Annotated in this window: 431 protein-coding genes, 17 tRNA genes, 3 rRNA genes and 6 pseudogenes (1 of these 457 only partly in view); 211 read left to right on the top strand and 246 right to left on the bottom strand. The window is 38.5% G+C overall.

The window, feature by feature from the left end; translation table 11 throughout:
* Positions 1-235 precede the first annotated feature (235 nt).
* Positions 236-1,294, bottom strand: a complete 1,059-nt coding sequence (locus AS4_RS03350) for a phage portal protein (RefSeq protein WP_096733120.1) — start codon at positions 1,292-1,294, stop codon at positions 236-238.
* Entirely contained in the window at positions 1,291-3,072 is a 1,782-nt protein-coding gene (locus AS4_RS03345) for a terminase large subunit domain-containing protein (RefSeq protein WP_096733118.1), read from the bottom strand. Before AS4_RS03345 ends, AS4_RS03350 begins: the two co-directional genes overlap by 4 nt.
* Positions 3,073-3,213: 141 nt before the next feature.
* Here AS4_RS03345 and AS4_RS03340 point away from each other — a divergent pair, with 141 nt between their 5' ends.
* From AS4_RS03340 to AS4_RS03225, 24 genes are all read left to right on the top strand, one after another.
* Positions 3,214-4,098: a GPO family capsid scaffolding protein gene (locus tag AS4_RS03340; protein ID WP_096733116.1), complete on the top strand. Its 885-nt coding sequence runs from the start codon at positions 3,214-3,216 to the stop codon at positions 4,096-4,098.
* 18 nt (positions 4,099-4,116) lie between these two features.
* Positions 4,117-5,145 carry a phage major capsid protein, P2 family gene (locus AS4_RS03335; protein WP_096733114.1) on the top strand — a complete coding sequence of 343 codons (1,029 nt, stop codon included), beginning with the start codon at positions 4,117-4,119 and terminating at the stop codon, positions 5,143-5,145.
* Entirely contained in the window at positions 5,145-5,975 is an 831-nt protein-coding gene (gene gpM / locus AS4_RS03330) for a phage terminase small subunit (RefSeq protein WP_096733112.1), read from the top strand. Before AS4_RS03335 ends, gpM begins: the two co-directional genes overlap by 1 nt.
* A 5-nt stretch (positions 5,976-5,980) precedes the next feature.
* Positions 5,981-6,388 carry a head completion/stabilization protein gene (locus AS4_RS03325; protein WP_096733109.1) on the top strand — a complete coding sequence of 136 codons (408 nt, stop codon included), beginning with the start codon at positions 5,981-5,983 and terminating at the stop codon, positions 6,386-6,388.
* Entirely contained in the window at positions 6,385-6,588 is a 204-nt protein-coding gene (locus AS4_RS03320) for a tail protein X (RefSeq protein WP_096733107.1), read from the top strand. The genes AS4_RS03325 and AS4_RS03320 overlap by 4 nt, the downstream gene beginning before the upstream one ends.
* 38 nt (positions 6,589-6,626) lie before the next feature.
* A complete protein-coding gene (locus AS4_RS03315; RefSeq protein WP_096733105.1) occupies positions 6,627-7,001 on the top strand; it encodes a hypothetical protein in 375 nt (124 codons plus the stop codon).
* A 10-nt stretch (positions 7,002-7,011) separates the two neighbouring features.
* Positions 7,012-7,533, top strand: a complete 522-nt coding sequence (locus tag AS4_RS03310) for a glycoside hydrolase family 108 protein (RefSeq protein ID WP_096733103.1) — start codon at positions 7,012-7,014, stop codon at positions 7,531-7,533.
* Between the two features lie 3 nt (positions 7,534-7,536).
* The gene (locus AS4_RS03305; protein ID WP_096733101.1) at positions 7,537-7,932 is read left to right on the top strand and encodes a phage tail protein; all 396 of its coding nucleotides are present in this window, start codon (positions 7,537-7,539) and stop codon (positions 7,930-7,932) included.
* Complete coding sequence (locus AS4_RS03300) at positions 7,932-8,372, top strand: phage virion morphogenesis protein (RefSeq protein WP_096733099.1); 441 nt, start codon at positions 7,932-7,934, stop codon at positions 8,370-8,372. Before AS4_RS03305 ends, AS4_RS03300 begins: the two co-directional genes overlap by 1 nt.
* A gap of 37 nt (positions 8,373-8,409) precedes the next feature.
* Positions 8,410-9,375: a hypothetical protein gene (locus AS4_RS03295; RefSeq protein WP_096733097.1), complete on the top strand. Its 966-nt coding sequence runs from the start codon at positions 8,410-8,412 to the stop codon at positions 9,373-9,375.
* 127 nt (positions 9,376-9,502) lie between these two features.
* Positions 9,503-10,057, top strand: coding sequence for a phage baseplate assembly protein V (locus AS4_RS03290; RefSeq protein ID WP_227548119.1), 555 nt, complete (start codon positions 9,503-9,505; stop codon positions 10,055-10,057).
* Complete coding sequence (locus tag AS4_RS03285) at positions 10,054-10,422, top strand: GPW/gp25 family protein (protein WP_096733093.1); 369 nt, start codon at positions 10,054-10,056, stop codon at positions 10,420-10,422. The genes AS4_RS03290 and AS4_RS03285 overlap by 4 nt, the downstream gene beginning before the upstream one ends.
* The gene (locus AS4_RS03280) at positions 10,419-11,315 is read left to right on the top strand and encodes a baseplate assembly protein (protein WP_096733091.1); all 897 of its coding nucleotides are present in this window, start codon (positions 10,419-10,421) and stop codon (positions 11,313-11,315) included. Before AS4_RS03285 ends, AS4_RS03280 begins: the two co-directional genes overlap by 4 nt.
* Entirely contained in the window at positions 11,308-11,832 is a 525-nt protein-coding gene (locus AS4_RS03275) for a phage tail protein I (RefSeq protein ID WP_096733089.1), read from the top strand. The genes AS4_RS03280 and AS4_RS03275 overlap by 8 nt, the downstream gene beginning before the upstream one ends.
* Positions 11,833-11,845: 13 nt before the next feature.
* Positions 11,846-12,736 carry a phage tail protein gene (locus tag AS4_RS03270; protein ID WP_096733087.1) on the top strand — a complete coding sequence of 297 codons (891 nt, stop codon included), beginning with the start codon at positions 11,846-11,848 and terminating at the stop codon, positions 12,734-12,736.
* A gap of 107 nt (positions 12,737-12,843) precedes the next feature.
* On the top strand, positions 12,844-13,917 hold the full coding sequence (locus AS4_RS03265; RefSeq protein ID WP_096733085.1) for a leucine-rich repeat protein: 1,074 nt from the start codon (positions 12,844-12,846) through the stop codon (positions 13,915-13,917).
* A gap of 112 nt (positions 13,918-14,029) precedes the next feature.
* A complete protein-coding gene (locus AS4_RS03260) occupies positions 14,030-15,079 on the top strand; it encodes a phage tail sheath protein (RefSeq protein WP_096733083.1) in 1,050 nt (349 codons plus the stop codon).
* Between the two features lies 1 nt (position 15,080).
* A complete protein-coding gene (locus AS4_RS03255; protein WP_096733081.1) occupies positions 15,081-15,704 on the top strand; it encodes a phage tail sheath subtilisin-like domain-containing protein in 624 nt (207 codons plus the stop codon).
* Between the two features lie 2 nt (positions 15,705-15,706).
* On the top strand, positions 15,707-16,213 hold the full coding sequence (locus AS4_RS03250; protein ID WP_096733079.1) for a phage major tail tube protein: 507 nt from the start codon (positions 15,707-15,709) through the stop codon (positions 16,211-16,213).
* A gap of 47 nt (positions 16,214-16,260) precedes the next feature.
* A complete protein-coding gene (locus AS4_RS03245) occupies positions 16,261-16,614 on the top strand; it encodes a phage tail assembly protein (protein ID WP_096733077.1) in 354 nt (117 codons plus the stop codon).
* Positions 16,615-16,625: 11 nt separating this feature from the next.
* A complete protein-coding gene (locus AS4_RS03240) occupies positions 16,626-16,727 on the top strand; it encodes a GpE family phage tail protein (RefSeq protein ID WP_227548118.1) in 102 nt (33 codons plus the stop codon).
* A 12-nt stretch (positions 16,728-16,739) separates the two neighbouring features.
* Positions 16,740-19,256: a phage tail tape measure protein gene (locus tag AS4_RS03235; protein ID WP_096733074.1), complete on the top strand. Its 2,517-nt coding sequence runs from the start codon at positions 16,740-16,742 to the stop codon at positions 19,254-19,256.
* Positions 19,257-19,265: 9 nt separating this feature from the next.
* A complete protein-coding gene (locus AS4_RS03230; RefSeq protein WP_096733072.1) occupies positions 19,266-19,697 on the top strand; it encodes a phage tail protein in 432 nt (143 codons plus the stop codon).
* Positions 19,694-20,710, top strand: coding sequence for a contractile injection system protein, VgrG/Pvc8 family (locus tag AS4_RS03225; protein WP_096733070.1), 1,017 nt, complete (start codon positions 19,694-19,696; stop codon positions 20,708-20,710). The genes AS4_RS03230 and AS4_RS03225 overlap by 4 nt, the downstream gene beginning before the upstream one ends.
* Positions 20,711-20,717: 7 nt before the next feature.
* Here AS4_RS03225 and AS4_RS03220 read toward each other — a convergent pair whose 3' ends face one another.
* From AS4_RS03220 to AS4_RS03210, 3 genes are read right to left on the bottom strand one after another with little or no spacing between them, the layout of a single operon-like run.
* On the bottom strand, positions 20,718-21,719 hold the full coding sequence (locus AS4_RS03220; RefSeq protein ID WP_096733068.1) for a hypothetical protein: 1,002 nt from the start codon (positions 21,717-21,719) through the stop codon (positions 20,718-20,720).
* On the bottom strand, positions 21,719-23,305 hold the full coding sequence (locus AS4_RS03215) for an AAA family ATPase (RefSeq protein ID WP_096733066.1): 1,587 nt from the start codon (positions 23,303-23,305) through the stop codon (positions 21,719-21,721). The genes AS4_RS03220 and AS4_RS03215 overlap by 1 nt, the downstream gene beginning before the upstream one ends.
* A complete protein-coding gene (locus AS4_RS03210; protein WP_096733064.1) occupies positions 23,302-23,922 on the bottom strand; it encodes a hypothetical protein in 621 nt (206 codons plus the stop codon). Before AS4_RS03210 ends, AS4_RS03215 begins: the two co-directional genes overlap by 4 nt.
* Positions 23,923-24,475: 553 nt before the next feature.
* On the opposite strand from AS4_RS03210, the gene AS4_RS21700 reads away from it, so the two are divergent.
* From AS4_RS21700 to AS4_RS21695, 5 genes are read left to right on the top strand one after another with little or no spacing between them, the layout of a single operon-like run.
* Positions 24,476-24,628, top strand: coding sequence for a hypothetical protein (locus AS4_RS21700; RefSeq protein WP_167468926.1), 153 nt, complete (start codon positions 24,476-24,478; stop codon positions 24,626-24,628).
* A 3-nt stretch (positions 24,629-24,631) separates the two neighbouring features.
* Positions 24,632-24,814 (top strand): hypothetical protein, encoded by a 183-nt coding sequence (locus tag AS4_RS03205; RefSeq protein ID WP_096733062.1) that lies wholly within the window; start codon positions 24,632-24,634, stop codon positions 24,812-24,814.
* A complete protein-coding gene (locus AS4_RS03200) occupies positions 24,811-25,485 on the top strand; it encodes a hypothetical protein (protein WP_096733060.1) in 675 nt (224 codons plus the stop codon). The genes AS4_RS03205 and AS4_RS03200 overlap by 4 nt, the downstream gene beginning before the upstream one ends.
* Before the next feature lie 2 nt (positions 25,486-25,487).
* Positions 25,488-25,808, top strand: coding sequence for a hypothetical protein (locus AS4_RS03195; RefSeq protein WP_096733058.1), 321 nt, complete (start codon positions 25,488-25,490; stop codon positions 25,806-25,808).
* A 5-nt stretch (positions 25,809-25,813) separates the two neighbouring features.
* The gene (locus tag AS4_RS21695; RefSeq protein WP_167468925.1) at positions 25,814-25,978 is read left to right on the top strand and encodes a hypothetical protein; all 165 of its coding nucleotides are present in this window, start codon (positions 25,814-25,816) and stop codon (positions 25,976-25,978) included.
* Positions 25,979-25,989: 11 nt separating this feature from the next.
* Here AS4_RS21695 and AS4_RS03190 read toward each other — a convergent pair whose 3' ends face one another.
* From AS4_RS03190 to AS4_RS03180, 3 genes are all read right to left on the bottom strand, one after another.
* A complete protein-coding gene (locus AS4_RS03190; protein ID WP_096733056.1) occupies positions 25,990-26,682 on the bottom strand; it encodes a hypothetical protein in 693 nt (230 codons plus the stop codon).
* Between the two features lies 1 nt (position 26,683).
* Positions 26,684-28,093: a hypothetical protein gene (locus tag AS4_RS03185; RefSeq protein WP_096733054.1), complete on the bottom strand. Its 1,410-nt coding sequence runs from the start codon at positions 28,091-28,093 to the stop codon at positions 26,684-26,686.
* A 107-nt stretch (positions 28,094-28,200) separates the two neighbouring features.
* Complete coding sequence (locus AS4_RS03180; protein ID WP_096733052.1) at positions 28,201-28,557, bottom strand: helix-turn-helix domain-containing protein; 357 nt, start codon at positions 28,555-28,557, stop codon at positions 28,201-28,203.
* A gap of 106 nt (positions 28,558-28,663) precedes the next feature.
* Here AS4_RS03180 and AS4_RS03175 point away from each other — a divergent pair, with 106 nt between their 5' ends.
* The 5 genes from AS4_RS03175 to AS4_RS03155 all read left to right on the top strand — a co-directional run bounded on the left by AS4_RS03175 (position 28,664) and on the right by AS4_RS03155 (position 32,635).
* Positions 28,664-28,837, top strand: a complete 174-nt coding sequence (locus AS4_RS03175) for a toxin-antitoxin system HicB family antitoxin (protein WP_126606904.1) — start codon at positions 28,664-28,666, stop codon at positions 28,835-28,837.
* A gap of 131 nt (positions 28,838-28,968) precedes the next feature.
* A complete protein-coding gene (locus AS4_RS03170; RefSeq protein WP_096733050.1) occupies positions 28,969-29,364 on the top strand; it encodes an ogr/Delta-like zinc finger family protein in 396 nt (131 codons plus the stop codon).
* 6 nt (positions 29,365-29,370) lie between these two features.
* Complete coding sequence (locus tag AS4_RS03165; protein WP_096733048.1) at positions 29,371-32,097, top strand: toprim domain-containing protein; 2,727 nt, start codon at positions 29,371-29,373, stop codon at positions 32,095-32,097.
* Positions 32,098-32,150: 53 nt separating this feature from the next.
* Complete coding sequence (locus AS4_RS03160; protein WP_096733046.1) at positions 32,151-32,345, top strand: hypothetical protein; 195 nt, start codon at positions 32,151-32,153, stop codon at positions 32,343-32,345.
* The gene (locus tag AS4_RS03155) at positions 32,342-32,635 is read left to right on the top strand and encodes a hypothetical protein (protein ID WP_096733044.1); all 294 of its coding nucleotides are present in this window, start codon (positions 32,342-32,344) and stop codon (positions 32,633-32,635) included. Before AS4_RS03160 ends, AS4_RS03155 begins: the two co-directional genes overlap by 4 nt.
* Before the next feature lie 54 nt (positions 32,636-32,689).
* Here AS4_RS03155 and AS4_RS03150 read toward each other — a convergent pair whose 3' ends face one another.
* Entirely contained in the window at positions 32,690-33,757 is a 1,068-nt protein-coding gene (locus AS4_RS03150; RefSeq protein WP_096733042.1) for a tyrosine-type recombinase/integrase, read from the bottom strand.
* A gap of 187 nt (positions 33,758-33,944) precedes the next feature.
* Positions 33,945-34,031 (bottom strand) — tRNA-Leu (locus AS4_RS03145).
* Between the two features lie 184 nt (positions 34,032-34,215).
* Here AS4_RS03145 and queA point away from each other — a divergent pair.
* The 11 genes from queA to secF all read left to right on the top strand — a co-directional run bounded on the left by queA (position 34,216) and on the right by secF (position 45,583).
* The gene (queA, locus tag AS4_RS03140; protein WP_096735471.1) at positions 34,216-35,253 is read left to right on the top strand and encodes a tRNA preQ1(34) S-adenosylmethionine ribosyltransferase-isomerase QueA; all 1,038 of its coding nucleotides are present in this window, start codon (positions 34,216-34,218) and stop codon (positions 35,251-35,253) included.
* A 146-nt stretch (positions 35,254-35,399) separates the two neighbouring features.
* Complete coding sequence (locus AS4_RS03135; RefSeq protein ID WP_096733040.1) at positions 35,400-36,422, top strand: hypothetical protein; 1,023 nt, start codon at positions 35,400-35,402, stop codon at positions 36,420-36,422.
* 88 nt (positions 36,423-36,510) lie between these two features.
* Complete coding sequence (locus tag AS4_RS03130; RefSeq protein ID WP_096733038.1) at positions 36,511-37,536, top strand: hypothetical protein; 1,026 nt, start codon at positions 36,511-36,513, stop codon at positions 37,534-37,536.
* Between the two features lie 19 nt (positions 37,537-37,555).
* Positions 37,556-38,125 carry a LemA family protein gene (locus AS4_RS03125; protein ID WP_004723147.1) on the top strand — a complete coding sequence of 190 codons (570 nt, stop codon included), beginning with the start codon at positions 37,556-37,558 and terminating at the stop codon, positions 38,123-38,125.
* Between the two features lie 257 nt (positions 38,126-38,382).
* Complete coding sequence (gene pnuC / locus AS4_RS03120; protein ID WP_096733036.1) at positions 38,383-39,099, top strand: nicotinamide riboside transporter PnuC; 717 nt, start codon at positions 38,383-38,385, stop codon at positions 39,097-39,099.
* 11 nt (positions 39,100-39,110) lie between these two features.
* Positions 39,111-40,124: an AAA family ATPase gene (locus tag AS4_RS03115; protein WP_096733034.1), complete on the top strand. Its 1,014-nt coding sequence runs from the start codon at positions 39,111-39,113 to the stop codon at positions 40,122-40,124.
* A 238-nt stretch (positions 40,125-40,362) separates the two neighbouring features.
* Positions 40,363-40,779, top strand: a complete 417-nt coding sequence (locus AS4_RS03110; protein ID WP_056514982.1) for a hypothetical protein — start codon at positions 40,363-40,365, stop codon at positions 40,777-40,779.
* A 275-nt stretch (positions 40,780-41,054) separates the two neighbouring features.
* Positions 41,055-42,185, top strand: coding sequence for a tRNA guanosine(34) transglycosylase Tgt (gene tgt, locus AS4_RS03105; RefSeq protein WP_096733032.1), 1,131 nt, complete (start codon positions 41,055-41,057; stop codon positions 42,183-42,185).
* A 134-nt stretch (positions 42,186-42,319) separates the two neighbouring features.
* The gene (gene yajC / locus AS4_RS03100) at positions 42,320-42,649 is read left to right on the top strand and encodes a preprotein translocase subunit YajC (protein ID WP_004723156.1); all 330 of its coding nucleotides are present in this window, start codon (positions 42,320-42,322) and stop codon (positions 42,647-42,649) included.
* 53 nt (positions 42,650-42,702) lie between these two features.
* A complete protein-coding gene (secD, locus tag AS4_RS03095; RefSeq protein ID WP_004723158.1) occupies positions 42,703-44,604 on the top strand; it encodes a protein translocase subunit SecD in 1,902 nt (633 codons plus the stop codon).
* Positions 44,605-44,614: 10 nt separating this feature from the next.
* The gene (secF, locus tag AS4_RS03090; RefSeq protein WP_004723159.1) at positions 44,615-45,583 is read left to right on the top strand and encodes a protein translocase subunit SecF; all 969 of its coding nucleotides are present in this window, start codon (positions 44,615-44,617) and stop codon (positions 45,581-45,583) included.
* 181 nt (positions 45,584-45,764) lie between these two features.
* On the opposite strand, the gene AS4_RS03085 is transcribed toward secF, so the two are convergent.
* The 4 genes from AS4_RS03085 to AS4_RS03070 form a co-directional block, all read right to left on the bottom strand.
* Positions 45,765-46,472 carry an XAC2610-related protein gene (locus AS4_RS03085; RefSeq protein ID WP_096733030.1) on the bottom strand — a complete coding sequence of 236 codons (708 nt, stop codon included), beginning with the start codon at positions 46,470-46,472 and terminating at the stop codon, positions 45,765-45,767.
* Between the two features lie 125 nt (positions 46,473-46,597).
* A complete protein-coding gene (locus AS4_RS03080) occupies positions 46,598-48,052 on the bottom strand; it encodes an NAD(P)(+) transhydrogenase (Re/Si-specific) subunit beta (protein WP_096733028.1) in 1,455 nt (484 codons plus the stop codon).
* A gap of 3 nt (positions 48,053-48,055) precedes the next feature.
* A complete protein-coding gene (locus AS4_RS03075; protein WP_004723166.1) occupies positions 48,056-48,376 on the bottom strand; it encodes a proton-translocating transhydrogenase family protein in 321 nt (106 codons plus the stop codon).
* Positions 48,377-48,387: 11 nt separating this feature from the next.
* Positions 48,388-49,515 carry a Re/Si-specific NAD(P)(+) transhydrogenase subunit alpha gene (locus AS4_RS03070; RefSeq protein WP_004723168.1) on the bottom strand — a complete coding sequence of 376 codons (1,128 nt, stop codon included), beginning with the start codon at positions 49,513-49,515 and terminating at the stop codon, positions 48,388-48,390.
* Positions 49,516-50,445: 930 nt separating this feature from the next.
* On the opposite strand from AS4_RS03070, the gene AS4_RS03060 reads away from it, so the two are divergent.
* Positions 50,446-51,372, top strand: a complete 927-nt coding sequence (locus AS4_RS03060; protein ID WP_171478416.1) for a DMT family transporter — start codon at positions 50,446-50,448, stop codon at positions 51,370-51,372.
* A gap of 24 nt (positions 51,373-51,396) precedes the next feature.
* A complete protein-coding gene (locus AS4_RS03055) occupies positions 51,397-52,269 on the top strand; it encodes a S66 peptidase family protein (RefSeq protein WP_096733024.1) in 873 nt (290 codons plus the stop codon).
* A 233-nt stretch (positions 52,270-52,502) separates the two neighbouring features.
* Here the strand turns inward: AS4_RS03055 and AS4_RS22105 are convergent, their stop codons facing one another.
* Positions 52,503-52,637, bottom strand: a complete 135-nt coding sequence (locus AS4_RS22105) for a hypothetical protein (RefSeq protein ID WP_264757326.1) — start codon at positions 52,635-52,637, stop codon at positions 52,503-52,505.
* Between AS4_RS22105 and AS4_RS03050 the strand changes: the two genes are divergently transcribed.
* The 6 genes from AS4_RS03050 (at position 52,636) to AS4_RS03020 (ending at position 58,565) form a co-directional block, all read left to right on the top strand.
* Positions 52,636-53,067: a RidA family protein gene (locus AS4_RS03050; RefSeq protein WP_004723174.1), complete on the top strand. Its 432-nt coding sequence runs from the start codon at positions 52,636-52,638 to the stop codon at positions 53,065-53,067. The two genes, AS4_RS22105 and AS4_RS03050, sit on opposite strands and share 2 nt — an antisense overlap.
* A 22-nt stretch (positions 53,068-53,089) precedes the next feature.
* Positions 53,090-54,280 (top strand): MFS transporter, encoded by a 1,191-nt coding sequence (locus AS4_RS03045; RefSeq protein WP_096733022.1) that lies wholly within the window; start codon positions 53,090-53,092, stop codon positions 54,278-54,280.
* Positions 54,281-54,780: 500 nt separating this feature from the next.
* Entirely contained in the window at positions 54,781-55,197 is a 417-nt protein-coding gene (locus AS4_RS03035) for a lysozyme inhibitor LprI family protein (RefSeq protein WP_096733018.1), read from the top strand.
* 140 nt (positions 55,198-55,337) lie between these two features.
* A complete protein-coding gene (locus tag AS4_RS03030) occupies positions 55,338-55,685 on the top strand; it encodes a lysozyme inhibitor LprI family protein (protein WP_227548117.1) in 348 nt (115 codons plus the stop codon).
* 255 nt (positions 55,686-55,940) lie between these two features.
* The gene (locus tag AS4_RS03025; RefSeq protein WP_004819007.1) at positions 55,941-57,203 is read left to right on the top strand and encodes a mechanosensitive ion channel family protein; all 1,263 of its coding nucleotides are present in this window, start codon (positions 55,941-55,943) and stop codon (positions 57,201-57,203) included.
* Between the two features lie 348 nt (positions 57,204-57,551).
* The gene (locus AS4_RS03020; protein WP_096733015.1) at positions 57,552-58,565 is read left to right on the top strand and encodes a hypothetical protein; all 1,014 of its coding nucleotides are present in this window, start codon (positions 57,552-57,554) and stop codon (positions 58,563-58,565) included.
* A 27-nt stretch (positions 58,566-58,592) separates the two neighbouring features.
* Here AS4_RS03020 and AS4_RS21930 read toward each other — a convergent pair.
* From AS4_RS21930 to AS4_RS02995, 6 genes and pseudogenes are all read right to left on the bottom strand, one after another.
* A pseudogene (locus tag AS4_RS21930) lies at positions 58,593-58,894 on the bottom strand (integrase core domain-containing protein); the annotation flags it as partial.
* A 3-nt stretch (positions 58,895-58,897) separates the two neighbouring features.
* A pseudogene (locus tag AS4_RS22185) lies at positions 58,898-59,010 on the bottom strand (hydrolase or metal-binding protein); the annotation flags it as partial.
* Between the two features lie 161 nt (positions 59,011-59,171).
* Positions 59,172-60,341, bottom strand: a complete 1,170-nt coding sequence (locus AS4_RS03010) for a hypothetical protein (RefSeq protein ID WP_096733013.1) — start codon at positions 60,339-60,341, stop codon at positions 59,172-59,174.
* 67 nt (positions 60,342-60,408) lie between these two features.
* Positions 60,409-61,773, bottom strand: a complete 1,365-nt coding sequence (locus tag AS4_RS03005) for an amidase (protein WP_096733011.1) — start codon at positions 61,771-61,773, stop codon at positions 60,409-60,411.
* 29 nt (positions 61,774-61,802) lie between these two features.
* Entirely contained in the window at positions 61,803-62,984 is a 1,182-nt protein-coding gene (locus tag AS4_RS03000; RefSeq protein ID WP_096733009.1) for a hypothetical protein, read from the bottom strand.
* A 17-nt stretch (positions 62,985-63,001) separates the two neighbouring features.
* Entirely contained in the window at positions 63,002-63,892 is an 891-nt protein-coding gene (locus AS4_RS02995; protein WP_056513738.1) for a nitrilase family protein, read from the bottom strand.
* A 164-nt stretch (positions 63,893-64,056) separates the two neighbouring features.
* Between AS4_RS02995 and AS4_RS02990 the strand changes: the two genes are divergently transcribed.
* Complete coding sequence (locus AS4_RS02990) at positions 64,057-65,097, top strand: LacI family DNA-binding transcriptional regulator (protein WP_167468924.1); 1,041 nt, start codon at positions 64,057-64,059, stop codon at positions 65,095-65,097.
* Between the two features lie 591 nt (positions 65,098-65,688).
* Here AS4_RS02990 and AS4_RS02985 read toward each other — a convergent pair.
* The 3 genes from AS4_RS02985 to AS4_RS02975 all read right to left on the bottom strand — a co-directional run bounded on the left by AS4_RS02985 (position 65,689) and on the right by AS4_RS02975 (position 70,668).
* A complete protein-coding gene (locus AS4_RS02985) occupies positions 65,689-67,629 on the bottom strand; it encodes a flavin monoamine oxidase family protein (RefSeq protein WP_096733005.1) in 1,941 nt (646 codons plus the stop codon).
* A 116-nt stretch (positions 67,630-67,745) separates the two neighbouring features.
* Complete coding sequence (locus AS4_RS02980) at positions 67,746-68,669, bottom strand: hypothetical protein (RefSeq protein WP_096733003.1); 924 nt, start codon at positions 68,667-68,669, stop codon at positions 67,746-67,748.
* Positions 68,670-69,798: 1,129 nt separating this feature from the next.
* Complete coding sequence (locus tag AS4_RS02975; RefSeq protein WP_004818983.1) at positions 69,799-70,668, bottom strand: LysR family transcriptional regulator; 870 nt, start codon at positions 70,666-70,668, stop codon at positions 69,799-69,801.
* A 174-nt stretch (positions 70,669-70,842) separates the two neighbouring features.
* On the opposite strand from AS4_RS02975, the gene AS4_RS02970 reads away from it, so the two are divergent.
* From AS4_RS02970 to dusA, 3 genes are all read left to right on the top strand, one after another.
* Entirely contained in the window at positions 70,843-71,553 is a 711-nt protein-coding gene (locus tag AS4_RS02970; protein ID WP_096733001.1) for an AzlC family ABC transporter permease, read from the top strand.
* On the top strand, positions 71,550-71,864 hold the full coding sequence (locus AS4_RS02965) for an AzlD family protein (RefSeq protein ID WP_004723188.1): 315 nt from the start codon (positions 71,550-71,552) through the stop codon (positions 71,862-71,864). The genes AS4_RS02970 and AS4_RS02965 overlap by 4 nt, the downstream gene beginning before the upstream one ends.
* A 332-nt stretch (positions 71,865-72,196) precedes the next feature.
* The gene (dusA, locus tag AS4_RS02960) at positions 72,197-73,201 is read left to right on the top strand and encodes a tRNA dihydrouridine(20/20a) synthase DusA (RefSeq protein ID WP_096732997.1); all 1,005 of its coding nucleotides are present in this window, start codon (positions 72,197-72,199) and stop codon (positions 73,199-73,201) included.
* A 78-nt stretch (positions 73,202-73,279) separates the two neighbouring features.
* Here dusA and AS4_RS02955 read toward each other — a convergent pair whose 3' ends face one another.
* On the bottom strand, positions 73,280-74,170 hold the full coding sequence (locus tag AS4_RS02955) for a LysR family transcriptional regulator (protein WP_096732995.1): 891 nt from the start codon (positions 74,168-74,170) through the stop codon (positions 73,280-73,282).
* 103 nt (positions 74,171-74,273) lie between these two features.
* Between AS4_RS02955 and AS4_RS21690 the strand changes: the two genes are divergently transcribed.
* On the top strand, positions 74,274-74,411 hold the full coding sequence (locus AS4_RS21690) for a hypothetical protein (protein WP_167468923.1): 138 nt from the start codon (positions 74,274-74,276) through the stop codon (positions 74,409-74,411).
* Between the two features lie 27 nt (positions 74,412-74,438).
* On the opposite strand, the gene AS4_RS02950 is transcribed toward AS4_RS21690, so the two are convergent.
* From AS4_RS02950 to AS4_RS02905, 10 genes are all read right to left on the bottom strand, one after another.
* Entirely contained in the window at positions 74,439-74,948 is a 510-nt protein-coding gene (locus AS4_RS02950) for a hypothetical protein (protein WP_096732993.1), read from the bottom strand.
* 65 nt (positions 74,949-75,013) lie between these two features.
* Complete coding sequence (locus AS4_RS02945) at positions 75,014-76,123, bottom strand: DUF695 domain-containing protein (RefSeq protein ID WP_096732991.1); 1,110 nt, start codon at positions 76,121-76,123, stop codon at positions 75,014-75,016.
* 99 nt (positions 76,124-76,222) lie between these two features.
* Positions 76,223-76,984, bottom strand: coding sequence for a tRNA threonylcarbamoyladenosine dehydratase (locus tag AS4_RS02940; RefSeq protein WP_096732989.1), 762 nt, complete (start codon positions 76,982-76,984; stop codon positions 76,223-76,225).
* A gap of 136 nt (positions 76,985-77,120) precedes the next feature.
* Positions 77,121-79,880: an aconitate hydratase AcnA gene (acnA, locus tag AS4_RS02935; RefSeq protein ID WP_096732987.1), complete on the bottom strand. Its 2,760-nt coding sequence runs from the start codon at positions 79,878-79,880 to the stop codon at positions 77,121-77,123.
* Positions 79,881-80,313: 433 nt separating this feature from the next.
* A complete protein-coding gene (locus tag AS4_RS02930; RefSeq protein ID WP_096732985.1) occupies positions 80,314-81,141 on the bottom strand; it encodes a TatD family hydrolase in 828 nt (275 codons plus the stop codon).
* Complete coding sequence (locus AS4_RS02925; protein WP_034609772.1) at positions 81,141-82,115, bottom strand: RsiV family protein; 975 nt, start codon at positions 82,113-82,115, stop codon at positions 81,141-81,143. Before AS4_RS02925 ends, AS4_RS02930 begins: the two co-directional genes overlap by 1 nt.
* 227 nt (positions 82,116-82,342) lie before the next feature.
* Positions 82,343-83,110 (bottom strand): hypothetical protein, encoded by a 768-nt coding sequence (locus AS4_RS02920; protein WP_096732983.1) that lies wholly within the window; start codon positions 83,108-83,110, stop codon positions 82,343-82,345.
* A gap of 140 nt (positions 83,111-83,250) precedes the next feature.
* A complete protein-coding gene (locus AS4_RS02915; RefSeq protein WP_004723253.1) occupies positions 83,251-84,840 on the bottom strand; it encodes a peptide chain release factor 3 in 1,590 nt (529 codons plus the stop codon).
* Between the two features lie 327 nt (positions 84,841-85,167).
* Positions 85,168-87,243, bottom strand: a complete 2,076-nt coding sequence (locus AS4_RS02910; protein ID WP_034609768.1) for a putative bifunctional diguanylate cyclase/phosphodiesterase — start codon at positions 87,241-87,243, stop codon at positions 85,168-85,170.
* Between the two features lie 211 nt (positions 87,244-87,454).
* Positions 87,455-89,638 (bottom strand): carboxy terminal-processing peptidase, encoded by a 2,184-nt coding sequence (locus AS4_RS02905; protein WP_004818923.1) that lies wholly within the window; start codon positions 89,636-89,638, stop codon positions 87,455-87,457.
* A gap of 196 nt (positions 89,639-89,834) precedes the next feature.
* Between AS4_RS02905 and nagZ the strand changes: the two genes are divergently transcribed.
* Positions 89,835-90,854: a beta-N-acetylhexosaminidase gene (gene nagZ, locus AS4_RS02900; protein ID WP_004818920.1), complete on the top strand. Its 1,020-nt coding sequence runs from the start codon at positions 89,835-89,837 to the stop codon at positions 90,852-90,854.
* A 256-nt stretch (positions 90,855-91,110) separates the two neighbouring features.
* The gene (locus tag AS4_RS02895; RefSeq protein ID WP_096732981.1) at positions 91,111-91,956 is read left to right on the top strand and encodes a class I SAM-dependent methyltransferase; all 846 of its coding nucleotides are present in this window, start codon (positions 91,111-91,113) and stop codon (positions 91,954-91,956) included.
* Positions 91,957-92,088: 132 nt separating this feature from the next.
* Here AS4_RS02895 and AS4_RS22180 read toward each other — a convergent pair.
* Both AS4_RS22180 and AS4_RS02890 read right to left on the bottom strand, forming a co-directional pair.
* Positions 92,089-92,310, bottom strand: a pseudogene (locus AS4_RS22180) (alpha/beta fold hydrolase); the annotation flags it as partial.
* A gap of 77 nt (positions 92,311-92,387) precedes the next feature.
* A pseudogene (locus AS4_RS02890) lies at positions 92,388-93,435 on the bottom strand (alpha/beta fold hydrolase); the annotation flags it as partial.
* Between the two features lie 303 nt (positions 93,436-93,738).
* Here AS4_RS02890 and AS4_RS02885 point away from each other — a divergent pair.
* The 3 genes from AS4_RS02885 (at position 93,739) to pta (ending at position 99,055) form a co-directional block, all read left to right on the top strand.
* A complete protein-coding gene (locus AS4_RS02885) occupies positions 93,739-95,004 on the top strand; it encodes a glutamate-5-semialdehyde dehydrogenase (RefSeq protein ID WP_004818916.1) in 1,266 nt (421 codons plus the stop codon).
* Between the two features lie 415 nt (positions 95,005-95,419).
* Entirely contained in the window at positions 95,420-96,637 is a 1,218-nt protein-coding gene (locus tag AS4_RS02880; protein ID WP_034610100.1) for an acetate/propionate family kinase, read from the top strand.
* Between the two features lie 276 nt (positions 96,638-96,913).
* Positions 96,914-99,055, top strand: a complete 2,142-nt coding sequence (gene pta, locus AS4_RS02875; protein WP_096732977.1) for a phosphate acetyltransferase — start codon at positions 96,914-96,916, stop codon at positions 99,053-99,055.
* 161 nt (positions 99,056-99,216) lie between these two features.
* On the opposite strand, the gene AS4_RS02870 is transcribed toward pta, so the two are convergent.
* Together AS4_RS02870 and AS4_RS02865 are read right to left on the bottom strand one after the other, a co-directional pair.
* Positions 99,217-101,403 (bottom strand): TonB-dependent receptor, encoded by a 2,187-nt coding sequence (locus AS4_RS02870; protein ID WP_096732975.1) that lies wholly within the window; start codon positions 101,401-101,403, stop codon positions 99,217-99,219.
* A gap of 278 nt (positions 101,404-101,681) precedes the next feature.
* Complete coding sequence (locus tag AS4_RS02865; RefSeq protein WP_096732973.1) at positions 101,682-102,293, bottom strand: class I SAM-dependent methyltransferase; 612 nt, start codon at positions 102,291-102,293, stop codon at positions 101,682-101,684.
* A gap of 263 nt (positions 102,294-102,556) precedes the next feature.
* Between AS4_RS02865 and AS4_RS02860 the strand changes: the two genes are divergently transcribed.
* The 3 genes from AS4_RS02860 to AS4_RS02850 all read left to right on the top strand — a co-directional run bounded on the left by AS4_RS02860 (position 102,557) and on the right by AS4_RS02850 (position 105,303).
* The gene (locus AS4_RS02860; RefSeq protein ID WP_004726542.1) at positions 102,557-104,083 is read left to right on the top strand and encodes a fumarate hydratase; all 1,527 of its coding nucleotides are present in this window, start codon (positions 102,557-102,559) and stop codon (positions 104,081-104,083) included.
* Positions 104,084-104,274: 191 nt separating this feature from the next.
* The gene (locus AS4_RS02855) at positions 104,275-104,712 is read left to right on the top strand and encodes a DUF2059 domain-containing protein (RefSeq protein WP_227548116.1); all 438 of its coding nucleotides are present in this window, start codon (positions 104,275-104,277) and stop codon (positions 104,710-104,712) included.
* 57 nt (positions 104,713-104,769) lie between these two features.
* A complete protein-coding gene (locus AS4_RS02850; RefSeq protein ID WP_096732970.1) occupies positions 104,770-105,303 on the top strand; it encodes a DUF2059 domain-containing protein in 534 nt (177 codons plus the stop codon).
* Between the two features lie 60 nt (positions 105,304-105,363).
* Here AS4_RS02850 and AS4_RS02845 read toward each other — a convergent pair whose 3' ends face one another.
* From AS4_RS02845 to tig, 4 genes are all read right to left on the bottom strand, one after another.
* Positions 105,364-106,113 (bottom strand): DUF2846 domain-containing protein, encoded by a 750-nt coding sequence (locus AS4_RS02845; RefSeq protein WP_004726536.1) that lies wholly within the window; start codon positions 106,111-106,113, stop codon positions 105,364-105,366.
* A 164-nt stretch (positions 106,114-106,277) separates the two neighbouring features.
* Complete coding sequence (gene clpX / locus AS4_RS02840; protein WP_034609735.1) at positions 106,278-107,588, bottom strand: ATP-dependent Clp protease ATP-binding subunit ClpX; 1,311 nt, start codon at positions 107,586-107,588, stop codon at positions 106,278-106,280.
* Between the two features lie 36 nt (positions 107,589-107,624).
* A complete protein-coding gene (gene clpP, locus AS4_RS02835) occupies positions 107,625-108,236 on the bottom strand; it encodes an ATP-dependent Clp endopeptidase proteolytic subunit ClpP (protein ID WP_004726532.1) in 612 nt (203 codons plus the stop codon).
* A gap of 189 nt (positions 108,237-108,425) precedes the next feature.
* Complete coding sequence (tig, locus tag AS4_RS02830) at positions 108,426-109,757, bottom strand: trigger factor (protein ID WP_004726530.1); 1,332 nt, start codon at positions 109,755-109,757, stop codon at positions 108,426-108,428.
* 433 nt (positions 109,758-110,190) lie between these two features.
* Between tig and AS4_RS02825 the strand changes: the two genes are divergently transcribed.
* From AS4_RS02825 to rdgB, 10 genes are all read left to right on the top strand, one after another.
* On the top strand, positions 110,191-112,425 hold the full coding sequence (locus tag AS4_RS02825) for a TonB-dependent receptor (RefSeq protein ID WP_096732968.1): 2,235 nt from the start codon (positions 110,191-110,193) through the stop codon (positions 112,423-112,425).
* Between the two features lie 123 nt (positions 112,426-112,548).
* Positions 112,549-113,232, top strand: a complete 684-nt coding sequence (locus AS4_RS02820; protein WP_096732966.1) for a Fe2+-dependent dioxygenase — start codon at positions 112,549-112,551, stop codon at positions 113,230-113,232.
* A 44-nt stretch (positions 113,233-113,276) separates the two neighbouring features.
* Entirely contained in the window at positions 113,277-114,377 is a 1,101-nt protein-coding gene (locus tag AS4_RS02815; RefSeq protein ID WP_096732964.1) for an alpha-hydroxy acid oxidase, read from the top strand.
* A 278-nt stretch (positions 114,378-114,655) separates the two neighbouring features.
* Positions 114,656-116,353 carry a 2-isopropylmalate synthase gene (gene leuA, locus AS4_RS02810; RefSeq protein ID WP_004818892.1) on the top strand — a complete coding sequence of 566 codons (1,698 nt, stop codon included), beginning with the start codon at positions 114,656-114,658 and terminating at the stop codon, positions 116,351-116,353.
* A gap of 464 nt (positions 116,354-116,817) precedes the next feature.
* On the top strand, positions 116,818-117,978 hold the full coding sequence (gene metX / locus AS4_RS02805; RefSeq protein ID WP_004818891.1) for a homoserine O-succinyltransferase MetX: 1,161 nt from the start codon (positions 116,818-116,820) through the stop codon (positions 117,976-117,978).
* Positions 117,978-118,571, top strand: coding sequence for a methionine biosynthesis protein MetW (gene metW / locus AS4_RS02800; protein WP_004726517.1), 594 nt, complete (start codon positions 117,978-117,980; stop codon positions 118,569-118,571). The genes metX and metW overlap by 1 nt, the downstream gene beginning before the upstream one ends.
* Entirely contained in the window at positions 118,568-119,164 is a 597-nt protein-coding gene (locus AS4_RS02795; RefSeq protein WP_004726515.1) for a tetratricopeptide repeat protein, read from the top strand. The genes metW and AS4_RS02795 overlap by 4 nt, the downstream gene beginning before the upstream one ends.
* A gap of 87 nt (positions 119,165-119,251) precedes the next feature.
* On the top strand, positions 119,252-119,629 hold the full coding sequence (locus tag AS4_RS02790; RefSeq protein WP_004818887.1) for a nuclear transport factor 2 family protein: 378 nt from the start codon (positions 119,252-119,254) through the stop codon (positions 119,627-119,629).
* A 27-nt stretch (positions 119,630-119,656) separates the two neighbouring features.
* Complete coding sequence (locus AS4_RS02785) at positions 119,657-120,154, top strand: hypothetical protein (protein ID WP_096732962.1); 498 nt, start codon at positions 119,657-119,659, stop codon at positions 120,152-120,154.
* Positions 120,155-120,238: 84 nt separating this feature from the next.
* Positions 120,239-120,862 carry an RdgB/HAM1 family non-canonical purine NTP pyrophosphatase gene (rdgB, locus tag AS4_RS02780; protein ID WP_096732960.1) on the top strand — a complete coding sequence of 208 codons (624 nt, stop codon included), beginning with the start codon at positions 120,239-120,241 and terminating at the stop codon, positions 120,860-120,862.
* Positions 120,863-120,987: 125 nt separating this feature from the next.
* Here rdgB and AS4_RS02775 read toward each other — a convergent pair whose 3' ends face one another.
* Complete coding sequence (locus AS4_RS02775; protein ID WP_096732958.1) at positions 120,988-121,863, bottom strand: AEC family transporter; 876 nt, start codon at positions 121,861-121,863, stop codon at positions 120,988-120,990.
* A gap of 174 nt (positions 121,864-122,037) precedes the next feature.
* On the opposite strand from AS4_RS02775, the gene tatA reads away from it, so the two are divergent.
* From tatA to AS4_RS02755, 4 genes are all read left to right on the top strand, one after another.
* On the top strand, positions 122,038-122,262 hold the full coding sequence (tatA, locus tag AS4_RS02770) for a Sec-independent protein translocase subunit TatA (protein ID WP_004726505.1): 225 nt from the start codon (positions 122,038-122,040) through the stop codon (positions 122,260-122,262).
* A 17-nt stretch (positions 122,263-122,279) separates the two neighbouring features.
* Complete coding sequence (tatB, locus tag AS4_RS02765; protein ID WP_004818879.1) at positions 122,280-122,735, top strand: Sec-independent protein translocase protein TatB; 456 nt, start codon at positions 122,280-122,282, stop codon at positions 122,733-122,735.
* Positions 122,732-123,514 (top strand): twin-arginine translocase subunit TatC, encoded by a 783-nt coding sequence (gene tatC, locus AS4_RS02760; protein ID WP_004818877.1) that lies wholly within the window; start codon positions 122,732-122,734, stop codon positions 123,512-123,514. Before tatB ends, tatC begins: the two co-directional genes overlap by 4 nt.
* Positions 123,515-124,096: 582 nt before the next feature.
* Positions 124,097-126,262, top strand: coding sequence for a PhoX family protein (locus AS4_RS02755; RefSeq protein ID WP_096732956.1), 2,166 nt, complete (start codon positions 124,097-124,099; stop codon positions 126,260-126,262).
* A 42-nt stretch (positions 126,263-126,304) separates the two neighbouring features.
* Here AS4_RS02755 and AS4_RS02750 read toward each other — a convergent pair whose 3' ends face one another.
* Positions 126,305-127,096, bottom strand: coding sequence for an NRDE family protein (locus AS4_RS02750; RefSeq protein WP_096732954.1), 792 nt, complete (start codon positions 127,094-127,096; stop codon positions 126,305-126,307).
* 94 nt (positions 127,097-127,190) lie between these two features.
* On the opposite strand from AS4_RS02750, the gene lgt reads away from it, so the two are divergent.
* The 3 genes from lgt (at position 127,191) to AS4_RS02735 (ending at position 128,853) form a co-directional block, all read left to right on the top strand.
* A complete protein-coding gene (gene lgt, locus AS4_RS02745; RefSeq protein ID WP_034609684.1) occupies positions 127,191-128,009 on the top strand; it encodes a prolipoprotein diacylglyceryl transferase in 819 nt (272 codons plus the stop codon).
* Between the two features lie 86 nt (positions 128,010-128,095).
* Positions 128,096-128,482 (top strand): hypothetical protein, encoded by a 387-nt coding sequence (locus tag AS4_RS02740; protein ID WP_034609682.1) that lies wholly within the window; start codon positions 128,096-128,098, stop codon positions 128,480-128,482.
* Positions 128,482-128,853, top strand: coding sequence for a hypothetical protein (locus AS4_RS02735; protein ID WP_096732952.1), 372 nt, complete (start codon positions 128,482-128,484; stop codon positions 128,851-128,853). The genes AS4_RS02740 and AS4_RS02735 overlap by 1 nt, the downstream gene beginning before the upstream one ends.
* Before the next feature lie 108 nt (positions 128,854-128,961).
* On the opposite strand, the gene AS4_RS02730 is transcribed toward AS4_RS02735, so the two are convergent.
* A complete protein-coding gene (locus tag AS4_RS02730; protein ID WP_004726489.1) occupies positions 128,962-129,489 on the bottom strand; it encodes a hypothetical protein in 528 nt (175 codons plus the stop codon).
* A gap of 407 nt (positions 129,490-129,896) precedes the next feature.
* Complete coding sequence (locus AS4_RS02725; protein WP_096732950.1) at positions 129,897-130,694, bottom strand: YwqG family protein; 798 nt, start codon at positions 130,692-130,694, stop codon at positions 129,897-129,899.
* Positions 130,695-130,868: 174 nt separating this feature from the next.
* Between AS4_RS02725 and thyA the strand changes: the two genes are divergently transcribed.
* The 4 genes from thyA (at position 130,869) to AS4_RS02705 (ending at position 133,914) form a co-directional block, all read left to right on the top strand.
* Positions 130,869-131,711, top strand: coding sequence for a thymidylate synthase (gene thyA / locus AS4_RS02720; protein ID WP_096732948.1), 843 nt, complete (start codon positions 130,869-130,871; stop codon positions 131,709-131,711).
* Between the two features lie 79 nt (positions 131,712-131,790).
* Positions 131,791-132,303, top strand: coding sequence for a dihydrofolate reductase (locus AS4_RS02715; RefSeq protein ID WP_096732946.1), 513 nt, complete (start codon positions 131,791-131,793; stop codon positions 132,301-132,303).
* Positions 132,304-132,334: 31 nt separating this feature from the next.
* Complete coding sequence (locus tag AS4_RS02710; RefSeq protein ID WP_096732944.1) at positions 132,335-133,396, top strand: Lnb N-terminal periplasmic domain-containing protein; 1,062 nt, start codon at positions 132,335-132,337, stop codon at positions 133,394-133,396.
* Between the two features lie 77 nt (positions 133,397-133,473).
* Positions 133,474-133,914: an META domain-containing protein gene (locus tag AS4_RS02705; protein ID WP_096732942.1), complete on the top strand. Its 441-nt coding sequence runs from the start codon at positions 133,474-133,476 to the stop codon at positions 133,912-133,914.
* Between the two features lie 336 nt (positions 133,915-134,250).
* Here AS4_RS02705 and AS4_RS02700 read toward each other — a convergent pair whose 3' ends face one another.
* On the bottom strand, positions 134,251-136,263 hold the full coding sequence (locus AS4_RS02700; protein ID WP_096732941.1) for an Ig-like domain-containing protein: 2,013 nt from the start codon (positions 136,261-136,263) through the stop codon (positions 134,251-134,253).
* 142 nt (positions 136,264-136,405) lie between these two features.
* Here AS4_RS02700 and AS4_RS02695 point away from each other — a divergent pair, with 142 nt between their 5' ends.
* The gene (locus AS4_RS02695) at positions 136,406-137,779 is read left to right on the top strand and encodes a dihydrolipoyl dehydrogenase (RefSeq protein WP_096732939.1); all 1,374 of its coding nucleotides are present in this window, start codon (positions 136,406-136,408) and stop codon (positions 137,777-137,779) included.
* Between the two features lie 144 nt (positions 137,780-137,923).
* Here the strand turns inward: AS4_RS02695 and rrf are convergent.
* The 8 genes from rrf to AS4_RS02650 form a co-directional block, all read right to left on the bottom strand.
* A 5S ribosomal RNA gene (rrf, locus tag AS4_RS02690) occupies positions 137,924-138,038 on the bottom strand.
* A gap of 169 nt (positions 138,039-138,207) precedes the next feature.
* A 23S ribosomal RNA gene (locus AS4_RS02685) occupies positions 138,208-141,098 on the bottom strand.
* Between the two features lie 337 nt (positions 141,099-141,435).
* Positions 141,436-141,511, bottom strand: a tRNA-Ala gene (locus AS4_RS02680).
* 72 nt (positions 141,512-141,583) lie between these two features.
* A tRNA-Ile gene (locus AS4_RS02675) sits at positions 141,584-141,660 on the bottom strand.
* A gap of 59 nt (positions 141,661-141,719) precedes the next feature.
* Positions 141,720-143,258: ribosomal RNA gene (locus AS4_RS02670) — 16S ribosomal RNA — on the bottom strand.
* Together the 16S, 23S and 5S rRNA genes with 2 tRNA genes alongside form the textbook arrangement of a ribosomal RNA operon.
* A 471-nt stretch (positions 143,259-143,729) precedes the next feature.
* A complete protein-coding gene (locus AS4_RS02660; RefSeq protein WP_096732937.1) occupies positions 143,730-144,815 on the bottom strand; it encodes a DUF6670 family protein in 1,086 nt (361 codons plus the stop codon).
* Between the two features lie 34 nt (positions 144,816-144,849).
* Positions 144,850-145,677 carry a CDP-diacylglycerol--serine O-phosphatidyltransferase gene (pssA, locus tag AS4_RS02655; RefSeq protein ID WP_004717950.1) on the bottom strand — a complete coding sequence of 276 codons (828 nt, stop codon included), beginning with the start codon at positions 145,675-145,677 and terminating at the stop codon, positions 144,850-144,852.
* A gap of 164 nt (positions 145,678-145,841) precedes the next feature.
* Positions 145,842-146,699 (bottom strand): 23S rRNA (adenine(2030)-N(6))-methyltransferase RlmJ, encoded by an 858-nt coding sequence (locus AS4_RS02650; protein ID WP_004717951.1) that lies wholly within the window; start codon positions 146,697-146,699, stop codon positions 145,842-145,844.
* A 116-nt stretch (positions 146,700-146,815) separates the two neighbouring features.
* Here AS4_RS02650 and AS4_RS02645 point away from each other — a divergent pair, with 116 nt between their 5' ends.
* Together AS4_RS02645 and AS4_RS02640 are read left to right on the top strand one after the other, a co-directional pair.
* Positions 146,816-147,418, top strand: coding sequence for a 2OG-Fe(II) oxygenase (locus AS4_RS02645; protein WP_004717953.1), 603 nt, complete (start codon positions 146,816-146,818; stop codon positions 147,416-147,418).
* 104 nt (positions 147,419-147,522) lie between these two features.
* Positions 147,523-148,050 (top strand): hypothetical protein, encoded by a 528-nt coding sequence (locus AS4_RS02640; protein WP_004818848.1) that lies wholly within the window; start codon positions 147,523-147,525, stop codon positions 148,048-148,050.
* Between the two features lie 129 nt (positions 148,051-148,179).
* On the opposite strand, the gene AS4_RS02635 is transcribed toward AS4_RS02640, so the two are convergent.
* From AS4_RS02635 to AS4_RS02620, 4 genes are all read right to left on the bottom strand, one after another.
* Positions 148,180-148,434 (bottom strand): DUF2789 family protein, encoded by a 255-nt coding sequence (locus AS4_RS02635; protein ID WP_004818847.1) that lies wholly within the window; start codon positions 148,432-148,434, stop codon positions 148,180-148,182.
* Between the two features lie 233 nt (positions 148,435-148,667).
* Positions 148,668-149,654 carry a malate dehydrogenase gene (locus AS4_RS02630; protein ID WP_004717959.1) on the bottom strand — a complete coding sequence of 329 codons (987 nt, stop codon included), beginning with the start codon at positions 149,652-149,654 and terminating at the stop codon, positions 148,668-148,670.
* 170 nt (positions 149,655-149,824) lie between these two features.
* Positions 149,825-150,484, bottom strand: coding sequence for a ribonuclease T2 family protein (locus AS4_RS02625; RefSeq protein ID WP_004717962.1), 660 nt, complete (start codon positions 150,482-150,484; stop codon positions 149,825-149,827).
* 38 nt (positions 150,485-150,522) lie between these two features.
* Positions 150,523-152,496 carry a lytic transglycosylase domain-containing protein gene (locus AS4_RS02620; RefSeq protein WP_034611701.1) on the bottom strand — a complete coding sequence of 658 codons (1,974 nt, stop codon included), beginning with the start codon at positions 152,494-152,496 and terminating at the stop codon, positions 150,523-150,525.
* Positions 152,497-152,785: 289 nt separating this feature from the next.
* On the opposite strand from AS4_RS02620, the gene miaB reads away from it, so the two are divergent.
* Genes miaB through ybeY form a run of 3 tightly spaced genes read left to right on the top strand, consistent with a single transcriptional unit; the run spans position 152,786 to position 155,882 of the window.
* Positions 152,786-154,240 (top strand): tRNA (N6-isopentenyl adenosine(37)-C2)-methylthiotransferase MiaB, encoded by a 1,455-nt coding sequence (gene miaB / locus AS4_RS02615; protein ID WP_004717965.1) that lies wholly within the window; start codon positions 152,786-152,788, stop codon positions 154,238-154,240.
* Between the two features lie 37 nt (positions 154,241-154,277).
* Complete coding sequence (locus AS4_RS02610; protein WP_004717967.1) at positions 154,278-155,387, top strand: PhoH family protein; 1,110 nt, start codon at positions 154,278-154,280, stop codon at positions 155,385-155,387.
* Between the two features lie 9 nt (positions 155,388-155,396).
* Positions 155,397-155,882: an rRNA maturation RNase YbeY gene (gene ybeY / locus AS4_RS02605; protein ID WP_004818840.1), complete on the top strand. Its 486-nt coding sequence runs from the start codon at positions 155,397-155,399 to the stop codon at positions 155,880-155,882.
* 121 nt (positions 155,883-156,003) lie between these two features.
* On the opposite strand, the gene AS4_RS02600 is transcribed toward ybeY, so the two are convergent.
* Positions 156,004-156,855 carry a PHP domain-containing protein gene (locus AS4_RS02600; RefSeq protein ID WP_004717971.1) on the bottom strand — a complete coding sequence of 284 codons (852 nt, stop codon included), beginning with the start codon at positions 156,853-156,855 and terminating at the stop codon, positions 156,004-156,006.
* Between the two features lie 44 nt (positions 156,856-156,899).
* On the opposite strand from AS4_RS02600, the gene AS4_RS02595 reads away from it, so the two are divergent.
* The 4 genes from AS4_RS02595 to mnmC all read left to right on the top strand — a co-directional run bounded on the left by AS4_RS02595 (position 156,900) and on the right by mnmC (position 160,397).
* Positions 156,900-157,514, top strand: coding sequence for an inner membrane-spanning protein YciB (locus AS4_RS02595; protein ID WP_004717972.1), 615 nt, complete (start codon positions 156,900-156,902; stop codon positions 157,512-157,514).
* Positions 157,515-157,540: 26 nt separating this feature from the next.
* Positions 157,541-157,843 carry a YciI family protein gene (locus AS4_RS02590; RefSeq protein WP_004717974.1) on the top strand — a complete coding sequence of 101 codons (303 nt, stop codon included), beginning with the start codon at positions 157,541-157,543 and terminating at the stop codon, positions 157,841-157,843.
* A 4-nt stretch (positions 157,844-157,847) separates the two neighbouring features.
* Positions 157,848-158,369 carry a hypothetical protein gene (locus AS4_RS02585; protein ID WP_004717976.1) on the top strand — a complete coding sequence of 174 codons (522 nt, stop codon included), beginning with the start codon at positions 157,848-157,850 and terminating at the stop codon, positions 158,367-158,369.
* A 99-nt stretch (positions 158,370-158,468) separates the two neighbouring features.
* Complete coding sequence (gene mnmC, locus AS4_RS02580) at positions 158,469-160,397, top strand: FAD-dependent 5-carboxymethylaminomethyl-2-thiouridine(34) oxidoreductase MnmC (RefSeq protein ID WP_096732935.1); 1,929 nt, start codon at positions 158,469-158,471, stop codon at positions 160,395-160,397.
* 49 nt (positions 160,398-160,446) lie between these two features.
* On the opposite strand, the gene AS4_RS02575 is transcribed toward mnmC, so the two are convergent.
* Positions 160,447-160,761, bottom strand: a complete 315-nt coding sequence (locus AS4_RS02575; protein ID WP_004717980.1) for a rhodanese-like domain-containing protein — start codon at positions 160,759-160,761, stop codon at positions 160,447-160,449.
* 91 nt (positions 160,762-160,852) lie between these two features.
* Between AS4_RS02575 and AS4_RS02570 the strand changes: the two genes are divergently transcribed.
* The 3 genes from AS4_RS02570 (at position 160,853) to AS4_RS02560 (ending at position 162,566) form a co-directional block, all read left to right on the top strand.
* The gene (locus tag AS4_RS02570; protein WP_004717983.1) at positions 160,853-161,341 is read left to right on the top strand and encodes a YajQ family cyclic di-GMP-binding protein; all 489 of its coding nucleotides are present in this window, start codon (positions 160,853-160,855) and stop codon (positions 161,339-161,341) included.
* A gap of 28 nt (positions 161,342-161,369) precedes the next feature.
* Positions 161,370-161,873, top strand: coding sequence for a DUF4442 domain-containing protein (locus AS4_RS02565; protein WP_004717985.1), 504 nt, complete (start codon positions 161,370-161,372; stop codon positions 161,871-161,873).
* Positions 161,874-162,044: 171 nt separating this feature from the next.
* On the top strand, positions 162,045-162,566 hold the full coding sequence (locus AS4_RS02560; RefSeq protein ID WP_096732933.1) for a nuclear transport factor 2 family protein: 522 nt from the start codon (positions 162,045-162,047) through the stop codon (positions 162,564-162,566).
* Positions 162,567-162,647: 81 nt separating this feature from the next.
* Here the strand turns inward: AS4_RS02560 and AS4_RS02555 are convergent, their stop codons facing one another.
* The 3 genes from AS4_RS02555 to AS4_RS02545 all read right to left on the bottom strand — a co-directional run bounded on the left by AS4_RS02555 (position 162,648) and on the right by AS4_RS02545 (position 164,419).
* A complete protein-coding gene (locus AS4_RS02555) occupies positions 162,648-163,016 on the bottom strand; it encodes an acyl-CoA thioesterase (RefSeq protein ID WP_154130156.1) in 369 nt (122 codons plus the stop codon).
* A gap of 74 nt (positions 163,017-163,090) precedes the next feature.
* The gene (gene trxC, locus AS4_RS02550) at positions 163,091-163,522 is read right to left on the bottom strand and encodes a thioredoxin TrxC (RefSeq protein WP_056516933.1); all 432 of its coding nucleotides are present in this window, start codon (positions 163,520-163,522) and stop codon (positions 163,091-163,093) included.
* Complete coding sequence (locus AS4_RS02545) at positions 163,523-164,419, bottom strand: alpha/beta hydrolase (protein WP_004717989.1); 897 nt, start codon at positions 164,417-164,419, stop codon at positions 163,523-163,525. It lies immediately after the preceding gene.
* A 126-nt stretch (positions 164,420-164,545) separates the two neighbouring features.
* On the opposite strand from AS4_RS02545, the gene AS4_RS02540 reads away from it, so the two are divergent.
* Together AS4_RS02540 and msrA are read left to right on the top strand one after the other, a co-directional pair.
* Entirely contained in the window at positions 164,546-164,884 is a 339-nt protein-coding gene (locus AS4_RS02540) for a TIGR01244 family sulfur transferase (RefSeq protein ID WP_096732931.1), read from the top strand.
* A gap of 254 nt (positions 164,885-165,138) precedes the next feature.
* On the top strand, positions 165,139-165,660 hold the full coding sequence (gene msrA / locus AS4_RS02535; RefSeq protein WP_096732929.1) for a peptide-methionine (S)-S-oxide reductase MsrA: 522 nt from the start codon (positions 165,139-165,141) through the stop codon (positions 165,658-165,660).
* A 114-nt stretch (positions 165,661-165,774) separates the two neighbouring features.
* Here msrA and AS4_RS02530 read toward each other — a convergent pair whose 3' ends face one another.
* The 5 genes from AS4_RS02530 to AS4_RS02510 form a co-directional block, all read right to left on the bottom strand.
* Entirely contained in the window at positions 165,775-166,179 is a 405-nt protein-coding gene (locus tag AS4_RS02530; protein WP_004717995.1) for an ExbD/TolR family protein, read from the bottom strand.
* A complete protein-coding gene (locus AS4_RS02525) occupies positions 166,179-166,802 on the bottom strand; it encodes a MotA/TolQ/ExbB proton channel family protein (protein ID WP_004818829.1) in 624 nt (207 codons plus the stop codon). The genes AS4_RS02530 and AS4_RS02525 overlap by 1 nt, the downstream gene beginning before the upstream one ends.
* A 32-nt stretch (positions 166,803-166,834) precedes the next feature.
* Positions 166,835-167,659 carry an energy transducer TonB family protein gene (locus AS4_RS02520; RefSeq protein WP_004818828.1) on the bottom strand — a complete coding sequence of 275 codons (825 nt, stop codon included), beginning with the start codon at positions 167,657-167,659 and terminating at the stop codon, positions 166,835-166,837.
* Positions 167,660-167,880: 221 nt separating this feature from the next.
* Positions 167,881-168,747, bottom strand: a complete 867-nt coding sequence (gene purU, locus AS4_RS02515; protein WP_016539263.1) for a formyltetrahydrofolate deformylase — start codon at positions 168,745-168,747, stop codon at positions 167,881-167,883.
* 85 nt (positions 168,748-168,832) lie between these two features.
* On the bottom strand, positions 168,833-169,525 hold the full coding sequence (locus tag AS4_RS02510; protein ID WP_034611676.1) for a TetR/AcrR family transcriptional regulator: 693 nt from the start codon (positions 169,523-169,525) through the stop codon (positions 168,833-168,835).
* Positions 169,526-169,636: 111 nt separating this feature from the next.
* Between AS4_RS02510 and AS4_RS02505 the strand changes: the two genes are divergently transcribed.
* The 4 genes from AS4_RS02505 (at position 169,637) to AS4_RS02490 (ending at position 173,556) form a co-directional block, all read left to right on the top strand.
* Positions 169,637-171,085, top strand: a complete 1,449-nt coding sequence (locus AS4_RS02505; RefSeq protein ID WP_016539261.1) for a coniferyl aldehyde dehydrogenase — start codon at positions 169,637-169,639, stop codon at positions 171,083-171,085.
* Between the two features lie 165 nt (positions 171,086-171,250).
* Positions 171,251-171,487 (top strand): 50S ribosomal protein L28, encoded by a 237-nt coding sequence (rpmB, locus tag AS4_RS02500; protein ID WP_000048256.1) that lies wholly within the window; start codon positions 171,251-171,253, stop codon positions 171,485-171,487.
* Positions 171,488-171,499: 12 nt separating this feature from the next.
* A complete protein-coding gene (gene rpmG, locus AS4_RS02495) occupies positions 171,500-171,655 on the top strand; it encodes a 50S ribosomal protein L33 (protein ID WP_003654787.1) in 156 nt (51 codons plus the stop codon).
* 182 nt (positions 171,656-171,837) lie between these two features.
* Positions 171,838-173,556 (top strand): cation:proton antiporter, encoded by a 1,719-nt coding sequence (locus AS4_RS02490; protein WP_004718008.1) that lies wholly within the window; start codon positions 171,838-171,840, stop codon positions 173,554-173,556.
* A 254-nt stretch (positions 173,557-173,810) separates the two neighbouring features.
* On the opposite strand, the gene AS4_RS02485 is transcribed toward AS4_RS02490, so the two are convergent.
* The 6 genes from AS4_RS02485 to AS4_RS02460 form a co-directional block, all read right to left on the bottom strand.
* Positions 173,811-174,089, bottom strand: coding sequence for a hypothetical protein (locus tag AS4_RS02485; protein WP_004718010.1), 279 nt, complete (start codon positions 174,087-174,089; stop codon positions 173,811-173,813).
* A 108-nt stretch (positions 174,090-174,197) separates the two neighbouring features.
* Positions 174,198-174,701, bottom strand: coding sequence for a DUF6586 family protein (locus tag AS4_RS02480; RefSeq protein WP_004718012.1), 504 nt, complete (start codon positions 174,699-174,701; stop codon positions 174,198-174,200).
* Positions 174,702-174,921: 220 nt separating this feature from the next.
* Positions 174,922-175,173, bottom strand: coding sequence for an RNA recognition motif domain-containing protein (locus AS4_RS02475; RefSeq protein WP_004718014.1), 252 nt, complete (start codon positions 175,171-175,173; stop codon positions 174,922-174,924).
* Between the two features lie 86 nt (positions 175,174-175,259).
* Positions 175,260-177,251 (bottom strand): ATP-dependent helicase, encoded by a 1,992-nt coding sequence (locus AS4_RS02470; protein WP_096732927.1) that lies wholly within the window; start codon positions 177,249-177,251, stop codon positions 175,260-175,262.
* A gap of 74 nt (positions 177,252-177,325) precedes the next feature.
* On the bottom strand, positions 177,326-178,054 hold the full coding sequence (locus AS4_RS02465) for a hypothetical protein (RefSeq protein WP_096732925.1): 729 nt from the start codon (positions 178,052-178,054) through the stop codon (positions 177,326-177,328).
* 69 nt (positions 178,055-178,123) lie between these two features.
* Entirely contained in the window at positions 178,124-179,263 is a 1,140-nt protein-coding gene (locus AS4_RS02460; RefSeq protein ID WP_096732923.1) for a glycerate kinase family protein, read from the bottom strand.
* Positions 179,264-179,362: 99 nt separating this feature from the next.
* Between AS4_RS02460 and AS4_RS02455 the strand changes: the two genes are divergently transcribed.
* Entirely contained in the window at positions 179,363-179,812 is a 450-nt protein-coding gene (locus AS4_RS02455) for a carboxymuconolactone decarboxylase family protein (protein ID WP_034611667.1), read from the top strand.
* 188 nt (positions 179,813-180,000) lie between these two features.
* Here the strand turns inward: AS4_RS02455 and AS4_RS02450 are convergent, their stop codons facing one another.
* The 6 genes from AS4_RS02450 to AS4_RS02425 form a co-directional block, all read right to left on the bottom strand.
* Positions 180,001-180,564, bottom strand: a complete 564-nt coding sequence (locus AS4_RS02450; RefSeq protein ID WP_004718021.1) for an HdeD family acid-resistance protein — start codon at positions 180,562-180,564, stop codon at positions 180,001-180,003.
* Positions 180,565-180,701: 137 nt separating this feature from the next.
* Entirely contained in the window at positions 180,702-181,460 is a 759-nt protein-coding gene (locus AS4_RS02445) for a hypothetical protein (protein WP_096732922.1), read from the bottom strand.
* A gap of 27 nt (positions 181,461-181,487) precedes the next feature.
* On the bottom strand, positions 181,488-182,465 hold the full coding sequence (locus tag AS4_RS02440) for an NYN domain-containing protein (protein ID WP_096732920.1): 978 nt from the start codon (positions 182,463-182,465) through the stop codon (positions 181,488-181,490).
* A gap of 109 nt (positions 182,466-182,574) precedes the next feature.
* Positions 182,575-185,217, bottom strand: a complete 2,643-nt coding sequence (gene topA, locus AS4_RS02435) for a type I DNA topoisomerase (RefSeq protein WP_096732918.1) — start codon at positions 185,215-185,217, stop codon at positions 182,575-182,577.
* 26 nt (positions 185,218-185,243) lie between these two features.
* Entirely contained in the window at positions 185,244-185,693 is a 450-nt protein-coding gene (locus tag AS4_RS02430; RefSeq protein ID WP_004718027.1) for an ammonium transporter, read from the bottom strand.
* A gap of 106 nt (positions 185,694-185,799) precedes the next feature.
* Positions 185,800-186,138 (bottom strand): winged helix-turn-helix transcriptional regulator, encoded by a 339-nt coding sequence (locus tag AS4_RS02425; RefSeq protein ID WP_056516913.1) that lies wholly within the window; start codon positions 186,136-186,138, stop codon positions 185,800-185,802.
* A 148-nt stretch (positions 186,139-186,286) separates the two neighbouring features.
* Between AS4_RS02425 and AS4_RS02420 the strand changes: the two genes are divergently transcribed.
* Positions 186,287-187,033, top strand: coding sequence for an SDR family oxidoreductase (locus AS4_RS02420; RefSeq protein WP_096732916.1), 747 nt, complete (start codon positions 186,287-186,289; stop codon positions 187,031-187,033).
* Between the two features lie 105 nt (positions 187,034-187,138).
* Here AS4_RS02420 and AS4_RS02415 read toward each other — a convergent pair whose 3' ends face one another.
* The 8 genes and pseudogenes from AS4_RS02415 to AS4_RS02380 all read right to left on the bottom strand — a co-directional run bounded on the left by AS4_RS02415 (position 187,139) and on the right by AS4_RS02380 (position 196,138).
* The gene (locus AS4_RS02415; RefSeq protein WP_096732914.1) at positions 187,139-188,176 is read right to left on the bottom strand and encodes a coiled-coil domain-containing protein; all 1,038 of its coding nucleotides are present in this window, start codon (positions 188,174-188,176) and stop codon (positions 187,139-187,141) included.
* 140 nt (positions 188,177-188,316) lie between these two features.
* Complete coding sequence (locus tag AS4_RS02410) at positions 188,317-190,056, bottom strand: acetyl/propionyl/methylcrotonyl-CoA carboxylase subunit alpha (protein WP_034611657.1); 1,740 nt, start codon at positions 190,054-190,056, stop codon at positions 188,317-188,319.
* A 1-nt stretch (position 190,057) separates the two neighbouring features.
* Entirely contained in the window at positions 190,058-191,638 is a 1,581-nt protein-coding gene (locus tag AS4_RS02405) for a 5-oxoprolinase subunit B/C family protein (RefSeq protein ID WP_096732912.1), read from the bottom strand.
* Positions 191,639-191,657: 19 nt separating this feature from the next.
* Positions 191,658-192,464: a putative hydro-lyase gene (locus AS4_RS02400; RefSeq protein WP_004818813.1), complete on the bottom strand. Its 807-nt coding sequence runs from the start codon at positions 192,462-192,464 to the stop codon at positions 191,658-191,660.
* Between the two features lie 19 nt (positions 192,465-192,483).
* The gene (locus tag AS4_RS02395; RefSeq protein WP_004818812.1) at positions 192,484-193,242 is read right to left on the bottom strand and encodes a LamB/YcsF family protein; all 759 of its coding nucleotides are present in this window, start codon (positions 193,240-193,242) and stop codon (positions 192,484-192,486) included.
* Between the two features lie 35 nt (positions 193,243-193,277).
* Positions 193,278-194,529, bottom strand: a pseudogene (locus AS4_RS02390) (NRAMP family divalent metal transporter).
* A 331-nt stretch (positions 194,530-194,860) separates the two neighbouring features.
* Positions 194,861-195,769, bottom strand: a complete 909-nt coding sequence (gene mumR, locus AS4_RS02385) for a LysR family transcriptional regulator MumR (RefSeq protein WP_004818810.1) — start codon at positions 195,767-195,769, stop codon at positions 194,861-194,863.
* A 123-nt stretch (positions 195,770-195,892) separates the two neighbouring features.
* A complete protein-coding gene (locus AS4_RS02380; RefSeq protein ID WP_004718047.1) occupies positions 195,893-196,138 on the bottom strand; it encodes a SlyX family protein in 246 nt (81 codons plus the stop codon).
* 35 nt (positions 196,139-196,173) lie between these two features.
* Here AS4_RS02380 and AS4_RS02375 point away from each other — a divergent pair, with 35 nt between their 5' ends.
* The gene (locus AS4_RS02375) at positions 196,174-198,084 is read left to right on the top strand and encodes an ATP-binding cassette domain-containing protein (protein WP_004818809.1); all 1,911 of its coding nucleotides are present in this window, start codon (positions 196,174-196,176) and stop codon (positions 198,082-198,084) included.
* Between the two features lie 407 nt (positions 198,085-198,491).
* Positions 198,492-198,707 (top strand): hypothetical protein, encoded by a 216-nt coding sequence (locus AS4_RS02370; RefSeq protein WP_227548115.1) that lies wholly within the window; start codon positions 198,492-198,494, stop codon positions 198,705-198,707.
* A 126-nt stretch (positions 198,708-198,833) separates the two neighbouring features.
* Here AS4_RS02370 and AS4_RS02365 read toward each other — a convergent pair whose 3' ends face one another.
* Both AS4_RS02365 and AS4_RS02360 read right to left on the bottom strand, forming a co-directional pair.
* Positions 198,834-199,811, bottom strand: a complete 978-nt coding sequence (locus tag AS4_RS02365) for an acyltransferase family protein (protein ID WP_096732908.1) — start codon at positions 199,809-199,811, stop codon at positions 198,834-198,836.
* 37 nt (positions 199,812-199,848) lie between these two features.
* Positions 199,849-200,400 (bottom strand): O-acetyl-ADP-ribose deacetylase, encoded by a 552-nt coding sequence (locus AS4_RS02360; protein WP_096732906.1) that lies wholly within the window; start codon positions 200,398-200,400, stop codon positions 199,849-199,851.
* A gap of 117 nt (positions 200,401-200,517) precedes the next feature.
* Between AS4_RS02360 and AS4_RS02355 the strand changes: the two genes are divergently transcribed.
* Both AS4_RS02355 and AS4_RS02350 read left to right on the top strand, forming a co-directional pair.
* Complete coding sequence (locus AS4_RS02355; protein WP_096732904.1) at positions 200,518-201,453, top strand: LpxL/LpxP family acyltransferase; 936 nt, start codon at positions 200,518-200,520, stop codon at positions 201,451-201,453.
* A 477-nt stretch (positions 201,454-201,930) separates the two neighbouring features.
* Complete coding sequence (locus AS4_RS02350; protein ID WP_096732902.1) at positions 201,931-202,494, top strand: hypothetical protein; 564 nt, start codon at positions 201,931-201,933, stop codon at positions 202,492-202,494.
* A gap of 36 nt (positions 202,495-202,530) precedes the next feature.
* On the opposite strand, the gene AS4_RS02345 is transcribed toward AS4_RS02350, so the two are convergent.
* Both AS4_RS02345 and AS4_RS02340 read right to left on the bottom strand, forming a co-directional pair.
* Positions 202,531-202,848 carry a hypothetical protein gene (locus AS4_RS02345; protein ID WP_004718064.1) on the bottom strand — a complete coding sequence of 106 codons (318 nt, stop codon included), beginning with the start codon at positions 202,846-202,848 and terminating at the stop codon, positions 202,531-202,533.
* 331 nt (positions 202,849-203,179) lie between these two features.
* Positions 203,180-204,298 (bottom strand): endonuclease/exonuclease/phosphatase family protein, encoded by a 1,119-nt coding sequence (locus tag AS4_RS02340; protein WP_034611639.1) that lies wholly within the window; start codon positions 204,296-204,298, stop codon positions 203,180-203,182.
* A 185-nt stretch (positions 204,299-204,483) separates the two neighbouring features.
* Between AS4_RS02340 and asd the strand changes: the two genes are divergently transcribed.
* From asd to truA, 5 genes are all read left to right on the top strand, one after another.
* Positions 204,484-205,602, top strand: a complete 1,119-nt coding sequence (asd, locus tag AS4_RS02335; protein WP_004718072.1) for an aspartate-semialdehyde dehydrogenase — start codon at positions 204,484-204,486, stop codon at positions 205,600-205,602.
* Between the two features lie 162 nt (positions 205,603-205,764).
* Complete coding sequence (locus AS4_RS02330; RefSeq protein WP_096732900.1) at positions 205,765-207,270, top strand: FimV/HubP-related protein; 1,506 nt, start codon at positions 205,765-205,767, stop codon at positions 207,268-207,270.
* A gap of 46 nt (positions 207,271-207,316) precedes the next feature.
* Entirely contained in the window at positions 207,317-208,615 is a 1,299-nt protein-coding gene (locus tag AS4_RS02325; RefSeq protein ID WP_096732898.1) for a hypothetical protein, read from the top strand.
* A gap of 48 nt (positions 208,616-208,663) precedes the next feature.
* Complete coding sequence (locus AS4_RS02320; RefSeq protein WP_096735470.1) at positions 208,664-209,638, top strand: asparaginase domain-containing protein; 975 nt, start codon at positions 208,664-208,666, stop codon at positions 209,636-209,638.
* 8 nt (positions 209,639-209,646) lie between these two features.
* Positions 209,647-210,444, top strand: a complete 798-nt coding sequence (truA, locus tag AS4_RS02315; protein ID WP_004718082.1) for a tRNA pseudouridine(38-40) synthase TruA — start codon at positions 209,647-209,649, stop codon at positions 210,442-210,444.
* A gap of 52 nt (positions 210,445-210,496) precedes the next feature.
* Here the strand turns inward: truA and AS4_RS02310 are convergent, their stop codons facing one another.
* Together AS4_RS02310 and AS4_RS02305 are read right to left on the bottom strand one after the other, a co-directional pair.
* Entirely contained in the window at positions 210,497-211,246 is a 750-nt protein-coding gene (locus AS4_RS02310; RefSeq protein WP_096732896.1) for an SMI1/KNR4 family protein, read from the bottom strand.
* A gap of 111 nt (positions 211,247-211,357) precedes the next feature.
* On the bottom strand, positions 211,358-212,368 hold the full coding sequence (locus AS4_RS02305) for an AraC family transcriptional regulator (RefSeq protein WP_004818793.1): 1,011 nt from the start codon (positions 212,366-212,368) through the stop codon (positions 211,358-211,360).
* 228 nt (positions 212,369-212,596) lie between these two features.
* Between AS4_RS02305 and infA the strand changes: the two genes are divergently transcribed.
* Together infA and AS4_RS02295 are read left to right on the top strand one after the other, a co-directional pair.
* On the top strand, positions 212,597-212,818 hold the full coding sequence (infA, locus tag AS4_RS02300; protein ID WP_004718087.1) for a translation initiation factor IF-1: 222 nt from the start codon (positions 212,597-212,599) through the stop codon (positions 212,816-212,818).
* 360 nt (positions 212,819-213,178) lie between these two features.
* Entirely contained in the window at positions 213,179-213,580 is a 402-nt protein-coding gene (locus tag AS4_RS02295; protein ID WP_096732894.1) for a hypothetical protein, read from the top strand.
* Positions 213,581-213,725: 145 nt separating this feature from the next.
* Here AS4_RS02295 and leuB read toward each other — a convergent pair whose 3' ends face one another.
* The 4 genes from leuB to leuC form a co-directional block, all read right to left on the bottom strand.
* Positions 213,726-214,805: a 3-isopropylmalate dehydrogenase gene (gene leuB / locus AS4_RS02290; protein WP_004818789.1), complete on the bottom strand. Its 1,080-nt coding sequence runs from the start codon at positions 214,803-214,805 to the stop codon at positions 213,726-213,728.
* Positions 214,806-214,847: 42 nt separating this feature from the next.
* Positions 214,848-215,417 (bottom strand): hypothetical protein, encoded by a 570-nt coding sequence (locus AS4_RS02285; protein ID WP_004718093.1) that lies wholly within the window; start codon positions 215,415-215,417, stop codon positions 214,848-214,850.
* A gap of 105 nt (positions 215,418-215,522) precedes the next feature.
* Complete coding sequence (gene leuD / locus AS4_RS02280) at positions 215,523-216,173, bottom strand: 3-isopropylmalate dehydratase small subunit (RefSeq protein WP_004718096.1); 651 nt, start codon at positions 216,171-216,173, stop codon at positions 215,523-215,525.
* A 21-nt stretch (positions 216,174-216,194) separates the two neighbouring features.
* Entirely contained in the window at positions 216,195-217,643 is a 1,449-nt protein-coding gene (gene leuC, locus AS4_RS02275) for a 3-isopropylmalate dehydratase large subunit (protein ID WP_004718099.1), read from the bottom strand.
* A 423-nt stretch (positions 217,644-218,066) separates the two neighbouring features.
* Between leuC and AS4_RS02270 the strand changes: the two genes are divergently transcribed.
* A complete protein-coding gene (locus AS4_RS02270; protein WP_171066891.1) occupies positions 218,067-218,315 on the top strand; it encodes a DUF2061 domain-containing protein in 249 nt (82 codons plus the stop codon).
* Positions 218,316-218,344: 29 nt separating this feature from the next.
* Here the strand turns inward: AS4_RS02270 and AS4_RS02265 are convergent, their stop codons facing one another.
* Complete coding sequence (locus tag AS4_RS02265; protein ID WP_227548114.1) at positions 218,345-219,196, bottom strand: glycine-rich domain-containing protein; 852 nt, start codon at positions 219,194-219,196, stop codon at positions 218,345-218,347.
* A gap of 208 nt (positions 219,197-219,404) precedes the next feature.
* On the opposite strand from AS4_RS02265, the gene AS4_RS02260 reads away from it, so the two are divergent.
* The gene (locus tag AS4_RS02260) at positions 219,405-220,262 is read left to right on the top strand and encodes a LysR family transcriptional regulator (RefSeq protein WP_004718104.1); all 858 of its coding nucleotides are present in this window, start codon (positions 219,405-219,407) and stop codon (positions 220,260-220,262) included.
* Positions 220,263-220,371: 109 nt separating this feature from the next.
* Here the strand turns inward: AS4_RS02260 and AS4_RS02255 are convergent, their stop codons facing one another.
* Both AS4_RS02255 and AS4_RS02250 read right to left on the bottom strand, forming a co-directional pair.
* Entirely contained in the window at positions 220,372-220,614 is a 243-nt protein-coding gene (locus AS4_RS02255) for a DUF2789 domain-containing protein (RefSeq protein WP_004718105.1), read from the bottom strand.
* 178 nt (positions 220,615-220,792) lie between these two features.
* A complete protein-coding gene (locus AS4_RS02250) occupies positions 220,793-221,443 on the bottom strand; it encodes an HAD family hydrolase (protein WP_096732890.1) in 651 nt (216 codons plus the stop codon).
* 184 nt (positions 221,444-221,627) lie between these two features.
* Here AS4_RS02250 and AS4_RS02245 point away from each other — a divergent pair, with 184 nt between their 5' ends.
* Both AS4_RS02245 and ptsP read left to right on the top strand, forming a co-directional pair.
* Positions 221,628-222,131, top strand: coding sequence for an RNA pyrophosphohydrolase (locus tag AS4_RS02245; protein WP_004718109.1), 504 nt, complete (start codon positions 221,628-221,630; stop codon positions 222,129-222,131).
* A 77-nt stretch (positions 222,132-222,208) separates the two neighbouring features.
* A complete protein-coding gene (ptsP, locus tag AS4_RS02240; protein ID WP_004718112.1) occupies positions 222,209-224,503 on the top strand; it encodes a phosphoenolpyruvate--protein phosphotransferase in 2,295 nt (764 codons plus the stop codon).
* 31 nt (positions 224,504-224,534) lie between these two features.
* Here ptsP and AS4_RS02235 read toward each other — a convergent pair whose 3' ends face one another.
* Positions 224,535-224,723: a DUF7230 family protein gene (locus AS4_RS02235; protein WP_096732888.1), complete on the bottom strand. Its 189-nt coding sequence runs from the start codon at positions 224,721-224,723 to the stop codon at positions 224,535-224,537.
* A gap of 327 nt (positions 224,724-225,050) precedes the next feature.
* Here AS4_RS02235 and AS4_RS02230 point away from each other — a divergent pair, with 327 nt between their 5' ends.
* Together AS4_RS02230 and AS4_RS02225 are read left to right on the top strand one after the other, a co-directional pair.
* Positions 225,051-226,076, top strand: coding sequence for an OmpA family protein (locus AS4_RS02230; protein ID WP_004818772.1), 1,026 nt, complete (start codon positions 225,051-225,053; stop codon positions 226,074-226,076).
* Positions 226,077-226,506: 430 nt separating this feature from the next.
* The gene (locus AS4_RS02225; RefSeq protein WP_004718119.1) at positions 226,507-226,701 is read left to right on the top strand and encodes a hypothetical protein; all 195 of its coding nucleotides are present in this window, start codon (positions 226,507-226,509) and stop codon (positions 226,699-226,701) included.
* Between the two features lie 214 nt (positions 226,702-226,915).
* Here the strand turns inward: AS4_RS02225 and AS4_RS02220 are convergent, their stop codons facing one another.
* Positions 226,916-228,574 (bottom strand): acyl-CoA dehydrogenase family protein, encoded by a 1,659-nt coding sequence (locus AS4_RS02220; RefSeq protein ID WP_096732886.1) that lies wholly within the window; start codon positions 228,572-228,574, stop codon positions 226,916-226,918.
* Positions 228,575-228,654: 80 nt separating this feature from the next.
* Here AS4_RS02220 and AS4_RS02215 point away from each other — a divergent pair, with 80 nt between their 5' ends.
* Entirely contained in the window at positions 228,655-229,269 is a 615-nt protein-coding gene (locus AS4_RS02215; RefSeq protein WP_096732884.1) for a TetR/AcrR family transcriptional regulator, read from the top strand.
* 1,007 nt (positions 229,270-230,276) lie between these two features.
* On the opposite strand, the gene AS4_RS02200 is transcribed toward AS4_RS02215, so the two are convergent.
* From AS4_RS02200 to AS4_RS02185, 4 genes are read right to left on the bottom strand one after another with little or no spacing between them, the layout of a single operon-like run.
* The gene (locus AS4_RS02200) at positions 230,277-230,732 is read right to left on the bottom strand and encodes an NF045616 family extracytoplasmic (lipo)protein (RefSeq protein ID WP_096732878.1); all 456 of its coding nucleotides are present in this window, start codon (positions 230,730-230,732) and stop codon (positions 230,277-230,279) included.
* A gap of 3 nt (positions 230,733-230,735) precedes the next feature.
* Positions 230,736-231,428, bottom strand: coding sequence for a zinc protease (locus tag AS4_RS02195; RefSeq protein WP_096732876.1), 693 nt, complete (start codon positions 231,426-231,428; stop codon positions 230,736-230,738).
* Positions 231,418-231,942, bottom strand: coding sequence for a PAAR domain-containing protein (locus AS4_RS02190; protein WP_096732874.1), 525 nt, complete (start codon positions 231,940-231,942; stop codon positions 231,418-231,420). The genes AS4_RS02195 and AS4_RS02190 overlap by 11 nt, the downstream gene beginning before the upstream one ends.
* Before the next feature lie 18 nt (positions 231,943-231,960).
* The gene (locus AS4_RS02185) at positions 231,961-232,392 is read right to left on the bottom strand and encodes a PAAR domain-containing protein (RefSeq protein ID WP_096732872.1); all 432 of its coding nucleotides are present in this window, start codon (positions 232,390-232,392) and stop codon (positions 231,961-231,963) included.
* A gap of 681 nt (positions 232,393-233,073) precedes the next feature.
* On the opposite strand from AS4_RS02185, the gene AS4_RS02180 reads away from it, so the two are divergent.
* The 3 genes from AS4_RS02180 (at position 233,074) to AS4_RS02170 (ending at position 235,528) form a co-directional block, all read left to right on the top strand.
* The gene (locus AS4_RS02180; protein WP_004718136.1) at positions 233,074-234,594 is read left to right on the top strand and encodes a catalase; all 1,521 of its coding nucleotides are present in this window, start codon (positions 233,074-233,076) and stop codon (positions 234,592-234,594) included.
* A gap of 102 nt (positions 234,595-234,696) precedes the next feature.
* Complete coding sequence (locus AS4_RS02175) at positions 234,697-235,143, top strand: thiol-disulfide oxidoreductase DCC family protein (RefSeq protein ID WP_096732870.1); 447 nt, start codon at positions 234,697-234,699, stop codon at positions 235,141-235,143.
* Positions 235,130-235,528 carry a DoxX-like family protein gene (locus tag AS4_RS02170; protein WP_096732868.1) on the top strand — a complete coding sequence of 133 codons (399 nt, stop codon included), beginning with the start codon at positions 235,130-235,132 and terminating at the stop codon, positions 235,526-235,528. The genes AS4_RS02175 and AS4_RS02170 overlap by 14 nt, the downstream gene beginning before the upstream one ends.
* A gap of 2 nt (positions 235,529-235,530) precedes the next feature.
* Here the strand turns inward: AS4_RS02170 and AS4_RS02165 are convergent, their stop codons facing one another.
* The 4 genes from AS4_RS02165 to AS4_RS02150 all read right to left on the bottom strand — a co-directional run bounded on the left by AS4_RS02165 (position 235,531) and on the right by AS4_RS02150 (position 238,875).
* Positions 235,531-236,181, bottom strand: coding sequence for a hypothetical protein (locus AS4_RS02165; protein WP_096732866.1), 651 nt, complete (start codon positions 236,179-236,181; stop codon positions 235,531-235,533).
* A gap of 64 nt (positions 236,182-236,245) precedes the next feature.
* Positions 236,246-236,764: a hypothetical protein gene (locus AS4_RS02160; RefSeq protein ID WP_096732864.1), complete on the bottom strand. Its 519-nt coding sequence runs from the start codon at positions 236,762-236,764 to the stop codon at positions 236,246-236,248.
* Positions 236,765-236,803: 39 nt separating this feature from the next.
* A complete protein-coding gene (locus tag AS4_RS02155) occupies positions 236,804-237,934 on the bottom strand; it encodes an MBL fold metallo-hydrolase (RefSeq protein ID WP_096732863.1) in 1,131 nt (376 codons plus the stop codon).
* Between the two features lie 2 nt (positions 237,935-237,936).
* The gene (locus AS4_RS02150; RefSeq protein ID WP_004818752.1) at positions 237,937-238,875 is read right to left on the bottom strand and encodes a cation diffusion facilitator family transporter; all 939 of its coding nucleotides are present in this window, start codon (positions 238,873-238,875) and stop codon (positions 237,937-237,939) included.
* 127 nt (positions 238,876-239,002) lie between these two features.
* On the opposite strand from AS4_RS02150, the gene AS4_RS02145 reads away from it, so the two are divergent.
* From AS4_RS02145 to AS4_RS02135, 3 genes are all read left to right on the top strand, one after another.
* Positions 239,003-239,461, top strand: a complete 459-nt coding sequence (locus AS4_RS02145) for a GNAT family N-acetyltransferase (RefSeq protein WP_096732861.1) — start codon at positions 239,003-239,005, stop codon at positions 239,459-239,461.
* Positions 239,462-240,016: 555 nt separating this feature from the next.
* Positions 240,017-240,925 carry a DNA-binding transcriptional regulator HcaR gene (hcaR, locus tag AS4_RS02140; protein WP_034611600.1) on the top strand — a complete coding sequence of 303 codons (909 nt, stop codon included), beginning with the start codon at positions 240,017-240,019 and terminating at the stop codon, positions 240,923-240,925.
* A 124-nt stretch (positions 240,926-241,049) separates the two neighbouring features.
* Positions 241,050-241,721 (top strand): DUF1345 domain-containing protein, encoded by a 672-nt coding sequence (locus AS4_RS02135; protein WP_096732860.1) that lies wholly within the window; start codon positions 241,050-241,052, stop codon positions 241,719-241,721.
* A 138-nt stretch (positions 241,722-241,859) separates the two neighbouring features.
* Here the strand turns inward: AS4_RS02135 and AS4_RS02130 are convergent, their stop codons facing one another.
* The 4 genes from AS4_RS02130 to AS4_RS02115 form a co-directional block, all read right to left on the bottom strand.
* Positions 241,860-242,465 carry a glutathione S-transferase family protein gene (locus tag AS4_RS02130; protein ID WP_096732858.1) on the bottom strand — a complete coding sequence of 202 codons (606 nt, stop codon included), beginning with the start codon at positions 242,463-242,465 and terminating at the stop codon, positions 241,860-241,862.
* Positions 242,466-242,512: 47 nt separating this feature from the next.
* Positions 242,513-243,223 carry a helix-turn-helix transcriptional regulator gene (locus tag AS4_RS02125; protein WP_096732857.1) on the bottom strand — a complete coding sequence of 237 codons (711 nt, stop codon included), beginning with the start codon at positions 243,221-243,223 and terminating at the stop codon, positions 242,513-242,515.
* Positions 243,224-243,303: 80 nt separating this feature from the next.
* Positions 243,304-243,972: an HAD-IA family hydrolase gene (locus AS4_RS02120; protein WP_096732855.1), complete on the bottom strand. Its 669-nt coding sequence runs from the start codon at positions 243,970-243,972 to the stop codon at positions 243,304-243,306.
* A gap of 153 nt (positions 243,973-244,125) precedes the next feature.
* Complete coding sequence (locus AS4_RS02115; RefSeq protein WP_004718156.1) at positions 244,126-245,064, bottom strand: RluA family pseudouridine synthase; 939 nt, start codon at positions 245,062-245,064, stop codon at positions 244,126-244,128.
* Positions 245,065-245,833: 769 nt separating this feature from the next.
* On the opposite strand from AS4_RS02115, the gene AS4_RS02105 reads away from it, so the two are divergent.
* The 6 genes from AS4_RS02105 (at position 245,834) to AS4_RS02080 (ending at position 252,137) form a co-directional block, all read left to right on the top strand.
* Positions 245,834-249,244 (top strand): Rne/Rng family ribonuclease, encoded by a 3,411-nt coding sequence (locus AS4_RS02105; RefSeq protein WP_096732853.1) that lies wholly within the window; start codon positions 245,834-245,836, stop codon positions 249,242-249,244.
* A gap of 207 nt (positions 249,245-249,451) precedes the next feature.
* On the top strand, positions 249,452-251,293 hold the full coding sequence (locus AS4_RS02100) for a long-chain-acyl-CoA synthetase (RefSeq protein WP_004818739.1): 1,842 nt from the start codon (positions 249,452-249,454) through the stop codon (positions 251,291-251,293).
* Between the two features lie 195 nt (positions 251,294-251,488).
* Positions 251,489-251,564: transfer RNA gene (locus AS4_RS02095), tRNA-Lys, on the top strand.
* A gap of 92 nt (positions 251,565-251,656) precedes the next feature.
* A tRNA-Lys gene (locus tag AS4_RS02090) sits at positions 251,657-251,732 on the top strand.
* A 93-nt stretch (positions 251,733-251,825) separates the two neighbouring features.
* Positions 251,826-251,901: transfer RNA gene (locus AS4_RS02085), tRNA-Lys, on the top strand.
* Positions 251,902-252,061: 160 nt separating this feature from the next.
* Positions 252,062-252,137 (top strand) — tRNA-Lys (locus tag AS4_RS02080).
* Between the two features lie 403 nt (positions 252,138-252,540).
* On the opposite strand, the gene AS4_RS22100 is transcribed toward AS4_RS02080, so the two are convergent.
* Positions 252,541-255,516, bottom strand: a complete 2,976-nt coding sequence (locus tag AS4_RS22100; RefSeq protein WP_096732851.1) for a cytosine permease — start codon at positions 255,514-255,516, stop codon at positions 252,541-252,543.
* Between the two features lie 607 nt (positions 255,517-256,123).
* Here AS4_RS22100 and AS4_RS02070 point away from each other — a divergent pair.
* Complete coding sequence (locus AS4_RS02070) at positions 256,124-256,894, top strand: TorF family putative porin (protein ID WP_096732849.1); 771 nt, start codon at positions 256,124-256,126, stop codon at positions 256,892-256,894.
* 206 nt (positions 256,895-257,100) lie between these two features.
* Here AS4_RS02070 and AS4_RS02065 read toward each other — a convergent pair whose 3' ends face one another.
* Positions 257,101-257,772 carry a hypothetical protein gene (locus AS4_RS02065; RefSeq protein WP_096732847.1) on the bottom strand — a complete coding sequence of 224 codons (672 nt, stop codon included), beginning with the start codon at positions 257,770-257,772 and terminating at the stop codon, positions 257,101-257,103.
* Positions 257,773-258,101: 329 nt separating this feature from the next.
* On the opposite strand from AS4_RS02065, the gene AS4_RS02060 reads away from it, so the two are divergent.
* Complete coding sequence (locus tag AS4_RS02060) at positions 258,102-258,362, top strand: PspC domain-containing protein (RefSeq protein WP_004818733.1); 261 nt, start codon at positions 258,102-258,104, stop codon at positions 258,360-258,362.
* 108 nt (positions 258,363-258,470) lie between these two features.
* On the opposite strand, the gene AS4_RS02055 is transcribed toward AS4_RS02060, so the two are convergent.
* The 3 genes from AS4_RS02055 to AS4_RS02040 form a co-directional block, all read right to left on the bottom strand.
* Positions 258,471-259,571, bottom strand: coding sequence for an HPP family protein (locus tag AS4_RS02055; RefSeq protein WP_004818732.1), 1,101 nt, complete (start codon positions 259,569-259,571; stop codon positions 258,471-258,473).
* A 122-nt stretch (positions 259,572-259,693) separates the two neighbouring features.
* Complete coding sequence (locus AS4_RS02050) at positions 259,694-260,110, bottom strand: lysozyme inhibitor LprI family protein (protein ID WP_096732845.1); 417 nt, start codon at positions 260,108-260,110, stop codon at positions 259,694-259,696.
* A 439-nt stretch (positions 260,111-260,549) separates the two neighbouring features.
* On the bottom strand, positions 260,550-262,034 hold the full coding sequence (locus AS4_RS02040; protein WP_096732841.1) for an FAD-binding oxidoreductase: 1,485 nt from the start codon (positions 262,032-262,034) through the stop codon (positions 260,550-260,552).
* Positions 262,035-262,187: 153 nt separating this feature from the next.
* Here AS4_RS02040 and AS4_RS02035 point away from each other — a divergent pair, with 153 nt between their 5' ends.
* A complete protein-coding gene (locus AS4_RS02035) occupies positions 262,188-262,706 on the top strand; it encodes a 3'-5' exonuclease family protein (RefSeq protein ID WP_096732839.1) in 519 nt (172 codons plus the stop codon).
* A 55-nt stretch (positions 262,707-262,761) separates the two neighbouring features.
* Here the strand turns inward: AS4_RS02035 and AS4_RS02030 are convergent, their stop codons facing one another.
* A complete protein-coding gene (locus AS4_RS02030) occupies positions 262,762-264,072 on the bottom strand; it encodes a tetratricopeptide repeat protein (protein ID WP_126606902.1) in 1,311 nt (436 codons plus the stop codon).
* 415 nt (positions 264,073-264,487) lie between these two features.
* Here AS4_RS02030 and AS4_RS02025 point away from each other — a divergent pair, with 415 nt between their 5' ends.
* The 7 genes and pseudogenes from AS4_RS02025 to AS4_RS02000 all read left to right on the top strand — a co-directional run bounded on the left by AS4_RS02025 (position 264,488) and on the right by AS4_RS02000 (position 269,745).
* On the top strand, positions 264,488-264,880 hold the full coding sequence (locus tag AS4_RS02025) for a hypothetical protein (protein WP_096732836.1): 393 nt from the start codon (positions 264,488-264,490) through the stop codon (positions 264,878-264,880).
* A gap of 106 nt (positions 264,881-264,986) precedes the next feature.
* On the top strand, positions 264,987-265,964 hold the full coding sequence (gene glyQ, locus AS4_RS02020; RefSeq protein WP_004718182.1) for a glycine--tRNA ligase subunit alpha: 978 nt from the start codon (positions 264,987-264,989) through the stop codon (positions 265,962-265,964).
* On the top strand, positions 265,964-268,033 hold the full coding sequence (glyS, locus tag AS4_RS02015) for a glycine--tRNA ligase subunit beta (protein ID WP_096732834.1): 2,070 nt from the start codon (positions 265,964-265,966) through the stop codon (positions 268,031-268,033). Before glyQ ends, glyS begins: the two co-directional genes overlap by 1 nt.
* Before the next feature lie 2 nt (positions 268,034-268,035).
* Complete coding sequence (locus AS4_RS02010; protein ID WP_096732833.1) at positions 268,036-268,629, top strand: DUF6036 family nucleotidyltransferase; 594 nt, start codon at positions 268,036-268,038, stop codon at positions 268,627-268,629.
* A gap of 5 nt (positions 268,630-268,634) precedes the next feature.
* Positions 268,635-269,024: a hypothetical protein gene (locus AS4_RS02005; RefSeq protein ID WP_004718187.1), complete on the top strand. Its 390-nt coding sequence runs from the start codon at positions 268,635-268,637 to the stop codon at positions 269,022-269,024.
* A gap of 43 nt (positions 269,025-269,067) precedes the next feature.
* A pseudogene (locus AS4_RS21685) lies at positions 269,068-269,190 on the top strand (hypothetical protein); the annotation flags it as partial.
* 171 nt (positions 269,191-269,361) lie between these two features.
* Positions 269,362-269,745: a hypothetical protein gene (locus tag AS4_RS02000; RefSeq protein ID WP_034615401.1), complete on the top strand. Its 384-nt coding sequence runs from the start codon at positions 269,362-269,364 to the stop codon at positions 269,743-269,745.
* A 53-nt stretch (positions 269,746-269,798) separates the two neighbouring features.
* On the opposite strand, the gene AS4_RS01995 is transcribed toward AS4_RS02000, so the two are convergent.
* Complete coding sequence (locus AS4_RS01995) at positions 269,799-270,074, bottom strand: hypothetical protein (protein ID WP_227548113.1); 276 nt, start codon at positions 270,072-270,074, stop codon at positions 269,799-269,801.
* 430 nt (positions 270,075-270,504) lie between these two features.
* Between AS4_RS01995 and AS4_RS01990 the strand changes: the two genes are divergently transcribed.
* Both AS4_RS01990 and AS4_RS01985 read left to right on the top strand, forming a co-directional pair.
* Positions 270,505-271,218: a hypothetical protein gene (locus AS4_RS01990; protein WP_004818715.1), complete on the top strand. Its 714-nt coding sequence runs from the start codon at positions 270,505-270,507 to the stop codon at positions 271,216-271,218.
* 205 nt (positions 271,219-271,423) lie between these two features.
* Positions 271,424-272,077, top strand: a complete 654-nt coding sequence (locus tag AS4_RS01985; protein ID WP_096732829.1) for a hypothetical protein — start codon at positions 271,424-271,426, stop codon at positions 272,075-272,077.
* Positions 272,078-272,214: 137 nt separating this feature from the next.
* On the opposite strand, the gene AS4_RS01980 is transcribed toward AS4_RS01985, so the two are convergent.
* Complete coding sequence (locus AS4_RS01980) at positions 272,215-273,171, bottom strand: 2-hydroxyacid dehydrogenase (protein ID WP_096732827.1); 957 nt, start codon at positions 273,169-273,171, stop codon at positions 272,215-272,217.
* 35 nt (positions 273,172-273,206) lie between these two features.
* Positions 273,207-273,905: a TetR/AcrR family transcriptional regulator gene (locus AS4_RS01975; RefSeq protein ID WP_034615433.1), complete on the bottom strand. Its 699-nt coding sequence runs from the start codon at positions 273,903-273,905 to the stop codon at positions 273,207-273,209.
* A gap of 83 nt (positions 273,906-273,988) precedes the next feature.
* On the opposite strand from AS4_RS01975, the gene AS4_RS01970 reads away from it, so the two are divergent.
* A complete protein-coding gene (locus tag AS4_RS01970) occupies positions 273,989-275,092 on the top strand; it encodes a fatty acid desaturase (RefSeq protein ID WP_096732826.1) in 1,104 nt (367 codons plus the stop codon).
* A 121-nt stretch (positions 275,093-275,213) separates the two neighbouring features.
* Positions 275,214-275,657 (top strand): hypothetical protein, encoded by a 444-nt coding sequence (locus tag AS4_RS01965; protein ID WP_096732824.1) that lies wholly within the window; start codon positions 275,214-275,216, stop codon positions 275,655-275,657.
* A gap of 77 nt (positions 275,658-275,734) precedes the next feature.
* Here AS4_RS01965 and AS4_RS01960 read toward each other — a convergent pair whose 3' ends face one another.
* Positions 275,735-277,024, bottom strand: coding sequence for a hypothetical protein (locus AS4_RS01960; protein ID WP_096732823.1), 1,290 nt, complete (start codon positions 277,022-277,024; stop codon positions 275,735-275,737).
* 89 nt (positions 277,025-277,113) lie between these two features.
* On the opposite strand from AS4_RS01960, the gene AS4_RS01955 reads away from it, so the two are divergent.
* Both AS4_RS01955 and AS4_RS01950 read left to right on the top strand, forming a co-directional pair.
* On the top strand, positions 277,114-277,890 hold the full coding sequence (locus AS4_RS01955) for a class I SAM-dependent methyltransferase (protein WP_004818704.1): 777 nt from the start codon (positions 277,114-277,116) through the stop codon (positions 277,888-277,890).
* Between the two features lie 29 nt (positions 277,891-277,919).
* The gene (locus AS4_RS01950) at positions 277,920-278,477 is read left to right on the top strand and encodes a hypothetical protein (RefSeq protein ID WP_004818703.1); all 558 of its coding nucleotides are present in this window, start codon (positions 277,920-277,922) and stop codon (positions 278,475-278,477) included.
* Positions 278,478-278,572: 95 nt separating this feature from the next.
* Here the strand turns inward: AS4_RS01950 and AS4_RS01945 are convergent, their stop codons facing one another.
* Both AS4_RS01945 and AS4_RS01940 read right to left on the bottom strand, forming a co-directional pair.
* On the bottom strand, positions 278,573-278,980 hold the full coding sequence (locus tag AS4_RS01945) for a protease inhibitor I42 family protein (RefSeq protein WP_004718213.1): 408 nt from the start codon (positions 278,978-278,980) through the stop codon (positions 278,573-278,575).
* 79 nt (positions 278,981-279,059) lie between these two features.
* Positions 279,060-279,650, bottom strand: a complete 591-nt coding sequence (locus AS4_RS01940; protein ID WP_004818701.1) for a hypothetical protein — start codon at positions 279,648-279,650, stop codon at positions 279,060-279,062.
* Between the two features lie 183 nt (positions 279,651-279,833).
* On the opposite strand from AS4_RS01940, the gene AS4_RS01935 reads away from it, so the two are divergent.
* Positions 279,834-280,457: a class I SAM-dependent methyltransferase gene (locus AS4_RS01935; protein ID WP_004818700.1), complete on the top strand. Its 624-nt coding sequence runs from the start codon at positions 279,834-279,836 to the stop codon at positions 280,455-280,457.
* A gap of 212 nt (positions 280,458-280,669) precedes the next feature.
* Here the strand turns inward: AS4_RS01935 and AS4_RS01930 are convergent, their stop codons facing one another.
* On the bottom strand, positions 280,670-281,137 hold the full coding sequence (locus AS4_RS01930; protein WP_096732821.1) for a Holliday junction resolvase-like protein: 468 nt from the start codon (positions 281,135-281,137) through the stop codon (positions 280,670-280,672).
* Positions 281,138-281,266: 129 nt separating this feature from the next.
* Here AS4_RS01930 and AS4_RS01925 point away from each other — a divergent pair, with 129 nt between their 5' ends.
* The 3 genes from AS4_RS01925 (at position 281,267) to sodC (ending at position 283,961) form a co-directional block, all read left to right on the top strand.
* Complete coding sequence (locus tag AS4_RS01925) at positions 281,267-281,911, top strand: ParA family protein (RefSeq protein WP_004718222.1); 645 nt, start codon at positions 281,267-281,269, stop codon at positions 281,909-281,911.
* Positions 281,912-282,011: 100 nt separating this feature from the next.
* Positions 282,012-283,130: an AI-2E family transporter gene (locus AS4_RS01920; protein WP_096732819.1), complete on the top strand. Its 1,119-nt coding sequence runs from the start codon at positions 282,012-282,014 to the stop codon at positions 283,128-283,130.
* Positions 283,131-283,406: 276 nt separating this feature from the next.
* The gene (sodC, locus tag AS4_RS01915; protein WP_004718225.1) at positions 283,407-283,961 is read left to right on the top strand and encodes a superoxide dismutase family protein; all 555 of its coding nucleotides are present in this window, start codon (positions 283,407-283,409) and stop codon (positions 283,959-283,961) included.
* 358 nt (positions 283,962-284,319) lie between these two features.
* Here the strand turns inward: sodC and AS4_RS01910 are convergent, their stop codons facing one another.
* The gene (locus tag AS4_RS01910; protein ID WP_096732817.1) at positions 284,320-285,543 is read right to left on the bottom strand and encodes a DUF2252 family protein; all 1,224 of its coding nucleotides are present in this window, start codon (positions 285,541-285,543) and stop codon (positions 284,320-284,322) included.
* Between the two features lie 184 nt (positions 285,544-285,727).
* Here AS4_RS01910 and yccS point away from each other — a divergent pair, with 184 nt between their 5' ends.
* From yccS to AS4_RS01895, 3 genes are all read left to right on the top strand, one after another.
* Positions 285,728-287,878: a YccS family putative transporter gene (gene yccS / locus AS4_RS01905; protein WP_096732815.1), complete on the top strand. Its 2,151-nt coding sequence runs from the start codon at positions 285,728-285,730 to the stop codon at positions 287,876-287,878.
* 30 nt (positions 287,879-287,908) lie between these two features.
* Positions 287,909-288,463, top strand: coding sequence for a hypothetical protein (locus AS4_RS01900; protein WP_096732814.1), 555 nt, complete (start codon positions 287,909-287,911; stop codon positions 288,461-288,463).
* 162 nt (positions 288,464-288,625) lie between these two features.
* Positions 288,626-288,913: a DUF3817 domain-containing protein gene (locus tag AS4_RS01895; protein ID WP_034615366.1), complete on the top strand. Its 288-nt coding sequence runs from the start codon at positions 288,626-288,628 to the stop codon at positions 288,911-288,913.
* 62 nt (positions 288,914-288,975) lie between these two features.
* On the opposite strand, the gene craA is transcribed toward AS4_RS01895, so the two are convergent.
* Positions 288,976-290,217, bottom strand: coding sequence for a chloramphenicol efflux MFS transporter CraA (gene craA / locus AS4_RS01890; RefSeq protein WP_004818687.1), 1,242 nt, complete (start codon positions 290,215-290,217; stop codon positions 288,976-288,978).
* Between the two features lie 344 nt (positions 290,218-290,561).
* On the opposite strand from craA, the gene AS4_RS01885 reads away from it, so the two are divergent.
* Positions 290,562-290,954 (top strand): hypothetical protein, encoded by a 393-nt coding sequence (locus tag AS4_RS01885; RefSeq protein WP_096732812.1) that lies wholly within the window; start codon positions 290,562-290,564, stop codon positions 290,952-290,954.
* 34 nt (positions 290,955-290,988) lie between these two features.
* Here the strand turns inward: AS4_RS01885 and AS4_RS01880 are convergent, their stop codons facing one another.
* The 6 genes from AS4_RS01880 to AS4_RS01855 all read right to left on the bottom strand — a co-directional run bounded on the left by AS4_RS01880 (position 290,989) and on the right by AS4_RS01855 (position 296,993).
* On the bottom strand, positions 290,989-291,870 hold the full coding sequence (locus tag AS4_RS01880; protein WP_096735469.1) for a pirin family protein: 882 nt from the start codon (positions 291,868-291,870) through the stop codon (positions 290,989-290,991).
* 31 nt (positions 291,871-291,901) lie between these two features.
* Positions 291,902-292,666, bottom strand: a complete 765-nt coding sequence (locus AS4_RS01875; RefSeq protein ID WP_096732810.1) for a nucleotidyltransferase domain-containing protein — start codon at positions 292,664-292,666, stop codon at positions 291,902-291,904.
* A gap of 344 nt (positions 292,667-293,010) precedes the next feature.
* Positions 293,011-294,108 carry a D-alanine--D-alanine ligase gene (gene ddlA / locus AS4_RS01870; RefSeq protein ID WP_096732808.1) on the bottom strand — a complete coding sequence of 366 codons (1,098 nt, stop codon included), beginning with the start codon at positions 294,106-294,108 and terminating at the stop codon, positions 293,011-293,013.
* A 57-nt stretch (positions 294,109-294,165) separates the two neighbouring features.
* Complete coding sequence (locus AS4_RS01865; protein ID WP_004818679.1) at positions 294,166-294,537, bottom strand: hypothetical protein; 372 nt, start codon at positions 294,535-294,537, stop codon at positions 294,166-294,168.
* Between the two features lie 77 nt (positions 294,538-294,614).
* The gene (locus AS4_RS01860; RefSeq protein ID WP_096732806.1) at positions 294,615-295,430 is read right to left on the bottom strand and encodes a DMP19 family protein; all 816 of its coding nucleotides are present in this window, start codon (positions 295,428-295,430) and stop codon (positions 294,615-294,617) included.
* Between the two features lie 153 nt (positions 295,431-295,583).
* On the bottom strand, positions 295,584-296,993 hold the full coding sequence (locus AS4_RS01855; protein WP_004718247.1) for an FAD-binding oxidoreductase: 1,410 nt from the start codon (positions 296,991-296,993) through the stop codon (positions 295,584-295,586).
* A 372-nt stretch (positions 296,994-297,365) separates the two neighbouring features.
* Between AS4_RS01855 and serA the strand changes: the two genes are divergently transcribed.
* Together serA and AS4_RS01845 are read left to right on the top strand one after the other, a co-directional pair.
* Entirely contained in the window at positions 297,366-298,598 is a 1,233-nt protein-coding gene (serA, locus tag AS4_RS01850) for a phosphoglycerate dehydrogenase (protein ID WP_004718250.1), read from the top strand.
* A 274-nt stretch (positions 298,599-298,872) separates the two neighbouring features.
* The gene (locus AS4_RS01845) at positions 298,873-299,745 is read left to right on the top strand and encodes an EamA family transporter (protein WP_096732804.1); all 873 of its coding nucleotides are present in this window, start codon (positions 298,873-298,875) and stop codon (positions 299,743-299,745) included.
* A gap of 44 nt (positions 299,746-299,789) precedes the next feature.
* Here the strand turns inward: AS4_RS01845 and AS4_RS01840 are convergent, their stop codons facing one another.
* From AS4_RS01840 to AS4_RS01830, 3 genes are all read right to left on the bottom strand, one after another.
* On the bottom strand, positions 299,790-301,829 hold the full coding sequence (locus tag AS4_RS01840; protein ID WP_096732802.1) for a PKD domain-containing protein: 2,040 nt from the start codon (positions 301,827-301,829) through the stop codon (positions 299,790-299,792).
* A gap of 400 nt (positions 301,830-302,229) precedes the next feature.
* On the bottom strand, positions 302,230-302,949 hold the full coding sequence (locus tag AS4_RS01835) for a metallophosphoesterase (protein ID WP_096732800.1): 720 nt from the start codon (positions 302,947-302,949) through the stop codon (positions 302,230-302,232).
* Between the two features lie 14 nt (positions 302,950-302,963).
* On the bottom strand, positions 302,964-304,400 hold the full coding sequence (locus AS4_RS01830) for a tetratricopeptide repeat protein (RefSeq protein ID WP_034618044.1): 1,437 nt from the start codon (positions 304,398-304,400) through the stop codon (positions 302,964-302,966).
* A 169-nt stretch (positions 304,401-304,569) separates the two neighbouring features.
* On the opposite strand from AS4_RS01830, the gene AS4_RS01825 reads away from it, so the two are divergent.
* Complete coding sequence (locus AS4_RS01825; protein WP_096732798.1) at positions 304,570-305,439, top strand: EamA family transporter; 870 nt, start codon at positions 304,570-304,572, stop codon at positions 305,437-305,439.
* A 231-nt stretch (positions 305,440-305,670) separates the two neighbouring features.
* Here the strand turns inward: AS4_RS01825 and AS4_RS01820 are convergent, their stop codons facing one another.
* From AS4_RS01820 to truB, 3 genes are all read right to left on the bottom strand, one after another.
* Positions 305,671-306,132 carry a hemerythrin domain-containing protein gene (locus AS4_RS01820; RefSeq protein ID WP_096732796.1) on the bottom strand — a complete coding sequence of 154 codons (462 nt, stop codon included), beginning with the start codon at positions 306,130-306,132 and terminating at the stop codon, positions 305,671-305,673.
* A 154-nt stretch (positions 306,133-306,286) separates the two neighbouring features.
* Entirely contained in the window at positions 306,287-307,054 is a 768-nt protein-coding gene (locus AS4_RS01815) for a sulfite exporter TauE/SafE family protein (RefSeq protein ID WP_096732794.1), read from the bottom strand.
* 127 nt (positions 307,055-307,181) lie between these two features.
* Positions 307,182-308,087: a tRNA pseudouridine(55) synthase TruB gene (truB, locus tag AS4_RS01810; protein ID WP_034617440.1), complete on the bottom strand. Its 906-nt coding sequence runs from the start codon at positions 308,085-308,087 to the stop codon at positions 307,182-307,184.
* Positions 308,088-308,225: 138 nt separating this feature from the next.
* Here truB and AS4_RS01805 point away from each other — a divergent pair, with 138 nt between their 5' ends.
* From AS4_RS01805 to AS4_RS01795, 3 genes are all read left to right on the top strand, one after another.
* Positions 308,226-309,260 (top strand): lipase secretion chaperone, encoded by a 1,035-nt coding sequence (locus AS4_RS01805; protein ID WP_096732792.1) that lies wholly within the window; start codon positions 308,226-308,228, stop codon positions 309,258-309,260.
* Between the two features lie 389 nt (positions 309,261-309,649).
* Positions 309,650-310,624, top strand: a complete 975-nt coding sequence (locus AS4_RS01800; RefSeq protein WP_096732790.1) for an esterase/lipase family protein — start codon at positions 309,650-309,652, stop codon at positions 310,622-310,624.
* 263 nt (positions 310,625-310,887) lie between these two features.
* Positions 310,888-311,856: a lipase family alpha/beta hydrolase gene (locus AS4_RS01795; RefSeq protein WP_096732788.1), complete on the top strand. Its 969-nt coding sequence runs from the start codon at positions 310,888-310,890 to the stop codon at positions 311,854-311,856.
* Positions 311,857-311,919: 63 nt separating this feature from the next.
* On the opposite strand, the gene rplS is transcribed toward AS4_RS01795, so the two are convergent.
* The 12 genes from rplS to ispH all read right to left on the bottom strand — a co-directional run bounded on the left by rplS (position 311,920) and on the right by ispH (position 323,025).
* Positions 311,920-312,291 carry a 50S ribosomal protein L19 gene (gene rplS / locus AS4_RS01790; RefSeq protein WP_004718278.1) on the bottom strand — a complete coding sequence of 124 codons (372 nt, stop codon included), beginning with the start codon at positions 312,289-312,291 and terminating at the stop codon, positions 311,920-311,922.
* A gap of 272 nt (positions 312,292-312,563) precedes the next feature.
* A complete protein-coding gene (trmD, locus tag AS4_RS01785) occupies positions 312,564-313,304 on the bottom strand; it encodes a tRNA (guanosine(37)-N1)-methyltransferase TrmD (protein ID WP_096732786.1) in 741 nt (246 codons plus the stop codon).
* 42 nt (positions 313,305-313,346) lie between these two features.
* Positions 313,347-313,895 carry a ribosome maturation factor RimM gene (gene rimM, locus AS4_RS01780; RefSeq protein WP_096732784.1) on the bottom strand — a complete coding sequence of 183 codons (549 nt, stop codon included), beginning with the start codon at positions 313,893-313,895 and terminating at the stop codon, positions 313,347-313,349.
* A 27-nt stretch (positions 313,896-313,922) separates the two neighbouring features.
* Positions 313,923-314,180 carry a 30S ribosomal protein S16 gene (gene rpsP / locus AS4_RS01775; protein ID WP_004718284.1) on the bottom strand — a complete coding sequence of 86 codons (258 nt, stop codon included), beginning with the start codon at positions 314,178-314,180 and terminating at the stop codon, positions 313,923-313,925.
* 145 nt (positions 314,181-314,325) lie between these two features.
* Entirely contained in the window at positions 314,326-314,754 is a 429-nt protein-coding gene (locus AS4_RS01770) for a type IV pilin protein (RefSeq protein ID WP_096732782.1), read from the bottom strand.
* A gap of 5 nt (positions 314,755-314,759) precedes the next feature.
* Positions 314,760-315,293, bottom strand: a complete 534-nt coding sequence (locus AS4_RS21915; protein ID WP_096732779.1) for a type IV pilin protein — start codon at positions 315,291-315,293, stop codon at positions 314,760-314,762.
* Entirely contained in the window at positions 315,271-319,140 is a 3,870-nt protein-coding gene (locus tag AS4_RS01760; protein WP_096735468.1) for a pilus assembly protein, read from the bottom strand. Before AS4_RS01760 ends, AS4_RS21915 begins: the two co-directional genes overlap by 23 nt.
* A gap of 82 nt (positions 319,141-319,222) precedes the next feature.
* Positions 319,223-320,002 carry a pilus assembly PilX family protein gene (locus tag AS4_RS01755; RefSeq protein WP_096732777.1) on the bottom strand — a complete coding sequence of 260 codons (780 nt, stop codon included), beginning with the start codon at positions 320,000-320,002 and terminating at the stop codon, positions 319,223-319,225.
* Positions 319,986-320,897 carry a PilW family protein gene (locus tag AS4_RS01750; protein ID WP_227548111.1) on the bottom strand — a complete coding sequence of 304 codons (912 nt, stop codon included), beginning with the start codon at positions 320,895-320,897 and terminating at the stop codon, positions 319,986-319,988. Before AS4_RS01750 ends, AS4_RS01755 begins: the two co-directional genes overlap by 17 nt.
* 8 nt (positions 320,898-320,905) lie before the next feature.
* The gene (gene pilV / locus AS4_RS01745) at positions 320,906-321,427 is read right to left on the bottom strand and encodes a type IV pilus modification protein PilV (RefSeq protein WP_034617453.1); all 522 of its coding nucleotides are present in this window, start codon (positions 321,425-321,427) and stop codon (positions 320,906-320,908) included.
* Positions 321,424-321,933 carry a pilus assembly FimT family protein gene (locus tag AS4_RS01740; protein WP_167468922.1) on the bottom strand — a complete coding sequence of 170 codons (510 nt, stop codon included), beginning with the start codon at positions 321,931-321,933 and terminating at the stop codon, positions 321,424-321,426. Before AS4_RS01740 ends, pilV begins: the two co-directional genes overlap by 4 nt.
* Positions 321,934-322,074: 141 nt before the next feature.
* Positions 322,075-323,025, bottom strand: coding sequence for a 4-hydroxy-3-methylbut-2-enyl diphosphate reductase (ispH, locus tag AS4_RS01735; RefSeq protein WP_096732771.1), 951 nt, complete (start codon positions 323,023-323,025; stop codon positions 322,075-322,077).
* A gap of 134 nt (positions 323,026-323,159) precedes the next feature.
* Here ispH and gmk point away from each other — a divergent pair, with 134 nt between their 5' ends.
* The 6 genes from gmk (at position 323,160) to bfr (ending at position 328,415) form a co-directional block, all read left to right on the top strand.
* A complete protein-coding gene (gene gmk, locus AS4_RS01730; protein ID WP_034617459.1) occupies positions 323,160-323,780 on the top strand; it encodes a guanylate kinase in 621 nt (206 codons plus the stop codon).
* A gap of 121 nt (positions 323,781-323,901) precedes the next feature.
* On the top strand, positions 323,902-324,183 hold the full coding sequence (rpoZ, locus tag AS4_RS01725) for a DNA-directed RNA polymerase subunit omega (protein ID WP_004718302.1): 282 nt from the start codon (positions 323,902-323,904) through the stop codon (positions 324,181-324,183).
* 479 nt (positions 324,184-324,662) lie between these two features.
* Positions 324,663-326,774, top strand: coding sequence for a RelA/SpoT family protein (locus AS4_RS01720; protein ID WP_096732769.1), 2,112 nt, complete (start codon positions 324,663-324,665; stop codon positions 326,772-326,774).
* Between the two features lie 93 nt (positions 326,775-326,867).
* On the top strand, positions 326,868-327,251 hold the full coding sequence (locus AS4_RS01715) for a RidA family protein (RefSeq protein ID WP_004718306.1): 384 nt from the start codon (positions 326,868-326,870) through the stop codon (positions 327,249-327,251).
* Between the two features lie 187 nt (positions 327,252-327,438).
* Positions 327,439-327,633: a bacterioferritin-associated ferredoxin gene (locus AS4_RS01710; protein WP_004718308.1), complete on the top strand. Its 195-nt coding sequence runs from the start codon at positions 327,439-327,441 to the stop codon at positions 327,631-327,633.
* 317 nt (positions 327,634-327,950) lie between these two features.
* A complete protein-coding gene (bfr, locus tag AS4_RS01705; protein ID WP_096732767.1) occupies positions 327,951-328,415 on the top strand; it encodes a heteropolymeric bacterioferritin subunit Bfr in 465 nt (154 codons plus the stop codon).
* 112 nt (positions 328,416-328,527) lie between these two features.
* Here the strand turns inward: bfr and AS4_RS01700 are convergent, their stop codons facing one another.
* The 17 genes from AS4_RS01700 to tpiA all read right to left on the bottom strand — a co-directional run bounded on the left by AS4_RS01700 (position 328,528) and on the right by tpiA (position 342,713).
* Positions 328,528-330,177 (bottom strand): O-antigen ligase family protein, encoded by a 1,650-nt coding sequence (locus AS4_RS01700; protein WP_096732765.1) that lies wholly within the window; start codon positions 330,175-330,177, stop codon positions 328,528-328,530.
* Positions 330,178-330,231: 54 nt separating this feature from the next.
* Positions 330,232-330,579, bottom strand: a complete 348-nt coding sequence (locus AS4_RS01695) for a pilin (RefSeq protein ID WP_197724423.1) — start codon at positions 330,577-330,579, stop codon at positions 330,232-330,234.
* A gap of 1,055 nt (positions 330,580-331,634) precedes the next feature.
* Entirely contained in the window at positions 331,635-332,012 is a 378-nt protein-coding gene (locus tag AS4_RS22145; protein WP_096732762.1) for a prepilin-type N-terminal cleavage/methylation domain-containing protein, read from the bottom strand.
* Positions 332,013-332,213: 201 nt separating this feature from the next.
* Positions 332,214-332,780: a TPM domain-containing protein gene (locus tag AS4_RS01685; protein WP_096732760.1), complete on the bottom strand. Its 567-nt coding sequence runs from the start codon at positions 332,778-332,780 to the stop codon at positions 332,214-332,216.
* Entirely contained in the window at positions 332,774-333,901 is a 1,128-nt protein-coding gene (locus tag AS4_RS01680; protein ID WP_096732758.1) for a TPM domain-containing protein, read from the bottom strand. The genes AS4_RS01685 and AS4_RS01680 overlap by 7 nt, the downstream gene beginning before the upstream one ends.
* Before the next feature lie 84 nt (positions 333,902-333,985).
* A complete protein-coding gene (locus AS4_RS01675) occupies positions 333,986-334,576 on the bottom strand; it encodes a LemA family protein (RefSeq protein ID WP_004718326.1) in 591 nt (196 codons plus the stop codon).
* A gap of 85 nt (positions 334,577-334,661) precedes the next feature.
* A complete protein-coding gene (locus AS4_RS01670) occupies positions 334,662-335,501 on the bottom strand; it encodes a tetratricopeptide repeat protein (protein ID WP_096732756.1) in 840 nt (279 codons plus the stop codon).
* 117 nt (positions 335,502-335,618) lie between these two features.
* On the bottom strand, positions 335,619-336,014 hold the full coding sequence (locus AS4_RS01665; protein ID WP_004718330.1) for a ribosome-binding factor A: 396 nt from the start codon (positions 336,012-336,014) through the stop codon (positions 335,619-335,621).
* Entirely contained in the window at positions 336,014-338,722 is a 2,709-nt protein-coding gene (gene infB, locus AS4_RS01660; protein WP_004718332.1) for a translation initiation factor IF-2, read from the bottom strand. Before infB ends, AS4_RS01665 begins: the two co-directional genes overlap by 1 nt.
* 10 nt (positions 338,723-338,732) lie before the next feature.
* Positions 338,733-340,217, bottom strand: coding sequence for a transcription termination factor NusA (gene nusA, locus AS4_RS01655; RefSeq protein WP_004718337.1), 1,485 nt, complete (start codon positions 340,215-340,217; stop codon positions 338,733-338,735).
* A 34-nt stretch (positions 340,218-340,251) separates the two neighbouring features.
* Positions 340,252-340,776, bottom strand: coding sequence for a ribosome maturation factor RimP (rimP, locus tag AS4_RS01650; RefSeq protein ID WP_004718339.1), 525 nt, complete (start codon positions 340,774-340,776; stop codon positions 340,252-340,254).
* Between the two features lie 202 nt (positions 340,777-340,978).
* Positions 340,979-341,055, bottom strand: a tRNA-Met gene (locus AS4_RS01645).
* Positions 341,056-341,155: 100 nt separating this feature from the next.
* A tRNA-Met gene (locus AS4_RS01640) sits at positions 341,156-341,232 on the bottom strand.
* 76 nt (positions 341,233-341,308) lie between these two features.
* A tRNA-Met gene (locus tag AS4_RS01635) sits at positions 341,309-341,385 on the bottom strand.
* Positions 341,386-341,429: 44 nt separating this feature from the next.
* A tRNA-Leu gene (locus AS4_RS01630) sits at positions 341,430-341,514 on the bottom strand.
* Between the two features lie 53 nt (positions 341,515-341,567).
* On the bottom strand, positions 341,568-341,909 hold the full coding sequence (gene secG, locus AS4_RS01625; protein ID WP_034613616.1) for a preprotein translocase subunit SecG: 342 nt from the start codon (positions 341,907-341,909) through the stop codon (positions 341,568-341,570).
* 9 nt (positions 341,910-341,918) lie between these two features.
* Positions 341,919-342,713, bottom strand: coding sequence for a triose-phosphate isomerase (gene tpiA / locus AS4_RS01620; protein WP_096732754.1), 795 nt, complete (start codon positions 342,711-342,713; stop codon positions 341,919-341,921).
* Positions 342,714-342,990: 277 nt separating this feature from the next.
* Here tpiA and pilB point away from each other — a divergent pair, with 277 nt between their 5' ends.
* From pilB to coaE, 4 genes are read left to right on the top strand one after another with little or no spacing between them, the layout of a single operon-like run.
* Positions 342,991-344,703 carry a type IV-A pilus assembly ATPase PilB gene (gene pilB / locus AS4_RS01615; protein ID WP_096732752.1) on the top strand — a complete coding sequence of 571 codons (1,713 nt, stop codon included), beginning with the start codon at positions 342,991-342,993 and terminating at the stop codon, positions 344,701-344,703.
* Between the two features lie 27 nt (positions 344,704-344,730).
* Positions 344,731-345,960 (top strand): type II secretion system F family protein, encoded by a 1,230-nt coding sequence (locus AS4_RS01610; protein ID WP_096732750.1) that lies wholly within the window; start codon positions 344,731-344,733, stop codon positions 345,958-345,960.
* Positions 345,961-345,965: 5 nt separating this feature from the next.
* Positions 345,966-346,847, top strand: a complete 882-nt coding sequence (locus AS4_RS01605; RefSeq protein WP_171478414.1) for a prepilin peptidase — start codon at positions 345,966-345,968, stop codon at positions 346,845-346,847.
* Between the two features lie 26 nt (positions 346,848-346,873).
* On the top strand, positions 346,874-347,473 hold the full coding sequence (gene coaE, locus AS4_RS01600; protein ID WP_096732748.1) for a dephospho-CoA kinase: 600 nt from the start codon (positions 346,874-346,876) through the stop codon (positions 347,471-347,473).
* 68 nt (positions 347,474-347,541) lie between these two features.
* Here coaE and AS4_RS01595 read toward each other — a convergent pair whose 3' ends face one another.
* The 3 genes from AS4_RS01595 to ppnP form a co-directional block, all read right to left on the bottom strand.
* Complete coding sequence (locus tag AS4_RS01595; RefSeq protein ID WP_096732747.1) at positions 347,542-348,453, bottom strand: DMT family transporter; 912 nt, start codon at positions 348,451-348,453, stop codon at positions 347,542-347,544.
* 38 nt (positions 348,454-348,491) lie between these two features.
* Positions 348,492-349,247 carry a 23S rRNA (guanosine(2251)-2'-O)-methyltransferase RlmB gene (gene rlmB / locus AS4_RS01590; RefSeq protein WP_096732746.1) on the bottom strand — a complete coding sequence of 252 codons (756 nt, stop codon included), beginning with the start codon at positions 349,245-349,247 and terminating at the stop codon, positions 348,492-348,494.
* 147 nt (positions 349,248-349,394) lie between these two features.
* Complete coding sequence (gene ppnP / locus AS4_RS01585) at positions 349,395-349,718, bottom strand: pyrimidine/purine nucleoside phosphorylase (protein WP_004718357.1); 324 nt, start codon at positions 349,716-349,718, stop codon at positions 349,395-349,397.
* Between the two features lie 528 nt (positions 349,719-350,246).
* On the opposite strand from ppnP, the gene recN reads away from it, so the two are divergent.
* From recN to AS4_RS01565, 4 genes are all read left to right on the top strand, one after another.
* Positions 350,247-351,908: a DNA repair protein RecN gene (recN, locus tag AS4_RS01580; RefSeq protein WP_096732744.1), complete on the top strand. Its 1,662-nt coding sequence runs from the start codon at positions 350,247-350,249 to the stop codon at positions 351,906-351,908.
* A gap of 319 nt (positions 351,909-352,227) precedes the next feature.
* Positions 352,228-352,782 carry a YqgE/AlgH family protein gene (locus AS4_RS01575; protein WP_004718361.1) on the top strand — a complete coding sequence of 185 codons (555 nt, stop codon included), beginning with the start codon at positions 352,228-352,230 and terminating at the stop codon, positions 352,780-352,782.
* Positions 352,775-353,218: a Holliday junction resolvase RuvX gene (ruvX, locus tag AS4_RS01570; protein WP_004818593.1), complete on the top strand. Its 444-nt coding sequence runs from the start codon at positions 352,775-352,777 to the stop codon at positions 353,216-353,218. Before AS4_RS01575 ends, ruvX begins: the two co-directional genes overlap by 8 nt.
* 14 nt (positions 353,219-353,232) lie before the next feature.
* Positions 353,233-353,946 carry an SDR family NAD(P)-dependent oxidoreductase gene (locus AS4_RS01565; protein WP_096732742.1) on the top strand — a complete coding sequence of 238 codons (714 nt, stop codon included), beginning with the start codon at positions 353,233-353,235 and terminating at the stop codon, positions 353,944-353,946.
* 54 nt (positions 353,947-354,000) lie between these two features.
* Here the strand turns inward: AS4_RS01565 and AS4_RS01560 are convergent, their stop codons facing one another.
* From AS4_RS01560 to AS4_RS01550, 3 genes are read right to left on the bottom strand one after another with little or no spacing between them, the layout of a single operon-like run.
* Positions 354,001-355,011 carry an HlyD family secretion protein gene (locus AS4_RS01560; protein ID WP_096732740.1) on the bottom strand — a complete coding sequence of 337 codons (1,011 nt, stop codon included), beginning with the start codon at positions 355,009-355,011 and terminating at the stop codon, positions 354,001-354,003.
* 51 nt (positions 355,012-355,062) lie between these two features.
* Positions 355,063-355,269 carry a DUF1656 domain-containing protein gene (locus tag AS4_RS01555; protein ID WP_004818586.1) on the bottom strand — a complete coding sequence of 69 codons (207 nt, stop codon included), beginning with the start codon at positions 355,267-355,269 and terminating at the stop codon, positions 355,063-355,065.
* Positions 355,270-355,271: 2 nt separating this feature from the next.
* A complete protein-coding gene (locus AS4_RS01550) occupies positions 355,272-357,356 on the bottom strand; it encodes an FUSC family protein (protein WP_096732738.1) in 2,085 nt (694 codons plus the stop codon).
* A gap of 545 nt (positions 357,357-357,901) precedes the next feature.
* On the opposite strand from AS4_RS01550, the gene AS4_RS01545 reads away from it, so the two are divergent.
* Together AS4_RS01545 and AS4_RS01540 are read left to right on the top strand one after the other, a co-directional pair.
* Positions 357,902-358,690, top strand: a complete 789-nt coding sequence (locus AS4_RS01545) for an IclR family transcriptional regulator (protein WP_004818582.1) — start codon at positions 357,902-357,904, stop codon at positions 358,688-358,690.
* Positions 358,691-359,003: 313 nt separating this feature from the next.
* The gene (locus tag AS4_RS01540) at positions 359,004-359,705 is read left to right on the top strand and encodes an NAD(P)H-dependent oxidoreductase (RefSeq protein WP_096732736.1); all 702 of its coding nucleotides are present in this window, start codon (positions 359,004-359,006) and stop codon (positions 359,703-359,705) included.
* Here the strand turns inward: AS4_RS01540 and AS4_RS01535 are convergent.
* Positions 359,690-360,313 carry an alpha-ketoglutarate-dependent dioxygenase AlkB family protein gene (locus AS4_RS01535; RefSeq protein ID WP_004718376.1) on the bottom strand — a complete coding sequence of 208 codons (624 nt, stop codon included), beginning with the start codon at positions 360,311-360,313 and terminating at the stop codon, positions 359,690-359,692. The two genes, AS4_RS01540 and AS4_RS01535, sit on opposite strands and share 16 nt — an antisense overlap.
* Positions 360,314-360,604: 291 nt before the next feature.
* Here AS4_RS01535 and AS4_RS01530 point away from each other — a divergent pair, with 291 nt between their 5' ends.
* On the top strand, positions 360,605-362,407 hold the full coding sequence (locus tag AS4_RS01530; protein ID WP_096732734.1) for an ABC transporter ATP-binding protein: 1,803 nt from the start codon (positions 360,605-360,607) through the stop codon (positions 362,405-362,407).
* A gap of 202 nt (positions 362,408-362,609) precedes the next feature.
* On the opposite strand, the gene AS4_RS01525 is transcribed toward AS4_RS01530, so the two are convergent.
* The 3 genes from AS4_RS01525 to AS4_RS01515 are packed head-to-tail and all read right to left on the bottom strand — an operon-like array spanning position 362,610 to position 365,019.
* A complete protein-coding gene (locus AS4_RS01525; protein ID WP_004718378.1) occupies positions 362,610-362,861 on the bottom strand; it encodes a DUF6587 family protein in 252 nt (83 codons plus the stop codon).
* Positions 362,862-362,890: 29 nt separating this feature from the next.
* Entirely contained in the window at positions 362,891-364,753 is a 1,863-nt protein-coding gene (gene feoB / locus AS4_RS01520) for a ferrous iron transport protein B (RefSeq protein WP_096732732.1), read from the bottom strand.
* On the bottom strand, positions 364,750-365,019 hold the full coding sequence (locus AS4_RS01515; RefSeq protein ID WP_004718380.1) for a FeoA family protein: 270 nt from the start codon (positions 365,017-365,019) through the stop codon (positions 364,750-364,752). The genes feoB and AS4_RS01515 overlap by 4 nt, the downstream gene beginning before the upstream one ends.
* A 168-nt stretch (positions 365,020-365,187) precedes the next feature.
* Here AS4_RS01515 and xerD point away from each other — a divergent pair, with 168 nt between their 5' ends.
* The 4 genes from xerD to thrC all read left to right on the top strand — a co-directional run bounded on the left by xerD (position 365,188) and on the right by thrC (position 369,745).
* Complete coding sequence (gene xerD, locus AS4_RS01510; RefSeq protein WP_096732730.1) at positions 365,188-366,105, top strand: site-specific tyrosine recombinase XerD; 918 nt, start codon at positions 365,188-365,190, stop codon at positions 366,103-366,105.
* 122 nt (positions 366,106-366,227) lie between these two features.
* On the top strand, positions 366,228-367,040 hold the full coding sequence (locus AS4_RS01505; protein ID WP_004818569.1) for a thioredoxin fold domain-containing protein: 813 nt from the start codon (positions 366,228-366,230) through the stop codon (positions 367,038-367,040).
* Positions 367,041-367,165: 125 nt separating this feature from the next.
* Positions 367,166-368,470, top strand: coding sequence for a homoserine dehydrogenase (locus tag AS4_RS01500; protein ID WP_004718385.1), 1,305 nt, complete (start codon positions 367,166-367,168; stop codon positions 368,468-368,470).
* A 135-nt stretch (positions 368,471-368,605) separates the two neighbouring features.
* Complete coding sequence (thrC, locus tag AS4_RS01495) at positions 368,606-369,745, top strand: threonine synthase (RefSeq protein WP_096732728.1); 1,140 nt, start codon at positions 368,606-368,608, stop codon at positions 369,743-369,745.
* Between the two features lie 64 nt (positions 369,746-369,809).
* Here thrC and AS4_RS01490 read toward each other — a convergent pair whose 3' ends face one another.
* The 3 genes from AS4_RS01490 to pbpG form a co-directional block, all read right to left on the bottom strand.
* A complete protein-coding gene (locus tag AS4_RS01490; protein ID WP_096732726.1) occupies positions 369,810-370,583 on the bottom strand; it encodes a hypothetical protein in 774 nt (257 codons plus the stop codon).
* Between the two features lie 9 nt (positions 370,584-370,592).
* Positions 370,593-371,222 carry a DUF6915 family protein gene (locus AS4_RS01485; protein ID WP_096732724.1) on the bottom strand — a complete coding sequence of 210 codons (630 nt, stop codon included), beginning with the start codon at positions 371,220-371,222 and terminating at the stop codon, positions 370,593-370,595.
* A 170-nt stretch (positions 371,223-371,392) separates the two neighbouring features.
* On the bottom strand, positions 371,393-372,448 hold the full coding sequence (gene pbpG, locus AS4_RS01480) for a D-alanyl-D-alanine endopeptidase PBP7/8 (protein ID WP_004718389.1): 1,056 nt from the start codon (positions 372,446-372,448) through the stop codon (positions 371,393-371,395).
* Between the two features lie 232 nt (positions 372,449-372,680).
* Between pbpG and gacA the strand changes: the two genes are divergently transcribed.
* Genes gacA through AS4_RS01465 form a run of 3 tightly spaced genes read left to right on the top strand, consistent with a single transcriptional unit; the run spans position 372,681 to position 376,354 of the window.
* A complete protein-coding gene (gene gacA, locus AS4_RS01475; RefSeq protein WP_004718392.1) occupies positions 372,681-373,316 on the top strand; it encodes a response regulator transcription factor GacA in 636 nt (211 codons plus the stop codon).
* Positions 373,317-373,352: 36 nt separating this feature from the next.
* On the top strand, positions 373,353-374,921 hold the full coding sequence (locus tag AS4_RS01470) for a sensor histidine kinase (RefSeq protein WP_096732722.1): 1,569 nt from the start codon (positions 373,353-373,355) through the stop codon (positions 374,919-374,921).
* 17 nt (positions 374,922-374,938) lie between these two features.
* Positions 374,939-376,354, top strand: coding sequence for a sigma-54-dependent transcriptional regulator (locus AS4_RS01465; protein WP_096732720.1), 1,416 nt, complete (start codon positions 374,939-374,941; stop codon positions 376,352-376,354).
* A gap of 204 nt (positions 376,355-376,558) precedes the next feature.
* On the opposite strand, the gene AS4_RS01460 is transcribed toward AS4_RS01465, so the two are convergent.
* The 4 genes from AS4_RS01460 to lptF form a co-directional block, all read right to left on the bottom strand.
* A complete protein-coding gene (locus tag AS4_RS01460) occupies positions 376,559-377,737 on the bottom strand; it encodes a S41 family peptidase (protein WP_004818558.1) in 1,179 nt (392 codons plus the stop codon).
* Positions 377,738-377,767: 30 nt separating this feature from the next.
* Positions 377,768-379,315 carry a 2,3-bisphosphoglycerate-independent phosphoglycerate mutase gene (gpmI, locus tag AS4_RS01455; RefSeq protein ID WP_034613550.1) on the bottom strand — a complete coding sequence of 516 codons (1,548 nt, stop codon included), beginning with the start codon at positions 379,313-379,315 and terminating at the stop codon, positions 377,768-377,770.
* 154 nt (positions 379,316-379,469) lie between these two features.
* Positions 379,470-380,540 carry an LPS export ABC transporter permease LptG gene (gene lptG / locus AS4_RS01450; protein ID WP_004818556.1) on the bottom strand — a complete coding sequence of 357 codons (1,071 nt, stop codon included), beginning with the start codon at positions 380,538-380,540 and terminating at the stop codon, positions 379,470-379,472.
* Positions 380,540-381,640: an LPS export ABC transporter permease LptF gene (lptF, locus tag AS4_RS01445; RefSeq protein ID WP_034613617.1), complete on the bottom strand. Its 1,101-nt coding sequence runs from the start codon at positions 381,638-381,640 to the stop codon at positions 380,540-380,542. The genes lptG and lptF overlap by 1 nt, the downstream gene beginning before the upstream one ends.
* Before the next feature lie 144 nt (positions 381,641-381,784).
* Between lptF and AS4_RS01440 the strand changes: the two genes are divergently transcribed.
* The 4 genes from AS4_RS01440 (at position 381,785) to AS4_RS01425 (ending at position 384,702) form a co-directional block, all read left to right on the top strand.
* Positions 381,785-383,233, top strand: coding sequence for a leucyl aminopeptidase (locus AS4_RS01440; protein ID WP_096732718.1), 1,449 nt, complete (start codon positions 381,785-381,787; stop codon positions 383,231-383,233).
* Positions 383,226-383,633 (top strand): DNA polymerase III subunit chi, encoded by a 408-nt coding sequence (locus tag AS4_RS01435; RefSeq protein ID WP_096732716.1) that lies wholly within the window; start codon positions 383,226-383,228, stop codon positions 383,631-383,633. The genes AS4_RS01440 and AS4_RS01435 overlap by 8 nt, the downstream gene beginning before the upstream one ends.
* A 32-nt stretch (positions 383,634-383,665) precedes the next feature.
* On the top strand, positions 383,666-384,295 hold the full coding sequence (blhA, locus tag AS4_RS01430; protein WP_227548110.1) for a cell division protein BlhA: 630 nt from the start codon (positions 383,666-383,668) through the stop codon (positions 384,293-384,295).
* 188 nt (positions 384,296-384,483) lie between these two features.
* A complete protein-coding gene (locus AS4_RS01425; protein ID WP_004818550.1) occupies positions 384,484-384,702 on the top strand; it encodes a hypothetical protein in 219 nt (72 codons plus the stop codon).
* 102 nt (positions 384,703-384,804) lie between these two features.
* Here AS4_RS01425 and AS4_RS01420 read toward each other — a convergent pair whose 3' ends face one another.
* From AS4_RS01420 to AS4_RS01380, 9 genes are all read right to left on the bottom strand, one after another.
* On the bottom strand, positions 384,805-385,965 hold the full coding sequence (locus AS4_RS01420; RefSeq protein ID WP_096732712.1) for a hypothetical protein: 1,161 nt from the start codon (positions 385,963-385,965) through the stop codon (positions 384,805-384,807).
* A 215-nt stretch (positions 385,966-386,180) separates the two neighbouring features.
* Positions 386,181-386,768 carry a CDP-diacylglycerol--glycerol-3-phosphate 3-phosphatidyltransferase gene (gene pgsA / locus AS4_RS01415; protein WP_004718416.1) on the bottom strand — a complete coding sequence of 196 codons (588 nt, stop codon included), beginning with the start codon at positions 386,766-386,768 and terminating at the stop codon, positions 386,181-386,183.
* A gap of 105 nt (positions 386,769-386,873) precedes the next feature.
* The gene (locus AS4_RS01410; protein ID WP_096735467.1) at positions 386,874-387,668 is read right to left on the bottom strand and encodes a thioesterase family protein; all 795 of its coding nucleotides are present in this window, start codon (positions 387,666-387,668) and stop codon (positions 386,874-386,876) included.
* Between the two features lie 126 nt (positions 387,669-387,794).
* Positions 387,795-389,594, bottom strand: a complete 1,800-nt coding sequence (uvrC, locus tag AS4_RS01405; protein ID WP_096732710.1) for an excinuclease ABC subunit UvrC — start codon at positions 389,592-389,594, stop codon at positions 387,795-387,797.
* Positions 389,595-389,681: 87 nt separating this feature from the next.
* Positions 389,682-390,533: a hypothetical protein gene (locus AS4_RS01400; protein ID WP_096732708.1), complete on the bottom strand. Its 852-nt coding sequence runs from the start codon at positions 390,531-390,533 to the stop codon at positions 389,682-389,684.
* Between the two features lie 300 nt (positions 390,534-390,833).
* Positions 390,834-391,268 (bottom strand): PH domain-containing protein, encoded by a 435-nt coding sequence (locus AS4_RS01395; RefSeq protein WP_096732705.1) that lies wholly within the window; start codon positions 391,266-391,268, stop codon positions 390,834-390,836.
* Between the two features lie 135 nt (positions 391,269-391,403).
* Complete coding sequence (locus AS4_RS01390; RefSeq protein WP_004718435.1) at positions 391,404-392,027, bottom strand: PH domain-containing protein; 624 nt, start codon at positions 392,025-392,027, stop codon at positions 391,404-391,406.
* 109 nt (positions 392,028-392,136) lie between these two features.
* On the bottom strand, positions 392,137-393,081 hold the full coding sequence (gene lpxO, locus AS4_RS01385) for a lipid A hydroxylase LpxO (protein ID WP_096732703.1): 945 nt from the start codon (positions 393,079-393,081) through the stop codon (positions 392,137-392,139).
* A 226-nt stretch (positions 393,082-393,307) separates the two neighbouring features.
* Positions 393,308-394,300: a hypothetical protein gene (locus AS4_RS01380; RefSeq protein ID WP_096732701.1), complete on the bottom strand. Its 993-nt coding sequence runs from the start codon at positions 394,298-394,300 to the stop codon at positions 393,308-393,310.
* 432 nt (positions 394,301-394,732) lie between these two features.
* Between AS4_RS01380 and fadB the strand changes: the two genes are divergently transcribed.
* The 3 genes from fadB (at position 394,733) to AS4_RS01365 (ending at position 399,090) form a co-directional block, all read left to right on the top strand.
* The gene (fadB, locus tag AS4_RS01375; protein WP_004818537.1) at positions 394,733-396,886 is read left to right on the top strand and encodes a fatty acid oxidation complex subunit alpha FadB; all 2,154 of its coding nucleotides are present in this window, start codon (positions 394,733-394,735) and stop codon (positions 396,884-396,886) included.
* Positions 396,887-396,898: 12 nt separating this feature from the next.
* A complete protein-coding gene (gene fadA, locus AS4_RS01370; protein ID WP_004718442.1) occupies positions 396,899-398,071 on the top strand; it encodes an acetyl-CoA C-acyltransferase FadA in 1,173 nt (390 codons plus the stop codon).
* A 167-nt stretch (positions 398,072-398,238) separates the two neighbouring features.
* Entirely contained in the window at positions 398,239-399,090 is an 852-nt protein-coding gene (locus AS4_RS01365) for a YajG family lipoprotein (protein WP_096732699.1), read from the top strand.
* A gap of 124 nt (positions 399,091-399,214) precedes the next feature.
* On the opposite strand, the gene AS4_RS01360 is transcribed toward AS4_RS01365, so the two are convergent.
* Positions 399,215-399,724 (bottom strand): hypothetical protein, encoded by a 510-nt coding sequence (locus AS4_RS01360; protein WP_096732697.1) that lies wholly within the window; start codon positions 399,722-399,724, stop codon positions 399,215-399,217.
* Positions 399,725-399,964: 240 nt separating this feature from the next.
* Between AS4_RS01360 and AS4_RS01355 the strand changes: the two genes are divergently transcribed.
* Positions 399,965-400,330 (top strand): MerR family transcriptional regulator, encoded by a 366-nt coding sequence (locus tag AS4_RS01355; protein WP_096732695.1) that lies wholly within the window; start codon positions 399,965-399,967, stop codon positions 400,328-400,330.
* Positions 400,331-400,342: 12 nt separating this feature from the next.
* Here the strand turns inward: AS4_RS01355 and AS4_RS01350 are convergent, their stop codons facing one another.
* Positions 400,343-401,191: a DKNYY domain-containing protein gene (locus AS4_RS01350; RefSeq protein WP_171478413.1), complete on the bottom strand. Its 849-nt coding sequence runs from the start codon at positions 401,189-401,191 to the stop codon at positions 400,343-400,345.
* A gap of 17 nt (positions 401,192-401,208) precedes the next feature.
* Positions 401,209-401,958, bottom strand: a complete 750-nt coding sequence (locus AS4_RS01345; RefSeq protein ID WP_004818529.1) for a hypothetical protein — start codon at positions 401,956-401,958, stop codon at positions 401,209-401,211.
* 191 nt (positions 401,959-402,149) lie between these two features.
* Here AS4_RS01345 and AS4_RS01340 point away from each other — a divergent pair, with 191 nt between their 5' ends.
* Both AS4_RS01340 and AS4_RS01335 read left to right on the top strand, forming a co-directional pair.
* Complete coding sequence (locus AS4_RS01340) at positions 402,150-402,851, top strand: DsbA family oxidoreductase (protein WP_004818526.1); 702 nt, start codon at positions 402,150-402,152, stop codon at positions 402,849-402,851.
* A 721-nt stretch (positions 402,852-403,572) separates the two neighbouring features.
* Positions 403,573-404,718, top strand: coding sequence for a hypothetical protein (locus tag AS4_RS01335; RefSeq protein ID WP_096732693.1), 1,146 nt, complete (start codon positions 403,573-403,575; stop codon positions 404,716-404,718).
* A gap of 81 nt (positions 404,719-404,799) precedes the next feature.
* Here the strand turns inward: AS4_RS01335 and AS4_RS01330 are convergent, their stop codons facing one another.
* From AS4_RS01330 to AS4_RS01305, 6 genes are all read right to left on the bottom strand, one after another.
* Complete coding sequence (locus AS4_RS01330; protein ID WP_151802247.1) at positions 404,800-405,141, bottom strand: hypothetical protein; 342 nt, start codon at positions 405,139-405,141, stop codon at positions 404,800-404,802.
* 129 nt (positions 405,142-405,270) lie between these two features.
* Entirely contained in the window at positions 405,271-407,202 is a 1,932-nt protein-coding gene (gene htpG / locus AS4_RS01325) for a molecular chaperone HtpG (RefSeq protein ID WP_096732688.1), read from the bottom strand.
* A 92-nt stretch (positions 407,203-407,294) separates the two neighbouring features.
* Complete coding sequence (locus AS4_RS01320; RefSeq protein WP_004818519.1) at positions 407,295-407,636, bottom strand: lysozyme inhibitor LprI family protein; 342 nt, start codon at positions 407,634-407,636, stop codon at positions 407,295-407,297.
* A gap of 167 nt (positions 407,637-407,803) precedes the next feature.
* Positions 407,804-408,415 carry an OmpW/AlkL family protein gene (locus AS4_RS01315; RefSeq protein WP_034617314.1) on the bottom strand — a complete coding sequence of 204 codons (612 nt, stop codon included), beginning with the start codon at positions 408,413-408,415 and terminating at the stop codon, positions 407,804-407,806.
* Positions 408,416-408,795: 380 nt separating this feature from the next.
* Positions 408,796-410,214, bottom strand: a complete 1,419-nt coding sequence (locus AS4_RS01310) for a Na+/H+ antiporter family protein (RefSeq protein ID WP_004818515.1) — start codon at positions 410,212-410,214, stop codon at positions 408,796-408,798.
* 144 nt (positions 410,215-410,358) lie between these two features.
* The gene (locus tag AS4_RS01305; protein WP_096735465.1) at positions 410,359-411,234 is read right to left on the bottom strand and encodes an alpha/beta fold hydrolase; all 876 of its coding nucleotides are present in this window, start codon (positions 411,232-411,234) and stop codon (positions 410,359-410,361) included.
* 119 nt (positions 411,235-411,353) lie between these two features.
* Between AS4_RS01305 and AS4_RS01300 the strand changes: the two genes are divergently transcribed.
* Complete coding sequence (locus AS4_RS01300; RefSeq protein ID WP_004818511.1) at positions 411,354-411,842, top strand: PaaI family thioesterase; 489 nt, start codon at positions 411,354-411,356, stop codon at positions 411,840-411,842.
* Between the two features lie 174 nt (positions 411,843-412,016).
* Here the strand turns inward: AS4_RS01300 and AS4_RS01295 are convergent, their stop codons facing one another.
* The 30 genes from AS4_RS01295 to AS4_RS01150 all read right to left on the bottom strand — a co-directional run bounded on the left by AS4_RS01295 (position 412,017) and on the right by AS4_RS01150 (position 441,538).
* The gene (locus AS4_RS01295) at positions 412,017-412,373 is read right to left on the bottom strand and encodes a hypothetical protein (RefSeq protein WP_004718470.1); all 357 of its coding nucleotides are present in this window, start codon (positions 412,371-412,373) and stop codon (positions 412,017-412,019) included.
* A gap of 246 nt (positions 412,374-412,619) precedes the next feature.
* Positions 412,620-413,183: a hypothetical protein gene (locus tag AS4_RS01290; RefSeq protein ID WP_096732686.1), complete on the bottom strand. Its 564-nt coding sequence runs from the start codon at positions 413,181-413,183 to the stop codon at positions 412,620-412,622.
* A gap of 83 nt (positions 413,184-413,266) precedes the next feature.
* A complete protein-coding gene (gene rpoC, locus AS4_RS01285) occupies positions 413,267-417,460 on the bottom strand; it encodes a DNA-directed RNA polymerase subunit beta' (protein ID WP_004718473.1) in 4,194 nt (1,397 codons plus the stop codon).
* Positions 417,461-417,614: 154 nt separating this feature from the next.
* Positions 417,615-421,703, bottom strand: a complete 4,089-nt coding sequence (gene rpoB, locus AS4_RS01280; protein WP_096732684.1) for a DNA-directed RNA polymerase subunit beta — start codon at positions 421,701-421,703, stop codon at positions 417,615-417,617.
* Between the two features lie 304 nt (positions 421,704-422,007).
* Complete coding sequence (gene rplL / locus AS4_RS01275; protein WP_004718477.1) at positions 422,008-422,373, bottom strand: 50S ribosomal protein L7/L12; 366 nt, start codon at positions 422,371-422,373, stop codon at positions 422,008-422,010.
* 48 nt (positions 422,374-422,421) lie between these two features.
* Positions 422,422-422,928 carry a 50S ribosomal protein L10 gene (gene rplJ / locus AS4_RS01270; protein ID WP_004718479.1) on the bottom strand — a complete coding sequence of 169 codons (507 nt, stop codon included), beginning with the start codon at positions 422,926-422,928 and terminating at the stop codon, positions 422,422-422,424.
* A 361-nt stretch (positions 422,929-423,289) separates the two neighbouring features.
* Positions 423,290-423,985 (bottom strand): 50S ribosomal protein L1, encoded by a 696-nt coding sequence (gene rplA / locus AS4_RS01265; RefSeq protein WP_004718482.1) that lies wholly within the window; start codon positions 423,983-423,985, stop codon positions 423,290-423,292.
* A 3-nt stretch (positions 423,986-423,988) separates the two neighbouring features.
* Positions 423,989-424,417, bottom strand: coding sequence for a 50S ribosomal protein L11 (gene rplK, locus AS4_RS01260; protein WP_004718484.1), 429 nt, complete (start codon positions 424,415-424,417; stop codon positions 423,989-423,991).
* A gap of 117 nt (positions 424,418-424,534) precedes the next feature.
* Positions 424,535-425,068: a transcription termination/antitermination protein NusG gene (gene nusG, locus AS4_RS01255; RefSeq protein WP_004718486.1), complete on the bottom strand. Its 534-nt coding sequence runs from the start codon at positions 425,066-425,068 to the stop codon at positions 424,535-424,537.
* Positions 425,069-425,075: 7 nt separating this feature from the next.
* Positions 425,076-425,516 carry a preprotein translocase subunit SecE gene (secE, locus tag AS4_RS01250; RefSeq protein WP_004718489.1) on the bottom strand — a complete coding sequence of 147 codons (441 nt, stop codon included), beginning with the start codon at positions 425,514-425,516 and terminating at the stop codon, positions 425,076-425,078.
* Between the two features lie 74 nt (positions 425,517-425,590).
* Positions 425,591-425,666: transfer RNA gene (locus AS4_RS01245), tRNA-Trp, on the bottom strand.
* A 50-nt stretch (positions 425,667-425,716) separates the two neighbouring features.
* Complete coding sequence (tuf, locus tag AS4_RS01240; protein ID WP_004723653.1) at positions 425,717-426,907, bottom strand: elongation factor Tu; 1,191 nt, start codon at positions 426,905-426,907, stop codon at positions 425,717-425,719.
* A 144-nt stretch (positions 426,908-427,051) separates the two neighbouring features.
* A tRNA-Thr gene (locus AS4_RS01235) sits at positions 427,052-427,126 on the bottom strand.
* An 11-nt stretch (positions 427,127-427,137) separates the two neighbouring features.
* Positions 427,138-427,213 (bottom strand) — tRNA-Gly (locus AS4_RS01230).
* Between the two features lie 33 nt (positions 427,214-427,246).
* A tRNA-Tyr gene (locus AS4_RS01225) sits at positions 427,247-427,330 on the bottom strand.
* Positions 427,331-427,383: 53 nt separating this feature from the next.
* Positions 427,384-427,459, bottom strand: a tRNA-Thr gene (locus AS4_RS01220).
* A gap of 98 nt (positions 427,460-427,557) precedes the next feature.
* Positions 427,558-429,051, bottom strand: coding sequence for an anthranilate synthase component I (gene trpE / locus AS4_RS01215; RefSeq protein WP_034617660.1), 1,494 nt, complete (start codon positions 429,049-429,051; stop codon positions 427,558-427,560).
* Between the two features lie 130 nt (positions 429,052-429,181).
* Positions 429,182-429,850 (bottom strand): HAD-IA family hydrolase, encoded by a 669-nt coding sequence (locus AS4_RS01210; RefSeq protein WP_096732682.1) that lies wholly within the window; start codon positions 429,848-429,850, stop codon positions 429,182-429,184.
* A 94-nt stretch (positions 429,851-429,944) separates the two neighbouring features.
* Positions 429,945-430,667: an FHA domain-containing protein gene (locus AS4_RS01205; protein WP_096732680.1), complete on the bottom strand. Its 723-nt coding sequence runs from the start codon at positions 430,665-430,667 to the stop codon at positions 429,945-429,947.
* A 184-nt stretch (positions 430,668-430,851) separates the two neighbouring features.
* Complete coding sequence (gene gspD / locus AS4_RS01200; protein WP_096732678.1) at positions 430,852-433,101, bottom strand: type II secretion system secretin GspD; 2,250 nt, start codon at positions 433,099-433,101, stop codon at positions 430,852-430,854.
* A 41-nt stretch (positions 433,102-433,142) separates the two neighbouring features.
* Positions 433,143-433,988 (bottom strand): type II secretion system protein N, encoded by an 846-nt coding sequence (locus AS4_RS01195; protein ID WP_004818497.1) that lies wholly within the window; start codon positions 433,986-433,988, stop codon positions 433,143-433,145.
* The gene (gene gspN, locus AS4_RS01190) at positions 433,988-434,731 is read right to left on the bottom strand and encodes a type II secretion system protein N (protein WP_004818496.1); all 744 of its coding nucleotides are present in this window, start codon (positions 434,729-434,731) and stop codon (positions 433,988-433,990) included. Before gspN ends, AS4_RS01195 begins: the two co-directional genes overlap by 1 nt.
* 163 nt (positions 434,732-434,894) lie before the next feature.
* Positions 434,895-435,221 carry an H-NS histone family protein gene (locus AS4_RS01185; RefSeq protein WP_004718506.1) on the bottom strand — a complete coding sequence of 109 codons (327 nt, stop codon included), beginning with the start codon at positions 435,219-435,221 and terminating at the stop codon, positions 434,895-434,897.
* Between the two features lie 225 nt (positions 435,222-435,446).
* A complete protein-coding gene (locus tag AS4_RS01180) occupies positions 435,447-435,884 on the bottom strand; it encodes an acyl-CoA thioesterase (RefSeq protein ID WP_034617650.1) in 438 nt (145 codons plus the stop codon).
* 9 nt (positions 435,885-435,893) lie between these two features.
* Positions 435,894-437,087, bottom strand: coding sequence for a YfgM family protein (locus AS4_RS01175; RefSeq protein ID WP_096732676.1), 1,194 nt, complete (start codon positions 437,085-437,087; stop codon positions 435,894-435,896).
* Between the two features lie 4 nt (positions 437,088-437,091).
* Positions 437,092-437,922 (bottom strand): hypothetical protein, encoded by an 831-nt coding sequence (locus AS4_RS01170; RefSeq protein ID WP_096732674.1) that lies wholly within the window; start codon positions 437,920-437,922, stop codon positions 437,092-437,094.
* Positions 437,919-438,701 carry a uroporphyrinogen-III synthase gene (locus tag AS4_RS01165; protein ID WP_096732672.1) on the bottom strand — a complete coding sequence of 261 codons (783 nt, stop codon included), beginning with the start codon at positions 438,699-438,701 and terminating at the stop codon, positions 437,919-437,921. Before AS4_RS01165 ends, AS4_RS01170 begins: the two co-directional genes overlap by 4 nt.
* Positions 438,702-438,714: 13 nt before the next feature.
* Complete coding sequence (gene hemC / locus AS4_RS01160; protein WP_056517319.1) at positions 438,715-439,638, bottom strand: hydroxymethylbilane synthase; 924 nt, start codon at positions 439,636-439,638, stop codon at positions 438,715-438,717.
* Between the two features lie 96 nt (positions 439,639-439,734).
* Positions 439,735-440,472 (bottom strand): LytR/AlgR family response regulator transcription factor, encoded by a 738-nt coding sequence (locus tag AS4_RS01155; RefSeq protein ID WP_004818489.1) that lies wholly within the window; start codon positions 440,470-440,472, stop codon positions 439,735-439,737.
* Between the two features lie 49 nt (positions 440,473-440,521).
* Positions 440,522-441,538: a sensor histidine kinase gene (locus AS4_RS01150; protein WP_004718518.1), complete on the bottom strand. Its 1,017-nt coding sequence runs from the start codon at positions 441,536-441,538 to the stop codon at positions 440,522-440,524.
* Between the two features lie 134 nt (positions 441,539-441,672).
* Here AS4_RS01150 and argH point away from each other — a divergent pair, with 134 nt between their 5' ends.
* Positions 441,673-443,103, top strand: coding sequence for an argininosuccinate lyase (argH, locus tag AS4_RS01145; RefSeq protein ID WP_004718519.1), 1,431 nt, complete (start codon positions 441,673-441,675; stop codon positions 443,101-443,103).
* Positions 443,104-443,114: 11 nt separating this feature from the next.
* Positions 443,115-443,384, top strand: a complete 270-nt coding sequence (locus tag AS4_RS01140) for an oxidative damage protection protein (protein WP_004818487.1) — start codon at positions 443,115-443,117, stop codon at positions 443,382-443,384.
* Between the two features lie 379 nt (positions 443,385-443,763).
* Here the strand turns inward: AS4_RS01140 and AS4_RS01135 are convergent, their stop codons facing one another.
* On the bottom strand, positions 443,764-444,402 hold the full coding sequence (locus AS4_RS01135) for a sterol desaturase family protein (RefSeq protein WP_096735464.1): 639 nt from the start codon (positions 444,400-444,402) through the stop codon (positions 443,764-443,766).
* Positions 444,403-444,554: 152 nt separating this feature from the next.
* On the opposite strand from AS4_RS01135, the gene AS4_RS01130 reads away from it, so the two are divergent.
* A complete protein-coding gene (locus AS4_RS01130; RefSeq protein WP_096732670.1) occupies positions 444,555-445,562 on the top strand; it encodes an AraC family transcriptional regulator in 1,008 nt (335 codons plus the stop codon).
* A gap of 266 nt (positions 445,563-445,828) precedes the next feature.
* A complete protein-coding gene (aqpZ, locus tag AS4_RS01125) occupies positions 445,829-446,521 on the top strand; it encodes an aquaporin Z (protein WP_004718527.1) in 693 nt (230 codons plus the stop codon).
* A gap of 106 nt (positions 446,522-446,627) precedes the next feature.
* On the opposite strand, the gene AS4_RS01120 is transcribed toward aqpZ, so the two are convergent.
* From AS4_RS01120 to AS4_RS01110, 3 genes are all read right to left on the bottom strand, one after another.
* The gene (locus tag AS4_RS01120) at positions 446,628-446,873 is read right to left on the bottom strand and encodes a hypothetical protein (protein ID WP_004818484.1); all 246 of its coding nucleotides are present in this window, start codon (positions 446,871-446,873) and stop codon (positions 446,628-446,630) included.
* A gap of 79 nt (positions 446,874-446,952) precedes the next feature.
* Positions 446,953-447,975: a DNA/RNA non-specific endonuclease gene (locus AS4_RS01115; RefSeq protein ID WP_227548154.1), complete on the bottom strand. Its 1,023-nt coding sequence runs from the start codon at positions 447,973-447,975 to the stop codon at positions 446,953-446,955.
* Between the two features lie 597 nt (positions 447,976-448,572).
* Positions 448,573-450,453, bottom strand: a complete 1,881-nt coding sequence (locus AS4_RS01110) for a potassium transporter Kup (RefSeq protein WP_096732663.1) — start codon at positions 450,451-450,453, stop codon at positions 448,573-448,575.
* 121 nt (positions 450,454-450,574) lie between these two features.
* Here AS4_RS01110 and AS4_RS01105 point away from each other — a divergent pair.
* A tRNA-Ser gene (locus AS4_RS01105) sits at positions 450,575-450,665 on the top strand.
* A gap of 301 nt (positions 450,666-450,966) precedes the next feature.
* Positions 450,967-452,061 (top strand): cysteine desulfurase family protein, encoded by a 1,095-nt coding sequence (locus AS4_RS01100; RefSeq protein ID WP_096732661.1) that lies wholly within the window; start codon positions 450,967-450,969, stop codon positions 452,059-452,061.
* A 116-nt stretch (positions 452,062-452,177) separates the two neighbouring features.
* Here the strand turns inward: AS4_RS01100 and AS4_RS01095 are convergent, their stop codons facing one another.
* The 4 genes from AS4_RS01095 to AS4_RS01080 form a co-directional block, all read right to left on the bottom strand.
* Positions 452,178-454,319: a GmrSD restriction endonuclease domain-containing protein gene (locus AS4_RS01095; protein ID WP_096732659.1), complete on the bottom strand. Its 2,142-nt coding sequence runs from the start codon at positions 454,317-454,319 to the stop codon at positions 452,178-452,180.
* 76 nt (positions 454,320-454,395) lie between these two features.
* The gene (locus AS4_RS01090) at positions 454,396-455,268 is read right to left on the bottom strand and encodes a phosphoadenosine phosphosulfate reductase family protein (protein WP_096732657.1); all 873 of its coding nucleotides are present in this window, start codon (positions 455,266-455,268) and stop codon (positions 454,396-454,398) included.
* On the bottom strand, positions 455,258-458,740 hold the full coding sequence (locus AS4_RS01085; protein WP_096732655.1) for a P-loop NTPase fold protein: 3,483 nt from the start codon (positions 458,738-458,740) through the stop codon (positions 455,258-455,260). Before AS4_RS01085 ends, AS4_RS01090 begins: the two co-directional genes overlap by 11 nt.
* Positions 458,733-459,701 carry a DUF4007 family protein gene (locus AS4_RS01080; RefSeq protein WP_227548109.1) on the bottom strand — a complete coding sequence of 323 codons (969 nt, stop codon included), beginning with the start codon at positions 459,699-459,701 and terminating at the stop codon, positions 458,733-458,735. The genes AS4_RS01085 and AS4_RS01080 overlap by 8 nt, the downstream gene beginning before the upstream one ends.
* Before the next feature lie 1,149 nt (positions 459,702-460,850).
* On the opposite strand from AS4_RS01080, the gene AS4_RS01070 reads away from it, so the two are divergent.
* Entirely contained in the window at positions 460,851-461,267 is a 417-nt protein-coding gene (locus tag AS4_RS01070) for a hypothetical protein (RefSeq protein ID WP_096732652.1), read from the top strand.
* 49 nt (positions 461,268-461,316) lie between these two features.
* On the top strand, positions 461,317-461,373 hold the 5' portion of the coding sequence (locus AS4_RS01065; RefSeq protein WP_096732650.1) for a hypothetical protein. The gene runs 513 nt beyond the window's last position; only the first 57 of its 570 coding nucleotides appear in the window; it begins with the start codon at positions 461,317-461,319; its stop codon lies off the right edge, out of view.

Raw genomic sequence — 461,373 nt, 5'->3', positions numbered from 1 at the left:
TTTTTTTATTCAATAAAAGTGTTCTATAGTTTTAAAAATAAATTAGTGTTTACACCATAAAACAATACGTAAAATTTAGGCAAATTACTTGATGATATGCCTATTTAGCATAATGTTATTACACGGAATATATTTGTAATAATTTTTAAAATCATTTAACAAGCACAATTTGAAAATAAAAAATCCAACAGAATGTTGGTTTTTATGCAAAAATTTTTACATGTTAATAATTTGACTACTGACCGAGAGATAAAAGCTCATAATTTTTAAATTTTATGACCTCAATTCCTAAACTTTCATTGATCTGTTTCAGTAGGTTTTGATAATACACAATTTCATTGTAATAAAAAACTTTAGCTGCTTTTTCAACATCACCAAACCCACCTGCATTTTGAGGAACGACTCCAATGAGTTGAGGTGGTATGCGATGCCCTGCAAGTTGATCATCTCTACTGGCTATTTTAATATTATAAAATTCATCCTTAGCTGCTACTTCAGCCAATGGAATAACTTTAACCCCATCCTTCGTTCCACCAGGTGTATAAACAAGTAAGTTCTTAAAGTTACCTGCCCCTTTTGAGTTTTCCAGAGAATCCTCTAAATCATCAACATCTTGCTGACTTTGTAGGGCATCTGTCATGTGTAAAATAAATCCTGCATGTGCACCATTTTTATAATAACGACGACGGAACAGTGTTGCTGCTTCGTTCAATAAAATCGCATTAACACTACTCAAATAATTGGGCACACCGTAAATTTCTTGACCAATATCGGATTCATAAACATGAATTATATCCTGTGGCGCAAATTGATAATTATTGGTTTGATCCCAATCAAGTTGGTAATAACTAGATAAATCTAAACCACGACGAATATTGAGTGCTGGTCTAGATCCAATTCCAACAATTCCATTAAATCGATTTCTTTTGATATGTGCATAACAGTTTGCAAAGGTCAGAAGATTCAAAGCCAAAGCATTAAAGTCATGCCGACTTAATAAAGGATGAGGAATATAATCGCTGGTCAAGATATTACGTTTTACAATTAAAGCACTGGTATGGTGGCTCGTTGCACGAAATAATTTTGCTGTGGCCAACATGTCATATGGAAGCTCATACCAATCTTGCCATTTAGGACAATAGCCATATTCAAATAGGTCATGCCCGTCTAAAACAGGCTGTGCTTCTCCAAAATTCTTACATATAATTTTACTGGTTGGAGCTGCTGCTGTTTGTTGTATTGGCAACACACGAAAGCGATCCAACTGCTGAGATAGCATAGATTTAAAATTCATGATTTAAATACCTTGATTCGGCTACGTGTAGCGCCATGTTGAGATTGATCAGTGATATCGACAATCGGTGCTCTTTCTAAACCATTCATGATCGCCCAAGCCATATCTCCATGGCCATTTTCTGCAGATCGACTGGTAATTAAAGTTTTGTTGCCACCACCACTGGTTAGTGCTTTTTTGATTGATAAAAATGCTTTTGCTACAGTCAATAAGCCTGCATCAAAATGTAGCCTGCGTTTTTGAAATAACTCTTTTGCACGTAAACCCATGCGAATTTTTAATTCAGGGTTATAGTTCAATCTTGTTAGTGCAGGGAAAAATTTAGACACATGCTCAGAAACAGCAAGACCATTCCCGGTGTTATCAATTCCGATAAATGTGACGTTGTATCGTGCACAAACTTTTTTGATATACAGCGCTTGTTCTTGTGCAGTTTGTCCTTTGAATTGTTTTACTTCTAAGATTCGATAAGGGGATAATGGTGTTTGTGGTGGAGCGATGACCGCTAGTGCTGCATTGTCACCTGTAAACGATGGATCATAACCAAGCCAAACTTCACCCAAGTATGGTTTTTCATCATTGGGGTGAAAGTCATTCCAAATTTCCCAAGAATCCACCATATTCGGTGTGATATCTTTTAAAGGGAAATATGAGCCTGAATCATCAATAAATTCACCATCAAAAAGATTGGCGAATTCTTCATCGCCATATTCTGCAAGTAAATCCTCTCGATCAAATAGATCACAGCCTTTGGCTTCTGCATCATCCAATGTCACAATTTGGCGAGTTTTACGATCCGCACATAACACAGGCATTTTTAGTGCAGTTTTGCTGACGTCAATCTCAATTGGAAGTTTGCGTTTACTGTCAGTACCCGTCCAAAACGCATAGGCTTCATGCAAAATGCTGGATGGCGTCGACATATAAATTTGCTTATACATCTTTTGTGAAGCCATCGCTGAAGCGACTTTTTTGAATTTTAAGAAGTTACGAATCCAAAAGAACTCATCCATGATGACATCACCATGGCGACCTTGTGCTGTAAGCGCATTTGTTCCCAAATAATATAGAGTTGCTTGTCCATTTGGTCCATTGACAACAATTGGATCTCCTGTCAATTCGATGCCAACAACTTCCAAACAAAACGCTTTGATGTACTCAATAAACTGATATGCCTGTGCTCTTGAGGCTGACATAAAAATTTTATTCTTACCTGTTTTTAGTAGGTCAATAAATGCCCATAACGCAATGATAAAAGTCGCACCAATCTGTCGAGATTTTAATAAAATAAAAATTCGAGACCAGGATATGGCATCCATCCATTCCTCTTGGTAAACGAATAAAAAATCTTGAAATGCTTGTTCAAGCAATGCCAAATCATCTTCAGTAATTTGATTTTTAAGTTTGCATTTTTTCGGTTTGTTATTGCGATTTTCTAATTTTGGATTGAGATCTGCTTGTGTACCACCTGCGCGATATTTTTCAATTCGAGCAAAACGTTCAAATTGAATACCAATAAAATCCATTTCTTTATAGTTGGCATTACTTTTATTTTCCATAAAAGTCAGCGCTAAGTATCTAACTTTTAAACCTATCGTTAGATCATCGAATAAATCTGCTTTTTCCCAACTATCACGTTGCTTCCAACTTTCTACCGTTGCCCTATTTTCTTCTAATTGTTTTGAGATTTCAGACACAGTCATGCCCATCGCAAATAGGATTCGTCCATGTTGCCGTGGGTTTAGATTCTCGAAAGTCAAAGGATGTGATGTATTCATGCGCTTAATGTAGCGCTATGTGTTCATTTTCAACGAATAACAAAATCCTGATTAAGCGTTAAACAGGATTTAGATCGTTGCGACCTCCCTGTCATCACAAGCAGACTGCATACATCAGAAACATAGATGGAAATTTAAAGAATGGGACTACCAGGAGAAGGACGTGTAGAAAAACGCTTTCGAGTTGCCCGTGAAGGTCAAACGGTCGATGGTCGTGAATTGAGTCGTCAAGAAATTCAAGACATGGCCGATACATACAATCCGGAGCATTATGCAGGGCGCATCAACATTGAGCATTTTGCTGGCTGGTCACCTGAACCACCATTCAATGCGTATGGCGACATTATCAAAGTTGAAGCAGTTGAAGAAGGTGGAAAACTTTGTCTTTACAACACAATTTCTGCCTTACCAAATTTTGTGGCCATGAATAAAAATGGACAGAAAATCTTTCCCTCAATTGAGTTTTATCGCAATTTTGCAGGGACCAATAAAGCCTATCAAGTCGGCCTTGGCATGACTGATCAACCTGCATCACTGGGAACTCAAGCCATTAAGTTTTCATCAAATCAATTTTCTTTACGCACTCAACCCGATTCGGAGATTTACATGTCACTGACAGCTCCAACTGAAAATAACTCAGTTCCAACCGATCAAAAAGGTTTCTTAGAACAACTCAAATCATTAATCACGCCAGCAAAGCCGACTGAAAGTGATGATGAGTTTAAAACGGTGGTTACTCAAGGTCTTGTTGCTGTGTTCGCATCAATCAAAGACTTAAATGAGAAATTCAGCGCATTGAGTCCTGCACCAGTAGCGACTACAACACCTGTGACTCAAACCACAGATCAACCTGCAGCTGCGCCACAGACTGTTCAAACTAATCCGTCAGACGCTCTAGGCAAAGCTCTCGAACCAATTTTGCAATCGCTTAAAGGTTTAGAAACTTCATTTACTCAACTTTCAACGACTCCAGTAAATCTTCCACCTGCAGCTGCAGGCGGTGATGCTGACCGTGTTGATTATTAATTAAGGAATTTATCAATTATGTCAGTCGTTCTAAATCCCCTTGCACGTACAAAATTAACCGCTTATATGGCTGATATTGCCCGTGCCAATGCGGTTGAAAATGTCGTTAATACTTTTGCCGTTCAGCCTGTACCTGAACAAAAAATCATTGCTGCGTATCAACAACAAGCCGACTTTTTAAAATTAATTAATATGTTTCCAGTGGATAACGCCAGTGGTGAAAAAATTGGTTTAAATGTTGGTATCCGAATTGCAGGCACAACCGATACCCGGGTCAAAGCGCGTGAACCAGGATATGTCGGTTCATTGGATTTATTGGATACATATCTATGTACACAAACCAACTATGACGTTGCCTATCGTTGGGTGCTATTAAATGCTTGGAAACATCATCCCAATTTTAAAGCACAACTCCAAACGATGGTGATTAACGCCATCGCACTTGATAAGTTGTGTATTGGCTTTAATGGTGTATATCGTGCGCCAACTTCTGACCGTGTGGCTAATCCCCTATTACAAGATGTTAAAAAAGGATGGCTGCAAAAAATTCGTGAAAATGCGCCTGAGCAAAATTATGCCGGTGTTGATGATGGGACAGGCAAACTAGTCCTCAAAGTTGGTGCAGGCAATGAGTTCAAAACTATTGATGGTCTTGTCGAGTTTGCTGTTGAAGAATATATCGCTGAACAGCATCGTGAAAGTGGCTTAATTGCAATTTGTGGACGTGGCATTCTCAGCGATAAATATTTACCGTTGCTGAATACCATTCAAGATCCAACAGAACAACTGGCAGCACGTTCAATCTATGCAAACAAACAATTGGGTACGTTAAAAGCGATGCACGTTCCTGGTTTCCCACCCAAAACAATCTTAATCACACATCCTAAAAACCTCTCAATTTATCTGCAGTCAGGCACATTGGTACGTTCAATCACGGAAGAGCCTCAATGGGATCGAGCTGTAGATTGGCAATCGGTGAATGAAGACTTTGTCGTCGAAGATTACACACGTTGTGTTTTGTTAGAAAACATTGAGGTACAAGACTAATGGCAACGAATTCAATGCGTGAGCATCGTGAAAAGATGCTCGCAATCAAAGCGCAACAACAAGCAAAAAGCCAAGATCCACGCTTAAAAAGTAAATCGGTCATTATGGGCTTTGATCCAGCTTCACCTGAAGGCGATAAAACCGTAATCGTTCCACCATCACCAACGGCAAATATTGAATTACGTTTGTTCAATCACATGAACCAATTGAAAGAAAATAAATCAATTCAAGATCGTATTGAAATGAAAAAGCAATGGTTGCCAGAATATTTGGGTTACATCGATGGTTGCCTAGCTGTTTCCCCTTCAGCTCAAAATACAACATTAGTGACTTTAATGATTTGGGCCATCGATGCTGGTGAATATGAACTCGCGGTTCGTATTGCTGAATATGCAATTTTGAATGAAATGGTGATGCCTGAAGGCTACAGCCGTGGCATTGCCGAATTCGTTACAGAGCAATCTGCTAGTGATTTTATTGATGATTCCGAATTAGCCGTCGCTCATGCTGAATTGATTAAAAAAATCATCGAGCTGGGTGTCGGTGAACAAATGGTCGATGAGGTCCGTGCCAAAATTTTCCGTGCGTTAGGGGATGCATTAAACGAGGCTCAGCCTGTTGAAGCCCTAATTGCGTATAAAAATGCTTTGCGCCTCAATAGTAAAGTTGGCTGTAAAAAAGATTTAACAGCCCTCGAAAAACGATTGAATAAGCAAACAACCGAGTCGTCTCCCGACGCCACTGTCGGCTCGCAGGCTGATACATCTGCAGATCAAACTGCCGATGCCTCAGTACCTGCGTCCACCGACTCCACCACGGCTGCGGAGTAGGTCAAATGTTACTAAATGCACCTGTACCTGATAATGAAGTCGAAAATCCTGATCCAATGCGTCCCAATGTCAGTATTTTAGATTTGTTGGGTCAGGTCCGTTTAGACAAATCCCAAGGCGAAGTACTGCTGACTGAAAAAATCATGCTCGCCATGGATAACATTAATGATCAAACACTTTTACTTAATATCGAAACTGATACTCAAATTCGATATTACAAACGTGCAGTTTGCTATGAAGCAGCTGCACTGATTTGTGAAGATAATTTAGATTTTGATACCACAACAACGGGACAAACCCGTGGTGAAAATCAACAAGTTAAAACGCAAGCTTTACGTCGAACAGTGAATTACAGCATCGGTAAATTAATCAGTAAAGGCAGACCAAAACGTAACCGAGTAAAACTGATATGAATCAGATCAAAGCAATGCAAAACGATACTTTTGATTCAATCGCTTACCGTTACTACGGCAATCAGTCGGTGGTCATGTTACCTGCATTGCTTGAAGCAAACTCAAATTTGCAACAAGTGGTTTTACAAGAACACCAAGTTATTAACTTACCGGAGCTGGTACAAGCTCAACGGCTTCAGACAATTAAATTATGGGATTAGTTATGTTTGAACACTTAACATTCCTCAAGGGGAAAACGATGAATGATCCGCTGTCAATTAAGGGGTTACCATGGCTTTTTAAAATTATTGCAGCGATCATGGGCGCGATTCTCGCCTTGATTTTAAGTGGTGATATTGACACCCAAGGTCGTATAAAAATCACCGTTGGTGTGATTTTAAAATTTTCGATTAGCGTAACCATCAGTTTATATGGTGGTGCTGCTTGCATTGAATATTATCAATTACAGCAATACTCACATATGGCTCAAGGTTTTGTGATGTTACTTTTTGCCGTGTTTGGCATGTTGCTGATTGGTATTTGGTATCAATCTATGCAGTTACTCAAAGGTAAAACCTTTAGCGAAATTATTGCTGAAGTTAAAGCTGCTTTTGCTGCAATGTTCAATAAATAAGGAAATCATCATGTCACTTACATTTGATCAAGCCTTTGAACGTCTCATTGGCCATGAAGGTAAATTTACAAATGATCGTCAAGACCGTGGCAATTGGACGACTGGTGTAATTGGTAAAGGTCAACTCAACGGCACAAAGTATGGTATTTCTGCCATGACTTATCCTGATTTAGATATTAAAAGTTTAAGCCTTGAACAAGCCAAAAATATTTATAAACGAGATTGGTGGGACAAGATCAATGCCGAACAAATCGATTCTTCCCTTGTTTTTCAAGTTTGGGATTTTGCCATTAATGCAGGCATGGGAACCGCCAAACGTAAACTACAATTGGCTGTAGGCGTGTTAGATGATGGCATCATCGGAAACTTAACAATTCAAGCCATCAATAAAGCTGATTTGAATGATATTTTATTGAAATTCAATGCAGAACGATTGAAATATTATACAAGTTTAAGCACTTGGTCACGCTATGGAAAAGGTTGGACCTTACGTGTTGCAAGTCAGTTAAATTATGCAGCAATGGATAATTAAATCATGATCGCCTTGATCGGTTTAAAAACATTTTTGCAAGAAAAATTGCCGAGTATGACTGCAGACAAATGTCATTTATTTATTGTGAATGGCACACAAGCAAAAGGTTATATGGATTATACCGTTCGGCTTTTATTTCTTGATTATCGCTTAGACCCGATTGAAGTCATCCTGCTAATTCGGAGTTGGCTTAAATCTCAAAACCTACATTTAGACACCACGGGCAATGATCTACAAATTTCATTTAGTTCTGAAATTATTGATAAAGATACCTTTGACCTTGAAGTTGACTTTCCTCAGCGCGATAAAGTGGTAATAGAAGACCAGGGTTATCATATTTGCCCTGAGCTAGTATGGAGTGATTTACAAGGTGGATTCATTCCAAAAGGATCAGAATAATGAAGTCTTTTGCTGCCTTAAATCGTTGGTTTGATCAATTATTTAAACATCTAGAACCATCTCAACGTCGCGAATTGATGCGTCGTTTGGCTCAAGGATTAAGAATACGATCTAAAGACAGAATTAGTCAGCAAAGAGATCCAAATGGTAATCGTTTTACGCCAAGAAAAAGAGATCAAATTGGAAGTATTAAACGTAAAGGTGCCATGTTCAAAAAGAATGGCCAACAATTAAAAACAGAATATTCAGCCGATAAAGCTTCAGTAGGTTTTGGTGGACGTACAGCCCAAATTGCGAAAGTGCACCATGAGGGGAAAACGATCCGCCCTACTGATCATGCAAAACCAACTAAATATCCAATTCGTGAATTGGTTGGTTTTAGTCAAGAAGATTTAAAATATATTGAAATTGAGTTAAATAATTATTTTAATTTTCAATAAATTTGATATTATTTTTATAAAATATAGAGATGTAACAATGAAATTTATTTTTGAGCAAATTTTCTATGAAATTCGAAATTCAGCACTAGCACGTATATCTTTTTATTATGTTTTAGCAATGATTATTCTGATTTCAGCCACTTTCTTTTTTTCAAAATTCTATCCAGATATATTTTATTCTAACTATAAAATTTTTCGTTGGATTTTTTATATAGCTTCTGGAATTACAGCTACTTTATTATTTTTCAATTATTTAAATATTAGCAGTTTCAACACATCATTCTTAGAAAATGAAGTACATAGTTTAAGTAAAAAAGTTAATCAATTAGCCAATAAAACCAATGAAGTCGCTGATAATTCTATTAATAATATTATTACAGCCGAGGAAAAAAATCTTATACTCAGTAAAATCCAGCTAAATATTGAAAATGGGTTGACAAATGAATATTTCAAAAAGTTACAAGATAACCTTAAAAAAAATAACATAGAAGATGAAATTCAAGAAAACATCATTAAATCAATAGCTAGATTAAATATAGAAACATTAAGTTTAAATAAAAGAGGAAATGTAAATCTTTTTATTGGGTTAATTCTAAGTATTATTGGATTAGCAATTTTAGGTGCAGCAATTCATAATTATTATCCACCAAAAAACTTAACAGAATTATTCATTGAAATTACTCCAAGAACTGTGTTTGTTATACTAGTCGAAGTTTTTTCTTATTTTTTCTTAAATTTATATAGAAAAAGCTTAGATGAAATAAAATATTATCAAAATGAAATAACAAACCTTGAAGCAAAATATCTATCCTTGAAAGTATCTATATCATTAAATAACCACAAAATAATCGGAAATATTTTAGATAACTTAATAAAAACAGAGCGGAACTTCATTCTTGAAAATGATCAAACGACTATTGAACTTGAGAAGGAACGTATTAACTCTAATAATACCAATAATACTCTTAAAACAATTAAGGATATATTTAAAAGTAGAGAATAATGGTAAAGAAATCATTATTACCAATTTCAAGATTCCTGATTAAGCGCTAAACAGGATTCAATTCCTCGCACTTTAAAAACAAAATGCCCATGATTTCAAGCATGGGCATTTTTACGTTTAAATCATCATGAGCAATCAACTTTTACGGCAATTTCAAAATCTTTCCAGTATTGGAACTGTAATAGCGGTCGATGCTTCAGCATGGAAAATTCGCTTAAAAATTGATGAAAATGAGACTGATTGGATTCCTATTCCGACCATTGCTGCAGGCGTTGTTAAAATTTGGCGCTGTCCATCGATCGGAGAACAATTTTCAGTTTCAGCACAAGGCGGTGAGCTGACTAATTCGGTACCGCAAATCAGTTTGTTTTCTGAAGATTTTCCTCCCCCAAGCGTAGACCCTGACGAGGTTTACATTCAATTAGGTGATCATTCGTTTGTTGTCAATGTCGCTTCAGGCGAAGCCATTTTTAAATTAAGCAAATGCACCTTTGATGTTCCTGAAACTGAATTTACTGGTCAGGTCAAAATTCAAAAAAAATTGGACGTTACGGAAGGCATCCACGCCCAACAAGATATCACCTCTGATACGGATGTCATCGCCCAAAACATTAGCTTAACTACACATAAAACTCTAGGTGTGAAAGGTGGTACAGACACTTCAGGAGGACCAACTCAATGAAAGGTATGCATCGAAACACTGGTAAAGCAATTACTGATAATGATTCATTTCCTGAGCATTTATATCAATCTATGCATGACATTTTAAGCACTTTGATCGGCACTAGATTATGTCGAAGAAATTACGGCTCACTTGTTCCGCATCTGATTGATCAACCCTGTAATGACTTTACCAAGCTTCAGATTATGAATGCCTCAGCGACTGCACTGATTCGCTTTGAGCCTCGCATCAAAATTAGTCAAGTTCAAGTTAGCCAAGCTGCTGCTGTTGTGGGCTATTGGCTGATTACCATTCTAGGCAATATCAAGACCATTACAGGTACTCAAACAGTTAAACAAGAATTTCTAATCGGGGCAGCTACATGAGTTCAAATCGTATCGATCTTTCTGCTTTACCCTTTCCAAATGTTATAGAGCAGCTCGACTTTGAAGCAGAGTTAGATGCCTGCAAACAGGATCTCATCGCAAGAGATCCGGAACTAGCGCCAGTATTAAATTTTGAAAGTGAGCCAATCGTTAAGGTTCTTGAAACCTTTGCTTATCGCTTATTGCTTAAAACGTCTCAGATTAATGCAAAAGCAAAAGCACTCATGTTGGCATATGCAAAAGGCGCAGATTTAGACCATTTAGCAGCTAACCGTAATGTTTATCGAAAAACAATTATAGAAGCAGATCCTACCGCAAACCCACCGATTGAAGCGGTTATGGAAGATGACGAGGATTTGCGTCGTCGAGTTCAATTAGAACCTGAAAGTAAATCTGCAGGTTCAGTCGGTGCATATCAATTTTGGGGTTTAGGTGCACATGGCCATGTTAAGGATATCGCGGTAGAAACGCCTGCAGCTGGATACGTTGATATATTTGTACAAAGTCATATTGATGATGTTGCGCCTCAAACTTTACTCAATATTGTCGATGTCGCATTAGATCCTGGTACTAAGCGTCCGTTTACAGATGCTGTAACTATAAAAGCAGCCACACCTTTTGAATGGGCAGTAAACGCCACTTTAGTTTTATTCCCTGGTCCTGATTCTGCAGTGGTTCAAACGGCTGCTGAAGAGGCACTCAACACCTACATTAAAATGGTTAATGCTTTGGGGTATGACGTCACGCGCAGCGGAATTTTTCACGCTCTACATGTGGCAGGTGTACAAAATGTCATTTTGACTTCGCCAGCGAGTGACATCATTTTAGCCAAAAGCCGGTATGCAAAATGTATTGGCACAACGCTAACAATTACGGAGTTTCGCGATGTCTAAACTCTTGCCTCCAAACGCCACAAAACTTGAAAAAAATATTGAGCAGCTTGGTGAAAAAATTACTGCACTTCCCGTCCCTTTTGTTGATTTACATCGTATTCATCTTTGCCCTGTTGCTCACTTACCTTGGCTTGCATGGGAGCACCGTGTCGAGTATTGGCAGCCTAACTGGGCCGAATCACAAAAGCGTAATGCAATCACAGAAAGTAAGGCTTTCAATGCGCAACGTGGCACCCGATCTTCCATTGAAAGTTTACTTTCAACTGTCGTCCCACAATTCCAATTAACCCCTTGGCATGCACTCAATCCGAGACAACCGCCATTTACTTTTATAGTGAATATTCCTACTAGTTACCTGCTAACAATTGACCAATTACTTCAAGTATTAACCGCCATTGAAGCAACAAAATCGGCAAGAGATGCTTATTCAATCACGGCAAAAGTTAAAACAGAAAGTCATTTTAATGTTGTCGGTGCGTCACATACGGGCGCAACCGTTTATTTATCTACAATTTAATAAGGTTTAAATTATGGCTGCAAAATACTATGTCGCTTTGACTGAGTACGGTTCATCATTGATTGCTCAAGCTCATAATGTTGTAAGCATTCAACTCACTGCAATGGTGATTGGTGATGCAAATAATCAACCTTATGAACCTATTGACCAAAAAAGCCGAACATCTTTAGTCAATGAACGTGCAAGAGTTCCTATTCAATCTGTTGAAGTACTAGGGCAAACTGCACGAGTCTCTGCCACGATTGAAGCAAATATCGGTGGTTTCAATATGCATGAATATGGCTTTATCGATGCCACTGGCCAACTGGTTTATATTGGTAATTATCATGGCGCATACAAACCGGTGATTGCTGAAGGTGCAGGTGGTGAACTTGAAATTGTCACCGAAATTAAAGCTGATTCAGGCGCTCAGGTTTTAGTCGAAATTGATTCCCACGTTGTCACTGCAAATAAACAATGGGTTTTAGATCAAATCAATAGTTTAAAAGAAACCATTTTAAGCCGACATGATATTGCCATTGGCGATCCATTCATCACCACAATCTTATTCAATAATTCAGATGCAGTGAATAAACATAAAGGATATGGCGAATGGCAAAAGTCGGGTGATGGTCATGCCCTGGTCAGCCGTGCCCTAGAAAGTAATGAACTTGCGCCTAGTTTTATGAAAGTAATAGGCAACACCGGGGGCGAATATACCCATAAATTAAGCATTGAAGAATTACCAAAACATCGCATTAATATCGATGCAACAACAACCGACAGCCCTGGTACTGCACGTCCTTCATTTAATTTTTCAACAGATAAGCCTGCTGACTTGAAAACTAACGAGATTGGTGGCGATAAAGCCCATAATATCGTGCAAAAATCTATGGTGGTCGATGTTTGGATTCGTACTGCATAAAAGCAAAATCCTGATTAAGACTTAAACTGGATTGTTCTTATAGAATATTAAAATCTCAAACCGCATGATGACTTCAAATCCACCAAACCAATATATTTGGAGTAATCATGGCTGAGTTTCATCACGGAATATCAAAACGTGAACCCACTTCAGGCATTATCCCGATGCGAGATGCCGACACCAATGTTATCGGACTCATCGCCTTTTCGGATGATGCAGATGAAAATGTTTTTCCACTTGATACACCGACTTTAGTGACATCAATCAATCGCGCACTAGCAGCTTCAGGAACTCAGGGTAATTTAAGAGCTTGTTTAGAAACCATGTCCGCGATTACCTCTCCAACACTTGTGGTTATCCGTATTGAAAATCCATTCAAAGGTGAGGTTTTTAATCAAAGCCTGGTCATTGGTACAACCTTACCAACTGGCCAACGCACAGGTATCCAAGCTTTACTGACTGCAAAATCAATCTTGGGAATCACACCTAAAATTAATATTGCACCAGGTGTAGAAAGCCCTGAAGTTGTCCAAGCTTTGGCAGCCGTCAATAAGAAAATTCGTGCATTTTCTTATGTCACCCCACGGGATATGTTCGGGGTAATGCTTGAAACCATGCAAGATGTTACAGCCTATCGAGATACCCTTTCAGACCGTGAAATCATGCTGATTTGGCCAGAATTTACCAGTGGCAATGTGCTTCAAGGGAATAATATTCCTCAACCCAGTGGTGGACGTATCGATTACACCATTAATGGAATCGTAAATACCCAATACTTGAAAGGTGCAGAATTCGAACAATTCAAATCTTTAAATATCACCCATGTGATTGTTTATGAGGGTGTTGAATATCTTGGTGATGGAGCATTTTACGATAATAAGATTTCAGGAAAACTCGTTTTCCCTGAGTCATTACAACGGATTAAACAAAATACCTTTGCAAATAATCAAATCAGCGAAATCGTTTTACCTACCAAATTAATCGAACTCGATAGCTTTGCATTTGCAAATAATCAAATCAAAACTGTGACTGCATTAAGCCTGATCCCACCAACCATAGGTAAAACCTTTGCATCATTTTCAAATAACCCATTAGAAACAATATATGTACCTGCTGCTTCAGTAGATGCCTATAAATCGGCTTGGGATATTTATGCAAATTTGATTCAACCATTGAACTGACTAAATGCAAAAATCCTGTTTAAGACTTAAACAGGATTGATCTTATAGAATAATAAAATCTCAAACCGCATGATGACTTCAAATCTGCCAAAACAACATATTTGGAGTAATCATGGCTGAGTTTCATCACGGGATATCCAAAAGAGAACCCACGTCAGGCATCATCCCGATGCGAGATGCTGACACCAATGTCATCGGACTCATCGCCTTTTCGGATGATGCAGATGAAAATGTTTTTCCACTCGATACACCGACTTTAGTGACATCAATCAATCGAGCACTAGCAGCTTCAGGGACTGAAGGAAATTTAAGAGCTTGTTTAGAAACCATGTCCGCGATTACCTCTCCAACATTGGTGGTTATTCGTATTCAAGACCCGTTTAAAGGCGAAGTTTTTAATCAAAGCCTTGTCATTGGTACAACCTTACCAACAGGTCAACGCACCGGTATCCAAGCATTGCTGACTGCAAAATCCATCTTGGGAATCACGCCAAAAATTAACATTGCACCAGACGTAGAAACCCCTGATGTGGTTCAAGCCTTGGCATCCGTCAATAAAAAAATCCGTGCATTTTCTTATGTTACCCCACGGGATATTTTCGGGGTAATGCTTGAAACCATGCAAGACGTTACAGCCTATCGAGACACGCTTTCAGATCGTGAAATCATGTTGATTTGGCCAGAATTTACCAGTGGAAATGTCTTCTTGGGAAGGTCGCAAGGCCAGTGTGATCCATCGTATTTTGCGGTTGAAAATGTGGCAATGGATTTACCAATATCGGCTCAATATACGATTACTTACGATCTACAAATCCCTGATGAAGATATAGATTTCAAAAATAAGGTACTCGTTATGGACAATGAAACCAACGGTACCAGAGCTGAATTTGAAACGATTATTCATCGAATTTTAAATCTTGTAAGCAACCGACAATTACTCACAGGTGGCGGTGGTGGAGTTGCATATTTTCAATCCTTTAATGGTTGGATTATGGGTGGTGATGGTTCTGCCTTTAAAGGCGCTGCGACGCTTACTTTAAAAAAATCTTTGAACGCTGAATATGATTTTTTTGATTTTTTAAGAAGACAAGATTCTGCGACACCATTGGTTAGCCCTCTTGAAATCCACTCTTGTGGTGTTCAAAACTTTTTAGGACTTTAATATGGAACTTTTATACGGACCAGGCATCCTCTCTGCCGTTGTGGCTGCTGCTGCTTTACGTGCTGAAACTGATAAAAAAGTCGGCTGGCATAAATCACTTTCAAATATTCCAGTGACTGGACCAACAGGGATCAGTCGCCCTATTACTTGGGATCTAGAAGATCCTGACACTGACGCTGGCTATCTCAATAGCAAAGAAATCACAACGCTTATTCAACATCAAGGCCTTCGTTTTTGGGGTAACCGCACTTGTTCTGCAGATCCTAACTTTGCATTTGAAGTCTCAACACGAACAGCCCATTTTCTACTTGATACCATTATTAATGGCTGTTTCCCCTTTGTTGATCAACCCTTAACGCCTTTCTTGGCCAAAGACATTATTGATTCAATTGATGCAGAGCTTCAGGAGCATGTGGGCGAAAAACATCTATTGGGTGCATCGGTTTGGTATGACCCGAATGAGAACTCAACAACACAATTACAGCAAGGGCAAATGTGGGTCGATTATGACTACACCCCTATTCCACCACTTGAAAATCTAGGCTTAAACCAACGTATCACAGGTCGATACTTGGTCGACTTTGCTCAGTTGATCAATGGCGCAAACACCACAGAAGGAGTTTAAGCATGTTACCAAGAACGCTTAAAAATTTTAATGTCTTCGTCAATATGCATTCATGGGCAACTGTAGCCGAAAGCTTCAACATCCCAAAAATCACCAAAAAGACTGAAGACTTCCGAGGCGCAGGCATGATCGGTGATGTCGCTTTGGCCATGGGCTATGAAAAGCTTGAAGGTGAAGTGACCTATGCAGGTTTTGACGTCAAACAATACCGACAATTGGGGGTATGTGGGACCAACGATTTACCTGTGCGTTATGTCGGCATTTACGAGAATCAAGATACCTGCAAGATTCAAAATGTTGAAATTTATATGCGTGGCCAGGCATTGGAGCTTGATCCGGGTACCTCAAAAAATGGCGATAAAACTGAAATTAAAATGACTTACAACTACACCTATTACCGTATGGAAGTCGATGGCGTAGTCGAAGTTGAACTTGATTTCATTCGAGGTATTGAACGCTTCGGTGACAGTAATCTCGTTGCTGATATCAAAAAATTACTTGGTCTTTAATAGACCAAGTTTTACCCCCCATTTTTATATTTAAATCAGAGAAAATCATGACTAAAGCAACTGAAAAAACCACTCAAGCACTTAATTCAGAAACCATCACAGATCCGAATGTTAAAACAGCAATTTTAGAAAACCCCATCCTTCGTGGTGAGATTCAAATTACTGAAATTCAAATTCGTAAACCCAACGTCGGTACATTACGCAATTTAAGCCTACAGGATGTGCTCAAGTGGGAAATTAATGCGGTGAATACTGTACTTACCCGTGTTACTCAACCTGCCCTTAATGTGGCTGAATTAAACGCAATGGATGTATCTGACTACACCACTTTAACCGTGGAGCTCACCAGTTTTTTAGTCAGTGCGAAAGCCAAATCCCAAGCAGCGTTGATGACGTCATAGCGAACCTTGCTGTGGTTTTTCATTGGACACCGAAAGATTGTGAACATTGGGAAATAGAAGAATTAATGCAATGGAATGAACGAGCGCGCGCACGTTCTGAAGTCAATCATTGACCAGGTAAAAATATGAGTAGTCTAAGTCTAAGTGCAATTTTAATGATCGTGGATGAAGCTACTCGTCCTCTTAAAATGATTCGTCAGAATTCGGATAACACCGAAAATTCTATTGAAGATCTTACCCGGAGTATTGACCGCTTAAACCGCACTATGGGCGGTTCAGATGCACAACAATATAATCAATCTCTAAAACAAACAGAAAAATATTCCCATGCCGTTCGATCAGCAACAAAAATGTTGGTGACTGAATATGGTCATGTAGATCATGCCTTATCCGCAATCCTCAATAAAACAGATCAATGGAATGCCAAACTTGCTGAAAGTAGAGCAGCAATGCGAGAAGAATTTAAAAGCATGGCCATAGGCGGTATCGCTGCAGGCGCAGGTCTTTATAAGTTTTTTCAACCTGCCCTTGAGTTTGAAAAACAAATGAGTGGTGTTCAGGCTGTTTTAGATTTAGAAAAACATAGCAAAACAATGAAAATGCTTGAGGATGATGCGCGTAAATGGGGTGCAGCGTCATCATTTAGTCCAAAGGAAGCTGCAGAGGCACAATTCAATTTAGGTTCAGGCGGTTTTAATCCTAAGCAGATCCATGAGGCTTTAGGCGGTACATTACAATTGGCTGAAGCAGGCAAAGTCGAACTTGCTGAGGCAGCGCAAATTGCCATAGGTACACTAAATGGATTCGGTTTAGCAGCCAAAGATATCAACCGAGTTAATGATATATTTTTACAGTCCACCAATGCGACTGCAACCAGTGTTCAAGGTTTAGGGGAAACCATGAAGTATGTTGCACCTGTTGCCAAGCAATATGGTGCAAGTATTGAAGAAACTACCGCAATGGCTGGCCTATTGGGAAATAATAATATCCTTGATACCCAAGCCGGTACTTCGCTTCGTGGCATCATGTTGCGTTTAGCATCACCACCAAAAGCAGCCAAAGCAGCGCTTGAATCCTTAAATGTCACAACAGTAGATACAAAAGGCAATCTGCGTGATATGTCTGATATTTTGGATGATATTCGAAAATCTACTGCAGGCATGGGTTCACAAAAACGCTTAGAACTCATTTCAGATATTTCAGGTGTCGAAGCTGCTTCAGCAATGGCTGTATTGGTTGATCAAACAGCAATACTTGATGAAAACACAGGCAAAACTGTAAATAAGATTAAGCAACTCACCAGTGAGCTCGAAAACTCTGAAGGCGCAGCTGCACGAGCTGCTGCGATTTTAAAAGACAATCTTTCAGGCGATATCGAAAATATGGGTGGTGCTTGGCAAGATTTTAGTATTTCCATACAAAAAGTGCTTGGCAACGACTTACGTACTTTTATCCAACAAGTCACAGAAATCATTGATCGAGTCAAAAATTGGGTAGATGCAAACCCTGAGCTTGTTCGTACCCTTGCTAAAATTGCTATGCAATTGATCATGTTTAAAGTGGCGATGTTAAGTATTAGATACACCACCAACTTATTTTTTGGGGCCATTGTTGGCGTGATTGCAGGCATTACCAAGCTTGCTATTTTAATGTTTGTATTGCGGACCGTTGCAGGCAAGCTAGGTATCGGCCTACCGAGCCGTTTCACACTCATAGCAAAAACCATTCAACTTGTAAGTCGTGCTTTTACTTTTTTGGCCAGTCGTGCGATTCCCTTATTGCTTGTAGGTTTACGGGCAATGAGCATTGCCCTACTTACTAATCCTTTGACTTGGATTATTGCAGCAATCGCCCTGGTCGCTTTTGTCATCTATAAATATTGGGGGCCGATCAAAGCATTCTTTAAAGGATTTTGGGATGGTCTAAAAATTGGCCTTACGCCTGCCATAGATGCAATTCGTAGCGCATTTACTAATATCAAAACCATACTTGCACCCTTACAGCCACTTTGGGATGCGCTGATAGGCGCGTGGACCGCATTTAAAGGCATATTGGGTGAAATACTGACACCGATGCAAGCCTCCAATCAAGAGCTTCAAAATGCGACCAATTACGGCAAAATATTGGGTGAATTTATTGGTCTACTTGCAGGCATATTTATCCAATCCTTTGTGACTATTGGCAGATGGTTGGGCGAGACTGCAGCCAAAATCGTGATATTTGTTGGCGCTGCTATGGCAGCATGGGAAAACTTTAAAAGCGGTGTAGTGGCCGTCGGAGCGAGTATTGTTGATCATTTGCTTTCACCGATTCGATTAGTGATTGGTGCTGTCAATACGCTCATTACTGGACTGAACAAAATCCCCTTTGTGAATATTCCAAAAATTCCTCAAATTCCACAATTTAGTAATACTGCAGCAACTGGAACCACGATCCCCACTAAAACGATTCAAACGCAGCCGATCGTACCTTTACGCTTGCCTCAAGCGAAAACATCAATCAATCATTTTGCACCTGCACAGATTCATATCTCAGGGGTTTCTGATACTCAGGCTGTTGGTGCAGTAGTCAATAGAGAATTAAATAAATGGCAACAATCTGTCGCTTCAGCTCAAAACCGCAGTTATAGCGATCAGGACTAGGAATACACCATGTTAATGAGCCTTGGACAGTTTTTATTTAAAATCGATACCTTGAGTTTTACCGAAATTCAGCGACAACGTGCGTGGAAATATGCTGAAAATGAAGTGGCTGCAGGCAGAGCCAAAAAGCAATACACCGGTGTTGGTTCAGATACCGTAACTTTACCTGGTCTAATTTATGAAGAATACGGGTTCGGGCGTCGCTATGCGATTGATGAACTTGCAAGCATGGCCAGTACTGGCCAAGGCTTTGTGCTTATGGATGGCAGCGGTTATTTATACGGTGTCTATGTGATCGACAATATTGATGAAACCAAGACTTATCTTTTAGACAATGGCGTCCCCAGAAAAGTTGATTTCACCTTAAAACTTTCTCGCACCGATGATGAGCGCATCGAGGAGCAAACCGCACCTGATAGCAGAGATGAGGTGATCACATGATAAAAACACCAACATGCCTGATTACTGCAGACAATAAGCCCTTAAATGATTTAATTCTAAGTCGAATCATTAGCGTAACTGTAACCGACAATCGAGCCAATGAAGCAGATGAACTCAGCATTGTTCTTGATGATAGTGATGGAGCTTTGGAATTACCAAAACGAGGAGTAAGACTGAATTGTAAAATGGGGTTCATTGGTGAAGAACTTCACGATAAAGGTGATTTCATTGTCGATGAGTCCGAATGGTCAGGTCCTGCAGATGCCATCACCGTAAAAGCCTCGAGCGCTAATTTCAAGAGCAGTATTAAAGTTGCCAAGTCAAAATCATATCACCGCAAATCTTTTGGTGAGGTTGCAACTGAAATTGCGAGAAACCATCAATTAGAACTGATCATGACTGCCGATTTAAAAGCCATAAGTTTTAATCATATCGATCAAACCAATGAATCGGATCTCAATCTTTTGGCACGTATAGCAAAGACCAATGGCGCAGAAATGGCAGTCAAAAAAGATCGTTTACTTATTTTTAAAGCTGGCTCAGCTAAATCCGCTTCAGGTCAAGATTTGTCATCAATTACGGTGACTAGGAGTGATGGCGATCAATTCCGTTATAACGAGCAAGATCGGGAATCCGATTACACCAGTGTTTCTGCAGGCTACCAAGATTTAAGCAAAGCTAAACGTCAGCGAGTGACCTCAGGTAATCCAGGAAAACGTGGTGGTGGCAATGATCCGTCAACCAAGACCAAAGTCATAAAAGGGACATTTGCGAGTAAAGAGGATGCTCAACGTGCTGCAGATGCAAAAATGGATGAGATTAAACGCCAAATGGCCAAGTTCAGTCTTAGTCTCGCTTATGGAATACCTGAAATCAGTACAGAGTCACCTGTCAAACTAGATGGTTTTAAAAATGAGATTGATCGATTGAAATGGATCGTTGAAAAAGCCACTCATAGTTTTTCTAAGAATGGCGGATTTACTACTCAGTTGGATCTAGAGTCTAATAAATAATTTAAATTTAATATAAATTTTTAAAACTACAATTGTATTGCGATAAAAAATTATATAAAGCTATTTTCCAATGATTTTTATTGTAGCCTTGACTACATAGAATTCTTGCTTTCATACTAAAAAGATTTCTCAAATCTTCGTCACTTTTATCAGAATACATACCATATTGAAGATTTGGTATAATCTCTGTCTGAAAAAAATCATCAGCAGCAAAAGAGAAAGTTGTTTGAAGTCCAGTTTTATCAAATGTCAAATTAATCCTATCAAACAATAACCCATTTGATTTACTTATTTGATTGTTAACATAAAAAATTGTATGTATCATTTTCTTCGAATATTTATATACTTCTAAGCTCAAAAAGTTATGCATAGAAGAATTATTCAAATAAACAAAATTAAAATTCTTAAAGCCATTTATTACATCTGGATTAACTTTAAATATATGAGTAGTTTTTATCTTTACTTTTAGCCAATCCAAATCCATCACATTATCAAAATAAGGATGAATAAGAACGCTATTCGGTTGCAAATTATCAGGTTTATATGTCCATTTCGTTTCATTACAAAAATCACAAGATGGAACTAAATTTATAGGATTTACAGCAAGAGCCTTAAAAATACTCTCTGGTAAAAAATGGTCTAGAGCTTGTACCATAGAATGATTGCAATAAGTACATCTTCTTATTTTCTGATAAGTTTCATAATTTTTAATACTATTATAAAATTTATATGCCTCTGCATATTTTGAGTTATTTTTAACACTTAAATAATTTTTATATAATTTTTTCAACCATTCATTGTTCGGATTAACTTGATCATCAAAAATTGTTGGAACTGTAAATTCATTTAATCTTCCTGAAGATGCTAACTCCTCATAGCGATGACTATAACTTTCTACTTCACCCTGAAGTGAACTTAAATATAATTTAATGGCAGGATTAGATATAAAGTCCACACAAATAGGGTAAGTCTCTTTGATAGTAAAATTTGGTTTACGTATGAAAAACATTATTGAGCCTCATCTAATTGTCGGTAAATCTCAGATAAAATTAGAGATTGCCCCTCATCACCTACTTCATTATTAAACTCATCCATTACTAATTCAAAATATTCTGTAGCTGTCTTTAGCCTTTTAAATATTCTCTGCTTATCATAGGTAATTATTTCTTTTACTTTATCCGAGATCATTTTATAGAAACCAGACTTTCTTAACTCAAGATTAAATATATCACGTGTTAATGTACTGACACTTTCACCAAATGTTTCTCTATCAGGCCTAGCTATATTATAAAAATCCCCATCTCTTTGTATAATCCAAACACACTTTCTTGGTACTTCTTGTAATATAATTGGAGAATGTGTTGCAATTATTGCTACTGCATTTCTATCAATTAACAACCATGATAATGCACGCATATAGGCTGAAATTAATGGAGGGTGTAAAAATGTTTCTGGTTCATCATATAAGATTAAACTTTTTTCAATAGTTAGTTGAACCAATCTAGTTAGACTTAATAGAATAATCTTATGCCCAGAGCTTAAATCTCTAAATTCTTTTCTTACTTTATGATTTCTACCAAGGAATTTTTCTTCAATATCATTATCACTAATACTCAAAATAATTTTTTTTAATTCTGTATTTTTAAAATAACTGTCTATAGAAAGTATTTCTGCCATTTCGATCCAACGTCTTTTTAATGATAATGATTCAGCACACTCCATTATACTCAAACAAAAATCTTCTTCGATTTCTGAACCTGTCTTGTAGTTTTCAACTTTAAAGTTAGTTGGATCCTCTCTTAATCCTATATAGGAATAGTTCCTACTATTAATAAACTCTTTATTAATGTTTTTAAACAACCTATCAAAAGGACTATATGACACAACTATTAGCTTCAATAACTTAGAAATACTTCCCTGATTATTTTCATTACAGAAATATTCTGAAATTACTGTATTTAAAAAGTGGGTTTTTCCTACACCATTACTACCAATAAGAATATGTGTATTTGTTGGAGGAAAACATTCAGGTTCAACATTGAAATCTACATTACACTCATCATTAAAGTTAAAATTAAATTTATAAGATGTAAGTACCTCGCCACCTTGTGCGATTCTTCTTATTCGATTAATAAAATCCTCTTCATCAAAATTTCTCATTAATGATGTACTAAAAACTGATAAACTTTGATTTTTTACTTTCTCATATAATGCTGAATTATAAGCTAGATCATTCAAAGAACTTAATAATTCTATTCGTTTATCATCATCCAAAATTTTTAATTCTTTATAATATGATTCACTAGCCCCAATCGAAAAAAAACCATTTTCAAGATTGGTAAAACTTTTATCCATATATTGAATATAGTTTAACTCATTAATATCATCTGTTTTTTTTATTTTAACATCATTATCAAATGCTATTTTTAAAAATGTACTAAATTTTAGTTCATTGTTTTCATCATAATAATCAAAATAAAACTGAGTTCTATATGAAAAATCATTCCAGTTATCTTTCCTTAAATGGACAAATGGCCCTTTAACTAAAGGTGGTTTAATCTCTTTTGTTTCAGTTACATAAAATTTTATACTCATTCTATACCCCACACCCCCATCAACTCATCCTTCATCTTACAGTTGCTATACCAACTATCATTAAACTTAATTAACCATCCACGCCCTGCCATACCTTCCAAACTCATAGCTTCAACTTCAGGGAATTTTTTAAATACAGAACTGGCAAAGATTTTCTTCTTTCGCATTCCTTGTGTGTTTAGCCAAACCTTGGCTGTATCTTTAGGTGGATGTGTAGCTAAGGTTTCACAGTCATAACAAGACCATGTAAAATTTCCAAGCCAAATATGTTCACTTCCTTGGGCTAGATATGAATCAGAAAATGTAGAAAGCCCAAAGCTCCCCATATATGCTTTTAAAATTATGGCATCACTGTTATCGACCATTTTCTGCTGACAAAATGGACATTTTTTTATTGGTAATTTTTTAAAGTTATTTATGACTCCATCAAAATTCAGCTTTGCTAACTCATAGTCATCATTGCCAAAATCTTTTTTAAGATGGATATAATTTAGAGCATCAGAAAATACTTCTGAACCTTTTAATTTTCGTTTTTCTAACATTTTCATTTCTTTGAGTCGGTCTTGTCCAAATTCATTTACCCATTCCACTAATCGTGAATTAAATTTCTTTGTCATAAGTTATTAAGTAATTACTACTTTTATATTAAATTTTCTATATTCTCTCACAGATTCACAAAGTTAAGTATATCATTCAACTAAAATCCAATATTGCATATATTTTAAAATATCTAATTAATTTATCTTAAAAATAACACTATGAATTAGCTCATATTGAAACAATGATATGGTTCATTATGACCCAATGGAAAGTGTCAAAAAGAAACTTTCTTCTATATAAAAATAGAATTAAGTATTAGAGATATAAAAGAATGAAATTTTCACCCCTTAGTTGACTTCATAAAAAATCATCGTTATATTTCAAACATCACAGCGAAACTGTGAACGGGCGTGAGAACCTGTTTTATAATCCAAAAGCGCAAAATCAAAGTCGCTTATGCGGCATTTTTTTTGCCTACTGATTAGTCAGTCGTTATGACAGGCTATGCAGGGCAGCCTTGTGCTGGCCGTATGCTTTTGGAACGGTATTCTCACCCCTGTGTAGTCTGTCACCATTACCGTGAGAAGTAATGCTGATAGGTTTTAAAACTTATCCAAAAGCGACTTAACTATGAATACTCCAAACAAAAGTGTGCATTCAGCACCTGCATCTCAAAACCTTCACACCCTCTGCATTCAACGCTTACATGCGTCTGACTTTGCCCAACCTCAAAAGCTCAGTATTCAAATTTTAAATTTTCTTCGTTCTAAAAAACGAGGTTAAATCATGCCTAAAATATATATACAAACCGAATTAGGCACTGAAAAATGTTGCCCGATGTGCCATGAATACTTCCCTTTTGATGAAGAGTTTTACTTTAAAAATGGCTTAAAAGATGGGATTCAGAAATGGGCTGCACGTTGCAAAGTCTGTTATATAGAATCTTATCGTACGGGGTATGACATATGAAAAACATACTCTTGCAAAACAACGAATATCCAATTATTGCTTCACCTATGCTTTGTAAAGAACTGGGCTTACCTGCTGCAACGTTTTTACAAAAGCTGTATTACTTACTCAACGAAACTCGAAAATACAAACGTAAAAAGAATCTAACCCAACACAATAACCGTAAGTGGTGGTTTCACACCTATGAAGATTGGACCGATACATTAGGCTTTTTTAGTATTTCCACTATCAAACGTGCTGTAGCAAAGCTTAAACAAATGGGCTTAATTGAAATTAATAAACTAGATCCAAACAAGTCTATGCGTGTCAATTACTACACGATTAACTATAAAAAACTGAAAGAGTTGTTTGGCATTTCAATTGCTCAAACAAAACCAGTCGCTGAACCAAAAGCAGTGACCGAAACGATTGTAGGTACAAACACGCCCACTCAACCAGAAGCAACACCTGAACAGTTAGCAATAATCCCAAGTCAACACCGAGCCTTATATCAACAGCTTCGCCAGTACAAACTGGATATTGCTTATAATGATCCACGCCTACACTTTTGGGATAAAAAGACCAGATCTATACTTGCTTATACCGCTTCCGCATGTAACAGATTAAATATCAATAAATGGCAATGGCATACGCCTGAACAAGTCCTGCCTGAAAACTTAATAAGGATATAAAAATGACAATTTCTAAAATTATTCTTAGAGTTAAAAATCCGCAGACCAATAAACGTCAGTTTTTTGTTTCTTCAAAAAAACTATATAATTTCATCAATCCAAATGTGTCTTATAAAACTTTTATTGAAACCAACATTATCTGGTCAAAACTCAGAGAAAATATTGATTTTCACTATAATCAACAGTTTGATAGCTATAATTTAAGTATTAGTTCTGTGCAAGCGATCTTAATACTTGAAAACACGGAACAAAGTTGGAAGTATTTCTATGAATTATCCGATCTCATTGCAAATGGCTTTTCAGCCATAAATGACAAGGGGTAAAAATTATGGACATTCAAACTAGATTGTCTTTACTAGATAAACATTTAGCTTTATTAATTGAAAGTACTGAAAACTGTGAGTCGCTTACTGGAGAGTCTGTCTCAAGCACTCTATTTATTATTCAAGAGCAAGTCAGGCAAGTTATACGCAAACTAGAAATTAATGAATAAAAAAAGCCCTCTTAAGAGGGCTTTTTCTTACGATTAAAAAGAGATCTAAAAAAATTTCTTATAAAATTATTCTCAAAATTTTTATATACCAATTTTTCACCAAAATGAACCTTAGCTGAATAATCAATAAAGAAAAATGCAGAAGAAATAAATAAAATTATCCAAAAAATAAGAATAATCCAAAATCCTTCAATAGAATATTTTTCAGTAATATTTGCATATAAAAGCCCTTGAGGATCAATAAAATTCCAAAAGAATATAGGAGCAAATCCAATAATAAAAAGAAAAAGATATATCAAAAATGCAGAATATTTTTTAAACTTTCTAAACCAGGTAGTTCTAAAACCATAGCTAAATTTAAACTTTTGGTCTATTTCAGAAAACTCTACCATTCCAACACTACGTCTATATCTAAAAATTGAAGCAGTTTGATTTGTTTGAGCCAACAAGTGTTTAGCACAATTCTTAGTAATAAAAGGGATTCCGATCAATAACTGATACTTTCTCATTTCTGCTAATTCTAGCATATTGGCATAGTTTTCATCTTCTAGAGCAGTATGTTTCAAGGCTAACAAAGCAGATTCATAATCTTCCTTTAATTGCTTCCTTTTATTAGCATTTAATTCTAAAAAAAACTTTGTTATTTGGACAAAAGCAACAAAAATAGCAAAAATTGCACTTATCGTTAGAATTGTAATTCTCATATTAATCCTTAACAAAGAAACTAGGAATAACAGGTAAACCACACCACTCTGCAACGCTATTATATTTTCGGCCTAAATTTTTTATTAACTCAACCGCCTGACCACCTTTTTCTATTAAATCATTAACTTCAGATCCTACCTCATTTGCTTCATTCAATATTTTAGCAAGTTGCTTCATACCACCAGAATTTTTCACTTCTTCTTCATCATCTAAATTCTGAGCAGCATCTAATGCAATTAAAGCCCTTTCTAAGCGTTTTTTTAATGCTTCATTCTCAGTAATATCTATCAATTTATCTAAATCATCATATGAATGATTGAGCTCTATTTTATGATTCATCGCTATAGTTTGAGTATTACTTAATTGATTAACGATGGTTAATGGTGGCTGAGTTATAGGGGCTAGTGCTTTATCAACAATAGCTTCTAAGCTAAGAATTTGACCTCTTTGTAATGAGATGATTTCTTTTTGAGACTCGATCTGGAACTTAAATAAATGAAGCTGATTTTTTAACTCTAATGCTTTTATTGGGGATAGATAAAACTCTTCAGCACTCTTTTGACCTTTGAGTACAAGTTCATATTCATGTAATGCTTTTTCTAAAGTTTCTATGTTCCCATCTTCAGTTTCTATAATCATGCGAACAGTTAAATCATGTTGTTCAATTTTAACAGTTGCATTCTGATCAGGATATTTATCACGTAATACGGTACCAAAATAGCTAAGAATTCCAATACCAGCTTGATAATATTCAGGCTCAAAAGTTATACATCTATCAATTTTTATATCTTGATCATTTTTCTTTTGAGTTTCATGTTCAACTTCTAATACTTTGATCGCAAATTCGCTAAATCCGACCCCTAAAATTAAAAAGGGATACTCAAACGTAAGTGGTGAAATTCTTTCTAATTTTCTTTTAACGAATTTTAAGTATTTTCTTGTTCCAATTGATGGATTGGTTACATCATTTTTATCTAAGTTATCTAAGTTATCTAAGAATTCCTTTTCTGAAAAATCTAAAACTAAAAGAATAGGTATAGAGATATCTCCAATCCTATTGGCTGTTTGGATATCGCTGTATATCCATGACATTAAAATAGATGATGAACTTGCAGTAGCAATTTTGATATAACATGAGTCTTTTTTTAGACCTAAACTCGGATTAACTACTGGTCCTATAGTTATGTTGGAATAACCGTTATCATCCCAATTTAGAACGTCCAATTCGTGGATCAAAGAGTCTTTAATCGATGCAAAAACTCTAAAATTTGAATTATCTTCTTTATATTTTTTGTAGAGCTGATGTGAGACATTTTCAAAAATTTGCTGTAATTCGTCTAATAAATATGGATGCTTATTTTGAAAAGTTTCCCAAGCCCCTAAATAACTAACAACTTCATTAATATACATATAAAACTCTTATAAACTTAATAATTTTAAATTGCTCAATTTATAGCATTTTTCTTTTTTTTATAAAAGCTTAGAGTAAATGAGATTTTACTCATTTACTCATTCATTCACTTTTTAGAAAAACTCTCAGCATAATTCCTTATCAAAGTCATCAAAGTATCTCTCTGACTCAGTTCTACGGAATCCCACAGTTTAAGCAGTTTCTTGGCGTCATCTGAAAGTAAATTTGGCTGAGTCCTCTCACCAGTAATTAGGTAATAAACATCCACACCTGCTTTATGGAGTGCTTCTAAATCATCCTGCCCCATAACACGCTCACCTTTCTCATAGCGCATTACAGCCATATTCTTTTTACCAAATAAAGCAGCGAAATCTTTTTGAGACAAATTTAGGCGTGATCGTTCCTGACGAAGTCGGTCGCCTCTTTGATCGTTATTCTCATTTACCATTTGGGATAAATCCATATATTAATTATCCCAATTGGGATAATATTGCTTTACTTATTTACCATTTTAACAAAGTTCTATATCTACCACAGTTTAATAACTGTGGCTTCAAAAGGAAACAGACATGGCGACTCAAGAATCTCAAAAAGAAGTACAAATTAGCTTTCGCACAACACCTGAAAATCGTCGTTTAGCTCGTATTGAAGCTGCGAAACTCAACATGTCACTCAATGAATGGATTAAAAGTCTCGTCGAAGCTGAACTAGATACTTTCTCTCAAGAAACAAAATCATCATAAGTCACTGCTTTTGAGCCATTCACAGAATTGCAGGAGCTTATTTACATTTCTTTGCAATTTCTTATAGCAGAAGAAAAATTAGGTTCTTGGTGTCGGGAGCAACAATTACTTAATTAAATTCAGAGGTAATGATGAGTAAATCAATTGGTTTTTATTGCCCTCACTGTGGCATGCGTATGCATGTATCTAGTCGAAAAAGACCTTCGCCACTCTTACATGAGTTGATTGTTTCGTGTCGCAATGATCAATGCCTTGCAAGTTTTGCAGCGAGTTTAGAAATGGTGCGACCGATTCAGAACAGTATCAATCCTAATCCTGAAGTTCAAACAGGATTACCACAGCATAAACGCCAGTGGGAGCAAGAACTTGAACATCACATCGAAAGTTTAGAACTCCAAACCTCAATTGATGAACACCAAAAAAATTATGTAGAAGGTTTTATTTCTGCGCTCTTCCATTCGTCAACAATTGATTTGACCAGGGCAACGACTTACCGCAATCGACTTCTACAAATGAAACTTATATAGGCATTAATGATGGATCTTCAGCGTCGTATCGACGACAGACTTAACCAACTATTTAACTTTAAAAGAGTCGGTGAATGGTATCGTCAAGGTCTTTGTCCAAGTTGTAATGAGAAAGAACTTTACACACATGCAGAAACACCACGCATGGTGAAATGTGGACGCATTAATAAGTGTGGTTATGAGGAATACGTCAAAGATATCTGCGAAGAATTTTTCAAAGATTGGTCAGAATATCACCCTAAAACCCCTGAGAATCCAAATGCCGCTGCAGATGCATATTTGAGGGATGGTCGAGGTTTTGACCTTAAAAATTTAAAAGGCAGATATACACAGGAACTATATCAAGCGCCTAAAAATAGAAATTTAGTCAGTGCAACTGTTCGCTTCAAATTAGCTGACGGAATCTATTGGGAACGGATCATTGATCGTCCTGATCGTTTTGGTCGTCAGAAAGCCAATTTTATCGGTAAATGGACTGGCTTGGCATGGACAATACATGAAATAGATGAACTCTGTAATGCAGGCAGTATATGGATCACTGAGGGTATCTTTAACAGTGTTGCTCTATCACAATCAGGCATAATTAGCCTGAGCAATATGAACAGCGGTAATTATCCAACACAATTATTAGATACGATCAGTAAACGCTGTCATGAACTCAAAAAAGATAAGCCTCGTTTAGTTTGGGCTTTGGACAATGACAACGCAGGCAAGAAGTTTTTAGCTAAACACCATAAACATGCAACCGATCAAGGTTGGATCTCAACTGTTGCCCTTCCACCAACACCGATTAATGGAAAATCTCTAGATTGGAATGATCTATTTCAACGAGATCAACTCACAGAAAAAGACCAGGAGAAATACCTCCATTTTGGCAAGCTTCAAATTGTTGAAACGCCTGAAGAAGCAGGTTTATTGATCTATAACTTTTATGGTAGCAACCTAAGCAAATTCTTTTTCAATCATAAGTTCCGTACCTACTGGTGGGAATTAGATTATGAAAAATATAACAAAGCTGTCCAATATGTTGAGGAAACACAACAAGAACAAATGCTTTCAGAAGATGAAAAGCGTATTCAGGCATTAAAAACATGTTCTTCAGCGAAAGAAATCTGTAATGCACAGCTTGAACCGTTGTATTTCCAACGAAACGAAATCACCGATGAATCTTGGTATTACTTCCACCTTCAAAGCCCATGGGGAGAAACCAAGACCACTTTTACAGCTGAACACATGGCATCACGAAGTAAATTTAAGCCTCGTGTAATGTCCGTGCTTTCAGGTGCGATGTGGACTGGCAGTGATCAACAACTAGAAACCTTTATTAAACGTAAAACTGAAAAATTACGTGAAGTTAAAACTATCGATTTCATTGGCTATAGCAAAGATTATCAAGCCTATATCTTTGATAAATATGCTGTGCATAACGGGCAAGTTATCCCCAAAAATGAACATGATTTCTACAAAACAGGAAAAAAAGAATTAAAAAGCTTGGCAAATTCACCAGTGATTACCCTGAATCCTAAAAAGGAATTTTCTGCAAGTTGGTGGAAAGATTTTTATACATTGAATGGCGCAAATGGCTTAATTGTTCTTGCTTGGTGGACAGGAACATATTTTGCTGAACAGATCCGTGCTCTTAATTCCTCATATCCTTTTTTTGAATTTGTTGGTCAAGCAGGTGCAGGTAAATCAACATTGCTTGAGTTGCTTTGGAAATTTAGTGGTCGAGAAGCCTATGAAGGATTTTATCCGAATAAATCTACCAGTGTGGCAATTTATCGTAATTTTGCTCAAGCCTCTAACATGCCGATCGTTCTTATTGAGGGCGACCGAAATGATCAAAATGGCGGTGTCCAAAAAGCTAAATTTAGTTGGGACGAATTGAAAGATGCTTTTAACGGTCGAGCAATTCGTTCAAAAGGCTTAAAAACCGCAGGTAATGAAACGTATGAGCCACCATTCCGTGGTGCAATCATGATCAGTCAAAACACGCCCATACAAGCCTCAGAAGCGATTTTATCACGTACCTTGCATATTACGGTGACAACAAAAGGCCATAACCTTGACAAGAAAAGAATTGCCGATCGTCTTTCTCGTATTTCATTGGAAGATGCTTGTACTTACATGACGCATTGCTTAAAAAATGAAGCAAAAATTCTGCAAACATATTCAGAAAATATCCAAGCTTTAGAAGAAGAATTTCATCAAAAAGGCATTACTCATACACGTATTGCCCTTTGTCATGCACAAGTATCAGCAATGATTGATGCACTTGAACAACATGTTTTAAAGGAAGTCATCGACTTAGAAGAAATATGCGATGCTAAACGTATTTTAGAGGCAATGGCACGGGAACGTGTGGAGCAATTAAGTAGCGACCACCCTATGGTTCAACAATTTTGGGATGCTTACGAATATATGAATGTCAGCAGAAATGCAGCATTCAGCTTAAATCATCATGATCAAGACGCTCAAAGCATCGCTATTAATCTCAATGAAGTCTACAAAGTCGCTGCCCGTAACTATCAATCGTTACCAGATATCAATGAAATGCGAACGCTGCTTCGCTCAAGCCGACGTTATAAATTCATTGAAATGAATAAACCGGTTAAGTCTAAAAACTTCCCTGCAGATGAAGTTAAAAATGCGACATCAGAAATGCGTGAGCGTGTCGTCAAATGCTGGCTTTTTACTAATCCATTCTACAACCAACAAACATCTTTTAAATAATTTTTAAAGTGTGAATAAAGAAGCTTGCACTTCTTTTTAAGGAGAAATAACTTATGAAAAATAACCCTTTTAAAATTGCTCGTGGCGGTTGGTGGCCATGTGAAGAAAAAGTACTTATTTCAATGCTTGAAGATAAATATCCAGTACATTTTATTGCTGAAGTGCTAGGGCGAGATCGTTTAGGTGTTCATGCAAAAATTGCATTGATGGAACGCCAAGAAGCTAGAAAATTGGAGGATGCAGCATGAACGATAACGCATTCGATCAATATCTTTTAAAAATGACAAAAGTATTGGATTCAAAATTGATTCTACCTGTTGAACACCAACTCTGGGACGAAAAAGATATCGCAAAATATCTAAAATATACAGTGGATTATACGAGAAAAAACATTATCCCATGCCCTAACTTCCCACCTAGTCGACAGTTACCGACATCAAAAGATAGTGACCGTACATCACCACGTTGGAAAGCAACAGATGTAATAAAATATGCTATGGCGTTTGATAAATCAAATTTGAAATACAATGGGAATTGAGAAAAACAAAACATATAAAAGCCACAAAAGTGGCTTTTATTTTGTATATGATTTTTAAGCGATTAATCTTGATAGGCCAGGACTGATATTTAGTTCTTCTAAAATTTCATCGTTAGTGGGATTGTAGTAAATCAAAGCCTGCTTGGGATCTTTCCATCCAAAAATCTTACATAAAGTTAAAGCATTTTTAATACGTCTAGCCATTAAACTTGCAGCTTCATGTCTTGAATCATGAAATGTTAAATCAGAATTTTCTAAACCTGCAGCCTTTCGAGCCTTTCTAAACAATGTATCCCTAGATCCATCAGAAATAGTAAAAACTTTTGGAGAATTTTTACGGTCAATTTTTATGGCCACCGTCCAAAGCTGAAGCGCAAAATCATCAAGTGGGACATTACGACTCGATCCATTCTTTGTATCAGGCAAACGTATAAAACGTTTTTCTATAAAAACATCTGACAATGGTCGATTAACAATTTCACCTGATCTCATACCAGTGGCCATTGCAATTAACCATATTAAACCTACTTCTTGCATCTTCGAATTTGGAACTGTGCCTGGTGTATATTTTAAAGCTGTAAGTATGCTTTGCAATTCATCTATTTCAATACGACGTTCACGATGTTCAGGTTTTTTGGGCTTTCTCAAATTTTCTACTGGATTAAAGTCAATCCAACCTTTATCTCGCCTACACCAGTTAAAAAAAGCAGATAGTGTAGAATAGTCACGAAGTACACTCCCAGCGCTTAAAGGTCGAATTGTCCGATTCATCACCAAGCTTTCCCATTGCTTGAGATATTCAGAACGATAATTTACCAATGGCCAATCTACAAAAGGTAGATTATTTTGATAATATTTTAGCCGTTGGATCTCTTTTTTCGCAGTTTTCTTATACCTAGACACTTCATTCATATATCTAGTCAATGCTTCTTCTACTGTAAGAACTATTTTATTATTTAAAGCTTGTTTGGTAGAAAAATTTAAGAAGAATTCACGCTCTTGAATCTCCGCCCATCGCTTGGCATCATTCTTAAATTTAAATGTTTTACTTTTTCTTTGATTGAAGGCAATAAGATCTGCTCTCCACTTACCATTTTCAAGTTGATAAATTGACAGACTCATAAAGTTTACAACCTCAATGACTTATACAAATAAACACACGTTAAAAAATGTGTAAAAAACGTGTAAATGAATAGCTAAGAATACCTCAAAATACCTTAAAAAAACCCAACCCCCAGAAACGAAAAAACCCCGAAGCCTTTGTGTATCAAGGCTTCGGGGTTTATCTAATCTGTTTAACCTAAACTAATGGTCCCGAGGGTCGGACTCGAACCGACACGTCATCGCTGACAGTGGATTTTGAGTCCACCGCGTCTACCAATTTCACCACCTCGGGAGAGGTTGTGTGCGTATAATAGCGCGTTTCATTTTCTTGTCAACGACAAGTTTTCACATTTGTTTAATTTTAAGGCAGTTCTGGTTTTTTTGGATTATAAAACATCAATTTCAGCCATTAATTTGAAAAACGACTATACTAGCGGCAGTTTTTAAATCCCAAATGTCAGTTTTTCTTCCTCATGATGCAACTCTCCGATTTTAATTTCGAACTTCCCGACGAACTCATTGCGCGCTACCCACTTGAAACACGTAGCGCTTCTCGCCTTTTACATCTCAATGCCGATGGTTCATACCAAGATCTTCACTTCACCGATGTTTTTGATTTATTCAATGAAGGTGATTTATTGGTACTCAATGATACCAAAGTGATGAAAGCACGTTTAAAAGGTAAACGCGCCTCTGGTGGTGCTATTGAGGTTTTGGTTGAGCGTATTTTTGATCAGACCATTGCACATTGTCATATCAAAGCCAGCAATTCACCTAAAGCAGGTGCTGAATTATTTATTGGCAAAGATGAAGTCAAAGTGACAGTAACAGGTCGTCATGAAAACTTATTTGTGGTTGAGTTTTCTCAGCCTATTTTGCAAGTTTTAGATTTATATGGACAATTGCCTATTCCGCCTTACTTTAACCGTGAAGCAGAAGCCATTGACACAGAACGCTATCAAACTGTGTTTAACGATCCAACCAAATTGGCCAGCGTAGCAGCACCAACAGCAAGTCTGCATTTCGACCAAGCCCTATTAGAAAAATTAGAGCAAAAAGGCGTAAATAAAGCTTTTGTAACCTTGCATGTGGGTGCTGGAACATTCTTACCCGTACGTACAGATCAAATCGAAAATCACATCATGCACAGTGAATGGTGTGATGTGCCTGAAGCAACCGCAAAATTGATTCAAGAAACCAAAGCTCGTGGCAACAAAGTAATTGCCATTGGAACGACAGCAACACGTGCCTTAGAAAGTGCAGCACAAGCATCTGGTGGAAAAATTGCCGCGTGGACAGGTGATACACAAATCTTTATTTATCCAGGGTATCAATTCTGTGTGGTTGATCGCTTGATCACCAACTTTCATTTACCAGAATCTACCTTGTTAATGTTGGTATCTGCATTATCCAACCGTGACAATATTATGAATGCATATCAACATGCTGTTGCAAGCAAATATCGTTTCTTTAGTTATGGCGATGCAATGTTGATTGAAAACGCAAATGGGTAGATCCAACGAAGCGCAATCTATTTAAAAATTATTGCTTAGTCAGCATACCAATATGCAAAGTGTGGTTTAAACACCACACTTTGCATTCAAAATCATTTTTTCGTTACAATCAGGCATCTAAGCACCTGCCACAATAATGAATAAAGATGAATGATTTACTCACAAAAATTCAAAATGCCTTTAGTCAACAACACGCCAACAATGGCAAGACTCAGCACAATATCCATGTGATCAATCAGTTACTCTCGTCAAATCAGGATTTTGAACAGATCATTGCAAGCTTAAAGAATTGGCAAGATGATCCGAGTCTGTCTATTCAAAATTATACTTTTTGGCTTTTTATTGCGATTGCGATTGGCTTATTTGTACTGGCTATTTTTACCCACCCGATACTCTTACTGGTTGCGGGTGCGAGTGTGGCTTTTGCTTTCTATAAGCGCACTTCGACAAAAGCCCTCAATCAATTGGTTGAAGATGCTCATCAAAAGAACCTAGAAGCGAAATATCAAATCCGCTTCTATCCCAACGCCTTCGATGAAAATATTGAGTCTCCCTATAATTTCCCATTATTTGGTTTAGGGGATCATGAAAATACCATTGGTCATTGCATTTATGGCGCTTGGCAGGTCAACGGCATCAACTATCCATATATGCTGTTTAATTATCATTATGTGGATGAAGTCGAAACGCGTGATTCAGAAGGCAAAAAAAAGACTGAATATCGTCATTATGATTTATGGGGGATCATCTTAGAAAACTTCCCTGCTCAAGGTATCAGTATTTCATCTAAACAAAATCGAGCCTGCCGTCTTGGCGTAAAATGGTCGAGTGGGGATATTCGTTTCGATAATCAGTATCAATTAAGCGGTACAAATGAAATGCAACTTGCCAAATTTTTTACACCAAATCATGTATTAATGCTTGAACAAGCCATGGCATATTTTAAAGGTGATTTTTATGTTCAAGCCCATCGCCCTTCTTTGTGCTGGCTGTTTAAAACGGATGTTACCAAACCACAGATGCAAGTCGATAAAATTCAAACTGTCTATGATTTGGCTGCACAACTTGAAAGCATGAACATGCCAGATTATGAACAGCTTAAAGATTCACTGATCACGATTCTACAAGAAGTCCAGCCTCATTATGGGACAAATAAAGTTAAAAAATAAACAATTTACTTTGTCGATACAATAATTTATCGCATACTGATCAATCTGGAATTCGAACTTTAATAGACCTCAATCATGATTATTTGCCATGCCTATAGAAACCGTTGAGCGATTGCTTCACCTACGCACAAGAAAAAATAAACATGTGATGCGCAATATCGCTCGGCTTTGGGAAATTGGACAACAGGCTCAATCTGCACAAGATATTTTAGATGGCTTACATCCGTGGGGAGAATGTAGAGAATTATTTTTTCATAACCTCATCCCCAGACTGCTGTTTATGATTGGGGTACTGACTGCAATTTTTGGTTGGCTGATTCATCACTATATTCCCTACCCACTGAGTCTATTAGCAGCCTTGTTATGCTGTTTTGCTGCTTATTTAATTTATGAGCAAAGCGATCCAATTGATGAAGTTATCAATTTTTTAGAACAGCGCATGATGTTTCTCCGCTACGAGTTAGATTTTAATAAAACCCCAAGTCATATCTCCACAACAAGCAATAGCTTTTTGGTCATGAGCAAGTTAAAACAAAGTTTTCCATTGTTTTCGCAAGGCAATGTGTTGAATGAGATTGAACAATTTGCATCCACCAAATGGTTTGATGGTGAACAAGAACATCATGTGATGTTATTTCAGTATCATTATGTCGATGAGTTTTCACTGCCCAATACCCAGGGTGAAAAACAGATAATTAAGGAAACCCATAAAAACCAATGGGGTGCTTTTATTTTTCAATTACCCGCCCTCGGCTTTGCCGCCAGTAATAAACATCATGAATTTATTCCGCCCTATACCCAAATATGGAAAACTGCGGATATTCTGGTCAGTCAAAATTTATATATTTTTGGCTATGATCAACATCAACTTGCCCGTACCATTAGTCCAAGTATCACCTTAAAATTAAGTGATTTTTTTCAACACTATTCAGGTGATATTGTTTATCATTTTGAAGAAAATATGCTGTGTTATATGGGAGATCAAGATCTCTTTCGCATTCGTCGTAAAAAACAAAAGCTTCAGGATATTTCAGCACTTCGTGGACATTTAAGAACATTAACCATGCCTGAATATGAAAAATTTAAACAGTGCATGCTAAACTTGATTTCATAAATCAAAAGGAATAATCAAAATGGGTTTAATCATATTTATTGGGATTTTTATTGTTCTGATCGTTTGGGGTATTCTGGTCAGAAATAACATTGTGCGTTATTTCAATGCGACACAACGCGCATGGGCTGAAGTTGCTAACTTTGAACGCCAGAAAGTAAAAACACTGGAAACTTTAGAGCAAACTTTGGCACAATATACACAGTTTGAAAAATCAACTTTAGAAAAAGTGACCGAGTTACGTCAGCAAATTTTGAATCTAAACTTGAACAATACTGATGTTTCTCAACTGCAACATGTTGAAAAACTCAATCAAGATTTAATGAAAAGTTTAAATGTGGTGGTTGAAAATTATCCTGAACTCAAAGCAGATACTTTGTATGCAAAAATGATGGATGATATTCAAGAACAAAATGAAAATGTCGGTGCAGCAATCACCATCTTTAACCGTAATGTTGAAGAATTTAATAACACCATCGAAATTTTCCCAAACAATATGATCAATACCATTACTTTGGCAAAGAAAACAATTCGTCCATTTTCCGACAATGTGGTCACTCAGAATTTTGATTACAAGCCTAATTTCAACTAAGCTTTACTCTATATTATTGGAAAAACCCAACCTTCCCAAAGGAGTACTGGGAAGGTTCTTTAATCGAACATCACTTAAATAAATACGTAAAAAACAAATACTGGCAATGGATTTATCAACAGGCTTGTTAAAACAATGATCAATAATCCTGCCCTTGCATGCGATTAAACTGATATTTCAAATCGTCTGTAGGGTTTAAATCGGGTATAAATTACCAGCAAATTACACCAGCAGCATTATTTAGAATTACCAACCCTATGTTGAAAATCTTTTCCACCTCTCCCTTTCGCCTTCTTTTCAAAAACTGGAATATATTTGAAATTGTTTGGCTTTTTAGTTTTATTTTCATCGGCTGTATCATTACCTTAGTTCAACAGGATACATGGTTTAATTTCGTGGTATTACTCAGCGGAATTCTCTGTGTGGTATTGGCAGCAAAAGGCAATATTCTTAATTATAGTTTTGGTTTGTTTAATAGCTGTGCTTATGCATGGATTTGCTATAACAACGGGCTTTATGGCGAAATGGGACTGAATCTCTTGTTCTTTGTCCCAACCGCTTTGATCGGCATGCTACTTTGGCAGAAACATACCAAAGAAAAACAATTACAACAGGCCTATACCCTTCGGCAGGCTTATTTGATTTTGATCATCCTGAGCAATATAGGTTGTATTGCGATACTCGGTTATCTGCTTGCCCAAATTCCCACTCAAAATACGCCTTATATCGATGCAACCACCAATATCCTTGCAATCACAGCAACGATTTTGATGCTGCTACGTTTTAAAGAACAATGGTGGTTCTATATTACTTTAAATATCTTCAGTATTTTAATGTGGGCAATCCGAACCCATGATGGGAGTGGTGATGGGGCAATGATGTTATTGATGTGGTCGGCCTTTCTAATCAATGCCATCTATGGCCACTATAACTGGAACAAACTTGCACAAAGCTATTCAAACTCATCCTATTGAATTTAAAAACTATGAAAAAAATTGGACTCACACTCGGTAAATATGCACCCTTACATGCAGGTCATGTACATGTATTTGAAACAGCATTACAAGAAGTGGATGAGCTGTATGTATTGATCTATCAAAGTTCAATCACAAGCATCCCCTTAAACATTCGCGCCCAATGGATCCGAGATTTATTTCCTCAAATTCATGTGATTGAGGCATGGGATGGGCCTGAGGGTTATTCCAATGATCGGGCGTTTGAAATAGAACAAGAAAATTACATCATTCAAAAGCTCAATGGCGTGAAAATTTCACATTTTTATAGTAGTGAATTTTATGGTGAGCATGTCAGCACTGCACTCAATGCAATTGACCGTAGAGTGGATGAGTCACGTCTACAGGTGCCGATCTCCGCTACAATGATTCGAGCAAATGCCTTTCAAAATCGGAAATTTATCCCCAACTGTGTCTATGCAGATTTGATTAGCAAAGTCGTCTTTGTCGGTGCAATGTCTACAGGCAAGTCGACTCTGGTTGAAGCGCTTGCGAAAAAGTATGCAACAACTTTTGCCCCAGAATATGGGCGTGAATATTGGGAAACTCACCAAGTTGATCGTCGTATCGGTTTTGAAGATTTCAATATTATTGCAGATCGTCATATCGCCTATGAAGATCAGGTCACTTTAGATGCAAACCGTTATTTATTTGTAGATACCAACGCGATAACCACAGCGATGTTTTGTATGGATTATCATGGACGATTACCTGAGCACCTCAAACAACTTGCACTCGAAAATGCACAGCGCTATGACTTATTTTTCTTGTGTGAAGATGATATTGCTTATGACGACACTTGGGATCGTAGCGGCCCCCAAAAAAGAGCTATTTTTCATCAGCAAATTATTGCGGATCTCAAACAACGTCGGATTCCATACATCGCTTTAACAGGAAGTTTAGAACAACGGATTGCCAAGGTTGAACAAGTGCTAAATCAGTTTGATAAATTCAACAATTTTTTTGGATCAGCTTTAAAGCCATGATCAGGAATCGATTATGGCGATTGAGTATATTTGACTCGAAACATATCGCCTAAATCACCATGTGGAAATTTGAATAAAAATTCAGCCATAATCCTGTTTATTTTCAATATAAAAAATGACATTTCGATCATTTTCTGATATTTTCAAACCGCTAAAAAATGACTATTTTTAGAACAAAACGATCAACTTAAAATGATCAACTTAATAAAAAGACAATCTAAAGATTGGAGTAAATCAAATGTTAAAAAAATTATTCATGATGTTATGTCTGTGTTTTCTCTGGCAAGCCCCTGCTCAAGCGAAAGGCCTGTTAGTTTTTAATACAGGCGATGAAATGTTTAAAGTTGGCCCATTTCCACAAGAAGTGTTAAGTCAATATGAAGATCTTAAAAGTTTAAATGCAGGGTATAAATGTAGTCACTTTGGAATCTTATGGGCAGATGTCAAAACATGGGACTGCACCTTAGTCGGCATGACCGATGCAGAACCAGATACGTTTTATGAATTACCTGATGATGTCATTTCAACCTTAAGTAAAAACCCTGAATACCAAGAAAATAAAATGCAACGTAATTTTTGGAATCATTATGGAATATTCATCATGATTCTGGGAGTTATCGCCTTGATCATTATCGGTCGTAAGGCAAAAGACTAATTTTCTATCTTGTCCAAATCTAAGCTCAAAAGCGAACCACTATTCGCTTTTGAGCAGCATAAAAATAATACCTTGATATTCAAACAATAATTATTCAACGATAAAAAAATGATTCTCGTATCAATCTCTTGATGTTCAAGGTGCTAAATCAATAATTTTAAATTTAACATTATGAAAAACAACATGACTGGTATTCGACCATAAAATCAGGGAAAATAGCCCCCTTTTGCAATTATCAATCAGCGAACTGTTTTTTCGCCAGATTTAGGTTATTTATGAAGTTTGAAAAATTAGGTCAGTCGGGGCGTGCTCGTCGTGGTCGTTTAACTTTAGAACATGGTGTGATTGAAACACCTGTGTTCATGCCTGTGGGAACTTATGGCACAGTTAAAGGCATGTTGCCACGCGATATCGAAGATATCAAAGCACAAATTATTTTAGGCAATACCTTCCATCTTTATTTACGTCCTGGACTAGATGTTATCCGTGAACACGGCGGTTTGCATGAGTTTATGAAATGGGGCAAACCGATTCTTACTGATTCAGGCGGCTTCCAAGTCTTCAGTCTGGGTGCTATGCGTAAAATCAAAGAGGAAGGGGTGACTTTCCGCTCACCTATCGATGGTTCAAAAGTCTTTTTATCTCCTGAAATTTCAATGGATATTCAACATACATTGAACTCAGATATTGTGATGATTTTTGATGAGTGTACGCCATATCCAGCAACCCATGAAGAAGCACAAAAATCGCTTCAACTGTCATTACGTTGGGCGAAGCGTTGTAAAACACAACATCACGATGTTTTAAAAAATAGAAACGCATTGTTTGGAATCATTCAAGGCGGTATGTATGAAGACCTTCGTGAAGAGTCTTTAAACGGTCTTAAAGAAATTGATTTTGATGGCTTTGCGATTGGTGGTTTATCTGTGGGTGAACCGAAAGAAGAAATGATTAAAGTTTTGGATTATCTGCCTGTAAAAATGCCAGAAGATAAACCACGTTATTTGATGGGTGTGGGTAAACCAGAAGATATCGTCGAAGCAATTCGTCGCGGTGTCGATATGTTCGACTGTGTTATGCCAACTCGAAATGCACGTAATGGTCATTATTTTGTTACCGATGGTCTGGTTCGGATTCGTAACAGCCAATATCGTCATGATCAAAGTCCACTGGATCCACATTGTGACTGTTATACCTGTACCAACTTCACTCGTGCCTATTTATTCCATTTAGAAAAATGCGGTGAAATGCTCGGTTCGATGTTGGGCACGATCCACAATTTACGTTATTACCAACGTTTTACCCAAGATATTCGTGATGCTTTAGATCAGGGAACTTTTGATGAATACGTGACTGATTTCTATCAACGTCGCGGTTTAGAAGTTCCTCCTTGTCCTGCTGACTAATGCCCCAATATAAAGTTGAATTGAAGATTAATTCAACAGTATTTGCGCTGAAACCCAAGACAAGGTAAATTGCTGAACAAGTCAATTTAAAAGCCATGAAAATGGCAGATAATTTTTAACATTAGGAAATTAGAATGAGCTTATTTATTTCTTCTGCTCACGCTGCAGCAGCGCCTGCACAAGGCCCAGGCATGATGGCAAACATATTGATGATTGTAGTATTTGTTGCAATCTTTTATTTTCTCATCTGGCGTCCTCAAGCAAAACGTGCAAAAGAACACCGTACTTTAATCGAAAGCTTAGGTGTTGGCAGTGAAATTGTCTTTGCAGGCGGCTTAATGGGTCGTATCCTAAAAATTGATGGCGACTTTGCAGTGGTTGAATTAAGCAAAGGAAATGAAGTCAAAGTTCAACGTGCAAGTGTTATTTCAGTACTCCCTGAAGGCACATTAAATAACCTTTAATCATAAAACGGTCGTGCACTTAGCACGACTTTTTCATTTTAAGAAGAAAGCGAATGCGTTACCCTGCATGGAAATATATATTGATTCTAGTAGTACTAGTAATCAGTACATTATATGCGCTGCCGAGTTTGTATCCTGACGAACCTGCTGTTCAAATTTCTGGTGCCAAGGCTGGTACCACAATTGATCAGTCTGTCATACAAAAAGCAGAGCAAATTTTAAAAAGTGAAAATATTAGCAGTCATGATAATACCTTCACCAACAATGCTGCCCTTCTACGTTTAAATACGTCTGAAGCACAGTTAAAAGCAAAAGATGTCCTCAGCAAAGGTTTGGGTGAGAACTATACCGTTGCATTAAACCTTGCACCAACCACACCTGAGTGGTTGCAAAAAATTGGCGCTAAGCCAATGAAGCTTGGTTTGGACTTACGTGGTGGTGTTCATTTCTTACTTGAAGTAGATATGGACAAAGCTATTGCACAACGTATGGAAACATCAGCAACAGACTTACGTCGTGAGTTCCGTGACAATAAGATTAAATTTAATAGTCTTTCATTGAACAACAATACCATTACGATTCAGTTTGCAAATAATGATGACCGTGCAGCGGTAATGGATTTTTTACGTCGTGATGGGAATAAGTTCAATCAACAAGCGTTAGCAACGGATACAGGTTCTACGCTTAAGTTGACCTATAACGATGCGACCAAGCAAGACATTCAATCTTACGCACTCAACCAAAACTTAACCACTTTACGTAACCGTATTAATGAGTTAGGTGTGGCTGAAGCATTGGTACAAAGCCAAGGTAGCAACCGTATTGTGGTTGAATTGCCTGGTGTACAAGATACTGCCGAAGCTAAACGTGTTTTGGGGCGTACTGCAAACCTTGAATTCCGTTTAGTGTCTGATTTAAATGATCAATATATTGACCGTTTCACAGGTAAATATAATGGTCAACCTTTACCGCCAGGTACTGAAGTTTTTGCTTACGAATCTTTGGACAGTGGTCGTGAACTATTATTAAATCGCAGCCGTATCCTTACTGGTGAACGTGTACAAAATGCATCAAGTGGTTTTAGCCAAGATAGTGGTGGCGCTGAAGTAAATATTACTTTAGATACTGCTGGTGGTAAGTTGATGTCAGATGCAACCCGTACTGCTGTTGGCAAACGTATGGCGGTTTTGTTTATTGAAAATAAACAAAAAATCACCTCTGTTGCTGATCCAGTTACCGGTGCAATGACAGAAGTTCGTACCCCATATACTGAATCTGTGGTAATCAATGCTGCAAATATTCAAGCGGTTTTAGGTTCATCTTTCCGTATTACCGGTTTAGATTCTCCTCAAGAAGCGGCTGAACTTGCATTGATGTTACGTGCTGGTGCTTTAGCTGCACCAATGTACTTTGTAGAAGAACGTGTTGTTGGTCCAAGTTTAGGGCAAGAGAACATCGATAAAGGCGTATTATCAACTCAAGTTGGTTTCCTGCTTGTTGCAATCTGGATGATCGTGTTCTTCCGTCTATTTGGTTTAATTGCGGATGTTGCACTGGTGATCAACTTGGCAATGCTTCTCACCATCATGTCTTGGATCGGGGCTTCACTGACCTTGCCAGGTATTGCGGGTATCGTAATCACTATCGGTATGGCGGTCGATGCCAACGTACTGATCTGTGAGCGAATACGAGAAGAAATGCGCTGGGGGGCCTCGCCCAAACAGGCCATTATTGCCGGTTATGATCGAGCCTATAACACCATTCTCGACTCAAACTTAACCACATTCTTGGTTGCATTTATTCTGTTTGCTATTGGTACAGGTCCGATCAAAGGCTTCGCTGTAACGCTGATGATTGGTATTATTTGCTCAATGTTTACTGCAATTACAGTAACACGTGCAATTGTCCAATTGGTATATGGCAGAAAACGTAACTTGAATAAGTTGAGCATATAGGAGATCGAAGATGACTGATGTGACTCAACCGAAAAAGAAATATGGTCGCCCAGATGATGAGCATGTAATTAATTTCATGAAGATTGCCAAACCAGCGGCAATCATCTCAATCCTTTTGACCATTGCAAGTATCTTCTTTATTGCAACCAAAGGCTTAAATCTTGGTTTAGATTTCACTGGTGGTGTTTCTGCAGAATTGAACTATCAATATGCAGCAAAACCAGCAGACGTGATTTCGAATTTGGATAAAGCTGGCTTTAAAGATGCAGTTGTACAAACATTAGGTTCAAACAAAGACTTAATTGTACGTATGCCTGCGCAAGACCTTAAAGTTGAAGACTTAAGCAATACCATCACCAAAGCGGTTCAACTGCCAAATAACACTGCTGTTGTTCACAAAGTTGACTCTGTCGGTGGTCAAGTCGGTAATGAGCTATATTTACGCTCTGCAGGTGCTGTAGCGCTTGCAATGCTGCTTATGTTGATCTACGTGACCATTCGCTTCGAGTTTAAACTTGCAGTTGGTGCAGTGCTTTCATTACTGCACGATGTGATCGTAACGATTGGTATTTTTGCAATGATGCAATGGCCATTTGACCTTACTGTTTTAGCGGCTATTCTTGCCTTAATCGGCTTCTCGTTAAACGATAACATTGTTGTATCGGATCGTATCCGTGAAAACTTCCGTAAGATTCGTGGCGCGACACCGTTAGAAATTGTGAATATTGCCTTAACTGAAACCTTAAAACGTACCATTCATACCTCTATGACATTATTGCTGGTTGTACTTGCAATGATGTTCTTGGGTGGTGATGGCTTACATTGGTTCTCAGTTGCCATGTTTATTGGTGTATTTGTGGGTACGTATTCTTCAATCTATATTGGTACTGCATTTGCATTGTGGCGTGGTCTTAACCGTCAAGACTTTATCGTACAAGTTAAACCTGAATTCGAAGATGAAGAGCATATTCCTCACTAAGTTTCAGTTTTAATTGAAAAAGCTCATCTTTGGATGGGCTTTTTTATGCTTAAAATCTACCATCACAACGCAAAGAAGTTGTTCTATTCATAAAACCTTACGCTATCCCACAATTCAGCATCTGTTGATTTACATCATATAGCGATGTCAATACAAAATAGTGATACGAGGTAAATTGTGACTACTGAGCATAATATTTTGCAGTTGGATAATACTTGGTCTTTTCTTTCCATTTTCCATTAATCAAATTACGATCTGTGACTTCAACTTGATCACCTTGTGGTGATGTTGCATCCTCAATAAACTCTCGAACCAGCAATAAACCTTTTCTAGGTACAACTTGATACTCAAAACGAATATGGTAGCAACAGCCACTTTTATTAAAGGTGATAATGCGTTTGCGCTTTTTGTCTAGCTCGAACATACCTAAATTTTCTTGAGTGAGTGCAGACAATTCCTGACTTAAAACAAATTTATTCTTGCTTTGATTAAATACATAAATGTCATACACAGGACCGCCATAAGAACCATAATTGCCGTTTCTAATCGCGAGGTCTTCTGTTCCATCGAAGTTAAAATCATCAAAAATCAAAGGACTTTGTTCGCCATAAAGCTGTATAACATTAACACTCGGTTTAAACTTTTCATCCAAATACATGGTCAGTTCATCAGAGTGAAATGCTTGAAATACCGCTTTACTGCCTTTTTTTAATAGTTTTACTTCGGCCTTAGCCCCACATTCATCTTTTTCACATGCAATATCAATTACGGCATCATAGTGTTTCGAGCCATCTTGAATTTCAAAAACTTGTGCATGCGTTATAGATAAGGAAAATGCCAAATAGATACCTAAGCTTTTACAGATTATTTTAAATGGTTGATTCATCATTTTTTATTCAGTCAATTTTATCAAAATCATAGCATTAAAATTGCTTAAATAAAAAACCGCACGAAGGCGGTTAGGCTCCCTCCTTTATCAAAGGAGGGTTGGGGTGGATTTAATCCTATAGCGGCTTAGTGCCCACCACCATTGATTGCTTTTGTCATCTCTTCAACAACTTTCTTGGCATCACCAAAGATCATCATGGTTTTGTCATTGTAGAATAAGTCATTGTCTAAACCTGCATAACCTGTTGCCATAGAGCGCTTGATCACCATAATGGTACGTGCTTTATGTGCTTCAAGAATCGGCATACCATAAATCGGTGAAGTAGGATCATCTTTAGCCGCCGGGTTAACAACGTCATTCGCACCAATTACCAGTACAACATCAGTCGCAGGGAAATCAGAGTTGATCTCGTCCATTTCCAAGATGTCTTCATATGCAACATCTGCTTCAGCCAACAATACGTTCATATGACCAGGCATACGACCCGCGACTGGATGGATTGCAAAACGAACCGTTACACCTTGCTCTTTCAAGATTTCACATAATTCTTTCACTGCGTTTTGTGCACGACCTTGCGCCATACCATAACCCGGTACAATCACAACGCTGTCAGCATTTGACATCAAGAAGCCAGCATCATCCGCAGAACCAGAACGGTAATTACGTTGAACTTGCTCACCTTTATCAACCGATGCTACAGCCGTACCACCCATCGCACCACCAAACAATACATTGATGATTGAACGGTTCATTGCTTTACACATGATGTAAGACAGAATTGCACCTGATGAACCCACCAGAGAACCAGCAACAATTAGCATGTTGTTTTCAAGTGTGAAACCAATACCTGCCGCAGCCCAACCAGAGAATGAGTTCAGTAGCGAAACTACCACTGGCATATCACCGCCACCAACTGGTGCAATCCAAACCCAACCAAATGCCAATGCCAGTGCAGTCATTGCCCAGAATGCTTGCATGTTACCTGTGGTAAAGAAGTAGACACCACACGCCAGCATAGCGAGGAAAATGATCGCTTGAACAGGTTTAACCCAAGCACCTGAAATGGTTTTTGCCCATTTCTTTGCAGCTAACTTACCATAAGCAAATACAGATGCAGTAAAGGTAATCGCACCTACGAAACAACCTACGAATAATTCAAATAAATGAACTTTACTCATATGCGCATGCTGTACACCAGCAGCCGTTAAAGCAGATTCGTTTTGCGCAAACAAAGCAGTCAGTTGGTTATTATGTAAAATTGCAGCAATCGCAATCAGTACCGCAGCCAAACCTACAAGTGAGTGCATCAATGCTACTGTTTCTGGCATTTGTGTCATTGGAACTGTACGTGCACGCGCAATACCGACAATTGCACCCAACACCATTGCACCACCAATCATCCATACAACAGGATGATCTGCAACAAAGAATGTGGTGATTACTGCAATCGCCATGGCAATCATACCGTAACGGTTACCAGCAATCGCAGTTTTAGGACCTGAAAGACCACGTAAGGTTAAGATGAAAAGGACAGCACCTACAAGGTAGAACCAATCCGCATATTCTCGAATAAATTCCATAGATTAGCCCTCTTTTTTCTTTTGTTTTGGCTTAAACATTTCAAGCATACGTGCAGTCACTGCGAAGCCACCAAAAATGTTAATACTTGCCAAGAACACTGCAATTGCACCAAGTACACTAACAACATTCACGGACTGGAATTGTACACTTGCATCTACAACACCAGGAATTCCAACTGTTTGTATCATCGCACCCACAACGATAATTGAGGACAATGCATTGGTTACTGCCATTAACGGCGTATGCAATGCAGGTGTGACACCCCAAACCACGTAGTAACCAACAAAGATGGCTAAGACGAAAATAGTAATAGTTTCAACCATGATGACTCTCCTTAACCACGCTTCAGCAGTACTTGACCGCCATGAGTTACTAGAAGTGCTTTTTGAATTTCGTCTTGTTGATTGATGGCAAAGTTTTTCTCTTGATCAAACAAAGTTTCTACGAAATTGAAAACATTACGTGCATACAGTGCCGAAGCTTCTGTCGATACTGTAGAAGGAATATTTGGAATACCTAAAATCGTCACGCCATTGTCAGTGACAACATTTTCACCGTTCTTAGAACCTTCAACGTTGCCGCCTGATTCAACCGCCATATCTAGGATGATTGAACCTGGTTTCATTTTGGCAACAGTTTCAGCTTTGATTAAGCGAGGTGCATCACGACCTGGCAACAACGCAGTAGTAATCACGATGTCTGCATTTGACACGGCTTTATCTACGATGATGGCTTGGTCTTGAATATATTGCTCGCCTGGCATCCAGCCATAACCATTTTTAGCGGCATCGGCAGCTTTTTGTTTTTCTTCATCAGACATCGGTACATCTAACCACTTACCACCAAGTGATTCGACTTGGTCACGTGCAGTTGGACGTAAATCTGTTGCTTCAACAACTGCGCCTAAGCGTTTTGCAGTTGCAATGGCTTGAAGACCTGCGACACCCACACCCATAATCACGATACGAGCGGGTTTCACAGTACCTGCAGCAGTCATCAGCATTGGGAACATACGTTGATATTCCGCAGCGGCCAATAACACCGACTTATAACCTGCAAGGTTGGCTTGAGAAGACAATACATCCATATTTTGCGCACGAGACAGTGTTCGTGGCAAAAGCTCTAACGCAAATGCAGACACTTGTTGTGACGCAAATTGGTCAAGTTCAGTATTACGGTATGGGTCAAACATTGCTACCACAGCTGTTCCAGCGGCAAGCTTTTGAATTTCCTCACCTTGTGGTGCACGAACTTTCAAAATAATTTGACTACCTGTATAGGCATCATCTGTAATTTTAGCGCCGACTTGTTCATAAGCACTGTCAATATAAGCCGCTTTTTTACCAGCGCCTCGTTCAATGACAATACTATGACCAGCACTAATCAACTTTTTTACTGTCTCTGGCGTAGCGGCTACGCGGTTTTCACCGACGACAGATTCTTTTGGGATTCCAATCTGCATGAGCGTTCCTCAAGCTAATTTTTCTTCAAGTAAACATCGTAAATAACCCGATGTTTCCCCCAGATGCGTTGTTATGAATTTTTGGATTCTAATTGAACTTTTTTAAAATACCACCCAATATTTATTTAATAAATACCCATATTTTGAACTGATGATTCATAAATATAATTGTGCGATATACCCTATATTCAATTTATTGTATTTTTCTCGCATTATCCTGCCCAGTTTTTTTGACATATCCTGTCTCCAATTTTTAAAAACGATTATTTTTTAATCACACATCCATGTTTTAAGCTGCTCTCCCCACCCTACTGATTGGCATTTACAGCAGTATGATTCACTTTTAAGCATTTTGACTTGCTGTTTAAATACTCCATAAAACAATAGATTTAGCATAAAAACTATCATCTCTATTGACCTTTCTGACAAATTACATGGTTTTTTTATCAGCTTATATTGGCCTTTTCTATCATTTTTTCCGTCAAAAATGTAAGTCGGTTTTTATTACATTTTTTAATTTCATTAATAAAAAAAAGTACTTGGAATAACCATTAGAATTACCCCAGAACTGAGTCTAAAGCAATTACAAAAATTTTTAGTTTTTTTTTATTTGCCATTTTGTCAGTTAATAATACTCGAACAGCTTGAACCAGCCATTACGATATTGCACCTTTTTTGTGCAAAAAATAGCATATTGAATTTGAGTAGATTATAAACAAAGATTTCAAGGTTGATTTTTATACTATTTTTATTTCAATCTATTTAAATGACATTTAAATCCACACAAAATGACGTAAGCAAATGTGTTTTATATTCCTTTTATTGCGCCAATTCATTCTTTTTTTGTATTTCCACTGATTGCAAACAACATTTATACTGCTTGTTCAAATTTACATGTCGTATAGCGACATCGTCAATGCAGTCAAATTCATGAAACTTTCTTTATCCAGTACGCAGCTCGGTTCGATTTTCGCACTTGGTGCGGCTTTCTTATTTAGTACCAAAGCTATTTTTATTAAACAGGCTTACGCATTATCGCCATTAGTCGACAGTACCGTGCTTATGGCATTGCGAATGGCAAGTGCCCTGCCTTTTTTCCTTTTGTTGTGTTGGTTCAATCGCCATCATAATAAAAATATGACAGGAAAAGACTGGGCCTTATTGGTTGCTGCTGGTTTGATGGGCTATTACCTTTCAAGTTGGCTCGACTTCGCTGGTCTGATGTATATCAGTGCTTCGTTAGAACGTATTATTTTATTTCTCTATCCAACACTGACAGTGATTGCCACAAGCTTTATTTATAAGCAAAAACTCAACTTTAGAACCATACTAGCGATTGCATTAAGCTATGGTGGTACAGTGATTGTGATGCTACAAGAGCAAAGCACCGTACCGCATGAAGGAAATTTCTGGCTAGGCGTGAGTTTAGTCTTTGCCAGCGCGGTCTGTTTTGCGACGTATTTACTCATGACCCCACGTTTAATTCAAAAATTTGGTTCATGGAATTACACTGGTTTGGCATTAAGCATTGCATGTTTTGGTACGCTAACCCATTTTATTATTGCAACACCCCAGCCGATTCAACTGCTTACTCAACTTCCGACACAAGTCATTTGGTATGGTATCGCCTTAGGCTTATTGGTGACGGTTTTACCAACGATTTTGGTCGCGCAAAGTATTTCTCGTTTAGGTGCTGCACAAGCAGCTATGATTGGTTCGATTGGCCCGATCCTAACCATTATTTTGGCTGTGGCTTTGCTCGGTGAGCATATGAATGCGATACAATGGTTTGGTTGTTTACTGAATATCATCGGTGTCATGATGATTACTTTGTCTAAAAAGAAACTTGCACACTAAATTGTGCGGAAGCTTGGAAGGAATATGCATTTTAAAATTGTATCGCCGAGTGCCTGTGTAGATGTTGAAAATATCCAGTTGGCACAGTCGCATTTGGAACAGTTAGGTCATACAGTCAGTTTGGGTGAACATGTATTTTCACAACATCGCTATTTGGCAGGTACAGTTGAACAACGTATTCAAGATTTAAAACAGGCATGTTTAGATCCAGACATTGATGCAATTTGGTGTGGTCGTGGTGGTACTGGCGCTGCAATGTTATTGCCATTTTTAGGTGAGTGGATTTTAAATAAACCCATTATTGGCTATTCAGATACCACCGTGTTATTAAATTATATCGCGATGCATCATGGACAATCTTTACATGCGCCTGTATTTCAGGAAATTGCCGTTAAAAATTTAGACAATATTCCTCTGTCGTATGATGCTTTAAAAACTATCAGCCTGTTATCGGCGGATATAAACCAACATGGTCATTACCCCTTATCCAGCGCAAATGGTTTTGCCCAAGATCAGCACATTGAAGATGTTAAAATCTTAGGCGGAAATCTTACCGTACTATGTACTTTACAAGGCACACCGTCTGCCTTAAAACTGAATCAACCCAGTGTTTTACTGATTGAAGATGTAGGCGAACCGTATTATCGAATTGAACGTTCATTGACTCAGCTCCTACAAAGTATTGATACTTCAAACTTAAAGGCTTTGGTCTTGGGTGATTTTTATCAATGCCCACAAAAAAATGTCCCGCAAAGTATTGTTGATATTGTGAAAGAACATCTCGATCCACTGCACATCCCACTTTACCAATGTGACTGGTTTGGTCATGGTGAAGTCAACCGTCCATTTTGGTTAGGGAAAACGGGCAAGATTGTAGATTCACAACTCATTATTTAACGGCTAGGTTATTTAATGACTGGGTTAGTTAAGTACAGGGCTATTTCACACATTGAATAAAAAAAATAGCCAATACCTTGCTTAAGATAGGCCTCTACGAAATCCTAGTCAGTGCTTACTGGGATTTACTGAGGCATCAAAAAAATAAACAACCTATATACTTTTAATACTGAGCAATACTTTACTTGCATGCCCCCTCTTCTGATCACTTTTCAATATGACAGTTTTCTTGTTTAACAGCCCCTTGATTGTTCATTGATAAATACGATCAGTTGCTTCGGTTTTTTCTTGGTATTTTTACTTGACCTTAAGTTAACTTGAGCTTTGATACTGACGGAAATTTCCAGCCAATCAAAAGAGTCATCCATGAATTCCAGATCAGAATCCGCGCAGATCAAATCGTTCCAAATGATTAACCCAAATACACTTTATAATCCAACAGCATTTGCGTATAGTCATGTGGCTGAAGTACGCCATTATTTGCGTATTTTGCATATATCTGGACAAGGTGGTGAAAACCAACAAGGACAATTATCCCAAGATTTTGCACAACAAGTTCATCAAGCTTTTGTCAATCTGCAACATGCCCTACAAGCGGCTGATGCATCATTATTGGATATTGCTGTTTTAAGAGTGCTTGTGGTCGATCACAGTACCAAAAAACATCAGTTTTTAATTCAGGAAATGCAACAACTTTGGAAAGATCAACCTTTCCCTGCGTGTACACTGATTCCTGTCCCGTGTCTTGCTTTACAAGGAATGCTCATTGAAATTGAAGCAACTGCCTATTGTATGTAACTCCAAGAACTAGGATATTTTTATGAATGCTCAACTCGATATTAGCCAAAATAAAGCATTACTTTGGCTGATGGCGATTGCCTGCGGTTTATGCGCAGGAGCAAACTATTATAGTCAGCCGCTGATTCACTCGATTCAACTCTATTTCAACATGCCAGAATCACAAGTGGCACTTACAGTGACCTTTGCCCAAGTGTCTTATGCGCTTGGTCTTTTATTCATTGTGCCCATGGGCGATATTGTCAATAAAATCAAATTTATTCCTTGGTTAATGTTTTGTGCCGCGATTGGTTTATTGATGTGTGCTTTTGCAGTCAATTTACCCATGCTTTGGGTTGGCACAATTATTACAGGTCTATTTTCAGTTGCGGCTCAGGTTTTAATTCCACTTGCAACGATGGCAGTTAAACCTGAAAAAACAGGAGAAGTTGTTGGCTTTCTAATGAGTGGGCTATTGGTTGGGTTATTACTTTCCACCAGTCTTGCAGGTTTGTTATCTAACCTGTTTAACTGGAAACTGATTTACTTTGTCAGTGCGGTATTAATGTTAATACTTGCCTATTTATTGAAAAAACGTCTGCCACATGTACCTGTGTTTAAAATGAGTTATGGCAAAATTTTCTACTCGATGGGCGTACTGTTAAAAGAAGAACGTCGTTTAGTCTATCGTGCAATTATTGGTGGCTTTGCATTTGCAGCCATGAGTATTTTATTTTCAACGATTGCTGTTTTACTAACCTCTGAACCGTTTAAATTACCTGATGTTTTGGTCGGTGTTGCAACGATCATTGGGGTATTTGGTGCTTTAGCCACTGCAAAAATTGGTAAAATTGCAGACCGTGGACATACCAGTATCCTGACATGGATTGGTGTAGCGTTGATGATCCTCAGTTGGGCATTGCTTTATTTCGGTGGAAAGTATCTCACCAGTTATATTTTAGGTTATGGCCTGATTAGCTTTGGACTCGCTGTGGTTCATACCAGCAATCAAAATATCATTTTCCGTTTACGCCCAGATGCTAAATCTCGGATTAACTCTATCTATATGACGGCCTATTTCACAGGTGGTGCATGTGGTTCTGCTTTAGGGGTTTATGCATGGCATCATGGTGGTTGGACTATGACTTGTCTGGTGGGTGTATGTTTGGTTATGGGTTCTGCACTATTTTCTCTGCTAGACCGTCTATATCTCAATAGAACACAGACCATTTAAAGTATTCTAAAATCAAAATCCTTCAAAATTTGAGGGATTTTGATTTTTTAAGAGACTTATCATTTTAATAAAAATATGGATACCCAAATCATTCTATTTGAATAATATTCACTGTAACTATTGTGTAAAAAAACCGATCATAATATATTCATATCAAGTGTCTGCGATAAAATTCCAAAAATGCTGTGTACACACTTTCAATTTAAATGAATATGCAGACTACTCTCTTTAAGCTATATAAATAAGACAGTCGAGGAGGAGTAATTATACGCAAGATAAATCTCAGGCCTTTCAATAAATTTGTACAAGACAATCTATGTTTTTAGAAAAAACATCCAAATATACATGATTATTCAAGTTTAAAATTGGTACACTTTGGTCAAAATGATAACCCTGTTTGTCTTTGCTAAAGCGTGATTGACGATACTCAAGCAAGGTTTTATTCAGCTCACACAACAGCCAACACTCATCCTGATAGATCAATCAAGAGTTTATCCCTTATGAAAAAAATACGATTAGCATGCTTACCGATCGGTTTTTTATGTACTTTTTCAAGCTTGGTCTTCGCTGCACCAATAGGAAATGAAAACTTATTAAGCCAAGCTTTTATAAACTGTGACAACAGTGCCCAAGGTATTATTGAACAGGCAACTTGTCTAAAAGATGAGGCTAAACGTCAAGATGCGCGATTGAATAGTACCTATAAAAAATTACAATCGCATTTGAGTGCTACCCAGAAAACAAAACTGGTTGCATCACAACGCATTTGGCTACAATCACGTCAAAGTGATGCTGAACTGGAAACAACGCTGTATGGTCAATCACAGCCAGACAACTTGCAAACTGAACTTAATGATATACAGCGTATTGCAGGCCGTACTGCACAATTGCAACGCTATCTGAATTTACTTCAATAATGCGAATCAAAGCATAAAGATATTCAAGAACAAATATCGAGATCAAGATAAAACTAAAGGTCAAACATATGAAAAAATTTAAAAGTACTACATTGTTGTTCATCTCTTTTCTTCCTTTTGTAGCTTTTGCCGATGATGAAATGTCTCGTCCCCTTCCAGATGATTCTTATATTCATGCCAAATTAAGCAGCAGTTATGGCCAATGTATCAAGCAAAGTGGTGCAGTAACATTTGAAATGCAAAGCTGTATGGACCAAGAATATGCTCAACATAAGCAACGCGTTCAACAGGCCTTTGCCAAAATCATCAGTCGTCCAGACAGTGTGAAAAAAGACCGGCAGATGGATGAGATCGCAGCATGGTGGGATAACACCGACAAGTATTGTAATTGGGATCCTAAAACCGAAGGACAGGGACAAATGTTAGATGCACAGTCTTGCCGTCTGAACCGTATTGCCAATCTTGCGGATAAAATCAGCCACTATTGAGTCTTAAAAATTAAAACTTAGTATTCAATTATTCAATAAAGTAATGTTGATTGGCATATAGTGATCCGCGACACTGGGCTTATCTATGCCCGACGGTTGCATGCTTATCTTCACATACTCACTTGGACTTTCTGAGAGTCTGTCAATCTTGTTGAGTAAGTAATTGATGCCCGAATGTAGCTAAAAAGTATTTTTATAAATTATTGTCATTCACAATCAATACAATAGCGTATCTGCTATTTTGAGGTTGTACTTTTGGATAAATTTGCCTTCTTAAAGAATATTCAGGAATGGTCTGATCAGTATCCATGGCTAGAGATGCTAACATCATTATCCATTCTAATTTTTTTCGCCTTTGTCGCAAATTATATTGCAAAACAAGTTGTTGTTCGTGGGATACGTAAACTTATTTCAAAAATGAAGTTTGCACATAGTGAAATTTTTTCCCAGCATAGTGTTATCCGCAGAGTGGCGAATATTGTTCCTGCAATTGTTATTTTAAATGGTATTACCACAGTTCCACATTTATCCTTAAAAGCGGTTGGCCTGATACAAATGGCTGCACAGGCTTTTATCTTCCTGACCATTGCACTGGCCATCAGCGAACTTTTAAATGTCTTTAATCTGCTTTATCAACGTAATCCAAAATCACTGAATAAGCCCATCAAAGGCTATCTTCAACTGATCAAGCTGATTCTGTTTATCGTTTGTGGTCTGCTGATCTTGGGTACCTTCTTAAAGAAAGATGTTTTTACCCTGCTTGCTGGTTTTGGTGCGATGGCCGCGGTATTGTTACTGGTTTTTCAAAATACGATTCTATCCTTGGTGGCATCGGTGCAAATCTCTTCCTACGATATGGTTCGTATCGGTGACTGGATTGAAATGCCAACATTAAATGCAGATGGTGATGTTATTGATATGTCCTTACATACCATTACCGTACAGAATTTTGATAAAACCTTTACCACAATTCCCACCAATAAGTTGGTGACGGATACTTTTAAAAACTGGCGTGGGATGAAATTGTTGGGGGCGAGACGTATCAAGCGCTCAATCTTTATTGATCAAACCAGCATTCATTTTATTACCCATGAAGAACAACAGAAATTAAAAGCTTTCCTATTACTGGATCAATATCTGGATAATAAACAATCTGAATTGGACAGCTTTAATCAGCAGTTTGAAGATCAGTCAGTCTATAACCAGCGCCGTCTAACCAATATTGGAACATTTCGGGCTTATGTCGAGTTCTACTTAAAACAACATGCTGGTATTGCTAAAAACCAATCCCTGATTATCCGTCAGTTACAACCGACAAGTGAGGGATTACCACTGGAAATCTATGCATTTGCCAATACAACAGTATGGAATGATTATGAGGCAATCCAGTCTGATATATTTGACCATCTGATGGCAATTATTCCTGAATTTGGACTCAAGATTTATCAGGCACCTTCTGGTTCAGATTTACGTTCATTGTCAAAACACGCTGAAAGCAGCTCGGAACTTCTGTCCTGAGTTGTTGGTCAGGGGGCTGCCCCTGATCATTTATATTAAAAATTTGCTTAATCAAACCCAGTAACTTATTCGAGGCAGTTCATAGTGTTAGTTTTAAACTTCAATGTTTAGTATTATTTAAATGTTACCATGATCCAATAAAGCCCCTCTCATAATAATTCTAAATACTTTAATTAATTATACAAAATAAATATTCAATTCACATATCGATTAATACTTTTGCGACAAGTTATGTCTCACTTAATAAAGCTAAAAGTTTTTAACTTCACATTCCATGCTAATTTAAGTAGTGTTTTCTTAAACACTGAAATTTAAAAGTTTAAAAACTATATTGTAGGTAAAATAAAGATGAACAAAAGTTATGCAACAAATTTTGCAATTGAAACTGGAAATGATCACTTTTTATTCATCACACCACATTCATTAGATCATAAGTTTGCAGATAGTCCAGATGATATAATTGAAAAATGTCATATTTACTGTGTAGTTGATTTCCCACGAATAGCATTTATACCAGATTCACTAGTATATAAAATCGTAAATAATGAACTAATATATAGAGTTTTATTAGAATATAGATACAAGGGGGAAATAAAGCGAGTAGGAATTGAAGATCGTGTTACGAATTTTAGAAATATTAGTAAAATTACAATAGATAAATATCCTTATACAGACATTGTTTTTTGGGACTCGAATGATAACTTTATCATGTCTGCCACTGCTACAAAAATAGCTTATGCATTTAGCATGCAAGATCTAACAGACCTAAAAGTTTTATATATTGGAAAAAGTACGGGAATAAAAAAAACAAAGAATGCGCTAGATAGAGCAAAAGAGCACAGTACATTACAAAAAATTTTAGCAGACCATAATGCCCAACATCCTGATCGCTCGTTGTTAGTAGGTCTCTTTAATTTTGGCACAGTGCAGAAGTATGCTTTTGTAGATGGAATCGATCATACAAAGATATTTGGTGTAGAAGACTTTAGCAGATTAAAATATGCTCAACAATTTCAATTACCCTTAGACATGAAAACAGCGATTATTGAAGCTGCTTTAATCCGTTATTTCGAACCTGAATACAATGAAAAATTAAAAAAAGATCTTCCTGCAAAAAACTCAAAAACGCTTTCGGAATGCTACAAATATGACTTTAGCGCAATAGTTGTTAAGCTATGGACTAGTGATGAAAAAGACCCTTTTTTAAATTATTACTTATATTCTGATAAAGTTAATAAAAGTGCAAAACATAATATTAGTATTGAGTTAATAGATCCAGAAATTCGAAAAGGATTTTTTTCAGTTGGTGGAGAAAATTGGGCACCTGAAGGAACTATAAGACGGAATAAGAAAAAGAAATAATCCCTCACTTTCTATTATCTGTGTGGTTCATAGAGATCGTTTCAATTTAGCGATCTCTAAATCCATCTTGTAATTGGCATGTTGAATCCGTTCATTTGATGTGATGAATTGTATTGCTTCTGGACCTCATCTGAGAAAGGGGTTTCTTCATATAATTCAAAGTACCTTTCCATGAGGATTTTACCTTTCAAGGCTTAATGTGGTCTAATCCAGTTATAGTAATGCTGCCATTCTGCTAGATTGTCTTAGATATCTTCAGAATCGATATCTACAGTAGCGTAGAACTCAGATTTATTAGTCTTTTGTGAACGCTCTACCTTGCCATTTAGATCATGTAATCTGCCAAAGGGCTTACAATTCCCTCCTTGCGCCAATGAACAAAAATCAGGTGATAGGAATGAGTATTTTCTATCCATTGCTTGCAAAGTCTCTGACAAGTTTCCCCCATTGACTTATCGAATGCGTCTACTTACCTAATAATCAAACAAGCTATATTTTTCTATAAATTAAATAGACAAAAAAGCCCATGCGTTAACCATGGGCTGAGTTGCAATAAAACAGATTTTTAACTAAAACATATCTCTTTTATTACGTTTTTAACGACCTTTAAAATTTATAAATAAACATCATGTTAAGTAAGTTTTTCCACTTGCCATCATCTCCTGCTGCAAGTGAGTTGGCGGTTCCACCAATAAACGGATCATTTTTGCTCATCATATATTCAGTATATAAAGTGATCTTTTTATAATCCCATGCCACACCCACAATATTACGCTGAGAATCATCAAAGCCTTTTTCTTTCTTATTAAATCCACTGAATACCATATATGGCGTTATATTGAATGAGTCCAATACATTCTTAAAAGCGTAGCTGGTGTTAACAGTATAAAAGAAGCCTTTATTTGCAATGTCGTACTCACCGTCATATGAACCAAAAGTTGAACTATAAGGACTGAAGCGATCTTTATTGCGAATTGATTGCTTACCGCCTGTGAGCATGACATTTAAATTTTTATAGTGAATACGATTAAAGAGTGCCCAAGAGTTTCTTGCACCATCATCAGCACTTTTCTTATTTTCAATTTCTGAATACCAATAACTTCCCCCCACAGATACATTAAGATCCTCCGTCGCTAAAAATTTTAGGTCTTGATCCACTCGTGCAATCCACATATTTTTCTCATCCAGATTTGTCTTCATCAAATCAGCGGATTTCACCATATTTGCAGTATAGCGGGCAGCATCCTTACTTTTTCCATAATAATTTCCGCCATCAGCGACAAAATAGGCTAAATCAACTTTGGTGGATGAGGGCAATTCAAAATGGTAGTTAACACCTAAATTCATCGTATCCTGAAGTCCCATCGTTGTATTGATTCCTTCATAGAAACTACTGTCCCAAAATTGCCCTGGCCCAAAAGGAATCGGCTGTAAACCAACTTTAAGATTGTCTGTTGAGTTTAAATGATAGCCAGCATTGGCTTGTACCAATGTGGAAAAATCACATAGGGTATCAAATTGATAACAACGATATTGAAAATTCCCAAATATGTTCGGAGAGCTATACCCAATATTTAAAATAGCTGTATTAAATTTAATTTTTTGATCCGAAGCCTTATTCTCAAAGTTGTTTTCTTGATAGCTTGCTCGCAGTTCACCAGAAACGGTTAACTTAGAATCTTTATCCTTACCCTCAAATTCAATCGCAGCATTTACAACGAAGGACACATTTAAAAGTAGTGTAAATACCGTATATTTAAACAAATCATGTTTCATAAAATCATCCTTGATTATCATTTTATTAACAGGCCAATAGACCTTAAATATTGAAAAAATAAAAAAACTAAAAACCATTATTCACTGCAAAGGCCAAAAGATGACGATCGCTTTTCTTTGCACCAATGATCTGAATACCAATTGGCATTTTATTTTCATGGCATAGCGGAACATTGAGTACAGGATTTCCCAAAAAATTCCATATATTGGTCAGGCTGAGCAAAGCTGATTTAATATTTATAAAAGCGCCATTTAAATACAAATCTTTTTGATACAGATCAGTGGCTTGTATCGGCAATGTCGGCATGATGAGGTAATCGTACTGATCAAAAATGTTAGCAAAGTCTTCTTGGTATTTTTTTTGAAAATCTAATGCGTTCACATACTCCCAGCCTTTGGTTTCTTGGGCTTGTAGCAACCTCTCCAACACATCTTTCTGAAACAATTCTGGAGAGTGCTCTACTCGATGATGATGGACGGCATACGCCTCACTATTTTGAATAACGTAAAAATAGCGATGGATATCTTTAAAAGTCGTTAAAGCACTCGATACTTCATCAATTTGATTATTCCAAAGTGAAAAAACGTGCTGCTTTAATTTCTGGTATAAAGGGTAATCATAGTTTTCAATAAAATTATCAACAGATACCCAACCTAATTTCGGTGATCTCGTTGCTAACGCATTGGAGACAACTTGATGACTTTGTTGATGATCTTCTTGTTTTAATAAAGAAACAACTAAATCAATCTCTTGAGCACTTTTTGCTAATATGCCTAAATGATCTAAGCTCTTAGACAAAGGGAAAACACCTTTCATTGGAAATTGCTGGTAGGTCGGTTTAAAACCCATAACTCCTGTTAAGCTTGCAGGTATACGAATCGAGCCACCTGTATCAGTCCCAATTGCGATAGGTACAAGTCCAGCAGCAACCGCTACAGCACTACCACAACTCGATCCACCTGAAATTTTTGCAAGGTTCCATGGGTTTTTTGTCGCGCCATGTGCAGAAATATCCCCTGTTGGCCCATAGGCAAACTCATGCGTGTTAGTTTTTCCAATAATCACCGCGCCTAAAGCTTTAAGTTTTTGTACACATTCAGCATCGACTTCAGGTAAATAGCCTTTGAAAAAATTGGACCCCATAGCGGTTATAAGTTGCGCAGTCTCAATATTATCCTTTATCGCAATCGGTATACCCTGTAACGGACTAAGATCTATTCCTTGATTAAAAAGTTCATCTGCATATTCTGCTTGTTGTATCGCATATTCATCATCGATATAACAAAATGCATTTAACGCTTTATGCTGATTGATTGAATTTAAACTCTGCTGTGTAAGTGCTTTGGCAGTAATTTCTTTTGACCTAAGCATTTTCGCAATTTGCTCAACATCAAGTTCAGAAAAATAGCCTTTTACTGGACACGTTAACATTACAACTCCTTGTATATAAAAATATAGATTCAGGAAACCAGATGAATTGTGCCCAAAGCCAATAGCGATGTAATTGCCATGGAAACCACATTGCCTATATATGGATGTTGGTATTTAGGAAGTTTCTTTGAAATAAAAGCAGCTAAAGGTGGGGCAACGCATGCACCAATAAATGCACCTAAAATAATGGAGCTTAGACTTCCACCGAAGACTAAAACAGAGACTGGTGCAACTGAAGAAATCGGAATATATGTCGGATACCACCCATATTTTTCCCATTTACTTTTCCATAGAATAACTGCCGTCAATGCAGCTAACATTTGACTAATTAATATATTTCCAATCAGCCCACTTCCATATGAAATACTTAAAGGGTTCAGATAAATTGCCAACAAAGCGCCAATAATTAAGCCCAATCCAGCCCATTCATTTGCAATAAATTGAGATTCAGAGAAGTCAGCAAGCGCTCGTCTTACAACCCAAAATGGATTTGTAGCCTTTGGTTCGATCTCTTTTTGTTCAATCTCTTTTTCTTCTTCGATTGGCTCTTGTTTTTTTGTTTGTTTGACCAAACAACTTAAATTAAATTTTTTAAAAAGAATAAATGCGATTAAGCTACCAATTGCCATGCCTAAGACATTACCAATAATACTTGGCAAATTTAAAGGAACACATACATAGTTGACGATGATCAACGAAGAAGGGGTTACAAATAGTGCCCCAGCAACTGCGCCAATTATTGCTATTTTAAAGCCACGCCCATACATAAGTACTGTTGCAGCGGGTAATGACACAAACGTCACAAATGTGGGTTGCCACGAGTTACTTTCAATAAGCGTCCATCCCCAAATGATATTACTCAGAATCAAACTTAAACTTGAACTCAATAAAATCCATGGAAATAGCCCCGTTCCATAACTTAGTTGAAACCCTTGCCATTTCGAATGCATTTTTGAAAAATAATAAGCAATGCCGGCACCCACGAATAAACCAAGTGATGCTAATTCACTTTTATAAAATTGCGCCTCACTTACATCACCCAGCCCCCACCTTAACCAAGTTAAGGTGGATGTTGGTGGTTGCATTGTTGCGTAATTATCCCAAATTTGGAGGGAGTACTTTTCAACTACTCCCACGATGATAATTGTAGACAGCATGACCAATGCTGCGATGACAATATCAATCATTTCAATCCGATAATTCTTTTTCATATATCCCCCCACATGAGTTAGCGAGGGAAAATATTGTGAGATTTATAGCCTAACATTGTGTCATACATGTCAGTTCTTCTATCTCGGATTAAATCATTATGCTTGTTCCAAATCGGCGCACCACGTGCAGCAACCAAATCAATATCTGCATACAGAATCATTTCTTTTTCTGCATCTGCAACACCCGCGATTGGCCAACCATTGGTGCCTGCAATTAATGAACATCCAAGAAAACGTTCACCTCTATCCGCTCCAACTCGATTTGCAGCAGCGATGTAGACATTATTGACATGTGCAGCAGTCATGGTGAGATATGAGGCCATACACTTACCACTTTCATCAAATAATGGCGGTGGTGTCCAAACCCAATTATTTACACTACAAATAATATCCGCACCTTGTTGGGTTAATATTCTTGGAACTTCTGGAAACCAAATATCCCAACAAATTAACATCCCAATTCTTCCGATCGGTGTTTCAAATACAGGGAAGCCTGTATCACCAGGTGTAAACCAAAGTTTTTCAAGATTCCATAAATGTGCCTTACGATATTTCCCAATAAGCCCGTCAGGTCCGATTAAAACTGAAGTATCAAAAAGACGAACACCCTCTCTTTCTGCGATTCCTGAAACCAAATAAATTGAATGTTTACGCGCAAAATCTTGCCAGACTTGAACACTTGGTCCATTCGGGATTTCTTCTGCGTGATCAAATGCCTCTTTTCTATTTGTGAATAAATAGCCTGTATTTGCTAACTCCGGCATTACGATAAGATTTGCGCCATTGTTGACAGCTTGAAGCGCCAAATCTAATCCATGGCGTAAATTCCTTTCTCGATTTTCCATACCCACTTGTGGATCAAATTGTATAACGGCCACTTTTACTGGGCTAACTGAAGTTTCTTCCATGTTCTTACCTCATTGATTATCCAAATCAACCCAAACGTTTGGGTTGTGTTAAAAATCTAACCCAAACGTTTGTCCTTGTCAAATTTTAAACAACAATCAAATAATTTCTCTAACTTTCAAGGGGGAAAATGCTAAAATGTTGCTTCTGGCTATTGTGGTTTCATATGAATCGATCAAATAAAAATGTAACTTTAAAATTTCTTTCAAAAGAACTTGGCTTACATGTTTCTACAGTCTCAAGAATACTAAACGGCTCTATGGATGATGCCAGTTCCGCTGCCGCCCCAGAAACCATAGAAAAAGTAAAAAAATTAGCAGCCGATTTAAACTACCGACCAAATACTTTAGCAAAAAGTTTACAGAGCCAGAAAACCAATGTAATTGGGGTTTTAGTTCCAAAATTATCAGATCTTGTATTGGCAAATATTTATGAAGGCATTGATGCCGCCGCTACGCAAAATAATTATTTTACATTCGTTTCCAATACCAATGATCTGCCTACCAACCAAAAAAAATTGGGTGAAATGGCCCTTTCTAGAAAAGTAGATGGTTTAATCATTGCAGATGCACATACAGGAACTGAAAACTCGCATCAGTTTTTTAATGAATTAATAGCACGAGACATTCCATTTGTGCTTGTAAGTCGTAGTTTAGAAAATTTTACCTCTGTTACCTGTGATGATTATCTTGGTGGAAGCTTAGCAGCAGAACATTTAATCGCTGAGGGGCATCGTCGGATTGCTATCATTTCGGGTGAAGCTTTTGCGAGTACGGGTCTATTACGAACCAAAGGCTTTAAAGACTATAGCGCCAGTAAAAATATAACGATCCCAGATGACTACATTATCAATTGTGGTTTTGATGTTGATTCTGGCTATCAAGCTGGACTTGAAATTCTATCCAAAAATGAGCTGCCTACAGCAATTTTCACGGTGAATGATTTTATTGCGATTGGCGTAATGGGCGCAATCAAGGATAAAGGCTATATTCCTGGAAAAGATATTGCAGTTATCGGGTTTAATAACATTTCTTTAACAGCTCAACTTCCTATTCCACTTACAACCATAGCTTCGCCAATGTCCGAAATGGGATTCACCGCGATGGAGTTATTATTAAAAAAAATAAATAAGAAGCAAGTAGACTCTATAAAGTTAGTTCCAAAATTAATCAAAAGAAATAGCACTTTAGATTATTTAGTTGAATGATTAAAATAATCTAAAGCTCAATATTCTATTTTATGTCTCTACCAATCGATCCATTTCTATTATTAGATACAATGAAAAAATACCGATTTTTATATTGATAGTAACGTTACACAAAAAGTTCCATAATTGTTGATTCCAGAATAATAACAAGATTGGCTCTTTGATTTTTACTTAATGGAGCAACTAATTTAAAATTGAAAATTGATTTATAAAAAAGATTGGTATTGTCCTAATATTGTATAGTAAATTTTCATAGGTATACCGGCTTATAAGGTTCCATTTGAATCGAGCGGTGAAGACTCGTCTGATTCTCTTTGTATTTTTTGAGTATTAATATTGGTATTTAGAATCACATTAAATAATTTATAGTCAATGTTGTATTTAATACAATCAGATATGACTGTTAAAGATCATATCTGATATAAATGCCCAATACTGGAACCAGACATTGTTCAGATAATAGGGAAAATGTTTATATACACGACAAATATTTTGTCAAAATTCTTGCGTAATTGACGTGTATTATTGGATTTTTGAATCCACATTATATAAATATCCTATGTAAAAATTTCTAGATATGAATTTTATTCATCAACTGTCTCTATATTTCGGATAATGCTGATCCATATTAAAGTTACCATTAAATTTTGCTTTTGTATTAGCGCAGATATTAATAACAGCATCCACTGCCCCTCTAAGGCATGGCTCAGTCCATCCAGCATCCACTGAATACGCTTCGCCGGCAAAAAGAAGACCAGATTCATTACTGTATTTTCTATTATACGAAAGTAATTTCATCGCATTGAAATAAGTTCCAGCTCTATAAAGTTTGCTGCAACCTAAAGAATTTTCATCGGATATCCATCGCTGAACCATTGCCTTTTCTTTAATAACATACTGAGATATTTTTGATTTTATGTTTGTAGATTTTTCTAGAACTCTGTCTAATTCCTCAACACACATATCTACCAAATCAATATCAGAGAAAGCAGACAGTTTTAATGAATCATCCTCCCATGTATAGCTTAATAAAATACAATCATTCTTGTACGTATCACTATACTGATAAGTATAAACATCATGAATAAATGTATCTGTTACCATTATCTGAGGAATTGTATTTTGTCTTAGAAACTCTTTGCTTAAAGGGGCATAAATTTTGCAGCTCGCTTCCCAGTGCGCAGTATTACATTCACCAATAATTTCAAAAGGTAATTGATTATTTGAAAATCCTTCAAGTTTGATTTTCGTCCCGAGTATCCACGATGGTACTGTGACTATTACAGAGTCAAAGTTTTGGTTTAAATATATTGGGGGACCATCTTTGCTACACTGCCACTGAAACTCAACATTAATTGATTTATCATTAAGTTTCTCTATTTTTTTAACTCTAGAGTCCATAAATAAGCCTGTTTTTCTTTCCATTGAGTGATCATAAAAAGAAGGCTGGTCTTTGGATATACTCTCATAAAGTAGGCATTCATCTAATGAAGCAAGGCCCAGATATTGTGGTGACTTATAGCTAACACCTAAAGAATCTTGAACAAGCCCATCGCTATGCATCGCAGATTTTATAACTTCATAGTCACTATTAACTCTGCCATGCACTAACTGAAGATTGCTACCGAATCCAAATATTGAGGTTCTTATTGGATAGAGGCAGCAAACATCATAAAATGCTCCCCAACTTCCGTCGCCAACACCAATAGAATAAAATATTTCAGATTCTTGAGGACTCATACCCAGCCCTCCAAAATCGCCAGGATTATTTTGATTCCATGTTTGGAACGGTTTTATAACAAGTTCTCGAAATGATAAATTGTGATAATTTTTAACAATTGCATGCCACATATCATCCCATTCTTTGGAACCATATTTCTTACTCACCTCAATAGTCATCTGATCAGCAAATTTTCTCCATTTTTTATGTATTTCTTTCAATATCTCATTCGGTGGTAATGTATTACCGTCTGGATTTTTCCATATCACCATTTCTGGTAAATCAGAACCACTTAAAGAACCTTCTCGTAGATAAATCCCTGTTGAGGTTACCCATTGTGTACCAGGATTAGGAAAGTTAGAGATCTTCAAATTAAACTGCTTCGCATAATAAGCCATCAGTGATGAACCTGTCAGCGGATCTGCATCTTTTTTATTAAAGAATGGCATACGCATTGCACCCATCTCAAATGGTGAAAATCCAGCCTCATCAAACTCATTATCAGGGAATTTTGTTAAATGACGACCTCCAATTCGATCACTTTGTTCTATTAAAGTGACTTGAGTGAAGCCACATCTGAGTAATTCCCGTGCAGCTGTTAGACCCGTTACTCCAGCTCCAATTATACAAATTCTATGGTTTTTGGTTAAGCCTTCTGCAACCGCAATGCCACCTGATTGTTCTACTATTTTTCTGTAATTAAAGCAAAGATCTGGAGGACCAGGAAACTCTCCTGACCAATCATCTTGTGCTTTTTCCTTAAACTTAGTAACTACTTCCGATGGGAAATCATAACTTGTTCCGATTGTCATATATTCTCCAACTAATTAAATAAAAGTAATCAAAATTTTCTCTATAAAAGAGAGCTCTTTTTGGCTTTTTCTGATTACTGAATACCCTAAACCATTAAATCTACTTATTTTTGAAACTAATTATTTATAATCCAAGCTGAAAGGTATTTAGGTAACGAATTCCCAATATTACTATCTGGTGCAGCTTCTGCTCGAAGATCGTCTATATCAAACTCTCCTGAATATGCTTTTCGCTTATCATCAGAAATGCCAACGATATAAATAAAGAATTTTCTCATGGATATACGATGTATCGAAATCCCTTCAGCTGGTGTAAGCATTGGAAATCTTATAATTCCAAGTTTTCTTATATTTGTTTTACTTTCTTGTAGATAGACAGCAACAGTATCAACAGCACCTGAATCATTACTATTGAATAAAGCATAAATATAGTTAAACGATGATAATTCAGCAGAAATGGCATATCCGACTGCATAGGCTGTCGGTATGTTTCCTCCATCAAATATAAGACTGTATGGAGTTTGAAAATTATCAGAAGAAGAAACAAATTGTAGCTTGTTTGGGCTAGTTGGTCGTACTATACGGGCTTCTCCATTCACAGTAGCTCCACAGGCTTGCTCAACAACTGTGTAAGGCAATAAACCATTGATATCCTCAAACTCTCCCCATTTTCCATTTTGAAACTTTATTATTTGGTATGGTGCGCCTTCTGGCTCTATGAATTTTTTTTGTCTTGAGAAAATTACTAACCCATCCTTTACACTTACAGCTGTAAGTAATTTTCGATCACCAAATTCTGGGATGCAAAGATGTTCACTAACGCTACCACCATCATATATTATATATCCTGCACCACCATCAATTTGATAAAATACATATGCTTGCCCATCATAATAACAAGGAAAAATTAAATCGATTCCCTCCTTACCACCACTAACTGGGATATTAACAATAAGCTTTTTCCCATTAGGAGTGTCTCCCGTTATACTTAGTTTATTATTTACATCGAGCATAAACTCTAAAAAAGCACGCTTTACCATATAGACTCCATTTTGTAAAAAACAAATAAAATTATAAAAACCGTTATGATTAAAAAAAAATTCAAAAAAATATATAAAGCCCTCCAACACCCTCCTTACTAATTTAAAAAATCACCAACTTCAAATTAAAATATATTTAGCTTATAAATCACATTAAAACAAAAGACCATTAATCTTTTTCACCTTCAAATTAAGCAAAACAATTTCAAAATCAAAACTAAAAATTAATATAAAAAATATAATCAGCAGAAAACCCACCATTAATTTTTAAAAATTTTATTTTTCTAAATAAAAAAATAAATTTTTACTACTTGATCAAATTACAAAACTACAAAATTATTGATTTATATAAATTTAACAAAAAACAAAAACAATTTTCTACAAACCACCAAAAATTTTCTTATTTAAAAATTAGCAAAAACCCTAAATAAATAACATTGACTTATTCTCATAAGCTCAATTACTTTTATGAAACTAATAAGAAAAACTAAAAAGAACCTTGTTTAAAATAATATTTATAGTTAAACTCTTTAATCACTTAAATCAACAATAAAATTATAAAAACAACTACTCTCAACAGATTAAATATAATATTTAATCTAATTCTTAGATGAGGCGTTTAAAGTTTTTATAATGGAGGATTACATTCAATTGTTAACAATACAAATCTAATGTTTCTAGCTTATGGTGAAGGGAAACTTAAGAAACATCATGTTGATGTTTCTATCTCAATAGCGAAAATCACATCTAGGTATAGATTTTAAAGTCTACAAAACGGGTAAAGTTCATCTGAATGCAAATAATTTCGGTACATCCCTAGTACTTACTCATTTTTATAGTTTCAATCATTCAAGGTAGATCACACTAACGGTAATGTATAAAATAATTCGTTTCAAATCGAAATCCGTTTCTAAGCTCACTGCATTTTTAACCAGCTTAATCCTTAGTACTTACGTAAATTGAACTGCTGCAAATTTCATAATTTTTTATTTTATCACTTCTCAGCCCAATATTCTGATCTTCTAACTTTTTCAGATTTACCATATGTCTGACTAGAAAGCACAACTCATCTCATCATAAGACATCATATTGATACATAAAAAAGATTACGTCCTTAATAAAAACCTGCTTAATAGGTAATGGATTGCCTTAATGTCTTAATTAAAAGCTCATATAAATGATCGACCGCTTTTGAATTAAGCGAGGTTCTACTTCTATATACAGATGCTTCCATGGGTGCTAATGGGCCTAGTCCGTGCTCTGCTCCTAAAATTTCTAAATGCTGAGGCGCGCTGCATTGTGTGAAAACTGCGACGGCCAAACCACTTTCAACTGCTGCAATTTGCCCGATTAAACTTGAACTATTATAAACTACACGATAACGACGACCTTGCAATGCGAGCGAATTGATCGCACTTTTTTTGGCTAAACTGGTACTCTCATAAACAGCAATCGGTATCGGATCTTCACGCCATAATTCAAATTGGGGAGAACCTACCCACACCATTGGCTCATGAAACAATAAAGTGCCTTGACGGGGGTTATCCCTTGAAATCAAGGCTAAATCAATCTCGCCATTTTCTATACGTGGGATCAATGAAGTCGATTGTTCACAAATAAATTCTATTTCAACGCCGCTATAACGTGGTGCAAAACGCTTAAGCACTGGCGTTAGATATTTAGCAGCATAATCATCGGGTACGCCAAGTCTAATCCGACCGGTTAACTCTTCTCCATTAAAAGCCATTTGTGTTTCATGATGTAGATCAAGTATCCGTCTTGCATAACCTAAAAGAAGTTGCCCTTCAGAAGTAAGTTGAATTTGTCTATGCGTTCTAACTAAAAGTTGGCATTTTAAAGCACCTTCCAATTTTTTTAACTGCATACTGACAGCGGACTGTGAACGGTATAGCTCAGGTGCTGCATTGGAAAGAGAACCTGTATCAACAACTGCGACAAAACATTTTAGCCAATCAATCTGTAGATTTTGTAGATTCATGATCACCCCCAAATTATTCGATTTTCGAATAGTATATGCAAGAATTATGCGCTTTTCATTCTAACTTTCTAAGTCCATAATTTATTAAGAAAAGAAGGAAATTTCCCCTAATTTCCATCAGCGATCATTAGGTATATAGCTCATTAGAAAATTTAAAAAGATAAGGAAATTATTTTGTCGAATGTTAACCCAGATATTTATAGTTTAAGTTATTCCCAAGTTTGGTCAGGCTTTAAAAGCCTTCTTCCAATTTCATCTTTCGTGGTGATTTTTGGGGCTGCTTTCGGTTTAGCAGCAACGCAAACAGGACTAGACAATAGCTCCATTATGTTAATGAGTAGCTTTGTTTTTGCGGGGGCATCTCAATTTGCGACTTTAGAACTATGGGGCGTGCAAATATCACTGATTCCCTTAATAGTCACAGTTTTCTTTATCAATGCTCGGCACCTTTTAATGGGCGCATCTCTTTATCCTTGGTTACGGCACCTGCCTCCCATCAAACGATACAGTATCTTGCTGGTTATTTCTGATGCCAATTGGGCACTCTCACTACAAGCATTTAATCGTGGTGAATCAGGGATGGGCTTATTGTTTGGAGGGGGTCTTGCGCTTTGGCTCGCGTGGGTTTTAGGCACAGGACTGGGTTTCTATTTTGGTAATGTTATTCATCATCCTGCTTTGCTGGGATTAGATATGGTCATGGCTTGTTTTCTACTGGCGATGGTTGTCGGTGGACAAAAAAATCTCAGAATACTCATCATCTGGACAATCGCAGCCTGTAGCTCATTATTGGCTTATTGGTACTTACCAGAAAATAGTCATGTCGTTGTGGGTGCCTTATTTGGCGGAATTGTCGGAATTTTCTGGAAAGAGAAACAGCTATGAACCTAGAAATTAGCACCACTTATCCATTAATTATTATTTTTATTATGGCCATTGTGACATTAGCCACTCGCTGGGGTGGTGTTTTGATTATGTCTTATGTACCTATTAGCGATCGTGTGCAACGATTCATTAATGCAATGTCGGGATCTGTACTGGTTGCACTTTTGGCCCCTATTGCGGTTGAAGGTGATCATGGCGCTCGTTTGGCGTTACTGACAACATTGATCGTTATGCTACTGCTTAAAAAACCACTGTTGGCGATTGCAGCAGGAATATTGGCAGCAGCCTTATTCCGTCAGTATTTTGTATGAAATGATAGGGTGCTCAAGAGATTTAGGGAATTTATGGCGCATGTTGTTGTGTACTCTTAGTCCTAAGTTTTAATCCAAGATAAGCAATACCATATTTTGTTCAACCAACATACTCTACCAACGCACTAATTTTATTTTTAAGCGTTTTCACCAAACTGATAACGCTTTCATCAAGCCCTATAAATCTCACTTTGTCACATTTAAAAATCACCATCAGAATCAAAATTTTAATCAGCTTTACAAATTCTATCTTTTGAGTATAGCTATTGATTTTAAAATAAAGCACGTATAATCCGCACTTGCTTTTTTTCTATCTTTTTCAGGTTGCCTGTATGTCTGAGCTCCAATCTTTAACGCCTCGTATTTCGGTCGCTCCGATGATGGATTGGACAACTCGTGACTATCGTTTCTTTGCACGTTTGTTTAACCCCAATATTATCCTCTATACAGAAATGGTCACCACAGGTGCAATCATCTATGGCGGAGCAAATCGTCATTTGGACTATAACCATGAAGAACATCCAATTGTTCTACAGCTCGGTGGTTCAAATCCGAAAGATCTTGCAACTTGTAGCAAAATGGCTCAAGACTGGGGTTATGACGAAATCAATTTAAATGTGGGCTGTCCAAGTGACCGCGTACAAAACAATAAGATTGGTGCCTGCTTAATGGCAGAGCCTGACTTGGTTGCAGAATGTATTGCTGAAATGCGTAATGCAGTTGATATTCCAGTTACTGTAAAACACCGCATAGGTATTGATGACATGCAATCTTATGAAGAGATGCTACATTTTGTCGATACCGTTGCGAAAACTGGATGTGATAATTTTATCGTACATGCCCGTATTGCTCTGCTTCAAGGCTTATCACCAAAAGAAAACCGCGATGTTCCACCTCTACGTTATGACGATGTTTATCGTTTAAAACAAGAGCGTCCTGAGTTGCTGATCGAGATCAATGGTGGGGTTAAGACTTTTGCTGAAACGCAAACACATTTAAAGCATGTTGATGGCGTCATGATTGGGCGTGAGGCTTATCACAACCCTTACCTCTTGGCAGAATTAGGTCAACTTTGGAATTTAGACTTACCTGATCGTTTTGAAATTATCGACCAAATGCTGCCTTATATTGCCAAACGTATGCAAGAAGGCGCACCTCTATCGATTATTACACGCCATATTTTAGGCTTATTCCAAAACCTTCCCGGTGCTCGTAAATGGCGTCAGGCTTTAAGTGGCGGTAATGCCAAAACATTTGCAGATGTTGAAAATGCCATTATCAATATTAAAGAAGCGATGAAGCGTACAGAGGATTATATTCGTGAACAGTCTGTCTGATCACGACTGAAAATTTCTACGATTCTATACAATCTTAATCTACAGCTATCTTTTCAATCAAACGATGGTCTTTAAAGATCATCGTTGAAACTGTTTGATCATATATTCAGTACATCGCTGGATGACACCATCTGCTTTTTTACTCCAGACCATCACAACATCAGACCATGTATTTTCAGCGTCCAAAGCAATCAGTCGTACCTGTTTAGGTAGAATATGTCTAAATTCTTCAGGAACAATACAAATTCCAATTTCAGCAGCCACCAATTGCAATTGCGAAACTTTACGCGACTGAACCGCCGCTTTCTTTGGAGAAAAACCTGCACTTAGGCAAAGGTTTGCAACCAAGTAACTTAATCCGCCCCGTTCCGCATGTGGTGTAGAAACAAAATTTTCATGTCTTAACTGTTGGATTTTAATACTGCGTTCTGAAGCGAGTATATGATTTTGATGAAGTGCAACATATAAAGGCTCAGGGTAGAGCGTGGTTGCATATAACTCATCTAAGCGATTTAAAACAGGTGGGCGAATAAAACCGACATCAATATTTCCTTTCATCAGTGCAAGAATTTGGTCTTCAGATGACAAGGTATTGATCTCGAAATTAACATTGAGATGCTTTGAGGTTTGATCAAATACTTTGACTTTTTCTAAGCTCATGGTAATAGTACTTGAGTGTGCAATTTTGATGAGTCGATTTTTTCCATCTGCAATATCTTTAGAATTTTCAATAATATGATCTAAGTTCAGTAAATTATTTTTAATTTGAGCATAAAAGAACTGCCCTGCTTGAGTGAGTTTTATTTTTTTATCACTGCGGTCAAAAATTTCAAATCCTACTTCGTCTTCCAAAAGCTTGATCTGACGACTTAAAGCAGACTGGGCAATAAACAACTTTTCAGAAGCCGCAATAAAACCACCTTCCTCTACGATTCTAATCAAATAATTAAATTGTTTGAATGTCGCCATACCCATCTCAAAATTAGATCAATCCTGCTTTTTTCTATATTAGATTAGATTGTTTAATTTCACTAGACTTTACTTAAAGCGACTTAGATTAGAGAGAAATAGTATGAGCATATCCAAACAATTACTGGTTTTTATTTGTATTATTTGCGCTGTTGTTTTACTCAATCTTTATGATGGTTTTATCGCAAAACAAACAGGCAAAGTGCCCCAACAGCCTGAGTTTATTTATTTACAGGACTGATTAAGCGGAACAGATAAAGTATGTTTTTTACAAGCGCGTGCAAGATTTCACTAAAGCATACTTTTTTATATTGGTGACGCATGTTGTGGTGCTTTTTTTAAAATCATATTGGTAAGTAATATACTTGCCAGCAAGCTCATCACTTACAAAGGCGTCTTTTCGAAAATGAGCACGTATAATACAGCCGTGTAAATCAGGCGCAGCATACACGTTTATGCTTTCAACATATTTGCTGTGTTGTTGAATATTGACATTCCAGCCCAACAGTTGCTTGATCTTTTGAAACTCTTCTTGTTTGCTAATCTGTTGGATATTTTGCAAATTACAGACTTGAATTGCATCTGCTTGAGGTTGAAGGATTGACCATCCCAACAAGTTCTGTATATCACGCATTATTGTTTTAGCTTCATCCAATTGGTTGACCGACTGAAAATGACGAACCGTTGAATAAAGGTAATATCCAATTCCGCCAATCAACAGGATCGCCAATATGCTTATTTTAAGATCGGGGATAGGTCGATTAAAAAGCCGCTTCATTCTCTAAGCTGTCCATGTTTATGGTCTGAATGCTATAGCGCATTTCAAGCGACTTTTCAGCATAGTTAACGACCAAACTTATTTAAACAACGCCAATATTTATCTTTAAATAGGCTGACATCGATTTCAAAGTTGTTCTGATATTTTTCAACAACCTGATCTATAACTTTGGCGGGTTTTCTAAACTCTTTACAAGCAAAATACATGGTTCTTAAGTTATTACCGGTTTCTCGTCCAATATTTAAATATCCTTCAAAATCCTTTAGCTCATTTAATAATTCTTCTTCAATCTCATTAAGCAACTCATAATCTGTTGCAGACGGCATACCACTTGAGTTCTGACCAGCATAAGGTATTTCTATCAGCAGCATCCACGGATGAGAAGCCTTTTGATCCCATGTTAAAAGGGTACTGTTTAAGATCGCCACCAAAGGCAACCCTTCATTGGTCTCCCCCTCCAAACTGATATATTCATCTTCATCAGTACTTGAACGGGTTATTTTGTCTAAGCGAGAAATTTCACTGTTCTTTAAAATTAAAATATTCTTTAAACGATCGATAGACATTAATTCTTTTTCAGCATCTTGTCTGAATTGTAGCGAAACTTGATCTAGCTTTGTGATCGAATCATATTCACCCAAATAATTATCCAAAAAGATATAAACCGCTTGTAAGAATTCAGCTTTTTGAGCTTCATTATATTGATCATGCACAACCACAAGATCAGTTTCATCTGGATATTCTTCATGGTCTTTTAAATAAAACGATAGCGTTTTTTGACTAAACTCATGACCATGCATACCAATACTGGTTTGCTGAATATCACTTGCGGGTTTAAGTGCGGTAAATTTCCAGCCAGGAATTTCAGGGGCTGCTGCCACCAACTCCTCTACAAATACAATATTTGCCACAACACCATCTGGCGTTAAAATCAATTCAGCTGTTTGTGGGTCAAGCATCCCGGTAAGGAAAAAAATTCCACCATGAACTTTGGCCAATTCAGGCGATAATTTATCAAAGAAATCCGCCTGAATCGTATCTTGATTTAACTCATCTACAATACGATGGAAATCCTGCTGATGCTGCTCAAACCATTGCCAAAATTCAGCATAGCGGTTTCGATTGATTTGTATTTGTTGTTCTTTCTTTCCAAATAACTTTTTGAAAAAACTCATTTTGATTGTTCTCTGTTATTGCGTTTATTTCAGATTAATTTAACTGAATTTTTATGATTTTTAAATGCATCTAAACTTTTACTTAAAAATACCAAGCGCTTATTTGATCCGATCTAACTTTTTCAACACTTCTGCAACGGCGACCATCGCAAAACTAGAAGTCACCACCACAGCCGAACCATATCCACCACAACGCAAGCCTGCACTCGCACACACATCAGCACTGGAAAAAGGATTATCAATTGAATACACACACGTAATGCCAAATTTTTCTTTTGGTTTCTTACAAATGCCTTTGGCGCGCAACTGGCTCCGCAATTTTGCAAGCATCGGATCTTGTTCTGTTTTAGATAAATCAGCAACACGAATTTTTAGAGGATCAAGCTTACCACCTGCCCCACCCGAAACAATCAAAGGAATTTTATTAAACCGACAATGTAGCATCAGTGCAAATTTTGCTTTAACGTCATCGATGCAATCTAAAATAATATCGGGAACATTTTCTAAAATTTCTTTCACATTGTCTGGGCTGAGATAATCATCAATCAAATTGATCTTGACCCGAGGATTAATTGAACGGCAACGTTCCGCCATCACTTCAATTTTCTCATGGCCTAAAGTTGAGGTCATTGCAGGCAGCTGTCGGTTGATATTTGAAGCAGCCACTGAATCCATATCGACCAGTGTTAACTCGCCAATTCCTGTACGTGCTAAGGCTTCAACCGCCCATGAGCCGACCCCACCAATACCGATCACCATGACATGACTTTGTTCATAGTGATTGAATGTATCTTCTCCATAAATTTTGGCTACGCCTGCAAAACGGCGCTCATATTCATCATTTTGGAAAAGTTCAGTCATGTCTAATATCAACTCAAAAATACCCCGCTATTTTACTCATTTATCAACAGCGTGTCTTGTTCCAACACAATAAAAAAAGCCCTGCATTTTATACAGGGCTTGGAGAACTGAAATATATCGTGATTTATTGATTAGGCTATGAAGCGATTAAATTACGCAGTACATAATGCAAGATACCACCTGCTTTAAAGTATTCCACTTCATTCAAAGTATCAATACGGCATAACACTTTGAAACGATCTATTGAACCATCGACACGTTTAACCTCCACATCTAAACTTTCATGTGGTTGTATGTCATCAGAAAGTCCATAAATCGACAGTTGCTCATGCCCAGTTAAGTTGAGTGATTGACGGGTTTGACCATCTACAAATTGCAACGGTAAAACCCCCATACCAACTAGATTTGAACGATGGATTCGTTCAAAAGTTTCAGTAATCACCGCTTTTACTCCTAAAAGGTTGGTGCCTTTCGCCGCCCAGTCACGTGATGAGCCTGTACCATATTCCTTACCTGCAATGATGACCAACGGCGTTCCATCTTGCTGATACTTCATCGCAGCATCGTAAATGGCTAACTTCTCATCTGTCGGGATATAGAGGGTATTACCACCCTCTTCGCCATTGAGCATTTCATTCTTAATACGAATATTGGCAAAGGTTCCTCGCATCATCACTTCATGATTCCCACGACGAGATCCATAAGAGTTAAAGTCCTTTTGATCGACACCTTGCGCTTCTAGGTAACGCCCAGCTGGACTGTCTTTCTTAATATTCCCCGCTGGAGAAATATGATCTGTTGTGACTGAGTCACCAAGAACGGCCAAGATATTTGCATTGAGAATATCTTTAATTGGTTTCGCGGGTTGATCAATACCTTCAAAGAATGGAGGATGACGAATATACGTTGAGTTTTCATCCCATTCATAGGTTTCAGAATCAGGGATTTGAATTGCTTGCCATTTTTCATCACCATCAAAAACTGCCGCATATTCTTTATGGAACATGGCTGTATTCACTTTTTGCAGCACCTCATCAATCTCGATTTGACTCGGCCAAATATCTTTGAGATATACCGGTTGACCTTGCTGATCGTTCCCTAATGCTGTGCTGGTAATGTCACTACGAATGGTACCCAATAAGCCAAATGCAACCACCAAAGGCGGTGATGCAAGCCAATTGGTTTTTACCAATGGATGTACCCGCCCTTCAAAGTTTCGGTTGCCTGAAAGTACCGATGCAACATTCAGGTCATGGCACTGAATAGCATCTTCAATCGGTTGTGGCAAAGGCCCTGAATTACCAATACATGTGGTACAACCATAACCAACAAGGTTATAGCCCAACTGGTCTAAATAAGACATCAAACCTGCCGCTTCCAAATAATCGGTTACGACTTTAGAACCTGGTGCAAGAGAGCTTTTCACCCACGGCTTACGTTGAATACCTTTTTCGATGGCTTTTTTTGCCAACAAACCCGCAGCCAACATCACACTTGGATTAGAAGTATTGGTACATGAAGTAATCGCAGAAATCACCACATCACCATCGGTCAAAGGATAACGTTTACCATCAATTACACAATGCGGTTCTTCATTTTGTAAAGCAGACTGTTTTGAATCAATTGCTGTACCTGCACCACCTTCATTGGCTAAACGTTCTTTTTCTTCACCTTTAGCCGGCTTAAGATCCAGCGCCATTAAGGCACTGAAAGTTTGTGGGATATCAGGCAATGCCACTCGATCTTGCGGACGTTTCGGTCCAGCAACACTTGCTTCAACGGTTCCCATATCCAAAGCAAGCACATCTGTAAATACAGGTTCATCCCCGGTATGACGCCATAGACCTTGTTCTTTACAATAAGCCTCAACCAATGCAATACGGTCTTCTTTACGACCCGTTAAACGCATATACCCTAGAGTGATTTCATCAATCGGAAAAAAGCCACATGTTGCACCATATTCGGGTGCCATATTGGCAATGGTTGCTCGGTCTGCAAGAGGCAAAAATGCCAACCCATCACCATAAAATTCAACAAATTTACCCACCACGCCTTTTTTACGTAGCATCTGAGTAATGGTTAAAACCAAATCCGTTGCGGTAATCCCTTCACGCAATTTCCCTGTCAATTTAAAACCAATCACTTCTGGGATCAGCATTGAAATCGGTTGTCCAAGCATGGCCGCTTCGGCTTCAATCCCCCCCACACCCCAACCCAATACACCTAAACCATTGATCATTGTGGTGTGTGAATCTGTACCAACTAAGGTATCGGGAAATGCAAACACCTCACCATCACTTTCACCCAGCCACACTGCTTGAGCTAGGTATTCTAAATTGACTTGATGGCAAATCCCTGTTCCGGGCGGTACCACACTAAAATTATCAAAAGAAGACTGCCCCCAACGGAGGAATTGATAACGTTCTCCATTACGTTGCATCTCAATTTCGACATTCTCATCGAAGGCATGATCTGTCCCAAAGTGATCCACCATCACAGAGTGGTCAATGACCAAATCCACTGGAGATAAAGGGTTAATTAAGTTGGGATCTTTATTGGCTTTCTGTACAGCTGCACGCATCGCAGCCAAATCAACCACAGCAGGTACACCAGTAAAATCTTGCATCAAGACCCGTGCAGGGCGATATTGGATTTCTTGATCTGAAGTTTTATTCTTTTGCCAATCGACAATCGCCTGAATATCGCTTTGCCTCACGGTTTGATCATCTTCAAATCTAAGTAAATTTTCCAATAATACTTTGAGTGATTTAGGCAATTTTGAAATATCACCTAAACTCGCTTGAACCTGTTTTAAATTAAAAATTTTATACCTTGTATCCCCTACAGTTAAGTCTTGTAGAGAATTTAAACGATTGATATGACCATATTTTGCCATTGGTTGAACCTCCAGCTTGGCGTTAACTTTCTTATTGGCTACTTGGAGTACTTATTTAAATCTAAGACAAATATTTATTTTAGGTGTTGTTGATTGGTTATTTTTATTCAAATTTACATCGGTAAATATGGGGTCTGTTGACAATTCGTTAACGTTTGCGACTACGTGTGTTTTTTAGGCGATACTAGGCACGAAATACGAAATTTAGTCATTCTAAATGATGAGAAACATCGTTTCGCAAGGTAACGACGTAGCGGCAAAAAACACGCTAGTCCCCCGCTGCGCCTTGCGCTGCAAACAAAGCAGTGCTTTGTTCTTGCTCAGGGTTGTGGCTAAAATTATCTCAGCCTTCGTTATGAAACTCGAAAATAGTCTCGCTATTCTCTTCGTTTCATGCCTTGCCTGCTCAATTTTAACCTACAACGCAAGCCATTTATGAAATGGCAACAGACCCTAAGCATTCATGTGAGTTTTTCCACAACACACCTGCCAATGTTGCTTGATCCATTACCAAACTTTCAGCTAAACCCGCCAAGACAAAAGGCAAGTTCACTGGTGTATTACGGGTATGCTGCTGGTCAGACGTCTGGCAACACAGTGGTGTCATATCTGGACAATCGGTTTCTAGCACTAAATGTTGCGCACCAACCGCTTGTACAACTGCATGCAGTTTTTTGGCATTTGGATTGGTGATTTGTCCTGTGACACCCAGTTTAAAGCCTAATTTAATAAAGGCTTTTGCCTCTTCTATCCCGCCACTAAAAGCATGTGCAATACCACCATGTTTAAACTGGTGCTGTTTCAACATTGCAAGCACGTCAGCATGTGACTTACGAATATGTAGAAGAATGGGTTTATCGTATTGTTGGGCAAGTTCAATTTGGGCTGAAAAAAAATCTTGTTGTTTTTGAAAAATTCCAGCTTGTTTATGCTGTTTAAGAAACGTGTCTAAGCCGATTTCACCAACCGCAATACACGCTTCAGTTTTCAGTATATTTTCCAAAGCATTTAAATGCTCTAAACGGTGTTGTTCGATATAAAAGGGATGCAACCCCGGCGCAAGATGGCTACGAGGCGCATTATTTAGCTGATTTAAAAATTGCTGAGTGTCTATCAAATCTTGAAAGCGTTCATATAGAAACCCAATCAAAATCAAATGTTCTACACCCACCTTTTTTGCTTGATACGCCAATTTTTCTCGATCCAGATCAAAATCAGGAACATCAAAATGCGTATGCGTATCAAACAAAGGCCAAGGCATTAGGATTTCGCTTTACCACTTGCAACAGGTGTAGAGCTGCTTGGCTGATCAACTTGCATCTCCGCTGGGAAATATTGACTTTTCAGCACGCCTTTTAACTGATCGTAAGGAATCATCAAACGCGGTAAGCCAACAACATAAGGCCCTATATCATATTCACCATATTGTAAAATCAGACCTTGTTTACCCAAATAGAAATTGTCTGATAATGTAAACTTCCACGCCTGTTCATATTCATTGACGCTTTCAGCAAGTTTTGAATCGATAACCCAAGTTTTAAATGCATCATGTGCCAATTTTTCAAATTTAGCTTTTTGATTGGCTTCAATGATTTGATCCAAGCCAACTTGTTTTTTACTCACCAAATCAAAGTTAAAATAGGTTTGCGCAGATGCCCCATGTGCCCCGCCTAAATAACTACTGGTATTTAATACCACCGTCGCTAAAGGTTTATCTGAGTTTAAAATTTTAGGACTTAAACTAATCGTGATCTGGCCACTTGCCCCTAATGTTTTAAGCTCTTTATCCATCTCAAGGAATGAATTTGCATAAGGTTGCACCCGCTCTTGCAATTGCTGAACAGGGGTTTTATTGGCTTGCACCTCACTTGCTGAAGCTTGTGAAGCCGTTTGTTGCTGATCTGCATCTTTTTTTGCTTTACTCAATTGCGCGATATCCAGCATTTTATCCAGATTATCAAGAATCGCTTGATCAATCGTTTCATCAACAAAAGCCTGATTACTTTTTAGTCTTTCTATAGAAAACTCAGGGCATGTATTGCCATTACACTCAGGCAGTGTCAATTTTACTTTTTCTGTATCGCCCTGTAATAACATTGATGTATCAGGCACTTGAGATGCAGCACTTTGATCAACTGTTGGTTCTGCTTTTTTCGAGTCAGATTTTTGACATGCAGTTAACCCTAAAGTGATCACCAGAATTGAAAGCGCTAAAGTACTTTTTTGATTTAACATTTCACAAACCTATCCAACGAATCAAGCCAAGATTTTTTAATCTCTATATTCATTAGCCTATTCTTCTCTATACAAATCCTCAATCAAAATTTGTATGAAAATTGAAGCGTTATTGCAATACGTGACTCAAGTTTATTGATTACTGAGTCAATTTAACAAGGACCAACTGATCTTAACCGCTCTGCTTTAGAATCCCGCTAAAATTGGCAGAATGATCAGAATACACCTTAGAACATGCGTTGATACACTTCAGGCTTGAGTATTTTTTGCGTCTGTTCTTTGCTCAAATAAATATCCAACTGGGTACCATCTTCGACAATTTCATTGGCGCGATAATGTAAGCCAACACCTTCACCATCAAAGAACCAATCGGCTTGCCCCCAATATAACTTTTTAGGCGCATTCTTTTTCACATCGCTATTTTGCTTTTCCAACCATTCTGCATATTTTTCTTGGACCCAAGTATTCAGTTGGTTCTGATGTTTGGCATCAATCACATCTAAAATACTTAAGCTTTTCTTCAATTTCCGGTCAGCAACAAAAAAGTATTGTCGTTCTTTGATACTGACATCTGCTTGTAAACTATTGACTGAAACTTGCAACAAAACATACTGATTACGTTGTGAAGCCATACGCGTTTGCATATGCAGTTCAAAGGCTTTATTTTTCGGGAATTCTTCTTGCCAAGTATCTGACTTTTTGACAAAAGCATTAATGGCCTGTTGTAAGGTCATATTCTGTTTTAAACCAATCTGTGCCTGAATCACGTTGGACTGACTATTTGCAATCCACTGATTTAACCAATTGTCTTGGGTTTTAATGGTTTGAATATCAATTTCAATGCAATTGTTCTTTTCACAAAACGGTAAGGCATAATCAGCTTTGGTTTCTTGAATATTTAAATAGGGTAAAACTTCAGCGGCTTCTTGTTTGGGTTGTAATACAGAACCATCTTTGTCCTGATCTTTTTTAGAATCACATGCAACCAAAACCATTGTACTTAAGCAAAGCACTGAAATTATTTTTTTTGAAAATTGCACTGCATAAATCCCTTTGGACAAAAAGCATTGTATTTTGATACAAAAACAGCTTCACAAGGAAGCTGTTTTTACATTTTGCAATAAGTTAGCTGAACTTAATGCTCACGTGTAGAACGGAATTGAATATCTGGATAACGCTCTTGCATTAATTGTAGATTCACTCGGCTTGGTGCGAGATAAGTTAAATGCCCACCACCATCGACAGAAAGTTGGTCATGTGCCTTTTTCTTAAATTCATTAAATTTCTTTTCATCATCACAAGAAACCCAACGCACTGTGTTGATGTTCACTGGCTCATAAATACAATCTACTTTGTATTCTTCTTTCAAACGATACGCCACCACATCAAACTGAAGTACACCTACAGCCCCAACAATCAAGTCATTGTTGATTTGCGGCATAAACACCTGCGTTGCACCTTCTTCTGAAAGCTCTTTTAAACCCTTTTGCAATTGTTTAGATTTCAATGGATCTTTTAAGCGTACACGGCGGAACATTTCAGGTGCAAAGTGTGGAATCCCCGTAAAATGGAGTTTTTCACCAGAAGTGAATGTATCACCAATCTGGATCGTACCGTGGTTATGTAAACCAATGATATCGCCAGGCCAAGCTTCTTCAAGTTGCTCACGTTCACCGGCAAGGAATGTCAATGCATCACTGATACGCACATCTTTACCAATGCGCACATGATTCATCTTTAAACCTTTTTCATACTTACCTGAACAGATACGCATGAAGGCAATACGGTCACGGTGTTTTGGATCCATATTGGCTTGGATTTTAAATACAAATCCACTGAAGCCTTCTTCCGTTGCTTCAACAGTACGTTCATGTGTTGGATGCGCTTTTGGTTGTGGCGCCCACTGAATAAATGCATTTAATACATGGTCAACCGCAAAGTTACCTAACGCTGTACCGAACAGTACTGGCGTTTGACGACCTGCTAAAAACTCCGCTGGATCTAGCGGATCATTCGCCATTTGCACCAACTCTAAAGACTCTTCAAATGAAGCAAAGGCCAGATCACCGACTTTTTCACGAATGTCTGGATAGTCATAGCCATCACGAATTTCAATATCTGTAATGGTCGAACCAAAACCCGCTTTATATACATAAAGCTTATTTTCAATGATGTTATATACACCCGCGAAGTCACGCCCCATACCCAATGGCCAAGTAATCGGCACACAACGGATTTTAAGCACGTTTTCAATTTCATCAAGCAATTCTAATGGCTCACGGATTTCACGGTCCATTTTGTTGACGAAAGAAATGATCGGGGTATCGCGCATACGACACACTTCCATCAATTTGATGGTCCGTTCCTCGACCCCTTTTGCACCATCAATCACCATCAACGCGGAGTCAACAGCAGTCAAAGTACGATAGGTATCTTCAGAAAAGTCTTCATGTCCCGGTGTATCAAGTAAATTGATGACATGATTTTTATAAGGGAACTGCATGACTGAGGTGGTAATCGAAATACCACGCTCTTTTTCCATTTCCATCCAGTCAGATGTCGCAGAACGGTCAGACTTTCGACTTTTAACCATACCTGCAACTTGGATTGCTTTACCCCACAATAACAGTTTTTCTGTCATTGTGGTTTTACCAGCATCGGGGTGGGAAATAATAGCGAAGGTACGTCGCTGAGCGACTTGCGCCGCTAATTCATCTTTAAACATAAAAAATCTACAATATGTACACAGTTATGTACACATTTATAAATATGTACTTGAACTGGAAAATGGGAATTCAAAAATTGGCGATATTGTATCAGATTTAGCGTCGTTTTTAACGATTGTTGCTAGATCATTAAGCACTTTGATCGCACAGACATCGCAAAAATTCCAGAAAGAGGATGAGCGATACAGACGACAAGCAAATGGTTTTAAAGATCAACGTAGATCTCAATATACAGTGGCGATGGTTAAGTAAAACGCGATTACGCTCAGCTTAAACCTCGTTTGAATGATCGTGCTAGGTCTTTAGCTGGCTGAATATTTTTATATCTAAGGTATGGCTTTAACCATACTATAATTGGTTTCCAAACGGTCTACAGGTAACGGCATGCCTAACAAATAACCTTGTAATTGCTGGCAACCTAAACGTTTAAGAATCTGCGCCTGCTGTTCAGTTTCAACGCCTTCTGCCGTCACCACCAGACCCAAACGAATCGCCAAATGGATAATACTTTCTAAAATGATTTGTTCTTTTGAACCTTCACACAAATTACGGATAAATTCTCGATCTATTTTTAATTCATCTACTGGTAAATCTTTTAAATACAAGAAACTCGAATGCCCCGTTCCAAAATCATCAATTGCCAGTCGGATACCTAAATTTCTTAATTTCTCAAAGGTTTGAATACTGTCATCAATATGATGCATCGCTGTAGATTCAGTAATTTCAATAATTAAATTACCATTTTTGACATGGTATTTTTGAATCAATTTTTCTAAAGTTTCAATCAAATGTTTATGTTCAAATTGTACTGCTGAAAGATTTACGGCGATGGGACCAAAAGCATATTTTTTATCTTCCCATTCTTGAATTTGCTTACATGCTTTCTCTAAGGCCCAATAGCCCATACGAATAATCAGCCCCGTTTGCTCAGCGCCATCAATAAACATACTCGGGGCTAACAAGCCTAGGGTTGGATGCTTCCAACGGATTAAAGCTTCTACCCCACAAATTTGGTAGTCCGCAGTGAATTTAGGTTGATAAAATAGAATAAATTGTTGTTCTTCAACTGCTTTATATAAATCATTGATGAGTTTAGATTGACTTCGACTTTGGTGTTGTTGGTCTAATGAACTGCTATAAACACTAAAAGTATTACGCCCCTGCTCTTTAGATTGCATCATGGCGGAGTCAGCATTGATCAATAAATCTTGTAAGTTCTGCCCGTGGTCGGGGAAAAATACGATGCCGATACTGGCAGAAATATTAATTTCTTTACCTGAGATTTGAAAACCATCTTGTATTTTTTGTAAGAACAATTCGGCAATCTCTTCAGCTTCATTACGATTAGAATCTTCCAGAATCAGAATAAACTCATCTCCACCAATACGAGTGAGTCTTTGCCCATCCTTAAGTAACGGATATAAACGCTGGGCGAGTTTAACCAGAAGCTCATCACCGATATGATGACCAAATGCGTCGTTAACAGATTTAAAGCGGTCTAAATCAATATAAATAAAAGCAATTTTAGACTGTATATCCTTATAATCTAAAAATAAAGCATCGGTGTATTCAACGAGAAATAATCGGTTTGGAAGTTTAGTCAGATTATCTTGAAGTGCTAAGTCTTCAAGCTCTTTATTGGCTTGTAATAACTGTAAACTACGTTCTTCTAATCTTCGTTCTAAAATCGCCACACAAAAAGCAGAGACAAGTATTAAACTCGCTACAAAAATAATGGTAAACAATAAAATACCTTGCCCTTCGTGTAGTTGACTTCCAAAATGATTGTCATGCACCGATGAGATCGTTGCTGCTGCCATACCGATATAATGCATTCCCACAATACTGAGTGCGATCATGATCGATACAGCAATTTTATAAAGCATCTTATGATTAAAAGAGTTCTTATATTTAAATGCGAGCCAGAAAGACAATCCTGAACCACTAATCGCGATGATGACAGAGAGCATCACCAAAATAACATCATAATCAACTTGTTGATTTGGAATATCTAGCCCCAGCATGCCGATATAGTGCATTCCAGAAATTCCCAGTCCCATCAACACGCCACCTAAAATCAACCGTACAATTGGCAAAGTCTCTTGAGTGGTCAGCCAAATCGCAAAAGTCGAAGCCATGGCCGCAATAATATAGGAGATCACAGTTAATGTTAAATCAAAGGAATAACCTTGCGGTAGATCACAAGCCAACATTCCGACAAAGTGCATTGCCCAAATGGCGAAGCCAAAAACCATGCCACTTAAACACAAGATAATTTTCTGTAGACGAGGGGTATGTTGGGTAAATATGAGTTGTTCTAATGAAATAGCTACGTAACAGATGATAACTGCAATACATGCAGAACCTATTACGAGATTACTATCATAACTCATATAACTCATAAAAATTTACTTCCAGTAATGAACCTATTTTTGTTATAAGCAACCTCTATATATACAACGCAAAATTGCGAGAAGGTTCACCTTTTTTTAAAGAACGTTCGTTTTACTTAAAATATCACTATCCTATTGAACGTCAAGTTATTTTTTGAATCGAAATAAAAAAAGCATATCCGAGATATGCTTTTTTATTTTACCTAAATAGAATTTTTAGTTATTTACTTGTTAGATGTGCCAAATCTAACAGAACATTGGCAGCCTCATTCACAAAGGTCTCTTCCTCTGGCAATGCCGGACGTTGGTTTACCTTCATTTTCGCTCTTGATTCAGCCAATGCATCCAAACTTGCTTGGTAACTTTCCCAGTTTGAATATGGCTTTAATCCTGTTTCAGTGCGACGCTTATTCTCCGCAGCCAATGTTCTTGCTTCAAGTGCCACTAAATCTGCTTTACGTTTATCAATATCTAAAGAGATACGTTTCTGATCTTTGGTTTCTTGAGCAATCGCTTTACGTGTCTCTAGGTATTGGAACTGTGGATCACCTGCCGCACGAACTTTTGATTTTTCACCAAGCTGTGCTACATACGGTTGAATTGACCCTTCACGTTTAAACGGCGCAGTTGGAATCGTATCCCATTTCAAAGCATTTTTAGCTTTACGCTCACCAAACTCTTCATCATATATATCCACCAGTTTGATATCTGGAATCACACCTTTGTTTTGGGTACTGCCACCAGTCACACGGTAGAATTTACGTTGCGTTAAGGTTGCTTGACCATAAGCAAGGCTATCCAATTGAACTTGTGCAGTCCCTTTACCCGTGGTCGTACTTCCTAAAATTACCGCACGATCGTAATCTTGTAAGGCAGCAGAGTAAATTTCACTGGCAGAAGCCGAGGCTAAGTTAACCAAAACAGCCAAAGGTCCTGCATAGGTTTGCGCACCACCGTCGGTGTCTTCAAACACGCTCACATTGCCATTACCATCACGGATTTGAACCACTGGGCCTTCTTTAATCACTTGCCCAATCATTTTGGCAACTTCTTCTAAAGAACCACCTGGGTTATTACGCAAATCAATAATAATCCCTTCAACATTTTGTGCTGCAAGTGACTTCAATGCTTTATTGGTATCTTCTGAAACGGAACGGTATTCAGTCCCTGCACGACGTGCACGATAGTTCAGATAGAAAGATGGGATTTCTAAAACACCAAACTTATGTTTTTTACCATCACGTGTCAGCTCTACAGTACGTGAACGCACACCCGCATCTTCTTCTTGAATCACATCACGAGTAATGGTCACAACTCGTGCTTGGCTCATAGAAGCGCCTGCAGCCAACAATTTCACTGACACCTTGGTGCCACGTTTACCACGAATCAAGCCGACAATTTCAGAACTTGGCCAACCAATCACGTCGACCATTTTATTGCCATCTTGTGCAACACCAATAATGCGATCACCAGATTTAACCTGTCCGGTCTTACTTGCCGGCCCACCATCTACAATGGTTTCAATCTTGGTATAGTCTTCATTACCACGCTCAGGACGAATCGAAACACCAATACCTTCAAGTTGTAAGGTGGTTTGACGATTCAACTCCATAGCATCAACAGGTGGGAAATAATTGCTGTGCGGATCGTAGGTCAAGGTCATTGCATTAAGGATACGTTCCAGTACATCATCACTCTTGGTTCGTCCAATACGCTCTAGTTGGCGGGTATACCGCTTGGTGAGTGTTTGAACAGGTGTAAGATCTTCTGATGCTGCCAAATCCTGACCATTGGCCAATGTTGGATCATCTTTCAATGCTTTTTGTTTGGCTTGATCTTCTTGCTTGGCAATGGTGAGATTGATTAATTGCGACACCAACATCTTACGCCAATAGTTTTGCAACTCGGCTTTGCTGGCAAAGAATTCAGCTTTCTCACGATCTGCATCAATAAATTCATTTGGCTGATTTAAGTTCTGGGTCTTTTTAAGTTCAGCCAATTCAAATTCATAAAATTCTTTTAAACGTGCACGATAATGCGCATGAATCGCAAATGGTCCAGACAAATCGCCTGCTTTTAATTTTGCGCCGAGTGTTGCCCCATATTGCTTTTTATATTGTTCAATTTCTGAAGCTAAAAATAAGGTGTGCTCTGGGTCAAGGCTATCAATATACATGTCGAGAATACGATTTGATGTATTTGCATCTAAACGCATATTCAAATAATGCTGACGGTCAATCAATGTTGCAAGTTGACGTGTCACTAAGGCTTGATCTTGTGAAGGATGAATCGATTGAGACACGTTTGTAGCATTGGTTTCCGCCATTGCCTGATTGATGGTATGGGTAAAGAATAAACCACCTGTTGCAAGTGCTATAGCGCAAGCGAGAGTTTGAATTTTCATAAATTCTTAATACTTCCTTGGGTTTTCCAATTTCTATATCGTTTTTCAATCTGAACTCAACAGTTTCAATATCTTAAACGACTTTATCTGTTTATGTTGTGTAGTTTTAGCATAATCTGTACTGAGTAAGTGTAGCAAATCATTGCAGAAATCGGGTATTGTTTCCCAGTTTATATAAATACAACCGTGGATTCCTATGATCGGCGCATTGATGCTTGATATTGCAGGCACAGAACTTACTCAAGAAGATATTGAACTATTACAAACTCCGCAAGTCGGTGGCATGATTTTATTTTCAAGAAATATAGAATCACCTGCTCAAGTTCGCGCTTTAACCGATCATATGCGCCAAATTCGCCCCGACATTCTTATTGCCGTTGATCAAGAAGGTGGACGAGTACAACGCCTAAAACAAGGCTTTACCCTACTACCAGCCATGGGGCATTTTGGTGAGCTTTACTTAACTCAACCTGAAAAAGCTTTAACTCTGGCTGAACAATGTGGTTGGCTCATGGCAATTGAAGTGCTTGCAGTAGGGATTGATTTTAGTTTTGCACCTGTTTTAGATCTGAATGACATTAGTGATGTGATTGGCGATCGTGCCTTTGCAAAAAATGTACAAGATATTGTGCCGCTTGCCAGCGCATTTATGAAAGGAATGCAGCGTGCGGGTATGGCAACCACAGGAAAACACTTTCCTGGACATGGTTCTGTGAAAGCAGATTCACATGTTGCTGCAGCAATTGATCCACGTGAATACCAAGACATTTATAACAAGGATATGCAAAGCTTTATTCAGCTACAAACCCAGCTGGATGCACTGATGCCTGCACATGTGATTTATGAAAAAGTAGATCCAAATCCTGCAGGTTTTTCACCTTACTGGATTCAAACGATTTTACGCCAAGAGCTTCAATTTGATGGTGTGCTGTTCTCAGATGATTTAAGCATGCAAGCAGCTTGTGTTGCAGGTGGAGCAGATGCACGTATCCGTGCTGCCCTCGAAGCAGGTTGTGATATGGGCTTGGTGTGCAATAACCGTGAATCGGCATGTATCGCATTGGCTGGGATAGAAAACCTACCTTTGCCAAATCAAGCACGTTTAGAACGTATGCGTGGCAAAATTCCACAGATCAGTATTGATGAAACATTTGACCTTGGAAATGAATGGCAAGCTGTCAAAAAAGTCATTGAAGAATTTAAAAATTCACTTTAAAACCAATAGAGGCTATCCATAGGATATTGCGCTAGATGACTTAATTTTGCTGCCCCCTCTTGATGATCAATGAGGGGATCTTAGACCTTTAATGATTAATAAGCCGTTAATGATTAAAGAGATTTAAGATATTCTCCTTTCAATAGGAGGGTTACAAAGGATCAAAAAAGACGACGAGGCAAAATTAAATTTTTAGTCGTGTTTTAATTGCTTTTCATCATGACCCCATTAGAAAAAATAAAAGTTAAGGATAACTATGTCAGACCAGCAACTTTCCAAGCACCGCCATATTTCATTTACAGCCCATTACACAGGCTATATTTGGTATCAAATGGGCATTTCTCATCCCTTATTTGCCACATCCAAAGGTAAAACTTTGGCTATGATTGCCCACCCAATAGAAAGTTGGGGAGAAAAATACGTCGGCGGCAGTATGCGTACCACACTCAAGCAACGTCATACCATGTTGGATGAGCGTTTAGCTGAACTGATTGAACAGTCTCCTGACTTACAAGTATTGGAAATAGCCGCGGGGCTGTCACCCAGAGGCTGGTGGTTTAGACAACATTATCCCTTGATTGATTATCGTGAATTAGATTTACCCGATATGGCAAAAACTAAGCAAGCGGCGCTTAAGCAAATTGATTACAAGAGCCCAGATGTGTTGTCTGTCGACTTATTTACAGAGGATTTTAAAAAAGCTTTTGAGGTATTTGATCCACTACGACCACTCGTCGTGATCAGTGAAGGTTTAATTAACTACTTCACCAAAGAACTGTTACAACAATTGATTCAATCGATTGCCCATTATGGGCAAGACTTTAACAGTCTGCATTATCTCACCGACCTTTACCCTGAACCAGTAAAAAACAAATTGGCAAAAGTGATTTGGAACAGCAGCAAGCTGTTAAAAGTCATGTCACGAAGTGCTTTTACTTTTCACTTTGTCACACCAGAACAAGTCAGAAATTTTATCTATCAAGCTGGTTTTCAAAAAGTTGACGTGATTCAACCCCGTGTCTATTTCAATACAGATTCAACTGAATACAATGCTGAAGAGCATCTAGGTGATTTGGTGTGGATGATTGATGCACAACGCTAAAGCAATCACTTATTGAGATTTCGAGACTTAAATCCTTCGAAACATAAACACTTCGAGATTTAAATACTTCAATTCTAAGAAATAAAAAACCAGTCAAAAGACTGGTTTTTAACAGATCAACATATCAAAAGCTTAAGCTACTGCACCTTCTTGCGCTATACATAACTGCACTGCTTGGGTTTGGCGTGCAATAAACCGTAATAAGCGATCTGCATTTTCAAAGCTACCATGCTTAAATAGTGCGCGAACACCAGCTGCAGAGGTTTCAAAAATCAAACATTCAATCGCAAACTCACCTTCATCATCACTCAAATTTAAAGCCAAATCACGGGTATGTTGATTTACAAAAGCTAAATCTTGTTGATGATCAAGACGCATCAATAAACCAAAGTAATTTAAATCAACTACGTCAACCTGAATCACTTTATTTGAATGGCGATGTGTCAATTGACGATGTGGATCAAGCACTTGAATACGATTTTCACCACGACGCTCAATATGCTGCATTTGTTCCCGTGTGAAATTGACAATCCCATCCAGTCCTTGGATCGACCCACCTTTTAAGTAAGTGGTGAATAAAGTCATGGTTTCTTTACGGCGTTGTAATTGAGGAACATGATCGGCATTGGCAATCATTGCAAACTGCATATCTGGGCATTGCAAAGCAAAGTTTGCATTTTCATGCGGTAAGGTAAAACTGTCGTATTGACCACATGCCACCAGTGTATTCACTTGAGGAACCGGTACATGGCTTAACCGCAATAGACGATTACAATTGATTTCATAACGTTCTTGTTCAGTATTTGAAAATTCAGCCATTTGCTTAAAAAATAATCTTTTGGCTGTGGGCGACATACGCGTTTTATCGAGCTTGGCATGATTGACTAAATACAAAATCACGGCCTGACCAAACTCGCCCATACGTTGTTCTTTCATCAACATCAATGATTCTTCTAACAGCATGCGCCAGCTTTTACGAGTTTCTTGCATCACCCCCATCAAGATCATTTTTTCGACCAGTTCAGGACGTTGATCAACAAAAAATGAAGCAATCACGGAACCTAAAGAAATCCCCACCACGGCAACCTTTTCAATCGCGACAATATCAAGCCACTGTCCCAACATACGAGAAAGATCAGGTAATTCTAATGTCCCCGCAGATAAACCAGAGTCGATATTGGTGATTTGTTGATTGGCGCCCATAGAGGGCAAATCAATCAAAATGACTGGGCCACTTTCAAAGAACTGCTCAACACAATACTTATATGAGTTAAAGTTTTGGAACGCTCCGCCCACAATCACAATCGGTGTATTGTGAATTGTTCGTGGATCTGCGATCGCCATATACTCAATTTTCCAGCCATCAATCCAAGTTGTTCTTGGCTCCTGCTTAAAGCTGTTTTTGTGGTATATGTCGAAAAAACCAAAGCTTGATAAAGATTGGTGTGATTCTGTGTCCATTTGGATAATGGAATTCATATCCTTCCTCCATCCTTGCTTTATTCTTTTAATATGCAAGATTTTGACCCGCATTATTCTTTCAAATTCGTGATACGTATGAATTCTGTATCACATCAATGTCCTTATTGTTTCATTCTTACAGATGTGTGATTTATACGCAATCGCTAAATTGACCGTTTATCCAGTTTAAATGGCAAAAGATTTTGCAAGATATTTAACGCTTCAACGCTGCAAAATAAGTTTATTTCAGTGAAATACTTCCTTGGCTTTACTTAGACTGCTACTATCAAAGGGAAATTTTTAATGATCAAATAAACTGCTATGCAAGACTCAATTGAACAGTATATGCAAACTGTAGGGAAGCAAGCACGCCAAGCCGCTAGTGTTTTGGCAGGCGCAACTACACTTGCAAAAAATAATGCCTTATCTGCGATTTATACTGCTTTGGAAAATAGTCAACCGCAAATCTTGGCCGCCAACCAAATTGACATGAGCAAAGGTCGTGACAATCAATTGGATAGTGCTTTACTTGATCGTTTAGAACTCAACCCCACACGCTTTAAAGGGATGTTACAAGGCTTAAAAGATGTCATTAGCCTTGTCGATCCGATTGGTGAAATCACGGATCTTGCTTTCCGTCCAACAGGTATTCAGATTGGTAAAATGCGCGTGCCTTTAGGTGTGGTCGGTATGATTTATGAATCACGCCCAAACGTTACCCTTGAAGCCGCCTCACTTGCGTTAAAATCTGGCAATGCCATCATTTTACGTGGTGGTTCTGAAGCATTGAATTCAAATCAAGCAATTGCTGAAGCCATTCAACATGGTTTAAAAGCAGCGGGCTTACCTGAAACTTGTGTACAAGTGATTAACACCACTGACCGTGCTGCCGTGGGTCAATTGATTACCATGTCTGAGTATGTCGATGTCATCGTACCTCGTGGCGGTAAAGGCTTGATTGAACGCATTACCAATGAAGCAACCATTCCTGTGATTAAACATCTCGATGGAAACTGCCATGTTTTTGTTGAGGCGCAGGCAGATTTACATAAAGCACTTCCTATTGCATTAAACTCAAAAACACATCGTTATGGTGTGTGTAATGCAATGGAAACATTGTTGGTTGATGAAAAAATTGCGGAAGAGTTTTTACCCCGTATCGCTGAGCTTTATGCAGAAAAAAACGTTGAATTACGTGGCTGTATCAATGTTCAAAAAATCTTAGGCAATACTGTAAAACCAGCCAGTGAAGAAGATTGGTATGAAGAATATCTAGGTCCAATCTTGGCCGTGAAAATTGTGACTGGGATTGAAGAAGCCATTCAACATATTAACAAATATGGCTCACATCATACCGATGCAATCATCACTGAAAACTTTAGCTTAGCGCGTCAATTCTTAACCCGTGTAGATTCAAGTTCAGTTATGGTCAATGCTTCGACGCGTTTTGCTGATGGTTTCGAATACGGTTTAGGTGCTGAAATTGGTATTTCTACCGATAAAATTCATGCCCGTGGCCCAGTCGGTCTTGAAGGTTTAACCTCGCAAAAATGGATTGTTTTAGGTGATGGTCAAATTCGTCATTGATTCCAAGCTTGAATAACTCGACTCAGCATTTATCTCAAACATAAGTGCTGAGTTTTTATTTTTAATGCACAGTAAAAACATCAATCAATTTAAAATTTTGATAAAAAATATGTGCTTGTCTTTTAGAAAGACGCAAAGATTGTCTTTGGATAGGACAAGATTATTTACAAGAAACTATAGAATGCAGATAGATTAAAACAACAATGAGTGATAATTTTTAACAATCAATTGATAAATATTAATTATTAATCAATATCAGGTCGATAGTCCAAAAGTCTAATCACCTAAAGTCTATCTAGGACAAAAAAACTACACATGGTACAACATGACTGCTGATCTAATTTGCCCTTTATAAACAAGCATAATCAGATCAATCAGGATGACTTTTTTAAATTATAATTTCGGGTATTCAAACGTGTCTACATCAGTATTAGTAATTAACTGCGGATCTTCATCAATCAAATATGCGCTTGTTTCTGAACGTCGTGAAGATCGAATCTTTGGTTTAGCAGAAAACCTAGGCTCTGCTGATGCACGTATTAAAGGAATCACGGCGGGCAATCAACCGCTTGAGCTTTCAATTCCCTATGCAGACCATGAAAAAGCTTTAGAAACCATCTTAGGTCGTTTATCACAGTATAAACCTCAAGCCATTGGACACCGTGTTGTTCATGGCGGGACCTTAACCAAAGCTGAGTTATTGACGCCTGAAATTGTAGAAAAAATTCGTGAAGCAACACCACTTGCACCGCTGCATAACCCAGCTCATTTAGTCGGTATTGATGCGACAATGCGTCTATTCCCTGAATTACCGCAAGTTGCCGTATTTGATACAGCATTCCATCAAACCATGCCTGCACATGCATATCGTTATGCTTTACCAAAGTTCCTGTATACACAACACAATGTTCGTCGTTATGGTTTCCATGGTACCAGTCATGCCTATGTTTCTGAACGTGGTTCTGAACTTGCGGGGAGCTATAAACATGGCGGTTGGTTAACAGCACACTTAGGCAATGGTAGCTCAACTTGCGCCATTTGGAATGGTCAAAGTGTCGATACCTCCATGGGACTGACTCCGCTTGAAGGTGTGGTTATGGGTACCCGTAGTGGTGATGTTGATCCAAGTATTCATAGCTTCCTTGCTTCAAATCTGGGCTGGGATATCTATAAAATTGATAAAATGCTGAACAGTGAATCAGGCTTACTGGGCTTATCAGATCTTTCAAATGATATGCGTACCTTGATTGAAGCTTCAGAACAAGGCAATGAAGATGCGACTTTGGCGATTGAAGTATTCTGTTATCGTTTAGCCAAATCACTTGCGGCATTAAGCTGCGGTTTACCACGTATCGATGGTTTATTCTTTACTGGCGGTATTGGTGAAAACTCTGCCTATATTCGTGAAAAAACTATTGCTTACTTACCACACTTCGGTTTCAACCTCAGCAAAGAACAGAATGATGGTTTAAAACGTGGTACAGAAGGTCGAATTGATGCTGGAACAGGTCCTCAAATTTGGGTCATACCAACCGATGAAGAAGGTCGTATTGCTAAAGAAACTGTTCATGTTGTAGAACACGAGGTACAACAGGCCGCAAAAAAGCCTGAATCTGATATTGCGACAGCTTAAGCTGTCGTAAGTCTTGTACGAGCTTTGGGTATACCTGTTGAAATAGCCGCATACTCAAACTCGTTATTACAATTGATCTTGACCAGATTTTTGATATAAAGCTGTTTTGTAATCGTTTAAGCTGGCATAAATATATAAACCAGTCTTGTAGATGAATATCGTTTTGCGATCACTGTATACACCACAAAAAAGATGTTGAGTGAAGCAGATGATTTGAGATATTCATCTTCAATTTATCCATGAATTCACATATTTTTACTGATTAAAGAATCGTCTATGAAAACAATTTTATTGGTTCCAACTGGGGAAGGCGTAGGCTTAACGTCTGCGTGTTTAGGTTTAGTCTATGCCTTGGAATGCCAAGGCGTTAAAGCAGGCTTTGTAAAACCATTTTCACAAGAATTAGTTGCTGAACCAGACCGCACCACTGCGCTTTACCGTCATATCTCAAAATTAGATACGGTTGAACCGATAGCTTATGCAAAAATCACACAACAGCTCAATGATGGTGAAACTGATGAGCTCCTTGAAGAAGCGGTCAGCTTACAACGCCAAATTGCAAAGTCCCATGACATTGTGATTGTAGAAGGCTTAGTCCCTACTGCACGTGATGCTTTTGCCAGTGATTTAAATGCTTCTTTGGCGCAAGCTTTGGATGCAAAAGTTATCTTTGTCAGTAATGCCAATATCGAAAAACCAGAACAAACTGCTGAAAAAGTTGAAGCACAAGTACGTAATTTTGGTGGTGCATCATCATCGCGTAATGCAGGCGTATTGTTTATGCGTACCCGTGGTCTACCTGCAGAATCTGCACAAATTCCGGTGACCATTGATCCAAGCTTGCGTTTAGTTGCAGATACTGAAAAATTTAAAACTGAAATTCAAAAAACTCATGCACACATCGGCTCAGCAACATTTCCAATTATTGGCTTAGTTCCATTCAGTGACACCTTGAGTGTGCCTCGCATCTCAGACTTAGCAAAACAAATTCAAGCCACGTGGATTAATCAAGGCAAAGCCAACACACGCCGTGTATTGCACAGCAGCTTAATTGCGTCAAATATTGAACATGAACTACAAAAATTCGTTGCAGGCGAACTGATTATCAGTGCTTCTGATCGTATTGATGTGTTATTGGCCAGTAGTTTAGCCACCAGCAATGGCATTCCACTCGCAGGTTTAGTTTTAACTGAACACCATGAGCCAAATCCATTGGTTTTAGAGTTCTGCCAGTCTGCAATTAAAAATGGCCTACCGATTTTACATACACCACTCAGTACCTTTGAAACAGCACAGCAACTTGCCAATTTAAGCAATGAAATTCCTGTGGATGATACTGAACGTGCCGATCAAGTGACCCGCTTCGTTTCAAGCCATATTGATCCAGAATGGTTGACCCAGATGTTGAATGGTGACTATAAACCGCGTTTATCCCCTTCTGCATTCCGTCATGAATTGGTACAAAAATCTATTGCTGCAAAAAAACGTATTGTACTGCCTGAAGGTGATGAGCCGCGTACCATTCAAGCCGCAGCAATCTGTCAATCACGTGGTATTGCACAATGTGTATTGTTAGCAAAACCTGAAACGGTACTTGAAGTCGCTAAAGCACGTAATATTGAACTTCCTGTGGATTTAGAGATTATTGATCCAGATCTGATCCGTGAAAACTACGTGACCCAAATGGTTGAATTACGCAAAGGTAAACTCAACGAATTACAAGCACGTGAGCAACTGCAAGATACTGTGGTACTGGGTACGATGATGCTGGCACTTGATCAAGTCGATGGGCTGGTTTCTGGCGCTGTACATACCACCGCCAATACAGTGCGCCCTGCATTCCAGCTGATCAAAACTGCACCAGAATACTCTTTGGTCTCTTCAATCTTCTTTATGCTGTTACCAGACGAAGTTTATGTATATGGTGATTGCGCGATCAACCCTGATCCAGATGCTGAGCAATTGGCAGAGATTGCAATTCAATCTGCAGATTCGGCAAAAGCATTTGGTATTGACCCACGTATTGCCATGATTTCCTATTCAACCGGTACTTCAGGTGCAGGTGCGGAAGTTGAAAAAGTTGCAAAAGCCACGGAAATTGCCAAACAACGTCGTCCAGATTTACTGATTGATGGCCCTTTGCAATATGATGCTGCATCTGTTGAAAGTGTTGGACGCTCTAAAGCACCAGACTCTCAAGTTGCTGGGCGTGCCAATGTGTTTATCTTCCCAGACCTCAATACAGGCAATACCACCTATAAAGCAGTTCAACGCTCTGCTAATGTGGTCAGTGTTGGTCCAATGCTGCAAGGTTTAAATAAACCTGTAAATGACTTGTCGCGTGGTGCATTGGTAGATGATATTGTCTTTACCATTGCATTAACGGCGATTCAGTCAGAACAACAAGCTGCGCATTAATGCTGATCTACTAGACATAAAAAACCACCCAAATCAATTGGGTGGTTTTTTATAATGTATTGACGAAAAACTCATAAATCAGTCTTTATGATACTGATATCCCCATCGATTCAATTGCGATCATAGGAATTAGGCAGCTTTATTTTCGATGAGATTAAAGCTTAGAAGAAATAGTTCACGCGGAATAAATAATTTCGTGGAGTTCCAGGCATAGAATCTGAACGCCAGTATTCTTTATCTGTTAAATTATTTACAGCAATCGTCGCGCCCCATTTATCGTCTTTATAACCAATTGCAGCATCTACACGAGTCCAGTCTGGCATTTTGGTGGTATTTTCATCAGAAGAATAATAAGACCCCATGTAAGTTGCACCAACCTCGCCATACAATTTTTCAGTCGGAAGATAACGTACAAACAAATTGCCAGTATGCTTTGAAACACGGCGTAAATAATTACCTACTAATTCTGGTTTTAGATCATTTTTAATAATTTTGGCATCTGTATAACCGTATCCACCTCGAATATAGAGATTATTCAATGCCTGACCAATAAAGCTAAATTCTACCCCCTTAGATTCATGCTCACCAACGACTACATAAGGTGAATAATCATCCTCAGGATCTTTACGATCACGAATATTATTTTTATTAATATTGAATACAGATAATTGTGTGTTTAGCTTAGAATCCAGCCAGTCACTTTTTATACCCACTTCATATTGATCAAGATATTGCGGCTCATAATTAAATGCGTTTAGGTCATCTGTTGCATTTATAACACTAACTCCCATATTGCCACCAAAGGGTGAAAAACTACGACTATAAGATGCATATAAACTTTGTTCGGGGACGGGTTGCCATACAAAGCCTACATTCGGACTAAATGTCTCATCTTTAACAGTACGCGATTGTTGGTATGACTTTGAGCTCTCTAATTTATTTGTGGTTTTTGCTTCATAATAATCATATCGCCCGCCTAACATCATTTTAAATTGATCATTAAAACTGATGAGATCTTGAAGGAAAAGCGCATAATTTGTTCCTTCATTATAATTGTGAGTCGTAATAGTATGCCCTATACCACGGTTACTAAAACGATCACCTGTTAATGGATTAACAAATCCATAAATCAGTGAACCATCCTTGTTTTTATTTGATAGTAAAGGTTCTCGCTGTTCATAAGACCAGTCTGTACCGACTAGAATATTATGTTTAATCGCCCCAGTATTAAATTCACCAGTTATATCCCAAGTATTGGTCGTAGTTTTATTGGTTGTTTGCTGCCAAAAATAGGCTTGATTGATATAACCTTTATAACATCCTTTATTCGTATTTGTTGGCTTCACGTCAGCAGTACACATAGACCCAGCATAAAAATGATCAAAATTTTGTTCCGACTCACGATGACTTAAACCCCAATGAAATTTCCAATTGGGCGCAAATTCATATTTAACATCTGTACGTATCGTTTGAAGAATATCTTCCACATAATCACCAGGTTGCGCAAACCCCATCTTAATTGAAGTTCCTGCAGGCAAATTGGCATATGAAGGACCACGATCTGATACCCGATAAAGATTGTCGTAAGTAAATTCCGTTGTCCAAAGTAGCTTTTCATCATCACTACGATAGGTCACACTTGGAGAAATCATTTCCTCATTAGCACCTATTTGAGCACGGAAACTATTGGTATCGGACTTCTCTCCAACCAAACGTACAGCCCAGTTATCATTGAGTACTTTATTAATATCAAGCGTTCCGCCAACATTGTCATAAGAACCCGCATATGCTCCAACTGAACTTTTGGAGTCAAAATTTGCATATTTGGTGACCATATTGATCACACCACCACCACCACTACGGCCATACAATACAGATGCAGGACCTTTTAAAATTTCAATTCGTTCAACATTGGCAGTACTGCGACGTATCTGTCCACTTTCACGCACACCATCACGATAGATATCACCAGAATCCGCACTAAAACCACGCAGCATAATGCCATCACCACGCATATCGTAGCTGGTTGAAACGCCTGGTGTGCCTTGTAACATGACACTTAGATCATTTGCGCCATAAAGCTTATATTTAGAAACATCAATTGTATCAATCGTTTGTGGTATATCTTTTTTATCTAAACCATTTCTCGTAACATTGGCTTGTTTATAATCCACATATGTTTTTATTGGATCACCATCAGCCATCGCCTCAATGACAATCGTGGGAAGCGTTGCTGTACTTTTTTTCTGTTCTTCACTGCTATCTGTATTTGCAAATGTTAGAGAGGAAACAAAAAGTCCTCCCGTCGACAGCATCATTAAAGTTAAGCTTTTTTTAACAAAAGGCATGATTGCACCGAAAACATAATGAGAATAATTATCATTATAATACAATTTCTCACCAAAATTTACAATAACATGCTAATTTAACTACAAATTAATAATGGTTTAAAAAATAAACATGAAAATTACATTAAAGCAAATAAGATTATTTTTACTTATTTAGAAATTAAACTAAAAAATAACTTTAATACTTACAATTAAAATATATGAATCTCTTAATTTGAGAATCTTAAAATTTTTAGATATTTTTTATTTATTGCTTAATTTACTTTCATCCAGATATTTTATATTCGCTTGGCTAACCAAACAGTATGCCCTGTACAATCACGGTCTTCAGCAATCATCTTTATCACTTCAAAATTATACTTTTTAAATAGTTCGTAGTACTCAGCGGATGATAAGCTGCCATGATACAGCGCATCACCAAACATCTCTCCAACCGCTTCACCCTGTGATGGTCCACTGGTAAACATTAAAGCAGCGCCAGCTTTTGTATATTGATTAAAAATTTCAAACATATCTCTCTGATGTTGTGGTGTAAGATGAAAAAAGCTATCCCAAGCGAGTATTGCATCAAATTTGCGATCTAAATTTACTGTTCGCATATCAGCTAAAATCCAAGTGTGATCAGGAAAATTCTGTTGCGCCATTTCTATCATTACATCAGAACTATCAACACCTGTCACAGTATTCGCTTGCTCAATCAAATAAGCTGCAATTGGTTTTGCAGAGCCACAGCCCAAGTCAAGAATATGGGAGTGAGCGGGAATTAAAGTTAAAAAGCGATCCAACCACGCTTTTTCATAAAGAAATTCCCCGCGTAATTCAGTCCATGCACGAGCATGCTTTGTATAAATTTCAATAATATTTTCCGCAAGATGCGTATAGTTTTCCATGTTGTTGTTATTTAGCCCAAGCTTTTGACTCAATAGAGTATAGAGCTTTTCACGCTGTAAAATCTGAAATTTATTTCTATACGGCTTTATCATCATTTATATAAAAAGTAGAAAAGTTGCCTTGATCAACCCAAATATAAGCGGAGTTTCTCAAATAAAATCATAAAACTTTAGGCTGAAATTAGATCTAAGCCACCACAAAACAAGCAATATCACGTATAATTTAGCCCGCTAGCTAACAGCCCGCTCAAGAGATTTTTGATATGACAACTATTATCAAACAAGATGACTTGATCACATCGGTCAAGGACGCGCTTCAGTTCATTTCGTACTATCATCCACAAGACTTTATCCAAGCGATGAGCCGTGCTTATGATCGTGAAGAGAACCAAGCTGCAAAGGATGCAATTGCACAAATCTTAATTAATTCACGTATGTGTGCAGAAGGTCATCGTCCAATCTGTCAAGATACTGGTATTGTTAACGTATTTGTTGACGTGGGCTTAGATGTTAAATTTGATTTAACTATGAGCTTAGATGATGCGATCAATGAAGGTGTACGCCAAGGTTATTTAGAAAATAGTAACGTACTCCGCGCTTCAGTTTTAGCAGATCCTGCTTTTGGTCGTAAAAATACCAAAGACAATACACCTGCTGTAATTCACTACAAACTCGTTCCAGGCAATAAAGTCGATATTACTGTTGCAGCGAAAGGTGGTGGTTCAGAGAATAAATCTAAACTGGCAATGCTTAACCCTTCTGACTCGATCGTAGATTGGGTACTTAAAACTGTACCAACGATGGGTGCGGGTTGGTGTCCTCCAGGAATGCTCGGTATTGGTATTGGTGGTACTGCTGAAAAAGCCATGATGCTTGCAAAAGAATCGCTCATGGAAGAAATCAATATGGACGAGTTACTTCGCCGTGGTCCACAGAACCAAATCGAAGAACTGCGTATTGAAATCTTTGAAAAAGTAAATGCATTGGGTATCGGTGCACAAGGCCTTGGTGGTTTAACCACAGTGCTTGATATTAAGATCAAAGACTACCCTTGTCATGCTGCTGGTAAACCAGTCGGTATGATTCCAAACTGTGCTGCAACTCGTCACGCTCATTTCCAATTGGACGGTTCAGGTATTGCACATATTCAAGCGCCTTTACTTTCAGATTATCCTGAAGTGACTTGGGATACGTCAACATCTAAACGTGTTGACTTAGACAATATCACACAGGAAGAAATGAACTCATGGCAACCGGGCGATACATTATTATTGAACGGTACCATCTATACAGGTCGTGATGCTGCGCATAAACGCATGGTTGACATGTTAAATAAAGGCGAACAACTACCTGTGGATCTCAAAGGTAAATTCATTTACTACGTGGGACCTGTAGATCCTGTAGGTGATGAAGTTGTAGGCCCTGCTGGTCCAACAACAGCAACGCGTATGGATAAGTTCACACGTCAAGTCCTTGAAGCAACTGGCTTGTTTGGTATGATTGGTAAAGCGGATCGTGGACCTGCTGCTGTTGAAGCAATCAAAGACAATAAAGCGACTTATTTAATGGCTGTTGGTGGTGCTGCTTATTTAGTATCTAAAGCCATTCGTGAAGCAGAAGTTGTTGCATTTGCTGACTTAGGTATGGAAGCTATCTACAAATTTAAAGTACAAGACATGCCTGTATCTGTTGCAGTTGATGTCAATGGTACTTCTATTCATGCGACTGCACCTAAAATCTGGCAAGCCAAAATTGGGAAAATCCCAGTGGTTGATGCTGTTGCACAATAATCTAATCTAAAGCTTAGATTAAGCTTGAAGATTAAATAGAAAGCACTCTATGATTAGAGTGCTTTTTTACTTTGAGTAAGATAATGAAAATAAAACAGGTGTTCTCACCAATACTTATAGCATGTTTATTTTTTGGGGTTCAGAGCTCTGTTTTTGCTAGCCCTGCGACAGATAAAAGCGTCGACAAATTGATGCAACTCTCCAATATCTCAGAGATTTTCAAACAAAGTACCCGTGATATGCAACCCTACTTTGACGATCAAGCAGAAGCACTTGTTCGCCAAGTGACGGGGGCTCAAACATTGAATATCGATCAGCAAAATGCAGCACTACAAATTAGTGCGCTGTATAGTGATATTCAACAACAGCTGGTGACTGACCCAGAATATCTCAATATGTTTAAATCATTATTTAAAAAGACCTTTACTGAAGAAGAAGTTCAAGCCAATATCGCTTTTTTAAGTACACCGATTGGACAATCTATCAATCAAAAGATGAACACGCTTATGACAGAAGTCATGCAAGAAACCGCAAAGTTTTCTCAAGAAAAAATGCTAAAAGTAGAAAATCAAAAAGCCCTGAAAGAAAAAATGGAAACGATTTTAAAGCCGATTCTTCAAGTTGAATAAGCTTTTACTCAACCATTTTATGATGTGAATTACAACCAGAACTTATATAGGTATTTTATGAAATTACTCCAACACTTACTACTTGCAAGCGCATGTATCAGCACAAATTTTGCTTTTGCAGCGCCCGCTTCAGACCAACAAGTTCAACAATTATTAAAAGTCATGAATATTGATGAACTGCTACAAGAAACCATACAACAAATTCGCCCTCAGTTGGATCAACAAGCTTACCAAATCATTCAAATGACGGTAAAAAAAGATCAGCTCAACCCACAAGAACAAATTGTCGCCAATGAGCTTGCTGACAAAATGTATGAGCAAAGTAAAAAAACCATTGCTTGGGATCAAATCAAACCTGTTTATCTTAAGATTTATAAAGACATATACAGTGCTGAAGAAGTTCAAGCTCAAATTGATTTTTATTCAAGTGCAATTGGACAGTCTATTTTGAAAAAAACACCTCAAGTTGCTCAAGAAACCATGAAAGTCATGAACAGCCAACTGATTAAAAGTGTACAAACCGCATCTGAAGACTTTAAAGAAGTGACTAAAAAGCTAGATGCTTTAAAAAAGGCCGCAAATACTCAATAAAACAAATAAGAAAAGAGAGCCACGCTCTCTTTTCTATATCAAGCATCATCTAGCGATAGATCACCAAGTCATTGGGTTCCAAAGTTTAAACTGCTGCCCCAAATGCACATCATCACTTACTTTGTACGGCTCACCTTTGATTTTTTCTTTAGGTTTAATCACACGTCCATCCGCAGTTACTTCAGCGACAAAATTAAGGCCTGGGGTCTTCAGTTGAGTCATCGCAATTTCTTTGAGTCCTTGTCGGGTAGGCATTTGCATTAAAGGCCCTACACGTAATAAACCCGCTTCACCATTTGGCCCACCGCGAAATTTTTCTTCTTCATATTTAACAAAATATTGCCCGCCAGCTTCTACTGAGAAATAAGCAACCTTGGGTTTCTGGAAATGAAAAACTGTTAATGGACGACTGAGACTTAATTTATAATCCCCCTCAGCCAGTTCAATCCAATAATAATGATTACTGATCAAGCTTGGAATTTTCTTACCATTTAGAAAAAAATTGTTTGGAATAATTTCTTGTCTATTCCAACGACTGTCTGGTCGATAAAAATACACAATCGCAGCTTGAGGATTCTGAGGCTTAACCAGCTTAAAGTATTGCCCCGGCTTTTGATTGACCCAAGATCCGGTAGAGAATGATGCAACTTTATATTGTTCAAGCTTTTCATGAACCAACGAATCTTCTTTTTTGAAATCGATAGGATCTAAAGTTGAAACAACTTTTGCAGGTTGCTGTTCAACAGATTGATGACTTTGACAAGCTGCCAACCCACAACTGATCAAAACGACTAGACCGATGTAACGCATGATTTTCCCTCACCGCGTATTTTTTATTTTCGTTTTTAATAAACCCTATTGTCTACAGCCAGCTTAACATTTCAATGACCATTTAAAAATAAAAAACGTGCAAATAGTCAAGCTACTTGCACGTTTCAGATGAATTGCACTGAGGATGTATCAGAATCCAGCTTTTAAGCTGATTTTGTATCCAACACCTTCAAATCTACTTTTTCAACTTCAGTATTTTCATGCTTTGGTTGACGTTCAGATTTGAACTCTGGTGCAGCTTTATCGTTAATCACTGCTTCATTGATAATCACAGTACCAATGTCTGAACGACTTGGTAAGTCATACATGGTTTCAAGCAATACATTTTCTAAAATAGAACGCAGACCACGCGCACCTGTATTACGCTCTAACGCTTTTTTCGCGATCGCACGTAAAGCAGAGTCTTCAAAAAGAAGGTCTACATTTTCCATCTCAAAAAGATATTGATACTGACGCGTTAATGCATTTTTTGGTTCTGTTAAAATCTGCATCAAGGCTTCTTGATCAAGCTCTTCAAGTGTTGCAATCACAGGTAAACGACCAATGAATTCTGGAATTAAACCAAATTTCACCAAATCTGCGGCTTCAACTTGACGGAATAATTCAGATACTTTTTTACTATCGTCTTTATTCTTTACGTCTGCGGTGAAACCAATGCCACCTTTTTCTTGACGTTGTTGCACAACTTTTTCAAGACCAGAGAACGCACCACCACAGATAAACAAGATATTTGCAGTATCAACTTGAATAAACTCCTGCTGTGGATGTTTACGTCCACCTTGAGGCGGAATTGACGCAACAGTACCTTCAATCATTTTCAACAATGCTTGTTGCACGCCCTCACCAGACACATCACGTGTAATCGAAGGGTTTTCAGATTTACGGGTAATCTTGTCAATTTCATCAATGTAGATAATACCCTTTTGTGCTTTTTCTACATCGTAATCCGCTTTTTGCAAAAGTTTCTGAATAATGTTTTCGACATCTTCACCAACATAACCAGCTTCGGTCAAAGTTGTTGCATCAGCCATTGCAAAAGGTACATCAAGCAAACGCGCAAGTGTCTGTGCCAGCAATGTTTTACCTGAACCGGTCGGTCCAATCAGCAAAATATTACTTTTAGCAATTTCAACGGCATCTTTAGGCTTATGCCCTGTTTGAGATACTTTTAAACGTTTGTAATGGTTATACACTGCAACTGAAAGTGTTTTCTTTGCTGTGTCTTGACCAATTACATACTGGTCCAAAGCCGCACGAATTTCATGTGGTTTTGGCAATGGACGTGTTGCCCAATCGCCTGTTTCCACCTGTTGACTCGTTTGCACTAAGTCTAAGCACACATCCACGCATTCATTACAAATATATGCGTCCTCGCCTGCGATCAGCTTACCGACTTCAGACTGCGTTTTACCGCAAAATGAACAATGCTTTTGTCCTTGAGGAAGATCGGACATTTTCACTCCAAATTCTTAAATCTTATCTATAAATGTTTAGTCTTGAGGTCGTTTACTTAATACCTGATCCACTAAACCATATTCTTTTGCTTGCTGTGCAGTCATAAAATTATCACGATCTGTATCTTTAGCGACAGTTTCGTAATCTTGACCACTATGTTCAGCCATTAAACGATTTAAACGTTCTTTGATGAATAAAATTTCACGTGCATGAATTTCAATATCCGATGCTTGACCACGGAAACCACCCAATGGTTGGTGAATCATCACACGCGCATTTTCCAAGCAATAACGCTTACCTTTTGCACCAGCATTTAATAAGAAAGCCCCCATAGATGCAGCTTGACCCATACAATAGGTCACTACATCAGGCTTAATAAATTGCATCGTATCGTAAATTGCCATACCCGCAGTCACTGAACCACCAGGTGAATTGATATATAAATGGATATCTTTATCTGGATTTTCAGCTTCTAAAAACAACATTTGCGCGACAATAAGATTCGCCATGTTGTCTTCAACTTCACCAGTTAAAAAAATCACACGTTCACGTAAAAGACGTGAAAAAATATCGAAAGAACGCTCACCACGTGAAGATTGTTCTACGACTACTGGCACCAAAGCGCTTTCAATTGATGGAACATACATACGTTATTTATTCCTGAATTCTTGTTACTTCACTCATGTTCACAATATGAGGGATAATTGCTGAAAATGCAAAATATTCCCAACTTAATATCAGATATTTTTTGCATAAGTATTGTGAATGGAATGATTAAATCCATGTTTAAGCTCATAAAAAAAGGCGCCAAAGCGCCTTTTTTTAGATCAAACAACTTAGCCTTGTTGGCGCGCTTGTTGCTCTTTTAACAAATCTTGATAGCTAACAACTTCATCAGTTACTTTAGCAGCAGCTAAGATATGATCAACAACTTGATCTTCTAACACTACGCCTTCGATTTGAGCACGTTGTTGCTTATCAGTTTTGAAATATTCAATCACTTCAGTTGGATCTTCATAAGAAGAAGCCATATCTTCGATATAAGCATCAACACGTGATTGGTCTACTTCAAGTTTAGCATCAGCCAATACTTTGCTTACCAATACACCAAGTTTAACTGCTTTTTCAGCTTGTTCTTTGAACAATTCATCTGGAAGCATGCTGCTGTCAAATGCTTTAGCACCTTGAGCACCAAACTGTTGAGTAAATTGTTGAATCATTTGTTGACGTTGACGGTCAATTTCTTGAGCCAACATAGATTCAGGAACTTCTACGTCATTTGCAGCAACAAGTGCATCAAAAGTTGCACCTTTTACTTGGTTACGTAGGCCATTTTTTACTTCACGTTCCATGTTTTTGCGAACGTCAGCTTTTAATTTCTCTACGCCTTCTTCTTCAGTTAAACCGAAGATTTTAAGGAATTCAGCATCAATTTCAGGAAGTTTTTGTTTTTCAACAAGCTTAACTGTGATTTTAAATTGAGCAGCTTTACCTGCTAAGTTTTCAGCTTGATAGTCTTCAGGGAAAGTTACATCAATCACTTTCTCTTCGCCTTTCTTCATACCAACGATACCGTCTTCGAAGCCAGGGATCATACGACCAGAACCTAAAACAAGTTTAAAGTCTTCAGCAGCACCGCCTTCAAACTTCTCACCATCAACAGTACCTTCAAAATCGAAAGTTACTTGCATGTCTTTTTTAGCCATGCCTTTAGTTTCAGTCCATTCAGCACGTTGCTTTTGAAGGTTTTCAAGCATTGCATCAACGTCTTTATCTGTTACTTCAGATGATTTACGTGATACTTCAAGACCTTCAAATTTAGCTTCAACTTCAGGATAAACTTCAACTGTAGCTTGATAAACTAAAGCATCATCTTTGTTTTCAACTTTGTCGATGTTTGGCATACCAACAGCATTGATTTTTTCTTGTTGAATTGCTTCAAATACTGTGTCACGAATGATGTCGTTTACAACTTCTTGGTAAATACCAGCGCCGTATTCACGACGTACAACGTTTACTGGCACTTTACCTTGACGGAAGCCGTTGATCTTCACAGTTTTGGCAGTGCGTTTCAAGCGAGCTTCAAACTGCTCGTTAATACGGCTCGTCGGTACAGATACATTTAAACGACGGGCAACGCCCGAAACCGCTTCAGAAGTTACTTGCATGGCTTCCTCGATAGAATTTAATAATTACAGTTTTTCAAAAAGTGCCACATTATATGACAACATTTGAATATATACAAAACACCTGTGTAAATCATTTTATTTCGATCACTGATTTTCTCATTGTGACGCTTTTTTTAATAAATTATCTTCGACTCGATGACAAAGATAAAAATTTTGTATTTTTATATGAATTTACCAAATTCAAATACTTTAGTGACATTAGAATAAATTTATTTACATTTTGAAATATCTAGAAATAAAATTAAATAAATAAAATTCAAAAAGTTAAGTGAAACTTCAATACATTTTTAATTCATTTTCTCATCATAAACATTTAAAACCATCGACAATTTCAATTTCAAACAGATGCAATAAACAATAAGAATCATTATTATTCGCATACAAATTTACACTACTCTTTGTGAGTTCACGTATGTCTTTTATCAAATCACGCAAAAAGATTGTTTCTACTGCAATCGCATCTTCACTTTCAGTTATTGCAACATCAGCCATCGCTCAAGACGAAATCGCAAAGCTTCCAACAATTAAAGCACAAGCGACTGTAGAACAAAGTTTAAAAGTAGATGAGTCTGCCAATAAAAAATTTGTTGCACCTTTATTAGATACACCTAAGTCTGTATCAGTTATTTCAAAACAATTGATCGAAGATACTAAAGTAACCACTTTAAGTGATGCCCTCCGTACAGTACCTGGCATTACCCTAGGTGCTGGTGAAGGCGGTAACCCAAATGGTGATCGTCCATTTATTCGTGGTTATAACTCTGAAAGTTCTATGTTTGTGGATGGTGTTCGTAATTCCACTTCTCAAAACCGTGAAATGTTTGCTATCGAGCAAGTAGAAGTCACTAAAGGTTCTGCTTCAGCGATGAGTGGTGCTGGAACTTCTGGTGGTAGCATCAATATGATTTCTAAAGTCGCTAAAAAAGGAGACTTTTTAGAAGGTTCTGTTGCTGGTGGTACAGATAACTACCAACGTATTACCCTTGATGGCAATAAAGACTTTGGCAATGGGGTTGCTGCTCGTGTCGCTGTAATGGGTCATCATAATGAAAAGGCTGGTCAAGACGATGGCTCTGAATATAAACGTGCAGGGATCGCACCAAGTATTACTTTTGGCTTAGACACCGCGACTCGCGCAACGTTAAGTTACTACTACTTAAAATCAGACGATACCCCAGATTCAGGTGTACCCTATTGGAATCCAACAAACAAAACTGCGACTGGTAAACCACTAGATGCTAAACAAGGTATTTATTATGGTTGGTTAGACCGTGATTTCCAAAAACAAGAAAACCAAAGTGGAACACTAAAGTTAGAACATGATCTAACGGATACTATTACTGTAAGTAATACTGCTGTATTTACAAACTCTAAAAATGATTACCTTTGGACTCAACCTGATGATTCTAAAAAGAACATCGCAACTGACCAAGTATGGCGTCGTGTAAACTCTCGTATTTCGGATACAGACACATTTACAGATCAATTGGCTTTAACAGGTAAATTTAATACTGGTTCTTTTAAACACAGTTTTAATGCTGGTGCTGAGTATAGTAAAACAGAATCTGATAAAGGCTCATATACTGTAACTAATTCAAAGGGTCTTTCTGGTGGCGGTTTAACAGGTACTGGAGCTTGTAAAGGTCAAACACCGGTAAGCAGTGAATATTGGTGTACATCTGCTTATAACCCTAACTCTAAAGATCCATGGTTAGGTAATATTAGTCCTAATAAAGCAACCACAACGACTACCTCAGAAAATACATCTGTTTACATCTTAGATAACATTGAAATTACACCAAAGTGGTTATTAGACCTTGGAGTACGTTGGGATAAGTTTGAAACAGAAATGAAAACCAACGCAACGGGCATTAAAGTTGCAAGTAATACAGATTTCTTCAACTATCAAGCAGGTGTGACGTTCAAACCACTTGAAAATGGTTCAATTTATGCTAGCTATGCAACTTCATCAAACCCTGTTGGTGTAGATTTAGGCGATGGTTCTGAGGCAATAAGCTCAACACTAAATAATCTTGATCCAGAAGAAGTGAAAACTTATGAAGTAGGTACCAAATGGGATCTATTAAATAAAAAATTAAATTTAACCGCGGCAGTTTTTCGTACTGAAAAAACTAATACTCGTGCAACTGATAGTTCTGGTAATACCCAAAACATTGGTGAAACTCGTGTAGATGGAGTTGAACTAGGTGCAAACGGTAATATTACAGACAAATGGGCTGTATCTCTAGGCTATACGTACTTAGATAGTGAAATTGTAGATGCAGGCTTTACGAAAGATTCCTCAGGAAACTATGTAACAAATCCTGTTAATGGCAATCAAGTTCAAAACGTTGCTAAAAACTCCGCAACACTTTGGACAACTTACCAAGTGCTTCCTCAGTTGAATTTAGGCGTTGGTGCAATTGCTATGGACAAAGTTTATGGTGATGCAGCTAATACTAAATTTGTTCCTGGCTATGTACGTTATGATGCAATGGCTCGTTATAACGTAAACAAAAATGTTAACTTACAGTTAAATGTAAACAACCTTTCAGACAAGCGTTATTTTACTAAAGCTTATGCATCTCACTATGCAACAGAAGCAGAAGGTCGTAGTGCTGTAGTTTCTTTAAACTTTAAATATTAATTGACAGAATAAATCCATAATTATTTTATGGATTCATTTTAAATGATATAAAATAGCCTCTGTACAGAGGCTATTTTTCTATAACCGATTACTCTGCAATCAATTTGATTAAAAGGTATTAAGATGATCCATCATATTCCTAATGTATTAAGCAAAGAACAAGTTCTATATTTTAGAAATACAATGCAAAGTACAGAATGGATTAGTGGTCAATATACAACAGGCTCACTTTCAGCCAATGTCAAAAAAAATCAACAACTACCAGAAAATCATCCATTAACACAACAATTAGGCAATATCATCTTAGACGCTATAGGACAAAATGCTCAATTTTTATCAGCAGCATTGCCACTAGAAATTCTTCCGCCATATTTTAATCGTTATGAAAATAACCAATCTTTTGGATTTCATGTTGATAACGCCATCCGTAATATTCGCGGTACTCAGCAACGTATCCGTACTGATCTATCTTGTACTGTTTTTTTAAGTGAACCTGATGAATATCAAGGTGGTGAACTCGTTATTGAAGACACTTATGGCTATCATGAAATCAAACTCCCTGCGGGAGATCTAATTCTGTACCCTTCCACGAGCCTTCATGAAGTAACAGCTGTGACTCAAGGTGCTCGCATTGCTTCTTTTTTTTGGCTTCAAAGTATGATTCGCGATGATGCTAATCGCCATATGTTATTCAATCTAGATCAAAGCATTCAAAATTTAAGAATTGAATTAGGCGATATGCACGCTGAAGTCGTTAAACTCACCAGTCTTTATCATAATTTAATTCGTAAGTGGGCTGAATTGTAATCCCCATCCTGTGAAATTGATTTTCTCAATCGGTAAGTTTTCTCATGAGTAAAAAAATCCAAGCACCACTCACTCAAATTCCAACATATTTACAGACCATTGCGGATTACGAGAAACAAGCAGAACAGCATCTGCCTGAAAACACTTGGCACTATTTGCAAGGTGGGGCGATGGATGAGCAAAGTGTTCAAGAAAACTTACAACAATTTAAAAATATTCAACTGATTCCAAGACTGCTCAATGACTTAACTCAAGGCTCGACCGAATGTGAGATTTTAGGACAAAAATTTCCTCATCCAATTTTTCTTGCACCGATTGGACATCAACAATTGTTCCACCCTGACGGCGAAGCTGCGGCTGCACTAGCGGCCGAAGTTTTAGGAAGTAATATTGTACTAAGCACTTTCACCAATACGGATATGCGAAGTTTCAAACAAGAAAACCCTTTGAAATGGTTTCAACTGTATTGGCAAGGTGATCGTGAGAAATCATTGGCCTTAGTTCGACTCGCAGAACAACAAAATTTTAAAGCACTTGTAATTACAGTAGATTCACCGCATACAGGGATTCGTGATCGTGAACGTCGGGTGATTTTTCAATTGCCAGAAGGCATGCAACACCCCCATACACCCACCCACATTCCCCTACCCAAAATTTCTGAGCATCAACATCCTGTATTCAACGGTTTAATGCAAATTGCACCCAAATGGGCAGATATCGAATTTATAATTGCCCATAGCCATTTGCCTGTAATTTTAAAGGGTGTGCTACATCCACTCGATGCAAAAAAAGCAGTCGAAATCGGCGTAAAAGGCTTAATCGTTTCCAATCATGGTGGACGAGTACTCAATAGCAGTATTTCCCCACTGATCGCCTTAGCAAAAATTAAGGCCGTTGTTCCGCATGATTTTCCTTTGCTTTTGGATGGTGGAATCCGTCGTGGTACAGATATATTTAAAGCATTGGCTTTAGGCGCATCTGCGGTGTTGATTGGCCGTCCTGCGATCTACGGGCTCTCTGTTGCTGGTGCTTTAGGTGTCGCCCATGTGATTAAAATTTTAAAGGAAGAATTTGAAATTACCATGGCATTAATGGGAACTGCTACCGTAAAAGAAATCAATCAAGAATATATTTTTCAAGATTAAGTCATTCAAAGGAAATTTTTCTCTCAACTGATATTTTTTATGCAAATTAAGGAAATTATTTCCAAGATAATTGTTTTAGAATTAATCTCAAGTTAAACCATTTGTAAGTTATCAGTGTTTAGATTTATCTCGTGCTACCCACGTATAAGTTTATGAAAATTTACGGTGTTTTCATCATAAAAACACTTGTAAATTGAACAGATAGACACAATCTATATTTGTAGTAAGTTGCCTTTACCCAAGAGACGAGCAACAACAACTACACAAGGAGTTCCCTCATGATGTTGGCTGATCCAAGTAAAAAATATCGTCGCATGTACCAACGTGTAGACTTGCCTGACCGTCAATGGCCAAATAACGAAATCAATAAAGCGCCAATTTGGATGAGTACCGACCTTCGTGATGGTAACCAAGCGATTTTCGAGCCAATGAATATTGAACAAAAATTCAAAATGTTCGAAATGTTGGTCAAAATTGGCTTTAAGCATATTGAAATTGGCTTTCCTTCAGCATCACAAGTTGATTTTGATTTCACCCGTAAGTTGATTGAAGAAGGTCATATTCCAGATGACGTTTATATCGAAGTCTTAGTGCAAGCGCGTGATCATTTAATTGCACGTACTTTTGAGGCTTTACAAGGTGCAAAACGTGCCATTGTGCATATCTATAACTCAAATTCACCCACTTTCCGTAAAAAAGTATTGAATGTTGATGTCAATGGTGCAAAACAATTGGCCATCAATGCAGCAAGCAAAGTAAAAGAATATGCCGCAAAACAGCCTGAAACTGAATTTATTTTCCAGTACAGCCCAGAATGTTTTACAGCAACAGAATTAGAGGTTGCTAAAGATGTCTGTGATGCAGTGACTGAAATTTGGGAAGCATCACCTGACAATAAAGTCATTTTAAATTTACCTGCAACTGTTGAGGTTTCAGGTCCGCATGTCTATGCCGACCAAATCGAATGGATGCATCGTAATTTGCAACGTCGTGATGGTGTGATTATTTCAGTACATTGTCACAATGACCGTGGCTGTGGTATTGCAGCATCTGAGTTAGCGATCATGGCTGGTGCTGATCGTGTTGAAGGTTGTGTATTTGGGAATGGTGAACGTACTGGTAACGTTGACGTTGCTGCAATTGCATTAAACATGTACACACAAGGTGTAGCATGTGAGTTAGATTTCTCAAACATTAATGAGATTATTGCCACAATAGAAGAATGTACTGGCTTGCCTGTACATCCACGTCACCCATATGCTGGTGATTTGGTCTTTACTGCTTTTTCTGGTTCTCACCAAGATGCAATTAAAAAAGGCTTTGAATTCCAAAAAGATGAAGAAATTTGGGATATGCCTTACTTACCAATCGACCCTAAAGACTTAGGTCGTGATTATGATGCAGTGATCCGTGTCAACTCACAGTCGGGCAAAGGCGGTATTGCTTACTTATTAGAGTCTAACTATAACGTGGTTTTACCTCGTCGCTTACAAATTGAATTCTCACAAATTGTTCAGCAAGTTGCAGATGAAGAAGGCGTTGAAGTCTCAGCTCAACAAATTTGGACCTTGTTTAAAGACACCTATGTTGCTGCAAAAGATGCACATTATTCAGCGAAAAACTATAGATTGTCAGATGAAAATGGTAGCCAAGTAATTGAACTTGATGTGGTCATCAATGGTGAAACTCAGCGCTTACGTGGTGAAGGGAATGGTCCAATTTCTGCGATTTTAAATGCGCTTCAATTACCAATTGATGTCTTAAACTACGAAGAACGCAGTATCAGTTCAGGCGCACATGCAAAAGCGTTGGCATTGATCGAACTTCAAGTTCAAGGTACTGGTAAATCTGCATTCGGTGCTGGTGTGCATGACAATATCGTCACCTCTTCAATTGAAGCAATCATTGCGGCAACCAATCGTTTAATTGACCAAGGTGTTTTAAGTACTGAACAAGTGATCGCTGCTGCTGTATAAGCGATATCAATTAAAAGACTTTAGAAAGGATGCCCCCTAGTGGTATCCTTTCTTTTATTTATTGATGTTATCAAGCAATCTCTTCAAACAGCTTTATATCTTTTAAAAATAATTTAAAGATAAAAAGAGACGTGGAAATTTCATCCATGATTGTTTGAGATCAGACTGGTGTTGGTGAGTAGTGAACATGCTTGGTGATGAGAAGCAAAGTTTGACAAGATCGCTCTCTTATAAAGCTTAAGCTTTTCATTTTTTCGAAAGAAGAATACGTTGCGCCTCAGCAAAGTCAAAACATTCATTGTGACTCTACTAAACATCATCACTCATCCTGAAGTGAACTTTAATGATAAAAGCTATTGTGAAAACCATGGAATATCATTAATTTATTAGCCATACAGATGACTTAGATATCTCTAATATCCGTAATTTATCGACCTTCTAAAATTTTAAGGTGAACATTTCCAGTGTCTTTTCCAGCTGATTCAGTGGGGCTCGTTACTCCACAAAAGTTTGAATTTGAAGAACCGTTAGAGCTTGAGTGTGGTCGAGTATTGCCACGCTATGAAATCATGGTGGAAACCTATGGTGAGCTCAATGCAGATAAATCAAATGGAATTTTGATTTGCCATGCACTTTCAGGGCATCATCATGCGGCTGGCTATCACCATGAAGACGATAAAAAAACAGGCTGGTGGGATGCATGTATTGGACCGGGTAAAGCCATTGATACCTCGAAGTTTTTCGTGGTCGCACTCAACAATATCGGAGGTTGTAGTGGCTCAACGGGACCCACTTCACCTAACCCTGAAAATGAAAATCGCCCATACGGTCCCGACTTTCCATTAGTGACTGTACGTGATTGGGTTAAAACCCAAGCCCTCCTCTCTGATCGCTTAGGGATAGATGTTTGGTATTCAATCATTGGTGGTTCTTTAGGTGGTATGCAGGCTTTACAATGGTCTGTGGACTATCCTGACCGTTTACAAAAATGTGTCATCATTGCCAGCGCACCAAAGCTTTCCGCACAAAATATTGCATTTAACGAAGTGGCACGTCAGTCTATTTTATCTGATCCAGATTTTCACAATGGCCGTTATTTAGAACTCGATAGTTATCCAAAACGTGGCTTAATTTTGGCACGTATGGTGGGGCATATTACCTACCTTTCTGAAGAAGCCATGAAACAAAAATTTGGCCGTGATTTAAAATCAGGCAAGTTTATGTATGGTTTCGATGTTGAGTTCCAAGTTGAAAGCTATCTGCGTTATCAAGGCGAACAATTCAGTCGTAACTTTGATGCCAATACTTATCTGATCATGACCAAAGCCTTGGATTATTTCGATCCATCACGTGAATATGAACAGTCACTGACGAAAGCCCTATCTAATACCAAATGCCGCTTTTTAGTGGTGTCATTTACAACAGACTGGCGTTTTAGCCCAGAACGTTCGCAAGAGATTGTTAATGCCTTGATTACCAATCAAAAGCCTGTGAGTTATTTGGATATTGATGCTGAGCAGGGCCATGACTCATTCCTATTCCCTATCCCCTTGTACGTCAAATCCTTACGTGCATTTTTAGGTGGTATTGAACACCTTCATTCAACACCTAAGGAGGCTTTGTAATGCGTATTGACCAACAACTTGCAGAAAAATGGATTAATGCTGGTGCAAGTGTGCTCGATTTAGGTTGTGGTGATGGCGAATTATTGTCACAAATGAGCAAAAAACAGCAAATTCATGCTTACGGGCTAGAAATCGATCAAGAAAAGATTGCAATTGCCGTCAGCAAAGGGTTAAATATTATACAACAAGACTTAAACCTCGGTTTGGGACGCTTTGCCGACCAGTCTTTTGACTATGTGGTTATGGCACAAGCTTTGCAAGCTGTAGATGCACCTGATGTGCTTCTGCGCGATATGGTGCGTGTGGGGAAACAAGCAATTATTACGTTTCCTAACTTTGCGTATTGGAAAACACGGTCTTTCCTTGCACTGAAAGGCAAGATGCCTGTTTCTGATGCCTTACCGTATATGTGGTACAATACACCTAATATCCACTTATGCACCTTTCGTGATTTTGAAGCATTATGTGCTGAAAATCAGATTCAAATTATTGATCGACTCGCTGTAAATGGGAACCAACAAGGTAGCTTTTTAAGTAAAGCCATACCGAATTTGTTCGGCGAAGTCGCTATTTATCGAGTGAGCGCTCTATGAAGAAATTATTATTAGGCAGTACGTTATTTTTTGGGCTAGTGAGTATTCAAGCCCATGCGGACTATGTACCGCAGCAACAACAATCTGTATCAGCAATGGCAGCGCAATATGCACATATGAATGTGACAGATTTGCAAAAAGCAGCCAAAGCTGGCCAACCTGCTGCACAATTTTATTTAGCAACACATTTCCAGGCTGGTACTGGTGGTGTATCTAAAGACCTTAAACAAGCATTTACATGGTTTAAAGCTGCGGCTGACCAAGGTATTTCTGCGGCTCAGTTAAATGTTGGTCGTATGTATGCTGATGGCTTAGGCGTTTCTAAAAGCGAAACATCTGCGCGTCAATACTTTGAAAAAGCAGCAAGCCACGGCGATAACCGTGCAAGCTTTAATCTTGCGGTGATGGAAGAGCAAAAGAAAAACTACATGGGCGCTTATCAGTGGTATGAGCTTTCTACACGTGATGGTATGTTAGACAATAAAGTAATTAACATGTCGCAAACCAAGAAAACTGCTTTGGCTGCTAACTTAACTCAAGACCAAATTCGTACTGCAACACAACGTGCAGATCAATGGATTCAAGCTCAATAATTTGATTCTCATCGATCATAAAAGCACCTTCGGGTGCTTTTTTTACTGCTATCCATTTAATAAGTATTTCAACTGGGATTGTTGACAATGCAAGACCTATTCAAACAATTAATTCAATATGAATGCGGGTTGCATCATCGTGATCGTCAAAACTTTCAAATACTTGATCAACGGTTACATCCAGATTTTAAAGAAATTACCAAATCAGGGTGGGTTGTGCATAAAGCCCAAATGATTGAAGCACTTTTAAACGATACAGATAGCGACATCATTCAAGCACAGGATTTTCAAGTTCAGTCGTTATCTGATCATAGCGTTTTACTGACCTATCAAAGCCATCAAATCAATGTGGCAACTCAAGCTCAATACAATGTAGCTTTACGCAGTTCAATTTGGGTTATGAATGATCACGGTATATGGCAAATGATTTTCCATCAAGGCACCACTTGTGCATTTGAGAAGTAAATCGAGTTCTTCTATGTATGGAAAAATATGCAAAAGAAAAAATATTATGCTTCACGCAAACAAATGATTCCTTTGGCGATTTTTGCTGGAATTTTGGCCTGCCCCTTTTGGGCTGCAACCGTGCTTTTGATCTGGGAAATGTTTGAATGGAAGAATGGCTTAAAAAGTCTCTTTTCGCTATTTCTTGTTACGCCATTGGGTCTCATTGCTTATTTTTTCAGTCATAAAGCTATTCAGATGTTTAGCAATCAACGCCCTATTTTAACCCTCTCCCAAGACATGATTAGAAGCATTGATTTTAAAGGTCGAGTGATAATTAAAAAACACATTAAAATACCAGAGATCTATGAAGTTGAGCTAAAAAAAACCTTACTCGATCGGCAGTATTATTTACTTTTTATCATGAAAGATAACAGCAAACAGAAACTCAATGTTGGGCTAGGTTTTATGAAAAATGAGGATGTTCTCGATTTAAAACAAGAATTGGACAAACGCATTAGTGCAAAAGCAAAACACATCCAGTAAAGCGTAAAGAACAAGAGAATTTAGCCATATTTTATGACACAGATTAAGTTAAAATAACTCAATTTTAAATTTTGAGTCTGCATCATGTCATCAAAAGATTGGTTATCTCAAGGAACACTGGTACTCGCAAGCAATAACAAAGGCAAAATTGCTGAATTTGAAAAATTGTTTGCTGAATTGGCTTTACCCGTTGAAGTGATTCCTCAAGGTCGACTGAATATCGAAGACGCGATTGAAGATGGTTTAAGCTTTATTGAAAATGCAATTATCAAAGCACGTCATGCAAGCCGTATTTCAGGTAAACCTGCGATTGCAGATGATTCTGGGATTTGCGTTCCCGTATTAGGTGGAGCACCTGGAATTTACTCTGCACGTTATGCAGGTGAACATGGCGATGATACAGCCAATAATGCAAAATTGCTGGAAAACCTTAAGCCTTTACGCCAAGACGATCAAGCGATTGAAGCAATGTTCGTATGTGTATTGGCATTGGTTGAACATGCAGATGACCCTTTACCACAAATCTTCCAAGGAATCTGGCAAGGTGAAGTACTCGAGCAAGCTCGTGGTGAAAATGGTTTCGGTTATGACCCACTGTTCTGGTTACCCGAGCTAAATATTTCAAGCGCAGAAATGAGTAAAGAAGAAAAGAACAAAATTAGTCATCGTGGTCAGGCGATGCAATTGTTTAAAGCAAGCTTGAAATAAGCAGTTAAAACCAGCCGTTTAAAATCATACGATTTTGTTAGATTCCTCCTCGCCCTTGAGCAAAGGAGGAATACAATGAGTCTCTCTAAAGCTTATCTAAAACGAAGCGAAATAAACCGATAAAACTATAAAAAATGAATCAATGCACCGTATAGGACACATACCACACAACTGACTATCGTTCCTGAAGCAATATATTTTGCTGAAACTCCAGTGCCTTGATAGTGGGTTTCCAATGCGACAATATTGGCGGCTGGCGGTAAACAAAACAGTAAAAACATCACCCCAATATATTGATGGATCTGTGGAACCGGTAAAAAGAAATAAGCCAGACTGCACAATACAACACCACAAACTAACTTTAATATTGCGAGCTTAGTACTGGACAGTAAGTCCTCGATATAGACTTTGGTTTTTCTTAACCACATCCCCAATACACACATACCGGTAAAACTCATACTCCATTTAGCCAGAGTATAAATCCAATTAATCCAATCATTTGCCTGAAACTGTTGCACATCAAAACAACGTAAAAGCCCGGCAATGATCAAGGCAATCACAGGTGGCGATTGCAATACTTTTTTGATAAGCAATTGTTTGGATTGTGGAGCTGAGCTCACCGAAGTCACAGCCCAAGAGTTTCCAAAAATTGAAACCCCGATATAAAGCGGTATCATCAGCATACTATTGTCTGGGCCAAATATAGCCAAGGCAATTGGAAAGCCGAGCCATGCCATATTGGTATAGCTAAAACACAATGAAGCTAAACGATCTTTAGACAGCGTGAGATAAATAAAGAAAAGCGTAAAGCATGAGAAAAAAGCAAATAAGATTAAAGCAATACTGCCCGATTTATAAAATACCATATTGTAAATAATCACAATCGGGATAAATAAGCGAGCCAGCAGCAAAGACATGAATGATTTTAAATTTAATGAAAATTTGCTATTCGCCAGTATCAGCCCACAGATAAATGATAAAACTGGAAATAACAAAGCCACAATACTACACCTTATTCTCAAATCATGAACATACTAGCATTTTCCAAATATAGATGACGTTGAACATATCAAAATAATTTATAAATATTGTCTGTCTTTAAATTGAAATATTAGTGTCACTTTTTTGTCATGGATAACTGTTGTTATAGCTGTTATTAAATAGGAGTTAAAACTATGGCTGGATTATCGATTTGGCATGTACTTATTTTTGCAATTGTTGTGATTCTACTATTTGGTACATCAAAGCTGAAAAACTTAGGTAAAGATGTTGGTGGTGCCGTCAAAGATTTTAAGAAATCAATTAAAGAAGAAGAGGCAACAACTGCTTCACTGACTGAAACGCGTACCCTAGAACATCAAACAAGCAATACTGATGTGAACTCTACAGTAAAACACTAATCGGTGAGGCGTAGATCATGTTAGATGTTGGATTTTCAGAACTGTTAGTGTTTGGGATCATTGCTCTCTTGGTATTGGGACCAGATAAACTTCCTGAAGCTGCGCGTTTTGCTGCCAAATGGTATAGCAAATTTAAACGTGCAATTAGTAGTGTCCAAAATGACATCGACCGTGAATTACGTCTTTCTGAATTTAGAGAACAAATGCAACAAGAGATGCAAAAAATTCAAGAACTTGAACAAAAAATGCAGGCTCAGATGCAGGAGTTACAGCAACAAAAAATTGCTGTAGAACAAGAAAGTCATCTCGCAATAACAGACAATAAAAAAATTCACACGACTTATCATAAACTTGATATTACGGTTCCCGCTATTTATATGTCAAAGACTTGGTTAGATAAACAAAACTGTACTGTAACTCGACCACAAATTGTTCTTGTTAAAGAAGTACCGCAATTGAAGGTGGCTGTATGAGCGACTCATTAGCACCACAAGTACATGATGCCTCATCTACCGAGACGCCGCCTTTAGATGCGATGCCAATTACTCAACACCTGATGGTGTTACGTAAGCATTTATTTAAAATTGTTGGCGCGCTCATTGCTATATTTTTTTGTTTATTGCCATTTGCCAATAAGACCTATATTGCGTTATCAGAACCACTCAGAAAACAATTACCTGCAACCTCAACCATGATTGCAACTGATGTTACAGCAACCTTCATGGCGCCGTTTAAGTTAAACTTCTTTATTGCGCTGATGCTGGCGATGCCCTTTATCATCTATCAGCTTTGGGCCTTTATTAAACCAGCGTTATACGAAAAAGAAAAAAATCTAGCGTTTCCATTGCTGTTTGGCAGTATTGTGCTGTTTTATTCAGGGATTGCTTTTGCTTACTTTATTGCATTGCCATCTATCCTGCATTTCTTTATCAGTGTTTCACCAGAAACCGTCGCGCCAATGACCGATATCAATAGTTATTTAAGCTTCTGTCTAAAATTATTTTTGGTCTTTGGTGTGACCTTTGAAATCCCAATTATTACTTTAGTGTTAATTTTAGTTGGCTTGGTCACCACTAAAACATTGGCTGAAAAGCGCCGCTTTATCGTGGTGGGATGTTTCTTCGTATCTATGTTTATTACCCCTCCAGATGCAATTTCAATGATCATGCTCGCAATTCCAATGTGGATGCTATTTGAGTTGGGTTTATTGCTGGGTAAAGTGATTGAAAAACGTAAAACTGTAGATGCTTAAGGATCAAAATAAAAAAGCGTTTTAATATTTAAATGACTTCTTTTGAGGTCATTTTTTATTTTAAGAATGTTAATTTTTTTTTAAAACAATTATAAAAATAAGTCTATCGCTTAATCTCCTGCCCTTTTATTCAAATACATTAGATCTATTGCACAAGTCGAAAAATGATCATGTTGAGTGAATTATATTTCGATTGGAAGTTCCTTCTCCCCCTCGGGAGAAGGTTAGGATGAGGGGAATTTTATGTTGATCTATGCTTTAAATAAGCGTTTATAAAAGAAGTCTATTCTTAAAATCTCTTTATGAAACATCCCTATTTTAAAAACAACTAAAAGTTAATCCTGTTTATTCAATTCACCAAATACATATCAGGCTTAATCAGTCACAACCTATTTTTTATAGAAAGTGAACAGCACAGTAATTATCTAAATACAAATATGACAATCCTATTACTTTCTTAAAATAAGATTAAATTTAACCAATATTAAATATAAGAGTAAGAGATCTTACACATTTGTTCTGTATGTTTTTAAGCTGAATCAAAATCACATTTAATCAAGACTTAAAGCCAAAGGGAATCGTATGACAGACCTCACGCCATATCATGAAAATCAAGAGTTAGATAACAATACTTCGAATAACACGCATTTCCGTGACATTTTAGAACAACGGATTTCTCGTCGTAGTTTAATTACAAAAACAGCAAGCGGTGCAGCGGCTCTCGCTTTAGCATCGAGCCTAGTCGGCTGTAATGACGACGATGACAATAATTCAACCTCAACAACGACCGTTAAAAAACCTGAAAAATTCACCTTTAACCCTGTTGCAAAAAACCTCAATGACATCGTCACTGTTCCTGCTGGTTATGAAGCAAATGTGCTTTATGCTTTAGGTGATCCATTAACACAGACAATCCCTGACTGGGATGACAATAATGTTCCTTCAGGGGTCAGCTTTACAGCGCGTTCAGGCGATTGTCATGATGGTATGAGTTATTTTGGCTTAAATTCCAATAGCTCTAAATATGATGCGAAAGCCTCAAACCGTGGCTTACTGGTCATGAACCATGAATACATTAACCAAACCTTCTTACACCCTAAAGGTGCAACAAAAGTAAATGGTCGTCGCCCAGAAGATGAAGTGATTCGTGAAGTCAATGCACACGGTGTTTCCATCATTGAATTAAAGAAAGATGCAACTACACAAAAAGTAGAGATTGTTAAAAGCTCTCCATTTAATCGCCGTATTACAGCATCAACAGTCATGGACTTTGCAGGTACAGTTGCGGGTTCAGACTTGGTGAAAACCAAATACTCAAGCTCAGCAAAGCAAACACGTGGCACACATAATAACTGTGGTAATGGTTACACACCTTGGGGGACTTACCTCACCACAGAAGAAAACTTTATTGGATACTTTGTGCGTAATAAAGGTGACGATGCAAAACGTAGTGCGGCTGAAATCATCGCACTGAATCGCTATGGTTTAAAAGATGGTGCCAGCTCACGTTATGGCTGGGAAACTTCGATTGGGGCAATCGAGAGCCAAGACTTATATGACCGTTGGAACGCTTCAATTACCGCTGACTCAGCAGACAAAGATTATCGCAACGGCGCAAATACCTTTGGTTGGATTGTTGAAATCGATCCATTCGATAGTCGTTCAAACCCAGTTAAACGGACATCTTTAGGTCGCTTTGCACATGAAGACTGTCGTTCAAGTCGCTTAATCGAAGGGGAAAATCTGGCCTTCTATATGGGCGATGACTCACGTGGCGAATATATCTACAAATTTGTATCTGATGCGAAGTGGGATGCAAAAGATGTCAATGGTGGCTATCGCGCTGGCGATAAATATATGAACAGTGGCAAGTTATATGTTGCGCAATTCAATAATGATGGTACAGGTAAATGGATTGAATTGGCATACGGTAAAAATGGTTTAAATGATAGCAATACCGTCTATCCTTTTAAATCTCAAGCCGATGTCACTACTTTTGCACGTTTAGCTGGTGATTCGGTCAAAGCCACCAAAATGGATCGTCCAGAATGGGTTGCGGTGAACCCTGAGAATGGTGAAGTCTATGTCACTCTAACCAATAACTCGAACCGTGGTACAGCACATGCATTAGATGCCGCAAATCCACGAAACTATAGCGACCCAGAAGGCGGTAAAGGCAATGTAAATGGTCACATTATCCGCTTCCATGAAAAAGATAATAAAACCACTGCTGAAAGCTTTACTTGGGATATCTACCTCTTTGGTGCCGAAGCAAAAATGGCCAGTAACATCAACTTATCTGGGTTAAATGATAACAATGATTTATCTTCACCAGATGGTATGTGGTTTGACCCACGTGGTGTCCTTTGGATTCAAACCGATGATGGTGCTTATACAGATACCACCAACTGTATGATGCTTGCTGCACTCCCAGGTAAAGTCGGTGATGGTGCAAAAGCAATAACATCTGCTGGGCAAGAAACGATCGTGGGTAAACAAGTCACTGATGAAAACCTGCGTCGCTTTCTAACAGGTCCAAAACAATGTGAAATCACGGGTGTCACCATGACACCCGACTACAAAGCCATTTTTATCAATGTTCAACATCCAGGTGAAGACTCACCTAGCTTTGATAAGCCATCAAGTAACTGGCCTGCCTCACAAAAAGATCCAAGTAATAAGACCGCTCGCCCACGTTCTGCAACGGTCGTCATTACTCGTAAAGATGGCGGTGTAATTGCTGGCTAATCAACTAAATTTATTTTTTTAAAGCCATAGTGACGAAAGTTGCTATGGCTTTTTATTTTCAATAACGCGCTTAATCTCGACTAACTCGCCCATATGTTCACCTTGTTGTGTTTTTTCGATCCAATCAATCTGCGTACTGCTTATTCTTAAAAAGTTGGAACAACGCGTCCCATAAATTGGACTTTGAATAAATGTTGAAGACAACAAAGCTTCCATTTCAGGATTAATTCCAGTATTGGGCAGTAAATCAGGAATAATTTTTCGTTCATCTTCTAAAATATCCCAAACAGCGAATTGTAGATCTTGCTCTGGGATAGCAGGAACTTGCAACATGGGTAAAAATTCTTGGGTAAAGCGTTGACGTAAATGCTTGGTTTTTTCCCAATCGTCTGACATCAAGCCATTTGAAACGACAAATACACCTTGGGATAACACTTGTGGAGCTTCACCACGATTACTCATATAAACAGCTTGCTGTCGATCACCCACAAATAAGTTAAAACCCGCATAATCTCTTTGCTGCTTTTCCAATGCTTGTGCAAAACGAATTGGTGTTTGATCTGACGCTAAAAAGGCTTGAATCAAATAGCCACGCGTAGTGGGATAAGTTTGTTTATCAGCACCATCACGATAATTGGTAATCACTGCCCAACGTCCCTGCGGTGTGACCCCCATCCATGTCCCGCCTGATTGCAAATCTTGCCCTGCAATAATCGGACTGTTCGACCATGACTGTAATTGAGTGCTTGGACGATGGTAGAATTCGTCACGATTTGAAATTAAACAAACAGGTAAATCATCCAAAACTTGCCAAGCCAATGCCACAATACACATAAAATACATTCCATGAAGTTTACACATTGAATGTACAACATTTTTAATATGTTTCAGCTAAAATCTGTGCAAAATAGAAAATCAAGGATTGGGAATGCTTACCTACCCGAATATTGACCCAGTTGCAATATCACTGGGTCCACTCAACGTCCATTGGTATGGGCTGATGTATCTCTTGGCATTTTTATGTGCTTGGGGCCTTGCCACTTATCGCGCCAAACAACGTGCTGACTGGAACTCTGAAATGGTTTCAGATTTGGTGTTCTATGGCGCACTTGGGGTTGTACTCGGTGGTCGTGTTGGTTATGTCTTATTTTACGAGTTTGGCAAATTTTTAGCAGATCCTATCTGGCTATTTAAAGTCTGGACTGGTGGTATGAGTTTCCACGGGGGCTTCCTTGGCGTAATGATCGCCATGCTTTTGTGGTGTCATAAATATAAGAAAACTTGGTTTGAAACACTGGACTTCATTGCACCCTGTGTACCGACGGGCTTGATGTTTGGTCGAATTGGTAACTTCATTGGTGGTGAATTATATGGTCGTCAAGTTTCTGACCCTAACTTTGCGCTAGGTATGATCTTCCCGACTGATCCACTACATTTGGTTCGTCATCCATCTCAGCTCTATCAAGCGCTGTGTGAAGGACTGCTGCTGTTCCTTATTCTATGGTTCTATAGTGCTAAACCACGCCCACGTTATGCTGTATCTGCAATTTTTCTAATGGGTTATGGCTGTGCTCGATTCTTTATGGAATTCTTCCGTGAACCTGATGCAGATCAAGGTTATATCCTGTTTGGCTGGATGACCAAAGGTCAAATCCTCTCATTCCCAATGATTCTGATTGGATTGTGGTTAATTTGGTACGCTTACCAAAAGAAAATTTTTGACTGGGGTCCACAAAAAAATACTTAAGCCTTATGGGCTAAGTTTAAAAAGGTGAAGCTAAGCTTCACCTTTTTTATGCTAAATTATCATTATTCAATTTAAACGAAATCACTATGCTTGAATTTTGGTTTGATCCTAAAGTCTCGGTTGCAAAGAAGCTCATTTTCCTTATTTTATTGGCACTGGTCACTATTGGACTATATTGGTACCAGCCTCTAACCCCTGATAATATTTTACTTTTTGCAGGTACAGGTATTATTTTTCTGATTTGTCGTTACTGTAAGGTTCATTTTGCAGCCCAACGTCCAACAGGATTTCTTTATCGTTTATTGACCTGGATTCCACTGGCTTTAGTTTTGGCATTGGTTTTTAAAAATATGAACAATGGTGAAATTTTAATCCCAGGCGCTCAAGGTATTGGTTTTATGGCCCTAGCGGTTTGTATTTTTTCACCACTCTCGCTACTCAATAAAAATTCATCTGAACAAGCGTCTAAATAATGTTAGATTTTTGGTATTCAGCGCGCTGTAGCCGTGAAATGAAAGTGATCATCTCAATCTTAACCTGTGTGATAATTTATTATTGCGCCACGATTGAGAAGTTAAGTCCAACGTTTACCGTGATATGTTTAGCAATTGGAGTCTCTACGCATTTATTAAGAATGCTAGGGCTAAAAATTGCTCAACATAATGTCTATGCTCAAGGTTTTAAAATTTTATTTTCAATCTACCCATTGCTTGCACTTATGCTTTTAATGGCTTTTTTACCCGCACAACATAAAATATTGACCTCGATTCAAGCCATTGGCTTTGCTGCATTGGGTCTATTTATCATGTCAATTTATCAAAATCGCGCAAAACGTTTTGACTAAAGGTGTTGTAGTAAAAAAGCATAGTAATAAAAAAGGAAGCCTTTCATTCCAAAAGCTTCCTTTTTTATCTTTTAATCCGTAATGGATTAAATGCTTTTGACTGTATAACTAAGCAGCTAAACGATAATATTCATAGGTTACATTTGGGTCTTTATACACATCGTAACTACGTTGTCTAAAATCAGAAACCCATTGAGAACCTGTAAATCCAGCAATATGGCCATAACGATGGCGACTGGTACTGTTGATGATATAAATATCACCTTCTTGAGGATTATCAAAGTCAGGACGAATTTGCTTATAACCAATCTCAGTTAAAGTCGAACCCCAATCTGAAGCCGCAACAGGATGATCAGAAAAACGTGCACCAGCTGATTCAAGCGCTATACGCACATATCTTGCACAACGATGTGCAGTAGTACTACGTGACATACTGACAAGTTTTTCAGTAAATTTACTAATATCGATTAAGCTTTCTTTCTTAAATGCTTCAGTTTGATTTTTAAAAGTTTCAAATGCTTTATTTTTTAAGTATTCATCTGGTCGAAAATTATTATTTTGATTTTCCGATCGAATCTGAATATGAACCGTGGGATTCACGTATTCATTCATATTAACATTGTGGTCGTAAATCATGCATTGTCCTCAAACTGCCCTTTTGAATTGATTCAAACCACCTTGTTTAAACCAATAACAACTTTTCACAAGCCATGAATAGTAATCAGCAATTCTTAAAATGTAGACTTAAAACATGTAAAAAAATATGTAAGTGTTAATAAATCTCATTTGTAACACCTCAAGCTACTGAAACTGCTGACATTACACAATTCATCATCTGGGTTTGTTTGTTTAAAAATTAATCAACAAAAGTTTACTCGGCCGTATCATTAAAATATTTTCTTAATCTAATCAACACATTAAACTGTCAATTCAGTCACACTTTTGTTTTATGAATTCAGAAAAATCGTATGCCAAAGAAAGATTTTTTCAATAAAAAGCTGACGTTATCAACATCAGTTTTTTAGAAATTATGCCGTCGGTGCTTAATAACAATCCCAGTTATACACCACTTTAGAGAAATCTCTTTTTTCAAGATCATCCGGATGAATAAAGAAGTTCCCTACGCCTGAGTCGCCCCACATGATCTCAATACCTTCAGCTTCACCTGTATCAATCTGCAACAGCAAAATATAATCTTGAATAGATTCATTGTATTCACGCGGGTCCGTTTGAGTAAAAAATGGATATCCCCCTAAACGATGACCGCTTGCGGAAAAAACTTCACTGTACTCATCACAGAACTCTTCCTCATCTTCTCTTTCATAAGGGTCTGTGACTTTTTGAGCAAAATCAAAATTATTCATATCAATATAGCTTTCTGCCTTCTCAAACTGAATCGCAGACTGCCCTGCGATAGGACTATAAATATCGCCCTCAGCAAAACTTGGAAAATCACTTTGTAAAAGTGCAAGATCTTGCTCAATCTTGTCATAAAAAACCACGCGAAAGCCATCTTGCTTTTTTTGATCATCAAAATTGAGACCATATAAATCATCATGCGGATTGATAAAAAACTGTAAAATTCCAGATTTTGGATAATGTTGATTTTCTGGCATTTCTGCAAAATTGATCTGCGCCAATAATTGTAGGTCATCCCCCTCCGCACTCTGCGGATATTGCTTTCCTACAGGTAAATAGGGATCTCCACCCACTTTGCTTTGCCAAATCTGTAAATCTTCAGTCGGCACTAATGATATTTCTATACTGTCTTTTTTTGTCGCAATAATTTGCGTTTTATATGGCTGTAAACATGCTGGGAGCTCATTCAAATTTATACTCATTTTCAAATACTCTTAGTTTTAGCTGTTAGATGGATGCAAAACAGAAAATAATCTAGCTTAAAAAGAAACTCAGATTAGTATAAACTCTGAAGCTATTCAGAAACATTACGAATGGGTAATCATGCGACATAATCTGTCATTTATGTCGTATAGACGCCCTAAATTGGACACTATATGAAAGCGTATTTAGACCTTCTACAACATATCCTAGACGATGGCGGTGACAAAGGTGATCGTACTGGTACAGGTACTCGTTCTGTATTTGGTCATCAAATGCGTTTTGACTTGTCAAAAGGGTTTCCGCTACTAACCACTAAAAAAGTTCATTTCCGCTCAATTGTGATTGAACTGCTGTGGTTCCTAAAAGGCGACACCAACGTTCAATATCTTAAAGACAATAAAGTTTCGATTTGGGATGAATGGTCTACCGCTGAGCAGACTGCCCGTTTTGGACGCCCTGAAGGGGAATTGGGCCCAGTCTATGGTCATCAATGGCGTAACTTTGGCGCAACGCAAAAAGACAATGGTTTGTTTGAAAATGATGGTTTTGACCAAATCAGTTGGTTGGTCAATGAAATCAAGACCAATCCAAACTCACGTCGTTTGATTGTGTCTGGCTGGAATCCAAATGAAGCAGGTAAAGTTGCCTTACCGCCATGCCACACTTTATTCCAATTTTTTGTTCAGGATGGAAAGTTGTCTTGCCAACTTTATCAACGTAGTGCAGATGTTTTCTTAGGGGTGCCATTTAATATTGCCAGCTATGCTCTACTGACTCATATGGTTGCTCAAGTTTGTGGTTTAGGCGTAGGTGATTTTGTCTGGACTGGCGGTGATACACATTTATATGTTAACCATTTTGAACAAGCAAAACTTCAGTTAACACGTGCCCCCTTACCATTGTGTCAACTCAAGTTAAATCCTGAAATTAAGGATATTTTTGACTTTAAATTTGAAGATATTGAAATTACAGGTTATGAGTCACATCCTGCAATTAAAGCACCTGTAGCTGTTTAAATATTTTAATTCAGTCTTTCCTTATTCCCTCCTTGCAATAGGAGGGAAAATTTTCCAATGGATAATAAGCGAATTCATTATGACATTTAAAAACTTTGAAATTGTGCATGTCGTTGCAATGGATCAACAACGCTGCATTGGTAAAGCGAACGATCTTCCATGGCATATTTCAGCAGACCTTAAGCACTTCAAAGAAATCACCCAAGGTGGTGTTGTTGTGATGGGACGTAAAACGCTTGAATCGATGGGACGTGCATTACCTAAACGTGTCAATTGGGTAATTACCCGTGATCAGGATTGGAGTTTTGCTGGGGTTAAAACGGCCCATAGTATAGATGCTGCTTTGGAGCAAGCCATTCCTGATGTATTGGCATCAGAAAAACCTGCCAGTATCTTTATCATTGGTGGTGGTGAAATTTTTAAACAAACCATGCACATTGCCGATCGTTTAGAGCTCACCCACATTGAGCTCGATGTACAAGGTGACGCGTATTATCCAGAAATTCCAACGGAATTTAAAAAAATTGCGAGCGAGTCACATGTTGATGACAAAACAGCTATTGCTTTTGAGTTTGCAACATACCGAAAATAGCACTGAACTTTATGAATAAAAATAGTGGCTTATGGATAGCTTAAAAGCAAGATCAATACTGCATACACTTGGAATGGGGATAATCCATTCCTTGTTTAGCTTATTTGTCGTATTGAGCAGCCTGTGGTTTTGTTTCGCGATTTGGATTCAACACCCATTAGGAAAGATTTTCAGTTATATCATCATCCCTATTTGGATTATTTTTGCACTGAGTATTCTTGGAATCTATTTTACTAAAAATATATTTAGCCGAAAAACTGACAGTCTGATCTATATCATCGCCTTTATTGTCAGCTTAGTCTGGTACTTTAATATTCCTGCGCAGCAAGATCGTCAGTGGAGTCCAGAAGTTTCCAGAATTTTTACTTACGAGCAGCAAGGTAATCTTGTCACGATTCATAATGTCCGCAACTTTAATTGGCACTCCCCTGATCAATATGACGAACGCTGGGAAACCAGAAGCTACAACTTAGATGAGATTACAGGCGTCAATATCATCACTTCTTATTGGATGGGGCCACAGATTGCCCATACCTTGGTTAGCTTTGATTTTTTAAATCAGCGCCCACTCGTTTTTTCTATTGAAATTCGGAAAGAGAAAAATGAAAACTTTTCTGCAATTGGTGGGTTTTTTAGACAGTTTGAGCTAAGTCTAATCGCTGCAGATGAAAAAGATATTGTTTATACACGAAGTAATATTCGAGGTGAGCAGGTTTATTTTTTCCCGATTCAACTACCAAAAGCAGAAACCAAAGCATTATTTGAAGAGTATCTTTTGAAATCTTCCGCTTTGGCAGAACATCCAAAGTGGTACAACACCCTAACCAGTAACTGTACAACTTTGGTTTTTGATATGGTTCAGGCGATTTCCCCTGAAAAATTACCAACAGATTATCGTTTATTGGCTTCAGGTTATTTACCCAATTATCTTTATGATTTGGGTGCATTAAATCATCAATGGTCAATCAAAGAATGGTATAAAAAAGCACATATCAATCCAAGAACGGCTGAATATACTCAGTTTAAATATCAAAATAGCGATAACTTTTCTAAAGTGATTCGTTTTGGTTTACCTGAAGACCATACTCAATAATGTATAGCTTTAGTCAGCCCGTCTTTATGGTTTAACTCAATTTTGTTTATATAATGATTAAAATTAGGAGAATACGCATGTTTAAATCCATACTCGCAACCACATTCATCACAGCAACGCTCTTGTTTTCTGGATGTGCATCTACACCAAGTGCTGATCAGCAAAGCCAAAATTTAAGTTTGTTGCAAAACAAAAATTGGACACTTACGCATATTGGTGCAACAGAATATAAAGCAACGCCAAATGCTCACAACATACCAAGTATTCAATTTGGTTCAGATTTACGGGTAAGTGGTGCAGATGGTTGTAATCGTATTATGGGGGCATACGCGATCAAAGGACAGCACTTAACCTTAGGGCAACTCGGCTCTACTCGCATGTATTGTCAGGACACTATGAAACTTGCGGCTGACTATACTGAAGCACTCAATAAGGTGAAAGGTTATCAAGTCTATGACAAAACGTTAAAGTTAGTCGATCAATATGGGAATCGTGTTTTGCAATTTACAACGCCATAACATCACCGAATCACTTATTTATACACAGTTTAAAAGCTTAAAATTTTAGGCTTTTAAACACCTCCAATTATAAAATCCAATACCAACAGTGAAATTGAATAAAAATTTTTAACTCAATCAATGAAAGACAATAATTTTACTACACACGCTGTCTTATCATTGGGATTAGAATAACAACAACTTAAAATTTGGATATTTCTATGAAAGTTATTGGCCTTATCTTGATCTCATGTCTACTTCTATCTGCATGTAGTTCAATGAATGTAAGACCTACGGTTGGGGTAAGTATGGGAACATCTGTTAAATAAAAACAGCGCCGAAGCGCTGTTTTCCCTATTAATTCAGGCTATTAACCACATTAATTAATGGTTTCGTTATTGTTCCATTCGGTGTTGTTACTGTTATACGAATCTCATCGCCTGCAGCACATTTCAGACTACGGACACTGTAAGTGACTATCTTATTATCTTTCTGAGGGAACGTGCCTGGTAATAGTAAATCCATAATACCTGGAACAGTAAGCGCCCCACCAACAACTTCTGCCTCACAAGCCAAATTATTATCTGTATTATCTTTTGCAGTAGCTGAAATTGTTGTACCTGAAGGCATTGGAACTGTTTTTAAACCATTACCATACATTTGAAAAGTAAATATTCCAGGTAAAGCTTGGGTCATTGAGCTATTCACTCCACTCAGAGCTACAAATGTAGGGGTTTCACTTGAGAAAGCAAAACGTAATTGCTTACGTAATACAGCATCTAGTTGATTATTACACGTACCCTCGATATTTGGCTGAGCGATTGTAGACGGAATACATGTTGCACCAGATGCACCACGGACATATTTAAATTCACCTTCATCTTTTTGATTATTCTCATTATCATCTAAAAAGAAATCACCAATATTTTGTGTTAATTTATCAATGCCAATCGTATACATATTATCATTATCTACATCCACATACTCTTTATCGCCTTCAACAAAAGCTAAAACACTCACTCGACTATCAAGTGGACGCGGATTTTGAGTAGTCAAATTAACAGAACAAACACCATTCGTTGTTGCACAATTTGGAGTAATACTTCCACCTTCCGAAATAAAACTAATTACTGTTCCATTTGGTACAGGGTTACCTACACGATCAGCCATCCGTGCCGTAATTGTTGAAATATCACCATCGCCATCACCAGCTAATGCTACTTTGCTTACAGATAAACTCAAACCATTCTGTGTTACACGACCAGAAGCAACTGCTACTTCTTTTGACAACACAAAAATATTTGTATTACTTGCTAATGTAGCTTTAATTTCTACTGGTCCAGGTAAATTACCTGGATAAAGATTTACATTCACTTTACCTGATGCATCACTTTTCACTGTTTTTGGAATTCGATTACCATCAGTAACAAAACTTAAATCACTTGGAGCTTTCGTTAACTCTATGTTGACATCTTGGTTCGCTGCAGGCGTACCGTTTGCATAAACAGTAAACTCAATTCTTCCTGAAGAAGCTGAACCACTGTTTCTAGTGACTAAGTTTACTTTACCCACAGTTGTATAAACTAAAGAATTGGCTGCAATTGCTGCAATTTGTATATCAACAGACTTAGAAACAGAAACATTACTGCCTGTTGCGATAATCTTTTGTCCGCCTTCACACAACTTACCATTTATATCTATTGCTTTATATGTAACAGCAACATCACCTTGATTTGATGAAACAACAGCGTTGTTATCAAAAGTACCGCAACTTGTACTAAAATTCACAGTGATGTTGTTTTGATTATTTTTGGTCACTGAATCTTGTGTTTTAAGCGTTATGATCGTTGAACCACCAGAATCAAGTGAGGTGTTTGCAGCAACCATGTTTTCAAAGGTTATATTTGCAGCTTGTAGGGAATAATTATAAGGCGTTGTTGTTGCAATTGAATCTTTATGACTCACTGTTGCCGTCAACTGATAACTACCAGTGTCTGTACTATTTTCAGGCTTAACTGAAATACTTGCTTCTCCATCGGCATTGGTTAAAACAGCACCATTTGAAGTACCAAATACCACTCCTGTACCTTGAAAAGTAACTAATGCCCCACTAATTCCTTTTCCACTGGCATCAGTAACTTTTACTTTTGCTGTAGCGCCAGAAACTGTTATTGTGTTTGTAGCTACAGAATCTGCATTCAACAAAGTAATTGGACTAATATTTACAGCTTCAACTGTAGTTCCACCATTACCATTGTCTGTTCCGTTATTATTTTTATCATAATAACCTCCACCTCCCCCACCACAACTTGCTAACAAAATAGAAATTGCAATAGCACTTAACTTTCCAGTAAGTTTTCTAGTATCCATAATTTTACTCAACCTAAGAATCCCCAAAAATTGTTGTAGATTATTTTGAATGCTATGTAATCATAGTTATCTATATGTGTAAATATGCTATTTCAAAATGTTTTTTAATGTAATTACTATTATTTAAAATCAGGTTCATATCATGTACGACATCATCATCATTGGCGCAGGAACTGCGGGTATTAGTGCATATAAAGAAGCAATCAAATATACATCTAACATACTGATTATCAATAAAGGTCCATGGGATACAACTTGTGTCCGTGTTGGCTGTATGCCAAGTAAAGTTCTCATTTCAACTGCAAATCGAATGTATGACATTCAAAATGCCAATGAGGTCGCTTTGGAGGTGAAAGCAGAGATTGATACACGTCAAGTTATGCAACATGTCAGAGATTTACGTGATCGCTTTGCTCGGGCGACGCTTAAAGATGTAGAAAGTTGGGAGGCTGCACATAAAATTGATGGCGAAGCTAAATTTGTAAATGCAAATACAGTTGAAGTCGATGGAAAACATTATCAATCTAAATCATTTATTCTTGCTGTAGGCTCAACACCGACCTATAACCAGGATTGGAAAAATAAAATAAGCAATAAACTGATCACTTCGGATGAAGTATTTGAACTTGAGACTTTGCCTAAGTCAATCGCCGTGATCGGTAGTGGTGTGATTGCAATTGAATTAGCTCAAGCGATGCATCGTTTAGGCGTGAATACGACTGTTTTTGCAAGAAGCAAAAAAGTGGGGGTGCTTAGTAGCCCTAATTTACAAGAAATCGCTCAAGCAGAATTATCCAAAGAACTGAATATTAAATTTGAAGTTTTACCTGATTCAATCCAAAATCTTGAAAATGGGGTTGAAATATTATTTATCGAAAATAATGAATCTAAATCCATACAGGTTGACTATATTTTAAATGCGACTGGTCGTGCTACACACTTATCAACCTTGTCCCTCGAAAACATTGATCAGTCATTCTCAGATTTAAAACAATTACCAGTTCATCACACCACCAAACAACTGGCTGATTTTCCAATATTTATTATTGGCGATGCTTTTACCCAAACGCCTTTACAACATGAGGCTGCAAATGAAGGAAGAAATGTCGTTTCAAGTTGTTTAAATTTCCCCAATATTCAACATTTAAATAATCTATCCCCTTTAGGTATCGTGTTCTGTAGTCCAGAAATGGGGATTGCTGGGCAAAACTTTGCCACGCTGTCAAAATCAGACACAATATTTGTTACAGGTTTTGCTTCTTATGAAAAGCAAGGTCGTGCATTGGTTTTAGGTAAAAATAAAGGTGCTGTTGAAGTTTATGTAGATCAGCAAAGTAGAAAACTCTTAGGTGCTGAGCTTTTTGTTGAGTCTGCCGAACATATGACCCACTTACTCTCTTGGATCATTGCAGAACAGCTGACAATTGATGAAATATTAGCAAAACCTTTTTATCATCCAACCTTGGAAGAAGGCTTAAGAACAGCATTAAAACATGCCCGAAGACAGCTTAAATAACGTTTTTACCTATCAAATTAAGCTCTATTTTAAAGAATAGAGCTTTTATATTTTTTGCGCAGATTCCTTTTCATTTCGCTAATCAACACCACCCATAAAAAAACACCCCGGTCTCGCTAGAGAACGGGGTGTTTTAGATTTAAAAGCTGGCGATGACTTACTCTCACATGGGTAACCCCACACTACCATCAGCGCTAAGAGGTTTCACTTCTGAGTTCGGGAAGGGATCAGGTGGTTCACTCTTGCTATTGTCGCCAGCAAACTGTTATGGACTTGTTCGGGTCTTATTTAAATGCCTTACTTCGTACCAAATGAGTTATTAACAGAACATTTGAGTTGAATAGTTTAACTAGCTTTACAACTAAATCAAGTATGTTTGATCTTTTATGAATCAAATGATGCTTCGTATACAACTGCTTGGGTGTTGTATAGTCAAGCCTCACGAGCAATTAGTATTGGTCAGCTTCATGCGTCACCGCACTTCCACATCCAACCTATCAACGTCGTAGTCTTCAACGGCTCTTTAGAGGACATAAAGTCCTAGGGAAATCTTATCTTGAGGTAGGCTTCCCGCTTAGATGCTTTCAGCGGTTATCCCTTCCGAACATAGCTACCCGGCGATGCGACTGGCGTCACAACCGGTACACCAGAGGTTCGTCCACTCTGGTCCTCTCGTACTAGGAGCAGATCCTCTCAAATTTCCAACGCCCACGGTAGATAGGGACCGAACTGTCTCACGACGTTCTAAACCCAGCTCGCGTACCTCTTTAAATGGCGAACAGCCATACCCTTGGGACCTGCTTCAGCCCCAGGATGAGATGAGCCGACATCGAGGTGCCAAACACCGCCGTCGATATGAACTCTTGGGCGGTATCAGCCTGTTATCCCCAGAGTACCTTTTATCCGTTGAGCGATGGCCCTTCCATACAGAACCACCGGATCACTAAGACCTACTTTCGTACCTGCTCGACTTGTGGGTCTCGCAGTTAAGCGCGCTTTTGCCTTTATACTCTACGCGTGATTTCCGACCACGCTGAGCGCACCTTCGTACTCCTCCGTTACTCTTTAGGAGGAGACCGCCCCAGTCAAACTACCCACCAGACATGGTCCTCGTCCCGGATAACGGGACAGAGTTAGAACCTCAATATTACCAGGGTGGTATTTCAAGGATGGCTCCATAGCAACTGGCGTCACTACTTCAAAGCCTCCCACCTATCCTACACAAGTAAGATCAAAGTTCAATGTCAAGCTGCAGTAAAGGTTCACGGGGTCTTTCCGTCTAGCCGCGGGTACACCGCATCTTCACGGCGATTTCGATTTCACTGAGCCTCTGCTGGAGACAGCGCCCCCATCATTATGCCATTCGTGCAGGTCGGAACTTACCCGACAAGGAATTTCGCTACCTTAGGACCGTTATAGTTACGGCCGCCGTTTACTGGGGCTTCGATCAAGAGCTTCGCTTACGCTAACCCCATCAATTAACCTTCCAGCACCGGGCAGGCATCACACCCTATACGTCCACTTTCGTGTTTGCAGAGTGCTATGTTTTTAATAAACAGTTGCAGGGGCCTGGTTTCTGTGGCTGCCAATAGCTCAAGGAGCAAGTCCTATCACCGTCAGCAGCGTACCTTCTCCCGAAGTTACGGTACCATTTTGCCTAGTTCCTTCAGCAGAGTTCTCTCAAGCGCTTTGGTCTACTCGACCTGACCACCTGTGTCGGTTTAGGGTACGATTCCTGTGTAACTGAAGCTTAGAGACTTTTCCTGGAAGCATAGTATCAGCCACTTCGCTAGTAAACTAGCTTGCTATCAGCTCTCAGCATAGAGCACCCCGGATTTGCCTAAGATGCATGCCTACTGCCTTTCACCTGGACAACCAACGCCAGGCTGACTTAACTTTCTCCGTCCTCTCATCGCATTACACAGAAGTATTGGAATATTAACCAATTTCCCATCGACTACGCCTCTCGGCCTCGCCTTAGGGGTCGACTCACCCAGCCCCGATTAACGTTGGACTGGAACCCTTGGTCTTTCAGCGAACGGGTTTTTCACCCGTTTTGTCGTTACTCACGTCAGCATTCGCACTTCTGATACCTCCAGCATACTTCTCAATACACCTTCATCGGCTTACAGAACGCTCCCCTACCACGTATACATAGTATACATCCGCAGCTTCGGCATATAGTTTTAGCCCCGTTACATCTTCCGCGCAGGCCGACTCGACTAGTGAGCTATTACGCTTTCTTTAAAGGGTGGCTGCTTCTAAGCCAACCTCCTAGCTGTCTATGCCTTCCCACATCGTTTCCCACTTAACTATAATTTGGGGGCCTTAGCTGGCGGTCTGGATTGTTTTCCTCTTGACTACGGACGTTAGCACCCGCAGTCTGTCTCCCGGATAGTACTCATAGGTATTCGGAGTTTGCATCGGTTTGGTAAGTCGGGATGACCCCCTAGCCGAAACAGTGCTCTACCCCCTATGGTATTCGTCCGAGGCGCTACCTAAATAGCTTTCGGGGAGAACCAGCTATCACCGAGTTTGATTAGCCTTTCACCCCTATCCACAAGTCATCCCCTGGCTTTTCAACGACAGTGGGTTCGGTCCTCCAGTTAGTGTTACCCAACCTTCAACCTGCTCATGGATAGATCACCCGGTTTCGGGTCTATACCCAGCAACTAAACGCCCTATTAAGACTCGATTTCTCTACGGCTCCCCTATGCGGTTAACCTTGCTACTGAATATAAGTCGCTGACCCATTATACAAAAGGTACGCAGTCACCAAACAAGTTGGCTCCCACTGCTTGTATGCATGCGGTTTCAGGATCTATTTCACTCCCCTCACAGGGGTTCTTTTCGCCTTTCCCTCACGGTACTGGTTCACTATCGGTCAGTCAGGAGTATTTAGCCTTGGAGGATGGTCCCCCCATATTCAGACAAGGTTTCACGTGCCTCGCCCTACTCGTCATCATTATATGTGCCCTTTCGTGTACGGGACTATCACCCTCTACGGTAGCACTTCCCAGAGCTTTCCGCTAAAACACATATAACTTAATGGGCTGATCCCCGTTCGCTCGCCGCTACTGAGGGAATCTCAATTGATTTCTTTTCCTAAGGGTACTGAGATGTTTCACTTCCCCTCGTTCGCCTCGCATGACTATGTATTCATCATGCGATACCTACCTTATGGTAAGTGGGTTTCCCCATTCAGAAATCTCCGGATCACAGGATATTTGCCGCCTCCCCGAAGCTTATCGCAGGCTATTACGTCTTTCATCGCCTCTGACTGCCAAGGCATCCACCACATGCACTTAATTACTTGACTATACAACCCCAAACAGTCGTTAATCCCTACAAGGAGGATCAACAATGTGAACTTAATCACTTCTATTTGTTGCCTGTGAACTTAATCACCATACAGCTTCAATTTAATTCATATACCAAAACGCTTGATTCAGTTTTATCGCTAGTGCTCATTTCATTCAACATTAACAATTGCTTGCTAACATCAACTAAAACGAGTTTAAACAATTATTTCAACTCAAATATATTCTGTTAATGATTCACTACCGCCTCGTCAGCGAGTAGTTAACTGTGATAAATCACAGAACTTAATAAGCTATCGGCTTACTAAGTTCTGTAATCACTTAGTCTTTATATAGTGGTGGAGACTAACGGAGTCGAACCGTTGACCTCCTGCGTGCAAAGCAGGCGCTCTACCAACTAAGCTAAGTCCCCAGCTTAAGATCTTAATATATCTGCTCTTCTGTAATTTGAACTTCAAATTCATTCAAACTCAATCAGTAGACTTGGTGGGTCTGACAAGACTTGAACTTGTGACCCCACGCTTATCAAGCGTGTGCTCTAACCAACTGAGCTACAGACCCTCAGATACATCAATGAAGAACAACTTGTTGTGGATTCTTACCAATCGTCAATCTTTCGTTAAGGAGGTGATCCAGCCGCAGGTTCCCCTACGGCTACCTTGTTACGACTTCACCCCAGTCATCGGCCACACCGTGGTAAGCGTCCTCCTTACGGTTAGACTACCTACTTCTGGTGCAACAAACTCCCATGGTGTGACGGGCGGTGTGTACAAGGCCCGGGAACGTATTCACCGCGGCATTCTGATCCGCGATTACTAGCGATTCCGACTTCATGGAGTCGAGTTGCAGACTCCAATCCGGACTACGATCGGCTTTTTGAGATTAGCATCCTATCGCTAGGTAGCAACCCTTTGTACCGACCATTGTAGCACGTGTGTAGCCCTGGTCGTAAGGGCCATGATGACTTGACGTCGTCCCCGCCTTCCTCCAGTTTGTCACTGGCAGTATCCTTAAAGTTCCCACCCGAAGTGCTGGCAAATAAGGAAAAGGGTTGCGCTCGTTGCGGGACTTAACCCAACATCTCACGACACGAGCTGACGACAGCCATGCAGCACCTGTATGTAAGTTCCCGAAGGCACCAATCCATCTCTGGAAAGTTCTTACTATGTCAAGACCAGGTAAGGTTCTTCGCGTTGCATCGAATTAAACCACATGCTCCACCGCTTGTGCGGGCCCCCGTCAATTCATTTGAGTTTTAGTCTTGCGACCGTACTCCCCAGGCGGTCTACTTATCGCGTTAGCTGCGCCACTAAAGCCTCAAAGGCCCCAACGGCTAGTAGACATCGTTTACGGCATGGACTACCAGGGTATCTAATCCTGTTTGCTCCCCATGCTTTCGTACCTCAGCGTCAGTATTAGGCCAGATGGCTGCCTTCGCCATCGGTATTCCTCCAGATCTCTACGCATTTCACCGCTACACCTGGAATTCTACCATCCTCTCCCATACTCTAGCTTCCCAGTATCGAATGCAATTCCCAAGTTAAGCTCGGGGATTTCACATCCGACTTAAAAAGCCGCCTACGCACGCTTTACGCCCAGTAAATCCGATTAACGCTCGCACCCTCTGTATTACCGCGGCTGCTGGCACAGAGTTAGCCGGTGCTTATTCTGCGAGTAACGTCCACTCATCTTGGGTATTAACCAAGAGAGCCTCCTCCTCGCTTAAAGTGCTTTACAACCATAAGGCCTTCTTCACACACGCGGCATGGCTGGATCAGGGTTCCCCCCATTGTCCAATATTCCCCACTGCTGCCTCCCGTAGGAGTCTGGGCCGTGTCTCAGTCCCAGTGTGGCGGATCATCCTCTCAGACCCGCTACAGATCGTCGCCTTGGTAGGCCTTTACCCCACCAACTAGCTAATCCGACTTAGGCTCATCTATTAACGCAAGGTCACAAGTGATCCCCTGCTTTCCCCCGTAGGGCGTATGCGGTATTAGCATCCCTTTCGAGATGTTGTCCCCCATTAATAGGCAGATTCCTAAGTATTACTCACCCGTCCGCCGCTAGGTCAGTTACCGAAGCAACCTTCCCCGCTCGACTTGCATGTGTTAAGCCTGCCGCCAGCGTTCAATCTGAGCCATGATCAAACTCTTCAGTTAAAAATCATTAGTGACTTAAGGTCACAATTCTGGCTCATCAATGTACTGACAAATTCTCTCAAATAAACTTCGAGTAATTTAAACCAATCAATCAATGATAATATTTCGATCAATCAATCAGTAAAAATCCACACAAGTTGTTCTTCATATTCTCTTAATGATCTTCTCAATGCTTCGTCAGCATCAAGCTAGGTCGGCTATACTACTCTCTATCTCTAAAAAGTCAATCAATAATGTTAATTATTTTTTCTAACAAACCCAACTCTAACCTCATCTTAAAATCTCAATTCGAAATCTTAACAACTTAATCAAGTGCCTGATTTATCAGAAGTTTTATTTAACATCACCGCCGATGGATGTGCATTCTACAGCATTCCCTAACCAACACAACCCCTTTTTTTAATTATTTTTCATTTTATCTATCACTTGCTTATTTATTCTTCTAAATTGGCCTTATTTCCGTTTTTTGGTCTATTTTTTAAGCATAATCAGCACAGGACTGCTCGATTTATTTGATAATTTATTGTCTTTATCTATTTCCTGCCATTTTAAAGGGCGACAATCTATATATTCACAGTAACCACCCTCACCTTGATAATATTCATCATTGAGATGTAGCTGATAAACAAAACTTCCAACATAACCTGCAGCTAAGCCAAATTTATAATCACCACGGCTTTGTGCTTGAATATCAATTTTGGTATTTTCATCTTGATATTGCCATTCAAACTCGCGTGGTAAATACATCTCCTGATGATTTACTGTTGTGACTTTAGGGAACACCCGATGAATATTGAAACAGACCTGTCGATCAAGCATTTTTGTTTCATTGTTTTGAATATCTCGAATATAGATACGTGAATGTAAAATATTATTCATCTGATCACGACTATGCATAAAAATAATCTGTAGATCATCATTCACTTGAATCAATTGATATGTATACAGCGCATAAGGCAGATAAGGAAAATTCACTGTTTTCATATATTCAAAAACAGCATTTTGTTCAATTTCGTAATTTTGATCTTTGTATTGAATTGTCCCTTTACAATGCGCAACCAAAGACCAGTGCTGTGCAAATCCAAATTTCAAATGAATAAAATGAGAAATTAAAGGCATTGTTGTAATGCTTAAATTCATACTCAATTCGTCATCTTGTCTTTGAATAGTAAAATCAGGAATTTTTCCAAACACTTTTTCTTTTTGACCAAATGTATAGGTCACATTGCTATTTTCATCAATGTGAAATTGGCATTCATGCTGAATTGAGTATGAGTTTAATTGTCCCACCATATGGGGACTGGAGCTGACCAGTAAGGTTGCTGTATCTAAAGCAGTTGTTGAGATTTCATTGTTATTGCAAAAAACAGGACTATTGGGCTGCCCAATCAAACTAAAAAAATTGAGGTAATGCAACGGCGAAGGTAAATTGGAAAGCACTAATTTTTGATGAATAATTTTATATCTGTCTTGTGGGGGATGACAGCAAAGTTCTATAGGCTTTTGAGCTTGATTCAGCTGTTTAGACTGATCTAAGAAATCTTGAAACAACCGCATATCAAGCCCCCTTACCTTTTTATCTTTTTACATTTTATTCAACAGTATTCTTTCTCGCTAAGAATGTTGTCACAAAACCAGAAATCGCATAGATAATCGAAATGACTAAAATCCCTACAGGAATATTATAAGTGATTGCTGCAAGGATAAAAACTGCTATAGGCAATACAAAGAATGGAACACGTTTACGGTCTACTGTTTTAAAAGAATAATATTTGATATTTGAAATCATCAACAAACCTACTGCAATGATAACAAATGCATTGGTCGCTTGAATCGCAACATCTTTTAAATCAAAAATATAGGTAAAATCTTGTCCAACCCATACCCATGCAATAATAATAATTGCTGCCAATGGGCTTGCCACACCGATGAAATAACGCTTATCGACCACACCAATTTGTACATTAAAGCGGGCTAAACGAAATGCAGCACATGCGGTATAAACAAAACAAGCAGCCAAGCCAATCCGCCCGAGATCATGCAAACTCCAGCTATACATCAAAATTGCTGGCGCAACACCAAATGCCAAGAGATCTGAAAGAGAATCGAATTGTTCACCAAAAGCACTTTGTGCACCAATTGCACGAGCAACACGACCATCTAAACCATCAAATAGTGCTGCAAGGAATATCGCATAAACGGCTTGAGTGAAGTCACCATTCATACTGGCAATGATCGAGTAAAAGCCAGATAACAACGCAGATGTTGTAATCAGGTTAGGCCACAAATAGATTCCGCGACGTTTGACCTTCTGCCCTTCATGGGTATGCTCTTCTTCTTCCACTTCAAAAGTAATGCCATCAAATCCATGGTCTTGATTAGAAGAGTTTGGGCTTTCTGGTTTATTTATATTTGTCATTTTTTGAATCCTATCTATGGCTCTTATAGAGCTGTTGATATCTCACTTAAATATTTTATCACATTCATTTTTAAGTGAAATTGATGTGAATTACTCAATGTATTTCGTCTTAATTTGTAATTCACACCATCGTTCATGTTTCTGTTGATATCCAATCGAATGGATTATTCACCCACTAACCAGCGAACAGCAGCATGTCCACCATTTTCACTCATACGTAAATGTGGGAACAACCATTGCAATGCCTCATCAGCATCGTTAGAGAATTTCCAAGGTGGGTTAATCACCAATAAACCACAACCATTCAACCCGACTGGTGTGTCATCTGGCCAAACACAAACTTCACAGACCAACTGACGGCGAATCCCTGTTTTCATCATTTTCTTTTCAAAACGATCAATCATGGCACGGTCTTTAATTGGATACCAAATGGCAAATACGCCTGTTGGCCATTTTTTATGTGCAGTGGCAATCAACTCGACCAATTGCGGGAAGTCTTTACGTTCTAATTCATAAGGTGGGTCGATCATCACCAAACCACGTTTTTCTTTTGGAGGAATAACCCCCAAAAGACCTTCATAAGCATCACGCTCATGTAAACCCGCACGTTTATCGCGAATATTAAAATACAATTGTTGAAACACATCACGCTGCATTTCAAAAATAGTCGCTTTATCAATATCACGCATGCCTTCAAGTGCAAACCATGGTGAACCTGGATAAGCGCCTTTACCTGAACCTGCACGCATATCTTCAACAATTTTAAGATATTGTTTTACACCTTCAGGCGCATTACGTTTAATCGACTCATCCAGCTTAACCAGACGATGAATACCGGTTAAGAATTCACCTGATTTTTGTGCTTCAGAAGTAGATAAATCGTATTTACCTGCACCACCATGTGTATCTATATAGCGATATGGTTTGTCTTTAGTATTTAGACGTGTCAAAAGTTGCAGCAATAACACATGTTTCATGACATCGGCAAAGTTGCCTGCATGGAAATGGTGACGGTAATTCATGTTTCGATTAATTCCTGAGTTCAATAATCATTTTAACACGAAAAAATATTTCTTCACTGTCCATCGTTTGTTCTAATATAACAACATATCTTTATTGCACTATTTTTTGGTAATTTATGGAAGCGCTGCTACTCCCAAAGTCATGGAATGTTGATCAAATTCTTGATGATTTAGATCAACATGGATTTACCATTATTGATCATGCTTACTCCGCTGAATACGGACTTCAACTGGTTGCAGAATGTACTTCAAATTTAAATCGCTTTCGTGAAGCAGCAATTCAAAATGGTGTGATCAGCAATATTCGCAGCGACCATATCTTGTGGATCAATGAAGAGCTTACGATCGCACAACAACATATTGATGCACTCAAACAGCTCTCGCAAATTTTAAACTACTCATTTTATTTAGGTATTCAGGATGTAGAAGCACATTTTGCCTGCTATAACGCAGGTGAATTCTATGCACTTCATCGCGATAATCCGCAAGGTAAAAATGGCCGTATGATTTCTACTGTGTATTATCTACACCAAGAATGGCAGGATGACTGGGGTGGAAAGTTACACTTACAGGATAAAAATAATGTTTGGCATACAATAGATCCCCAGCCTAATCGTATTGCCATGTTCCAAAGTGATTTATTACATGAAGTGCTAGAAGCCAAACATCAGCGATTATCAATTACCGCATGGCTAAGAAGCGACAATACTGTGTTGTAATATACTCAGTTTTCAAATTTGCAACGCTGTATATCTATAGGGCAAGCTTTAAATTATTGAAATAGACCTCATAATACTCTTCATAAATTCAGAGGATTCAGCACATGTTTGATAATACAAAACAAATCATCTCGCGCATTGGGGAAACAGATCAATTGTATTTGTCAGGCAATACACCTGAACTTGCACTTGAACGTGGGGACTTACGCTTACAGCTGGTCACTCAAAGTCATTCAAAGCAGGAACAAATCCATTTCTTGCAAGAAGCCATTGTTTTACTTGAAACTGCGCGATTTGAATATGAAGAAATGCCAATGTCAGTCTACATTCAGCTTTCTTTGCATTTGGCCAAAGCCTATATGATTTACTTTGAATTGACCAAAGAATCACGTTATGCCTTGATTACGCAGCAGATTTTAAAACCATTGGCACAACATCATCATGCTGATATTTACTTTATGTTGGCTTATGCCTCAGTCAGTAAAAATGAATTTGCATTGACTCGTCACTGGCTGAGTAAATATATCAAGACAACTGATTTTGATTTAACCTTACTGCAACAACACACTGCATTTAGACCTGTTCGCAATGAAGCTTGGTTTAGTCAAATGATTCAGTCTAAATTACATTGATCAGTGCTATGCCCATTCAAAATGACTCAATTTGTTATTCGTTTTGATCAATACTAATTTGATCGATACAAAATAGAAAAGATGGCCATAACGGCCATCTTTTTTGTTGCTCTGGGGGAAACTAAATCATTAGGCTGTTAGCTTATACGCATCTAGATGTAATTGTTGGTTTAACTCGTCAATCCAAATTGCCCAATCATCATCTTGTATCAAGTGACTAATTAATAAGTCACGTTGAGATTTATTCCAAAACGGCGCTTCATGTAATGAAAGATTTGCTGGCAATTGATGAGTGCGTACATATAGCTCAATTGCTGCGGGACTATTTGCCAAACCAAGTTGAGAAAATAGTAATTCTAAGGATGGTGTGTTCGTCCTGAGCATATTGCCTCCTTATATAAATTTATTTGTCATCTTTTATTCAATTAACTTATAAGAAAATAATTTTAAAAGATAGTCTAGATTTTAATTTTCTTGTTTCAATTTGTGATTAAAAAACAAACAAATGTTGGCTTAATATAAATTATCGATTCTCAAGATGTTTGATTTGAAGCATAAAAAAAGCACTCAAAATAGAGTGCTTTTTCAAAATTAATCTTTAAAAGATTAATTTTTAATTATTTAAGCATATCAGCAATAGCTGCGCGCTCTTCTTCAAGTTCTTGAAGAGTTTTGTCCATACGTTCACGGCTGAATGCATCAATTTCTAAACCTTCAACACGGGTGTATTCGCCATTTTCACAAATTACAGGAACACCGTACATCACACCTTCAGGAATTCCATAAGAACCGTCAGAAGGAATACCCATTGTTACCCATTCGCCATTGGTGCCAAGTGCCCAATCACGCATATGATCGATCGCAGCATTTGCAGCAGAAGCAGCAGAAGAAAGACCACGCGCTTCGATGATTGCAGCACCACGTTTACCAACAGTTGGAAGGAATACGTTTGCGTTCCAATCAGCATCGTTGATTTTGTCTTTTAAGCTTACGCCATTTGCAGTTGCAAAACGGTAATCCGCATACATTGTTGGAGAGTGGTTACCCCAAACTGTAAGGTTTTTGATATCCGCTACAGCAACACCCGCTTTTTGAGCAATTTGAGTCAACGCACGGTTGTGGTCAAGACGTAACATTGCTGTAAAGTTCTTCGCTGGAAGATCTGGAGCAGATTTCATTGCGATATAAGCATTTGTATTTGCAGGGTTACCTACAACAAGTACTTTAACGTCACGGCTCGCAACTTCGTTAAGTGCTTGACCTTGACCAATGAAGATTTCACCGTTCACTTTCAACAAGTCAGCACGTTCCATACCAGGACCGCGTGGACGTGAACCAACCAATAACGCGTAGTCAGCATCTTTAAATGCAACTTTTGGATCATCAGTACCGATCATGCCAGCCAATAATGGGAAAGCACAGTCATCTAATTCCATCATTACGCCTTTAAGCGCAGCTTGAGCTTTCTCAAATGGAACTTCTAACAATTGCAAAATAACGGGTTGGTCTTTACCAAGCATTTCACCGCTAGCGATACGGAATAATAAGCTGTAACCGATTTGACCAGCTGCGCCAGTAACGGCAACGCGAACAGGTTGCTTCATGTAATTATCTCCAATGAGGATCGTTAATGTGATTAAACGGTTAAATCCGTTTTAATCGAATTATCATAAACGGCAAAGATTGTACTCCAATCCTTTAACAGTTGCATGTAAAAGAGAATGCTTTTCAACAAAAGTATGATAGGAAATATAAATAAAATTCCTCAGAAGAACTAATAAGTCCCTTTGATCGAGAATGTATTTGGGCAGTTTGAAACAATGTGATTTGAACATTGTTTATACTGACCATTGACCCGATAACACACTTGAACCTCGGTTAACACTGGGTTTGATGATGAACTTTGACAAGTAAAACGGATACTGTCGTTATTCATTCCCGGGTTTAATCTAACAAATTGAGTTTTTAACGCATTATGTTGCACATTCTTGTTTTCAGAGCTGGTTAAATCTGCAGGAATTTTCAAACGATCTGCTAAATTAATCACAGTTCTAAAATATTGACTCGCATTCATTGGAACACAGCCACCCACGCTACGCCACAATTGAATACGTGCATTTTCCTCAGGCATTACCCGTGCAACCACCTTAGCTTGTAAAGGGGTCAAACTTGCAGATGTATTGGTGGTGCAATTCCGCTCTGTCGTTTCAGGCAACAGACCTGTGATGGTCAATGAATAACCTTCGAGACATTTGCGTTGCTTTTGTTTTGAAGAATCAAGTGCACAGACAGCAGGTGTCAACTGGACTTGCATGACATAGCCTTGTAATTGCGGTGCAGCATGTAACTGCACATTGAGCCCAAACAATCCCGCAAAGCATAAGCTCCATGCTAAGCAAGATTGTTTCAATTTACGCAAAATTTTGAAAATCATTGATTTACCAACAAAGTTTCATCCAAGTCCAAATAGTTTTATTGTGAAACACGGGTTGGAATAACAGGCATACGACTTTCAATCGCTTGAGGCCCTTGTCCCAACAAGATTCCATAATGTGCTGCATTGGTCATCACATTTTTGACATAGTCACGTGTTTCATTCAGAGGAATAGATTCTGTATATTGATCTGCTGAAAGATTTTGATAATCTGGCTGCCAACGTTTCGCGCGATTTGGCCCAGCATTATACCCTGCGGTTGCCAAGACAGGATTACTGCTTAATTGACCATGAATCATCGACAGATAGAAAGTACCATAGCGAATATTGGTATTGGCATCACTGAGTGCAGCAGGATTATAAGTTTCACCCATTTGTTTTGCCACCAACTTTGCAGTGCCTGGCATGATTTGCATCAAACCACCTGCACCAACATGTGAGCGAGCAGCAGTCACAAAACGACTTTCTTGGCGCATTAAACCATAGGCCCAAGCTGGATCAATACCCGCATTACGGCTATGACTCACCACCAACGACTGATGAGGTGTGGCATAACGATAAACATAGTTATGTTTTTTCTCAGTACGTTCTGCCGCATAAATTGCACGATCATACCAGCCCATATCAGTTGCACGTTTTGCCGCAGCAAGCAGCAACCCATCATCATGTTTTAAGTATGCCTGACGTACCGCCCAGTTCCATTCCCTATTGGTATAAGTTGCAGGCGCATTAATATTTCGTAAAGTAAATGCACGACGGAAATGAATATCGCTATTTAAGCGTTGTTGGTCATCAGTTGAAGGCTGTTCTCTGGCAGGGCTATCATTATATTTTTGCCCCAAATGATCTTTGGCAAGCAAATTATGATAATCATCACCCGACATTGCCAATCGTTGATAGATATCTTTGGCGGTTCTTTTAGATTGTGCATCATTGCGTTGTTCTGAAGCACGTGCCAACCAATATTGCCAACGGTCTTCTTGCTTTTGTGTCACGCTCATACTGTCTATTGCACGAATCACACTTTCCCAAGCCCCAAATCGAATGGCTTGTCGTGCATAAACTTCTGCTTCTTCTGCACTGAATGGCGCACCATAGCTTGCATCAAAATTTTGCAGTACTTCACGATTAAAATTATTTTTCATAACGGTCGTTCCGCCGATATAACCGACAGTACGATAAATATATTTTTGCACATCCGCTGGTACACCCTGAACCAACTTTGGTACTGACTGTAAAGCGCTGGTTAAATCCGTATCTGCTGCACGACCCAGTGCATAAACCAAATAAGCATAATCTTCTACATTATTTTTTGGTGCAGACCATAAATAATTTAATGGATTGGCTTGGATTTGGTTCAATTGGGTTAACGATAAATTAACGCCAATCGTTTGTGCGGTAGCGATGGCTAGACCAGACTGCCCTGCTCTCAGTTGTGCATATAATCGTTGTTGGCGATCTTGTGCGGTCATGAGTGGGCTACTAAGCATCATGCGGCCTAAACCATTGCATGATTCAGGTTGAGAGTTGGTTGCCAACCAAACATCTTTAAATTCAGCATAGACCAAAACGTCACCAGTTTTCGCACGAACTTGAGCAACAGCACAACGTTCTGCTTGATCTGGATTAGAGACATATTGCAATACAGGTTGCGCGCTGGCGTAATCTGCTTGTTTAACCTTCTCTTCGACATAATCCGCAGCTAACTTTTCCGCCATCGCCGATTGAGGATAACGTTGCGCAAAGCTAATAATATTTGCAGAAGGTTGAAAAGCGAGATTTGAATTCAGTGACCAATACTCAGGATAATAGCCCAAAGCATCATTTTGCATTGAAGAACGATATTGTTCTAAAGCACTTGGATTATTTGCATTACGTAAAGCATCATTAAACTGCTCTTCAGCAGCATGGGCCACTTGCAGGCTTGTACATGCAACTGTTCCTAAAAGGTAAAGTTTTAATTTATTTTGCTTAAGTTGCTGCTTTAACACCGTTTTTCTCTCAACCTGCATGATGTGCCTTTAACATACTGATGCACTTATTTGTGCCTAGTTTAATTATTCTAATCCATTTCTACTGTTGTGTTATGTAACCTTATGATTCATCATTAATATTGTTCTCTATTTTTTCTTCATAATTTTCATTTTCAATGCCCTACAATCCAATAAATGGCAATAGCCGCTAAATATTTTCCTGAGTTCACTCTAAATGCTATAAAATGGCGCGCCTTTTATGAGTCTGTTAAAATAGCAGGCTTAGTACACATTCAAAATTCCCTTTATTCATAGGAAAGACGCCTCCATGACGGTTCAAACCTTCATTCCCAATGGTGCCAAAGCTGCCTCAGAAAACACTGTAACCCAGCCACAGCACACCCCAGCCGACGGTGCAGTAAAAAAACTGTATATCGAAACGCAAGGGTGTCAGATGAATGAGTATGACAGTCATCGTATGGCAGATCTTTTAGGTGACTCACACGGTTATATTTTAACCAAAGATCCAAGTGACGCAGATATCCTGTTAATGAATACCTGCTCAATTCGAGAAAAAGCCCAAGAAAAAGTATTTTCTGAGTTGGGTCGCTGGCGCAAATTAAAAGAAAAAAATCCTGATCTCGTCATCGGTGTTGGTGGATGTGTTGCTTCTCAAGAAGGCGACAATATTCAAAAACGTGCACCGTATGTCGATATGGTTTTTGGCCCTCAAACCTTGCACCGTTTACCGCAAATGCTAGATCAGCATGTTGAGCAAATTGAAAAGCCGAAGAAAGACAAAATTAAACTCGTAGATATTTCATTCCCTGATATTGAAAAATTCGACTTTTTACCTGAACCGCGTGTTGAAGGTTACAAAGCATTTGTTTCAATCATGGAAGGTTGCTCGAAATACTGTTCTTTCTGTGTGGTTCCCTATACTCGCGGTGAAGAAGTTTCTCGTCCTTTGGATGATGTCTTGGCAGAAATCGCTGGTTTGGCTGAAAAAGGCGTTCGCGAAATCAGCCTTTTAGGACAAAATGTAAACGGCTATCGTGGTGAAACTTTTGAAGGTGAAATTTGTACCTTTGCAGATTTATTACGTTTGGTTGCAGAAATTCCAGGAATCGGTCGTTTACGTTATACAACCTCACATCCGCTCGAATTTAATGAAGATTTGATTCAGTGCTACCGTGACCTACCACAAATGGTTTCACATCTGCATTTACCAGTACAAAGTGGCTCAAATGATGTGTTACAAGCGATGAAGCGTAACCACACCATTGATGTCTATATCGAAAAAATTGCCAAACTGCGTAAAGCTCGTCCAGATATGCATTTATCTTCAGATTTCATCATCGGCTTCCCTGGTGAAACTGATGCACATTTTGAAGAAACCTATCAGTTTATCCAAGATTTAGACTTTGATCATTCTTATAGTTTTGTTTATTCAAAACGTCCTGGTACACCAGCGTCTGAATTACCTGATGACACCTCTGATGCAGTCAAGAAAGAACGTTTAGCCAAAGTTCAACACTGGATTAAGCAATCAAGTATTCGTAAAACCGATGCGATGTTAGGCACCATTCAACGTGTACTGGTTGAAAATGTTTCCAATAAAGATCCAAATTTATTGGTCGGTACAGCTGACAATACACGTTTAGTAACATTTGTAGGTGACGCCTCTTGGGTCGGACGCTTTGCAGAGATTGAGGTTACAGAGATTAAGACCCTAAATTTAGTTTATGGAGAACTCTTGAATCTTGAGCCTGACGTGGCGTAATGTAAGGGTATAGACTTTACTTTAAAAAGGATATCTCTTGACTGCAGCGATTCGACGTACAGTAGCTTTTCCAGGTATTTCAGTTGAACGTTTAAAAAGCATGTTAGGTGCTTATAACGGTCATCTGAAACAAATCGAACAACGTTTAAATGTCAACATTTCTCATCGCAACGATAACTTCTATATCGATGGTGATTTAGAAGCAGTTGAGAGAGCTGAAGGTTTATTGCAGCGTTTGCATGCAGAAGCTGAACTCTCTCAGCAAATCAGTGCTGATACGATTCATTTGATGATTCAAGGCAGCCAAACTGACCGTGAGTTACAAGACGACCTTTCAGACAATGAGCATACCGGTTTAGATGACGTCTGGTTGCAAACGCGTAAAGGCCGAATCAACCCTCGTGGTGCCAATCAAAAACGTTATGTACAACGTATTCTACAAAGCGATATTTCTTTCGGGATCGGCCCTGCAGGTACAGGTAAAACCTATCTTGCAGTCGCTGCTGCGGTAGATATGCTAGAACGTAATGAAATTCAACGTATCCTTTTGGTTCGCCCTGCTGTTGAAGCTGGGGAAAAACTCGGTTTCTTGCCGGGTGATTTAAGCCAAAAGATCGACCCATATCTACGCCCGCTATATGATGCGTTATATGAAATGCTTGGTTTTGAAAAAGTTGCAAAACTGATTGAGCGCCAAGTGATTGAAGTTGCACCGCTTGCTTATATGCGTGGTCGTACATTAAATCATTCCTTTGTAATTCTCGATGAGGCACAAAACACCACCCCTGAACAGATGAAGATGTTTTTGACCCGTTTAGGTTTTGGTTCTCGTGCAGTGATCACTGGGGATATTACACAGGTCGATTTACCACGCGGGCAACAATCGGGTCTTGCTCACGCATTGCGTATTATCGAAAAGATCAAAGAAATTCACATCACTCGCTTCCATTCCCGTGATGTCGTTCGTCACCAGCTGGTACAAAAAATTGTAGAGGCTTATGAAGGATGGGACAGTGAACAATACCGTTTAAGTGCTGAAGCACGTGCAGAACGTAAAGCACGTCAAGAAGCCTTAATTTCTGAAAATGATTCTGCCGCAGATGCTCAACATGAAGAACATACTGCTGCAAATCAGGAAAATGTTTAAGGACTGTTTTTGAAACTTAGCTTATCGTTACAACAAGCGTTTGAAGCACCAGAATTGGTGCTCAAACGTGTCTATGTAAAAAAAGTCATTGAAACAACACTACGTCATATTGATGTAGACCAAGATTGTGAAATCGGAATTGCGTGTGTTGATGAAGATGAAAGTCACAAATTAAATTTTGAATATCGTGAAAAAGACAAACCCACCAATGTATTGTCTTTTCCAAGTGAGATTCCAGAAGAAGTTTTACCCATGCTCGATGCATTACCCATCGGTGATTTAGTCATTTGCATCCCCGTGGTTTTACAAGAGTCGATTGAACAACAAAAAACACCGATTGAGCATTTCACTCATATGCTGGTTCATGGCACCTTACATTTAATGGGTTATGATCATGAAACTTCTGATGATGATGCTGAAGAAATGGAAGCACTCGAAATTGAAATCTTGAAAAAACTAGGCTTTGAAAACCCTTATACTGTTAAAGAAAGTTGATTTTATAATCAACCCCAAATCCCTCTGCTCTAGAGGGATTTTTTGTTTCATTTAAATGAGATGCCTTTCAAAAACAGATCTCATTCAAAATCTAAGTATTTGAATACATCATCACGGTGTATTATCGGAAACTCTCCCAAATCCCTACTTGCCCTTCTTTGACGCGTGGAATATTGCCTAATTTAATCCAAGGCATATTATCACCATGAAAATCACTCCCCACAGAGACTTTTAAACCATATTCAGCAATCATTCGATCAACCATTTGTCGTGTTGAAGCGGGTTCCATTGCGGGTGGAAGCTCAACAGCATCACCACCATATTGTGCAAAGATTTCAATTAAATAACGGGTATTTGTTGCTGATAGATCATAACGTGTTGGGTGTGCCAATACTGCAAAACCTTGACTTTCATGAATCACCTGAATGGTTTCTGCCAAACCTAAACCATCAAATTTTACATAGGCTTTTTTACCTTCCTTAATGTATTTATCAAATGCCTGCTGTGCGCGCTGAACAAAACCCTTTTCTACAAGCGTCTTGGCAATATGCGTCCGAGTAATCCGATCAGGTTCACCATCCACCTTTGCCACAACTTCTGCATAAATATCCTGATGAATCAAAGGAATTAGCAGATCACAGATTTGCTTGGCTCGCTCAGCACGAATTTTCTTCTGTTGCGTTAAAAGCTGTTGTAATGGTTCAGGATTTTGCATATTGAGCGCAACAATATGCACACCATAACTTTTTTTAGTCTCAGGTCTGGACCATTGACTAGAGATTTCTACACCTGAAATGATTTGAATTGGTTGATTTTTTGCAAATTGTTCAGCTTGTATTAAGCCATCCATGCTATCGTGGTCCGTCAATGCAAGTGTATGTATGCTTTTCTCGATGGCAGCTTGAACCAATAACTCTGGCGTCAGAGTCCCATCAGAAATATTACTGTGAGTATGTAAATCTATGCCTTGCATCTTTTATACTATCCCATCAACCTGAACAGACTAGATACTTTAACATGAAAGCACTTTTAGACTTTGTGCCCCTCATAATTTTCTTTTATTTATACAAAACGGTTGATCCTAAAAACACCGATCATCCATTATTACAATTGATCGGCTCAGCAGGTGGTGTAAATAACAACAACATTCTTGTTGCAACTACAGGTCTGATTATTTCAATGCTTGTGGTCTATGGTGCATTATTCATTTTCCAAAAATTCCGTCTGGATAAACAACAATGGTTTGTTTTGTTCATGACCGTCATTTTTGGCGGAATCACCTTAATGTTGAGTGATGACTTCTATATTCGCCTGAAAGCTGCAATTTTGAATTTAGCCTTTGCTGGCGCGTTCTTACTCTCTCCCTATTTTGGTAAAGAAAAGAAGCCACTCATTCAAAGATTATTTGGTCCTGTTTTAAACCTGACTGAAAAAGGCTGGAAAAATCTAAACTTTGCATGGGCTGCAATGTTCATTGTCATGTCTTGTTTACATATTTTCTTCGCATTTTTATTTGCAGGTGGAAAATATTGGGGTGAATTTACAGCATTTGGTGACATGATCGTCATGTTTTCCTTTATTATTATCCAGTTTGTTATATTACGAAAACACTTTAAATCTACCGATGAATAAAGTGTTTTAGAAAATCGAGAAATATCATGCCATTATTTGTAATTACGTGTACAGATCAAGCAGGTACAGTAGAAAAACGTCTTGCTGTACGCCCACAACATTTAGCTCGACTCGAGAAGTTAGATGCTGAAGGCCGTGTCATAGTGGCTGGCGCGATGCCGATTGATCGTGAAAATCCACAAGCAGGTTTTTATGGCAGTACTTTAATTCTCGATTTTGACAGCCGTGAAGCTTTGGATGAATGGTTAAAAGACGAACCTTTCTTAAAAGAAGGGATTTACAGTCATATTGATGTTAAACCATTCAATAAAGCATTGCCTAAGGGATAACATAATGCGCGTTGTCGTCCAAAGCTTACTTAGCTTGACTTTAAGTTCTTTTGTACTTTTATCACCTGTTGTATCGGCTGAGCCTACTCAATCTTCAGCGACTCAAGCAACGACGGCAGCGCCTACTCAGGCGGCCCAACCTGTTGCACCGCCAAAACCGAGTATTATTCCTGCTGTAGCAGGTGCAAATTCCAGCACCCAAACACAGGCGCAAGCACAAGAAAATAAACCGTTAACGGCTGAACAAATTAGCAAAGAAAAAGCGTCTCAAGATGCCAAAGCTAAAGCTTTGGTTAAAGACCAAGCAACACGTTTACAGCAACTTGAAAAGGCCAATTTAGAAGCCCTTTCACAGAACCAAGAATTACAACTCAAAAATGACAATCTGGGTGTACAAGTTCAAGTTCTACAAAGTGAACAAAGTGCGCAAATGTTTTTATATGGTGCTGCAACCATTGCTGTTGGTGTTTTACTTGGCTTTTTAATCGCAAGTTATATCTATACCAAACGTCGTCGTCAGTGGTAAGCCCACTGCTTTGACTTTGCACTTAGAAAGTTTCACGCTATAACCTGATACTGCGAAATGTCAGGTTTTTTCATTTTAATTATCAAAAGGTAATCTGCTTTGTCAAATGCCATTCAAACTGCCGATTTAGACTGGCAATGTATTGATGGAATTGAAGTTCCAATTTCCAAACAATTTGGTGATGTCTATTTTTCTAAAGACAACGGGTTACTTGAAACCCGACACGTATTTTTGAATGGTAATGATCTTTCAACACGACTTGCAGATTTAGATGATTTTGAATACTTCTGTGTTGGTGAAACTGGCTTTGGTACAGGATTAAATATTTTGGCATTGTGGCAACTTTGGCACAATGTTCGTCCAGATAATCATAGCCACTTACATGTGATCAGTGTAGAGAAGTTCCCCTTGTCTAAACAGGATTTAACCCGTGCGTTAAAGGTCTGGACTGAACTTCAACAATTTTCTGATCAGTTGATTCAACACTATCCATTGCCCATCGCTGGTTGTCACCGTTTAAGCTTTCCAGAAGCGCGTTTTTCAATTGATCTCTGGTTAGGTGATGCTCATGATGTATTTCCAACGATGGTTAAAGCCCAACAAGTTAACGCATGGTTTTTAGATGGATTTGCACCCTCTTGTAATCCCGACATGTGGGAAGACAAAGTTTTAAACAATATTGTCAGACTATCAGATTTTGGAACAACTTTTGCCTCATTTAGCGTGGCAGGTGTGCTTAAACGGGGTCTAAAACAGCATGGAATCACTATTTCACGTCCGCGTGGTTTTGGTCATAAACGTGAAATGCTAAAAGCCATTTGGAATGCACCTGAACAAGCTGTCGAAGAAAATCAATCACAGTCAATGGACCTTGCAGCGCAAAACATTCAAAAAAAAATATGGAAAACTCAAAATAATTTAAATCAACGCCACATTGCCATCATTGGCGCTGGAATTGCAGGTTTAAGTTGCGCATGGGGATTTGCCCAAAGAGGACATCAAGTTACGATTTACGACCAATCAGCGCCTTTAGCAGGTGCTTCTGGTAACCCTCTGGCCTTATTAAATCCGAAATTATGCCCCATCGAGCAAAGTTCGGAACATTTAATGACCTTGGCTTGGCAACATGCCCTACAGCACTATCCAAAATTTCAGGCTTTTCGTCCTATTGCTGTTCAACAATTAGCACAAAAAAATGCTGAACATTTACTGGATTTAGCAGCGCAATATCCTCAAGATTTACTCAAAACTCAAACAGCCGATGATTTAGAGCTACAAACTACACTTGAGAGTTTACAGCTCACTCAAGCGGGTTCAATCTATCCCCAGCAACTCAAAGACCAAATCATTGAACATCCGCTGATTCAATTTAAACATGCTCACATTCATAGTATTGTTCAATCGAATCATCATCAATTAACCCTACAAGATAGCCAGCACACCGATCTTGGTGATTTTAATCATGTGATTGTCTGTTGTGCCAAGGAAAGCCATGCTTTTTTTGAGCAGTTCCCGATACTCAAACCGATCCGTGGACAAGTCAGTTGGCTCAACAATGCTAAACACCGATTAGATCCGCAATATGCCTACAGTTATGGTGGCTACTGCATGCAGCTTGATGAGCAGCATTTGATTTTAGGTGCTTCTTTTTATCCCAATCGTGATGACACTGAAGTTTTGCTTGAAGACCATGTGCATAACTATGAACTTATCCACAGTGTGTTTCCACAATACGCAGAATCACTCCGCAAAGTGGATGAATGGCACGGACGTGCTTCAGTACGAGCCCAAAGTCTGGACTATTTTCCATTACTGGGAAAAGTTGAAGCTGAGAAAGAGATTTATACATTTTCTGGGCTTGGCTCTAAAGGTTTTTTATTTGCGCCCTTGTGTAGTGAAATCTTGGTGGCTTTGGTCCTTAATCAAGCTTGCCCGATTCCTCAAAATTTATTGCAAAAATTAAATCCAAACCGCTTTCAAAAGAAAGTAAAAGCCAAAAAACCTTATTTTAAACCGATTCAATCATGATTGTTTTTTATTGATTATGTGTAATAAAAAAGCGCCTTTCGGCGCTTTTTTATGAACCCTGTTCTAATGGGAGACCTGCATCACGTGCTGCACGTGTTCCCCCCATAAGTACAACGTAATCACGAGAATCATCTAAACTCTCTAATTTTTCAGCAGCTCGAGGCGCTTTACTTCCACCACCACATAAAATGTAAATGGACTGATCCGAATTCACTTGAGTCAAGCTCTCAGCACTTAAACCATCTATAGGCTGATTTACAGCCCCTTTTACATGGCCTTCGGCAAAGGCTTTTGCATCACGAACATCCCAGATAACTGCATTTTCTGGGAACTCAAATGTTGTAATTTCTAATTTACGGATCATTGTGCACTCCTTTGATGTAAACAACACTTGGCAAATGAAGAAAACATCCCTAGCATCTCAGATATTCTTTCCATTTGTAAAGGTCTAAACTATGCCATCTTTCGATATTGTTTCAGAATTAGAGATTTTTGAAGTAAATCATGCTGTTCAAAACACACAAAAAGAAATTGCGACACGCTTTGACTTCCGTGGTCAGGACGTTTCAATCGAAATTAATGAAAAAGCCAAAGAAATTAAAATTTCAACTGAAAGTGATTTCCAGTGTGAACAAGTCTATAGCATGCTTGAAAATCATTTCTTTAAACGTAAAATCGATATTCAAGCCCTTGATCCACAAAAAATGACGGCTTCAGGTAAAAATATTGTGCAAGTGATCAAGCTTAAAGATGGACTTGACTCAGATACCGCAAAAAAAATTAATAAAGCCATTAAAGAAAGTGGTGTCAAAGTGCAATCTTCTATCCAAGGTGACAAGATACGTGTAACTGATAAAAAGCGCGATACATTACAGCAAGTTATGGCATTTTTAAAAGAACAACAATTCGGTGTACCTTTACAATTTAATAACTTCAAAGACTAAGGTCTTTAGCAACACTATAGGTTAAGACATGACTCAGACCAACCGTTTATCTAAACTTGTGAAAGCGACTTCTAAATTCCCTAAAGGCATTCGTAGTACGCTCTGGAGTAAGGCGTTTGGTCGAGTTGTGCCTATGGTGGGCACAGCCAATATTAAGTACCTAGAAGTCAGTCATTCAAAAGTTGTGGTGGAAATTAAAAACCACCGTGCTATGCAAAACCATATTGGACAATTACACGCTGTTGCAATGGCGCTGATTGCTGAAACAGCAACAGGCTTTGTCACAGGTATGAATGTTCCTGATAGTTCAATTGTATTGATCAAAAGCATGCATATTGAATATAAACGACCATCTAAAGGTGATATGACAGCAACAGCGACATTGAGCAAAGAACAAATTTTAGAAATGCAAAGCTCTGAAAAAGGTGAAACGCTGGTTCCAGTCACCATTATGGATGAGTCTGGAAAAGAGCCTGTAGAATGCCAAATGGTGTGGGCTTGGGTGTCAAAAGAACGCCTAAAAAAGAAATAAATACAAATCTACAAATGTAAATAAAACTTACTGTTTAGTAAGTATAAAATTTACCAAAGTACAAATAATGAGTGACGATTATTCACTATATTCATGCTTACTTACTCATCAAGATGGTGTTATTTCCACCACCATCTTGAACTATTAAGACTTGAACGATAGAGGATAATCATGCGATCAGCTACATCAAGAAAAATTATTACACTCAGCCTCATTCTAAGCCCTATTTTGTTTCTCACTGCATGTACCCAAAATCCAAGTCACGTTGCTACTGCTGCAACGGGCAACACATTAGCAGCGAATTCAACCACCCAACAAGCGCAACAAAATAAAGCCATTGTGACTGATTTTTATGAAGGTGTATTTCAAAAGCATCAAGTTAAAGCATATGCAGATCGTTATATTGGTGACCAATATATTCAACACAATCCGCGTGTTCCAGATGGTAAAGCGCCCTTTGTAAATCACTTTACCCAGTATTTCCAAAAAAATCCTGAAGCAAAAAGTGTAATCAAACGTGCTGTCACAGAAGGAAATTTAGTATTTTTACACGTTCATTCAGCTCAAAATCCACAAGATCGCGGTGTTGCAATTGTCGATATCTTTAGAGTCGAAAATGGAAAAATTGTTGAACACTGGGATGTACAACAAGCTGTTCCAGAATCAAGCGCCAACAGCAATACCATGTTTTAACACAATATTTAAATCAAATGATCTAAGCACCTATTCCATAAAAAAATCCCAAACAATGTTGGGATTTTTTATCTTGAGCATTTAAGCACTTTGCGAAGCTAAATACTTCTGCTTTACATCTTCAGGAATTTGGCGTTTATTTCCCGCAACATCTACAGCAACAAAAGTAAATACACCTGCGGTGACACGTTTGGCAGCACGAGAACTGTCATGACTATCCCAAACTTCGATCTGCATTTGAATCGATGTATTACCGACCTTTAAAAGCTTGGTATAACAACTAATCACATCCCCCACTTTTACGGGAACAAGAAAAGTCATCTGATTAATCGAAATCGTTGCACAACGCCCTTTACTAAAGCGTTCTGCATGAATTGCACCAGCCAAATCCATTTGTGAAACAATCCAACCACCAAAAACATCACCACTCCAGTTTGTATCTGCTGGCATTGCGATGGTTTGTAAAGACAGTGTACCTTCAGGTTTTACATGAGAATCTGACACAATAACTCCGAGCCCGTGAATTACTTATGGGCATTCAATTGTTGATCTAACCATTCTTGTAATTGGTTAGCACGTAACGCACCACTTATTCTAGCAACTTCCGTGGTTTTATTCATTAAAACCAAGGTTGGAATACTGCGAATATTAAATGCACTACTTAACCGTGGATTCGCTTCAGTATCAATTTTAGCAAAAACCACATGGGGGTTATTTTTTGCAACTTCAGCAAAATGCGGTGCCATCATTTTACAAGGACCACACCACTCTGCCCATAAATCAATCATAATTGGCAAATCACTATGGCTGACAAAGTTACTGAAATTTTGTTCATTTAACTCAATAGGAGCAAGTGCAATCAAATTTTGATGACATTGACCACAAGTGGGTTGAGCATTTAATTTATCTTCGGGAACTCGGTTTTTTGCGCCACATGATGGACATACAATAATCATCTAGCTCACTCCAATATGTTGATGTAAAAACTCTAATTGGGTCAAAATTGATTTTTCCAACCATTTCCCATGATAAATATCAAAATGCGCCATATCCCATTCATGATATTGCACAAAAGGTGCAATATTTGTCGCCGTTTCTCGGCTAGATTCAATCGGGATAAAACTGTCTTTTTTAGCTGCTATAAATAGCACAGGAATATTAATACTTCTGACGGTCTGAATTGGTCTAAAACGGATTAAATTAAAAAATACCCGTGCTGGAACTTCACCACTCCAAAAGTAGTCGGGATTTACAATCGACATATAGCCGTTATAACTATCTTTGGTCGGAATAAAGCATAAATCAAAGGGGTGTACCACAGGTAAGGTTCGTGGAAGCATGCCAACTTTTGCCCCCATATAATCTTGACTGGATATTTTTAATGCTTTGGGTAATTGTTGAATTGGAAACAATTTTGCAGTTTCTGCCCCATCCACATAAGGCACTTGCACCATAATGGCTTGGACACTTTTTAGCTCACTCGCAAGACTAAGTACATAGCCACCACTCAAAGAGGTCCCCCAAAGCACTATTTTTTTTGGATTAATTTTCTTTTGTGTTGCGACATAACTGACCACGGTTTTCCAATCATCCAACTGATTTTGCAATGAAATCAGTTCACGAGGAAAACCTGTACTTCCTCCCCAAAAACGATAATCAAACAGCACAACCGCATAGCCTGCCTGTGCAATTTTTTGCGCATAGCTCACCAACTTAAATTGTCTTAAACATGCAAATCCATGAGCCATAATAATAACAGCAGGTTTTTTTAGATTTTTAGGTCGATAAAAATCTGCCGCTATGACTTCTTGTCCAATGGGGATATATAGTGGTTCAACTGTATATGCGTACATACACACTCCATTGCGTTATCTTTTATAGATATTTCTTTTATAAATCTTTTATCGTTCAAACTCAGTTCTGAGCTTAATGCTATTATATATAGCATATTGGATTTTAAATCATATAGGAGTGACGAAATGAGTGAAAATGTTGGTTTTGCTGGTCAAATTGGTCCAGAACATATTGCTCAAGTGGCAGAAAAAGGCTTTAAGTCTGTAATCAATAATCGTCCTGATTTGGAAGGCGGAACTGAACAGCCAACAAGTGCTCAAATTGAAGAAGCTGCACGTGCTGCAGGTTTGGACTATGTATTTCTACCTGTCGTTGCTGGTCAAATCACAGAAGTTGATGTCAGAAGCTTTGCCAACCGCTTTAACGAGCTTCCAAAACCAGTACTCATGTTTTGTCGTACAGGCAATCGTTCAAATAACCTCTATCAGATTGCAAAACAAATGGATTTATTAGACGACGAATAAATTCTAATAAATATAAAAGGCATTCTATTGAATGTCTTTTGATTCGACTTAAATAGAAAAGCTTAAGTTTTTAACAGCAATTTGAGTCGATTGTGCTTTTAAAATTTTGCAACAATTTAAACAGATCTGTTTAGTGAATCAAACAGGTATTGTACCTATGCTTAAATGGTTATATGACAAACTAAGTAAGTTCACGATATGATCTTTGGCATCGTTTCGTCATTTCCATAATTTAAAAATAAAGGGATCTTCACATGCAACAGGCTCTATTTGGTGGTGGCTGCTTTTGGTGTACCGAAGCCGTATTTTTACAACTCAAAGGTGTCAATCACGTTGTCAGTGGTTATGCTGGCGGGCATACTCCCAATCCAACTTATGAAGCAATTTGTAATGGGGATACCAATCATGCTGAAGTGATTTTGATTGAATTTAATGAACAGCAAATCAATTATCAACAATTACTCACGGTTTTTTTTGCAATTCATGATCCAACTACATTAAATCGCCAAGGCAATGATATTGGAACACAATATCGTTCGGTGATTTATTACTTCAATGAACAGCAAAAACTTGAATCTGAGCAATTTATTGGGCAGCTCAAAGCAGATGGCTTAAATATTGTGACTGAACTCAGTCCAGCACCCACCTTCCATCCTGCCGAAGAATATCATCAGAACTTCTTTGCCCGTAATCCTGCACAAGGTTATTGTAATTTTGCCATTCCGCCAAAATTACTCAAACTCCATAGCCAATTTCAAGATCTTTTAAAAGACTAAGATCACTGAAAATACTTCACGTTATAAAAGAAAACAGAAGTGATCAAATAACCAAAATATCAACATAAAAAAACCTCCTTAAAGGAGGTTTTAAAATATTTGTAGTTATTTAAATTAATTATCACTCATAAAGGCAAGATCATTTAATCCTGCTTCACTTGCACGAGACATCACTTGTGCAACGGTATCATAGCGAGATTCTTTATCCGCTCTCAACTGTACAGCTGGTTTTACTGGCTTTTGACCTTCTTCATCAAATCGTTTAGCCAATTCATCTAAAGTGATGACTTTATCATTCCAAGCCACATCACCATTCTGATTGATACTGATGGTAATTGCTTCAGGTGGAGGCGCAATCACTTCAGCAGTGGTCTTTGGTAAAGTTAATGGTATCGATGGGTTAGCAACGGTGGCTGTCACCAAGAAGATGATCATCAATACCAACATAATATCGATCAGCGGAATGAGGTTCATCTCATTCATGCCAGAATCGTTGTCTTCTCCCAATTGAAAAGCCATTAAGCTTGACCTCCAACTAAACCTTTATTAGTAGATTCAGATTCAACTTTTTGCGTTGAAGAATCTTGTTGTAACATCGTATCAATTAACAAACCATGTGCTTGATCTTGCAACTCATTTGACAATGTACGGTTAAAACGCACGCAAATGTTATATGCCAATACCGCTGGAATCGCAACAGCAAGACCTAGACCTGTCATGATCAGTGCCTCACCAACTGGCGTTGCAACTTGAGCTAAACCTGCTTGACCACTTTTACCTACAGCAACAAGCGCATGGAAGATTCCCCATACCGTACCAAATAAACCAACAAATGGTGCAAGTGAAGCAATCGTTCCTAAAACTGAAACACCTTTTTCAGCGTTGGCTTTTTCTGCTGAGATTTGACGTAATAGCGCTTGTTCTGCAACCGCTTTACGTTGATCGAAGCTTAATGGCGCAAGCTTGGCTTTTAATGCTTTTAAAGCCTGAGCAAGGTGATCCTGAGCAACTTGCTTGAGTTGACGCGTTCCTAGAATACGCAAAATGAACACAGTCCACGTTGCAATAGACATTGCCAATAACACGAAATACAGTGTCTTACTGACCGCATCAGCATGTTGCCAATAAACTGAAAAGTTCATATGCACATTTCCTAATTCTTAAAAAAAATTATTTACTTTTTAGAGACCGACAATGCAAAATCTTGCCTAATTTTAAATGGTACACCCGCACCATTTTCTCTATAAGCTTTAAATTTTGCAGATTGAGTCTGCTTAACAACATAACTATCTAAACTTGAATTACCGCTGGATTGAAGAATCCGGACATTGGTAATATTTCCGCCCGCATCCGCAGTAATTTCTAGATTCACAACTTTTGTTCCATCTTCTGGAGACATCAGTTTAAGTAATTGCTCTTTCGCGATACGTGGACTACGACTCCAAGACACCTGACCTTCGTTTACATTACGCGGCGTGTTTCTTTGCTCTTGATCACGACGTTGACGATCGCGCTCATCTTGCTCACGTTTTTGACGATCACGTTCATCTTGTTCACGTTTCTGCTGTTCCGCACGCTTCTGATCATCTTGACGTTTTTGCTCATCTTGACGTGCCTTATCCTGCTTCTGTTGCTCTTCTAAACGCTTTTGTTCTTCAAGCTTTCTTGCCCGATCATCATTTTCTACAGGTTTTTTCTGCTCAATGATTTTTGGCTTAACCACAGGTTTAGGCTCAACTTTCTTCTCTATAGGTTTCGGTTGAACTTTAGGTTTGATGGGTTCAGATGGAGGAGGTGGCGGCGGTGGAACATCTTCTTTTAACTTTAAAAATTTGATTTTTAAAGGTTCTTTCTTTATTTGAGGCAGTTCAAATGGTTTCATATGACTTACCCCCCACAACACACCTACGTGCCCGACAACAACTGCTAACACTGCAGCAAGGACTTTTTTCTTCATCGGTGGTGGCGTTTGAAGTGGTGCAATGGAAGACTGACTCATAAGAATCTAAATACCTAAAATTGAGCAAACTACAAAAAATTATTCAGTTTGTAGATTAAGCTCATCGGATAGAACAATTAAAGTGCAACAATGATAAATGAGAAGTGTTTTCATTTGCAACTGGTTTTTCAATGTTTTTAATCGATTTTACAAATTAAAAATAAAAAAAGGATGCATAAAGCATCCTTTTTTACGACTCATATTAAATGAATATTCACATGTTATTGAAAAACAACAGTCTTATTGCCATCGACAATAATACGGTCTTCTAGATGCCATTTTACCGCTCTAGCAAGTACGTTACGTTCAACATCTTGGCCTAATTCACGCAGTTGATCCACAGTAAAATCGTGGTTTACTCGTTCTACATCTTGCTCAATGATTGGACCTTGATCCAGATCAGCCGTCACATAATGCGCTGTTGCACCAATCAATTTAACGCCTTTTTCATAAGCCTGTTTATATGGATTTGCCCCCACAAAAGCAGGTAAAAATGAGTGATGAATATTGATCACTTTCATTTCCCACTTTTGTACAAACTCTTCATCGAGAATTTGCATATAACGCGCGAGAACCAATAAATCATTCCCTTGCATTAACTCATCGATCTTTGTATAGGCTTCACGTTTATTTTCTTTGTTGACAGGAACCACATAGAAAGGAATACCAAAGTTTTCTACAGATTCACGTAAGTCTTCATGGTTTGAAACCACTTGGGTAATTTCACAAGGTAAGCCACCACGTGAATGACGCCATAACAACTCAAGCAAAGCATGGTCAACTTTAGACACCAAAATACCGACTTTTTTAATGTCGCTCACCAAAGCCAAACGCCAATGCATACTATAACGTTCAGCCACATTGGTTGCGAAAGTTTGAATGAGACTCTCACGACGGGATTGCAAATGATCAAGTTCAAACTCAACACGCATAAAATAACGCCCGCCCTGAGCTTCAGTTGCGTATTGATCAAGCGCAGTAATGTTCGCGCCCTGATGATACAAAAAGCTCGATACAGCTTGCACGATTCCTGGCTTGTCTTCACAAGTAATCAGTAGACGTGCTGTGTTGGCAGTAGTCATGTTCATGTTGATGGATATCACTTATAAGTTAATTTAAAAAACAGCCGAATATTTTAACGCTTTTTCATCAGCTTTCAATCTTGATTCAGCATCAATCGCGTTTTACCGCAGATAAACTGGCAAATAATTCCGAAGAACCGAAGCTTTCTAGCAAACGTTCATAGGTTTCACGACTTTCGCCACGTAAATAAGGACCTTCTAAAAACACCATCTGGCGCAATGCTTGCCAAATCCATTTTTCATCTAAATGGTTGGAGTCACTTAAATGCCCAGACATATACAAGAAGTTTGTCCAGTTGGTCAGGACAATCCAAATATTGATGATAAGTGCTTCAATTTCAGAAGGTGTCATCTGCATCAATCCCGCTTCAACAAAGGCATGATAAATTTTTTGCCCTTGTTGCATCACCTTGCCAGCAAAGCGAGGATAAATTTTTCTAAAGTCGTCGTTATTTTCAATTAAATGATAAACATCACGATGTAGAAAGCGATATTCCCATAGCTGACTGCTTAAAACTTGGAAATAACGGATTTTGTCATTCGCATTGACTCCACGGTCATCGGGTAATGACAGCATATCTAAAGTTTCTTTTTGGTATTGTTCCATCAATTCTTTGATGATTTCTTGTTTGTTTCGAAAATGATAATACAAATTTCCAGGACTGATCCCAAGCTCTGCTGCAATATGATTCGTTGTAACTGCACGTTCGCCGCGCTCATTAAAAAGTTGCAGACTAATCTGCAAAATTCGGTCTTTCGTTTTCAAAGTTTTGGAGCTCGACATCCTATTACCATTTTTAACCGTTAGCACAAGCTAACATAAAGTGACTTGACTATTTAGAGTATTTACTCTAAAAATTATATTATATTAACCTATTCGTAAATGGTGTTTGTCATGAACAGTCATACAAAAACAAATTCAATGACTTCTTACTCACCTGAAGTTCAACGTATGCATGACATTCTTGAACAACAGAAAGTCGCTTATCAACGCTACCCTGTTCCTACAGCAAAGGAACGTATTGAACGTTTAGCTCGCTTAAAGAAAGTTCTGGTAAAATACCAAGATCAATTTGCAGAAGCAATCAATCAAGACTACGGCAATCGTTCAATCAGCGAAACTAAAATTGGTGAACTACTCACATGTTTAGAACAAATTAAATATTATAGCAAGCATTTAACAGCATGGATGAAACCATCTAAGCGCCATGTGTCTATCTTACACCAACCAGCCAAAGCTTGGGTGCAATATCAGCCTTTAGGTGTGATTGGAATTATTGCACCATGGAACTATCCATTGTTACTTTCTGTTGGCCCACTGATTTGTGCGCTGGCTGCCGGAAATCACGCAATACTCAAAATTTCAAGTTCATCTTCTAATTTTGGCTTCGTACTTGAAAATGCTCTCTCAGAAGCATTTCCACAAGAATTGGTTGCTGTGGTGAACGGCGGTGGTCAAATTTCCGATGCATTTTCACATTTAGCATTCGATAAAATCATTTTCACTGGCTCTACCAATGTCGGTAAAACCGTGATGTCTGCTGCTGCCGAAAATCTAGTGCCTGTTATTCTTGAGCTTGGTGGTAAATCACCTGTAATCGTACACCCTTCAAGTGATCTCAATCTGGTCGCTGAACGTATTGCTTTTGGTAAATTATGGAACTCTGGTCAAACCTGTGTAGCACCAGACTATATGTTCCTACCTCGAGGAAAAACTGCCGAGTTTATTGAAAGCTTTAAACAAGCTGCAACAACAATGTACCCGACGATTCGTGATAATCAAGATTACACCAGCATCATCAACGATAAGCAGTACAACCGTGTTCAAGGTTATTTAGAGGATGCACGTCAACAAGGCGCTGAGTTGATTGAAATCAATCCTCAAAATGAAGAATTAGCGAGTGTACGTAAAATTGCCCCAACATTCTTAACAGGTGTTCTACCGACAATGGACATTATGAAGAATGAAATCTTTGGTCCAGTGCTTCCAATTATGGAATATGATCAAATTGACGATGTAATTGACTTTATTAATGGCAGACCGCGTCCACTTGCTTTATACTATTTCGACTTTGACAATGCCCGCGCAGAATACGTTTCTCAACGTACCCATTCTGGGCATTTCGGTCAAAATGCCGTAGTTACCCATGTTGCACAAGACGATTTACCCTTTGGTGGCGTTGGTGCATCTGGCATGGGCAAATATCATGGCCCAGAAGGTTTCTTTGGTTTATCACATGAGCGTTCAGTAATGTCTATTCCTAAGCTATTTAGCTTAAAATTCATATTAGCGCCTTATGACAAAGCCCTAAATAAGATTTTAGAGAAAACTTTCTTACGCTAACTGATCAAGGCATGATCTATCAAATTAGATCATGTTGCGTTTTGACGAATTCCGCTTGTCTTTTAAGCGGAATTTTGGTATAAAACGCCCCTTGAATGAATTCAATCCGTTTTATTTTGACTGGCCATACAGATTTGCTGTTGGCTAAATCAATGGAGTTACACCATGTCTAAGGTTTGCCAAGTTACCGGCAAGCGTCCAGTCGTTGGTAACAACGTCTCACACGCCAACAACAAAACTAAACGCCGGTTCGAGCCGAACCTGCATCACCACCGTTTCTGGTTAGAAAGCGAAAAACGTTTTGTACGTCTTCGTCTAACCACTAAAGGTATGCGTATTATCGACAAATTGGGCATTGAAAAGGTTGTTGCTGACCTTCGTGCTCAAGGTCAAAAGATCTAAGGAGTCTGAACCATGCGTGATAAAATTCGCTTAGTTTCTACTGCTGGTACAGGTTATTTCTATACCACTACTAAGAACAAACGTACTATGCCGGAAAAAATGGAAATCAAAAAATTTGATCCAAAAATCCGTCAACACGTAATCTTCAAAGAAGCTAAAATTAAATAATTTTAGTTTTCTTAAAAAATACGATCCATTTGGGTCGTTTTTTTTGCCTTTTTTTTCTTCGACTTGTTAAACTCTTTAGCGAATTTGGCACTGATTGTGCATTTTATATGGCTTTATACAAAGTCATTACCTTAAGAAATGATTTTTTGAATGATTTCTCCTGAAGATTTAAGGAGTATTTAGTGCCTCATGATGTAGATCTGATTATTTTACTTGCAGTTGGTTTTGGTATAGCCCTGATCTTTGGCTATATCGCTGCACGATTACGCCTGCCACCTTTGATTGGTTATTTAATTGCGGGAATTATCATCAGCCCCAATACCCCAGGTGTTGTTGCAGACATCGCGCTAGCCAATCAGCTTGCTGAATTAGGCGTCATGTTCTTGATGTTCGGTGTCGGGATGCATTTTTCCCTCAACGATTTAATGCAAGTCCGAAAAATTGCCCTCCCTGGTGCAATTTTACAAATCGCGGTTGCGACCTTACTGGGTATGGCAGTTTCCATCTTTTGGGGCTGGAGCTTTGGCTCCGCATTGGTCTTTGGCTTAAGTTTATCCTGTGCAAGTACGGTGGTTTTACTCAAAGCATTAGGTGACAAAGGACTGCTTAACTCGGTGAATGGTAAGATTGCCGTTGGCTGGTTGCTGGTCGAAGATCTGGTCATGGTCTTAGTCCTGGTTCTACTGCCTGCAACAGCCGTACTTTTAGGCGGACATCCTATTGCAGGACATGAATCTGATCAAAACATCTGGTTAACACTCGGCATTACCCTGTTAAAAGTAACTGGTTTTATCGCCTTTATGCTTATCATTGGCAAACGCCTTGTGCCAATGATTATGCAGTATGTGGCGCGTTTAGGCTCTAGAGAGCTTTTTACTTTAACCGTAGTCGCAGCAGCAGTTTCAATCGCTTATGGCTCATACGCAATCTTCGGCGTTTCTATGGCACTTGGAGCGTTCTTTGCCGGAATGGTAGTTAAAGAATCAGATTTTAGTCATCGTGCAGAAGAAGAAACCTTACCTTTACGCGAAATTTTCTCGATTTTGTTCTTCGTTTCTGTCGGGATGTTATTTGATCCACGTATTATTGTGGAACAGCCTCTGCATATTTTAGCAGTCATTGCCATTATTATGATTGGTAAGACGCTGGCAGCGATGGCATTGGTGTTATTTTTCCGTTATCCCATCAATACAGCATTAACAGTGGGTGCCAGTTTGGCACAAATTGGAGAGTTCTCCTTTATTCTGGCAACCTTAGGCTTGTCGCTGGGATTACTTAGCCCTGAAGCACAAAACTTAATCTTAGCGGGTGCTTTATTTTCTATTACTCTCAATTCATTTCTATTTTCTGCGATCGAACCTGTACAAAACTGGATCCGTGAACGTTCGCATTTGGCGCGCTTACTTGAGCGTAGCGGTGACCCATTGGCAATGCTTCCAGATGAAGTTGATCAAGCCTATTTACGTGATCAAGTGGTGATTGTTGGTCATGGTGAAGTCGGACGTCGTATTACCAAAACATTGATGGATGACGGCATCAAAGTGGTCATCGCTGAAGAGAACCGCGAAATTGTAGAGAATTTGCGTGAAAAAGGCATCGCTGCGGTTTCTGGTCGAGCAACAGAACCCAGTGTTTTGATTCAAGCCCATATCCAACATGCACGACTATTGGTGATTTCACCGATGGATATTGTAGATATTCATAAAATTGTCGATACAGCCAAGCTGCTTAATCCTGAGATTCAAGTGTTAGTTTGTGCTGAAAATAAAGAAGAGGCTGAAGTGATCCGTAAAGACAATGTCGGTGAAGTCTATTATGCAAAAGAGGAAATGGCGAAAAACATGAGTAATCATATTTTAAACCAGATCCAAATTGCTCATCATCATGAACCAACACATTGAATTCGGCTCATTTTTAAAACCTAGATCTTTAAAACGCAGCTAAAACCTGTTCTTTGTAGACCTTGGAAAGTCGTGGTGCTTCATTATGTAATGGTATCGATAACCATGTTGGATGGGGGATCATCACCCCATCTAAGCAGAGATTTAGAACTTCTAGAATTTGATGCCATTTGCGTATGTCAGGTTATTTGCCTACAAAGAAAAACGCACTCGAAAGTGCGTTTATTGTATTTATTCTAGAATAAATGAAATCACTAGCTCATAAATTTTGGTTGCTCATCAACAACTTCAGCGTGCCATTCATCTGCCTGTTTTTCAAGTAACGCAAATAATGCAGCCTGAATCATCTGTTGCGCAATCGCTGGCGTTTGATCACCCAGTAGTGCTTTCACTTCTTCATTAAATTGAATAGTGACCAATGGCTCTTTTTCAGAACCTGCATTACGCAGTGCCAGCTCCCCACTTTCGAGCTGTACCAACTCCAAAATAGCTTCCTGATTTCCAAATAACTCTTTTAACTGTTCGATAGACATAAATCCTCCATGCTCAACATGGGGCAAGGTGCTGAATGCACTTTGCATCTTGTAGATATTTTATATAGTCATTTAAAACAAAATTTCAAGTATATCTGATCAAAAAGATCAGAATTCAACCATTTCATTACGAAAACCATCAATAAGTTGCGATAAATCTCGGTGCCACTCTCTTAAAATCTTTGTATCAGGCAACCAAGCTTGAGGTGTTTGCGTTACTTTGATAATTAAGTTTGATGATGTTTCATCCTCTGGTTCTGGTGCACTTGGTTCAGGTGCATATTGACAAAGTCGATACGCTCTTTTGAGTTCAGCAATAAACCCTTCTTTGGCTAATTTTTGCATCACTAAAACTTCTGGTGAGACTTGTCCTTTAGCCGCCATATTTTCTTCGATTGACTTTAAGGTTGGGGAAAAATCATTTAAACGGTAATAACGTACCAACTCTTGCAGAAATGCTAAAACCGCGCCATGTAAATGAAATACTGCTGCTTCACGATGTGCTTGAGCTTGTTGAACATTTTCAGTTTGTTCTCCCTGCATACATGCAAGACGAGCAAAATAAAGTTTTTGATTGGTACGGTCTGCATGAAAGCGAGCTACACGTGACATGGAAGTTCCCTAAGATTTTGGCATTCTTTACAGTCTTAGCTTAATCTTTATTGAACAAAAATCACAATGAATTTTATCCATGTTGTATGTCAATAAAATAGATAGCGCTCTTTTTTGCAAAAATATCAATTTAAGTTTTTATTTTTATCATGGTTTGACGAGATCATTTAAATACTAAAATAAAAAAGGAGCAATAAATGCTCCTTAGACTATCTGCCAATTATGCTTCTGGCTTATCTTCCGCTGCTTTTACACGAATTCCATGACCATGTAAGCGCAAGGTATTTAAACCTTTAATCGCTTTAACTGCTTCTCTACCATGTGGCATTTCAACAAAAGCAAAACCTTTTGATTTACCTGTTGCCGCATCAAGTACTAGAGTACAAGTATCTACTGTACCGTATTGCTTAAATAACTCTAACAATTCAGCTTCAGTTACAGTACGTTCTAAATTACGAACTAAAATTTTCATCTCACAACCTTAAAATATAAACGAGGCAAAAAACATCAAAAAGCACTCGCCTACCTACTTTTTGAATGAAAAACGATTGCTATAGTTTAATCTAGATCTATACCAAAATCTAAATTAATCGCCCGACGCTCGATTAAGGCACTTTTTACAGTTTGCTCTCGCTGTCTATAGTGGGTTTCTGTGCTACATAAATTTCGAGTTAAATCATTGAGAAAATAACTTTCAACCTTACGACCTTGTTCATCTGTTTGCGTATGTGCCCAAAAACTTAAATTTTGTTTGGTTAGAATAAGTTCATTTTGCGCGCGTGTTAAAGCCACATAAAGTACACGGCGCTCTTCTTCAACTTCATCGAAATTGCCTTGTGCACGTGCATTTGGGTATTGCCCCGCAGAGACATTTGCCACATAGCAAACCTTTTGTTCTGTGCCTTTAGCAGAATGGATGGTAATTAAAGTCACCACATCATCTTGTGACTGACGCTCAATTTCACTGATTGAAACAGGGTCAAGTACATATTCTTCTAAGAACTCGCTCAGTTGGGTATGTTTAGACGCCAATTGCTTGACCAGATCAAAATCCCCCACCCGTTTATGCCAATCTTTTTTGGCATAATTTTCTTCAAGTTGGTTGAGAATAGCCTCTACACCGAGTTTCACACAGGCTTCAACTTCAGTTTTTAGCACACTCATTTGCTTCATAATCAGCAATGTATTGTCAGGAATACGCCCAAACTTCTCTAATTTTTCTGTAATTTTCTCAATATCTGCATCCAGTAAGAGTTGTTGCGCCAGCTTACTCGCACCGACATCGCCTACGCCATTCCATAAGGTTAAAAACCGCATCCACGCAATATCATCCAATGGATTGGCAATAACACGCAATAAGCTCAATAAGTCTTTGACATGCGCTGTTTCAAGTAACTTCATCCCACCAATAAATCGGTAGGGAACATTGGCTTGGATAAAAGCAGCCTCGATATGCCTTGCAGCAAAGGCTGAACGCACCAACACCATGTGGTCATTCCAAGCTGAACCTTCCAATAAATGCCGTTCTTTGATGTCGATCGCGATCCATTTTGCTTCATCAAACTCGTTTGGAAAAACATGCATTCGCGGTTTAATACCTTCACCACGATAAGCTTCCAGTTTTTTATCGTAATGAATCGAACTTTGATCGAGTAACCAGTTGGAAAAATCTAAAATTTCTTGAGTAGAGCGATAATTTTTTTCTAATTTGAAAATCTCTGCATCTGGCACACGCTCTTTAAAATGGTGGATATTTTCAAAATCCGCACCACGAAAACCATAAATCGACTGTGCATCGTCCCCCACGCAGAACAGTGATGTTTTATCTTTTAATGGTTCAAGAATCGCCCACTGTAGAGGATTGGTATCTTGCATTTCATCAACCAGCATGTACTGACATAAGCCCGCAACATAATCCGCTAAACCACCGGACTGTGCCAAAGCAGACGCAACCACGGCGAGAATATCATCGTAATCTAGAAAACTACGTGCTCGCTTACGGGTTTCGTACTCTTTCATGATTTCTGCGATTTGATCTTTATCGTCTAAAAACTCAGGCAGTTGCTTTTCTAAAGCCAAACTTAGTTTTTGCCGGGTATTGCGTGCAAAGGAATATAAATCACAAAGCTGTTGTGGTTTGGGTAAGGCGTTGGGATTCTTTTTATCATCCTTTCCACGAATCAAACGGAACAACATCAATTGATCATCACGATCTATGATCGAAAATTGATCCAATCCAAAAGCTTTTGGCACACGTCTAAGTAAATACATGCAAAAGGTATGAAATGTAGATGCGCGTAACCCTTTGGCCTGATCACCTAAAGCAAGCTCTACCCGCGCCACAATCTCGCTGGCAGAACGGCGGGTAAATGTCAAAATTTGGATTTGATTGGCAGGAATGCCTTGATCAATGAGATATGCAGCTCGTGCCACAATGGTTTTGGTTTTGCCACAACCTGCCCCAGCAAGAACTAGACTATGTTTTGTTTCAGTCGTAGCAGCTTGTTTTTGTTGAGGGTTTAATTCATTAATCAGGTTGGCTAAACTCATTTTCACTCATCATTTTATGGATGGCTGCTAGTTTAGCAGATTTAATTTGAAAACTAATGCCTCTCTATTCTTGATTAATTATTCCCAGTCATTAATTTCAAGAACTCGGCTGCTTTTTGAGTTACTGCAGGTAAATACTGATAGGCAGCTGTACCAATAGTTACATACGATGATATTTCTGTAATAGTATCTTTTAATTTTGATCTTCCAATAAATTCATTTTGCACATCTGGATTTAATAAAATTTCACCATAAATATCTTTTAATGCTCCCTGAAGAACATCACCAACTTTTGAATATTTCTTCAAAGCCCAAATTAATCTATCTAATTCAATTACAAGAATTCTCTTCAAATCAAAACTGAGTTTATCATCCTTAATAATTTCAGCTCTTTCTTCTTCTAGTGCTGTTATTAAGTGACTAACTTTTACTTCATCTAAAGATGACTTGACTTCAAATCCAAGCTGCCATGTTCTTGCTGTCATCCTTAAATATTCCAAAGTTTGATTTGAAACCTTAGATACGTTTGATGGAAACATACCTTTCAAGCTCAAAGCATCTAAAACTTCTTGAATCCATGTTTGATCATAAATTTCATGTCCATTTATTTCAGCTTCTACCCTTAATGATTCATATAAAGAAAGTGAAATATTTTCCAAAACATTTACATGTTGTCGAACTACTAAATTATTATTGCTATCTAAATGTTTTTTCCAGCCAACAATAGATTCAACGCCACCTAGTTGTTCAGATAATTGTTTTACTTTTCTTAATTCTTCTACCAAATAAAAGACTTGATTCATTACAAATAAACCCTAATATAATTTTCAAGATTTTACACTAAACAATAAAAAATTAATCAATAAAATCTTTTATTTAAAAGCAAGCACTCTCACCACACTCTCACAACAGCGTTCTAAATTTTGCTCACCATGCTTTAATGCTGTTGCTAAATCACATGCACCATCAACAATACCAAAAATTGCACTAAAGCCTTCTGCATAAAGCTCATTGACGCCTTCACCGATATGCCCTGCAAAAGCAATCACAGGTTTATTCAACTGCTTGGCAACTTGCGCTACCCCAAAAGGTGTTTTGCCAAACTTGGTTTGAAAATCAATACCACCCTCGCCAGTAAACACATAATCTGCTTGGGCAATTTTTTCCTCAAGTCGGGTTTCTTTAATCACGATTTCGACACCAGAGCGTATTTTTGCACCCGTAAAAGCCATAAGTCCGAAACCCAAACCGCCTGCAGCACCAGCACCCTGTAGATTTGCAACATCAACATTCAACTGTTGTTTCACCAACGCAGCAAAATGATCAAGGTTTTGATCTAAGATCCCAACCATCTCAGCGGTTGCTCCTTTCTGTGGTGCAAAAATAAAAGAAGCTCCATTTGGACCGCATAACGGATTGTTTACATCACTGGCAATAATAATTTCAGTTGCTTTTAAACGCACATCGAGTTGTGAAATATCAATGCTTTTGATCTGCTGAAGCTGCCCACCACCCACGTCTACAGGATGGTTGTTTTCATCTAAAAATTTTGCCCCTAAAGCCTGTGCCATCCCAGCACCTGCATCATTGGTGACACTACCACCCAGACCAATAATGATTTTACCAACACCCAAATCCAAAGCAGCTTTAATCATTTCCCCTGTACCCAGAGTTGATGTGATTAAAGGATTGCGTTGAGACTTTTCGATCAGATGAATACCGTTTGCCATCGCCATTTCTATAACAGCTGTTTGACCGTCTTCAATTAATCCCCAATAGGTCGATATTCGTTGCTGAGCCAATGGACCAGCGACCTCAACATATACTTTACGACCAGTTCGTGCAGCGACCAAAGCATCGACTGTTCCCTCACCACCATCTGCCATAGGTACATGAATAAACTGTGCATCAGCAATGACTTTTTCAATGCCTCGTTGCATTGCAAAACAGGCTTGTTCGGCTGTCATACTTTCTTTAAATGAGTCAGGCGCAAGAACAAAAACTTTAGACATGAGCAAATGTATTTTGGTGAGATTCAAAAATTAACATAACGATTTTTCGAGTATAGATAAACTAATAAATTCATAATTAAGACTAAAGAAATGACAACTATGCAACGTGTAAACCTTGGTAAGACTGCCCCAGAACTATATAAAACGGTCATCGAGCTTGAAAATTTATCTATGCAAAAAGTTCAGCAGGCTGGGCTTGATGTTGGATTCTCTCATTTGCTCAAATTAAGAGCCTCGCAAATTAACCAATGTGCTTTCTGTGTTCGTATGCATACCCAAGATGCAATTAAAGCGGGCGAGTCAACGGATCGTATTGCGTTGATTAGTGCTTGGCGTGAAAGTGAATACTTTACTGAAAAAGAACGAGCGGCTTTAATTTTAATTGAAGAGATCACTTTAATTGCCAATCAACATTTTCCAGATAGCGCTTATGAACAAGCTGCACAGCATTTATCCAGCGATGAAATCACCGCGATTGAATGGGTTGCGATTGTGATCAACACATGGAACCGTATCGCCATTTCCAGCCAGTATAAAGTCGCGAAATAAGCTAAGTTTCAACGCTTAAATCATTTATCTAGGCAACACCTCGCTTTTCAGGAATGTTAATTGAGATAAGATTTAACTGAATACTGTTCTAGTTGCATAAAAATTTACACCAAAATGCAAAACGCCTGATCTCATTTGATCAGGCGTTTTGTTAAAAGCACATATGATTTAAAACATTAAATGAAACCTTAATGACTCGCAGGTGGGATTTGTTTAATTGCCGCAGCAAAGGTGAGATAGTTGACTCCTTGGAATAAAATATCCACACCTAAAAATAATCCGAGTACCCAAAAAGGAGAGTCTGGTGATGCCAGAATAATTGCACCTGTTGCCAAGGTTAAAAGCCCTGAAAATAATGTCCAACCCCATCCAGACATTGGCTTCAACATAAATGCATTAAAAATACGAATAAAACCGCCAATCAATAAAGCAATTGCCAGTAAATTGGTTAATACCACTGCAGTGGTAATCGGAGATTTAAATGCATAATAACCCGCTGCGATATACAACACACCAAACAACGCCCAAAGCCAGCGGAAGCCACCATCAAAAATTTTAAATGCTGCAATGAGGTGTAAAACCCCACCGATCATCATTAAAGCACCAAACAATGCAACAACCGTCAATGTTGCCATACCCAGTGAAGCCAATAGCACTAATCCAAAGATCACCAATAAAGCTCCAAGCAGAAGATACCATTTACGGTTTTCATGGAGTTGATGACGAACTAAATCATTTCCTACAGTACGCATAATTCTTCTCTTGGTTGTTATTCATTCATTTTATTGTTGATCTAATTCAGGTGTTTGTCTGTATAAAATCTGCATCTATACCAGAATAAAGCTTTGTTTGAGCAGAATCTAAGCGCTAAACAGCACAGCTCTATACGCTACTTCACCCAACCCATTTCTTGTGCAGTGAGTCGACTGATCATAGTATCCTCTAGATCTTCAGGTGTTTTGCTTTTACTTTCTGAAAGCGCAATATAGCCGCCCATAATTTCTGCACGTTGTTGTGGATAACGTGGTTGTTGTTCAGGATTGGCATAGCCCATCGGATAGAGTGGCTGTCCCGTTGTAAAATCATATTTGTCTTTTGCACCAAAGGTATGCAATAACTCATGTACAAGAACGACTTTATTGCTCGAACTTTGCTTTCGTGATGCAAATAGATTCACAGAACCAATACGCCCACGTTCCAATGCAGTGGAGTGCTTCAATATTTTCTGCAACTTGGGATCATAATAATTTAAATACAGGGTCACCGATGGTGAGCCATCTTCGCCTTGATGCTGTTTCCATGCATAAAATCTAAATTTTAAACTCCACAAAACTGTATCCAAGATACGGCCTGATTCTGGAAACTTAGGTGGCAAGGTATTTAATTCCCGTCCAAGCTGAAAATGAAACGAAATCGGTTGCCCACGAAATGCTTGAGACTGTAAACCTAAATAATGTTCAATTTCCTCAAGATCATCTGTTGAAATTTGCTGAATATAGACTGATGTGGAGCGTTGACCATCTGCATTGATCGGATGTAATAAAACAACGATTGGCTTGCTCCAATCTTGATTCATATCACGCCAAGCGTTCACTGCAACAATCAGCAGAATGACCAGTAAAATACCAACTCGAATCTTTTTCCACATTAACTACATTTCCTTTTTATAATTAATTCAAGGCATCACTTTAGTAATTTTAATTAGTTTATGATTTTTCTCTTTCTTAATTTCAACCCATCCATTATGGATAGACTCAATTGCTTCCTCATAATTTCTTATATTTAAATCAGATTTTTTTAGAGTATCAATGACATCTTGCACTTTTGCCCAATGACTTTCATTCGCATATTCTTTAATAGTTTTTTGAACTAATTTAATAAATACACTAAAACTGCCCTTTCTCAAAAACATCTGGCTACCTTCTATTTTTGTTTCAAATACTCCCACCGCTTTTATCAATCCTGATAATTTCGTATAGCCATAATCACGAGTATCAAAATCAGGCTTTACTGTACTTAAATAAGTACCGATTGAACCTAAGTATGCCCAACCATTATCATCAGAGTTATCTTTTACAGCCTTATAGATTAGATTTAACGTTGCTTTATCAATTGGTGGTTTGACCTCTTCCTTCTCCTTCTCAATAGAAGGAGTCTTTTTTATATCTTCAATATTTTTAACATCAATATTCTGTTTTTCTTCTTCTTTTTCTTCAGTGATTAAATTTTCTATTGAAATAAATTTATCGCATGCTTTTTTAAAAGGCTCTGGTGTTTTTTTACGCCCAAATCCATAAACGATTAAACCACTTTCTCTAATTCTTGAAGCTAAAGGAGTAAAGTCACTATCGCTAGATACGATACAAAACCCATCTAATGCACCGCCATATAATAAATCCATCGCATCAATAATCAGAATCATATCTGTTGCATCTTTACCACTTGTATAAGCAAATTGTTGTACAGGAGTAATGGCATGTGGCAAAAGTACTTCTCTCCATTTTTTTAAAGAGTCGCTACTCCAATCCCCATAAACACGCTTTACACTCGCAATTCCATATTTAGCCACCTCTTCCAATACAGAAGAAATCGAATTGACAGATGAATTATCTGCATCAATTAACACAGCAAATTTTTTAACTGTATTTTCCACAAAATCCCCATTTTTAATTTTTTATCAATCAATTCATCATAACGTTTTCAATAAAAATTGATATAAAAAATGCCCACCTATGTGAGCATTTTATTGATTATTTCAAAGCTTAAGCTTCTACCCATTTCCCATCTTGGTAGACCAAAGACCATTTGGTTTGTTTACCTTCTGGGGTTTCTGAACCAATATATTGCGCTTGGTTTTTACGGCTAAACTTAACCAATGTTGGATTACCATCTGGATCTTGATCAGGTGCTTGCAAGATAAACTGATACTTAGGATCAAGTTGATCTGCAACTGAACGTAACTCCGCAACCTTCGGTGCACGTGTTTCACGAACTTTAGGGAATTTGCTTGCCGCCAAGAATAAACCCGCTGCTCCATCACGTAGAACAAAGTAATCATCATGTTTGACTGAACGTAAATGTTCCATTTTGATTGGGTCGACACGAGGTGGCGCTGGCTGACCATTTTTCAAAACTTTACGGGTATTGTCACAACTCATACAAGCGAAATATGGACCAAAACGACCCGTTTTCAACTGCATCTCACCATCACATTTATCACATGGAATGGTTGGACCATCATAACCCTTGATTTTGAACTCGCCTTCTTCCAGCTCATAACCATCACAATCCGGGTTATTACCACAAATATGTAACTTGCGACCACCATCAATCACATAGCTGTCCATTGCAGTACCACATACTGGACAACGTTTTTTCGACATTAAGTCAGCAGTTTCGGCACTGTCATCATCAGAAAGTATAGCCAACGACTCAACTGGTGTTAAATTCAATGTCCCTTTACAGCGTTCTTTCGGTGGCAAGTTATAACCAGAACAACCAAGGAATACACCCGTTGTGCCTGTACGAATCTGCATCGGGCGTTCACATTCTTTACAGTGAACAGCTTCAACTTCTACAGGTTGATTACGGCGCATGCCGTTTTCGCCCTGTGCTGTGGTTAAGCGCTTTTTAAAATCACCATAGAAACTATCTAACAGCTCTTTCCAATTACGTTCACCATCTGCAACTTTATCCAATTGACCTTCCAAATCTGCAGTAAATGCATAATTCATCAGGTTATTAAAATTTTCGTCTAGACGATCGGTAACAATTTCGCCCATCTTCTCTGCAAAAAGACGGCGATTGTCGAGTTTGACATAACCACGATCTTGAATCGTCGAAATAATCGCAGCATAAGTCGATGGACGACCGATTCCACGTTTTTCCAATTCTTTTACTAAAGATGCTTCAGTAAAACGTGCAGGTGGTTTAGTAAAGTGTTGAGAAGGATCAAGTTTCTCAAGTTTGAGAATTTCACCCACTTTGACTGCTGGTAATAAAACATCATCATCAGACTTGTTCTGACCACGCACTTTGGTAAAACCATCAAAAACTAAAGTACGACCTTTGGCTTTGAGTTCTACACCATTCGCATCAACCAAAATCGTTGAGGATAAATACTCTGCTGGGGTCATTTGACATGCAACAAATTGACGCCAGATCAAATCATATAAACGTTGTGCATCACGCTCAACACCCGCCAAACTATCGCCTTTTAAAGTAACATTGGAAGGACGAATCGCTTCATGGGCTTCTTGCGCATTGGCTTTATTCCCATAACGATTTGCTTTAGCAGGTAAGTACTTCGCACCAAATTCAGTTTCAATATGATTACGCACCATACTGACAGCATCATCACTCAAGAATGTTGAGTCAGTACGCATATAAGTAATAAAACCAGCTTCATATAAACGCTGTGCAAGCATCATGGTTTTCTTGACAGAGAAACCTAAACGAGTACTTGCAGCTTGTTGCAAGGTTGAAGTGATATAAGGCGCACTTGGATTAACCTTCGTTGGCTTATCTTCACGTGTTGCAACTTTATATTCAGCATCTTTTAAAATTTTCAATAAAGCATCTGTTTGCGCTTTATTTTGTAATTTTAATGTTTTGCCGCCTTGTTTGACTGCTTCTAAACGAATTTCATCTTTTGCAGAATGAGTGTCTGCAAAAACTTGCCAGTATTCTTCAGGAATAAAGGCACGAATCTCACGCTCACGCTCGACCACCAATTTTACTGCAACCGACTGTACACGCCCTGCAGAGAGGCCACGTGCAATCTTTTCCCACAGTAGCGGTGAAACCATGAAGCCCACCACGCGGTCGAGAAAACGACGAGCCTGTTGCGCATTCACACGGTTTAAATCTAGACGTGTAGGTTGTTTAAATGCTTCTTGAATGGCATTTTTGGTAATCTCGTTAAAGACCACACGATGGTAACGGCTATCATCACCACCAATCACTTCTCTTAAATGCCACGCAATCGCTTCTCCTTCTCTATCCAAATCCGTTGCGAGATAGATTTCATCTGCGTCTTTGGCTAGTTTTTTGAGTTCAGCGACCACATGCTCTTTGCCGGGAAGCACTTCATATTTAGCTTTCCAACCATGCTCAGGATCGACACCCATACGATTGACTAAAGCGGATTGTGCTTTTTCAGCCTTCTGTTCATCCGTCAACTTGGTACGCGTTGCAGGCTTTTTTTCTGTCGATTTACTTGAACCACCTGTAGGTAAATCACGAACATGACCTACCGAAGACTTCACAATGTAATTTGAGCCTAAATATTTATTAATCGTTTTCGCTTTTGCAGGCGACTCCACAATCACTAATGCACGTTTTTTCCCAGCATCAGGAGAATTTGCTGTTGTGCTTTTGGATGTGGACCGAGGAGCGTTCGCCATAATAAACCACTGTTCCTATTATTAAGTTAAATTTCAGCCAATTTAAGTAAATATGCCTTCATATCATCAAGCTGTGTTGCTCTGAGGTCAGATTCTTCATCCCAATAAAGCCCTACACAGTTGGCCTGCATATCAATAGCATAAATCCCTTTTAATGCAATGGGAAAATCTTTAAATTTCTCATCACCGAGGACTACTTGAAGCTTTTGCTCTTCTACACGGGCGCGCATCAAAGCTAAGCGTGCATCTGGAATCAGTACACTATAATAAGCCACCATACTCGCACGAGACTCTGTTGCCATCGGGATTTTCGTCCACTCTGGTGCAGCCACTAAACGTGGGTGTAAGCCCATCTTGCGTGCTTTCTCTCGCATTAAACCTAATGCTTTTTCTCTAGGGCTTACGCGTAAGCCAAAAATTGAGCCCAATACAAAAACAATAATAACGAGCGCAACCCAAAGACCAGTGTGTTCCATAGTTCACCTTTTAATTCCTATATTAGAGTTGCATAAGCTGAATATAAAACGCAAGTTTAAAATTAAAATTACCGCCAATTACTGATTTTGAGGTCAGTTTAATTTCTTATTTTTCATTCATATTTTTTTCATAAAGCTCCATCCAGCTTCCCAATGACTGAATAGCGCTTTGCAGCGTTTGTCCTAATTCGGTAATTTGATATTCCACTCTAGGCGGTACTTCTGGGTAAATCTGCTTGGTTATAAGTTGGTGTTGCTCCAGTAGTTTTAAATGTTTCGACAACTCTTTTTGTGGGATTGGCGCTAAAGCCTTCTGTAATTGGCTAAATCGAACAGGATGTTTTGCTTCAATAAGATGATAGACAATTGGCAATACCCATTTTCCCGAAAATAATCCAACAAATCGCATAATCGAACAATTTTGCTCATATTGCAGTGTTGTCATTTTTCCACCTTACATAAAGCTACATTTTATAGCCTTTGAGTTTAGTCTATTTCAAACCAAACAACGACTAAGTCACCAATTGGTAAGTACTTACTTTGACAAATAAATTTTCACAATATAAGAGTTTGTAGACATTTTAGTGAAAAACATGCGATTAAAGAATAAAACGGTTTTAATTACTGGCGCAACCAGTGGAATCGGTTTTGCAGCAGCACAACGTGCAATAGAAGAAGGTGCTTTTGTTGTGTTTACTGGCCGAAATCCAGATCAAATTGTACTGACACAAGAACAATTCGGCAGCCAAAGTTTGGGCATCCAATGTGATCACTCAAGCTTAGTATCACAAGATCATTTTATTGAGAAAATGCAAGAATTATCCATTAAATTCGATGTGATTTATATCAATGCAGGCAATGTTAGCCATGAAGCATTTGGACAATGGACCGTTGAACAATTCGATGCGATTTTCGACACCAATGTAAAAGGTCCATTTTTTCTGATACAAAGCTTACTTCCAATGATCAAGCCCCATGCTTCAGTGATTTTATGTGGTTCGACCAGTATTCATATTGCCTTAGAGAAAAGTAGCGTTTATGCTGCCTCAAAAATCGCCTTGCGTTCTTTGGTCAAGACCTTATCTAGAGAACTTTTAGCCCAGCAAATACGATTTAACTTACTTTCACCGGGACCAACCTTAACCCCTGCCCTCAACAAAGTTGCGAGTACACCCGCTGAAGTTGAACAGCTCAAAGCCAGTATTGAAAATCTTGTGCCAATTCAAAGGTTGGCGGATCCAGTCGAAATTGCCAATGCCTTTATTTATCTTGCTTCTGATGAAGCTAAATTTATTGTCGGTAGCGAACTCTTGGTCGATGGTGGCGTAGCAAATTTATAAGCATAAGCAAAGTTATAAAACTATAGTGTATGGCTTAATAAAAAAGCGCTAAATATTCAAATCTAAGCGCTTTTTTATGTTGCTCTGGGCAGCTTAAAAATCGCCCTAATTTAAATACATTTCATGGCTATAAACAACTTCATGACCATTCCAATAAATATAGCCTTTTTCAATCAATTCTTTAAGCAATAAACGGATATCAGATTTTGGAAACATTTGCTCCAATAAATCACGCAACTCATAAATATCTTTAGGTTTATCGGTTTTTAAATTATTCAATTTATGAATAACTTCAATTTGCACTGGATCTATTTTTGCAAAGTTTTTAAACAAAATCTGATGTACTGCACCCACAGAGTCTTGCTGATCCATTTCCTGTAACACCTGATCTGAATCAACACGTAATTTTTCTAAAATTTGATCAATTTTTTCAAGTTTGATATTGGGTTGTGCTGCAGATTCAGTCTCAGCTGGGCGTGCTAAAACAGGCTTGTCGATATCGAGACTTGTCCATTGTTTCAAGACTTTTTTACGATAAGCCACCTGATCATCAAAGCGTTTGACAATTTTTAAATTAATTAACATGCCAACCAGATGCTGAGCTTTTTCTGGCACAACTTGCAAAATATTCACAATAGAATTCTTTAATTTTTCAATGGTATTCGGTTTGCCTGTCATCTCTCCCAAAGCATCGCAATACTTTTTAACCATTTGCAAATACGGCTTATTTTGAATGGTTTGTAGACTAGGTATCGAGTACTTGTTGCGTTGACGTTCCAACGTGGATTGGACTTGAATAAAATTACACGCTAGATCAGCGCTACGCATCAGATCTAACAATAAGGAACAACTTGGCATCGCAGAAATGACTTCAATCTGCATCTCTGGCTCTAATAATGCCAATAATTGTCCCACCACAACTGCATATTCATATTCTTTTTCAGATGCATTCGGTACTTCTAAAATCACCACCTGACCACTGCTCACCCAGCCTGAAAATTCAGTTAAATCTTCCAGTGAGTACTGGAATTGTCCCGTACAATTGAAAAGATAAAGTGTTGGGTAATGTTCAATAATCTCCCGCAGCATTTTGGCTGTAGGCATATTATTTTCAAGATCGAGAAGAACAGCTTTATTCGGCATGGTCAAAAAGTTTGCTACTGAACAGTGGCAAGCATTACAACCAGCTTTCAACAAAAGGTCAAATAAAATTGGAAATTTAATCCTAAATTCCCAATTCCACCTGACTTAAATATATAAGTTTTAGATTTTAAAGATAAATATTACTGGATGGTTGCAATCACTTGATCAGCCTGACACGTGCTCCCGACTTCCTTCAGCAATTCAATTTGACCACTTTGATGTGCCAAAACTTGAACTTCCATTTTCATGGCTTCCATAATTGCCACAACTTGCCCTGCACTCACTTGCTCACCAGTTTGGACTTTCCAAGCAATAATGGCCCCATTAATAGGCGCTTGTAAATGCTCAGGTTGAAGTGCTAACTCTGTGCTTTGCGCTGGTTGTTGCTCCACCTGAACTGCACCTTGAGCAAACATTCCTGCAGGTAAGCCTAGACGGTGTAATTTCCCATCAATTTCGATATAGCTTAAAACCATCGCTTGTTGATGCTGAGGAATCGCGCGTCGAGTTGATTTTAAGTCTTGTTTAAAGTCATTTTCAATCCAGCGCGTATGTACTTTAAATTCGTCGGTAAAATCAGGCTCATTCAGCACGGCACGATGAAAGTCTAAAACTGAAGCCACCCCCTCAATTTTAAACTGCTTTAAAGCGCGTTTTGCGCGGCGTATTGCGATTTCACGCGTTTCCCCTGTCACAATCAGCTTTGCCATTAAAGAATCGAAATGGCTGGAAACCAGAGAGCCTGTGCGCACGCCAGTATCGACACGCACACCATGACCAAAAGGTGCTTCAAATAAACTTAGTGTACCAAATGCTGGAATAAAACCACGGCTAGGGTCTTCTGCATTGATACGAAACTCAATGGCATGGCCTTGTGCTTTAGGGGTTTCTTTGATCGATAATTCTTCGCCCAAAGCCACCTGAATTTGCTCAACCACCAAATCAACGCGCGCTGTTTCTTCGGTCACTGGATGTTCAACTTGCAACCGCGTATTGACTTCTAAAAATGATAGCGTCCCATTTTGACTCAATAAATACTCGACTGTCCCTGCTCCAACATACTGAGCAGCCTGACAAATATTTTTTGCTGAAGTTAAAATCTCTTGGTAAATTTCATCACTGATAAATGGTGCTGGAGATTCCTCAACTAATTTTTGATTACGACGCTGTAAAGAACAATCGCGCGTACCTAAGACCACCACATTCCCATGCAGGTCGGCAATCACTTGCGCTTCCACATGACGAGGATTGTCTAAGTACTGCTCAACAAAGCATTCGCCACGACCAAAGGCCGCTTTTGCTTCACGGACAGCAGAGTCATAGAGTTCTTTCACTTCTTCAAGCTTCCAAACCACTTTTAAACCACGACCACCACCACCAAATGCCGCCTTAATTGCAATAGGCAAGCCATATTGTTTTGCAAAGGCTAAAGCCTCATCTGCATTATTCAATGGGTCTTGTGTGCCTTGTACCAAAGGAGCACCCACTGAAGCAGCGATTTTACGTGCTTCAATTTTATCACCCAACTTGGTAATTGCTTCAGGAGATGGGCCTACCCACTTCAAGCCTGCATCAATCACAGCTTGTGCAAATTCAGCCCGTTCCGATAAAAAACCATAACCAGGATGCACCATGGTGGCTTTTGATTTTTTAGCAATATCAATAATGGCATCAATATTTAAATAGGTTTCTTTTGCGGTTGCGCCAACCAAACCCCATGCTTCATCTGCAAGTTCGACATGTAAACTGCCGATATCGTCATCTGCATACATTGCCACAGAAGCAATGCCCATATCACGACAAGCATGGATAATACGCACAGCAATTTCACCACGATTGGCAATCAATAATTTTTCATTTACATATTTTTGCTGGTTCATCTTAGTTCTCGATATCTACAAATTCGGCGATTTTTCTAAATTTGATATGGCAATCCGCAGGTATTTGTGCCACCAAATCCCAATGATGCTTGGCAACCGAAGCAATCACAGGATAACCACCAGTTAATGGGTGATCATTCATAAACAATACAGGTTGACCATTGGGTGGAATCTGCAAAGCACCAATACATGTGCCTTCGCTTTCCAATTCATGGCAAATCTTACGTGTTAAGGGCGCTTTCCCAGATAAACGTAATCCCACTCGATTACTTTCATTGGTGACTAACCATGCTTGATTGCACAGTTTTTCAATACTGCTTTGCTCAAACCAATCCGTTCGAGGTCCCATCACAATATCAAGTTCAATCGTATCGCCAAGGGACGGGAGATTGGATTTTGGCACTTCGTTGATGCTGATATTGGATGGGACGACTAGACCTTGGTAAATGACATCACCCGTTTTTAAAGGGGCTGGACCAAGAATGGCTAAACTGTCAAAAGAACAGCTATTTAAAACGGGTTGAATATCCAAACCACCACGAACCGCAAGGTAATTGCGTAACCCTGCACTCGGCGTTTGAATTTGAAATTCATCTCCCTCATCCAGTGCAATTGCTTGATAGCTGTCAAAATCTGCTTTTTGACCATCTGCAAATTTCACATGGATATTGGAAATTGCACCTGCCACGCTAATGACAGCTGAATTTTGCATGACTGCTTTTAAACCACCATTTAGCACCTCAATCACAGGCGTATCCGTTGGATTTCCCACGATTCGATTGGCACAATGCATCGAAGCGACATCCATCGCCCCTGCTGTACCCACACCGATATTGCTGTGCTGAAAACGGCCTTCATCTTGAATCGAAACTTGCAAGCCAGATGCCGTGATTTTGAATAGGGACTGTTTTAAAGTTAAATCTTGTCGTGGTGTGATTTGCTTGGGCACATCCACAGATACAGGATGATGGGTTATATCCTCAAAATGCACCCGCATTCCTGGTCGTAAAAGCGCAGGATTTTGACGCTCCAAATCCCACATTTTTTCTGACGTTGTTCCAATCAATTGCCAGCCACCCGGACTATCTTTTGGGTAGATACCCGAGTATTGCCCAGCAAGCCCAAGTGAACCTGATGGAATTTTTTTACGTGGTGTTTTTAGACGAGGAATATCTGTAAAGGGCTGATCAAGACTACTCATATAAGCAAAACCTGGAGCAAAGCCAATAAAGGCAACGTCCCAAGTGCTTTGATGATGTTTTAAAATCAGATCGACTATAGAGAGGCCTTGCAGTTCCGCCACTTGTGCTAAATCTTCACCATCGTAACGAATCGGAATAATCACTTCCTGCGTATTGCGATCAAAGCCTGAATCAAGGTTTAAAGTACCAATCAAAACACTCAAGGTTTTAAAGTCAGTCTTGATTTCGTTAAAACAAATTAAAATTGTTTTTGCAGCAGGAATTAAATCTTTGATTCCATTCAAGTGTAAATTTTGCAATTTACTGTATAACGCCAAAGTTTCTTCTAAACTAGAAAGTTCAATCAAGAAACTGTCGGAATTTACCGATAAAAATCGCATTTACTGATCCTTTCTTGTCTTAACGCAGCCACGCACGATCAGGTATGTCTGTAATCAACATATGTCCTGGTGCATGGCTAATGGCAAATGGGATTTTCGAGTTCATAATTGCAGCTTGAGGCGTTACACCACATGCCCAAAATACTGGAATTTCACCCTGTTCAATACGTGAGGCATCACCAAAATCTGGCTGATTGATGTCGCGTATGCCCAAACTTTCAGGATGACCAATATGTACGGGAGCGCCATGAACACTCGGCATACGCGCCGTAATTTTCACAGCCTCAGCTATTTGATGGGCAGGAATGGGGCGCATAGAAACCACCATATTTCCTGAAATACGTCCAGCAGAAAGGCATTCGATATTACTCAAATACATCGGTACATTGGTCTTGTCATGGATATGACGCACTTCAATCCCCGCTTCTTGCAAAGCTGTTTCAAAGGAGAAACTACAGCCAATTAAAAAAGTCACTAAATCAGGATGCGCGTTATAAAGCTCACTCGCATCAGTGAGCTCATCCACCATTTCACCGTCTTTCCAAACACGATATCGTGGAAAGTCAGTGCGAATGTCTGAGTCAGTAGCCAATCGAGAGTGGTATACGCCTTCTTCCAAAACATCTAATACAGGACAGCTTTGCGGATTACGCTGTGCGTACAACAAGAAATCATATGCCCAGTCTTTGGGTACAGAAATCATGTTCACTTGGGTCATTCCAGCAGCCATTCCTGCAGTGGGTTGATCAAAACCCGCACGAATTTGTTGTCGCGCATCCAATGCAGCTTTGAGTTGAACTGGATCGACTTTAATCTCTTTAAACATGTGACTTGTCCTTATTGTTTTATGCACAAAATGAACGAACTTGAATGTCGTTTTTTAACAGCTCAGCTTTAATCGCTGCGGACATTTCTAGTGCACCTGCGGTATCACCATGCAAACAAATCGTATCGGCTTGAATCGGGGTAAAGACACCATCAATTGACTCAACCCCGCCATTTTTTAACATCGCAACCACACGTTTTGCCACAAACTCTGCATCATGCAAAACAGCACCCTCTAAACGGCGTGAAACCAGTGAACCATCACGGTTATAAGCACGATCAGCAAAGGCTTCTGAAACCACTTTTAGACCTGCCTGACGTGCTTGTGCAACCAAATTTGACCCAGCCAAAGCAACCAGTACCAATGCTGGGTTATACATTTTAATGGCTTCAATCACAGCCTCGGCTTGTACGGGATCTTTGGCTATGGTGTTATACAATGCCCCATGCGGCTTGACATATTGCACTTTAGAGCCAGCAACTTTTGCCAAACCATCAAGCGCCGAAATTTGATAGAGCACATCCGCGATCAGCTCGTCTTGAGACAAATCCATATTACGGCGACCAAAACCAACCAAATCTGGGTAGGAAACATGCGCACCAATCGTGACATCTAATTTCACTGCTTGCTGAAGCGTCTTCAATATTCCCAACGGGTCACCTGCATGAAAGCCACAGGCAATATTGGCGCTACTGACAACAGGTAAAATTTGCTCATCATTGCCCATTTTCCACGAGCCAAAACTTTCACCCAAGTCACTATTTAAATCGACATACATTGTGATCATTCCTTTTCAATTGAGTGTGAAGTTGATTAGAGCTTGGTGAGGTAATTAAATACCGTCGTGAATGACATATAACCCATCCACCATGTGAGTAAGCAGGTTAATACACCCAAAACCAGCAACCATTTTGGATAATTATAATTACCCATCATGTCTTTACGGCATGCTGCAACATAGACAAAAATCGTCAAACCAATTGGTAATACCAAACCATTAAACCCCCCCACAAAGATCAGTAAGCCCGCTGGTGTTGCACCTAGAATCACGTAAAGCAACAAGGCTAAAGAGATAAAGCTAATGGTGAGGTAGTTGGTATGTTTAGTGGTTAAATTCTTTTTAAATGCAGACATAAATGAAACAGAGGTATAGGCTGCACCAATTGTGCTACTAATTCCCGCTGCCCAAAAAATCAAACCAAACAGTTTAAAACCAAATGTACCCGCAGCATATTGGAATGCTTGCGCAGCTGGGTTGGCATCGTGACTTGCTAAATCAATATTTGCGCCGCTGACCACAACCCCTAAGAATGCCAAGAACAATACATAGCGCATGATCCCGACCACCACAATACCTTTGGTTGCGGCTCTAGCCACTTCATCAATATTTTCTGGTCCAACCGCACCTTTGTCCAATAAGCGATGCGCGCCTGCGTAGCAGATATAACCGCCCACTGTACCGCCAACAATGGTTGTAATGATGGCGAAATCAATTTGATCAGGTGCAAAAGTTTGTTGAACGGCTTGCCCCACAGGTGGCATGACAATAAATGCAACGATCACGATCAAGACGATTTTGAGTAACCCCAAAATAATCATGCTCTTGTCCATCGCCAACGTGGCTTTTCTGGAGGCAAAAATCAGAATCGCCAAAGCACCACTCAGCACACCACCGACCTTGGTATCCAACCCAAAGAGTGCATTTAAGCCCAGTGCAGCACCCGCAATGTTACCGATACTAAAGAAAAACCCACCTAAAATGACCAGAAATGCGAGTAAGTAACCACTCCCCGGTAAGGCTTTATTGGCAATATCTGAAGCGCGCATTTGCGTTAAAGTGACCACACGCCAAATGTTTTGCTGAACAACATAATCAATAATGATCGAAACAAGGATTGCAAAACCGAATGCAGCGCCTAATTTCACTGTAAATACAGCAGTTTGGGTTAGAAAGCCTGGCCCCATCGCAGACGTTGCCATCATAAAGATAGATGCAACAATTGCCCATTGACGGTCAGACAAAAAAGAAGATTTCAATAAAGACATGTAGGCGTTCCTCATCCATTTGAGCTTAATCAACGCTATTTCAAGTGAAACAAAGAACATCTATTTTTCTAAAATACGAGATTCTTTAATCCTTTAAACTTTTAAGATTTTCTGGTTATGCTGAACCAAATCTGTATTTCAAATAAAAGCATAGGCGAAGGTCAGTCACAATAAGACTTTATCCAAAATTCATTAAACATAAGACATTGAATTTATATGTTTTTATTATTTTTAAAATCATTTAATAATGAATGTTTATCAGTTTCTATAAGTTCTCATTATCAATATTTCATATTTTTGCAATTTTTAAATCAAAACCAAAGCTGCATAAAATGCCGTTTTATTGTTCACTATCTAATTTTATTATTCAGTTTTTTCATGGCATTTTCCGAAGTTAAAACCGCTAAATCCGTCAACTTTTCTTTTAATGCGGTGTTATTGCCTTGTGTATAGATTGCGGTAAAGTGGAATGTCTTTAGTTGGATTGGCGTATCTAGAATTTCAAGTCGCCCATCTAAAATTTCTTTGATTGCCGTTAGTTTAGGTACCACTGCAATCCCTAAACCTTGTTCAGCTAAACGTAATAATGTGACCAATGAATAACTTGTGATGGATAGCGGTTCATCGATCTTCTGTTCTTTCATTTTGGCTTTGAGTTCTTTATAAGGATAGGTAATTCTTGGATAGGTTAAAATGGTATGTGACATCAATGTCCGCAATGACATCTGCCCGATTCCACCTTTAAATGAAGGTGATGCTAGAAAGCTTAATTCAAAATCACACAATGAACGTTCTATACATTCAAAAGGCAAAGTTGGTCCCAGTAAAAACGCCATATCCAAATCACCGATGCGTACACCTTCTTGTAAATCTGGAGTTAAATTCACCACGATTTCGATGGAAACTTTGGGAAACTCTTGCTGGACTTGCTCCATATACTCCACTAGCCAAGTATGGACAATCGTTTCGGAAACCCCCAAACGAATCGTTCCTGTTAAATACTGACTTTCTGTGAGTTCAGCCACCAAGTCTGTTTCCAGTCGCATAAACTTTTCAGCATATTTAAATAAGGTCATGCCCTTATGCGTGGCTTTGATTTGACGAGAACTGCGATCAAGCACTTTAAAACCGAGATCATTTTCAATCGCAGTAATTTTTTGAGAAATTGCAGGCTGTGTCGTTTGAAGCTTTGTTGCGGCTTTATTAAAACTGTTTAAGGTCACCACCCAATAAAATGCTTCGAGGTTTTTTAAGTTCATAATCCATTTTAACCCACAAATTTAGCGCTTGCGTTATGCAAATCCTTTGCCAATATCACTGCTATGTGTGAATTTACACCTGATTCAGCACACCTCAGCCACTCATATTTCATATCCGTTGCATCAATAATGCGGAGGACGATTGGTCATTGGGTCAAATGCTGCAATACCTTCTGACAAATCAGCAGATTCTATACGTTGGTAAATTAACTGCATTTGTTTTTTTAAATCAGCGATTTCCAAGCTTTGTTGCGCCACTTGATCATTTAATTGTTCGACTAAATCATCTAAAAATGCAATTCGGACTTGCAAATCTTCTATGGGTGCGGAAAATGACGCCTGATCATCAATATTTTTATGTTTAGTCATTTTTAGTCCTCAGTGTGGGATGTTTAGGAAACCGTATGGCCTATATTACTATAAGGGATGTCCAACTTGCGTTTGGTGGACCTGCCCTGCTCGATGGCGCAAACTTCAATTTAGAACGAGGCGAACGAGTCTGTCTGATTGGTCGTAACGGTGAAGGTAAGTCTACTTTACTCAAACTGATTGAGGGAAGTTTATTGCCTGATCAAGGTGAAATTGCATTACAAAATGGTATTACAATTTCTATGCTTGCTCAGGATGTACCGATGGATTCGGGCAAAGTTGCCGATATTGTTGCCGAAGGTGCAGGAGAAGCCGCGCTCGTCCTAAAAGAATACCATGAAGCCAGCGATGCTTGTGTATTAGGTGATATGGAAGCTTGTGATCGTATGGGCAACCTACAACATAAGCTCGATTTGCTCGATGGTTGGGCATTAGAAACCAAAGTAAATTCTATCTTGAGCAAAATGGGCTTAGATCCTGAAGCAGATTTAGCAGATTTATCAGGCGGGCGTAAACGCCGTGTACTTTTAGCACGTGCATTGTTGACGCAACCTGACGTTTTATTACTTGACGAACCAACCAACCATTTGGACGTAGAAAGTATTGAATGGTTAGAGAAATTCTTACTCGATCAAAACAATCTCACCCTGTTATTTATTTCCCATGACCGTGCTTTTGTTGACAGTATTGCGACACGTATTGTGGAGTTGGATCGTGGTGTTTTACGTAGTTATGAAGGTAACTACTCACGCTATCTCGACTTAAAAGCACAGCAAATGGAAGCTGAAGAAAAGCAAAATGCGCTGTTTGATAAACGCTTGGCTGAAGAGGAAACTTGGATTCGTCAAGGGATCAAAGCTCGTCGTACCCGTAACGAAGGTCGTGTACGTGCATTAAAAGATTTACGTGAACAATCTAAAGCACGTCGCTCACAACAAGGTAAAGTGAGCATGGCGACTCAAGAGGCGAATCGTTCAGGTAAATTGGTCTTTGATATTGAACACTTAAGTGTGGCTTTTGGTGATAATGCACCGATTATTAAAGATTTCTCTGCGTTAGTACTGCGTGGCGACCGTATTGGTTTAGTCGGTGATAATGGTGTAGGTAAAACCACCTTGATTAAAGCCATTTTAGGTGAACTTGAACATGGCGGTTCGGTGAAAACAGGTACACAGCTTGAAGTGGCTTATTTTGACCAATTACGTAATGCGCTAGATCTTGAAAAATCAGTAATGGCCAACGTGTCTGAAGGCTCAGACTTTGTCGATGTTAATGGTGGTCGCCGTCATATCTACAGCTATTTACAAGACTTTTTATTCTCGCCTGAACGCGCGCGTACTCCAGTAAAAGCACTTTCAGGTGGTGAGCGTAACCGTATCCTTTTGGCGAAGTTATTGCTTAAACCGTCTAACCTTATTGTGATGGATGAGCCAACCAATGACTTAGACATGGTGACTTTAGAATTACTCGAAGAGATGTTGAGTGATTATAAAGGGACTTTGTTATTGATCTCCCATGACCGTGCATTTATGGACAATGTTGTGACATCAACTTGGGTATTTGATGGTAAAGGCAATATCGATGAATACATTGGTGGCTATCAAGACTATCTAGAACAACGTCCAGATCAACGTGTTGTCGATCAGAAAAGTGATGTAAAAAAAGCCATTGCTAAAGCGGAAGCTGCTGCGACGCCTGCTGAACCAGCCGTTAAAAAAGTGAAGTTGAGTTATAAAGATCAACGCGCTTTAGAACAATTACCCGCAGAAATTGAAGCTTTGGAAAAAGAACAAGCTGAACTGACTGCAAAACTTGCTGATGGTTCTTGGTTTGTGACTGATGCAGATGCAGCCACCAAAGCGTCGCAACGTCTTGGCGAGATTGATGAACTGATGCTTGAAAAAATGGAGCGTTGGGATGCATTAGAAGAAATGACCAAAGGTTAATTCTTCTAAAATCTTTAAATAAAAACTCCGTAAATATGCGGAGTTTTTATTGAGCCTGCCGATATTGAAACCAACAACATATAATCAACCTGTCAAAAAATTCATACACATGAATATAATTTCTCCTAATTAAATCAATTTCATGGAAAAATAAATTGTTTGATTATAAAAAACTTTCATTGCCACATTTTGCTTTGAAAGTTAAAATGACGGCAATACTTTACTGATTAAAATTAAATAAAACTTAAAAAATCAAAGCACTTACCATTCCCCACTCATCTTACCAATGATCATTTCATTTATACTGAATTTCGCTACAAGCACTTCATGATGTTTCCATACAAATCCACCAAGATATGATTATCGAGTCTAGTTCAGATCTCGAATTATTTAGTGAGAATATGATCATGAAAAAAGTTACATCATTACTTGTTACAGCATTCACCACAGCAATTTTTGCAGGTTCTGCAATGGCAGCAACTCCAGCACAGCATTCGACTCAAGCAGTTAAAACCCATCAAATGCAAAAACAACATAAAGCTGGTCATAGCCAAAAACACCATGCCGCTGCACAAAAATCAGCAACAGCAAAAAAAGTAGAGGGTAAAGCAGCAACCAAATAATCCACTTTAAAACGTTGTTTTAAAACTGTCGCTTTATAAAATTATGATCCTCATGCTTAAAAGCTACACCAACAGTGTAGCTTTTAAATTTTCAGCGAATGCTCTGGATCGCTTCAAATTCATTCGCTACTTTAAACCAAACTTCTCAACAGGCTTAATTAACCATAAGGACAATTTTCTTAATAAAATATCAAAAAATTGCTGTTGCAACATCCAGCAGGTCAATACAGATAAACCAATACAAATCCCAATTTCCACAAAAATATGAAAATCCAGTTGCCAATAACGTGCAATCAGCATCACCACAAAACCATGTAACAAATATACTGCTAAGGTGTTTTTTCCAAGTTGCACATAGCCAATATTTAATAATTTTGTCCATGCAAACATCGCGAAAATACCCAAACTCGACACCAAAAGACAGCCTATTCTAATCCAAGTACCATCCCACAGACTTACCTTAAGTTGCTGATAACTTAAACTGCCATATAACCAAAATGGGTTGATTTGGGTGAAATACACCAAGCTTGCAATACCCATCACGATGAATCCAGCTAAAATTTGAGTGAATTTAAATTGCTGAATTTTCTCGATAATGGTTTTGCCATAAAGTGCACCCACAATAAAAAATGGAAAGAAGCTAAAAATTCTTCCTATTGAGTATTGGTAATTATTCCAAGGACTTAAACCGATACATAAAGCAAGAATCAGTGCAATCAGCAGTGCAAATTTTGTTTTTATCAAAAAATGGCTAAGCGTTGTCCATACCATCATGCCCAGCAGATACCATAAAATCCAATAAGGTCGTTCAAACACATTCCAATTGAGCTGAAATTTACCTGACCAGATGGCATCAAATGCAGGAAATAGAATTTGAAAGGGTAAATAGAGCGAGACAAAAAATAGAATATTCTTAAACCATTTACTGTCTTTAAACAACATGCCCGAAATAAAGATAAAAGCAGGCATATGTACAAAATAAATCGTACCTAATAAGACATGATCAATGGGATCTTTCCAACCGATCATGCGTTCTAGAAAATGCCCGAGCACCACAAGAAATATCAGCGTTGCCTTACAACTGTCTAAGTAGGTATCTCTCATCGCAAGGTTGTCTAAAATAGTCAGTGAATAACTGCGATTATATACCTAAAACATGCACTTGCTTTTGATCAATCTCAGCAAGATGCTGGCGATAGATTTTAAAATTTTCCAAATCAAAACATACGAAACTGACTTCCTCTAAGTTGGTCGTCTGGGTTAAAAACTTAGTCACGTTGTTTATAGCGATAAATGCTGCCTCTGATTTAGGAAAACGATAAATCCCTGTTGAAATATTCGGAAATGCCAGTGTTTTTAGCTGATGTTGCTCAGCGAGTCTTAAGCTATTGAGATAGGCTTTCTCAAGCAGTTCATTTTCAGCATGCTGTCCATCTTGCCAAGTGGGGCCCACGGTATGAATCACATAATTACAGGGCAACAACCCCGCTGTGGTAATCACTGCTTCACCAACTGCACAACCACCCTGTCTGGCTCGGATCTTTTGACAATCCTCCAAAATAGCAGAACCACCTTTTCGATGAATTGTACCATCCACACCACCACCGCCAAGTAACGAGGTATTGGCAGCATTCACAATTGCATCCACCTTTTGAACTGTAATATCACCTTGAATTAACCGAATTATTTTCACGTCATGCTTCCTTGCTTATCCTCAATGAGAGTGAATGACATCTTGAATTTTCTTCTTTAAACCGCTTCATGCTACACTCCTTTCAGTTTTAACTTCCCCAAAATTTACAAAACTGCTATGAGTAAAAAGCATCAATACGAGCCTGGAAAATTTTATTGGGCATTTTTACATCCGAAATATTGGGGAATCTGGATTGCAATTGTATTTTTGATGATGCTCGCGATCTTGCCTTGGGCAATTCAGTATCGCTTAGCGACATTGTTGGGCAATATTGCCTTTGATCGACTAAAATCACGTCGTGAAACAACAACACGTAATTTAGAAGTCTGCTTTCCAGAATGGTCACCTGAGCAAGTCATCGACAACTCAAGACAAGTCTTTGTTGATCAAATGATTGGGGTCTTTGAAACTTTAAATGCATGGTATTCACCACAATGGTTTAAAAACCGTGTCAGCATCCAAGGTCTAGAGCATATTCAACAGGCCAAACAAAATGGTCAAGGCATACTGTTACTCGGCACCCATAGTACCATGCTTGATGCAGGTGGTTATTTATGCGCACAATTTTTTGAACCCGATGTGGTGTATCGCCCACAGAATAATCCTTTACTCGATATGCTGATTTATCGTTGTCGTGCAACGATTTATAAAGCGCAGATTGATCATGATGATATGCGTGGATTGATTCGCCATCTGAAAGAAGGTGATGCGATTTGGTATAGTCCAGATCAGGATTTTGGATTAAAACAAGGGGTGATGGCACCCTTTTTTGGTACACCCGCTGCAACGGTAACGGCGCATCGACGTTTATTGAAAATATCAAAAGCTGTCGCAATACCACTGTATTTTTATCGTGATGGTGATATCAAAAATCCAAAATATTATGTACTTATTGAACCTGCTGTTGATCCATTACCCAGTGAAGATGAAATGGATGATGCAATTCGTGTCAATAAAATCATTGAAAATCAACTGCGGATCGCACCGACACAATATATGTGGTTTCATCGTCGCTTTAAAACACGTCCAAAAGGCTTCGAGAAAATCTATTAAGTTTAAGTATTTTTGTTTTAATGATCAGGAGATATAAAAATATCTCCTTTTTTATTTTGGTCATCTCGCGTCTAAATACCATCGTTCATGGCGAACTGTGTCTAGTTACACATGCCCACTTTTTTGATCAAACAAAGCGAATTAAGATTTATCAATAATAGGGTCTGTTGACAATTCGTCTACGTTTGCGACTACGAGTGTTTTTTAGATGATACAAGGCACGAGATATGAAATTTAGTCATTCTAAATAATGAGAAACATCGTTTCGCAAGGTAACGATGTAGCAGCAAAAAACACTCTAGTCCCGAAGGGTTGTGGCTAAAATTATCTCAGTCTGTGTTATGAAACTCGAAAATAGTCTCGCTATTCTCTTCGTTTCATGCCTTGCCTGCTCAATTTTAGCCTACAACGCAAGCCATTTATGAAATGTCAACAGACCCTAAGCGGAATACATTCAAATTTAAGGAAAATAAAACAATGAATATCGCCAATAAAGTTCTTTTTTCGTGTTTGATCAGTTTCAGTTTGATGTTTACCGCATGTTCAGAGCAAAAAGCAGATATCGCCCAAAACAAAACCTCAGAAACTACGTCTAGTGCAACAACTCAAGGCAATTGGAAAAGCAAAGCGACTGAACTGAGTACAGCCAACGCTACAGAGATTACAACAGACTTGGCTCAACTTAATCAGATCGTCAATCACGCAAATACCCAAGCACTTCAATTAAGAGCGGAGCTTCGATCAACTACTCCCCAACCTGAAAAGCGCCAACAGATTTTACTCAAAGCCAATGATATACAAGCGAAAACTCAACAACAAATCATGGCATTAAATTTAAACAGTAGTGAAGTACAAAGTCTACGCACACAAATGATTGATAATTTAATCACCAGTCAGAAAATGTATACGCTTTCAACAGCCTCAGATTTTAATGCAAATGCACCCAGTGATGAATTTAAGCAACTTGGTAAACGTTCAATGGCGCTTCAACAAAAAATTTCTGCTGAAATGGACGCCTTAAATCAACATTATGGAAAATAAAAATAATTTGGATCATAAGTGGGTTAAGTAGAAAAACTAACCTTTCCATACCCGAAAACGCGCCATCGCCCAAATCACATAAGGCCAAAAAATCATATTGACTATGCTATGGATACTTTCCCAAATACGCCAATAACCTCTACCAAAAATATCTGCGCGTGCATTAAAGATTTCAATTACAAAGGCAAACACCACTGTGGCGATAATCGCAAGATTTGATTTAAGTTGTCTTTTATGAATTGCAGCAACAATAAAATAGATGATTAAACCTGCATAGATAAATAAAGCATCACTACTTAAACCAGTAAAATGTTTAAGACTTGAAGCGAATTCTTGAACTTTTGCGAGAAACATAGCCACTCTTTTTTATTTTCAATTTTGTCTATTCTAAATTATATACCATAAATAAAGCATAACCCGAGTTCTGCATCCTGCAAAACTCGGGTTCATGAGGTTGTGCTTTCACATCTTATTCTTATTTTCTTGGTTATCCATTCCAACATCAAATCCTTGATGATTGCTCCATCGACTTCGTCTTCCTTAGTGAGATTTTCCGTTCTCATTCCCTGTGTCGATAAGTAAAGATTAAAACGAATATGCTTTGCATGCTATCCGCTTAGGGCCTAAATCCATGTAAGTAATTGCTTACAAAAATCAGCCATTTTTTAATTTTATTGTCAGACAATCAGGTTCCAGCTTTATAACTTTGCGCAATTTCATCAGTCACCAACTTCTCCTCTTTCTCTGCTTTTTCAATCCCTTCCTGAATTGCCTCTTGCGCTTCCCTTTCATCTGCATCAGTTTGCTCTAACTCTTCTTGAGTTTGCTCAAAAATACGCCCTGTTTGTAATACCACATAAATCGGAAAATGATCTGAACCCACATGAGGCAGTCGTTGCATATGTACTAAAGCAAAATCTGTACTGTGAAATAAATGATCCAAAGACCATCTCAAAAATTTATAGTCAGCATGGAAGGTGTTGATATATCTGCGCCCCACACGTGGATCAAGCAAACCACTGATACGCTGAAATAAACGTGTTGTGCGAGACCAAGCAACATCGTTTAAATCACCCATAACAATACAGCTCTCATCCAAGTCTTTGATCTGATCCCCCACAATAAGCAATTCAGCATCACGTAAAGTCGAGTCTTTGGCTTCTGTTGGGCTTGGTGGTTTGGGATGTAAACAATACAGTTGCACCGCTTGCCCAGATGGTAAAATCACCGTGGTATGAATAGACGGAATTTCATCACTGAGAATGAATTTAACCTCTGTATCGACCAGCTTGAGTTTGCTATACAAATGCATCCCATAGAGATTGTCTAAAGGTATAGCCACACGATAAGGATAGTCTTTTTCAATTTGAGCCAATTCATTTTGCCAAGTTTGATCAGTTTCAAGTGTCAAAACAATATCTGGCTGGTGCTGTTCAATTTGCTCAAGCAATAAGTGATATTGATCATTCGGTGTCAGCACATTCGACACAATCACTGAAATTTGCTGATCAGGATTAAGCTGATCTTTGCTCACCTGTTTGACTTGTTTCTTCCAAATGAAGGTATAAGGCAAAACCATCTTTAATTGAAAAGCTAAGGCAGCTATCAATAAAAATAAAATCACTTCACGAGCCAAGTCCCACGGCGCTGTCCAAAACAACATCAAGACCAAGGCAATCAAACCAACAAATAATATCTGCAAGCGTGGAAAATCAGCACCTCTAAACCACCATTCATCACGGGGAATCAGTGACCAGAAACTTAGCCAAATCACGATCAACGCAAGTACTTCTATCCAGATCATATTTTGTCACTCTTATATTCTTAATTTTTGAATGATTCATAAATTAATATCAATTTTGCATGTATCATAAACAAGATATATTGCACAATATAGTTGTGTTTTCATTGTGTATGCTATTGCAGTTACACACTCTTTTGATACACTCAAACCCCCTTTTATTTTTTAACGCACCGAGGCAAAGTGACATGAAAGTAGGTCTGGTCGGTTGGCGCGGGATGGTTGGTTCTGTCCTTATGCAACGTATGGTTGAAGAGAATGATTTTGCTCATTTTGAGCCATTCTATTTCTCTACCAGTAACGCAGGTGGTGAATCGCCTGCTTTTGGTGGTAAAACTGCTCCAGCACTTATGGAAGCGACGGACATTACCAGTCTGAAGCAAATGGATGTCATTATTACCTGTCAAGGTGGCGACTATACATCAGAAGTCTTTCCTCAGCTAAAAGCTGAAGGTTGGAAAGGCTATTGGATCGATGCAGCTTCTACATTACGTATGGATGATGAAGCAATCATCGTACTCGACCCAGTCAACTTAAATGTTATCAAAGACGGTTTGGTCAATGGTATTAAAACATTTGTTGGCGGTAACTGTACGGTTTCTTTGATGTTGATGGGCATGGGTTCACTGTTCCAACACAATTTGGTGGAATGGATGACGGCAATGACGTATCAAGCCGCTTCAGGTGCTGGCGCGCAAAACATGCGTGAGCTGATCACAGGTATGGGGTATTTATATAACAATACTCAAGACTTGTTAGATGATCCACGTTCTGCGATTTTAGACATCGACAGCCGAATTGCCGAATTACAACGTGGCGAAGGTTTTCCGAAAGCAAACTTCGGTGTGCCTTTAGCGGGTTCGTTGATCCCTTATATTGATAAGCAACTTGAAAGCGGTCAATCTAAAGAAGAGTGGAAAGGTCAAGTTGAAACCAACAAGATCCTAGGTAATGCTCAGATTGTTCCAATTGATGGTCACTGTGTACGTATTGGTGCAATGCGTTGTCACTCTCAAGCCTTAACATTGAAATTGAAAAAAGATGTTCCGCTTGATGAGATTGAGGACATGATTCGTCAGTCTAACCAATGGGCAAAAGTGGTTCCAAATACACGTGATGCATCAATGACGGATCTTACTCCAGTCGCTGTAACAGGAACTCTATCTGTGCCAGTAGGTCGTTTACGTAAATTAAATATGGGTAAAGAGTATTTAGGCGCATTCACTGTAGGTGACCAATTACTTTGGGGTGCTGCTGAGCCTTTACGTCGTATGTTACGTATCTTAATCGACTATAAAAATGCTTAAAGTCACAAAAAACTCATAAACAATGAAAAAGCCGATCTATCTTGATCGGCTTTTTTATGTAACTATATTTATGTAACTCTAATGTTAATATTTTACATATAGACTACAGCTAAATATTGTATTATGGGGATGCCTTGAACTTTGTCAGAGCAATGGATAGAGATGACTGTATATAACAAATTAAAAATTGCCATTTTAGCCATCATGACGTCGCAAGCGGTGAGTGCGATTACAATAGACCCGATTCAAGTTCAATCAGGGTCTGGTGATCTGCTTTATGCTGAAATGAAGTTTAGTAATGCAAATCCAAATGAAAAAATAGAAGTCGGATTAGCCGATGCAGATGATATTCAAAATATTGGCATTTCCACGCAAGCACCTGGACATTTAAATTTCTATACTCGTCGTTCAGGAGATGGCACTGGGGTGATTGTGATTACCTCTTCTCGTCCGATTGTTGAATCTGAATTAAATATATTATTAAAAGTCAAAGAAGGGAGTGCGACCCATATTCAGCAGGTCAAAGCCCCATTGACCCGTGGGCGTAGCAACGTCCCTGCTCCAATGAGCAATGCTTTAGTCAAAGAAAAGCCTCTGACACCTCAAATCATCGTCAGTGAAAAAGATATTGCATTAAATTTACCAACCAGCACGCAATACCACGTGACAACGCCAGAAGTCGTAACTCCACCAGCTATGGCAACCAAAGCAACGACGACAACGGATTCAGCTGGTACTTTAGCGATTAATGTAATTGCACCACCAGCACTCAAAACAGAACAAAAACCAACCACAGTTGCGACAAACACACCGCCTGCGGCTACAACCAATACTCCGAACCCTCTTCAAAGCAATCATCAAAGCAGTGCTCAGAATACGCCACAAACACCGACGGTAACTGTACAACAAGTGCCTCAGCCACCAGCCGAAAAAGCACCAGTGCAATCTGCAAAAGCTCAGACCCCACCCGCTAAATTAGACGAGCAAAAAGCAGAATCACAAAAGCCAAAAGATTCCAAAGCTGAGACCAAGCAAGCAAAATCGAATGAGCCTCGCGTAGCGAAATCGAAAGCGGAGTCACAAAAAGCGCTTAAACAGGAAAAAACCAATAAAGCATTAGATAAACAACCTAAGCATATTGTTCAGGCCAATGAGTCACTGTGGAAAATTGCTTCTCGGATTGCAGCAGAAACTAATCAAAGCGTTCCAGAAGTGATGCGACAAATTAAAGCAAATAATGCCAATGCGTTTATTCAAGGTGATGTAAACCGTATTCGTCGTGGTGCTGCACTCAATCTTGCAGCCAGCTATCGTCAAATACCACAAAGCAAAAATAAAGTTGCAACGGCTGCACCTGAAATTGCCAAAAAGCAATCGGGTTCTGCCAAATATCGTTTAGACCAAGCAGAAATGAGTTTAGTCGCAGACAATGAACAACCCGCTGCTCAGAGTCAAGGAAAGCAAAATACACAGTTGAATCAGACCACTACTGAATTATCTACAAAAGTTATGACTTCTCGTGAAAAAACGGTTAAATTACAGAAGAATGTGAACCAACTTGCAGCAGGTTTACAACAAAAGAATCAACGAATTCAATTATTAAATGCTCAGCTCGCTCAATTGCAACAGCAATTACAACAGCAGAATGCAAAAAAACCAAATAGTTAGGATATTCAAAATATTGATTCATTGTGCTCAATGAAGGGGAAATAAAATGTTGTTGTATGTGATTCCATTTGTTCTACTCTTGGTCGTGGCGATCGTGCTCAAAAAACGAGAGGATGCCAATAAAGAGAGCGCCAGTACCAATAACAAAAAAAGTAACAATAAAAAGACGTCAAAGAAAAATGTTGCACGCACTGCGCGTACCTCAAAAAAACAACAGACCACTGTTGTTGAAGATGAAGTTATTGTTAAACAAGCAACAAAACCATTAAGCCCTGAATTAAAAACTAATATTGAAAAGCTAATTGCTGAGAAAAACTATTTTTCTGCTGAAGCAAAAATCAATCAAGTTTTAAACCAAGATAATGCTCAACATGAACTTTATCTTTATCTTTTAGATGTGCATCTGGCACAAAAAGATGAATTTGCAGTGAATCAGTTGATTAATCATATTCGTTCATTGGGCTTAGACGAAATCGTCATTCAAGCCGAAGAACGACGAAAAGCCAATCAAGCTGATCACCCAGTTGAATCGATTGCTTTTGAACCATCAAGCCCTGTCGTGCCAGAAAGCAAAAATACAGCTGCCTTTGATGCCTTGATTGGAAATACAGAAACAATTTCACAACCCGCTGTATCTAAAACCGAAACGCAAAATCTGGCACAAGTCGATGCGCTAGAATTCGATCATTCAACGCTTGTTGAGCAGAAAGTTGAGACACCGCAACAACCTGTTCAGCCTTTAGAATTTAATTTAGATCCTGCACCTGAAAAAGCGCCAACAACAACACCTGAGCTTTCTTTTGAAGTAGTTCCTCCTGCCCCAGAAATTAAAACTGAAACTGTCAAACCGTTAGAGTTTACGTTTACAGCAAATGAACCTACAACAGTTCCAGTTGAAAAAGCGGCAGAAGTTGAAATCGCACCAGAATTCAAACTTGATTTTGCTGAACCGATTACGCCAGTAGCTACTGAAGAAAGCACACCAGTACATGATTTTGAATTTAAACTAACGCCTACTGAACCTGAGGCACAGCCCACTTTTAGTTTTGATTTAGATCCAAAACCTGAAACAGTTGAGCAAGTGCATAGTACAGCAACACTTAGCCTTGAAACGCCTAGTGAAGCTGAAACCAGTCTGGCCATAGATGCAAACGACCCATTACTCCATTCATTCCCTGAGCTGGCTCAAGTGAATGAAGTTCAATTAAATTTAGACCTTGCTCAACAATATCTAAATTTGGGTGCATATGCTTCAGTTCGTGAGCTACTCTCACAAAATGAAGCAGCGTATACCGCTGAACAACGCCAACAATCACAAAATTTACTCAATCAAATAGCTTCTTAAATCTATTCGTCTTAAGATAAAGTAGTCATGAATGGCTGCTTTTTTATTATGAACAAAAAAATTGCTTTAATTTACATGGGTGGAACTTTTGGCTGTATTGGCGAGCCTTTAGCTCCGATGCCTGATGCTGAGTTTATTCCACAACTCAAAAAGGTCTTAGCACCTCAGTTTAAAATTGAGTGCTTTAAGGCGCCCAGTATCAAAGACAGTAGTGCATGCACAGCCATTGACTGGCTTATGCTGATTCAACAAATACAAAGCCTACAACTCCAAAATTTCCAGCACTTTGTCATTATTCATGGTACAGATACGCTCAGTTATGCTGCTGCGACCTTATCTCGCTTTTTAGCTGAGTCCTGTCATGTCGTCCTTACTGGAAGCCAATATCCACTGCTCAATATTCAAGGGGACAATACTCGAGAATTCACCGATGCGCTGGATAATTTAAATACTGCACTGGATGCCGTCACTCGACTTCCTGTAGGCGTGTATTTGGCTTTCTACCATCAAGTGATTCATGCAAGAACCACATTAAAAGCCCATAGCACTGCTTTAGATGCGTTTAAAGGACTTAAAGCCGAACAGCAAATAGCGGTAGATCATTCCGTCATTCAGGTACAACTTTCACATATCGAAAAAGCCAAATCGCTCAATATCGTCAATTGGATGATGGTGCCGACTGAAATATTACAGGTTGAACATAATCTGGAAAATTTCTCCAAACATGCTCCGCATTTCCTGATCATTCAAGCTTATGGGGTAGGTAATTTAGCCGTAAATGCGGGCATTATCCAAAAAATTAAAAACTTGCAGGAAAATGGCTGCCAAATCATTTTATCGACTCAAGTGCCTCTAGGCGGCATGGATCAACGCTATGCGATTAGCCAATGGATCAAAGATTCAAAAATTTTAGTCAGTGATGCACTGAGCCAAGCAGATCTTTATGCCAAAATTGTTAAAATTTATTTACAATACCCCTCTTCGGAACAATGGCATGACCATTGGTATGATCATCCTGAATAGAGGTATTTATGCAACGTTTTGCAATTGGTATTGAGTTTTGTGGCATGCGATATAAAGGTTGGCAAACTCAACAGCCTGGCGTACGTAGTATTCAGGAAACCATGGAAAAGGTGCTCAGTAAAATTGCCGACGAACCTATTATTTTACATGGTGCGGGTCGTACTGACGCGGGTGTCCATGCGACCAATATGGTGGCCCACTTCGACACCAATGCGATTCGCCCTATACGAGGTTGGTTAATGGGTTCAAATAGTCAATTGCCCAAAGACATTTCAATCCAATGGATTAAAGAAATGGATAACGATTTCCATGCACGCTTTAAGGCAAAGGCTCGTCGTTATCGTTATGTGGTCTATCAATCGGCAAACCGCCCTGCCTTGTTACATAAACAAGTAACACATGCCTATTATCCACTCGATGTGGATAAAATGATTGAAGCGGCGCAAAAATTTCAAGGTACGCATAATTTTGAAAGCTTTCGTGCTGCGGCATGTCAGTCCAATCAACCTGTACGTCATGTCAAACATTGCCGCTTAATTCGCCATGGCAACTATCTAGTTCTCGATATTCAGGCAGATGGCTTCTTACACCACATGGTACGTAATATCATGGGCTGCTTACTTGAGATTGGCCAAGGTCTATATGAAGTAGATCATATTGATGAAATTTTTGCGGCACAAGATCGTAAAGCGGCAGGAATCACCGCACCACCAGATGGACTTTATTTTATTCATGCAGATTACCCAGAACAATTTGAATTGCCTCAACCACCTTTAGGGCCACATTGGTTAAATATGCCTGAATAATTTTTTCGAGCTATATATAAAAAAATCCTTCTCAATAGAAGGATTTTTTCACTTACCAGAATTTCCACCACGCTTTTCGAGGCTGAGTCTTTGCTTGAGTGAATTGTTGCTGAGGAGTTTCTTGTTGATTTTGCTTCAATTCAGAATTATTTTGCTGGTTTTTACCCGTATTTTCTTGATGAATCTTTTCTGCAATTTCTTCAAGAGATTGATCCAACCATAATTCATACCAATCTAAAAAAGGTATTCTATCCGTATTACCGAACTCGTGCGAAGGATAAATCCCACCATCATTGGCCCGATCATCTGTCCAAATATGACCACATTCTGCACCATTTACAACGAGATTTAAACTTACCCCACAACCATAATTACAAATTGCGAGTACACCATCCATTTGATGTTGATGAAATTCAGAATATTGCCGTTCGTATTCTTCCTCATCCTCCTCATCACATGTAGGCTCAAAAAATTCATTCCAAGGCTGGGTATGTGGAAATGCTAAATTGGGATGAAGCAGATTATCATTATTTGGATAATCCAAATCTGTAAAAAGTACCTTTTCAAAAGGCTCTATTCCATAATATGGTCCAGCACCACCATTTCCAAGCTGAGTCAAAAAAGCAACATAATCTTTGGGTAATTGAATTTGATAGCTACTTTCAAATTGTTCAATCACGTCTAATGATAAACAGGGATTTAAACGATATTGATGGCGATTTGCACCAAATAAAGTGCAATGTGTATCCAGTGCTTTCAACTGCTCTAATTTTTGTTGAATTCTTTGTAATTGTTCATTCATTGACTTTCTCTATTTATGATTGGATTTTTAATATATTAATCATACAGCATAATAAAAAAACTTCGAATTTTACAATTCGAAGTTTTTAGTCTTATTCTCTAAATTTAACCACTAACGCTGTTTACGCTTTCTATATTCCACAGGCGTTTCATTGGTCCAGCGTTTAAATGCGCGGTAAAAAGTACTTGGCTCAGAGAATCCAGTCAAATAAACAATACGCTCAACACTTTCAGTGGTATTGGCCAATAATTTCTTGGCTAAGCGACAACGATAATCTGAAAGAATTTGCTGAAAGCTGGTGTTGGCTTCCGAAAGCTGTGTACGTAAACGACGTGGGGTAATGCTGAGTTGTGCAGCAACAGTTTCAAGGGTTGTTTCACCACTTTCCAAGGTTGAACCTATCGCACGGCGTACTTCACCCACCAAATCATAACGTGCAAGCTCTTGTAGTTTTTCAATTGCAAGTTGTTCATGCAATTGCAATAACTCAGGCTCCGCTTGCCACAATGGATATTCTAAAATTGAAGGATCAAAATAAAGACGTGTCTCCTTTTGCCCTAAACTGACAGGACAACCATAAACACGATAATACTCACCATCAGAAGCACCATTGGTAAAATTAAAATCGATATAAATCGGTTCAAAACGTCCTTCAGTGATAAATTTAAAGAAGCGTAAAATCCCTGAAATAGCACATTCTGAAAAATGACGATTGACGATGTTCTCACCCCAAGGCTGCTCACCATTGGTTAAATAACAACGTCCATCGTCATCAATGATCAATTTGGCATGAAATGCATCGCTAATTAAACGTTGATAAGCCAAAGCACGCTTTAAGCCTTCGCCAAAGTTTTCACTTGAAATAAACAGGTGTTCGATTACTTGCCCACGATACAGTGGCAAGTGCTCTCCGAGGTGTAAACCAATATCTGGATCATTACTGACTTCCTCCGCAGCGACCCAAAATGCAAATTGTGCATTCAACGGTGTTCGAGCATTTTGGTCAACCTGACCCAATGCTACCCCAGCCTTTGATAATATTTCTTCTGTCGGCAATCCTGCACGACGGATCGCTTGATAGCCTAATCGTAAAACAACCGAAGCATCAGTTAGCTGACTCACGCAGTGCCCTTCCTTGTATGTTATTCATTTATACTTAAAACATTTAATTTAGATTACAGTCGATTGACCAAACTGACAATATTTATCCGCTTTTTTTTGTAGAAATTGTTTAACAATATGTTCGCTTATTTTCAAGTCATCTACCGCCTTGTAATGCCGAATATTCTTGTCTTTCTGCAAAAAATTGCCTATAATTTGCGCCTTTCCAATTTGATCATCAGGTAGGCTATGGCCAATAAAGAGGAACTTATCGAGTTCGAAGGCGTTGTCACCGAAACGCTTCCTAATACTATGTTCCGTGTGCGTTTAGAAAACGGTCACGAAGTGATTGCTCACATTTCTGGTAAAATGCGTAAACACTATATTCGTATTTTAACAGGCGATAATGTAAAAGTTGAAATGACACCATATGACTTAACAAAAGGTCGTATTACATATCGTGCACGCTAAGTTTTAGTGTAAGCAAAAGCCACTTTTAGGTGGCTTTTTCATTATCCACAAGATTTACCCTCCTGCTTACGATCTTTTATCGTCTGGCAACTATACATCTGACACATTAAAATCTGTTTCCTATACCTATTTATCATTTGTAATCCATTTACTTCAAAGTTGATAGCACTAATTTGTTCTAAATTTTAATACAACTGATCTTTTCACAGCTTCACCAGTCCAGTCTGTTTGACGCTTATTTAGTAAAATCTATACCACTTGGTTTGCTCTGCAACCAAGCTACATACATATGGCTGTATATTTATTATACTGAATAGAAATCATTTCTAAATTAAGTTAACTATGGATTAGGTGAAACTTATGAAAATACATGTATGTATGTTTTTATTGGCATCTGTTGCACTTGTTGGATGTAAAAGCTTAAACACCCGACCTGCAAATTTAGATCAATATTTACAGCAATTTATTGGTAAAACCAGTGCTGAAATTCAAAGCAATTTAAATTTTAAGGCAATGGGGTATCAGGTAAGCGATAAAATCCAAACCAGTAATAGCACCTTAAGCTATACCATCCTTAGACCAATCAATATCCCCATGGCAGGAGGCAATGCGACTGTAGGCTCTAATGCAATGGGTATGCCAGTGATTCGTTATGATACGATGGGCACACCAAGCTATGACATAAATTTTAATTGTAAAGTCACTTTCCAATTAAAAGATGGTGTTGCTGAATCTGTAGAGTATTTAGGTCGAGCCTGTTAGCTATTTTAAAGCGAATCTAATACCCATCGCTATAATGGCGAGAATATGGATAGACTTTTATCAAAACTTATCAAAAGCTAAAATTTAACAATAAAAAACACAGCTTAAGCTGTGTTTTTTATTACCAACCATTTAAAACAGGTATTTAAGCAATCGCCGCAACAACAGCCTCGCCCATTTCAGCCGTACCAACTTTACGCATACCATCAGACATAATATCGCCAGTACGCAAGCCTTGGTCTAAAACTTGCCCTACAGCATCCTCAATGGCTTTTGCAGCCACTTCTTCACGGAAGGTGTAGCGTAGCATCATTGCCACAGAAAGAATGGTAGCAAGTGGATTGGCAACGTTTTGGCCAGCAATGTCAGGAGCAGAACCATGACAAGGTTCATACATACCTTTGCCACTCTCATCTAAAGAGGCAGATGGAAGCATACCAATAGAGCCGGTTAGCATTGCTGCTTCATCGGAAAGAATGTCACCAAACAAGTTCCCTGTCACAATCACATCAAACTGTTTTGGCGCACGAACCAATTGCATTGCTGCATTATCGACGTACATATGTGAAAGTTGAATATTTGGGTATTGTTGTTCTTTAAGTGCAGTCACTGTCTGCTTCCAAAGCTCAGTCACTTCAAGCACGTTGGCTTTATCCACTGAACAAACTTTACCACCGCGTAAGTTTGCCATTTCAAAAGCAACTTTTGCGATACGTTTAATTTCAGACTCTGAATAAACGTCAGTGTTATAACCTTGCTTCTCACCATTTTCGAGTTCACGAATACCGCGTGGTTGACCAAAGTAGATGCCACCCGTCAGTTCACGAACAATAAGGATATCTAATCCAGAAACAATCTCTGGTTTAAGACTAGATGCATCCGCCAATTGCGGATAGAGAATTGCAGGGCGTAAGTTAGCAAATAGATTTAATTCACTACGAATTTTCAATAAACCACGTTCTGGGCGAATTGAACGTTCAATATTATCCCATTTTGGACCGCCTACAGCACCCAGTAAAATTGCATCTGCTTTTTTCGCTTGTTCCGCTGTTACAGCAGGGTAAGGTTCGCCATGTGCATCAATTGCTGCGCCCCCTAACAAACCTTGTTCCCATGTTAAACCTAAATTAAATTTATCATTGACACGTGTCAGTACTTTTTCAGCAGCAGCAACGATCTCAGGACCGATACCATCACCTGCCAAAATCAAAATTTGTTTAGACATTTGTAGTTCCATTTATTTTTCAGTATCTATACTGATGTGAGATTAAATCTTCTGTTCAACAAATTCGCTCACGCCCGTCACCGCATTATGCGGGCGACAAAAACGGCGAATTGTCCGTTTTTCTTGAATCATATCGACACATAGCGGTGTCGGTGAAGAAACATTCAGTAAACTTCCTGAACCCTGTGACCTTAAGCGATACATCTTAAATGTGTATTTTTGATTTGCTTTAAAATCATGAATAACATGGAAAACTTCAGCATGCTGTTTAGTGATTGGATAGAATCGAATCACCATCTCATATTGCTGAGGTGGAATCGTTAAATAAACACCATTTTGATCTAAAGGCTCACCCGTTAATTTGAGATAACCCTTTTGAATGGCGCTACGATTGGCACGTTGTGCACGTTCATCCATGATAATCACATCATTTAAGCGCGCAAATTCACAATGCTCTGCACCTGAACAATAGACAGAAACCGAATTTTGGCTGACATGTTTATTTTCAGCTTGCTTGATACGCATTAAATCAACCATTTGAGTGGATTGACATGCACTAAGCATAAAGCTTGTTAAACCGATTAAAACACTGCAACTCAAAAACTTAGTCATTGCTCAACCCCAACCCTCACTTCACTGAGTCAACATTCATTTTGTTATACTCGCATGTTAGCAAGAGTTAGGCATTCACGCTATGTGTAAAATGTTCGCTGAAAATTAACCTTGAATTTCAGCAAATACCCAAGGGCGTGATTGTTTGGTTTTTTCTTCATAAGCACGAATTTCATCCGCAGCCTGTAAAGTCAAACCAATATCATCCAAGCCATTCAATAAACAGTGTTTACGAAATGGATCGACTTCAAATTTAAAAGCTTCACCACTTGGTGTACGGACTTCTTGAGCTTCTAAATCAATGGTTAATTGATAGCCTTCCTGAGCAGCACATTCTTTAAATAATTGATCAACAACAGATTCAGGTAAAATCACTGGCAACATGCCATTTTTAAAGCTGTTATTGAAAAAGATATCAGCGTAGCTTGGTGCAATCACTGTGCGAAAACCATACTCTTCCAATGCCCAAGGCGCATGTTCACGACTTGAACCGCAACCAAAATTGGCACGAGAAATAAGCACAGATGCCGCTTGGTAACGTGGCTGATTCAAAATAAAATCAGGATTCTTCGGACGTTTAGAATTGTCCTGCCCCGGATAACCTTCATCTAAATAACGTAATTCATCAAATAAGTTATCCCCAAAACCGGTGCGTTTAATTGATTTTAAAAACTGTTTTGGAATGATTAAGTCGGTATCTACATTGGCACGGTCTAAGGGTGCAACAATACCCTGTTCAACGGTATAAGCTTTCATGTCTTTGCTCCTTAAGCCTGATTAGAATGAACGTACATCAACAAAGTGACCTGCAATTGCTGCCGCAGCTGCCATTGCTGGACTGACAAGGTGAGTACGTCCACCATTGCCCTGACGGCCTTCAAAGTTACGATTTGAAGTCGATGCACAATGTTCACCCGGTTGTAACTTATCAGCATTCATCGCCAAACACATTGAACAACCTGGCTCACGCCACTCAAAACCAGCTTCGATCAAGATTTTATCTAAACCTTCCGCTTCCGCTTGTTGTTTCACTAAACCAGAGCCTGGAACAACCATGGCCTGTTTAATACTAGACGCTACTTTTTTACCTTTTGCCACTTCTGCAGCAGCACGAATATCTTCAATACGTGAGTTGGTGCAAGAACCAATGAATACGCGGTCTAATTGAATATCAGCCAATGCCTGACCTGCATTTAAACCCATATATTGATACGCACGGGTCCAGTCATTACGCTGTACATCATCTTTGGCCTGTTCCAAAGTTGGAACTGCTTGAGAGACAGGAATTACCATCTCAGGAGAAGTCCCCCAAGACACTTGTGGTTCAATTTCTTCACCATTTAAAACCACGATCGTATCAAAATGTGCATTTTCATCAGAATGTAAAGTATTCCAATACGCGACTGCCGCATCCCACTGTTGGCCTGTTGGTGCATAAGGACGATCTTTAACATATTCAATCGTTTTGTCATCGACAGCAACCATACCAACACGCGCACCGCCTTCGATTGCCATATTGCACACAGTCATACGCCCTTCAATCGACATATCACGGAATACCTGACCACCAAATTCAATCGCATGCCCTGTACCGCCAGCCGTTCCGATTTTACCAATAATTGCCAAAACCACGTCTTTTGGGGTAACGCCTTGACCTAATGTTCCGTCAACACGCACCAACATGTTTTTCATTTTCTTCTGTACTAAGCATTGTGTTGCCAATACATGTTCAACTTCGGACGTTCCGATCCCGTGTGCCAAACAACCGAATGCGCCATGTGTCGCTGTATGCGAGTCACCACATACCACCGTCATACCCGGTAAAGTTAAACCTTGTTCTGGTCCAACGACATGTGCAATACCTTGACGCACATCGTTAATGTCAAACTGCACTACATTAAAGGTTTTACAGTTATCGTCTAAGGTCTGAACTTGGATACGAGAAGTATCATCTTCAATCCCAGCAATCCCTTCTGAACGCTCTTTGGTTGATGTAGGAACATTATGGTCAGGTGTTGCAACGTTAGCACTTAAACGCCAAGGTTTACGCCCAGCAAGTTGTAAGCCTTCGAATGCTTGTGGAGAAGTCACTTCATGCAATAAATGACGGTCGATATAAAGTAATGCTGAACCATCATCACGTTGTGTTACAAGATGGTCATCCCACAATTTGTCATACAAAGTTTTTACTGATTCTGTTTTTGCTTTTTGGTTTTCGCCTGCCATGTCGAAATGCTCCACTGGACTGGGTGATTCTTTCATTCACTCAATTATAACCACGTTTTTACATAAATCTAATTTATCATTTTTATTAATTTAAAAACTTTTTGGAATTGATTTTATCCAAATAAATGCTCCTAAAATCACCTTTATAAAGTATTTAAATCAATGATATATTTTCAATGACTTTAAAAGCACTTGGCTTAATCATCAAGAAAAAATAGAGCTTAGACCAATAAATGTACGTCCTAAACCATAAATTAAGCAAATCCATTATTTAAAAAGAACTCAATAATTCCTATATCAACAATTACGATGCAATGTATAAAGAATAAAATATCGCTTTATCCAATCAACATTAATCAAAAAAACCTTTTTACATTACAATTGATAATGATTATTATTTAACTATTGAATTAATAAGTGGTGATTCTCATGGCGAGTATCCAAAATTTCCTACAAAGCAATCAACGTGTTTTCAAAAAAACCTTAAGCTATTACATCATGCATATCACAGTGGCGATGTTAGTTGCTTATGCGGTGACTGGTAATTTTTGGATGGCTGTGACATTAAGTTTACTTGAACCGACTGTACAAGCATTTGCATTCTTTTTCCATGAAAAGGCTTGGAATAAACGAGACCAAAAGGCAGCTCAAAGCACTGAAATTAAAATCTAAATCAGATGTATTTTCTGTGGCTGGGGCTGCTAATCACCACCGCCTCCTCCACAGCTGCTACAACTACTACAAGAAGAAGATGAGTCAGAACTTGTACTATGTGAATGGCTCGAATCACTAGATGAGCTTGATCCTGAACATGAGCTAGAAGAACATGATGATGTTGCAGAAGCCTGTGGAAAATCTGAAGTTGAACTCATCATTTGGCTATACATTGTCATCATAAACGGTAAGCTAAAAATTAAACCCCGCTCCCATCGAACATGGGCATCAACCTGAAAAATTCGAGGTAAGACCTGCGTGTTTTGTGGATTCAATCCATGTAAAGCACATGCCCCATGCCAAGTATTGAGCAATTGCTGTCTTTGAGCAGCCCGCTGTGATTCTGTTACTTGTAAATCATGCGGTTTATGAATCAGTTCATAACCTAAAAAACGTTGGCTCATGGACTGATAAAAGTCATCAAATTCTTCAATCAATATATGCCATAACGCATCCACTGAGTGTGAAGGCATTGCATAAGCTCCCCTACGCCACAAATGAATTGCTGAATAGTCTTTAAAACCCTCTTCAATCAATGGATAAGAAGATTGTCGAGTGTTTGGATGTCTTTGTTTAAAAGCAAGCCAAATACGATTTGGAAATTTAAAATTCTCCAACTCTTGCATTTTTCTTAGGCGATTTAAACGAAGCTTCAACCAAATTATGCTGAGAATAGCGATGATAATGATGGGGAAATAGATATTGAAAAAATATACAAAGATTAAGCCTAGAGCAGAAAATATCAGTATCGTGGTAAAAAATCGAAGCCAAGTTTTAAGGAACGTATTTCTAGGATGTTGTTGAAAATAGTGAATGGTGGTGTTTGTTGGTTGATTCAAATAGCTTTCCTTTTGTTGTTTTTATGCGCTGAATATAAATGAGCTTTGCTTAAATTGTACAGTAAAAAGTTGTATTAAAATTTTTCCAAAGCACGAATAGAACCAATCACTTTGCTAAAAATAAAAAAATTTGAAAATTACTTTGATTAATTCTTAAATTTTCTAAATAATGAATTACGCATAAAAATTCTTTATGGATGGAAATATTATGAATCTCGCTGCTTTTGAAGCCTTTGTCAAAGTTATGGAAACTGGTTCGATTTCTATGGCAGCAGAACATCTGTTTATTACTCAGCCAGCTGTCACCAAGCGCATACATAGCTTAGAAGAATATTTCGGCGTCAAACTTTTTGAGTCTGCAGGTCGTGGTGTTCAAGCCACACATGCAGCGCATTCATTATTACCTAAAGTAAAAAACTGGTTAAATGAATTGGGAGATATTCACCATACCCTGAGTCATGAGCAAGGTGAAGTTCGAGGAAAACTCAAGATTGGCACCAGTCACCATATTGGCCTACACCATTTACCACAGCATTTAAAAAAATATGTACAGCACTTTCCTGAAGTCAAACTAGATGTACATTTTGTGGACTCTGAGCAAGCGCATGAACAAGTGCTTGCTGGGGATTTAGAACTGGCATTTTTAACCCTTCCGCCACAAGGTGATGAGCGTTTGCGTTATATCACGATTTGGAATGATCCTTTGGTATTCGTGGTTGCACCTTTTCATCCTTTGGCACAAAAAAAGAACCTTAAGCTTGAAGATCTGATCGAATACCCAAGCTTATTACCAGCAGCACAGACTTATACCAGTCAAATCACCTTGGCAGAATTTGAAAAGAAAGGTTTGAAGCCAAAAATTACCATGAGCAATAATCCACTTGAATCTATTCGTATGTTGGTTTCCATTGGTTTAGGCTGGTCTGTATTACCTAAAACCTTGTTAAATCAAGACTTACAACAACTTGATATTCGTTTCGAAATGAACCGCCAATTGGGTATGGTTTGGCATCCTGGACGTACTCAGTCTAGAGCTGTACAGGAATTGATTGAGATGATGAAATAATCCCTGCAATAAAAATCCCTTATCTTGTTACTCAAGATAAGGGATTTACATATTATTAAGCAATGACCATGCTTATCATTGCTCGATAAAGTCTTCATTGCACAATTTTTTACTTTACTGAGTCTTCATGTAGAGACTCATTTAACTGATCAACCACTAATGCCCATTCACCATCAGATTTAATTTTTTCAGCAAGAAACTGACGTTGTCCCTCACTCCAATAAGATGCGTCTGTAATTAGAGTATCTGCATCCAACTGGTGATTTTCAATAAAACTTTGAATTGCTTCTTCGCTAGAATCCAAGCCGAGTTGTTCAAATAAATTGGTCATTCTTGGACGTGTCTGGCTCATTATATAATCTCCGTCAGTTTTAAAAGTGCTCAAATCAACATAGCATTTTTACACTATAAATGAAGTACAAAATCTTCATTTATAAAAATATTTACAAAACTTCTCATTCTTGACAAAACAATCAAGCCATAAAAAAGCAGTGATCAACACTGCTTTAAATCACAATAATCAGCCCAGCTCAAATCGACCAATCTTGGATATCCCAACCCTGTTCTTTTGCCAGATGCTCAAGACGATCATCAGGATTTACTGCAATCGCATGGTCAGCATATTCCAATAAAAAACGATCATTAATCGAATCTGAATAAGCCCATGATTCAGTGACAGTACGACCATCGAGCCATTGATCCAAACGTGCCAATTTACCTTTTTGGTAACATGGAATATTGGTCACTTTCCCCGTGTACTTGCCATCTTTTATTTCAGCATTGGTCGCAATAATTTCGCTGATACCAAATTCACGAAAAATAGGTGCAGTAATAAAATCTGAGGTTGCCGTAATACCAACCAACGCATGGCCTAAATCTTTATGTTTTTGAATCGCGGCAAAACCAGCTGGACGCATTTGTGGACGAATCACTTTTTGCATAAATAACTGATGTAATTCAGTTAAATAATCATTATCGTGTTGAGTAAGAAACTCAAAGACAAATTCATTATAAGCAATTGGATCAAGCTTGCCTGCTTTATAGTCTTCATAAAACTGATCATTCATCGCACGATGTCGGACTGGATCGACCAAGCCTTCATTGACTAAGAACTCTCCCCAAGAATGGTCAGAATCTGTATTTAATAAGGTGTGATCTAAGTCAAACAGCGCCAATTCCATGAAAATACTCGTTTAAACTGAAATTTAAGAAAAAAATTGTAAATCTATCACCGCTAGTCGATAGAAATTCGTTAAGATCATAGCAATTTTAAAACATTATTACTTTGACTTTATCGAGTTGGACAAAAGAGTGTATGTCCCCATATATAAAGTCAAATGAAATTAACAAATTTTAGGTAGCCAAATGATCGACTCAGAAGGTTTCCGACCCAACGTCGGGATCATTTTGGCAAACGATATTGGACAAGTTTTATGGGCAAAACGCATTGGACACAATGCTTGGCAATTTCCTCAAGGAGGCATCCAGTTTGGAGAGACTCCTGAGCAAGCTCTATTTAGAGAACTACGAGAAGAAGTTGGGCTCCTACCCGAACATGTCCAAATTATTGCCCAGACAGATGACTGGTTGCATTATCGTTTGCCGCTTCGATACATTCGCTCGGATTCCGATCCGATTTGTATTGGACAAAAGCAAAAATGGTTTTTACTGAAACTCACAGCTTCAACGAAACATATTCAGTTGAATCTCTCTGACCCGCCGGAGTTTGATCAATGGCAATGGGTTAGTTACTGGTACCCGCTTGGACAAGTGGTGAATTTTAAACGAGATGTTTATCGTAAAGCGATGATGGAGTTATGTATGCGAATGCCGCAATATACAGCTGAAATTTCTTCAAAATATGAATGATTTTTCAAGGTAGTACTGTTATAAATAATACTGATGAAGTCGCTTTAAAACATAGCTTAAATTAGGAGCATACATCCATGTCGAACATGCAACTGGACACATTAAGACGTATTGTACAAGAGATCAATGCGTCAGTCAGTTTGCATGATTCTTTGGAAATCATGGTTAATCAAGTTTCCGAAGCCATGCATGTTGATGTTTGCTCTATTTACCTTTTAGATGAACGTAACCAACGTTATGTACTCATGGCAACCAAAGGCTTAAACCAAGAATCTGTAGGGACAGTTTCCTTACAACTTGGCGAGGGTTTGGTTGGTTTAGTGGGGCAACGTGAAGAGATTGTCAACTTAGACAATGCGTTTAAACATGAACGGTTTGCCTACTTCCCCGAGACAGGGGAAGAGATCTATAACTCGTTCCTTGGTGTTCCAGTCATGTATCGCCGCAAAGTGATGGGCGTGATGGTGGTTCAGAACACCGAACCTCAAGATTTTAGCGAGGCAGCAGAATCATTTCTGGTGACCTTGTGTGCACAACTCTCTGGGGTAATTGCTCATGCACATGCAGTGGGTAATATTGATGTTTTCCGTAAACCCAGCAATTCATCTAACTACAAGACCTTCCAAGGTTCATCAGGTGCAGGCGGTATTGCACTTGGTCGTGCCATCATCCTTTACCCTCCGGCAGATTTAGCTTCAGTTCCAGACCGTGATGCGGATGATATCAGTGAAGAACTTAAGCTTTTAGATCAAGCTATTGCATCTGTACGCAATGAAATTCAATCGCTTGATGACAAAATGCAAGATTCGCTCATGGCGGAGGAACGTGCTTTATTTAGCGTGTTCTTACGTATGTTGGATGAAAATGCCCTACCTGCTGAAATTAAAGAAATTATTCGAGATGGAAGCTGGGCGCAAGGTGCAGTTAAAAATGTGATTGAACGCCATGTTGCACTTTTTGCACAAATGGAAGATGACTATTTACGTGAACGTGTATCTGATTTAAAAGACTTGGGACGCCGGATCCTCGCAGCATTACAAGAAGGCGATACCAGTCATAAAGAGATCACCTCTGAAAGTATTTTAATAGGAGATGAGATCAGCACTGCTGCTTTGGTTGAGCTTCCTGTAGATAAAATCGCCGCGATTGTAACCTCTGAAGGGGCTGCCAACTCCCACATGGTGATTGTCGCCCGCGCACTCGGTATTCCAACTGTGGTGGGTGTTACTGAGCTGCCTGTAAATACACTTGATGACGTTGAAATGATTGTCGATGCTTATCAAGGTCGGGTTTTTGTCAATCCACCACGTCGTTTACGTACACGTTACAAAGAGATCCAAAAAGAAGAAGAACAAATTGCCAAAGATTTAAAGCAATATGAAACCAAAGATGCCATTACACCTGATGGTGTTGCTGTAAAGCTGTATGTAAATACTGGTCTGATGATTGATGTGGTACGTGGGGTTCAACGTGGTGCAAAAGGCGTAGGGCTTTATCGTTCTGAAATTCCATTTATGCTGCGTGAACGCTTCCCGGGCGAAGAAGAACAGCGTGCGATTTATCGTCAACAGCTGAGTCACTTTGCCAACAAACCTGTGGTGATGCGTACACTTGATATTGGTGCGGATAAAGACCTGCCATATTTCCAAATTGAAGAAGAAAACTCAGCTTTAGGATGGCGTGGCATTCGTTTTACCCTTGATCACCCTGAAATCTTTTCCTCACAAATCCGAGCAATGTTAAAAGCCAGTATCGGCTTAAACAATCTGCATATTTTATTGCCAATGGTCACCAGTGTCAGTGAAGTAGAAGAAGCACTTTACTTACTGGAACGTGACTGGATTGCGGTTCAAGAAGAAGAGCAAGTTAACTTCGCCAAACCGAAAATCGGGATTATGGTTGAAGTACCGAGTGTACTTTTACAAATTGGTGAATTTGCTGAATTGGTTGATTTCTTCTCAGTCGGTTCAAATGACTTGATTCAATATTTATTGGCAGTTGATCGTAATAATCCACGTGTATCCAGTGTTTATTCACACTTCCACCCTTCTGTACTTCGCGCTTTAACGCGTTTAGTTCAAGAATGTCATAAGTATGAAAAACCGATCAGTATTTGTGGAGAAATGGCAGGCGACCCACTCTCAGCCATTTTACTTATGGCAATGGGGTTCAATACCTTGTCAATGAGTTCAAGTAATATTCTGCGTGTGCGTAAAGCAATTTGTCATGTGTCGATGACAGATGCACAAAAGCTATTAGAAGAAGTGATTGCGATGAATAATCCACTCATGGTCAAGAGCTGGATGGAGTATTACTTTAAACATCATGGTTTGGCTGATATGGTGAAATCGAATCGTCTAGTCAATATTTAATTGTTTATTTTTATTAGATTTTTATAATTATTCAAGCAAAAATTGCAGTCCACAAAAAAGGCCGATAATCATCAGAATATCGACCTTTTTTGTGTTTATCATAACCACGTTTTGCATTCTTTTTACGATCTACAAACACTTGGCTTTTGTTGACTTCATGCATGTGCTTGGCCACAAAGTTGTGAATCACAACCTCTGGCATTACTTTTTTCTTTGCCATTTTCTTTACCTATTTTGCTGTATACCACTTGATCAGTGGGAATCTGATATTACGCTTTTTTGTGTAGAATACAAGTATTTGTATTGATCAAGTTTGTGACTATTTCCTATTGCACTCTTTTTACCTATTACATCAAGGTAAATTTGCTGATTTATCTCAAATTGATTTTAATCATCAGAAGATCATCTTTAATTTAATTAAAATTTTACAAATCAGCTTGAAAACTTCATGTAATTCATGAGTATTGTTATCTATAGTATTTAAAGAAATTTGAATATAAATATACTCAAAAAAATATAGGGTAATGAGTTAGAACTGGAGGATCATGTGTTCAATCAAAAGAAATTATCGAGTTTTCTACTATTGTTGGTTATTCCTACACTTGGTTTAATCGCATGTAGTAAACCTGAGAAAGCGGAAGTCATAACAACTGAATCAAGTGCGAGTTCTGTACCATCTGAAATTGTGAAAACTGAATCTACAGAGAACACTTTTGATCTCTCCAAGATTCCAATTTCAAATATTACACTCGGTCAGTTTCCATATATTTCTTTGCCAAATGGCTATCAGTTTCACGAAGCAACAAGCGTAAATTTTGAGAAAATACCATTTTGGACAGGTCAACATATCGAAAATGTTGAAGGTCAATTGTATAGTGCAGCCATTCAACAAAATGAAAATTATAAAGAAGGAAGTTTTTTAGAATTGCAACGTAATTTGGAAAATGTAATCCAGCAATTGGGTGGCAAACAAATTACCCAGAGTAAAATTCCTCAACAAGAATTAGAGAAGATCCCACAAAAATTCCAAGTCGATTATGTTGCAGGATTGGGAGATGTTTTTAATAACCCGACACAGACCTTTGTGATACGTCAAGCGAATAAAAATATTTGGTTCCAATTGACACAGACAGGGAATGGACATGCTGGCCTATTCGTCGCAGAAACTAAACCTGTTGAAATTACAGCTAAAGCATTAAGTTCAGACCAACTCAAAACAGCTTTGGATAAGGACAATAAAGTCAATATTGAGGTTAACTTTGCCACGGATCAAGCGAATATTTTGCCTGACTCTCAACCCCAAATTGAACAAGTTATTCAACTGCTAAAAAACAACCCTGAACTCAAATTGAGTATTAATGGTCATACAGATAATTCAGGTGATACCAAACATAATCAAACGCTTTCAGAACAACGTGCAAATGCTGTTGTTAAGGCTTTAACCAATAATACTGGAATTCAACAAAGCCGTTTAACAGCCAAAGGCTTGGGAGATACACACCCTATTGCGGATAATTCAACTGAAGACGGTAAAGCTTTAAATCGTAGAGTTGAGCTGATTAAATCTAATTAATTCTGTGAAATGCTGAGTTCAATGAACAAAGAAAACCCATTATAAATAAATGGGTTTTCTTTTAAAAATAGCTCACTCACTACATACACGATGTACACAATAAAACTCTATCTAGCAATCGTTTTACATCCACAGCTTGCACATCTAACATTTCAGCCACTCGTCCATAAAACACACTATAAGGTGTTTTAGTAAAAGCATCCGCTTGTAATCTACTGTTGATTCTTCCGCTCACAAACAAATTTTTATTAAAAGATAAAAACTGCGATAACAATAACTTATTTACTGAAATAAAAACTTAATTACAACAACTTTCAATAAAAAACAAAAATATTAAATATTTTCAACAATATAAATTTGCCGAATTCAAAAAATGCATATATATTGTATATACATTTTTTTGATTATCACCTTTGGGGATAAATACGTCATGGCTGAATTACCCAAAAAGACAAAGGTGAATAAAAAAGATGGGCAACTCTTAATTCGCATTAACAGTGCTGAGCGTGACCAGTTTTTACAACTCTGTGAAACGATGGATACCAGTGCAGCACGTGAGTTAAGAAAATTTATCCGTAGTTTTATCAAAAAACATCAGCCAACGGATACTCAAACTAAGGAGTAACATGATGTCTAAGCAAGTTAAATCTTTAAAACAGAAAATCAAAGCACGTTTGGAAAAAATCTCCAAACACGAAGGTAAATTGAAAAAGCTCAAAAAAAAGCTTAAAAAACAAAAGTAATTTCGATTACACATCCCAAGCTTGAACTTTGATAAAAGTGGCTTAAAAAAAAGCGGCATTATTTACATAATGCCGCTTTTTGCATTTTCGAAGGGATTAAGCTAAAGCTCTATCTAACAAGCGTTTTACATCCACAGCTTGTGTATCTAACATTCCGACCACGCGTCCATAAAACGCACTATAACGTGTTGCAATAAAAGCATCCGCAACAAAATCTGGTGCATGTTGTTTCAGTAAGATAGCCTGTGCCAAGATGACCAAGCGACTGACTAAGCTACGTGCCATAAATTGCAATTCATCTGCTTGTAAGCCACTAAATAATTTAAATAAAGCTTGTAATTCATCTTGTAAAATTGAATCTTGAGCTGCAACTTGTGCAAATGATTTAAATAAGACTTCAATTGATTCACTGTCACGTTGAATTGCACGTAATACATCCAAACACATCACATTACCAGAGCCTTCCCAAATAGTATTTACAGGGGCTTCTTTAAAAATACGCGCCATGATTCCTGTATCGACATAACCATTGCCACCGAAGACTTCCATCATCTCACCCGTCAACTCCACAGCACGCTTACACACCCAGAACTTTGCTGCTGGTGTCATGATTCGTCTCCATGCCAGAGATAATTCATCATCACTCTCATAGCAATGCGCAAGATGAAAACTCAATTGCATGGCTGCTTCTGTTTCCAAGGCTAAATCCGCCAATACCGCTTGCATCAACGGTTGTTCCGCCAAATGTTTACCAAAGGCCTTACGCTGACGGGTATAGGCAATACATTGCACCAAAGCCTGACGTAACATCGCACTTGAACCGACTGAACAGGTCAAACGTGTATAGTTTGCCATTTCAATAATCGTGGGAATCCCGCGCCCAGCTTCACCGATCATAATGCCCCAAGCATTTTTGAATTCAACTTCTGAGCTTGAATTACTGCGATTACCCACTTTATCTTTGAGTCGTTGTACTTGAACCGGATTTTTTGTCCCATCTTCCAGCCAACGCGGTACAAAAAAGCAGGCCAATCCATCTTGTTCAGTTTTTGCCACGACTAAATGTGCATCACACATCGGTGCGGAAAAGAACCATTTATGTCCTGTCAGTAAATATGCTTGCCCACGCCCCGAATCAGCCACAGGAACAGCCCGTGTTTCATTGGCACGTACATCTGAGCCGCCCTGCTTTTCCGTCATCCCCATACCTAACCAAATTGATTTTTTCTGAGAAATCGGAATGTCACGCTCATCGTATTCAGTCGATAAGAGCTTTTCACCGACTTTTGCCCACAATTCAGGTTCATTTTGAATTAAGGGAATACTACCTAGCGTCATAGAATTAGGGCATAGATTGCCACACTCGACTTGTCCACTCAGGAAAAATCGTGCTGCCCAATCGACCCATTTTGAACTTGATTGTGGATGATTAAATGGATGTGCATGCGTGTCAAATTGTCGATTCAGCTGCATCCATTTATGCCATGCAGGATGAAACTCTAGAAAATCTTTACGGCGACCACGGGCATCAAAACTATGTAATTCTGGGGTATGACGATTGGCTAAATCGGCATATTCATAATATTCAGTAGAACCCGCAATCTTTGAAAACTCAGTTAGGCGTTGCTGATCCTGACTGCCATAACGTTGCAAAATTTCTTGTAAGACTTGATCTGTAGTCAATAAATTATAATTTTGCAGTTCGTCAAACTGATTGCTGATCTCATGTGTTTGCCAATTCTCTGCTGTGTTCATCCTGAATTCCTGTCTTGTTGTTTTAACCAATTGCATTCAGTATAGAAGAAAATACCTTCAAGGATGTTCGGATTATTTTTATGGCTTTACCTGCAATCAATGTGCGTCGTAAACCCCGCCAATCAAGGGCACGTATCACGCAAGAAGCGCTGATGGAAAGTTTTGTTCGGCTTTTACATGACCATCCTGCCAATAGAATTACTATTCGTGAAATTACCGATCTTGCCGGTGTGGGTTTAGGGACGTTCTATGAGTATTTTTCTAAAAAGGAAGATTTGATTGCTTTAACCATTCACCAACATGTAAAAAGTAATGCAGAAGTCTTAAAAAGTTATGCACAAAGCGTGTATGACTTATCCACAAAATCAGATTTTCAAAGCTATTTACAGCAAATCATTCATTTTCAACTTGAGCAAATTCAAGCACAACAATTTTTATGGGCCCAGTCTTTCTTGTTAGAACGACAGGTTTCTAGTATTGAAACATATCAAAAAAGTTATGCCATGATGGTAGAGATGTGGCAAAACATGCTGAAACCTTTTATTCAGGATGATGAACAACTCAAACAGATGAGTCTAAATGTACAACGAATTTGCTATGGTTTTGTCTCGCAGACATTGTTGATCGAGCCTGAGTTTAAGGATTGGAAAGTTTTGGAGGCGGATATGGTTCAGCTGCTCATCAAGTTACTTTAATTTTACATAACGCCTAGTATGTTGGTTTTTAAATAATATCTTGCCTATAAAAGAACGCTTTCTCTAAAAAAGTAATAAAATAAGCCAGTCTAGTCTCGTTTAAACTTCTTGAAAAAAATGAAAGAGCCAGAACAAATTAACAGAGAATCATCAAAACTTAGTCGTTCATCTTACTATTGCGCAATACTTAATATTTTTATTATTGCGGCAAGCATTTTTTATTCTATTTATATAGCAAGTCAGTCTTGTAAATTTACTCATATTTGTGAAAGACCACTATATGAACTTTTGTTTGTAAGTGCTGCTTTTCTCTGTACCTGTATTAGTTTAATCGGGCTTTCTCTCGCATACCTTAGTTCAAATACTGAGGAAAATGCAGATCTACATTACCGTAATTTAGGAATGGCATGGAATCGTAATATTTTATTTTTATCAATGCTTTATATTGCATTTATTGCGATAATGTTACTTACATAGACCTTATTGGTTGAGCTATTTTTCAGTGGAAATTATTTAAATAAACCAGTTGGATAAACTGTTATTTTGCATATATAAAACCCCAACTTAAGCAAAATTAAAGTATAGGTTTTTGGGATATGACATTCTATTTAGTAAAAGCAGATGGTTGCTCTCTATCAATCCAATCTTGATAGCTTATACTGATATTATAATAATTCATCATTACGCTAAGAATTATTGATAAAATATTAGTAAATAGAGATTTCTTTCTTTTCAATATTAAAGATATTACTAATAAGAATGAAGAAAATACTAAAAAAATAGTGTCTACTGAAAAAGCATGATGATTATTTTTAGACAGGTAAGAGTTAATATAAATTAAAGATATAGCAACTAAATTTAGATATGATATTAAATCAGAATATTTTCTTATTGAATTCATATAATTATTTCCATCTTACCTCTATCATTTCAAGTATTAAATTAGCTTATTCTAAATCTTCCATTTCCTATCTTTAAGTCTTTTCAATTCTATATTCTTAAAAATATTACATCAGATTAAATAATCGTTGAAAAAATCTATCTTTCTCTTTATTTAATAATTTATTTTCACATTCAAAACCATTCACTACTTTTTTTATTACAAAAGGTTTTACAACTTTATCGAGACAGACTCGAGTAGAATATGAAGGTATCATATCCAATGAAACATCGTATGGCACATTACTTTTAAAATGAGAAGCATCAATACTAATACAATCCGACTTATTTATTGGAGTTTTAATATTTTTATATAATTTATCATAACCTTCTATGTATCCCTTATCTTGGCTTACCTCTCCGATATATACATATATTCGGCCATTATAAGGCTGACTTGTTTTATCATTAGTAAATATACAAACATTACTATCCTTAATCACAACGTTCAATGGCTTTTGTGGTGAAGCTTTAGCTATGTTACAGATAGTCAATACAAAAACTATGAGATATATTTTTTTCATAAACTAAGCCTTTGGTAGTAACATTTTATCAGTAGGGTCTATAATTAAGTCCATTATTATTGCTTGTACCTCAAGAAGCATTTTCAAGCTTTTTTGATGGTGAGCTCTTTCAGGTCTTTCTTCTTTCAGATACATTCCATCAAAATAAAACTCTACGACTCTACCTTGTTGTTCAAAATTTAGATCGCTAAATTTTTTATTCTGATCCCTATTTAATATATCGGTATCGTATGCCAATAGTTCACTAGCACCTGAATCAGCAGAATTTACTGATTTAGTATAACCACCTTTACACAACTGTTTGAGTCCCAACCAACCAACTGAAGCCCCTAATTGATATTGCCAAACATGAGTCATCTCGTGCATAAACCAATGCTTTAAATGTGGTGGAGAAACACTAAAATCTTTGTTGTTTAGATAATCTTCTTTTGGTAGATATATTTCTCCCGCTGGAGTCATGGCATTACCCGTTTTCCTATGAAGATATCCAGCTACATGAATCCATATTTTCGAATAATCGATTGAATCTTGAAAAATTAATCTGCTCATTTTGATTTCACCCGCGGTGAGCTTTCTTTTTGTTTCAACTTTAAGCTCCGTTGTGGGTGGATTTTCAGAGCTTAACATTTTACCCAACTTTAATATTGCACTGAGCCATATTTCTACTCCATTCCCACCAGAAGAATTAGAACTCATGTGTATGCTCCTCATAAATTATATTAATTTGTATTTCATCAGCCTGATCACTACTGATTATTTCGGTATAACCTTCCTTATCTGTAGTCCCATGAAAGAATTCATTATTTTTTATAATCTCATAACATATATTTGCTAATGGTTCATTTGTAGCTTCATCCGTTAGTTGAAATCTATGACCATAAACTAGAGTGTCAATAAAGCTATTTTTCATCACATTATTTCTATTGGCTGAATAATATGGACTGCCACTATCTCCAACAACATGATCCTGCTTTGGTAAAATTTTTGCCCCACAAGTGAGTTGATCACCAACATAAGCGACGGCTTTACCATCAAAAATAATATGATCGTGACTTTTAATAATTTTCGACCAACACTTACATTTAGGACAAAAATGCCCATCACCTGCAACTAAAAACAAGCTCCCCATTTGAGAAGCGCTCATTTGAGTTGCCCTGATAATTCCACCATGATCAGTCATAGAGTGATCTATCGCAAAACCTTTAGCCATGATTTTCCCCTTTAAAAATTAATCATGATTTAAAAATCCTTCAGGAATTGCTCTATCCGCATATAAACGGAATACAAAACTTGATTGTAGACTTTCGATAATTTCATCACCATTTTCCAAACGGCTTCCAACAAGCGCTACCTCAAAACCTTCGATTTTCCCTTCCTCACCAGCACCTGAAATGATTTTAGAGCTTGAACCATCTTGATAAATGGCTTCATCCCCTACTGCGGCAATAAGGTGGCCTTCGGCTTTTACTTGTTGATGAATACTTGCTTTAACTAACCCACCATTTTTAGTTTTGGAGCCATGTGTTGCTGCTAAAAAATTCTTATGAGGTTGTTTATTTATAAATTCTTGTTCAGCCAATATACGCTGTTGAATTTCCTCAGTAGACAATTTCAATATCTCATCTTGAGAAAGTTGAGATAAAAAAAGCTTATGATTCATGGTTATACTCCATACTTATCTTGTTGTTTGTTTTATAAAAAAGAAAATAGTTGAACCATATTTCGAATGATAAAATTGAGAATATTTGGCAAATAAATTCTTGTTTTAGTAAAAAGCCTCTAACCTTGCAACTTAGAGAGGGAGGCATTTAATTTTTAGATACATATGTTTATATTAGTAAAAATAGTTAAATAAAATTTAACATACACTGTAGAAAATAAACACAATACAGTTTATACGAAATTTAATAAAAAACTAGATCTATCTACTCAAAACTTTCTATATAGGCTTTCAGTGTCGTAAAAATGCGCTCAAGCGGTTTTATATAAAATCACTTAACTTCACACCACACAAAGTTCTGATCCCTATTAATCGTCAAAACAAATCAATAACAATATTTTTATCAATTTCACAAATATAAAAAATCACTCTAAAGTAAAGTTATCGCTTTAAAACGTTGATTGCTCTTCCTTAAACAACAGTATTTTAAAGCAGATAAAGACTGGTAAGTTGTTTCTAAAAATAAATGACAAATCATTTATTTTTAGATCAATTAGATTTAACAATTGTTCACTATATTGGTTTTTCAATTACGGTTAATGTCATGTAATAGCGAATATTCTTTATCTATTCCATCTATTCAAAAATGAATACATGATTAATTAAAAATGGAGAAATAGAATGAGCCAAGACTCAAAAAAATGTCCTGTAACCCACCTGACAACGGCTTTTGGTGCACCTGTTGTAGACAACCAAAATAGTTTAACGGCAGGCGCACGTGGTCCTCTACTGGCACAAGATTTATGGTTAAACGAGAAACTGGCCAACTTTGTACGTGAGGTTATTCCTGAGCGCAGAATGCATGCAAAAGGTTCAGGTGCTTTTGGTACATTTACCGTAACTCACGATATTACTCAGTACACACGCGCTAAAATATTCTCACAGATTGGCAAACAAACAGAAATGTTTGCACGCTTCACCACTGTAGCTGGTGAACGTGGTGCAGCAGATGCAGAACGTGATATTCGTGGTTTTGCACTCAAGTTCTATACCGAAGAAGGTAACTGGGATCTCGTTGGGAACAACACTCCCGTCTTTTTCATGCGTGATCCACGTAAATTCCCAGATTTAAATAAAGCCGTAAAACGCGACCCTAAAACCAATCTACGTAGTGCAACCAACAACTGGGATTTTTGGACATTATTACCTGAAGCTTTGCATCAGGTGACGATTGTGATGTCTGATCGTGGTATTCCAAAAAGCTTCCGCCATATGCATGGTTTTGGTAGTCATACGTACAGCTTTATCAATGCAAACAATGAACGCTTTTGGGTCAAATTCCATTTCCGCACCCAACAAGGCATTGAAAATTTAACCGATGCTGAAGCGGAAGCAGTTGTTGCTAAAGATCGTGAAAGTAACCAACGTGATTTATTTGATTCGATTGAAAATGGTAACTTCCCAAAATGGAAGCTCCAAATTCAAGTCATGCCAGAAACAGATGCAGAAAAAGTTCCTTATCATCCATTTGACCTGACCAAAGTTTGGCCTCATGCAGATTATCCACTGATTGATGTGGGTGAGTTTGAGCTGAATAAAAATCCTGAAAACTTCTTCCTTGATGTAGAGCAATCGGCTTTCGCACCAAGTAACTTAGTTCCAGGTATTAGTGTTTCACCTGACCGTATGTTGCAAGCGCGATTATTTAACTATGCCGATGCTCAACGCTACCGTTTAGGCGTGAATTATCAACAAATCCCTGTCAATGCTGCACGTTGCCCAGTTCATTCTAATCACCGTGATGGTCAAGGCCGTGTCGATGCAAACTATGGCGGTTTACCACACTATGAACCGAATAGTTTTAGCCAATGGCAGGAACAAGCTCAGTTTAAAGAGCCACCACTAAAAATCAGCGGTGATGCAGATTATTGGGATTTCCGCCAAGATGATTCGGATTATTTCAGCCAACCACGCGCTTTATTCAATTTAATGAATGATACGCAAAAACAAGCATTGTTTGATAATACGGCGGGTGCGATGGGCGATGCACTTGATTTCATTAAGTATCGTCATATCCGTAACTGTTATGCATGTGACCCAGCATATGGTGAAGGCGTGGCAAAAGCCTTGGGCTTAACTGTTGCAGATGCACAAGCTGCACGCGATAGCGATCCAGGTAAAGGTCATCCTGGTTTTCAATAAGCCTAGCTCAATAAAAGTCATTCAATAGAAACCGCCTTCGGGCGGTTTTTTATTTTGTGTAAATGCACTATATTGAAGAAACTCCCAATCGCGAGTAAAGCCATGCAACAGAAAATTGAAGCGATAATTCAACAACATGACATCATTTTATTTGATGAAATCTGTGTGTTATGTATTGGCTGGGCAAAGTTTTTAATCAAATATGATACACAGGCACAATTTAAATTAACTTCGGTGCAATCACCTTTAGGGCAAGACATCTTAAGACATTACCAAATGCCCACTGAGCAATTTGATAGTATGTTGGTGATCAAAAATGGGCAAGCCTATAGTGAATCCACTGCGTTTTTAAAAGTGATTGAAAGCTTAGGACAACCCTTTTCATATTTAAAAATGGGTTATGGGATACCCAAATTTATCCGAGATTTTCTATACCGCCGAATCGCTTTAAATCGCTATCGTTTATTTGGTACAACTGAGCAGTGTTTACTGCCTTCATCTGAAAATAAAAAACATTTTTTGGAACATAGCATTGATGCAAAACTCTAAAGCACTTCAGAATGCCCTTTTGACCATTCATATTTCACTGGCTGTATTATGGTTCTATCAGGGCCTCATCCCTAAAATCATATATAAAGTTGTCGAAGAGCAACAATTTTGGCAGTTTACAGGGATTCAATTGTTGCCCATTCCTAGACTTATTGAGCTCTCAGGATTTGGAGAAATAATATTTGGTGGATTATTTCTTATTTTTAGACAATCAAAGCTTCTGCATTATTTAAATATCATCGCGATGCTATTTTTTTTACTGGTTGTAGCGATCGTTTATCCCCACTATTTTGCGCAGGGTTTTAATCCTTTCATCATGAATACTGCAATGGCTGCACTGTCTATTGTCGCAATTCAACTTCTCAATGCTCAAAAAGCCAAATAAACTTACATTCGCACATTTGTACCAAACTGCTCTTTCCATCCTTTGGTTTCAGTCGCAATTTGCTTGGCAAGTTTGCTTTTCACTTCTTGAATTAAGCGCGCCCGTTCCTGTCCATGCACAAATCGGCCTTTATAATCACTTTGCATGGTTTGAATATATTCATTCAGTGCACGTTGTTGTTGTTTGGTTTTTGGAGCGGTATGCAAAAATTGAAGGTATTCCTCATCTGGGTTTGTGCTAAGCGGATCACCCAAAATATCTTCAACATACACTACAGCACTGACTAATTTCACTTTACCCTTTGCATCCACAGTATAGGTTTGTTTACGCACACCATAAGGATAGGTCCAGAGCCCCTGCCGATCACCTGAAGCCCAATAGCTATAAAAAATAATCTTGTTATCTTTGACCTCATAATCACCCAATTCAATCTGGAGAATACTGCAGTCACCCGTGGTTGAATAAATTGTATGCGTGAGCAGCTTTTGATTATTTCGATATAATTCAATATCTTTACGCAAAAAGTCGGCTTCTTCTTGATTCATCACTGTTTTCAACTCAAAATTATTTTGATTAATTTGTATATTTTGAGTCTCAGCAAAAGCTGTACTAGATAATGCCAGTAACATCAATAAAGTTTGGATTATTTTCATTATTCATCTCCCTTGATTTTTCAATCAGGAATCAACACTATTTTTTAGTTTGGGTAAATACACCCTAATCCTGACACAGCTTTTGCAAAACTGGAAGTATTTCACCAGCCTGACTAAAAGGTTGTGTTTGACGATAATGCCCGACCTTTTTAACCAGTTTATAATTTTTATCGTCCTGACTTTTAAACTGCTCTAGCCGTGTAAATGTCTGATCCTTACACAATACTTGATAATAATTAATCATGAACTGTTTTTTTGGGTTGGCACTTTTAACCCAAGCTTGAATAAGTTGATTACCATCAGATATTGTGGTGATACTTTCAAAAAATTGAGTATTTGAATTTTGATAAATTAATTTCCATTCATCACCCGTTTCCAAATCATATTTTTCATTTAAAGGCTTAATACTTTTCGTATAATCCTCAGGTTCAAAATCTTTGGCTGTTGCAGATTGATCTACAACAACACATGGCTCGTCTGAAACACAATCCGCCTTAGCCGCTTGAGTTAGGTCTATAGATTTTGCAGCGACTGAAGTCATCACCAAACAAAACAACAAAGTACTGGATAAGATTTTTATCATTTTTAGTGTTCTCAATTTTTATGGCTCAATAAGGGCCCACTACACCACCAATTTACGACCTTCACGGATACAGTAGAATGGATTAATCATTTTTGATGAATTCTTCATGGCCTTTTGTAAATCCTGCTCAGGCTGTTCCCGTGCTTCATCCGTCAATTGAAAAGTACGGTAATGAATCGCCAAAGAACGCTTGGCTTGTAAATCCAAATGCGCCTGAAAAGCATCTTGTGGATTCATGTGCATATATTTCATTAACGCTCTTGGTTCATACGCACCGATTGGTAATAACGCAATTCGCGGTGAACCTAACCGTTTTTGAATTTCTTTAAAATGCGGTGAATACCCTGTATCGCCAGCAAAGAAGAAATGACCATGTTGCGATACCACAGAAAAACCACCCCACAATGCAATATTCTGATCACGTAAACCACGACCCGAACCATGCTGTGCAGGGGTATAAATAATTTTTAAGTTTTTAAATAATGCAGATTGCCACCAGTCCATCTCAATCACATGGAACTCTTTAGGCAAGTAACAAGCATTGCCCAAACCTGTATAGATTGGCATGGCAAATTTGTTGTGTAGCCATCTTAAAGAGGCTAAATCCATATGGTCATAGTGATTATGACTGAGTAAAACTGCATGAATCTCGGGCAATTGCTCTAAAGCAATTCCAGCTGGAATCACACGTTTTGGTCCACGCCCATGTTTCGGACTAACATAATCGGCCCAAACAGGATCAGTTAAGAAGTTATAGGGACCTATTTGAACCAGTACAGTCGCATGACTCACAAACCAGATTTGCCAATCATGCTCATCAGCATCTGGTCGATTCTGAGGTAATACCCGTTTTGCCGCATAGAATTCTGATGATTCTTTTTGAGTATCCACATTCCAAGTATATGATTTTCGGGTACCCAGCCATTTCATCAAATCCCAACGGCTACGCCCTTGTGGTTTACGTATTTCATTAAAGAACCGTTCACCATTATGCTGATTGGAACCAATCACACTAAATACAGGTTTATACCATGTATGTGACAGACAATTTTCAGTATCAATTCGATAATGCAATTGTTGAACTTGCTGAGATGGAACAGTCTTATTTTGCATTGTGTTGTCTTGTACCGTTGTATCTTCAAGACGGACCATTGGCTCTTGTTTCGACATGATTACTCTAAACGCCCTTTCATTCTTTCAAGCCATACTTGCTGTGTTTGTGGCTTCACGAATAATGCCACGATTTCGGGATGAATACTTTTAATCTTTGCTTCAATTCTGTTCACACAGGCTTCGATATCATCTGAAGTTAAACTATCTTTAAACTCTAAGCTTAAAGAAGCAATCACCTGATGTGCACCCATTTGTTCAGTCAGTACGCCATTTGCTGAATACACGGCGGGATCTTCCTGAGCAATTTTCAATACATTATGACGCAGTTTTGGATCTGCTGTTTCACCCATCAACAACCCTTTGGTTTCCCTTGCCAAAAGCAGGGCTGAGATGGCTAAGACAACACCAATCAGTACCGAAGCCACACCATCTAAAACGGGTAAATTAAACTGCTGAGCACAAAATATTCCCAGCAATGCAATGATTAAGCCAATTAAAGCTGCTGAGTCTTCAAATAAAACAGTAAAGGTTGTCGGATCTTTACTGCGACGAAAGGCTTCAAAATAGCCCATTTGACCTTTGGTCTTTTTAAATGTTTTCAATGCAATAAACCATGAAGTTCCCTCACAAAGCAGTGCAAACCCGAGTACCACATAATTGACCAATGGGGATTGTATAACTTCTGGATGACGAATATGTTGAATACCCTGATAAATTGAAACCACAGCACCTAAAGCAAAAACCAACAATGCAACAATAAAGGCCCAGAAATATAATTCTCGCCCATAACCAAAGGGGTGATGATAATTTGCAGGCTGTTGTGATTTTTTTAAACCATACAACAATAAGATTTCATTTAAAGTGTCTACGACAGAATGGACCGCCTCACTGAGCATTGCCGAACTATTTGTAATATAAGCGGCAACAAACTTAACCAGAGCAATGGCTAAATTGCCCAAAAGTGCTGCATATACAACAATTTTGTTGGAATCTGACATTTATTGTCCTGTTTTTTATCATCAAATACATCAATTTGATTTTTATATCTGTCCTGCTTCATATTAGCGAAACTATCTGTGATTTTTCTTTATTTTTTGTTGCTTTTCACAATTGAGTGAATCTTTTATGGAACCCAATTTAACCAATATTCTAAATACTCCGTCGCAGTCACATCCACAATTATTAAAAATTTGGGAAGCTTCTGTACGTGCAACTCATGACTTTTTAAACGAACAGCATATCTTACAAATTAAAACGCTCATCATTCAGCATCATTATTTTGATCATGTACGATTGTTTCATGTGGAACGTGAAGGTCAAATCGTTGGGTTTATGGGACTGGCTTATCAAAAGATTGAAATGTTATTTATTGACCCTAATTTTTTTGATCAAGGTATTGGTTCCATGCTCATTCAAAAAGCCCTTGAGTTAGGTGCACATGAGGTAGATGTCAACGAACAAAATATTCGTGCTTTGGAGTTCTATAAGAAACATAACTTCCAACAAATTGCGCGTTCGGAACTTGATGCTGAAGGTAACCCATTTCCAATTCTGCATTTGAAACTAAAGCAGCCATCCGTCTAAGCATTTTGAGATAAAGTGATATCAAAAACATCATCATAAACACCCTCATCAACTTTAGAATCCATGCATATAAAACCGACTCCCCCCTATTTCCAAGTCGGTTTTAGCAATCATCAGCATGATCATGTCTATCAGACAGATTGCAACAACTTAAACCAGTGCAATCAAACACTTTTCAAGTGTTCCTTCATACAAATTTGGATCACTATAGATTGATGACGAGATACATCCTCTATGTAGATTAATCCAAGCCTTGATATCAATTCTTCCATTCCTGAAAGTACGCTTATGACAAGTAAGGGCCGTAGATAAATTGATGTAACTTTGTACAGATGACCGCTTCTAGGTTAGAGCTTAGAGAAATATTTTTTGTTTTAATTAAGATATTTTATCAATTATTCGCCATGTTATTTTCTATATTAAAATAACAATGATTTTGAAAAGTTCATTTATTTTCTAAATACTATAATCATCTTCACCTGACAGTTGTTTATAGATTATACTCTTTGAAAATATTAGTAAGACATTTTTTGGATTATTCTTTGGACGCGTCATATGGAATTACGACATCTGAGATACTTCATTACTGTGGCTGAAGAACTCAACTTTAGCAAAGCAGCATTGAGACTTTATACAGCACAACCCTCACTCAGCCAGCAGATCAAAGATCTTGAAGAAGATGTCGGTGTTCGGCTGTTAAATCGGACCAAGCGTAAAGTTGAACTTACTGAAGAAGGTGCTGTTTTTCTGGAGCAAGCACGCTTAACTTTAGCACAAGCCGATAAGGCTGTTGCTATGGCAAGACAGGTCTCCAAAGCTAGACAGTTATTGTTAAGGATTGGGTTTGTACCCGTGGCTGAAATAAAGATTTTCCCTTATATCTTACCGAATTTAAGGGTACAAAATCCTGAGCTAAAAATTGAGTTATTGAGCTTAAACAACCTTGAACAAATGCGCGCATTGAAAAAGGGTGAGCTAGATATCAGCTTTAGCAGACACAATTTTCATAATGATGAAATCGAAAGTAAATTTGTGCTCCGTGAGCCGTTAATTTTTGTTTTACCCAAAGATCATCCTTTAGCCAAGTATGAACGTATCCCTGTTAAAGCGCTCAATGGGATCGATTTTATTATTCCTGCTGAAGAACAATCCACGACTTTGCACAACACCATTTTAGAGTTTGCCAAACACAATCATATTGAATTGAATATCGTCCAAAAAGCTGACAATATTTCATTGAATATTAACTCAGTTGGAGCGGGCTTAGGCTGTACAATTTTGCCAAGTTATATTGCGCCATTGATCAACAATAACACCGTCATTCGACCTTTAGAGATTGAGCTTCCCTATCTAGACTTGTATGTAAGTTATCGAAAAAGTGCTGGCTCTGTTGCAATACAAAAATTCATTGAACTATTAACCAAGGTATTTTATCTGGATATCAATCGTTTAGAGCAAGAATAAGACCGCTGCGACAAGACATAGAGCGTAAGCTTATTTTTTAATATGACGACTTAAACCAATCGAACTTAATGCTCATTTTATTTGCTTAAATATCCATCATTTTTTAATTCAGGCGGTGTTCATCATGGTAGGACGTGCATTTCACCAACTTCGATCAGGTATTCTGTCTCGTCCATATTTCTTTATTAGTTTTCTCCTTACAGCAGTTGTGTATATGGGGATGTCTTTGAGCACAGATTGGCAGTGGTCAACCAATTTATTATTCAGCTGGAATATTGCCATCCTGGTCTACTTAATCCTGACCATAAAAATGCTCTGGGCAACCAATCAAGCGCATATTTTAAAGCGTGCTCAGCAGCAGGATGCCAGCAAATGGATCATTTTGCTGTTGGTTGTGCTCTCACTCATCATGTGTTTTATTGCCATTATTATTGAATTGGCACATTTGCCCGATGTGACTGGAGTTAAAGCAGGACATATCGCCTTAGCAATTTTCACCATCATTTTTGCATGGTTATTTATGCATACTATTTTTGCTATTCACTATGCACATGACTTTTATTTGGCAGTGGAGAATCATCAGGATGGTGGATTGGACTTTCCAAAAACACCTAAACCAACCTACCCTGAGTTTTTGTATTTTAGTTATGTCATTGGTACTTCTGCACAAACAGCAGATGTATCGATTACATCTCGTTCGATGCGCGTTTTAAATATTCTCCATATCCTTTTGGCGTATGGATTTAACACGACGATTTTGGCGATCTGTATTAATGTTGCCGCAGGTTTTATTTAACTGAAGTAAAAATAGAGGGATTAACACCAAAAGCCAATCTCCAAAGTTTTTTATCATTTTTCTGCGTTTGAATGTGACTAAAAAACCTCAATGCAAACCCAGCACGAGATCATGCTAAGTTTGCATCGTCTTGATGATTTAGTCGCTAAAAAGTGCTTGATTATTTCTTAAGTTTTTTCGGCTTTTGATTGAATTAAGATATTTTTCAATTGCAGGATGGCTTTCAATCTCTGCCATCTTTAATTGCCAAAATAGCATGGAACCAACAAACACATCGGCTACCGTAAATTGCTCACCACATAGATAAGGTTGAGCCTGCTCCAAGCCCTGAATTAAAGCGGTATAGGTGTCCTGAAAGTTTCCATAGCCAATATGCATTTTTTGCTCGTCGGTAATCTCAACCTTTAATGCGCGATCCGTCGTGGCTGCATCCCACGGCCCAGCAGCAAAGAATAACCAACGGAAATACAAGCCACGTTTTGGATCATCCAGTGCTGGTGCAAGTCCTTGATCAAAAAACTTATCTGCCAAATAGGCACAAATTGCAGGCATTTCGTAAATCACCACATCGCCATCGACTAAGGTGGGTACTTTGCCAAATGGGTTAATCTTTAGATAAGATTCCGACTTCATTTCAGTGTGATAAGCCAACTCAATTTTTTCAAATTCAGCACCAAGTTCAATCAGTAGCCATTCAATAACAAGACCTCTAGACTGTGCGTTGCTATATAGTTTTAAGCCCATTTTTCCATTCCTTTATAGTGGTGTATTGAATATAAAGGGCGGCTGTGTCAGTTTTTGTCAGGAGCTTTCATCATTGATTTTTTTTGCAGCTCTTTTTGCCACCATGCCTGAAAAAGATGGCGCTTAAACTCTGGGTAAATGGTTTCAGTCACATTTAATTTTTGAATCCGATCTAAACGAAAATTTCGAAAATCTTCACGTAATTCACACCATGCAGCCAACAACATTTTGTCATTGAAATATCCTAATACAAAAGGCCAAAGCATCCGGCTAGAGATATTGTTTTTCTCATCGAAATAATGCACTTCAATCTTGACCTGATAACGAATTGCCAGACGTACTTGTTCTACAATTTTTTCGTCAACTACAAGCCAATGGTTAACAGACCGAAGCATGGTTTCATCAATCAGTTCTTGTTTATTCTTGGGCAATACCGCATTGAGTTTGGCCAAAACGGAGTGTGCAGCATTCTTCAATGCCGGATCTGGTACTGACCTTAACCAATGCAATGCCAAGAAAACCGCTTCGACTTCCGTTTCATCCAAACTCATTGGAGGCAATAAAAAGTTTTCTTTCAGCTGGAATCCTAAGCCCGCACTACCCTCAATATTGACACCTTGATCACGTAAACTTTCAATATCCCGATAAACACTTCGGACACTAATCTCCAAATGTTCTGCCAAGCATTGTGCGGTAATCGGATAACGCTGTTCACGTAAAAGTTGTAATAAAGTGAGTAATCGAATAGAACGGCTCATGGTCAATTTTCTTATTATATCTCTTTGGTTTTATCTCAGTTTACGCTGAGGGCAATCTGCAAACAGCGTAAAAACAGCATCTAAGCAACTTCAGTAGCCTTAAGCTGTTGAGTTAAAAACTGATGTAAATGATCGACATTATCTGCGATTGCCAGCGGATTAAAACGCTGTAATACATCAACATCATGTACCCCATAACTTACCCCTACACGCGGCATGGCAATGTTCTGTGCCATTTCTAAGTCATAAGATGTATCACCCACCATAATGGCTTGCTCCGCCTGAACCCCAGTGTAATCTAAGATTTCAGCCAACATCAATGGATCTGGTTTGGATTTGGTTTCGCTGGCCGCACGGGTGATTTCAAATAAATCCTGACTCTGGGTTTGAGCCAAAACACGATCTAAACCACGACGGCTTTTCCCTGTTGCGACTGCCAATTTGATATTTTGATTTTTTAAGTCATGTAACATTTCAGAGACGCCTGCGAACCACAAATCATCCTTGGAGTGCTCAACATAATGATCGCCATAGCATTTCAAAATTTCAGTGTGTAACTCAGGGACTTGTGGAAATAACACTTGAGCAACCTCAGGCAAACCCAAACCAATAATACTTTTCGCAGCATCTGGTGTTAACGGTTGGTCAAAGGCTTCTGCAGCAACCAATAAACTCGCCACAATTTGTCCGACTGAATCAAATAAAGTGCCATCCCAATCAAAAATGATAAGTTCTACAGGTTTTTGCATGAATTATTTCCAATATTTGCTCAGTTTATGCATGACTAATGTTTAGATCTTATGCCCTTTACATGACAAGCTAACGCATTTTTAAACACAAAGGGAACTTTTCATAAAACAAGTTCCCTTTGTGTAAAAGATAAAGTGAGCAGGAAGATCGTATCAATCTTTCTTTTGTGCTCTTAACTGTGCAACCAAGCTTTGCATATCTTCAGGTAAAGGCGCTTCGATCACTGGATAACCAGGAATTTCAAGTCGCATTGCATGTAGGCTCAATCGACGGGCTTTTGGTCCACGATACTCTGTTTCATGACCGTACTTATCGTCACCCACCAAAGGATGGCCAATACTTAAACCATGCACACGAATTTGATGAGTACGACCCGACAGTGGTGAAGCATAAACCAGCGTCGCATGCATAAAGCGCTCAGCAACTTTCCATTGTGTCTTAGACTCTTTACCTTCTTCTGAGACACGTACACGACGTTCACCATTGGACAGTTCATAGCGCAATAAAGGTTGATTAATCAACTGTTGATCTAGACTCACTTGGCCTTTGACAATGGCAGCATAGGTTTTTTTAATTTTATGCTCACGCAACATGTCTTGTAGCGCCTTCAATGTGCTGCGTTTTTTACTCACCATCACCAGACCCGAAGTATCGCGGTCAATACGATGAATCAATTCCAAATATTTTTTACCTGTTGCTGCGCGTAAGCCTTCAATTAAGCCATATGCCACGCCGCTTCCACCATGTACGGCAATTCCAGACGGCTTGTTGACCACCAATAAACCTTCATCCTCATACACTACACGGCTGAGTAAGCTTTGTGCAACCTTATCGGATACTGGCGCATCAGTTTCGTCTTTTTGCTCAAAGCGAATAGGTGCAACACGGATTTGATCGCCAATCGCCAGCTTAGTTTCTGCTTTTATACGCTTTTTATTGACGCGCACTTGGCCTTCACGAATTAAACGATAAATACGGCTTTTCGGCACACCTTTCAGGCGAGTAAATAAGAAATTATCGATGCGCTGGCCTTCTTGATGCTCGTCTACTTCAAACCAAGTTACATTTTGCCATTGTTGCGTAGAATTCATACAGTTAGGTGATCCAATAAAAAACTAAAATTTGATTAAAAACTGATCATTTAGACTATGCTTTTCATACAAAATAAGCATATAGCCCATAGGCAGATGATTCAAGGTTTGCTATAGTCAGCGCACGGATACCACCGTAAGTGAAATTTAGTGCCACCCTTTTTTAAAAATGAAAGCGTGACACAAACGATAAAATTCACGACAGATGCGGAAAGGTCCCAAAAGAATATGCCGACGCCGAAGGCTTTATTATATCGGCAAAAAGACAAACTGTTGCGTTTAATTGTACTTAAAGTACAGAAATCAGTTTGTTTAAAAATATATGTCGCCAACCCAGACGTTGGTTTTTAAACATAAACTGATACACATCAGGCAAGTCGCTGTAGAGTGTTATTCAGGACATAAGTGTTTGAGGCATTGGAACTGCACAATTTGTAAAGGTACGATGATAATTCCGTATCAAGACGCTCTCACAAAAGTTGAGATGCTCTTCGAGCAATGTGATAGTGAAAGACGAATCAAATCAGTCATCCAATGCACCACTTAAGTGCCAGTGAAGAGCTCAAAACTTTAATCGTGCAAAGATTAAAGAAGTATTGCAGCATCAATACAGGCATCAAACCCAACCTTGCTCAAAACAAGTGGGTAAATTACTCAGATCATATTGGATGTATCCGTGATTTGAGCATTGATCCAATATTTTAGATGTTCGCTTCACTTAAAAAAGATAGCGAGTTGTTGGTGTGAATCACTATTAGGTGTTACACCCATGAAACGTATGTTGATTAATGCAACACATGCCGAAGAAGTTCGCGTTGCACTCATCACTGGTCACCGTCTTTACGATTTCGATTTAGAAAACCGTACACGTGAACAAAAGAAAGCCAATATCTATAAAGGCCATGTCACTCGCGTAGAGCCTTCTTTAGAAGCTGTATTTGTAGAGTATGGTGCGGGTCGTCAAGGTTTCTTGTCGATGCGCGAAATTGCCAATACCTACTACAAGGCAGACCCTCGCCAAACATCAAATATTCGTGAACTCATCACTGAAGGCACTGAACTTTTGGTTCAAGTTGAAAAAGAAGAGCGTGGCAACAAAGGCGCAGCACTTTCAACTTACATTTCCCTCGCTGGTCGCTATTTAGTCTTGATGCCGAACAACCCGAAAGGTGGTGGTATTAGTCGTCAAATTTCAGGTTCAGTTCGTGAAGAACTCAAAGAAATGTTGGCGTCATTAAATACTCCACGTGGTATGAGCGTAATCGTTCGCACAGCAGGGATTGGACGTTCACAAGAAGAACTGCAACTTGATCTTCAACATTTGTTAGATCTTTGGGCACAAATCCAAGGTACAGCAAACTCTGGTCCATCACCAATGCTTGTTCATCAAGAAGCGGGTGTAGTGACGCGTGCTATCCGTGACTATTTACGTGATGATGTTGCAGAAATCTTAATTGACTCAGAGCAAGCCTATAACGAAGCCTATAACTTTGTTAAAGCGGTAATGCCAAATCAATTGGATAAGCTAAAAACCTATACGTTAAATGAGCCGTTATTTGCGCACTTTGGTATTGAAAGTCAAATTCAAACAGCTTATGAACGTGAAGTTAAACTTCCTTCAGGCGGTTCAATTGTAATCGACCAAACTGAAGCGCTGGTTTCAATCGACATCAACTCAGCGAAGTCAACGCGCGGACATGATGTAGAAGAAACTGCGCTTAGCACCAACTTAGAAGCAGCTGAAGAAATTGCTCGCCAATTACGTTTACGTGATATTGGTGGTTTGGTGGTGATCGACTTTATTGATATGACCAAAGAACGCAACCAACGTATGGTTGAAGCTAAACTTCGTGAAGCGACGCAAAGTGATCGTGCCCGTATCCAGTTTGGTCAATTGTCACGTTTTGGTTTAATGGAAATGAGCCGTCAACGCTTACGCCCATCTCTTGAAGAAGCTACAGGTTATGTATGCCCTCGCTGTCATGGCACAGGTATGGTACGTGATCTACGTTCTCTTTCTCTTTCAATTATGCGTAAAGTTGAAGAGATTGCATTACGTGAACGTCAAGGTGAAGTTCAAGTTGAAGTGCCTGTTGAAATTGCAGCATTCTTATTGAATGAAAAGCGTCACAGTTTGGTTTACTTGGAACAAACGTCAAATGTGCGTGTTACTGTACTGCCACATCCACATTTAGAAACACCACATTACGAAATCTCATATAACCCAGAAGGTTTTGCGCCAACTAGCTATGAACGTACTGAAGCTACCCGTTCAAGCGAAAAAGAATTGGGCTATGAGTCATCTGAGTGGCATTTAGAAGAAGAGCAAACGCAACACAATGCTGCGCCAGCTCAAGCACAAAACAATAAGCAAAACAGAAAGCAACAACCTGCTCAAGCTCAAAAAGCTCAGCAAGCGGTTCAAGCACAAGTTGCTCAACCAGCTTCTAGCCCATGTGCTTGGTTAGAAAATCTGTTTGTACAAAAACAAGCAGCAACTGTTGACCAATCACGTACTGCAAACAATGCAGCTGCAGCCATTGAACAAATGATTAACGGTGGTGCTGTAAGCCGTGGTCAATTTGGCCAAGTGAATAGCAATAGCGCGCCAGCTGCAATTGAAGCTCAAGTTGTTGCTGAAACCAATGCTTATCTTTCACATGCACCTGTTCAAAAACAAGAACCGCGTGAATATGAAAAACAGGGCGAGAAAGAAGAACGAGCTCCGCGTAACAACAATAAAAATAAAAATCGCAACAAACACAAAGAGTCACGTGAACAAAACACTGATCAACATCAAGTGATTGAAGAAGTGGTTCAGGTGCCTCGTCAAGAGCAACGCCAAGAACAGCGTCAGGAACAACGTGATCAACGTCGTCAGCAAAAGCAGCCACGTCAACAGCATGATCAAAATGCTGAAACGAATCATGCTGAACAAGCTGTTCCACGTCGTGATCGTAACCATCAGCAACGTCCAAACCGCCCAAATCGTCATCGCGATAGCAGCGTGTTTAATGATGAGCAACAACAAGCGCCAAACAACAATGCGCCTGTAGCGCATAATCAACCTCAAGAGAAACAACCTAAGGTTGAACTCATTGACACCCCGAAGCATGCAGCACTTGAAACAGCTTTAGTGGTTAACCTTGATCAAGCTCAAAGTGAAATTGTCGCATTAAACCCGCAACAAGTTGCTGCGCCAGCAAGCAACAAGCCGAAGCGTCATGATCGCAATGAAAAAGCTGAAACTGTTGCTAAAGCACCTCGCACTGTAGATGCTCAACCAGCTACTGCACCGGCTGTAGAAAGTCAGGCTGTAACGACTGAAGCAAAAGCACCTGCAGCAGCAGAGGTTCAAGCAGAACAGCCTGTGCAACGTGCCAGCAATGACCCGCGCCAAAAACGCCGTCAACAACGTGACGCTGCTCAAGCAAAAGCGGCAACGCCTAAAATCGCACCATCTCAAGTACCGACATTAAATCAGTACACAGTGGGAACGTTGATTCGTCATGTCTATGGTGATGACTGTGCGGTACTGATTGAACAGTTTGGGTTAATTCCAACATTCAATCGTGCTTTGGTTAAGTTTACTGAAGAATATTCAGCGACCTTAACTGTGGTAGAAAAGACCGATGTACAAAGCAAGCAGCCTGTAACACGTGATGTTGCTATCTCTAAAGCAGCACCAGAAGCACAACCTGCTGATGTTTTAGACTTAACACCACCGAAGCCTGAGAATGATCGCCGTGTAGCGAATGATCCTCGTGAACGTCGTCGTTTAGCAAAACAAGCGGCTGTACAAGCAAAGCAAGAGCATCAAGCTGAACTTGAGCAACAACCAGAAGAAGTGAAAACTGAGACTCAAGCAAGTCCAGTTGAAGCAGCACCTGTGGTTACTCAAGCAGAAGAAGTGCAAGCTGAAACGCCTGTAGAAACGACAGTTGAAACAGCACCTGCGGAAGTTCAAGTGGTTAAAGCAGCCCCGGCTAAGTCAGCTGAGAAAGCAGTTGTTGCAACTGAAAAGGCGAAAAAGCCACAACAATCGCTTGCTTTAGATACGACTGCTGTAGATGAAGATGCCCAAAAGGCAGACAATGTGGCAACAGATGAAAAACCTGCCCGCCCTCGTCGCCCTCGTGGTCGCCCGCCAAAAAAAGCGACACCGCCAGCGGATGAGTAATGTGTAAAAATTTGCTTAAAATGTAGCGATTAAAGAGAACCTAGTCATTTCGATGGCTAGGTTTTTTTGCTATTTTGAAGAGATTATCAGGACATTTGTCAGATTAGGTTGATTGCACTAGTCTTATACGATTAAAAAGACAAATGTAATGTGAGTCAATGACACTCTAAAAATTGTATTGGATTACGAAAAATAAATAGGATTGATATGAGTCAAACAACACAGGCCGATCTCATCGGATTTACTGATGTCGCAGAGCGCTTACCACAGCTCATCAATAAGCTTCCCAATATCCTGACTGGACTTAAACAAGCTTATATCAGAACACCCAATACGCCTGCTGGGCTAGGTCTTGCTTTTGAACGTGCTGTAAAACGCAATCCTTATGGTGATGCGTTACTATTTGAAGATCAACGCTATAGTTATAAAGAACTGAATAACTGGGCCAATCAAATTGCACACTTTTATCTTTCTATTGGCATAAAAAAAGGCGATGCGATCACCGTGATGATCGAAAATCGTCCTGAGCTGATTGCAACCGTGATTGCACTGGCAAAAATTGGCGTAACAACAGCTTTAGTCAATACCTCGCAGACAGGTAAAGTCCTGACGCATAGTATCAATTTGGTCAATCCTGTTGCGGTAATCGTCGGTGAAGAATGCCGTGCTGCTGTAGATGAGATTCGTCAAGACTTAAACATTGCTCAAGACCGCATCCATTGGTTTGCAGATCAAAATACAACGCAAGACCCGGGTACAGCACCTCTAGGCTTTATCAATCTTGCTGAAAAAATTCAACAATTTCCAAAATTCAATCCTTCGACCACACAAAGTGTCAAAGGGAAAGATGGCTTGTTTTATATCTATACCTCTGGCACAACTGGTTTACCTAAAGCTGTGGTCTTTACAAACAGTCGTTGGACCTTGGCATATGGAACATATGGTCATGTCTTAAACTTAGGTGAAGATGATGTGATGTACTGCACTTTACCGCTTTACCATGCAACAGGTATGGTGGTGTGCTGGTGTGGTGCAATTGCAGGCGGTTCAGCCTTGGCAATCCGTCGTAAATTCTCTACCTCTGCATTCTGGTCTGATGTCAAAAAGTTTAATGCGTCAGCCATTGGTTATGTCGGTGAACTTTGCCGCTACCTTATGGATGCACCTGCTTCAGAACTTGATCATACGCACCGTGTCACCAAAATGATCGGTAATGGTATGCGTCCAAATATTTGGGGCAAGTTTAAAGAGCGCTTTGGTATCGAAGAAATTTTAGAACTTTATGCCTCTAGTGAAGGAAATGTAGGCTTCAGTAATGTTTTTAATTTTAACAATACTGTCGGCTTCTCACCTACACCTTATGCCATCGTCCAGTTCGATAAAGAAAAAAATGAAGCAATCCGTGACAGTCATGGTGCATGTCAAAAGGTCAAAAAAGGTGAAGTGGGCTTACTGATTGGTAAAATCACCAAGCGTTCCCCTTTTGATGGCTATACAGACCCGGAAAAGAACAAGTCAGTGATCATGAAAGATGTCTTTAAAAAGGGCGATTCTTACTTTATTACTGGTGACTTGGTTCGTGATATTGGTTTCCGACATGCTCAATTTGTCGATCGTCTTGGCGATACTTTCCGCTGGAAAGGTGAAAATGTTTCAACCACCGAAGTTGAAAATATTTGTAGTGAATACCCTAAAATCACAGAAGCTGTGGTTTACGGCGTTGAAATTCCAAATACTAATGGCCGAGCAGGTATGGCTGCCATTACTTTACATGATGGGGAAGAACTGACTGAACAAGATCTAAGCCAACTTGCAGCCGAGTTTAAAAAGAACTTGCCAGCCTATGCTGTTCCGGTATTTTTACGTATCCAACAAATTGTAGAAACGACGGGTACATTTAAATATCAGAAAAATAAATTAAAGGAACAAGCCTTTAATCCTGAAAAAACCTCTGATCGTTTATTGGTTTTACTGCCAAGTGCCAATGCCTATTGTGATGTCACTGCGGAAGTTTTTGCCAATATTGAAGCTTATAAATACCGCTTCTAAAGCTAAAAGCCCTGATTTCAGGGCTTTTTTAGTCCATTTTGTGTTATTTATAACCGAACGTTGCAAACTTTCTTAATTTTTACTTGCGCTCTATCAATATCTTGCTAAAATACGCTCCATCAAAACAAAGTGGTGTTTAAAAACTTTTTAGTTTTCTTGCACTACACATTCAAGCCTAGCTTGGATGAAGGTTCAGGGTCGTTAGCTCAGCTGGTAGAGCAGCGGACTTTTAATCCGTTGGTCCCGCGTTCGAATCGCGGACGACCCACCACTTAATTGTTTTGACCTGTAAATGGATAACGATAGAAAATTCTCAATTTTCACCAATATCGAGTAAAGCATCGCTTTACACATCCTTGCTCAGGGTCGTTAGCTCAGCTGGTAGAGCAGCGGACTTTTAATCCGTTGGTCCCGCGTTCGAATCGCGGACGACCCACCATCTTCATGTTTCAACCTGTAAATAGATACCGATAGAAAATTCTCGATTTTCACTGATATCGGGTAAAGCAGCGCGCTTTACACATCTCGCTCAGGGTCGTTAGCTCAGCTGGTAGAGCAGCGGACTTTTAATCCGTTGGTCCCGCGTTCGAATCGCGGACGACCCACCATTCTTTCTTAAGGCTTCTTTCTGTACAGTTAAAGTACTACAATAGAAACGAAACCTGCAAACGTTCCGACCAAGACCAAACATCTTTATTAGATGCTTCGCCATTCTCGAAATTTTGCTTCATCTTTTGTTCTGGTTTAATCATGTTTTAAACAAGTTCAGGGTTGTTAGCTCAGTTGGTAGAGCAGTAGACTCTTAATCTATTGGTCGTGGGTTCGAACCCCACACAACCCACCAGATTTTTAAGTCATTTATCTCCCTTAAAATAAGCTCAGTTGAATTATTTTTCTGATAACTGCACGTTCTAATCAAATGGATTGCTTTATCATTCAATAACAACAAAGCATCTATACTCAAATATCGGCTGAGATCTTAGTTAACGGTTTTAACTCAAACAACCAAGCCAACAATCGCAATCAGATGACACGACCAAACTGAATAGCTAAAAAACTTTGATTCTTCTTATTGAACGAGTAAATACCAAATCATCGCTAGTAAGATAATACTCCCCTGCTTGACGAGTCATAATATTTTCCCTCCCAAACAACATTAAACCGTGCCCAATAACCAAGATTGAGCACGGTTTAATTATGCGTATGATAATTCAATTAAAACAATCTACGGAAATTTACCCAGTGGATTATTGCTGTTGAAGGATAAAATCTGCGGCACGTTCGCCAATCATAATACATGGCGCATTGGTATTGCCTGAAACAAGATCAGGCATAATGGATGCATCAGCGATACGCAGATTATTAAAACCAACGACCTTAAGCTTTGGATCGACCACACTCATTGCATCAATCCCCATCTTACATGTTCCCACGGGATGAAATACGGTTGCAGCATATTCACGAACATAAGCTTGATAATCTGCATCAGTTTTAACATCAGGTCCGGGTAAGATTTCTTGACCATTGAATGCCTTAAATACATCTTGTTTGAAAATACGCTGTGCCAGTTTAATTCCTTCGATCAGCACGTGCATATCGTGTTCTTTTTCAAGGAAGTTATAATCAATCTCGATCTGCTTTTGGGCATTCACACGTATTTCACCAATGCTCTTTGGTCTTAAAACACAGGTGTGAATTGCATAGCCATGTCCCCATTCAAACAGGCGACCACGATGACTCCGATACCCAGGAACAAAGTGGAATTGCACATCTGGTAAATCTGTTGCCAGTGGTGTTTTTGCAAAGCCCCCTGCTTCTACATAATTGGTGGTCAACCAGCCTTTTCTTTTAAGCGCATATTGGAATGGCGCGGGCAGTATAGATGCCAAAGCCCCAACAGAAAAACCCAGTGTTTTTGAACTATTTGTTCTAACCGTCACCAAACCATCAATATGCTCTTGCAAGTTTTTACCGACCCCAGGTAAATCAAGCTTGCATTCAATACCTGCCTGTTCCAGCTCGGATTTCGGACCAATACCAGATTTCATCAACAATAACGGCGAAATAAAAGCACCAGCAGAGAGGATTAACTCTTTATTGATTCTGATATCAAAATTTTGTCCTTGTCGTTGCACATGAATCGAGTGCACTTGACCCTCACTATGATGAATACGCTCAACCTCGCATTCAGTCACCACTGTAAGGTTTGAGCGTGTCAATATCGGCTGAACAAATGCTTTAAAGCTGGATAGACGCTGACCATCACGTTGAGTCACATCATATATCCCCACACCTTCGCTTGATGCAGCATTAAAATCTTGATTCTCTTTTAGATTGAGCAAAGCAGCAGCTTGGATAAAGAGTTTAGATAGTGGGTTCGGATCTTTCGGATGATCAACAAACAACTCGCCATCAACACCATGAAAAGCCAAGTCTTGCTGAATGACATTTTTTTCAGAGCGTTTAAAGAAAGGTAAAACCTCTTTCCAGCCCCATCCAACACAACCTTTCGCCTCCCAATTGTCATAATCAGAGGCATTTCCGCGAATATAAATCATACTGTTCATTGAACTTGAACCGCCGACCATTTTGCCACGTGGAGCATGAATTTGACGATTATTCAAACGTTTCTGTGGGGTAGAAAAGAAATTCCAGCTGTATTTTTTACTCTTATATAACGTGATCGTTCCTGCTGGAATCTGAATGCGTGGCGAATTATCAGCAGCGCCTGCTTCAATCAAACAGATACGGGTATTTGGGTCTTCACTTAGTCGATTAGCAATCACACTCCCCGCTGAACCCGCGCCAACGATGACATAATCATAGCTATGTTGCTGTAATTGTTGATTGTCTATTTCAGGTAATGTGCGTTTATATAACATTGCCACAACATAATACAATGGGCTAACCACCAGTAAACCAACCGCCCATGAGATATCCACTTCACCCAATAATTTAGCAAGCGGACCAACATACAGCGGTGTAGATAAAAATGGAATCTGAATCAAAATCCCAATCACATAACAGATTAATGCAGGCCAATTGAAGTAACCATAAATCCCACCATCCGGTTTAAAGAAAGATGGCACATCATATTCAGTATGATGGATAAAGTAATAATCGATGAGGTTGATGGCTGTCCATGGAATCAGTACACACATGAGCAAGAGAATAAAATTGACATAACTCTCGACAAAGCTTTCCGAACTTGAAACAGATAAGAACATCGCCACACTAAATAAGCTTAATGCCACTATGGTTCTGGCAAGCACTCGCGGTGACCAACGGTGAAAAATCGTTTGTAGAATAGTGATGCTCGATAAAGTACCACAGTACAAATTCATTGAGTTTGTGGCAGCAATCCCGAGAGAAAAGACGATAATCAAAGCGGTACTGAATAGACCGGAGCCGGTTAAGTGAATTAAGCCTTGAATAAAGTCACCACTATAGGCACGAGCAACGGTTAAGCCCAAGATCATTGAAATCAGTGAGCCGAGTGAACAGCCCCAATAGCTTGCCCAAAATGCAGTTTTTGCCCCAGTCGCTTTAGGCAAATAGCGGGAATAATCTGATACATACGGGGCATAAGCCAACTGCCATAATGCGGCAATGGATAAGGTTCCCATAAAGCCAATGCTTGAAAACGTTCCCAGCTGAAAGAAATCTTGGGGGAAGTATTGCGAACTAAATACACGAATAAAAGCAGCAAGCAGCATTAAACCTGAAAGTACCGCAAGGATTTGGGTGTATTTATGAATGAGTTTATAACCAAAAATAACTGCAATCAGACTCCCAATCGCAATAATCGTAATGCCTTGTACCTTGGAAATCGGCTGATAAATTGTATGTAGCGCTTCACCACCAACCACCAGATTGGATGCATAAAAACCCAAGTACATAATCACCACGACGCCAACAACAAGCAAAGCCCCATAGAAACCAAATTGCCCGCGTGTCTGAATCATTTGCGGCACTGCAAGTTGTGGGCCTTGCGCAGAATGCAGTGCGACAAAAATCGCACCAACAAGATTGCCTAAAACCAATGCCATTAAGGCGGAAAAGAAACTCAGATTAAAAACTGTAACTGCCAATGAGCCGGTAAACATAGTCAATAACATAATGTTTGAGCCAAACCAGATCGTAAATAGATCGCGTGCGTTACCGTGACGTTGATTTTCAGGAATTGCCTGAATCGTACTACTTTCCATAGTTGTGATAGACATAGGAATCCATTCCATAAATAAAAAAGTTATAACCAAGATTAGGATCAGCTTAAATTTTTATATTCAGTATCAAGCCTTTAGTTTTTTTAAAGTAAGACTAAAAAGGACTGAATAGCATAGTTACTCCATCGCAAAGAGATCAAAATCATTTGCGAAATCACCTTAAAATTTCAAATAAAGACCATCTAATATGTTAAAAATATTGAGGCCAGAATAATCACGAACAAATTAAAGAAAAAATTATCTCAGGCCTGTATTTGTTCGATATTCAATATCGACCTATACAGCAGCTTGAGTACCACTTGAATTGAATAAAACGATGAGTGAAAAGCAGATCATTGATCTAGGGTTAAAAAAGTAATGTATCGTTCAAAAGAATTTTTTATTAAAAAATAATTACATAAATAATCATTAAAAAAATTTAACTCAATTGGATAAAAGTCATCGTTATACCCAAGCGATTCAGATTTTTTGAGGCATGTGTTCTGAATATTCTATTATCTCTTTATAACATCACTACTTAAGATAACAAAAACAAAAATGCGTCGTTGATCGACATAAAAAAGGATTTTGGAATAATCCAAATTTTTACGAAAAGGAAATCAATATGATTAAACCAGTAATTTTATCGGTAATGCTGACAACAATGGCGACTCATTCTGCTGTGGCCACAGAAACAGGACATTCATCAGGTCTTAGCTTAAGCGGTTCTGCTGCACTGACAACGGACTACCGTTTCCGTGGTCTATCCCAATCTCGTAATGATCCTGCGGTACAAGGGACCTTTGTACTGTCACATGATTCTGGTTTATACGGCGGAATCTTTGCTGCCAATACGGACTTTGGTGGTTCAACATCACCACATTTTGAGTTTACCTCATATATTGGCTATAACACGGCATTAAATTGGTCTGAAAAAGTTAAGCCAACACTAGATTTAAGCTATAACAGATTTAGCTACCCAGGTTGGTCTGATTGGGCATGGCATGAGTTTTCTGCACGTTTAACCTTTGATAACGTATTTTTGGGTAAAGATAGCCTCCTCACCAATATTAATTATAGTGATGACTATATTGGATTTGCAGGTAATGCATGGAACTTCACCTTAGGCTATTCAGTACCATTGGCTGAAACAGGTTTTGGTCTGACGTCAAGTATTGGTTATTCCATCATCCAAGATAAAGGTGCATTGATTGATCTTAATGCCGACAATTACATCGATTGGAAGCTTGGGGTGAATTATCAATTTAAAACACTTGAAGGCTTAACTGCGGAGTTATCTGCAGTCGGTACCAATTTGAATACCGATCAGCTCTCTAAAAGTGAAAAACGTACAGTCGCAAACGGTGCAATTTTTAGTTTAACCAAAGCGTTTTAACATTGCATTTTTAGACGATACACAATGTTTAACTGCTATCTGATTTTCTAAGATTTGTTCAATTTAAAAAATGCTTTTCTGAGATGATCATTCATTTCAAAACTTTAAATTTTAAATGCATCATTCTGGTGGGTGACACCCTAAAGTCCCACCAGATTGTTTAATTATCAATTTTTCTAGCTATCCATTTTTTAACTACTAATTTTTTAATTATCAAATTTCTTTAACACATAGGCTTTTGTTGGTGCGGTATGGTGTTGACTAAAATAAAGTCGATTTTCTTCAGTGCCATTGACTATTTTATCAATATCCATCACCAAGTCATTTTGTGCATCCACGTTGTAATAGAACTGAATACCTTCAATTCGATTAATCACAATTTCATGATTTAGCTCATCATAGGCCCAAGTATTTTTTTGATAACCACGATTCGGTTTTATATCACTATTTTCATAGGTCATTTTCCCCATATATACAAAGGTACGATGTGCAGTACCGTCTGGGAGTAAGTTAATAATAAACTCCGCATTGCCTTTTTCGCACTTGGCAAAAGGATCTTCACAACTCATTTGTACATGATAACGTCCTACAAATGCCTCAGCTTTTGTGGAAACCACGTCACTTTGCTGGCCTTGCCCTTTCATTTCTACCATTGCAGGCAAGGTGGCTTGACCCGCGAGATCGGTCAGTTTTTTCCCTTCACTTGCATTGGCACGTGGTGGCGTTTGTTGCAAAGCAAGTTCGCTGGATGAATTTTGTGTGTCAGATGCACCTTGTTGTTTATCATTTGATTTTGAGGAATCGCAAGCACTCAGTACTGTACAAATACTGATGCCTAAAATTCTAAAAAAAATTACTTTATGAAAAGTTAAATACATAAATCCAAATAACCCAATTGCACCGTGCCAGACACATCAAAAATCAATGTGTATATCTATATCTTATTGCGTTGTGCCGTTTCTCGAAATCTTAACGCTGTATTTTTTACAAAAGTATAAAAAACATATTTATCACCACCGCCACCTAGATCGGATTGGACACTTTTTACATTATTTTGAATGATTTAACTGGCGTTGTTACACAGTCTTAACAATTTTAATTGGTGATTCACTTGAAGAATCAAACAGAAACGCCACTATTTACTTATATGAATTCATTTTTAATTTTTTAATCATGAATGATGATGAATAACTTTAAGGAGATTTAAATGGCCAATTCTGGTTTATATCGTTCAAGCCGACACAATATGATCGCCGGTGTAATGGGCGGTATTGCTGAACGTTTTGGTTGGAATGTCACATTACTACGAATTATTTTCGTAATTGTTTCATGTTTGAGCGCAGCTTTTCCAGGTATTCTGGTGTATTTGGTGCTTTGGTTAATTATGCCAAAACAAAACTTGCAGCTAAATGAACCGCAAAGCTATGAACGCCCTGTACGAACTATTTATGAAGAGAAAACCCATTAATTGACTTCGATTTAAAGATATGACCCTTTTCAGCTACAACAGTTCCCCCAAACTGCTGTAGCTTTTTTTTATGCCGCATCATTTTTAAACAGTTCATTTTAAACAGTATCATTGTGAATTATTGAGTTGTTGCTGTAATGCTGCAATCATATCTGCGCGACTAATAATCCCGACCATTTTTTGATGATCAACCACAGGGATATAATTAAAAGAGCGTTCAACGAAATAAGGCACTAAGTCTTGGATCGGTTGTGTCGGCTGTACAGTCACCACTTGCCGATTCATAATTTGTTTGACCAAATGTTCCCAAGGGGCACGCGCATCGGCAGCGCGTTTAAACCACTCTACAATTTCATACAATGCCAATGTACCAACCAATTCCCGATCAGCATTGAGCACAGGCAAACTCATCAAATTCACATGTTTAAACTTATCCAAAGCTTGGTGAATATCATCTTGCTCATCCAAGCTCAGCACATCCTTGCTCATAATATCTTGGCAAAGGTATTGATGTACTGCCCTTGCATTGGCCTTTGCTTGTGCTTCTAAAATGATTTTTTGTAAATCATATTCACTAATATCTAAAAGCTGTGTCTGTTGTTCTAACACATCTTGAATATCTTGCGGTTGAATCGTGACTTTCTGTGTCGGCGTTGGATCTTTAGAACGTGTATTGAGCTGTGCAGCTTGTGGATATTGCTTTCCCAACATACGATTAAAAATGATCGCGATCACCAGCAGCAAGACTGAATTGAGTAATACTGGGTAAAAGATAAATTGATAACCCAACTGGTGAATAGAAGCGCCACCCAATACGGCAGTAATCGCCACCGCACCACTTGGCGGATGCAATGAATCTGTACTCATCATCAAGAATATCGACAATGCAACAGCAACACTAAATGCCTCGGTTGGATTAGAAATAAAGATGGCACAAGTCACGCCGACTAAACCTGCGATGGTATTCCCCACCACCATATTCCAAGGTTGTGCTAAAGGGCTTGCGGGTACAGCAAAAAGCAATACCGAGGACGCGCCCATCGGTGCGATATACCATGCATTAAATCCACCGAGTACATACCAACTGATCAATGATGACACTGCTAATCCAAGCAGTGCACCAACACCACAGACTAAACGATCTTTTAGCGGTAAAACTTTAAAATTGGGTTTTAAGGTATTTAACCATTCAAGTTGCGTATGAAACACGACAGTCCTGCGCTTTAACACGGTTTAAAGTGTGAATTATACGATGTTGTGGTTATAAGATATATTTATTATCTATCTTAAATGGATAAATTTTTCGCTGATATTTCTCATCTACTGATTTTTCACTGGGCATATTCAGTCAATTGATCAAGTCTTTTTCCATATTCTTGCATTGGACAAAACGTATACATGGGTGAACCAATATAACTTCCAGCATTTTGGCATTCCTGATCAACATAAGCTTTCCATAAGCGTTGTGATTTCATGATGTCGTTATAACGTTCTGGCTGATGGTTTATCTGACTCTGTTTTTTGATCTGATCGAGAACTTTGACAATTTCTTTTTCATAATATGCTCTGCTTTGGTTACTACATGATTCAACCACAGCATTGTTGATGTTGCCTAAAGCCAGTTTTTCGATGGTTTGTTCAACACATTGGTTATATACATCGGGTGAAGCAGCACTCTGTTCTGCATAAGCAGATATTGAACAAATAGTTGTAGATAAAACCATCATGATTATGCATGCTCTTATCATATTTATTCCTTTGTTGTTTTGATCATGGCTCAATATAGCAATAAATCGATTTTAAAGGCTTTGTTTTTAGCACCCAGTCTGAGCTTAATCCTATTGGTCGCGTTTTTTCTTTTTATGAATCATCAATATGATATACAGTCTTTACTCACAATATTTGGTATCAGCCTAATCGTTTATCTGATTTATTGCATTCTTGTCATTCCAATTGCTTATGTCATTTCACTCTGGCTTGCACATCAGTATTGGCTTAATTTTTTCAGTATTTTCGCCGGTTCACTATTGATGTGGTTAATTGTCAGCATCATTGGCTATCTGGTTTTTACTGGGTCATTGCCTACACCGCTATGGAAACTATTGAGCGATTGGTTTTTTTATGCAATTTCTGTATTTGCAGGGTGCTGTTATTGGGTTTTGTTAAAAGTATTCTCCAGACCATCATTCACGACTCACGATAATGTAGATAAAACTGATTACTAAAAATCTGCTCTGGATCATATTTTTTCTTCAAACTAAAAAAGGCGTCCGTTTGCGGATAGGCTAAACGCATCTTGTCGCGACTCACATGTAAACGATAAGGCAAATAAAATGTGCCTTGGTTTTTAAGTGTAATATCAACCAATTGCTGAGTCAGTTGTTGCATATCCTGCTCTTGTTGTGCGGTCTTCTTTTGATTAAACAGAAACACCAAGCCAAAAACATCCTCTCGGGCATAATTCATAAATGCATCATGATCATGTTCAACTTCACGAATCGTAATATTGAGTAAATCGACTTTTTTCGTTTTTAAAACAGGCTTGAGATCTTGAATAAACTGAGCCAAGTGCTGCTTTGGAATAAAATATTCATGCAATAGATCGGTTGAATGGCTATCTTTATTTTCAATCAAGGCGGCATCCTCACTGAGAATTTCATTGCGACTAAACGTCGCATAAGGCGATACTGAATTCAGGCTACTTTCTAGATCCCAACGTAGTCGTTTGCCGTATTCACTATCAACAGAACCACGGAACACAATCCGCTTGGTTTCAGCATTTTTACTTTGTTGTTGTGAAAAGGCTAAGGGTTTTTTATCGATTTTTTCAAAATAGTTTAAGGTTGCCTGCTGTAAAAAATGCTTATCAGAAATACGTAACCGACCATAAGCAAATTGTACATCTGGATTATTACTGACAATCTTTTGGTACGCGTTTACATAGTCTTCAGGTAATACTGAAATTGATTGAAATGTTAAAGCGACATTATCTACAACTTTTAATTTTACATCGAGAATAATGCCAAATAATCCATAGCCACCAATCACCAATTTAAACAGTTCAGGATGTTCTGTACGACTACAGTTTACAATCTCTCCCTGTGCATTCATCAAGGTAAATGACTCAACGCTAGATGAAATCGGGGGGGAATTCTTTTGCCAACCATGCCCATTGACACTGATCGAACCGCCAATCGAGAAATTACTAAACGCTTGCATCACTGCAATCGATTTACCGTAACGGTCTAGATATCGAAGGGCCGCTTCCCATGTTGCACCCGAACCAATCGTGAGAATATTGCTCTTCTCATCAAAGCTCATGTGGTTATAGGGCAACATATTCAGCGCAATACCATCAGGGTAAATAGTGTGCCCGCCCATACTGTGTTTAGCCCCCGCAATCGAAACTTTTAGATGATGTTCACTTGCATATTTAAGCAAAGTTTTAAGTTGTTGTTGAATCGCTTCGGGTGTACTTTCAACATCGACAATTTTATGCACTTTTGTCAAATTAAGATGACTTGCATCATCCCGATAGCCTGTAGGAATATGCTCAATTCCTTGTTGCTCATTGATTTTTGTTTTAAAAAGATGAATTGCTGGAATAGAAATGACCGCCAATAGAATAAGGAAAAGGCTTAGCCAAAGTTTGTTTTTCTGTGCTTTTTGCATAATGAATGATTTAAAAATGTTTTAAATTTATTCAATAATTTATAAGCGATAAATATTAAAAAAGCAAAATGTCGATAAAGTTTGTCAGCGATTAAAATCATCATTTATAATGACTTCCAGCATAAAAACAATATCTTAAAATAAGGAAAATATATGGCTTATATTATGGTGGACATCGAAGCAGATGGCCCAATTCCCGGTAATTACTCAATGATTGCGCTAGGTGCAGTGTTGGTCGAAGATCATTTACATCAACAATTCTACGGTTTACTTAAACCAATTTCCGAAAATTATATTCCTCAAGCGCTCGCAGTTTCAGGCTTTAGTCGTGAAGATACCCTAAGCTTTAACAATCCTGAGCATGTTATGAAAGACTTTGCCAAGTGGGTGAGTAAAGTCAGTAAAGATCGCCCTATCTTTATTAGTGATAATAATGGTTTTGACTGGATGTTTGTCTGTTGGTATTTTCATCATTTTACTGGCAGTAATCCGTTTGGATTTAGTTCACAAAATTTAGGCAGTTTGTATAAAGGACTGGTCAAAGATAGCTTTCAAAGTTTTAAGCATTTACGTAAAACAGCACATACCCATAACCCTGTTGACGATGCCAAAGGCAATGCAGAAGCTTTATTGGCAATGAAAAAGGATTATGGATTGAAGATTAAGTTTTAGATATAGCTAGATTAACCAATCATGACTCAAAGCTAATCTGAGCTATAGTTAATTTTTAATACATTCGCTGCATTAATCGCAATTCTTCAGGTTTTGGAATTTCACCTGTTTGTCCTAAAGCATGATATTTTTTAGTTAAAGCTTCACGAACTAACTTTGCTTTTTCAGGATTTTTAGCAATCCCTTTGGTTCCATTTTCCAAACGATCTAAAAAGTAGATACCCACTAACATATTGTCCTGTTCATAATATTTTTGATACAACTCCATCGCTCTTTTTGGATCTGCCTTGGTCAAATTCCCTTGCTCATAATAGAGTGGTAGGTTCAACTGTGCGCGTTCATGCCCTGCTTCAGCTGCTTTTGCCAACCACTCCATTGAAAGTTGAGGATTGTAAATTTTCCACTGCTCCTGAGCATATAATTCTGACAAAGTAAAATAAGCAGATTTTGGGTCTTGATCATGCTTTGCGTTTTCAGTTTCTTCAAATAACTCTATTTCATAGGTCAGATCTTCAAATTTTTTATCCGTTTTTAATAATCTTACAATTGCCTGTTGTGCTGGAATGTTATTTTCATCTGCTCGGGTCGCAATTTTGTAATAATTCATGGCTTCACCCAAATGTGCTTTTAAATAAGGCTTTTGTTCTGCCATTTGCCCCATCATAAAACCGACAAAACCACCTGCATCAAATTGTAACGAATAGATGCGCCAAGCTTTTTTCCAATATTTTAAAGCCTTTGCTTCGTCCATCTCTGTACCTACACCATACGCATAGGCATAACTTAAATATGCCCATATTGGCGTTGGATAATCATCATTGTCCCCCATGTGTTTTTCGATAGTATGAAATATACGAACTGCTGTTTCTTTTCTATCCGGATCAGCACAATGCTGATTAAGTACAGGGTAGAAAATATAGGCTTCTGAATTTCTCTTTCCAACTGCATCAAGCAGCAATTCAAAAGCCTGCTGTTGATCAATAGTAACTTTATCGCCGTAATATAATTTTTGTGCTTTAACCATTAGGTTATAGGCTTCTAATTCTTCAGGATCTACTTCAGATACTTCTTTTTGGGCTGGTTTCATCTGCTTTTTCTGTTCTTCAGAGAGCCCCAATTGACCAAATAAAGTCTCTAAAGTTTGATTAATCATTTTTGCATTTGGATAGCCTTCTGTCGGTGATTGAACATACAGCTCCCACAATGCTTTTTGATCAAATCCTTTATTTATTTGATAAAACTCTTTAAAAATAGGCGCTGTTTGTGGAGCGAAACAAGGTGCCTCTTCTATATTTTCGGCATAACTTGATGTTGCAGACACAAAACCTAAAGTCGCTATGTACGCAAAATAATTGAATTTTTTCATACTGAGATTGCTCATTTTAATATAAAAATTAAATTTATAAATTTCTAATAAAGTACTTTTAAGATTATATATCAAATAATTCAATTGGTTAATTTTATTTAAAAACTGTTTATTCAATATTTTGACCAGAAACTTTAACATCGAAAAAAATTACATTTTGAAAATTGAGTTTTGATTGGTCTTTACTAATTTTGCTACAGCCCAATAATGATCTTGTGCATTTTATCATCCTCTAAATTCGCCCCTATGATTTCTAAATAATTCATTTACTTAACATTGAATAAAGCATTGTGACATCGTCATGATGAACTTCCGACATTCAGTTTTTGAAGCGCCCTTTACCTTTATAAAGTTCATGAATATAAATTTTTTATGTTAATATCAAATATATAATTTAACTTATTTAATTTTACCAATGAATAAAATAACCTATTTCATCATTTTAACTTGTTCTTTTTTCCTTGCTGCATGTAGTACATCAAATGAACCTGTAATTTTAGAAGCAAAGCAAATCGCAATGCCGAGTGAACCATCAAGCACACTTGAACTTACCCTGATTAAAAAAGATAAAATCTGTATCTTAAAAGCAAAAACCACTTCTAAAAATACACCAACAATAGAAAAAGATTGGGCTTTTTTTAGGGACGATCTCATTTTAATATCTGAAAATTCAAGCTCGGAATCCGTAATCAATAGCGATGCTCCAGATGCAAAAATTGAAGAGCACATTGAGGAAATGAAAATAAGAAAAGAGGCCAAAGAAATGAAAAGCTTGATCTCAAAAGAAAATCTGAAAAAATGTACATAAGTTGATCTGTGATAAGAATCAATATTTATAGACTAACCTTTGCCACACCTCCCCAAAATCCTTATACTTAGAACCAATTTTTTCTAATACTTATAGTGGATGCTGCATGAGTCGCGCCATATCGCATATTGATACATTCCAAGGCTTAATTCTTGCCTTACAAAACTACTGGGCTGAACAAGGTTGTGTGGTGTTACAGCCTTACGATATGGAAATGGGCGCAGGGACATTCCACACTGCAACATTCTTACGTGCGCTTGGGCCAGAAACATGGAACGCAGCATACGTTCAACCCTCACGTCGCCCTAAAGACGGTCGTTACGGCGAAAACCCAAACCGTTTACAACACTACTATCAATTCCAAGTGGTGCTTAAACCGAACCCTGACAATATCCAACAACTGTATCTAGACTCTTTAGAAGCGATTGGTATTGACACGCTTACACATGACATTCGTTTTGTAGAAGACAACTGGGAATCTCCAACATTGGGCGCTTGGGGCTTAGGTTGGGAAGTGTGGTTAAACGGTATGGAAGTGACTCAGTTTACTTACTTCCAACAAGTTGGTGGGGTTGAATGCTACCCGGTCACAGGTGAAATCACTTACGGTCTTGAACGTCTGGCAATGTACTTGCAAGGTGTCGATTCAGTTTATGATTTGGTTTGGACCAAAGGCCAATTTGGTACCGTCACCTATGGTGATGTGTTCCATCAAAATGAAGTAGAGCAATCAACTTATAACTTTGAATATGCCAACGTTGAAAAAATGTTTGAACTCTTCGATTTTTATGAAGCTGAAGCAACCCGTTTAATGGAAGCGGAACTTCCACTTCCAGCATATGAGCAAGTCATCAAAGCATCACACAGCTTTAACTTACTCGATGCACGTGGTGCTATTTCTGTCACTGAGCGTCAACGTTATATTTTACGTGTGCGTACTTTGGCACGCTCTATTGCACAAAGCTATGTGGCTGCTCGTGCCAAACTCGGTTTCCCAATGGCTGAACCGCATTTACGTGACGAAGTGCTTGCACAGTTAAAGGCACAAGTTGAAGCAGAAGCAAAAGCTGAGGAGAATAAATAATGTCTAAACATACAGTTTTATTCGAACTTGGCTGTGAAGAATTACCGCCTAAAAGCTTAAAGACCTTACGTGATGCGTTACAAGCTGAAACGGTTAAAGGTTTAAAAGACGCAGGTTTGGCATTTGATTCAATTGAAGCTTATGCAGCACCACGTCGTTTGGCATTAAAAATTGTTAATGTTGATGGTGCACAAGCAGACACTCAAAAGCGTTTTGATGGTCCTGCCCTACAAGCTGCTTATGATGCAGAAGGCAAACCAACCAAAGCCTTGGAAGGCTTTATGCGTGGTCAAGGCATTACTGCGGATCAAGTATCAACTTTCCAAGCAGGTAAAGTTGAAAAAGTTTGTTATTTAAAAGATGTGAAAGGTCAAAGTCTTGACGCTTTACTTCCACAAATTTTACAAACAGCGCTGGATAACCTACCCATCGCAAAACGTATGCGCTCTGCGGCAAGCCGTACTGAATTTGTTCGTCCGGTGAAATGGGTTGTCTTGTTAAAAGACAATGATGTGATTGATGCAACGATTCAGGATCATAAAGCGGGTAATCTGACCTATGGTCATCGTTTCCATGCGCCTGAAGCGATTTCACTCACAAATTCAGATGATTATTTACCGAAATTAAAAGCAGCACATGTCGTAGCTTCTTTTGAAGAGCGTCAAGCAATCATTGACCAACAAGTTAAAGCTTTGGCTGATGAAGTCAATGCGATTGCCATCGTTCCTGCTGACCTACGTGATGAAGTGACTGCATTGGTTGAATGGCCTGTTGCGCTACGTGCAAGCTTTGAAGAACGTTTCCTTGCTGTACCTCAAGAAGCTTTGATTACCACGATGCAAGACAACCAGAAGTATTTCTGTTTGGTCAATGCAGCACATAAATTACAGCCTTATTTCATTACTGTTTCCAATATTGAGTCTAAAGATCCAACTCAAATCATTGAGGGTAATGAAAAAGTTGTACGTCCTCGTTTATCTGATGCAGAGTTTTTCTTCTTACAAGATCAAAAGCAACCCCTTGCTTCTCGTAAAGAAAAATTAGCCAATATGGTCTTCCAAGCACAATTGGGCACACTTTGGAACAAGTCTGAACGTATTGCAAAATTGGCTGTGGCGTTATCTGCAATCACAGGTGCAAATTCTGTAGATGCTGAAAAAGCTGCACTGCTTGCAAAATGTGACTTAACTTCAGAGTTAGTTGGAGAATTCCCTGAACTTCAAGGGATCGCGGGAACTTATTACGCACGTATTGAAGGCGAAAACGACGAAGTTGCTGAAGCTTTAGGTGAACAATATTTACCTAAGTTCGCTGGAGATGTTCTACCAAAAACAAAAACAGGTACAACCATTGCCCTTGCTGATCGTTTAGATACCCTCACAGGTATTTTCGGGATTGGTCAAGCACCGACAGGTTCGAAAGATCCATTTGCATTACGTCGTTCTGCGATTGGTATCTTACGTTTGGTGACTGAAAATAATCTTGATGTTTCAATTGAAGAACTGATCAAGCTTGCTTTGGCTGCTTATGGCGATGTATTGAAAGATCATGCGAAGACTTTAGCCGATGCTGTCGCATTCCTTGAAGGTCGTTACCGTGCTAAGTACGAAGACCAAGGTGTTGCGGTTGATGTGATTCAGGCTGTTCAAGCACTTTCTCCAAAATCTCCACTTGATTTTGATAAGCGTGTGACAGCGGTAAATCATTTCCGTAACTTGCCAGAAGCTGCTGCTTTGGCTGCTGCCAATAAGCGTGTTGCCAATATCTTGGCAAAAGAAGCTGCACCTACAGGTGAGATTGTTGAAGCTAAATTAGTTGAAGATGCTGAAAAGGCGCTTTATACCGAGATTCAAAATATCAAACCTGCGGTTCAACCACTTTTGGGCGCGAAAGACTACACCACTGCGCTTTCTAAGTTGGCTGCGCTTCGTGCACCGATTGATGCATTCTTTGAGAATGTGATGGTCATGGCAGATGATGCAGAACTCAAAGCAAACCGTTTACGTTTACTTGCACAGTTACGTGACTTGTTTACAAGTGTTGCTGATATTTCGGTGTTACAGCACTAAGTATGACGATCTATAGTAATTCTCCAATTACTATCGCTATTCTCAAGCTCTTTCAAGAGCTTGAGAATTACATATCCAAAAATCATAAGAATCTACCTCATGGCGCTGTAAAGGCTTTTATTTTTGGTGGTTGTGCATTTCATATTCATACCAATGCTCGTGGTAGCAATGATATAGATGCTGAAATTCAAGCAATCCAGCAATTAAAGAAACACGATATAGTTGTGTTTTTAGAAAATAATGACGTTGAATATTTAGATGATAATAATCTTGAAACTAATTTAGAGTTTGATCGTAGTTTTAACACCAGCCTTGCATCTGTCGACCCTGACTATCCTGAAAGAGCGATTCCATTAGTTGCCAATCGTATTGTTGAAGTTTATTTAGTATCCGGTTTAGATTTAGCCATTTCAAAACTTGCTCGTTTATCTGATAGAGATATCGAAGACATCAAAGAATTATACCTTAATGGTAAGTTTTCTCTTGAAGCGTTTAAAAAATCAGCGAATAATGCTGAAATGTACTATGCGACTCCTGAACAATTACACTCGAATATTCAATATATCGTGTCAATCCTTTCGGAGTTAAGAGGCTAACTCATATGATGAATCAGGTAGAGTTTGAACACGCTTTGAATACGTTGTTAAAACAACCACTATCATCAGCAACATTTAGTGAAGTGAAACCAGTTGCTGAAGCTTTACTCTATTCAGAGCTTTTACCTTCTATAACAAATAATCTAAGTACGCTTGAAACACGCCGTTTAGTTTTCTTACTTGAAAAATTTAGACGCTATTCATGTTCTAGCGTATCCCGTAGACAACAGTTAAAGTCTTTTTCAAATGATTTGTCTTTACAGACCACTCATCTTGACTCAAGCCACTTGGTTGATCCTTTAGCGCAAAGATTTGGTTTAGATGAAGATTTAAATCATTTAAAATCACAATTACTCACACTTCAAACACGCCATTATCATCAAGAGCATGGGTAAAAATCTTTCGCTGTTTCGTCTTTTACATGAGCCAACGAATGTATTCTTTAAGAATGTGATGGTCATGGCAGATGATCCAGAATTAAAAGCAAACCGTTTACGTTTACTTGCACAGTTATGTGACTTGTTTACAAGTGTTGCAGATATTTTACTGTTACAGCACTAAATAAAAACATAAATTATAACCCGCTTTCGAGCGGGTTTATTTTTAGTCTCCGCTTTCCAAAACGCATAAATAAATGAAAACATAACAATAAAAATTAACAATCTAAAACTAAATATTCCCAATACATTGTATAGACTCAATTGATCAAGTTAAGTTTAAGATCAAAAGCATATGAATTCTAAAATATTATTATCTGTACCTTTAATCGCAATCGTCCTCACAGCCTGCTCAACTACACCCACCAATCCAAACGCTCCAACTGTTTTAGAACAACATAAAAATATCTCTGCTGAACCAAGCACAAAACATAACCTTGCCAAACTCATCAAACAAACAGACAACTGTGTCATCGAATTTACTGGCAACTTTGAAACGGGCAAAGCCACAGAACATTGGATTTTTAAAGGTGATCAGCTCATCTCAGCATTCTCAAATGTAGACGCTGAAGTCGAAAACAAACAAACTGTTTTTGACCCAAAAGATGCTGAAAAGCTTAAAAACTTCAACTCACTTAAAAACAACTTTAAAGCATCAAATCTGGAAAAATGTAATTAATCTCAGCACTTCGCTTTGATACTTCGTTGAAGCTAAAAGGGCTAAATGGAAAATCATTTCGCTCTTTTAGCCACATAAATCACGGGATAAATCCAAACAAGGACGCCAATGAATCCAATCACAGCAAATATCAAACTATTTGGAAGGTAATCAGCAAACCAATAATAAATTGGATTTAAACCCAATTTAAATGAATTCATCATTGCATATAGCAACGCAATCATCAGCACATGAGGCAAAATCAGATGTCCAATGGATAGCTGATATTTCTTAAAATATTTTGCAAAATAAAAGCTTGGAATCAAATAAATTAAAAAGACCACGCCCATCACAAGCCAACCCATTATTTGATGGCTGGATGACAGTTCATCGCCACACCCACAAGCAAAACTGGGTTTTAAACTCAATATAAAAGTGAGAAATATCAAGATTATTATATTGTTCATTATGGTGATTAATTAGACAATTCAACCCAAAGCTTATGTCGTTTTTGTTTTAATAACAAGCTAGAAATTTTTACAGAAAATGCTTTTATCATCGTTCTCATATTCTTATAAGCTTCAGAATTTAAAAAATAAAAGTTCCCAAGGCTCCCAAACACGTTTGGTCGTAACATTCATTCACAATTCTTACACTATTGTTAAAACTCTGTAGATAAGCTGTTGCTGTTTTATCTCAAAGACTATTTTTATACTTATTTCACATTATTATAGGCAACACTCAAACTTGAACTCATTCAGGTACAGGATAAAACTAATTATGAAAATGCTTAAAACAACAGTGATCGCCACAGCACTTCTTGCCAGCTCTCCTCTTTTTGCCAATACAGATGTAAGTGCAAATGCTTCTGCTGAAGTCGGAACCAATGGAGGCATTCTAAGCAACATTGGTCAAGGTATCCATAACACAGCAGATAAAGTGGGTAATGGAATTGAAAAAGGTGTTGATAAAACCCGTGATGTGTCTAAAGACGCTTGGGATGGCACCAAGAATACTGCTGCTAAAGTAGGTACAGGTATTGAAAAAGGTGTCGATAAAACCCGTGATGTATCTAAAGATGCATGGGATGGCACTAAAAATGTTGCTGATAAAGTCGGGACTGGTGTGGAAAAAGGTGTCGATAAGACCCGTGATGTATCTAAAGATGCATGGGACGGCACTAAACATGCTGCTGATAAAGTCGGTACGGGTGTGGAAACAGGCATAGACAAAGGTAAAGTTGCGACGAAAGGTGCGTGGGAAAATACCAAAAAACTAAGTTCTGAAGCGGGTCATAACACCAAAGAAGCTGCTGTTAAAGTGAAAGACAAAACCAAATCAGCAACAAGTAAAACTTGGCAGAAAACCAAAGATTTAGTTAAACCTAAACCAGCAAATACAGGTGCAAAAGTAAATTCACAAACCCATGTGAAAACACCAGTAGGTAGCGCTAAAGTCGCCGTATCTACAGACGCTAAAGTTGCTACAAAATAATTTAAATTTAATGCCCATTTAAAAAAGCTCACTTAGGTGAGCTTTTCTTATAGATCTACCAGTAATATGCTATGCAATGTATACATATGTTTTCTTGCTGTAGGATTTTTCTTTCCATTTTACTTTTTATCTAAATAAAACAGTATGATAATCCCAATCAGCACTGAGCGAATCGCTACAATCATCATAAAGGGATCAAAACATCATGAAGACGATCAAAAGTCTATGTGTGATCACTGCATTACTTGCAACACCATCACTCTATGCGCAAACCAATACTCAAAAGCAAACCCAGCCATATGGTGATAATCCAAATATTTTTAAAGTATTGGCACATAAGACCGGTGAAGCTGTACAGAATACCGCTGAAAAAGTAGGTGATGCGACCGAAAAAGGGATTCAAAAAATTAAACCATCTTTGGATGAAACCATTGAAAATACCAAAAAATATACCACTGAAAAAGCCACTGAGGCTCGTGATAGTACCCGCCAAGGCATCGATACTGCGGTAAAAAAGGTTGAGCAAACCAAAGATCGAGTAATGGGTAAAACCAGTTTAAATGTTCCGATTGAACAAGGCAGCTTAAGCCAATCTTCGACCACACCCAATACGGCGAATACTGTAACTGCTGCAACTACAGCAAACGTTCAAAATACGCCGATCACCACACAACCTGTTCAACCCGCAGTTCAAAATCAATTACCCAACAATGCGCAAGAAGAACCTGAAATTAAAAAACAGTCATTACCAATCGAGAACCAAGAGCATGATGTCAACGCCAATACCACAGGCTCAAAAGACACCAACTCAACCAATACGCAAAGCTCAACAGATGATGAGGTTGGTGTACCAAGATAAGCAGCTAAACAGACTTAATCCGTCGATCTCCACACCTTGCGCTACCTATGCTCAAGGTGATAGCAGTAAACGCATATAGCTATTTAACGGTGTTTTTTTAAATATGCCTTTTTAATTGTGCTTTTTCACTCGGCTCTTTAGCCATTCACCTGACGAATCACTTTCCCCTGCTTAAATTCATCAACATTTTCAAGCATTTGATTCACAATACGTTGACGTGCATCAACACTGCCCCACGCACTATGTGGTGTGATAATCAGGTTTGGAATATCGTCTGCTAGTAAAACATTTCCTTGTGTCGGCGGTTCGACAGAAAGTACATCTGTTGCCGCACCTGCAATTTTGCCTTGTCTTAATGCTTCGGCCAAAGCCGGTTCATTGACGATACCACCACGAGCACAATTGATTAAAAATGCAGATTTTTTCATTTTATCAAATGCTTGGGCATCAATTAAATCACGTGTTTCCGCTGTTAGAGGACAATGTAGAGAAAGAAAATCGACTTGAGCAAGCAATTCGGCAAAAGGTGTGCGATCCTTATGTGGTGGTCGATTGGGTAATGATGCCACCAAAATTTTCATTCCAAAAGCTTCTGCCAACTTGGCAACCGCTTGACCAAGCTCCCCATAACCAATGATGCCAAGAGTTTTCCCAGATAATTCGACAATTGGAAAATCCAGTAAGCAGAAAATTGGCGATTTGTTCCATTCGCCTTGTTTAACTGCATGCTCATATTTAAGTAAGGATGTCGCTAATGCCAACATTAACGTCAGCGTATGTTGTGCAACTGCAGATGTGCCATAGCCCTGACAATTACACACCACAATACCTTTTGATCGCGCATAATCTAAATCAATATTGTTGGTCCCCGTGGCCGAAATCAAAATCAATTTTAAATTTTTACATTGTTCCATCGCCTCAGCATTCACAATCACTTTATTGCTGATCACCACATCTACATCTTGAATCCGCGCTAGAACTTGTTCTGCTGTGGTCGATGGATAAAGTATTAAGTCATCAAAAGCTGCTCTTAACTGACTAAAATCCAAATCCTGTTTATCTAAAGATTCATAATCTAAAAATACAGCTTTCATTGCTTTTCCTTAATGATAGAGAGCCAGTTTTATACTTACGAAGCAGATGCTTCTGGAAAACCAAAAGAATTATTTTTTAAAGCCAATAAGTATGCATTGGTCATACGGTAGGCCTCTTGAATAATGGCTTCAGAAATATAGCTTTCGTTGTAATAACCATGCTTCATACAAGTAAAAACCAATTCCATTAAAATCGTCAATGTATCAGGCTCCTGTGGTACATATTTATCGACGTTAATCATTTCCAGTGCTTTTCGGACACCATGACTGACCTTTTTTAATTCTATTTGGTATTCCAAATAAGCTTGCCGGGTAAAAGGTCCACTTAAAATCAACAAGCTTGCCGTTTCAGATTCATTAAAATATTTGGCTGTGGTACGAATCATACTTTCAGAGAGTAGCTGTCCGTATACTTCTATGGCTGCATTTGGATTTTCCGTCAACACTCGAACAGCGGCCTGTCCGAGTTGTTTGACTAAATCGTTTAAATGCGTCAGTGCAATATGACGAAAAATATCGTATTTCGTCGGAAAGAATTGATAAATACTGGTCCGCGGAACGCCAGATGCATTGGCAATTTCAGGAATCGAAATCTTTTCAATTCCAATGGATAACAGTAACTCTTGCGTGGTTGCCAGCATCTTATCCATTCTTTTTTGGGAACGTTCTTGTTTTGGTTGGCTCACCTTTTTCGTCATTTTTTTTAAAACTGACGTTGACGTTATTTTAATCATCAGATAATCTCTCATAAAAACCAACAAATGTTGGTTTTAAAAAACTTCCTTGTCGTACTACAAAAATATAGAGGAAACCGAAGATGAATTTACCCCTTTCCGATGTACAAATGTCCATACAAAGCAAAACTAAACTTTTTGCTGATCCAGAAGATGAACAACGTAGCCACCGAATTCGTAAAACAATTTTGGAAGCGGGAAATCAATTACGTGAACGTCATCCTTGGCTGGTTCAGCACCAAGACCAAATTGGCCTAGCCATCCTTGTAACAGCTGTAACAGGGATTATTTTCAATATAACACAATACACTCGTGGGAAAATGCCTTGGTATGTGGCAATTCCGCTTTCTGCATTTTGGATGTCGCTCTTACATGAACTAGAGCATGATCTTATTCACCAAATGTATTACCGTAAAAACAAAAAAATCAATGATGCCATGTTGGCAGCTGTTTATGCATTTCGCCCAAGTACAGTGAACCCGTGGATACGTCGCGAGGTACATTTACATCATCACAAATCATCGGGTACTAAAACAGATTTAGAAGAACGCGGTATTAACAATGGTGATCAATGGGGCTTAAAACGCTTGCTGATGACTGGTGACAATATGCTGGCGATCTATTTACGCCCCATCACCATGATGAAAACCACCAAGCGTTTTATTCATGCGCAAAAGCATTTATCCCAAGCCGATAAACTCAAATTAAAAGCAAAACTTTCTGCGAGTTATGCACCCTTTGGACATATTCATTATGCCTTATGGCATGGTTTCTTATTGATCAATGCTGCCAAATTAGCAATGAAAGCCACAGGCATAGCGCAACCTAAAAATAGCTTATGGAGACTTGCAGACAAAACCACAAAGTTTTATGCCGTAAGCATTGCAGCACCAAATTTCTTACGCACCTTAAGTCTACATTTTACCAGTTCCAATATGCATTATTATGGCGATGTTGAAGATGGCAATATCGTTCAGCAGTGTCAGGTCTGGACAGATTGGCGGATGAAACCTTTACAGGCCTTTTGTTTTAACTTTGCTGGCACACATGCCATTCACCATTTTGTTGTACGTGATCCATTTTATATTCGTCAAGCCATTGCTCAAGACTGCTATCCAGTGATGCAAGAAAATGGGGTCCGTTTTAATGACTTTGGGACGTTTAAACGAGCGAATCGTAGGTTCTAAACTTGATAACTTATATCTTCGTCTTATGAGTTGATAGAGACCTCTGGCATAAATCTTTTATATTTTAAAACACCTGATTACGCCTTATAGTGAGTTAAACAATCAACAAAAAGACCTTACAATGAATTCGACAGCTTATCCGTCACTTATGCTCGCTCTGCTTGGTTTTAGTTTATATTCACCAGTCTATGCAAAAGCATATGTTTTACAATCAATAAATAACTTAGACGAAGCTGAGTTTAGAAGTTCTGAGGGAAATGAATTTAAACTGATTAAATTAAATCGGGGTTGTCGTATTCAAGCTCGATATTATTTGGAAATGGAAAATCGTGTGTTTAATTTTACCTTCCTTCATCAACCACCCATGAAGCAAAAACTGCTCCATGCCACGCAAAAAACCTTCCGTTATCATTATAAAGACGGTGAAGAAGGTTCTCTGGCAGCAGTGACTGATGTTTATCAACATTCCAGCGAAGTCTATAAAGTCAGTGATTTAGACGTTCAAAATGAATTTAAAAAATATACCGCTTTATTTCCAATCGCCTATTTAAAGCAATGTAACTAAAGCCGTATCTGTCTATTTAAATGGCTCAAATGTGAAATCGTTAGACACCAAATGGTGTTTCAGCTCAACCGCTGACTTTAAGCAACCTTAAAGTGGCAAAACTCATTTAAGCTTTCATCATCAAAACTCACCAAACCTTGAATATCGCAACTCATATAAAAGTTTTTATAGGTCAATACATAAAAGTCAGTGGTTTTTTTAATTACAATTGGATTCATATCCAAAGATAACGCTTCATCTTGCTTAAATAATTTGGTCACACGGCGATCATTCATACAAATCAAATAGGTCTGCTTTTTGATCTCGACTTGTGCCAAACCATTGTTTTCAACATGCAATGGAATAATGTATTTTCCATTCACATCAATCACTTGTTGATCATAGCTTTCTAGCTTTTGCGTGATCACGTTAAATACTAAAATATTGCCAAAACTGTCTTGTAGCTGCGTTTTATCTTCAAAAGCAAAATTGACTTGAATACCCAGTTTCTGCAAATCTTGCTCATCTACTCGTTTATTGGTCAATAAAATACGCGTAATGGTCTGCTTTAAACTGGCATCAAAGAAAGTACTATCCAGTTGGATATCTGTACCTTTTAGAATTTTACCCAAAGCTTCGTTATGTGTCCCCAATAAGTGAGCAATCACACTTCGATAATAAAATTTGCTGTTTTTCTTTACTTCACGAATCTGCTTATAAAAATAAGTTTGATCGTATTCACATTCAATAAAATCATGTAGTAGCGCAGAGTTGGCTAAAACTGCAATCGCATCATGACCAGTATACGGTAAATGTAACGTATGCAACTGAGGTATCAATGGCTTAATTTTTAAATAATGTTCTTTATCATTTTCAAAATAAGGGTCATAAACAATGATGTATTCACAGTCTGCAACGATATCTTGTGCCTGAATACGCATATCCGCATTTAATTCAGCATCATAGAAATCTGTATAACGCTTGTCCTCAACCTCTAAAGGATCGATTGAATATTGCGGAACCATGGCAACCACTCGATTCATTTTTAAAGCTTTGGCATATTTGATTGCCGCGTAGCCACCCATTGAACCGCCATAACCCACGATATTTTTAAATTGTTTTAAAATGGGATCAAGATGCTCTAACAATGCAGCCATGCTTGAAGCAGGAAACCAAGACTTCTGTTTTGGCATAATCCCGACCACGGCATAGTTATATTTCATCAAAGACTTTTCAGCATTGATGGAAAGTCCTTTAGCTCTAGAAATCAAGTCACCAAATGACAGGACTAAAGTGTCAGAATCACCTTGTAAATAGATTGCTCTAATATGATCATCTTCAAAAATTATTTGCTTATCCATTCGCACACCGAGCACTAGCTCTATCATTGGCTGAAATTAAATAAATAGGCACTTGCCTATTGATTGCTTCAAGTGTCATATTTTATAGAGTCTAGTCAGATAAAAAAGCGCAAAATATGACACATTCCCTACATCCTGCTGCTCAAAAAGGCTTCAGTACTGCTGCTGAACTTTATCAACAAGTCAGACCCAATTATCCACAAGACGTGGTCAAATGGTTAAAAGAAGATTTAGCCCTTGGCCCAGATTCAAGCGTTGTTGACTTAGGTGCAGGTACTGGAAAATTTCTCCCTTACCTCAAACAAGCAACGCCCAATATTATTGCTGTCGAGCCCGTCACAGAAATGTTGGAACAATTGAAAATAGTACATCCTGATGTACAAACGCTTCAAGCAAAGAGTGATCAAATTCCGTTAGAATCTGAAAGTATTGATGCTGTTTTGTGCGCGCAGTCATTTCACTGGTTTGCCAATATTGAAACCTTGAATGAAATTCACCACATTTTAAAACCTGAGGGTCACCTTGGTTTGGTCTGGAACCAGCGCGATGAGACGATAGACTGGGTTAAAGCATTGGCAGATCTGCTCGCGACGATCGAAGGAGACACTCCACGATACCATAGTGGGCAATGGAAATTGGCGTTTGAAAATCAATTTTTATTCCAGCTTGAAACCGCCAAAGTCTTTTCACAAGTACAAACTGGAACCGTGGAAAATGTGGTCAGCAAGCGCTTATTATCCACCAGTTTTATTGCAGCGATGCCAGAACAACAGCAACTCACGCTGAAACACAAATTCGAACATATTGTCTTGGAATATACGGGTAAACATGCGCAAGATGAAATAGACTTCCCTTATGTCACCTATGTTTATAACTTTAGGAAACTGCGCTAATCGAAACGCTTTAATGAGGAATGTTTATCATGAATTTAATACTTCGCCCTTTACTCCTTTCAGGTTTACTTACATCCGTCGTTTTCATGGCAGCATGTTCTCCTAAAGATAGCCCACAGCAAAACAATTCATCTGAACCGAAAGATGCCTCTCAAGAGATCATGGATCAATTGAAAACCAAACCGATTAAAAGCTTTCCAAGTACACCCGATGATGCTCACGATATCGCATTACTTGAAGAATATGATCAGAAATTTACCGAAAATAATAATGCTTTAGAAGCTGACCTAAAAAAACGTGCAACAGATGGCACTCTTACCGAAGAAATAGATCGTCAGCTCAAACGTGATGGCATTGAATCTGCGCTGAATATGCTTAAACAACTGGATCTAAAAACCGAACAAGGACGCTATATTCAAGGGTTACGCTATCAATATTGGGAAAATCAAGCCAAAGTCTATGATGAGAAAAAACAATCTGCAGATGGTGAACTGAAAAATCCAAGTGATGCAGTCAAAGGTATGGGAGAAATGTTAAGCGCTGATGAGCAACTTGATCATTGGAAACAATTGACTGATAAAAAATAAAAAAACTAATGCTTTAATCTTCTCTTGTGCCAGATCAAATGGCACAAGACAAGAATCGCTAATCATGTTTAAACCAGTACAATTAAAGTGAAATCCTAAGAAACCCGAATACGACAACGCCATTGTTGATCAGGTTGTTTTGAAGATTCCCATGAACGAACGTGCACCAATTCAATATAATCTTGTCCTGGTTTTTCAGCTTTAAAACGGAAAGTCTTGGTGCCACCGACACCCACTGCTCCCTCTTCATTATCATTTTGCAAATAGGTTTCTTCTGTTTTAAATATTTTAAGTGGTTGTAATAACTGCCATTGATAACCTGTGCTTGGGTTTTCAGGTGCATTGAATACAAGCACTTCACCTACTTTCATATCCATCAAAGTTGGGCACTTTTGTTTCAATGTATACTCATGTGTTTTACCTTCCACTGTAGGACTTGAACTTTGACAAGCGACTAAGCCCAAACTGCAAACCAACAAAGTAAAACCCACTAAACCTTTCATTTATCACACTCTTTATGATTCAAACTGGCTAAAATTATAGCAAACCTTATCATCTTCTCTGATGTGGCTCAATTTGAATTTAGATATTTTGCTTTTCCAACCACTGAATAGAATTCACCCGAATCAGTTTACACGCCCCATCACCAACACCATTCCAATCCAAAGCAGATTTCCACACCAAATCTTTATCATTCACTTGAACCAAATCACCAGTTAAGCGAACTAAATCGCCACGCTTTACCTGTTTGATTTGTTGAGCAATTTCAGGATTAGCGGGAATAATATGCATATTACTGACCAATTGAGTTGCCAATTGAGCAGGAATTGGTGGTCGAGCCATTTTCCAATTTAAGAAACGATCATATTGATTGATCGAAATCTGACGGGCAATTTCAGGCTCAGTAAATAAACCGCGAGTTACTGCATAATCAATTGGAGAAAATTTTGCTTGCTCATCATCCTTATATTCTTTTGAACCGAGGATCCGAAATTCACCATGAAAAGGTTCCAAAACGGAAATTTTCTGATGTTGGTCGATTGGTGCTAAACCATTTGCAATATTAAATGCTGGGTTGGCTTTTGAAACTTTAGAAGAATCAGTAGATTGAAAGGCATAGACCTGAAAAGCACTCAGTGCCATCAACGCTGCACAGATTAACTTTTTACTCATATCATGCTCCTCAAACCACACTTAAAAATTGTACAAAATCTATAATCCTAGTATTAATATAAAAACTTAAAATAAAAATCGAGTTTCGGTAACAAAATACAGAGATTTCGTCCTATTTTTGTCTTATATTCAAAGCAGGCTTTGGTTAGAATTTAGCTTATATCCATATAATTGCATACAATGATGATTTATAAATTTTACCAACAACGTATTTTCCCACATTTGCTCAATCAAGTGATGCAAACACCAAGCATGATGGATGGACGTGCAGAATTACTTGGAAAAGTTCGAGGTGAAGTCTTAGAAATCGGTTTTGGTACAGGTTTAAACCTGCCATTTTACCAAGAGGTTGATCAAGTGTATGCGCTTGAGCCAAACCGAGATGTCTATCAACTTGCTCAAAAAAGGGTATTTGATGCACCCTTTCATGTACAACACATTCAAGCCAGCGCAGAAAAGCTGCCTTTTGCAGATCATTCAGTCGAAAATATTGTCAGTACATGGACCATGTGTAGCATTGCCAATTTAGACAAAGCCATTCAAGAAATTCATCGTGTTTTAAAGCCTCAAGGGACACTGCATCTAATTGAACACGTTCAATATCATGACAATAACACTTTAAAAAAACTGCAAGATCTTTTAACACCTATACAAAAAGTCATTGCTGACGGGTGTCACTTAAACCGTAATATCGAACTTGAACTTTTAAACGCCAATTTTAAGTTTTCTGAAAAATATTATTTTGATGCTGAGGATCTGCCAAAAATTGGACGACGTATGTTTATGGCCAGAGCACACAAGCTTTAAGCTTGCGCCATTGAATAGATAAATTTAATAGAAAATTTGATAGAGAAATTTTAACCTCACTCAATCCCCGATAAAAACAAGATCGTTTCGACTTTCACTCACAATTTAAAAACAGTGTCCTTTTCACTTGATCTAAAGCAAAGTCGAAAAGGACCTTGGTTTTTGATTTAGGCTAAAAATCTACACACTCAATGCAAAAACACTTCAATTTTCTAATCTTCAAAATCAATCCGAATCGTTTCAAAGCGGACTCGCCCGTCTTGAATTGCTTGAGCAATCGCTTGTTGCCCCTTGGTCAAACGTGCCCCACCACTCTTAATATCAATCAGCACCACTTCAATATCTTCAGCCAAACCTTCACCATCTCGAAAATCGGTATAACCATCAAACACCACATAATCAATAGGATCCCCTAAAAACTTGGCATCACTGGGTAAATAACGAAACTCAGGCATGATTGGTGCCAGTTGTTCCGCCATTTTGCCTTTCAACACAGCACGACTGGTATTTACACTACGCTTTTGCGCGCTTGCTAAAATCTGCTGATGCTCCAATTCCAACTCAGCAATATATTGCTCATACTCTGCTTTGATTTTGCCATTACGCGTACTTGATAACACGATTGTGGTTAAAACGATGCCAATACATGCACCAATTAACATCGCCATCCAGATGGACATGCTTTTTCCTTTAACTTGATATCTTGCACAATGTAAACAACTACTAAAGTTTTGTCATGTATAACCTATATGCTAAAAATTAGTGCTAAAGTAAGGTGAAGGTTAGCTTACAGACTTAATTGATCAATCATGAAAACAATACTTGTTGCAAATTTAAAAGGCGGTTGTGGGAAAACGATTACAGCAATAACATTAGCGACGGCGCTTGCACAAAAAGGCTATAAAGTGGCCTTGGCTGATGCAGATGGACAAAAATCTGCACTGCAATGGTTAAAGCAACGTCCTGACACTGCAGCAACAATTCAAAGTCTGGATTGGCGTCATGAAAAATCAATTGGAGATGCACCTAAAAACTTAGATTATTTAGTGATTGATGCACCAGGTGCTTTAACTGGTGAACATGCTGAGCAATTGATTAGTGAATGCCATGCTGTAGTCACTCCGCTACAACCCTCATTTTTTGATATCGACAGTACCCGACGTTTCCTTAAACACATCCAAGACATTAAAAAAATCCGTAAAGGCAAAGTTTCTGTATATCTGGTTGCCAATCGAATGAAAGCCAACAGCTCAAGCTCGAAAGATATTCAGCAATTCTTTGATAAAATCGAACAAAAACCTGTTGCATGGATATCCGAACGTACTGCCTATAGCCAATTGGCGATGCAAGGTTTAAACGTTTTTGATAAAACCCAAAAGAACTTTTTAACCATTCAAGAACAATGGCAACCCTTACTTGATGCTTTAATAGACGATCCAAGCGATTGGTTCTAAAACCAATTCAAGAAAGATCAGATAAAGTACGGTTAAAATTTGCCACACTTTATTTTTCAGTTAATATTGAGTCAATCACTCACAATTTTTAGAGTAATTCGTGCAAGATTTCACTTCGAACTTACAACGTATCTTATTGTTTGGATTATTGTTTATCCTTATTTTTTTAGGTTACGATATTCTCAAATACTTCATTGTACCTGTGTTATGGGCATGTATTATTGCCTATATGACTTGGCCAATGTACAAACGCATATTAAGAATGTTTGGTTCGAATCGACCAACCCTCAGTGCATCACTCATGATTACGCTGGTGGTGTTGGTGGTTGGAATTCCACTGACTTTTGCCATTTTTATTTTACAACATGAAGGACGAAATCTTTATTTCGACCTACAACGCCAATTATCTTCAGGTCATTTGACTGTTCCAGACTTTATCCGTGAACTCCCCATCATTGGCAAAGAAGTCAGCCGTACTGTACGTGAAATTAATGCTGATCCTACCAGCCTTTCGCAAACCATTGGTCTATGGATTCAAGGCCATATGAACTATGGTAAATTCGTCTTGAATGAAATTACCAAAAATCTGGTTAAGCTAGGTTTTGCAATCATGTCTTTATTCTTCTTCTATCGAGATGGTCAAACCATTTTGGAACAAGTCAGTAAAGCCTTACAAATGTTAATTGGTCCACGTATTCACCATTATCTTGACACCATTTCTGAAACGACTCGTGCTGTGGTTTATGGTGTTGGTTTAACTGCGGTTGCTCAAGCATTTCTTGCGGGTGTGAGTTATTTTGTTGCCGGTGTTCCAAATCCAATGGTACTCACCATTGTGACTTTCTTGATGGCACTGATTCCATTCGGCCCTCCTGTTGCTTATGGTGCGGTTTCATTATGGCTGTTTTCACAAGGTCAAACCATGGAAGCAATCGGTGTAATGGCTTGGGGTGTTTGTATTGTCAGTACTGCTGATAATGTGATTCGACCTTTGGTTATTTCAGGTGCAACCAAGATTCCGTTCTTGTTGATCATGTTTGGTGTACTTGGTGGATTAGCAAGTTTTGGACTGGTTGGACTGTTTATTGGCCCTGTCATTCTTGCAATTCTCTTGGCCATTTGGCGTGAGTGGTTACACGAAACCACTGAGTCAGAAATCCTAATGCCAGATGCCACGATGGCCTATGACATTGATGATGATCAGCCCACAAAACCTTAGCCCAATTCAGGCAAGTGACAATTAAAATTTCAATATTTGAAATCGTATATTCGCCAATAAGCTTTAATTGGCGAATATACCTTGTATAGCGATCTTATATATCGCAGATATTCTGCGTAATTATTTTGTTTATTTATTTTTAGTCAGCATAATCAATGCCAATCAAATTTACTGTTAAATAAATTCATACAATCAGACATTTAATTCACATTGTTTATCAGGCCATGCTTTGTTTGAATAGTGACTAATCATAATCAAATACTTTGGATGCGTTCGATGACATCTACTTTCTTTAAAACTTCTATACTTTGTACATGTATCGCACTTTTTACAGCGGCATGTAGTACAACAACGGTCAAACCTAAGCTTAAAACACCACTACAAACAGTGGATATGCATGCGGTCTCTGCACAAGGCATCGGTGCAAAAATTGGTACAGTGAGCTTGCAAGATTCTCCAAATGGTTTAACCATCAACACCCAACTTAGCCAATTACCTTCTGGTTATCATGGTTTCCATATTCATGAAAAAGGCTCATGTGCCCCTGCTGAAAAAGACGGGAAAATGGGCGCTGCTTTAGCTGCGGGTGGTCATTTCAATCCGCAAAAAACTGGACATGGCACCCCCAATGATGGACATATGGGCGATTTACCTGTACTCAATGTAGATTCAAATGGTAATGCCAAAACAACCTTAATTGCACCACGTCTAAAACTGGCCGATATTCAAGGCTTAGCCATTATGATTCATGCGGGTGGCGATAATTATTCAGACCATCCAAAACCACTGGGTGGCGGTGGAGATCGTATTGCCTGTGGTGTGATTCAATAATTTAAATTATTCGGGTCTGTTGACAATTCGTCTATGTTTGCGACTACGTGTGTTTTTTAGATGATACAAGGCACGAAATATGAAATTTAGTCATTCTAAATGAATAGTTCGTAACGACGTAGCAGCAAAAAACACTCTAGTCCCCCGCTGCGCCTTGCGCTGCAAACAAAGCAGTGCTTTGTTCTTGCTCAGGGTTGTAGCTAAAATTATCTCAGCCTGTGTTATGAAACTCGAAAATAGTCTCGCTATTCTCTTCGTTTCATGCCTTGCCTGCTCAATTTTAGCTTACAACGCAAGCCATTTATGAAATGTCAACAGACCCTAATTGTGGATAAGTATGCGCTTATCCACATCGTGTTTATTTTAGATGCGAAAGCGCATAACGGCGGCAATGCTCCAAATAACCAGCCTCATGTACACTCATCAATTCAACAATACTACGCCATAGCCAAAATGGCGCATCAATGGTTTTTGATTGATTGCGTTTTAGCTCTTTTACCCAAGCATTACGTACTGCATCATCCATCTGTCGAGCATGTGCACGACCAACCACAAAAGCCAAATAGAAAGCTAAGTCTTTGGCTTCAACTTCATTGACCCCTTCTATTTCGAGTTTTAAATCTTGTGGCAATAACTCTCGAATAAAAACCGAAGTATCTAAAAACTTACTTGCTCGCATCCGATCCCCTAAAAATGGCGATAAATGTCTTGCGCCCTCAACAATTCTTGCCGCATTGTCTTTTGGCATTGGTGTATTTGAATAACGTGGTGCAAGTGCTGTTGTGGCTTCTTTCAGATCCATTAAACACAGGCCTTTGCCATCTCTGACAATATGATTCGATGAATCCATCAGTACGATATAGCGCAATAAGCCTAAAGAACTGCACCCTTTAACCCAATATGCTGAATCGATGACTTTCAATTGAGCAGATTGATCACGCTGACCAATCATTGTGACCAAGTCTTGAATATCGGGCTGATTAAAAACACTATGAATTTCGAGATGTTCTTTTTTTAATAAAGGCCAAAATTTCTTCCCCAAGGTTATTTCAGGCGTTAAACCTTCTAAACGCTCTCTTGCTAAATTTTTCCATGTTCGCTTGAGTGCTTTTTGCATTGCACTATGCACAAGTACTGGTCGCTGTAATTTATCAATCCCTCGACCATTGTGTGCTAAAGCATGCACATAACCAGCATACAACGCTTCAATCATCTGCGCGGTGACCACACCAGGCAAATCTGAACTACGTACAGCTGTGGCTAAGGATAACCCTAAACGGATAACATCATTGGCAGGATTACCAATCACAGTTTGATCTAGGTCACGAATTTCAATATCAATTTTACCCTCAGCATTGGCAACAGGGCCCAAATTCCCAGTATGACAATCTCCACAAATCCAAATTGCAGGCCCCTGTGGGATCGAACTTATTTCAGCTTGCTTCAACCAATCATAATATTTGGCCGTATTGCCACGTACATAGGCATGGATCGAACCCGCCATTTTTAAATTACGACGTTCGGTTAATTCAGCATTGCGATAACGAGGTTGTTTTATTTCAGTGTTTTGCTGGTTTGACATTTTTACTATTTTTAAGTATTTGATCGCTTATTCTGAGTTTTTTTAAGCATTTAAGTAAGGGTTAAACTGTATACAAAATGTTGAATATTACCGTTTATTTTTTACATTTCTATATGCAATAAATCGTGTCGCCTTTTCAGAAACGAGTAAAATATTGAAACGCCCAAGCCACTGAATTGACACTGTGAATAGTTATCAGCAAATCTTTCAAAATATAAAATCAAATTCAACTTTGATTTATTGCCTACAGATTTTGATTGTTTTAACTGGAACAACGCTTGGACTGTATTTTTTGGGCTATGAACAGCTCATTGTACCGATTACGCTTGGTGCAATTGCAACAGCGCTCACAGATTTTGATGACCGACTGAGTATTCGTTTAAGAAATCTTGGCTTGGTTTGTGTGCTATTTTTTACAGTCAGCAGTATTTTAGATTTTTTACATCCCTATAAACTTTTATTTTTAATTTACTTATCTCTATCCAGCGCAGCTTTTATCTTAATGGGGGCATTGGGGCAACGCTACGCCACCATTTCATTTGGAACCGTGCTCTTGTCAATCTATACCATGTTTGGCTTGGGTGAATATACTGAGTGGTATCAACAGCCCAGTTATTTTGTCATGGGTACATTATGGTATGGCTTGACCTCTATCATTTTCTATCTACTGAAACCGACACAGGCTGTACAAGACAACTTATCCAATAGCTTTAATCTTCTTTCTGAGCTGTTGATGTCAAAAGCAAAACTGTTTGATCCTGATAATGTCGACAATGTTGAGCAACTTTTATATGATCTTTCTTTGCAAAATAGTCAGTTGGTACAAAACTTAAACCAAACCAAAGCCTCATTACTGACCCGATTAAAAGCCTCTCGTGCCAATAAAAACACCATTTACTGGCTTAATTTATATTTTCTAGCCCAAGATATTCATGAACAAGTTACGTCCAATTATTTGCACTATGAAAAGATTCATCAAAACTTTAGCCGCACAGATTTAATTTATCGTATTCAGAAAAATGTACGTTTGCAGGCGCGTAATTGCCAGCAACTTGCCGAGGCAATTTTAAAGCGCCAAATCTTTCAAACGCATACAGACAACAATATTGCTTTAGCCCATTTAGAAAACTCAATGCAGGAATGGGTTCAACACAATCCACATAATTTAGAAGTAAAAAATTTACTGTTGGTATTAAACAATCTGAAAAATGTGCAAGATCAATTTGTTAATCTGAGTATTGAACAACGTAATTATCAACAAAGTTATAGCCAACATCGAGATAATCTCAATTTATTGGATGATGATATCCATGATCTACCAGACCTTTGGCTCAAGATTAAACAACATTTAACCCCAAATTCTGCATTATTTCGCCATGCCGTGCGTATCGCATTTGTGTTTGCTGTGGGCTATACCATTTCGCTACTGCCCTTTGCCAAAAACGGCTATTGGATTTTACTTACCAGTTTATTTGTATGCCAGATTAGTTATTTTGCCACCAAAAGCCGTTTAAAACTGCGCACGCTAGGCACTGTATTAGGGGTACTTTTGGGTATTCCGATTTTATACTTTGTCCCCAGTATTGAAGGGCAATTGCTCCTCACTATTATTTTTGGGGTGTACTTTTTCTACCTACGCTCAAAAAAATATGCCATGGCGACTTTAATGGCAACGCTTATGGTCTTGTTGATCTTTAATTTAAAAGGCGCAGGCTATGCCATTATTTTACCGCGTATTATCGACACCCTCTTGGGATGTTTAATCGCATGGTTTGCGGTCAGTTTTATTTGGCCAGACTGGAACTTCCGTGATATTTCCAACAATATCCGAAAAAGCAGTAAAGTAACCTTAGACTATTTCGATGCGGTTGTTGAACAATATCAACAAGGCCGCACCAACAGTATTGATTATCGTAAAGCACGCCGAGCAGCACATAATGCACAGATTGAATTATCTACGATGATTTCCAGTTTAAGTGCTGAACCCAATCCAAATCCGGATTTAATTCACAATGCCTTTCGATACTTGGTCTATAGCCATAGCCAGCTCAGTTATGTTTCAGCTTTAGGTAGCCATCGTGAACATGTACATGATCAGCAGATTTTAGATTTGATGTTATGGTGCAAACATACCTTAACTGATGTTTTGCTTAACCAAACCGCTGTAAATGAAGCCTTAATTGAAACAAAGCTCACTGAAATTCAGCACATCAGTGATCAAGAAAATTTGTCAGATAATTTACTTTTGGTGCTCAAACAAATCAGTTTATTATTGGAAACCTTACCTGAGTTGTTAAAACTAAAAACAACCTTACTTCGATTAGAAATTAAATAGCAAGAATGACCAGACATTTAGAGGCTTCACATGAAACTTAGACATTGCCTAACGTTTTTATTTTCTGCATTGACCATTAGTGCTGCACCCTGTGCTTTTGCAGATTCTCAATTTAATCAAGACTTACAGCAATTTTTAGAGTGTAAAAAGACACTGAAAAATTATTATGATTTAGGTTTTGAATTTGAGGATGATCTGAAAAAGAATGGCTGGATCAAACAAGGTGAAGAATATAGCTATGTCAGTAAAGTCCCGATTACAGTATTCGGTCAAACTACAGATCAAATCAGTTTGGTTTCTGGTGGAATGTTGGCTGTTTTAAAACATGCGAATACCAAAGACCTCGCTAAAAAGTTTCAAATCACGCAAAACCCGTTCTTTAAAGATATGCCGTATTTTTCAGGAGAGAAAGTTGTAAAAACGGATCTTGAGACCAAAGAAATCGAAAAATCTTTGCGTAAACTGACTTTGGCTGAATCGAATCCCGTTGTAGATCAAGGTGAACATAAAACCTATATTGGGTGTGTTTATATCACTGCATTTGAACAGCAACAGCAGGATGCAGCAATCAAAGCATTACAATAATCGATCTTAAATATTGGGCTATATCTGGTCTGGAGACTAAAAGCTTATTCTCCAGAACAATCTTCCATCTATTTAAATCAATCGATTTTATTTACTATTTTTTTCAAATCGTTTAGATAATTCGGTTAGACTCAAGCTTCATTCTCATTTGACTAAGTGACCATGAATATCAAATCTTTACGTATTGTTGGTTTTCTTGAAGGTATTTCCTTTCTCCTTCTTCTCTTTATTGCGATGCCTTTGAAATATATTTGGGATATGCCTATTTATGTGAAATATATTGGCATGGGACATGGTGTGTTATTTCTTGCTTTTCTTGCAGTGTTATTGATTGTCTGTGGAAAACAGAAGTGGTCCATTCACATGTTTATTTTAGGTTTAATTGCTTCAATTTTACCTTTTGGGCCTTTTGTTTTTGATCATAAATTAAAAGCATTACAACAGCCTTAACCTGTTTATTTAAGAAGCAAAGCTCCCTCCCCTTTTACAAGGAGAGGGAAACTCAAGTGAGCTTAAAACTCACCATTTACTTTACGTTGCTGCATAATTGTTTTTAATAATCCACGTGGAATAGTGAACCACAAAGCAATTAACGCAAAACATGACAACGCATAAGCCCAGAGATGGAAATGCTCATACAGAATTCGAATCAGTTCAATCACAAAGAAGAATGTGAACATCATCAACACTGAAACAGCAGCAGCGACAGTGCCTTTAGAAACTTCAGATGACATTAAGGCAAAACGATAAAGCACTGAAAAACTAATTCCTTCACCAAAGCTGACTAAGGTCATGCCTAAAATAACGCAATGAAGAAAATATTCGCGCCAAATGATCCCAACCACCACAATTGCGGTACCTAAAAGCATCAAAGGTAAACCAATCAAAACTGTTTTACCCAGTGGCAAACGATCAATCACTTTAATCAGCACAATATTACCTAGAATCAATCCACCCAATACAGGGAATTGCGCCAGACCATATTGCATACTACTGAGTCCCAGCTCTTCAACCAACATCACTGGAGACAATGCGATCCATAGCATCAAAGGCATCGCCACCATTGGCAAGCCGAGGGTCATGCCCATGAACGTCTTATTTTTCAAGACTTGCATATAATCATCCCAAATATAACTCAACGGTTTTTTGGGAATACTGCTTGTACGTGCTGGCATCTTGGCTTTTAGACCAAACCAACTCAGAAAAGCTAAAAAGGCAATCGCAATAAATCCCCAGTGCCATGACACATGATCGATGAGAAATGCGCCGACAACAGGGCCAATCAAAGGGGCAAGCAAAGAAATATTTGCCATCAGTGCCATAACTTTAATGGCGTCACGCTCTTCAAAGGTTTCTTGAATCGCAGCATAACCCACTGCTGCAATCACAGATAAACCAAAACCTTGCAAGAATCTTAAAACAAGAAAACTTTCAATATTGTGGGTGAGTAAAATTAATAAACAGGTGATGACAAAGAATGCAACACCTGACAATAAAACTTTCTTACGTCCTAATCGGTCAGACAAAGGTCCGAGTATCCCTGCAACGCATGCCCCGCCGAGAAGATAAAATGACATAGATGATGGTGCCCATGCACTACTCACACCAAATTCTTTGGTGATTGCGAGCATTGCGGGCTGAACCAAATCATTACCGATATAAACTGAAAATTCAAATAACACCAACGCCAATGGAAACATAAGCGTAGCGCGACTCAAACTTGCAGTTTGTTCTTTTTGCACTAAATTTTGCATTATTTTCTACATATCTTTATTGGCTTGCATCGCTCACACTACTTTTTAAAGATAAGCGTTCGCCCAATGACAAGCACTGAAATATAAATATTAAATTGTGGAATTTACGTTGAATAAAGGCAGTTCAACACCGTATTCACAAGGTGTCTAATTCAATAGGTAAAGTAATTGCTGAAACTATATTTGTGAGATTTATAACTTAACCCGATCTATGAGAAAATTCACAGAGGTACACACAGGGTTAAGTTTTACTAGTCTAACACAGACAAATTTTCAGTGAAAGTTGAACATTTATTATTCTTAAGCTACTCTAAATGCTGTATAAGCGGATATAAATAATTTAAATGAAAAATAAAAACCCAATATCGCTGATCATTATTGGCGTGATTTTATTGTTGGTGGGTGGAGGACTTTATTTTATTAGTTCTGCACCTAAAATTAGCGCTGAAGATCAGGCACGATGTGAACAATTGGTTCAAAATAAATATGCTGAAAACTCAAGCACTATCATAGGAAGCTGTAAAACAGATACAGGTTTTGTGGCATTGATGGATAGTCAAGCCAATGCAACAGCCTCGGCTGAAGATACGGCGAAAGCAATTAGCTCAGCCAACCATAAAGAATTGGGCTTGGGTATATTTGGCAAGTTCCTAATGGGATTATGTGTGGGTATCGGGATTGTATTACTGATCAAAGGCTTGATTGCACTCAAGAACAAATCACCATCGATAAATTAATTATCAAAGCAAATTGTAATTCTCACAGTTTGCTTTATTCATCATCGCGCACTGTTGATTTGATAAATGTGCCACGTTTAATATCGTCATATGCTTCAAGAATTTCAGTATAGTTGTTCATGACAAATGGCCCATGCCCATTGATTGGCTCTTGAAGCGGTTTGCCTGTAAGCAGCAACAATTTACACTGTTGCAATGCCGTTATTTCAAAGTCTTGTTCCAAACTCGACATCACAGCAAGCCCTTGCTCTTCAAATATTTCATCTTCAGCTTGAAACTGAGCCTTACCCGTTCGTAAATAGACCAGTGTGGTTTCTCCTGCGCCTGCGGGCAATCTGACCTTATGCCCTGCTTGGATTTCAATATCCAAAACTTGAAGTGGCGAATGCGTTTTTGCTGGCCCTTGATTGCCTTGATAGTTCCCAGCAATCACCCGTACCGTTCCAGCACTATTCGGGAGTTCAATCACTGGAATATTGGCTTTTCGCAAGCTTTGGTAACGTGGTGGATTCATTTTATCTTTGGCAGGTAAATTCACCCATAGTTGTACCATTTCAAAATAGCCACCCGTTTTTGAAAATGCCTCACTAAAGACCTCTTTGTGTTCCACACCTGAAGCTGCGGTCATCCATTGCACATCACCCGCTGAAACAATACCACCACCACCCGATGAGTCACGATGTTCTAATTCACCAGCAAAAATCAGGGTAACCGTTTCAAAACCACGATGAGGATGCTCACTCACCCCTTTGCGTAAATTGGTCGGTTTTAAAACACCAGGTCCTAAATGATCCAGTAATAGAAAGGGAGAAACGGTATTGCCTAATTCATAGTGTGAAAATACGGAAAGTACAGGATAAAAATCCCCTATCGCAAAGCGGGTGTCATTACGATGAATAAAGGCAAGGGTTTTCATAGTGTCACTATTCTCTGATTGAGTAAAAGCATTAGCCATAAAAATGTTGTTTTAAATTAAAGCTATATTCGGTGAGATATTGCTTTAATTTTTCAATATCATTGGTCGGTTCAATCGCTCTTAAATTTAAGGCCTCAATTTTATTTTCTAACAGTTGTAAGATTTGCGCTTGTTCCGCGACAGGTAATTGCGCTTTTTCTTTTTGCTGTTTTTTGATTTCCAAATAATCTTCTGCCCAATGCCGTAAGGGATCATGAGCGTCGATTTGATCAAACAATTGCGTAATCAGGAGTTCAGGCATAATTTGCTGTGTTGCTAGTTCTGCTGACATCAGACCACGAATAGAATAAAACACTTTTTTATAGGTAAAGTTATCTGCGGTTTGCATGACATGCATACCGCCTTTAGCCAGCGACAAGTAATGATAATACAGCGCTTTATAGTCTATTCGTTCAAGTAAGCCATCTCTAAATTTCTCCCATTCAGGAAATTGATTAAAATAGACAATATGTGCACGTACCCACTCTAAAACAGTCGGATTACTTTTTGCCAAAAGCCCAAACATTTTATTTAAGTCGAATGAAACGAAGTCAAAGTCGCCATCCATGATCTCGATTAAATCACGGTGTTGGCGATAATCATAATATTGTGCTTTGGAAGGTAGATGGAAACCACGTACATCGTAATCGCTGTCTGGACTTGCCATGCCCCATAAACGACTACCACTTTCAATATAAAACAGTGGATGTTCATCTCGGTTTTGGAATAAGTGTTGAATTTCTTGTTGGATGTTCATTGTGTTCACATTTTGGGTAAATCTATAAGTTTTATATCATTAATTTCAGTGCTTTTTAAATTTTCTTTGAATCCAAGGTTTTCTCCTCTTTGTTTTTAACTCAAAAAACTTTATCAATACTCGCTTTAATTCATTCTGATACTTACCATTATAATTTGCTTTATATTGGATATATTCGACTCCTTGAATCAGTCAAAAAACGTGAAGGATCAAAAGCATTACTCATAATTAAAATATTCATTTATTGTGATTTCCCAAATAAAAAAACGTACCAAATCTGATACGTTTTTATCCAGTATTTCTATCTATTTTTCAATAAGAAATATAAAAACAGCCAAAGATAATTATCCTTTAGATACAAATTTTGAATTTCTTAATAAATTTTCATGACGCTCTAATGCTAATTCTATGAGTTGAGTAATTAATTCAGAATAAGTGATTCCACTTGCCTCCCAAAGCTTTGGATACATACTGTTATTGGTAAAGCCTGGTAAAGTATTTACTTCATTCAGTAAAACATCACCATTTTCAGTCAAGAAAAAATCGACACGTGCAAGTCCCAAACAACCCAAAACTTTAAAAGCTTTAATCGAAATCTCACGAATCTTATTAGTTTCCTCTTCTGAAATTGAAGCAGGAATCACCACTTCAGAAGATTGATTATCTATATATTTTGCTTCATAAGAATAAAAACTAGACTTTACAACCACTTCACCACAAACACTGGCTTTTGGATAGTAATTACCCAAAACACCGCACTCAATTTCACGACCTTGAATAAACTTTTCAATCAATACTTTGCTGTCATATTGAAACGCGTTTTCTAAAGCAACAATAAACTCTTGTTCGTTTTCAACTTTACTGACACCCACAGAAGAACCTTGATTCGCAGGTTTCACAAAGACTGGAAGGCCTAAAGTATTTTGAACCTCATGGAAGCTTACTTCGTCTGGGTGGTAAGCATGAACTGTTAAAAATGGTGCAACTGCAATACCAGAACCTTGTAACAAACGCTTAGTGACATCTTTATCCATACAAATTGCCGAACTTAAAACATCCGAGCCAACAAAAGGTAGATCTAAAATTTTAAGCATGCCTTGTAATGCACCATCTTCACCTAAAGTCCCATGAATAATAGGGAAAATAACATCAATGGGCGGTAATCCTTGCGCATTTTCAATTTCAAAAATTTGAGATTGTTTTGACTGCAAATAATCTGCATGTTCACGAGGGGCGAGAGAAATTAATTTAGGATCATGACCATATTCTAAATAATGAGTAACATCTAAAATACGCCAAGCACCATCTTGGTCTATCCCAATCAAACTAAGATCAAACTTTTGCAGATCTATTGCATCCACGATATTTTGTGCTGATTGTAGTGACACACGATGCTCTGATGATTTTCCACCAAAAATTATTCCAACTCTAGTTTTTGCCATTTTTGTTTGTACCCTGATTTTAATCTTCCAAATCTTTAAATCCCGATAAATAGTTGATCAAGGACATTTTGCCTTTTGGAATGTCTTGGTGTTCTTACCACGGTAACACTGATATTCCTTTTGCATATCTATACGTTTCCACTGACCATCAATGTTTTTAAAGCTATACACACTACGAATTGAGCGCACAGAATCATCCATCAAACCTGTTTCAGTCAACTTCACTTCGGCAACAGTGGGTGATTCCACACTATTAAAATACTGACGCAACTCAACAGTCGCAAGATCCTTACGCAAATCAGGACGTTCATTTAAAACCTGACTTAATGGTGTCTCTGAACCACCCACTTTATTCATTAAATTTTGTGTTGTTGCACAGCCAGACAAAGTCACTAAACAAAATACTGAAATTAAACTCAAACGATTCATTCTGATCACCCTAAAACTAAAAGCATAGCCTAATGATGCTATGCTTTTTATACGTACACTATTTAAAAACTGTGTCTTTATAACTCATCTACAATATGGCTAACATCGAGCGCTATGATTTGTTGATCATTTTCATCAAACATCAAGGCTTGATCGCCTAGATCCAGCATATAAAAATGTCCTGCATCAGTTAGGAAATGCCAAGCAACGATCTCTTGCCCATTATATTCATGTGATGGATCACCAATGGTAATACGATCTAGCTCCTGACCTGCTTGCAGGCATAAAGCTTGAATAATTTTAAAATAACGTGGGCTGTTTTCAGCTGCTTGCTGTTTACGTTGTTCTAAATTTGGAATTTTGGCTGCAACCTGCTCTACAATCGCCAAAATCTGATCTTCATCAACAATCTGTAGCTTTGGATGTTGCTTTAACCATCGACTATTTATTTCAATCAAATCTTCACTATCATTCAATGCATAAAACTGGTCATCAAAAGCATTGAGAATATCTCGTTGCTCATTTTCACCAAAGTATTCACCCTCTAAGAACTGTTCTAATTGCTCATCCGAAAACTGATCGATTAAATCCGCACTTTGCTCAAAGAGAGCCGAATGCGCAGTCGCATTCATGGCTTTTAATCCTTCACGAACATGTTTCACCATGAACGCATCCCAACCCGTGTTATAAACGAATTGTGAAAAACCACCATTATTGACTTGAGCAAGATAGTAATCGACAAAATAACTGTATAAAGCCTCTGCGGATACTTCATCATATTCGACATAATGTTCAAATAAGCCATTTAAGCTATCAATATTGGACATAATCACATCATAGTGATCATCACTGTCTAAACTTTGTTTAGAAATTAAAATGTTATCAATGAGCATAGTTTTCAGTTTCTTATCAATATTTAAGCGCAACCAACATAACAAATTTTCAGCAATAAATGGCGACCAGCATGTAACTTTATTTTATCTTTTGTTCGGCAATAAAAAAAGCGCTTCTCTCGAAGCGCTTGTACAAATGAGCTATTTAAATCATTACAGATCAAATAACTTACCTGGGTTCATGATGCCATTTGGATCGAACACTTTCTTCAAGGCTTTCATATATTCAATTTCTTCAGCAGTCCGTGTGTAATCCAGATAAGGCTTTTTGGTCATGCCTACGCCATGCTCTGCAGAAATTGAACCGTCATATTTCTTCACAGTTTCAAACACATACTTATTTACCACCTGACATTTAGCAAAGAATTCATCTTTAGATAAATTCACAGGTTTTAAAATATTTAAGTGTAGGTTTCCATCACCAATATGGCCGAACCAGCAGATTTCGAAATCAGGATAATTTTCAGCAACAATTGTATCAATTTCCTTAATAAAAGCAGGAACATGTGTAATCAATACTGAAATATCATTTTTATACGGAGTAAATGGGGCAATCGTTTCAGAAATGTCTTCACGTAAACGCCATAAGCTTTGAACTTGTTCAAGATTTTGGCTCATCACTCCATCAAGCACCCAGCCTTGTTCCATGCAATGCTCGAAAATTTCCATCGCAGCATCCATAATCGGTTCATACGGCGCTTCAAACTCAAGTAAAACGTAGAATGGGCATTCTGTTTCAAATGGACGTTGTACATGACCACGATCCAAAACTTTTTGCATCGCCAGTTCACCAAAGAACTCAAAGGCAGTTAAATCAATTTTGCTTTGGAATGCATGTAATACAGGCATGATTGCATCAAAATCAGGAACACCCAATACCATCACTTGTAGATCATGCGGTTGGCGTTCAAGTTTAATTTCAGCTTCAGTCACTAAGCCTAAAGTCCCTTCACCACCGATGAATAAATGTTGCATTGCATAACCTGTAGCATTTTTAATCATGCCTTTGTTTAAACGCAATACATCACCTTTACCCGTCACCACGGTCAGACCAAGTACCCAATTACGAGTCATCCCGTATTTGATCACTTTAATTCCGCCTGCATTGGTTCCAATGTTGCCCCCCAATTGTGATGAACCCGCAGAAGCAAAATCAACCGGATAATACATCCCTTGTTCTTCTGCATAGTTCTGCAACTGTTCAGTCACCACACCCGCCTGAATACGTACCATACGGTCAGCTGGATAAAATTCTAAAATTTGGTTCATTTTGTCGAAGCTCACGACAATTTCACCATTGGCAGCAACAGCACCTGCCGATAAACCTGTACGGCCACCCGATGGGGTAATCGCAACATTAAACTGATTGGCCAATTGAACAATTGCTTGCACTTGTTCTGTGCTCGATGGGAAAACGATGACCGATGGCTGCGGATCAAAATGCTTAGTATGGTCTTTGCCCCAATTTTCTAAGCTGTCAGCATCGGTTTTAATTCGGTTTTCACCGACGATTTGCGTCAATTGGGTCAATAATTCAGGTGCTATCGTTACTGGAGCATTCATCGTTTTGCGGACCTAGCAAGAAGTAAATAAGAGGTTGTGCTATACAACATTCGAGATTTTAAATCAGTCTGTGAAAATTTTTCAGCATTTTTTATAGCTGAAATCGGCAGCTTTACTGATTTTAGCAGTATTTTACCTAGATGACTGCTGAGGATAAAGCACAGATTTGATTCACATTATCCACACTTTGTGTATAAAGTGTGCTTCAAGCATTATAAAAATCAATGCATTAGCATTTCATTTAATTTTTGAATAATGCTTATCAGAAATCGTAGATAAAATATCCACTGTACTGTCACAATCGAAATATCTATAGAACAAGGTCTATGGTATCATATTGCGACTAAATTTGGCCTTTGTAGCGGAGCCGTAATGAGCCAACATCTTTCACTACCTAAAGATAAAATTCGTTTCTTGTTGTTAGAGGGCGTTCATCAAAACGCAATCGACACGTTAAATGCTGCCGGATATACCAATATCGATTACCGTAAAACTGCGCTTGAGGGTGAAGCGTTGAAAGAAGCGGTTAAAGATGCACACTTCATTGGTATTCGTTCCCGTACACAATTAACTGAAGAAGTCTTTGCAGCTGCGAATAAATTAATCGCAGTGGGTTGTTTCTGTATCGGAACAAACCAAGTGAATTTAAATGCAGCCATGATTCGTGGTATTCCTGTATTTAACGCACCATACTCAAATACTCGTTCAGTTGCTGAATTGGTTCTTGCAGAATCAATTCTTTTACTTCGTGGTGTGCCTGCTAAATCTGCTTCAACTCACCGTGGTGGTTGGAACAAGTCTGCGGTAGGTTCATTTGAAACACGTGGTAAAACTTTAGGTATCGTGGGTTATGGCTCTATTGGTTCTCAACTTTCAGTTTTAGCTGAAAGCATGGGTATGCATGTCATTTATTATGATGCTGTGACTAAGCTTCCTATGGGTAATGCACGTCAAGTAGGTTCTTTAGATGAACTACTTGCAAATGCAGATGTTGTTACACTGCATGTACCCGATGTTCCTTCAACTCGTAACTTCTTTGCAAAAGCTCAATTTGCAAAAATGAAAGAAGGTTCAATCTTCATCAATGCTGCACGTGGTACATGTGTTGTTATTGAAGATTTGGCAGATGCGATTAAATCTGGTCATATTGCTGGTGCAGCTGTTGACGTATTCCCGAAAGAACCTAAAGCCAATGGTGAAGAATTTGTTTCTCCACTTCGTGGTCTAGACAATGTGATTTTAACACCTCACGTTGGTGGTTCAACCATGGAAGCGCAAGCCAACATCGGTTTAGAAGTTGCTGAAAAATTTGTTGCTTATTCAGATAAAGGTATGACTTTATCTGCGGTAAACTTCCCTGAAATCGCACTTCCATTGACTGAAGGTAAACACCGTTTACTACACATTCATAAAAACGTGCCAGGCGTGTTATCTAAAATTAACAACCTGTTTGCTGAACATGGTATCAACATTTCTGGTCAGTCATTAATGACTAAAGGTGATGTCGGTTACTTGGTAATGGATGTAGACGCAACTGCATCTCAAGAAGCACTTGATACACTTCATGAAGTTGAAGGCACAATCCGCGTTCGCGTATTGTTCTAAGACGATTTAAGCTAAAAAAACCACAGGTATTTGCCTGTGGTTTTTTTATGGGATTTATAAATCTGTCACTTCTTTCCGATAGCATTTTTTTAAGTTAAATTATTTGATTAATAAACTATTTAGCATCTTCTCTCACCCTACGCTACAAAGACAGTGTACTATCTAAAGCGCAATAAGCTTTGCAAATTACATGAGCATTTCATCTAAATTGTTTTATATAAAAAGCCTGTTGCGGAGATTTTCCTCCAAGCCCTTACTCTAAATTTCAGAAACAATGCCAAATTTAAAAAATGCACCACACCTGCAAGCTTTAATTCTATTGTTCATTGCCATGATCAGTATGCAAAGCAGTGGCGCATTAGCAAAAACATTATTTGATCAATTTCCAGTCCTTACCATTTCCGCTATGCGTTTATTGCTCGGCTCATTGATTTTGGCCGTGATTTTTAAAATTTGGCAGGTCAATTTTAAACAGGTGAAATGGTCATCCATCATCAGTTATGGTATTGCCCTTGCAGGAATGAATGCTTTATTTTACTTATCGATTCATCGTATTCCGCTCGGCATTGCCGTAGCGTTTGAATTTATTGGACCGCTCAGTGTGGCCCTATTTCATGCACGGAAAAAATTCGATTTTATTTGGGTTGGGCTTGCAGTACTTGGACTGGTTTTACTGTTTCCATTTGATCAGGCAAAGCAAAGCCTCGATCCTATTGGCATTGCCTTTGCCTTAGCTGCTGGCGCTTGCTGGGCGCTGTATATTATTGCAGGTCAACGACCATCAGGGGTTTCTGGAAACCATACTGTATGCTTGGGGATGTTTTTAGGCATGTTGTGTCTAATGCCGATCGCCTTATTTTCTGGGATGCCTTTACAGGTTTTTGAACCTTCAAATTTAATTTATTTTATTGCGTTGGCGATCTTGGCAAGTGCATTACCGTTTTCATTGGAAATGATTGCATTAAGAAATTTATCTGCTTTAAGTTTTGGCACACTAATGAGTCTTGAGCCTGCAATTGCCGCATTCTCAGGGTTTATTTTCTTAAATGAACAATTATTATGGACACAATGGTTGGCCTTAGCCACTATCATTAGTGCATCGATTGGTTGCACTGTAACCACACAAAAAGCACGGCTTAAAGAATAAAAAACCATCTCGAAAGATGGTTTCTAAACAGTTAATTGTATGACTTACCGAAAAGGCATCCCCATAAATAATTTTATCAAGACATTCGGATCTAACTCTGACTCATATGCAATTTGTGCAATCAAATCTTTGTCATTGTCTTTGATCAGTGCATAAATGCTTAAATAAGTAATAGGGCCTTTTCCAGCTGAACCAAAACCTGAATATTTACTTGGTAATTGAATCTGCGTCGGTTTTCCATAGATTGCATTATAAGTTAAGGTCTCCTCTGTACCATCTATGCTATATACCATGATTTCTATATTGCACGACTTTCCAATTAATTCAGGAACAACTTCCCAATTGCCATTAGGTTCTACAGTGGTTCCATTTGAAGGATCCTCAATCATACTGGTACAGACAATAGGGAAACTCAAACCTTGATTACTCGCATAAACAACTTCACGATCCGTCAAGATAATATCAACATTACCTGTTAAACCTGAGGTTTTCTGGCCTTTAAAACGTACCCATTGATTATTTTCAAAAATGACATTGGTTTGCGCAGACCAATCCAACTGCCCATCTGGATCTTTTATACCTGTGAGTAAACGACCGCCATCTTGTGATATTGAAAAATCAAACTGGCCATTTATTTTGCCAATACATGCCACGGACGTCCCATTGGGTAGTGCACATTTAACAAAATGATCTGTGGTTGATTTTCCAAGATCAATAATCACATTACCTGAGGTTGTCGATATTTTTTCACCCAGCATTGTGCCTGTTAGATCTTTTGCAGTCCAATAAATTGAACCACTCGAAGGCATATTGACCACCGTCAATCCTTCTTTAGGAATACTGTTGGATTTGGTTAAAGATGAACCATCATTTAAGCTGATTTTTGCAGTCACATTGCATGGAATCCCCTCACCATTGGATTGACACTGCACAAAGACTGAACCTGCATTTACAAATTTAAAATCCCAATTCCATGTTGAAAAATGCTTCACTGTTGCATGTACTGCAAGGCCTGTAGGTGATTGATTTGACGTCGTCACCTGCCCGACACCCTCTTCAATCCACAAACCACTCGCTTGGTCAAAATACCACATTGGAATTTGTGTACCTGCCTTCATCTCTTGATTATTGATACTCTTTATAGGCAGGTTCATTTGAAGATCTGCTGTTTTACCAGCTGCAAGTTGTAATTCCTGACCACCCGCATCTTTAAATGTGGCTGTAATCATTCCCGCACTGATCAAATCTACAATATTGCCTTGTGCATCGCGTGCTACACCATTGGCAGGCATTGCATTTAAATCACGATTGGTAATATCCCATGGAGTAAATTCAACAGTCACAGCGCCGGTAGCAAGACTGCCATCTGCTTTTACAAAAGCGTTGGCGGGGATGCTAATACTTGCACCCAAATTTAAGGATTGAATCACTTGAGCGTCAGAGATCTCTGCCACAGGGACAACTTGTTTAATAACCAATAAATTTGCTGAGATTGCTTTTAAATTGGCAACATCATAAACAATCGACTGCGAGATAAAGCCTTGTTTTTCAAATTTAGCCACCACTTTTTGTGTGTTTTGAGGAAGTATCAGATTCAAAGTCGCATGACCATTTTGATCTGTTTTAACACTTTGCCCCTGTATTGTAATATTTGTATTTGGAATCGAAGCGCCATCAACCGTTTGAGCTGAGACTAAAACCTCACGGTTTATCGTTGTTGCTCCCTGTTTTACTTCTATTTTCTGTGTAGTTGAATCAGTCCGACCTGCTAGGTCTGTTATCGTCAGGCTCACGGTATATTGACCAACTTTCGTATAAGTATGTTCAACTGTAGCACCTGTTCCGCTTGAACCATCTCCAAAGTTCCAAGCATAGCTACGAATTGCACTGGCTTCTTTTGTTTGATCAACCGTACTTTTCGTTCCATCAAATTTGACAACTTCACCGATACTTGGCGCTGTTGGACTATATTCAAATTTGGCTGTAAGACCCTGTTCAAATTTAGTTGAAGAGTTACAAGCCAACAAAAGTAAGCTTACCCATGCAAAAAGAAACCATTTTATATAATTTTTCGATCTCATCATTGTCATCACCTTATTGTTATTTAATTCGCGATATCCATCACGATATTTTATTTTACTGTGTATTAATTATTAATAATAGCGATTTAATCTTAAAAATATTTCAATATTTTTCTCAATCAAACGCCGTTGATACTTGCTGTATCAAAGCAAGTGATAACAAAAAATTTGATTGAATATCGATAAATGAAAGAATACTTCTGATTAGAAATAAATATTTTTCATTATATTTCAAAATCTTATATTTATGTGTTTAATAATTGATGCTTTTATATGTATGTATTTTTTAATTAAAGACTTATTTTTTCCACAACACAGCTAAAATTTAAGTAATAGCCATATAAAATTCACTACAATGAAGAGTCTGAACGCTTAAAAATTTTTAAACAATAGAAAAATCAAGTTATGACTTTAGAACAAACACTTGTTTTTCTATCGGGCGGTTTTGATCTATTTCAATAAGGCTTAGTTCACTTCCAAAACAAGCGCCCGTATCTAGAAAATAGCAATTATGCTTCTTGGTGACAAAATCAACCACGGTATGACCTAGAAAAACCTGTTCTACCCCGACAACCGTTGAATAACGCATAAAGCGTTTATTTTTAATTCGCCCTCTACCCCATAACGCTAATTCGCGACTTTTAGAGCGTGTGGCGACTTTAAACGCATCCCAATCATTTAGATCTATATCGGCATGCACAAAGCCATACTTCTTATTTTGATAAATGACTTCTAATAGTATGGGTAAAGTGTTTAATTGATCGATGACTTGTTGCCGCTGATCCGAACTTAATGCATAAAACCATTCTCCACCATGATGCGCATGCATATCTTTCATCATCGGATCGATCTGCGACAATAAGCACATTTCTTCATGATTGCCTAAAACAGCTTTAAACCAAGGCTCTGCAAGCAGATGCAAACATTTCAAACTGTCAGGACCACGATCAACAAGATCCCCTACAGCAATCAATAGATCCTTTTCAAAGTTAAATTGAACCCGTTTAAGCTGTTGCATCAACAAATCATAACAACCATGTATATCGCCTACCACAAACAAGCGACCTGTCTCATGGGTATAGGTCGCTACATGCGCGAGCTTGTGTTGCGATAATTCAGACATAAACTGATCTTTGATTAAAACTCAATTGAAGCTGCTTCAATATGCTGGTTTTCTTTGGCTAAATCCAAGTATTTGCTGGCAGTTTTTTTATTTTTACGTACCCCGATCCCATCTTTATAAATTTTAAATAATTCAAAATAAGAGTCAATATCGCCGTGATCGGCAGCTTGTTTAAACAAATCTGCACTTTGGGTCAGATCAGCCTCTACACACTTACCTTCCTGATACATTTGTGCCAATAAGAAAAAAGCACGTGGAACTTTCAACTCTTTGGCTTTGTTTAACCAGAATAATGCCCCATCCGCATTGTTTTGACGTTGCTCAAAAATCGACATACACAGCATGGCCTGAACATGACCTTTCTCTGCAGCGGAATTTAGTAATGGAAGGTGATGTTCATGTTCTAAAGGCAATAACATCGACAATTCAAACTGTGCATCTGGATGGTTTTGCATTGCAGCACGTTCTAACCAAGAAATGCCTTGATCAAGATTTTTCTCAGTTCCCATACCATAGCGTAAACACTGTGCTAAAGAATATTGAGCTGGAACATTGCCTGAAACAGCAGCATGCGATAATAAATCAAAAGCGAGTGCTGCATATTCTTTCTGCTTTTGCTCAGTTTTGGCATTTTCCGAATTTTTTAACAGTGTCACTGCAGCTAAATAAGCAGATTCGATATGTCCATTTTTTGCAGCTTTAAGTAAAAACTCTTGCACAACTGCTGCATCCGCTTTAGCACTTTGTTGTTCAATAAGTGCGCGAACATAGCAGCCAAATGGATCATTATGTTCTTGCGCGATATCGGCATATTTTAAAGCAGCAGCAAGATTGTTCTGTTTTAAATAACTAAACGCCAATAAAGCACAGGAAAAATGGTCTTTTTCAGCAATTTTTAACAATTCATTTTGTACTTTGATCGAATCAAACCCTGAAAACTCTACAAAAAACTTCAGGCTGTTTTGATGCTGGTTTTTTAAATAATTATTTAAAAGTAATAAGTACGCAGACTGTGGATCCTGTGACAATTGTTGTTGTGCATAAACAAAAATTGCTTCTGGATGATTCAGTTGAACTGCCTGTTGCAAATGCATTAGGGCTTGTGCTTTGGTCAATTGATCTGTTGCATTGTTCAAGCCAAGATAAGCAAGTTCTAAATGAGCCAATGCATGATTAAGCTTTGCTGCATGTTGAAAAAAAAGAAGAGCTGACTGCACACTTTGATTTACATAACGGCCTAAAACATGCCACTGTCCTAACAAAGTACTTGCAGGTGCAAAATTCTGATTAGAGGCATTGACCAACAAATCAACACGCGCTTGAGCGTCTTGCTCATTTTGGGCAAGACCTTGTTGTTCTAATTTAAGTACATCGATATACCAAGTTTCTGCTTGTGAAAGTTCTGTCGCATTTAAGCCTAAATTTTCAGTTTTATTGGTGTTTCCTGACATCTTTTATTCCTAACACATGTGCCATTGCAAGTATAATCATTCCCATCTTACAGAGGACTCGGCTGAATCTCAAAGGGAAATGTTGAATCAATATTCATCTATTCGCGAAATACTCAAATAAATCCGAGAAAGTGCTAAAATCTGTACAATATTTTTCTTCACCTTAGATATGCCAAATTCTCAACTCACTGCTGTGCTCTTCATGGTTTTATCTATGGTGGCTTATCAGATCAGTGCCTCATTTGCGAAACAGTTATTTGAGGTTTTAGATCCGATTACCGTCGTGACCTTAAGATTATGTTTTGCGTCTATTTTAATTATTTTAATGTTCCGTTCATGGAAAATTATCAAGCGTTTACCTTATCTAAGATGGAATGAGCTACTTTATTATAGCGGTTCAGTCTGTTTGATGAATGTGCTGTTCTATGCCTCTTTAGGCAAATTGCCTCAAGGTATTGCTGTTGGACTAGAATTTTTAGGCCCTCTGACTTTGGCACTGCTCTCGATTAAACAAAAAACTGACTATATTTGGGTATTTCTTGCCATCATCGGTATTGCATTGATGGTGCCTTGGCAAGATGCGACCGCACATAACTTTTCCTATCTTGGTGCTGCTTTTGCTTTGGGTGCAGGTGTCTGTTGGGCAAGTTATATTTATTTTGGGCAAAAAGTTGTACGACAAAATATTGGTATGCATGCGCTGAGTATTGCAATCGTCTTGTCGGCCTTGGTTATGCTGCCAATCAGTGCTGTACATAACCCAGATGCCTTGCTACAAACACAGTACTGGGGCAAAGCTTTGCTGATTGCACTTTTAGCAACAGCGATTCCGTATGCCTTAGATCTGCTTGCTTTAAAACAATTAAGCAAAATGAGCTATGGTACTTTATCGAGTCTATCTCCTGCACTTGCCGCAATTTCAGGTATGGTATTACTGAATGAACATATTACTGCTTGGCAAACCGCTGCTTTAATCTGCATTATGATTGCGTCGGTAGGGGTAACATTTAGAGCGGCGAAAAGCTCAGATACCCACTAAAACATTCTCAATACTGCCCCACTGCCAGTCATATAGAACCTCGACCATATTTACGCGATCTTTAGGAAGAGAGGAAGATCAGCGTAAATATATGATGGATGAGAAGCATCTCATTAACTAAAAAAGTAAATATCGTTCAGCAATCTGCTCATCATTCTCTGGATACTTTATAGCTTCAATTTTATTCAGTTTGCCTTTGTAAACAAGTCAACGAAATACCAGCCAATAGACTTAGCCAACCAAGCGGATAAGGTCTTTTGCTTTATACTTTTTATATTCCGATAAATACTTCTTCGCTAAGTTTAATTTTTGATTTTCATCTAAAATCTTTAGCGCTTTTTGAAAAAAAGAATGCTCTTCTTGTTGAATATGATGCGCGATGATTTCAGATAATCGTTTCGCCAAAACCAACCAGCGAGAGTGGCTAAAATCTGTTTGCTCTAGTGATTGTAATATTTCATCCATCTCATGATGTTCAGCCAGTGCCAAACGGGTAATATTTAAACCTGAATCCGTCATCATTAACGGAATATAAAAATAGCGATCTTCCGCAATCGCATGAGCAAATAATTCATTTTTTAATAAATTAAAAATTTTCCTTCGTTCAGGACTATCGCCTGAGGTATGCGTTAATTGTTCTGACAAATCCTTCTGAATGATATGGCTTTCTCTCAAAGCCTCAAATATATTCATCTAAATCCCTCTTTTTATGATATTTACCTTCCATTGCTTCGGTCTGTGATTTTTCGATCAAGAAACCAACAATCTTAGAAGACAAATCAAAAAAAAGCCTTACAAAATTTAAGCTTTTTTGTATCAAAAAAAATTAACCAGAGAATCTAGCAAATTACGCGACAAACATTTGATAGGCCAAGCGACAAATCAAAATGCTGACTAAAATCAGAAATAGAATACGAATAAAACCACTGCCATATTTCAGTGCCATTTTCACACCAACCAATGAACCACACACATTGGCAACAGCCATCAGCAGACCCAATTGAAATAGCACATGCCCAGTAGGAATAAAGAAACTCAATGCGGCAAAGTTGGTCATGAAATTACCAATTTTTGAGAGCGCCGATGCATGTAAAAAGTCAACTTTCAGATAACGAATAAAATAGAAGATGAAAAAACTACCCGTGCCCGGTCCAAATATCCCATCATAAAAACCAATCAATAAACCACCAACGCCCGCGATCAATAACATTTTATGGGTGATTTCTTGTTGGAAATGAACTTGTCCAAATTGCTTCTTAAAAAATGTATAGATTGCGATCACAATCAGCATAAATAAAACAAATGGTCGCAAAATCTCTTGTGGAATGAGTGAGACACAAGCAGCGCCACCAAATGAGCTAATAAATGCAGTGATTCCAATCACTGCCAACAGCTTCCACTGAATTTTGACTTGTTTTAAGTATGAAAAAGCAGCCGAAGCCGTTCCACAAATCGAAGCCAGTTTATTGGTTCCAAAAACTGTGGCGGTAGGATAATGCGGTAAAGCACCCATTAACGCAGGAATTTGAATCAGCCCCCCACCTCCAACAGCGGCATCAATTGCCCCTGCACAAAAGGCAAAGAATACTAAACTGAGGATAATATCAAATTCCATAACATTCACTTATTTTTTAAAGGCGTCTATTAACGCTGGGAGACTTAACCGTACTCTGGCTTAATCCAGCTTTAACTTAATCAGGCTTAGATTTTAAACTGCGTTATTTTCTAACAATCAAACCAAATTAAAGATTTAGCACGCGTTTAGGCACTAAACGCTTTTTATCGGTAATTTCAGCCAAGCCTAAACATTTGTCGCCATCAAAAACCAAAACTTCAGCTTCAGCAACATGCTCAATATTGCTTTCCATACCGCGGCTAAAATATTCCGCACGACCCTCAGGCACCTGAACTTTAGGAAAATGATCAATTGGTGCATAGACAGGCAACAACAAGGCTTCACGCGCTTGTTCAGTCAAGCTTTCCAAATGTTCAATGGTATATTCTGGAATCAAATCAAAATGCCCGGTTTGAGTTCGATTTAAATACGTTAAATGTCCGTAAGTTCCCAATGCTTTGGCAATGTCTTCACCCAAAACTCGAATATATGTTCCTTTAGAACAAGTAATATCCAAGGTCAGGCTGTGCTGATTAAACGCAATCAGCTCAATGGCAAAAATATGAATTGGGCGTGCCTCACGTTCAATCTCAATGCCCTGACGCGCCAACTCATATAAAGGACGGCCTTGTTTTTTTAAGGCTGAATACATTGGCGGAACTTGTTGAATATCTCCAGTAAATTGCGCCAAAACCTGTTGAATACTGTCTTGGCTTAATTCAGGTACGGCCTTTTCAAGTAAAACCTCGCCTTCAACATCACCCGTGGTCGTACTATGCCCGAGCTGAACAGTCGTTTGGTAACGCTTGGTCGAATCTAACAGATAGTGTGAAAATTTAGTCGCTTCACCTAAACAGATTGGTAAAAGTCCAGATGCCAAAGGATCAAGCGCCCCTGTATGCCCTGCCTTTTGAGCGCGATACAACCATCGCACTTTTTGTAGCGCCGCATTTGAACTTATGCCTAAAGGCTTATTCAATAAAAAAACACCACTGATATGGCGACGCGGTATTTTCTGAGCTTTTGAAGACATATTGGTCTGGATACGGAGAATAATGCGCTATTTTAGCAAAAACCATTCGTCTATTTTTACAAATTTTCTGTTTGAAATTTCGAATTCTATGGCAAATTATTTTTTCAATAAAAAATCTAAAAATAGTAGGAATATTAGATGGATCTATCTAAAAAAATGATTGGGATCATCATTGGTAGTCTCTTGATCATTCTTTTAGCCGTAATTTTTTGGCTAAAACCCAATACAGAATCGACTGAAACACCGCCAGCTTCAGAAAAAGCACATGAGCAACAGATGGGGCAATTGGCTTCAACCCAACTTCCAGCATCCGAAGCACTGAGCTTTGCCAGTAAAAGCCAACAAGACACGCAAATTAATTGCCAAATCCGTGCAGATGCCTCCAATCGCTTAATTGTCAATGAACAGACCAAAGATTGCTTTGAATATTTCATCACCCAATATGGTGAAAAAAGCATTGAGCAAATCAAAACCGATTTTCTCAGCTATACCAAAATCAGCTATAAAGAGCCTCTGCTATCGCAGTTAAATGATCTCTGGACACGTTATATTGATTACAGAAGTAAATTAGGCGATTTACAAGCACCCACCGCAGATAAAGAAAGCGCAAAGTATTATCAGCAGATTTTAGTCAATACTCAAAACTTAAGAAAAAAATTCTTCTCAGATTATGAAATTCAAGGCTTATTTGGTACACAAGATACCTATGACCGATATACGGTAGACCGCTTAGAAATTATGGATAATCAAAAATTATCTGCGGCTGAAAAAGCGCAAAAACTCAAAGAACTTTTTGAGCAACTCCCTGAAGACTGGAAAGAGAATTTACAACAACTCAATCAACTTGAAGACTTAAGAAAGTTGACAGCGGAGATTAAGGCACGTGGTGGTTCTGCACAAGAGATCCGTCAAATGCGTACCAATCTGGTGGGACCTGAGGCGACACAACGCTTAGAAACGCTTGATGTACAAAGAAATGATTGGAAAGGCAAAGTTAATCAATACCTTGCCGAGCGTGACAATATCCTCAAAAGTAATCTGAGTGATTCAGCCAAACAGCGTGCTGTAGAACAATTGAAATCACAACAATTTGCAAATCAACAAGAGCAACTCAGATTACAAACTTTTGAAACTGTGCATGATCAGGGAGGCAAATTACCCTTTGCAAATTAGCCATGAAATACATAGCACATCGCTAAAATGATGAAAAAAGCGAAAACAAAAATATTTAGATTATGCGTTTATAGCACGTTTTATGGCTTGAGTTTGCAAGCCAGACTCAAGTATCTCTGTAGATTTATGACTCAGGGATACCTTCAAGTCTGCGGATACAAAGTGGAAAATAATATTAACAACCATCTATAAGGAGGACGCACACAAACTAAAAACTTGCTCGGGATTGACACGATTTCAATGCAACTTGCACCTTTGGTTTAGAGCAATAACGATAAAGATGGTATGCCAATCGCTTGAGATCATAAGGGTTGTAAGCAACTTTTAGCTTATAACATAGACTTCATGTCAATCAACAATTCACTTAAAAACAACAAGAGTATTTTAATATGAAATTTAAGATCAATATTTTCGCCCTGAGTTTAATCATTGGATTAAGTTCGATGACTGCATCTGCATCTGGCTTACAAACTGTAAATCCACGTTATGTCAGTTCAAACTATGCAAAAACCAAATATCCGATTGTATTTAATCATGGAATGTTCGGTTTCACACGTCTAGGGCCTTCATCCTTTGGCATAGATTATTTCTATCAGATCCTCCCTGATTTAGCTCGCAATGGCGCAAAAGTTTATGCGACACAAGTCTCCCCATTGGAATCGACACAGCTTCGTGGTGAACAGCTCTTACAGCAAGTCGATGAAGTCATCGCACTGACTGGCTCACCCAAAGTCAATCTAATTGGACATAGTCATGGTGGTCCAACAATTCGTTATATTGAAATCGTTGCACCCACAAAAGTTGCTTCTTTAACTGCTGTTGCAGGGGCAATTAAAGGTTCTAAGATCGCGGATGATATTTTAAGTAACCGAGGTGCAAATACGCTTCTGACAATTTTTAGTCAACATATCTTAGCACCAGTGATTACGCTTCTCGAAGGTAATCCATCCCTCCCCCTCAACCTAAATAATTCTTTACAAAGTGTGAGTGAAAAAGGGGCTGCTGAATTTAATGCAAAATATCCAAGTGCTGCGATTCCCAAAGACTGTGGCAATGGTCAAAAACTAACAGCCAATGGTGTTTATCATTATTCTTGGACAGGTAGAGCTCAATTCACCAACATTTTTGATGTTATGGATGGCGTCATTTCTACACTCGCGCCTTTGTCTTATAAAAATCTAGACAATGACGGCATGATGAATCGTTGCAATACGCATTATGGACAAGTGATTCGAGATAATTATCGTCAAACGCACATGGATGAAATCAATCATGTTTTAGGTCTACGTGGAATATTTTTTGCACCAAACCCACTTGCTCAATATCGTCAGCATGCTAATCGTCTGAAATTACAAGGCTTGTAAATATTGCCGATGAGAGGCGATAAAATGTACTGTTCATTCAGTATATTTTATAGTTGAATAGTAAATGATTCTGGATTCAAATTTTATACTGAACATCGTATTGAATTTCGAATTCCAGAATCTGATTTGATATGAGATTTAAAAAAACAAAGAAGTTAAAGTTTGCGTTCCTGCAAACATGATCAGAATCAAGGCTTTACACTCAATACATTTAAAATTGAGGTATGTAAATCGCCCAATAATAAAATAGATGGAGTTTTAACATGAAATATGGACGTATTATCGCGAGTCTACTGCTGGCGAGTACATTATCAACCACATATGCATCTAATAATGCGCAAAAAGTGACTGTCAGTAAAGTAAACTCGGACTATGCAAAAACCAAATATCCTGTGGTATTTGTGCATGGTATGGCTGGGTTTATTCGTGCTGGCGATGTTTTAGGACTAGACTACTGGTATCAAATTTTACCAGATTTGGCTCGTAACGGCGCCAATACATGGGCTACGCGAGTATCACCCTTTAATTCTACTGAAGTCCGTGGTGAGCAATTGGCTCAGCAAGTCGAAGAAATTCTGGCAATTACCGGCAGTCAAAAAGTTAATCTGATCGGACATTCGCATGGTGGCCCAACCAGCCGCTATGTCGCAGGCATCATGCCTACCCAAGTTGCATCTGTGACTGCTGTTGGTTCACCACAAAAAGGGAGCCCTGTTGCAAACATTATCTTAAGTATAGAAGGCACGCCACTTCAAGGTCCATTAGTGAGTGTGGTCAATTTATTTTCAAAAGCAATTGTCTGGGCGCAAGGTCTTAACCCCAAAGAACTTCCTCATGATGCGTTAGCAGGTGGGAAAAGCCTCACCATTGAAGGTTCTGCACTATTTAACAATAAATTCCCGATGGGTGTCGGTACCACAGCTTGTGGTGAAGGGGCTTATCAAGAAAAAGGGATTCAGTTCTATTCATTTACGGGCAATACCGCCGTTACAAATCTTCTCGACTTGGATTCTGCCCTACTTGGCACAAGCCTATTAATTAACGCAGGTCGTGATAATGATGGCTTAGTCTCAAGATGTAGTGCCAAATTCGGTAAAACGATTCGTGATGATTATCGTTGGAATCACTTAGATGAGGTCAATCAAATTTTAGGATTACGTGCAATTTTTTCACCAGACCCAGTACAAGTCTATCGTGAACATACCAATCGCCTGAAACTACAAGGACTTTAACTGTAGCAAGAAACAAAAAATGCGCCAAATGACGCATTTTTTAGCTGTAAAGCAAAGTTAAAATTAACCTTGTTTACGCGCTGGTAATTTTTCACGAATACGCGCAGCTTTACCAGACAATTCACGTAGGTAATAAAGCTTAGCACGACGAACGTCACCACGACGTTTCACTTCGATTTTAGCAACGATTGGAGAGTGAGTTTGGAATACACGCTCAACACCAACACCGCTAGAAATTTTACGTACTGTGAACGCAGAGTTCAAGCCACGGTTTTTCTTCGCAATAACTACGCCTTCAAAAGCCTGAAGACGCTCACGATCACCTTCTTTTACTTTTACTTGAACGATAACTGTGTCACCAGGAGCAAAAGTTGGGAGGTCAGTTTTTAACTGTTGGTTTTCAATTGCTTGAACTAAAGGATGTTTACCACTCATTGTGGGAATCTCCGTTTTGCGGGACAGAAGAGGTCTGCACAACCGCTGGGGATAGAGGCTAAATCGCGTATCAACCCGTTTATCTTTCCCTTTATTGCTGATGTTATTCAGATCAATAAAGAGCCTAATATAAGTACTTAATCATAAGTATTTTCTTGAAGCCGACTTCTTATGGAACTCACATTCCGCAGGACAACAATGATGAATTGTTGTATTCCTAATAAGAAGTACAGCTTCTGACGTGCGTTGAAACAAACATAATCAATGCTTGCCTACCCTCGCTCATCTTTTAGCCATTTTTTTTGCTGCTTGGTCAACTCAACTTGTTCCACCAACTCAGGTCGGCGTTCTAAAGTGCGTTGATAGCGTTGCAAAAACCGCCATTTCTCAATATTGGCATGGTGCCCTGACTTAAGTACTTCAGGAACATCCAAACCTTCAAAATGATCTGGCTTGGTATATTGTGGGCAATCTAAAAGACCATCCACAAATGAGTCTTGCACTGCGGATTGTTCATCTGACATGGTATTCGGCAAACGTCGAATAATACTGTCCAATAAAACCATCGCCGGGAGTTCACCGCCTGATAACACGTAATCTCCAATCGACCATTCCTGATCAACATATTTTTGGATCAAACGCTCATCAACCCCCTCATAACGTCCACACAGCACAATTAATCCGTCATATTCAACAAATTGTTGTACTGCAGGTTCATTTAAGGTCTGCCCTTGTGGTGACATATACACCACAGGAACATGAACTGCACCTGCTTGCTTTGCAATCTCTTTTGCATGGTGGATTGCTTTTGCCAAAGGCTCAGCCATCATCACCATGCCAGGACCACCACCAAATGGACGTTCATCCACTCGCTTGTAGTTACCCTCAGCAAATTCTCGCGGATTGATACAATGAACTTGTACAATGTCACGCTTTGCCGCTCGCCCGCTAATTCCGTACGCTGTAATCGCTTCAAACATTTCAGGAAAAAGCGTAATGACTGCAAAAAACATCGCAGACTCCTCTATTTTCCTGCTGCGCCAATCCTTATCGGATTAGAAATCTACGCCCCAATTGACATAGATACGACCAGCTTCGAGATCAACGCGTTGCACCACATCTTTATGCCATGGAATCATTCGCTCTTCGCCATCGATGCTATCTGCTGTTGCACGAACAACCATGACATCATTGGCGCCTGTTTCAAACAATTCGTGGATTTGACCAAGATTTACTTCCTGCTCTTCATCATTCAGACCTAATACGATTAGACCTTTTAAATCAGACCAGTAATACTCGTCCACGCCTGCTTGAGGCAGTTGCGATTTTGAAATCCAAACATTCGCGCCAACTAAGCTGTCTGCTGCGGTGCGATCACTCACACTTTTCAACGAAACAACCAAGCCTTTACCATGTGGTTTCCAACGTTTTACGTCTACAATTTGCCAACCTGCTTTGGTCTCAATGTACCAAGGAAGGTAGTCAAATATGTTGCTCATAGGTTCTGTATTGGAATAGACCCAGAGCCACCCATTTAATCCATATGCTGAACGTAGCTGTCCAATCTGAATACGATCTTCGGGCACATTCTGTGCTGGTGTCATGGGCTTACTGCCTAATTAAAGATTTAATTATGCAGTAGCTGCAGCTTTCTTAGCTTGAGCAGCTAAAGAAGCAACACGTTCAGACGGTTGAGCGCCTTGAGCAACCCAGTGAGCAAAACGGTCAGCATCTAAACGAAGTTTTTCTGCTTTACCTTGAGCTGTAGGGTTAAAGAAACCAATACGTTCGATGAAACGACCGTCACGCGCATTGCGGCTATCAGTTACGATTACTTGATAGAACGGACGTTTTTTAGCACCACCGCGTGCTAGACGAATTACAACCATGATAGAACCTTATAGTTTTTACGGATTATCCTTGTACCGACCATCGATACATTTCAAACCCCTTTCATAGAGGGCAATATTTTACGTTATCTTTGTCATGAAAGAAAGATCAAATTTTATTTATCCACAATTTTGAATTTAATTTTTATTTGCCGTCCCAATTTGTGGTTGCTGATGGGGTGCAAGTGGTACCTTTGCTCCAACATTTTTGGCCTTGGCTATCTAATCCGACATCACCATTTCCGGCTTGCTGAGAACCCGCTATTGGAGCAGCATTTAAAGACCAAGTTAAATTATCTTTAGAAACTTCTAATTTAACTTTATATTTTGCTTCTCCAACACTTGGATAATCTTCTTCAAATGCTCCATTTTCCAATTTGGCATCTTTAAATGTCCCTTTCGCCATTTTATAATTGGATATATTTCGGGCAATTTGAAGCATTTCACTTTGTGCATCAACTCTATTGGTCTTAATTATATAGTCTTGATATGCTGGATATGCTATCGCAGCCAAAATCCCTATAATTGCCACAACAATCAATAGCTCAATTAAAGTAAAACCTTTTAATTTCATACTTTTCACCATGATGTAATATCACTACCTGTACATGCTGTAAAAGTTACACTGTCTTTCGTCTTACAACGAACTCCCTCACTCGTCATGAGTAAATTATAATTTTTAACATCTGTACTTTCTGCCTTTATTGCCCAACCAAATCCTGATGTAGCTGAACTTTTGAGCGACAAAGTCGGATCAGTCAAATCTTTGAGTGTAATTTTGTACTTAACCATATCCCCAGTTGATCCAACAGGTGTTGAAATCTCGTCTGACGAGTTAGAGCTATATAAATCTTTTAAATCAAAATTTTGATAGGTGAGATTCTTAGATTTAAATATCTCCAACTGATTTGCAATTTTCTGCATTTCCTGCTGCGCTTGTGCGGCTGCAGCTCTTCTAACGTGATCCTGATAGTTTGGATAAATAATAGCAGCTAAAATTGCAATGATAACAATAACAACCATCATTTCTATCAATGTGAAGCCATGATTATTTCTGTGACAAGTTTGACTTATCACATTCTCATATTGATTAGTTATTCTTAGCTTCAACATATTTCTCATACCATCGAATAGGGTTTAAGATTTTATTACATTCCCATCTTCCTTTGCCTTGTTGTAAGCCCAGCAAAGTTAAGGCTCCACAATTATTACCCGTATTACTCCCACCACTAGTATCATCTGGACCAAAAGTAATACCTTGTATACCTGGTCCTAAGACATTTTGATTCTTGCCATCTACAATCTGAAAACCAGTGCTCTTTTCAAGACTCCAATCAACCACGCCTTTTGAATCCAAACAGGCTCCATATGGTAAGCAGAACTGTTGAGTATTACTTTCACCAATAATTCGAGGTTGACAAGGATTCTGTCGATCAACAATACCCGTACCTTCAGGGTCATAAATTGGAACAATTAGTCTTCCCGTCATCGCTACTGGTTCTTCTTCAAATGCTTTCACGCCTCCCGCAGTTCGTCCAGATACTGGATTTCCATTCTGATCACTAGAGAGTGAGCGATACCATCCCTGCATACCTGTTTTAGCGTATGGGAAAAAAGTCGAAGAAATGATACCTGTGATATTTTGCGGATTTTCCTTAAGATATTTCAAAGAAATATCAACTGATTTTAAGTCAATATCTTTATATGCGCCGGTTTTAGGATCTTTGGTACCTGTAATCAATCCACTATCTGCAATATCACGATCAATCAATCCATAAACTTTATTTGTTGGGCGCCCAGTTAACTCATTTAAAGGCAACATGAGTTCACGACCTTTATTCGGTGAAACATCCAATGGTGTACTACGATCACCAGACGCAATACCAACCATAACAAATGTTGAGCCTGCCTCATCATGTACAGTTAACGTTGGTGGTTGATAAAAACGAGATTGATCTCCATTTGTAATACTTGTTCCATCGGCTTTTGTTGCAAGATTTGCTAAACGAACAACTCTTTTCCCAAAGGATGCGACTGGAGTATTTTTGGCATTATTTAAATCAATACGAAATACTTGCCCACCTAAATCACCAAAATAGAGGTGATCAACTAAGCCATCCCCATCTCGATCCAAAGTACTGATTCTACTAACAATACTATGGGTCATATTTGCATTATTCGTATTAGCACCTGAATTACTTGCCCACCAAATTCTTTCGCCAGTTTTTGCATTGATAATATAAACTGCATTACCATCTGCCTGTGCTTTATTGTTACATGATGTAGATGGATAATCTGTATTGGAATTTGATGAGTTCAATTTAAATCTTGGATTTTCATAGCACATATCATAACCACCACCCACAATCATCACTCGGGTAATTTGGTTGTTATAACGAATATTGGCTAGTACAGGTTTAGACCAAGTTTGCCCCATGCGAGTGTAGTCACCTGCCCCACCAAGAATACGGAAAAGTAATTTAGGTGCGCTTGGGTTAAGGACATCTAAGCCATAATAGCTTGTTCCTCCCATACGCATTCCACCATACACATTCATCTTATTTGCAACGACCGATGTATCCGTATCGCTTCCGCTAGTCACCTTATAGTCTGAATCAGCAATCCATGCCCCATTAATCCCTTGTGTCACACCGTTTACATCAGATTCCCCCTTTCTTAAAGCTTTTGATAAAGTACTGTCCTGTAAAATTTCAGCAGGGACAAATACCATCTGCTCTTCACCAGTCAAAGAGTTTACGATACGTAAGGCACCTTCCATGCTTCCATAAAGTACAGACTGATCACGTGTAGACTTTAAATTACCATCTGCATCTAATGTTCCCTTATAAGTCATTTGTACTGGAAAAGAATGAATACTTGCCCCCATAGATGTAAAAGCATCTTTAGGGGTATCTAAGCTATTTGGAAGCTGTGTAGAACTTAGACTTAAGTTATAACCTAGATAATTTAATAACTTTAATTGAATATCTAATGTTAAATTTTTCAATCGACTATCTGTCTTAAACTTATCCAATAAATTAGTTGGGGTTGTTACAGACTGAGTCACTAAAAATAAATCTGAATTTTTATCTGTCGAAGTAATTACACCACCTGATGCCACAGTTTTAATATCTGAATAAAGTGGTCTATAACCATTAGGGCTCGCAAGTGTTGGCAATTTAATTTTTGAATAGACCCCACCCGCTGTAATACCATCGCCATCTGTGAGTGAAGTACTGTTCCAAATATCTTGAGAGTTTGGATTGAGCAATCCATTGCTTTGAAAAACAAAATTGCTTCCAGATTTTAAAGCTCCTCCTTGAATATTGTATTTTTTTAAGTTTCCTGTCCAAGTAATATTTTGAGTCCCAGGTTTTGGCTCTAAAGCTCTCAAATAACCATACGGTTGGAAAGATTGTGGACTTAAGGCATCCACAGGAACAGAAATTGCTCCTGTTGATAGTGGGCTAATTGGATTTTTCCCTAAGTTATCAATAAACTGGATTACACTATTGGTAATCTCACTAGATTCTTTTGCAATGAAAAATCCGCCATTACCATAACCTGGGTTGGGCGTCTTATAGCTAGGTGCTGTTGGAGAACATTGATCATCTGAAGTCCGATCATTTTGCGTACGGGAACTCAGTCTGCAAGCATTTTCTACATAACCATTACTTAAGTTATTCATCGTTTCACCAAACCCTACAAAAGCAGTTTGAATAGACACACCTGTTGGATTCTGTGCTTTATCAAATAATTTTTTTGCAAACTCCCCCATACAACGCCAGCCTCCTGGATTATTCCCGTCATAACCCTCGGGTAAGCCTCCATTACAACTAAAGTTATTTCCAAATGAGTCCAAAGCATTAGACATTAAGGTACTCGCTTGATTCTCAGATGTAGAATTGGCCGCACCATCCGAAAGAATATAAACCCCTTGTCCATCACAGCTTTGACGATCAGCAACAATAGGAAGTGGAGAGTCATATTTTGTATTATCAGCGACTTTTGTATTATCAGCAGATTTTGTAAATCCACTATCTGTATTTGAGAATAAAACAGTACCTGTTTTATTATAACATGTACCACTATTACCATTTATAGTACATGATTGAGCTGTTAAACCACTTGTATTGATAGAATTCACTGTATACCAAGAATTACAGTTTGTTCCCGCGTTATTCCAACTATTACATTGATTGTAAATAGTTCTTCCCCAGTAATCTCTATATGTAAAGAAGAAAGGAGCATTATTTAAGTAGATTGATTGTAAAGTATTCGTTCCCATTAAATATGCTGCTGCTTCTGCATACGCATGGGCAGTAGGTGTACCGTTGTAAGCTTTCAGATCTTTAAGCGCATTTTTTAATTCAGTTCTTTGAGAAGAATTCAGTGCACCCAACTCTTTAGCAGGCACTAAAATTTGACCGCTACGACCATCTCCATTGGCAGAATAATTCCCTAAACCAACACGAACCTGTCTTAAAGAAGCATCCTCACTATTTAAGAAAGCAAACATTCCATCTTTTAAACGAGTCAATCGGTCTAAACATTGATAACCTGTTATCTTCCCGCTCGAATTTGTAATTTGCTCACAGCCAGAAACCTCATCTTTAACCGCACTAGTTGCTGAATTAGGAGACACATAACAAAAATTACGATCATAACTAGGCACAGTTCCTGAACTAATACGATACGCTGTATTATTAGAAAGATTTGATAAAGTTGTAGTCAAGGTTGCTAAAGACGTTTGGTTATAACTGATTCCACAGTTTAAGCCGTAATCATCTCGATAGCTAAACCCCTTTCCACTTGCGGGTCCCATACTCCCCGATGTATCCAACATCATAACTAATGTCTTTTTTCCTGCAGTAGGTGCAGCATAAATTTGTAAATCATTCGCTTTGGTGACAGAAGAAACTATCAGGAATGTACCGACAAACGTTGTAAATCCAACCATGCCTAAATTTAATTTTTTTTGCTTGCCTGCATAACTCAATGAAGCCGTAAGCTTTTTAGATTTCATTTTACATTCCTCATCATTATACTGGTGCTTTAACCATTTTTATAAATGTTTGCAAATTAAACTCTTGGACTTGACTGTTAACTGGAACACCAAGATTTACGAGACATTGTGCTGTTGTTTGTTTAGCATTAGATTCGGCATCTAAATTATCATTCACATTTTCTTTTAAACATGCTTGAGCCGCAGACAAGTTTTTAGCATAAATGGGCATCACTGCTACTGTCGTCATACGAATACGTTTTTGCTCAGTTACCCCTTGTGGAATTGTTTGTCCGCCACTTACATTAATATTTCTTGCGAGTAATGCCAAAGGTGGTAAATCAGTGGTATCTGTTGGAATTTTAATAGAAACCTGTGTAACTACTCCTCTTCTTGCACTACCAAAGTCAGTGGTTAAATTACAAAAACTATCTGTACTTCCCTCAACCAACTCAACACCAGAACTCGTATTTCTAAGCACAGCCATGGATGTAACTGAACCAAATCGAGTACTCGCTTTAGGTTTATAGCAAAAAACATATTCTTTATCAGGTTCTGTATCTGCATCTTTCAAAGCCTTACCAATAACACTTGAAAGATTCACCTGCTTATTTAAATCCTCTAAAAAAACTTGGTTGATTGGTGTATCTGCTGTTTGACTTGAAAGCTGACCAATTTGCGCATTTGTTGCAATATTCAATGTCGTCATAGAGGTCCTAATCGCCATCACTCCAACTATTGTTAAAAATAACAACATCATCATAACAACGATAATCGTTGACCCTTTCTGCTTGCTTAGGTTAGTTCGATGTTTCATAAATCTTCTCTCCTAAGCCATTTCTTAATGCAATATTTGTTGTATATAAACGTCGTAAATATTTGGTACTTTTATCCGTCAAAGTCACGTCACCATCAGGGAAATTAAAACTTTCTTTAGATGGATCTATATTTTTATTTGTTATTGGATCTTTAGAGCGCACCAAAACCATCATTCTAATGGAAACAACTCTAGGAATATTTGGAGAGGACGCCGCCTTTACTGCTGTCTTAAATTGCTCAATAGTGTAATAGCTAAAATTGTTTCCAGCTTTTGCTCCGATGTAAAATCTAACAAGATCCACTCTTGGCATAATCACTTCACCATTATTTGAATCACTTAATCCGGCAATAGAAGGGACACTATTTCCTGGGGTATTTGCATCACAAGCCAATGCCAAGTTACCATTATCTGTCCTTAAGAAATAACGCTGAATAACATACTCACTAGCCTGTACTTCTCTACCTTCACAGTTCATCATTTTATTGGGTGCTTGAAACATAATCGTGAGTTGATCACTACTAGAACTCGCCCCAGTAGGACCTCCTGATTTTGTTAACAATCCTGCACTTACATCTTTTAATTGTAAATTTGCCTTGCCTAAAGCTGGGTCTCCACTGGTAAAAATAATTCCACCATTGGGTGTTGTTGTATCTAACACTGGATTATTTACATTTCCAAAATTCGCGAGACGGATATCTCTAGCAATATAATCGACACCGAACACCCCACTATCCTGTAACTCTGCACTTGCTTCTTGCATTTTTGCCGTAATTAAACCACCAGTGAACAATTGCAAAGCTGCAGCGCTAATAATAAGACCGATAGCAAGAGCAACGATCAATTCAATTAGTGTGAAACCCTTCTGAGGTCCCATTATTTCGTGCTTTGTCATGAATCTCATTAATATGCCTCCATCATTAGGCATTTTGCAGTAAACACATACGTTCCTGTGCTACTCATACAAGCACTATAATCACTTGCTTTTAACTTCGATGCAGTTTCATCCCAAGCAGCGAATAAGCATTGCCTTTTAATTGTACTGCCTACCCCTGGGCAATCTGTCATTGTAATACTAATCCCGATTCTTGATGCTGCATCGGCAGCCAAATATGAATCATAATCAGCCATTTCTGCTGGTGTACATGTGGCATTAAAACATTTTTTTTTCGGAGACTTTTCTCCCACACCAATATACCCTTTTACAGCAGCAGGATAACTAGATTGACCATTAGGATTAGCACGAATACTTTCTGTTAAGCCTCTCAGAATTAGTGTTGCTTGAGATCTTGTAAGTGCTTCACTAGTCGCATCTACAGCCCTTAACTGTAAAGCAGTAAATCCCAAAACCCCGATCGCAAGCAAAACCAGGGCAACTAAAACTTCAACGAGCCCCACACCCAATTGATTCTTCTTATTCTTCATGAGCATGCTCCATTCTTTTCAGAGGATACAATTCCGATAACGGACACTGTTATTTCGGTGAGTTCCTTATTACCGCATATTGTTATTTTTCTTGCCTTTAGGTTGGTACTTGGCACATTATCAAGTGATGACCCAATAGCACTAAAAACAACATATAAGTCACCACCAACATTAACAGCCTTATCAATATTGGCTAAAATGACACGTTTTGCATCAATGAAATTTGAAACATTGGCTGTACTAACTCCTGCTTTGGTTAAACAGAGTGTCTTTGTTATTTCCTGATTCGAGCCATCTCTATTCGGGCAAACGATCACAGACATTTTCATTGATGATGCACGACTCTTCCCTTCTTTTAGTGCTGTCATTAACTCTTCATTGCTTTTATTCGCCTGATAGGTTGCTAAGAGCTTTGAAAAAGAAGGCGCTGCAATCGACGCAACAATCGCTAAAACAGCAATCGTCACCATCAACTCAATTAAGGTGAATCCTCGATTTTTTTGCATTGCTCCCCCCATTGCAACAAAACGCTACCCTATTAAAAATCATAACTTAAATACTTACAAAACCAATACAAGTTGGATAAAAGGCATAAAAAAGCAGATAACTGAAATCTCAGCTATCTGCTTAAAAAATAAAGTTTAAATTTAAGCTTGCGTTACATGAATCCGTAGCTCTTTTGGTAAACTAAATGTGATATTTTCCTCACGACCATTTAATTCTTGCGGCGCTGTTGCACCCCAGTCTTGTAGCCGTTGAATTACTTGTTTAATTAAAATCTCAGGTGCAGATGCCCCTGCTGTAACGCCGATCTTATGATTGACGTTAAACCACTCCTGCTTTAACTCATCTGCGTTATCGATCAGATAGGCATGTTTCCCCATGCGTTCAGCCAACTCACGTAAACGATTTGAATTCGATGAGTTTGGAGAGCCAACCACCAACACCACATCACATTGTGTTGCTAAATCTCGCACAGCATCTTGGCGGTTTTGCGTGGCATAACAAATATCATCTTTACGAGGCCCTTGAATTTGAGGGAATTTATTTCGCAAAGCATCAATTACTTTGGCCGTATCATCTATAGATAAAGTTGTTTGGGTCACAAATGCTATTTTTTCAGGATGATGTACTGTTAATGAAGCGACATCTTCTTCATCTTCAACCAGATAAATTTCACCACCATTCTTTTTGTCATATTGTCCCATGGTCCCTTCAACTTCAGGGTGGCCTTCATGACCAATCAAAATTGCTTCAGTTCCTTCACGCGCATATTTCGTGACCTCAATATGTACTTTAGTGACCAATGGGCAAGTTGCATCAAATACTTTTAAACCACGACGTTCAGCTTCTTGTTGAACCGCCTTTGATACGCCATGTGCGCTAAAAATAACAATATTATCGTCAGGCACTTCATCTAACTCATCCACAAAAATTGCGCCGCGCTGACGTAAATCGTCAACCACAAATTTGTTATGAACCACTTCATGACGGACATAAATAGGTGGATTAAAACATTCAAGCGCACGATTGACGATGGCAATTGCACGATCTACACCTGCACAAAATCCACGCGGATTAGCCAATACAATTTCCATAAAACCCTCAATGCTCACTTCAATGGTTGGATATATTTTATCGATTAAACACAAACAATGTGTAAAAACAGTTTTGTTTGTCTTCGCTCTACTCTAAAATAGAGAAGATATTTTATCATATCAGGAAAAATATCATGTCGGGTCTATTGTTTGTCGTTTCTGCGGCATCAGGAACAGGCAAAACATCTCTCGTTAAAGCGCTACTTGAGCGTGTGAGCAATTTACACGTTTCAGTTTCACATACGACTCGTGGTCAGCGACCTGGCGAACTCGACGGTGTTCATTATCACTTTACCTCTAAAGAAAACTTTCTCGATCAAGTCAATCAAGGTGGTTTTATTGAGTATGCAGAAGTTTTTGGTAATTATTATGGTACTGCGCAAGCAACTGTAAAAGACCAATTGGCAAAAGGCCATGATGTGCTACTTGAGATCGATTGGCAAGGTGCTGAGCAAGTTCGTAAACTTTTTCCTGAATCTAAACAAATTTTCATTCTTCCTCCAACGCAGTTTGATTTACGTCAACGTCTCTCAAATCGTGGCACAGACTCTGTTGAAGTTATTGAACATCGCTTAAGTTGTGCAGTGGAAGACATGCAACAATATGTCAACTTTGAATACATCATCATCAATGATGATTTCAATAAAGCGTTACATGATTTGGAATCTGTTATTAATGCCAATCGCTTAAAAATAGATCAACAGGCAAATCGTCATCAGGCTTTAATTACCAAATTGATTACACCACAATCTTAGATCTAAATACTTATGATCTAAATGCTTTCTAAATAAGCTTCGATTAAAACTTGAGTCTATGATGAAAGCATTTTATACTGCACAGTCTATTTAAAAAATTTGTATTCAAACGAGAATTCTTATGGCACGCGTAACCGTTGAAGATTGTTTAGACCATGTGGACAACCGCTTTGAGCTTGTACTAGTGGCAAGCAAACGCGCGCGTCAATTGGCACGTCAAGGCATTGAACCGACTGTTGAGTGGGACAATGATAAGCCGACTGTTGTTGCATTACGTGAAATTGCGATTGGTCATGTGACTAAAGATATCTTGAAGCAACGTGATCAAGATTACCAAACGTCTAGTCTTGACCTTGCTTTATCAGCAAACAATCTTAATCTTGAAGGTTTTTCTTTCCAATAAGCCAGGGTCTGTTGACAGTTCGTCTATGTTTGCGACTACGCGTGTTTTTTAGGCGATACAAGGCACGAGATATGAGATTTAGTCATTCTAAATAAGTAGCTCGTAACGACGTAGCGGCAAAAACACACTAGTCCTGAAAGGTTGTGGCTAAAATTATCTCAGTCTGCGTTATGAAACTCGAAAATAGTCTCGCTATTCTCTTCATTTCATGCCTTGCCTGCTCAATTTTAGCCTACAACGCAAGCCATTTATGAAATATCAACAGCCCCAGTGCCTTTGAAAAAAGCCTAGTTTTTCAACTAGGCTTTTTTATTTCAATTATTTTGCAAAAAGTTTTGCCAATCAATCGACAAAATTCAAAATATTTGTTAAAAAAAATAGATATATTTGATGTCTAGAAATTGACAAGCGGCTCAATATGCTTTTCATTAAAGCATTAGGAAAAATATTTCAAATTTGTAATTTAAGATAGGTGTTCTATGCCAGGCCAACAGGTCAGCCAATCCAAGCAACAGTTGAATGTAATTATCGACGCGTACTTAAAACCAAGTGATGTCGAGCGAGTACTTGTGGCTTGTGATTATGCTGATATTGCGCATGATGGTATTACACGTAAAAGTGGTGAACCCTATATTTTACACCCGATTGCGGTGAGTTGTATCTTGGCACATATGCGTATGGATGCCGAAACGCTCATGGCAGCCTTATTGCACGATGTGATTGAAGATACAGACTTTACCAAAGAAGATATCACTGAAAAATTTGGTAAAACCGTGGCTGAATTGGTCGATGGGGTCACCAAACTGAGTCATTCCAGCGATAAAGAATATAATAAAGCTGCGTCTTTCCGTAAAATTCTTCAAGCTACCCTACAAGACCCCCGTGTCATTATTATCAAACTCGCCGATCGTTATCATAATATGACGACTCTAGGTGCTTTACGGCCAGATAAACGTGCACGCATCGCACAAGAAACTTTTGATATCTTTGTTCCTATGGCACGGCTTGTAGGTATGAACGAGATGGCGGATAACTTAGAACATCTGTGCTATCAAAACCTAGATCTCGATATGTACAATGATGTACAAGAAAATTTACTCAAAACAAAACCTGAGCGCTGTAAATATCAATCGGTTTGGGAACAAAACTTAGCTGAGTTGCTCAATAACTATAATATTCAAGGGCGCATCAAAAAGAAAAACAATAATATCGAACTGTTACGCCACTTTGTAAAAAATGAAATCGACTTACAAGAGCTCACCCATAGCCATGCTTTTGAAATTGTTTTACAAAGCATCGCGGATTGTGACCGCTTGGTCGATGCCTTACGTGAAAATTTCCAAGTCATCGACTATGAAGACCATATTCGTCGCCCATTACCAGGCGGAAATCAGTCTTTAATGATCAAACTCAAAGGTGAACGTACCACGTTGTCCTTAACCATTCAAACCGAGTTGATGCGTAAAGCTGCGCGCTTTGGTGTGGTCCTCGGTGAAAATGCGCCACAAGCTTGTCGCTCTGCGATTCAAGCATCGATGAAGAATTTAGATCTTCTTGTCGGTGGTGAATGTGCAAAAACCACATTTAGCGATCTACTTGATTATTTACATCAAGAAAAGATCTGGGTCTACACCCCACATGGTCAGCTACATGAATTACCACAAGGCGCCACAGCCGTTGATTTTGCGTATTCTGCGAGTTTATTTTTAGGCAACCATGCGGTGGGTGCTAAAATTAATGGTGAAATTAAACCACTTTCAACACCTTTAGTCAGTGGTCAGGTGGTTGAAGTCATTACCGATGTATTGGCAACGCCAAACCCAGACTGGTTAAGCTTTATTAATACCCAAAAAGCGCGCCGTGCGATTCAAAATATCTTGCGAGATCAAGATCCAGATGAACAACGCCTAGTGGGACAACAAGCGCTCAACCGTGCTTTAAAACTGTTTAATCGCTCGACCAAAGACTTATCCGAAGCGGATTGGAAAGATCTATTAGAGTGGCGCCATGTGCCCGATAAAGACACTTTATTTGAGCAAATTGCAGTGGGAGACCTACTACCACAACTGGTCGCCAACCATTTATTTGCCCAATCTAAAGCCACTGAAGAACATGCTTCAAATCGCCTCATCCAAGGTACAGATGGTGTCGATGTAAAATATGCACACTGTTGTAACCCAGTCTTGGGAGATCCTATTCAAGGACATTTATCCCGTCGTGGCTTAATTGTGCATCGTGCACGCTGTCATAACTTATTGCATGAACAACATTTACATCCTGAAAATATCATGTCTTTACAGTGGACATCGGAAGAAGAAGAAGATGTGAACTTTAATGCTTATTTGAGTATTGATCTTATTTTAACCGATGAACAAATTTCAGAATTGATTTACTTATGTCGTAAAGCAAAAACTGGGGTTGAATCAGTACGCTCTCATGAAGATAAAACCTATGTGAATATCGTGGTGAATAATCGTAAACAAATTGCACAAATCATTCGTGAATTACGTATGCAATTTGGTTTTCCTCGTATTAGTCGAATGTCTATGCCAGTTTCAATTAATGAGACGCTAAAAGCAAAAGCGTGCTAAATTAAGACCTGTAATGTTTATCGATAATCTTCGATGCACTTTGCATGCCATTCATGCTTTATGATGAAATGATTTGAAATCAAGGAGAAATCAATGTCCCGCCAAGTGATCCATACTGAAAATGCCCCTGCTGCAATTGGTACTTATTCACAAGCCATTTTAGTAGACAACACATTATATCTTTCAGGGCAAATTGGCTTAGATCCATATAGCATGGAATTGGTTGAAGGCATTGAAGCACAAATTCGACGTGTTTTTGATAATTTAAAAGCAGTCTGTGAAGCTGCAGGCGGCTCTTTAGCAGATATTGCAAAGCTCAATATTTTTCTTACCGATTTATCCAATTTTCAATTGGTCAACCAGATCATGGGCGAATACTTTGCTCAACCTTATCCTGCACGTGCAGCATTAGGTGTTGCCTCTTTACCTAAAAATGCATTGGTTGAAATGGATGGTATCGTGATTATTCCTCAATAATATCAGCAAAAACTAATTGTTTGATTTTAAATAAATAAAAAAAATAAACTAAATACTACCGATCAGGTGGTATTTTTTTATTCAAAAAGCCAATAAAGATTAATGAGATTTCAAATGAATTTCATTGACAAATGATAACAATTATCAATAATATTAGATATCGCATTTAACCTTAGGGTTGAGTTTCATGTACGTTTGTTTATGTCGTGGTATTACAGATCAAGATATCAAAGATGCAATGGCAAATGGTGCAGAGAGCTACCGTGAAGTACGTGAATTATTAGACTTAGGCACGTGCTGTGGTCGCTGTGCCCCTGAAGCAAAAAGCATTATCAATGAAGAACTATCGCTGATTGCAGCACGTATTTCTGTTGCCGCGTAGTTTTGTTTTAAAAATTCAAACATAAAAATAAGTTCAGATTTATAACGACAATAAATAAGTTTTTAATGATCCCCAGATCATTCTCCTCCCCCGCTTCGACTCAAAGCGGGTTCGTTTTTTTAATCAATCTCTTTTAGCCAAAACGACATCCCTATTGTTTTTGATTGCGATTTTCATTTGCCGTTCCATAAACTACTCGTAACCCTGCAAAAAGTTGATTAATATAGAGCCATATCAAATTACCTTAATCATTAAATTTCAATGACTCAGTTTAAATTCACGTTAAGGTAAAAAAATTAGAATGGAGTTTTAACCATATGCAAGGCAATCGAGACGTAATTAATCAGCTCAATCAAGTGCTTTATCATCATTTGACGGCGATTAACCAATACTTTTTACACTCGCGTATGTTTAATGATTGGGGAATCGAAAAACTTGGTTCGGCTGAATATAAAGAATCTATTCGGCAAATGAAGCATGCGGATAAGATCATTGAACGTATTCTTTTCTTGGAAGGTTTACCGAATCTTCAACATTTAGGCAAGCTATACATTGGCCAGCATACAGTTGAGGTTTTAAACTGTGATGTACGTAAAGTAAAAGAAAACATTGATGCATTAAAAACAGCAGTTGCACTCGCAGAAAGCAACTTAGATTATGTGACTCGTGATCTTGTTCAAGAAATTCTTGAGAAAGAAGAAGAGTTTTGGGATTGGACAATCACCCAACTGGATCTAAGCGAAAGTGTTGGTATCGAAAATTATATTCAAAGCCAACTATAATTTTGAAAGATCACAAAAAATCCCCCTAATTGATTGGGGGATTTTTTATTGCATTTCAAAATGTGGCAATGCAAAAAGTACAGTCATCAAAATGCACTTTTATTAAATGGCATTATTTTCCCACAACAGATACAGGCAATAGATCCTGATACATCTTGTCTTGTCCATGCAGTGTCTTCAGAATCCATAACTGATGTTCAGCCTCAACTTTTTTACCATTAAAAGCCAAAACCTGTGCATATTTTTGAATATCATAGGCTGACGCTAAGTTCGCCACCATACGCCCCATATATTGCAACTGCTGATCCGACATTTTGCTATATGGATTTAAGCCAATCCACCAGACACGTTCTTTAAATTGCGTCAGTAACAAAATATCTTGATTCATCACTGCTTGCTGTGAAGCACTTAATGGTGTTTTCTTATTTACAAATACACTTTGTTGACGGTATAAAATATAGTCTCGATAAATCACCCCTACCAAGACCAAACCAATCACAATAATACTGACCGTAACCGAAGACGTTAAATTCACTGTAGGCAAACGAGGATACTGAGCTTGGATGATTCCCAATAAAAAACCTAAAGGAAGTAAGAAATATGCATAGTGAATTGGATATTCCAATAAAGCATGAATCAAAATGGCGCAGACCATCAAACCTGCTGCAATTGAAACTGTATCTTTAATGCCTTTATTTAACCAATACAACCAACATGCCATATAAACAATAATCAATCCACCAACTGGGATACCATTCCAAATCAGTAAATCCAAAATCACATTATGTGCCGTTTTATACCATTCATGTGATGGATATAAATCAAAAGCGGCGATTTGCGCCATCCCTGTTTGGTTCCAGCCATAACCAAACCACGGCTTTTCTGAAATCGCGACTAAGGCTTGATTCCACATATCTAAACGGAGATAACCTGATGTTGCTCGCTCAACAACTGAAGACGTTTGCGTCACTTCTTGGGTTGATACAGACACAATCCACTGATTCAGCATTGGCAAGCATGTAATCAATGCAATAAACACACCAGACCATGCGAGCAATTTTACAAACCCAAAACGCTTAGTTTGACCGAATTGCTTGATGGTCAAATAAATCAATGTGAACAAACATACTACCCAAGCAGTCCTTGATTGAGTCAGCGCAATGGTCAATAGAAAAATAAATGTTGATGGTCCGAGTATGTAATTTGGCAGTATTTTCTTTTCATAAAAGTATAAACATGCAAATACCCCCATACAGATAAACGTCGCCAGATTATTCGGCTGGGCAAAGTTTGCATAGGGACGATTACCATTTAGCAAATTAACCAATGGTCTAAAATATTCGTTTACGCCTAACCACTGTGTCATTGCGATAAAACTTGAAAGCATCGCACCCGTAAAAACCACAAGGCTAAATACTTTAAAGACTTGTTCTCTTTGTCCCTTTTCACCTACTGCCAAGTTATAACCAACAACCAGCATCAACCAAAACATCGCAATATAGGCTGTACAAAGCAATGCATTACTTAAATATAGAATCTCGCCAAAGCCCCATTGTATCAATGGGATTACCAATACAGGCAATATAAGCAGTTGCGGTTTTGGAATTTTTAAATCTTTATTTAGAAAAGCACTGAGTAGCACCAAAGCTGATAGAAAAGTAAGTGCTTCACTACCAAAGGTTGTCCAAGGCATTTTATGGATAGGTAAAAGCCATGCAAGTAAAAGCAATACGGCTGAAAGAATGTAAGGAATGGCTTTCATAGGAAAAGTGAAAAGAAAAACTGAGCCTATTATAGCGTTTCTAACATTTTTTGTTTAAGGAATGATTGTACAGTTTGCGCCTTTGCTTAAATCACAACGAATATCAACTGCTGTCGAGTTTTTACTTTTTGCTTCAATCATCAGACTTGTTGTTAACTCATTCCATGATGAAGCATCTGTAATATTAGAACAAGAATGATAAATCGGCTTTTGCGGATGTGTCTCTGGAGTTTGGTCATATAATAAATAATATGTATCATTAGCATACGACTTGGTTTCAGCTAAACATGCTTTAATCTGAGCATTTTTAACATAAGTTAAATAACTTGGAATACCAATGGAAGCGAGAACTCCAATAATTGCTATAACTATCATTAATTCTATAAGAGTAAAACCTTTCATAGTCAGCACTTTCAACTTAAATATTTTTATCATTATTATTTTATATTAAGTAAAAAATTATCGTTAAATTAATTTTAAAATAGCAAATTAAGAACATAAAATGACAAATTTGGTCATAAATTATCTTCTTTGTAGTTGATTACATCCAACCTTATACATACAAAAATTCAAACATAGTTAACATCTATATAACTTAAGTTTAATCGTCAAAAATTATATAAAAATGATAATTTATCTATTTTAGATAAACTATTTTATTGCTAGTTAAAAACCGTCTTACTTCAGAAACCTATCACAAAAACGGATTCAACACTATTATTTAAAATAAATGAGCAACCAACAAATATTCTTACAAGCAAACTTTGCTCAATCAAGAAAGTATAAAGAGAAATCTGACTAGAACATTTAATGAATCTCTAAATGTAAATTAGAGATAACGATTGTATCACTATGACTATTCAATACAACTTCACAGTAAAATTCTATTTTAATTATAGCTATGAGGTTTGTGCAAAGCCTTATCAAGTTACTCAAAAAAAATTGGATTACACCAGATGATATGGCCATTTATAGCAATAGATAAACAATATACCTTGCTAATAATCAAGTTAATAATCATCGTTTATTTTAAACAGTTGATCAATATTTAATACTTAATTTTTTCATCTTAATTTTTGATTATATTTTCCTATAAAATTTAAATTCAGATTTATATTTTTTCTCAAAGCATAATTTTGAGCAATTTTTCATTAAAATCTGTTGAATATCCCATAAATCAGATTGTGCTAGTATTTTTTCCATATCTAACTATATTCACTGCAATTAGTAAAAATCTAACATGTGAAGTTTATTCATCACCATCATTTGAACAAATCACTTAAGATCAAAATATTTTGATTAATCAATTTACTTTTCCAATAATGAAATTAGTTCTCAAACCAAATGTTTTTCATCTATTTCCATAACTTCGAAAAAAAATAAAAAAGCCCAACGAAATATGTCGGGCTTTAAAAAAATACTAACTTTAAGTCAATACTTATTTTCAAATATTAATATTATGGCTTAGCAACTACTGAACAAGATGCACCTTTCGACAAATCACAAGTGATCTCACCGCCAGTACCTTCTTTTGCTGTAGTTTTAACTGTTCCGAGTGTTGTAGCATCCGTAATAGCAGAAACTTGATCATCAGGCACAGCATTACAGTTTTTAGACTCAGCAAAAGATGGCTTATCTTTAGCCACGCGATTTGGATCTACAGCCCAAGTATATAAATTATTTGCAAAGCCTTTAACCTCTGACATACATGCGCCATCACGAGATTTTTTCGTATAGTTTTGATAAGCAGGAATCGCAATCGCAGCAAGAATACCAATAATTGCAACAACGATCATTAATTCGATAAGGGTAAAACCCTTTTGAACTGATTTCATAACATTTCTCCAATGTTTTAAAAATTTTTATAGCTTTTAGAGCAATTTATATGGCTGTTCTTTTTTGTGGAAAAAATCAACAACCGATCGAGACTCTTTGATTTTAGAGAGAATGTAACGCTTTACAAGTTTTTTTTTTCCACTTATATTTTTACGTAATTATACGTAAAAAAGTGACATTTATTGTCACCAAAAACCAGACTAATTCACAATGATTGGATTATTTGTTAACTCATTAACATTGGCAACCTGACCATATTGGTTACCGTAAAATGAATTTAAAATTTGACCAACCTCTAAGACACCATTGGTGACCGCAGTTCGATAATTTTTGTTTTTTAACTCTGAAATCATTACATCACAAATCTGTTGCCATATTTGTTGCGTTGTTGCTTGATAAATACCACGATCTATCACAATTTCGACAGTCTTTTCACACAAGTTCAAATACAGTAAAACACCACTATTATACTCAGTATCCCACACACCCAGTTCAGCAAATAATTGCTGCGCTCTGAGACGTGTATTTTGGTGATAGGCCTGATGACTTGGAATATGCCCCTCAATCACCACTTGTATTTCGCCGACATGCCCTTCTTCAGCTTGTTTTACAGTTTGTGCAATGGCGTGTTGATCTTGCTTTGAAAAATAACGTTTCGATGCAGGCATATATAAAACGTGTTTTAACCAACGTTTTAAGCTGGGTTGTACCTGTTCTTGTAACTTCGGTTCAGTTACAATTGCTGTTGTATCTGTTTTTGTTACCATGAGCCTGATGCTCCTCCACCGCCGAAACCACCACCGCCGCCACTATAGCCTCCTCCACCACCGAAACCGCCCCCTCCACTGCTTCCACCACGCCCACCACCAGATAAAAACATTTGGAAAATCAGTTGAGCCAGTGAGGTAATCAACAAAAAGAATATACCAAAACCCAAAACCAGACTCATCACAATCCCTGAACCATAAATAAGACCTGCAGCGGTTGCTGTCACACCCGCAACTGCTGCACTTAAACGATTACCCACAATAAATGATGCAAAGATACCTATCACCAAAATCACCATCGCAGTGGTTAAGGTTCGATCCTTGGCCTCTTGTTCTTGCAGTGCTTGGGTTTGCCGCGCTTTTAGCTCATCTGCGGCTTGTTTGGCAATTTCAGGGTCAAGATTTAAAATACGCTCAATCTCATTGACACCTGCCTGTAAGCCCTGAGCATATTGCCCTTGTTTAAAATCGGGTGTAATTTGATTGCGTATAATTCGACTAACCATAATGTCAGGAAGTACACCTTCTAAACCATAACCTGTTGCAATATGAATTTTTTGATCATTGATTGCGACTACAATCAATAAACCATTGTCTTGTTTTGCTGAACCTAACTTCCATTGCTCAGCAACACGCATTGCGAAATCAAAAATACCTTCTTGCCCCGTGGTTGGGACAATGATGATGCCGATTTGCGCTTTGCCTTGGCGATATATATCACGAATTTGTTGTTCTAAATTTTGCTTTTCAGCTGCAGATAAAACCTTGGCTTGATCAACGACAGGCTGATTCAGTGTGGGAATATTTCGAGTAGTTTCACCCTCTGCCATATCATTGGCAACTGGGGGTACGTTTTGTACGGGACTTTGAGGTACTTGTTGTGTAGTTGGCGTTTGATTTGTTTGGTTTTGAGTATCTGGTGGTTTTGAACCAATCACATTGGGTAAATTGGCATTGGGAACCACTTTGCCCAAAACAATCGCATCTTGTGCCTCTTGCTCATCTGTGGCTGTCGCAGTTTCAGCCCAGACACTCGATTGAATAGAAAGTATCAGTCCAAGAAATACAAATAATATTGTACTCATGTTTTTCATTACTGATTTTTCTCGCCATTCAATCATAGTTCACCTTTTATTTAACAATGAAAATATTTATATCCTATCTTTTTCAGCATGCTTTAAAGACAGTGAAATGAAATTACATCATTAATTAAAATTAACTGTTGGCGCTTTAGATGCACCCGCTTCAGCACTAAAGTTTGGTTTGGCTTTCATACCAATCACTTTAGCGGTCATTGCTTGAGGGAATTGACGTACATAAGTGTTGTAATCTTGGACAGATTCTACATAACGTGTACGTGCAGTACTGATACGGTTTTCCGTACCTTCCAATTGAACCTGTAAATCACGGAATTGTTCATTGGCTTTTAAATCTGGATAATTTTCTGTCACCGCTAAAAGTCGCGATAACGCACCCGTCATTTGTGATTGTGCTTCTTGGTATTTTTTAAACAATTCAGGATCATTCAATACTTCTTTGTCTACTTTTAAACCTGCAACATTGGCACGTGCTTCAGTCACTTCAGTTAAAACCTTTTCTTCATGCGTTGCATAACCTTTGACGACATTGACCAAGTTAGGCACTAAATCTGCACGACGCTGATATTGGTTTTCAACTTCAGACCATGCTGCATTTACTGACTCATCTTTGGCTTGCAAAGTATTATAGCCACAACCTGAAAAAGCCAAGGTACTTGCTAGTGTGAGTGCAACTAAACCTTTTTTCATTGAATTCATTGCCAATTCCTCAGAGATATTTATTTGTATTTGTTGATATCTCTGCATTCTATACAGTTTAAGGCAAAGTTTTGTTTAATTTCTGCTACCCAGCCAAAGACAAGACAATTAAATTTTTGAATATTTGATAGGCATTGATAAAAAATGCTTTAAAGCGAAACCATTTTGAATGTTGAAAATAATCTAAACGTGCCTCAATTAATTTCGGATTGTGATAGCCGATATCTTGAGCGCGCCGATACAGCAGCTCTACCGTATCATCCGTCAAGTTATAATTCAGCATTTCAATATTGGCCATATTAAAAATAATTTGCGCACTGATTGGATCACGCTTTACAAACCTTAGGCGCTGATCCATTTGAGTTTGACTATGTAATAGGATTTTGTCTAAATCGTAATGTTGCTTTTGAAATTGTACAGTTTTAACCTTTGCCTTTGGTTCGACTGCTTGACCAAAATCCAATCCTAAAACATCGTGGTTTTGAATCCATGTCGAATTTTTTTGTTGTTGGATTTTCGCATCTAAAATTTTGACATGAATCCATTCACTGCCATGATGAATATTTGGATCACGTTGAATCCCTTGCTCAATCCAGTACTTGGCTTTTTCAGACTGCCCAGCCAGTTCATATGCTGTCCCTAGATTCGCAGCAGTTTTTGCTAGATTTGGGTGTGATTTTTCAATGTGTTTAAATATTTTTATCGCTTGATCAAATTGATGTGCATAAATCAGCAAGACCCCATAATCATTTAAATCCTCAATAGATTTGCTCTTAGGAAAATCACCTTGCGCCAGTTGATTTTGAGCCGTTTGCAGATCTAACCTGTTAGAACCTAACTCAAGAACATAATTATTGATACAGGCATGGCTTGCAACAGACAGCACGGACAGTCCAATCACAGGGATATAAAATTTTAGCTTCATCTTGTTATTCTCATTTGAATTATTTAAAAAAATTAACTTAGAATTTAATAATACTTTAAAAATATAGAAAAGACATAAAGAAGCCACCCTAAGGTGGCTTCTTTATTTCAATTACTTTTATTCTTCGTCTTTTTGCTCAGGTAAATCTTTCACTGCTTCTGCGATTAGACCAAACATATAGTTACCATAGGCATTGGTTTTATCGTAATGAAAGCGCAAACGCGGAGTTACACGCGTTTTAATACGACGACCTAATTCGTGGCGTAAAAAACCAGATGCTTTATTTAAAACATCTAACGTTTCTTTATTTGCCGCTTCACTTTGCTCATCGCCCAGTTCACGCCCCATCACAGTAACGTAAACTTCCGCATAACCCAGATCTGGACTGACTTTCACTGCAGAGATGGTCACCAGACCACCTAAGCGTGGATCTTTAAGCTCTTGGCGGATCAGTTCTGACAACTCACGTTGTACTGTATCTGCCATACGCTTAAGACGTTGACTACCCGCCATTAAAGACTCCGTTTAATCAACTGAACATCATACACTTCGATTTTATCAAGTGCTTTGATGTCTTTATAACCTTTCACTGCAAGACCACATTCCATACCGGCACGAACTTCTTCAACCACCTCTTTATAGCGACGAAGAGATTCAAGCTCGCCTTGGAATACCACAACATCATCACGTAGTACACGGATTGGTTTATTACGATGTAATACACCTTCGAGTACCATACAACCCGCAGCAGCACCAAACTTACTTGAATGGAATACTTCACGAACTTCTGCAACACCCAGAATTGTTTCACGGTGTTCAGGAGCAAGTTTTCCGCTCATTGCTGCTTTCACATCATCAATAAGTTGATAGATGATTGAGTAGTAACGAATGTCGATACCATCTGCATCTGCTTTTTGACGTGCGGTATTGTCTGCACGTACGTTAAAGCCAAGAAGAACCGCTTCTGAAGATTCAGCAAGGGTCACATCAGACTCAGTGATTGCACCAACGCCTGAACCAATGACGCGTACTTTAACTTCGTCAGTTGCAAGATCAGCAAGTGCAACATGTAGCGCTTCCAAGGTACCACGTACATCAGTTTTAAGAACAACATTTACAATTGGCACATCTTTTTTGCCCATTGATGCCATGATGTTCTCAAGACGCATTGCACTTTGACGTTCAAGACGTTTTTGACGCTCACGATCCATACGCGCATCGGCAACTTCACGTGCTTTTTTCTCGTCATTAACAACAAGAACTTCATCACCTGCCATTGGCGCTTCTGGAAGACCTAAAATTTCAACTGGAATTGAAGGACCTGCAGATTGAATACGTTGACCATTCTCATCGGTCATTGCACGAACACGGCCGTAAGATGCACCTGCAAGAACCAAGTCACCTACTTTCAATGTACCGTTTTGAACAAGGATAGACGTTACCGCACCACGGCTATTGTCTACACGTGCTTCAATTACAACACCTTGTGCAGCACCTTCTTCAGACGCTTTCAACTCTAACATTTCAGCTTGAATTGAAATCAAATCTAGAAGTTCGTCGATACCTTGACCTGAGTGTGCTGAAACCATTGCAACTGGTACATCACCACCCCATTGTTCAGGCACGATTTCTTTGGTTGTCAATTCATTCAACACGCGATCTGGATCAGCTGATTCTTTATCCATTTTATTGATTGCAACAATAATTGGAGTACCCGCAGCACGCGCATGGTCAATTGCTTCCGCAGTTTGTGGCATTACACCATCATCCGCTGCAACAACAAGTACCACGATATCAGTCGCTTTGGCACCACGTGAACGCATTGCAGTAAATGCAGCATGTCCAGGTGTATCAAGGAAAGTAATAATTCCTTTATCCGTTTTAACGTGATAAGCACCAATATGCTGTGTAATTCCACCCGCTTCGCCTTGTGCAACTTTGGCACGACGAATACGATCAAGTAACGATGTCTTACCATGGTCAACGTGACCCATGATCGTCACAACTGGCGCACGTGTTGTTTGTGCACCACGCGCTTCTTCTGCTGCTTCAAGTAGGTTATCTTCAGCTTGTGTATCAGATACACGTACTGGGTTGTGACCCATTTCTTCAACAATCAATGCTGCAATTTCTTGCTCAATGGCTTGGTTCTGAGTAACAAGCTCACCCATTTTCATGAGTGATTTAATCACTTCACGAACTTTAACTGCCATTTTTGCTGCAAGATCTGCAACAACAATAGTTTCACCAATTTCAACGTCATAAACTTGCTTTTTAACTGGTTTTTCAAAACCATGTTTATTGGCTTGGCTGGTTTTTAAACCACGTTTATGCGGATTATGGCTGAAAGATTGCTCTTCCTGACCACGACGACCACCTTTTTTAGGAGAACGTGTATTTGCAGTATTGGTACCACGTTTGATTTCACGGTCTTCTTTTGCAAATGAATCTTCATATGCTTGACCAACCAAACCAGCAGCCAACGGTGAATCATCAACGACACGAATCGTTGTCGTTGTTTCATCAGAAGAATACTTAGACGCCATTTGACGCATTTGCTCAAGGGTCCGTTGTTGTGCTTCTTCTGCTGACTTACGACGAGCTGCTTCTTCAGTCGCTTTCAGTTGTGCTGCTTGAGCTTCACGGGCACGTTTCTGCTCAGGGGTTTCAATGGTTTTTACGGTTGCTTTGGTAATCGGCTTATTGGTCGATTTACGCTTTACAACAACAGCTGCTTTTGGTGTTTCTTTCGCAGCAGTTTGCTGTTTTGCAGCAGCACGCATTTTTTCTAAATTCGCTTTCGCTGAACTTTCAGTTTTTTCAACGCCACTCACTACAGTATTTTGCTGTACTTTTTGAGTTGACGTCACTTGAGCATTTGCTTGAGCTTTCGCCAAAGCTTCTGCTTTGATTTGTTCAGGGTCTGGCTTAGTAAACGTATGTTTCTTACGAACTTCTACATTAATTGTCTTCGCTTTACCTGAAGTACTCGCAACTTTAGCTGTACTTGTCGTTTTACGTTTCAACGTGATTTGTCCTGCTTGTCCCGTATCTTGACCATGCGCTTTTTTCAAATGGTTCACGAGAACATCTTGCTGTTCAGTAGAAATTTTATCTTCAGCCTGTTTTTGTGGCAATCCAGCTTCACGCACCTGATCAAGGAGCTTTGCAACAGGAAGTCCTACGCTGACCGCTAACTCTTGAATTGACTTATCCGTCATGTATTACCTCCTAGTTAAACCATGATTCACGTGCTTTCATAATCAATTGACCTGCTTTCTCAGCGCCTAAACCGTCGATATCAGAGATATCATCCGTTGCTTGGTCAGCTAAGTCATCGATTGTTACCACACCACGTGCCGCTAAAGCATGCGCAATTTCAGAAGTCATTCCTTCCATCGCAACAAGTTCTGGACTTGGGTCCTGAATATCTTCTTGTTGCTTTAACGCATCAGCTAAAGCTGCTTCTTTTGCACGACTTTGTAGCAATTCAACTGTATCTGCATCTAATTCGATTTCATCGAAAGTTTCTGCAGGTACATAAGCGATTTCCTCAAGTGAGGTAAAGCCCATTTCTACTAAAGCCATTGCAAGATCTTCTTCAATATCAAGACGTGTTACAAACATGTCTAAATACTGTTGAGCTTCATTTTGTTGACGAGCACGGTACTCATCTTCAAGCATCATATCTAATTTATAGCCCGTAAGCTCTGATGCTAAACGGACGTTTTGACCTTGTGAACCAATTGCTCGCGCAAGTTGATCGCTGGTTGCAAAAATAATGTCTGCTGTACGCGCATCTTCATCAATCACAATCCCAGATACATCCGCAGGCTCTAAAGCACTGGCAATATATTGAGCAGGATCATCAGACCACACCACAACATCGATACGTTCACCATTTAACTCAGATTGTACCGCTTGGATACGTGTACCACGCATACCAATACATGCACCGACTGGATCAATACGATGATCGTTGGTTTTAACCGCAATTTTTGCACGTACACCTGGTTGACGCGCTGCTGCTTTAATTTCAATGATTTCTTCAGAAATTTCAGGAATTTCTTTTTTCATTAATGCAATCAGCATTTCAGGTTTAGCACGTGACAACAAGAGTTGTGCACCACGACCTTCACGGTTCACATTGTAAAGAATTGCATTCATACGCTGTTTAGGGCGCAGAATTTCTTTAGGAATCATTTCTTCACGCGCTAAATACGCTTCTGCATTATCACCCAAGTCAATGATGAAGCCATCTTTGGTTTGTTTTTTCACTTCACCATAGATCAATTCACCGACTTTAGCTTCATAAGCATCCGCCACTAAAGCACGTTCAGCTTCGCGAATTTTTTGCACAATGACTTGTTTGGCAATCTGCGCTGCAATACGACCAAAATCAATTGATGGTACTTCTAACTCACGGATATCACCAATTGACCATTGAGCAGGATCAACATCAGAAATCGCATCTTGACATGCTGGCATTTCATGATCTTCATCAGCAACAACTTCCCATTGACGGAAAGTGCTGTAATCACCTGTTTTACGGTCAATTTCTACACGTAACTGAGCTTCTTCCGAATTCGTTCCTTCGTAGAATTTCTTTTTCGTCGCTGCAACTAAAGCCTGTTCAAGCGCTTCAAAAATTGCTTCACGACTTACACCTTTCTCATTACTAACCGTTTCAACGACGGTGAGAATTTCACGAGCCATAAGTCACCTATTTATTCAGATTTCTATTTCTGGATTAATCCTGAAAGATCAAATTCGCTTTGTCTATATTGTTGCTATCGATCTCAAGTACTTGCTGTTTTTCAACTTCGACTTGAATGAATTCATTTTCTAAATCTACAGCAATTAATTTTGCTTGGAATTTACGGCGATTTTCAACTGCAGCAATCAAACGCAATGCAACTTGTTGTCCGATGTATTTTTCTAACTGTGCCAACTGGAAGAATGGGCGATCCCAACCTGGTGATGATACTTCTAAAGCATATTCACCTGAAATTGGATCATGTACATCTAATATTGCACCGACTTGCTGAGTCACACGTACACAATCTTGTACGCCAATACCACGACCCAATTCTGCTTCACCATCTTCATTGATTGTTGGTTCAGCATTTTCCACAACGTCTTTGTCGATATAAATACGCAATAAAGAACGCTTACCTTGAGGAATAAATTCGATTCCCCAAAGTTCTACATCACAAGCTTGCACTGCAGGAGTGATTAGATCTTGAAGTGCTTGAGTTTTATTTGATAGCTTCATTTACTCTCGTCATATTTGTGCGATTCAATCGCTCATCGGACTAATTCAAACTTACTATAGTGAAGCATGTCTTTTTGACCAATTGATGTCCACACTACACGATAGCCAATAAAAAAGGGCGTAATCGCCCCTATTATCGCACAGTAAACCGAAGTTCACTATGCAAAAAAGACCCACCTATCTGTGAGCCCTTTTAGAAACTTGGTAGCGGGAGCTGGATTTGAACCAACGACCTTCGGGTTATGAGCCCGACGAGCTACCAGACTGCTCCATCCCGCATCAGCGTTGCAAAATTATACACAAGAAATTTATTTTTTTCAATCTATCATTAACCGATACATTGAATTTCTTGCTTGATTAAGTTGCACCTTAATCAAAATGGTAGCGGGAGCTGGATTTGAACCAACGACCTTCGGGTTATGAGCCCGACGAGCTACCAGACTGCTCCATCCCGCAACAACACTGCAAATTCACACATCATCTCAATTATTCAACTTAGATGATCTTTAATTAAGTTGCATCTTAATTAAATTGGTAGCGGGAGCTGGATTTGAACCAACGACCTTCGGGTTATGAGCCCGACGAGCTACCAGACTGCTCCATCCCGCATCAATGTTTTTTCAGCTGCTAACACCAACAATCTGGTTCATTGTTGGTGCGGAAGGGGGGACTTGAACCCCCACGCCCGAAAGCACTACCACCTCAAGGTAGCGTGTCTACCAATTCCACCACCACCGCAGCTGTGACGCATTCTAGTCGCATCATTCAGAAAAAGAAAGAACTAAATGGCATTATTCGCCAGTTTTTGGTGCAGTTGGTGAAGTTTCACCCGTATTGGCTGGTGCAGCTGGTGCCGTTTGAGAACTGGTCTGTACAGATTTTAAACCATACGCATCTGAAGTTTGTTTTTTAGCAAATACCGCTAAACTTAAACTGGTGATAAAAAACAAAGCCGTCAGAATCGCAGTTAAACGAGTTAAAAAGCTTGCAGAACCTGAAGCACCAAATACTGTTGCAGCACCGCCGCCACCAAATGATGCACCTGCATCTGCACCCTTACCATGTTGAACGAGGATAAGCCCGATCATCAAAACGGCCAAGATGATATGTACAACCAGCACAAATGTATGCATGCTGAACTCCTATTCTTCTGTTTTAGCAAATGCTTGAGCAATTTTATAAAATGACTCAGCATTAAGTGATGCACCACCAACCAGCGCACCGTTGATATCTGGACAAGCAGCTAACTCTACTGCATTTTCAGGTTTGACACTACCGCCATACAAAATCGCGGTATGTTGAGCTTGGGCCGTAATTTGAGTTAAACCTTCACGAATTTTTGCATGCATTGTCTGGGCATCTTGTGGAGAGGCTGTTTTACCTGTTCCAATCGCCCAAATCGGTTCATAGGCAATCACAATATTGTGCCATTGTTCTACTTTTACAACTGCTGCGAGATCGCAAATTTGTTGTAAGACCACCTGCTCTGCCTGCCCTGCTTCACGTTGTTCTAAGCTTTCACCTACACAATAAATCACTTGAAGCCCAACACTTAAAGCATTTGATAATTTTGCTTTAATTTTTGCAACATCATCGCCAAAAATTTCTCGACGTTCTGAGTGCCCAATCAACACATAATCAATCTGGCTGTCTTTGAGCAGTTCAGCACTCACTTCGCCGGTATAAGCGCCTGTGCCTGCCATTTGAGAAAGATCTTGTGCGACAACTTTGACTGGTGAATCTGCATCTTTAAGTAATTTTTGCACAGACAGTAATGCAATAGAAATAGGCGCAACACCAATATGACATTGTTGTTCTGTAATCGGTGATTGTTGTAAATACTGATTTAAATCTTGAATGAGCTGTTGCGAATTCGCTTGCATTGGGTTCATTTTCCAATTGCCGACAACCCAAGGAGTAATAGTCGAACCCGACATACATCTAACCTTTTATCGAAAATGTGCACATTCTACACGGAATTTATATTTTTAAAGTATTTTTTCTTTATCAATTCAGTCATCTCATTTAAAGTTATACATTAATATAAAGCAAAGAAACATAAATCATTTCAAAGATAATGCTAAAAAGCCTGATTGGCTCAAGTTATTTTCAAATATGTTTCTATAAAAAATACGTTTAATTCTAGATATTTCTAAGGATCATCGTATAATTTTCGTATTCAAATTATAAAATGAAATTTAATGTGTTTTGGGGATGTCTATGCAAAATGGTTCACCTAAGTTTTCGGGGTATATCCGTCGCTTAGTCGACGAAGGTTTTTTATCTGCCCAGCAAATGAAAGATGCGCTGAGTAACGCTCAAAAAAATAAAGTGAGTATCGTTGCCTATCTCAGTGAAAAATTAAATATACCACCATTGATCATTGCTGAAATGATCTCCGAAGAATTTGGAGAGCCCATTTTTGATTTGGACAGCTTTAATCCTGAAATGCTGCCCAAGGAGCTTATTGACCCAAATTTAGTTAGCAAACATAAAGTGATTCCTTTGGTTCAACGCGGCAATATTTTATACGTTGCCACCAGTGATCCAACCAATATAGAGGCGCTAGATGCTATTCGTTTTAACTGCGGTTTAAATATTGAACCAATTATTGTTGAACATCATAAATTAGAAAAATATTTAGAAAAGCACTTTACAGTAGAAGAAAGCTTTAATTTTGGTGATGAAGATTTTGATGTTGATGTCATTGCCACTGATGACACACCGCCATCAGAAGATGATGACGAAGCATCTGAAGAAGAAGCACCTATTGTTAAATATATTAATAAACTCTTGGTTGATGCAATTCGTATGGGTGCATCAGATTTACACTTTGAACCTTATGAAAAAAGTTATCGGGTGCGTTATCGTGTAGATGGTGTACTGAGAACCATTACCAATCCCCCCTTACAATTGGCAAGTCGTTTGGCCTCACGTTTAAAAGTGATGTCTAGAATGGATATTTCAGAAAAACGTGTTCCACAAGATGGTCGTATTAAGTTAAAACTCTCAAAGACCAAAGCCATTGATTTTCGTGTGAACTCATTACCGACATTATTTGGCGAAAAATTGGTACTGCGTATTCTTGATCCTTCCAGTGCCATGTTGGGTATTGATGCGCTAGGTTATGAGGAAAAGCAAAAAGCATTATTTATGGAGGCCTTAGAAAAACCTCAAGGCATGTTACTGATCACAGGACCAACAGGTTCAGGTAAAACAGTTTCTCTTTATACAGGTTTAAATATCCTCAATACAGAAAGTTCAAACATCTCCACTGCTGAGGATCCTGTTGAAATTAACTTGGAAGGGATTAACCAAGTTAACGTCAATCTCAAAGCAGGCCTCAGCTTTTCAGTCGCACTGAAATCATTCCTACGTCAAGATCCAGACATTATCATGGTCGGTGAGATTCGAGACCTTGAAACTGCGGAAATTGCGATTAAAGCTGCTCAAACAGGTCATATGGTGATGTCTACCCTACATACCAACAGCGCACCTGAAACATTGACCCGTTTACGTAATATGGGTGTGCCTTCATTTAACATTGCCACTTCAGTCAATCTTGTGATTGCGCAACGATTGGCAAGACGTTTATGTAATCATTGTAAAGCACCTGTTGAAATCCCTAGACAGAGTCTGTTAGAAATGGGCTTCACTGAACAAGATTTAAGCAACCCCGATTTACAAATTTTCCAACCCATAGGATGTAGTGAATGTCGTGAAGGCTATAAAGGTCGTGTCGGTATCTATGAAGTGATGAAAGTAACACCTGAAATTTCAAAAATTATCATGGAAGATGGCAATGCGCTTCAAATTGCAGCGGCATCGGAGAAATTGGGGTTTGATAATCTAAGACGTTCGGGTTTAATTAAGGTCATCAATGGCTTAACTTCTTTACAAGAAATTAACCGTGTGACCAGCGAATAAATATAATCAATATTCAAGGAAATTATGATGGCAGCTAAAAAAGCTCAAATGATGCCTACATTTGCTTATGACGGGGTTGATCGTAAAGGGATCAAGGTTAAAGGGGAATTACCTTCACGTAATATGGCACTTGCAAAAGTTACCTTACGAAAACAAGGGATCACCATTAAAACCATTCGAGAAAAAAAGAAAAATATTCTTGAAGGTTTAATGAAAAAAGGCATTTCCACTTTAGATATTACCATTTTTACTCGTCAACTCGCCACGATGATGAAAGCAGGTGTGCCTTTAGTGCAAAGTTTTGAAATCGTTGCAGAAGGACTAGAAAACCCCTCAATGCGTGAAATCGTATTGGGGATTAAAAGTGAAGTTGAAGGGGGGAATACCTTTGCTGGTGCATTAAAAAAATACCCTCGCTATTTTGATAGCTTGTTTTGCTCACTAGTCGAATCTGGCGAACAATCGGGCGCCTTAGAAACCATGCTCGATAGGGTGGCAATTTATAAGGAAAAGAGTGAACTTCTTAAACAAAAAATTAAAAAAGCCATGAAATATCCAATCTCGGTCATCGTTGTTGCGATCATTGTTACCATTATTTTAATGGTTAAAGTTGTCCCTGTCTTTCAGGACTTATTTAGCTCTTTTGGTGCAGACCTCCCCGCATTCACTCAAATGGTGGTCAATATGTCCAATTGGATGCAAAAATATTGGTTTATTCTAATCCTATTTATCGCTGTTGTAATTACTGCTTTTTTGGAAGCAAAAAAACGCAGTAAAAAATTTCAGGATTTTCTAGACCGAACAGCACTTAAAATGCCTATTTTTGGCGATCTAGTCTATAAAGCCATCATTGCACGTTATAGCCGCACCCTTGCCACAACATTTGCGGCTGGTGTACCGCTCATCGAAGCTTTAGAATCAACAGCAGGTGCAACCAATAATGTGGTTTATGAACAAGCAGTAATGAAAATTCGTGAGGATGTAGCCACTGGGCAACAACTTAATTTTGCCATGCGTGTCACCAATAGATTTCCTTCTATGGCCATTCAAATGGTCGCTATTGGGGAAGAATCTGGTGCATTGGATGCAATGTTGGATAAAGTTGCAACACATTTTGAAAATGAAGTCGACAATGCTGTGGATGGCTTAACCTCAATGATGGAGCCGTTAATTATGGCTATTTTAGGCATACTTGTGGGTGGCTTAGTCATTGCAATGTATCTGCCAATCTTCCAAATGGGATCAGTGATTAGTTGATAATGATGAACATGCTCAATGATTTATTAAATTTTCTGATTCAATCACCAATAGCACTCTATCTGACTGTTGGTATTTTAGGGTTATGTGTTGGTAGCTTTTTAAATGTAGTCATTTACCGTACTCCCAAGATGATGGAAAAAGAATGGCGACAGGAATGGCATGCAGAATGCCAATTACTGGCAGGCTCACAACAGATTGTGATTGATGAAGAAAAACTCAGTCTCAGTCAACCAGCCTCTACCTGTCCCAAATGTAAAACCCCAATTCGCTGGTATCAAAATATTCCCATCATCAGTTGGTTGGTTTTAAGAGGCAAATGCGCTTCGTGTCAAAACCCGATTAGTATTCGTTATCCATTGGTTGAGCTTTTAACTGCGGTGTGTTCATTAACAGTCGTTGCTGTTTATGGCCCCACTTTAGAAATGGTTTTTGGTGTGCTACTGACTTGGGTGCTGATCACGCTTACTTTTATTGATTTTGACACTCAATTACTCCCAGATCGTTTTACCTTAACCTTAGCTGCAATAGGTTTAGGTATTAACTCATTTCATCTCTATACAACAGCAAGTGCTGCAATCTGGGGTTATATTATTGGTTTCCTGTGTCTTTGGATTGTCTACTATCTATTTAAAATAGTGACAGGCAAAGAAGGCATGGGCTATGGTGACTTTAAGCTTCTTGCTGCACTTGGCGCTTGGATGGGGCCCTTGATGTTACCATTAATTATCCTACTGTCTTCTGTAGTGGGTGCGATCATTGGTATTATTTTACTTAAGATTCGTAAAGAAAATGTCCCTTTTGCCTTTGGTCCTTATATTGCAATTGCAGGATGGATTGCATTTTTATGGGGTGAGCAAATTATGAAAGTATATTTAGGTCAATAATTTCAACACAGTATTAGGAATGCGCAATGACGTTTATCTTGGGTTTAACAGGTGGAATTGGTAGCGGTAAATCCGCAGCAAGTCAATGGTTTGAAACCCAAGGGATTACAGTTGTTGATGCAGATATTGTTGCAAGAGAAATTGTTGAAAAAGGACAACCCGCGCTTCAAAAAATTAAAGAGGTTTTTGGGGATTGGGTACTATTAAGCAATGGTGAACTTGATCGTCGTGCATTGAGAGAACATATTTTTAAAGACCCATTAGCACGGCAACAACTTGAATCGATTACTCATCCTGCGATTCGCGCTGAGATTATTCAACAATTACAAGCAGCAACCAGTCCTTATGTAATTTTGGTTTCTCCCCTGCTTTTTGAGACCAACCAACATGAACTCACCCAGCGCGCTCTACTGATTGATGCCAGTGAAGACATGCAAATCTTACGCGCTGCACAACGAGATGGCCAATCCATCGAACAGATTCAGAAAATTATTGCGGCACAGATGCCGCGTAACAAAAAGCAAAAATTAGCAGATGATATTGTGCTCAATGATGGGCATATTGATCATCTATATGCGAAATTAAAGTCTTTACATCAACAGTATCTAAAACAGGCACAGCAGTAAATTGTGTCTCTCATCATTTTAAAATAGATTTTTATCAATCAGTTTTGTATCCATTTAACCTGATTGATCTATTTCTTCTTATCTAACTGCTTTTGCAAACTGTCTTTATGTGTAAACCAACGCCAAGGCTGTAAAGCACCAATGCCCATACCAATCAAGCCGCACAGCATTGCAAGGCTTATCGGTTCATTTAACAAGGGTACGGCGATTATTGCGGCAATAAAGGGCGCAAGTGTGACGATACTGCCTGTTTTAAAAGCACCTAACCGTTTAATTGCTTCGACATAGGCCAAAGTCGCAATGATCACCACAAAAATACCGTGAAACAACGTTTGCATAACCAAATGTGGTGTGGACACTTGATCTAAATGCTTAGGTAAAAACAACAAATAAATCGGGACATAAACGATCGCCGACCAAATCGCAACACCTGCCATGGCGTGCCATGCGGAAAGTTGCCATTGACGCAGTAATACGGTAAAAGTCCCCCACCAAATTGCACTGATAAAAAACAGTAAATCACCAATACCAAAAGCAACGCCTGTTTCGCTATACATCAAAAAACTCATCACAGAAATCGCAGAGAGCATGATGATTAAACTGATCCATATATGTTTATCAAATGGTTGGCGATACAGTAAAAACCCAGCCAAAGCTGTACACAATGGAATACAGCCATTTAAAAAAATGGCTGCATGTGCCGCAGTGACAAAGTGAAATGCAGTATATGACGTCAAACAATAGGCAACACCGCCAATCATCGCCAAAATAAAAGGTTGTTTGTTAAATAGAAAAGCAGTGTCTTTTTTATAGATTAAAATCGGCATCAGAATACAAAATGCCAAAGAAAAGCGTAATGCTGTGATATCCCATGGACTGATATGCCAAATTGCATTCAGTCTTGAGGTAATTGTAAAACCTCCCCAAATACACATTGTAATGGCGACATACATGTAGCCTTGGGTACGGGAGGTCATCATGTTGCTTCTCTAATCTTACCGATACAATTTAAACTCAATCATTCACTTTGTTGACGTTGACGGCACGCTTCATACAACGCCATACCAGTAGCTACACTTACATTTAAACTTTGTAAGTTTCCAGCCATCGGGATAAATACAGTTTGATCACATTGCGATTGGGTAATTGGACGCAATCCAGTGTCCTCAGCGCCCATCACCACACATACTGGTGTTCCTGTAAAATCAAACTTCTGAATAGGCAGTGCCTTTTCATCGAGCATAGTACCCACCACACGAACATTATAATTTTCTTTGATTTGTCCAAGCGTGCGCGCCAAATTGGTGACTTGAATAAACTTCACCTTTTCAGCACCGCCTGCTGCAACTTTACGTGCAGTCGGAGTCAATGTTGCCGCACGGTCACGCGGAACAATCACCGCTTCTACACCCATAGCTGCCGCTGTACGGATACATGCGCCTAGATTATGCGGATCCGTGATATGGTCTAAAGCCAACAATATAGGTTGTTGGCTTGACTCTAAAAGCTGATCTAAATCTTTTTCATTTAATACAGGATGTGGGCGAACAGCTGCGACCACGCCTTGGTGAAAAGGTTGACCTGCCAACTTTTCCAAGCTATCACGACTTGCTTTTTGGACACTGATTCCAAAAGGCTCTGCAAGTTGGAGAATGCGCTGTAAACGCTGATCATCACGACCTTTTAAGGTAAATAAGGTTAAAACACGTTCAGGTTCTAACTCCAATAATGACTCCACTGAATGAACGCCATAATAATATTCGGACTTCGCCATGAACAACCTCATTAACAACATGATGATAGAAATGAAAAATCCTGCAAAGCCAACTTTACAGGATTCTATTTGATGCTTTAGTTTAACCGATTTCGCTTAAAAATTCTTTGCCTAATTTAGTGTCTACTTTAAGCAAAGCTTTTTTCATTAGCCTTCTAAATGGCAAACGTAGTCTAAAACGTCATCCGTTTCAATTTTAAAACGACTATTACCAGGCACATAGAATGACTGACCTGCGCGGAACAACTCACTTTCTTCACTGTCTGCGATTTTAACGCGACATTCACCAGAAATAATTTCCATGCGTTCAGGCACATGTGTTTCAAATGTTAAAGCTTCTTCTGTTGGAAGAATGACCCCTAAAGTCTTTTTGGTTCCGTCTTCAAACTGCACAGTGTGGCTAATACATAAACCGCCAAAATATACATTAGATTTTTTAACTACTGATACATGATCATACTGAGCTGACATGCGTATTCTCCAGATAATGCGCATTTATAAAAATTATGTTCGATGTAGTTTAATGTTGCTCCGCAAACTAATCAATCTATGTTTTTAAGGTTAAGCTATTTCTATTTTTAGTCTGTTTTATCAATCCGCTTAGATTAAAGCTTAAGCTTCTCTAACAATAAAGACCCAAAACCACAATACTTGTCACCAAGAATACCAATCCTGTGGATGATCAATTTATTTCCTACTTAGACTGAAGAAATGTCTTGTTTCAATATTGGCTGATAAAAGATGCAGATCAATAGATTCAAATGCCTATTGAATAAATCAGTCATAAAAATATAGATACCTGCTTCATTTTTTATTTAATTCAATAAGATTTATCTATTTTGATGTTTTTACTGGCAACTTAAGCAAAGGAAATTACATTTTCATATTAAAATTATTTAGAATGCTTAAAATTACTTCGTATTAGAATACGTTCTGACTTGTGACCACAACAAAACTTCACTATCTTAGAACTTCACCGTTCGCAGCTTGGATGCGTTTATGCTGACACACTTAAATCTGATCAATTTTGCTTTAGCTGATAACCTTGCTATTGATATCGAGCAAGGGTTCAACGTGCTTACAGGTGAAACAGGTGCGGGTAAATCATTATTATTAGATGCGTTGTCAGCCTGTTTAGGTGAGCGTACCGATACCAATTATGTGCGTTATGGTGCTGAAAAAGCCGACATTACCGCCGTTTTTAGCTACCAAGCACAAAGTCCAGAAGCAAATTGGCTCAACACCCATGAATTAGATGATGAATCTGGTGAAATTCATTTAAGACGGGTGATCTTTGCAACAGGACGCAGCAAAGCATGGATCAATGGTCGTCCCAGCAGCCTCGCTGAATTAAAAGAACTTGGCCGCCTTTTGGTGCAACTATACAGCCAACATAGCCAACAACAACTGCTTGAACCGCCCTACCCGAAGCATTGGTTAGATCGTTATAGTAATTTTTATCAGCCTGCTCAAGACGTGCGGGATGCGTATAGCACTTGGCAAAAAAATATTCGTACACATCAAGCAGCAATTGATGCACAAGCCAACCGTCTGCAACGTATTGATACTTTAAAATTACAACTTGAAGAACTCGAAGATGTCATTCGTATTGACTATAAAGAAATCGAACAAGAATTTGATCGTTTAAGTCACCATGAACACATCATGCAAGACTGTGGCTATAGCTTAAATGTTCTTGATGAATCTGAACAAAATATTACTCAAGAAATTTCTTCAATTATTCGACGTTTAGAATCGCATGCTGGACGAAGTGAACTGCTGTCTGAAATTTACAACTCATTGATCAACGCACAAAGTGAAATTGACGATGCAACGGCAAATTTACGTCAGTTTATAGACCGTCAAAGTTTTGATCCTGAACGTATGGATGAGTTAAATACACAACTCGAAGTCTTTCATCGCTTGGCACGTAAGTACCGTATTCAGCCCGATGAACTCAAACAGCAATATGAAACATGGCAAAATGAGTTAGAGCAACTACATCAACTTGAAGATCCTGAAACCCTCGCTGAGCAAGTTGAACAATCTCATCAAGTGTTTGTCGAGAAAGCACAACATTTAGATCAGATTCGTCGTGATGCTGCTGAACCTTTAGCCAAACAACTGACTGAGCAAGTCAAACAACTGGCGCTACCAGAAGCACATTTTGAATTTAGATTTGAACCGCTGGAACAAGTTTCTGCTGAAGGTTTAAGCTTTATTCAATTACTCTTTACGGCCAATAAAGGTATTCCACCTCAACCACTGGCACGTGTTGCTTCTGGTGGTGAGCTGTCACGGATTGCACTGGTCATGCAAGTGATGAATGCCGAAAAAACTGAAGCAGAAGTTTTAGTGTTTGATGAGATTGATGTCGGAATCAGTGGTGGTACCGCTGAAATTGTCGGGCGCTTATTGGCAGGCTTAGGCCAACACGTTCAAATTTTATGTATTACTCACCAAGCTCAGGTCGCGGCCCAGTCCGATCAACACCTATTGGTGAAAAAACTGCAGACAGATCCTGCAAGTAGTACCATCGTTGCACTAGAAGAAGAGCAACTTATTTTAGAATTGGCTCGTATGACAGGCGGTATTGAAATTGGTGAAACCACCTTGCAACATGCAAAACAATTAAGACAATTGAAATTTCAGCCGTCTTAATACTTCAATCTAGTGTATAAAAAGAATACACCTATAAAAAAAACCAGTCAGCACGCGACTGGTTTTTTATTCCTATTTTGGAATATAAGCGCTTTCATCTATTCACTCGCCCTATTGCATCGCTTTTATAAAGATGCACATTTTTATTTGGACACCATTTTGTTTATATTTTAAACATATTAATGAAAAACTTAGGCTGTTTTTGCTGGCTTTTAAAATATTCACAACCTATTGATATTAATTGTGCTATTTATATAGGTATAGATTTTATTTAAACAATTAAAAATATTTAAGCGGATTGAAAAGGAGTTGCATATCGGTGCCAAAACAATATCTTTCTCATCGCTGCTTGATTGCACCACCTGATCTTGCTGATGATTTCTTTGCCAATACGGTAATCTATCTTGCCCGTCATGATGAAGATGGTGCGCAAGGTATTATTATCAATCGACCTTCAGGTATTCAAGTCAAAGAACTTTTGAATGACTTAGAAATTGAAGCTGATAATGTGCATCCACATGAAGTCTTACAAGGTGGTCCATTACGCCCAGAAGCGGGTTTTGTCATTCATACAGGACAACCAACCTGGCACTCTTCGATTGCCGTGGGTGAAAATCTGTGTATTACCACCAGCAAAGATATTTTAGATGCGATTGCACACAATGAAGGTGTAGGTCGTTATCAAATTGCATTGGGCTATGCCAGCTGGACTAAAAATCAACTTGAAGATGAAATTACTCGTGGCGATTGGTTGATTTGTGATTCAGATATGGATTTGGTGTTTAATTTGCCTTATACCGACCGTTGGGATGCAGCTTATCGTAAAATAGGGATTGATCGTACTTGGTTATCTTCTGAGATTGGACATGCCTGATTTAAATTCCCCACAACTGATTATTGCATTTGATTTTGGTACACAAAAAACGGGAATGGCTGTAGGCTCCTCCATCATTGAAAGTGCAACACCGCTTGCACTTTTCCCAATGAAAGATGGTATCCCAAATTGGGATGAACTGCTTAAGATCATCAAACAGCATCAACCGAATTTATTTCTGGTTGGCTTACCATTAAATATGGATGATTCCGAGTCAGAATTATCCACACGCGCACGCAAATTTGCACGGCGTTTACGTCATCAAACCAATATTGAAACCCTGATGGTCGATGAGCGCTTAACCACACGTGAAGCACGAGATGAACTCGATCATTACCACGCGCAAGGGCGAGCAAAGAAATTAGCAGCGGATAGTATTGCAGCTGCTTTATTTATTGAAAGTTGGTATCGAAACCCTGAAGGAATTACCCCTTAAACTGAGCATTAAAAATGTCAAAAACCTATGTCATCTATGGTGTAAGCAAAGGCTTGGGGCAAGCTATTTTACACGCAGTACCTCAAACACAAGATCTGGTTTATGGTATTTCACGTTCTCAGCCACAGTGCGATCTTGCTCATTTCAAATGGATCCCTGCTGATTTATCAAAACCTGAGCACGCTCGGGATGTAGTTAAAAATCAAATTCAAAATCAGCCTATAGATTATCTGATTTACAATGTCGGGATCTGGGAAACAAAAGCCTTTCAAGCAGATTATGACTTTGAACAATGTACTGACATTGAAATATCAAATTTAATTCATACCAATATTCAATCCTGTATTTTGGCAATTCAATCCTTGATTGAGAATCTTAGATTGTCTCCAAATGCAAAAATTATCTTGATTGGTTCAACGTGGGGACTAGATAACCATAACGGCAAAGAAGTGGTCTTTTCAGCCAGCAAATTTGCCCTTAGAGGCATTGTCCACGCTCTCCGAGAAAGCTTGCGTAAAGACCAGATTGGAGTGAGTATATTAAATTTAGGCTACTTAGCCACTGAATTTGATCTGAATACATCTGTAGATGAAGTTTTACAACACAGTGGTCATGAGTTAATTCCCTTACAGGATGTTATTCTTGCCATCAAATTTATCTTATCCACCAGTCAAGCCAGCTGTGTTAAAGAAATTAATATGCCCGCGATGGCAGACCTAAATCTATAAAAAAAACCCATTTTTCAATGGGCTTTAAGATCGAAGTTTAATGATGGATACTGGTTATTTTTTTGCTTGTTCCAAAATATGTACTGTCACGGTGCGCCCTGCGACAAAGGCCAATGAATCATGGGGCACTTCATCTAAAATAATTTTCACAGGTACCCGTTGAGCCAAACGTACCCAGCTGAATGTTGGATTTACATTGGCCAATAAGCCTGACGAAGTGGTCCGTTCACGATCCTCAATCCCAGACGCAATCCCTTGAACATGGCCTTTATATTTCAAAGAATCACCCATGAGTTGTACTGTTGCAGGATCACCTAGATGTATTTTATTGAGTTTGGTTTCTTCAAAATATCCCACAACATAGAGCTGTTTACGATCAAGTAAAGCGGCAACAGCTTGCCCAACTTTGACATAATTCCCTGCGCGCAAATCAAAATTTGATAATGTTCCATCTGCAGGTGCAATCACTTCTGAACGTTGCATATTCAATTGAGCCAAGTGCACACTACTGGTTGCTGCTTCAATCAAGGCTTTTTGTTGTTTGATATTGGCTTCTGCTTGTTGTACCGCAGCTTGCAATTGCTTATGCTCTGCATGGGACTGATCTCGTGTAGCAAACATTTGATCTTGTTCTTGTTTAGAGATCGCACCATTCATCAGGTCTGCATATCGGCGTGCATTTTTATCTGCAAGATTGATATTGGCTTTTGACTTCACAATATTGGCTTTTGCCTCAGCAAGCCCCGCTTCTGCTTCAGCCAGTCCTGACTGGGCTTTTGCAAGATCTGATTTTGCTTGTTCCACGTCTAAAGTTTGGCGTGCTAAATCAATTTTAAAAAGCACCTGCCCTTTTTTCACTGTTTGGTTATCTTGAACCATCACCTCTGTGACTAAACCAGCAATATCAGAAGACACTTGAATAACATCACCACGGACACGCCCATCACGTGTCCAAGGTTCTGCATTGTAGTAATTCCAGATATGTAGCGCACAAAATATCGCAATAATCACCACGATACCCAATGATATCGGCCGGATTGCCTTACGTATGTCAAACGTATTCATTTCAATTTTCCAATCATTAAACTTAAAAATAAATCAGCTCTATTGCAGCGGCTAAGTCGTCATCTGAATAAATACCCAATGAATCGACCATAATAAAATCAAATAGATACAAATATTAAAAATTCCAGGTAATGCAATCCATTCTTTTTCAACCAAGCGATCTGTACCAATGCACACCACTTTCCAGATGATGAATGCCAGAATTGCTTGAATTAAAAATATTGGGACATAAACACCATAAATGTTGAGCTCACCCATATTTATGCTCCCACTAGAACAGTTGAAGGTTGCGCATCAACCAGATGAATATGACAAATACTATTGCGAATATTATTCACAGAAATTTCTATACGCTGTCGGATATCTTGATCACCTACCGCTTGCGCATCTTGTAAGACTTGATCAAATTGCTGAATCAATGCTTGTCGTAAGTTATCATCAGGCTGAGTTACTGCTTTTTCGTTTAGCCACTGGTTAAGTAAGCGTTGTAATTTAACAATTGCACTGGTCGTCGTAGATTCAGGCGACAATTTTTGGACCAGCTCCTGCAAACGAGTTAAATCAATTGCGGCACTCGACTCAATCAAAGCATTATTAATTTCGATTTTGAGTTGTTCTGACTGAATCAATTTGGTATTTAACACGCCAATACGATCAAGCATACTGCGTAAATGAATTCTAAAGCCCGTTCCATAAGACATCGCAATACTTTCCCGCATGGCTTTATAGTGTAAAGCCAACATCCGTTTTACTGTCATTTCAGGGGACATTGAACGTACCATTTGCATAATACAAACCGTGATAATCGGCCCAATCACGGTTGCAATCGAAGCATCAAAAAAGGTGATCTGATCCATCAAATAACGGTTTTGCAGATTTAACCCCATAATCGTACTCATAATCAGCGGTAAACCCAGTGCATGCAAAGGTGGATGTAAATACAACATCACACAGAACATAATAAAGGGGGCCAATACAACGGCTAACTCCCAAAATGCGGTGATATGCGGAAAAATCCCATATGCATAAATAAAAACCAAAATAGCGGCATAAATACTGGAGCGGATAAATATTTTTAGTGCAGGTACAGGGTCATCTAAAAAGGTCAAAATACATGCTGTAATTGCGGCCATTTCTGCCACCATAAAGCCCATTTTCCAGCCACTTAAAATCCAAAATGCACAGGCAATGTTGGTGGTTAAAAATGCCGATATCCCGCCACGAACCGCAACGCCATAATCACGATGCAAACTGGGATAGGTTGTGGTTAAAGGTACAATGGACTCAGGTAAACTATGATTACCTTGCTGCATGCATTGCCAAATAAACTTCACTGCACGAACATTTTGAATAAAATGGCGAATATCCATTTTTAGACTGCCTAAAATTACCTGTTGTTTAGCAGTTGCATGCTCAGCAATGGTTTGAAATTCTTGGTCAAAATGCTCAGGTAAGTGCTTAAGCTCATCTTCAAGAATGGCAGTTTCAGCTTCTAAAAAGTCATCAATCTTTTGGTGAAATTCAAGCAGATACGGACGATAATTTAAATCAATTTGATCAAGTTGCTTGATTCGTTCTGACATCGCGACCAAATTAGCCACTAACATCGTCACTTGATGTAGCAACTCTTGGAGTGGTTTGGTCATGCCTTTAAATTTTGAAGTTTCATAACTTAAATGCACAGCCATACTATGAATATCTGTCGTATCACGCGTGATATTGGTCAAGAGCTGAGTATAATTGTCTGTATGTGCAGGATCAGACAAAATTGAGTCAAAAGCCTGTTTGGTGTCTTGCATGGTTTTAGTGACACGGAGTTCGACCACAGGCCCAATATGCATAGGAAATATAGTGGCAGAGACCACAGCACTACACACCACACCCAACGAGATTTCTAAGAAACGCCCCACAGCCATGTCGAAAATAGACACCGTCTCGATATAATAAATCGAGTTAAAACAAATAATCACTGCGGTATAACCCGCTAACATCACCACATAACTGCGTGGTGATCGGTCGATTAAAGACAGATATAGACAGATCCCCACCCAAGTTGCCAGTACAAAGGTAAATAACCAAGGGGTATTAACCAAATGAGGCATCACTGCAATAGCAAAAATTGCTCCGATCAAGGTTCCTAAAATTCGATAGATACTTTTTGATGCCATCATGCCCGAATAAGGATTGGCAATCACAAAGACTGTACCAATCGCCCAAATCGGGTAGCTCAGGTTGAGTTCAAATGCGATATAGAGAGCCAACATTCCTGCAATGAAAGTTTTGCTCGCAAAAATCCAATCGAGTTTATTGGGTCTAAAAGCCAATAAGGGTTTGATTAGTAACATGCAAACAACTCACTATAAATTCAATTTCATTGATTTTCTCTGTCATCTCTAGCTCTGTAAGATCTAGGAAGCTGATATTCACCACTTTTATAAGGGCTTGTTGTACACATCACATTTTCTTTTCTTATAGACCAAAAAACCGCACCGCTTAGTCAAATAAACAGTGTGGTTTAAAAAAAGATGTGAATAGAAGAACAAATTTAGGCATTTGCTCAAATACAACGATTGAGTAGAGAAGGACTCAATTTATGATAAAAATTTATACTTCTAGAAAAGTATAAATTCACCATTGGATATTCATATCAGCAATAATCTCAAAAAAAACACAAATAATCAATAAAAATATCTCATTTTGATAATACAACTAAATATAATTTACTTTGGTGTGCAAATGTAGTACTTTTTCTCAAAATAACTACTAAAGTTAAAAATGTAGAATCATTTGCATTTACAATGCAAATTCCACTGTTTTTTCTTGAACAATTTGTTATAAAGTAACATTCATTATTATTTTTTTTGATTCTCACTAATTGAGTAGGTCATCAATGGCACTTTCCAGTTTTGGCAAAATTCTCACCGTATTGGATTTATTTTCGGTGTCTCGCCCAGTAATTAATGTCGATGTGATTTGTGAAGAGCTTGGTTTATCTAAACCGACCAGCTATCGCTATTTAAAAGAATTAGTTTCGGCTGATATTTTGCAACGCTTAAATGGAACTTCAGGCGATTACACCCTTGGTCCTAAAATTGCTGTGATGGACTATATTTCTAGAACCACCGATCCATTGGTTCAAATCAGCAAACCATTTATGCAAGAAATTTCAGAACGTACAGAGCTTTGCTGTTTACTGACACATTTAAATGATGACTATTGTATTGATGTTCATCATGAGGTGTATCGTGATGAAACTTTACTTTCTTATGGTCGTGGTTGCCCTCGTCCCGTATTTATGGGCTCTTCACCTAAAGTGATCATGGCGCATTTATCTAAACAGAAAATTCATGAATATTACCTTCGCTTTGCAACACAATTAACTGAAGTTGGTTTTGCTGAAAATGAAGAAACCTTTGTTAATAAAATGAAAAAAATTAAAAAACAAGGTTATTATTTTTCACAAGGCGAACTTGATCCAAATGTTTCTGGCTTATCTATCCCAGTGAAGTTTTCAAGTAAAGAAGCGCCTTTAGCATTGACCGTACTTGCTTCAAAAAATCGTTTTGAATACGTCAACACCCCAAAATTGATTGAGACCTTGCAAGAGTCTGCTGCACAGATTGAAAAACGCTATCAAGCACTCTCTGCCAATGACCAATTATCTGAATTTCACCCATAAACGCAATCATCTTGATAATTTAACATTTTGTAATGTTTTTATCTCTTGATAATGTTTTTATATTCTCATAATATGATTATGTTCTTCAGTAATCCATGATTTTTTGGACATTGTTTTTGCGAAGACAATTCCTCCTCAGAGTAAGGAAGCCTATGTGTTTAAACATAGGCTTTTTTATGTGTAATTTTTTTATCCATTGAGTTTACTTTTAAGCCATTAAAAAAATAATTAGAGTAATTGGCGAATCATTTTCATTGAGGAATAATCTAAACCAGCCAATAACAATGATGCATAATTTTAATTAAGGAATGTTATGAATATTCTCATCGTCCATGCACACCCCGAACCCCTTTCATTTACAACTGCGATGAAAGATCATGCTGTTGAGGTCTTGGAAAAATTAGGACATCAAGTTGAGGTTTCAGACTTGTATGCCATGAATTTTAATCCAATCGCATCACGAGAGGATTTCTCAGAACTGAGTCATCCTGAATATATGAATTATGCTTTGGAACAGCGCCATGCTTGTAAAAATAAGCAGATTGCCGAAGATATTCAGATTGAAATTGAAAAAGTACAAAAAGCAGATTTAGTGATTTTAAGTTTCCCCATGTATTGGACATCTGTACCTGCCATCTTAAAAGGCTGGATTGATCGCGTATTCGTTTCGGGTATTTTCTATGGTGGTAAACGTTTTTATAACCACGGCGGCATGGTGGGGAAAAAAGCCTTGTTAAGCTTTACCTTGGGTGGCCGTGAACATATGTTTGGTGATCATGCGATTCATGGTTCAATTGAAGACTTATTACTGCCGATTCAACGTGGAACTTTAGCTTATGCAGGCTTTGACGTGTTGCCACCATTTACCGCTTACCATGTCCCTTATATTTCTAATGAAGCACGGGAACAGATCCTGCTTGATTATCAGCAATATTTACATCACTTAGAAAATTTACCTGCATTAGACTTTCCTAAACTTGAACAATTTGATGACAAGCTTTATCCACTTGGATAAAAGTAACGAAAGGTCAAATTTACACGAGGCGCTAAAATTCGTGTAGATTTGGCGAGGGTATGTTTCCAATAACGTTGGGTCTGCCCTTGCATCACAATCAACTGACCACTGTGTAAAAGTAAATCTACTTTTTTAGCTTTCCACTTGTGCTTAAAACTGAATTTTCGAGTAGCACCTAGACTCAATGAAGCAATCACCACATTGTGGTTGGGCGCTTCCAATGATGGCTCATCATCACTATGCCAACCCACGCCTTGTGAGCCATTTTCATATAAATTTGCCAAACAGGAATTATAAGTTTGCCCTGTGAGTTGCTCGATATGCTGTTTGAGTCGATATAAAGCAGGATTCCAGATATGGGCTTGTTTTGCCATACCTGAATAATGATATTGGTAATCATCATCGCCATACCACACCACTTTACGCTCAGTTTTATAATATTGGCCATGCAAATAAACTTCATCATGTTGCCAAGCCAAATGCTGTAGAAAATAGTTTAAATATTTTTGACTTTGTTCATGATCCAAAATTAAGCCAAAGTCTTTTACTACCCCATCATAAGGTAGTAAATTATCTTGTGCTTCAGGTTCAAATAAATCTAAATTCATGGTCTAAAATGAGCTGCTGGTTAATCCAACAATGAATCAATATTTAATATGAAACAAGTCATTTTTGATCAAAATTAAACAACTTTAATATGAAGAATAACAGGTCATATCATGGATAAATATACAAATTAATTCAGCAAGTTGAAGAATTTAAATAGGATTTTGATCGTGAAGATTTGAACTAGTGTAAGACATTATTAAAATCTTTCACAATTCAAAACATAGCAATCACTTGTAGCAAAGTTTATTCAGCTTTAGACTAAAACCAAGCTGATAAAAAGCAAAAAACCTATGAATTTATGGCAATTATTTCAAAAATTACGCCCCTTTGTACGCCCCTACCGCTGGCTTGTCATTGTCACCTTAGTGTTAACGTTGATTGGCTCACTCACTGCTCAGGTCAATGCCCTCACACTTAAATATGCTGTAGATAGCATCAACCAACTGATCCAAGCAGGACAAGGCCTAGCGGACGGATGGCACATTATCATTACCATTACTGTAGTTTTATTGGTCAAAGAAGTCATCAACGCAATTGTTCAATTTGGACAAAAATCATTTGGTGAAAAACTCAGAATTTTAATTTCACAAGACTTATCTCAAGGCATTATCGAAAAGTTTATTACCTATCGATTGGCTTTTTTCGATCAGAAAAATAATCAAGCAGGAAAATTACAAACCCGTATCGACCGTGGAGTTAGCTCGCTCACCCGACTGGTACAAATCTTTTTTATTGATATTTTACCGTTATTTACCAGTGCAATTATTGCTTTAGCTTTAATGTATTATGCCAATTTTTGGGTGGGTGTTGTTGCGACAATCATTGTGCCAATTTACTTTTGGCTGACCTTTAAACAATCACAAAAACTTTCCGGCAAACGCCGAGCCTTGCGCGATAACATGGAAAAGAAAAATCAAGGTATTTTGAGTATTATTAACTCAATTACAGTGATTAAATCTTTTAATAAAGAAGCTGTTGAATCCACCAAGCAACTGAATTTACAAAAGTCACTGACTGAAAACCAGATGCAGACTCGACAAACCAGCTATATTTTTGATGGTTTAAAAACCTTTATTGAACAAGTCGGTGTAGTGCTGATCATTATTTTAACTGCTTATTTTGTTTTAGATGGACAAATGAGCATAGGCATGATCATGTACCATGTATTGTTATTCAATAACGTGTCTGCGCCTATTCGCTCTTTGCACCGTATTTATGATGAAATTAACTCAGCAATGATCTATTCAGAAAGCTTCTTTGGCATCTTAGAAGCAGATCATGAAATCGAAGCCAGTGGTTTAATGAAACCTCAAATTCATGGCAAATTTGAATTGGAAAATGTTGATTTTATCTACCCGAATGGTCATCAAGCCTTACATCGGATTAACATGACTATTCAACCCAATAAAATCACAGCCTTAGTCGGCTTATCAGGTGCGGGAAAATCAACCTTAATCAGCCTATTGGATAAATTTTATGCCCCGAACTCAGGCTGTATCAAACTCGATGGAATTGATCTAGAGCAACTCGATACACACTATTTAAGAGAACATATAGGCTTAGTATTGCAAAAGAATCATATTTTCCAAGGCTCAATTTTAGAAAACATTCGTTATGGTAAACCCCATGCAAGTAATGAAGAAGTCATCGCAGCTGCCAAAAAAGCCTCGATTCATGAGCAGATTTTAAAATTACCCCATGCCTATGAAGCAGATGCCTTGCTGTTATCTGGCGGACAACAACAGCGTATAGCACTTGCTCGAATGTTCCTTAAAAACCCACCAATTATCTTTTTAGACGAGCCCACAGCGAGTTTAGATGCCATCGCTTCAGAGCAAATCAAACAAAGTTTAGATGAGATTAAACAAGGTCGAACTGTGATTATGATCTCACACAGCCTTTCACAAATTATTGATGCCGATTACACCTATGTGATGAAAGAAGGACAAATCGTTGAGCATGGTGAACATCATGATCTTTATCATCAAGATGGTGCTTATAAGGAAATTTTTGATGCGATGGCTAAAAGCTTAAATATCGAAAAAATTGCACGAACTTTTGAAGATGATGGCGAGGAAGAAACCCATAGCTAAAGTCTAGTTGGTGCTTTGTATCAATCTAACAGAAGCTCATACTGATTAAATTGCTTTTTGCAGCATTGGATCATTCAAGATATGTCTATCAGGTAGCGATATAAATTATCTTTTACGAACTGCTATTCCTACATACAAATAAAAAGCCACTCTATGTTCTAGAATGGCTTTTTTCTTTTTAGAGTAATAATTTAGAGGCTAATCATTTCCATTTTACTGCTTGGACTTCAACTTTTTTAGGATTGTCCGTTTCAGCACTACTGCAACCACAACCGCCACCGCATCCACTCACCATCGCAGGCTGAATCCATTTGGCTAAACGATTCCAACCTTGCGACTGACAAAATTGAGCCAGTTTAGAAAACACCGAATACGCTGACTTTGGGAAGACTTTCTTAAATACAAAAATTGCACTCCAAATCACCAATACCGCAATAATCAATAATTCAATCATCTCTAGCTCCTTTGCTTCAAGATTCTGGCTTATAGACCAAAATAACCTGACGCAATTTGATAAGTGAGGAAAGCCATTAAATAAGCCAAACCAAATAAATAGACCGTCATACCTGCAACAGTTTTCCAAGAACCTGTTTCACGTTTTACCGTAGCCAATGTCGCTAAACAATGCGGTGCATAGATAAACCACACCAACAACGATAAACCTGTTGCAACTGACCAGCTTAAATCACCCTGACTGATCAGATGTGATAAACCTTGAGCGACTGCATCATCATCCGCTGCAGATAAAGCATAAACCGTACCCAATGCTGCAACCACAACTTCACGTGCTGCCATCGCTGGAATTAAAGCAATACAGATTTGCCAATTAAATCCAAGCGGTTCAAAGATTGGGTGCATCACATGCCCCAGCATCCCGGCAAAAGAGTAGTCAATATCTGGTAAAGTTGCACCCTCTGGCGGTTGAGGGAATGTACATAGGAACCATAACAAAATCGATAAAGCGAAGATAATGCCACCGACACGCTTTAAGAAGATCTTGGCACGATCCAACAAACCAATCCATACACTTTTTATATCTGGGATACGGTAGCTTGGTAATTCCATCAATAAAGCATGTTGTGATTTATCTTTCTGGAAAAACTTCAGCACGGTCGCAACAATGAGCGCACTCACAATTCCCGCCATGTATAAACCGAAGAGCACTAAACCTTGTAGATTAAGGAAACCCCAAACCATTTTCGCTGGAATAAATGCAGCAATCAGCAAGGCATACACTGGCAAACGCGCTGAACATGTCATCAACGGTGCAACCAGTATCGTCACCAAACGATCTCGTGGATCACTAATACTTCGAGTCGCCATGATCCCAGGTACCGCACAGGCAAAACTGGATAACAGTGGGATAAATGCCCGACCACTTAAGCCTGCTTTAAACATCAATTTATCGAGTAGAAACGCCGCACGCGGTAGATAGCCTGACTCTTCTAAAACCAAAATAAAGAAGAACAGAATCAGAATCTGTGGCAAGAACACCACTACACTACCTGCACCTGCAATGATCCCATCGACCACTAAGCTGTGAAGTAGTGGTTGGGTAATAAACTGCCCAATCCAGCCACCAAACCAGCCAAAAAATTCTTCAATACCATCCATAAATGGCGCTGCCCAAGCGAATACTGCTTGGAAAACAATAAACATCATCAGCGCAAGGCTAAGAAGTCCTAAAACGGGGTGTAAAAAAATCTTATCGAGAAAATCAGTACGTTTGTCTTCATGATCTAAAAAAATCACCACATCTTTTAAGATTTGGTCAATTTTTTCATGATTGGAACCTGAAAGCTTAACATCACTCAGTTCTGCACTTGGTGTGTGGAATTTTTCATTTTCCAAAGCACCCATCAAGTTTTCAATCCCTGCATTACGCACAGCAACCGTTTCCACCACGGGAATACCTAAACGCTGTGATAATTTTTGGGTATTGATCTGCATCCCACGACGACGCGCTTCATCCATCATGTTTAATACAAGCAGAATCGGTTTGCCTTGTTCAATAACTTCAAGCACAAGTCCCAAATGTAATTTTAAGTTGGTTGCATCCACCACACATAAAAATGCCTGTTGATCTTGTTCGCCGGCAATTTTCCCCAAAACCACATCACGGGTAATGGCTTCATCAGGACTGGCTGCATCGAGGCTATACGTTCCAGGCAAATCCAGAACACGCACCGCACGACCAGAAGGTAAATTAAATGTACCCACCTTACGTTCAACAGTCACCCCAGCATAGTTGGCAACTTTTTGACGCGTACCGGTTAAATGGTTGAAAAGTGAAGTTTTACCGCAGTTAGGATTTCCCACTAAAGCAATACGTAAAGTTTCGCTCATGCGGAAGCTCCTTCTAATGCCTGATGTATTTCAATTTTTTCGGCTTCGATCTTGCGTAACGCAAATCGAGTAAAACCAATTTGAATGAGAATAGGATCACCACCAAAAACACCTTTTGTGATCACTTGTACACGTGTGCCAGGCACAAAACCTAGAGTTTCTAAACGACTCGCCACTAAATCTGGCTGATTGACATTATCTTGCGAGGTGCGATTGACCTTTGCGATAATGGCAGTTTGCTTTACTTTCAAGTCTGACAAACGCACAGCAATTAACCCTAAAATTTACACGATAGACAGACTATTATACATACAAATGAGAATAATTACCAAGTAAGGTTTGATTACAATTCTCATTCAAATACGATATTCGACTTATGTTTTCTTTTAGTCTACATTCCATTAACAAATAAGTTTTAAACACCACCAAAGCCCATGCTAAATAAGAAACCACGCATTCCTGCTGCTGTTGCCATTCCTGAAAATCTAGGCTTTTTACAGGGATTCCGTGACTATTTAATTGCACAAACGGTCAGTCCGCATACAAGAAACGCCTATTTATCGGACTTAATTCAATGTAGTGAATGTGTAAATTCTTACCTTCCGAATTGGACACATGAAGACATCTCAGATGTGCTTATTCAACTCACCAAACAAGGCAAAAGCCCTCGGTCAATTGCCCGTTCACTTTCTGCTTTACGTTCATTTTTTAAGTTTTTACGTGAACAAAAGATTCGTTTAGATAATCCTGTCGCAATCCATAAAACCCCAAAACTCGGACGAGCATTGCCTAAAGATTTATCGGAGCAGGACGTTGAAGCACTGATCCAAGCACCAGACGTCACAACAGCATTAGGTTTGCGTGATCGCGCCATGTTTGAAGTGCTTTATGCTTGTGGTTTACGTGTTTCAGAGCTTCTCAATTTAAGATTAGATTTGATCAATTTAAAACAAGGTTATTTAAGAATCACAGGTAAAGGCAATAAAGAACGTTTGGTGCCTTTGGGGGGAATGGCATGTGAATGGGTGGAAAAATATTTAACTGAATCTCGCCCACAACTGTATAAATCCGCTACCGATTATCTATTTCTAACCCAACATGGTGGCATCATGAGTCGTCAAAACTTTTGGTATGCCATCAAGCGTTATGCCTTACAAGCTGGAATTCAAGCTGAGCTATCACCACATACCTTACGCCATGCTTTTGCAACGCATCTTTTAAATCATGGCGCTGACTTACGGGTGGTGCAAATGCTTTTGGGGCATAGTGATTTATCGACCACACAAATTTATACCCATGTCGCACAAATCCGTATGCAACAGCTGCATGAAAAATATCATCCACGCGCTTAATCACTGAGCATGGCGTGTATATCGGCAATTTACATCCCTTAATCAAGTTTTAAAGTACACTATTAAAAATTTTGTTATGCTAATTCCCTCAAATCATGCTGAAGAAACATAAAGAGTTATTTATGCAATTGAATCGTTCAAAATTGATGTTGGCTTGTCTTATTGCAAGCACGATGGCAGTGAGTGCTTGTTCAAAGAATCCAGACTCAAAAAAAGATGACACTTTAACTGCGACAGCACCTGCAACAGGTGAGGCATCGAATTTAACTGAGCGTGATGCAAAACAACGTCTAATCCAAACATTACAAGCCAATTTCAAAAAGGCTGGTGTTAAAGCCAAAATTTTAGATGCTAAACCGACTGAAATGCCCAATCTTTATTGGATCAGTATGGAAGGCATGAGCTCAGTCTATGCAACATCTGATGGTAAATTCCTGATCCAAGGCGATGTGATCCGTTTAGGTGGCGATAAACTCAGTAGCATTGGTGACAAAATACAAGCTGCAGAAAACAAGAAATATCTTGCTGAGTTAAATATTAAGGACCTGTTGGTTTATCCTGCGCAAGGCAAGGTTAAACATGTCATCTATGTATTTACTGATGCAAGCTGTCCTTATTGCCATAAACTTCATGAACATATCAGTGAAATCACGGCTAAAGGTATTGAAATACGTTATATCGCATGGCCACGTGGCGAACAATTTATACCGACGATGGAAAGTATCTGGTGTAGTGCAGACCGTAGTGCTGCATTTAATCAAGCCATTGCCGGTACTGCGCTTCCACCAGCAAGCTGTAAAAATCCAGTTCGTGACCTATATGCTTTAGGTCTAAAAATGGGTGTAAATGGTACCCCTGCGATCTACAATGCAGAGGGTGAATATCTGGGCGGTTATATGACTGCTGACGAAATTGAAAGCCGTTTAAATAAATAATTTTTATCAGTAAATTTACTATTATTTATAGCTCAATATAAAGATGCGTCAGACTCTAGAGTCTGGCGCATTTTTTAGCTATGATCTAAGCTTAATATAATTTATATACATAATTGGAGTGTGACGTGAAACCAGTTCGTCTGGCAATACTCGGTCTTGGAACCGTAGGCGGTGGTGCCCTTAAACTACTACAAGAAAACGCTGCTGAAATTAGACGTCGCACCGGCCGAGAAATTGAAATTACCCACGTAGGTACGCGTCGTCCACGTCCAGATCTAAATTTACCAGCAAGCATTAAACAGAGCGCCGACCTGCTAGATATCGTCCGCCAGCCTGATGTTGATGTTGTCGTTGAAGTCATGGGCGGTATCCACCCTGCTTATGAAGTCATGATGGAAGCCATTAAACATGGCAAGCAAGTGGTAACGGCAAACAAAGCTTTACTGGCAGAACATGGAAATGAGCTATTTAAAGCGGCTGATGATCACCACGTACAAGTTGCCTTTGAAGCAGCGGTTGCCGGTGGTATTCCAATTATCAAGGTCATTCGTGAAGGCCTAGCAGCCAATAAAATTGAATGGCTTGCGGGTATCATCAATGGTACAGGTAATTTCATTCTGACTGAAATGAGTGAAAAAGGGCGTGCCTTTGCGGACGTACTCAAAGAAGCGCAAGAACTTGGTTATGCCGAAGCAGACCCAACATTTGATGTTGAAGGCATTGATGCTGCGCATAAGCTGACTATTCTTGCGTCATGTGCCTTTGGTATTCCTCTACAGTTCGATAAGGTTTATACCGAAGGTATTACCAAGATTACTGCACAAGATGTGAAATACGCTGAAGAGCTTGGCTATAAGATCAAACACTTGGGTATTGCACGTCGTTCTAGCAAAGGCATCGAACTTCGCGTACACCCAACCCTGATTCCTGAAGAAGAGCTTCTTGCCAATGTAAATGGCGTGAAGAATGCTGTTCTGGTTCAAGCCAATGCAGTTGGCCCTACATTGTATTATGGCGCAGGTGCAGGCGCAGGCCCTACTGCTTCTGCGGTTGTGGCAGATGTGGTTGATATTGTCCGTGATATCATTTACACAGAAGATGGTTCAGGTACTATTCCTCAGCTTGCCTTTGAAGCTCTTTCCGACTTGCATATCTTGTCGAGTGATGAGATGACCACAGGTTATTATTTACGTTTAAATGCTGAAGACCAAACTGGCGTACTCGCAGATGTAACAACAATTTTAAGTCGCACGGGGATCAGTATTGATGCCATCATGCAGCAGCCTCGCTTAAAAGATCTGATTCCTATCGTGATTTTGACTGATCCGATCGTCGAATCGAAAATGAATGAAGCGATTGCACAAATTCAAGCCTTACCTGCTATCCATGGCGAAATCGTACGAATTCGTTTAGAATTGCTCGATAACTAATCGGGTTTTAAACTCCTCTAAATTTGCAGCAATACCCTGCAAAGCGCCATTCAATGAATGGCGCAGCCTCTCCGAGTAGAGGCTTAGAGGTTAAAAGAATATCTTATTTGCTCTACACACAATTGGAACACCATCATGTCTAATGCCAATCGCTATACAGGACTTGTTGATCGCTATCGTGACCGCTTACCAGTATCGAAAACTACACGTGCTATTTCTTTAAATGAAGGTAATACGCCTCTCATTAAATTAGACAATATTCCCGGTATTATTGGTAAGAATGTTGAAATTTATGTGAAGTATGAAGGTTTAAACCCGACAGGTTCGTTTAAAGACCGTGGTATGACCATGGCAGTGACCAAAGCGGTAGAAGAAGGCTCTAAGGCGATTATCTGTGCATCTACAGGCAATACCTCTGCTGCTGCTGCTGCATATGCTGCTCGTGCGGGTATCAAAGCATTTGTGTTAATCCCAGAAGGCAAAATTGCCATGGGTAAAATGGCACAAGCGATGATGTACGGCGCGATCACTATGCAAATTCGTGGCAACTTCGATGACGGCATGCGTTTGGTTAAAGAAGTTGCAGACCAAGCACCGGTAACGATTGTTAACTCAATCAACCCATACCGCTTACAGGGTCAAAAGACCATTGCTTATGAAATCGTAGAAGCGTTAGGTCGTGCGCCTGACTACCACTGCTTACCTGTCGGTAATGCGGGTAATATCACTGCGCATTGGATGGGTTATACCGAAGCCGTTGCGAATCAACCTGTTGAAGCATTTGAACAAGTAGTTTATGACCCTACAACAGATAAGTTTACAGGTCCAAACCCTGAAGGTCGTCCGATCATGGTCGGTTATCAAGCTTCTGGTGCTGCACCGTTCTTACGTGGTGGTCCTGTTGAAAACCCAGAAACAGTTGCAACAGCAATTCGTATTGGTAATCCTCAAAGCTTTAATCATGCTAAAGCGGTCGTTCGTGACTCAAATGGCTGGTTTGATGAATTGACTGATGCTGAAATTTTAGAAGCGCAACGTCTGCTTTCTATGTATGAAGGTGTATTTGTTGAACCTGCTTCTGCGGCATCTATCGGTGGTGCAATTCGTGATATCAAAGCAGGTAAAATTGCTGAAGGTTCTGTGATTGTATGTACTGTGACAGGTAATGGTCTAAAAGATCCTGATACTGCAATTAAACAATGTGAAGATGCAGTGATGCTGTCTATTGATGCAACAATGAATCAAGTGAAAGACTCTATTCTTTCAAATATGTAATAACGCATTCATATATAAAAAAACCAGTTGTGCGCAACTGGTTTTTTTATGCTCAAGCTCAACATTATTCTTCTTCATATTGGTCATAGCTATACTGTCTTGCCAAGTCCTTTTCTATACGTTGAATATCTTCAAGACTAATTTCCTTGATTTCAAATAAAGGCTGCTTGAGTAAAGGATTTACTGCATATAAAGCTTCATGTTTCGAATATGCTATGCTTAACTTTTGCTCAGCCTTGTCATAACTTAGACCTGATTCAGTTGCAATCAATGCTTCCAACAATCCTGGTTGCTCTGAAAGTTCTGATAAGGTTCCATTGAGATGAATAGAACAATAGTCATATTCAGCAAAAATTTTCCCCACACTATTTCTAAGCACTTCTGAGTTTTCTGAATAAACCAAACCAGCAAAACCCTCATCATGCTCTTCAAACCATTGTTGCTTTTTCATCGACCATAAACCATAAAATTTCACTTCTTGATCAAACTGTATCAACTGAAATTTTTGCATCTCGGCAAGCTGAACAAATTCAAATGTATCCTCATCATTTAAGCTTGCAGGTAATATATCCATAGATAATTCATCATCATCCAGAATATGTTCACCACAACGCGCAAAGACAAAATCATCCAGTTGTTTTAATTGCGCCTCATCCGCTTCAAAAAGCGATTCAACTTCATATAGAGCAAAATCACGCGCACTCTCAATTTCAAGTTGCTTATAGGTTGCTTCTGCCTGTTGTTTATTGTCAAAAATATTGGCAATACGATTTCCCGCAATATAAAAAACCTCATCGTTATAGCCAAAGTATTTTGCACGTATCACATAAGTCGCCATACGAATCCCCTAATTTTTTGTTGATTGCAATTTCTGTTTTCGTTGATATAGACCTTGAGCACTTAAAGGTATCGCCATTCCATTATCCATCCACAATTCAAAATGCATGGCATTAAAAAAATCTGCTGGGCTATACACAATATTTTCCAATGGAGGTAATTCCCTAATACGCGGCAAAATATCGTAAATAAACCAACTGTTGTGGGTGATTAACAAAGAATGCAATTTGCCTGTTAAAGCCAGAGGTGACAACATCAGCTGTGAAAGCGTTTTATCCTGTAAATAATATTGATGTAACTGCTCGAGTTGCTGTTCAAAGTTTTTAGGTAAATGTTTAGCATCTATCGCATTAACAAAATCATTTAAGGTTGGAATAAAACGCTGTTGGTAGTCCACCAAGAGATGATCACGCTCACACAAGTCTTTAATATCAATTGACTTGCCTGCACTATTTTGAAGACTATGCCCAAACACAGGAATCACCACCGAATTTACGCCCCATAATGTATGTAAAATTCGATGACGGGCATCACTGCATAAACTTTTGGTACTATCAATAAATCCATGTATTTGATAATAGTCTTCTGCTTCGCCGCCCCAACGTTTGGCAGAAATCCGTGCATGTTGCATTGCATTCATTAGCTAAGGTCATCATTTCTTGTTGTTGTTCAACAGTAACCCATTTTAAAAATAAGCGAATACAATTTATTGATCATGGTTTATTGATCTGCTTAATTTAAGCATAAAAAAAGCCCTTCATATTGAAGAGCTTTTTGTCATTTGGCTGGTTAAGTACCGTGAAAAACCAATTAGATACGTTTCGGTAAATTACTCACCCAATTTAATAAATTGGTTGCATCATTGGTACGTGCCTGAGAAGAACTTGCACCTAATAACACCACTACAGCTGGACGACTATTTACAGTGGTATGCATAACCACGCAACGCCCTGCCTCATTGATATAACCCGTTTTAGAAATATTAATATTCCAGCCGCCATTACGTACTAAGGCATTGGTATTGTTTGATTTCAACACGCGATAACCTAAATTAAAGTCATAGTGTGCTGTTGTTGAAAATTGACGGATCAAGCCATATTGCGATGCAGCACTGACTAAAATCCCCAAATCTCGAGCAGAAGAAACATTACGTGGATCTAAACCAGTAGATTCAACATAATGGGTTGAGTTCATGCCCAATTGACGTGCTTTTGAATTCATTGCAGCAAAAAACGCTTGGCGACCACCTGGGTAAGTACGTGCTAAAGCCGCTGCAGCTGGATTTTCAGATTTCATCAATGCCACAAGTAACATTTCAGCACGATTCATGGTATCGCCAACTTTTAAAGTTGAACTTGAATTCTTACCACCAGCACCCGCGAAATCGATTTGTTGCAAAGTAATGTCTTCAGACATATTTAAACGGGCATCTGCGGTAATCACTGCTGTCATCAACTTGGTAATTGATGCGATAGGCAATGCCATATTGGTATTTTTACTAAACAGGACTTCACCTGTTTTTGCATCCATCACCAACGCGGCACGTGCATTTACCGATGGTTGGCTGTTATAGGTATTGGTGTCATAAATCTGTACAGACTTATTGGTCAATGTTGTCGGTGCAGCATTTGACGCACGAATTGTTGTGGTTAAGGTAGTTGAGCCTTTTGGAGAAATATCCTCGCCATCATCATCCAGAGAGTCACCATTGAGTAACTGGCTGGCATCTGAAGAAGACCAATTTACAGTTGCTTGTCCGCTCCCCCCCGATGAGTTCATAATGATTTCAGCAAAACCGGTAGAACTCAAACTGAGTAGTACTGACAAACTCAGCACATGCATTAACGTTTTTTTTGGTTTTTTCACGATAACTTACTCACCTCAAGGAGGTATTCACAAACTTGCTAATTACCTCAAATATGACTTACATTTACACTCAAACGTGACTATATTAAAACAAATATTTCAATCACGCCGTATTATGCGTAAATATTGAATGGATATTAGGAATAGGATTGCCAATTTTGTTATGTCTTTGCAAGTCTTTTTTGCTTTATGTAACAAAAATGTCGATATTGAGAAATTTAAGGAGGTGTAAGTGATTACTGTTTTAGTGGTAGATGACCATGAATTAGTAAGAACCGGCATCTGCAGAATGTTAGAAGATCAGACCGATATTCAAGTCATTGGACAAGCAGAATCTGGTGAAGAAGCAATTACGATTGTAAGGCAACAACATCCCAATGTGGTTTTATTGGATGTCAACATGCCTGGAATTGGTGGTGTAGAAACTACCCGTCGTTTGTTACAAACCGCACCTGATACCAAAGTACTCGCTGTGAGTGGTTTGGCTGAAGAACCCTATCCATCGCTATTATTGAAAGCTGGAGCTCGTGGTTACATTACCAAGGGCGCGCCAATCACTGAAATGGTTCGCGCAATCAAAAAAGTCATGCAAGGCGGTAAGTATTTTAGTGCCGATATTGCCGAACAACTTGCAAGCTCTTATTTATCCGATACACAAACCTCACCTTTTGACGCGCTGTCAGAACGTGAAATGCAAGTTGCCATGATGGTGGTAAATTGTGTCAGTGCACAAGAAATTTCTGACAAACTCTTTGTCAGTGTAAAAACAGTCAATACTTATCGTTATCGTATCTTTGAAAAATTAGGACTTGATAGTGATGTAAAACTCACTCACCTTGCGATACGTTATGGTCTAATTAAGCCATAAATTGATTAAAACAATAATTTATCTTGAGTACGATTTATGTCGCCTACGGTAACGGTTCCCATTTATCAAACAATTTACCGTCTAGGCACACTGTATTCAGGATATAGATTGGTTATTGCCTTTTGCTTAGTCATTATTTTTCTGATTACCCTTGAACATCAACCCGTACATTACCAATATCCCAGCTTATATTTTTATTCTCTAACTGCATTTACGCTGATTGCAGCATTACAAATGATGCTGCTCAAGTTCTACCCACATGGTGTTGGACGACAATTTATTGGTTTTTTTATTGTTGATATTCCCTTTCTAAGTACCTTGGTATTTGCCCTTAATGGGCCAAATTTAGCCATCAGTATTTTGTTCGTGATTGCCGTTTTTACCGCGAATTTTCTGCTCAGTAAAAATAAAGCACTATTCGTAACACTGGTTTCTGTGATTGCGATTATTTACCAACAGTTTTTAGGCAGCTTCTTCGATTTTTCAAATTTAAATAATATTAGTAACAGTGCCTTATTGGCTTTTTTATTTTTTATGGTCTATGGCATTGGACAGATTGCAATTAATCGCTTCCAAGTTTTGGAGTCGTTAAATACCTATCAATCGCTTGAATTATTTAAGTTACAGAACATTAACCGCTATATTTTAGAACAGATTGAAGTGGGTTATTTGGTGCTCGATGAAAAGTGCAAAATTATTGTCAGTAACCCTGCCGCCTGTTTGCTTTTGGGTATTTCACCACTTTACGCACATGAGCAATATCATTTATCCAGCTTTCAACCGGACTTATATGAAATCTTAAAAGATGCCATGTTACGTGATGGCGAACGCTTCCAATTTGAATCGCATCAATCCTCGTATACAGTCGATATTCGCGTACAAAAATTGATTGTTCCGCATCAAGCACTCACGCTTTTGGTCCTCGAAGATGCACAAAAAATTAATCAAAAGGTACAACAACTCAAACTTGCTGCACTTGGTCAATTGTCCGCCAGTATTGCCCATGAAATTCGCAATCCACTTGCTGCCATTGCGCAGGCCAATGATCTCTTTATTAGCAGTGACCGAGAACAACAAACCATTTTAAATCAAATGATTACCAAACAAACCATCCGTATCAATAATATTATTAAAGATACCTTGGATATGGCAAAAAATAAAAAGACCCATACATCGAAAATTAATTTTCAAGAATTTGTTGATGACTTATTACGCCATGATTTAGGGGATGCTCAGGAAAAAATCAAATTAGAGGTCCAATCTGATGTTTGGATTTATTTTGATGATTCTCATCTTCGACAAGTTTTAATCAATTTAGTCCGTAATGCATTACGTCATAATGATCAAAATGCTGAACACATTTTAGTGCAAACGTTTAAAAATGAATCACACGTATATATCAATGTGATTGATTATGGGAAAGGCGTCACAAAACAAGATCTTTCGCAATTATTTCAGCCATTTTTTAGTACCGAAATCAATGGAACTGGTTTAGGATTGTACCTATCGCAGACGATATGCGAAGCGAATCAAGCGAAACTAATTTACGTAGAGCAAAAACAACAAGGGGCGTGCTTCCGTATCGAATGCCCACTCATGGATTAGATTAGGTTTTTGGGGATATGACTACACGACAACCATTGGTTTTACTTGTAGATGATGAACAAGATTTATGTATGTTAATGCAAATGAGCCTTTCTCGGATGGGCATCAAAACGCATATGGCACACCATTTACAACAAGCCAAATATTTTTTTAGTGAATATAAATATGATGCCTGTATTACCGATTTAAACCTCCCTGATGGTAGTGGTTTAGATTTGGTTAAACATGTATCGCAGCACTATCCTAAAACGCCTATTGCGGTCTTAACTGCATATGGCAATATGGAAATTGCGATTGCCTCGCTGAAAGCAGGCGCTTTTGATTTTGTCAGCAAACCGATTAACCAGTTACATCTGCAACAGCTTTTACAAAAAGCCTTGCATGTACCGCAGTTAAGAGAAACGATCAGCGATACACCGCTTGAAGAATCAATGCTCATCGGTGATTCACAGGTGATTCGTAAGTTAAGAGAATCGATTAAAAAAATTGCCCGTTCACAAGCTCCCGTATTTATCACGGGTGAATCTGGAACAGGCAAAGAGGTTGTTGCCAACCTCATCCATCTACTCAGCAACCGCAGTGATAGCCCTTTTGTTGCGATTAATTGTGGTGCAATTTCTGAAGAGTTGATGGAGAGTGAGCTATTTGGGCATAAAAAAGGTTGCTTTTCAGGTGCAACTCAAGACAAACAGGGTCTTATTCAAGCTGCCAATGGTGGTACCCTGTTTTTAGATGAAATTGCAGAACTGTCATTGGCGATGCAAGCCAAACTGTTACGAGCATTGCAAGAAAAGAAAATTCGTCCTCTAGGCAGTGATAGCGAAATCGAAGTTGATTTTCGTATTATCAGTGCAACACATCAAGACATTGAAGCATTCGTTGAACAAGGCAAATTCCGCCATGATCTGTTCTTTAGAATTCATGTGATGGATATTGTCCTGCCGCCATTGCGCGAACGTGATTGTGATATTCTAATTTTAGCCAATCATTTTCTTCAGCAAATTTGTACAGAGTGGCGTATTTCAACCAAGTCTTTCACTGAACAAGCCAAAGCTTTTCTTTTGCAACAACATTACTCAGGCAATGTTCGTGAATTACGCAATATCATTGAAAAAGCCATTACCATGAGTGATGAAGACTATATTGATATTCAACAGCTACAACCAGCTCCACATCGTGGTGTCCACAAAGTCGAATCGCCTGATCTGATGCAAAGTAAAGCCTTGCCTATCGTCATGCCGAATAAAGCACAAAACATTCCAGAAGAAGGATTGGAGCAATATTTGGAAAAAGTCGAAAAAGAAGTGCTGTTATCTGCATTAAATCAAACCCATTGGAATCGCACTTTAGCTGCGAAGAAATTGGGCATGACCTTTCGTTCTTTACGTTACCGTTTGAAAAAGTTTGGTTTAGATACCGATGATGATGAATAAAAGCAGCCTCCATTCTTCATCATAATATCAGTTCAAGCGTTTTTGTTTTTTGTACGGTTTTATATATAGCGTAGCGACATAGATGTCGTCATTGAGTAAGGGGGTATACCCCTTACTCAACACAACGTGATTTAACTGCCGAATGTCAGATATAGCAGCATAAAACGGCTACAGGGTTATAAATTCACTTCTCGGCATTCAACTTTATCTATCACGATGTTTTAATAATTGATCTGCAACATTATTTAAATAAGTTTCTTCTTTTTGATCTAAAGCCCATGGATATTCCAGATTCGGGCGAATACCCTGCCCATCAATCATATTGCCATTAGGCGTATAATAATGCGAAACCGTCATTTGTAATGCAGCGCCATTTGGCAATGGAAATAACTTCTGTACAACGCCTTTGCCATAGCTTTTTTCACCAATGACCCAAGCACGTTGATGCTCTTTCATTGCAGCTGTAAAGACTTCTGCGGCAGATGCTGAACGACCATTAATCAAAATACCTAATTTGGTATTGGACGACTCATCACCGGGTAAGGCTTGGAATTGTTGATTGCCTTCTGAACGACTTTTGGTAGAAACAATCGTTCCTTGAGTTAAAAACAGATCAGCCGTTTCAACAGCAGCGGAGAGTAAACCACCGGGGTTATTGCGCAGGTCGAATAGCACGGCTTTTACTTTTTGAGTGCTGTATTCTTCGATTAAACGTTTAATTTCATTGGCTGTATCTTGCTGAAAGACTTTGACTTTAAGAACTAAAACCTGATTATGCAACATAATCGGCTCTATATCTGCCACTTCTAATTTGCGATTTCTGACCACTGTGATGGCTGGGCTTTTTTCATTGAGTTGCAACTGAAAAGTTGAACCAATTGAGCCATGTAATAAATCTTCGACTTGTTGGGCATTTAAATTTTTAAGTTCTTGATTTTCAATTTTAAAAATAGTGAAGCCATTTTTTAAACCGAGTTTAAATGAGTCTGAATTATCGCGTAAATTCTTCACTTTCCATTGATGAATATGACTATCAAAAGCCAATTCAAAGTCAGCAGTCGCAAGGTCACTTTCCGTATATTGCATCAACTGTTTATATTCTTCAGGACTCAAATAACGTGAATAGCGATCTAAACCACCCACCAGCCCTTTGATTGCCTGTAGAAACAGAACATCATCCGGTTTTTCCTGAACATAATTATCTTTGACGATGCCGTAGATTTGCACAAACTGCTCAATCGATTCAATGGGCACTTCGGCAATACTTTCTTCGACATCACCATCAAAATCAAGTGCGGCAGCATTTTCTGCCGCCCAAACTGAATGGCTTCCACAGGCCAACAATCCTGTTAATACAGCAATATATTTCCAAGCTTGAGCCATTCACGCACCTAGTTTTTAATAGAGATAATTTTATGCTTTCAATGTAATCAGATTACGGCCTTGCATTTCTGTCGGTACAGGGAGATGCATTAAACTTAAAATAGTCGGTGCAACATCTGCTAAAACTCCACCTTCAGCAATCGTCGCTGAGCTTGGTCCAACATAAATGAAAGGTACAAGTTCAGTGGTATGCTGGGTATGGACTTGACCACTCACATAATCCTGCATTTGCTCGACATTACCATGATCAGCGGTAATCAGCATGTGACCATGCTTTGCCATTACTGCTTCATATAAACGACCAAGGCTTGTATCAACCGCTTCAACTGCTTTCACAGCTGCATCAAACACGCCAGTATGACCCACCATATCGCCATTGGCATAGTTCACCACCAAAAGGTCAAACTCGCCTGAATTGATCGCATCCACCAGCTTGTCAGTGACTTCTGGTGCGCTCATTTCTGGTTGTAGATCATAAGTCGCCACTTTCGGTGATGGGATTAGAATTCGTTTTTCACCTGGATATTCATCTTCACGGCCACCGCTAAAAAAGAAAGTCACATGGGCATATTTTTCTGTTTCTGCAATACGTAACTGCGTTTTGCCTAAAGAAGATAAGTATTCACCAATTGAATTTTTTAAACCTTCTGGCATATACGCCACTGGTGCATCGATCGTCGCTTGATAACGCGTTAACATCACAAATTTGGATAGATGTGGTACCACTTTACGCTCAAAACCAGCAAAGTCTTGCTCGACAAAGGCTTTGGTAATTTCACGTGCACGATCAGCACGGAAATTCATAAAGACCACACTGTCGCCATCTTGAATTTTTGCGATTTCACCAATACGGGTTGCTTTAACAAATTCATCATTTTCATTGGCTGAATAAGCTTGCTCTAAACCTTCAACTGCTGAATCAACAACACGTAAAGCTTCTCCTTCAGTCATCAGGCGGTAAGCTTGTTCCACACGATCCCAACGATTATCACGATCCATAGCAAAGTAACGTCCAATCATGGTGGCAATACGCCCTTGATTTGGATATTGTGCAAATACAGCATCGAGTTTTTCTAAAGAAGGTTTTGCACTCCGTGGTGGCGTATCACGACCATCTAAGAACGCATGTAAATAGACTTTTGCCCCACGTTTCAAGGCAAGCTCACACATCGCAATAATATGGTCTTGATGAGAGTGGACACCGCCCTCTGACAACAGTCCCATGATGTGTAATGCACCATTTGCTGCTTTGGCTTTTTCTACAGCATCAATCAGAACTTCATGCTCAAAAAAGTCGCCGGTACGAATGTCTTTGGTGATACGGGTAAAATCTTGATACAGCACACGACCTGCACCCAAGTTCATATGACCCACTTCTGAGTTACCCATTTGCCCATCTGGCAAACCCACATCTTCACCTGAACCTGAAATTAAACTATGCGGATGCTTTTCTTGCATCATGGTTAGATTTGGCGTTTTTGCTGCTAAAAACGCATTATCTTCGACCGCTTCACGATGACCCACACCATCCATAATCACTAGAACGTGAGGGATTTTGCCAGCAGTTGCATCCGTCATGATTTACACTCTTTACTGTTTACAAATTAATCGTTACATCTTACCGTTTTTTTACGGCAGACTCTATGCTAAGACCATGGCAAAAACGGGTTGCCATCATCTAAATTTCTAATCTAGTTAAAATTCAACAGACCTAAGCAATTGATTCATCAAATTATCTTGCTCTATACAACAAATAACTGCCGATACCAAACATCAATACAATTGGCAAAAATACAAACCAAGCTGGCGATGGTGCATAGACCAAACTCGCATAGCCCAAGAAGTCTTGTATGTAATAGAAGCCCAAACCAACAAATAATGCGATGACTAAGCGAAAACCCATTGATTGTTGGCGCAAAGGCCCAAAAATAAATGAACAGGCAATCAACACCAATGCAAGTAACGCAAATGGTGAACCAATATTTTTCCAGAAAGCCAAAAGATATGTCTTCGGTACTTGGCTATATTCATGCATATATTGCATAAAACTCAACAACTGCGTAGGGGCTAAGTCCTCAGGATTGATGGTCACCATATGCACATATTTCGGTTGCAAGGCGAGTGCTAAATCCTGTTGGTTTTTATTGACAACTTGAGCTTGACCGTTGTCCAATAAATTGACTTGGGCACTGTTTTTTAAATTCCATTGACCTTCTTTGAAGAACTGCCCTTCTTCCGAATTTAGCAATGATTTCATTCGATAATTTTCGTCAAAATCGACAACTTGAACTTGTTTTAGCGTGCCTTGCGAGTTGGCATAATCAATATAAATAAAGCGTTGCCCTTCACGTGTCCAATAGCCTTTAACTTCCCCAAGCGCCGCGACACTGCGATGGCTTTTAATACTTTTCGCCTGTTCATTGGTATAGGGAATTACGAATTGGGTCAATAAAAATGAAAGCACCACCAAAAGCATCGCTGAACGCATCACCCAACCAACAATACGCCAGAGGCTAATACCCGCTGCTCGCATCACAATCAGTTCACTGTTGGAAGCCATTGAACCTAAACCCAATACAGCCCCGATCAAGGCTGCAATTGGAAGAATCTCATACAAATAACGAGGTGCGCCCCATAAAACATATTGCAACGCATTCCAAGCCGTATAGCCTTGTTTAAGATCACTTAACTCACCCAAATAGGTGAACAAGATCTGCAAACTGGCAAGGACTGCGGTCGCACCTAACATGGCGAGCAAGGTGGTTTTCGTCACATGTTTTGCGACAATTCTACGTGCTAACATTATGATTTTACTCGCTGTATTTGCTTTTTAATCTTAGGTGCTAATTTCTGCTTTCTTGAAAATAGAGCGGCAGCAACAGCATAGAATAATAACACTGCAGGATATGCCCAAACACCCACCTCATCTTTACTGATACGGGTTCGTATTGCCATGAGTGCCACAATTAAGCTGGCAAAAATCAATAATGCTGGGAAAAGTTTGAGATAGCGACCTTGTCTTGGGCTGACTTCACACAATGCAGTTGCCAGCATTAAGGCGACAATAATGGAAAACGGAACAAATAAGCGCCATCCCAACTCACTTGCCACAACAGGGTCATTTCTATTTTCAAGCAATTTGCCAAAAGATAGCCCCTCAACTTCATCACTTTCAAACTTGGCTTCTTTATTATTTTCTAAACGTAAACGATAAGATTGGAATTCAGTTTGGCTATATTTGGGTGTTCCAGGATAAATTTCATAACGGCGACCTTCGACTAAATCGACCACACTGGCGGTTTCATTGGCAATTTCAATCCGTGTCGCTTCCTTTGCCAAAATCATGACATCAGGTTTGCCTTCTTTTTCAGCACGTTGATAAAAGAAAATATCTTTTAGATTTTTACGATCTTCAGATAAAGAGCCTGCATAAATCGTATAAGCCCCCGAAGAAATAAACTCACGTGGCCGAACTAAATCGAAGCCTGTTCGTACCGCTTGTGTAGAGATCAATTGCTCATATTGACGGATCCCCCATGGAGACATCCAGATCATTAAGACACTTTGTACACACAAGTAAATAACAGTCAGTGGAATCAATAATCTGGCGACTTGAATACGGCTAATACCACTCCCGTTCAGTACCGCCATTTCATGATCGACATATAAACGACCAAAAACCAGCATCAACCCAATAAAGAAACCCAAAGGAAGAATTAAAGTCAAAAACTCAGGTAAACGAAAACCGATAATACTCAACAGAATACTCGGATCTACACGCCCCATAGCAGCTTGACCAAATCGTTTAATCAATTGCCCACCCATCATAATGACTGTCAATAATGTGACAACCACAAGAGAGGTCGAAACGACTTGTTTGACAAGGTAACGTCGAATAATCAAATTAATCTTCCAAATAAGGGTAATATCGTGATGTAGCGCTAGTTTACCCGAAGTTAAAATTATAAAACTAGATTGAAATTCTACCATTTGAAGTGGTTCAATGATTTAATGATTTGAAATGTACAAAAGGCACAAAGACAACACATGAAACTTACGATCAATACGTCATTTTCAGCGTCTACATCTAGCCAGTCGTTATTTATTCTGGTGGATTCTGAAAACGCTAAACAAGCTCAAGAAACATATAAAATCAATGACTTGAACAGCATAATTGAAGACACTCAATTCAAAGCAAGTTTAAACGAAACTCTACCACTTATCGGAAAGCTAACTCAAGTTACGCAATGTACTTTAGTGGGCATAGATAAAGCCTCTGAAATTAAAGCTGCGAAATTAGCAAAAATCGCACAAACCATTATCAAAGCTTCACAAAAAAAATTCCAAAAAATCAGTATCGATATTTCGGCTTTACCGACTGAGTTACATTATCTATTTGCATTAAATTTGACGCAAGCTGCATATGCTTATGATGAATTCAAATCGAAGAAGAATGAGTTTACTTTAGAAAATATTGAATTTATTGCAACGCAATCAAGTCTGACTGCAGAACAGATCACACTTATTCAAGCTGTCCAAAAAGGCCAAAACTTTGCCCGTGACTTAGGTAACTGCCCTCCTAATATTTGCTTCCCTGAATATTTAGCAGAACAAGCACGTGCTTTAGCAGCTGAATTTCCTGAGCTTTTACAAGTAACGGTACTTGAAGAACAACAACTTGCTGATCTAGGCATGCATGCTTTCCTTGCGGTAAGCAAAGGTTCTGATCGTCCGGGACGAGTGATTACCCTTGAATATAAAGCCAATCCTGATCAAGCACCAATCGTACTTGTGGGTAAAGGTGTGACTTTTGATACAGGTGGTATTTCATTAAAACCGGGCTTAGGCATGGATGAAATGAAATTTGATATGTGTGGTTCAGCATCTGTGTTGGGTACGATTCGTGCACTTTGTGAAGCGAAACTCCCGATTCATGTAGTTGGCGCAATTGCTGCTGCTGAAAACATGCCTTCTGGCCATGCAACTCGCCCAGGGGATATTGTAACCACCATGAGTGGTCAAACGGTTGAAATCCTGAATACCGATGCCGAAGGCCGTTTAGTCCTTTGTGATACCTTAACTTATATTAAACGCTTTAATCCTGCATTGGTGATTGATATTGCAACACTGACGGGTGCTTGTGTGGTTGCTTTAGGTTCAGTGGTTTCAGGTTTATTTACACCAGATGATGAACTTGCAGAAGAAATTACAGCAGCAGGACACACTGCATTTGACCGTGTATGGCGTATGCCCGTATATGACGATTATCAAGAACAACTTGATTCGCCATTTGCCGATATTGCCAATATTGGCGGGCCAAAAGCTGGCGCAGTTACAGCAGCTTGCTTCTTACAACGCTTTACCCGTGACTATCGTTGGGCACACTTAGACATTGCTGGTACTGCATGGAATTCTGGTGCAAATAAAGGTGCAACAGGCCGTCCAGTACCATTATTGATGCAATTAATCGCCAACCGTGTACAAAAGAATGGCTAAAATTAGCTTTTATTTGTTTGAAAAAAGCCCTGAACGGCAGGTGGAAAGTGCCTGTCGTTTATGTCGTAAAATTTTACGAAATGCAGCCAAAGTTTGGTTGCATTGCCCCGATGTAGACATGCAGCAACAACTGGATGAACGTTTATGGAGTTTTGATCCGACCAGTTTTATTGCGCATGGAATTGATCAAATTGATGCACCGATCTGTATTTCGTCAAGATTACCTGAGTCTTTAGACTGGATTGTGTTTAATTTTAACAATCAAGCACTTGAACAAGTGACACAATTTAGTCACATTATAGAAATTATTGAAAATGCTGAATCAGCAAAACAAATTGGTCGAGAGAAATATAAAGCCTATCGACGAATGGGTATTTCGCCTCAAACATTTAAACTTTAATTCTTTATTCTCATTTTATATCAAGGAGATGCGTGGTGACATTAAATGTCGGTCAAGATTTTAAAAAGCGCTGGTTAGATACGCCTGAAGCGGTACGCCAAACTTTTGTAGATGACCTCAACCGCATCTGTGACCTTCTTAGCCCTAAAACAAATGTACAGGACTGGCTAACTAACGACCAACGCCAAATGCAAGTGGCGCAACTCCAAGTTGAACACGCCTATGCTGAGCTAAAAGCCCAGCTGATTGAAGAAGCACGTATCCGTAGACAATTGGCACTTGAAAAATCTTTAGCGGAAAAACGAGCATTACAGCACGCCTATAATTTAGCACTACAACAAGATGAAATTCAGCAGTTTGAACATCAACAAGCGGCCTTACAAAATTTACGTCAACAAATTGATATTGAAATTTCAGAATATAGTGAAAAATACACTAAAAATCCTGATTATCCAGCAATAGATTATGCCAATGGGCAATTCCGCATCACAGATGCGCAAATGACTTCAGAGTTGGAAAGTGTTCGTCTACGTCTTGAGTTAGAAGCAGAAACGCTCATCGAACAGAGCCTAAATGCTTTACGTAGCAAACTACAAACTGCGGCAAAAGAAGAGATTGAATATATTTTGGCAAATTCGAATTTTTCGGCAGAAAAAAAATAAAGTTTATTTATTTTAATCGGATATCCACGTTTACTTGTCACGAAAATGCAATATTAATGTCACATGATAGTCATCTCGGATGGCTTTAACGCTTATGTGTACAGGTTAAAAATATTTTAAGTGATCAACTCAGTGAGTTTTTATTTTCAAGATAAAAATTTCCAATCACTTGCATCAGGATGAATAAAATGGATCTGCTTAACCACATTTCGAACCAAATTGCGCGACTACATTCAGGTGAAAAATGGACTGTTTCTATACAAGATTTACTGATTAGCCGTGTAGATTTTCAATCGCTTTCAGTATTTCTTTCTCGGGAATCTGAAAAAGGGACTTTCTCACTGACTGATATGGATAAGCTAAAATCACGCTTTGAACATACCTCTTTGACGATTATCAAAAACTAATTAAGCCTGATACTTTGTCTCCTTCTCAAAACAAGTTCTAGAATAAACCAAAGTCTCATTTCAGCTTTGGTTTATCTAAATATAGTTTGAAAACACAAGAGCTTAACAGATAATTTTTGAAATTAGCTTTGCTTCAACCCGCAAGGTCTCATTGTTGTTTTGGTCAATTTCAACCAAATATTTTCCATTGGAATAAAAAATAGAATTGTCTTTTAAAGCAAAACTCATCACGCCTTTTTTTAAGACAATCATCTCACCAGAAGCTGTCATCTTGATCAACTCCCAAGAATTTGGAATCATCCCTGGATATTTTTCGCCCGCCTTCTGATTACGTTCTAAATTTTGCTGAGCCTTAATCAAATTACCTTCAACAAATAACTCTTCTTCTGACTTTTGTTGCGATTTGGCTGGATTATTTCCAGACGTTGTTTTTAATGATTCACCTGTATAGCGTTGAGTAAAGAAATCCAACCACCCCACAATCGCACGAATAATTTTAAAAGGCGCAAAAATAATATCTTTAAACGTTGTTAACGGGGATTGGTGAGCGCCATCACGGGAATACGGGCGTTTAATAAAATACAAATTGCCCTGCTCATCCATTTTGGGTTTCAAGAAATCAAACTTTGGATTTGAAGCGATTGTTTGCAACTCGCCTGTTCCCATATCCAAATGAAAAATTTCTTTGGGGCTATAGGCAATACGGTGTTCGCCATAGGCTAAACCACACGAATCATAATACAACTGCATGGTATCTCGCGGATCAAAACATGGATTTGAATCCTGACAATCCCCTTCGGTCAAATATTGTGTTCGATTGGCGTCTAAAGGCAGAATACAAATATGCCGTTCATAGCCCTGTGTGTTAACGGATAGTGCTAAACGCTTTTTAGATTCATCATAAGCCATGTCCTGCACCACAAAATCATTCTTTCGTAATACTAAGCCTTCGGTTTCTTGTAAATCTGTCAATGATTTGATATTGATCGAAGTGCCTTCTTGCAAACAAGCGGTATAAATCATTTTATGATCAGCAGTGAGAGCAACATCTGTGGGGAAAATATGGTTTAAATTCACCTCATCATTTTGTGACGATGCTCCCATGAACTGTGCGCCCGTACCTTTGGTTTTCCAATCTTTACGTTGTTGAATCTCAACTAAATTCTTTTTATATAAGTCAATGGCTTGGCAAGGAACCGTAATACTTTTATTCCCATCCAATAAATACAAATTTTGATTCGATAAATAGAGCAATGCTGCCATGTGTATTCCTTAATTTTACCTGCAATGGCGTGTTTCTCAATATTCCAGTTACAGTGTTTCTTGTAATTTGATTGATTTTCAATATAGCCCAAGATGATGTTTAACGATTTGTATCTGTTTTCATCAATCTTTCCATTGTACTGACTTTCATACACAAAAAAAGCCTTTCACGAGAGAAAGGCTTTGATCTGTATACTTGGCTTCAATTGAGAAGATTAAGGCTGTTTTAAATAAGGCCATGCCGCTTTTAAATAAATAAACATCGACCAGAGTGTCAAAATGACCGCGGTATATAACAAGGCATAAGCCAGTATTTCAAGTGGCTGCCAATTCAATAAAAACACTGTGATCGCGATCATCTGAAAGGCTGTTTTATATTTACCCACCGTGGAGACTGCTACATTGGTACGTGCACCTAATTCAGCCATCCATTCACGCAGTGCTGAAACTGTAATTTCACGTGAAATAATCACAATTGCGGCAAATGCCATAGTGATTGATGGTTGCCATTGCACTAAAACAATCAGTGCTGCTGCCACCATTAATTTATCTGCAACTGGATCTAAAAAACGTCCAAAAGCTGAGGTTTGATTTAATGTTCGTGCCAGATAACCATCAAACCAATCTGTGACTGCTGCAACAACAAAAATTGCAGTCAAGATAATATGACGCGTCATACCACCAGTATGTCCAGCTACTCCAATTGCAGGTGGCCAATAGGCAATAATTAAAAAAACAGGAATTAACGCGATTCGAGCAAGCGTCAAGATATTTGGAATATTCAGGATACGACCTGTAGTCATAGACACCGCCAGTGAGTCCCCTACTTACCCGAATGAAGGTAAATAATAATTTAGAGTAAAGCTCTATTTCGTTAGTACTTTAAACGATTCACATGAAACTGTCGACTAGGTAAATACTGTAACCGTCTGTCTTGCAATCGCAATGAGTCGATTTTGCTCATCCCAAAGATAGGCATGTTCTGTTGCATATCCATGCTCAGCAAAGTCTGTAATCACTTTATACTTGAACCAATCATTCAACTGATTTTGTAAAGGATGGATAAACGTTACTTGCCAAGTCAGTGTACTTGCGGGCGCAGGCAGTTTAAACATCGGCAATACACCGGGTGGCCAAACGTCCATTAAGGTCATGATATCTGAGACATTCATTTCTCGATTGGCATGTAGCTCAGGGTCAAAACGACACCAACCTGAAAAATCAGGTTGTTTACTGCCTGACATTGGATAATTCCCTTCAGTCCATGCCAGTTGGAAATTTTTTACACACTCTGGAAAAGGTAAATATTTAGGGACAATATTAATCTGATTAAGTGGCGGAAAATCAGGGGCTTGAGGCTCTAAAGACACTTGAATTTTAGAATCTCGTTGGCTACCAAAACTTGCAATTAAAATACTCTGCACAGCTTCATTTTGCCACAGTCTGACTTCAATTGTGGTAACTGACTTACCCTGTCTCAGAATTTCAGCAGTCAATTTCACTGGTGTTTCTTCAACAGGTCCAACAAAAGTGACACTACAACTTAACAACTTTTTAACTGGATCGTGAATGGTTGCAATTGCTTTATAAACCAACATACCTGCAACGAGCCCACCAAAGATGGTGCGCCCCTGCAACCACCCTTGAGGAATATCAATCCACTCTTCTTGTTCAATCTGCTGAAATAGCGATTCTAATGACATGATCTGTCCAATTTTCCAATCTTTGCTGTACTGTTTCATATTTAACATGAGATGAAAATGATCAGTGACTCATGCGTCAATGGTTGTTTTGGCAAATGCTACTCATCATCGAGAACAATAATGACGTTATTCATGCAACACTTTATAAATCATTCGTGCCATAACATCACCCAAACCGGGAACATTTTTTAAATCATGTTCAGAGGCTTTAAGTACGCCTTGAATCCCACCAAAATGTGTCAGTAAATCACGGCGACGTTTTGGACCTAAGCCCGGAATAGCCTCAAGTACCGAACCTCCACGACGCTTATCTCGTTTAGCGCGATGTTTGGTAATGGCAAAGCGATGTGCTTCATCACGAACCTGCTGAATCAAATGCAGGGCTTTATGGTCTTCAGGAAGCTGAATCTTGGTGCCATCGGTAAAATGTAGTGTTTCTAAACCGGGTTTACGCCCTTCACCTTTGGAGACACCCACCATAAATGCATCTAAACCAAGCTCTTGCATAACTTCCATCGCCATATGAAGTTGCCCTTTACCACCATCAATCAATAATAAATCGGGTAACATGGCTTTTTTATAACGGCGTGTTAAGGCTTGGCGCATTGCGGCATAATCATCACCGCCAGTAATATCTTCAATCGCAAATTGGCGATAATCGCGTTTACGTGCGCCACCTGCATCAAAAACCACACATGATGCAATAGTCGCTTCGCCCATAGTATGCGAGATATCAAAGCATTCAATACGATCAACAGGTCGTCCACAGACTTGTTCTAATTGATGAAAACGCTCATTTAATTCTAAATGATTGGCTAATTTTCCTTTGATGGCATGCTGAACATTCATCTCAGCCAACTCAAGCCATTCAGCACGAGTTTCACGAACATTGTGTTTAATCTGAATTTTCTTTTCAAATTGTTGATGTAAAGCTTCTTCCAGTTCTTTTCGGTCTGACACATTTACATTGACAATCAGTTCAGTAGGAATTTCATCTGCGACCTGAAAATAAAAATTGGCGATAAAGTCAGATAACATTTGCCCCAAATCATCATCTAACATATCTGGAAAATAACTTTTCCCACCCAGCATTTTCCCATTACGCACATGCATGATCTGTACACAGGTCACACCCGCTTGATAGGCAATGGCAAGAATATCAGCTTCACCTTTGACTTTATAAATGGCTTGTTGTGCTTGGACATCACGCAGTAAGGCCATGCGGTCACGGTAAAATACCGCTTTCTCAAATTCTAGATTTTCTGCCGCTTGTTCCATTTTTTGAATCAATTCCTGATTCAGTTCTTTGGTATCGCCATTTAAAAAACGAATCGAGTTTTGTACGTCTTCATTATAGGCTTCGGCTGAAATTAGCCCCACACAAGGCGCAGTACAACGCTTGATCTGATATTGCAGACAAGGACGTTTACGCTGTGAAAAATAGCTATTTTCACATTGGCGGACATTAAATAATTTTTGTAGAACTAACAGTGTGTCTCTTGCATTGTAAGCGCTTGGATAAGGGCCAAAAAACTTACCCACTTGATGTTTGCCTTTGCCCCGTCCTGAAGCAATACGTGGATAAGGCTTATCTGCGGAGACAAAAATATAGACATAGGATTTATCATCGCGCAACATAATGTTATATGGTGGGCGATGCAGTTTTATTAGATTCTGTTCGAGTAATAAAGCTTCTGTTTCAGAACGGACGATAAGGGTTTCAATATTATAAATACGTGCAACCAAAGCCTGTGTTTTCGGATGTTCAATGGTTTTGACAAAATAACTTAGTACACGATTTTTTAGATTTTTGGCTTTTCCGACATATAATAATTCACCCTCTTTTCCCAGCATTTTATACACACCAGGTAAAGTCGTCATATTGGCTAGAATCTTTTCGATATTTTCACGTGCGTTTTCGTTCACAGTAGACTTTTAACTTTGGACTATAAATGGATGATGTAGTTAGATCATCCATTTTTCAAGTCTACTTGAGTGAATTACTTGCGCTTTCTACTCTATAGTGTCCTGATTTGTTATTTTTTTAAATGGCTGATTAACAGCTTTATAGGCGATACGGTTCATCCAACTACACGCCAATTCATCAGGTTTATGATAAAAAAATTCATTTTGAGGATGATATTTTCCTTGATAGTCTTTTCCATCTATTGTGAGCTTTACATTGCTATATAGGGTGTTTTCCTTATCTTTGAATCGCGTCCAAGCCACATTACTCCAATTTCCTGTTGCTTCTATTTCTAAATCTGCAAATACCTTTGCATCAACGATATACGGTAAGAACTCAATATATTCCTGATTACTATTGGCTGACAAACTTTGCCAACAAATAGAGCCTTTTGGAAATACTTCATTTGGCGAATAACCTAACCCTAAGATTGCAACTAAAATCTGACCTGTCGCACTACTCCTCATTTGACGGATTGGATTATAAATATCATCCGTAATCAATTGCCCAGAGACATCAATTTTCTTATATTGATAAGATAAAACCAAAGGTTGTTGAGCAATATAATTACTCACGGAATATTGTAATTTCGTTCCATCAAATGTTGCAGACTCACCCAGCAAGTATGTATTTTGATCTAATTGTGGTGGGGTAAATGTCGAAATCGCATTTTGTGTTAGATAATATTTTGAAGTTTCTTCTATAGAAGCATCTTGAACCAAGAGATTTTTATTTTCATTAATATGGTAAGTTTTTGCTCCGAATAGTAAGTCAAAGCCTCCACCTTGAAATGAATATAGGGTATCAAATTTATCTGATTCGCTTTTTGAATCATCCGATCCACCACCACACGCTGTTAAAATTAAAGCATTGATTATAAAAAATATTGTTTTTTTCATTATAGCAGTTCACTCGACTATTTGTTTTGAATCATTATTAACCAATATTTCATAAAATCACAAGTGAAAATTGCTTAAAATTTGACTGCTTATTATGCCCATATAGTTGATTATTAAAGTAAATTTTAAGAGATTCTCGTCTCAGTTAGGCTTTGTACTTTAGGCTGCTTTTATAAATTTTAAAACCATAAAACATAAAAACTCTCTCGTCTTAGTCTTCTTCTAAAGCGAGAAGGCACTTTCAATACCCGTATGATTCACTTCTTATGATAGTTTTAAAATATTTATTACAAACGATCGCTATTCTCTATTTATTTCAATCTGAGTACGACTGACTTCTACTGCCTGACGGAAGGCCTGTTGATCTCTTGGAGAAACCAAGACCTGTTTGATTTTTCCATCTTTCATATATTCGATTTTCAAACGATCTAGAGATAAGGCAGGTGATGAAATCGAATTATTGGTTTTGCTGATGTTTTGAATATTTGCCAATGGGATATGCCATTTTAAAAATAGACTATGAATGATCAATGCTTCATTTTCAATGATATAGCGTGTATTGAAAACTGGCCACCAAATCACAGCAATAGTTAAAATATACACCGCTGTATGCTCAGGATATTCAACCATAGTGCCTTTTGCATACATGGTATAAAGCAATTGAATCAGTAGACCGGTCATTGCGATTAAAAAGCCTAAAATCCACCAATCAATTTTAGTTTGAAATTTTTGCATCACGCTCTTCAAAGTTTCCCCATACAAAATATTATTCTATCTGAATTTCGAGTTAAATATGACTATAAAATCATTGATTTACATAATAAAAAACGCCCTTTCGAGCGTTTTAATTTTTGACTAAATGTCTAAACCTCAATTTTTTAAATAGCGATCAAAAATTTCAGAAAAATCATAATTCTCAATCTGTCGAATACGCTGGTTGGCATAATCTTCAACTTGTTGCGCAGTCTGATTGATGATTTCAGGTAAATTTAAAATTGCCTGTTCACTAAGCTCTCGTAAGTTAAACATTTTCTGCACATTGTCAGTGCTTTGTAATAGCACATTACGTTTACGATTGATCTCTTTGCAAGTTTCACCAATGGTAAATAATGCTTTATAAAGATCGCGAATTTTCTCGATTTGTTTTTTATCAATATCGATAGAGAAATGCTGTTCACCTAATTGGAACTTGATTTCAGCATCTAAATCCACGGTACCAGCAGTTTCTAAAAGTACATTTTTAATTGGGTTGTGCTTATATAAGTAGCGATACAACATCCGTTTTTTACTGATGGCACTTTTACCATCTAGGTGCATAAAGGCCACATTGGTAAAGCAATATTCATCTGTTTTACTTTTGATGACAAAGAAAATTTTCTCGTTATCTTCATGAAAAATATAATCATCAATATCTGTTTTATTGAAATCATGTGGTTCAATAATTGTTCCAATATCACTCATACCCATCATTTCTGAGGCTAAATTTTTAAACATTTTGTGTTTTCCAGCGCTTTTATAAATTATGAAAGTAAATTAAAAAAAACGAGCGTTAAACTCAAGTCAAAATTTGTTATTAAAAAAACGCCCTGGCGGGCGCTTTAAATCAAATCATTTTTTCAAAAAATGCAATGATCTGTGACATATATGGTCGAATAAAAATCAGGAAGAAAATCCCTAACATCAAGAACCACTTTAAAAAGTAATACAACTGACGATTGGTTTTTTTCAAGGCTTTGGCTTTAATGCGGATTTGATACACATAACCAAAAACTTTGTTTAACCCCCCTGTTTGATCACCTGCTTCATTTGGAGAACTGGCAGCTGTCATCACTTTTTTACCGAACCAGTGATTAAAACGCTGCATAAATCTTGTTTTTAATGGACGCTCTACATCAGCAAAAAAGATAATACGATTTTGATCTGTGGTATTTTCAGCATAATGAATATAGGTTTCATCAAAAACCACGCTTTCACCATCACGCCATGAATAACGCTGACCATCTACATCAATAAAGCAACGATCATCATTTGGCGTAATGAGCCCCAAGTGATAACGCAATGAACCTGCATAAGGATCACGATGGCGCACTAATCGACTATCAGGTGCAAGCTCTGTAAACATTGCCGCCTTAATACTTGGCAAGGTTTTCAGCAATTCAGTTGTTTTAGGGCAAAGCTCTGCTGCTGATGGATGCGCTGAGTCATACCATTTTAGGTAAAACCGTTTCCAACCTGTTTTAAAGAATGAATTAAAGCCTAAGTCATCATATGTACTTGAAGCCTTGATTCCACCTTTGGCATATAACGCTTGCGCCTCTTCACGAATCATTTCCCAGTTTTCATCTAACACTTTTAAATCTTTAAAATGTTCTGTGTCGATATACGGCTGATTCGGCACTTTTGAAAACATATACATGAGAAAGTTAATTGGTGCGAGTATCGTTGAATGGTCAAAAAATTGACGATAAAACGAATGTCGCACTTTACCGCGATTTTGGATATACAAAGCAGAAATCACAAAAATCGCCAATATGATCCATTTAATCATACAGCACTCTTTTCATTAATCAGGTTAATCAAGCAACATGTGCTGATAGAATTTTAAATCTCAAAAAGTGAGAATGTTTCTACAAATTATAACAAACCTATAAATCAAAAAGCCATAATGACCTAATTGTATGTTTTTATTAATTATTATTAAAAATAAACCAAATTTGTAGTCACTTCTACAAATTTGGTTTAAGTTTTATGAGACAGACATCTAAGTTGTTTTCTTATTTATTCCAATCAATCAGTCTTAAAGAAGCCAAAGCTGATGCAGCTTGCGTGTTATATATAAAACACCCATTCTTGAACCGTTCAATATTTAACGTTGCTGTTCTTCTTTGTTTGTCTGTTGTCGCTGCAGCTAACAGTTTTTCCCATTGTTTAATTTCTTTGGCTCTCGTCCATTCAATGTCACTATCGTAATCAGCCAAATATGTTTTATCTTGATATTTAACTGCCACATAATCATCACTGGTTATGCCCGTATCAGTTTCATAAATAGTCGTCCAAGGAACATTTTGCCAATTACCACTTGAATAACGATAGGTTAGGTCTAACGGCTTAACTTGTTGATTTAAAAAATCAACATAACCAGAACTTGCTTCTTTTAATTCTTCAAATGTTCGCTTCGATTCAGTATCTGTCTTGAAACTAAAATAATCTTGGTTGTTCTTTTGAGAGATAAAACGATAACAGTTACTCCCCTGTGGAAAACGATCATTGCCGTATGAAGCTAACAATTTTCGTGCTTCATTATAATTATTTTCACTGTCGAAACCTAAACTACGATAGCCTGGTAAAACCGTATCAAAAATATTTTTTCCTGAGACATCAACTTTTTCTAATTTAAGATCCGTTTTAACATTACCAATTAAGGTTGAGGTCCATGAAGTCATAGAGTTTAATGCAACTGTATTCGGTGCAATCTCACGTGGCGTATATAATTTGTTGGCTGTTAATATATATTCTCCTAGAAATTTGTTAGCGTCAGAACTCTTAAACTGTTTATTGAAAATCTCATAATATTCCATAGTCAAGTTATCAGAGTCATCATCTAATTCATAATTAACAGAGTAATAGCGTGTTCCATTATCCAAGCTGTCTTGTGCTGTTGAAGGTTTCGAATTATCTGATGAAGAGTCACCACCACCACCGCATCCAACCAAAGACAAGGATAAAAAAATAGCTGTAAATACGAGGTTCTTGTTTTGTGTATTCATAAGGGGTTCTTTTTTTGAGTAAATACCAAGCAAATATTACATATATAATACAAAACATTCAATAGATTATAAAGATTTTCTAAACAAATAATTAAATTTCACACCAATTGACCTAAATGACAAAAAAAATGAATCACTATGAATGGCTTTTCTTATTCATTTTTGTAATGAAAGGCACAAAGGAATTTACATTAAATAAATAAATTTCAAATATTTATGCAAAAAACCTATAAGATTCTTAAAATTGAAAAGCTTAATTTAATCTTCTACTCAAAAAAAATTGATGACCCTTGCGTCACGGCTTGATACAACTTGTTAGGTTATTTTTAGATATAGTTATCGTAAGATTAGTGAAGTCGAAATGTGTGCGGGAATTGCATACACACTTCAAAACATCAACTTAAGAAGTCCTCCAAAAAAGGAGATCAGGGCATGATCCACGCTGGCAATGCCATTACCGTCCAATTGCTTTCGGACGGAATTGCAGAATTCCGCTTTGACTTACAAGGTGAGTCGGTTAACAAATTCAACCGTGCAACGATTGAAGACTTTAAAGCTGCTATTGAAGCTGTAAAAAATAACAGTGAAGTGAAAGGTCTCATCGTTACCTCTGGTAAATCAACATTTATCGTTGGTGCAGACATCACTGAGTTTGGTGAAAATTTTAAGCAAGGTGAAAGTGCAATTGTAGAATGGGCAATGCCTGTTCACGAGATTTTTAACGCTTTTGAAGATCTAGAGATTCCTAAAGTTGCTGCGATCAATGGTATTGCATTGGGCGGCGGTTTTGAAATGTGTTTGGTATGTGACTACCGCGTAATGTCAAATGCTGCAACAGTGGGCTTACCAGAAGTTAAACTGGGTATCATTCCTGGTTTCGGTGGTACTGTTCGTCTAAGCCGTTTGATTGGTATTGACAATGCGGTTGAGTGGATCGCGACTTCAGCAAACAAACGTCCAGATGCTGCGCTGAAAGACGGTGCTGTAGATGCAGTTGTTGCGGCTGACAAACTCCAAGAAGCTGCGATTGATCTTGTTAAACAAGCAATCTCTGGTCGTTTAGACTGGAAAGCAAAACGTCAAGAAAAATTAGAGCCTGTTAAATTAGACATGCTTGAACAAATGATGGCGTTTAACTCATCTAAAGGTGTGGTCCTTGCGAAAGCAAACCCTGCTCAATACCCTGCGCCAAAACTTCTTCTTGATTCACTTCAAGCTGGTGTAAGCCAAAAACGTGATGAAGCGTTAAAAATTGAAGCTGAAGCATTTGCTAAAGCTGCGATTACACCACAAGCAGGTGCATTGATCGGTTTATTCATCAATGACCAAGTTGTGAAAAAAGCCTCTAAAAAACATGAGAAAGGTGCTCACCCTGTTAACCAAGCAGCTGTTTTAGGTGCGGGTATTATGGGTGGTGGTATTGCTTACCAAGCGGCAAGCAAAGGTACACCAATCATCATGAAAGACATCGGTAACCCACAGCTTGCTTTGGGTATGTCTGAAGCGAATGGCTTGTTGACTAAACAAGTTGAACGTAAAAAGATGACACCTGCAAAAATGGGTGAAACACTTGCACGCATCCGCCCTACTTTAAGCTATGACGAGTTTAAAGAAGTTGACATCGTGATTGAAGCAGTCACAGAGAATCCTAAAATCAAGGAAGCGGTGTTACGTGATACAGAAGCAAAAGTTCGTGAAAATACGATCATTGCATCAAATACCTCTACGATTTCAATCACGCGTCTTGCAAATGCATTGACTCGTCCTGAAAACTTCGTGGGTATGCACTTCTTTAACCCAGTTCACATGATGCCTTTGGTTGAAGTGATCCGTGGTGAGAAAACATCTGAAGAAGCAATTGCGACAACTGTTGTTCTTGCTCAGAAAATGGGTAAAACACCAATCGTTGTAAACGACTGCCCTGGCTTCCTTGTAAACCGTGTATTGTTCCCTTACTTTGGTGCGTTTGACCTTCTGCTTAAAGATGGCGCAGACTTCCAACAAGTTGACAAAGTCATGGAAAAATTCGGCTGGCCTATGGGACCTGCTTATTTGATCGACGTTGTGGGTATCGACACTGGTGTGCATGGTGCTGAAGTTATGGCTGAAGGTTTCCCAGACCGCATGAAGCCTGACTATAAAGGCGCGATCGAAATCATGTACGAAAACAAACGTCTTGGTCAAAAAAATGACATTGGTTTCTACAAATACGAGCTTGATCGTAAAGGTAAGAAAGCGAAATCTATTGATCCAACTGCGTATGAGCTTGTTGCAACGATGGCAACAACTGAAAAGCACGAGTTTGATGCTCAAGAAATTATTGACCGTATGATGCTCGCGTTCTGTAACGAGACTGTTCGTTGCTTAGAAGACAACATTGTTTCTACTGCTTCTGAAGCAGATATGGCAATGATCATGGGTGTAGGTTTCCCTCCATTCCGTGGTGGTCCAGCGCGTTACATCGACCAAACAGGTGTTGCTGAATATGTTGCGCTTTGCGACAAATATGCACACTTAGGTAAGGCTTATGAAGCGCCACAAATGTTGCGTGACATGGCTGCAAACAACAAAAAATTCTACGGTTAAGGAGCAACGTGAATGGCTACTTTGAATCCACGTGACGTTGTCATCGTTGATGGCGTACGTTCTGCAATGGGTAAAACCAAAAACGGTATGTTCCGCAATGTACGTGCTGACAGCTTATCTGCTGAATTGGTTCGTGCTTTAGTTGCTCGTAACCAGTTTGATGTCAATGAAGTTGAAGATTTGATCTGGGGTTGTGTTAACCAAACCCTAGAACAAGGTATGAACATTGGCCGTAACATCGTGTTATTGGCTGACTTACCGAAGACTGTTGGTGGTCAAACTGTAAACCGCCTCTGTGGTTCTTCTATGCAGTCAATCCATACTGCTGCGGCGCAAATTGCAACCAACCAAGGTGATGTATTCATCATCGGTGGTGTAGAGCACATGGGTCACGTTGGTATGATGCACGGCATCGACCTTAACCCAGAAGCATCAAAGCATTATGCGAAAGCATCTAACATGATGGGCTTAACTGCTGAAATGTTAGGTCGTATGAACGGCATTAGCCGTGACGAACAAGATGCGTTTGGTGTTGAATCTCATCGTCGCGCTTGGGCTGCAACTCAGGAAGGTCGTTTCAAAAACGAAATCGTGGGTGTTGAAGGTCATGATGCCAATGGCTTCAAAATCCTTTGCGACATCGACGAAGTCATCCGTCCAGATGCAAACCTTGAAGCATTCAAAGCGTTACGTCCAGTATTTGACCCTAAAGGTGGTACTGTAACTGCTGCGACTTCTTCTGCATTGTCTGATGGTGCATCAGCAATGTTGTTGATGTCTGCTGAACGTGCTCAAGCTTTAGGTCTTAAGCCACGTGCTGTGATTCGCTCTATGGCGATTGCAGGCTGTGATGCTGCGATTATGGGTTATGGTCCTGTTCCTGCAACACAGAAAGCGCTTAAACGTGCTGGCTTAACGATGGAAGACATCCAAACCATCGAGTTAAATGAAGCATTTGCTGCTCAAGGTCTTTCTGTAATGAAAGGCTTGAACATCTATGACAAGCAAGACAAGATTAACTTAAACGGCGGTGCGATTGCATTGGGTCACCCATTGGGTTGTTCTGGTGCACGTATCACCACGACATTGTTGAACGTGATGGAACAACAAGATACTCAAATCGGTCTTGCAACCATGTGTATCGGTCTTGGCCAAGGTATAGCGACAATTATCGAACGTGTTTAATTCTTAATTAAATACCAAGATATAAAATCCCCGCTTAATGCGGGGATTTTTTTGAATAAAAAATAATAGTAAAGATAATTTAAACTTTATTTTTAATAAAATTTAACTTAATCTGTTCATTCTTTACACTGAAATTAAACTTTGCTAAATAATGACAGAACGTAGCCATGAAAAAATTTGTATTTCCCCTTGTTGCAAGTTTCGTATTTACAGGCTGTGCAACAACAAAAATTTCGACTGAAACTCGTAACCAACTTAACCAAACACAACCAAGACTTAAAGCTGAACCTGTGGCTATTTTAGTTAATAGCTGCTTACTCACCAATGAATTGGGCAAAGATCTTATTTTGAATCAGCCCTCACAATTAACCAGTGAAAAATTTATTCAGATATTTTCTCAACAATTAAATCAGAATGGTGTTCAAATCGGTGAAATTGCATCACCGTTTATTTGTGGTTCTATGCCAGAAGAACAACTTAAAAAGTATGATTTTCTGGAAAATAAAGACTCAAAACGTAAAGAGATTACAAACTATCCACTTTTGAACGCTAATCACTCAAATATGAATGCTGATCAACAAAAGGCTGTTTTAGCTTTTAATCAGTTTACTTCAAAATCAAATGAAGTCATTTCGGCAAATGCTCGAAACAAAAAAGTGACTTTAGCACTTCCGATTCTTGAGAAGGAGACATTAAATACTTTAAAAAACTGGTCAAAATCGAATTATATTTTTGTGGTATCGATTGATGGTTTAAAGGCATCAACAGGTTCTAAAGTAGCGCTGGGTGCACTAAGCCTTGGCGTAACACTTGCAACTTTAGGAGCAGGTTCTGGTCTTGTAACAACTTATATACCCAAAGAAGGTCAATTTTATTCAGTAAGCTTATTTGATTTAACCAAACAAGAATTTGTATGGAATAAACATAGCACGCTCAAAGGAAATATTTTTTCCACTAAAAATCATTCAACAGAAGCACATACAATCTTGGATCCTTTATTTGAAAATAAAGAAAAATAAATCGGTATTCATCACAATATAGCAATAATGATTCAATATATTTAATTTTCAATAAAATCGCCAAACACAAAAAAGCCAATCAACAGATTGGCTTAATGAAATAATCAAAATTTTAAATAACGAATCACTTCGGTAAGCCACTTCGCCATTTGTCACCTAACATCAAATCTAAACGGTCAGCATCGATATTCAACTTAAAAGTTCCATTACGAACTGCTTCTAAGGCTTTCTCGCGATTCATCCCCATCGAAAGTGGCTCCATCATGGTAAACAAACCTGCTGTAGGATCAGAGGACTGCAAACCAGCAGCTACAGCCAAAACATACTCTCTGAGTAATGGTGAAGAAATTTGATTTATATTCGGTTCAGAGGCTTTGGGCTGCATATCAAGCACAGCAAAATTATCGCCTATCACATAATTTTGGATCTCATTCTCTTTTTTAATGATCTGATGCTGTAACGCTTTACGTACATCCTTATCTTCTTGATAAGGAACAACACCTACAGCTTCTTGACGCAGTTCAGAATCCGCCATCACTTTAATGGTAGGCAATGAGGCAACTTCTTCTGCCTGTACAGTGGGTAACCAAACAGAAAGAGCCGTTGCAAGTATCGAAACTTTGATAAAGTTCATACATTTCACCTAAAAAATAAATCATCCTATACATTCAATAAAATGATTCAATACATTTAATATTGTCTATTAAATAGGCTATAACAAATTATAGCGAGATTCACTAAAGCTCAGATAAACGGTAAATACTGTTAAAATTCTAAAATAAAGATTAAATAGGTTTTACTCATTCAACAGCTTGAATAGAGCCACCGATAAATTTTTTCCAACTGATCCGTTTCAGTTTATAAGAGGTCTATTATGAATCTTGCTAAAGTTGCTGAGATAACTCAAGTCAGCCCGCGTATGCTCCGTTATTACGAAGAGCTAGGATTAATTCGTCCGCGACGAACAGCGAATCACTATCGAGATTATAATCAAGCAAACATCGAGGATATTCAAAAAATTAAAGTTCTCAATGATGCTGGCATGCATTTAAAAGACATTAAATTATTATTGCCATGTTTCGATTTGGGTGAGGAAAAACTTACCTTATGCTCAGTTGCCAAAGAGACATTAGAAATGGAGTTAGAACATATTTCAGAAAAATTGGCCAAACTCAAAAAATCTCAAAGCTTATTAGCATCTTTTTTAATGCAAGGAAAAGTTGAAGAAACCAAGCGCTAATCGAGATCAACCTCATTGAAGCGCTTTGACCCGCTCTTTTTCTTCACTATTCATATCTTTCCAAGCTTTTCGATCATTCCAAAACCAATAGCCATTTTTATCCTGTGCAACACATCCCGCATCAGATTTGGTTTTAAAACTTGCATAATCTGCATCCTCAAGTTTGCCAAAACGTTCTTCATAAATATGATGCTTGTCTTTTGCGTAGCAATCTCCGAGCAGTTCAAAACTACTGGCATCTGCACCCTCCAAAATAGAAAAACTGCCCCCATCCAGCATGCTAAAGTAGCGATAAACATACCGTTTATCTTTATACAAATTAGAAGGGTTTAACTGTTTAAAGCTCGCTAAATCTATAGTGTCATTCAAAGAAGGCCCATCTTCACCACCAAAACCCAAATGTTGATAAAAACGCTCACCCATGATCGACAGGCTTTTGCTGGGCAGAACATGTTCAGATAGAAACATGCTACAACGATTTGCATAAGGAAACTTTAACGCCAATTCTCGTTGAGGATTGATATATAAATTGTCCCGCACAAGGGTCCATTGCTGTTTTTCTTGCTCAGCATTTAAAGCCGCTCGCTTTTCCTCCACGACACATTGGTCATACTCAATTTGTTCAGCACATAAAATAGGGGCTAAGCCTAAAAAATGCTTCCATCCATAAACCTTTTTATAAGTATCGACACCCAGAATGGAATCTCGGTCAATTTGATAAACAGCAAAATGATAACGATATAAAGCAACGCTTTTACAATCCTGCTGAACGAGAATTGGCGTCTGGTAGACATAGCCAATTCCACCCAGCAATAGCAGTATACATATTGCAAAAAACAGCGATACTTTTATATTTTTCATTTATTTACTTCTAAAATTTACAAGGCTTCTTCTAATACTTCCGCATTTTGCTCTTTTTTCTGATTGATTTGGCTATTCAATTTCAGTACATCCTGAAACAACTGGTTAAACTGTTTCACTTGAGCATCTTCCTTAAACAAAATTTGATTGCCCTGCTTCTGCCACTCATATTTTTTTAACAAATCAAACATGGTTTCAGCTTTACCTAAAATTTGTAGCTCATTTAAGATTAAGGTATTTTCAGGGTCAAGTTCAGCATTCTGTTCGAGCTTATCCTGTAATGGTTTTTTGAGGTCCTTGCGCAAATCTATTTTTTTTAATTCGTTTAAAGCCTCAATTTTATTTTGTCTATTTTTTTGCTGATATTGCTGCATCGCTTGTCGTACAGTCACCAACATCTGTGTTGTTTCGACATAGTTCTGTTTACGGTCAGCATCCAAACGATTTACATCTAAAAAATGATCCCATTTGGCCGCTGCGAGCTGATTTAAATAAGTGTTTCGTGTATCAATATTCTTGGCCCAATATTTGAGTAAAAATTCGGACAAGGTTTTGTAATCACCTTTGAGCCGATTATCATGAATATCAATATTTACTGGTTTAGAGCGGTCTTGAGCTTGTTCAGAAAGTTGCCGCATTTTTTCAGTCATCACCAAATCAAATGCTTGGCGATTGGCTTCTTCATTCTTTACTGAAGTATGGTCATAGTAGAAAAATCCAATAACAGCCAGAAAAATGATACCGAAAACAATCAAAAGTCGACGCATACCAAGCTCCGAACATCCTTATAGATTACTTAGAATATCCTAAGCGACTCTTTTTTGTATATTAATTATGCAAAATAACAATAAATAACCTTTACTGAATAATCTTAAAATGGGCATCGCTTAAAAGTTTCACTTTAAATTTATGCAAACAAACCCCATCATAATGCAGAATTAGATTGTAGAGATTTCCCATGCGCGTAGATATTTGGTCAGATGTGGTTTGTCCTTTTTGCTATATCGGTAAAAAACGTTTAGAAGCTGCTGCTGAACAAGCAGGTATTGAGCTTGAAGTCCATTGGCACAGTTTTGAACTTGATCCTGAAGCACCTACGCGTCAAGAAGTCTCAAACTCTGAACGTCTTGCGCAAAAATATGGCCGTAGCATCCCTGAAGTTGAAGATATGCAACGTAATATTGCAGCTATGGCGAAAGAAGAAGGCATCCAATTTAACTGGGAAAATGCCAACTCAGGAAATACCTTTAATGCCCATCGTATCATTCACCTTGCACAAAGTAAGGGTTTAGGCTCAGAAGCAGAAGAAGCTTTTTTCTATAGCTATATGACACAAGGCCTACCGATTGGTGAGCGTGAAACAATTGAAGATGTCGCATCTCGTATTGGTTTAAATCCGATCGAAGTTGATGATGTTCTAGACTCTGAAGAATATGCTGACTTTGTAAAATTCGATGAACAAGTTGCTCATGAACAATTAAAAGTAACAGGTGTACCATTCTTTGTCTTTGATCAACGTGTGGCTTTAGCGGGTGCTCAACCACGTGAAGTCTTTGTACAAGTGTTAGAAAAAGCCCTTGAAACTGCAAATGATGCTGAAATCGAACAACAGGATGGTCCTGTTTGTGCTGATGAGTCTTGTGAAGTTCCCAACAAATAAACTCAGCCAATGAAGAAATTCCTTGAAGGAATTTCTTCATGGTTCAATAACTATCATAATATTTAAGAAACCGGCTAAAAAACCAACGTAAATAGATCATAAAAATATATTGAATGATTTCTATACCTTATTTTTAACGGGTCTTTTTTTAAAATGTTACGTGCCGTTTTTGCAATACAGCGTTGCAGAAAAGGAACTATTCATCACCTTTTTCTTAGACTAAGATCTGTAAAGATTTTTCGTTCCCACGAAATTCATGCGCTGTAGTTTCTTTTTTAATTTTCTTATTTTTTAAGACACAACACCTCCTTTTTTGGAGGTGTTTTTGTTTATCCCATAATAAAATCAGCCTTGAGGATAAAATTAAAGTTATCCACAACAGCGTATAATTTTTCTTCATTCTCGTTTTCAAACGTTTATCGCATCTATTCACAATCGCTTATCTATTCTTCTTGGATAAGTGTAGATTTTGTCTCCAAAGAATTTTTAGCTTAAAAGCTTTACTACAATTGAACTTTGTATAATAAAAGCGCTTATCTATTCAAAAACAGCTTAAGTCGCGCTTCGATTCGCGATATCGCTGATAGAATGCACTTCATTTTAAATAAATTTATGTTTTTTGTACTTAAAATAGCGATTTCATTGAAATTCAGTGTTTTTTTAAGGCATAGTTATACTGAAAATTAAAAACTGAATGACTCAAAGTTTAAGAAGTGGGCATATGAATAAAATATCAATCTTCTCAAGACTACCTTATGTCTTAATATTAGGCGGTTTTTTTGGGAACGCTGCATTTGCAGAAGTAAATAGCAGTCTTGAAGCGAATGCTAAAACGGGGAAAGTTGATCAGCAACCTTCTTTAGCCACCACCAAAGAAAATGAGATCGGCTTGCTCAACTATATTCCAAAAATTGTTGACTCAACACCGACCATTTTCCCAGAACAATCTGATCAGGTTATTGTTCCGCCAACAGACGCAACAGAAGATCAAACCTGGGCCGACAAAAAGCAGAAAAAAATTAGCAACTGGGCCGACCGTACAGCCAATAAAATGGACAACTGGTTTGGAAAAACTGATCCAGCACATCCAGCATCAGCAACGTTGCGGATCATTGTTGATAATCAATGGAACAAACATGATGGTTATGATGTCAATCCACGTATCCGAGGAAAAGTAAAATTACCCACACTTGAAAACCGTTTAAGTGTGGTGTTTGGTGATGATTCATTAGATGATGAAATTTCCAATAATATTGCGATCAATAATAATCATGCTGATGGTGATCCAGATAAACGCGTGGATGGTAAACAAATCCGTGATGATAACAGCTCGATTGCTTTACGTTGGTCACAGCTTTCTAAACGCTTACCTTTTGACTTAGATGCAGACCTTGGTATTCGTTCAGGCGATGATATTTATGCACGTTTAAAGGCTCAAAAGGATTGGAAACTGGGGAATGATTTTACTTTTCACGCGGAACAAATTTATCGCTATGGCATCGACAGTGAAAACTATTTGAGAACCAACTTAGAGCTAACCCATGCTCGCCCCAATCAGCCCTTTATTTCTAACCAATTCTATGTGACGTATGCAGATGAACAAGACGATGATTTAACTTGGGATAACCGTACTTATCGTCAACATCAGTTCTTTAAAAACAATCGCTTTAACTACGGTATCTATACTGGCGGTTATTATAATAATAATGACCTTAAGCTCAACAGTTGGGGGCCTTTCGTATCTTGGCGACAACCTGTTTGGCGTGAATGGTTTTACGTACAAGGCGATTTAAATTATTTTAATGATCGTCGTGAAGATCGTAGCCATTTCCCAAGTGCTTTGGTCCGTTTAGAAGCGTTATTTTAAACATCAGCTGAATCTTTAAGCTGAACTGTGGATAAGTTTCGACTTATCCACTGATGTTGATAAAACGCCTACTATATCTTTTTAATTCAATGAGGCAATTGAAAACAATTCAAAAGTAAAACTATAAGCGGGACCAAAGTCGCTAGAATTTGGCATATACATTGTTTCGTAAGTCATTCGCCCAATCGCCCTAACTTCTTTATCGACTAAAGCATCGTCTATTTTAAGGCTTGGATGTACTGCTATCGGTAACGCCATTCCCCCTTTCCCATCGCTAGCTGCAAGTTCATACTTCTGACCATTTTTTTTCAATATACCAATCACAGCAGCCTGTGTGTTTTGTCGTAAGAACATGGCGTTATGTACTGAAAGATCCGTGGTATTTGCATTGCGCTTTTCAACAGGTGGAAGTTCATATGCCATCACTACTGTTGTAGCTAAACTGAGCAATACAGAACAGCCTATACATTGAATTCTTTTAAATTTATTCATTTAATCTTATTAATAAAAAAGCCTATCTCTAAGATAGGCTCTGTTAAAACAAATGACGACTTATTTAAGCAATAAATTGTTAATACGTTTTACATATTCTGCAGGATCATCAGGTAAACCACCCTCAGCAATTACTGCCTGATCAAAGATCACATTGGCTAAATCATCAAACTGGGCTGAACCTTCCAATTTTTTCACTAAAGGATGTTCTGGGTTAATTTCCAGAATTGGCTTAGATTCAGGTACAGCCTGACCCGCTTGTTTTAACATACGAATCAATTGCGGCGAAAGCTCACCATCACTGGTCACTAGACATGCTGGTGAGTCCACCAAACGCGTTGTCACACGCACTTCTTTGGTCTTGGCTTTTAATGAATCAGAGAGTTTTTCAACCACAGGTTTAAACTGTTCTGCGGCAGCTTCAAGTGCTTTTTTCTCTTCTGCATCTTGTAAATCACCAAGATCAACTGCACCCTTTGCGACATTTTGCATAGGTGTGCCATCAAAGTCATGCACAAACTCCATCGCCCATTCATCAACACGGTCTGCCATAAGCAAAACTTCAATGTCTTTTTTACGGAACAATTCGAGTTGTGGTGAGTTTTTCGCAGCCGCTAAGCTATCGGCGGTCACATAATAGATGGCTTTTTGCCCTTCTTTCATGCGTGCTTTATACGCTTCCAATGATGTTGATACTTCATCATTGTTCGAAGTAGAGAAGCGTAAAAGTTTTAGAATACGTTCACGATTACCAAAGTCTTCACCTAAACCTTCCTTGATTACTGAACCAAATTCAGCATAGAAGGTTTTAAATTTGTCTTGGTCAGCCTGATCTTCTGATTTTGCTAAAGCATCCAATGTTGTCAATACACGACGTGCATTTCCTTCACGGATGGTTTTCACATCACGGCTTTCTTGTAAAATCTCACGGCTTACGTTAAGCGGCAGATCAGCACTATCCACCACACCTTGTACAAAACGTAGATAATTTGGAATCAGATTGTCTGCATCATCCATAATAAATACACGTTTTACATAAAGTTTGATGCCTGCTTTGGCTTCACGCGTGAAAATATTACTTGGTGCTTTACTTGGAATATAAAGCAATTGGGTATATTCAGTACTGCCTTCAACTCGGTTATGTGCCCAAGCCAATGGCGCATCAAAGTCATGCGTTAAATTCTTATAGAATTCTACATACTGCTCTTCAGTAATTTCGCCTTTGCTACGTGTCCACAAAGCACTTGCTGAGTTAATCGCTTCCCATTCATCTGTTTTAACATAATGACCTGGTTTTTTCTCTTCACCTTCAGCAGCTTCTTCTTCCTGCCAAACTTCCTTCTGCATTTCGATAGGTAAGCTGATATGGTCAGAATATTTATTGATAATTTGTTTAACTTTATAAGATTCTAAATAATCCAGCGCATCATCACGTAAATGTAAAATAATTGACGTTCCACGTGAAGCCTTCTCAATTTGTTCAACTTCAAAATCACCCGTACCACCACTGATCCAACGTACACCCTCTGATGCATCTAAACCTGCACGGCGAGATTCAACGGTAATTTGATCAGCAACGATAAAACCAGAATAAAAACCTACACCAAACTGACCAATCAGTTGCGCATCTGCTTTTTGATCACCAGATAACTTTGACATAAAGTCTTTGGTGCCCGATTTAGCAATCGTTCCTAAGTTATCAATTGCTTCTTGTTGGCTTAAACCAATACCATTGTCTGAGATGGTGATTGTTTTGGCATCTTTATCTAAGCTTACACGAACATGTAAGTCTGGATCATTCTCATAATATTCAGGATGGTTAATTCCTTCAAAACGTAACTTATCACATGCATCTGAAGCATTTGAAATCAGCTCGCGTAGGAAAATTTCAGGGTTAGAATAAAGTGAATGCGTCACTAAATGTAAAAGCTGAGCCACTTCTGCTTGAAAGCTATGCTTTTTTGAACTGTGTTGTACGTTCTGTTCACTCATAAAATCACTCCGTAAATTCATAACGCTTTTTTATTGAATGCATTAGAAATGGAGTGGTTTAAGCATATTTCAATAGGCAAATTTAATTTTTTTTAAAATGGGCCTTGTTGATAAACTCGATTCATATAAATCTCTAGTTTTTGCTGACGCATCTGATACGCATCGGTTAAACAACGCAGATTGTCCTGACATTGATTGCGCAGTTGTAACCATTTCACTTGCTGATCCTGTATCACACCCCGTGTTCCCATTGGAACGAGTTTACGGATAATGGTATAGGTGGTCGCCATTTTGACATCTGCATCGTTTAAACTGCGATGCTCACAAATGGCATGTTCGCTTTTGGTCTGAGCATGCTCACAATTAAAACTTGCAGCATTGGCTATAGTGCTGCTACTTAACCCTACAAATATTATAAAAATTAAATTTTTCATATCATGTCAAAGTCTTATTGATGTTCTGATAGATTAAATGGATTTAATCAGCGCTTATATAGCTAAAAATAACTATTTTTTATTGCTTCTTGTTTCAATATATAAGGCTCTGTAAAAATAAAAAAAACTCGGTAAATTTACCGAGTTTTTATGATTCTAAAGCGAACTTAGAATCTATAGCTATAACCCAAAGTATAGATAACTGGATCAATATCTAAATCAAATTTTGCAGCAGTGGTATTACCCGCTTTAACAGTCACTTCTGGGCTTAATTGAGCATAACGGGCATCAAAGAAAACACCCCAGTTTTTTGCATCAGCAGGTTGGAAGTTAAAACCGATTTGACCAGCAAAACCAAAATCATCTTTAACTTTAACCTTAGTACCCGCCAATGCTCCAGATGATTCCTCATCCCATGCAAGGAATGCTGTACCACCCACACCAATATACGGTGTAAAACGTGTAGAGTTTTTAAAGTTATATTTAAACGTTACAGTTGGTGGTAAGTGTTTAAGGTTAACTGCTTTTTCACCATCTAATTTCACATCGTGGCTAATTGGTGTAGCTAATAAAACTTCCGCAGAGAAAGGTGTTTCACCAAAGATATATTCTACAGAAGGTGTAAAAGCATATTCATGGTCTGCTTTCACAGTACCAACACCAGCAACTTTGGTGTCTTGTGTTGGTGCAATCACCGAACCACCAACTTTGACTTGCCAATCTGCAAATGAAGCAGAAGAAATTGCCATTAATGCAATAAGAGCAGTTTGCTTTAACATTATAAATACCCCAGCGTTGTTATTAATAAACATTAAACATAGGTATTAATAATATTGCAACATTTATTTAAATCAAAAATTATTATATATTTTCAAACAATTGTTATATAAGTAAATTTATTTTAATCATATCAATATAGTTGGTTTTTAAATCCAACTTAATTAATCAAGATTATTTAATTAAAACCAAGTGTTTTAATCAAGTTAATATTATCTATTGGTTAGTTATTTTAAATAAATCAAATCACAGCTATTATTTTATTTTTTCAATATTTATAGTAAATTTCCTGCAAATACAAGTTATTTTAGACCAAATAACCATAAAAAAAGGAGATTCATCAATCATTTAATGAATCTCCTTATGTCTGATCAGTACCGACTTATAAAACCATCGCAGCAATCCAACCAAACACCAATAATGGAATATTAAAATGGATAAATGTTGGAACAACCGTATCCCAAATATGATCATGTTGCCCATCTACGCCCAAACCAGCCGTAGGTCCCAAGGTCGAATCTGAAGCTGGTGAACCCGCATCTCCCAATGCTGCCGCAGTACCAATTAAGGCAACAGTTGCAAGCGGAGAGAAGCCGAATTGTACGCATAAAGGAACATAAATGACTGCAAGTACAGGCACACTTGAAAATGATGAACCAATTCCAATCGTTACAAATAAACCAATAAATAACATCAAGAAAGCAGCCAACGCTTTATTATCACCAATCAAATGTACAACACCGTTGACCAACTGATTAATATCCCCAGTATGGGTCATCACGGATGCAAAACCCGCAGCAGAGATCATGATAAAACCGACCAATGCCATCATACGCATCCCTTGTACAAAAACATCATCCGCTTCTTGCCATTTAAAAATCCCTGCGGCAGAGAGAACAGAGAACCCGACCAATCCACCAAGAATCATTGAGCCTGAATACAATTGAGAGATCAGGGTTAAAATGATTGCCAGCAATGCCATAAGAATAGTTTTCTTGGCAATCACAGGAGCTTCTTGCTTGGCTTCTTGCTCTAAGGCAATACCATCAGCTTTTAATACCTCAACATTTACCGCACGAAGTGGTTTATCTAAATCAATCGTGGTAATTGGTGCAACATTACGATCAACATAAATACGCGGTTTACGATAACTGACAAAAACGGCAAACAAAGTACCAATCACCATACCCAATACAGGAATAGCCATCCCCATAGGCATCATGCTTCTTTCAACATGCAGATGATAAGCAGCGCCAATTTTGTTGATATTTCCCATCAGAATTTGTTCAAGAAAAATTGCACCAAAGCCTACAGGCAAGAAGATATATGTGCCGACTAAACCTAAGGTCAGTACACATGCTGCGGCACGACGGTCGAGTTTCAAGTGATTCATCACTTTTAATAACGGTGGAACAAGCACAGGAATAAACGCAATATGCACAGGGATTAAGTTTTGTGAACAAATCGCGGCAATCAGTAAAATACCCAATAATAAGAATTTTACTTTGGTTGCTTGTTTCTGCGTGGCTTCCATACCGAGTAAGCCGATCAGTTTATAGGCCAATAAATCAGGCAAGCCTGACTTTGAAAGTGCCAAAGCGAAAGCGCCTAATACTGCATATGCCAAGGCAACTTCTGCACCATCACCCAAGCCCGCATTAAATGCTGTAACAGTATCTGACAGACTTAAACCTGCAACCAACCCACCTATAATTGCTGAAATAACCAATGTTAAAACAACAGAAACTCGTGCCAGTGACAAGATAAACATCACGGCAATCGCAATAACGACAGCATTCATGGAGAAATTTACGAAAATTTGAAAGCCGATATTTTATCAGATTCACTACAATGAAGCTGTAATTTAGTCGAACTGGTCATAAAATGAATAGGCCATGTGAAAACATGGCCTATTTTTATAAGAGCTCACATCACTTTAAGCGAATCAACTCTCACTATTTTTGAGTGCAAATGTTTGAATATATTGTGCAATGTCTTGTGGTTGGCTAAGTACTGCCCAATGGTTTGCATCAACTTCTACACGTTCAAAATCTGTTGCCCATTTAGGCACTTCATCAATCAATTCTGGGCTTACAAATTTATCTCTTAACAGTACAACCGCCTGTACAGGACATACTGCATAACGCTGACGTGGTCGAGTTAAACGTGGAAGAAAGTTAGCACGGTATAGTCCGATACCATGTTCACCATCTTTTGCAATATTTTGGTTTAACGGTAAGCCTTTCTTTTTCTCAAGTTGCGTTAAAATTGCGCCCCAGCGTTGTGGACTAAAGAAATGCCAAACGGTCGGTGCAAGAAATGGTAACTGGAATGCAACGATATACCAAGATTTAAATAACTGCTTAAAAAATTTAGGCTTTTCATGCAAGAACTGTTCGCGCATCCAAAAAGCAGCATGATCCAAGCAAGGTCCAGACATGGTGGTATAAGACAAAATACGATTTTTAAATTTAGGTTCAGTCACAGATTCCCACGACTGAATCGAGCCCCAATCATGCGCTGCAAGATGAAAATTACGATTGGGTAGTAGCTCATTTACCACGCACTCTAAATCCAAAGATAAACGTGCTAAGGCATAATCACGAATTCGTTTCGGCACAGAAGACTGTCCTGCTCCACGTACATCATAAGTAATGATATAAAATTTTGAGATCAATTGTTCAATAATCGGTTCCCAAACTTCCTGATTATCAGGATAGCCATGCACTAAAACCAATGCAGGGTTTTCAGCATTACCCCATGTTTTTGCATAAAGTTTTTGCTTATCTTGTGTGGATATCCAATAAGTTTGCACTTGCATTGAGTCACCTTTTATTGTTTTACCATTGGCTGTGATTTCGTAGTAGAGGGCATTTGGATCAATGCCACATTCCATTCAGTTCTTTATTATGGTTTAAAAATCGATAACTAGAATTGACCATGAATGCGCTAATCAAAAAACTACAGACAATCCCATTTGTTTCCAAATTTATGTTGAATCATTTTTCTCCATATAAAGGTGCAGGGATTGAAATCGAAAAAATTGATCTAAAAAACTATCATGTTCGGGTCAAAATGCCACTGACACACAGCAATCAAAATATTGTTGGTGTGCACTTTGGCGGTAGTTTGTATTCAATGGTTGATCCATTTTATATGCTTCTTTTAATGCATCATTTGGGTCCGAAATATATGGTTTGGGATAAAACCGCAAGCATCAACTTCCTTTCCCCTGGACGTAGTACGGTTTATGCAGATATTCGTTTAGATGCGATTGAAATTGAACATGTCAAAGATTTAGCTGAAAACTATAGTCCAGTCTATCGTAACTATACCGTGAATATTTTTGATGATTCTGGCTTAAGAATTGCTGAGGTACAAAAAACCGTATATATCCGTCGTAAAAACCCACACCCCTTAAAACGCTAAACAAGATTTAAATCAGTCTTACTAAAACGAAATATCCATAGATGCAACAAGAGTGCTGAAATGGTCAGATCTTTTACATTAGATTTGAAAATAGGAATAAAAAAATAAGCGCATCACGTAATCAGCAATGCTAATACGTTGCGCTTATTTTTATTGAGTCTTGGGTTCAGACGCTTACTTATTTTGCTCAATAGCAGCACCTGCACCACCACCGATCGCGCCACCAATTGCAGCACCGGCATCACCGCCAAGAACACCCTTACCAAGGACTGAGCCAATACCCGCACCGATACCACTATAGGTTGCATTGCGATTTGAACCATTGTTGGCTTTGCTTCCTACAGCTGCACCACCGCCTGCACCAACAGCAGCACCAACGCCATTACCTGCATGATTACCTACACCGCCACCAACAGCACCACCAAGGGCCGCTGAAGCAATACGCTTATCATTCGCTGACATGTTTTCACAACCTGTAAGCATCACAATAGGTAAACTCACACACATCATAGTCATTACTATTTTTTTCATGTTATTCATCCTTTCTATCTGAACTTACAAATGCAATTGATTACCACTGATTGTATGAAAACACTAATTTATGGATTAAATTAAATTTTCATGTTGCCATTTGTAGTCTTTGATTATCAAAGATGCACAATCGAATTTAAATAACATTCATGTTAATAAGAAAATTATTATCAAAAAACCATATTTAATAAGGTAAATAAAAACAGTTGGTTAATGATAAATACCTCATGCTAAATCTTAATTTTTTTATTTAAATTTTTCTTTGAGAAAATGATAACTTGCATAAACAAGCATCAAGATTAGAAGCTGGCTGAATACCAAGAAAAGCATAAAAAAGAGTTCAGCAAAGACAACACCAAGTTGATAGTGATACAAGGATTGGAATAAATAGCCATTTCGAGCTAAACCTATGCTCATATCTTGTTTAGCGAAATGCCATTGCATCATCGAAAAACTAAACCAGATAAATCCAATAACGCATACAACCACAAGCACCCCATCCCACAACTTAAACTGCGCTGTCTGGGGCTTTGTTTGAGGTGTATTTTTACGCTCTTGTTGCCAAATCATGCAAAATAAAAAAACGGCCCAGAAGCTGCTCAATAGCGAAAAATAAGCAGTCACCGATACCGTATAAAAAGCCAAGGGACCAAACCTTCCCGTTTGAATCTTTAATTTTTCTGTGATGAATTGAAATACATCGTGCTGCCAATTCATTTCTGGCTGAGCTGGTAAAAACATCAACAAACAGATGGGAACGAACATGACTGCCAGTAAAACTATCCATATATTTCTAATTTTAATTGCCATTTTTAATGTTTGTGACTGAGGTCTACTCAGTATATAAAAAAAGACGCCCTAAGGCGTCTTCTTCATTTCAAAAGCTGTTTAACTTAGAAAGAATCTTCGTTTAAAGCTTGAGAGAATGCTTGATCAACTTCAGAGAAGTCATTTACAAGCTCATGCTCTGCAGCTTCTGCTTCTTGACGACGACGCTCTAAGTGGTATGCAAGACCAGTACCTGCTGGAATCAAGCGACCTACAACAACGTTTTCTTTCAAGCCACGTAAATCATCTTCTTTACCTGTTACAGCCGCTTCAGTTAACACACGAGTTGTTTCCTGGAACGATGCAGCAGAGATGAACGAGTCAGTAGAAAGCGATGCTTTGGTAATACCCATCAATTGACGTTCATACTTCGCAGGGAACTTGTTCTGAGCCAATACCGCTTGGTTTTCGCCCACAACGCGGATGTAATCCACTTGTTCGCCTTTGATAAAGCTTGTATCGCCACCGTCGGTAATGTCAACTTTACGCAACATTTGACGAACGATTACTTCGATATGCTTATCGTTGATTTTTACACCTTGTAAGCGGTAAACGTCTTGAACTTCGTTCACGATGTAGTTGGTTAATGCAACTTCACCTTTCAAACGCAAGATGTCATGTGGGTTTTGTGGACCATCAGAAATGGTTTCACCACGGTTCACATGCTCACCTTCAAACACGTTAATGGTACGCCATTTTGGAATCAACTCTTCATAAATTTCAGAGCCATCATCTGGTGTAATCACTAAACGGTTCTTACCTTTGGTTTCTTTACCAAAGCTTACAACACCTGAGATTTCAGCAAGAATTGCATGTTCTTTCGGCTTACGTGCTTCGAACAAGTCAGCTACACGTGGCAGACCACCAGTAATATCACGAGTACGTGAAGTTTCTTGTGGTACACGACCAATAACGTCACCAACACCGATCGTCTCGCCATCACGAACAGTCACGATCGTGTTTTGTGGCAAGAAGTAGAACTGTTCGCCGCCATCGGTTGTATCCAACACGATTGCAGGACGCAAATCTTTACCAGAAGCAGGACGTGCTGTTACAGGTAAAATTTCAACCGTGGTCATACCCGTTGCATCATCAGTTTTCGATGTTGCAGTTACGCCATCCGAAATTTGGCTGAAGCGTGCTTTACCAGCAACTTCTGTAACCAATGGATGTGTATGTGGATCCCAAGTTGCAACAATACCGCCGCCTTCTACAGGTTGACCATCTTTAATCAAGATAGACGCACCGTATGGAAGTTTATAACGCTCACGTTCGCGACCTAAATCATCAGCGATACCAATTTCACCTGAACGTGAAACAGACACCAAGTGACCTTTGGCATGTTGAACAGTTTTAACGTTATGGAAACGAACTGTACCTTTGTTACGTACTTGTACGCTATTTGCAGCAGACGTTCGGCTTGCAGCACCACCTACGTGGAATGTACGCATGGTTAACTGTGTACCAGGTTCACCAATTGATTGCGCAGCCATAACACCGACAGATTCACCTGGATTCACCAAGTGACCACGCGCCAAGTCACGACCATAACATTTAGCACATACACCGAAAGTCGAAGCACAGTTTACAACTGAACGTACTTTAACTTCATCGACACCCGCATCTTCAAGATACGCAGCGATTTTCTCGTCAATCAATGTGTTACGTGGAAGCACAACTTCATCTGAACCCGCTTTTTTCACGTCTTCAGCAGTTACACGTCCTAATACACGTACACTTAATGGCTCAATGACATCGCCACCTTGAATGAACGGAGTCATTACAAGACCTTCGAGCGTACCACAATCTGGCTCAGTAATAACCAAGTCTTGCGCAACGTCGACTAGACGACGTGTCAAGTAACCAGAGTTTGCTGTTTTAAGTGCTGTATCGGCCAAACCTTTACGCGCACCATGTGTTGAAATGAAGTACTGAAGTACTGTCAGACCTTCACGGAAGTTTGCTTTAATCGGTGTCTCAATGATCGAACCATCTGGTTTCGCCATCAAACCACGCATACCTGCAAGCTGACGAATCTGAGCTGCCGAACCACGGGCACCAGAGTCAGACATCATGTAGATACTGTTGAATGATTTTTGCTTCTCGTCTTCACCCTGTTTGTTTTTAACAGTCGTGAATGACAAGTTGTCCATCATCGCTTTGGCAACTTGGTCGTTAGTACGCGCCCAAATATCGACAACTTTGTTGTAACGCTCACCCGCAGTTACGAAACCTTGCTCGAATTGTTGTTCAATTTCACGAACTTCAACTTCTGCTTTTTCGATAATTGCTTGTTTTTGTGGCGGAATCAACATGTCTTCCATACCCACAGAAACACCAGAACGGGTTGCTTGACGGAAGCCCAAGTACATCAATTGGTCAGCAAAGATAACAGTATCTTTCAAACCTAATTTACGGTAGCAAGAGTTAATCAACTTAGAGATGTTCTTTTTAGTCATCTCAACGTTGATTTGTTGGAAATCCATACCTTCAGGAACAACTTCCCAAAGTAAGCAACGACCAGGTGTCGTATCTACAACAATAGTTTGATGCTCACGGTTACCGTTTTCATCAATCACTGTTTGGTGTACACGTGCTTTTACACGTGCATGTAAGTCAACTTGACCTGTTGCAAGTGCACGGTTTACTTCGTGAGTATCCGCAAACACCATGCCTTCACCTTTGGCATTGATTGCATCACGTGTGATGTAATATAAGCCCAAGACAACGTCCTGAGAAGGTACGATGATCGGCTCACCGTTGGCAGGTGACAAGATGTTGTTGGTCGACATCATTAACGCACGAGCTTCTAATTGAGCTTCAAGTGTTAATGGAACGTGAACCGCCATTTGGTCACCATCGAAGTCGGCGTTAAACGCAGCACAAACGAGTGGGTGTAAACGGATCGCTTTACCTTCAATTAGAATAGGTTCAAATGCTTGAAGACCTAAACGGTGAAGTGTTGGCGCACGGTTCAACATCACTGGATGTTGACGAATTACAGATGCAAGAACGTCCCAAACTTCAGGAGTTTCACGCTCAACCATTTTCTTCGCAGCTTTAATGGTTGTTGCTTGGCCAGAAGCTTGTAGCTTAGCAAAGATAAACGGCTTGAATAATTCAAGTGCCATTTTCTTCGGAAGACCACATTGGTGCAAACGTAAAGTTGGACCTACAGTAATGACCGAACGACCAGAGTAGTCAACACGCTTACCAAGTAAGTTTTGACGGAAACGACCTTGCTTACCTTTGATCATATCTGCCAAAGATTTAAGCGGACGTTTGTTCGAACCGGTAATTGCACGACCACGACGACCATTGTCCAATAACGCATCTACAGACTCTTGTAACATACGTTTTTCGTTACGTACGATAATGTCTGGTGCAGCAAGGTCAAGAAGACGTTTTAAACGGTTGTTACGGTTGATCACACGACGATAAAGATCGTTCAAGTCAGAAGTCGCAAAACGACCACCTTCAAGCGGTACCAACGGGCGAAGATCAGGTGGAAGTACTGGAAGTACATTCATCACCATCCATTCTGGCTTGTTGTTTGACTCTTTGAACGCTTCCATCAACTTCAAACGTTTAGAGGCTTTTTTAAGCTTCGTTTCTGAAGTTGTGTTTGGAATTTCTTCACGTAAACGAGAAATTTCAGCTTCAAGATCGATGTCTTTCAACAAATCTTGAACTGCTTCTGCACCCATTTTCGCGCTGAATTCGTCACCATGTTCTTCTAACGCAGTGAAGTATTCTTCATCGTTAAGAAGTTGGTACTTTTCCATTGGCGTCATGCCAGGATCAGTAACGACATAAGATTCGAAGTACAATACACGTTCGATATCACGTAAAGTCATATCAAGTAATAAACCGATACGGCTTGGTAATGATTTCAAGAACCAAATATGCGCAACTGGAGAAGCAAGCTCGATGTGACCCATACGCTCACGACGAACTTTTGCAGTTGTTACTTCAACGCCACATTTTTCACAAATGACGCCTTTATATTTCATACGCTTGTATTTACCACACAAGCATTCGTAATCTTTTACTGGACCAAAGATTTTGGCACAGAATAAACCATCACGTTCTGGCTTAAACGTACGATAGTTAATGGTTTCTGGCTTTTTAACTTCACCGTGAGACCATGACTTAATCATTTCTGGTGACGCAAGACCAATACGGATACGGTCAAACTCTACTGGAGCGTGACCATCTGAATCCGTCTTTTTGCGCATGATATCGAGCAAGTCTTTCAATTTTTTTCTCCGTGTGTCGAAGCGCTTTTCAGGCTACGACTGGGTCACAAATATTGTTTTTTCACTGAATTTTAATCCCCCTTGATCCCCCTTTTTCTAAGGGGGAAAGTCCCTCTTTCATAAAGAGGGATTTAGGGAGATTCAATGGTGAAGTTTAGTCACCATTTTTCAGTTCAATGTTGATACCTAAAGAACGGATCTCTTTGGTCAATACGTTAAACGATTCAGGCATACCCGGATCCATATAATGGTTACCATCTACAATGTTCTTATAGATGCGAGTACGACCTTCAACGTCATCCGACTTCACAGTAAGCATTTCTTGAAGTGTATAAGCAGCACCATAAGCTTCTAGTGCCCAGACTTCCATCTCACCGAAACGCTGACCACCGAATTGTGCTTTACCACCAAGCGGTTGTTGAGTTACAAGTGAATAAGAACCAGTAGAACGTGCATGCATCTTGTCATCAACCAAATGGTTCAACTTGAGCATGTACATATAACCAACAGTTACTGGGCGGTCAAAACGCTCACCTGTACGTCCGTCATACAATACTGTTTGACCTGTACGTGAGATACCACCAAGCTCAAGTAACTCTTTGATCTGACTTTCTTCTGCACCATCAAATACTGGCGTAGCTAAAGGAACACCTTTACGCAAGTTACCTGATAACACCAAGATTTCTTCATCAGTTAAGCTATCAAGATCTTCTTGCTCGCCACCAACTTTGTTATAAATCTTGTCTAAGAAATCACGAAGCTCAAGAACGGTACGTTGCTCTTTCATCATCTTGTCGATCTTATCGCCAAGACCTTTTGCAGCCATACCTAAGTGAGTTTCAAGAATCTGACCCACGTTCATACGTGATGGTACACCCAATGGGTTAAGTACGACATCAACTGGAACACCATGGATGTCATGCGGCATGTCTTCAACAGGCAAGATGTTTGATACAACACCTTTGTTACCGTGACGACCCGCCATCTTATCACCAGGCTGGATACGACGTTTTACAGCTAAGTAAACTTTAACAACTTTCAAGACACCTGTTGTAAGCTCATCACCTGTAGAAAGTTTGCGTTTTTTCTCAGCAAATTTCTCATCAATCTCGTAGCTCTTCTCTTTCAAGAACACTTGAATTTGAGTTAAGCGTTCAGCGATGCCTTCATCTGTTGGTTGAACTTCTAAAAGATCAACAAGCTCTAAACCAGACAATACATCTTCAGATAGCTTATCACCGCGCTTGGTCGTACCGCCGCCATTCGACTCTTGGCCTTTTAACAAACGGATAATACGTTCACGAGCAGCTTCTTCGAAGATTTTGAATTCTTCTTTCAAGTCTTTACGATAAGCATCAAGTTGCGCTTTCTCAATCGCTTGAGCACGTTCATCTTTCTCGATACCGTCACGTGTAAACACTTGAACGTCGATGACTGTACCTTTAACGCTTGAAGAAACACGTAAAGATGAATCTTTAACGTCTGCCGCTTTCTCACCAAAGATTGCACGAAGTAATTTTTCTTCAGGGGTTAATTGTGTTTCACCTTTAGGCGTCACTTTACCAACAAGAATATCACCCGCTGCAACTTCAGCACCGATATAAACAATACCTGATTCATCAAGTTTAGATAACGCTGCTTCACCTACGTTAGGAATATCGGCAGTGATTTCTTCCGCACCTAACTTCGTATCACGTGCAACACATGATAATTCTTGAATATGAATTGACGTTAAACGATCTTCTTGAAGAACACGTTCAGATAATAAAATCGAGTCCTCGTAGTTATAACCGTTCCAAGTCATGAACGCGACACGCATGTTCTGACCCAATGCTAATTCACCACCATCAGTTGATGGACCATCAGCAAGAACGTCACCACGGCCGACTTTATCGCCCATGCTCACAAGCACTTTTTGGTTAATACATGTGTTTTGGTTTGAACGCGTGTATTTGATCAAGTTGTAGATATCTACACCTGCTTCACCCGCGATCATTTCATCTTCGTTGACACGAATAACCACACGTGATGCATCTACAAACTCAATGCGTCCGCCACGTTTCGCGATCACACATACACCAGAGTCGTGCGCTACGTTTGCTTCCATGCCGGTACCCACAAGTGGTTTATCAGCAAGCAATGTAGGAACAGCCTGACGTTGCATGTTTGAACCCATCAATGCACGGTTGGCATCATCGTGTTCAAGGAATGGAATAAGTGATGCAGCGACAGATACAACCTGTTGAGCAGATACATCCATATGCGTCACTTTTTCAGGTGGCATACGAACGAAGTCACCTTGGTGACGTACTGAAACGAAGTCTTCTGTTAAGTGTCCATCTTTATCCAATGCAGAATCGGCCTGTGCAATAACAGTACCTACTTCTTCAATTGCAGATAAATATTCAACATCATCTGTTACACGACCATCAACAACGCGACGGTATGGTGTTTCCAAGAAACCGAAGTTGTTCGCTTTTGCATAAACAGAAAGCGAGTTGATCAAACCAATGTTTGGTCCTTCAGGTGTTTCAATTGGACATACACGACCATAATGAGTTTGATGTACGTCACGTACTTCAAAGCCCGCACGTTCACGTGTCAAACCACCAGGCCCAAGCGCAGATACACGACGTTTGTGTGTAATTTCTGACAATGGGTTGTTTTGATCCATAAACTGTGACAATTGGCTTGAACCAAAGAATTCTTTGATTGCAGCAGCAACTGGTTTCGCATTGATCAAATCTTGTGGAGACAAGTTATCTGTTTCAGCTTGGTTTAAACGCTCTTTAACAGCACGTTCAACACGAACTAAACCAACACGGAATTGGTTTTCTGTCATTTCACCAACAGAACGTACGCGACGGTTACCCAAGTGATCGATATCGTCGACTTCACCTTTACCGTTACGAATTTCTACCAGTGTTTTCAGTACATCAATGATGTCATCGTTAGAAAGAATACCTTCTACTTCACGAGACTTCTGATCTGTACCTACTTCGTAAGGACGACCCAAACGACGGTTAAACTTCATACGACCCACAGGCGATAAATCATAGCGCTCTGTAGAGAAGAATAAGTTATTGAATAAGTTTTCAGCTGCTTCTTTCGTTGGTGGCTCACCTGGACGCATCACTTTGTAGATTTCTACAAGTGCTTCTTCACGACCAGATGTTGTATCTGCACGTAAGGTGTCAGCAACAAAAGAACCACGATCGATGTCATTGGTGAACAGGATATTAAATTGTTTAATACCACCTTCAGCAATTCTGACCAAAATTTCATGACTTAATACAGTGTTAGCAGTAATTACTTCACCGTCTTTAAGTACGATATCTTCAGCAGTAATACGCTCATACAAATATTCATCTGGAACTGGAAGTTTAGTTAAACCAGCAGCTTCCATTTGACGTACATGGCGAGCATTAATACGTTTACCTTGTTCAACAATGGCTTTACCATCATTGTCCACGATATCAAATTGAGCCATTTCACCACGAAGACGTTCAGGCACAAGGTCAATCTGATAGCTACCCATATCAAGATATACAGGTACTTTTTCGTAGAACATATTCAGAATTTGTTCATTGCTATAGTTCAATGCACGTAACACAACAGTCGCAAGTAATTTACGACGACGGTCAATACGTACAAAGACTAAATCTTTAGCATCAAACTCAAAATCTAACCATGAACCACGATAAGGAATAATACGTGCTGAATAAAGCACTTTACCGCTTGAATGCGTTTTACCTTTATCATGGTCAAAGAATACGCCTGGTGAACGGTGTAATTGAGATACGATTACACGCTCAGTACCATTGATGACAAAGGTACCATTCTCAGTCATGAGTGGCATTTCACCCATGTACACTTCTTGTTCACGTACGTCTTTAATAGATTTCGTTTCACGATCTTTGATGATCAAACGAATTTTAACGCGCATTGGTGCCGCAAAGGTTGAGCCACGAAGAATACATTCGCGAACATCAAACTCTGGTTTACCAAGACTATACTCAACGAATTCTAAAGCAGCATTGCCCGAATAACTTTCAATAGGAAAAACTGAACGAAATGCAGCTTGGAGACCGATATCTTCGCGATTTTTTGGTGTTTTGCCGTCTTGCAAGAATGTTCTGTACGAGTCGACTTGAATCGAGAGCAGGTACGGAGCATGCATGACTTGGGGCAATTTACCAAAATTCTTACGGATCCGTTTCTTTTCGGTATATGAGTATGCCATCTGGAGTCCTCGGAAAGTAAACTAAGTCCGCCTGCAGAACGAACTTAGAAGGAATTACGCAGGTCGATATGACCACCACTTTTATACAAATGCTGCAAATTTCAGTGGTACAAAACGCTTAGCAATATTTTTAAAATGGAAAAATATTGCTAAGCGTTTGATTGTGTTTATTTATTTTTAAAATTGATGGTTTTTCTACCAATCAATCTAAAATCGAGCCGATTATTGTAACGCAAAAAGGCTGATGACCCAAGAGCCATCAGCCAATTTTTGGGGTCAAATTAAAATTCGACCCCTAGCGAAATTACTTAACAGTAACTGTAGCACCAGTTTCTTCAAGTTTTTTCTTAAGTTCTTCAGCTTCTTCTTTAGAAACGCCTTCTTTAAGATTTGAAGGAGCGCCTTCTACTAAGTCTTTAGCTTCTTTCAAGCCAAGACCAGTAACTTCACGTACTGCTTTAATTACAGCAACTTTGTTAGCACCGAAAGAAGTCAATTCAACATTGAATTCTGATTGCTCTTCAGCAACAGCAGCAGCAGGACCTGCAGCTACAGCTACAGCAGCAGCTGATACGTTGAATTTCTCTTCGAAAGCAGAGATAAGTTCAACAAGTTCAAGAACAGTTTTTTCAGCAACTGCGTTTAAGATTTCTTCGTTAGTTAAAGCCATGAGAATAACTCCAAATGGATATTGAATGGTGTGTGAAATTTATTAAGCTTATGCAGCTTCTGACTCGTTTTTCTCTTTGAGCGCTGTAATAAGGCGACCCAATTTCGAAATAGGAGCTTGAAGAACATTGGCAAGCATAGTAAGTGCTTTTTCTTGGTTCGGAAGATTCGCGATAACGCTAACATCAGCACCTTGATAAAGTTTGCCGTCAAATGCAGCAGCTTTAAGTTCAAATGCTTTGTTAGTTTTAGCAAATTCTTCAAACAAGCGAGCAGCTGCGCCCATGTCATCTTCAGAAGTTGAAAAAGCTAGAATAGTTGGACCAACAAGGTTTTCGTCTAAGATATCAAATTGAGTACCTTCGAAAGCACGTTTAGCCAAAGTGTTACGCACGATACGTGTCTTAACACCTAACTTACGAGCTTCAACACGAAGTGTAGTCAATTGTTCAACTGTTAAACCTTGGTAGTCAGCAACAACAGCAGCAAACGCGGTAGAAGCAACTTCATTTACTTCCGCAACGATCTGTTTTTTGTCTTCGATAAGAAGAGCCATTGTAAAACCTCCTAACGGTGATTTATGCAATCCACGGACTGCACTCCCAATTCGTAAATCAATCTCTTGACTTACACGCGGAGGAGGAATCAATCACACCACCGCGTCTACTCAGACTGGTATTTTAAGAAGCGAATCCGAAGACTCCCCTCGCCTGAGGTCTTTGACGCTGATAAATTTACATCTATCAATTCAAAGTCCGCCTGATGATCAACAAAGCAATGCTTTATCAATCCACAAGAAAAAAAGCTCAACCTCAATAGAAGTCATCACTCTTTCTTGCGTAAAATTTGAAGTAACACTTCAAATTTTACTCAGGACTTTAAAATTCTTTTATCGCAATATAATTATTGAAAAATAATTATTTAGAAACGTTTTGTACATCAACAACAAGACCAGGACCCATAGTTGAGCTCAAAGTGATCTTTTGGATGTAGATACCTTTAGAAGTCGCAGGTTTTGCTTTCTTAAGGTCAGCGATAAGCGCTTCAACGTTTGAACGAACAGCTTCAGCAGTGAAACCTACTTGACCGATCGCAGCGTGGATGATACCCGCTTTGTCTACACGGTAACGTGCTTGACCAGCTTTTGCATTTTTAACTGCAGTTGCTACGTCAGGAGTTACAGTACCCACTTTAGGGTTTGGCATTAAGCCACGTGGACCAAGGATCGTACCTAACTTACCAACAACACGCATTGCATCTGGAGCAGCAATAACAACGTCGAAGTCTAAGTTACCCGCTTGAATGCTTTCAGCAAGATCATCAAAACCAACGATGTCCGCGCCTTCAGCTTTAGCAGCTTCAGCAGCAGCGCCTTGAGCAAACACAGCAACACGTACAGTTTTACCAGTACCTGCAGGAAGTGTAGTCGCGCCACGAACAACTTGGTCAGATTTACGAGGATCAACACCTAGGTTTACCGCAACATCCAAAGATTCTTTGAATTTTGCAGCAGGTAGACTGCTAAGAACTTGTACTGCTTCTTCCAAAGTGTAAACTTTGTTTGCTTCAATAGCTGCAGCAATGGCTTTTTGACGTTTAGTTAACTTTGCCATGTCTTATAGCTCCACTTCCAAGCCCATAGAACGCGCAGAACCAGCAATGGTACGTACACGTGCGTCTAAATCAGCACCAGTTAAATCTGGTTCTTTAGTAGTCGCAATTTCTTCTAACTGAGCGCGAGTCAACTTACCAACTTTAGTTTTGTTTGGTACAGCAGAACCCTTTTGGATACCAGCAGCTTTCTTAAGAAGAATCGCAGCAGGTGGAGTTTTCATGATGAATGTGAACGACTTATCGTTGTACACAGTGATCACTACAGGAATTGGAAGACCTTGTTCAACTTTTTGTGTAGCAGCATTGAATTCTTTACAGAATGCCATGATGTTAACACCCCGTTGACCTAGTGCAGGACCAATCGGTGGAGATGGATTCGCTTTACCAGCTGGAACTTGCAGCTTGATATAGCCGTCAATCTTCTTAGCCATTTCAAATTACCTCTGGGTACAAACGCCTTTTAGAGCTCCCCAACATTTCAAGTAACGATACCGTTACAACAACAATGCCCGATCCATAACAAATCGGGCGCTTTCAAATAATGCAAATTAAATTGTTTTTTCGACTTGGCGAAATTCCAATTCAACTTGAGTTGGTCGATTAAATACATTAATCGTCAACGTTAAACGTGATTTTTCGTACTGAACTTCTTCCACCACACCTTTAAAGTCTGTGAATGGACCGTCAGTAACAAGTAATTCTTCACCCGGCTCAAACATCGTCTTAGGACGAGGTGCTTCACCTTTATTGTGTACACGTGCAAGAATCGCATCAGCTTCTTTTTGCGTAATTGGTGCTGGCTTTTCAGCTGTACCACCGATGAAACCTAATACTTTTGGACATTCTTTAACAATGTGCCAAGTTTCATCATTCATTTCCATTTCAACTAACACATAGCCAGGAAAGAATTTACGCTCTGATTTACGCTTCTTACCATCCTTCATCTCTACCACTTCTTCGGTAGGAACAAGGACTTCACCAAAACTATCAGCAACAGCGCTACGCTGGATTCGATCATTAAGTGAACGCATCACTTGTTTTTCATAACCTGAATAGGCATGAATAATGTACCAACGTTTCATAGCTCTCTTACCCGATAATAAACTTCATAAACCAACCGATGATATAGTCAAAACACCACAAAATAATTGCGGCAACTACAACAACGAGGAGAACTTGCCATGAAGTGGTTACTGTTTCATGTTTCGTAGGCCATGTAACTCGACGCAATTCGATACGAGAGTCTTTAAGCAAACGAACAAAGCCTTTGCCTTGATGGGTGGCGTATAATAAACCTAAAGCTACGATGATACAAGCTAAAATTACCCCAATACGCACCCAGACACTATTTGCAGGTGCCCAATACGCTGGAAGATATTGATTTGTCATCAACGCACCGCCAAATAAAGCCAATGCTATGATCCACAAAATAAAATCAAATGGAGAACTTGTCTTCACCATTTCAGCAGAATTGTTGCTTTGAGGAATTGCCGCGCCGCCCATTGCGTCACGTGATTTATCATTCGACATTTTTGTACTCGTCGTAGGTTTCGCGACTTATTATATGACCAGTTTAGCCGACATCAAGTTTTTTATTTAAAAAATGGCAGGTCAGGAGGGACTCGAACCCCCAACATTCGGTTTTGGAGACCGACGCTCTACCAATTGAACTACTGACCTATAAACAAACCGAGAGCCTAAACTCTCGGTTAGAACAAACATATTAGCGGTTATGCAGTTACTTTAGCAACTACACCAGCACCAACTGTACGACCACCTTCACGGATCGCAAAACGTAGACCTGGGTCCATTGCGATTGGGTGAATTAGTTCTACTGACATTTCAACGTTGTCACCTGGCATAACCATTTCAACGCCGTCTTGCAATTGGATTGCGCCAGTTACGTCAGTTGTACGGAAGTAGAACTGTGGACGGTAACCGTTAAGGAACGGAGTATGACGACCACCTTCTTCTTTAGAAAGTACATATACTTCTGCGTCGAATTTAGTGTGCGGCTTGATTGTACCTGGTTTAGCAAGTACTTGACCACGTTGTACGTCTTCACGCTTAGTACCACGTAAAAGAACACCACAGTTCTCGCCCGCACGACCTTCGTCAAGAAGTTTACGGAACATTTCTACGCCAGTTACAGTTGTTTTAACTGTATCTTTGATACCAACGATTTCAACTTCTTCGCCGACTTTAACGATACCAGATTCTACACGACCTGTTACCACTGTACCACGACCAGAAATAGAGAATACATCTTCGATTGGCATCAAGAATGCTTTATCGATAGCACGTTCTGGTTCTGGAATATAAGAATCAAGCGCTTCAACAAGTGAAAGTACAGCTGATTCGCCATATTGACCAGCATCACCATTAAGTGCAGCAAGTGCTGAACCACGGATGATAGGAGTGTCATCACCTGGGAAGTCATAAGTAGAAAGAAGTTCACGAACTTCCATTTCTACTAATTCAAGTAATTCTTCATCATCAACAAGGTCACACTTGTTAAGGAATACAAGAATATAAGGTACACCTACTTGGCGAGAAAGAAGGATGTGTTCACGAGTCTGTGGCATTGGACCATCAGTCGCAGCACATACAAGGATCGCACCGTCCATCTGAGCAGCACCAGTGATCATGTTTTTAACATAATCGGCGTGACCTGGGCAGTCTACGTGAGCGTAGTGACGAATTGGAGAATCGTATTCTACGTGTGAAGTATTAATTGTAATACCACGTGCTTTTTCTTCTGGTGCAGAATCGATTGCTGCGTAGTCTTTAGCTTCACCGCCGTAAGTTTTTGCACAAATTGTTGCAATTGCAGCAGTTAAAGTTGTTTTACCATGGTCAACGTGACCAATTGTACCCACGTTTACGTGTGGCTTATTACGTTCAAACTTAGCCTTAGCCATTTGCTCTTCCTCGTTTATGTCGAACACGAGTTAAACAACTCAGCATCGACAATCGTCTAAAAAACTAGACACCTAATACTTGAAAAGCAGACTAATAAGCCTGCTTTTGAGAAACTGGTGTAGAATAATCTACCAAATTGTATCTGGAGCTCTTATCGAGATTTGAACTCGAGACCTCTCCCTTACCAAGGGAGTGCTCTACCACTGAGCTATAAGAGCATCATCTTCGATGGAGCGGGAGACGAGGGTCGAACTCGCGACATGTAGCTTGGAAGGCTACCGCTCTACCAACTGAGCTACTCCCGCTTAATGTTGGTAATTAACCACTTATCGAAGTAATGGTGGTGAGAGAAGGATTCGAACCTTCGAAACTTTCGTGGCAGAGTTACAGTCTGCTCCCTTTGACCGCTCGGGAATCTCACCTTTACACTTACTTTCAGTGTCGTTCTTCAACATTATAACACAAAACCTTAAGATGGTGCCGGCACACGGATTCGAACTGTGGACCTACTGATTACAAGTCAGTTGCTCTACCAACTGAGCTATGCCGGCGTTTCTTAGTGTTTCGTACGTTTCGTATCGGAACGGTGTGCAGTTTAGCAAAACTCAGAATCCTTGCAAGTGTTTTTTGCAAAAAAAACCTCAAAAACTCATAAAATCAATCCGTTTGACGATAATTCAACCGCTTTGATCACTGCGCGAGCTTTTATTTGGGTTTCATTCCACTCTGATTCAGGATTTGAGTCGACAACCAAGCCTGCACCAGCCTGTACATAGACCTTATTTTCACGAATAACACAGGTTCTGATCGCAATCGACATGTCCATTTCGCCATGCCAGCCCAAATAACCCACTGCACCACCAAAAATCCCACGTTTTACCGGCTCAACTTCGTCAATAATTTCCATTGCACGAATCTTTGGGGCACCTGAAAGCGTGCCTGCTGGAAAAGTTGCCTTAAAAACATCCAAAGCATCGACATCATCCAACACTTCACCTTGTACATTGGAAACAATATGCATGACATGTGAATAACGCTCGATCACCATTTGATCAGTCACTTGCACTTTACCGATTTTCGAGACACGCCCCACATCATTACGGCCTAAATCAATCAGCATTAAATGCTCCGCAATCTCTTTTTCATCGGAAAGCAAATCTTTTTCAAGCGCCAAATCTTCTTCTTTGGTTTTTCCTCGTGGACGTGTACCTGCAAGCGGACGTACAGTCGCGATCCCATTTTCGAGTCGAGAAAGAATTTCCGGCGAAGAACCTACGATATGGAACGGCTTTTGATCTAAAAGGGTCTGGCCTTGCACCAAAAATAAATACGGTGATGGATTGAGATGTCGTAATGCGCGATAAACCTGTAAAGGCTCACCATCAAAATCCGACACCATACGATGCCCAGGAACAACCTGCATCACATCACCAGCACGGATATATTCTTTAACTTTCTCAATTGACTCAAGGAATTTGTCATGCCCAGTCAGTGACTCAAAATGCGGAGCGGTATGTTTTTTAGCAACCAAGCTGATTGGCATAGCCAATAATGCCTCAATCTCATCCAGCTGTTGCTGAGCCTTGGCATAAGCCTCTGTATCATTAACATCTGCATGTACGATTAAAAACAAAGTATCTTTTAAGTTATCAAATACAATGACGGTTTTAGACAACATCATCCATAAGTCTGGCAGTCCAACGGGATCCGCCTCAGGCACATTCTTTAACCGTGGCTCAATATAACGTACTGCGTCATAGCCAAAGTAACCCACCAAGCCGCCAGTAAAATTAGGCAGCGCGGGTAAATCTTGCTGGGTGGGTACTTTAAACTGCGCTTGAAAATCACGGATATATTGAAAGGGATCTGTACATGGCTGGGTATCTATCGAGCCATCTACCGATTTGATCGTGAGCTGTCCTGCATTACAGGAAAACACGATTGATTCACCCAGTCCAATAATTGAATATCTTGCCCAGTTTTCGCCACCTTCGACAGATTCAAAAAGATAAGCTTGTTGATGCTGTTTTAAACGTGCAAATACAGACAATGGCGTATCTGTATCGGCTAAGCGTTGGCGATATACAGGGATAAGGTTATAACCCGCTGATTTTAGTTGTTCAAATTGCGCTAAGGTTGTCATCAGGAATTCTCTCTATTTTCGATAATACTAAGTATGGATGTCTCTGCATTTCACTTAGTGACGCCATCGAAAAGTGCGTTTGCTATTCATTCCTCTTCCCTTTTTTCGCAACAATTTAAATATACCAGTGTTAAGCCAAAAGCTCTGTTAAATCATCCACCACTTGTTGTGGCTGACAGAGTTGAATATCTTCACCGTGATTATAACCATAGCTGACCACAATACAATCAACCTCTGCACGGCGTGCAGCCTCGACATCATTACTTGAATCGCCAATCATCAAGGTTTTGTCCGTTGATGACTGATAAGTTTCAACACAATACAACAATGGTTTTGGATGAGGTTTGCGCACTTCAAAACGATCACCACCTATTACATCGACAAAATAGTGATCCATTTGCAATTCTTCTAGAATTTTTCGTGCAGGCTGTTCTGGTTTATTGGTCACACAAATCAATTTCTTATTGTTTTCAATTCCCCACTCTAAAAATTCTAAAATTCCAGAGAATGGTTTGGTATCAACACAAGGCTCTGCATTGTAAATTTCCAAGAATGTATCCAAAAGCTGTTTATGCAGTACTGGATCCACTTCACCTTTTAAATACTTCAATGTACTTTCACAAAATAATGAGGTGCCTTTACCAATCCAAACCCGAACCTGTTGTTCAGTGACTTGGGCTAAGTTCAAACGCGCTAGACTTAAATTCATGGCACGATATAAATCAAATGCTGAATCAACCAAGGTCCCATCCAAATCAAATAAAATCAGTTCACGTTGGTCTAGCTTTGCCACATTCATGATTTACACCTAAATCGAGTTTTAATTTTTAAAAACGAAAATACAAAAAACAAAGGCATGCGATTGCATGCCTTGAGTGTAGCGCATTCGCAAATTATTTAAACAATAGCCATGCAATAATTGCCAAAATGATCAAAATCACCAGTGTTGCCAAACCTAACTTTGCATTTTTCTGGGTTTCGACATGTTCTTCTGCAACAATCTCAGGTGCTTTGACCTGCTCTACTTTTGGTTGTGTCGCTGCATAAATATCCACACCTTCTGGAATTGGCGCAGGTTTAGGGATTGCTACACCAGACGGCATACCTTCACGGTTGATTTGCACACTGCTATCTCGTTCTGAAAGCTCAGGCATGCCCTGTTCATTCATCTGGTCTGCCACTGTACGTTCTACCGGGGTAGTTTGCTTAATTTCAGCAGTCGCCACAGCCTCAGCAGGTTGTTGAACTGGCGTTTCTACTGGAGCTACAACGGGTTGAACTTCAACCTCAGGCGCTGCCTGTTCAGTTTGCAAAACAACAGGTTTCACCGGTGCAAGCACATTAAATTTAACACTGGCAAATTGAACAATATCACCATCCATCAACATTTTATCTTGATCGATACGGATATCATTCACAAAGGTACCATTGGATGACTTTAGATCTTGAACCCAAAGTGCATCTTCTTTTAATAAGAATGCAGCATGGCGACGTGAAATTTCCGCAGCTTGTAATAACAGGTCTGCATCTTGATGGCGTCCAACCAGCATATCACGGTCAATCGTGACTTCCTGCCCTTCTAACTCACCTGTAATTGCTTGTAATTTCCAAGTCATGATTATCTTCCCATTCTAATTCAAGTCTATCTTAGCATGACATTTCTACAGTGCTAAATCAGCGTAAAACCAAGCTTTATGTTGTCCACGCCACGACAGAACACACCACAATACTTTAACAAGCTATTTTAAATATCAAATAAAGCATGCGATTAGAAGCACTTGTTACGCGAAGCCCACAATGCTACTGCTTACGGATATCATTTGGTTCCTCTGCAACTGGTGTGGTCACCGCATTGCCTTGTACTGCATTTGTCTTGGCACCTGTAGGCACTTTTTGATACTGACTTGATGGTTGTGCTGTCGGTTGCGGTTGTACTAGTTTAGGCTGCGAACTTGGTGTGGAGCTAATTGGCAGTCGTTGCTGAAAAACATCATCCACATTGGCTGGAAGTTTGGCAAAGTTACCATCTTTATCCATCGCCAATTGCAGACTATACAGCTGATCATAACGTTGTTGAGATACACGGCGTATATCTGCATTATCACCAATTATCGTTGGGTGGATAAACACCAATAAGTTACGTTTAGCATTTGATTTGCCTTCCGCTCTAAATAAACGGCCTAAGCCCGGGATATCACCCAAGAATGGTATAGATTGGCGTGTATGAGCTGTATCATCTGAAATCAATCCGCCCAACACCACGGTTTGCCCATGATCTGCAAGCACAGAGGTCTTGATAGAGCGTTTACTGGTGACCAAATCCGTTGCCTGTCCTTTATTTTCAGCAACTGCAGAGACTTCTTGTTCTACTTCTAAACGAATCGAACCGCCCTCACCAATATGCGGAATTACCTTTAAGGTCACCCCCACATCCTTACGTTCAATTGAGGTATATGGATTGACGGTACCCCCTGTCCCAGTACTGACTGAGCCTGTAACAAATGGAACGTTTTGCCCAACGACAATATATGCTTCTTCATTATCCATTGTGACAATCGATGGCGTAGATAATAAATTTGACTTGGTATTGGCTTTTAAAGCCTGAATCACTGCACCATATAGTCTACGTGAACCATCAGCACCTTCTTTATAATCTCCTAAAACAAGAGAGGCACCTGGACCGACAGCACCACCTAAACCAGCCGCACCACCTGATAGATAGCCTGCTGCCAATTTAGCTAAACTTGTACCCACTTTATCAAAGTTAATTAAACCCACACCACTACTTAGATCACCCATTGCCCATTGCACACCGAGTTGATCAGTATCATTACCCTCAACCTCAATAATCGTCGCTTCAATCAACACTTGTTGACGACGGACATCGAGCTGTTGGATGGCAGCCTCTATTTCGCGCATCAGTTGTGGCTCAGCTTTAACCACCAACGCATTTTGAGCACCATCTGCAATAATGCTCACACCATTGGCATTAAAACTGGTGATATTATTTTGATTATTGTTATTTGAGTTGCTGTTTAAATTAATTGCTGGTGTTGAAATACTACTTCCAGTGCTTGAGCCGGTATTCGATGATGAATTGCTATTATTGTTAAAACTGTTGCTATTGCTGTTATTAGAACTACTATTAGAAGAATTATTTGAACTAGAATTGACTGCCTGACCTGTGACTAAGCCTTGTAAAATTTCAGATAAATTCTTTGCACTGGCATATTTTAATTTAAAGACTTTAAGACCACCTAAACGATCCGCAGATGGTACATCCAACATTTCAATCATATTGCGGATACGTTTACGCGTACCTGTATCCCCTTTAATCAAAATACGATTGGTCCGTGCGTCAGCAATAATACGAACCCGTGCCCCAGCAAAGTCTTTCGATGCACCTGTCGAACTCATGGCATCCAATTGCTTAATGATCTCTTCAGCTTGACTCTGTTGTAAAGGAACAGCTTCAATATCATTTTGCCCAGTACCATCCAAGTTGCGAATAATGGTTTCAAGTTGATAAATATTCGCTGCACGATCAGACACAATTAACGCATTGGTGCCTTGTATGGCCGCCAAATGCGCAAATTGTGGCATTAAAGGACGTAATGCTGGGATCAAATCATTGGGGTTGGTATTTTCCAACCAGATCACCCGTGTTACCACCTGATCACCACGTGCATTATTGCGTGGGTCATAAGGTACACCCGAGTTTTTTACATTACTGTCTGGTACCAAGCGAATGGTATTCCCCGATGGAATAGCCACCACACCATTGACATTCAGCACCCCTAAAAATAGGTCATAAACTTCATTTTTATTTAGAGGTTTATTTGAAATAACCGTGACATTGCCACGTACACGGGGATCGACCGCAAAATTTTTGCCCGTAATATCTGCAACTTCGTTGATAAAAGCCGTGAGATCAGCATCGCGTAAGTTAATTTTCCACGTCTGTGCATGTGCTGCTGTACTGACCGCAACCATCATTGGTGCCGCTGCAACTAAAGCCCAAAGTGGTCGATTGTGATTCAAAAAAGCCATAACTTATTATCTATCCTAATTTTATTTGTAGTCCTAGCCACTTACAAACTTTGCTGAATGGTCATCACCTGATCACCACGCTTAATTTCAATTTTTACTTTGCCATCACGCTTTGCTTGTTCTAGCAGCTGAACATCACTCTGTCCTTGACCTACTGATTGTCCATTGAGTGAAAGAATACGATCTCCAGATCTTAATCCCAGTTTATTTCGGAGCGCTGCGGGGGTCTGATCTGTCACTTCATAGCCTTGACCGCCACTTGCGTTAACCCCCATGTTCTTTAGGTATTCGTCCCGATTTTCATTCATCTTCTCAATCGCCTGCCCTAAAGCATTTTGGCTTGAATTTTGTTGTGGCGATGGCACAGGATTACTTGCTGGCGGGCTGGTATTTTGATCTGTAGATTGCCCTGGCATAGGCTGATACAAACTATCCAGCCCGGTAAAACGTAACTCTTTACTGTTATTTCCATTTTGACTTAAAACAATATGATCCCAATATACTTCGGATAACTGATAACTGGTACCCTCAATTGGATCACCCACCGCATAACGATCTGCTGTTTCTTTGACTTTAATCACCGCTGAAGAGAAACGCGCAGGATAACTCACGACTACACCTTGCAAGACCATCGGAATACTGTCATCTGCAGTCGCACTAGAACCCACTTCCTCAAACAATGAAAAGCTTGAAATATTGGGCACTTGGATTTGTTGTGAACCTAGACTCACTTGCTCTGGTTGCATGACTTGTGGCGGTGCAACCACCCACCAAAAAATCGAAGCCAGTTTCCAGCACAATGCTAAAATTAAAAGAAATAAAACAACAGGTGCAAGGTGCTCTGTTTTTTTCCAAGAAATATTTTCAAAGCGTTCTTTTATATTCATTAGAAACCACCTTGAATGAGTGGTTGTCTAGAACTAATCACAAAAGTATCTAAACCAGCCTTTCCGTCATAGGAAGGTACATTGAGTAACATGCGTTGGGTTAATTGCACATCTAACATCATGGTTGGATCTATGCTGATATTGGCCATCTTCTGGCTACGTTGATCTTGTATATCCAAAATCAGTTTACCCGCCTCATCTTTAAGTTGTGCATTTAAAGACGGGATATTCATTTGATCTTGACGCTGTCCAAAAGTATAACGAAGCTCACCACCACCCCAATGCAATTGACCATCTACATCACTAAATCCGGTGTCTTTTTTAAAACGTAGGGTCATATCTGAAATTTGAATTGCATTCGCTGGCCACTGCCAATTTGCAATATTCTTTAAAGTTTCTGGTGCAATCTGACCTTGCATCTGATTAATAATTATTTTTTTACCAAGACCATAGCCGACAACCCCATTGAGCTGAGTTTGCCCACTATGCACTTCAACATTTGCGCCCACACGTAATAGAATCAGATCCCACGGGCGTGTTCTCCACGAAACGGAACCACGTAAATTACCCTTACGCCAATCTGCTTGCCCTTGCCAAATATTTCCACTGACATTTTGTAAGGTTTGATTGTTCTTATAAAATTTAGAAATCAGCCATGTTGCAGGGACTTGCAAAAGTACAAAAATTAAAAAAGCGACAACTCCAGTAATCCACCACGTGATCTGTTTTGATTTTTTATTCATTCATCTTTACCATCATTCATTTATTCTTCCATGCAAGATGATGCCCTCTTGTTTATACATTATGCATAATTTTTGCATAACGCCAATTCACTCGTATAAAAAAACCAAGCAGATTTGCTTGGTTCTTTGATTTTAAGGTCTTTGAATGACACTTAGATGAAGATTAGATCAAGAAATCTTCTAATTTTGCACCTTTTTCGATTTCTGCAACCAACCAACGTGGTTGTTTACCGCGTCCAGTCCAAGTTTCAGAAGTATCTTTTTTATTGCGGTAACGCGGCTCAACAGCTTTACGCGTTGTCTTTTTACGCTTTTGCGCGCCGTATTCAATAAACTGTTCTAAAGTTAAACCAGCAGATTGCGCAATTTCAATAATTTTATTATAGGCATCTTCAACTGCTTGGTCTTTTTTACTTTCAATTAAAGCTTCTGCTTCAGCTGTTAACTTTCTTAACTCTTCAACCGATAAATTACTAATATCAGGCATCATTAACTCTCCACGTAAATTTCTTAATACTTATTTAAAATAACTTCATAGCAATAGTATTTTCATTTATTCCAATAAGCAATACATATATTCCCCAATAAACACATAAAACAACAAAAAGATTATTATAATTACCTCAAAGCGCTTATTTTTAACATCAAAATAAAGCGAATGCAAAAGAATATGCTGTCTTATGTTTTAAATATAATGATGATAACTGAGACATTTTTATGTATTTTTCAAATCATTATGCACTGTAGCTTCTAAATCAATTATAATTTTTCGCAACTGTTGAGGAATTAATGCTTTTTTCATCGCTACTTTATCGACAAAAACAATAACTGCTTCTCCGTCCGCCACAATCTGCTGTTGTTGCTGACTGAATAATACATAATGCATGCGTATAGCACTATTTCTCATTTCTTCTACCCGCGCACCAATATGTAGCACATCAGGATAAAATACAGGTTTTAAATATTTGCATTGACTTGAGGCAACCACAGTTAAAACATCTTGGTCAAATACATTTAAACGATCAAAATATTCAATACGTGCACTCTCAATATAACGATAATACATCACATTATTTACATGACCAAAAGCGTCCATATCGCCCCATGCAACCTTTTGCTCATAAACGATCGGGAATTGTGTCAATGGATTCATGCTGGGTTCTCAAATTTTAAATTGAATATAATTGCTATCTTTTTCAAAAATTGAATTCAATTGTTGAATTAATTCATCATTTCCATTTAAAGTGGACTTGATTCTTAAATAATTCATTAGAATATCATTTGGATATAATGACAGAAGTTGATCTGCTTCATATTCCCGCTGTGTTGCAATATATATATGCCATTTAGCAAAGCAAAAAACAGGAATGTTCATATATTTAGATTCAAGATTTATAATCTGTTGCTCTAAATACTCATAATCTGGATTCTGTCTAAGCAACTGTTGCTGGAACCACAAGTGGAATACATCTTGGTCAAATTTTTCATTAAGTATTTGAATCACCAGCTGCTGTTGTTGCTGAGCAAGTTCAGGTAAGCGGGTAATAATTTTTAGCCAAAGCACTTTTGTCTCATAAGGCATTTGATCGAGTTGCGGCTCTATCTCTAAAAATTTTTGCTGTAATAGTTCAGTATCTTCAAAACTTGCTTGGTCATAACAACCTAAAAGCTGTATTAACCACTGCTGTTTAGTCGCCGTTTCTAATTGTCCAAATTGAGTTGAGTGTAAATATTGCCACGGATATTGCAGGGCAAATTGTCCCCATAATTTTTGCACGGACAATTTATAACTTTCTGAAAGTTGATTCAGCCACGGCGAAAGCTCATGTCCATTTAAAAACTCTAAATGGGTCAGCGCCTGTTGACTGTCCTGTTGGGCCAAATAAATTTCGATACGTAAAATTTCCGCCAATTCAAAAGCGGATGGAGAGCTGTGTTCTAAAGCGTTTAATGCTTCTGAATAATGCAGTTGTTTGAGTAATAATCGGGATTGCACAATCGGCTTTAATAAACCCGATTGATCAAAAATCGTTTGAATCACCTGCTCTTGTTCATCTTCACCATCTAATAACCACAACACACCAAACTGTTCAAATGGATGCAACGTGCTAAAACTCAGTACTTGTTCTAATTTTCTTTTTTCTTGGCGAATATAGCGATTGAGGAAATACCATGCCACATGCATCAAAAAACTGATGCCAACGCCAGCAAATGTTAAGAACCACAAATTGGTTTGAATTTGAATATTGTGCCAGAGCACATAGACATAACCTGACCCTGCGGTATAACTCAATACACTCAGTACAGCCAGAATAATCAGGCTAATAAAGGCATAGATCAGAAAAATATGTTTCATCGATCTACCCCAAAACAGCCAAGCTATTCAGCTTAGGAATCGGCGGCTGCGATGTTTGCTTCATTTTTAATATTTTTTGCTTAATCTTCTGACTAGCAGCATCGGGTAATATATCCAATTGTTGAATCATTTGATTCAGCATCTCTTGGTATTCAGCAGTTTGCCCTTTGACTAATAATTGTTGCGCCAGTAATAATCTTAATTGGACTTCTTTTAAAATAAATTTACGGTTTGCCAATGCAGGCGTGTTTGTTTCAACAATATCAACTTGAAACCATTTTTCCCAAAAGTATTGCGACTGATCTTGATCTGGTTTTAGTTGATTATTTTTCAATTCAGTGATGAGTGCTTGATCAACTTGTTTAAGTAAAGCCTCTAGTTGATCTCGCTGGGCATTTCGTTCAATCACAAAGTGCTGAATACTCTGTATATCTTGCGCAATGGTTTGATGTAGGCTTTGTTTTACTGCATCTGCCAACGCATACTGATCTAAAGATTGATTTAACTGAGTAAGATGCTCAAGTGCATACACAAACTGTTGTTGTTGCATAGCAAATTGCACCAACTCTAGTTGCTGTTTAACCACTACACTGGGATGAATACCAGCAATAGGCGTTTGAATCGAAGCGGTTTTCTTTGCCACCTCTTGACTCGGCTCATCTGTTTGTCGTTTTACTGCCACCAATTGATCATTCAAACTGGCATTCTTTTGTTCACTTTTATGCAGCGTTTGTTGAATATCATTGAGCTGTTGTGAAACATGATAGAAGTTATAACTCAACTTAATGAGCCATCCTAAAGCGATCAACAATAAGACATAAATAAACTTCTTCATAACTTCCTTTGCAACTGCACTATGGTTTGTAGAATGGTTTCTGGCGCTAAATTTGAAATTTGAGTGCTATTCAAACAGGTCTGAGCTGCATTTTTACCATGTCTTAATAATTGATACAAACGCTCACCCAAAACTAAATAATGACAAGCATTCACGATCTCTTGATGATCTCGGGTCAAAGCCAGCCAATTGTGCCAACTGGCTTCACTGCTGATACAACTCCAATAGGGCTTTTCAAATTGCTCAATTTTGGTCACAAAATCTAAAAATTGTGCCTGAGTTTGTTGAGGAAATGCGCGGTCATATAAAATAAAGTTTAAAACATCAATATGACGCGCTTGGCATTGTTGCATCATAAATTGACGCCCACCGTCACCACGCCAAAACGCAATTCTCTTGAGCTCTTTTACCTGATTAAATAGCGGTAAGCTTAGCATGCCTTCTGATGTTTCCACCGCAGGAACATGGCTTTCCACCCCATAATCTAAAAGTCGTTGCGCAGTTTTTTTACCTACAGCAATCCACTGAATATGTTGGATCTGTGCAAGCGACAAACCCGATTGCTGAAGATATTGCATACCAATCTGCACAGCTGTAGGACTGACCACAACAATAATTTGAGTCGATAACAGCTGTAAATAAAGTTGTTGTAATGTGTTGTTATATGGACGTGGTGTTAATGCCAATAATGGCAGATCAACCACGTCAAAACCAGACTGGCGCAGACATTGGGTTAATGGCTGAGCCCGATCGATGGGACGCGTATTAATAAATAGCATTGAAGCCTAAAAACTAAGCTTGATAAAGTGCTTTGAGTATTTCTCCAGCACCTTGTTGAAGTAGCTTTTGTGCAAGTTGCACACCTAACTGCTCTGCTTGATCTGGCGTACCACTGACTTGGCTACATAACAACGTTTGTCCGTCCGCACTTCCCACACGCCCTTCCAAAGACAGTGTTTGATCGTTCAAGGTAGCAAAGCCTGCGATAGGCACTTGGCAACCACCTTCTAGATAAGCATTAAAAGCACGTTCAGCACGAACACAGGCATTGGTTTCAACATGCATTAACGGCATGATTAAATCCAAAATCTCTTGATCAGCTGAGCGGCACTCTAAACCCAATGCGCCTTGACCTACCGCAGGTAAGCTTATTTCTGCTGGCAGTGTATGACGAATACGATCTGAGAGTTCTAAGCGTTTTAAGCCTGCACTGGCAAGGATAATGGCATCATATTGACCTGCATCCAGCTTGGATAAGCGTGTTCCAACATTGCCACGTAAATCAATCACATTTAAATCAGGGCGTTGTTTTAAAATCTGACATTTACGGCGTAAGCTCGATGTTCCAAGTGTTGCGCCTTGTGGTAAATCATCAAACTTTGCATAATGGTTAGAAACAAAAGCATCAAAAGGGTCTTCACGTTCACAAATGACCGCAAGCTCCAAACCTTCTGGTAATTGCATCGGCACATCTTTCATGGAATGAACGGCTAGATCTGCACGACCATCCATTAAAGCAGCTTCTAATTCTTTGACAAATAAGCCTTTACCACCAATTTTGGCCAAAGGTGTATCTAAAATTTTGTCACCTTGGGTTACAAAGGTAACCAATTCTACTTTTACATGCGCGTGTAATTGCTCTAAACGATCACGAATATGCTCAGCCTGCCACATTGCGAGCGGGCTCTGGCGAGTTGCTATTTTCAAGGTTTTCATCATTTCAGCTTTGCCAAACTTTTAAACACTCTAAACTTACTCTGCAATCGTAAAAATGCAAGTAAATTATCAAAATGATTTAAGCTTCCCATCAAACTATAAATTCTGCATCCGTTCGCGCAGTAACGGTAAGTGACGACGACTGACTGCCAAACGCTCGTCTAACTCGCGGCATCGTACCTGATACTGACCGGAGGACACCATTTCCAACCCATCCAAATAATCTAGAGAAATTAAAGCATTACGATGAATACGAATAAATCGATCGGCGAACTCTGTTTCTAAATCTTTGAGCGTTTCATCAATAAGCACGCTGCCATTTTTATGGCGTACAGTGACATATTTTTGATCTGCTAAAAAATAGTAAATATTTTCAACAGGAATTAGCTCCAAACCTCGATAGGTTTTTGCAGCAATTTGCTGTCTTTGCACTTTTTCTTCCATGAGTTCTTTTTTTTCTAGGTGAGTTAATTGAGCTTGAGTCAGTTTAGTGACACTCTCCAAAACCGTTTCTAAATCATCCTTGGCAATTGGTTTTAATAAATATCCTTTTGCTTGAGATTGAATGGCTTGCAAAGCATGTTCATCAAATGCCGTACAAAATACGATGGCTGGCGTCGGATTAAAATGTGCTAAATGCTGCGCACAGCTTAAACCATCCATTTCTGGCATTTGAATATCAAGCAACACCACATCTGGCTCGAACTGCTGAACCATTTCCAATGCCTGTTGACCATGTTGCGCTGTTGCAATAACCTGATGCCCAAGTTGCGACACCAATCGTGATAAGCGTTCCACTGCAAGCGGTTCATCATCACAAATCAGGATGTCCATTGCTCCTCCTTACCCAAATATATCGTCTTTATTTTAATGAATTTCCCAATCATCTATTTTTATACTGATATTGGATTACCATTGTAAATAATCCATTCCCTGCATAATTCCGAAAATAAACAGAATCGCCAAAATGTGCTTTTAGACGCTGTTTTACATTTTCTAAAGCAATTCCATGCCCTTCTCGTACTTTTATTCTATCTTGTAAAAATGGGTTGGTAATGACTATGTTGACTTGATTTTGCAATATTTCAACCAGTATGCCGATCTTGGCATCGATAATCTTTTGCTCAACCCCATGAAAAATACTGTTTTCAATTAAAGGTTGTAAGGTTAATAAGGGAATTTTGACCTGATCTAATAACAGCGGTTGTTGAATATTCCATTCCACATTTAAACGATCTCCCAAACGAATTTGCTCTATTGCAATATATTGTTGAGATAACTGTATTTCTTCTTTTAAGGTCACGAGCTTTAATTCTTGAAAACTGGCTCTAAACAATTTGGATAAATCTATCAGCATTTGTTCAGCTTTATCGGGATCAATCGCAATTAAACTCACCACGCTATTTAAACTATTAAATAAAAAATGTGGATGAATACGTGCTTGCATGGCCTGAATACGCGCATTCAATTCACTGTTTTGCTGCAATACTGCTTGTTCACGGATATACAAGTAGCGTAAACAAAATGCGCCCAGTAATACCCCATAACTGACATGCAAAATAAGATTATGCGAAATGTCTTGCATGGAAATATTTTGTAAAGAAAAATGCGTTCCCCAATAATGAATAATATTTAAAACCAGTGTTGTACACAACACAATCGCCTGTAAAAGGATAAAACTGAATATTGAAATAGATAAATAGGTATATTGCGAGAGCCTTTTTTCAAATACATCCTGAAAAGCTGCAAAGGCCAATAATATCCAATTAATATATAAAATATATTCTAAAACATGCCAAAGATTTAAATTGCCCCATGATTGTGCTTCGGCCAGTGCCAATAAAAAAGCCAACACATTGCTAGAGATAAATAATTCGAATAAATACTTGCGGTGCCCCATTTTGCTAAAAAAATAAGACTGATAAAAACCGCGCCCAGATTTTATTGATGAATGATTGCGCTTTACTTCGGCAAGTGAGGCTGAATTTGTTATACTGCGTTTAGTTCTACTGCTTTTTTTCCTACTGAGCCGATATGACCACATCTTCTAATTCCTCTAATCCGTCACAAGCCCAAACTTCAGGCATGTGGGGCGGTCGTTTCTCTGAAGCTACTGATGCCTTTGTTGCTGAATTTACTGCATCAGTTCAATTTGACCAACGCTTTTATAAACAAGATATTGCTGGCTCGATCGCACATGCGACTATGTTAGCAAAAGTTGGTGTCCTTACAGAACAAGAACGTGATGACATTATCAATGGTTTAAACACAATTAAAGCTGAAATTGAAGCAGGTCAATTTGAATGGCGCATTGATTTAGAAGATGTGCACATGAATATCGAATCTCGTTTAACTCAGCGTATCGGAATTGCAGGTAAAAAATTGCATACCGGTCGTAGCCGTAATGACCAAGTTGCCACAGACATCCGTTTATATGTACGTGACGAAATTGATGCGATTTTGACTTTACTGGAAAAATTACAAAAAGGCATCTTGGGCTTAGCAGCGAACAATACTGACACCATCATGCCAGGCTTTACCCATTTACAGACTGCGCAACCTGTGACTTTTGGTCATCATCTGATGGCGTGGTTTGAAATGTTGGTGCGTGACTCTGAGCGTTTAATCGACTGCCGTAAACGTGTCAACCGTATGCCTTTAGGTTCAGCTGCGCTTGCTGGAACAACATATCCTATTGATCGTGCGTATACTGCGGAACTGTTAAACTTTGAAGCCGTTGCTGAAAATTCTTTAGATGCGGTATCTGATCGTGACTTTGCAATTGAATTTAATGCTGCTGCATCTTTAATCATGATGCATTTATCACGTATGTCAGAAGAAATGATTCTTTGGACCTCTGCACAATTTAAGTTTGTGAATATTCCTGACCGTTTCTGTACTGGCTCATCCATCATGCCACAAAAGAAAAACCCAGATGTTCCTGAGCTTATTCGTGGTAAAACTGGCCGTGTCTATGGCGACTTAATGAGTCTGCTCACCCTCATGAAGGGTCAACCTTTGGCCTATAACAAAGACAACCAAGAAGACAAAGAACCTTTGTTTGATGCGATTGATACAGTGCGTGGTTCATTGATGGCTTTTGCAGATATGATTCCTGCACTTGTACCAAATATTGAAATCATGCGTGAAGCGGCGCTACGTGGTTTCTCTACCGCAACAGACTTGGCTGATTACCTTGTAAAAAATGGCGTTGCTTTCCGTGATGCACATGAAATCGTAGGTAAAGCCGTGGCTTTAGGTGTGCAAGAATCGAAAGATCTTTCTGAGTTAAGCCTTGAGCAATTACAACAATTCTCAGATTTAATTCAAGCAGATGTGTTTGAAAAAGCATTAACCCTTGAAGCATCTGTCAATGCGCGTAATCATATTGGTGGTACTGCGCCTGCACAGGTTGCTGCTGCAATTGAACGCGCTTATATCCGTTTAGAAAAACTTTATGCATAAGGAGTTTTGATATGACTCGACAAGTATTTTGCCGTAAATATCAAAAAGAGTTAGAAGGTTTAGACTTTGCACCTTTTCCAGGTCCAAAGGGTCAAGTGTTATTTGACACAGTGTCTAAACAAGCTTGGCAAGAATGGTTAAAACACCAAACCACGTTAATCAATGAAAAACGTTTAAACGTGTTTGAACCAGATGCAAAAAAGTTTTTAGAAGAACAGCGTGAAAAATTTTTGGATAATGATCAATCATTGGAAATGGCGGAAGGCTTAAAGCCGGAGTAATGACCGAAGCCTCCTAAGGCAAAAATCCAAAAGTGATGTGCATCTTATGCACATCTAAACAATCCCCGTCAGGGGATTTTTTTATTGCTTCATCGTACAAAATGATCGCGATCACATGAGCTTATAAATTTAATCTTATATATTTACTTTTCCCCACGCATAAAAAAAAGGAGTCTTGGAGACTCCTATAAAACTTAAAACACGGCAGTGGGTACATGCTGTGCAATCAATATACATCGATGGCATGACTTAATATTGACCAAAGATACCGAAAACGCTGACCAATCACGACAAGTTATAGATTTTACACTATGCAACCAGTTCATTTCACAGCAGTTTTAAACAGATCAGAGCAAGCAACAACGTTCTAAAAGCCAAATTAAGCCACAGAATCATTGAGCTTTTGCGTATTTTCCTCAACCAATTGCGGTTTTTTCTCTACCCATTTGGCTGGAAAATATTTTTCTATGCTGGATGATAACCAGTTTGCGATTGGCTGAGGCAATTTCACACCTAAAGGATTCTGCTCTTGCAGATCCGCAGAAGAAATCACCCGTGTTCCCATCAGGTAGTCAAACCAAGGCTTAGTGACACACCAGTTGGCATCTTGGTTTGAGTTCATGTGATGATCATAATGCCAAGGAATTTTCTTCATCGCCCAGTCTGGCTCTAAATGTGCACGGCGATGGATATAATAATAATTACACGCACTATAAAGCGATGCAGCAACCATTCCTTTCGAAATCGGGTAGAAAATCAAACTTGCCGCACCAGCAACCACCGCCAAAGAAACGATTTCATTTTTGGTCCGCCAATTTGAAATCCCTTCTACATAGCCATCATCATGAAAATCTTGTTTACGCACTTCACGATGGTGTTCCCAATGCGATTTCATACTGCGTGGCACTGGACTGAAACGTGGTTTCCCTGGGCGATGTTGACCATGTAAAATATAGTTATGCGCAACCCATTCAAAACCATTTGCGACGACCAATCCGACTAAAAAACCTTTTAACATAATCAATCCCTCTTGCTTATTGTGAATATAAAACATGCTGGGAAATAGGTATTGACATCAAAAAGTATTTTCATTGACAAATTACGACAAATTAAAATAGTATAATGTTTAAACTACAGCTGACGTAGATCACACAATAACAAGATGTGTAAATGATGCAATTAAAGGACTATGCGGGCTCGATATATGGCGGGCTTGGGCAATTACTCTATACTTTTAGTGAAGCTAAAGGTCTAAAGATCTCATCCAAATTACAACAGATTCAAAATGTTGAACGCTTTGACTATACCGTTTGGCGTGAAATCTTGGATGACATTCAATCACAAGTACAAAGCCCAGCTTTGGGTCTAGACATCTCTAAATATGTACAACCCAAACATATTGGTATCATTGCCTATATTGCACAATCTTGTGACACGCTTGGAGAGGCACTCACCCGCTACCATGATTTTCATCGATTGATTTATGATGGAAGCCCGCTGAAGGTTGAATATTATGATGAACAGCACATCTCGGTACGTTGGGAAAATCTACCCACCCATTTAACCACTCAAATTACTGATGAAATTGCGATGGCTGTAGTGATTCAGTTTTTAAGACAATTTATATCCGATGATATAACGCTGTATCAGGTTAATTTTATTCATCCTCAACCTAAAAACAGCATGCTGTATCAAGCATTCTTTAAGTGTCCTGTGCTCTTTCAGCAAGAAAAAGTCGAACTGATCTTTCCCATCAGCGCACTTGCGATTTCCTTTAAACGCAGTGATCAAACCCTGCAAAAACTACTGATGCAACAAGCGCAGGCCTTACTTGAAAGCTTACCCAATGCCACCCAGTTAGATGAACGCTTACAACAAAGTATTTTATTGGGATTACAAAGAAACAATTATCAAATCGAAGCGATTGCCAAACAGTTGAATATGTCGATACGCCAGTTACAACGTCATCTACAAAGTCAGAACACCACCTATCAACAACGTGTTCAGGATGTCCGCCAATTATTGGCTTTTCAATATCTACAAGATCCTCATCTAGGTCTGCATGAAATTGCCCTGCTTCTCAGTTACTCAGAACAAAGTGCTTTCCAACGTGCGTTTAAACAATGGACCGGCTTAACACCGCAACAATGGCGTCTTCAGCATCGAGAATTTAAGTAATTGTGTATTAAATTTATAGATAAAAACAGCATACATCACCACTCATTTGTTTAGCATTAAATATCTGTAAAATATAATTTTTAAAAATAAAATCAGAACATTAGCCGATATTGATATGAATATTTTTTATTTGTGATTTTATTTTCATATTTTTAGACTATTATCTTTATACAGAAAATAAAAGTTGTATCCACCCCACGGTTATCAACTATCTAAAAATAGCCATATAACCCCATTCCGTTGAAAAAAATAATTTAGGAATCAATATGAATAAATATCTCGCAGAATTTATCGGAACCTTTTGGCTGGTGTTTGGAGGATGTGGTAGCGCAATATTTGCCGCTGCTTTTCCAGAACTGGGCATCGGTTTTGCTGGTGTTGCACTGGCATTCGGTTTAACCGTACTCACAGGCGCTTTTGCTTTAGGGCATATCTCAGGCGGGCATTTTAACCCTGCGGTAAGTGTGGGTTTGTGGGTAGGTGGTCGTTTTAATGCCAAAGACTTAGCGCCTTATATTATTGCTCAAGTCATCGGTGGTATTTTGGCCGCATTTGTTTTGTATTTAATCGTACAAGGTCAGGCGGGATTCACAGGAACTGGCGGATTCGCCAGCAATGGCTTTGGTGATTTATCCCCTGGCAAATATTCTTTAGTCTCAGCATTGTTAATTGAAATCGTATTAACCGCCTTTTTCTTAATTGTTATTCTCGGTTCAACAGATAAACGTGCACCTGCTGGCTTTGCCCCGATTGCCATCGGTTTAGCACTTACTTTGATTCACTTAATTAGTATCCCCGTTACCAATACTTCAGTTAATCCAGCACGAAGTACTGCTGTAGCTTTATTTGCTGAAACAGCAGCATTAAGTCAATTATGGTTATTCTGGGTGGCGCCAATTGTCGGTGCAATCATTGGAGCACTAATTTATAAGGTTGTGGGTAACGAGCCTCAATCCTAAATAGATTTTCAATGTAAAAAACCTGCTTCGGCAGGTTTTTTACACATATAAACCAATGTATTAGAAGATAACTGATTCAAAAATGGCTTAAAAATAAATATGGTCTTTAAAGAAATGGATTCTCTATTTCGCCTTCGCTTTGACGTGCTAACTGTTCTGGTAGATCACTTTGCTTCTCTAAACTTGCCACAACTTCATTGAGATAGCTTTGTAAAAGCTTAGCCGCTTTTAAGCCAGCTTGATCTTTGGTGATCTGTAAGTTGCCATAAATACTGACACAGTCAGTTTGATTTTCTAAGGTTAAATCATGAATTGAATGTGATTCGGTGCCATTCTCAAACGGTTTAAACATTTTTAATTTTCTCAATTTTTTTCGATCTTATTCACAGTATAAATAGATTCTCAAAAGATACTGCACCATCAGCGCGGATTTATTTCAAAATTTGTAAAATATATTGCAACAGCGCTTCAACCAATTGTTTCACCAAGGCATCTTTGGTTTCAGGATCGACTTTTGGCAATTGCATATCCGATGTAGTTGTTGAACCACTTTTGGATTGGAACTGCTTTTGCAGTGCGGTAATTTTATCCTGACTGACCTCTTCTGCACATTGGCTTTCCGCATCCCAATGTGAATATTCAATTTCTTTATTGACCTTGACCTGTTTTGCGTTCAAAGGCAATTTATAGGTATTGCGCTTTTGTTCTTCAGTCAGTTGTGGAAATAAATTCATTCCCAACTGTTCTTCTAAATAGCATACGCTGACCACTTTAACCTGAAGTGAATCATTATTTGGCGCATAGTACGCACCAATGATCCCGTGTTTAGGCAAGTAAATCGCTTTATAGATCGCGGTTGGAACAATTACGCCCTTTCCAATGGTTTTTAGTTTTTTGCCAGAAAACACTGGGCCAGTGACCACATAAACATCTTTCTTTTGCTTGGTGACAATTGCACGGGTTGCTTCTTCTAACTCACGCCAAACTTGTTGGTTATTTTTAGCAGCTTGCGGCACCATATTGGCCAAAGAAAAGCTGTCGAACTGTGATTCCTTGTTAGGCATATCGGCATTGGGTGACATATGACCACGATCATATCCTGAACCTCGATAATCCGATAATAATGCGCGATGTGAAGCGTTTACACGTGGTTCTTCGTGGAAATTATCTTCACGTTTAATCTTTTGACTTAAGCGCTGTGGAGATAAATATTCTGCTGTCCATAACGGTGTTTTGGAAACACCCGAATACATCACATTAAACCCATTAAAACATAAGGGGTAACTGTTTTTCTTTAAACTTTCTTTGATTAGAACAGGTGGTTGCTCTCGATAGAACTGATTTAAACACGTAGAGTTATTGGTACTACTTTGGGTAAACGGCAGTAACTGAAAAATTTTCTCTTGGCCAAACGCAATCGCAAAACTTCCAGTAGCAACAACACCCAACACCATTTTAACTACTGAATTTTTCAACAAAGGCTTCCTAAACAAGGTTAAATAAACAATCCACTCAAAACCCTTACAGATTAAGTTTTTGATTTTAAATAGCTTAACAAGTCAATAAACTGAAAGATATTGTGTCGACCTTCAACCGAGTAAAGCTTCTACGATTTGTGCTTAACTAAACAACATTCCATGTAACAATTTATTGTTTATTTCACAAAAAATGCTAGAAAATCAAATATCTTACAGATGCTTTATCGCACTTGTGATCATGATTATGTCATGTTGCGCAGTGTTGTTCGACAGCCTTGCGACACAGTTTGTCGTATAGGATCGTTTTATACTGATGTATCACGATTCGCTTGGGAGAATTAAATGATAAAGGCATTCAAACTCAGCATTCTAAAGGGTTTGATATTGTCTCAGTGCAATATCAGCCTATCTACTTTTGCAGACTCAATAACACAAATGATAAAGGTCTTACTTGCTGGGTTAGAGAAGAAGTCGTTGCTAAAAATAAAGTGAATCAATGTAATACACCAACCCATAAAACCCATGGGCAAAAAAAAAAGCCAGAATGACTTCTGGCTTTTGATTGATATGAATTTAGATTTCGATCTGGCTGCCCATTTCCACCACACGGTTTGGCGGGATTTGATAGAAATCACTCACTGGACTGGTATTACGTTGCATCGATATAAACAGTTTTTCACGCCATGGCGCCATTCCATCACCCACGGTATGAATCAAACGATCACGTGAGATGAAGAAGCTGATATGCATCATGTCAAATTCAACTTCAAGCTGCTTATAAGCCAACTCTAGTGCATTTGGAATATCAGGTTGATCCTTAAAGCCATAGTAAACAAAAACACGTTGGAAGCGCTTATCTAACACTTCAACACGGATTCTTTCTTGGTCTGGCACATACGGAACATCACGGGTAATCACCGTCACCATAATATTGCGTTCATGCAAGACTTTATTGTGCTTAATATTGTGCAACATCGCATGAGGCACAATATTTGGATTACCAGTTAAGAATACCGCTTGACCGGGTACAAACTGAGTTTCATCACTCAAACTAACACTTTTAATAAACAGATCCAGCGGCAAGGCATCTTTTTCCAAACGGTTAAAGACAATTTCTCGCCCGGTTTTCCACGTCATCAGAATAGTAAATACGATTGCACCGATCAGGATCGGAACCCATCCACCTGAAATGATTTTTAATGAGGTTGACCCAATAAAAATACTATCAATTACTAAAAATGGGATAGCGAACAATGCCACTTTCCACTTTGGCCAACGCCAAAAACCATATGCCAGTATTGAAATCAAAATCGTATCGCATAGCATGGTCATGGTAACCGCTACACCATAAGCATTGGCAAGATTGGCACTGTTTTGGAAAATCACAATCAATAAAAGAATCGAGACGTAGAGTATCCAGTTGATAAAGGGCAAATAAATCTGACCTTGTTCCACATCCGAAGTGTGATGCACAGTTAATCTTGGCAAATAACGTAGCTGAATGGCTTGGTTTGCCATTGAAAACACACCTGTAATCACCGCTTGTGAGGCAATCACCGCTGCCGCTGTGGCTAGGGCAATCATGGGATATAAGCCCCACTCAGGTACAAGCAAATAAAATGGGTTTTCAATCGCACTTGGATTACGTAGTAATAATGCACCTTGCCCTGCATAATTTAATAACAGACAAGGCAGCACAATGATAAACCAGCCTAAACGGATCGGCAGCCGTCCAAAATGCCCCATATCGGCATAGAGTGCTTCACCACCCGTCACCGTCAAAATCACCGCACCCATGGTTAAAAAGGCCACAAAGGGTTGGTGAAAAATAAAGTTCAGCGCCCAATGTGGACTGAGCATGCTTAATACATAGGGGGTTTGGCTAATACTATGAATACCGATTAGACCGATAGAGGCAAACCAAGTTAAGGTGATTGGACCAAAAAACTTACCCATGGTTCCCGTACCATGTCTTTGTACCAGAAACAGTGCGGAAAGAATGCCGATTGCCAAAGGCATCAACCATTTATTAAACATAGGTGTGGCAATACTCAGCCCTTCAATCGCTGAAAGTACTGAAATTGCTGGGGTAATAATGCCATCACCGAAAAACAGCGATGCACCAATAAATCCCAAGGCAATTAAATAGATTTTGCGATTATCTGCGATACGATTAGATCGTAAGTTCAGCGCCAGCAAGGACATGATACCACCCTCACCATTGTTATCTGCTCGCATGATAATGGTGACGTATTTAAAGCTGATGGTGAGCATCATGCACCAGAAAATCAGTGACAAGATCCCAAGCACGGTCGCTTCGGTGATGGCAATGTGTGCAGTCAGAAAACATTGGCGTAGGGCGTACAAGGGACTGGTTCCGATGTCTCCAAATACCACCCCTAATGCTGCGAGTGTGATCGCAGGTAACGCGGCTTTTTTTGCAGTACTTTGCATAGATTCGTCTTCAAAAATTTAGACACTATTTTTGCGCAATCATATCACTGTGAAATTTTTTTTGCTCTAAATCAATTGTTGCTTGGCAGAAATCTTTTTTTTGGTTATTATCCCACGCCTTGGTGAAGTGTCCGAGTGGCTTAAGGAGCACGCCTGGAAAGTGTGTATACGTTTATAGCGTATCGAGGGTTCGAATCCCTCTTTCACCGCCATATTTATTTATTCCAACCTCATCCATTGGAAGCTTAAACGCCTAAACTGTAGTGGTTTAGGCTTTTTTTTATTTGATACTTAGAATATCAAATAAAGAAAATATATATTTTTTCTAGTCAATAGTATTAGATTTACTTAATATCTATTCCTAATATTCAGAAATTATGAAATATTTTACTATTTGCAGAGTTTCATGGTATCTAGCTACATACTATTGATAAATATGTAGTTGATAAGAATAATTGATTAAATTATAAAAAAAGGAGATGCTATAAACATCTTTCTTTTTATGCACTCAATATGATTTATCTTGATTTTGCTGCATCAGCTCCTCTGCTTCCATCTGTCAAAAAAGAATTATTTAGAGCATTTGAAGAGGAATATTCAAATCCATCTTCTGCCCATAAATTAGGCCTTTCTTCAGCTGAAAAAATTGAAGATGTTAGAGAGGTTATTGCCCACTCAATAGGTGCTTATAAAAGTGAAATTTTATTTACTAGTGGTGCTTCGGAATCTAATAACTTAGCAATCAAAGGATATGTTTTAGCGAACAAAAAGAAAGGTAAACACATCATCACATCCTCAATTGAGCATAAATGTATTTTGTCAATCTGTCATTTTTTAGAAAAAGAACATGACTATGAAATTACTTATATCCCACCACAACAAAATGGGATCATTGATGCTAAAGATGTGATTTCTGCGATGAAACAAGATACTATTCTAGTCAGTATCATGTATGTAAATAATGAACTTGGTTCAATTCAACCTATTGAAGTAATTGGTAAAGAATGTTTTAAGAGGAACATTAAATTCCATGTAGATGCTGCCCAATCCTACAAAAAAGTTCCAATAGATGTAGATGAACTAAATATTGATATGCTTTCCATATCAGCCCATAAAATTTATGGCCCTAAAGGTATTGGAGCTCTCTACATTAGAGACTTAAGAGAAACACGAATTCAACCTATTATTCATGGTGCAGGACAAGAATATGGCTTAAGAGGTGGTACTCTAGCGACCCCTTTGATTCTAGGGTTTGGTACAGCCGTGAAAGATCAGACAATAGAAGAGAATTTTGAAAAAATAAATATAATTAATTCTTTTCTACGTTCTAAAATCACTAAAATCGGCGGTATTATTAATTCTCCAGATATAAATTATATTCCACATATCTTAAATATTAGTTTACCAAACTTTGATGCTTTTCAATTCGTAACTAGTTCTGATTTTCTATGTTCTCAAGGATCTGCTTGTTCTTCTTTAAATATTGAGCCATCATATGTTTTAACTGCAATCGGCTTAAATCATTCTTACAGTAGGGCTAGTGTCAGATTAAGTTTTGGATATAACACAGATATCAACGACTTGGATAAATTATTTTTCTGTACTTAAAACTTATGAAATCTTGCCCTCGTAAATATCAAAGTAAATTTTAAATTACATCTCACAAATATTTTATTAATAAATAGAGCATATCTCCCCAATATGCTCTATTTACTTTATAGCTCTTACATTCCAATACACTGTTTAAACCAGTTAATAAGCTTATTCTTACGTTGTACGAAAAACTGCTCTGTAGGTCGTCCATCATCATTGTAATTTTCTAGTAATTTCTTAGTTTCAACCATTAAAAAATGCTGATTAATCCCAACACTATCATAGTAAATCATACTTTTACTCAAAGGATAATTCGATTTTTTCACATTAAACTCTTTTGGTAAAGGCATCATATTTCCGATACCATTAATATAATAATCACGAGAATCATGCTGAAAATATTCAGACTCATATTGCCTATCTGGATTTTGGGCTTCCATATGATCTAATTGTAAATCTTTGACCTGATCAGCAGTAAGGCCTATAGAGAAAAATTGATTTACCAACTTATCATCAACCAATCCAGATGTAAGCAACCTAGCAAAAAGTACTCTAACTTTTAAATTACTACCAAAACGCCACTCTTCTATCCATTTATCAAATTCATCATTCGGAGTAATAACGTTAGCCTTAATAGGTAAAGAACATGTCTGTAAATGTGAACTTTCTATATTATTGTTTCTAATTAAATCCACAGCCAATTGCCTTGGAATAATTGCATCTTTAGACAGCATAGATGTTTGCCAAATAACCTTAGCTTGGGCTTCAATCGTTTCATCCGCCAAATTAGCAATCTTTAGCTTACTTAAAATTTCTTGTATTTTTTCAGGTTCAAAGTTCGGGACCTGTTGCTGAATATAGTTCAATAGAAAATTAGAAAAACCTGCTAATACACCTTCTTGCTTAAGAGCCATCAAAATATGCAATAGTTTGTAGGTCCAAGAATTATTTTTATCATATTCTGCTTGAACTGCATGAACATCTTGATTCCGAAATCTTAAATCAAAACTTCTTAGAATAAGTCTACAACTTTCAAATATATTAAAATCTCTTTTTATTTCTTTTTCATCATAAACTGATTTTAAAAAATATTTATTTAATTCTGTTCTATAGTCTTTTGTTGCTTTGTGTGTGATAGATGTACTACCTGTAATAAAAGAAACTGCTAAATATGTAATTAATTTCTTTTCTGCTTCCGGAATACCAGCAGGATATACTTTTTCAATCCATTGAGAGTCTAAAGATTGTAGAATCTTATCCTTTCTCGCATCTAACAATGAACTTTTTAGAACAAAATTTTTATAAAATAGATTTTTGATTAGATCTAAATCATCAAGAGATAAAGCTCGATCATTTAAAACCTCAAAAAGTGTATAAGCATCTTCTGTATTTCCTGTTTGAATCAAACATAACTTCACCTCACTCAGAAAATCATTAATTTTATCTTTAATTTTCGTTGCTTTTTCATATGAATGAATTGTTGCACCTGTTACTTCCACGCGGACTATATCATTAAAGCTTTCTAGTGCCTGATCAATCGCATTTAGATAAACCATTTCATTATCATAAAAGTAGTTAGGTTCACTAGATTTATAAATTATGAATTTAGGTAAAGCCATATCTGATAAATTATAAATAACATGGCTAAGCAACTTAACTAGTGATTCATTAAATGAACTTCTGTCATACTTCAAGAAGAGACTATAATTTTGCAATCCATCAAAAAGGTTGTTTTGTCTACTTTCATCAGTAACAATTTCTTGATCAGATAGGAATAAGCTTTTATTAAATAGAATTGTGGCTTCTGAATATTTTTGTGAAATTCGCAAATCGAATATTACGTTCTTAACATCTGCTAATTGTTTTAATAAGTCTTCATCATGAAATAAATATTTTGCTGATTTGAGCATTTCATCATATAGAGATTTATAATCATAAAAATATCTATCCTCTCTAATACTTACAGATATTAATTCTCTTAATATAAGAAATTGTAGAAAGTTAATTAAAAATAATGTTGTAAATCTTTGCTGACCGTCAATCAAATCATGAGCTTTATTATTCTGAGCTACAGTAACAATTGATCCTGAAAAATAATCTGTATTTTGCTTGTGATCTCGCCAATCTTCAATCAATTTTTGTACATTCTCTTTATCCCATCGATATGGTCTTTGATAGTGTGGAATATTAACCCCATAATTTTTATCTGTTTGACCATTAATAAATTGGCTCACTGCATAAAAATTCCTTAATTCAGCACCTTTCAAATCCATTATAAACCCTTATAAAATTTATGTTTATACTAGTATACTACATTTTATTAATTTATCAGTCATGCCTTTAAGACACTTATTTATAACACGTCACACAAGCACCTGCCCCCTCCATATCATCATAAACAGCATCTAGATCAATCATTTCAATTAATTGATCATCATGCAGAGCATTACGGCGACGTTTTTTCTTAAATTTCTCAAGTTTTTTTTCATGGTCCGCTTTAATTTGAGCAATACGGTTTGGATCTTCAAGAGTACTTAATGGCATGTTCTTGCCCATCCAGTAATAAGTTTCGCCATTCGTAGACTTATCATCTACTAATTGCTTTTCATAAGCCTTAGCTTCTTCAAATTTATCTGGATGACGCTCTTTCAAGCGGACCCATTCAATTTTTCTTTGATAAAAACAAAATGTACATCCACTTCTAGAGCGCCACTCATAATACTTTGGTAGCCCTAAACCCGTTCCTTCTAAAATATTTATAATATCTTCTTTAACTAAACCATCTTCAGCAAACGGCATTTTTGTCATTAAGAATTTTTGTGTCGGTACATAACCTTCACGCCATGGCTCATCCGCACGAATACCAACATAACTTATGATTTCATAACCTTCATCTAAAAATGGTTTCACCCATTTTTCAAATGGGACCAATTTCATTTGAACAGTACACCAGCGTTGGTGCCCTGATGGTAAAAAATGATTGTATTCTTTCAACCAATAATCGAAGTCTTTATCAGACCCTAAACGCAAAACTGGTTTACCCAAGTAAGCTTCTAACTTATTTAAATAATCCATAACTTCAGGAAGTTCTTTACCTGTATCTGTAAAAAAATATTCAATATCTAACTCAGGGTAATTATCTCGCATGTAAACAGCTAAAGCAGCACTATCTTTTCCACCAGACAATCCTAAAACATGCTTAATTGGTTTATCAACTTTCATGTTTTCCTTCCTCTTGCATTGGGTACAAATAGTTTTTCAATAACTGATATAGAACAATTGCTTTAGCGTCATCACTTAACTCAATTGAGTTAACTTTTTCACTTAGCTCAATCTCTAAAATATTTAATTTATTTTGAAGTTCAGGTTTAATAATTACATTTCTATTGTATTCTTCCAAACCATTAATAGTGTTTACAATAATAGCTAAAGACTTATGATCTTGTTCAGATGTAGTCTTAGGCTTTTTTGCAAAAAAACTTAATTGTTTAAAACGCTGTACATAACTTGGCAAAGCTTCAAAAGCTTTTTTCAAACTATCATCACTCCAATCTCTTTCTGGAATTTGCCCAAGTAACGTAATCATATTACTTATCCATTGAGTGGAATCATTTGAACTATTTGATAAGTGTTCAGCAAACTTTTTCATTTTCCAATCTGCAGCAGACTTACTTACAGATTTTGCTTGCTCAAGAATATCAATTGTAATTTCACCTAGTTCCTTAAACAGGTAATGTTCAAACTTCTTAGATAAATCCAATTTAGCATTTTGTATACTGATAAAAAAATCTGAAATTTCAGAAAGAATTTGATCATCACTTCTTTTATTAATATCTAACAAATCATACATATCTTCAAATAGAAGTTTATAAGGATCATCAGCTTTCACAATAAAAGCTCGAAGTTGCTGTACTTTTTCTTCAAAGAAATCGGTATCTTTAGAAAACTTAACCCAATTAGACTGTTTCACAACATATGAAACAATAAAACGAGCAACTAGTAATGGCGTCGCTTCTAAGTCTTTTGAGAAGATAGAGTTGATACTTTGAGCTAATAACTGAATAAAGCGATCCTTTTCTTCAGGTTCTTTAACAAATTTTACAGCTACTTCATTTGGACGTTTAACTAATTTATTTAGAAACTCTCCATCCATCGAGCTAATAAAACGAAAGTCTTGAGTAATATCTTGATCATAAAATGCCAAAGCTTTTTCTTTAGCTAATAGTAAGGCTAAACTGAAAATGGGTAACAAACCTTGAGGTATACCAAAAGGTGGTTTTGACCAAATGTCATACAAGTCAGATAATTTTACTAATCCTTTATTTGATCTAAATAAGGTATAACCAACTTCAATCATCTCTGAAACGAGTTTTAAATTGTTAGCAAGCTCTTGATTATTTTTAATATCAAACTTAGGAATAACAAAAGCCCATTTATCATGATCTGCTTGATACTGATGTAAACCTAACTGTTTTAAACAAGAAAGATAAATTGCTTTTTCAGGTGGAAACTTTTCGATATCTAAATTTTCAAACTCGTTACTTTCAAGCATCTTTTCTAATAATTTTCTTCGACCAGCGGCAGCAGAACTAGAAACATCATGCCGTACCACCATTTCATTTGAAACCGTTGGACAAGCAAAAAAAGTTCTATCAGCTATTTCTGAAGCAATCATTGATAATGATTGAGATGAAAACTTTTCACCTGCAAAAAACCAGTTAACATTTTCAAAAGATTGTTGAAACAATAAATCTATTTGCTGATATGCATAGTTTAAACGCTGTTCATATTCCTTTCTAGAAACAGGATCTATCATCAATTTAGATTGATCTTTATTAACTTCCTGCAATGCAAATATTTCTTTCGACCAACTCAAAATTTCATTTAATTTATTTAGCTGGGCGACAACCAATCCCTTATATTCAATAGAAATTTCAGTAAGCTTTTTACTACTTAAAGTCGGATCAGCAATTAAGACAAAGTGTGCAAAAGCTTTAGTATTTTCTAGTTCACCACTATTAGCCAGTCTTTTTATACCCCAAAAATCAGTAACCAAGTATTGATCCATCCAACGCATTATACCTTTTTGCTGATAATGCCTTTTAGCCAATACAGAATTTCCCTTATAGTCAATGTGCTCAAAATAATTCTGTTGGTTACTTAATGTTTGTAATTTTTCCTGTAATAGTTCTTGAATATTCAATTCTGATGTTTCAACTACTTCATATGAGTCCGTTCTATTCCAATAAACTATTACCCCCCAATCTTTTAAATTGATCAAGCACTCATCTAAAAATTCTAAGTTGGCTACAGATGCAGATAAAGAACTAGCGATTAATGACTTCGTTGGATAAACTCCTAAAGCTTTTCCAAACAAGTTCATCATTGCGACTGATTTAACAATATTAAAATAAAAATCATAAAGTTGAATGTTTTTATTTAGTTCTAGCTTGTTAAGCTGCTTACTCAATAAAGTAAGAGACTCTTCTACTACACTCCAAGCATGTCCTTCTTTAGAACCCAAAATTTGATGTTGGAGGTTATGGCTTAAATAATCCCACAAATCAACTATTGTATAAGTCTTATGAACCTGAATATCACTTTCCAAAAATCGTCTAAAACTTAATGGCTCAACAGATAAAAGAAAACTAAAAATACTACGCTCATTTTGACTAAAGCTACTCTTAGCTATAGCCCCTAAAAGAATGGTAGTTAATGGATGTAGAGGTAAAGCGCCTATAAAATATTGCTTAATTTTAGGGCTACTATCTGTCAATCTCGAACTAATTGAATTTACTACATCCTCTATCAATCGATCATTCAAACATGCTACTGGGCTAGGAATCTTATTCTTTGTTCTCTTTATCGTTTTTGAAATTAATGCAACTGATTCATCTAAAGATATACGATAAGCTATATCAATGTAACGACCTTGAATTTTAGCCCATTCCAATGAGATTTGATGGCTTAAACCTTTAGCATAGTCAGAAAATGCTTGATGTAAAATCCCTACAAATATAAAAGGGCACTCTTTAGCTGAAAGCCTATTAATTTTTTCTGATAATTCCTGAAAAAAATGTAGATCACCGCTATTTCTGGCAATATGATCAAGTAATTTTCCCATTTCATCTAAAACAAAAATGCTCCCTGAAATTTTTCCATCAAGAGCACGAAATACTTCATCAATCCAATCTATCAACTCGCTATCATTATGAATTTCTTCAGGTAAGAAGAATAAATCATCCTGAAAAAGCTTTAACAATCCAGCATCTTCTAGTGCTTTTAAAATTGACTTAAAAAACAATTCCTTTGGTGATGCAACTCCACCTACAGCTTTAATAATTAACCATGGCTTATTTTTTTCGAAGGGAAAAGACTTATCAATTTTTTTGAGAAGCTTTTTATCATTAATCAATGTACGTGCAGCATCTCTTATAAGATCATCTTGGTTTAACAAACCCGTTAAAATGGCTGCTAAAGTTGATTTTCCTGTACCATAGCTCCCTGTTAAGGTAAAAGTCGACTGCCCCGACGTCTCAAATGAATCTATAATTGTTTGTAATGAATTATAAGCTGTGCCATGAAACACAATTTTATCAAAAAACTCTTTTGAAATATCTGTATCCAATCGTGTAGATAAAAGATGATTTACATGAACCTGATAGTAATGATTCAAATTTTCTACCTTAGTCATTATTCATTTTTCCACAATATGTATGTGCTAATAAATCATCCAAATTTACTTCACTTATATTATTACAAGCCAAACTTCTCATACCTAAAGTATCCGTCCATTTAAACCGCTCATCAATTAATGCACATTGATTTAACAAGTAATCTACGGCTGCATTATTCAAACGAAATAATTTTCCAGGGCTTCCTGGATTGGTAACAATACTATCGATACTTAGTGTTGGTGACTGAATAAAGTTTTCTTGCCAAAAATCAACTAAACAATACAAAAACACTTCTACAGGTAAACTCTTTTGTTCAAGCAGATCAGCTTTAAATTTATGAGATTCTATTTGATAAATAAGATTTAATTCATTTAATGGTGAAACAAAAGCATCCTCATTCAGCTTTTTCCGGCTAATCCTTTTTGAGTAACACAAAATGAAACAATCGAAATCTTTGTGTAATGTAGCAACGGATGGAATTTTCTGCCCCATAGCTTCTAGCCAATTGACCAAATCACTGACTAACTCACTTTTTTCAAAAACTTGCTTATTTGAAAAATTAAAATACCAACGAGAAAATGTTAAATCATTAAATCGTTTTTGGATAAAATAGTGCAATAACCAAGTAGACTCGTTTAATTCTAAAAAAGGATCATAATTTTTAAAAATTTCATTCAATTTAGTCTCATAATTTATTTTATTGCTCTCTTGGTTTTGCAAAGGTACTAAACCAGAAACATCGGCCCAATACTTGATGCTATTAACCATATTCTTACCAACACCTAATTCAACAACTTGCTTCTCCACATCTTTTTCATTAAAATTTAATAACTTATATGCCTTATTCAGCCAACCATAACGCAGAGCAAAAGTTTCATGCCCTGAAAAATGTAAAGTAAAATTAATAGAATTCATTTTGAAAATATTCACTGGAGAGTTTTCTCCAGTAACTCTATCCTTTCTTACTTTAAGATTCAAGACTGAAACACTTTACAACGACAAGTACTGTCACTTATTTTTTTCAATAACTTGATGAAAAACAATATAAACTTATATTGGAAATGTAATGCACTGATTAGCCTTACATTTGTTAGAAGTACTCTTTTTAAGAATTATTAATTATAAATAGCTCTAATAACAGCCTAATATAATCTAAAAATTACCTCTCAATCACCTAAATGACCTTCTTATAGTATTCTGAACTAAATTAAATTTTCATGTTTTTCCAACGAACTCTCAATGAGAATTTTTATTATTTTCAATCATTAACAAACTATTCTTTTCTTTCCTTAATTTCCCCTCACCCTATTGATGAGCTTCAAAAATAATCAACTAATACATGATTCACTTCTACGTATTAATATTGAGAACAGAGGATAATAATACTTAGAATTTACATCAATCATTTCCTAAGCTTTCACATTGTTAATATTTATTAAAGGATTATTATACTAAATTAAATTTGGCCCCATTAAATAACGTAGAGGATGGATGCATCTAAATTCCCTACAACAAAAACCCTTTCAACCCACACATTTGACTAAAAGTGCCTGCACTATTATCCTTTCCCTGCTGGCCTACATTGCCAGTCGGTTTTGACAGACCGCTGATCCAGCACGATATATAAAGTAATTCTTGTATGTCGTGAAACCCTCGTGTCCCCCTTTGTTTCTATGGTAGGGCGGGAGGGGGACGCTCTACGCGTGCTGGTTCCTTGGATCCCAGTCTGTCAACCCCCTTTCGTTCTGCCTCCATAATCAATTGACAGTGATTCGGTAGAACTTCTTATAATTCCAAGGAGTCAACCATGACTATTTTTTTATTTTCAAAATTTCACTTTATTCCCATTTTATCTTATCAATCTAAGCTGAATTGTATTTCTACCTTGCTTCGGCAAAGCGGACCTTTGCACGTCTGATTTTAATCATTGATGTATAGGTCTCGCTGGAACTTATAGTCATTGGCTTTTTTGCTGATGCTATTGCTGTTTTAGTTATTGGTTAACTGTATGGATGGAATAAACCAACACCGCAGTAAATCATTTCTACGCCCTTTGAAATCAGACAGCGATGTTTAATTCATCCAATTAAAAATATATCTAACAACAAGAATCAGGATTCTATTTTTATGAGTAGCCAAATCAAAATATTCTTACAATACAGTGCCGTTGTTGCCTGTTTTTCAATAACCTCACTTTGTCATGCGGATATGAATCAAGTGATAGCACTGATCAATAACCCAGCCTCTGCTCCCGTGATTAGACGTTGTGAAGGCAATATCAATTGCAATGCGTTTGTTGCGATAAGCAAGCAATGGCAATTCATCCCTAAAAATGATCGATTACGTTATTTTATTTATAGCGGTGATCTAAACGCCCTTATTCGAGAGGGTAAAGACTTAAAGGAACAGAAGTTAATTGATATTGATAGCTTTGCTTATCAGGCCTTTGATTATCGTGCTAAAAATTTTAATGATCGATGGTTGTATATCAAAGGATTAGCTGTCCTTAAGTATGTGCAACGTACTCAGTTTAAGCAACTATGATTGATAAATCTGTCTATGTTCCATGCTCAAATTACAAGGAAATCTAGTCATGAAAAAATTAATCATCACACTCACGGTTGTATCAACTTTAACAGCATGTTTTCAG

Origin of the sequence: Acinetobacter guillouiae, assembly GCF_002370525.2 — a bacterium.
Taxonomy (GTDB): domain Bacteria; phylum Pseudomonadota; class Gammaproteobacteria; order Pseudomonadales; family Moraxellaceae; genus Acinetobacter; species Acinetobacter guillouiae.
Note: the sequence above shows the minus strand (reverse complement) of the source record. Positions and strands in the feature narration are given on the sequence as shown.

What these genes read in the sequence shown, in the direction of transcription:
- AS4_RS02950 (WP_096732993.1), bottom strand. Translation starts at nt 74,948, where the DNA reads ATGAAGCGGCTTTTTAATCGACCTATCCCCGATCTTAAAATAAGCATA.
- AS4_RS03110 (WP_056514982.1), top strand. Translation starts at nt 40,363, where the DNA reads ATGTTAAAAAAATTATTCATGATGTTATGTCTGTGTTTTCTCTGGCAA.
- AS4_RS02410 (WP_034611657.1), bottom strand. Translation starts at nt 190,056, where the DNA reads ATGAACCAGCAAAAATATGTAAATGAAAAATTATTGATTGCCAATCGT.
- AS4_RS01960 (WP_096732823.1), bottom strand. Translation starts at nt 277,024, where the DNA reads ATGATAGAGCTAGTGCTCGGTGTGCGAATGGATAAGCAAATAATTTTT.
- ppnP (WP_004718357.1), bottom strand. Translation starts at nt 349,718, where the DNA reads ATGTCAGCTCAGTATGATCATGTATCAGTAGTTAAAAAATCTAATGTA.
- tuf (WP_004723653.1), bottom strand. Translation starts at nt 426,907, where the DNA reads ATGGCTAAGGCTAAGTTTGAACGTAATAAGCCACACGTAAACGTGGGT.
- AS4_RS02370 (WP_227548115.1), top strand. Translation starts at nt 198,492, where the DNA reads ATGAAAAAAGTTACATCATTACTTGTTACAGCATTCACCACAGCAATT.
- AS4_RS01070 (WP_096732652.1), top strand. Translation starts at nt 460,851, where the DNA reads ATGAGTAGCCAAATCAAAATATTCTTACAATACAGTGCCGTTGTTGCC.
- AS4_RS02855 (WP_227548116.1), top strand. Translation starts at nt 104,275, where the DNA reads ATGCAACTCTCCAATATCTCAGAGATTTTCAAACAAAGTACCCGTGAT.
- AS4_RS03220 (WP_096733068.1), bottom strand. Translation starts at nt 21,719, where the DNA reads ATGTTTTTCATACGTAAACCAAATTTTACTATCAAAGAGACTTACCCT.
- AS4_RS03315 (WP_096733105.1), top strand. Translation starts at nt 6,627, where the DNA reads ATGAATGATCCGCTGTCAATTAAGGGGTTACCATGGCTTTTTAAAATT.
- AS4_RS03070 (WP_004723168.1), bottom strand. Translation starts at nt 49,515, where the DNA reads ATGCAGATTGGAATCCCAAAAGAATCTGTCGTCGGTGAAAACCGCGTA.
- AS4_RS01840 (WP_096732802.1), bottom strand. Translation starts at nt 301,829, where the DNA reads ATGATGAGATCGAAAAATTATATAAAATGGTTTCTTTTTGCATGGGTA.
- AS4_RS01175 (WP_096732676.1), bottom strand. Translation starts at nt 437,087, where the DNA reads ATGAAACATATTTTTCTGATCTATGCCTTTATTAGCCTGATTATTCTG.
- AS4_RS01320 (WP_004818519.1), bottom strand. Translation starts at nt 407,636, where the DNA reads ATGAAAAATTTAATTTTTATAATATTTGTAGGGTTAAGTAGCAGCACT.
- rpoZ (WP_004718302.1), top strand. Translation starts at nt 323,902, where the DNA reads ATGGCACGCGTAACCGTTGAAGATTGTTTAGACCATGTGGACAACCGC.
- AS4_RS02245 (WP_004718109.1), top strand. Translation starts at nt 221,628, where the DNA reads ATGATCGACTCAGAAGGTTTCCGACCCAACGTCGGGATCATTTTGGCA.
- AS4_RS03005 (WP_096733011.1), bottom strand. Translation starts at nt 61,773, where the DNA reads ATGTTAACGTGTCCAGTAAAAGGCTATTTTTCTGAACTTGATGTTGAG.
- AS4_RS01990 (WP_004818715.1), top strand. Translation starts at nt 270,505, where the DNA reads ATGAAAATGCTTAAAACAACAGTGATCGCCACAGCACTTCTTGCCAGC.
- AS4_RS03135 (WP_096733040.1), top strand. Translation starts at nt 35,400, where the DNA reads ATGAATGATTTACTCACAAAAATTCAAAATGCCTTTAGTCAACAACAC.
- AS4_RS02460 (WP_096732923.1), bottom strand. Translation starts at nt 179,263, where the DNA reads ATGTCTAAAGTTTTTGTTCTTGCGCCTGACTCATTTAAAGAAAGTATG.
- AS4_RS02530 (WP_004717995.1), bottom strand. Translation starts at nt 166,179, where the DNA reads ATGGCTTTTCAATTGGGAGAAGACAACGATTCTGGCATGAATGAGATG.
- leuB (WP_004818789.1), bottom strand. Translation starts at nt 214,805, where the DNA reads ATGTCTAAACAAATTTTGATTTTGGCAGGTGATGGTATCGGTCCTGAG.
- truB (WP_034617440.1), bottom strand. Translation starts at nt 308,087, where the DNA reads ATGTCTTCAAAAGCTCAGAAAATACCGCGTCGCCATATCAGTGGTGTT.
- AS4_RS02625 (WP_004717962.1), bottom strand. Translation starts at nt 150,484, where the DNA reads ATGATTTTCAAAATTTTGCGTAAATTGAAACAATCTTGCTTAGCATGG.
- AS4_RS02710 (WP_096732944.1), top strand. Translation starts at nt 132,335, where the DNA reads ATGGATAGCTTAAAAGCAAGATCAATACTGCATACACTTGGAATGGGG.
- secF (WP_004723159.1), top strand. Translation starts at nt 44,615, where the DNA reads ATGACTGATGTGACTCAACCGAAAAAGAAATATGGTCGCCCAGATGAT.
- AS4_RS01470 (WP_096732722.1), top strand. Translation starts at nt 373,353, where the DNA reads ATGTCGCCTACGGTAACGGTTCCCATTTATCAAACAATTTACCGTCTA.
- AS4_RS03245 (WP_096733077.1), top strand. Translation starts at nt 16,261, where the DNA reads ATGACTAAAGCAACTGAAAAAACCACTCAAGCACTTAATTCAGAAACC.
- infA (WP_004718087.1), top strand. Translation starts at nt 212,597, where the DNA reads ATGGCCAATAAAGAGGAACTTATCGAGTTCGAAGGCGTTGTCACCGAA.
- AS4_RS02405 (WP_096732912.1), bottom strand. Translation starts at nt 191,638, where the DNA reads ATGCGATTTTTATCGGTAAATTCCGACAGTTTCTTGATTGAACTTTCT.
- leuA (WP_004818892.1), top strand. Translation starts at nt 114,656, where the DNA reads ATGATGTTGGCTGATCCAAGTAAAAAATATCGTCGCATGTACCAACGT.
- pssA (WP_004717950.1), bottom strand. Translation starts at nt 145,677, where the DNA reads ATGACAAATATAAATAAACCAGAAAGCCCAAACTCTTCTAATCAAGAC.
- AS4_RS01930 (WP_096732821.1), bottom strand. Translation starts at nt 281,137, where the DNA reads ATGTCCATCTGGATGGCGATGTTAATTGGTGCATGTATTGGCATCGTT.
- AS4_RS01895 (WP_034615366.1), top strand. Translation starts at nt 288,626, where the DNA reads ATGAATATCAAATCTTTACGTATTGTTGGTTTTCTTGAAGGTATTTCC.
- AS4_RS01095 (WP_096732659.1), bottom strand. Translation starts at nt 454,319, where the DNA reads ATGGATTTGAAAGGTGCTGAATTAAGGAATTTTTATGCAGTGAGCCAA.
- AS4_RS01825 (WP_096732798.1), top strand. Translation starts at nt 304,570, where the DNA reads ATGCCAAATTCTCAACTCACTGCTGTGCTCTTCATGGTTTTATCTATG.
- AS4_RS02050 (WP_096732845.1), bottom strand. Translation starts at nt 260,110, where the DNA reads ATGATAAGAGCATGCATAATCATGATGGTTTTATCTACAACTATTTGT.
- AS4_RS01135 (WP_096735464.1), bottom strand. Translation starts at nt 444,402, where the DNA reads ATGTTAAAAGGTTTTTTAGTCGGATTGGTCGTCGCAAATGGTTTTGAA.
- AS4_RS02525 (WP_004818829.1), bottom strand. Translation starts at nt 166,802, where the DNA reads ATGAACTTTTCAGTTTATTGGCAACATGCTGATGCGGTCAGTAAGACA.
- AS4_RS03300 (WP_096733099.1), top strand. Translation starts at nt 7,932, where the DNA reads ATGAAGTCTTTTGCTGCCTTAAATCGTTGGTTTGATCAATTATTTAAA.
- hcaR (WP_034611600.1), top strand. Translation starts at nt 240,017, where the DNA reads ATGGAATTACGACATCTGAGATACTTCATTACTGTGGCTGAAGAACTC.
- AS4_RS01355 (WP_096732695.1), top strand. Translation starts at nt 399,965, where the DNA reads ATGAATCTTGCTAAAGTTGCTGAGATAACTCAAGTCAGCCCGCGTATG.
- AS4_RS02660 (WP_096732937.1), bottom strand. Translation starts at nt 144,815, where the DNA reads ATGCGGTTGTTTCAAGATTTCTTAGATCAGTCTAAACAGCTGAATCAA.
- AS4_RS02350 (WP_096732902.1), top strand. Translation starts at nt 201,931, where the DNA reads ATGAATATCGCCAATAAAGTTCTTTTTTCGTGTTTGATCAGTTTCAGT.
- gspN (WP_004818496.1), bottom strand. Translation starts at nt 434,731, where the DNA reads ATGAATAAAAAATCAAAACAGATCACGTGGTGGATTACTGGAGTTGTC.
- rimM (WP_096732784.1), bottom strand. Translation starts at nt 313,895, where the DNA reads ATGACACCAGCACAGAATGTGCCCGAAGATCGTATTCAGATTGGACAG.
- AS4_RS01120 (WP_004818484.1), bottom strand. Translation starts at nt 446,873, where the DNA reads ATGTTTAAACCGTTTGAGAATGGCACCGAATCACATTCAATTCATGAT.
- AS4_RS01340 (WP_004818526.1), top strand. Translation starts at nt 402,150, where the DNA reads ATGCGCGTAGATATTTGGTCAGATGTGGTTTGTCCTTTTTGCTATATC.
- AS4_RS02235 (WP_096732888.1), bottom strand. Translation starts at nt 224,723, where the DNA reads ATGGCAAAGAAAAAAGTAATGCCAGAGGTTGTGATTCACAACTTTGTG.
- AS4_RS01505 (WP_004818569.1), top strand. Translation starts at nt 366,228, where the DNA reads ATGCAATTGAATCGTTCAAAATTGATGTTGGCTTGTCTTATTGCAAGC.
- pnuC (WP_096733036.1), top strand. Translation starts at nt 38,383, where the DNA reads ATGTTGAAAATCTTTTCCACCTCTCCCTTTCGCCTTCTTTTCAAAAAC.
- AS4_RS02735 (WP_096732952.1), top strand. Translation starts at nt 128,482, where the DNA reads ATGTTAGATTTTTGGTATTCAGCGCGCTGTAGCCGTGAAATGAAAGTG.
- AS4_RS02260 (WP_004718104.1), top strand. Translation starts at nt 219,405, where the DNA reads ATGAATCTCGCTGCTTTTGAAGCCTTTGTCAAAGTTATGGAAACTGGT.
- AS4_RS02475 (WP_004718014.1), bottom strand. Translation starts at nt 175,173, where the DNA reads ATGAAAATTTTAGTTCGTAATTTAGAACGTACTGTAACTGAAGCTGAA.
- AS4_RS01410 (WP_096735467.1), bottom strand. Translation starts at nt 387,668, where the DNA reads ATGTCATTAGAATCGCTATTTCAGCAGATTGAACAAGAAGAGTGGATT.
- AS4_RS02400 (WP_004818813.1), bottom strand. Translation starts at nt 192,464, where the DNA reads ATGTTTAAAGAGATTAAAGTCGATCCAGTTCAACTCAAAGCTGCATTG.
- AS4_RS02155 (WP_096732863.1), bottom strand. Translation starts at nt 237,934, where the DNA reads ATGTCGAAACAAGAGCCAATGGTCCGTCTTGAAGATACAACGGTACAA.
- AS4_RS02925 (WP_034609772.1), bottom strand. Translation starts at nt 82,115, where the DNA reads ATGTTAAATCAAAAAAGTACTTTAGCGCTTTCAATTCTGGTGATCACT.
- glyQ (WP_004718182.1), top strand. Translation starts at nt 264,987, where the DNA reads ATGAGTCGCGCCATATCGCATATTGATACATTCCAAGGCTTAATTCTT.
- AS4_RS01900 (WP_096732814.1), top strand. Translation starts at nt 287,909, where the DNA reads ATGAAACTTAGACATTGCCTAACGTTTTTATTTTCTGCATTGACCATT.
- rpmG (WP_003654787.1), top strand. Translation starts at nt 171,500, where the DNA reads ATGCGTGATAAAATTCGCTTAGTTTCTACTGCTGGTACAGGTTATTTC.
- AS4_RS01535 (WP_004718376.1), bottom strand. Translation starts at nt 360,313, where the DNA reads ATGAATTTAGATTTATTTGAACCTGAAGCACAAGATAATTTACTACCT.
- AS4_RS01150 (WP_004718518.1), bottom strand. Translation starts at nt 441,538, where the DNA reads ATGGGGCACCGCAAGTATTTATTCGAATTATTTATCTCTAGCAATGTG.
- AS4_RS03085 (WP_096733030.1), bottom strand. Translation starts at nt 46,472, where the DNA reads ATGATGAATCAACCATTTAAAATAATCTGTAAAAGCTTAGGTATCTAT.
- AS4_RS01795 (WP_096732788.1), top strand. Translation starts at nt 310,888, where the DNA reads ATGAAATATGGACGTATTATCGCGAGTCTACTGCTGGCGAGTACATTA.
- AS4_RS03215 (WP_096733066.1), bottom strand. Translation starts at nt 23,305, where the DNA reads ATGAGTATAAAATTTTATGTAACTGAAACAAAAGAGATTAAACCACCT.
- AS4_RS01460 (WP_004818558.1), bottom strand. Translation starts at nt 377,737, where the DNA reads ATGGCTCAAGCTTGGAAATATATTGCTGTATTAACAGGATTGTTGGCC.
- AS4_RS03160 (WP_096733046.1), top strand. Translation starts at nt 32,151, where the DNA reads ATGAAAAATAACCCTTTTAAAATTGCTCGTGGCGGTTGGTGGCCATGT.
- truA (WP_004718082.1), top strand. Translation starts at nt 209,647, where the DNA reads ATGCAACGTTTTGCAATTGGTATTGAGTTTTGTGGCATGCGATATAAA.
- AS4_RS02570 (WP_004717983.1), top strand. Translation starts at nt 160,853, where the DNA reads ATGCCATCTTTCGATATTGTTTCAGAATTAGAGATTTTTGAAGTAAAT.
- AS4_RS03200 (WP_096733060.1), top strand. Translation starts at nt 24,811, where the DNA reads ATGAAAAACATACTCTTGCAAAACAACGAATATCCAATTATTGCTTCA.
- AS4_RS02590 (WP_004717974.1), top strand. Translation starts at nt 157,541, where the DNA reads ATGCCATTATTTGTAATTACGTGTACAGATCAAGCAGGTACAGTAGAA.
- AS4_RS01155 (WP_004818489.1), bottom strand. Translation starts at nt 440,472, where the DNA reads ATGGACATCCTGATTTGTGATGATGAACCGCTTGCAGTGGAACGCTTA.
- AS4_RS02870 (WP_096732975.1), bottom strand. Translation starts at nt 101,403, where the DNA reads ATGCCTTTTGTTAAAAAAAGCTTAACTTTAATGATGCTGTCGACGGGA.
- AS4_RS02120 (WP_096732855.1), bottom strand. Translation starts at nt 243,972, where the DNA reads ATGCAAAAACCTGTAGAACTTATCATTTTTGATTGGGATGGCACTTTA.
- gpM (WP_096733112.1), top strand. Translation starts at nt 5,145, where the DNA reads ATGGCAACGAATTCAATGCGTGAGCATCGTGAAAAGATGCTCGCAATC.
- AS4_RS02905 (WP_004818923.1), bottom strand. Translation starts at nt 89,638, where the DNA reads ATGAAAATTCAAACTCTCGCTTGCGCTATAGCACTTGCAACAGGTGGT.
- AS4_RS21695 (WP_167468925.1), top strand. Translation starts at nt 25,814, where the DNA reads ATGGACATTCAAACTAGATTGTCTTTACTAGATAAACATTTAGCTTTA.
- AS4_RS03055 (WP_096733024.1), top strand. Translation starts at nt 51,397, where the DNA reads ATGCATTTTAAAATTGTATCGCCGAGTGCCTGTGTAGATGTTGAAAAT.
- nusA (WP_004718337.1), bottom strand. Translation starts at nt 340,217, where the DNA reads ATGGCTCGTGAAATTCTCACCGTCGTTGAAACGGTTAGTAATGAGAAA.
- xerD (WP_096732730.1), top strand. Translation starts at nt 365,188, where the DNA reads ATGCTAAATAAGAAACCACGCATTCCTGCTGCTGTTGCCATTCCTGAA.
- AS4_RS01760 (WP_096735468.1), bottom strand. Translation starts at nt 319,140, where the DNA reads ATGGTTGGATTTACAACGTTTGTCGGTACATTCCTGATAGTTTCTTCT.
- AS4_RS01360 (WP_096732697.1), bottom strand. Translation starts at nt 399,724, where the DNA reads ATGAACTTTATCAAAGTTTCGATACTTGCAACGGCTCTTTCTGTTTGG.
- AS4_RS01855 (WP_004718247.1), bottom strand. Translation starts at nt 296,993, where the DNA reads ATGAATGCTCCAGTAACGATAGCACCTGAATTATTGACCCAATTGACG.
- AS4_RS02700 (WP_096732941.1), bottom strand. Translation starts at nt 136,263, where the DNA reads ATGGATACTAGAAAACTTACTGGAAAGTTAAGTGCTATTGCAATTTCT.
- rpsP (WP_004718284.1), bottom strand. Translation starts at nt 314,180, where the DNA reads ATGGTTGTAATTCGTCTAGCACGCGGTGGTGCTAAAAAACGTCCGTTC.
- AS4_RS03125 (WP_004723147.1), top strand. Translation starts at nt 37,556, where the DNA reads ATGGGTTTAATCATATTTATTGGGATTTTTATTGTTCTGATCGTTTGG.
- AS4_RS02860 (WP_004726542.1), top strand. Translation starts at nt 102,557, where the DNA reads ATGACAACTATTATCAAACAAGATGACTTGATCACATCGGTCAAGGAC.
- AS4_RS01490 (WP_096732726.1), bottom strand. Translation starts at nt 370,583, where the DNA reads ATGGCGACTTATGTGATACGTGCAAAATACTTTGGCTATAACGATGAG.
- AS4_RS02455 (WP_034611667.1), top strand. Translation starts at nt 179,363, where the DNA reads ATGCAACGTGTAAACCTTGGTAAGACTGCCCCAGAACTATATAAAACG.
- AS4_RS01350 (WP_171478413.1), bottom strand. Translation starts at nt 401,191, where the DNA reads ATGAAAAATATAAAAGTATCGCTGTTTTTTGCAATATGTATACTGCTA.
- AS4_RS03130 (WP_096733038.1), top strand. Translation starts at nt 36,511, where the DNA reads ATGCCTATAGAAACCGTTGAGCGATTGCTTCACCTACGCACAAGAAAA.
- leuC (WP_004718099.1), bottom strand. Translation starts at nt 217,643, where the DNA reads ATGGCAGGCGAAAACCAAAAAGCAAAAACAGAATCAGTAAAAACTTTG.
- AS4_RS02485 (WP_004718010.1), bottom strand. Translation starts at nt 174,089, where the DNA reads ATGTCTATCGAACAGTTAAAAGAGTTATTTGGAAATCAGGAAGCTATT.
- AS4_RS01595 (WP_096732747.1), bottom strand. Translation starts at nt 348,453, where the DNA reads ATGATGACCTCCCGTACCCAAGGCTACATGTATGTCGCCATTACAATG.
- secE (WP_004718489.1), bottom strand. Translation starts at nt 425,516, where the DNA reads ATGTCGAATGATAAATCACGTGACGCAATGGGCGGCGCGGCAATTCCT.
- AS4_RS02355 (WP_096732904.1), top strand. Translation starts at nt 200,518, where the DNA reads ATGAGTAAAAAGCATCAATACGAGCCTGGAAAATTTTATTGGGCATTT.
- AS4_RS01880 (WP_096735469.1), bottom strand. Translation starts at nt 291,870, where the DNA reads ATGAAAACCCTTGCCTTTATTCATCGTAATGACACCCGCTTTGCGATA.
- AS4_RS02895 (WP_096732981.1), top strand. Translation starts at nt 91,111, where the DNA reads ATGTCAGACCAGCAACTTTCCAAGCACCGCCATATTTCATTTACAGCC.
- AS4_RS01550 (WP_096732738.1), bottom strand. Translation starts at nt 357,356, where the DNA reads ATGTTACTAATCAAACCCTTATTGGCTTTTAGACCCAATAAACTCGAT.
- gpmI (WP_034613550.1), bottom strand. Translation starts at nt 379,315, where the DNA reads ATGACGGATGCAACTGCTGGCAAAATCCCTCACGTTCTAGTGATTATG.
- hemC (WP_056517319.1), bottom strand. Translation starts at nt 439,638, where the DNA reads ATGAAAACCTTGAAAATAGCAACTCGCCAGAGCCCGCTCGCAATGTGG.
- AS4_RS02595 (WP_004717972.1), top strand. Translation starts at nt 156,900, where the DNA reads ATGAAAGCACTTTTAGACTTTGTGCCCCTCATAATTTTCTTTTATTTA.
- acnA (WP_096732987.1), bottom strand. Translation starts at nt 79,880, where the DNA reads ATGGCAAAATATGGTCATATCAATCGTTTAAATTCTCTACAAGACTTA.
- lpxO (WP_096732703.1), bottom strand. Translation starts at nt 393,081, where the DNA reads ATGATTAAATGGATCATATTGGCGATTTTTGTGATTTCTGCTTTGTAT.
- topA (WP_096732918.1), bottom strand. Translation starts at nt 185,217, where the DNA reads ATGGCGAACGCTCCTCGGTCCACATCCAAAAGCACAACAGCAAATTCT.
- AS4_RS03325 (WP_096733109.1), top strand. Translation starts at nt 5,981, where the DNA reads ATGTTACTAAATGCACCTGTACCTGATAATGAAGTCGAAAATCCTGAT.
- rimP (WP_004718339.1), bottom strand. Translation starts at nt 340,776, where the DNA reads ATGAAGCTATCAAATAAAACTCAAGCACTTCAAGATCTAATCACTCCT.
- AS4_RS02380 (WP_004718047.1), bottom strand. Translation starts at nt 196,138, where the DNA reads ATGACTAAACATAAAAATATTGATGATCAGGCGTCATTTTCCGCACCC.
- AS4_RS01970 (WP_096732826.1), top strand. Translation starts at nt 273,989, where the DNA reads ATGAATTTACCCCTTTCCGATGTACAAATGTCCATACAAAGCAAAACT.
- AS4_RS03350 (WP_096733120.1), bottom strand. Translation starts at nt 1,294, where the DNA reads ATGAATTTTAAATCTATGCTATCTCAGCAGTTGGATCGCTTTCGTGTG.
- AS4_RS02010 (WP_096732833.1), top strand. Translation starts at nt 268,036, where the DNA reads ATGACGATCTATAGTAATTCTCCAATTACTATCGCTATTCTCAAGCTC.
- AS4_RS02505 (WP_016539261.1), top strand. Translation starts at nt 169,637, where the DNA reads ATGAACAGTCATACAAAAACAAATTCAATGACTTCTTACTCACCTGAA.
- AS4_RS01680 (WP_096732758.1), bottom strand. Translation starts at nt 333,901, where the DNA reads ATGATTGAATGGCGAGAAAAATCAGTAATGAAAAACATGAGTACAATA.
- AS4_RS01980 (WP_096732827.1), bottom strand. Translation starts at nt 273,171, where the DNA reads ATGAAAGCTGTATTTTTAGATTATGAATCTTTAGATAAACAGGATTTG.
- AS4_RS02445 (WP_096732922.1), bottom strand. Translation starts at nt 181,460, where the DNA reads ATGTGGAAAAAGATTCGAGTTGGTATTTTACTGGTCATTCTGCTGATT.
- AS4_RS02730 (WP_004726489.1), bottom strand. Translation starts at nt 129,489, where the DNA reads ATGATTTACGACCACAATGTTAATATGAATGAATACGTGAATCCCACG.
- AS4_RS01805 (WP_096732792.1), top strand. Translation starts at nt 308,226, where the DNA reads ATGGATCTATCTAAAAAAATGATTGGGATCATCATTGGTAGTCTCTTG.
- dusA (WP_096732997.1), top strand. Translation starts at nt 72,197, where the DNA reads ATGTCTGAGCTCCAATCTTTAACGCCTCGTATTTCGGTCGCTCCGATG.
- pta (WP_096732977.1), top strand. Translation starts at nt 96,914, where the DNA reads ATGAAAACAATTTTATTGGTTCCAACTGGGGAAGGCGTAGGCTTAACG.
- AS4_RS02035 (WP_096732839.1), top strand. Translation starts at nt 262,188, where the DNA reads ATGGCTTATATTATGGTGGACATCGAAGCAGATGGCCCAATTCCCGGT.
- AS4_RS03150 (WP_096733042.1), bottom strand. Translation starts at nt 33,757, where the DNA reads ATGAGTCTGTCAATTTATCAACTTGAAAATGGTAAGTGGAGAGCAGAT.
- rplS (WP_004718278.1), bottom strand. Translation starts at nt 312,291, where the DNA reads ATGAGTGGTAAACATCCTTTAGTTCAAGCAATTGAAAACCAACAGTTA.
- AS4_RS01605 (WP_171478414.1), top strand. Translation starts at nt 345,966, where the DNA reads ATGAACATGCTCAATGATTTATTAAATTTTCTGATTCAATCACCAATA.
- AS4_RS03295 (WP_096733097.1), top strand. Translation starts at nt 8,410, where the DNA reads ATGAAATTTATTTTTGAGCAAATTTTCTATGAAATTCGAAATTCAGCA.
- AS4_RS02285 (WP_004718093.1), bottom strand. Translation starts at nt 215,417, where the DNA reads ATGACTAAGTTTTTGAGTTGCAGTGTTTTAATCGGTTTAACAAGCTTT.
- AS4_RS03225 (WP_096733070.1), top strand. Translation starts at nt 19,694, where the DNA reads ATGATAAAAACACCAACATGCCTGATTACTGCAGACAATAAGCCCTTA.
- AS4_RS01425 (WP_004818550.1), top strand. Translation starts at nt 384,484, where the DNA reads ATGGATCTGCTTAACCACATTTCGAACCAAATTGCGCGACTACATTCA.
- AS4_RS02695 (WP_096732939.1), top strand. Translation starts at nt 136,406, where the DNA reads ATGTACGACATCATCATCATTGGCGCAGGAACTGCGGGTATTAGTGCA.
- AS4_RS03280 (WP_096733091.1), top strand. Translation starts at nt 10,419, where the DNA reads ATGAGTTCAAATCGTATCGATCTTTCTGCTTTACCCTTTCCAAATGTT.
- AS4_RS01435 (WP_096732716.1), top strand. Translation starts at nt 383,226, where the DNA reads ATGGCTAAAATTAGCTTTTATTTGTTTGAAAAAAGCCCTGAACGGCAG.
- AS4_RS02915 (WP_004723253.1), bottom strand. Translation starts at nt 84,840, where the DNA reads ATGTTTAAAGATGAATTAGCGGCGCAAGTCGCTCAGCGACGTACCTTC.
- AS4_RS03255 (WP_096733081.1), top strand. Translation starts at nt 15,081, where the DNA reads ATGGAACTTTTATACGGACCAGGCATCCTCTCTGCCGTTGTGGCTGCT.
- purU (WP_016539263.1), bottom strand. Translation starts at nt 168,747, where the DNA reads ATGAACATGACTACTGCCAACACAGCACGTCTACTGATTACTTGTGAA.
- AS4_RS03180 (WP_096733052.1), bottom strand. Translation starts at nt 28,557, where the DNA reads ATGGATTTATCCCAAATGGTAAATGAGAATAACGATCAAAGAGGCGAC.
- AS4_RS02755 (WP_096732956.1), top strand. Translation starts at nt 124,097, where the DNA reads ATGACAGACCTCACGCCATATCATGAAAATCAAGAGTTAGATAACAAT.
- fadA (WP_004718442.1), top strand. Translation starts at nt 396,899, where the DNA reads ATGGCTACTTTGAATCCACGTGACGTTGTCATCGTTGATGGCGTACGT.
- AS4_RS02450 (WP_004718021.1), bottom strand. Translation starts at nt 180,564, where the DNA reads ATGCGTACTGTAGGAAATGATTTAGTTCGTCATCAACTCCATGAAAAC.
- rplL (WP_004718477.1), bottom strand. Translation starts at nt 422,373, where the DNA reads ATGGCTTTAACTAACGAAGAAATCTTAAACGCAGTTGCTGAAAAAACT.
- AS4_RS01090 (WP_096732657.1), bottom strand. Translation starts at nt 455,268, where the DNA reads ATGAAAGTTGATAAACCAATTAAGCATGTTTTAGGATTGTCTGGTGGA.
- AS4_RS03320 (WP_096733107.1), top strand. Translation starts at nt 6,385, where the DNA reads ATGAATCAGATCAAAGCAATGCAAAACGATACTTTTGATTCAATCGCT.
- thyA (WP_096732948.1), top strand. Translation starts at nt 130,869, where the DNA reads ATGAAAGCGTATTTAGACCTTCTACAACATATCCTAGACGATGGCGGT.
- AS4_RS02510 (WP_034611676.1), bottom strand. Translation starts at nt 169,525, where the DNA reads ATGTCGAGCTCCAAAACTTTGAAAACGAAAGACCGAATTTTGCAGATT.
- AS4_RS01085 (WP_096732655.1), bottom strand. Translation starts at nt 458,740, where the DNA reads ATGACTAAGGTAGAAAATTTGAATCATTACTATCAGGTTCATGTAAAT.
- AS4_RS01860 (WP_096732806.1), bottom strand. Translation starts at nt 295,430, where the DNA reads ATGCTCATTGATAACATTTTAATTTCTAAACAAAGTTTAGACAGTGAT.
- AS4_RS01820 (WP_096732796.1), bottom strand. Translation starts at nt 306,132, where the DNA reads ATGAATATATTTGAGGCTTTGAGAGAAAGCCATATCATTCAGAAGGAT.
- gspD (WP_096732678.1), bottom strand. Translation starts at nt 433,101, where the DNA reads ATGGCTTTTTTGAATCACAATCGACCACTTTGGGCTTTAGTTGCAGCG.
- AS4_RS01525 (WP_004718378.1), bottom strand. Translation starts at nt 362,861, where the DNA reads ATGATTGAATTATTGATTATTGCGGTATTGGTGATTTGGAGTGCAATT.
- AS4_RS02170 (WP_096732868.1), top strand. Translation starts at nt 235,130, where the DNA reads ATGCAAAACTCTAAAGCACTTCAGAATGCCCTTTTGACCATTCATATT.
- lptG (WP_004818556.1), bottom strand. Translation starts at nt 380,540, where the DNA reads ATGTTAGCACGTAGAATTGTCGCAAAACATGTGACGAAAACCACCTTG.
- AS4_RS02585 (WP_004717976.1), top strand. Translation starts at nt 157,848, where the DNA reads ATGCGCGTTGTCGTCCAAAGCTTACTTAGCTTGACTTTAAGTTCTTTT.
- AS4_RS03210 (WP_096733064.1), bottom strand. Translation starts at nt 23,922, where the DNA reads ATGACAAAGAAATTTAATTCACGATTAGTGGAATGGGTAAATGAATTT.
- AS4_RS03030 (WP_227548117.1), top strand. Translation starts at nt 55,338, where the DNA reads ATGTCTCGTCCCCTTCCAGATGATTCTTATATTCATGCCAAATTAAGC.
- AS4_RS02650 (WP_004717951.1), bottom strand. Translation starts at nt 146,699, where the DNA reads ATGAATTACCGTCACCATTTCCATGCAGGCAACTTTGCCGATGTCATG.
- AS4_RS03075 (WP_004723166.1), bottom strand. Translation starts at nt 48,376, where the DNA reads ATGGTTGAAACTATTACTATTTTCGTCTTAGCCATCTTTGTTGGTTAC.
- AS4_RS02125 (WP_096732857.1), bottom strand. Translation starts at nt 243,223, where the DNA reads ATGAGCCGTTCTATTCGATTACTCACTTTATTACAACTTTTACGTGAA.
- rpoB (WP_096732684.1), bottom strand. Translation starts at nt 421,703, where the DNA reads ATGGCATACTCATATACCGAAAAGAAACGGATCCGTAAGAATTTTGGT.
- AS4_RS02135 (WP_096732860.1), top strand. Translation starts at nt 241,050, where the DNA reads ATGGTAGGACGTGCATTTCACCAACTTCGATCAGGTATTCTGTCTCGT.
- AS4_RS02635 (WP_004818847.1), bottom strand. Translation starts at nt 148,434, where the DNA reads ATGCTCAGGACGAACACACCATCCTTAGAATTACTATTTTCTCAACTT.
- AS4_RS02815 (WP_096732964.1), top strand. Translation starts at nt 113,277, where the DNA reads ATGAGTAAAAAAATCCAAGCACCACTCACTCAAATTCCAACATATTTA.
- AS4_RS03235 (WP_096733074.1), top strand. Translation starts at nt 16,740, where the DNA reads ATGAGTAGTCTAAGTCTAAGTGCAATTTTAATGATCGTGGATGAAGCT.
- secD (WP_004723158.1), top strand. Translation starts at nt 42,703, where the DNA reads ATGCGTTACCCTGCATGGAAATATATATTGATTCTAGTAGTACTAGTA.
- AS4_RS02865 (WP_096732973.1), bottom strand. Translation starts at nt 102,293, where the DNA reads ATGGAAAACTATACGCATCTTGCGGAAAATATTATTGAAATTTATACA.
- feoB (WP_096732732.1), bottom strand. Translation starts at nt 364,753, where the DNA reads ATGAGCGAAACTTTACGTATTGCTTTAGTGGGAAATCCTAACTGCGGT.
- AS4_RS02825 (WP_096732968.1), top strand. Translation starts at nt 110,191, where the DNA reads ATGTCTTTTATCAAATCACGCAAAAAGATTGTTTCTACTGCAATCGCA.
- AS4_RS01290 (WP_096732686.1), bottom strand. Translation starts at nt 413,183, where the DNA reads ATGGCAATTAAAATTAGAAATATATGGATAGTTTTACTGGCAGTCATG.
- AS4_RS01140 (WP_004818487.1), top strand. Translation starts at nt 443,115, where the DNA reads ATGACTCGACAAGTATTTTGCCGTAAATATCAAAAAGAGTTAGAAGGT.
- AS4_RS02940 (WP_096732989.1), bottom strand. Translation starts at nt 76,984, where the DNA reads ATGACTGAACTTTTCCAAAATGATGAATATGAGCGCCGTTTTGCAGGC.
- AS4_RS02200 (WP_096732878.1), bottom strand. Translation starts at nt 230,732, where the DNA reads ATGAAAAAAATATATCTCATAGTTTTTGTATTGACTATCTGTAACATA.
- AS4_RS02955 (WP_096732995.1), bottom strand. Translation starts at nt 74,170, where the DNA reads ATGGCGACATTCAAACAATTTAATTATTTGATTAGAATCGTAGAGGAA.
- AS4_RS01670 (WP_096732756.1), bottom strand. Translation starts at nt 335,501, where the DNA reads ATGAAGCTAAAATTTTATATCCCTGTGATTGGACTGTCCGTGCTGTCT.
- AS4_RS03175 (WP_126606904.1), top strand. Translation starts at nt 28,664, where the DNA reads ATGGCGACTCAAGAATCTCAAAAAGAAGTACAAATTAGCTTTCGCACA.
- AS4_RS02885 (WP_004818916.1), top strand. Translation starts at nt 93,739, where the DNA reads ATGCAAGACTCAATTGAACAGTATATGCAAACTGTAGGGAAGCAAGCA.
- AS4_RS02220 (WP_096732886.1), bottom strand. Translation starts at nt 228,574, where the DNA reads ATGAACACAGCAGAGAATTGGCAAACACATGAGATCAGCAATCAGTTT.
- aqpZ (WP_004718527.1), top strand. Translation starts at nt 445,829, where the DNA reads ATGAATAAATATCTCGCAGAATTTATCGGAACCTTTTGGCTGGTGTTT.
- metW (WP_004726517.1), top strand. Translation starts at nt 117,978, where the DNA reads ATGCGTATTGACCAACAACTTGCAGAAAAATGGATTAATGCTGGTGCA.
- AS4_RS01185 (WP_004718506.1), bottom strand. Translation starts at nt 435,221, where the DNA reads ATGATGCCTGATATTAGTAATTTATCGGTTGAAGAGTTAAGAAAGTTA.
- AS4_RS03155 (WP_096733044.1), top strand. Translation starts at nt 32,342, where the DNA reads ATGAACGATAACGCATTCGATCAATATCTTTTAAAAATGACAAAAGTA.
- AS4_RS03285 (WP_096733093.1), top strand. Translation starts at nt 10,054, where the DNA reads ATGAAAGGTATGCATCGAAACACTGGTAAAGCAATTACTGATAATGAT.
- AS4_RS02005 (WP_004718187.1), top strand. Translation starts at nt 268,635, where the DNA reads ATGATGAATCAGGTAGAGTTTGAACACGCTTTGAATACGTTGTTAAAA.
- AS4_RS02430 (WP_004718027.1), bottom strand. Translation starts at nt 185,693, where the DNA reads ATGGAACACACTGGTCTTTGGGTTGCGCTCGTTATTATTGTTTTTGTA.
- AS4_RS22105 (WP_264757326.1), bottom strand. Translation starts at nt 52,637, where the DNA reads ATGGATGACTCTTTTGATTGGCTGGAAATTTCCGTCAGTATCAAAGCT.
- AS4_RS21690 (WP_167468923.1), top strand. Translation starts at nt 74,274, where the DNA reads ATGAGCATATCCAAACAATTACTGGTTTTTATTTGTATTATTTGCGCT.
- AS4_RS01390 (WP_004718435.1), bottom strand. Translation starts at nt 392,027, where the DNA reads ATGTTTAAAAATTTAGCCTCAGAAATGATGGGTATGAGTGATATTGGA.
- AS4_RS02980 (WP_096733003.1), bottom strand. Translation starts at nt 68,669, where the DNA reads ATGGTAAAGCGTGCTTTTTTAGAGTTTATGCTCGATGTAAATAATAAA.
- gmk (WP_034617459.1), top strand. Translation starts at nt 323,160, where the DNA reads ATGTCGGGTCTATTGTTTGTCGTTTCTGCGGCATCAGGAACAGGCAAA.
- AS4_RS03345 (WP_096733118.1), bottom strand. Translation starts at nt 3,072, where the DNA reads ATGAATACATCACATCCTTTGACTTTCGAGAATCTAAACCCACGGCAA.
- thrC (WP_096732728.1), top strand. Translation starts at nt 368,606, where the DNA reads ATGTCTAATGCCAATCGCTATACAGGACTTGTTGATCGCTATCGTGAC.
- AS4_RS01750 (WP_227548111.1), bottom strand. Translation starts at nt 320,897, where the DNA reads ATGACAAAGCACGAAATAATGGGACCTCAGAAGGGTTTCACACTAATT.
- AS4_RS02025 (WP_096732836.1), top strand. Translation starts at nt 264,488, where the DNA reads ATGAATAAAATAACCTATTTCATCATTTTAACTTGTTCTTTTTTCCTT.
- AS4_RS03185 (WP_096733054.1), bottom strand. Translation starts at nt 28,093, where the DNA reads ATGTATATTAATGAAGTTGTTAGTTATTTAGGGGCTTGGGAAACTTTT.
- AS4_RS02465 (WP_096732925.1), bottom strand. Translation starts at nt 178,054, where the DNA reads ATGAATCAAGTCTTTTATTTGGTAGAAGAATTAAGAAAAGTAAAACAA.
- AS4_RS02420 (WP_096732916.1), top strand. Translation starts at nt 186,287, where the DNA reads ATGCGATTAAAGAATAAAACGGTTTTAATTACTGGCGCAACCAGTGGA.
- AS4_RS02845 (WP_004726536.1), bottom strand. Translation starts at nt 106,113, where the DNA reads ATGCGTTACATCGGTCTAGTCGTTTTGATCAGTTGTGGGTTGGCAGCT.
- AS4_RS02705 (WP_096732942.1), top strand. Translation starts at nt 133,474, where the DNA reads ATGTTTAAATCCATACTCGCAACCACATTCATCACAGCAACGCTCTTG.
- AS4_RS02820 (WP_096732966.1), top strand. Translation starts at nt 112,549, where the DNA reads ATGATCCATCATATTCCTAATGTATTAAGCAAAGAACAAGTTCTATAT.
- AS4_RS02995 (WP_056513738.1), bottom strand. Translation starts at nt 63,892, where the DNA reads ATGGAAGAAACTTCAGTTAGCCCAGTAAAAGTGGCCGTTATACAATTT.
- htpG (WP_096732688.1), bottom strand. Translation starts at nt 407,202, where the DNA reads ATGAGTGAACAGAACGTACAACACAGTTCAAAAAAGCATAGCTTTCAA.
- yajC (WP_004723156.1), top strand. Translation starts at nt 42,320, where the DNA reads ATGAGCTTATTTATTTCTTCTGCTCACGCTGCAGCAGCGCCTGCACAA.
- AS4_RS02640 (WP_004818848.1), top strand. Translation starts at nt 147,523, where the DNA reads ATGTTTGATAATACAAAACAAATCATCTCGCGCATTGGGGAAACAGAT.
- AS4_RS02850 (WP_096732970.1), top strand. Translation starts at nt 104,770, where the DNA reads ATGAAATTACTCCAACACTTACTACTTGCAAGCGCATGTATCAGCACA.
- clpP (WP_004726532.1), bottom strand. Translation starts at nt 108,236, where the DNA reads ATGTATGTTCCATCAATTGAAAGCGCTTTGGTGCCAGTAGTCGTAGAA.
- AS4_RS02195 (WP_096732876.1), bottom strand. Translation starts at nt 231,428, where the DNA reads ATGAGTTCTAATTCTTCTGGTGGGAATGGAGTAGAAATATGGCTCAGT.
- AS4_RS02065 (WP_096732847.1), bottom strand. Translation starts at nt 257,772, where the DNA reads ATGTATTTAACTTTTCATAAAGTAATTTTTTTTAGAATTTTAGGCATC.
- AS4_RS03050 (WP_004723174.1), top strand. Translation starts at nt 52,636, where the DNA reads ATGAATTCCAGATCAGAATCCGCGCAGATCAAATCGTTCCAAATGATT.
- AS4_RS03275 (WP_096733089.1), top strand. Translation starts at nt 11,308, where the DNA reads ATGTCTAAACTCTTGCCTCCAAACGCCACAAAACTTGAAAAAAATATT.
- tatA (WP_004726505.1), top strand. Translation starts at nt 122,038, where the DNA reads ATGGCTGGATTATCGATTTGGCATGTACTTATTTTTGCAATTGTTGTG.
- AS4_RS02105 (WP_096732853.1), top strand. Translation starts at nt 245,834, where the DNA reads ATGAAACGTATGTTGATTAATGCAACACATGCCGAAGAAGTTCGCGTT.
- AS4_RS02395 (WP_004818812.1), bottom strand. Translation starts at nt 193,242, where the DNA reads ATGTATGTCGATTTAAATAGTGACTTGGGTGAAAGTTTTGGCTCGTGG.
- sodC (WP_004718225.1), top strand. Translation starts at nt 283,407, where the DNA reads ATGACATCTACTTTCTTTAAAACTTCTATACTTTGTACATGTATCGCA.
- AS4_RS02480 (WP_004718012.1), bottom strand. Translation starts at nt 174,701, where the DNA reads ATGTCACGTGTAGCTCGCTTTCATGCAGACCGTACCAATCAAAAACTT.
- AS4_RS02060 (WP_004818733.1), top strand. Translation starts at nt 258,102, where the DNA reads ATGGCCAATTCTGGTTTATATCGTTCAAGCCGACACAATATGATCGCC.
- AS4_RS02930 (WP_096732985.1), bottom strand. Translation starts at nt 81,141, where the DNA reads ATGCCTTGGCCTTTGTTTGATACGCATACGCATTTTGATGTTCCTGAT.
- AS4_RS02545 (WP_004717989.1), bottom strand. Translation starts at nt 164,419, where the DNA reads ATGTACGCATATACAGTTGAACCACTATATATCCCCATTGGACAAGAA.
- AS4_RS01715 (WP_004718306.1), top strand. Translation starts at nt 326,868, where the DNA reads ATGTCCCGCCAAGTGATCCATACTGAAAATGCCCCTGCTGCAATTGGT.
- AS4_RS21915 (WP_096732779.1), bottom strand. Translation starts at nt 315,293, where the DNA reads ATGTTGAAGCTAAGAATAACTAATCAATATGAGAATGTGATAAGTCAA.
- AS4_RS01305 (WP_096735465.1), bottom strand. Translation starts at nt 411,234, where the DNA reads ATGCAAGTGCAAACTTATTGGATATCCACACAAGATAAGCAAAAACTT.
- AS4_RS02180 (WP_004718136.1), top strand. Translation starts at nt 233,074, where the DNA reads ATGAGCCAAGACTCAAAAAAATGTCCTGTAACCCACCTGACAACGGCT.
- AS4_RS01310 (WP_004818515.1), bottom strand. Translation starts at nt 410,214, where the DNA reads ATGAATGCTGTCGTTATTGCGATTGCCGTGATGTTTATCTTGTCACTG.
- lgt (WP_034609684.1), top strand. Translation starts at nt 127,191, where the DNA reads ATGCTTACCTACCCGAATATTGACCCAGTTGCAATATCACTGGGTCCA.
- AS4_RS22145 (WP_096732762.1), bottom strand. Translation starts at nt 332,012, where the DNA reads ATGAAATCAGTTCAAAAGGGTTTTACCCTTATCGAATTAATGATCGTT.
- AS4_RS02790 (WP_004818887.1), top strand. Translation starts at nt 119,252, where the DNA reads ATGCAAGACCTATTCAAACAATTAATTCAATATGAATGCGGGTTGCAT.
- AS4_RS01885 (WP_096732812.1), top strand. Translation starts at nt 290,562, where the DNA reads ATGAAAAATAAAAACCCAATATCGCTGATCATTATTGGCGTGATTTTA.
- AS4_RS01940 (WP_004818701.1), bottom strand. Translation starts at nt 279,650, where the DNA reads ATGAGTAAAAAGTTAATCTGTGCAGCGTTGATGGCACTGAGTGCTTTT.
- msrA (WP_096732929.1), top strand. Translation starts at nt 165,139, where the DNA reads ATGCAACAGGCTCTATTTGGTGGTGGCTGCTTTTGGTGTACCGAAGCC.
- AS4_RS03265 (WP_096733085.1), top strand. Translation starts at nt 12,844, where the DNA reads ATGGCTGAGTTTCATCACGGAATATCAAAACGTGAACCCACTTCAGGC.
- AS4_RS02160 (WP_096732864.1), bottom strand. Translation starts at nt 236,764, where the DNA reads ATGATAAAAATCTTATCCAGTACTTTGTTGTTTTGTTTGGTGATGACT.
- AS4_RS02100 (WP_004818739.1), top strand. Translation starts at nt 249,452, where the DNA reads ATGAGTCAAACAACACAGGCCGATCTCATCGGATTTACTGATGTCGCA.
- AS4_RS01695 (WP_197724423.1), bottom strand. Translation starts at nt 330,579, where the DNA reads ATGAAAGGTTTTACTCTTATAGAATTAATGATAGTTATAGCAATTATT.
- AS4_RS02990 (WP_167468924.1), top strand. Translation starts at nt 64,057, where the DNA reads ATGAATCGATCAAATAAAAATGTAACTTTAAAATTTCTTTCAAAAGAA.
- AS4_RS02470 (WP_096732927.1), bottom strand. Translation starts at nt 177,251, where the DNA reads ATGAGTTTAGCCAACCTGATTAATGAATTAAACCCTCAACAAAAACAA.
- AS4_RS02975 (WP_004818983.1), bottom strand. Translation starts at nt 70,668, where the DNA reads ATGAATCTACAAAATCTACAGATTGATTGGCTAAAATGTTTTGTCGCA.
- AS4_RS02365 (WP_096732908.1), bottom strand. Translation starts at nt 199,811, where the DNA reads ATGAGAGATACCTACTTAGACAGTTGTAAGGCAACGCTGATATTTCTT.
- AS4_RS02175 (WP_096732870.1), top strand. Translation starts at nt 234,697, where the DNA reads ATGCAACAGAAAATTGAAGCGATAATTCAACAACATGACATCATTTTA.
- AS4_RS01770 (WP_096732782.1), bottom strand. Translation starts at nt 314,754, where the DNA reads ATGAAATTAAAAGGTTTTACTTTAATTGAGCTATTGATTGTTGTGGCA.
- AS4_RS03205 (WP_096733062.1), top strand. Translation starts at nt 24,632, where the DNA reads ATGCCTAAAATATATATACAAACCGAATTAGGCACTGAAAAATGTTGC.
- trpE (WP_034617660.1), bottom strand. Translation starts at nt 429,051, where the DNA reads ATGACAACCTTAGCGCAATTTGAACAACTAAAATCAGCGGGTTATAAC.
- AS4_RS02630 (WP_004717959.1), bottom strand. Translation starts at nt 149,654, where the DNA reads ATGAAGCAACCTGTTCGCGTTGCCGTTACTGGCGCAGCTGGTCAAATC.
- AS4_RS01985 (WP_096732829.1), top strand. Translation starts at nt 271,424, where the DNA reads ATGAAGACGATCAAAAGTCTATGTGTGATCACTGCATTACTTGCAACA.
- AS4_RS02000 (WP_034615401.1), top strand. Translation starts at nt 269,362, where the DNA reads ATGAATTCTAAAATATTATTATCTGTACCTTTAATCGCAATCGTCCTC.
- AS4_RS02330 (WP_096732900.1), top strand. Translation starts at nt 205,765, where the DNA reads ATGACTGTATATAACAAATTAAAAATTGCCATTTTAGCCATCATGACG.
- AS4_RS01205 (WP_096732680.1), bottom strand. Translation starts at nt 430,667, where the DNA reads ATGACTTGGAAATTACAAGCAATTACAGGTGAGTTAGAAGGGCAGGAA.
- AS4_RS01815 (WP_096732794.1), bottom strand. Translation starts at nt 307,054, where the DNA reads ATGGAATTTGATATTATCCTCAGTTTAGTATTCTTTGCCTTTTGTGCA.
- ptsP (WP_004718112.1), top strand. Translation starts at nt 222,209, where the DNA reads ATGTCGAACATGCAACTGGACACATTAAGACGTATTGTACAAGAGATC.
- AS4_RS02920 (WP_096732983.1), bottom strand. Translation starts at nt 83,110, where the DNA reads ATGGTTTTGGTTGCATGTGATTCTAAAAAAGATCAGGACAAAGATGGT.
- AS4_RS01955 (WP_004818704.1), top strand. Translation starts at nt 277,114, where the DNA reads ATGACACATTCCCTACATCCTGCTGCTCAAAAAGGCTTCAGTACTGCT.
- AS4_RS02620 (WP_034611701.1), bottom strand. Translation starts at nt 152,496, where the DNA reads ATGCAGGTTGAGAGAAAAACGGTGTTAAAGCAGCAACTTAAGCAAAAT.
- AS4_RS02225 (WP_004718119.1), top strand. Translation starts at nt 226,507, where the DNA reads ATGGCTGAATTACCCAAAAAGACAAAGGTGAATAAAAAAGATGGGCAA.
- leuD (WP_004718096.1), bottom strand. Translation starts at nt 216,173, where the DNA reads ATGAAAGCTTATACCGTTGAACAGGGTATTGTTGCACCCTTAGACCGT.
- rplA (WP_004718482.1), bottom strand. Translation starts at nt 423,985, where the DNA reads ATGGCAAAGTTAACTAAACGTCAAAAAGCCATTGCTGCAGCTATTGAA.
- AS4_RS02040 (WP_096732841.1), bottom strand. Translation starts at nt 262,034, where the DNA reads ATGCAAAAAGCACAGAAAAACAAACTTTGGCTAAGCCTTTTCCTTATT.
- ruvX (WP_004818593.1), top strand. Translation starts at nt 352,775, where the DNA reads ATGCCTGATTTAAATTCCCCACAACTGATTATTGCATTTGATTTTGGT.
- pilB (WP_096732752.1), top strand. Translation starts at nt 342,991, where the DNA reads ATGTCTATGCAAAATGGTTCACCTAAGTTTTCGGGGTATATCCGTCGC.
- rplJ (WP_004718479.1), bottom strand. Translation starts at nt 422,928, where the DNA reads ATGGCTCTTCTTATCGAAGACAAAAAACAGATCGTTGCGGAAGTAAAT.
- AS4_RS02340 (WP_034611639.1), bottom strand. Translation starts at nt 204,298, where the DNA reads ATGATCTGGATAGAAGTACTTGCGTTGATCGTGATTTGGCTAAGTTTC.
- AS4_RS03000 (WP_096733009.1), bottom strand. Translation starts at nt 62,984, where the DNA reads ATGAAAAAGAATTATCGGATTGAAATGATTGATATTGTCATCGCAGCA.
- AS4_RS01335 (WP_096732693.1), top strand. Translation starts at nt 403,573, where the DNA reads ATGAATAAAATATCAATCTTCTCAAGACTACCTTATGTCTTAATATTA.
- AS4_RS01330 (WP_151802247.1), bottom strand. Translation starts at nt 405,141, where the DNA reads ATGGCATATGAACTTCCACCTGTTGAAAAGCGCAATGCAAATACCACG.
- AS4_RS02215 (WP_096732884.1), top strand. Translation starts at nt 228,655, where the DNA reads ATGGCTTTACCTGCAATCAATGTGCGTCGTAAACCCCGCCAATCAAGG.
- miaB (WP_004717965.1), top strand. Translation starts at nt 152,786, where the DNA reads ATGACGGTTCAAACCTTCATTCCCAATGGTGCCAAAGCTGCCTCAGAA.
- AS4_RS03020 (WP_096733015.1), top strand. Translation starts at nt 57,552, where the DNA reads ATGAACAAAAGTTATGCAACAAATTTTGCAATTGAAACTGGAAATGAT.
- nagZ (WP_004818920.1), top strand. Translation starts at nt 89,835, where the DNA reads ATGATCGGCGCATTGATGCTTGATATTGCAGGCACAGAACTTACTCAA.
- AS4_RS02415 (WP_096732914.1), bottom strand. Translation starts at nt 188,176, where the DNA reads ATGCCGAATAAAGCTGTTCTTCTCGATCTTGAAAATAATATGCCTACA.
- AS4_RS22100 (WP_096732851.1), bottom strand. Translation starts at nt 255,516, where the DNA reads ATGTCTATCACAACTATGGAAAGTAGTACGATTCAGGCAATTCCTGAA.
- AS4_RS01555 (WP_004818586.1), bottom strand. Translation starts at nt 355,269, where the DNA reads ATGGGTGAGCTCAACATTTATGGTGTTTATGTCCCAATATTTTTAATT.
- AS4_RS02255 (WP_004718105.1), bottom strand. Translation starts at nt 220,614, where the DNA reads ATGAGCCAGACACGTCCAAGAATGACCAATTTATTTGAACAACTCGGC.
- AS4_RS01565 (WP_096732742.1), top strand. Translation starts at nt 353,233, where the DNA reads ATGTCAAAAACCTATGTCATCTATGGTGTAAGCAAAGGCTTGGGGCAA.
- AS4_RS02165 (WP_096732866.1), bottom strand. Translation starts at nt 236,181, where the DNA reads ATGAAAATAATCCAAACTTTATTGATGTTACTGGCATTATCTAGTACA.
- AS4_RS02070 (WP_096732849.1), top strand. Translation starts at nt 256,124, where the DNA reads ATGATTAAACCAGTAATTTTATCGGTAATGCTGACAACAATGGCGACT.
- serA (WP_004718250.1), top strand. Translation starts at nt 297,366, where the DNA reads ATGAGCCAACATCTTTCACTACCTAAAGATAAAATTCGTTTCTTGTTG.
- AS4_RS03170 (WP_096733050.1), top strand. Translation starts at nt 28,969, where the DNA reads ATGAGTAAATCAATTGGTTTTTATTGCCCTCACTGTGGCATGCGTATG.
- AS4_RS01910 (WP_096732817.1), bottom strand. Translation starts at nt 285,543, where the DNA reads ATGTCAAACCAGCAAAACACTGAAATAAAACAACCTCGTTATCGCAAT.
- asd (WP_004718072.1), top strand. Translation starts at nt 204,484, where the DNA reads ATGAAAGTAGGTCTGGTCGGTTGGCGCGGGATGGTTGGTTCTGTCCTT.
- AS4_RS03010 (WP_096733013.1), bottom strand. Translation starts at nt 60,341, where the DNA reads ATGAAACATGATTTGTTTAAATATACGGTATTTACACTACTTTTAAAT.
- clpX (WP_034609735.1), bottom strand. Translation starts at nt 107,588, where the DNA reads ATGTCCGATCTTCCTCAAGGACAAAAGCATTGTTCATTTTGCGGTAAA.
- AS4_RS02345 (WP_004718064.1), bottom strand. Translation starts at nt 202,848, where the DNA reads ATGTTTCTCGCAAAAGTTCAAGAATTCGCTTCAAGTCTTAAACATTTT.
- AS4_RS01700 (WP_096732765.1), bottom strand. Translation starts at nt 330,177, where the DNA reads ATGAAAGCCATTCCTTACATTCTTTCAGCCGTATTGCTTTTACTTGCA.
- AS4_RS01755 (WP_096732777.1), bottom strand. Translation starts at nt 320,002, where the DNA reads ATGAAACATCGAACTAACCTAAGCAAGCAGAAAGGGTCAACGATTATC.
- AS4_RS02320 (WP_096735470.1), top strand. Translation starts at nt 208,664, where the DNA reads ATGAACAAAAAAATTGCTTTAATTTACATGGGTGGAACTTTTGGCTGT.
- trxC (WP_056516933.1), bottom strand. Translation starts at nt 163,522, where the DNA reads ATGATTATTGTATGTCCATCATGTGGCGCAAAAAACCGAGTTCCCGAA.
- AS4_RS01465 (WP_096732720.1), top strand. Translation starts at nt 374,939, where the DNA reads ATGACTACACGACAACCATTGGTTTTACTTGTAGATGATGAACAAGAT.
- AS4_RS02145 (WP_096732861.1), top strand. Translation starts at nt 239,003, where the DNA reads ATGGAACCCAATTTAACCAATATTCTAAATACTCCGTCGCAGTCACAT.
- AS4_RS01865 (WP_004818679.1), bottom strand. Translation starts at nt 294,537, where the DNA reads ATGAATCGTTTGAGTTTAATTTCAGTATTTTGTTTAGTGACTTTGTCT.
- AS4_RS01740 (WP_167468922.1), bottom strand. Translation starts at nt 321,933, where the DNA reads ATGCAAAAAAATCGAGGATTCACCTTAATTGAGTTGATGGTGACGATT.
- AS4_RS01365 (WP_096732699.1), top strand. Translation starts at nt 398,239, where the DNA reads ATGAAAAAATTTGTATTTCCCCTTGTTGCAAGTTTCGTATTTACAGGC.
- AS4_RS01210 (WP_096732682.1), bottom strand. Translation starts at nt 429,850, where the DNA reads ATGAATGTGGCAAAGCTAGACCAACGTGAACTGATTTTATTTGATTTG.
- AS4_RS03270 (WP_096733087.1), top strand. Translation starts at nt 11,846, where the DNA reads ATGGCTGCAAAATACTATGTCGCTTTGACTGAGTACGGTTCATCATTG.
- AS4_RS01115 (WP_227548154.1), bottom strand. Translation starts at nt 447,975, where the DNA reads ATGGTGTTGGGTGTTGTTGCTACTGGAAGTTTTGCGATTGCGTTTGGC.
- AS4_RS01420 (WP_096732712.1), bottom strand. Translation starts at nt 385,965, where the DNA reads ATGGCAGCATTGCTCTATTTATCGAATCAAAATTTGTATTTATTGGAT.
- ddlA (WP_096732808.1), bottom strand. Translation starts at nt 294,108, where the DNA reads ATGGCAAAAACTAGAGTTGGAATAATTTTTGGTGGAAAATCATCAGAG.
- AS4_RS02030 (WP_126606902.1), bottom strand. Translation starts at nt 264,072, where the DNA reads ATGAAAAAATTCAATTATTTTGCGTACATAGCGACTTTAGGTTTTGTG.
- AS4_RS02795 (WP_004726515.1), top strand. Translation starts at nt 118,568, where the DNA reads ATGAAGAAATTATTATTAGGCAGTACGTTATTTTTTGGGCTAGTGAGT.
- AS4_RS02575 (WP_004717980.1), bottom strand. Translation starts at nt 160,761, where the DNA reads ATGATCCGTAAATTAGAAATTACAACATTTGAGTTCCCAGAAAATGCA.
- AS4_RS02190 (WP_096732874.1), bottom strand. Translation starts at nt 231,942, where the DNA reads ATGGCTAAAGGTTTTGCGATAGATCACTCTATGACTGATCATGGTGGA.
- AS4_RS01925 (WP_004718222.1), top strand. Translation starts at nt 281,267, where the DNA reads ATGAAAACAATACTTGTTGCAAATTTAAAAGGCGGTTGTGGGAAAACG.
- AS4_RS03290 (WP_227548119.1), top strand. Translation starts at nt 9,503, where the DNA reads ATGAGCAATCAACTTTTACGGCAATTTCAAAATCTTTCCAGTATTGGA.
- AS4_RS01170 (WP_096732674.1), bottom strand. Translation starts at nt 437,922, where the DNA reads ATGAAGAAGTTTATTTATGTCTTATTGTTGATCGCTTTAGGATGGCTC.
- argH (WP_004718519.1), top strand. Translation starts at nt 441,673, where the DNA reads ATGACCACATCTTCTAATTCCTCTAATCCGTCACAAGCCCAAACTTCA.
- AS4_RS01835 (WP_096732800.1), bottom strand. Translation starts at nt 302,949, where the DNA reads ATGTCTGAATTATCGCAACACAAGCTCGCGCATGTAGCGACCTATACC.
- recN (WP_096732744.1), top strand. Translation starts at nt 350,247, where the DNA reads ATGCTGACACACTTAAATCTGATCAATTTTGCTTTAGCTGATAACCTT.
- AS4_RS03195 (WP_096733058.1), top strand. Translation starts at nt 25,488, where the DNA reads ATGACAATTTCTAAAATTATTCTTAGAGTTAAAAATCCGCAGACCAAT.
- AS4_RS03335 (WP_096733114.1), top strand. Translation starts at nt 4,117, where the DNA reads ATGTCAGTCGTTCTAAATCCCCTTGCACGTACAAAATTAACCGCTTAT.
- AS4_RS02725 (WP_096732950.1), bottom strand. Translation starts at nt 130,694, where the DNA reads ATGAGTATAAATTTGAATGAGCTCCCAGCATGTTTACAGCCATATAAA.
- AS4_RS01315 (WP_034617314.1), bottom strand. Translation starts at nt 408,415, where the DNA reads ATGTTAAAGCAAACTGCTCTTATTGCATTAATGGCAATTTCTTCTGCT.
- AS4_RS02945 (WP_096732991.1), bottom strand. Translation starts at nt 76,123, where the DNA reads ATGAGTTTTTTCAAAAAGTTATTTGGAAAGAAAGAACAACAAATACAA.
- AS4_RS01950 (WP_004818703.1), top strand. Translation starts at nt 277,920, where the DNA reads ATGAATTTAATACTTCGCCCTTTACTCCTTTCAGGTTTACTTACATCC.
- AS4_RS03230 (WP_096733072.1), top strand. Translation starts at nt 19,266, where the DNA reads ATGTTAATGAGCCTTGGACAGTTTTTATTTAAAATCGATACCTTGAGT.
- AS4_RS02985 (WP_096733005.1), bottom strand. Translation starts at nt 67,629, where the DNA reads ATGACAATCGGAACAAGTTATGATTTCCCATCGGAAGTAGTTACTAAG.
- AS4_RS01830 (WP_034618044.1), bottom strand. Translation starts at nt 304,400, where the DNA reads ATGTCAGGAAACACCAATAAAACTGAAAATTTAGGCTTAAATGCGACA.
- AS4_RS02645 (WP_004717953.1), top strand. Translation starts at nt 146,816, where the DNA reads ATGGAAGCGCTGCTACTCCCAAAGTCATGGAATGTTGATCAAATTCTT.
- AS4_RS01110 (WP_096732663.1), bottom strand. Translation starts at nt 450,453, where the DNA reads ATGCAAAGTACTGCAAAAAAAGCCGCGTTACCTGCGATCACACTCGCA.
- pilV (WP_034617453.1), bottom strand. Translation starts at nt 321,427, where the DNA reads ATGAAGAATAAGAAGAATCAATTGGGTGTGGGGCTCGTTGAAGTTTTA.
- AS4_RS02375 (WP_004818809.1), top strand. Translation starts at nt 196,174, where the DNA reads ATGGCCTATATTACTATAAGGGATGTCCAACTTGCGTTTGGTGGACCT.
- AS4_RS01540 (WP_096732736.1), top strand. Translation starts at nt 359,004, where the DNA reads ATGAATATTCTCATCGTCCATGCACACCCCGAACCCCTTTCATTTACA.
- mumR (WP_004818810.1), bottom strand. Translation starts at nt 195,769, where the DNA reads ATGAACTTAAAAAACCTCGAAGCATTTTATTGGGTGGTGACCTTAAAC.
- queA (WP_096735471.1), top strand. Translation starts at nt 34,216, where the DNA reads ATGCAACTCTCCGATTTTAATTTCGAACTTCCCGACGAACTCATTGCG.
- AS4_RS03250 (WP_096733079.1), top strand. Translation starts at nt 15,707, where the DNA reads ATGTTACCAAGAACGCTTAAAAATTTTAATGTCTTCGTCAATATGCAT.
- AS4_RS01845 (WP_096732804.1), top strand. Translation starts at nt 298,873, where the DNA reads ATGCCAAATTTAAAAAATGCACCACACCTGCAAGCTTTAATTCTATTG.
- AS4_RS02520 (WP_004818828.1), bottom strand. Translation starts at nt 167,659, where the DNA reads ATGAGTCAGTCTTCCATTGCACCACTTCAAACGCCACCACCGATGAAG.
- AS4_RS02130 (WP_096732858.1), bottom strand. Translation starts at nt 242,465, where the DNA reads ATGGGCTTAAAACTATATAGCAACGCACAGTCTAGAGGTCTTGTTATT.
- tpiA (WP_096732754.1), bottom strand. Translation starts at nt 342,713, where the DNA reads ATGTCGGGTTCGACTATTACTCCTTGGGTTGTCGGCAATTGGAAAATG.
- AS4_RS01345 (WP_004818529.1), bottom strand. Translation starts at nt 401,958, where the DNA reads ATGCGTCGACTTTTGATTGTTTTCGGTATCATTTTTCTGGCTGTTATT.
- AS4_RS01300 (WP_004818511.1), top strand. Translation starts at nt 411,354, where the DNA reads ATGAATGCGCTAATCAAAAAACTACAGACAATCCCATTTGTTTCCAAA.
- AS4_RS01295 (WP_004718470.1), bottom strand. Translation starts at nt 412,373, where the DNA reads ATGAAAAAAATAGTAATGACTATGATGTGTGTGAGTTTACCTATTGTG.
- AS4_RS02150 (WP_004818752.1), bottom strand. Translation starts at nt 238,875, where the DNA reads ATGTCAGATTCCAACAAAATTGTTGTATATGCAGCACTTTTGGGCAAT.
- AS4_RS03115 (WP_096733034.1), top strand. Translation starts at nt 39,111, where the DNA reads ATGAAAAAAATTGGACTCACACTCGGTAAATATGCACCCTTACATGCA.
- fadB (WP_004818537.1), top strand. Translation starts at nt 394,733, where the DNA reads ATGATCCACGCTGGCAATGCCATTACCGTCCAATTGCTTTCGGACGGA.
- AS4_RS01545 (WP_004818582.1), top strand. Translation starts at nt 357,902, where the DNA reads ATGGCACTTTCCAGTTTTGGCAAAATTCTCACCGTATTGGATTTATTT.
- AS4_RS01485 (WP_096732724.1), bottom strand. Translation starts at nt 371,222, where the DNA reads ATGAATGCAATGCAACATGCACGGATTTCTGCCAAACGTTGGGGCGGC.
- tatB (WP_004818879.1), top strand. Translation starts at nt 122,280, where the DNA reads ATGTTAGATGTTGGATTTTCAGAACTGTTAGTGTTTGGGATCATTGCT.
- AS4_RS01875 (WP_096732810.1), bottom strand. Translation starts at nt 292,666, where the DNA reads ATGAACATCCAACAAGAAATTCAACACTTATTCCAAAACCGAGATGAA.
- AS4_RS01180 (WP_034617650.1), bottom strand. Translation starts at nt 435,884, where the DNA reads ATGAATCCATTGACACAATTCCCGATCGTTTATGAGCAAAAGGTTGCA.
- AS4_RS01530 (WP_096732734.1), top strand. Translation starts at nt 360,605, where the DNA reads ATGAATTTATGGCAATTATTTCAAAAATTACGCCCCTTTGTACGCCCC.
- bfr (WP_096732767.1), top strand. Translation starts at nt 327,951, where the DNA reads ATGCAAGGCAATCGAGACGTAATTAATCAGCTCAATCAAGTGCTTTAT.
- AS4_RS02910 (WP_034609768.1), bottom strand. Translation starts at nt 87,243, where the DNA reads ATGAGTTATATGAGTTATGATAGTAATCTCGTAATAGGTTCTGCATGT.
- AS4_RS02965 (WP_004723188.1), top strand. Translation starts at nt 71,550, where the DNA reads ATGAACCTAGAAATTAGCACCACTTATCCATTAATTATTATTTTTATT.
- nusG (WP_004718486.1), bottom strand. Translation starts at nt 425,068, where the DNA reads ATGAAACGTTGGTACATTATTCATGCCTATTCAGGTTATGAAAAACAA.
- rlmB (WP_096732746.1), bottom strand. Translation starts at nt 349,247, where the DNA reads ATGGCGAAGTCCGAATATTATTATGGCGTTCATTCAGTGGAGTCATTA.
- AS4_RS01800 (WP_096732790.1), top strand. Translation starts at nt 309,650, where the DNA reads ATGAAATTTAAGATCAATATTTTCGCCCTGAGTTTAATCATTGGATTA.
- AS4_RS01395 (WP_096732705.1), bottom strand. Translation starts at nt 391,268, where the DNA reads ATGCAAAAATTTCAAACTAAAATTGATTGGTGGATTTTAGGCTTTTTA.
- craA (WP_004818687.1), bottom strand. Translation starts at nt 290,217, where the DNA reads ATGCAAAATTTAGTGCAAAAAGAACAAACTGCAAGTTTGAGTCGCGCT.
- AS4_RS02250 (WP_096732890.1), bottom strand. Translation starts at nt 221,443, where the DNA reads ATGGAATTGGCGCTGTTTGACTTAGATCACACCTTATTAAATACAGAT.
- secG (WP_034613616.1), bottom strand. Translation starts at nt 341,909, where the DNA reads ATGCATACATTTGTGCTGGTTGTACATATCATCTTGGCCGTTTTGATG.
- AS4_RS03310 (WP_096733103.1), top strand. Translation starts at nt 7,012, where the DNA reads ATGTCACTTACATTTGATCAAGCCTTTGAACGTCTCATTGGCCATGAA.
- AS4_RS03060 (WP_171478416.1), top strand. Translation starts at nt 50,446, where the DNA reads ATGAAACTTTCTTTATCCAGTACGCAGCTCGGTTCGATTTTCGCACTT.
- AS4_RS01945 (WP_004718213.1), bottom strand. Translation starts at nt 278,980, where the DNA reads ATGAAAGGTTTAGTGGGTTTTACTTTGTTGGTTTGCAGTTTGGGCTTA.
- AS4_RS01965 (WP_096732824.1), top strand. Translation starts at nt 275,214, where the DNA reads ATGAATTCGACAGCTTATCCGTCACTTATGCTCGCTCTGCTTGGTTTT.
- AS4_RS03340 (WP_096733116.1), top strand. Translation starts at nt 3,214, where the DNA reads ATGGGACTACCAGGAGAAGGACGTGTAGAAAAACGCTTTCGAGTTGCC.
- AS4_RS02785 (WP_096732962.1), top strand. Translation starts at nt 119,657, where the DNA reads ATGCAAAAGAAAAAATATTATGCTTCACGCAAACAAATGATTCCTTTG.
- AS4_RS03045 (WP_096733022.1), top strand. Translation starts at nt 53,090, where the DNA reads ATGAATGCTCAACTCGATATTAGCCAAAATAAAGCATTACTTTGGCTG.
- rpmB (WP_000048256.1), top strand. Translation starts at nt 171,251, where the DNA reads ATGTCTAAGGTTTGCCAAGTTACCGGCAAGCGTCCAGTCGTTGGTAAC.
- AS4_RS03080 (WP_096733028.1), bottom strand. Translation starts at nt 48,052, where the DNA reads ATGGAATTTATTCGAGAATATGCGGATTGGTTCTACCTTGTAGGTGCT.
- AS4_RS03260 (WP_096733083.1), top strand. Translation starts at nt 14,030, where the DNA reads ATGGCTGAGTTTCATCACGGGATATCCAAAAGAGAACCCACGTCAGGC.
- AS4_RS02600 (WP_004717971.1), bottom strand. Translation starts at nt 156,855, where the DNA reads ATGCAAGGCATAGATTTACATACTCACAGTAATATTTCTGATGGGACT.
- AS4_RS03305 (WP_096733101.1), top strand. Translation starts at nt 7,537, where the DNA reads ATGATCGCCTTGATCGGTTTAAAAACATTTTTGCAAGAAAAATTGCCG.
- AS4_RS01975 (WP_034615433.1), bottom strand. Translation starts at nt 273,905, where the DNA reads ATGATTAAAATAACGTCAACGTCAGTTTTAAAAAAAATGACGAAAAAG.
- AS4_RS02325 (WP_096732898.1), top strand. Translation starts at nt 207,317, where the DNA reads ATGTTGTTGTATGTGATTCCATTTGTTCTACTCTTGGTCGTGGCGATC.
- AS4_RS02560 (WP_096732933.1), top strand. Translation starts at nt 162,045, where the DNA reads ATGCGATCAGCTACATCAAGAAAAATTATTACACTCAGCCTCATTCTA.
- AS4_RS02425 (WP_056516913.1), bottom strand. Translation starts at nt 186,138, where the DNA reads ATGACAACACTGCAATATGAGCAAAATTGTTCGATTATGCGATTTGTT.
- AS4_RS02310 (WP_096732896.1), bottom strand. Translation starts at nt 211,246, where the DNA reads ATGAATGAACAATTACAAAGAATTCAACAAAAATTAGAGCAGTTGAAA.
- trmD (WP_096732786.1), bottom strand. Translation starts at nt 313,304, where the DNA reads ATGTTTTTTGCAGTCATTACGCTTTTTCCTGAAATGTTTGAAGCGATT.
- AS4_RS01440 (WP_096732718.1), top strand. Translation starts at nt 381,785, where the DNA reads ATGAAACTTACGATCAATACGTCATTTTCAGCGTCTACATCTAGCCAG.
- tig (WP_004726530.1), bottom strand. Translation starts at nt 109,757, where the DNA reads ATGCAAGTAACTTCTGAAGCGGTTTCGGGCGTTGCCCGTCGTTTAAAT.
- AS4_RS02715 (WP_096732946.1), top strand. Translation starts at nt 131,791, where the DNA reads ATGACATTTAAAAACTTTGAAATTGTGCATGTCGTTGCAATGGATCAA.
- AS4_RS01675 (WP_004718326.1), bottom strand. Translation starts at nt 334,576, where the DNA reads ATGAATTCAATGAAAAAAGGTTTAGTTGCACTCACACTAGCAAGTACC.
- glyS (WP_096732834.1), top strand. Translation starts at nt 265,964, where the DNA reads ATGTCTAAACATACAGTTTTATTCGAACTTGGCTGTGAAGAATTACCG.
- rplK (WP_004718484.1), bottom strand. Translation starts at nt 424,417, where the DNA reads ATGGCTAAGAAGATTGACGGCTATATCAAGCTGCAAGTTCCAGCTGGT.
- AS4_RS01995 (WP_227548113.1), bottom strand. Translation starts at nt 270,074, where the DNA reads ATGGGCGTGGTCTTTTTAATTTATTTGATTCCAAGCTTTTATTTTGCA.
- AS4_RS01610 (WP_096732750.1), top strand. Translation starts at nt 344,731, where the DNA reads ATGGCAGCTAAAAAAGCTCAAATGATGCCTACATTTGCTTATGACGGG.
- AS4_RS01380 (WP_096732701.1), bottom strand. Translation starts at nt 394,300, where the DNA reads ATGAATACACAAAACAAGAACCTCGTATTTACAGCTATTTTTTTATCC.
- AS4_RS02555 (WP_154130156.1), bottom strand. Translation starts at nt 163,016, where the DNA reads ATGCCAGCAGATACAAACTGGAGTGGTGATGTTTTTGGTGGTTGGATT.
- AS4_RS02750 (WP_096732954.1), bottom strand. Translation starts at nt 127,096, where the DNA reads ATGTGTATTGTGGCATTGGCTTGGCAAGTTTTGGATGATTTACCTGTT.
- AS4_RS21700 (WP_167468926.1), top strand. Translation starts at nt 24,476, where the DNA reads ATGAATACTCCAAACAAAAGTGTGCATTCAGCACCTGCATCTCAAAAC.
- AS4_RS01935 (WP_004818700.1), top strand. Translation starts at nt 279,834, where the DNA reads ATGATTTATAAATTTTACCAACAACGTATTTTCCCACATTTGCTCAAT.
- AS4_RS01165 (WP_096732672.1), bottom strand. Translation starts at nt 438,701, where the DNA reads ATGCTATTTATTAATACGCGTCCCATCGATCGGGCTCAGCCATTAACC.
- AS4_RS01720 (WP_096732769.1), top strand. Translation starts at nt 324,663, where the DNA reads ATGCCAGGCCAACAGGTCAGCCAATCCAAGCAACAGTTGAATGTAATT.
- AS4_RS01685 (WP_096732760.1), bottom strand. Translation starts at nt 332,780, where the DNA reads ATGGTAACAAAAACAGATACAACAGCAATTGTAACTGAACCGAAGTTA.
- AS4_RS03165 (WP_096733048.1), top strand. Translation starts at nt 29,371, where the DNA reads ATGATGGATCTTCAGCGTCGTATCGACGACAGACTTAACCAACTATTT.
- rdgB (WP_096732960.1), top strand. Translation starts at nt 120,239, where the DNA reads ATGTCATCAAAAGATTGGTTATCTCAAGGAACACTGGTACTCGCAAGC.
- AS4_RS02540 (WP_096732931.1), top strand. Translation starts at nt 164,546, where the DNA reads ATGAGTGAAAATGTTGGTTTTGCTGGTCAAATTGGTCCAGAACATATT.
- AS4_RS03035 (WP_096733018.1), top strand. Translation starts at nt 54,781, where the DNA reads ATGAAAAAAATACGATTAGCATGCTTACCGATCGGTTTTTTATGTACT.
- AS4_RS03190 (WP_096733056.1), bottom strand. Translation starts at nt 26,682, where the DNA reads ATGAGAATTACAATTCTAACGATAAGTGCAATTTTTGCTATTTTTGTT.
- AS4_RS02115 (WP_004718156.1), bottom strand. Translation starts at nt 245,064, where the DNA reads ATGAATTCTACGCAACAATGGCAAAATGTAACTTGGTTTGAAGTAGAC.
- AS4_RS02565 (WP_004717985.1), top strand. Translation starts at nt 161,370, where the DNA reads ATGACTCAGACCAACCGTTTATCTAAACTTGTGAAAGCGACTTCTAAA.
- AS4_RS02295 (WP_096732894.1), top strand. Translation starts at nt 213,179, where the DNA reads ATGAAAATACATGTATGTATGTTTTTATTGGCATCTGTTGCACTTGTT.
- AS4_RS02185 (WP_096732872.1), bottom strand. Translation starts at nt 232,392, where the DNA reads ATGAATCATAAGCTTTTTTTATCTCAACTTTCTCAAGATGAGATATTG.
- AS4_RS01665 (WP_004718330.1), bottom strand. Translation starts at nt 336,014, where the DNA reads ATGGCGGGTAGTCAACGTCTTAAGCGTATGGCAGATACAGTACAACGT.
- AS4_RS01130 (WP_096732670.1), top strand. Translation starts at nt 444,555, where the DNA reads ATGATGCAATTAAAGGACTATGCGGGCTCGATATATGGCGGGCTTGGG.
- AS4_RS01100 (WP_096732661.1), top strand. Translation starts at nt 450,967, where the DNA reads ATGATTTATCTTGATTTTGCTGCATCAGCTCCTCTGCTTCCATCTGTC.
- infB (WP_004718332.1), bottom strand. Translation starts at nt 338,722, where the DNA reads ATGACGGATAAGTCAATTCAAGAGTTAGCGGTCAGCGTAGGACTTCCT.
- AS4_RS01400 (WP_096732708.1), bottom strand. Translation starts at nt 390,533, where the DNA reads ATGAAAAAAACAATATTTTTTATAATCAATGCTTTAATTTTAACAGCG.
- pgsA (WP_004718416.1), bottom strand. Translation starts at nt 386,768, where the DNA reads ATGACTACAGGTCGTATCCTGAATATTCCAAATATCTTGACGCTTGCT.
- AS4_RS02740 (WP_034609682.1), top strand. Translation starts at nt 128,096, where the DNA reads ATGCTTGAATTTTGGTTTGATCCTAAAGTCTCGGTTGCAAAGAAGCTC.
- AS4_RS01560 (WP_096732740.1), bottom strand. Translation starts at nt 355,011, where the DNA reads ATGAATACGTTTGACATACGTAAGGCAATCCGGCCGATATCATTGGGT.
- coaE (WP_096732748.1), top strand. Translation starts at nt 346,874, where the DNA reads ATGACGTTTATCTTGGGTTTAACAGGTGGAATTGGTAGCGGTAAATCC.
- ispH (WP_096732771.1), bottom strand. Translation starts at nt 323,025, where the DNA reads ATGGAAATTGTATTGGCTAATCCGCGTGGATTTTGTGCAGGTGTAGAT.
- tatC (WP_004818877.1), top strand. Translation starts at nt 122,732, where the DNA reads ATGAGCGACTCATTAGCACCACAAGTACATGATGCCTCATCTACCGAG.
- AS4_RS01710 (WP_004718308.1), top strand. Translation starts at nt 327,439, where the DNA reads ATGTACGTTTGTTTATGTCGTGGTATTACAGATCAAGATATCAAAGAT.
- AS4_RS01195 (WP_004818497.1), bottom strand. Translation starts at nt 433,988, where the DNA reads ATGAATATAAAAGAACGCTTTGAAAATATTTCTTGGAAAAAAACAGAG.
- tgt (WP_096733032.1), top strand. Translation starts at nt 41,055, where the DNA reads ATGAAGTTTGAAAAATTAGGTCAGTCGGGGCGTGCTCGTCGTGGTCGT.